The organism is Vibrio syngnathi (genome assembly GCF_002119525.1).
In the GTDB taxonomy this organism is placed as follows: Bacteria; Pseudomonadota; Gammaproteobacteria; order Enterobacterales; family Vibrionaceae; genus Vibrio; species Vibrio syngnathi.
On sequence record NZ_CP017916.1, the window covers coordinates 1,903,161 to 2,364,533 of the forward strand.

The following is a 461,373-nucleotide window of genomic DNA, read 5'->3' on the forward strand; positions in this document are numbered from 1 at the left end:
TCTCTGCAACACCTTCAAATTTACCAATCGACATACCGAATTGCTTACGAACATAAGCGTATGCGCCGGTCGTTTTCGCTGTTAGGTGGCCCATCGCCGTGCCCAGTGCGGGTAATGAGATACCACGACCTGCAGACAGACATTCCACCAGCATACGCCAGCCTTTACCTGCGTAATCTGCGCCACCGATTAGCCATTCCATAGGAATAAATACATCGTGACCGCGTGTTGGACCATTCATAAACGCAAGACCAAGTGGATCATGACGCTCACCAATCACAACACCTTCGTGGTCTGCCGGGATAAGCGCACAAGTGATACCAATGTCTTCTTTGTCACCCAGTAGCTTTTCTGGATCGTGCAGTTTGAAAGCCAAACCAAGTACCGTTGCTACTGGTGCTAGCGTAATGTAACGCTTGTTCCAGTTAAGTTTGATACCTAGTGTCTCTTTACCTTCGTGCATGCCCATACACACAGTGCCGACATCAGGGATACCACCCGCATCAGAACCCGCTTCAGGGCCTGTTAGTGCGAAACAAGGGATATCTGTACCGTCAGCAAGACGTGGTAGCCAGTAGTCTTTTTGATCTTGAGTACCGTAGTGAGACAGTAGCTCGCCCGGACCAAGAGAGTTTGGAACCATTACCGAAACCGCAGTACTGATACTACGAGTCGCTATCTTGGTTACGATTGTAGAGTTGGCGTGTGCTGAAAATTCACGACCACCGTACCCTTTCGCGATAATTAGCGAGAAGAAACGCTCTTTGCGTAAGAAGTTCCAAACTTCCTCTGGAAGGTCTCGGTCTTCTTTCACAATTTTGTGGTCATCAAGCATAGCGAGCAAAGTTTCAAGTTCATTATCCATGAACGATTGCTCTTCTGCTGTGAGCTGAGGTTTTGGGTACTGGTGAAGCTTAGTGAAATCTGGTTTACCAGAAAACAGCTCTCCGTCCCACCACACGCTACCCGCTTCCATCGCTTCTTTCTCGGTGCTAGATAGTGGTGGTAGTACTTTTTTAAAGAGTTTAAAAGCTGGGTCACTTACCCATTTTTGTCTTAGAGAGCTCATAGTTCAGATCCTTTTGTTCACTATATTGTTTGTGAATATTTTGCTTTTTATTGTTTTATTCTTTTGCTGACATGCCAGCGGCCAAATATGGAATGAGAATATCGACCACTGCCTTAGCATCTATCTTTCTGTCATAGTCATTCTCTGCAATTTCTATCAGAGCCTGGCTAGATGCCATGGTGAATACACAAGTCCCTAGGGTGAAGTGCAATCGCCAAAATAACTGTTCTTGAGTGAGATTCGGGTTGGCTTTCATTACTGAGCTGGTAAACAGAGTCAGTACTTCGCTGTAGCGAGTGGTAATGAACCAACGCAAGTGACCTTGCACATCCGTATAACCTCGACCGATGAGTAACATAAATCGACTCGTACCATTTGGCCTTACATCATTCAGTGCTCTTAGCGGCTGTCTCAGAGACTCAAACACGTCACTCATAGAATACGTTTCGTTCAAATTTAAGTTCACTAAAGCGTCTTGCAGTGCAGGCATAAATGCTTCTAAGTAACGATTGAGTACCGCACGAACCAGAGTCTTCTTATCGCCAAAGTGGTAGTTCACTGAAGCAAGATTGACATTGGCTTTACTCGTAATGGTGCGTAAAGAGGTGTCATTAAAACCGTGCTCAGCAAATAAGCCTTCAGCCACATCTAAGATTTTGTCTTTGGTTGTACTTCTTGGTGCCATTTCAATCACTCGTATTAAACAACTGTTTGAAATATACGCTTAGAACATTTATTTAACAAGCAAGCAACATCACATTTTCACAAATTGGTCGTACCAGTTATAAGCATTACGTTCTAAGCGATTGAATAGAGACGCGTTTAATTAAAAAGAGAAAATTAATGAATTTTTGGGGAACTGAAATGGCAATCGAGGGTCATAAATTAAGTAGAAAACAGAGTATTTAGATGTTTAACAGGCCGTCAAACTTGTTTCTCACTGTTTTCTTAATTACTGCATTTTCCTTATTAACTCCTATACTTGTATCCGCCCAAACCGCGTTGGTTTGGGCTTTTTTTTGTCTAAGATCACGGTATTTTTTTAGGTTAATAGTAGACACAAAAAAGCCCTCGAAACCGAAGGCTTTCATTACATCAAAGTTCAAAGCATTTCACGATCCTACTAGGCAGCATCATTTTTGATTAACTCGGCTAGCACCGAAAGATCATTGCCGAGATCAACCGAAGCTCCCATTTCCGTTGCAATACCTTCAACCACTATGGTTTGAGTATCACTGCCGCCATTGATTGGAATCGATAGTGCTATATCGTCTCCATCAACAGACACTTCAATCATGCCAAGCAGCTCGGTCATTTGAGTTTCATCTTGTGGGTCTTCAAGTAGATCATTGAGGTCAATCAGATCACTGGCGCCCTCCGTATAAAGCTCAAAGTCTTTAATGATATCGGTCCCATTGTCGAGCGTAGAGTCTAGCCAAGTGAAGATGTTGTCTCCGCTATCTCCAATCAGAAGATCGTTGCCTGACTCGGCATACAAAGGTTCATTACTCGCTGCACTAATAACGTTATATTGCTGCGGTTCTTCGATATCTATGGTGACCGTCTCTACCGTGCTTTCTGCGCCATTAAAGTCGACCGCGACATAATCAAACTGCGGGTCTTCAGTTACCGCCTCGTTACCTTGGACATAGCGTAACTCCCAACTGCCCCCTGTCGATGACAACTCCATTCCAACGATCGGATTATCTGGTGATGAATAACTAAAATCATAAAGAAGTTGGCTATTTCCGGTGTCTCCTGGGTCTTTCTGATACTGCTCTGTATGCGTTGTACCATCAGCAAAGGTATAGAGTACTTCAACATAAACATTACTATTGGTGTTAAATGAACCACCCAAACCATCTAGACCAAAATCAACGACCCCTAATGGATTATTCGTAAAATCGAGGACTAAGGTCTCCTGTTTGTTCATACCTCTACCATCGGTATCACCAATACCAAAACCGACATGAGACTGTTCACCTTGATACTGTTTCAAAGGTTTATTATTGTTGTCTTCAATCGTAACCGTAATCGTATTGCCGTTATCTAGGGTAATAAGTCTCTCGGTTGGCGACACCGCGACGCCCCAATTATAGAAACCATCAACGAGCTCTGGCATATCGTCAGGGTCACCACTGAAGCCCATTTCAAACATTTCTCCTGGCCCGGCAACGAAGCTGATATTATTTGGGACAAACAACACACCGTTGTCGACGTCAGACTGCACAATTTCTCTCGTGACGCCATTTTCATCGGTATACAAAAGGCTGCCGTTGGTTGGCAAACTTTCTATCCGAATATTAAGTGGAATGTCATCATGATCATCTTCTATATCTGAGATGTAATCTGGCATGCCGCCATCTTCAGAATCGAAGAGGATAGGTATAATCGCGTCCTCATCATTAACGACCGTAAAGCTGGTCGCTTCAGGTGCGTCATTGACACCATTGATTGTTATCTCGATAACATGCTCTACACCATCGATGGCGGTGACGACATATCGCTCAATAACCGTGTCGTCATCGTTCAAGTATTGAACCGCATCGTTATCAACGACATAACTCCATGCCCCTTCAGGAGTAATCGTTAACATTCCTAGTGCAAGTGCATAAGTAGATCCGACAGGAGTAAACACGCCATTAGGTTTAAATGCAGGCATGTCACTCGTGTCGACGTCAGTAATCGTTAAAGTACCAGACACCGAGAGTTCGTTGGTATCTTCATTGACATCGACGTCCTCTGTCACTTCTCCCACGTCAGAGTCACCTTCCCCAACAGTAATCTCAGATGGGTCATCGGCACCATTGATGGTGATGGTTACTTCACTTGTGGTTCCGTCAATCGCAGTAACCGTGTAAACCTCGGTGACAAATTCATCGTCATCGAGATATTGCACATCATCGTTGTCGACGACGTAAGTCCATTCGCCATCGTCGGTAATGGTCAACATACCCAACGCAGTATCATTGGTCGAACCTTCAGGATTAAACGTTCCGTTAGGTTGAAAAGCCGCGACATCGTTAGCATCAACATCGGTAATCGTCAGTGTTCCCGTCGCCATCAAGTCGTTACTCTCAGGATCAACCTCAACATCCTCCGTCACCTCACCCATATCATTGTCACCTTGACCAACCGTAATCTCAGATGGGTCATCAGCACCGTTGATGGTGATGGTCACTTCGCTGGTGGTTCCGTCAATCGCAGTCACCGTGTAAACCTCGGTGACAAATTCATCGTCATCGAGATACTGCACATCGTCGTTGTCTACGACATAAGTCCATTCACCATCGTCGGTAATGGTCAACATACCCAACGCAGTATCATTGGTCGAACCTTCAGGATTAAACGTTCCGTTAGGTTGAAAAGCCGCGACATCATTAGCGTCAACATCAGTGATCGTCAACGTACCAGATGTCGTGAGCTGGTCGGTTTCAGGGTTTACATCGACATCTTCTGTGACTTGTCCCATGTCGGAATCACCTTCTCCGACCGTGATTTCGGATGGATCATCGGCACCATTGATGGTGATGGTCACTTCACTTGTGGTCCCATCAATCGCAGTCACCGTGTAAACCTCGGTGACAAATTCATCGTCATCGAGATATTGCACATCATCGTTGTCGACGACGTAAGTCCATTCGCCATCGTCGGTAATAGTCAACATACCCAACGCAGTATCATTGGTCGAACCTTCAGGATTAAACGTTCCGCTAGATTGAAAAGCCGCGACATCGTTAGCGTCAACATCGGTGATGGTTAGCGTACCTGACGTCGCTAAGTTGTTGCTCTCTTGATCAACATCCACATCCTCAGTCACTTCTCCTGTGTCTGAATCACCTTCACCAACAGTTATATCAGATGGGTCATCGGCACCGTTAATAGTGATAGTCACTTCGCTAGTGGTACCGTCACTGGCTGTCACGGTATAAACCTCAGTAACGAATTCATCGTCATCCAAGTACTGAACATCGTCGTTGTTAACTACGTAAGTCCAAGCACCATCAGGGTCGATGCTCAATACGCCTAGCTGTGATTCGTTTGTTGAACCTACGAGGTTAAACTCACCGTCAGCTGAAAAGGTAGGAGTGTCGCTGTCTACATCTGTAATTACGATCTGACCAGATGTCACTAATTGATTGGTGATGTCATCTACATTAATGTCCTCAGTCACACTGCCCGAGTCATCGGTAGCGACTGCCGCATCATCAGTACCAATGATGGTGACTGTGATGACTTGTTCGCCACCGTCGGAGGTTTGCACTGTCGTCGTATCTTGAATTTGCTCGCCATCAGCAAGTTCATCAAATGGACTGTTAGCTACGAATGACCAAGTACCATCTTCATTAACGACAAAAGACCCAAACCCATTCTCACCTTCCGCCTCTTTGGCGATAAAGGTAACGTCCGGATCGTCGCTGGTTAAAGCGCCCCCAGTTTCAACAGGTTCATCCTGCTCAAACTCAATAACGTTGGTTTCACCTGAAATAAGCGCAAGCGCAATGATATCGAAAAGAGCAATACTTTGCGTATCGGATAATCCTTGAGATTCAAGCCCGTCAGTTTCAAAGTTCGTGGAAGCTAGAGTTTCAGCCCCTGTACGTTCAATTCTACCACTGTTGGTTAGACTTGAGCCTTGCTCACCAGCGGCGGTATCGAACTCATCACCCAATTCTGTTGGATCAAATCCTTCTTCAATAGCACGCTGAACTTGAACAATAGCATCATCAGTGTCTAGCAAGTTTAGCTGGCCTCGGTCATCGACAAACCGTGCCGAAACATTTGGCACGCTCTCTTCACTTGTTTCGATAGTGACAACGACGTCGCTAGCAGCTGGTTGCTCGCCCGGAGGCAAACGTCTAACCTGGCCTTGAGCGTCCAGCACTACAACCCCGTTCGCAAGACCTAGTATATTTAGGTTGATACTTCCCATATCCATATTCCCACTTCTGCCCAGAACACACCAAACGCGGATCCAATCCCACTTTGCGCTGTGGCTATTTCCTACAATAAATTTAGTAGTGACACTATTGATAATCAACTCACTAAAAGTATGGAAATGTGATGCTTTTTAAATTAGTCAATGGCAATAGCGACTTACATTCAAAAAAAACCTACAAACTTCGCATTTTTTTGCAAATGTCCTAAGCTTCGTTTAATACCATTCACTCAATTCAACGGTAAACGTAGGTTGGGAAACGGATGAGGCATTGAAAGTAGAAGGAGAGCTACTTTGAAATTGTTTAAATTATCCATAATGTGTTGCTTAGTTGCTGCAACACCACTCAACGCTCAAACTCTGGAGCAGTCTGTGGCTATTACCTTGGCAACGAATCCAGAGATAAAAAGCATCTTTAACGAATATGTAAGCGTTAAAAAACGTAATGACGCCTCTGGTGGGGCATACAGGCCCAGTATCGACCTTGATGCCGGTATTGGTTACGAAGGTATAAACCCTGCACCCAATAACGGTCCAGACACGGATCTAACAAGAAAGGAAGCAACGATTTCCCTCACTCAATTGCTGTGGGATGGTTCCTCGACTCTGAACGATATTGACCGTACCGCTGCAGAGGCCGAGTCGGTTCGCTTGCAATTGATAGCAGATGCCGAAGACAAAGCACTGGAGGTAACACAAATATATCTCGACGCAGTAAAAGCGACTGAGGTACTGGCGCTGTCAGAAAGTAACCTTGCGATACACAAGAAAATCTATAAAGACATAAAAAAACGAGCGAGTTCAGGCATAGGTTCTACCGCAGACGTTTCGCAAGTAGAAGCTAGGATTGCAAAAGCTCACGGTAACTTACTCGCTGCCCAGAATAATTTGATCGATACACATACTCAATTTCGAAGAGTCGTCGGACAAGAACCACTAGGTCTGATTTACCCAAGAGCCGACATATCTTGGATTCCGTTGTCATTGTCAGATGCCCTAGTTGATGCTTTGGATAAACACCCTGTAATCAAAATAGCGGCCGCTGATGTCGACGCAGCACATTTTCAATACAAACAGTCAAAAGGCGTAAACTACCCTACATTCTCTATAGAAGCATCTCAGTCATGGCGTGATGATGCAGGAGGCGATGAAGGTTCGAGTCAAGAAACACTGGCAATGCTGAGAATGCGGTATAACTTGTATAACGGTGGTACAGACAGCGCGAATTCAGAAGCTTCTGCTTACCAACTCAATAAAGCGAAAGATCTTAGAGATAGAGCTTATCGCCAAGTCGAAGAAGGACTTCGTCTCTCATGGAGCTCCTTAGATCTCACACTGCAACAGAAAAACTTTTTGTCCGACCATGTTGATTCAGCTTCAGAAACCGTTATCGCCTATGAAAAACAATACCGAATAGGTAAACGTACTCTGCTTGACCTGCTCAACACTGAAAACGAGCTATTTGAAGCCCGTAAAGACTATCTAGATGCCCATTATTCGGAGCAGTACGCTAAATACCGAGTGATGAACGCAACCGGTTCTTTATTGAATGCTCTGCTGGTTGATATACCAGAAGAGTGGACAACGGCCGTGGAGTATTAATGATGAAAATACCTTACTTATTACTTCCCGTATTAACGATGACGTTATTTGCTTGCTCCAATCAGCAGCGAGAAACCTACATCGAGACGCCTGAAGCTGAACAAATTGCCGATCTACAAGACGATGATAAAGATGGTGTCGTAAACGCGCGAGATACCTGCCCTGGTACACCAGAAACATCACAAGTCGACAACGACGGGTGCGGTGAAACAATTCGTGCGGAAGAAGTCCGACAGCTAAAAATTCTCTTCGCTCATGATTCATTTGAAGTGAACCCAATATTTTCTAGCCAAATCAGCACCATGGCAGAATTTCTTGAAAACTACAAAAGTGCGTCGATTGAGATTCAAGGGTATGCCAGTAAAGTGGGTTCCAACGAGTACAACTTGGACTTGTCAAAGAAACGAGCAAACAATGTGCAAGACGAGTTACTTTCGAATGGTATAGAACCGGAGCGCGTGAGAATTGTTGGCTATGGTGAAGAACGCTTAGAAAACGATGGTGACGACCCTACTTCACACGCACTGAACCGTAAGGTAACCGCGACTGTAGTTGGGTTAAGTGAACAGATCGTGGAAGAGTGGACCATTTTTACCACACTAGAAAAGTAGCGTGACATTGTCACTGAGATGTAAGGTGTAAAGTAAGTTATTTTATACCAATCACAGTAAGTAAGTGATCAAAATTAGCGTAGGGAAAAGGCTTGAGAACAAGGCAGAATTTTTCGATAAATAGTTATTCTACAATCAAAAATTCTAACGCAGTTATCGAGCGTTTTAGCAAGCTAGGGTGACCAGTTATTTACTACGATTGGTATATTACACATACACTTAAGCTTCAAGACCAATAAAGCCGTGATAGGGTTACCCATCACGGCTTTTTGTTCTTTGTCATCACATGAGCCTCAGTAGTAACTCATATGATCAATTCTTGTTGTTCATTATTGGGCTGGCTAGTTTAAGCGAGCCCGTTACTGATTATAGTTTTACTTCTTGTTGCTTCGTACTCGGTAGAGAAATACGTAGCAGGATGTAACCCAGAATTGCAGCTGTTGTCGATCCCATCAGGATACCTAATCGAGCAAGCGTATCAAACTCTGCGTTCGTTGGTCCAAATGCTAGCGATGAAATAAAGATAGACATCGTAAAGCCAATACCACACAACACAGATACCGCGAAGATGTTCATGAAGTTCACACCTTCAGGAAGCTTAGCTACGCCCATTTTCACAGCGCCCCAGCTGAATAGGAAGATACCCAGTGGCTTACCAATCAATAGACCCATAGCAATACCAAGCGGTAGCATGCCTGTAAGGTTTGAAAGTGAGATGCCTTCTAGTGAGATACCTGCGTTTGCAAATGCGAAGATTGGCAAAATTGCAAAAGCGACGTATGGGTGCAGAGCATGTTCTAGATGTTTCAGTGGAGAACGCTCTCCTTTATTGCCTTTCAGTGGGATAGCAAAACCAATGACTACACCAGCCAATGTTGCGTGAACACCTGACTTCAATACTGCGAACCACAGAATTGCACCAACAATAAGATAAACGCTCAGTTTAGTCACATGCTTGTTGTTTAGCATGAAAAGCACACCCGTTGCGATGAAACCAACCGTAAGTGCAAGCGTTGATAGGTCGCCTGAATAGAACAGTGCAATGATAACAACAACACCTAGGTCATCGATAATTGCCAACGCTAGTAGGAATACCTTCAGGCTTACCGGTACACGGTTACCAAGAAGAGCCATGATACCCAATGCGAATGCGATATCAGTTGCTGCTGGGATAGCCCAACCTTGAAGCGCTTCAGGGTTGCTTGAATTGAATAGCACGTAAATAAGTGCAGGAGCTAGCATACCGCCGACAGCTGCGATAGCTGGGAAGATTGCTGTCTCTTTAGACTTTAATGCGCCTTCTAAAAGTTCGCGCTTAACTTCTAAGCCAATTAGAAGGAAGAAGACAGCCATTAAGCCATCGTTAATCCAGTGAGACACAGACATACCTAGAACGTAGCTGTGCAGTACCCCTTGGTACATTTCGTTCAATGGTGAGTTTGCTACAAACATTGCGATCGCCGCAGCGATGACTAGTATGATGCCGCCAGCAGATTCCAATTTAAAGAAGTCACGGATGACGTCGGTCATGATTTCGCCCTTATATTTATTATTTAAATAAACGAATAACAAAGAATAACCCAGAGTGTATATCCAAGCTTTATCGATAGATAATCACTTCTTCAGATGTTTAACTTCGGTTTTTCCTACAAATACTAAACAATACGTCGTATATTCCATAATGTTGTTATGCACCATGAATTAAGTATAGATGAGTTCACCAAGGCTGTATGCACAAATAATTCGAGGGTTGTCGGAATATCAAACATAAAAAAAGGCTATCAAATGATAGCCTTAGGTGTTTTCTAGTAGCCTGTTAACTGCATAAAGCCTGTTGCTTCATGGCTTCCGCTCGCCATAATTGGCCCTTCCCAATAGGGTATGACAAAAGGCAACCACATTTCCCTACGTTTGATACGCGTTGTGAGGTTGATATCGTGTTGTGGCACGTTAATAATCCATTGGAGCGGCATTCTTCTACCATTCAGTAGCGTCGTATTCTGTAAAGGCTTGATAGAAATATCGGAGTCCGTTAACTGATATACTTTGCCAGAACGAGTTGCCAATGTTCCAAAGACATAAGGCAATTGTTGATTATGGCGATAGCGATTAATGCTCAGCGCTGTACCGTCATCGAGATTAAACACGAACCAATCCCAGCCCTGCTGACCCACTCCGAGTAAACCACTGCCCCACTCTTTGTGCACCCACGCAGTACCCTCGACTTCTTTCGCTACACCGTCGAGGTTCAAAACCCCGCTCAAAGATAAAAACGGAGCGCTGAAGTTATAAGACGCGACAGGCAATAAATCGTGCTTTTTCTGATAGCCGTTATCGCCGTTGAGTACGTATGGCCCTTTCGAAATAGTGTCGAGTTCAAGGCCAAACGTATCGGTTTGTACTTGAAGGCGACCTGGAAACGGGGTGTTACCCAGTGCACGCCAATTCCAATTATCGATCCAAATTCTAAATGGATGACTGGTCATACCCGCCTGTCCAATGCCGCCACGCGCCAAACGCTGCTCTTTCCAAACCTTAGATTCAGACGAAATCACAACATTTGAAATATAAGCCTGTGGGCTTTGCCACCCCCGAGTTTCTCTCTCGTCAGTTGCTATACGAAAGAAGCTCCACTGTACCGAGTACTTTTTCCCATCATCCCCTTTTAGAGACGCAAAATAATGCCACCACTCATGCTGGAATTCTGGGTGGAACTGGAAATCACGAGGCAACGAAACGCCTCGGTCTGGCAATACAGGTTCAAACACATTGAAGTGTTCGCTGACAAGTACTGAGTTAATCTCATTCTCGCCCTTATCACCAACATCGACAAAATAGGAATAGTACGCCCATACACCTAAAATGATGCCAAAGAAGCCAATCAGTAATAGAGCAGAGACAAGTCGGTGTCTGAGTTTTTTTGAGCCATTTCGTTGAAGCATATTAAAGCGCATCCCTGAGTGATTTCATCGGTGTGTTCCGAATCATTCTCATCACTGGCAATGCACCAGCTAACATCAATGCTGCCATCGCCCACGCAAATGTCTGCAAATAGTCCCAAGGAATCACTTGTAACTCGAGTGACCACCCAAAAGACTGCTTGATAACAATGTCGACGATCAAGCTGGCTAACGCCAATCCGAGCGGGATAGCAATCAGGGAAGAGATAAGTCCGAACACAAACAACTGCAAGCTGCCTGTAAAGATCAGCTCTTTTGCCGACACCCCTAAGCAACGTTGCAATGAAATATGCCTTTGTCGAGACACTTCACCCGCAACCGTCGCGAAAAAGATGCCGAAGACAGCGATGACCAAAGTGATGTTACCCAATGTATCAGCTATCGCGAATGTTCTATCAAACACTCTCATCGCCTGACTGTGAATATTGTTATTATCAAAAATACGCTCAGATCCAAGCCTGAATACGCTTTCCAATCGACTTCGAAGTCCTACCGAATTGACATCATCTTTGAGTATGACGCCTAGACCGACATTTCCGCGTCCGGCAAACCCAGATAGCCAGTTTCGATGTGACATCATGACTTGATGGTAAGGGTTGCCATAATCGTAATAAACACCGACAACCTGCCAACCAGAGCCAAGACTGTCATAAAGGTCTATATAGTCGCCAGGGCGAATCCCTAACTTGAGAGACATCGATTCACTGATCAATACACCTTTCGAATGATGCAGGTGATACCAGTAATTCGGAATTCCTAACTTGATCGTCAGCGCTTCTAATTCACCTTCAGAAGAACCAGTACTCACCACCTGGGTACTTCCGGCAGGGGAAACGACATCTTTCTCCCAACGCCACCAAACTGAATCGACTTCAGGCTGTTCTGACAGCCAATTACTCATACGTGCAGCGGCGTTGTTGGTTGGGTAGATGTAAAGGTCTGCAGCCAAACGCTGTGTTAGCCATTTATCGGTGGTATCCCTAAAGCTACCCACCATGGTTTCTACACCAATATTCGCTGTTAACGCTAACATGAACGCCATTGTCGCCACACCACGGTAACTCATGCTTGAAGCGGCATCCGCAAAGAACCAACGAGCACGAACCCAACGCAACGAATATGACAAGCTGTTAAACAGCTTCCACATCAAGAAAGGCGTAAACAAAGCTACACTAACGAGCATCAGGGCAATAATCGCAAAACCAGACTCTTGCGTTTGTGGGGCTTGATACACAGCGACAGCTGCAACCAAAAAACCACAACCAATCAATGCTTGCCAAGTAAACTCAGTACCAGCAAAACGCATCAAAGATAAACGAGATGACAAACGAATCGGTTGCGACCTAAGCAAACGAACCAATGGCCATGCACACGCAAGGAAAGCACCAAGCAACGCCATTAATAAGCTATAACCACTCCAACGCCAACTCCAGCTCAAGGTTAAGCCCACATTCGCATCGTAAAGATCACCTAAACTCGAAGAAACGGCCGGTAACAGTTGGTTTGCCAACATGACACCGAATACATTGCCGCAGATCCAGCTCAGTAGAACCAACAACAATAACTCTAAGCAAAGCGCTTTAGCCAGTTGCCAACCGGACACGCCCGTTTGTCTCAAGATTCCAACGAGTGGTTGGCGCTGAATGAAAGACAGCGACATCGCTTGATAGAAAATAAACAAGCCAACGACAAACGACAGCATGCCCATCGCTTTTAGATTTAAGTGGAAAGCGCTAGTCAATGACTCAAGCTCAGCTTTAGAGCTGCGCGAGATCGTCAAACCATTGGGCAACATGTTTTTAAGACGCTCAAACTTCTCCGGTGACATATCTGAACACGCAATCACAGAAAGCCCAGCACTGCGCTTAAGCATTCGGAGCAAGGAGATATCTGCAATCAACCTTGTACCATTAATCAGATTGTTTTGGTCCACTACCACAGGGCCAAGCTCAGAACCATCCATCAGAGGAATGTAGTCCCCATCTTTCCATTCCATATGTTCAGCAAGATCATCACTCACAAGGATCGGATATGGCGGTTTCATGAGATCTAACGTGGTGAGTTCTTTTAAGGCAGCACCTGGCTGAAGCTGGAGCATAGAAACAGGGTCTATGCCGATAAGCATGAAGTTTGCGCCGTTTTCATCAGTGATACTATGGTGGTCAAAAGGAGAGCACTGCTGAAAGCCTTCACGGCGAAGCTGAATGTAAAAACCTTGCGGGATTTTATTGGCGTTATGTTTTGGTCGAATACGGTAAGGAAGAGGATTCGAAAACAGTTTTTCGCCATGCGTATAACTTTGCTTGGCGTGTTGGTTGATAGCGGTCACACCAACCAAAAGTGATACGCCAAGGGTTAAACCAAGCCATACCAAGATAATCTGAAGTGGGTAACGTCGATAGTGACCAAGTAGCGCTTTAACTACGGGCCATAACATGCAGTTGCCCTCCTTGTAGGCGAATTCTGCCATCCATATGCAATGCAACTTTCTCACTGTGAGTCACCAACAACAAGGTACATTCTAATTGGCGGGCCAAAGAGGTTAGCAAACGCATTACCGCTTCGGCATTACGCTCATCTAGGCTTCCCGTTGGTTCATCAGCCAACAAGATTTTCGGTTCCATATACAAGGCACGAGCAATCGCTGCACGTTGTTGCTGGCCACCAGACGCTTCTTCAGGATAACGTCCAAGCAAAGGCATAAGGTCTAAAGCAGAAAGAATCTGCCTCCAGAGTCCCTTATCTTCAGGTAAACCTTTTAACTGGCGGCAAAAACGGATGTTGTCGGCAATGTTAAGCGTCGGCAGTAAATTGAATTGCTGAAAGATATGACCGATATTGTTTCTACGATAAGCAGTGCGATCACGCTCGGTCGAGTCGTGCATATCGAAGTGAGGGAAAGCGATTTCACCTGAATCGGCGAGGTCTAAACCCGCGATAAGATTCAGTAAAGTACTCTTACCAGAGCCACTTTCTCCCATTAATGCCAGCTGATCGCCTTGGTTTAATGTTAATTCAGCACCTTGCAAAACAGGGTGAAACTCCCCCCCATCGACATAGCCTTTACACAGGTCTGACAGCTTTAACATTAAACAGCTCACATTAATTAGAATTTGGAATGAGAATCTACACTAATTCCCTGTTAGGAGGAAGTATTTTGAAAGATAGATCACACACCAACGATAAAGTGTTGGGGTTGATCCGCTCTACTTCAATTTCCTATCAAATTTTTAATCCATTTTCTTGTTTTCATGCGATAGAGCGACCCACCCCACTTCAGCACTTCTTCAGTGAGGAAAAGTAGATATATCCACTCGGGTGGAAACTTCAGATAGATAGCGGCAATCGCGGCGAGCGGAATACCGATCACCCATTGGGCAATCAAGTCTTGATAGAGGCAGAACTTCACATCACCACCCGCTCTCAACACACCAACTATCACAGTCATCGGTACCGAGCGAATAACAATACCCACGCTGAGAATCAGAATGAACTTCTCTGAAAGTGCTCGGGTTTCTTCTGTCAAAGCGCTAAAGGCGTTCAGTATTGGCGTTTGTACGAAGTAAAGGAAAATAGCGACCACGATACTGGTCAAAAAACACAAAATCGTTAAACCTAGTGCTTGATAGTAAACCGCTTCATTGTTCTTCGCGCCAAGTTGGTTACCCACCAGAACCGCTGCCGCATTCGAAAGGCCAATCAATAAACTCAATGAGATAGATTCAACCGGCGTCATGACTGAAAGCGCAGCCAAACCTTGAACACCCGATTGTCCCATGATCGCGTGGTAAGTAAACAAGCCACCCGCCCACGCTAAGAAGTTAAACGTGGTTGGCAAAGACAACTTCAAGAAGCGAACGACTTTCTCAACAGTTGCAGCCGCTTTGATATCACAAAGTTTAAAAGCTAATAGGTGTTTAGATAAATAGAGGTAGCCATATAAGGTCGCCACTTCAATGGCACCACTCAACACTGTCGCAATCGCTGCGCCTTTGATTCCAAGCGATGGAAAGCCCAAGTTACCGAAGATCAGCACCCAGTTTAAGAACACATTAGACAGAATGCCGATACCGCTGAAGAAAGTGCTTAACCCAGGTTTATGCATCGCTCTCAAACCTACCGCCATACTGCTGACGCACGATACAGCTAGCATGCTAAACGAGGTGATAACAATGTATTCAACACCAAGGTTGATCACTTCTTGGGAGTCAGTCGTCACACCCATGATTTGTGCGGGAAATGAAACGAAGAAAACAATGGTTAGTAACGCAAATAGTGTCGAAACCAACCATGTAAGCGCGGTACTTTCTCGCACACCTTGTTTGTTACCTGCGCCCCAATATTGAGCAGTAAGAAGTGCACCCCCCGTGGTGACACCCACCAGCATAATGGTCGTCACAAACATCGCACGGCTCGCAACACCCACAGCCGCAATATCCGCTTCACCAAGCTGACCTAACATCAACACATCCACTAAGCCTCGGCTTGAAAACATAATGCTCTGCAAAGTAATAGGCAAAGCAATCGCAATAAGCCTACGAACAAAATCACCTCGAGTGTGATGAATAATTGAAGAGAGCAACATATAGAGAGACCTAAACGGAACGTATTGATGAATAAAGATAAATATCGCGCTATTATATCAATGTTCGGTTTTTAACCACAGAGATAAATGGAGTAACAATGAAGAAAGTACTGGTTTTAGGCGCTTCTGGATATGTTGGTTCGCAGCTCCTCCCTCTCCTGCTTGAACAAGACTATCAAGTCACCGCAGCAGCAAGGCATATCGACTATTTAAAAGCACGAACCGAGCCTCACGATAACCTATCGCTCGTGTATCTTGATCTTGCCGATCAAGCTGCGACTCAAGCGCTCGTCCCTGACTTTGACCTTATTTTCTTTCTCGTGCATGGAATGGCTGAAGGCCACGATTTTATTGACTACGAATTGAACCTAGCTCGTAACTTTGTTTCGGCTCTTGGGCCAAAAAACCAACACGTCATCTACCTCAGTTCGCTTCAGCCCCAAACAGGTGATTCAGAGCACCTTCAAGCGAGGAAACAAACCGGACAACTGCTTCGTAAAGGACCCGTACCGGTAACCGAACTTCAAGCAGGCGTCATCATTGGCCCTGGCTCTGCAGCGTTCGAGATCATGCGAGACTTCGTCTACAACTTGCCTATTATGATTGCGCCAAAATGGGTCGACTCTAAAGCCAACCCTATTGCCTTGCAGAACCTGAACCACTATCTACTAAAACTCGCACAAGACACGCCTAGCGAAAGCCAAACCTTCGAGGTTGGCGGGCCAGATATTGTCTCTTATCGAAATCAATTTGCTCACATTGCCAAAACAGCCGATCGTCCACTCAGGCTCTGGGCGACATCACTTCTCACACCTTCAATGGCGTCTTATTGGTTGGGCGTGGTGACTTCTGTTCCGTCCAACATAGGCAGAGCGCTTCTCGCGGGCTTAAAGCATGACTTTATTGCCAGTTCGACCATCATTAGAGAAAAGTACCCTCAGAAACTTATCTCATTCGAAAACATGGTTGAGCAAGCGATTCATTCTGAAGGCAACTTCGTAAAAAGTAATGTTTGGGGCTTTGACAAAACCGCCTTCAAGCGCTGGCAAGCTGGGTATGGCTATTACCCGAAGAAAACAGGGGCAAGTATCACCTCAAGCGCATCCTTAGATTCCCTCTGGCATGTTGCACAGCAGATAGGAAGCCCAAAACAGGGTTACTTCTTCGCTAACGCTTTATGGCGCACACGCGAATGGTTAGATCTTATCTTTGGCGGTGGTGTACCTGTTCGACAAATGCCAGAAGGCCCTAACCTAAAAGTCGGTGACAAAATTGATTCTTGGAAGGTTATTCGCTGTGAAGAGAATCAGTTTCTATCTCTGCTTTTCGGTATGAAAGGCCCCGGTTTGGGGAGACTCGAAATTACCGTATCTGACCACGGTGATTCTCGTAAACTGAACATTTCAGCTTGGTGGCATCCAAAGGGATTTCTAGGGTTACTGTATTGGTTTGCGATGATGCCAGCTCACCTGTTTATCTTTAAAGGCATGGTGAAGGCGATTGAGAAGCAAGCTAAAGAGCAGGTGAAGGATTAAAACAGATTTGAGATTCGGGTACGAGATGCGAAGAGATTAAGAGCTAAAGATAAGACTCTCCTTCACACCTTCTAGTTAGAAAAAGACCGCCATTTAGGCGGTCTTTACAATTTCAGTCGTCACGAGATTAGCCAATAACACTAATTGGGATCTCAGCCAGCTGGTTGCCTTGGTTAGCAGGATAAACGATGTATTCACCGTGGTACTTCACCGCTGACTTGTAGTCAGTGACTTTGTGAAGCATGAAACCCGCTTCCATCGCCGCTTGAATGAACTCTGCGTGGTTACCACGAACAAACCAGTTCATTGGCTTAACCATTAGCTCACCGTCAAACGAGTCATCACACTGTTTCCCACAAAGTGCAAAAGAGTGCTCACCATCAGTAAAGAACTGAATTTTTCCGCCAGTCGTTAGCTCATCTTCACTCGAAACGCTCCAACCCATCTCGTACATTTTGTCCATGAACGCTTCAACATCACTGTCTTTTAGCGCTTTAGGCTCTTCGCCTTCAGGGAAAAAACGTCCGTAGAACGCAGAAATACGTTTAAAGGTAAAAGTTAAATCAGAGTTGTTGCCCTTTGAACGGCCTTGTTTCTGCCATCGCACCAAATCAGGAACAATCACACGATCATAAGCTTGAGCCTTAATCGCTTTCGTTACCCAACGAACTAAATAAAGGTTGTTCGCAATAGGCGCATCAATCGCTTTGCCTGCTTTGTGCAGAGCGTAAAGCTCGCCTAATGCGTCATTCACTAACTTCTGAATTTCAATATAGTATTTTGACATTATGCCTTCTTTCCTAATGTCCAATATAGTAATGCTGACATTACAGCACACGCAGCCATTACCATAGCCATAGACCCAGCACTGTCACTTGGCAGCATCGCAACGATAGCCCCAACGACAGAACCAGTACCAAATCTTAATGTTCCCGCAAGCGATGAAGCCGTGCCGGCCATGTTTGGATAACCACTGAGCAATAGACCCATAGAGTTACTGCCGATAGTAGAAATGGTGCCAATAAATAGCATCACAAACGGCACAATACCCCAAAGTCCTAAGTCCAACGCCCACCCGACAAGTAAGCCTAAACCAGCCAGTAATTGAATGACCAGCGCGGCTCTCAGCATGGTATGAGAGCCAACCTTCTTAACAATTCGACCATTAATTGTCGTCATCAGAATCATCGCAACGATGTTCAGACCAAACAGGTAACCAAACAGGTCAGGACGTACTCCATAGACATCAATGTAGACAAAAGAGCCTGCGGTTAAGAATGCAAACATCCCAGAGAACGAGAACGCACCCGAGAAAATTAGGCCCATAGCGGTCGAGTTTTTACATAAACGAGCGTAATTACGAATCGTGGTTTTAAAGCGTAATGGTTGACGATTTTCAACAGGCAGAGTTTCAGGGATTTTGATTATCACCGCGAGAATCACAATCACTGCAAAAATAGCTAACACCCAAAAGATTGAACGCCAGCCGAACCACAATGCCAAATAGCCGCCAATCATAGGGGCAATTAATGGCGCAACCGTCATCACTAAGGTAACGAACGACATGGTTCTTGCGAAATCTTCACGGTCGAACATATCGCGCACAACCGCTTGGATAATAACCGCTGCGGCAGCACCTGCAAAACCTTGAGCCGTACGAACTAACGTTAACGCTTCAATACCATGAGTCGTCGCACTCACGACAGACGCTATCGCAAAGAAGAGCACACCAATCAGTAGAACTGGCTTGCGACCATAACTGTCGGCTAACGGACCATGTAACAACTGACCTAAAGCGAAACCTGCGGTGTACGCGGTAAGTGTGATTTGCACTTCCCCTGCTGTCACACCAAGATCTTTGGCGATCGTTGGCATTGCAGGTAGGTACATATCGATGGCGAGTGGTGTCAAAGCACCAATAGCGCCCAAAACCAAAAATAGCATCCAACCTAACTGAGGCGTTTGTGGTTGTGAGCTTGGGGTCTGTGAGGTAGACGTTTGCATAACTCTCCGACTAAGTACTAAGTTCTATGTGAGCAGAGCATGCACGCAGCAATATCCGAATATACACATAGCAATACACGAATATGCGCAGTGATACACGAATATGCGCACACATACATGAACATATAGTAATAATGGCTGAAACTGTCCTAGTACCAGTCAAAATAATCAGCCGACGCTATCCTTGGTCGGCCACATCTATGGTAGAAAAGATTACTTCCAGATAGAGTCTACTTCTTCTTGTGTTAGGTAACGGTATTCACCCAACTCTAAAGACTCGTCCATCTCGATTTCACCAATACGTTCACGGTGCAGTGCTTCTACCTTGTTACCAAGTGCTGCAAACATGCGTTTTACTTGGTGGTATTTGCCTTCGTGAATCGTTAGCAACACTTCACGCTCTGCACGTACTTCAAGGTGTGCTGGAAGTGTTAGGCCGTCTTCGCTCTTAAGCTGGATGCCCTCTTTGAACTTTTCAACGTAATCGTCTTCAACAGGTTCAACCAACCACACTCGGTACATCTTCTCGCACTTGTGCTTTGGCGATGTGATGCGGTGAGACCACTTACCGTCGTCTGTCATTAAGACAAGACCCGTCGTATCAACATCTAAACGACCTGCAAAGTGCAGCTTGTCCATTTTGATTTCATCGAGTAATTCAAACGCAGTGCGATTTGAACCATCTTCATGCGAACAAACAAAGCCTTCTGGCTTATAAAGCATGATGTAACGTGGGCCGTGAACATTCAGTTCATTGCCTTGCCATTCCACAACGCACTCTTCAGTTACCTTGAGTGAGCCGCTTTTTTGGATGACATCGTTAACTGTCACTGCCTTGGATTTTAATAAGTGTGTTGCTTCTCTTCGAGTGACGCCTAATGCATCGCACAGAAATTTATCTAAACGCATGAATACCTCAACTAATCTAAGTCGGGTATTATAGTCACCTTTGCTCAATTAGTTGAGCTATTTCACACTATTTGTTTTTCACCATACAAGACTCAATATGTATACACTCCGCCCGTACCAAGCTGACTCAGTAAAATCAGTGATTCATTACTTCAGAAAACACCAAACACCCGCGGTTCTTGTGCTGCCTACAGGCGCAGGGAAAAGTCTTGTAATTGCAGAACTAGCAAGGCTTGCGAAAGGTCGAGTGCTGGTGCTTGCTCACGTTAAAGAATTGGTCGAACAAAACCATGAAAAGTATGAAGGTTACGGGTTAAAAGGCTCAATTTTCTCTGCGGGTTTAGGACGAAAAGAGACAGACCAACAAGTAGTGTTCGCTTCGGTTCAATCTGTGGTTCGTAACCTCGATTCATTCTCTAACCAATTTTCATTACTGGTTATCGACGAATGCCACCGTGTTCCCGATGAAAAGACCAGTAGCTACCAAAAAGTGATCACTCACTTACGAGAGAATAATTCCGGCATCAAGGTGCTTGGGCTAACCGCGACCCCTTATCGTCTTGGTATGGGGTGGCTTTATCAATATCACACGCGTGGCCAAGTACGATCTGAAGAACCTAGGTTTTTTAGAGATTGTATTTTCGAGTTGCCGATTCGCTACTTGCTCGACGAAGGCTTTCTTACGCCAGCACGCTTGATTGATGCTCCGGTTTTGAGTTATGACTTCTCTCAGTTAAAACCAGCAAGCACTGGTCGCTATAAAGAAGCAGAGCTCGATATGGTGATCGAACAATCGAAACGCGCCACGCCACAAATTGTCGACCAAATCATTGAGCTGGCCAAAGACAAGTTAGGGATCATGGTATTTGCTGCCACTGTTAGACACGCACAAGAGATCCTTGGCTTACTGCCAGAAGGTGAATCGTCAATCGTAATCGGCGACACACCAACTCTCGAACGTGACCAAATCATCAGTGACTTCAAAGAACGTAAAATCAAATTCTTGGTTAACGTATCGGTATTAACCACAGGTTTTGATGCGCCGCATGTGGATTTAATCGCGATTTTGCGCCCGACAGAGTCCATCAGTTTGTATCAACAAATCGTTGGCCGTGGCTTACGCCTATCCCCGGGTAAAAAAGAGTGTTTGGTGCTCGACTATGCAGGCAACAGTTACGATCTTTACCAACCTGAGGTGGGCGACCCTAAGCCCGACTCAGACAGTGAAATCATCACCATCCCCTGCCCTGCATGCGGCTTCAACAATAACTTCTGGGGCAAGCTAGACAGCAATGGCTTCTTGCTAGAGCACTTTGGCCGTAAATGCCAAGGCTACTTTACCGATGAAGACACTGGCGAACGCGAGCACTGTAATTATCGCTTCCGAGCTAAATATTGCGGTGAATGCGGCGCTGACAACGACATTGCCGCACGTATTTGTCACGAGTGCGATGCCACCTTAGTTGACCCAGATAAAAAGCTTAAGGAAGCGCTGAACTTAAAAGATGCGTTGGTGTTTGAATGTTTAGAGATGGATCTTAACGTTCTCAAGGACGACAAAGGTAAGTCGCAACTTAAAGTCACTTACCGTGGTGAAAACCAAGCGCAAGTGCATGAGTTTTGGTCACTAACCACCAAAAAGCAGAAGCAGAACTTCAAAGACCAGTTTGTTCGCCCTCACCTTGCAGACAGACACCGCCCTTTTGAGGAAGCCTCACCAGCGAAAGTGGTTGCTCATCAACATAGATTCCGCCCACCTCAATTCGTGATTGCGCGTAAAGTCGGGCGTTTTTGGAAGATGAGAGACAAGATATTCGAAGACGAGCTGAAGCAATAGACTCTAAATAAGCAATAGAAGGAGTATCGATACTCCTTTTACTCCCATTCTCATAATCACACATGAATTAACTTACTAAACCACAAACTAGATTACGCTCAGCTTTCACTGACTCTCGCGCCTCTTTTTCCATGTTATCAAAAACCTCAATGGCTAAAGTTGGCTTATGAATATAAAAACCTTGAATGAAGTCAATGCCTAACGCTTCTAAAGTTCTTAATTCTTCAATTGTTTCAACACGTTCCGCAACCACTTTGGTTTGACTCATTCCGGCCAACTCAACTAATGAGCTCACCATTTTTTTCTTAAATTCCGAACTGTTAATATTTTCTACGAGCGAACCATCTAATTTTATCGTATCAAAACAATCGCCGGATAATATTGAGTAAGACGAATAACCTGAACCAAAATCATCTAATGCGACAGTTATCTCATGGTTTTGTAGCCGCTCTATTATTTTTCGAAACTTTTCATCTGCACGATAAAAAACCAGTTCAGTCACTTCAACACATAAACGGGAACGGATATAAGGGGGGAGATTACATAAACGATCGATAATACTCGTATCGAAAATCGTTTTAACCGAAAAATTTAGAGAAATATGAACGGAAGAGTAGCACTCAAGTAAATCTATTGCGCTGGTCAGCATTCGAGAGTCTAGCTCCCTCTCAAGCCCATGAGAAGCGACAACATCGAGCAATTCACCAGCAGAAACGATTTTTTCACGCCCCTCTTCGTCCTCCATCTTTAAACGACACAGCAGTTCATAACTTGAAGCTACACCCTTTAGAGAATGAATTTTTTGAGCAAAGCAAAGCAACTTATCCGAGTTAAGCAGTTCAACCGCTTCTACTCTAAGATTCGGTAAACTATAGAGCATAACCCCGTCTTGTTGTTGCCAATCTTGGTAAGGTTCATTGTGGGACTTTGCTTTACGGCAACAGTATTCAGCCTTGTAAATACAATCTTCGACAGATTCATTAGGACCACTGCGGTAACGGCCAAAACTAAAGCTTAGAGCGTTTTCTGTTTCTTGTGTGAGCTTTTGTTCCAACAAATATTGTAGTAACTCTTCAGAAACTGACGTTTGGCAAATTAATACAAATTCATCGCCACCCACTCTATACGCCTGCCCTATGCCTTGTGCTGCAATTTTTTTGAAACGCATAGCCAAGTTTATTATCATTCGGTCACCCACATGGTGACCTTGACTATCATTGAGAAACTTCAATTGATTTGCATCGATATAATAATAACAACGAGAACATTCAATGACTTTTTTATACTCTATCGACTTTCGATTAAGCAGACCTGTCATAAAATCTCTGTCAGAATTAGATAATAACTTCTTATAGTCGCCTAGATTTATGACTCTTAACTCCCCAAGATCATAAACACACGCGAGCACAAAAGAAGCATGAGCTAAGTAGAATAATGCTTGTATTAGATAATAGTATTCAGGAATGAAGGAAATAGTCATTGATGATTCAAGAACAATCACAGACATAATAAAACAGGAAAGATAACTAATTATTATTTGAGCTTTATTATTAACTCCTTTTGATATCAAACAAAACGCAATAACAACAGCAGCAAGAATAGTACTAATTAAAAATTCAATAATTACATCAAAGTTTATATAAATTGAAAAAGATTGTAATAATATAAATGAAGAACAAATAATTAAATGCTTAGTATTTACTCGAACGCTACTTGCAAAGACAAGCATTAAATAAACGCAAACCAAGGATAGTGAATAAGAAACGAACCAATAATCGCTTCTAAAAAAACTTATGACATAAGTCCCCTTATCATCATAGCCATCCCATAAAAATCCAAACTTGTAAATATAGAACATAGAAAAAAACACTATATAACAAGTCATAAATAGTGTTTTAGAACGTTTTATCGGCCAAACATAATAAACATAGACTAAGGATATTGCGCTCGCCAATATAAATAGAGATAGAATTACGCCATATTTAATGACAAGTGATTGCTTTAGTTGGTGTTCTTTCGAAAATAACACGCTGGCATTGACAGTCTTACCTCTTGGAAACTTCACCAACACATAACGGTATTGAAAATTTTTTTTCAATTGTAACGAGCGATAGTACTCAAACAAAAACTCACCAACAACTTTACCGTCTTTATCAACAAAAAACAGCTCGCCAGACCGGGATGAAAGAGATTTCCAAACTAGGTGTTCATAGAATTGGTTGTCTGACGGTAGTGTAAGTTTAAGCCAACACGACTGATTAATTTCAGGGTTACAAGTAACAATTGGGCTCCATCCTTCTTCCTTATATAGGATGGCATCAACCGAAGAATCACTCACTACCATGCCATATTCGAAATCACTGATGCGTTTAAAATCTAATTCATCGGCGTGACTAGTGAATGTTATAAACACGGAAAAACATAGCATGCATAGCACTGTAAATGGCACTATAAAATCCTTATTAAATCAAATATCGCGTGGCAAAGGCCCCTGAAGTCCATATCCTTGCTAGTTTACCATGTTAATTATTTGTAATTTGTAAGGGAATGTAATAACGTCAATGTCTTACTACTGGTTTTAACGAATAACTATCTAATACCTTGCACCTCACTACTTAAACAATAAAACACCACGTATGTTCACATTCATACTCCATTCATTTTCATTGTATTAAACTGCCGATACTTGCTTCTTTTACTAAGGCCACTGCATGCAAAAACCAAGCGCTATACTCATCGGTATCGCTGTAGCTATAGGCTCGACACTAAGCTTCGCTCAAGATGACCACCATAACGGTCATGATCTTATTCAAGATGTCCATAAAGCGGGAACCCGTATCGAATTTGAAGAAGATCAAGACGAAGTCTATGAAGCTGTGCGAGAAGGCTACATTCGCCCTTTCTCAGAAATGTATGCTGCAGTTGAAAATGATCTTCATGGTCGAATCATTAAAGTAGAACTAGAAGAAGACGATGATATTTGGGTTTATGAGCTAAAAATAAACTTCCAAAACAATATCATCAAAGTCGAATACAACGCCGAGACGTTGGAGATGCTCATGATTAAAGGCCGCAACTTTAAAGATGCCATTAAGCACAACGAGCCATTAAGCACAATGAATGGTCATTCCAAGAATTAAGAAGAACAATTATGAAAATTTTAGTCGTTGAAGACGAACCTCGTTTGGGCCAACAAATTATTGAAACACTTGAGGGAGCAGACTGGGTTCCAGAGCTTTCTCAAGATGGTATCGACGCACTCTACCGCGCAACGTCAGAAGAGTGGGACGTGATTGTCCTCGATTTAGGTTTACCTAAGCTTGACGGCCTAACCGTATTAAAAGGCATTCGAGACGAAAACATCAACACACCTGTGATTATCTTAAGTGCTCGTGACACACTAACCCAACGTGTTGAGGGCTTAAACGCAGGTGCTGATGACTATCTAACTAAGCCATTTGAGATGGTCGAGCTGATTGCCCGTATTCGTGCTCAACTACGCCGAGCGTCAGGCAGTGCTGCCCCTGTTCTTCAAATTGGTGATTTAAGCCTAGATACACGCAGTTCGAAAGTTTTGTGGCAAGGTCAAGCTATTAGCCTCACTGCTCTTGAATATAAAGTGGTCGCGTACTTCATGCATAACCAAAACAAGGTTATCTCGCGTACTGAGTTGGTTGAGCACATCTATAAACAAGACTTCGACCGCGATTCAAACACCGTTGAGGTGTTCATTGGTCGTATTCGCAAAAAAATCGCACCAAAGATCATCAAAACCGTTCGTGGGCTTGGCTACCAACTGAATGCTGAATAGCCCCCCTATCTAATTACACTACAAGCAATCGTCAACGAAACTAAGTGTAATAGCCAATAAAATGGACAGCCTGTTCTGATCATCGAAATACAATCAGATAACGGTGGGCAAAGACAGGCAGTAAATGCATGAATCTAAAAAAAAGAACGCTTAAAAACATCAGTCTAAAAAGCCGCTTGCTCCTTGCTGCGGCTTTTTGGCTAGGTGCGATGATATTAGCGGCCGGCGTCGGTATCCCTAAACTGGTCAATGACTACCTTGTCGATGATATGAAACAACAACTTAGCTTAACCATGGACGAGTTAACCGCCAATATCGAAACCAACGACAGCGGTAACTTAATCATGGCAGAGCGTCTGTCTGATCCTAGGTTTAACCAACCTTACAGTGGTATTTATTGGCGCGCATCTACCCAAGATCAAATAATTAGATCTCGCTCTCTATGGGACAAAGACCTCACCATCAAACGCTCTCCGATTCATACTTCAATCAAAGGGCCTGAGAAAGAAAAGTTGATTTACATCGAGCAGTATATCTATCTGCCTGAATTGAACGACCCTGTCACGATCACCATAGGTATCGATGAAGACCCTCTGGAATCCACACTGACCGAGCTTACAGGTCAAGTCTGGTTGATTCTGATGCTGTTGTTTGTTGGCGTGCTTATGTTGATTGGCATTCAAGTCAGCTGGTCACTATTGCCACTCAGTAAGATGCAACGTGAACTGGTGATGCTAAGAAGCGGTGAGCAACAAGGGTTAAGCGATAACTACCCGAAAGAGGTTTCTCCATTAGTTTCTGACCTCAACGCCCTACTCTTCCACTATCAAGAGTTACTGGAACGAGCTCGTAACCACGCTGGAAACCTATCTCACGCTTTGAAAACACCGCTGTCGGTTTTGAAAAATGAGATAGAGCGACTTCCAGACGATGACAAAACATTGTTACAGCAACCCATTCATCAGATTCAGAACCAAATAGATTATCATCTTGGCCGTGCGCGCATGGCTGGTGCAATGAACATTCTATCGGTGAAATCTTCACCTTGTGAGCGTGTTGAAGCGATCTCAATGGCGTTTGATAAAGTGTATGCTGCCAACGAAGTCACCATGATTAACGAGCTAGATTCTGAGATTGAAGTGGCGGTAGAGAAAACCGACCTTGATGAAATGGTCGGCAACCTACTCGAGAACAGTTACAAATGGGCGAACAGCATTATCCGAGTCCATTCGAATGAACTCGACGATGGCAACATAGAATTGGTGATTGAAGATGATGGTCAAGGCATTCCGGAAGAGAAGCTTGAGCAAGTGACGAAACGTGGCGTTCGACTTGATGAAACCACACCGGGAACAGGATTGGGGCTTAACATCGTGAATGAAATGGCGCACAGCTACCGAGGCAGCCTAACGCTCAGCAAGAGCTCAATGGGCGGATTGAAAGCCTCTCTGGTGCTTAAACTAAGCAAAGGTTAAGTAAGCTAAACGCGCTAAGTAAACTAAGTAAACACGATAAGCCCTAGCACAACGCTAGGGCTTAACTTTATTCTGGTTTAACAAAGCGCTTCTTACCTCAATATGATTAGCTCATCGAGTGAAGCCCAATCATGTTGCCTTCCGTATCGCTCACTACACTGATAAAGCCATGCTCACCAATGTCCATTTTGGGTACTTGTAGCACGCCACCATTGGCCGCAGCCAAACTTGCTTCTGTGGCACAGTCTTCACAAGAAAAGTAAACCATGGTGCTGTTGCCTCCTGCTTTCACTCCGGACATCTTACACAAGGCACCAGTAGCGCCATAGCTCTCCATCTCGCAAGGAAATACCCACATCTCAACATCAATTTCGGTTTCATTGACCAACTTGTCCAATGTCACTTTAAATACTGACTCATAGAAAGTTTTTGCTCTTGCCATGTCATCGACATAAATTTCAAACCAACCAATCGGATTCATTTGCATAACGTTGTCCTTAGCTTTCACCACTTGCCCGCCCTTAATGAGCATAGTCAAAGTTCAATAATTTGTAGTCAAGGAGTGGTATGAGAGAGTTGGTTCGTATAGGTATCGTCCACTAGAAATTACAAAGCCTTGTTTGAAGGGAGTTCAAACAAGGCACAAGTTAGTCGCTCTTAACTATCTATTATATATCTCTTATATCTCTTATATCTCGCTCTGTACCTCGTTCACAGCGACATCTAGAGTTTGCAAATTATCATTATGAGTCGCGACTCCAATCATCAAGATATTCCCGTCGGTATAGTAGTCATGATCTTCATCGATCACTTCCACCTTTGCTAATGGGTACTTGTCTAGCTCAATATCAGGTAATGACATTCGTATCTGATGAGCGAGCCTATCTCGCTCTTCATCAACATTAGGGTCAATGTTATGCAGTATGGTCACAATGCCGGAGTAAGGGGTGACTTTAAGGCCATCATCATAACTAATTGCCCCCAGCCACTGAGGCTGATTGGTTTTGGTGTCAACACCTGCACGCCACCAGCGAATATGACTGCGCTTCATCAAATTACCAGGTAACTGAAACGCCATATCTTGTGGCTTGTCTCGCCAATACAAATCGGACACTGGTGGTGTTTTGTCTCTTAGCAATGCGAGATAACCTTCCCATTCAATCTCATTTCGAGAGAATGTTTGATTTTCTATCCAGCCTAATTGCTTCATTAAGTCTCTTGGGGTTGATCCAACATATATTACGTTGATCGCTTGTGCCGAGTAGAACGAAGATTTGCCGGGGAACGCTTTATAGGTCACCGAGTTCCAGTCTACTTTGTTTATTTGCGCCGTCGCTTGTTGATTCTGAAAATCATCCGCTTTCCAGAAAAAGTGTGCGTAGTTAGCAAATAATACCCACGCCAACAACAGCGCACTGGATTTAAGCACCAAGCGTCGCCACTTCATTCGATAACCAATAATGGTGAAAACCAATACCGCGAATACCCCGACGATCAAACTATTATGCTCAGAGATAAATATCTTAAGGCTATTAAGCCACGGAAAGTTTTCAACGCCGTGCGCCAGTAACATGCCCCAAGCGATGAACTGTCCACCACCGAGAGCCAAGCCGATAAACGCCAACACACTGAAATTGCGCCACGGTACACGATGTGAGCCAGCTATAAATGGCACAACCCAAGCGATAGGCCCTAGTAAGCGAGCAAAAAGAATGATGTATGTACCTTTGCGAGCAATTAGGTAACGACAGCGCGCAATTAATCTTTTGGTTTTAGGGCGACACCGAATGAGCTTGCGTTGCGCTTTAGCACCGTATTTATAGCCAATGAAATAGCTGAGTTGGTCACCAAGCAAACCACCAAGCATCACCAGAACCAAAGCCATCCATGCACCTGAATACAGTTGAAAGCCCGCTGCGATAAAGAAGGGCTCTCCCGGTACAAATAGGTTTGGGCCAATGAGAGCATCACCCAATGCCCCCAGAAATAGCCCTAGTCCATCAAACATAACAACCTCAATGCTTACTGTTCTTTATAATGACCAAACTTGTAGTTCATCTCGTTGTTACGCATTTCGCCTTTAAAGAAGCGTCTCACATTGGCCTTAAGGTAAGTTGAACCGGTCTTCACAACGCCATCTTGATCTAAGCGGCGCGGGTCAAAACCAAAAGTCATATTTAGGAATCTAAATCGCCATGTTTTACTCGCACGTTTTACGTAGTCACAGTCTTCACACAGGACGATCTCTTCATCGAAACCGCCGATTTCATCATGCGCTCGTTTAGTCGAGAAAATACAGGCGCCAATCGCTGTCGGGAAGAAGAACTGCGTAGTAAACAAACCAGCATTGAAGAGCCCATAACCAAACTTGTGTACAAGCGGCAAGCCTTTCGAACTCATATACACACCCGCGACTTCAAGCTTGTTCTCCTCTAGTTCATAAAGCGCTTTCGCAAGGAAGTTTCGAGGTAAGCTCACATCGGCATCCAAGAAAAGGATTCGGTTGTATTGCGCCAATGATGCACCGGTGTTTCTGCCAAGGCTCACACCACGATTTTCCATATGATGAACCGTTAACTTTGGCAACGCGCTTTCATAAGCTTGTGCCACCCCTCTTGTGTTGTCTTCACTGTTCGAGTCGACAACAATCACCTCAAACTCTTGGTGGGTTTGCACACTCAACTCTTCCATTAAGCGACTGATGCGTTTCTCTTCGTTTAGCGTAATTACGACAATGCTTACCGGTTCCATATTTTTACCTATTCATTCTGCTGTTTAATTAACACTAAGATTAACCAACCAAGCCTTAACCAAGTCTTAGGTAATCATTCATTTTCCATTCATTAACTTGATGATTTAGCAGCGCTATAAATAGATATTATTGGCAATGTAAAAGGCGATAAAATGGGGGGAATAAGAGTTAGTGAACGTTTTATCTCCAAACGAATCATATATCGAAGGAAATTCACTTTGAGATGGGCTTCTGACTTGCTCAGATTTGAATGTGATGTTAGTATCCGCGCTCGCTTAAGCATGAACTCGTTTATGCCTAAGCTTTACCACATACTCAAGGTCGCATTGAGGTGTGAAGTTAATTTTTACTAATTTGAGAGTAAAACTATGAAATTTGAAGCAGTAGTACGTACTGAACTAGGTAAAGGTGCGAGCCGCCGCCTACGTCACGCTGGTAAATTCCCAGCTGTAATCTACGGTGGCGAAGCAGCAGCTGTAGCTATCGAACTTGTTCACGCTGACGTGATCAACCAAATGGATAAGCCTGAATTCTACGAAACAATCACTCTAGTGATTGACGGCGCAGAAGTTAAGGTTAAGCCGCAAGACGTTCAACGTCACGCGTTCAAGCCTAAAGTTGAGCACATGGACTTCATCCGTATCTAATTCCCTACCAAGGAATAAGATTGGATTAATCCAGCCTTCTGCATAGAAAAGACAATCGATCTTACCAGTCGAGAATCTAGAAATTCGAAACCCCGATGCTACCAACATCGGGGTTTCACCGTTTTTGAGCCCTCAAAAACGCCTCAAATCTCGCGCAATACACTGAAAATAATCAACTTTCCTCTTCCCCACTTTATCCCAGTCTTGCTTAGGTGGATTAAGGGTGGACTTATACAGTAGTTTTTCTAACACAAAGACTAGACCGCTTTTTCGCTAGGCTCCGCACACTCACTTTTCAAAACATAACACTCAGCCTCCCTGGCCAAAAATCATGGATTCGATTCCGAATTAGCGAATAAAGAGGAGTAATATTAGGATGGTTGTAGCAGTTTACCTTGGAAGGTTATCGTGCATTTACAGGGTCAAGCGGCCTGAATACCCAACTTTCCTTAGGCTCTTCTTTCTAGAGCGTTCGTAATGTCTTTTTTGAGTTCCTCTGAAAGGCGTTCGAATTGTTTTGGTACAACCAAACCTTCCTCGCACATTTGCATGAGTTGGATAAATGCTCGGCTTCGAGAATGGCCATCAAAAATAAGCTTCATTTGCTTTTGAGATTCTTTGGAGTACTCGCACATAAAGTGAAACCTTTCCCCTACAGATTCTGATTCATCAGTAATCGCTTTGATGGCTTCATCTAGCTGACGAGTACAAAACAGTTGCGCAGCTTCACTCTTTATCTCGCAAAAGATTTTCCAATCAGACTCTTTGACATTCATACAGACCTCCACAAAGTGTTACTTCTTAGGGTAGAACATTACGGCGTTTAAAAGATGTGAACGACACGATTTGATCTGCTCCAGTCAGACTGGACACTTAGCTAAGCGACATGATGCTTATACTTCTTCTCACGCCAACACCATATTGCATAACTTAACGGGTTAGCACCTATCGAACCCCAAAAACCACTCATCAATACATCGGTAGTTTGCGCCCAGCCCCAAACACTTTCTGACATAAAAACGGTTCAATACTTCGACCGACCATCACTCCTAAGAGTGCGGGAAATGATGTACGGATAGTAAATCTAAGACTTCCTTTTTTCCTCTCTAGCTTCCATTTTGAAAACTCGATATCAGGATCTTTCACTATCGCCTCCATAAGATAATTTGCCTGAAGCGCATAATGCCTAATTGAGTCGCTGACAACACTACCTATACACTCAAACCTACGACCGAAATCACTGAAACTAATCCAAGTAGAAAATTACAAGCGTAACAGTCTGCTTAAATGCTTGCCATGGCGCAATTTGCAACACCTGTGGCGATTTACTACAATATAAATACAAACTAAATTAGGAGACATATTATGGCTACTGCAAGTGTACGTATTGACCAAGATCTTTTTGATAAGGCAGCGATAATGGCTAAAGCACTAAACCGCACTACACCAAAACAAATTGAGCACTGGGCTAAAATCGGGAAAATGATGGAAGACAACCCTGATCTACCTTATGAGTTCGTAAAGCAAGCAGTCATAGCAAAAGCTGAGAAGGAAGCAGGTAAATTAGAGGCTTACTCTTTTGACTAAGATTACCAACATTCTTCAGACACCTACTTTTAAGAAGGCGGTCAAGAAATTACACAAGAACCAAAAAACGGATCTAGATAATGCTATTCGAGCCCTTATGGAAGATCCGCATCTTGGTGAGCAGAAGAAAGGTGACCTGTTTTTCTTGAGAGTGCATAAATTTAAGATGGTTAAGCAATTAACATTGCTCGGTTATAGCTATGAAGATGGTACTGTAACTCTCGAACTAATAGCTCTCGGCTCGCACGAAAATTTTTATCGAGATATGAAGAAAATATATTGATTCAATGTGATCGAAAATATCCTTGCCCGTCTGAGCCATACTCGTTTGTTGAACGAAGCCGCTACGCGGCAGAGTAAAACAGCTACCATCCATACTCTTGTAACGCTATAACTCTCCTTATGAACAACACCTTACTAACCTTAAACTGCAAGGTAAACCACCTGCAACTATTGATGCCTATTCTCGTGTGGTTCGTCGAAAGGCATTTGATAATAAGGAGAATGGCATCAACCAAAATAGAGGAGGTGTAACGACGAAAGAAACGAAAAATAGCTAACTGGTTAATAAGATTGCTATCGCAACCTTATCTTGGCCTCGCTCGCCTTGAGGAAAAACCTAAAAGCGATGTGCCCTTCAAACTAAATTACACAATTTACTTAATAATGTGGCTTCGGGCTTGTTCAACACTTGGGATTTAGTGTTGGCTGCGCAACACCTTAATCCTTATTCGTTATATGCGTTCTAAAATTGATTAAAAACAGCTTCTATTTTGTTACCATCTAAATCCAGAACATAAGCTGCATAATAACCTTCACCATATTCAGGTCTTAGATTAGGCTTACCTGAACAAGTAGCTCCATTTTCAATTGCTACCTTATAGAAATTATCGACGGCTTCAGTATTTGGGGCATTAAAGGCGACATGAGAGCCATTACCATTAGTCGGACTATTTTCACAAGGACAACCAATCCAAAATTCAAAACTATTACCATAAGCTGCTGCAATTCCATCAATATAATGGGAGCGTTTTATTGAGAGAGTCTCAAATACCGCATCATAAAATGCTACTGCCGCTACTACGTCTTTTGTACCAATAGAAATATGATTAATGATCACGTCAATCTCCTTATTAATTTTAATCCTTTCAAGCATATCAACGCCTTGCTAAGGTGTGAGCAAAGCAATACGTTAGCCTCCGCATAATACCTTAAACACATAAACCAACGCATAGTAAAAATGCCACGCGTTGCGAATCACTCTTAAGCAACTTGTTATACCGCTTGGTTGAGGCTAAAATGACCAAAACAAAGACCACTTAAGAGACCTATTACATGACCACTAGAATTTTAGCCGATGTTGCTGCAAGCATTACTGAATTAAAAGCTAACCCTATGAAAGTTGCAACTAGTGCTTACGGTGAACCTGTTGCTGTACTGAACCGAAATGAGCCAGCATTTTATTGCGTACCAGCCGAAGCGTACGAAATGATGATGGACAGACTCGAAGATCTTGAACTACTAACTATTGCGAAAGAGCGTGAATCTGAAGAGAGCATTTCGGTAAATATTGATGACCTATAAACTCGACTTTAAAAAGAGCGCACTCAAAGAGTGGAAAAAGCTTGGCTCAACGCTTCAACAACAATTTAAGAAAAAGCTAATCGAGCGCTTAGATAACCCGCATGTTCCGGCTTCAAAACTCTCTGGAGCTGACAACATGTATAAGATTAAGCTTCGCCAATCGGGCTACCGTCTCGTCTACAACGTTGAAGACGATGTCATCATTGTAACCGTCTTAGCTGTCGGAAAACGCGAACGTAGCGATGCTTACCGTAAAGCTATGAAAAGGTTAGATGATTGATTGCGGTATAACGAATGACATGGATTCCCCCTACCGAGGATCTGCCACACTTATGTGGTACTTAACGCCTTGCTAAGGTGTGAGCAAAGCAATACGTTAGCCTCCGCATAATACCTTAAACACATAAACCAACGCATAGTAAAAATGCCACGCGTTGCGAATCCCTCTTAAACAGATTGTTGAACGAAGCCGCTGCGCGGCAGATTAAAACGAGTGCAAGCCATACTCTTGTAACACCATCACCCTGATGGTCGTTCACAGGAGTAACCCCATGAAACCCGATGACTTAAAACGCTACAACACCCTTTATGAACAACACCTTACCAACCTAAAGCTGCAAGGTAAACGACCTGCGACGATCGATGCCTATTCTCGTGCGGTTCGTCGGATCACCGCTCATTTCGATCGCGTTCCTGACACATTAACCACTGCCGACCTCAAACAGTTCTTCGCGTCTCTTATTCAAACCCATTCGTGGAGCACCATTAAACTCGATCGTAATGGCTTGCAGTTTTTCTATCGCTACACGCTCGATAAACAGTGGGAGTGGCTCAATATCGTCAAGCCGCCACAAGTAAAACGACTGCCCGACATACTGACACCACAGCAAGTCAGCTCTCTGATTACTCACACTCGACAAGCACGTTATCAGGTGTTTTTTCTTACTCTGTACAGCATGGGGTTACGACTCAGTGAGGGATTAAATCTTACGGTTCATGATATCGACAGCCAAACAATGCGCGTTCACATACGGGAAGGAAAAGGCGGAAAAGACCGAATGGTGCCGCTTCCGCAGCGAACGCTTAAGGCACTCCGCACGCACTGGCTTACCCATAAGCATCCTTGCTACTTATTTCCTGGACTTGGTACATGTCACGACACCCCCATGGATCGTGGCGGAATTCAAAAGACGATGAAACTTGTACTTAAAGAGTGTGGTATCAAAAAGCATGCGAGTCCTCATTCACTCAGACATTGCTTCGCAACGCACTTACTTGAGCAAGGAGTCGACCTGCGTTCACTGCAATCACTGCTCGGTCATGCAAGCCTCAACACCACGGCACGATACACCCGAATGACTCAGATAAAGCAGCGTGATGCGGCAATGGCCATCAACCAATTAACGGATGATCTAGACTTAACATGGAGCATAAAATGAGTACTTTCATTGAACTGCTTCGCCAGCATCATCGTGCGCTTAAGCATCACTATCATGCGCAGATAAATGGCGATATGCATCGAGCTATTGGGGCGATGCTCCGTTGCAAAACAGAGCAACAAGGACGCTCACAATGGTTCTGCAGTCACTGCCATCACGATGACCGATTGCCTCTTTCTTGTGGTCATCGCCATTGCCGTATCAACTAAGAGTCTTAGCAAGACATCAACCTAGAGCGACATATAACGGTATGTTTAAGGTGGCATCGGGGGTTTTAAAGGACTTTGCGAAAAGACAGATGCAAGGTGAACTTGGGTTTACCGCCGTGCTGCATACCCACAGCCGACAACGAAACTTGCATCCACACCTGCATATTATTGTGACGGCAGGCCAATACGACCCATCAAGACAAACGTGGCACAAAGGCAACAAGCATTACCTTTTTAACGCGTTTGCTTTGGCCAAAGTCTGGCGAGCAAGAATGCTAGAGGCGATTAATCAACATCCTACGTTGTGGCTGCCGAGTGGCATTCCCAAACAATGGGTGGTCGATTGTAGGCAGGTTGGTTACGGTCAGTCAGCACTGAGCTATTTGTCGCGCTACCTCTATCGCGGCGTGTTGCCTGATGAAGACATCATCCATATCACCGATGATACCGTCACCTTCCGCTATAAAGAGAGCCAAACCAAAGCATGGCGAACGCGCACCTTGCCCATCCTTAAGTTCTTATTGCTCATTTTGCAGCACGTGCTCCCCAAAGGGTTACAACGAGTTCGGGATTACGGATTTTTACGTGGTCAGGCACACGCCTTAAGAGCCCGCATTCAACTGCTGTTATTGAACTTGGTCTATAGGATGCCGCCACTCACCGCCCCGATAAGGAGCAAAGCGATAAGAATATGCCCTTGCTGTGAGCATGAGATGGCGTGTGTTGGAGTAAGCCGACCCATGTAGCCGAAAGGCATTTGATAACAAGGAGAATGGCATTGACCAAAACAGAGGAGATGTGACGACGAAAGAAATAGAAAACAGCTAACTGATTGATAAGATTGCTATCGCAACCTTATCTTGGCCTCGCTCGCCTTGAGAAAAGCCTCAAAGCGATGTGCCCTTCAAGTTCAATCGTACAATTTACTTAACAAAGTGGCTTCGGGCTTGTTCAACACTCGGGATTTAGTGTTGGCTGCGCAACACCTTAATCCTTATTCGTTAAGCCTCTATTTTACGTTGGACGCTGATTCTTTATTTGGGCGGGCATCAATAGTGACAAGTGTATCACCTTGAGTTAACCCCAACTCTTTAAAAACTTTGAGCAACTTAGTTAACTCTGTGTCATTAAAATAGAGAATAACTTTAATGGACTTCTTGGTCTGATTTGCAGCCTCATATACTTGAACTTGATTTCTAAGATTCTGCTTTAACTTACTATTACTAGCCAGTTTGAATTCAACGAGAGTTTTGTCCTTATTACCCCTCGAAATTTTATAATCAACAGGTCCTCGGCCATTATTTACTTCAGCATTAACATCAGACATTGATGCAAACCAAGTTAAGCGGAACAGGAGTTGTAAGTCTGATTCTCGTTTGACGGGTTGCCCTTTGATATAGAAGATCTTATAGCCGTCATTGTTTTCAATGACTTGCTTCATAAAGTTTATTCGTTGAAGCGTCTCATCAAAAGTATCAAATTTGTTTTCATAAAACTCTGTGGCCTTGAGCTTTTCTGCAAGAGACTTGACTCTCTCAATGAACATCACTTCTGTTTCTTTAACTTTCAGTTTGCTGATGTCTTTTGCTTCATCACCAGAGTCCTCTTTAAACTTGATAAAGTAATCAATATATTCTGGGTATTTTAGAATCGTAGATACTATTGCTTTGTCATAGTCTCTTTTCTTGGGTTCATTCGGCAAACTACGAGCCAAATAATCATTTAGTTGCGCCCTTAGTTGATCATTTGGTATTGCGTTAGCAATACCACTAAAGTTGGCAATCATGTCTGTTTTATTTATCCACGTTTCATCTTTAGTAAGGATGTCTTTTGGTGTCAAAAGTACAAAGTCACCATCAATAGTGGGGAGATCAAACTGTTTGTTAACCCAAGTTCTCGTTTGGTAGTTGAAGTAGACTTTTTCGACAACGTGAACTTGCCTGAATTTTTTATCAATGTGTTTATGTGCAAAATTTTGAGTGTACTCTAGAAGAAATGATTTAATTAAGTTGGTAGAAAAGTCACTTATGTTATCCCTACCAACACCATCCTTTATAAGACATAGTTTTTCTAGATGACTACTCGTTGTAATTTCTTCAGCGCCAAAGTTAGTAAAAACGGTATGCAAGTTTTCGTTGAGAGCTTTAGCAAACTTAGCTCCTAATCCACTGCCTCCATTTCCTACCGTACTATAACCAAACCAATTTTGTTTCACCTCTGGAAACATAAACCAGCTTCTTATCAACCCCTTATTGATTCCTTCATCTTTAGATACTTCTCTAAGAAAAGATAGATACTGAATCATATTGCTATGTAAGTTTTGATATTCCTGCTTATCACTATTAAACAGCAGAAATGGGTCAACAAACAAAGGCATATCGTTGATCAAAGATGGATTGAATGCGCCATAGTCTTCAATCGAATTTTCACTAACATCAAAGAAATCCGAGAAATATATTTTCATTACAACTCCTAAAGTATCGATTGAGGCTTAACGCCTTGGTAAGCGGCGCTTTCGACTCACGTTACCAAACTAAACGTACTCTAAACCAAAAATGCCAAGCAATCAGCGTCCGCTTGAGCAATTTGTTAGTTTGCCCACACGACAGAGCCAATAATTACACCAAGGTGCTGATTTCACGCTTGAACTTCTGGCTTTAAACGCAGAAGTAAAATGGATGGTTCAAAACTAAACACCTTCAAACAAAGCAACTTGGCTAAGAAGAAATAGACGCTTAAATTGCGGAATTCGACGCGATAAAATAAACAAAGAATTCGAACGAAAGAGCCGACAACAAAGTGCGCAAAAAACCAAATTCACTCAGGTAATTTCAGCGAAAAAGAAACCGCGTGCCCGAAATAGGTTCAAAGTTAGAATTGGTAAACGATGACCACAAAACGCCTGCTGAACATATAGTGCCACCGGAAAGAACGTGAGAGGTTTGAACGTGCAGGTGTGTAGCTAGAACGTAGATTTAAACCCACCTAAATTTTCTTGAGTAGCTTTTGCAAACTAACACTTAAGTATTTATCCGTTGTCGTAGCACAATGGATAAATACCTGTTGGACTTGGCCGCTTCTATCTATGGAGTTTGCTTTTTAGGACTGACTTACGTTCCGCTCTTATCATTAAGACTGGTACCCCATCAGCCGTCCATTTTCCACTTCTAGCCGCCAATTTATCTACAGCGACTATACCCGTTGCATAATATTTTTAAAAGCGAACAATGCCCCTCTCTCGCCATAACACAACGATAATTTTATTCATTATAATCAGACAACTAGGTCAGTCGGTGCTCTGAAACAACTATCCTAGGTCTAATATTGATGCACACGAGTACCATGCTGTTGCTATGGCAGTTCGGACAACAAGCTTTCTCTTTCAGCACTTCCGATTTCTCTGCGGGTCGCTTTCGTAAGCTTTGCCTAATTTCCGCTATCGCTTTTACCCGCACAGCATTAGCTAGAAAGCCATAGTAGCGTATTCGCATTAGCCCTTTAGGCAACACATGTAAAAGTAAGCGTCGAAGTAACTCACCCGCATTACAACACATTCTTTGCGTCCCATTGGTTCGGTAGTCTTTGTAACTCATCGTGATACGGCCATCCACGTTATAACTTAATTGGTTGGGATTTAACCCGATACGATTGCAATACCGAGATAGATAACCCACTACCGCTGTAGGCTCGTGGAGTACAGGTTTACTGTACACAACCCATCTCTTACTAGCGGCTTCCTCTAATAAATTACTGTGCGTTGCTATTAACTCGCTTACTCGACATAACATCTCTTTCTTAAAGCGAACGGATAAGGCTTTAACCGGGAGCAGGTAACTCTCTTTTCTTGTCGGTTGCCATTGCCGATCTTTTGTAAGCACCCCACTCGGTAGTAGGCAATGAATATGAGTATGTTGACTCAGATTTCTTCCCCAAGTATGAAGAACCATTAATGCTCCAAGTTGACCGACAAGGTGATGCCGCTCATTAGCAAACGCGCATAATGTTGCCCACACTGAATGAAACAAGCATTGATAAACCACCTTAGGATGCGCTTTAACCAGAGCATTGAACTCGTGAGGTAAGGTAAAAACCATATGATGGTAGGCCACAGGTAAAATATCTTGGCTTCGCTTTGTTAGCCATTGCTGTCTCATCTGCTCTTGGCAATTGGGGCAATGACGATCTCGACAAGAACAGTACCAACGAGTTTCATGGCCACATTGCTGACAACGCCAGTCGTAACTGCCCATACGCTCCGTTCGGCAGTCTCTTAAATGGTTAAGCACTTGCCACTGTCTCGGTGTGACTTTGCTTTTATCAAGCTCTTCTAAGCCTTGTGTTAATACGGCTTGGTAAGGAGATAATGCGTTCATTCGCTCTCCTCCCATAGTTGAGCAACTAAGTCGAACTTACTTCCGTCCGAGCTTTCGTTGTGATGACCTATCCAATGGGTGTACCTCAATGTCGTTTTGATATTCGAATGTCCGAGGTAACGCTGCAGAACATTCAAAGGCATGCCCGATTCGAGCTGATGAGTCGCATAAGCGTGCCTCAAGGCGTGTATTCCTCCTAATTTTCTGACGTTTGCCTCAACTTTTGCTGCTTTGAAGCACTTCTGCAAAGAGCTAATACCCAATGGCTTTTCGGGCTCTAGGCTGGGAAACAGCACTACGGTTGGGTGATAATGACGCCAGTAATTTCGAAGATGATTCAGTTGGCTATCACCCAGTGGAACAAAGCGATCTTTTTTACCTTTACCACAATGAATGTGCAGTCGTTTCGCCGTACCATCGATGTCTTTCACGTACAAGCCGACGACCTCACTGACACGTAGGCCACACCCGTAACACATTTCAAGTGCGGTCTGATATTTAAGACTTCGACAATGACTAATGATACTTCTTACTTCCTCGCGATTAAGCAGCTCCGGTATTTTACTGGCACGTTTAATCGGGGGAACCAGTCGCTCTTCAAATTCCCTATTCAAAACGGCACGATAAAAGAACAAGATGGCATTCAACGCTTGAGCACAAGTACTGCTACTTAAGTTCCGCTCTTTAATGAGCGTGCGCAAATACGCACTAATCTGTTGATCGGTAAGTAAATCGGGAGATAAATCGTAAGTAGTAGATAGATCTTTAACCCAACGTAAATAGCTAGCATGGGTTTTCGGAGAAAAACGGCGAACCGCCATTTCATCGATAAGTTGTTGTCTTAATGGGCTCATGATGTATTCCTTAATCTATGGATACATCATAAGTTTGGTCTATCGGATAAGTGAGAGGAAAGTCCTCCGCGAAGCGGCTTAGTTCAACACTTAAGTATTTATCCGTTGTCGTAGCACAATGGATAAATACCTGTTGGACTTGGCCGCTTCTATCTATGGAATTTGCTTTTTAGGACTGACTTACGTTCCACTATTATCATTAAGACCGGTACCCCGTCAGCCGTCCATTTTCCACTTCTAGCCACCAATTTATCTATTGCGACTATACCCGTTGCATAATCTTTTTAAAAGCGAACAATGCCCCTCTCTCGCCATAACACAACGATAATTTTATTCATTACAATCAGACAACTAGGTCAGTCGGTGCTCTGAAACGACTATCCTAGGTCTAATATTGATGCACACGAGTACCATGCTGTTGCTATGGCAGTTCGGACAACAAGGTTTCTCTTTCAGCACTTCCGATTTCTCTGCGGGTCGCTTTCGTAAGCTTTGCCTAATTTCCGCTATCGCTTTTACCCGCACAGCATTAGCTAGAAAGCCATAGTAGCGTATTCGCATTAGCCCTTTAGGCAACACATGTAAAAGTAAGCGTCGAAGTAACTCGCCCGCATTACAACACATTCTTTGCGTCCCATTGGTTCGGTAGTCTTTGTAACTCATCGTGATACGGCCATCCACGTTATAACTTAATTGGTTGGGATTTAACCCGATACGATTGCAATACCGAGATAGATAACTCACTACCGCTGTAGGCTCGTGGAGTACAGGTTTACTGTACACAACCCATCTCTTACTAGCGGCTTCCTCTAATAAATTACTGTGCGTTGCTATTAACTCGCTTACTCGACATAACATCTCTTTCTTAAAGCGAACGGATAAGGCTTTAACCGGGAGCAGGTAACTCTCTTTTCTTGTCGGTTGCCATTGCCGATCTTTTGTAAGCACCCCACTCGGTAGTAGGCAATGAATATGAGTATGTTGACTCAGATTTCTTCCCCAAGTATGAAGAACCATTAATGCTCCAAGTTGACCGACAAGGTGATGCCGCTCATTAGCAAACGCGCATAATGTTGCCCACACTGAATGAAACAAGCATTGATAAACCACCTTAGGATGCGCTTTAACCAGAGCATTGAACTCGTGAGGTAAGGTAAAAACCATATGATGGTAGGCCACAGGTAAAATATCTTGGCTTCGCTTTGTTAGCCATTGCTGTCTCATCTGCTCTTGGCAATTGGGGCAATGACGATCTCGACAAGAACAGTACCAACGAGTTTCATGGCCACATTGCTGACAACGCCAGTCGTAACTGCCCATACGCTCCGTTCGGCAGTCTCTTAAATGGTTAAGCACTTGCCACTGTCTCGGTGTGACTTTGCTTTTATCAAGCTCTTCTAAGCCTTGTGTTAATACGGCTTGGTAAGGAGATAATGCGTTCATTCGCTCTCCTCCCATAGTTGAGCAACTAAGTCGAACTTACTTCCGTCCGAGCTTTCGTTGTGATGACCTATCCAATGGGTGTACCTCAATGTCGTTTTGATATTCGAATGTCCGAGGTAACGCTGCAGAACATTCAAAGGCATGCCCGATTCGAGCTGATGAGTCGCATAAGCGTGCCTCAAGGCGTGTATTCCTCCTAATTTTCTGACGTTTGCCTCAACTTTTGCTGCTTTGAAGCACTTCTGCAAAGAGCTAATACCCAATGGCTTTTCGGGCTCTAGGCTGGGAAACAGCACTACGGTTGGGTGATAATGACGCCAGTAATTTCGAAGATGATTCAGTTGGCTATCACCCAGTGGAACAAAGCGATCTTTTTTACCTTTACCACAATGAATGTGCAGTCGTTTCGCCGTACCATCGATGTCTTTCACGTACAAGCCGACGACCTCACTGACACGTAGGCCACACCCGTAACACATTTCAAGTGCGGTCTGATATTTAAGACTTCGACAATGACTAATGATACTTCTTACTTCCTCGCGATTAAGCAGCTCCGGTATTTTACTGGCACGTTTAATCGGGGGAACCAGTCGCTCTTCAAATTCCCTATTCAAAACGGCACGATAAAAGAACAAGATGGCATTCAACGCTTGAGCACAAGTACTGCTACTTAAGTTCCGCTCTTTAATGAGCGTGCGCAAATACGCACTAATCTGTTGATCGGTAAGTAAATCGGGAGATAGATCGTAAGTAGTAGATAGATCTTTAACCCAACGTAAATAGCTAGCATGGGTTTTCGGAGAAAAACGGCGAACCGCCATTTCATCGATAAGTTGTTGTCTTAATGGGCTCATGATGTATTCCTTAATCTATGGATACATCATAAGTTTGGTCTATCGGATAAGTGAGAGGAAAGTCCTCCGCGAAGCGGCTTAGTTCAACAGTTCTTAGACAGAATAATTCTGCATTTAAATATAGAATTATTCTGTCTAGTATCTTGATGAAGTTAACCATACCCCGTTTTTATGAAAACTAACAGTAACTTAAGCACTACGAGTATCTGCTTGCATCCCAAAATACAGACTTTTTCTATATAGTATGCATTGATGTGCCAAACTGTAACTCATGTATGTATAACCAGTTAAAACTAAAATGCAAAAATCACCATTTCTAGCGTATATACAAGAGTATATGTTGGCGAGGCACTATGCTCTTCGTACTACAAAGGCGTACATTTATTGGATTCACCAGTACATTCTTTATCATGATAAAAAGCATCCCAAAAGTTTGACTTCGAGGCATGTAGAAGACTTCCTCACGCACTTAGTTATTGATAAGAAATTAGCACAGAAAACACAAAGCCTCGCCCTCAATGCGCTGGTCTTTTTATACAAAGAGATCATTCAAGAACCCATAGAACTTGATATGCAGTTTCGCCGTTCAGACAAATCTCGAAAGTTGCCAACGGTTATGACTCCAGAAGAAATTGGCAGGTTCTTTAATCACTGCTCTCCTAGCTTCAAATTACCTTACCAATTAATGTATGGGTCAGGCCTACGCTTGATGGAGTGTCTGCGCTTACGAATGCAAGACATCGACTATGACTATAAATCGGTGCGAGTGTGGCAAGGAAAAGGAGGAAAAAACCGTATAGTGACAATAGCCCCCGAGCTTTTTCCCGCAATCAAGTTACAACAACAGAAATCCGCAGAATACTATCAGCAAGATATACATGATGAAGCTTTTTCTGGTGTATACCTGCCCGATTCTCTAGCTAAAAAATACCCGAGTGCAGAAAGAAGCTTAAATTGGCAATTTCTTTTCCCTTCTGCTCGTCTGGCACCCGATTTGAGAACAGGTGTATTGCGTAGGCATCATATTCATCCAACAGCGTTACAAAAACACATTAAAGTAGCGAGCCAAAAAGCCGACATTGAGAAAAACATCTCCTGCCACACTTTGCGGCATTCATTTGCTACACATCTTCTCCAAAGCGGTGCTGATATTAGAACAGTTCAAGAACAACTGGGACACGCCGATCTAAAGACAACGCAAATATATACTCATATCATCGACAGAGGGGCCAACGGCGTTGTTAGTCCACTTTCAAAAATATTCGTTAAGTAATTGTCGAGGAATCTCCGGTTCCGAGACTTTGTAAACTTAGCGGAGAATACCTCACTTACATACCTTTACTTACCGAATCATGAAACTTGTTAAATTAGATGCTGACTTTTACTTATCGCTCTAGCCGTAACTTCAGTGATGTTACGCGCCATCAATGATATCCATAAGGAAATGTAAATGAAGCGAATTGAGCAACTACCAATGCCACCCACTTCTGGTGTTTTAGGACATGTGAGTTATTTAAAAAAGTCCAATGTTCATCAGCAAATGTTGTGTTGGATTAAAGAGTACGGTGCTCATTTTCGGTTAAAGCTAGGCATGAAAGATGTACTTGTATTATCCGACGCAGCTCAAATCAAGTCCGTATTAAAGTCTCGACCTGATGAGTTTCGTCGCCTAAAGAATATAGAGAGTGTCTTTGATGAAGTCGGTCTTAATGGCATATTCTCTGCTGAAGAGGAACGTTGGAAGCATCAACGGAAACTAACAGAGCCTATGTTTCAGCCAAGTCACCTGAAATATTTTCACCCCCAGTTAAGCGTGATTACAGAACGTTTTGGAAAGCACCTTGAAATGCTCGCAGAATCCGGAGAAGTGGTCGAACTCGTAGCAGAGTTTAAAAAATACACGGTCGATGTGACATCGCTACTGGCCTTCGGCGAGGACTTTAACTCTATAGAACAAACGACGGTGCCACTAAGTAAAAGCTTACAAAACGTGTTTCCAGTAATAAATCAGCGCTGTAGCTCTCCCATTCCATTATGGCGTTTTTTCAAAACAAGAAAAGACAAGCAGTTTGATGCCAGTTTGGAAGAGATCGGGCATTTCGTTTATGGGTGTATTGAAAAACAACGAGCACGTCTGGTTCGCGAACCAACCCTTAAAGATTCACCAGAAAACATGCTGCAAATCATGCTATTGGAACAAGAACAAGATTCATCATTAACTGACCAAGATATTGTTGCCAATGCTATTACCCTTCTATTGGCGGGTGAAGATACCACCGCGAATACACTGGCTTGGATGGCGTTCTTAGTCAGCGGTAATCGTAGTAGTGAGTTGGCCTTACAAGATGAACTTGACGCCCTTGGTAAGAGAAAGGTCTTAGAATGGCCTATTCCTCGTACACCTTATATGACAGCAGTGATGTATGAAGCCATGCGATTAAAGCCGGTAGCGCCACAACTCTACTTGGAGCCTACACGAGACACTCAGATTGGTGACATCGAAGTAAAAAAAGGTACGCCAGTTTTTGTGATGCTACATGCGAATGGTTTTGACCCAGATTTATTTGAAGATCCAACAACGTTTGACCCGAATCGTTGGATAGAAAAAGATGGCGCTTCGTTCTCTAACCTTCAGCCGTTTGGTGGAGGAGCAAGGCTATGCCCTGGACGCTCATTGGCCATGATGGAAATTAAACTCGCCTTTCATACATTGTTTAAAGAATTCAGCATCGAACCACAACAAGCCCCTGAAACTGTGGTTGAACAGTTTGCGTTCACGATGTCTCCCGTTGGGTTTAATGTGAAAATAACCAAGCGAAGTTAGCTTACAAATAAAGGTATCGAGAACCAATAATAGAGAGCCGATATTTCGGCTCTCTCGTCTATTAGGGCAAATACAAGTGAGACCCAAATGAGGAATTCAATATAATCAGAAACCGAGGCGAACGTAGATGCAGCATGCCAAGTATCGTCTACTCGTATATATTCCCGTTATGCTTCAGCCAGCCATGAGCATGGTGATTCCGAGGGTCTTTGTGAGTCCAGTGCATTACGCCACCTTTCTTGTTCCATTCATACTCTCCATAAAATTCAACTCTATCGCCCTTTCTCAATCCCTGAATGCGAGGAGCTAAATCAATATTATGTGCCACCAGCAAAGTTTGTCCGCTGTCGAGTCTTAAGATAAATTTCTGATGTCGAGATCCTTTGTTATCGTCTGGAAGCAATCGTGAAACTAAACCCGACCCACGTACTTGAACATCACTTTGTTGATCTTGGTAAGCTTGCTTAAGTCGCTCATCATTGGCCTGAACATGGCTGACACCAAAGCAGAGCAATACCAAAAATAGAGTAATAAACTTTTTCATTCCTTTTATTCCTTTCTTTTCCATACAGGGATATCCATTGAGGCTACAAATCTACGTAAGTATCAATTTAACGATGCTTATACTGAGTTGGGCAATAACCTCTAGATACATCTGAACTACGAAGTTTTACGTGCTTGGTAGAGCGACCAGAAACGCGAGTACGCCACAACTTGAAACTGCCAAGCTTCAAACAACTGCGCATCAAGCGAATTACCTCTGATTCATTTAAACCAAATTGCAGTTCTATTGCTTCAAACGGTGTTCTGTCTTCCCACGCCATTTCAATAATTCTTGATTCAGTCTCTTTAGATAACATCATTACCTGCTCATCTTCAATTAAATGAACAGAAATACGTTCCTTCTTGCTCATTAGATCAAAGACTTATCGCTTAAATTGAAGAACCCCAACATCCAACAAAGCAACAAAGCAACGGCAGAATTACCAAGTCATCAAGTCATCAAGTCATCAAGTCATCAAGTCATCAAGTCATCAAGTCATCAAGTCATCAAGTCAGTTTATGGCTAAAGATTAAAACAGGATACCGAAGATGCGACATCGCAATAATCTGAACCAATACAAAGTAATTTCGAAAAACCACGAACCACACTAGGTCGATTTGTAACCACTTATTACATTGAATTTTTAAAATAAATTTCTATCCAAATATTATACTGAACGGTGGTCAAATTACGCCATAATTATCATAGGCGAAATGACCACGTTCCCTTTTATTCATTACATTTTGGAATGCCAAAATCATTCAATTGAACTCATCAACACAGCTTATCGATTAAGCAATTGAACTCATAACGTAGACCCTGTACGCTTACACTATGCACACGGTTACTTAATGGAGATCAAGATGAACAAACTACTGACAAGCGCCATGGAACAGAAACAACGAACAACAGTGACCAGTTTATTTGCAAGGAATGGATTTAAGATCGCAGCCACTGATTTTGATGATGTGACTTTTGAGCGTGAAAGCGTGTTGGTCAATGTTCGATTCGATGCATCTTCCAACGTTGAATCGATTTCGGTTCTAAACGACTAAAGAGAGTCTCGATGACAAGCAGGTCGCTAAAATGATTGAATGTCCAATATTCGAGTCATTATAGCGTATCTTGCTTGCTGTCCTTTGCTACTTAATCCCCACCCTCTTCTTTTCCAAAAGCCACCGAGTGACAATTAGGCCAATAACTCGCAATTCCATGAGCTTGGCTTATATTTATTAATACCCTTTGAACAAAAATTCGAAATAATGCCTATGTTCCTAACTCGGTTAATTTATGTCAGCACACTTTCCGAATGTTGTGATTCCAAAGCGCTGGAAGAAATACTCACTATCTCACGAGACCACAACCGGCAGAGCCATCTCACAGGGCTTCTCAGCCATAATCAAAAGTACTTTCTTCAGTGCATTGAAGGCTCTAGAGATGCGGTTAACCATACCTACAATCACATCCTAAACGATAAGCGACACGAGAGAGTGACCATACTGTATTTTAAGGAAATTGATTGTCGAGAGTTTGGAGATTGGTCGATGGGAGACATTCCACTGTCCTATTTAACCGAGCTGTTGAACTTACAGTTTTCTACATCTGATCAATTTAACCCATACGAAATGTCTGGCGAAAGTGCTTATAAAATGCTTTTAGAGTTAAAGAAAAATTTGCCGTCTGAGTGACCTGACTTAAAAACGGCAAATCTTGAAATCTTGAAATCTTGAAATCTTGAAATCTTGAAATCTTGAAACAGATGATGTCGTTTTGAAGATAAATAATACGCTTCTAGCCCGAGTTCATGCTCGGGCTATTCGTTTAAAAATCCCAGTCATCGTCTTCAGTAGCCACAGCTTTACCTATGACATAAGAAGAACCAGAACCAGAAAAGAAGTCATGGTTTTCGTCAGCATTGGGCGACAATGCGGCCATGATAGCAGGGTTAACCTGACATAACTCATCCGGGAACAATGCTTCAAACCCGAGATTCATCAACGCTTTGTTGGCGTTGTAATGTAGAAAATGCTTCACATCTTCAGTTAAGCCAACAGGATCATAAAGCGATTCAGTATATTGCGTTTCGATTTCATAAAGAGAGAACATTAATGAATAAGCTTCATCCTTAACTCTCGCCTGTTCTTCCTCGCTAAGAGATTGGTAAGCGAGTTGAAACTTGTATCCAATGTAATAACCATGAATCGCTTCATCACGAATAATCAAACGGATCAAATCCGCTGTGTTGGTCAGTTTCGCCCGACTCGACCAATGCATGGGTAGATAAAACCCAGAATAGAACAAGAAACTCTCTAGAAAGACACTGGCCACTTTTTTCTTTAGCGGGTCGCCTTCAATTAAATAATCGTCGAGGATAATCTGTGCTTTTTTCTGTAACAGAGGGTTCTCTTCAGCCCAGCGAAACGCTTCATCAATTTGCGGCGTAGTACACAAAGTTGAGAAGACAGAAGAGTAGCTACGCGCATGAACTGCCTCCATAAAAGCGATATTGGTTAATACCGCTTCTTCATGAGGCGTTCTCGCATCTTCCATCAAGGCTGGCGCACCCACCGTATTCTGAATCGTGTCGAGTAACGTTAAACCGGTAAAAACTCTAATCGTTAGCGTTTGCTCTTCTTCAGTTAGTTGCTTCCATGTTTGAATATCATTGGATAAAGGTACCTTTTCAGGCAGCCAAAAATTAACCGTCAGGCGATTCCAAATCTCTAGATCTTTGCCATCAATCATACGATTCCAGTTAATCGCTTGAACGGGTTCGGATTCCATCTTTTTCATTGCGTTTATCCCTTTATTACAGTGAGCACGACACGCACCCTTCGACTTGAGTACCTTCTAATGCTTTCTGTCGCATTCGGATGTAGTAAAGCGTTTTAATTTTCTTTTTCCATGCGTAGATCTGAGCTTTGTTGATATCTCTCGTCGTCACCTCATCGTCAAAAAACAAAGTTAATGAAAGGCCTTGATCAACATGTTCAGTGGCCGCTGCATAGACATCGATTATTGCCTTAGGGCCTATGGAAAAAGCGTCACGAAAATACTCTAAATTAGAGTTATTCAAATACGGCGCAGGGAAGTAAACTCGCCCAATTTTACCCTCTTTTCTTATCTCCACTTTAGCGGTAACGGGATGAATAGAAGCGGTAGAGTCGTTGATATAGCTAATTGAGCCTGTAGGAGGAATGGCCTGTAAGTATCGGTTGTATAGCCCTGAGCTCATGACGAGTTGTTTCAATTCGCTCCACTCAGACACGGTGGGTATTCGTATATCTAAACGGCTAAAGAGATCTTGGACCACGTCCAATTTTGGCGAGAAATCTTGCTGCAAATATTTGTCGAAGAAAGACCCATCACTGTAGCTGGACTCTTCGAACCCGTTGAACGTGCTCTTTCTCTCTTGTGCCAACTTATTGGAAGCCACGAGACAGTGATATAAAACACAGGCAAAATAACTGCTGGTGAAATCAATGGCCTCTGGTGAATCATAGTGAATGCGTTCTCTAGCCAAAAACCCATGCAAGTTCATCTGACCTAAACCAATAGCATGACTTTCATCATTGCCCTTTCTTATCGAAGGCACACTGTTGATTGCGCTCATCTCTGACACTGCATTTAATGCTCGAATTGCGGTGTCAACGGTTTGAGATAGTCGACCTCCATCCAAGGCTTTGGCAATGTTGATCGAGCCTAAATTGCACGAAATATCTCGCCCGACATGATTATAGTTCAAGTCATCATCATAATTTGACGCCTCGTTGACCTGCAATATTTCAGAACACAAGTTAGACATATTTACACGCCCCTGAATGGGGTTAGCCTGATTAACCGTATCTTCGAACATAATGTATGGATAGCCCGACTCAAATTGGATCTCGGCAAGCGTTTGGAAAAGCCCTCTTGCACTCATTTTCCCTTTGCGGATCCTCGGGTCATCCACCATTTCATGATACTTCTCCGTCACGCAAATTTCAGAGAAAGGTACGCCATACACTCGCTCAACATCATGAGGAGAAAACAAGTACATATCTTTGTTTTGCTTGGCTAATTCCAGAGTAATATCGGGAATGACAACACCAAGGCTCAAGGTCTTAATTCTGATTTTTTCATCGGCATTTTCTCTTTTCGTATCAAGAAATTGCATGATGTCTGGATGGTGAACATTAAGATAGACAGCACCCGCGCCTTGCCTAGACCCCAATTGGTTTGCATACGAGAAACTGTCTTCAAGCAATTTCATCACAGGGACGACACCTGAACTTTGATTTAAGATCCCCTTAATGGGCGCACCTTGCTCTCTTAAATTCGTCAGAAGTAAAGCAACACCACCGCCACGACGTGAGAGTTGCAACGATGAGTTAATCGCACGACCGATGCTCTCCATATTGTCTTCAATTCTCAACAAAAAGCAGGAGATCAATTCACCACGGCTCTTTTTGCCGGAGTTAATAAAAGTGGGCGTAGCCGGTTGAAAGCGCTGATGAATGATTTCTTCCATTAGTGCCAGTGCAAATTCACAGTCACCACGAGCCAGTAACAGTGCAGTCATAACCACTCGGTCTTCGAACCTTTCTAAATATCGCTTACCATCACGAGTTTTTAGTGCATAGGAAGTAAAGAACTTATAAGCACCTAAGAACGTGCGGAATCGAAATTTGGCTTGATAGGCGTTTGCCCAGATTTGATGAAGAAAACTGCGATCATATTGCTCAATAACTTGAGCCTCGTAATATCCCTCGCTGAGCAAATAGTCGATCTTCTCGTCTAAATTATGAAAGAACACGGTATTTTGATTAACGTGTTGTAAGAAAAACTGTCGAGCCGCTTGCTTATCTGCCTCAAACTGAATCGTCCCTTGTTCATCAAGTAGATTCAACATTGCGTTTAAAGCATGGTAGTCAAGGGACTCGTTCTCAAAGTGGTTATCCATGATGTTTCCAAAATTGTTCTAACCCATTTGTCACGATATCAATATCGCTCTGGGTTCCAGATAGTTCGAAACGATACAACAGCGGTACATTGCATTTTTCAGCAACAATGGCACCTCCGCGAGCAAAAAGAGCTCCAAAGTTTCGATTTCCCGAAGCAATCACACCTTTAATCAATGCTCGATTATTCGGGTTATTCAATAGACTTATAACGGAGTTAGGCACAGCTCCTCGCCCCTCACCATCGGCATAAGTCGGGCATATGAGTACAAACGGTTGCTCAATCTCTAGCGTCCTTCCATTGGCCTCAGTAGGAAGCCTAATCGCAGGTAATCCTAGCTGTTCGACAAACCGCTTCGTATTCCCCGAAGCGCTAGAGTAATAAACAATCATTAACCCAACGCGCTGATCATGTCAGGTCTAAAACCAGACCAATGGCGGTCATTGACGACAACCACGGGAGCTTGTCGATACCCCATTGATTGAACCCTTTCCATTGCGATTTCGTCGCACGTTAAATCAACAACGGTATGCTCAATACCTTTGCTCTGTAACGCCTTAACCGTTGCTGTGCATTGCACACACTGTGGCTTGGAATAAACGATGACATCCATATTATACAACCTCAACTAAATCTTAATGATAATCATTATTAATAAATAATGGCACATATAGTATTTGGGATTTATGTTTTGTCAACATATTGATCCTCTCCCTAAAGACCATAGACAATACATGGTTGATATGCAAATGATAATCAATATCATCTATTATCACCAGTCAAATATGGAGCAGTAAGGTGAGTATTTCGAGTTCCGGTTCTAATGACATATCCATACATGATATGGAGTGGCAAGGCGTTACGTTAAGTGAAAGTGCCGCAAACAGAATTTCCCAGTTATCACATGGGCAAAAGCACTTCCACCTCACGGTTAAGTCCTCTGGCTGTACGGGGTTTGCATATGAAGTGGCGCTGATCGATTCGCCATCCGATGACGACATCAAGTACGAATCACATGACGTCATTTTCTATATTGCACTCAAAGCCCTACCTATGATCGATGGCACAGAGGTCGACTTTGTGCATCAGGGTTTAAACAGTAATTTTGTATACAAAAATCCCAAAGTGAAGAACCTTTGTGGATGTGGCGAGAGTTTTGGAGTTTAACCATGTGCGCATTAGAAACGCAGTCTGAAGCTAAAACGCTACTTGACGTTGAAACGCAACCAAAAATTGAAATGCGACCAAACGCTGAAACGCGACCTGAAATTGACACGCAGCCTGAAGTTACAGAGTTACTGCAGAGCAGTCACTATCGTGAAGGTTTCTACACTGAGTTATCTTCAGATACTTTGTCGAAGGGAATCAACGAACAAGTCGTTCGAGCAATCTCCGCAAAACGTAACGAACCCGAACACGCAGATACCGAAACCTATTTATCTTCTGCATATCAATTCCGGAAAACAAGGCGATATATCAAGCTACAGAAGCCATATTGAAGTCGCAGATCATGCGGAAGTCACCGTCATCGAACACCATGTTTCACAGGGAAGCGGTAGAGACGTAACACTATCTCGCTTAACACAACACGTTGGCTGCGGTGCTCACTACCATCACACTAAAATTGTCGAAGAAGCCTCAAATCAACATCATTTCGGTCATAACGATTTGGTGGTTAATGCGCATGCTAACGCCTACTCTTGTTGTTTGCTCTACTCCGGCCAATTGATACGACATCAAGTAAGTTCAGAGCTCAATGGCGAACAAGGTTTTGTTGCTATGGATAGTATTTCACTCCCCCAAGGTGAGGCGATTTTTGATACTCGCACCTATTTGAAGCACAACTCTCCTCACTGCCAAAGTGAACAAAATCATAAAACCATCGCTCGAAACCAATCTAAGTCTGTTTTTGATGGCATGATCTATGTTGACCCTATCGCGCAAAAAACAGATGGACAAATGGACACCCACAGTCTAATTCTAGGCGATGACGCCCAAGTAAACTCTAAACCTCAATTAGAGATTTATGCGGACGACGTCAAATGCAGCCATGGTGCGACAACAGGGCAAATCGACCCTAACCAAATCAACTACTTACGATCTAGAGGAATACCAAAAAAGCGAGCCAAACACATGATTACCTCTGCGTTTGTCATTGACGTTACCGATAGAATTAAACACCCCGCCCTAAGACAATCTGCGGTAGATAAAATCAATGCGTCACTCAATAAAGGATGTCCAAATGATTGATTCGAGCGAAAAGACAAGCCCTTGGTTTAACGACTTCCCGGCTCTAAGAACTCAAGTTTACGACAAGCCTTTGGTCTATTTAGACAGTGCTGCGACGGCCCAAACCCCTCAAGTCGTTATCGACCGCATGACTCAGTTCTATCAACATGATTATGCGAGTGTTCATCGCGGCGTCCATTATCTCAGCTCTAAAGCCACCGAAGAAATGGAACAAGTGAGAGAGAAACTTGCTCAGTTCATTTCAGCTCAATCCCGAGAAACTATTGTTTTTACCAAAGGGACGACAGAAGCCATCAACCTTGTTGCTAATAGCTATTTACGCCCTAGGTTAAAAGCGGGGGACGAAATCATCGTAACGGAGATGGAACATCACGCCAACCTTGTCCCCTGGCAGATGCTTTCTGAAATTTATAACGTCAACATTCGTGTTTGGCCAATGGCAAAAAATGGTTACTTAAATCTCAAAGACCTTGTCTCGTTAATGAATACAAAGACAAAACTGCTGGCGATTAGCCACGTGTCGAATGTTTTAGGTCGCACAAACTCTATTAAGACCATTGTCAAAGCAGCACATAAAGCAAAAGTCCCCGTGTTAGTCGACGGTGCTCAAGCTGTCATGCACCATGAAGTCAATGTGACGGACCTCGATTGTGATTTCTACGCCTTCTCTGGGCACAAACTCTATGGCCCGACAGGCATCGGCGTGCTTTATGCAAAAAAACACATCTCGACAACATGGTGCCATGGGAAGGCGGCGGAGCCATGATCGATCAAGTGACCCTGCCTTTGGGAACCTCGTTTGGCCAAGCTCCGTGGAAGTTCGAAGCGGGCACTCCGAATATTGCAGGCATTTTAGGTTTAGGCGCCGCTCTAGACTACATAGAAACTATCGGCTTCAAAGAGATCTCTGACTATGAAAAAAATGTAATGAATTATTTGGTGGAGAGCATTAGACAGATACCAGCAATAGAGCTCTATGGCGATGATGATAACCGCACGGGCGTTTTGGCTTTTAATATGAAAAATCAACACTCTTTTGATGTGGGTTCATTCTTAGATAGATATGGTATTGCGATTCGTACCGGGCATCTCTGCGCAATGCCCCTTATAAAACGACTCGGTCAGAACTCGCTGTGTCGCGCATCGATTGGCATGTACACAAGGCCCAAATACATAGACGCCTTGTGCCAATCACTAAAGCGAATCCACCAACTGTTAAGGTAGCTTATGTCCCCTGAAAAGCTCCAGAAAAACTTCGAGCGATGCGCTGACTGGGAAGAACGTTATATGTATTTGATAGAATTGGGGGACCGATTAGAGCCCTTCCCTGTGACAAAGATGAATAAAACACATCTTATCGCAGGCTGCCAAAGTAATGTATGGCTAGATCTTTCCATCAGTCAACAGAACAAAATGTCGATACAAGCGACCAGTGATTCCTCATTAGTTAAAGGTTTGCTGGCATTGGTTTTGATCGCCTATAACAACCAAAAACCCGAGAGTATTCTACAGTTCGATATTAAAGGCTGGTTCCGTCAGTTAGATCTAAAATCTCAACTTAGCCCCAGTCGGAGTCAAGGTTTAGAGGCCATAATAAAACACATTCTGTGTCACGCTCGGGCTGTTTAACCTTCAATAAACAATAGCCCAGCATGATTAGATCACGACATTTTGCTTCTTCTAAAAAGCGAACATAAAAAAGCCCCAACCTAAGTTGGGGCTTCGTTTTATCTATTTAGCTAACTATCATTACAGCTTAAAACGGCTGATTTCACTTTCTAGTTCGTGAGACAGTTCAGAAAGTTGAGCTGCTTGCTCTGCCGCTTGATGCGCTTCGCCTGCTAGCTCGTTAGATACGTCACGGATCCCTTCAGTGTTACGAGTAATCTCAGACGTTACTGAAGCTTGCTCTTCTGCAGCAGAAGCGATTTGAGTCGCCATGTCGCTGATGCGTTCAACTGCTGAGTGAATTTGCGTTAAGCTTGCAGCCGCTGAGTTTGAGTCATCAACACTGGTTTCAGCAAGGGTACGGCTATCGTTCATGATGCTTACCGCTTTGCCCGTGGTACCTTGTAGCAATTCGATAGTTTGTTGAATCTCTTGCGTTGAGCCGTGTGTACGTTGGCTCAGAACACGAACTTCATCAGCAACAACCGCGAAACCACGACCTTGTTCACCAGCACGTGCCGCTTCAATCGCCGCGTTCAGTGCAAGTAAGTTTGTTTGCTCTGCAATACCTTGGATATTAGACAAGATAGCGTTAATGCTGTTGCCGTGCTCTTCAAGCTCTAGAATCACGTTTGTTGCGATTTGAACTTCTTGTGCAAGATTCTGAATAGAGCTTTGAGTTTGTGTCACTTGACCCGTGCCGTGCTCACATGCACCAACTGCTTCAGATGAGTTCTGTGCAGTTTGGTCGGCGTTACCCGCGATCTCTTGTGTAGCTGCTGCCATTTCGTTTACAGCGGTTGCTACCATATTAATTTCGTCTTGTTGCATCTGAATACGCGCACTACGCTCTTCAGCTTGAGAAGCTGTTTGACGTGCTTGGTTACCTAGTGCAGCAGACACTTCACTTAGCTTGAGTACCATGGTGTGCATGTTGCCCACAAAATGATTGAAATTTGCCGCAAGTTTACCAATTTCGTCATCACTTTTAAGCTCAAGACGTTGAGTCAAGTCGCCCTCGCCTGAAGCAATTTCTTCAAGTGCTGCTGAAACGCGGTTTAAGTCGCGGAATAGGAAACTAACCAACATAGAAACCAACACGATAACGATCAGAGTAATTACAACCGCTGTAGTAATGAGTTGCGTAAGAAGTATTGAGTGATTCGCTTCTTCTGTTGCTTTGTCCATCTGAACTGCGAAAATCCAGTTAGTGTTAGGCACATTAGTGAAGTAAAGCAGCTTCTCAGCACCGCGCTCTTTGATGATCTCGATGCTACCCGTACGCACTGCGTTTTCGATGATAGGCATAGAAATGTCGTTTGAAAGCTGGCTTACAGGCTTAAGGCTCAGTGCTGAGTCTGGGTGTGCTAGGAATGTGCCGTCAGAGGCATCAATGAGCATTGCGTAAGCGTTGTCACCAACATCTAAGCTGATAACATCGTTGACTAGTTGATCAATAAGTACATCCGCACCAACAACGCCAACAAACTTACCGTTATGACGAACAGGTTCAGCAATCGTAACTAGAAGCGCTTGGGTAATCGCATCTTGATAAGCGGTTGTAATAATTTGCTTACCGGCTGCGTTTGCTTCTTGGTACCAAGGGCGTTGACGAGGATCGTAATCTGCACGATTACGCTCAGGATGTGAACGGTACATTCCGCCTTCTGGAGTACCTAAAAAGATATCGTCAAAGCCACCCGCTACACGAGCTTGCTTAAGGAAAGGAACAACATCATCCTCTCGTGAAAAGTCATTAAACGCTGATGCGATATCCGTGCGAATATCAATCCAGTTTTTAATACCTTCAGATGCTGCTTCAGATACGCTTTCAGCTCGTTGGTATACGCCATTACGAGTCTCTTCAAATAATTGGTTTGCTGATAACCAAGTCAAGGCTGTTGCCATGACGATAACAGCAGATAGGCTAGCACCTATCAACTTCTGCTTAAGTGTTAATTTCATTAGTAAGTTTCACGAGTGGTGGAAAATCTAGCGAATACTACCCAATTTAAGTAAACGATTCGAGCTATTTCACAGTTTTACATCACATTATTTTGCAATAAAACCAAAAACTTATCTTTCGCCAATTACTTGGCTTTTCGCCAAATTCAAGGCGCCATTTCAACGACAATCCCTACGACATATACGGTTCATCAGGCTGTAAAACGGATACAAAAAAGGCAGGAGAGTTTCCTCTTCTGCCTTTCTTTTTACTTTATATTCGACTTCAACTAAATGGAAAGTCGATTAACGATCAGTCTATCGCTTCTCTGTGCGCATACCCATTAGCAAGCTAACACACATCAGTAATAGAATGATGGTGAATGGCAATGCCGTCGATATTGCGCCTGCTTGTAGAGCCTGTACTGCTTCTGTACCGCCAACCCACAATAGAGCCACAGCGATCGCACCTTCAAGGAACGCCCAGAACACACGTTGAGGCACTGGCGTATCAACTTTACCACCCGCGGTGATGCTGTCGATAACTAGAGAGCCTGAGTCAGACGATGTAATGAAGAATACTAGAACTAAGATAACCGCAATGATTGATAGCAGCGTACCGAACGGTAGAGCATCAAACATTTGGAACATCGCTAGTGATACATCAGTCAAACCATCTTGACCAAGGATACCAACGTTATTCACGATTTGGTCAATCGCCATGCCACCAAATACTGACATCCAAATGATAGTAACAGTCGTTGGAACAATCAGAACCGCTGTGATGAACTCACGAACCGTACGGCCTTTAGAAACACGCGCGATAAACATACCTACGAATGGTGACCATGAAATCCACCAAGCCCAGTAGAATACAGTCCAGCCGTGCATCCACGCTTCATCTTCACGACCATGAGGATTACTCAAAGGAATGATGTTTTCAACGTATGCCATAAAGGTTGTTGGGATAGAACCTAAACTCACCGCATAGCCGATTAGAGCCACTAAGATAAGCAGTAGGAAAGCAACCAACATGTTGATGTTACTGATAACTTTAACGCCGCCATCAATACCGCGAAGCACTGACACGACCGCTAATAACGTTACTACGGTTATAACAACAACTTGTAACCCTAAGCCAGCCTCGATTCCGAAGACATGTTGAATACCACTTGCTGCTTGTTGCGCACCTAAGCCCAGCGACGTCGCCAAACCAAACAGCGTTGCAAGAACCGCCAGAATATCAACAATGTGACCAGCCCAACCCCACGCTCTATCACCCAAGATTGGGTAGAAAATAGAACGAATAGAAAGAGGCAATCCCTTGTTGTAAGAGAAAAACGCAAGTGACAGTGCTACTACGCCATAAATCGCCCAAGGGTGTAGACCCCAGTGATACATGGTTGCACCTAGCGCCAACTTAGCAGCTTCTGGTGTGTTTGGTTCAACACCTAACGGGGTTTCAAACCAACCCGTGAAGTAAGCAGCGGGTTCCGCCACACTCCAGAACATTAGGCCGATACCCATACCTGCGGCAAACAACATCGATAGCCAAGACATGAATGAGTAATCTGCCGTCGCATCAACACCACCAAGGCGGATTTTACCATACGGAGAAACAATTAAGCCTAAGCAGAAAACAACGAAAACATTACCCGACCAAATGAACAGCCAATCAAACGAATTGATGATCTGGCCTTTAACGCCATCTAGTGCTGCCTTTGCTGAAGCGGTATCTGTAATCAGAATGCCGATCAGGAACAAAGCAATAAGTCCTGCACTGATACCAAATACTGGGTTATGAACATCAAAACCCCATTTTTGGACGTTATCTTGACCGACAGTGTAATCCGTACTGTCGATACTGTATTTATCTATACCTTTAGTCATTATCCCTCTCTACGGAATATTGATAGGGTCTGTTGACCTTACTATCCCTTACTTACTTGTGACTGAATCACAAACTCGAACACACGATCCAAGTAATACAAGCTGTTGTCACAATAATTCAAATACTTGGATGTCTGAAGTTTAGCAGGTTAACTTATTGTTTTCAGTAAACCAGAATCGGTTCGATTAATTTTCCAACAAAATTCACGAAATCACTTAAGTATATGACGAAAAAAAGGCCGACCCTGTCGACCTTTATTCAGAAAATACTTTTAGCTCAAAGCATTTTGCTGGTTAACTAATTGATTTTCAGTTCGTAAACCTAACAATAAGCTTAGGCACATAAGCAATAATATGAACGCAAATGGTAGCGCCATTGATACCGTTCCAGCTTGCAGTGCTTGAATGGATTCCGTACCGCCAACCCATAATAGAACGGCTGCAATCGCACCGCCCATCAACGCCCAAAATACACGTTGAGGAACAGGGGCATCAACTTTACCGCCAGAAGTAATGCTGTCGATAACTAATGAGCCTGAATCTGACGAGGTGATGAAGAACACCATAATCAAACCAATCGATACTACAGAAAGCACAGAACTCATTGGCAGCGCATCATAAGTGTGGAATAGAGAAAGCGTAATATCTTGCAAACCATTCACGCCTATCTCACCCACCTTGTTCGCCACTTGATCAATCGCGATACCACCGAAAATAGCCATCCAGATGATGATTACTGTCGTTGGGATGAACAATACAGCGACGATGAATTCACGAATAGTACGACCTTTAGAGATACGCGCGATGAACATGCCTACGAATGGTGACCAAGACATCCACCAAGCCCAATAGAATACCGTCCAACCCTGCATCCAAGTTTCATCATCACGACCATGAGGATTACTTAGAGGAATAAAGTTTTCAATGTAGCCCATTAGCGCGGTTGGGATTGCTTTAATACCCGCCATACCACCAGCGATCGTTACGAAGATAAGCAAGCCCAAAGCAACCAACATGTTGATGTTACTTAAAACCTTCACGCCACCGTTAATACCGCGAACCACTGACATTGTTGCTAAGAAAGTGACCACTGCAATAACAATCAGCTGCATGCCAATACCACCATCGGTACCAAACACATGGTTAATACCACTGGTTGCTTGCTGTGCGCCTAGGCCAAGCGATGTTGCAAGGCCAAATAGCGTAGCCAGTACCGCGACGATATCAACGATATGTCCAAACCAACCCCAAGTTCTGTCACCGAGTAGCGGGTAAAAGATTGAGCGAATTGAAAGCGGTAAGCCTTTATTGAATGTGAAGAAAGCGAGGGCTAGAGCAACAACCGCGTAGATTGCCCAACCGTGAAGACCCCAGTTGTAGATGGTTGCACCTAATGCCAACTTAGCCGCTTCAGGAGAATAAGCTTCAACACCGAGCGGTGTTTCATACCAACCAGTAAAGTAAGCGACGGGTTCAGCTACACCCCAGAACATCAGGCCAATACCCATTCCTGCGGCGAATAACATCGACATCCAAGACAGGTTAGAGTGCTCTGCTTTGGCATCATTGCCACCAATACGTATCTTGCCATACGGGGAGACAATGAGGGCAAAACAGAAGATAACGAAGATGTTGGCTGCCCACATGAAGAAACCATCGAAGTTACCGATGACTTTCCATTTGATTCCATCCAGTGCCGCTTTTGCGGTTTCTGGATCTGCGACTAGAAGTGCAACTAAGAAGACAATGATCGCTCCTGCACTGATTCCAAATACTGGGTTATGAACATCAAAACCCCATTTCTGAACGTTATCTTGTCCTACTGTATAATCGGTATTTTCAATACTATACCTATCTTTTACAGGCTCCATGTTTCCTCTCTAATTGGTAGCGCACAGTTTGCAACATTGCATTCGGCGCTTAAATTTCGAAAAGAAGGATATCAACCTGTCGCAAAAATACTAAAAAAACCGCCAAAAATCAGGCATAAATTACAACTTTAGTAATTAAATTACACATTTAATGTAATTTAGCGTAAGATCACTCTACAAGCCCAGAATTAACAGCATATTTAGCTAGCTCTGCCGTAGAGTGAATATCCAGCTTATGCTTAATGTTTTGTCTGTGTGTTTCTACCGTTCGGTAACTGATATTTAAATCCTTCGCGATCTCTTTACTGCTCTCCCCTTTTGCCACCAATTTCAACACCGCTTCTTCACGTCTGCTCAATGGATTCTTGACGGATTGCGTGGGAGTAATCGGCTGAGTAAACAAATTCTGTGTGACTTTTTCACAGAAATAGGTCGAGCCTTGATTGACCGTTTTGATCGCCTGGACCATTTTTTCAGCTGAAATCTCTTTCAACATATAGCCGACGGCGCCCGACTGCATCACCTTCATGATGTATTCACGGTTGTTATGCATGGTCAGCATCAGCACCTTGGCATCGGGGTCTTCTTCTTTAATCAGGTGGGTTGCGTCAATGCCGTTCATGATAGGCATGCTAATATCCATCAATACCACATCGGGCCTTAGAGACTTAACAACCTCTACCGCTTCTAAACCATTACTGGCGGTGCCTATCACGCAAATATCTGGCTCGAGTTCCAATCTCGCCATAAAGCCATCCAGTACCACTTGGTGATCGTCAGCGATCACAACTCGAATAACTTCACTCATTCATTAATCCCTCTAGTGTCAGTAACACTGTAATTTCCGTTCCGAGGCCAATCTCACTCATCAGCTCAAAATCACCACCGATAAACTCCACCCGCTCTCTCATATTGCGCAGACCGATCCCTCGTTTTTCCATCGCTTTATAGGTGTTGAAACCGACACCGTTGTCTTGGATTAGAAGCTGTAACACGTTGCCAATTTGCTGTGCGATAACCGTTACTTTGGTCGCTTGTGCGTGTTTCTCTATGTTATTTAAGGACTCTTGCACCACTCGATATAAGGTCGTCGCCGCTTCTGATTTCAACTTGCCCGGTTGTGTAGCAAACATGGTTTCTACTTCTATGCCCGAGTGCGCCTGAAAATCTAACAGCAATGAAGACAGCGCCGCTTCTAAGCCAATATCATCCAGTGAGCTTGGACGAAGTTGATGCGAGATGTGCCTCACCTCTTCGATCGCTCGCATCAATGAATGCTGCGACTTATTCAAATGCGCTTTGAGGTCTTCATTTTGTAACTTATTACCAAGTAGTTCTAAGTGGCAACGACTTGATACTAATAATTGATTAATACCGTCATGTAGCTCTCGCGCTAAATGCTTCTTCTCGTCTTCTTGGAACATCACCGTTTTATGGGCGAGCTCTTTTAAATTATTATCCGCAATTCGATGTTCATGCATGTTAATGGCCAACGTCAGCACGATAATAACCGCCACCGTCACGCTAAGAATCACCACAATAGAGAAGAACGTGGTTTCAATATTCTTGTTGATCGCAGCCTGCATCGAAGCCACTTCTTGGTGCACGTCTTCAATATACAAACCCGTGCCAATCATCCAATCCCAACGCTCTAACCAAGCGGCGTAACTCAGCTTAGAGACCACTTCCCCAGTCGAGGGCTTTTGCCACAAATACTGGTGGAATCCTCCTCCGGTTTGCGCCTCTCTTAGCAGAGCTTCGATCAGAAAATCACCATCTTCATCTTGCAATTGAAGCAGATTTTTTCCAATCAATTCCGGCTGTATCGGATGAACCAAGTTGGTTCCGTGGCGATCATATGCGAAGAAATAACCATCAGAGCCATATCTAAGTTTAGACAATATGGTTCGAACTTCTTTTTTGGCTTGCGCTTCTTTGATATCGGGGTCGTTGTAGATATGTTCGATCGCATCGAATGCGAGGTCGACCGTGTCTTTGAGGGCGTTTTCACGCGACTTGATTAGGCTGTCCCTGAAGATCTCGACCTCTTTCGCACCCAGCGTCTTGGTTTGGTGTAACGAGATCCAACTTATGCTCGCCGTGACCAGTAGCAACGGGAGTAGCGTCAGCAAAATCAGCTTAGCTTTTAGAGGCATTCCTTTCCCTCACAAAAAACGGCTTACTGAACATCAATAAGCCGTTTTACTTTAGCAATTTATAGATAGCCGTTGAAACATATCATTCACATTCTTGGCTTCACTCACATTCCATAGAAAGAAGGGAAAGCGAGAAGTGATCCAAGTACGAGGATTTGAATCAGAATGAACGGCATCACGCCTCGGTAGATGTCTTTTGTGGTGACACCTTTCGGCGCAACCCCTTTCAAATAGAACAAACTAAAACCAAATGGCGGCGTTAAGAAGGAGGTTTGTAGGTTCATCGCGATAAGGATAGCGAACCAAGTCATGTTGATGCCCATCAGTTCAGCAACAGGCGCAATGATCGGCACGATGATGAAACAGATTTCTACGAAGTCGATGAAGAAACCAAGAATCAAAATCACCAACATGGTAATGATCAAGAAGCCCCATTTTTCACCCGGCAACTGCAGCATCCACTCTTCAACTAGATAATCACCGCCAGTATAGGTAAACGCCATCGAGAATGCCGTCGCACCAAGCAAGATAGCAAAGACCATTGCCGTGACTTTCACCGTTTCTTTGGACGCTTCATACACCATCGACCAACTGAATTGACCGTACAGCAAAGCAAGTACTAAGGCACCCGCGCCACCTAATGCAGCTGACTCTGTCGGCGTGGCAACACCCGCGAAGATAGAGCCCAATACGACAATGATCAGCGCGAGTGGCGGTACGATAGCTTTCAGTGCATTGATGACTTCTTGTTTACGACTAATTGAGTCATCACGTTCAATTGGTTGAGCCGCTTCTGGGTTAAGCTTTGCGTATATCAAGATATAAACGATATACGCGCCCACCAACATGACACCCGGCCAAATCGCCGCTTGGAACAAGTCCCCTACTGGCACACCGAGTACATCACCTAATAAGATCAGTACGATAGAAGGCGGAATGATTTGCCCTAACGTGCCAGATGCACAAATAGTGCCGCAGGCTAAGCCTTTGTCGTAGTTGTACTTGAGCATAACTGGCAACGAGATAAGACCCATGGCAACCACAGAAGCACCTACTACGCCCGTTGAAGCCGCAAGCAGTGAACCCACAAGTACCGTCGAGATAGCAATACCACCACGAACACCACCAAACAGTCGTCCCATTGACTCTAGCAACTGCTCAGCAAGCTTGGTCTTTTGTAGAACAAGCCCCATGAAAACGAACAATGGAACGGCCATCAGCACCGTATTTTCCATGATCGATTGAATTCGATATGGCATGAAGGCGAACATTTCGATGCCTTCAGCCCAAACACCAAAGATTAACGCGATACCACCAAAGGTGAACGCGACCGGGAAGCCAAGTAAAAGTGCAAACAAGGCTACGAAAAACATTACTATTCCAATCATGTTCAGCCTCTACTTATTCTTTGTATGAATATTGTTTGCATGCGTGTTATTTGCATGGATAAGGTGCGGATTAAAAATCTTGTTCAGTGAATGCAGGATTAAACCTACGCCACTAAGCGCCATTAAGAAAAATGATAGCGGGATCATGGCTTTGATGATCCACCGAGATGGCAGGCCACCCGGGTCACCTGAGGTTTCGCCGAGGTTATAACTCTCTTTGGCAACATCAATACCAAACCAAGCAACCAGCAAACAGAAAGGCATCAGAAAGATCAGTGTGCCTAGCAGGTCAATAATGGCTTGTGCCTTGAAGCTCAATTGTTCGTAGAACACATCCACTCGCACATGGCCACCAGCCTTGATGGCATAAGGAACACCTAATAGAAAAACGGCTGAGAAAAGGTGCCATTCCATCTCTTGGAAGGCGATTGAGACATCATTGAAGGCATATCTCATGACAACGTCATACACAACGTTAGCGATAAGTAGAATAAACAACATACTGGAAAGCCATCCCAGTGCATCACCGATACGATTAAACAGGCGTTCAATATAAATTAGACTTCGCATTCCCGACTCCATGGAATTTGAAAAGGCATCGCGCAGTACAACTAACCCAACTAAAAACGATTCAGTTTATAGCTAGCAATAGGCACGACGTAGAAAGGGTTCTTGGGCGTATTACAGGATTTATCCTGCTTAGGGAGTGTTAACCTTTCGTGGTTAAATTTTGTTCGAGATAAAAGCGTTTTAATCGCGGCGAGGGGGAAGTAGCCTAGTCATTCTAAGCAAATCTCCCTCAACAAAGAGTAAAACGCTTTTAGCCGAACCCTTCGGGCAGCGTTTGCTGGTCATTTCTACTACGTTATCGGCTTCTCATGGAGGCTAGCTACACATCAAAGCCTCTGCCTTGTATAAATACCCTGCAACTCGCTGCAAAAATCAGCTCGAAAGGTCAACACGCCCTAGTTATTATGGTTAAAATGAACCCGCCGCTTAATCACTCTTCGTTATCTAACTAGAAAAGCTTTGGGTTCATTTAGCTTCAGTTCAAAAACTGTCGATTATTTCGCTTGGCTATTTAAATAAGCTCTGTGTGAAATATCCGTCCATGAACGTACTTGCTCTAGGTAGCTTGCTTGTGAAGCTTGAATCTCTTTTGCTAGTTCATCTTTCTCAGCATGCTTAGCTAATAGGCGATCATTTGCTTCTTTCAATGCAGCCATAACCTCTGGTGGGAAATCTTTAACTTGTACGTCTGGGTATTCTGTTTTCATTGAAACCCAGTTCTTGCCACTTTCGTGCGTTGCTTGTGTGTACATGTCGTAAGCCGCTGTACGCATTGCAACACGCAAGATTTCTTGTAGATCTTCAGGCAGCTTGTTCCATGTACGCTTGTTCACTAGGAATTGAAGCTCTGAACCCGGCTCATGCCAACCTGTGTAGTAGTAAGGCGCGATCTTGTGGAAGCCCATTCGTAAATCAAGTGATGGACCTACCCACTCTAGTGCATCGATTGTGCGACGCTCAAGAGACGTGTAAAGCTCACCAGGGGCAATGTTAGTCGGTTTAGCGCCTAGCTCCGCCAGAATCTCACCAGCAAAGCCTGGGATACGCATTTTCAGACCTTGTAGGTCTTCAACGCTGTTGATCTCTTTTTGAAACCAACCGCCCATCTGGATATCCGTGTTACCGCCCGGGAACGACATTAGGTTATGTGGAGAGTAAACCTGCTCCATCAACTCCATACCACCTCCGTGATAGAACCACGCATATTGTTCTGCTGGCGTCATACCGAAAGGCATAGAAGTGAAGTAAAGCGTGTTTGGAACTTTACCTTTCCAGTAATAAGAGCCTGAGTGACCCATGTCGTATTGACCAGACTTAACCATGTCAAAAACGCCAAGCGGTGCTTTGTGTTTGTTTGCAGAATCGATTCTGATTTGCAGTCGACCATTCGACATTTTCTCAGCCATCGCAGCCATATTTTTAGTTGCATCACCGAATACAGGGAAGTTAGGTCCCCATGTTTCAGCAAGCTTCAAGCGATAAACCTTATCAGCAGCAGTGGCACCAGTAGCGACCAAAGCCAAACAAGCGGCAGCAGTAACTGCAACGTTTTTAAAAACTCGTGTGAGGGAGTTAGAAATGAGACTCATATTCACGTCCTTTGTTGGGTTAACACTCTTTCTATGAGCATTTTTTATGATTCAACATAAGAGTGCACCTTGATGAGGCAACTAGATATCAGGGAGAGCACGCACGGCAGACCCACCCAAACTGCGCATTAGACCAAAGGATTACGTAGAACTACGTAGGAGATAATTGAGCTATGTCGGTTTTTAAGGGCTTACTCTATTCATCAGGGGAATGCTTATTGATAAGTACCTAAGTATTTATAATTAAATACCGTTAACAATTGATTGCCATTTCGTGATGAGGATCTATAAGCGCCATATCTCAAATACGCACCTGAATGAAACAAGCCAAAGGAAATCAAGGTTTCAGAAAATCAGACGCCCTACTTTGGTGCTTGCTGATTTGAAACATGGGATACACGAAAGACAAACTAATACCGTAAGGTGTTAATCGGTTGGACAAAGCTTCTGGGGCTGAGTTTAGGTTTGGGATATGGGATATGCATGATCCGCCAGATACAAAAAAGCCTCGAAATTCGAGGCTTAAAAACTTAACGAAGCGAATGTAATCCTACAGGATTAGATAGCTTTGTAGATAACCTTGTTACCTGCAAGTTGCTCTTTCGCTACTAGGCTTTCTTCAAGAAGTTTTTTCAATGCGCCTGTTGCCCATGAAGCTGCTTTCGCGTCTTCTTGACCAGCTGCTAGGCCGATACCTTTAGGGTTAATGCCTTCAGCATTGCTAACAACGATGTCTAGAACTTGTTGTTGCTTAGGAGTCAGTGCTACTGCAACTTCTTTCGTTGCTACTACTGCTTTCTCTACCGCTGGTTTTGCTGCTACAGTTTTTTCTGCTACAACTTTCTCTGCGACAGGCTTCGCTTTTTTCGGCGTTGCCACTGCTTTAACTACAGCCGCTTTAGTGCGTTTCTGCAGTTTAGCCTGCACCTTACGCTTATGAGCAAGTCTCATTGAATATTTCTCCAGTTCACTGCTCTTTTCGCAGTGGTGAAAATTTGAAGCGCGATTTATACCAAAAAACCGGACCTATTTGTAGAGTGAAGCGTCGAAAGTCGACGAAAAATACCGATATTGTCTACTAGCGTCTATTATTTAATCATCGACTTATCAATTTAGGGTCATATACACTGGTTATCCATCCAGACAAAAATATGAAAATTTGGTGTTGCCTATGGACACTCGTCACCTTACAAATTTCTCTTTACCTTCATTCAAACGTTCGTATCGTATTCTCGCCATCATTTTGGGCTTCGTTTGCTTGATCGTTGCGCTCTACAGTGACAACCCAAAGTTACTGATCGTGGGTGCTTTTTGCATTATTGCCCTGCTAGGAACTGGCTATTATTTAATGTTGCGCAGCAGAGTGATGTTCACCCTCACACCGACTCATTTTCAGCAACATTTTTATAAAGGCGGGTGGGTGTTAAAATGGAATAACATCCAAAAAATTGGGCTTTGTACCTATGATCAAGATGGATGGCACCAGCCGCTTCCTTGGATTGGCATCAAGGTTAAAGATTACTCGCCCTACCTCGATTCAATTTGTCCTAAAATCACCTGCGAGTTGTTGCTAAGCCAGCGAGCACTTTTGTATCTGGGCGCCAAGCAAGCAGGTAAAGAGTCAAACTTTGAAGATATGGTGCTCGACTCATCGCATTACCATACACGCTGCACTGAGAGCGGCTGTGTTGAATTAAGCCAATATAAAGAGTCAAAGAATGCCGACGAAGTGAGTTTCAGTGCTCAACCAACGCAAATTGATACGGATTCATCCGATGAAGCAAATAATCAAAACGCGGTGATCAAAGACTATTCAGGGTTACAGGCGATGCTTGCCAACAGGATGAAGTACCAAAGAGGCTTCCACGGTTATGACATTTTCATATCAACCCATGATTTGAATATAAGTGGGGAAGAGTTTGTTGGTCTGGCTCGACGCTACTTGGCGGCTGGCGAACGTCTTTCTGATTAAAAACAGACAAGTCTAGGAATAAGCTCGCACGCAATAAAAAAGCTTAGCTTTCATAACAAAAGCTAAGCTTCATTTTCAATCAATCGACGCCAATAATCGGTCGAAAAACCAAATACTTAATTAGTATAGCGGCATTTCATCCGCTACGAACGGGTTCGACACACGCTCGCGACCGAATGTCGATTCAGGGCCGTGACCCGGAACGAATGTAACGTCACTACCGAGTGGCCAAAGCTTAGTCTTGATTGAAGCGATAAGCGTGTTGAAATCGCCTTGTGGGAAATCCGTACGACCAATTGCACCGTTAAATAAAACATCACCCACAAACGCCATGCGCGCTTGCTCACTGAATAGCACAACGTGACCCGGCGTATGACCCGGTGTATGAATCACATCGATAACTTGGTTACCAAAGGTCACTTTGTCACCCTCTTCCAACCATGTGTTTGGTTCAAAAGCTTTGCACAGTGGGAAACCAAACATCTGGCTTTGATTCTCTAGGCCTTGCAACCAGAAGTTATCAGCCTTATGTGGGCCAACAATATTCACCTTCAAAATCTCAGCAAGTGGTACCGTACCGCCAACATGATCTAGGTGGCCGTGAGTCAGTACCAAGTTCACCACTTTAACACCGAGTTCTTCGATGATAGCAGCCAGTTGTTGAACATCACCGCCCGGATCGACAACGATGCCTTCCATTGTCTCATCACACCACACAATTGAGCAGTTTTGAGAGAAAGAGGTAACAGGGACAACTTGATACTTAAGAGACATATACAAACCTTAGAGGGCAAACTGAAATTTGGGCAAACTATGACATTGGATGTCTACTTTGACAAGTCCCTAGCATTCACTCGCAAATTCAGCTTAACGCTACCAACTGCGTGCAGGGCCAGTATCAATATGGATAAAGTTGCTACGCGCATAATAACCCACACCACCTGCGTTCAAGCTTTTGGCTACGTCTCTTAACTCTTTCAGATCGACGCCATCAATACGGAAATCGATCGCTTTACCTAACATATGGTAGCTCTTCTTGGCTACGCCACTCGACTTTGAGCGTAGTGCTTCATTGGTTACTGGAGAACGGTAACCAGAGATAATCTGAACTTCTTTTTGAATACCCAGAACATTTTGAATCTGTGTGATCTGATCAAACAGTTTTTTGTCCATAGGGTGAATTTCATTGCGGCGGAAATCGCGACATAGTTTGCTAAGGCGTGCCATCTCGTCACCAACATAGTTAGTACCATCGAAATAGCAGGTCTCTAATCGTTCACCTGTGTGAAGATTGTTCATGCTAATCGTTCTTGGTTGATCAGGGTATGAAGCAAAAGCGATAGAAGGAGTAATTGAGGCGACAACAGCGGTACCACCAGCGTAAGTCAGAAACTGACGGCGTGAAAATAAACTTTGAGACATACAACAAAAAAACCAATTATATCGAACGAAAAATGCACGATACATAATGAAAATTGCTGCGTCAACGTACAAAAACCGCCCAAAACGTTAGTATTTGTAACCTTTGCGCGGTTAGTTATTGATCCACATTATAATTTTATCAATAGAAGCTTAGTTGTCATTTTTTGGTCAAGATCACCCTCACTGGCTTCACTGATAATTAACCCCCCTCTTTATCATATTGATAGATGTCACCACGATACTGTATACCGCCTTCTTCAAACAATACGGTTTGATAGATGATATGCACGGGGATTCGCTTCTTGAGGCGAACCTTAGTATTAGGAGCAAGATCATCATTTTGGTTCGGTACTTTCCTTACCTTGGTAGCAAACAACAACTCAGCCAGCTCCTCTGCATGCTCAACACGTATGCAGCCGGAGCTATAAGCACGGAAGTCGTCATTAAACAGACCTTTACTTGGCGTATCGTGCAGATAGATCGCTCGCTTGTTAGGTGTGTTGAACTTGTACAAACCTAATGCATTACGCGAGCCTGCTTGCTGACGCATTCGATATGGGAAAGAATTGAAATTGATGGTCTGCCAATCGATCTCAGTGGTGTCGACCGTCTCCATAGTGCGCCAACCGTCAATCACTTGGAAGTTGTGTGTATCTAGATAGCTTTCGTCCGCTTTCACCTTAGGCAAGATGTCTTTGACCATGATTTTCCATGGCACATTCCAAGTCGGGTTTAGGATGACCGAATCGAGATTTATCTCTAAAAGTGGTGTTTTTCGCGACTTTCTGCCCACCACGACTTTGGACTCAAAGACCTCTTCGCCATCTTCCCAATACTTCATATCAAAACTAGGGACATTGACGACGATGAGTGAGTCTCTGTCTCGTGGCCACAAACGCACGCGTTCCGCATTCAGAGCCAATGAAGTCAATCGATCATCAAAGCTCATGTTGATCCATTTGATCGTATCTGGCCCGACGACCCCATCGTCTGTAAGGCCGTGCATGCGCTGAAAAGATTTAATCGCCGTTTGCAGATCTCGATCGAACTCGGGAAAATCGACCGCGATCATCGAGGTATCAACACCAACCAAAGCAATGCGCTCAACAAGAACCGTTTTGTCTGAAAGCTCGTCACCCAAGCGCTTTAAACCTTTCTGTCTATATCGTTCGATATTGAGTTCAGAGGCGGTTTCTAACACCGAATAGGTTGCTTTGAATTGGTCAAAATCCCCAACAGGCGGCGCGTAAGACAACACCATTTCCAATAAGTAATCATTGGCGACGCTGCTTTTCAATCTCATCAGAATATGCGGAGAAGGCGCGGGTAATTTGGAATGCAGCTTGCCCGAGAAGTACCACTCTTTACCGGCAAGTGGCGCATTTTCAACGTAGCTTAGGTAATAGATAAAAGTATCGGTGAGTAATATGTCCAACTCTTGCCATTGAGCATGGGATTGATAGTGACGAATTTGCTTGAGTTGTCGATCGAAGAGTGGTGCCATTTGAGCCTGTTCGAGAAGCGACAATTGGAATTCAAACGCTTTAACAAGTTCCGGTGAATCCCAAAGGATAGGAAGAGAAGAGTCTTGATAAATACTCTGGGTGAGCTCTGGATAAATCAGCATAAAAGAGAGTTCTGAATCAGCCGGAATGAAACGGCTCTCGTCAGAACTCGTATAGCTCCATGCATGCACAGAAACTAACACCAATAATCCACAGAAGTATTTTGCTAACATGCTTAACCCCATCACCAATCATCTCGTAAGTATGGCAAAGAAATAGGAGTAAGCATGTTATTTTTTAAGGAGTTTTATGAACTAGATTGCACTCCAGTGGTTATCCCACTGGACCGATGATTGCTGGGTTGATTTCTCATAAGGCTTGTGTTGGCTCACCACACTGCCCGCTCCAGAGCTGAGTCGAAACTCACCATCAAGCAGCACCGCACCAGAAGCATCAGACAGCGCAGAGAGTTCCACCAGTTCTTTAGTCTCTTTAGACCAAATACCATAACAGTTGCCTCTTGGCGAAGTCGCAATAATCCAATCATCTGACGCCGCAATACTGGCGATATAGTGATTGAACCTTGCCCATTGTTCAGGCTCTGCGTTCAGTGATTCAAACTGCCCGCCTTTGGTATGCATCGCCAACAGTGAAGGATACTCATCGGGCTCGCCACGATATTGTTGACCACATAGTACGGTTTCAGCACCATCATGCGCTAAGTGTCGAATACTCAGCTTCTTGTCCAGCAATTCAACCTGATCAAGCAACACACCTTGAGGAGAAACATAGCTCAGGCTCGGTTGCATTGAATTCAAGTTTTTCGGTGTTCTACCGTCAGTATGAACGCCGCCAACGCCTATCGCGAGATTGCCATCCGGCATGATGATCACTTCATGAGGGCCAATGCCAAAGCCAGTGAACTCCTCGACCTTACGATACCCTTGCGCGACATCGTAAACGCCAATCACGCCTTGGCTGCTGTCCGTTTTCCCTTCAGTGGCATACAGTAACTTGCCATCTAATGAGTAAACGCCATGACCATAGAAGTGACGATTAGTCCCTTTCACAACGAGCTTGATTTGCTCACCGTTTTTATAGTCAAACACCATAAAATAGTCACCAGGACGACGAGCAAACACCACCGCATGCGATGAGGCAGGGCAAATCGCAACGCCATGGCCACGATCGGGAATCGGCAACTGAGTTAATGGCATACCATATTCGTCAGCCACAACCGCTGAATATTGACCACGACCATTAAGCGCACAACCAATCAGTTGGGGATAATTCGACGCACTCACCCCATCCTTTCGACTCGCACAGCCAAATGGAAGCACAGGAATAGCTGCACAACCCAGTGCAGCCTTAAGTAGCGCTCTTCGCGTATTATCAGTCACCATCGGTAGCATTAAATCCTATTACGACACCAAGCTCTATCGCCACTTCTTCATGAATGAGGTACTTCAAACGTTCTAGTTTGTTGTATTGAGTCAGCACCTCTCGGTAACCTTCTTTGCTCTGCAACAGAGCAAACAAGCTTGAGTCTGTAGGCCAAGTATCTAGCGTCAATGTGAACTGGTCAGCAACACGGTCAGCAAGATTGTTTAAACCCTTTTCTCTTAATAAGCTATCAAGCCCACCACCGTCAGCGATGTAAAGCTTCTCAAGCGCCGCTACATTCGCTTTTAGTTGCGTCATCGAGGTTTGTGCACGCCATGATTCTGAGAAGTAAGGACGGGGATGACCGATTTTCGCCATCGGGCGACTCAGCTTTTTCATGCTGTAATCAAGTTGGTTGGTCAATAAAGCGATGTATTCCGACTCCCAGCGCATCTCATCCAGTGCTAGCCAAGGGTTAACCTGCCAGGCTTCAGCAATAGAGGCAGATTTCACAGCCAAATTTTGTGCGATAGCTTGTGAAGATAAGCAACCTACAGCTTTGTCTTGAAGCAGTGGTGATTGCTCGTCATACAGAGACCATTCCAACGCACCTAGCCCTTGTACTGTCACACTCTGCTGAGAAATCTCATCTTGAGACCAAGATTTGTCTTGCTGAGTCAACTGACGCATTTTAAGACCGGTGGTGTTCTTTTTGTCTGGCCAGAATTGAATATTCCAACTCTCTTCAAGCGCCGCTGTTGGACCTCTTTCCTGACCTTGAAGCGCCATCCAACTATTCATGGTGAGCTGCCACTGGGTTTTCAAAGCACCCAGTTCAACACTGTTGGTTTGGCAGTAACCCTGCATCAAGGCTTCTAGATCGTTGGCTTGCTTGGCAAATAGAACGGCTGAATCAAACTCTTGTTGATAGACACTGCGACTGATGTGATCGGTTGTATCTGCTTGATAAGACACACCATTAACCTCAGATGAAGCAGCTTGTTCAACCGATGATTGGCAGCCTGCCATGATTAATACCGACAAAGGCATTAACAAAAATTTATGCGTCATGCTGTTACCTTACTTCCTAATTTTTCTTTTAATTATATGAGTTCATTAAATACCAAACGACCGCTGAACTCGTATTCCTACAAGTTCAGAGGTGCTAAGTGCTTTGATAGCGGCTTTCTAAGTCACTAGCCGTTAACTAAACTGAATTCAACTCAGCCTATAGCGAGTTTAAGAACGCCAATAGCGCTTCACGTTCGCTGCTACTAAGAGCTAAAACGTTTTGTTTCGCCATTTCTGCTTCACCACCGTGCCAAAGTACCGCTTCCATAACGTTTCTTGCTCGGCCATCATGAAGTAAGAACGTATGACCATTCACTTCTTTGGTATAGCCTAATCCCCATAATGGCGTCGTACGCCACTCTTGGCCGTTGGCAAGATATTCAGGGCGATTGTCGGCTAGGCCTTCACCCATATCGTGCAACAACATATCGGTGTATGGGCTGATTAGCTGTTTAGACAACGCAGGTAAACCTTCTCGCTCTGCTGTGCGAATTTCAGCTTGGTGACAACTCTGACAACCAACGTCTTTGAACAATTTTTTACCTTGAACAACCACTGGGTTATCAACATTACGACGAATAGGTACCGCGAGATGCTGCGAATAAAACTCAACGAAATCTAAGATGTTATCGCTGACTTCTGGCTCACCACCATTTGGAAAATCATCACAAGTTGATTGCGCTGATGTGCAGTTTTCATTCGGGAATAAACGACTCGTTAAGCCCAAGTCACCGTTAAACGCAGCCGCATTTTGCTGCATTAGGTTAGGCTGACCAGCTTTCCATCCAAAACGACCTAAAGCCATTTCATTAGTTTTAACATCAAGAACGTAGTTCGCTTTACCTGAAACACCTTGCTTGTCAGCCAGCTGCTGTTCAGCAAACCCGAGGATTGTTTCTTGTAGGATGCTTTCAAGCAAACCGAGACCAATCATTGGTGGCGCAACACGAGCTGAAAACTCAGTTTTAGGGTGCATATCGCCGAACGCAAGTTCCGTGATTTTTAATGTGGGTTTACGCAGAGTAACGACCGTGCCGTCTTTGAAGGTAACCGGAACATCGGTGTAACTGATGTTCACTTTACCTTCTGGTTTAACACCTTGAAGCGCAAAATCTTGTAACTGGCCGCCGTAAGTTGGTTCAGGAATACCGCCATCACGAATGAAGGCTTGTCTCTGCTCTGGCGTTTCAGCAGGAATACTTAAGCGAACCAACAATGAAACTGCGTTCTGGTCACCTTTTTCAGGCGCATGACCACGACCATCTTTGATATGGCAGTTTTGACAACCGTTAGTATTAAATAGTGGGCCTAACCCATCACGTGCATCGGTTGATGACGGTGCGGGTACCCAAGGGTTTCTAAAGAAGCTGTTACCTACACTGAAATCCAAACGTTTGCTCATTGGAAGATTGGCTGCTGGAAGAGAAAAAGCATTCGCTCCTTCTTTCTTCACCGTTGTTTTTCCGCCCGAGTAGGTTTCATGTGCATGTAATGGGGATAAGAAAAACAGTGCGGTTAATAGTGAGGCTGAGAGATACGACTTCATACATTGCCTTGCTGTGTTTTTGATTTTAGTTTTTATTAGGGTGTCACTTTCTTAAGTGACAAACAATTAAGGGCTCAATGAGAGCCCTTTATTGATTTTCGCTTCGGGTTCTTAGAACTCGTGATCAGCCGTGTCTGGGTTTAGGCTATCAATGCCAATAACACCAGCCGCACGCTCGATTGCAGCGGTTTGAGACACTAGCGCAACAATTGTTTTGTTTACGAGTGCGTTACCTGCAGCGTTGTCAGCAGCAATTAGCTGATCGAAGTATTGGTTGTTTTTCTCTGCTGAAACAACAAGTTGACCAACTTGTGCACGTGCTAGGTCAAACTGCTTTTGAATCTCTTTCGCCGCTTGCTCGTCTTTTTGCTCAACAAGGTCAAACAGGCTAGGACCAGAAAGTAGAGAACCATCTTCACGCTTGTACAAGCCAGTGTATACGTTGTAGATACCTTGCTCGTTGTAGTAGTGAGAGTTGTGCGTGTTATCAGAGAAACAATCATGCTCGTCTTCAGTAGAGTTTGCTTCTAGTGCAACTTTCATACGCTCACCCGCCAGTTCACCTAGAGATAGCGAGCCCATGCCGAACAGCATTTTACGCAAGCCATTTTCGCTAGATTCAGAAAGTAGTTCTTGACGGTAGTTGCCTTTCTCGCCTTCAGCCCACTGCTTTTCCATCCACTCTAGGTCTTGGATAAGCAATTCAGCCGATGCTTTAAGGTATGCGCCACGACGGTCGCAGTTACCGTTAGTACACTCAGCACCAACAACGAAATCAGTGTAAGCACGCTCACCTGCACCGCTGTTTGTTCCGTTTAAGTCTTGACCCCAAAGTAGGAATTCAATCGCGTGGTAACCAGACGCCACGTTTGCTTCAGAGCCGCCGATCTCGTTTAGGTCTGCAATTAACTCTGGAGTAATGTTAGTTGCATCTACTGTTGTCTGACCAATTTGGAAAGTCTTATTAGCAACGATGTTTGCACTAGCGCCTTCGTTTCCAAGCTCGTATTGGTAATCAGTAGAAACGTAATCAATAAGGCCTTCATCTAGTGGCCATGCGTTCAATTGGCCTTCCCAATCATCGACAACAACGTTACCAAAGCGGAACACTTCCGACTGTTGGTAAGGTACGCGAGAGTCTAGCCAAGCTTGTTTTACTTGTTCGAAGTTACCAGCAGAAGGAGAAGCTAAGAAGGTATCAATAGAAGAGTTCAACGCTTTTGCTGTAATTACTGAATCGGCAAACACGGCATGAGCAATGTCGGCGTAATGTTCTACAACTTGATCTTGAGTTACTGCTGCAAAAGAAGAAGCAGAGGCAAAAATGAGTGACGAAGTTACGGCTTTTGTCACTAAAGATTTAATGGTCATGAAGCATCCTTGTTGAGCTTTGAATTATTATTCGTAGTAATAGTGCAAACCATTATCATTTACACTATGGATTTGAATAATACAAACTTACAATTTTATTGCAAGACAAATACAAAAAAACCTCACATTTGTGAGGTCTTTATATACTTTTTATGCTTTAACAATATTTTGTGCTTTAACAATAAAAGGAGCTTATCAGATATCCAGATTATGCTTACCGTGTGAGACTTTCGCCTTCAGGTAGCTTTCATTACCCGACTTGATATGAGCAGATGTGTTCACCACTTCTTCAATCTCAATACCGAAAGATTTCAGCTCATTGATCTTCTTAGGATTGTTAGTTACCAAGCGAATTTTTGTGGTTCCTAAAGCGCGAAGCATTTCTGCCGCTTCGGTAAAGTCGCGCAAATCATCACCAAAACCTAGGTAGTTATTGGCTTCGTAAGTGTTCATGCCTTCGCTTTGCAGTCGGTACGCATCGATTTTGTTGTACAAACCAATACCACGACCTTCTTGCCGTAAGTAAAGAATCACTCCACCCGTCTCCCCCATAATTCTGATGGTTTCGTCTAGCTGCTCACCACAATCACAGCGAGAAGAATGGAAAACATCACCGGTCAGGCACTCAGAGTGCATGCGAACAAGAGGTATGTCCTGTGTCTTATCTGCTGATTTAAATATTACAGCAACATGCTCTTTGTCTGTTTTCAATCCATGAAAAGACAGAAGTTCAGCATCAATACTGCTTGTTACCCCTACTTTGAAATCTATTCTGGCACGCACTTCCGCCATAGCTATACTCACTTGAAAATTCGATGTATTTAACAACGCTACATTATATGTCTAGGCAATATTTTGTAGCTAACTATCTAATGATAGACACTATGAGGCTGTTAACAATTTTTTTCAAGGTCGACCACACACAAATTGTTATATTATAACAATTAATTTCCCAGGTAATAAAAAACCCCACGTTGGGATGACCAACATGGGGTTAAAAATCAATCAGTAAAGGTTTTAGTGATGCTTTGTTGCTGAACAGTTAGCCTAATTGTGCTTGCTTCCAGATAATAAGCTGAACCCAAGCATTTTCTAATTCACTTAACTCTTCTTGTGTCAGTGTAGAGATGCTCGACTTTGCACTGTATTTTTCTGCCCATTTATCAGAACGGACATGAGTATAGAACTCTTTTTTTAAATTTGAGATTACGTTATCCACAAACACATCCTTATATAACAGTGCTTAGCCTTTATAATCCGTTAATATTACAAAATACAGCTCAATTGGTAAACAGTAATACACAATTTTTATGAGTCCTTCCTAACACTCGCTACTGACAAATATACAAACAAAAGAAATAATAGGCTCGGTAATAACCAAAGTAATAAGTTTGAAACACTCATTGCTGGCTTATAAAGCACAAATTCACCAAACCTTTCTGTCATGTACTGAGTGATTTCATTGTTACTCTTCCCTGCTTTCACCATATTGAATACAACAAGGCGTAAATCTTTTGCTATGGGAGAGTTCGACTCAATCAGATTTTGATTCTGACATTGTGGGCAGCGCAGCGATTTTGCCAAACTAATAGCACGCTGTTGTTGATTAGGGCTTTCAAACTCAAATAACTCTACCTGAATGCTTGTATCTTTATCACTCGCCGTAAACAAGTCCTCGGCTATTACAGGGAAGTTGACGACAATAGCGGCGCTAAGTATGAGCACTATGTTGAGCAGGAACTTCATCATCCATTTGTACCTTTAAAATAGTGAGCGAGTTCTTTGCGCCAAACCGATTCATTAATCACACCTAGCAACTTCTTCACTATTTGGCCTTCAGCATCGACTAAATACGTCTCAGGAGTCCCTATGACACCGAGTTCTAAAGCCAGCTTCCCTTGAGGATCACTGATCACAGTTGCGTACGGATTGCCGTCGTTGGTTAATACATTGAGCGCAGCACCGGGATTATCTCGATAATTGAGACCAACAATTGGAATACCTTCCTTTTGTAGTTCGAGCAAAAAAGCGTGCTCGGTTTTACATATTCCGCACCATGAAGCCCATACATTGACCAGTTGGTAAGGATGCTGCGTGACATCAGCGAGCGTAATTTCCTGCTGACCACTGACGCTTTCACTGTTCACTAACGCAGTAGATATGAATTCTGGAAATGCCCTTTTTTGCTCTGAAACGCTGGTCGTTTGTTGCTTACTGTCGAGCGCATATGAAAATGCAACGACCAAAGCAACAGCCACTGAAAATAGAGCAATGAGTTTATTACGAACGCTGGTATGCATACTGTGCAGCCTTAACGGTTTTCTTTTTACGATTGGTCAGTGAAAGCACAGCACCTAGAATTGAGAACAGCCCACCGAACCATATCCAACGAGCATACGCTTTGTACTGAACTCGAAATGCATAAGCGGTAGCGTCAACTTTCTCACCCATGGTGATATACACATCGCCATGCCAGAACCATTTCATTGCGGGCTCGCTCATGTTCATCACTCGAACTTGGTAATGTCTTCTTTCAGGTGTAATGGAAAAACTTTGCTCACCAGTTTCTAGCTTAAGTATCGCCTTCTCTGCGGTAAAGTTTGAGGCGACATAAAGCTCTGTATCTTCATGAGCAAGCGTCCAATCCATGAATTCTACTTGTGCTCCTGGGCTTAGTTTATAGCTGCGCTCAAACGAGTGGTAGCTGTTCATTGCAGCACCTACCGCTAATACCGCGACACCAACATGGGCAAAGGTCATCACCCAGACTTTTCGTTGGAACTTAGAGCTGCGCGTCACCACTAAGCCATAAACATGGGTCAGTAACACCCAGAACGCGAGCCCCCAAGTAATAACAACCATCACTTGTGCTTGCGCCGGTTCTACTTGCCAAAAATAACAAGCGTAACCCAATACCAACGACACCAGAGCTAAGGATGAAATAATACCTTTAGTCGCTTGAGGTTTAATACTCAGCAAAGGGGCTAAGCCGACGACGGCTAACGCAAGCAAAGCCAAAGGCGCAATCAACAGATTAAAGTATGGCGCACCGACCGATATGTTACCCAGCCCAAGCAGCTCAAAGACCATTGGATAAAATGTACCAAACACCACAACAGCGGTCGCTAACACAAAAATGAGCACCGCAACTAGGCTTAAAAAGCTCTTACTGGCGAAGCTAGTAATCGGATTAGATTCAAAAGATTCCCCTCTGATGATAAGAAGAGAGAAAGAGCTCACTAGCACCAGCATCAATATAAGTAGTAGCGCGATACCTTTGGTCGGGTCGACAGCAAAAGCATGCACCGACGTTAATACGCCAGAACGAACAATAAAGGTGCCTAAGATACTCAAACAAAATGTAATGAAAGCAAGGCTGAGAGACCACTTCAAAAGCTGTTGTTTGCCTTTGGCAACACCTAAACAATGAAGCAAGGCTGTCGAAGTGAGCCACGGCAACAAGCTGGCATTTTCAACAGGATCCCAGAACCACCAGCCGCCCCAGCCTAATTCGTAATACGCCCACCAAGAGCCAAGAATGATCCCTGCGGTTAAAAAGATCCAAGCGACTAGACACCAACTGCGACAATGGGCAACCCAATCAAACTCAATAGGATCAACCAGCAAAGCGGCAACGGCAAATGCCAGCACCACAGAAAAACCGACATAGCCAAGGTAAAGTAATGGAGGGTGAAAGATCAGGCCGATATCTTGCAACATTGGGTTAAGGTCACGCCCTTCTAGCGGCAAGATCGAATTCATTTCAAATGGGTTTGATGCGAATAAGGTGAACCAAGCAAATATCGCGAGCAGTAGATTCATTACCCACAACACGCGGCTTTGGTATTCATTCGAATAGTGTTTTTGTAAGGCAATAACGCCAGACCAGACGCTGATCGTCAGTACCCAAAACAACAAAGAACCTTCATGGCCAGCCCATACAGCTGCTAGCTTAAAAAATGAGGGTAATTGAGTATTTGAATGTTCAGCGACATAGAGGATAGAGAAGTCATCACTGACAAAAGCATAGCCAAGCAATGCGACAGAAGTGAGAGAAAACAATGCACTTGAAAGAGAGAAACTGCGGATTAAACTTATATTTTGCGTCCGTTTGTTTAGCATTTGATAAAACGAATGCACACCAATAATGCTACTGAGTACAGCAACCAACACTAAACTAAACAGCCCCAAAGAACCGACCATATCACCTCAATAAGGCTCCGCTAGAGCAGAGCCGATCTGAACACGCATCTCATGTTTACTAAAAGCATGTTCATTAATAAGCAGATGTCTAGTATCCAACATCTGCTCACTAATAAACTTGCGCGAAATTAAGCTATCGTTAACTGCCCTGCATAAAGGACAAAAGTTCGCAGCATTAATACGCCCATTAGGCTTAGCGAAGTCACGGAGAAAATATACACCGAGCTATGGCGGATTGAGGTTGGTGTGACGGCATTCAACAACAACGGTAAAACCATACCAACACCGATGACGCCATACCAGAACCAACTCGCCCAGAAACCACTGCCAATTGCATTCCATACTGCTTGTTCACTTTGACCACCAGCGAAGATCAGCCCAGTAAAGAAAGTGATAAGAACAAACAACTCAAACATCACTACCGGGCGTTCAAATCCGTGGATCCATGAAATACTCGGGCTATGAGGTGATTCTTTAAAGACCAACACACCGAATAAAATACACGCCGCCGCACCCGAAGATAAACTCGAGAACAAGAATAAAATCGGCAGTACTGGGTTATTCAATAGTGGGAAGGTATTTAAAGCTGACAGCAAGAATCCGGTATAAGCGGCAAGCATCAAAGCAAGAACAGCTAGGAATATTTCCAGAGCATTCTCAAACACTTCTAATTTGCCAATCCAGTTCCCGACAAAGTCGAGTCGTCCTTTTAACCATGTTTGGTCATTCAAGAACACGACAATTTGATCTCTAAATATAATGCCGATCCAAAGGAACAAGATCACCATATACACTTGGAATAAGATCACACCCATCGACATCACAGACGTTGGATTATAGAAGATCATGATCTTCCAAAATGACAACGGTTTTGTCAGGTGGAAAACCAAGATCAGCAAGCCTGAGATGATCCCAAATGGCGCAAGAAAAGCTGTCGCCTTTAACACACCATTATGAGCAGGATCGCCTTCAATAACCTTGCGCTTAAGATAAATGGAGATCATTACGGCACCCGCCGACATCCCCGCGAGGAATAAATAGATTGCTATAATCCAGTCCCATACCACGGTACCAGACTGAAAAGCTGCGTCCCATGCACTCATAATCAAATCTCCCCTTTTTGGTGTGGCACTTTATAGAGTTTTGGTTGAGTGCCTAGATAGGCTTTATCTCTGTAAACCACCTCGGATTGAAGTACTTGGTTTATCTCACTCTTAGGGTCATTCAAATCGCCGAATGTCAGCGCTTTGGTTGGGCAAGATTCGACACAAGCAGGCAACTTCCCTTGTGCTAGATTGGTATCATGACAGAAGTTACATTTATCGGCTGACTTGTTCTCTGGATGGAAAAAGCGCACTTGATATGGACACGCTAACAAACAGTAACCACAACCGACACACTTCTCTTTGTGGACATCAACAATGCCCGTTTTTTCATCTTTGTAGGCCGCTCCTGTTGGGCAAACCATGACACACGGCGCATTATCACAATGTTGGCAAGAGTTACGAGTAAAACGGTAATCAACATTTGGATATTCGCCTTGGGGTTCGCTCTTAATAATTTCTAAGCGCGATACACCTTCAGGTACTTTGTTTACTTCACGACATGCTTCGGTACAGGCGGTACAACCAATACACGCGGTTTCGTCATGAATCATTCCATAACGTTTAGTGCCATCTTCTTGAACATTAGCTAGCGTTTTACGACTTGTCACCGCAGCAGTTCCCGCGACACCTGTGGTAAAAATAACGGCACCAGCGCCTGCTAAAAAGTTTCTTCTTGAGCAGCTCATAGATTACTCCCCTTCTTTCTTCTGGTTGAAGTCTGAATGGCAATCCACGCACAGCTTAATGGTTTGCTTTTTATCTAAGCCCAACACCTTTGCTTCAGTCGCATGAACATCATGGCAGTTTGAACACGTTAAGTTTTGCGCGTGAACATCGTGGGTCCAGCTAGCTTCACGCAGATCATCAGGTTTGTGACAATCGATACATTGGCTATTAGCATCCAAAATTAAATTAGGATCGAGGAAAACCTTTTCGGTTCCTGGTTGTGATTGAGCCGAACGATACTTCACCACTTCAGGTGCACCTTCACGGTGATCGGGGCTAATTGAACTATGACAATCGGTACAATTTACTTCACGGCCAAGTAAAGCGTGTGCACTTTCACCATGTGAACCCAATACCGTTTCTTTTGAATCTTTATGGCATTGAACACACTTGTAGTCTTTGTCGCGGATTAATTCGACTTCATGTCTTGTTGATTCTCCTACTGGCGTAACAGCAGGCTCAGCAACAGCATGAATGGAATAACCATAGAGGCAGAATGCTAGAAGGGATTTAAGCATTATGACTATGGCCAATTTAATATTGCCCATTTTATCCTTTCCTTATACCGGCATTATTTAACTCTCAACTAAATAATATTCCGGTTAAACAAAAGTACCCTTAAACGATATTATTACCGCTTAAATGATATCAATTCTTATTTTGGATAAGCCACAACGCTTTCTATAGTTAGAATATACCTCTAATTAGGTAATACGAAATTTGGATGGGTTAATCTGTGAACGCAATCACCCTATTTATATCATGGTCAATTTGGGTAATTGATTGTTATATATGATAATAATTCTCACTTGAATTTTAATGCTACTAACTACCAATACCCCTTTAGGGGTATATAAACTTCAACGTGATTGAAGTCACTACCGTTAATTGATCTAAGACAAGCTATATCCAACACGTAACAAAATGTGTTTGTTTATGAATTAATATAAACAGGAATTCTCCAGTTCTTAATTTGAATAGCAAACTCACAACGCTTGGTATAAGAATCAGTATATTGGAGATATCACTGTGAAAAAGCATTGGATACGTAATTCGGTCACAGCACTATTAATGGTTAGCGCATCACTAGCAAGCGCGACCAGTTTTGCTGCGTCTGAACAAAAAGAAATTGGCGACCCTCGTAACGACCAGTTCGAGCAAAACCACCCAGATCAATATCATTCATGGAGACAGACTTCAGAAAGCGAAGTTATTGAAGACGCACTAAAAGAAGATCCAAACATGGCCATCATGTGGGCTGGCTACGGCTTCGCAAAAGATTACAACAAAGCACGCGGCCACTTTTATGCCATTGACGATGTAAGACAAACACTTCGTACTGGCGGCCCAACGGACGAAAGCTCTGGCCCAATGCCAATGGCGTGTTGGAGTTGTAAGAGCCCAGATGTCGCTCGTGTTATTGAAGAACGTGGCGAAGATGGTTATTTCGAAGGTAAATGGGCGCGTCTTGGCAACGAGATCATTAACCCTATTGGCTGTTCAGACTGTCACGATACCCAAAGCGAAGGCTTTAAGAATGGTGAGCCAGCACTGAAGGTGACTCGTCCTTACGTTGAACGAGCATTTGAAACGATTGGTAAAAAGTTTGATGAACAAAGCCGCTTAGACCAACAAGCTTCTGTTTGTGCTCAGTGCCACGTGGAATACTACTTCACAGGGCCAACCAAAGGTGTGAAATTCCCTTGGGACCAAGGTACAACCGTTGGCGACATGGAACGTTACTATGATGCAATCAACTTTAAAGATTGGACGCATAAAGTATCGAAAGCACCCATGCTGAAAGCGCAGCACCCAGGTTTCGAAACATGGCGCGAAGGCATCCACGGCAAGAACAAAGTCGTTTGTGCTGACTGTCATATGCCGAAAGTGACCAAAGAAGATGGCACCGTTTATACCGACCATAAAGTGGGTAATCCATTCGACCGCTTCGAAGATACGTGTGCAAACTGTCACACTCAATCGAAAGAAACCATGCGTAACATCGTTTCAAGCCGTAAAGCGCAAGTACTGAACATGAAGCTGACAGCCGAGAAACAAATCGTTGCTGCTCACTTTGAAGCAGGCGCGGCATGGGAAGCGGGTGCGACAGAGCAAGAGATGGAACCTATCCTACTGGATATCCGTCACGCTCAATGGCGCTGGGACTACGCTATTGCGTCTCACGGCATTCATATGCATGCACCTGAAATCGCTCTAGAAGTGCTAGGCACTGCCGTAGACCGCGCTGCGGATGCTCGAACTAAGATTGTTCGTCTACTGGCGAAGAAAGGCATCACCGATCCAATCGAGATTCCAGATATCTCGACCAAAGAAGCGGCTCAAAAAGCGCTTGGAATGGACATGGATAAGATGAATGCTGAGAAACAACACTTCTTAGACACGGTTGTTCCTAAATGGGAAGAGCAAGCTGAAAAGCGTGAAGCCAACTACGAATACTAGTTTCTTCAATTAGACCATTAAGCAAAAACCAGTCACACTATATGTTGTGTGGCTGGTTTTTCTGTTTTAAATATTCAGTTTTAGGTTTGAAGCATTCAAATCAATACCGAGTTTCCAATGACCGTTTGCTAATTCAAGGAGTCAACAATGAAGACCTTACTTTCGCTTTCAGCATTATGCATAGCACTACTCAGTTCAGGCGTTGACGCATCAGAGCGCGCAGAGACAGGCTGGGAGTTAATAGAGAAAGGTGCATTAGTCATTGATGTCAGAACACCGGCAGAGTTCGCACAAGGGCATTTAAACAACGCCATCAACTACCCTCTTTCTGAAGTGGCAACTCACTTTGCTAACATCGAGAAAGACCAACCCATCGTTTTGTATTGCCGCAGTGGCAATCGCTCAGGGCAAGCTTATCAGTTCTTGCGTGCTCAAGGGTTTACTCAAATCCATAACGCAGGTGGGTTAACTGAGATGCTAGACAGCCAATAGATACGGAAACTAATGATTTTAGAAATTAATCACTTTAGAGACGAATTACTTCAAAGGTAAATAGTTTCAACATTTATTCAGGAAGAACAGCTTATTGACCAAGCCTAGCGGATCATCTCTTTGGCTTGGTTGATCGAATGAATAATTGAAACACGATCAATGCCCTTTTGATTGGAATCGAGGATTTGACTCCACGCATCAATCGCTTGTTGATAGCGCATACTAATGAAGTGATCGGTCGCAATCAGCATCAATGCCGTACGATCATTGGGATCAAGTTGCATGGAGTGATCCAATAGCGCATTCACGTCATCGCTCATAGCTTGAGAGCTAAGATAATAAAGTGCCGTTGCTTTGGCTGCATAGAGGCCAGAAGGCGCTTGAGGGTCTAAACGAATCGCATAATCGTAGCAAGTGAATGCCGCATCAAACTCCCCTTTTTGCATGTACACACCACCAAGCTTAAACCACAAGTCGGATTGATTCGGGTCTTGCTTAAGGCTTTGTTGCAGCTCGTCTTCGAAATCTGTTGCCGTGTAACTATTGTTATCGTCTAAAGGCAGTTGAGGTAATTCTTGCTTTAGTTGAGACCAAACCGTAACACTGAGAAGCACTGTAATAAGTGATACGAGAATATTACCTTTGAGGTTACTGCTATTTTTACTCGCGGCAATAACAACCACAACTAGAAATAAGCTCATCAATATCAACGCTACAAGTAACCACATGTCCATCTCACTTCCCTTTTGTTTAGCTCTATCTGCTACTTTATCGTTTTTGTGTTATCTCGTTATTGATCAAAGTTTAGCGTTCAAGATTTAGTACTCAAAGTTTCCCAAAACCAAGATCTAAGCACTAAGCACTAAGCACTAAGCACTAAGCACTAAGCACTAAGCACTAAGCACTAAGCACTAAGCAAAATGTTCGGAATAATAGAAAGCGATAGGCAATAAAAAACCGAGCACTTAGGCTCGGTTTTTTCATTGGTAAGCTTAATTACTTAACGTAATCGAGATTACTCAGTGTCTTGCTCGCTATCACTTTCAGAGTCAGAAGCATCAGATGCTTGCTCTGCACTTGATTCAGAAACAACTGTTCCTTCTGCGTTAACTGTTTCTGCGTTTACTGCGTCAGCATTTGCTTCTTCAGTTTCTTCGCCTTCAACAATCTCAGCTTCTTCTACTTCGTCGATACGTTGTAGACCTACAACATTCTCGTCTTCAGCAGTACGAATCAGTGTTACACCTTGAGTGTTACGACCAACTTGGCTGACTTCCGCTACGCGAGTACGTACAAGTGTACCTGCGTCGGTGATCATCATCATTTCATCGCCTTCTTCAACCTGAACAGCACCAACTACTGGGCCATTACGATCAGAGACTTTGATAGATACTACACCTTGCGTTGCACGGCCTTTCGTTGGGTACTCAGCCAACTCAGTACGCTTACCGTAACCGTTTTGAGTCACAGTTAGGATATCGCCTTCGTTAGAAGGAACAATCAGTGAAACCACTTGATCGTCTTCTGGAAGCTTCATACCACGAACACCAGAGGCAGTACGACCCATTGGACGTACTTTGTCCTCGTTAAAGCGAACAACTTTGCCCGATTTCGAGAACAGCATGATGTCGCTATTACCGTCAGTAATATCAACGCCAATCAGTGAATCATCGTCACGTAGGTTAACTGCGATTAGGCCGTTAGCACGTACGTTTGCGAATTGATCCAGTGATGTCTTCTTAACTGTACCGTCGCCTGTTGCCATGAAAATGAATTTCTCGTTTGAGAATTCAGAAACAGGCAGGATAGCCGTAATACGCTCACCTTCTTCTAGAGGAAGAATGTTAACGATAGGCTTACCACGAGCGGTGCGGCTTGCTTGAGGCAGTTGGTAAACTTTCAGGCGGTACGTTTTACCACGAGTAGAGAAACATAAGATGTTGTCATGAGTATTAGCAACAAGCAGACGCTCAATGTAATCCTCATCTTTCATCTTAGTTGCACTCTTACCTTTACCACCACGACGCTGAGCTTCGTAGTCGCTTAGGATTTGGTACTTAACGTAGCCTGCGTTAGAAAGCGTTACTACAACGTCTTCTTGAGCAATTAGCTCTTCCATGTCGATGTCATGAACCGCTGCTGTGATTTCTGTACGACGTTCGTCGCCATAGATATCACGTACCGCTTCAAGTTCTTCACGGATCACTTCCATCAAACGCTCAGTGCTTGCAAGAATATGCATTAGCTCAGCGATCTCTTCTAGAAGTGCTTTGTATTCGTCTAGAATCTTCTCGTGCTCAAGGCCTGTTAGGCGGTGAAGACGAAGTTCTAGAATAGCTTGCGCTTGAGTTTCCGTTAGGAAGTATTGACCATCACGAATACCGTATTGGTCTTCAAGCCAATCTGGACGAGCTGCATCAGTACCAGCACGTTCAAGCATTGATGCAACGTTACCAAGATCCCAACCACGAGACACTAGACCAACTTTAGCTTCTGCTGGTGTTGGTGCGTTCTTGATCAGTTCAATGATTTCATCAATGTTTGCAAGCGCTAAAGATAGAGCTTCCAAGATATGTGCACGGTCGCGCGCTTTCTTCAATTCGAAGATAGTACGACGTGTCACAACTTCACGACGGTGATCAACAAAACACTTCAACATATCTTTAATGTTGAAAAGTTGTGGTTGGCCGTTGTTCAGAGCAACCATGTTGATGCCGAAAGTTGTTTGCAGTTGAGTTTGTGAGTAAAGATTGTTTAGTACAACTTCACCTACAGCATCACGCTTACATTCAATAACAATACGCATACCATCTTTATCAGATTCGTCACGCAGTGCACTGATGCCTTCAACTTTCTTGTCTTTTACAAGTTCTGCAATCTTCTCGATCAGACGAGCTTTGTTCACTTGATACGGGATTTCAGTAACGATAATAGTTTCTTTACCGTTCTTTTCCGTTTCAATTTCAGCTCTCGAGCGCATGTAGACTTTGCCTCGGCCAGTCTTATATGCATCGACAATGCCCTTACGGCCACTGATTAATGCTGCTGTCGGGAAGTCTGGACCCGGGATGTAGTCCATTAGCTCATCAATAGTGATGTCTTCATTATTGATAAATGCTAAACAGCCATCAACAACTTCGCCAAGGTTATGCGGCGGGATGTTGGTAGCCATACCTACTGCGATACCAGAAGCACCGTTAACCAATAGGTTTGGTATTTTTGTTGGTAAAACTGCTGGTATTTGCTCGGTTCCATCATAGTTAGGAACGAAGTCAACCGTATCTTTATCAAGATCCGTTAATAGCTCACCAGCTATTTTTGACATACGAACTTCGGTATAACGCATTGCCGCAGCTGAATCGCCGTCAACCGAACCAAAGTTACCTTGGCCATCGACTAACATATAGCGTAGTGAAAACGGCTGAGCCATACGAACAATTGACTCGTATACCGCACTATCACCGTGTGGGTGATATTTACCGATTACATCGCCTACTACACGAGCAGACTTTTTATATGCTTTGTTCCAATCATTACCTAGTACATTCATCGCGAACAAAACGCGGCGGTGTACAGGTTTTAGGCCATCACGCACATCTGGAAGGGCACGACCAACGATGACGGACATCGCGTAGTCTAGGTATGAACCTCTAAGCTCATCTTCAATATTTACGGGCGTGATCTCTTTCGCTAGATCGCTCATAGAGCCATTTTCCCTCTATAGTCAGATCGTATTTTTGAATACGTATAAGACCGAAAAATATAACACAAATTTACCTACGGAGGCATCACTTTCCCTCTCCTTTTACCATCTTGTGACCCTTGTAGCCAATCTATTGATAAGAAATTGCACCTCAGCGTCATATCTTGCTGAAACATGGTCACTTTACACCCAATAAACTAGCAAAATTGTAGATCTTCTGGTCAGCAGGAAAAGGCAAGTTATAATGCCTGCAATTTCATGGATGCATTATTTAACTTGGAAATGCCGATTATGACTAAATCACAGAACGTAGACCCAGCAGAAATCAAAAAATTCGAAGACATGGCGTCACGCTGGTGGGATCTAGAAGGCGAGTTTAAGCCACTACATCAAATCAATCCGTTGCGCTTAAATTACGTGCTAGAGAAAACCGAAGGCCTTTTTGGTAAGAAAGTTCTCGATGTTGGCTGCGGCGGCGGTATTCTGGCTGAAAGCATGGCTGTAGAGGGTGCAGTAGTCACCGGACTAGATATGGGTAAAGAACCGCTAGAAGTCGCTCGTCTGCACGCATTAGAAACCGGCACCAAGCTCGATTACATCCAAAGCACCATTGAAGACCATGCAGAGCAAAACCCACACACTTACGATGTGGTGACGTGTATGGAAATGCTAGAGCACGTTCCTGACCCACAATCAGTTATCTCGGCTTGTTCAAAATTAGTGAAACCGGGCGGCCATGTGTTCTTCTCAACATTGAACCGTAACTTTAAGTCTTACCTGTTCGCGATTGTTGGTGCAGAGAAATTACTTAAGATTGTGCCAGAAGGTACTCACGACCACGAAAAGTTCATTCGCCCCGCTGAGCTTATCAAAATGGTTGATAACACTCCGCTTCAAGAACTAGGGATTACAGGACTGCACTATAACCCGTTAACGAACACCTACCGTTTAGGCCAAAAAGTCGATGTGAACTACATCGTTCACACTCAAAACTTGGGCTAAAAAATATCGGTAGCCCTACCGTAAAATATTTTGTAAAAAGACGAATGAAAAGAGTTGCAATTACCATAAGTTTGCGACTTTTTTCAGTCTAAATTTCGTGCGCTAGCTTCCATTTTGACCACCTAGATTTAAATTTAATCGTCCAAAATCCATTGCCTATTTTACCCAAAGATCAAGGGATTTTTTTTTATGGGCGTGCAAAAATAAAGCATCCTTAAAAGGCGACTTTTGTACAATCAAGTCTCGTCTAACGTCATCAGTTAGTGGTCACTTACAGTTTTTTTTCAATCCACCACTTATCCACAAGCAACCCCATTTCTTTACCTTGAAAAATATCAGTTGTAGCACTATCTTGTAACCCAACAAACAAATGACCCCTATATGTTGTGTTTGAACTACAATATATGGGTAGACCAAGATCACAAAGCCGAAACGTAATTTACAAAAATTACACAGAAATACACAAAAACACGGCCTTGTTCAGTTTTGTTAGGGAAATTAAGCAGAATGAACCAACAACTTACTGTTACCAAGCGTAACGGGCGCAAAGAAACGATCGATTTAGAGAAAATCCATCGAGTGATCACATGGGCAGCTGAAGGCTTGCACAATGTTTCTGTATCACAAGTAGAATTGAAAGCTCACATTCAGTTTTACGATGGCATCACCACTACTGATATTCATGAAACTATCATCAAGTCAGCGGCGGATTTAATCTCTGAAGAGACTCCTGATTACCAATATCTAGCAGCACGTCTGTCAGTATTCCACCTACGTAAAAAAGCGTACGGTGAATATGAGCCACCTGCTCTTTATGACCACGTTGCAAAACTGGTTGATATGGGTAAATACGATAGCCACCTGATGGAAGACTACACGAAAGCTGAATTCGAAGAGCTTGACGCGTACATCGACCATAAGCGTGACTTAAACTTTTCTTACGCGGCGGTTAAACAGCTTGAAGGTAAATACTTCGTGCAGAACCGTGTAACAAAAGAAATCTACGAGAGTGCTCAGTTCCTTTACATCCTAGTTGCTGCGTGTTTATTCGGTAAATACCCGAAATCAACTCGTCTGGATTACATCAAACGTTTTTACGATGCCTCGTCTACGTTTAAGATTTCTCTACCTACACCAATTATGTCTGGTGTACGTACGCCTACTCGTCAATTCAGTTCTTGTGTACTGATTGAATGCGGCGACAGCCTAGATTCAATCAACGCAACAGCAAGCTCTATTGTTCGTTACGTATCTCAACGTGCCGGTATTGGTATCAACGCAGGTCGTATTCGTGCGCTTGGTTCTGAAATCCGTAATGGTGAAGCGTTCCACACTGGCTGTATCCCTTTCTACAAATACTTCCAAACAGCAGTAAAATGTTGTTCTCAAGGTGGTGTTCGTGGCGGTGCAGCAACGGTGTTCTACCCACTATGGCACGGTGAAGTTCAGTCTCTATTAGTACTGAAAAACAACCGCGGTGTTGAAGAGAACCGTGTTCGTCACATGGATTATGGCGTACAGCTGAACAAGCTTATGTACTCTCGCCTAGTTCAAGGTGGCAACATCAGCCTGTTCTCACCTTCTGACGTACCTGGCCTTTACGATGCGTTCTTCGAAAACCAAGAACGTTTTGAAGAGCTGTACGTTAAGTACGAAAACGATCCATCAGTGAAGCGTGAAACCGTTAAAGCGGTTGAACTATTCTCTTTGCTAATGCAAGAGCGTGCTTCTACTGGTCGTATCTACATTCAGAACGTTGACCACTGTAATACACACAGCCCGTTCGATTCTGAAGTAGCTCCTGTTCGTCAATCGAACCTATGTCTAGAAATCGCGCTACCAACTAAGCCGCTTTCTAACGTAGAAGATGACGAAGGTGAGATTGCACTATGTACGCTTTCGGCGTTTAATCTAGGTGCAATCAACGAGCTAGACGATCTGGCTGAACTTTCTGAACTGGTTGTTCGTGCTCTAGATGCACTACTTGATTACCAAGACTACCCGCTTCCAGCAGCACGTAAGTCGACAATGAACCGTCGTACTCTAGGTGTGGGTGTAATCAACTACGCATACTACCTAGCGAAGAATGGTGTTAAGTACTCTGATGGCAGCGCAAATGGCCTGACTCACCGTACTTTTGAAGCAATTCAATACCACTTGCTAAAAGCGTCTGTTGAACTAGCGAAAGAGCAAGGCCGTTGCCCATCTTTCCACGAGACCAACTACGCGAAAGGCCTACTGCCAATCGATACTTACAAAAAAGATATCGACTTAGTATGTGAAGAGCCGCTGCACTACGATTGGGACACGCTACGTGAAGAGATCATGGAGCACGGTCTGCGTAACTCTACGCTAACAGCGCTTATGCCTTCTGAGACTTCGTCTCAAATCTCGAACGCGACTAACGGTATCGAGCCACCACGTGGTTATGTATCAGTGAAAGCGTCGAAAGACGGCATCCTGAAGCAAGTTGTTCCAGATTTCCTAAATCTTAAAGACAACTACGAGCTACTTTGGAACATTGGTACTAACGACGGTTACCTGCACTTAGTGGGTATCATGCAAAAATTCGTTGACCAAGCTATCTCTGCAAACACTAACTATGATCCAAGTGTTTACGACAGCGGTAAGGTACCAATGAAGCAGCTGCTTAAAGACTTGCTAACGGCGTACAAGTACGGTGTTAAGACGCTTTACTACCATAACACTCGTGATGGTGCTAAAGACGACCAAGGCGATGCAGTTCAAGTGCCGGAAGAAGATTGTGAAGGCGGCGGTTGTAAGATCTAAACCGCAATAAACATTAAGACCCCAGAGAAGTTATCTTCTCTGGGTTTAAAGCATTAACAGGATCCGTTTTATTGCGGGTCTTTAAAGGATTTGAGGCATTTATGGCTTACAGTACTTTTTCTCAACAAAAAAATGACCAACTAAAAGAACCAATGTTCTTGGGTCAGTCGGTAAACGTTGCACGTTACGACCAACAGAAATTCGAAATCTTTGAAAAGTTAATCGAAAAGCAGCTTTCTTTCTTCTGGCGTCCAGAAGAAGTAGATGTGTCTAGCGACCGTATCGATTACAACAAGCTTCCAGAGCATGAAAAGCACATCTTCATCTCTAACCTGAAGTACCAAACGCTTCTAGATTCTATCCAAGGCCGCAGCCCTAACGTTGCCCTACTTCCTTTGGTATCACTACCAGAAGTTGAAACTTGGATTGAGACTTGGTCATTCTCTGAAACGATTCACTCTCGTTCATACACGCACATCATCCGTAACATCGTGAATGATCCAGGCGTAGTATTTGACGACATCGTTGAAAACGAAGAGATCCTGAAACGTGCGAAAGACATCGCTTTTTACTACGATGATTTGATCAAGCTCACGGCTGACTACCACCGCTACGGTGAAGGCAACCACAACATCAACGGCGAAGACGTTAAGATTTCACTTCACGACCTGAAGAAGAAGCTTTACGTATGTCTAATGTCTGTAAACGCACTGGAAGCGATTCGTTTCTACGTAAGTTTTGCATGTTCATTCGCATTCGCTGAGCGTGAGCTAATGGAAGGTAACGCGAAGATCATCAAGCTAATCGCTCGTGATGAAGCACTTCACCTTACTGGTACACAGCACATGATCAACTTGCTGCGTAATGGTCAAGATGACTTCGAATTCATGCAGATCGCTGAAGAGTGTAAGCAAGAGTGTTTCGACCTATTCAAAGAAGCAGCAGAGCAAGAGAAAGAGTGGGCAGAATACCTATTCAAAGATGGCTCTATGATTGGTCTAAACAAAGACATTCTTTGCCAATACGTTGAGTACATTACGAACATCCGTATGCAGGCTGTTGGTCTAGGTACGGCTTACCCAGAAGCAACGTCGAACCCAATTCCATGGATCAACGCTTGGTTATCTTCAGATAACGTACAAGTTGCTCCACAAGAAGCTGAAATCAGTTCTTACCTAGTTGGTCAGATCGACAACGAAGTAAAAGCTGACGACTTTGAAGGATTTGAGCTGTAATGCCAACAATCAAGATCAACAAGCTGACTTCTATTGAATCTAACCCTTCAAATACTCTGTTGGAAACAATGGAACAAGCAGGGTTAGAGCCAGAATACAACTGCCGAGATGGCCATTGTGGCGCTTGCCGCTGCACGTTGGATTCTGGTGAAGTCGAGTACGTTGGTTTTGCTATGGCTTACACGCAAGGCAATGAAATATTACCTTGTATCTGTAAAGCAAAAACAGAACTATCGCTGAGTAACGTTATTCACAGAAATAAGCAAAAAAGCGCTTAAATGCTTAGTAATTAGATAATTAGGTAATTAGGTAATTAGGTAATTAGTACAATCTTGAATAGTTAACAGACAGATAGTTAACAGAAAGCTTAAAAATTTAAGGGCCCGATAATTTTCATTATCAGGCCCTTTTTGTATTTCATTTCAGTTCAATCGGACAACTCGCTTATGACGCTGACTTAGGTTTGTTGTACTAACTCAGCTTTATAGTACCGATTTAGGGATAAACATGTCTTTCAATCGCTTAACCGAAGAGTAAGTACCAAACATCGGTTTGTTATCTAGATGCCTTCTCAGCATATCGGCGGCAACAGTCTTAATCACGTTGCGTTGGTCTTCGCGTGAGTACTGACGATAAAACTCAAGTACCTGTCCCCACTCTCCCGCTTCAGTCGACAATGCGACGCTGAATGTGTTGCCTTCTAACTTACCAGTAACCAAAGCCAGTTCTGTACCGCACTTCTCTCTTGTCGCGCCAGCCAGCGCAAAGGTTGCGGCTAATGGATCGCTCTTTTCAAGCTCGCTCTCTTTTGGCTCAGCCATGACCCATGAATGCCCAAAGCAGCCTTCTACCTGCTCATTCAATTGCAACCAAGCCGACAATGCACCTTTGGTGGACACTTCAGACACAGATAAGGTCTTCTTTTTCTCGGCCATGATGTGGCCGATATGATCAATCATAGGCTCATCAACACTGACAACATTACTCTCTAACAGCTTGTAAACCATTTGCAGCAGCTTAACGCGAGTTTCTAAATCCGCTTTAGGGCCAAACAGTTTGACCTCAATGAACGGCAGATAAGAACGGTAGCCAAGTTCATAGCCAGCAGGAAGCTTAAGCTGGTCTAACACATCCGAGATACCCGATTCAGACAAACCAAATGTAAACAGTCGGCTACATTCAGAGGCAACGACTTGAGGATAGGTACGTGACAAATCAGGAAGAATCTCAAACGTGACCATGCGTTTGAATTCACTCGGTACGCCCGGTGTAAAATAGAACGTCGCCTCATTGATTTTTAGCTTGAAGCCGCAAGCCGTCCCCACAGGGTTATCAACTATCTCTGAACTCGTGGGTAATAAAGCTTGCTTAAGATTACTGTCAGGCATGGGTACACCACGTCCAGAGAACATCTCTTCCATACGAGCCAGCCACTCAGGGGAAATGACAAGCTTTTGATCTGAGGCTGCCGCTGCTGCTGCTGCACTCATATCATCCGTTGTCGGTCCTAAACCACCATTGACGATAACCACATCATAGTTGAAGCTCAACATCAGCAATTCTTCAACCAGAGCATTCATTTGATCGCCCACCGTTGAACGTTTCGCTAGAGCAAAGCCTTGCTGATAAAACTCAGCAGACATCCAAGCTGCGTTTGTGTCTACAATGTCCCCATGAAGAACTTCTTCACCAGTGCTTAACATTGCGATTTTCGTCATATTTATATCCCTTGTGGTCATTAAAAGACACGGCATTATTTACAAACTGGTCTAAGGTTGAGTTTGAGGCATTCACTTTTCACAAATATTACTAATGTTAAATCTAAGGTTTTCTTAGGAAAAGCAATAAATTATTAGTTCCCTAAACTCAGCATTTAATAGATAATTGTGACTCGGATCAATTATTAACTTCTCATGGAGACCCTTGTGGCCAAATCACCGTTACTAACGAAGGTTGCTGCTGCATTTACAATGCTAATGTCAGTTAACTCGGTTGCAAGCCAATACGACTTCGACCAGCCAATCAACCTTTCTTATTCGGATGAATGCGCTCAAGATTACTGTGTTAATGAAAGCTTGTACACCTATAAGCCTAGTAACAACTATGCGTTAAGCGAAACAAGCGATCAGTATGATCTTACGATCGATAAACAACCGCTCTACCTTACCGTAAGTGATGGTAAGGATTGGGATTACCTTATGGGTCAAACTTACACCATTCTTGGCTTAAGTGTCGCAACGGTGGGTTTAATGACTCTGCTACCCGAAAGTATCACTAAGTGGGATGATGACCAACGTGATATCAGCGCACTAGGTAAAAAATGGAAAGATAACGTTTCTGAAGGCCCAGTATGGGACCGAGACGAACATTTTCTAAACTACGTGATGCACCCATACTTCGGCGGTGTTTACTACACTGCAGCTCGACATGCTGGTTACGATGAGTTTGAATCTTTCTTATACTCTTGGACTATGTCGACGTTCTTTTGGGAATACGGTGTAGAAGCGTTTGCAGAAGTACCATCATGGCAAGATATCTTCATTACACCATTCTTTGGGGCTGTTGTCGGTGAATTGATGCTAGAAGCAGAGCAAGACATCGTTGCTTCAGGTGGCGAAGTGATGGGCTCTCAAACCATGGGTGATGTTTCGTTATTCTTCCTCAACCCTGTTGGCCATATCCACTACTGGGTAAGTGATGCATGGGGTGGCGACGCAGAGGTTAATCTGAACACTAACCCTTGGTGGGATAACAAAGACGCAGCCCGATTCGCCTACGATGCTGGGGCAACATACGACGCTCAGTTTGTCGGTATGAACTTCAAAGTAACCTTCTAATGCGCTTTCGTGTTACTGGACTCTAAGTTACTGCATTCCAAATAAAAGCGACAACTCTTCTAAAAAGCGGCTCTCTAGCCGCTTTTTTTGTGCCCTACTCTTCATTCTCTTTTTTTGCATCACAGCTTAGTTTCAAAAATTGACACAGGTCAAACATTGTTCGATGTAAACTTCTACACTGAAATTAAAGAACTTTATCGCGTGATATCAAACATTTAATTAGCAACACATAATTGAGACTTTGGGGGCTGATATGAACAGTACATTTATCGTAAACTTTATCGGACAAGCATCACCAGCAACAATCAAACAACTTGCTGCGGTTACTCACGAAAACGACGGCAAATGGCTCATCAGTAAAGTTAATTTTATTGAAGATCAAGTAGCAGGCGTACTAAAGATTCAACTGCCCGCCATCAACGAATCAATTGTTAAAGACGCTTTCAGCGCCAACCCTGATCTCATTGTGCAATTTGTCGATTCAGACCATACACACAATGTTCAAGACACAATCCATCACTTACGACTCGACTCTAACGACCGAGCAGGCATCGTCAACGAAGTGACACATGTACTAGACAGACAAGGGATTAGCATTCTAGATATGGACTGCCACCGAGTCTTCATCGCCGGTGGTGGTGGCGTTAGCTCAAGCCTATTTACTTCCAAGATAGCAGTGAAGTTGCCAATCGAAGTTTTGATTGATGACGTAGTGAATGAACTAGAAACACTCAGTGAAGATACTCGAGTGATGATTGAGAGTTAATAAGCTTAGCCTCCTGATGATAAATTCATCATTGGGAGGTTCCTCTCCACAAAGCCCCCTCCTCTTACATAACTTACAAAAAACCATATAAAAACCCCCGAAACACATAACTTAACCCTATGAATTCAGGCATTCGTATAATATTTTTGTTACCATAGATTATCTTATACAATTTAATGGCTTAGGTTAAAACATGAAACGAAACAGCTCGAGATGGCAGCTCAATTCCATCTCAGTAATCCTTCTCATAACGCTATTCAGTGGCTGTAAAAGCGGTCATGAAAATAATAGCAAAACAACGTCTACTTCGTCATCATCCAAGATTAGCGTTAGCATGCCCAATACTGTTTCATTTTCTGAACCACTATCAGGGTCGAAGACAGAGTCAATTACCGTTTCTTTTTCCAAAGCCTTAACTCAGGAGCTCACCTTGGCAGTGACAACTAAAGATGTCACGACACGCTCTACGGGTGTATTTAAAAACTACGACGCGATTTCTGCTCAAAACGTCAAAGTTTCGGCAGGTGCAACCAGCGCAGCGCTTCCACTGAACCTGATCCATAATAAGCTATACGAAGGGAATAAAACCTTTCATTTTTCCATTAGCATTAACGATGCAAATTACACGCTGACCAATAAGCAAACTGAAGTCACCATCAGTGATAGTGATGTTCAACCAACGGTCCAATTTAGCAAAAACTTAAGCACCGTTGTTGAGGGTGATAGCGTTGTTCAAAAAGTGGAGCTGTCCGGCTACACCTCTAAAGACGTTACACTTACCTTAGTGCAAACTGGCATCGCCACCGATAAAGACTTTAGTGTTGATATCGCAGGTTCAAGTATCAAGATACCATCTGAAACCCTATCAACAAGCATCAAATTTTCTGCGCTTGCTGACAGCTTCAATGAAGGTGGTGAATCTGTAATCTACACCATCGCTACAGCTGGAAATGCAGCCATTGACTCAAGTAAAAACGCGCTTGCATTCTATATACCTGGACAGAAAAACTTCAACGATACTGGTTATGTCACCTATTTTGATGGCACAGCTTACGACAGCGTCACTCCTCCAGCCTCGCACCCTAATCAAGATGCCGATTTTGGTTTAGATAAAACAGATGGAAGTGAGCACGCTGATGGTGCATATGGCTTCCGCTATACCAAGATTGATGCGAATGGTAACCCAGTCAGTTCATCGGCCTCTAGTTGGCGTTGTGTGAAAGATGAACGCACAGGTTTGTATATTGAAAACAAACAAGTAGCTAAAGCTCTACCTACGACAAGTGCCATTGATGATTGGGTTGAAAAACATAAGCAGAACGCTAGCGCAAACCCTTACCCTTGGGGAACTGAATCAAGCTATTGGCGAAGTGCTTCACACACCTACACTTGGTACGACTCCAATGCAACCACCAACGGCGGTTATGCCGGAGCGCCTAACAACCTGCTATATAACGAAGGGCCTATATCTTCTCAATGCGCTTATCCCAATGACAAGTCTGGTAATCGCTACTGTAATACCAGTAGCTATATTAATGCTCTAAACAGTTATGCTATTTGTGGTATCACTGATTGGCGTCTGCCTTCTCCTATTGAAGCTCGTTCATTCATTGACTTCAATGTGGGCAGCAAGCCATCAAGTAGCATAGACTTCTTCCCTAACCTAGGTAGCAAGATTTTCACCAAAACAAGCTCAGTAAAACAAAACGGTAGCGCACGATGCATTGATACTGCTACTGGAGAGCTAAAGCTTTGTAATAAAAATATTTTAGGTTCAGCGGGTATTGTCGCTGTGAGCGGAGGCTTAGATTAATGAAACTACTTATATGTTTAGGGACACTGACCGCCCTACTGTGCAGCAACGCATTGGCACAAACCTGTGTAACGACACAGCTAGCATCTATTAAAGATGGGCAGTTAATTGACCGTAAAGATGGCACATTACTGGACGTAACCACTAATTTGCTGTGGTCTAAATGCAACTTAGGTGAAAGCTATAATTCTGCAAAAAATACGTGTGATGGAACAGCGTTTAAGTACAAAAGCTGGCAAGATGCACTTAATGCAACTAAAGATACAAAACTGACCACGATTGCTGGTCAAACGGGCTTTCGTTTGCCAAATATCAAAGAGCTCAGTTCAATCGTAGAGTATAGCTGTACTAAACCTGCCATTAACCTTGCACATTTCCCAACGACAACCAATGAACCTTACTGGACGAATACTCCAGATGCACACAAAATTAACACAGCCTATGATGGTTTGATCATCGATTTCGAAGAGGCACTGGAAACCATAACCGATCCAAGTAACGCCCCTTCCCCTCTTGTTCGATTAGTTAAAGAGTTTAAGTGATTTAAGTTTGAGAGCAGAAATTAAAAAGAGCAGCTCATCGGCTGCCCTTTTTATTGTTCTGTACCGTCCTAAATATGGTTCTAACGCAATGTTCCGTTACTTAACCGACCATTGTGACAATGAGCGTTTAAAGTCTTCATAGCCAAACTCATTCAACTTTTGAATTTCGCCACTGCTGCGCTCACAATAGATAGACGGCATTTTCAAACCATTGAACCAGTTCAGTTTCACCATGGTGTAACCTGCACTATCCAATAGATGAAGCTTTTGACCAATCTTCAACGGCTCATCAAAGCTTGTTTCACAGAACTGATCGCCCGCTAGGCATGAACACGAACCAATCACATAGTCGTGACCGCCGGTTTCTGACGCTTCCAATACCGATGCTGGTTCATTGTAGATAAGAGTATCTAGGCGATGCGCCTCAGTAGCTGAATCGACTATCGCCGTTTTCTTCACGTTCTCTACGATATCAACCACTGTCACAACCAAGTCAGTTGTTTTAGTGATGATAGCTTCACCCGGTTCAAGGTACATCTGCACGCCGTGCTTTTCAGAAAAGGCTTTAAGTGCAAGGCCCAACTTCTCTATGTCATAACCCGGCCATGTGAAGAACACACCACCGCCCATGCTCACCCAGTCCAACTTATCTAAGTGCTCGCCAAACTGTTCTGAGATTGAATCAAGTAGGCCGATAAACGCATCAACGTCTTTGTTCTCACAGTTCATGTGGAACATTACACCATTAATCTCATCGAAGATTTCTGGTTTGATGTGGTCAGCTTGCACACCCAAACGCGAGAATTGACGCGCAGGGTTTGCCAAGTCTTGCCCTGCGTAGCTTACACCCGGATTCAGACGTAAACCCAGCGACGCTTTGCCTTCAACAATATGACGGTACGCTGCGAATTGGCTTTGCGAGTTGAAGATCATCTTGTCGCAGATATCGGCAACTTCTCTCACGTCGTCTTCGCTGTAACCGACACTGTAAGCGTGCGTTTCACCACCAAAGGTTTCGTGACCAAGCTTCACTTCGTATGGACCAGAGCTTGTCGTGCCATCGAGGTAAGGTTTGATGATGTCAAACACACCCCATGTCGAGAAACACTTGAGTGCCAATACCAACTTCACACCTGAAATCTCTTTCAGCTGCTTAGCTATCTCTAAATTCGCAATCAACTTGTCTTCGTTGATCATGAAGTAAGGCGTTTTTAGTTCGTTGTTTTGCATGTTAATACCTTGCGGCCCTCGAGTTCACGAAGGCACATGATAATCGAACAAAGCCGACGCTAATGCATCGGCTCGATATAAGTAAGTACATTGGAAGTTCTTTAAGTGTATTAGAGATTCCCTATTACACTCGTCCCTCGCTTTAGGGAATGACGATTTCTGCATTACTGGTTAGATTTAGCAAATATCGTCTTCGTCAAATACCAAAGAAAATAATCACCTTTCATCATCCTCTAACGGAGTAAATACACTCTCCGTCATCCCCAAGAGGGAAGAATGAGCGAGTTGGGGATCTCCCAAAGCCACCTGTCGCTCAATAGAAATCGACAGCAACTGAGATTCCCTATTACGCTCGTCCCTCTCTATAGGGAATGACGATGTTCTTAGTCATCTCATGGAAGAACTAACCATTACCTTTGTCATTCCACCAGTAATTCATAGCGAAGTAAGAACCTAACTATGTATTACTTCAATTTGTAGATCAAAGGTAAACCAGCTGTAGGCTCTAACTCTTGAACGTGCCAATCTAGACCTATTTCAGGCATGGTTGCTAGGAATGGGTCTGGGTTTAGCTGTTCCATGTTAAACACACCTTTATCAGCCCATTCGCCACGGAAGAACTGAAGTGCAGCAGTAATCGCTGGAACACCGGTTGTGTAAGAGATCGCTTGGTGCTCTACGTCTTCGTAAGCCACTTCGTGGTCTGCGTTATTGTAGATGAATACGCTACGCTCTTTACCGTCTTTCTTACCTTGAACCCAAGTACCGATACACGTTAAACCTGTGTAACCCGGAGCTAGAGATGTTGGATCTGGTAGCAGCGCTTTCAGAACATGAAGAGGCTGAACCACAGTGCCGTCATGTAGCGTTAGCGGATCTGGGCTAAGAAGGCCGATATCACGCATGCAGTTGAAGTAGTTTAGGTATGCATCGCCGAAGCCCATCCAGAATTCGATACGCTTAGCTGGGATGAACTCTTTCATTGAACGTACTTCATCGTGTGCCATTGAGTAAACTTTGTGAGAACCACAGTTCGGGAATTCAAACTCAAGCATACGAGAGTGACAAGGGACTTGTTTCCACTCTTCATTTTCCCAGTAGAAAGAATCGCCTTGGATCTCAAGCATGTTAGTTTCTGGGTCAAAGTTTGTCGCAAACTTCTTGCCGTGATCGCCAGCATTCACGTCCATCACGTCAATTGAGTCAATCTCATCGAACAAGTGCTTAACCGCGTACGCTGCAAAGATTGATACCACACCTGGATCAAAACCCGCACCAAGAATACCTGTGATGCCCGCTTCAGCGAACTTCTCACGGTAGCCCCACTGCCAATCGTAAGCTTGTGGTACTTGTTGACCTTCAGAACATAGGTCAACCGCTACCGATGTATCTAAGTAAGATACTTTAGATTGGTAACACGCTTCCATGATCGCCATGTTTACCCAAGGAGGACCAGCGTTGATCACTAGATCCGGCTTAACTTCTTGAATCAAAGCAACAAGCGCATCAACATCGTCAGCGTCTACTGAACGTGCTTCTAGTTTCTTAGTTGAATCTTTAAGGTTGTTTTTACCCTTGATAGATTCGATGATTTTTTCACACTTCGCGATTGTGCGAGAAGCGATCGTGATATCACCCAGTACTTCGTTATTTTGTGCTGCTTTATGTGCAACAACCCAACCGACGCCGCCTGCACCAATTTGTAGAATAGCCATAGTTTTAATTACCCTTGTTGTTCTGCTAGCTCAATAGCTAAAGTTTGAATTTTGTTAATTAGAGATTTGAAATCTGATGTCGTTAAGCACGGATTCAAGATAGTGAATTTCAGCGCACTTTTACCATCAACGACCGTTTCACCAAGTACTGCAACGCCACGAGTCAGCGCTTCCAGTCTTAACGTTTGATTCAGTTTGTCTAAATCAAGAACACCGTTTGCTGATTGCCCATTACTAAGAACCGAACGGAACAGCACAGTCGAAAGAGACGGCTCAGCAAGCAACTCGAAATCGTCATGCTTCTGAATCAGGTCAGCAACTTGAAGCGTCTGCTCTAAGAGATGGTCGTACATATCACCCAGTTGCTTTGGCCCAACGCTTTGCATAGTCATGAAGACTTTCAGTGCATCGAAACGCTTTGTGGTCGCGATAGACTTATCGACTAGATTCGGCAGTTCATCGTGTTCACGGTTTAAGTAGTCTGCGTGATGCAGTAGGTACTTAAAGTTTACTTTGTCTTTGAGAAGCACAGCACCACAGCTGATTGTTTGGAAGAACAACTTGTGGAAATCAACGCTCACTGAGTCCGCCTTTTCGATGCCTTTCAGACGAGCTTTATGGCTACTTAAAATAAGTGCGCCACCGTATGCACTGTCGACATGGAACCAAAGATCTTGCTGGCTTGCGATTTCTGCAATCGCGTCAAGGTCATCGATAGCACCGTGATCGGTTGTACCCGCGGTACCGACAACAGCAAAAGGAATCAACCCTTGAGCTTTAAGTGCTTTCACTTCTGCGTCTAGCAAGTCCGGCTTGATAGTGCCGTTTGCATTGGTGTCAACACAACACACTGCAGCTTCGCCTAAACCCATTAAAGAGGCCGACTTTTGAACCGTGAAGTGAGATTTCTTTGAACATAAGATACGCAGCTTGCTCGCGTATTCTGGCAAGCCAAGCTTTTGGATAGAATGGCCATTGTACTTATCGGCAACCCAATCTCTCGCAAGCAATAAACCCATTAGGTTACTTTGCGTGCCGCCGCTGGTGAAAACACCGTCAGCTTGTGCGCCAAGCTGGTATTTGTCACACATCCAATCTACGACGCGCTGCTCAACATAAGTCGCAGCAGATGCTTGGTCCCATGAATCCATCGATTGATTCAACGCCGCGATAATCGATTCCGCAGCAACAGAAGCCATAAGAGGAGGCGTGTGAAGGTGTGCAATACAGTCTGGGTGCTGCACAAAGATAGAGTTCGCTGCGACTAAGTCAGCCGTGCTATCCACAACATCAACCAAAGCGTGTTGGCTGTTATCGAGATCGACAGCGTTGATAGCTGCTTCTAGCATTTTTGGATCTAAACCCGAATAAGGGGTTTCAACCTGTTCAAAAACCGCTTTCATCGCTTGAGTAGTTTGGTTCATCACGCTAGCAAATTCGTCGCTACCGCCTAAACCCGTCTGGATGAAATGCTTGTTCCATTCCTGATTTGATTCTTCGCTTTGTGTTTGGTCTTGTCGTAAACCACCACCCGCTGCGATGATCGCTTCTTCCATGACGCGCAATGCAAAGTCGATCTGCTCAAAAGAGATAATCATAGGAGGAAGGAAACGAATTACCGAACCATCACGACCACCCTTTTCAACCATCAAGCCGCGCTCTAATGCTGCTCGTTGAATCGCTAACGTCAGCTCGCCGTCTGATTGCGGCTCGCCAAATTTGTTGAGTTCGCCGTTTGGTTGCTTGATCTCAGCGCCAAGCATCAAGCCTTTGCCACGAACTTCAGCAATACAGTTCACACGCGATTGAATTCTCTCAAGCCCATGACGTAAGTATTGGCCTGCGATGTTCGCGTGCTCAACCAAACCATCTCGCTCGATGATTTCTAATGCTTTAGCGCCAGATACCATTGCTAATTGGTTACCACGGAATGTACCGGTGTGCTCACCCGCTTTCCAAGTATCAATGCTCTTATCGAACACAAGCAGCGACATAGGCAGTCCGCCGCCAATCGCTTTAGACAAGCACAAAATATCAGGGTTAACGCCTGATTCTTCAAACGCAAAACGATGACCAGTTTTACCTACACCACACTGAATTTCATCAAAGATAAGTAGAATGCCGTGTTCATCACAGATACGACGCAAGCCTTGTAGCCAAGATGCCGGGGCTGGAATCACGCCGCCCTCACCTTGTACAGGCTCAACGATCATTGCTGCAGGTTTCATGATGCCAGATTCGTCGTCATTCAACATACGCTCGATGTAACGAATGCTTGCGTTGGCACCTGCTTCACCACCAATGCCAAACGGGCAGCGAAGATTGTATGGGAAAGGCATGAAATGTACGTCAGACATTAAGCCGCTACGACGCTCTTTAGTGCCAAGGTTACCCATCATGCCCATGGTGCCGTTCGTCATGCCATGGTAAGCACCACGGAAAGCAAACATGGTGTTACGACCTGTTGTTTGCTTGGCTAGCTTGATAGCCGCTTCCACAGCATCAGCGCCAGACGGGCCACAAAATTGAAGAACCGAGTTAGTTGAAAAATCTTGAGGGAGAAAAGCTTTAACTCGCTTGATAAACGTATCTTTTGCTTGAGTCGTAATATCAAGAGTCTGGTATGGCAAACCTGAATCGAGTTGGTCTTTAAGTGCTTGGTTGATTTCAGGGTGGTTGTAACCCAAAGAAAGTGTACCGGCACCAGCTAAGCAATCGAGAAAGAGTTGGCCACGAGTATCTTCAACTAAAACACCACATGCTCGTTTAATAGCAATAGGTAGGCGTCTTGGGTATGAACGAACATCCGATTCATGCTGCTCTTGTTCAAGCAAAATAGCGTCAGGTGTTAGGTCGTAAGTTCCCTCAACGATAGGAACCATAGTTGAAAATGAATTTGCGATAGTATTAATATCGACTTCAAAGGCGGTAGTCATAAAAATCCCCTTGAATGTGTTCATACTTACCTCCATCAGACGCAATTGCACACCGTCCCTCTATTGATTTAGAGAGAATTCATAGTGAAACACGCGTATTGTCTAGAAATGAGATATAGCTGTACGCTCGCATAAGTCAAATGACGAATACGAAATTAGGCCGTCTTAGGACAGCAAAAATTAGTTAGCGTGAGCTCAAGGTTCAGTAATGCTACTGTTTTGAAGAATTGGACATTTGTGCAGTATCGGACAGCTATGAAGAACTGGCCCTTTTGGAAATGCAGAGCTGATTAGCAATGTTGTTATTAGTGTGTTCAATGTTGGGTTTCCCATTAGCATGGCGAATTGCGCCATAAGTATCCCGTCTATCAGCTAAAGGCTAGCTGATACCTACCCTACGTAATGTCCCAATCAGCAAGAATGGTCACTACGCGTATCCCCCAGAAGCAATCGTTGCTCTTCTTGAACATTGTTCATTCCGAGATTGCGCGGGAAAGTAACATAAAGTGAAATGAACGATCAATAGTTTTTAATAATCGCTTGATAAATAGGAGCGGTAACTGACAAATTGCTGAAAATATCGTCAAGTTAATCTTTAGGTAAGGAGATCCCCGGTTCATTCGTCCCTCATGCCCGAGGATGACGACGTGGGTGTACAGACGGTGTTAGTGATAGCTTTGAGGCTATGGCGCCTTTCCGTCATTCCCTAGCGTGAAGAATGAATTCATAGGGAGTCCCTTACAACATGTCGATGTATTGCTTTATTCAGAAACTATCTGATGCCATAGATTAAACACTAGTTAGTCAGCAGACGATAAGTAGATCCCCGGTTCGCTCGTTCCTCACGCCCGAGGATGACGACGCGGGTATACAAACGTTGCTAGTGATGGCTTTGAGACCATAGCATCCTTTCATCACTCCCTAGTACGAAGAGCGAGTTCATAGGGAGTCTCGCAGTTAACGAGCTTTAAGAGCTAACAAAGTAATAAGATGAGTCAAGCCTCAGAGGTCATTTGAGTACAAACGTCATTCCCTAGCACGAGGAACGAGTTCATAGGGAGTCTTGCTTTTAAAACGAAGTTAAAGGTATGAGAATTTCAATATTTTACCCACCGTCTAACCAGGGGAATCAAATAGGAAAAATGTGAGACCAGAAAAAGCTGAACAACAGAAACCAAAAAGCCCGAACATTTCTGTTCGGGCTTTTTAATTTGGAGCGATACATCGGGTTCGAACCGATGACCTCAACCTTGGCAAGGTTGCGCTCTACCAACTGAGCTAGTATCGCATTTGCTACATCCGTTAAGACGTAGGCTTTAATAGATGGTGCCCCGGGCCGGACTTGAACCGGCACAGCGCGAACGCCGAGGGATTTTAAATCCCTTGTGTCTACCAATTCCACCACCAGGGCACGCAATTCTTTATTGCGATGCCGATTACTGAAAAGTAAAACACCATCTTAATGCTGACGCCAATCAACATTACAAATTTTGGAGCGATACATCGGGTTCGAACCGATGACCTCAACCTTGGCAAGGTTGCGCTCTACCAACTGAGCTAGTATCGCATTTTCATTATTCTTCCTTATAAGAAAGAGATAATGGAGGCGCCTCCCGGAGTCGAACCGAGGTCCACGGATTTGCAATCCGCTGCATAGCCACTCTGCCAAGGCGCCTTAGTAACTCCAATCGAATTGCTTATTGCCATCCTCTTGGGTACGGGATGCATTCTACGGATTCAGGCGATTGAGTCAATATTATTTTTGTATTTTTAATTCGTTTGAATAGATTTCATACGAAACAGGCCAAATAGCTGACTTTATGTGCAAAACACATTGTGAGTAGGTTATTCAAAAGAGATCTATATCACATTAGATATCCACTATTGATAACTTAACCGTAGGTTAAAGATCAAAAAAGCGAGCCTAAGCTCGCTTCTTCATCAATGGTGTTTTTCGTCTAACAAATCGTCTTTGGCGGCCATCAAGTACTGCGCCATAGACCAATAAGTAAGAACGGTGGCAACATAGAGTGCAATATAACCTACCCAAACCATCCAATCGTCATAGCGCCAGATAAGTACCCAAAGAGCAAACATTTGAGAAACGGTTTTTACTTTACCAACCCAAGACACCGCAACACTTGCGCGTTTACCGATTTCAGCCATCCATTCACGAAGCGCCGAGATGATAATTTCACGACCAATCATGGTCACCGCAGGAATAGTCACCCAGATCGAGTGATAATGCTCGGTAACTAAGATAAGAGCCGTAGCAACCAGCACTTTATCCGCCACAGGGTCAATAAAGGCACCAAAGCGAGAAGTTTGTCCGAGTTTACGAGCCAGCATGCCATCTAGCCAGTCAGTAAAACCCGCTACCCAAAACACCATTGCAGCAGCAAAAGGAGCCCATTGATAAGGTAGGTAAAAAACAACAACGAATACTGGGATTAAAAATAGTCTCAGTAAGGACAAAATGTTAGGTATATTCAAACGCATATTATTGGGCTCTTATTAATTGCGCTTTAATGGTGCGGGATTTTTACTATTGTTTCAATGCTTGATAAATGTTTTCTGCCAAAGAATGACTAATGCCCGGCACTTTGGCTATTTCTTCGACAGTTGCACGCTTAAGTTCTTGTAAGCCACCCATATATTTCAACAAAGATTGACGACGTTTCGGTCCTACCCCTTCGATTCCTTCAAGCGCACTGGTTCTACGCGTTTTACCACGTTTTGCTCTATGCCCTGCAATCGCATGATTATGGCTTTCATCACGAATATGTTGGATAAGATGTAACGCTGGTGCATCGCTCGGTAAGTTAAATTCCTCCCCCTCAAGAGTAACCAAGGTTTCTAAACCCGGTTTACGCGTAACCCCTTTGGCTATACCCATCATTCGAGGTCGAAACGGCCAATCATCCCAATACTGAGAAATTATCTCATGAGCGCGGTTGAGCTGACCTTTACCACCATCAATAAAGATGATGTCTGGGATCTTATCGACATCGAGTTGCTTCGAATAACGTCTCTCAAGCGCCTGAGCCATTGCCGCGTAGTCATCACCACCGGTAATACCAGTAATGTTGTAACGACGATATTCCGGCTTAACTGGCCCTTCTTGATTGAACACCACACAAGAAGCAATCGTACTTTCACCCATGGTGTGACTAATATCGAAACATTCCATGCGTTTGATAGCGTCCATTGACAGCACTTCTTGAAGCTCCTTAAAGCGCTGATTGATCGTCATCTTATGATTAATTTTAGTGGTAATTGCAGTTAACGCATTGGTGTTAGACAGTTTAAGGTAGCGGCCACGGGTTCCAGAAGGATTGGTGTTGAAGTGAATCTTACGACCCGCGACTTCACACAAGGCTTCTTGAATCGGTGTGACATCTTCCATCAAATCAGCATTAAGGATGAGACGAGTTGGGATGGTTCTCGCTTCATTATGTGCAAGATAGTATTGACTTAAAAAGCTCGAAAAGACTTCCTCTCGAACCGTATTGTTTGGAATTTTCGGGAAATGGCTTCTACTGCCTAAAACCTTTCCTTGGCGAATCATCAAGATGTGAATACAAGCTACGCCATTTTCTTGAGCAAACCCTAACACGTCCATATCTTCCATTGAGTCGTCAGATACGTACTGTTGCTCTTGCACGCGTCGAATAGCTTGGATCTGGTCACGGAAAGCAGCCGCTTGCTCAAAGCGAAGCTCTTGACTTGCCTTGTCCATTTTATCGATGAGTGTCTCAAGAACTAGCTTGTCTTTCCCCTGCAGGAATAAACGAACGTAGTCGATAAGTTCACTGTACTCTTCATCAGAGATGATTGAGCTGACACATGGCGCCGCGCAACGACCAATCTGATACATCAAACATGGGCGAGTTCTGTTGGCATAAACCGTGTCTTCACACTGACGAGCAGGAAAGATTTTTTGTATTAAGTGTAGCGTCTCACGCACAGCACCGGAATCGGGATAAGGACCAAAGTATTCACCCTTTTTCTTTTTAGCTCCACGGTGCATCGACAAACGAGGATGCTTGTGACCGCTAATAAAAATATAAGGGTACGACTTATCATCACGCAGAAGTACGTTGTATTTAGGCAAGTACTGCTTAATGTAGTTGTGCTCAAGAATAAGAGCTTCGGTTTCCGTGTGCGTTACAGTGACATCGATCTTGTCAATATTGCTGACTAAAGCGCGTGTTTTTTCACTGTCGACTTTTTTACGGAAATAACTGGAAAGGCGTTTTTTGAGGTTCTTAGCTTTACCGACGTAGATAACAACAGCCTCGGCGTTATACATCCGATAAACGCCAGGCTGCTCTGTTACTGTCTTGAGGAATGAGACTGAGTCAAACAAGTTGGTCACTATACGATCTCAGTGTTAAAGGGTCTCAGTGTCTAACATTCCATGTCTAATCGCTAAATGCGTCAACTCTACATCACCACTGATATCCAGTTTACTGAACAAACGGTAGCGGTAACTATTGACTGTTTTAGGACTTAGATTGAGTTGTTCCGAAATATCCGTCACTTTCTGACCTTTGGTAATCATCATCATGATTTGAAGTTCACGTTCAGATAAGTCTGCGAATGGATTTTCAGACGCAGGAGAAAATTGGCTCAAAGCCATCTGCTGCGCTATTTCTGGTGAAATGTATCGTTGGCCGCTATTAACCACTCGAATTGCATTGACCATTTCATCCGGACCTGCCCCTTTAGTAAGGTAACCAGCAGCTCCAGCTTGCATCACTTTAGTTGGAAACGGATTTTCCGTATGAACAGTTAAAACGATGATTTTAACATCAGGGTTGAAACGCAAGATTTTCTTGGTTGCTTCTAAGCCACCAATACCAGGCATATTCATATCCATCAAAATAACGTCAGTATTGTTAGTACGACACCATTTTGCAGCATCTTCACCGCTTTCAGCTTCCCCTGCTACGTTCATTCCACGGACGTCTTCAATAATACGTCGTATCCCTGTGCGAACCAGCTCGTGATCATCTACAAGGAAAACATTTATCAAACTTGTATCTCCACACTATTAATTGGCTCTGCAACCACTGTGTCGTTTCATCTATTTGAAACAATTGAATAAAGGAACAGTGAATCGCAGCATTGAGTACATCTTAACTTAATTGCTAAAAAAAATCTCTGTTGAATATGTGCTGAAACACGAACTTTAGCAAGGACTTATTAACAAATAAGGCAACTAAAACAACAAGCTTTTTCTAAAAATCAACCAGTTAAAACAACACCCAATAAAATTACACAAGATAAAGATATTTTCAATACCATTGAATAACCATTCGTGACAAATTCACTTATTTGCCTATTAAGTCCCGTTATTAAACCCCGTTAACGATAAATTAGTGACTATTTACCCAGCCTATTGTGCGAAATTGAACGCTAGATGTTAGTATTCGATTCCCAGTTTCAACAGGTTACTACATTGGATATTCAGCAAGGCTTTGTACTCACAAGACAGGCAAGAGACTTTTCAGGGCACACACAAATCGACTTGTGGTTAAGTACCCCTAAAGGCCCTAATCTACTGACCATTCAAAATGAAAAACCTGTATTTTTTGTCGCTCAATCTGATGTCGAAGCATGTCAGGTCATCGCAGCGAAAGAGTCGATCGATTGCCAATTCAAGCCTCTAGAGCTGGTTACATTCGATCAAACTCCTCTCGCCGCATGTTACACCTCACTGTCGAGAAGTAGCTTTGGTTTAGCGCAAGCCTTTAACGGTGAAGAGATCCAAACCTTTGAAAGCGATATACGACTGGCCGATCGTTTCTTGATGGAACGATTTATCAAAGGCAGTATCGAATTCACAGGCGCTATTACTCAAAAAAAACAGCACCTCAGAGTTTCGAACGCAAAGTGCCGAGCGGGCGATTACTTACCCAGTTTATCTGTGGTATCGCTTGATATTGAATGTTCAGAAAAAGGTGTGCTTTATTCCATCGGCCTAGACAGCCCAATGGATAGCCGAGTGATCATGCTCGGCGATCCACAAGAAGCAGACACCAATATCCAATGGGTTACCAACGAGAAAGCGCTGCTTGAAGCCATGATTACATGGTTCTCCGAGTTTGACCCTGACATCATCATTGGTTGGAACGTCATCGACTTCGATTTTCGGTTACTGCACAAACGTTCAGAATGGAACGAAGTGAAGCTCAATATCGGCAGAGACAATCAACCAAGCTTTTTCCGTAGTTCTGCACAAAACCAGCAAGGCTTTATCACTATTCCTGGTCGCGTTGTGTTGGATGGCATCGACATGCTCAAGACAGCGACCTACCACTTCCGCTCTTGGTCTCTTGAATCGGTATCTCAAGAGCTACTCGGCGAAGGCAAAGATATCCATAACGTTCACGACCGCATGGATGAGATAAACCGAATGTTTAAATTCGATAAGCCTTCGCTCGCCAAGTACAACCTTCAAGACTGCGTGCTAGTAAACCGCATCTTTGAACACACTCACCTACTCGACTTCGCGATTGAGCGCTCTCGATTAACCGGTGTAGAGCTGGATCGTGTTGGTGGCTCCGTTGCGGCTTTTACTAATTTATACATGCCTCAAATACACCGAGCAGGTTACGTCGCGCCTAATTTAGAGCCGGAGAACTGGATTGCGAGCCCCGGTGGTTATGTAATGGATTCAATCCCCAACCTTTATGACTCTGTGTTAGTTCTCGATTTTAAGAGCCTGTACCCATCGATCATTCGCTCTTTCTTGATTGACCCTATGGGGCTGATTGAAGGGTTGAAGCTGGAACTAGGGCCAGCAGAAGACCAAGCAGTAGAAGGCTTTCGCGGTGGTCAATTCCATCGTTCTAAACACTTCTTGCCTGAAATGATTGAAAACTTGTGGGCAGCACGTGATGTCGCAAAGAAAAATAATGAGAAAGCTTTCTCTCAGGCGATTAAGATCATCATGAACTCTTTCTATGGCGTGCTTGGTTCTTCTGGTTGTCGTTTCTTTGATACTAGATTGGCATCCTCTATCACCATGCGTGGGCATGAGATCATGAAGCAAACCAAGCTTCTGATCGAAGGTAAAGGCTATCAGGTGATTTATGGCGATACCGATTCAACCTTCGTGTCTCTGAATGGCAGTTTTGAGCAAGAGCAAGCGGACGAAATTGGTCACACCCTCGTGGCTTACATCAACGATTGGTGGACGAATCACCTGAAAGAGACCCACAACTTAACTTCTATACTTGAATTGGAATATGAGACTCACTATCGCAAGTTTCTAATGCCGACCATTAGAGGCTCTGAGACAGGGTCGAAGAAACGTTATGCAGGCTTGATCAATCAAGGTGACAAAGAGAAGATCATTTTTAAAGGACTAGAGAGTGCTCGTACCGATTGGACCCCCCTCGCACAGCAGTTTCAACAAACCCTGTATGAGATGGTCTTTGACGACCAAGATCCAACCGACTATGTCAGACAGTTTGTTGATGAAACCTCTGCTGGCAAGCATGATGATTTATTGGTGTATCAAAAGCGCTTACGCCGTAAATTACACGAATATCAAAAGAACATTCCGCCACAGGTTCGCGCAGCTCGAATGGCCGATGAGATCAATGCTCAGCTAGGACGCCCTCTTCAATACCAAAATAAAGGACGTATTGAATACCTGATTACTCTGAGCGGCCCTGAGCCAAAGGAGTACTTGAAGAGTGGTATTGATTATCAGCATTACATCGACAAACAAATCAAACCGGTCGCAGAGGCTATCTTGCCCTTCATCGGTTTAGATTTTGAACGAGTCAGCGGGCAGCAGTTAGGTCTGTTCTAGACCTATTCTATTTTCGATACGATCTTCAAACTCGAGATATGTATTAAAACTCGAGATAAGCTTAAAACGAAAAAGCAGAGACGTGCTCTTCAGCTTGCTCTGCTTTTCATATCAATGGATAACTTACGAACTTGATAGCTTACGAAGCCCTATCCGATTCGAAACTCAGTTTTCTGATACTGCTTAACCAGCCACTCGCCAAAGCCATCAAGAATCCCTATCACCGAACGTTTAGGAATCGGTCTACCAGAAAGTAAAATACCTAACCTTTGGATTTCGACGTCTTTATCTGGGTGATACTTCAAGAACTGTTGACCACACTCTATTGGGTCATCGAACCAATATTTGTCACGATACATCACCAAAGAGTAACTGGCTCGCAGTAGCTTTTTAGCAATGATCACTTGTGCTGCAACTTGTTGTTCTGGCGTTGTTGCTCGGGCGATCTTATTGCGATACACCGCTAACCAGTTTTCCGCATCCATATTCCAGTGCTTAGCGATTTCCCAACTTGTTTCAAAATCACCATAACAATCCGATAAATCTTCACCATGCACGCACACAGCTAAATGCTTGAGCATAAAGCCCCACGTGAATATGTTGTCGAAATCAACGATCTCGCTCACCAAGGTAGTTTTAATCGCCACTTGAGTGACCTGCGGGAAGCTCTTTTGAAAACGCCATTTGATGGTATTCAGCAGCGTGGTTCGTTGATCTGGGAAAGGACGATGGGTAACCACAACCACATCTAGATTCGAGCGACCGACGACGGCTTGTTTGCGTGCCACACTGCCATAAACATAGACACTGTGTAGATTGGAGCCTAAACCACCTTTTAAAAAGGTAATCAGATCGTTAACCACAGGTTGAAATTCAGGTTGAAATGGCTGTGTTGGGTCAATAACAGGTAGCTGCATAGGTCGTTTCGGTAAATAAAATAATGATTTAACTGTCTCTCTATGATCGCTTAGGTGACTTTATGATTCAAGCTATTCCTATTTATAGCGTCTACGAGATATAATCAGCGGATAGACCCAATAAGGACAAACACAAAATGCCTAGAGCAAGTGAGATTAAAAAAGGTTTTGCGATCAACGTTGATGGTAAAACAGTACTAGTAAAAGATATCGAAGTGACAACACCAGGTGGCCGTGGCGGTCAAAAGATTTACCGCTTCCGTGGTCACGATGTAGCAACTGGCGTTAAAACAGAAGTTCGTCACAAGGCTGACGAAATCGTTGAGACTATCGACGTAACTAAGCGTGCAGTGATGTTCTCTTACGTTGATGGCAACGAGTACATCTTCATGGATAACGAAGATTACACACAATTCATCTTCAACGGTGAAATGATCGAAGACGAACTGCTGTTCATCAACGAAGATACGCAAGGTATGTACGCGATTCTTATCGACGGTACTGCGGCGACTCTTGAACTACCAACTTCAGTTGAGCTAGTAATCGAAGAAACAGACCCTTCAATCAAAGGTGCATCTGCTTCAGCTCGTACTAAGCCAGCTCGTCTGTCTACAGGCCTTACTGTTCAAGTTCCTGAGTACATTGCAACTGGCGACAAAGTTGTTGTGAACACAGCTGAACGTAAATACATGAACCGCGCAAGCTAAGATATTTATTATGACCGAAGCTAACGACCTAATGTCTTACGACGACGCAATTGACACTGCATATGACATCTTTCTTGAGATGGCTGCTGATAATCTTGAACCAGCAGACGTGATCCTATTCACGGCTCAGTTTGAAGATCGTGGCGCTGCAGAACTTGTCGAAACTGGTGACGATTGGGTTGAACATGTTGGCTTTGAAGTCGACAAAGAGATCTACGCTGAAGTACGCATTGGTCTTGTAAATGAAGCTGATGATGTCTTAGATGACGTATTCGCTCGTCTGCTGATCAGCCGTGACCCTGAACACAAGTTCTGTCACATGTTGTGGAAACGCGACTAGGCTCTTCTTAAACCAGCTCAGAGTACTGAGCTGGTTTTCTTACGACTTCATAGCCTCATCACTTTACCAAACTGCAACTCTACAAAATTATGATCAAAGCAAAGACAGATACCCTATCCAAAGGCTATGCCTGTGTTGGATTAGTAAACCCCAAAACACCTGAAAATGTTGGCTCAGTAATGCGAGCGGCTGGTTGCTACGGAGCAAACTCTGTATTTTATACTGGCACCCGTTATGACCACGCTCGACAATTTCATACCGACACCAAAGAAAAGCATCTTGAGTTGCCTTTGATTGGTGTTGAAGATCTTAAAGACATTATTCCTGTTGGCTGCGTGCCCATCGCGGTTGATTTGATAGAAGGCGCTAAGCCTTTGCCTGATTATAAGCACCCACCTCGTGCTTTTTATATCTTCGGCCCTGAAGATGGGACTCTGAAAAAAGAGATCACCGACTTCTGTCGTGAAACCATCTACGTTCCGACTAATGGCTGCATGAACCTTGCTGCCGCGGTTAATGTTATTTTGTATGACCGCATGGCAAAGGGAGACAACTTCTCGAATCATTTGAAAGTGACCTAAACCAATCGTAATAAATAACTAGCGTAGTAAATAACTAGTCAGCCGAGTTGGTTGAGCGCTTCTAGCTAGTTATTCACTTCTACCTGGTTAATCGTTTCTACTTGGTAAGCACTTCCACATGATTTGAACTGCGCCATATTCAAGACGAAAAAAAACCTGCTAAGTTAGCAGGTTTTTTAGTATTCGAAACGTTAGATTAAGCTTAAGAACTGTAGCAACTACTGGTGTAATTACTTACGTGATCTTGGCTTAGCCGGTTTAGCCGGGCGTCCGTTGTTCAGTTTAGGCTTTTTAGTAGCCTGAGGTTTGCCATTTGCCGCTGGAGCGCTACGACCTGAATCAGGTGTTGTAGTACCGCGAGTTGCAGGCTTCTTACGCTTAGTCTGGTTGCTACGGCCTTTAGGAGCATTTGCACGCTCTTCGTGACGCTTAACAGCACGACGAATTTTCTGGCTACGAGAACGCTCACGCTTACGAGAAGTATTTGCAGGATCAAGATCCAACAGAGTCTCTTTTTCTGGCTGAAGTTCAACAAGCTCACGCAAGTAGTTTACTTCTTGAAGATCTAGCTCTTTCCAGCCGCCACGAGGCAGTTTCTTATCAAGGTAGATATCACCGTAACGTACACGTTTCAGACGGCTTACTGTTGTTTCTTGTGATTCCCAAAGACGACGAACCTCACGGTTACGACCTTCGTTAATTGCTACGTAGAAAGTATGGTTCATACCTTCACCGCCAGCGTAAACCACATCTTCGAAACGAGCCATACCATCTTCAAGTTGAACGCCACGAGTCACGTTCTTAACTTTTTGCTCAGTTACTTCACCAAATACACGTACTAGGTACTCACGCTCAACCTGACGGCTTGGGTGCATTAGGCGGTTTGCTAGTTCACCATCGGTTGTGAACAACAGTAGGCCTGATGTGTTTGCATCAAGACGACCAACTGAAATCCAACGAGAACCACGGATCTTAGGTAGACGATCGAAAACAGTACGGCGACCTTCAGGATCGTGACGAGTACAAAGCTCACCTTCCGGTTTGTAGTAAGCAAGTACACGACAAACCACTTCTTCAGAAGCTTTGCCTGTAATAGTGTGGCCATCGATACGGATCACTGAGTTCTCGTCTTCAAGACGCTCACCCAATTTCGCAACTTGACCGTTAACACTTACACGACCAGATTTGATTAAACCTTCTAGTTCACGACGAGAACCGTGACCAGCTCGCGCTAAAACCTTCTGTAATTTTTCGCTCATTTACTCTTTTCTACCTAATTGTCGTCTTCACAGACGTCGAATGAATTTTTTCGCGACCAAATCGCGGTCGCGTATTATCGCAAATAACCTGCCAAAAAGCACTTGTTATTTACTCTGGCAGGTTTGCTGTTTCGTTACAGACTGTTAATCAGTAACGCTATTATTCAAACGGCGCTGGATCACCGGCACCACGACGTAAAACAACGGCGTCATCGTCACTGAAGTCAATAACCGTAGTAGGTTGTTCACCTAAGTAGCCGCCATTCAAAATGACGTCAACCGCATGCTCTAAGCTGTCACGAATTTCTTCAGGATCCGATTCAGTTGTCTCGTTACCCGGAAGAATCAGAGACGTCGACATCAATGGCTCGCCCATTGCTTCTAGAAGGTCTAGGGCAATTTTGTTGTCTGGTACACGAATACCGATCGTTTTACGTTTCGCGTTCATCAAACGCTTCGGCACTTCTTTGGTTGCTTTGAAAATAAACGTGTAAGCACCGGGCGTGTGCGCCTTAAGCAGACGGAAAGCCACATTATCTACTCGCGCATACAGTGACAACTCAGAAAGGTCACGGCATAACAAAGTGAAATTGTGCTTATCATCGATTCGACGAATTTTACAGATGCGTTCGAGTGCTTGTTTATTCTCAAGCTGACAACCCAGTGCATAACCTGAATCTGTTGGATAAACCACAACGCCGCCATTGCGAATGATCGCAACCGCTTGAGTAATTAAGCGTGCTTGTGGGTTATCTGGGTGTACATAAAAAAACTGGCTCATTGTTGATCCTCGTTATCGAATCTCTCGACTCTATCATCAGAAGGAGCTGGCTCACCTAAATACTGTCATCGGTATCAGATGGTGAAACCGTTTGAAACTCCCAATCTTTCCATACTTCTTCGACCCCAGAAGGTAGCCAGAGATTACGTCCAAGTTCCATCCATGGGGATGGGTAATGGAAGTCGCTGCCTTGGGAGGCTAATAGTTTGTATTGTATAGCATAATCCGCAAGTGTGCGTCTTTCTTGTTGCGCTTGCTGAGGTTGAGCCACTTCCATAGCGTCACCATTTGCTTCAACAAATGCGGCTAACAGACGCTTAACCCACTTAGCGGTAAGACCATATCGCCCAGGGTGAGCGAGTACGGCTTGCCCACCAGCCGCATGAATAGCCGTGACAGCATCACTCATTGAGCACCATGTTGGCGGCACATAACCTGGATTGTTGCGCGTAAGAAACTTTTTAAACACCTGCTGCATGGTTTTCGCGTAGCCATTGTCGACTAACCATTTCGCAAAGTGTGCTCGAGTAATTGGTGCATCACCAGCAATCAACTTAACCTCTTCTAACACACCTTCACGAGTCGCTTTCTCAAGACGTTGAGCAATCATCTCTGCACGTCCGACACGGTGTTGCTTCTGTTGTTCAATTAACGCTTTCAATTCTGGTGATTCAGGATCGACGTTTAACCCAACAATATGGATATCTTTGTTTTGCCAAACGGTTGAGATCTCGATGCCGTTAATCAACTGAATAGGAAGATTGTTATCAGCAATATAGCTGCGTGCTTCAGCAAGCCCATCAGTCGTGTCATGATCTGTAATCGCTAGCGCTTCGATGTTAAAGCCAAGCGCTCGGTCAATTAGCTCAGGTGGAGTAAGTCGGCCATCTGAGGCTGTTGTATGACTATGTAGATCAATTCTCATATATTCTTTTTCATTGTTTTCAATTTTTATCGTTATATTTGTGTCAATACACTTGACCCGCAAGTGGAAAACTAGTTAACTAGTACACAAATACGAAGTATCACATTTGATAGGTTCACCATGTTACAAGAATTTAACCAAAACCATAAAGATAAAGTTTTAGAACTTTCTTCAGTAGAAGCAAGTTCAGAGCTTAATTGGTGGCGCACTTGGACAATTTCTTGGTGGGCTAACGTGTACTTCTAGTTAAACAGTTTGTTTATAAAAAAGTTATCACTAAGCCCGCTTTCATAGCGGGCTTTTTAATTTGTCGAACATCTCACATTCAACTGACTAACAAATCAACGAATTGACCATATTCTAGATTGGGTGAAAGGTATCTTTATGCGACTATGTACGGCAGGAAATTTAAAGAATCATAAAGGAGGTCTTGTGAACAAGGCCATTGAAATCAAAAAGCTGGGAACCATTGAGGTCATCAATTCTTCCGTTCCTTACTCGCAAGATCCAACCAGCGTTTTTCATACTTTGTGTGAGAACAAAACAGACAGTTTACTGTTGGAATCGGCTGAGATTGAATCCAAACAGAACCTGACAAGCCTACTCCTTATCGACTCTGCTGTTCGCATCGTATGTCGCGGACATGAAGTAACCTTTCAAGCGTTGACTGAAAACGGTCAAGCGCTTATCGAACACCTCACTCAAAATGTTAAAGCAGAAATTAAATCTGACCTGACTGATAACGTTTTGACGCTGACTTTTGTCGAGCCAAGCAATGAATTAGATGAAGACTCACGTTTAAGAGAAGCCTCTTCATTTGATGCACTGCGTTTGGTTCAGCACAGCTTTGAGCAAGACGCAGATAACAAACACGCACTATTCATGGCGGGCTTATTCGCTTACGACATCGTGGCGAACTTTGAACCGCTAGGTGATGCTGAAGCAACCAACAATTGTCCTGACTTTGTCTTCTACGTAGCTGAAACACTATTGCGTTTCGACCACCAAGAGAACGAAGGCCTACTTCATGCGAGCTTGTTTACTCAAGATAAAAGCATCAAAGCGCAATTAACCGAGCGCTTAGCTGACATTCAAACACAATGTCAGTCATTGAAAGCCATCACAGAAGTTACGCCGCTCGACAATGTTGAAGCGGTACCAAGCGTTTCAGATGAAGACTTCTGCCAAACGGTTCGTGACTTAAAAGAGTACGTAGTTAAAGGCGATGTATTCCAAGTGGTACCTTCACGTCGCTTCACACTGCCTTGCCCTGCTCCACTGGCGGCTTACAAAGAACTCAAGCAAAGTAACCCAAGCCCTTACATGTTCTACATGCAAGATGAGCTGTTTACTCTGTTTGGTGCTTCTCCAGAAAGCGCGCTGAAGTACGAAACAGAAACTAATCAAATTGAGATTTACCCAATTGCGGGTACTCGTCGTCGCGGTAAACGCCCAGACGGTCAAATCGATTTCGACCTAGATAGCCGTATCGAACTTGAGCTGCGTACCGACAAGAAAGAAAACGCTGAACACATGATGCTAGTCGACCTAGCTCGTAACGATGTAGCGCGTATTGCAGAAGCTGGCACTCGCCACGTAGCAGACTTGCTAAAAGTTGACCGCTACAGTCATGTGATGCACTTGGTTTCTCGTGTTGTAGGTCAGCTACGTGAAGATTTAGATGCCCTACACGCTTACCAAGCTTGTATGAACATGGGTACGCTAACGGGTGCACCAAAAATCCGCGCAATGCAACTTATCCGTGACGTAGAAAAAACACGTCGTGGTAGCTACGGTGGTGCAGTCGGTTACCTAACCGGTGAAGGCACTTTAGATACGTGTATCGTAATTCGTTCTGCTTACGTTGAAGATGGTGTAGCACAAGTACAAGCCGGTGCTGGTGTGGTATTCGATTCAGACCCACAAGCCGAAGCGGATGAAACACGCGGCAAAGCACAAGCAGTTATTTCAGCGATTCAAGCGGCACACACTAAAAACTCTGCAGCAAATCCGAACACATCAAATAAGAAGGAGTCGTAATCATGGCTGATATTGTATTCATCGATAACTTCGACTCGTTCACTTACAACCTTGTAGACCAGTTTCGTTCATTGGGACACAGCGTAAAGATTTACCGTAACAACATCTCGGCAAAAGTAGTTGAAGCGGCGATCAACGAGCTAGACAACCCTGTTGCGCTACTTTCACCAGGCCCTGGCGCTCCTGCTGATGCGGGCTGTATGCCAGAGCTAATTCAGCTTTTAAAAGGCAAAGTGCCAATGATTGGTATTTGCTTGGGCCACCAAGCGATTGTTGAAGCCTACGGCGGCACCGTTGCAGGCGCTGGCGAAATCATTCATGGTAAAGTGTCTATGATGGAACACCAAAACCATGCGACTTACCAAGGCTTACCTTCGCCACTGGCTATCGCTCGCTACCATTCTTTGGTGGCAACACACGTATCAGATAGCCTAACGGTGACCGCTGAAGTCGATGATTTGGTGATGTCTGTGGTTCAAGAACAAGACAAGGTTTGTGGATTCCAATTCCACCCAGAATCGATTATGACGACCTACGGTGCAACGCTTCTAGCGAACGCTATCGAATGGGCTCTTGAGAAACCTCTTCATCTAGAGAAAAGCTCTACTCTTGATAAAAAGACTAACTAGGAAACGATCATGGAACAGATTAATAAACTTTACGAACAACAGTCTCTTACTCAAGAAGAAAGCCAACAACTGTTTGATGTCATCATCAAAGGTGAACTAGACCCTATTTTGATGGCTTCTGCGCTTACTGCATTAAAAATCAAAGGCGAGACGCCAGATGAGATCGCAGGCGCGGCGAAAGCACTACTAGCAAATGCAAAACCGTTCCCACGTCCTGATTACGATTTTGCGGACATCGTGGGTACAGGTGGTGACGGTCATAACACCATTAATATCTCGACAACTTCAGCCTTTGTTGCAGCCGCATGTGGCTTAAAAATCGCGAAACACGGCAACCGCAGCGTATCAAGTAAATCAGGCTCTTCTGATCTGCTAGATTCGTTTGGTATTAACCTAGCGATGACAGCTGAAGATACACGTAAAGCCGTTGACGAACTTGGCGTAGCATTCTTATTTGCTCCGCAATATCACGTTGGTGTACGTCACGCGATGCCCGTTCGTCAAACAATGAAAACACGCACGATCTTCAACATCCTTGGTCCATTGATTAACCCTGCTCGCCCTAACATCGAGCTGATGGGTGTTTACAGCAAAGAACTCGTACGCCCTATTGCGGAAACGATGCTGCAAATGGGTATGAAGCGTGCCGCGGTTGTTCACGGTAGCGGCCTTGACGAAGTGGCAATTCATGGTGAAACACTGGTTGCTGAAATCAAAGATGGCGAGATTCATGAATACACAGTGAGCCCTGCTGACTTTGGTTTGAACACTCACCCTCTTGAAGCTATTAAAGGCGGAGATCCTGAAGAGAACCGCGCTATCACAACGGACATTCTGACAGGTAAAGGTACTGAAGCCCAAGCTGGTGCAGTTGCAGTCAACGTTGCTCTGCTGATGCGTCTATTTGGCCATGAAGATCTAAAAGCTAACGCGCAGCAAGCTATTGAAGCGATGAACTCTGGAAAAGCTTACGAGCTTGTGCAAAAACTTTCTGCACACGCCTAACGAACGACGAGTAGAGATAAAGAACATGACACAGACTACCGATAAACTGTCGACCCACGTTTCGATGAAAGAAGCTGAAATGGCAGAAGTATTAGCGAAAATCGTTCGTGACAAATACCAGTGGGTTGAAACGCGTAAACAGACTCAACCATTGGACGAGTTTAAAGCGACCTTAACCGCAACAGACCGCAGCTTTTATGATGCTCTGAGCGGCGAACAAGCGGTTTTCATCACGGAATGTAAGAAAGCATCGCCGTCAAAAGGTTTGATTCGCGACGAGTTTGATTTGGACTACATCGCATCGGTGTACAACAACCACGCAAATGCGATTTCAGTACTAACAGACGAGAAGTACTTCCAAGGTGATTTTGAGTTTTTACCAAAGGTTCGCAGCATTGCTAAGCAACCTATTCTTTGTAAAGACTTCATGGTTGATACCTACCAAGTTTACTTAGCTCGTCACTATTCAGCTGATGCAATCTTGCTGATGCTGTCGGTATTAGATGATGAAGAGTACAAAGCGCTTGCTGAAGTCGCTCACTCACTTAACATGGGTGTACTAACCGAAGTCAGCAATGAAGAAGAGCTTCACCGCGCTGTCGCTTTAAAAGCAAAAGTGATCGGTATTAATAACCGTAACCTACGTGACCTTTCGACTGATTTGAACCGTACCAAAGAGTTAGCTCCGCTGGTTCGCAAACTTGCTCCAGAAGCAGTCGTGATTTCAGAGTCTGGCATCTACACGCATCAACAAGTTCGTGACCTTTCAACATTTGCAGACGGCTTCCTAATCGGCAGCTCTCTGATGGCTGAAAAGAACTTAGAGCTTGCGGTGCGTAAAGTGACGCTCGGTGAAAACAAGGTGTGTGGTTTAACTCACCCAGACGATGCAGCGAAAGCGTATCAAGCGGGTGCAGTATTCGGTGGTTTGATTTTCGTTGAAGCGTCTAAGCGTCATGTGGACATCGAAGCTGCTCGTTTAACCATGAGCGGCGCACCTTTGAACTACGTAGGTGTGTTCCAAAACCATAGCGTTACTGACGTTGCGAAAACGGTTTCTGAGCTAGGTTTGTTTGCGGTTCAACTGCACGGTGATGAGTCTCAAGCGTTTGTAGATGAGTTAAAACAGTCACTACCTGAAAGCGTTGAGATTTGGAAAGCTTACGGTGTTGCTTCTGGTGATGCTTCCGGTGCTAAAAGCGCGCTACCAGAATTACTTCAAAGCAACGTGACTCGTCACCTGCTAGATACTAAAGTAGGTTCTCAAACTGGCGGTACAGGCCAAGTGTTCGATTGGAGCCTAATCAACAACCAAAACGCAATCATGTTAGCGGGCGGTCTAAACCCAGAAAATGCTAACCAAGCGGCTAAGTTGGGTTGTTTAGGGCTAGACCTAAACTCTGGCGTTGAATCGGCTCCAGGTAAAAAAGACGCAGACAAACTGCAACGTGCTTTTGCAGCGATTCGTAATTACTAGTTCGGTTTCTAGAACTTAAACCTGGAACCTGGAACCTGGAACCCAGAGCTTAGAAGCTAGAAAGCTGAACCTAGAGCGCAGAATCAAAAAACAGATTAGTGAGCTTTGCCTTTGCGAAGCTTAAACAAGATTAAATGACTTGGTGTGAATACACACCGATAGAATTGAAGGAATAACACAATGGCTAAACTCGATGCCTACTTTGGTGAATACGGTGGTCAATACGTACCGCAGATCCTAGTGCCAGCACTAGACCAACTAGAACAAGCATTTATCGATGCACAAGCAGATCCTGAGTTCCGCAGTGAATTCATGACGCTTCTTCAAGAGTACGCAGGTCGTCCAACGGCACTAACGCTAACGCGTAACCTGACTAAAGGTACAAAAACCAAACTGTACCTAAAGCGTGAAGATCTACTTCACGGCGGTGCTCACAAGACAAACCAAGTTCTTGGCCAAGCATTGCTAGCAAAACGTATGGGTAAACAGGAAATAATCGCTGAAACTGGCGCGGGCCAACACGGTGTTGCAACAGCTCTAGCGTGTGCTCTATTGGGCCTTAAGTGTCGCGTTTACATGGGTGCAAAAGACGTTGAACGTCAAAGCCCGAACGTGTTCCGCATGAAGCTAATGGGCGCAGAGGTTATCCCTGTTCATTCTGGCTCTTCAACGCTAAAAGATGCATGTAACGAAGCGCTACGTGACTGGTCTGCAACTTATGAAGACGCGCACTACCTACTGGGTACTGCTGCGGGTCCTCACCCATTCCCAACGATTGTTCGCGATTTCCAACGCATGATTGGCGAAGAAACGAAGCACCAAATCTTAGCTCGTGAAGGTCGCCTTCCTGATGCGGTTATCGCTTGTGTTGGCGGCGGTTCAAACGCTATCGGTATGTTCGCTGATTTCATTGAAGAAGAATCCGTACGCCTAATCGGTGTAGAGCCTGCTGGTAAAGGTATTGATACCGACCAACACGGCGCGCCACTTAAGCACGGTAAAACCGGTATTTTCTTCGGTATGAAAGCTCCGCTGATGCAAGATGAGAATGGCCAAGTAGAAGAGTCGTACTCTGTTTCTGCGGGTCTAGATTTCCCATCAGTGGGTCCTCAACACGCGCACCTAAATGCCATTGGCCGTGCTGAATACGACAACGTGACCGATGACGAAGCGCTAGAAGCGTTCCAATTGATTGCACGTAAAGAAGGTATTATCGCAGCGCTCGAGTCATCTCATGCTGTGGCTCATGCAATTAAAATGGCTCACGACAACCCAGAGAAAGAACAGCTATTAGTGGTTAATCTATCTGGTCGTGGTGACAAAGACATTTTCTCTGTACACGACATTCTTAAAGAGAAAGGAGCATTATAATGGATCGCTATCAATCACTCTTCACTCGCTTAGCTGAAAAGAATCAGGGCGCATTTGTACCATTCGTAACGGTTGGTGATCCTAACCCAGAGCAATCTCTTAAGATCATGGAAACGCTAGTTGAAGCGGGTGCTGACGCACTTGAGCTTGGTATCCCATTCTCAGATCCGCTTGCAGATGGCCCAACAATCCAAGGTGCGAACATTCGTGCTTTAGATTCTAAAGTAACGCCAGATGTGTGCTTCGATCTTATTGGTCAAATCCGTGCTAAATACCCAGAGCTACCAATCGGCCTACTGATGTACGCGAACTTGGTTTACGCACGTGGTATAGAAAATTTTTACGAACGCTGCGCAAACGCAGGTATCGATTCAGTATTAATTGCTGATGTACCAACCAATGAAAGCGGCGAGTTTGTTGCTGCAGCTGAAAAGTTTGGCGTTCACCCAATCTTTATTGCTCCACCAACTGCAAGCGATGAAACGCTTCGATCAGTTTCTGAGCTAGGTGGTGGTTACACCTACCTACTTTCGCGTTCTGGTGTAACGGGTGCTGAAACAAAAGCAAATATGCCAGTAACGGCACTGCTTGATCGCTTGAACAAGTTCGATGCGCCACCAGCACTGCTTGGTTTCGGCATCTCGGCTCCTGAACAAGTGAAAGAAGCGATTGTAGCTGGCGCTGCCGGTGCGATCTCTGGCTCAGCTGTTGTAAAGATCATTGAAAACAACGTAGAGCAACCTGAAGCAATGCTTAAAGCCCTTGCTGAATTTGTAACGCCAATGAAAGCGGCAACACAGAAATAACAAAAAACCTCCTTCTAGGATCAGATTTCACCTAGAGGGAGGCTCTCTACAACACCCTTCCTACGCTCCTTAATGTTAAACGATTGTTCTAAAATCTCTTCAAAACAAACTTGTAGCACAACAATAACACCAAACCAATCCATCACTGCTATTTATAAAAAACAATATCCCCGCAACAAGCAAACGTTTGCTTAGGCTTAAAAAAACACCAAACAATGTTTAATTACTCATTTTTAGTAGCCTTTCATCTCTGCTCATATTGATAAATGTAAAGGATACGTGTAAAACTCTTCACGAAATAATTCGCCAATGGTACATCGTACATTGGTGGGTAGTTCTGGGATTTTTATATTTAGTAGCACAGAGGTTATGGAAGTGTTAAAAGAAAAGAATTTACTAAGCAACATCGGCGTTCAAGTCGTTATTGCAATGATCATCGGTACCGCAGTCGGCGCGATGATGGGTGAAAGCGCAACAATGTTCGCTCCACTGGGTGCTATCTTCATCAACTTGATCAAGATGCTGGTTATTCCTCTAGTCGCAGTTGCCCTAATTTCAGGTGCTGCTGGTCTAGGTAATAGTTCATCGGCTGGTAAAGTTGGTGTAACTACACTGGGTTACTTTGCACTAACGTCTGCACTTGCTGTAGCACTAGCGCTTGTAATGGGTGAAGTGTTCGAACCGGGTCGTGGTATCGATGTTTCTGGCGTTGAAGGCATGTTCTCTTCAGAATACGCTGCGAAAGGCGAACTTCCTACGTTCTGGGCAACCATCACTGGCATGATCCCAACCAACGTTTTCCAATCACTGAATGAAGCAAACATTCTGCAAATTCTCGTTTTCTGCTTATTCTTCGGTATTGCGATTTCTAAACAAGCAAAAGAAAAACGTGACCCTATCATCAATGGCGTAAACGCGATTGTTGACGCTATGGTTTGGATGATCAACAAGGTTATGATCATCGCACCACTTGGCGTATTCGGCCTAATGGCAGAAGCAGTAGGTACTTTCGGTTTCGGCGCACTTATGGTTGTGTTCAAACTGTTTATTGTTTACATCGCTGCGATCCTAATCTTCGGCTTTATTGCTTACCCACTGATGATTCAAATCTTCACTAAGACTTCAGCGAAGAAGTTCCTAGTAGCAATGAAGAAGCCTCAAGCGGTTGCATTATCAACAGCCTCTTCAATGGCAACACTGCCAGTAACAATGGAAACGGTAGAGAAAGAACTTGGCGTTCGTAATTCTACTGCTTCATTCGTTCTGCCACTTGGCGCAACGATCAACATGTCTGGTAACGCAATTTACTACGGCCTAGTTGCTATCTTCTTCGCACAGCTATTCAACATCGACCTTTCTATGGGCGCTTACGTTGCTATCATCGTAACGTCTACCCTAGGCGCAGTTGGTCAAGCTGGTGTTCCAGGTCCTTCTTTCCTAGTGGTTGCGGTTCTTCTAGCGGCAGGTATCCCTATCGAAGGTCTACCTCTGTTGTTCGCTCTAGACCGTGTCTTCGATATGATTCGTACGGCTCTAAACATCACTGGTGATGCAGCATGTGCAGTCATCGTTGACTCTCTAATCGAAGACGAAGTGAAAGAAGCTGAGCTAGAGAAACAACAAGCTTAAACTTCTTAGAAACTTAAAGACCAAAAAGCCACTCATTGAGTTAATGCCGATCGTTTAAGAAGACTTGAACGATCTTGCAGTTAGCAGATAATCCCCATCAACAACGTTGATGGGGATTTTTTATGCTTGAACAAGAATTAGCAATGGCACACGAGACCATTGAAGATGCCGACAATTATGAATCTGTCGTCGACGCCATTCAGATTGAGTGGATAGAACAAGCTCTTCTTGAAACCAATAAAGCGAGCATAAGACGACGCCGACTTCCCGCTCAGCAAGCTGTCTGGTTAGTTATTTGGATGGGGCTGCAACGCAACATGTCTATCAAAGAGGTATGCAGTTCATTAGACATTGCACTTCAGCCTAAACCTGAAGATAGCTGGTCTCGTGTTGCACCCAGTGTCCTAACTGATTCACGCCGACGTCTAGATGAGAGTCCGTTAGCGGCTCTGTTTCACACAACGGTAAAGGCTTGGAACGGAGATATCCTTCAACAAGACAAAGACTTAGAACTTAATGTTCTTGCTGTCGATGGAACAACATTTCGGTGCCAAGATTCCCCAGAGAACGCTGAAGAATTTGGGTTCATCTCCAAAAAATTGAAACCTTACCCTCAACTTCGTTTAGTCGCTTTGATGTCAACAGAAACTCGAATGATTATGGGGGCGGCTTTTGATGGTTGTCATGTCGGTGAAACGACCTTAGCTAAGCGCCTATTCAATGACATCCCCGCACACTCATTGACCTTATTTGATCGTTGTTATTTCTCGGCAGACCTTTTACTGTCCTGGCAAGAGAGTGCTGAAAATGCCCACTGGTTAATGCCTGCAAAACGTAAACTACGCTATGAAGTGTTGGAGAAATATGCGGAGAACGACATGCTTATCTCAATGCCTATCTCTCCTCAAGCTCAACGGCAGAATCCGAATCTACCCGCACGTTGGGAAGCCAGATTAGTCCTATATCAAGAGCCAAAAGGTGAGATAAAAGGTTTTATTACTTCACTTACAGACCCTAGCAAATACTCGCTAGAAAGCCTGCTGCGTATTTATTGGCAACGCTGGGAGATTGAAGAGGGTTATGGTGAAATTAAACAGACTCAACTTCAAAGTCACGTCACTTTACGAAGTCGTTTTTCTGCCGGTGTGAAGCAAGAGCTTTGGGGCGTATTACTTGCCTATAACTTAGTGCGATTAGAGATGGTTAAGATAGCTTCAGAAGCCGGGGTTCGAGCGACTAGGGTCAGTTTTACCGCCGCAATTAACCTTATTGATGCGCAATTACGTTGGTTAGCTTTAAGTCCAGACGGAACTTTACCTGTAAAACTGAAAAGGATGAGAGAAAGTTTGAGTCACTTCATTCTTCCAGATAAAAGAAAGGACCGAACGTTTCCACGTTCAGTCCTCTTTGTCCCAGCCAAATATCCGTTCAGATTCAAGCAGTAATGCTTATCCGAACGGCATTAACTCATTGAGTGGCTTTTTTACTTTCAAACGTTGATATTTGTTTACCTTAAGTTAAGCGTCTGCAGAAACGTTAATTTTAAATCTCAGGACTTTCAAACTTGAATCGAGGTCGACATCGACAAACTCAGGTGGATTGTCTAAACGCTCGATAAACTCAACGCTTGGTGCTTCTTCTGCCATCGTCTCAATCAGGAAGTTTGGTGACACTGCTGGTGAGTTAACACAAGCAATCACTTCACCGCCTTCAGTTAGAAGCTCAGGCAAACGACGTAAGATCTTTTTATAATCCTTGGTTAGAGCAAAACTGCCTTTTTGGAACGAAGGCGGGTCGATGATAACGAGCTCGTAAGGGCCACCCTTCTTGATTTTTCCCCACGACTTAAAGATATCATAGCCAAGGAAGTTCACTGAGCGCATGTCGTGATCATTCAAACGGTGGTTATCACGGCCTTTATTTAGTGAGCCGCGAGACATGTCTACGTTCATGCACTGACGAGCGCCACCAGCAATCGCTGCTACAGAGAACCCACAAGTGTATGCAAACAGATTAAGAACATTCTTACCTTCGGCATTGTCTTGTACCCACTGACGCCCATTACGCATATCAAGGAACAGGCCAAAGTTCTGATTACGGCCTATATCTAGTTGGTACTTAAGTCCATGTTCAACCACGATTGGTGAATCGTTTAACTCTCCCCACAACACTTCAGAAGGTGCGCCATCAGCATAACGGTGTTGGAGCACAATACTTGTGCCCAGCTTTGCCTGCCAGATGTCTTTATTGGTCAAATCAACCAGTCCTGCTTTAAGAAATGATAAGAACTCGTCATCCACCTCTTTGAATACGTTAACCAATAACTGCCCATCAACCCAATCACATGTCAGTTGATCTAGGCCCGGCCAGAACTTACCACGCCCGTGAAAAATACGACGCAGTTCGTTCGGCACTTCATTAAGTTGCTGTTCAATATGACTAAAAAACAGAGGTAAAGCTGATGCTTCCATTATTTCACTCACTTAGTGTTTAGCTTTGGCCAAGTTAATGACCAAGGTTCAAGCCAGTTGTCTAAACCATTAGACACGATATCTTGATGCCACTTCTCACCCAAAGAGTTGAGACTTCTTGGATCACAGACATATTCGTAGGCTTGTGATTGATAGGTAAATCGAATCGCGAAGGCATGCAGATAACCTCTGTCGGCCTCACTCGATGGATTGTAAATAGGGTCACCAACAATAGCCGAACCGATCGACTTCATCGCGACGCGGATCTGGTGAGTTCGCCCCGTATAGGGTTTACATAAAATTAGACGCTCACCGGGTTCAGCCGTTGCAGATAAAAATTGGGTAATCGCTGGGTTTTCTTTGGTTGTCAGTAGCTTCCAACTTGAGCGTCGTGAACGCTCCATATCTCCTGAGATCAGCCCCTGCTTTTTCTTTGGCTTCTTGGAGCCTATCGCAAGGTAATATTTCTCGACCTCACGCTTTGCAAACAACTGTGAAAGCTCACTTGCTGCCGAAGCATTTTTTGCCAGCAGTAGAATACCTGATGTCATTTTATCGAGACGATGGACTAGGTATAGCTTCTGCTCGTTGATTGCTTTAGCAACTTCTTGCAACAACATGGTATCGCCATCGTCTTTATGGACGCTGACGCCTGGATGTTTGTTTATGAGTAAAAAATCAGAGTGATTCAGAAGAATGTCGAACATGTAAAGGCTAGCTCCATTGTAGAACGTGGAGTATACCGTGTCTGAACCCAGATTCCAGCTACGAAAAAGCCCAAGGATTCAATAAACATTGATTCCTTGGGCTTATGTTTTAATAGACAGCTTTCACTGGTATATCTTTAATCGATTAGCTCTAAGCTTATGTTCTAGACTTATGATCCAGCTCTAAGCTCTAAGCTCTAAGCTCTAAGCTCTAAGCAAGTTTGAACTTACCCACTAAACCTTCTAGCTCAGCAACTTTAGCATTCAAACCTGATGTGTTCTCAGAGCTGCGAGTCGCTAACTGTAATGACTGTTCAGAGATATCACTGATTGCCGTAATATCCGCTGCGATTTCTCTTGTCACCGCTGTCTGCTCTTCTGCTGCTGTCGCGATAGAGTTAACCATGCTTTGTACATTGCCAGCACCACTAACAATCGCTTCTAGTGCTGTAACGGCACCAGAGCTCTGCTCAACACCAATTTCCACCAGGCGGCAGTTATCTTGCGTGTAAGTCACCGCTTCTTGAGTACCTGATTGAATAGATTGGATGATACCGGACACTTCTTGTGTTGCTTTAGTCGTTCTCTCCGCTAACGCTCGTACTTCATCAGCAACCACCGCAAAACCACGACCGAACTCACCAGCACGTGCCGCTTCAATAGCCGCATTCAGAGCCAAGAGGTTGGTTTGTTCAGCGATATCTTCGATTACCTTAATAACACTACCAATCTGCTCGCCATGTGAACCCAATGTGTTCATTTGTAACGACATGTCGCTCATTTGAGTAGACACTTGTTGGATGCTCGCAACCATCTCCACAATCACTTTACGGCCGTCTTCTGCTGACGTTTCTGAACGGCGCGCTTCTTCATAAGTAGAAGTGCCTTGCTGCGCTACTTCCGAAATGGTCAAGCTTAACTCTTCTGCCGCAGTCGCTATCAAGGTCGCTTTATCTGCTTGAGCAGAGGCGCCAGATACGATGTCGTGGCTGATTGATGATAGCTCACCAGTAACGGATTGAACTTGGGTAGTCACCGATGAGATAGAACCGAGCAGATCGACCAATGACTTTTGCATCTGGTTGATCGATTGAGCAAGATCAGCCAATTCATCACCAGAATCATCAACAATGTCTCCAGCCGTTAGATCACCATTTGCTACGCGTCGTGCAACTTGTTCTAAACGAGTTAAGCGATTAGTAATAGAGCTAGACAATGCAAACGCAATTACACAGCCAAACACAATCGCAACCGCAGTCAACACCATAATCGTGCGTTCGATTGTAATAAACGAATCCGTTAGTGTTAGCAGAGCTCGCTCCGTATCAGCAATCTCACTTTCAGATGCTTGATCAAGCAAGTTTTCAATCGGGATCAGATTACTCTCGTACAAAGAGCGAAGCTGCTGGATATTTGATAACAATGCAGTTTCGTCATTAAGCATAGGTACGAGCTTCGATTCAAACTCTTGAGTAAAGCGCCCCATTAGCTCTTCAATTCGCTGAACACGACGATGGTCCTCTGAGCCTTTACTCTCTAAACGCTTTGCTTCTTCAATTGCTTGAGAAAATTGAGTCTTGTTAGCTCGATAATCATTGAGCGCATTACCGCCCTGAACAACCGCGCCCAAAGCATCACGGTAAACATCACCAGCTTCATCGATCAATATAAGGTAGGTAACCGTTCCTGGAACATCATCCAGTCTAATTTCATCAGAGCTCTCGTGAGCCCCAATCACTTCTATCGATACAACCCCTACCAACGTGACAAGCACCGCCAATATAGATCCAAAACCCAAATATAGTTTTTTTCTCACTGACAATTTCACAGAACACCTACCTAAAAATAAATACAGGCCGATATAGCCTAACCGAAAGATATATCGGCCACCACACGGATAACTTTAGGGGACGATGTTTTTATTTCTCGAAAAACAATAAGTGCGTCGCATAAAAAAACGGGAGCCAATGGCTCCCGTTTATCAATTAACTTTAGTTTGCGATTAGAGTTTCTAAGAATTATAGCTTCTTAGAGATAAGCGCAGAGCCGGCAATGATACCAATACCTAGTAGCATGATTGCACCTTTACCGCTGTCGAAGCCAGAAGAGATGCCCATGAACGCTACGATAGCGATAGCGACTGGGATGATGTACTTAACGAGTGTGTACCATAGACCGAATAGAGGGAAAGATACTTCACCGTCGTTAGTGATTTCTTTCTCTAGGTCAGCACGGTTTAGTCTCCAACCAGCGAAGATACATACCAACATACCGCCAACTGCTAGGAAGATCTTATCCGTTAGTAGGTCGAAGATATCGAATGCACCAGTACCAAACAGCGTTGGACCAAAGCCACCAAGAGATAGAGAAGCGAAGATACATAGAATCGCCATTACGACACTTGCAGACAGTACAGCTGTTACACGCTTCATGCCTTTCTCATCGATTAGGTACGAAACAACAACTTCAAGTAGAGATACTGAAGAAGTCAGTGCCGCAACACTTAGACCAACGAAGAACATAAGAGCAAATAGAAGACCAACTACGCCGCCCATTTCAGCGAATAGCTGAGGAACAACAACGAATACTAGACCAGGACCTGCTGCAGGTTCCATACCGAATGCGAACATTGCAGGGAACATTGCAACACCAGCTAGGATAGCAACGCCTGTATCCATCGCCGTAACCATAGCTGTAGTTTGAACTAGGTTCTCTTTCTTCTTAAGGTAAGAACCGTAAGTCAACATACAACCCATACCAAGAGATAGTGAGAAGAATGCTTGACCCAGTGCAGCTAGGATTACACCGCTGTCTACTTTAGAGAAGTCAGGGCTGAATAGGAATTCAAGACCAGCCATCGCGCCCGGAAGCATTAGGCCTTTGATTGATACCACGATAAGGATGATGAAAAGAAGTGGCATCAGAATCTTACCCGCTTTCTCAATACCGCCAGAAATACCCTTCATAACGATGACAACGTTAAGTAGTAAGTATAGGCCCATCCACATTAGTGGCTGAACTGGGTTTGAGATAAAGCCACCAAAGCTGTCGCCAATTGCTTCAGGTGCGTCTAGTAGACCACCAGCAATTTTACCGATGTATGCGATAGACCAGCCACCTACTACAGGGTAGAAACCCATGATAAGTAAACCACTGACTACGCCAATAACACCAGCGAACGTCCAGCGACGGTCAGTTGATTTAAATGCACCTACTGCTGATTTTTGCGTATGACGGCCAATCGCAAATTCAGTCAGCATCACACTGAAACCGATGAAGATTACAAAAAACAGATAAATTGCAACGAATGCACCGCCGCCACTTTCACCTGCTGTGTATGGGAATTTCCAGATGTTACCTAAGCCAACAGCAGAACCTGCTGCAGCCATTACGAATCCTAATTTCGAACCCCAGGTATCGCGGGGTGTAGTGGTTGTATTACTAGTAGCCACGTTTACTCCAAACTTTTGTGTTATGTGATGTTGTATTTTGCTTTGTGTGGCGTCATTAAAAGATAAGGTGTATATAATAATTTACACAATTAAAAGATTTGATTGACGCTCGTTGTCTAGCAAGTAAACCAGTTTAAGAATACAATTGGAAGCCCGAACCGTATATATTTCGTTATCAATGTAAATCTTTATGGTTAAATGCCGGTTTTTCATACAAAACAATTGTATTCGTCTTAAGTTAACTAAAACTTAACAACTTTAACCTGTTTACAGCTTTTGCTCTATTTTGTAAATAGTTGATTCCTTAAATTCCCATATCCGTAAAATAGCATTACTATCTAAGTGTCTCTTTTTTCGAGTATTCAATGTGGAAAAGCTCTACCATTTTTTAACTTTAGCTTCTGTCGCTTTATACTGGGTCCTTGTCGCCGGTGTGACTTTTCGTGTCGTACTAAAACGACGCTCTGTCAGCGTTTCTCTCGCATGGTTGATGGTTATCTACATTATCCCTATTGTTGGCGTCGCTTGTTACTTCCTTTTCGGAGAGCTAAATCTCGGTAGAAAGAGGGCTGAGCGGGCACATCGCATGTTTACGCCTTTTGGTGATTGGTTCCGCCAATTAAATGATTGCCAAGTCCACCTTCCAGGTAAAGTCGGCTCTCCTATCCACAAAATTGATGAGCTTTGTAACAATCGGATGGGCATTCCAGCTCTCAGCGGAAACACACTTTCACTGCAAGCTTCTCCTAATGAAATCCTACACGCAATTATCGAAGATATAGAAAACGCCCAGACTAGTATCAAAATGGTTTTCTATATTTGGCACCCCGGCGGCTTAACTGATTCCGTTGCTTCCGCACTTATTCGAGCTGCAAAACGTGGTGTCGATGTTAAAGTTTTACTCGATTCTGCAGGTAGCCCGCGTTTTTTCAAAAGTCACTGGCGTTCAATGATGAAAGACGCTGGCGTTCACGTTGTCCAAGCATTAGAGGTTAGTCCTTGGCGTATTTTCTTACGCCGTTTAGATCTAAGGCAGCACCGGAAGATCATCGTGATTGATGAGTCCATCGCCTATACCGGGTCAATGAATATGGTAGATCCAGCTCATTTCAAACAGAGCTCAGGTGTCGGCCAATGGATTGATGTCATGGTTCGCGTCACTGGGCCAACCGTTAACGTGTTGTCAGCAATTCATGGTTGGGATTGGGAAGTGGAAACAGGTGAACGCATTCTTCCTGATTTACCAGAGTGCCCGGTTGAAGAAATAATGACGCATCATCCAGTTCAAGTAGTGCCATCTGGGCCGGGCATGCCGGAGTATTTGATTCTGCAAGTTCTTACTATTGCGATTAATCAAGCAAACCATTCAGTTCGTATTACAACACCCTACTTTGTACCGAGTGCCGACTTATTAGAAACACTCAAAATGACGGCACAACGTGGTGTCAGCGTAGAATTAATCATTCCACATAACAACGATTCATTAATGGTTAAATGGGCTTCTCGCGCCTTCTATACCGAACTGCTTGAAGCCGGAGTGAAGATATATGAGTTTTACGGCGGGCTTCTTCACACCAAATCGGTAGTGATTGATGAAGAGTTTTGCTTAATCGGAACGGTCAATATCGACATGCGCAGCCTATGGCTTAACTTCGAAGTAACGCTAGCCGTTGATGATGTGCACTTCACTCAGCAATTATCTGAGCTTCAGCAATCTTACATCGAATTATCACACCCCGTTGAATTGGAGCAGTGGGAGCAGAGAAACCTACGCAACCGCTTCTTCGAAAGGTTGTTTTACTTATTCAACCCTCTGCTGTAATCCCATCAATACGTCCACCGCAGTTCATCACTCGCCGACTATCGGATTTTAAACCTTTCACGATAAACGACGTGGAAGGTTAAAAAGCGAAAGAAAAGCACAAAAACCCCCGCTCTCCTCTTGCTTTAAAGGCGCTTGGCATGTTTTAAATAGGACATAACCGATTGATAAGGAATTCGCAGCATGTCCGAGAACAAAACCACTAAACTGATCACTGCAGGTCGTGATAAGAAGTGGACTAATGGTGTCGTTAACCCACCAGTACAACGCGCTTCAACTGTCGTGTTCAATACAGTAGAAGAGAAACGCAAAGCGACCATTAACCGCGCTAACAAGACACTTTTCTACGGACGCCGTGGCACCACGACTCATTTCGCATTTCAAGATGCAATGGTTGAAGTTGAAGGTGGCGCAGGCTGCGCACTCTACCCTTGTGGTACGGCAGCCATTTCGAATGCCATTCTCTCTTTTGTTGAAACAGGTGACCATATTCTGATGGTCGATACCTGTTACGAACCCACTCGTGATTTCTGTGACACTATCATGAAAAAGATGGGTGTAGAGACGACTTACTACGAACCAACGATTGGCGAAGGCATTAAAGACCTTATAAAGCCAAACACCAAAGTGCTGTTTACCGAATCTCCGGGTTCAGTCACCATGGAAGTGCAAGATATTCCAACGCTCGCGCGGATTGCTCATGAACATGACATCATCGTTATGCTAGATAACACTTGGGCAGCCGGTGTGAACTTCTCACCGTTCGATTTTGGCGTTGATATCTCTATTCAAGCAGCAACCAAGTACATAGTGGGTCACTCTGATGTGATGTTAGGGACTGCGGTCGCCAACGAGAAATGTTGGGATCAACTAAGAGAACAGAGTTACTTGATGGGGCAATGTGTCTCGCCAGATGACGCTTACTTAGGGCTTCGCGGCATCCGCACTCTTGATGTTCGTCTACGCCAACACGCGGAGAGCAGTTTAAAAGTAGCGAAGTGGCTAGAAACCCGTCCTGAGGTTAACCACGTTCGTCACCCTGCGCTTGAATCTTGCCCAGGCCATGAATTCTTCAAACGAGACTTCACTGGCGGTAATGGTTTGTTCTCTTTCGTACTGAAGAACTCAAACACAAAAGCAACAACAGCTCTGCTTGATGGTATGACGCACTTTAGTATGGGTTACTCGTGGGGTGGATTTGAAAGCTTGATTCTAGCGAACGAACCGAGCAGCTTTAATAGTTTGAGAACGGTAGCGAACCCTAACTTCGAAGGAACTTTGATACGCGTTCATATCGGCTTAGAAGACGTCGATGACCTGATTGCGGATCTAGAAGCTGGACTAGATCGTTACAACGCTCTGGTTTAATTTCAAGCATTCACAAATTCAGACCAAAAAGGCAGGATATTCCTGCCTTTTCTATGATAGATGGCCTCACGATTCAAGATTTAACCTTGAAGTAAATCTAAGGGAATACTTGAAAACGATTTTCGTTAAACAAGTAAAAAGACTCATCGGTTATAGAAAGGGCCTAATCCATCTTCTTCACTTGATACTGCTGATATAGCTGAAATATAGCTGATTCATAAAGCCTGTTTTGATTGTTTTACAATGACTAGTAAACTTTTCAATTTCCACATAATTATTTCGCCTTGAGAAATAACACCTTTATTTATGTGGGCAACCTTCTAAATGGTCATTAACCATCCCAGTAGCCTGCATAAACGCGTAACAGATTGTTTCCCCAACAAACTTAAAGCCTCTCTTCTTCAAAAACTTGCTCATCGCTTTAGATTGCTCGGTAGAAGCGGGAACTTGAGTCATCTCAATCCAGTGGTTTTCGATCACCTTGTTATCGACAAATTGCCATAAGGCGTTTGAAAGAGAACCAAACTCTTTCTGTAGTTCAAGCGTTGCTCGAGCGTTGTTATACACAGAGGCAATCTTGCCTTTGTGCTTAACCACATCAAAGTTCTCTATGACGTATGGCACATTGTCTTCATTCAATTCGGCTAACTTGTTTAGATCGTAATTATCAAAGGCAGCACGATAGCCTTCGCGCTTTTTAAGGATCGTAATCCAACTAAGACCCGCCTGAGCACCTTCTAAAGTAATGAACTCAAATAGAACTTGGTCATCATAAACAGGCACGCCCCACTCTGCGTCGTGATATTCCCTCTCTAGTTCGTGCTTCAGTGCCCATGCACACGTTCTACCTTCAGTGTTTGTTTCCATGTTATTGCTACCTATTTTAAATCACTCAGAAATGATAATGCCCCTAAACAGGGGCATTAATTCAAAGACTCACTCGTCTTACGAGACTTCAATTTTATGGAATAGACGATACAGCACAGGTACCACGATTAGCGTCAGTACGGTGGCGAAGCCTAAACCAAACATGATGGTTACCGCCATTGGCTTGAAGAAGATATCCGGTAACAATGGAATCATACCGAGAATCGTTGTGATAGCCGCCATACATACAGGACGTACACGACTCAATGCCGCATCAACAACCGCTATATATGGGTCTTTACCTGACTTCATCTCAATCTCAATTTGATCAAGCAGTACGATACCGTTCTTCAGAAGCATTCCAGACAAACTCAAGAAGCCCAGAAGCGCCATAAAACCGAACGGTGTATTCAAGGCTAGCAAGCCTGTCGTTACCCCTATCAAGGCGAGTGGTACCGTTAACCAAACAATCAGAGGCTCTTTCACCGAATTAAACAAGAACACCGTGATTAAGAACATGAACAAGTAGCCTAACGGCATAGTTGTGAACAGTGACGCTTGAGCGTCAGCTGACGACTCGTATTCACCACCCCATTCCAATGAATAACCCGGTGGCATCTCAATCGCTTCTATTTGTGGCTGTAAGCGTTTCTGTAAAGTTGATGCTGTCTCTTCACCCAGTAGGTCAGGATCCGCCATTACCGTCAGCATACGCTTACGGTTCTTACGGATGATCAGTGGGTCTTCCCATTCCAATTCGTAGCCTAGTGTTACTTGTTGTAGTGGGATGTATTCACTTAATGCTGGGCTCCAAATCTTCATGCCTTCGATGTTACGTATATCGACACGTTCATCTTCAGGTAAACGAGCGACAATAGGCATCAGCGTCGTCCCATCACGGTACACACCGATCGATTTACCAGAGAAAGACATCGCTAGGAAATCATCCACGTCAGATTTAGTAATACCATAACGACGCGCTTGGCTTTCGTTGAACTGAGGCTCCAGTACCTTAGTTCTTTCACGCCAATCGTGACGAACGTTAAACGACCCATTGTCAGCACGCATGATGTCCATAACTTGAGCTGCGATTGAACGTAAAACCGTTGGATCAGAACCCACAATTCGCGCTTCAATTTTAGCACCGCCACCAGGACCTAATTCGATCTGCTTAAGTTTGTAATTAATTTCAGGGAACTGGCCGTTTACATGCTCACGAAAGCGCAACATCAAAGCTTCAAGTACTTCATAACTCTTCACACGAACCGTTATCTCACCGTATGCGCTATAACTTTTCTCTGGCGCATAAGTCAGCATGAAACGTTGCAGACCTTTACCCGCCGTTGTCGTGATATGTTCAACTTCGTCCTGCTCTGCTAACCAACTTTCCAGTACTTTCAGTTTGGTGTTGGTCGCTCGAATATCCGTACCTTCCGGCATCCAGACATCAACTTGGAACATCGGCGTGGTTGAAGATGGGAAAAAGGCTTGTTTTACAAAGCCAAAACCATAAACGCTCGCGCCTAAACCAAGAACCAATACAAACATGGTTAACCAAGCACGCTTCATACAGAACTCAAGGAAGTTTTTGTAGATAACAAAAACCATCCCGTTGTATGGGTCTTTACCTTCACTGTCTGGATCGACCTTCTGACCTTTAAAAAACATGTTAGCAAAGAACGGCGTGAGCGAGATGGCAGTAAACCAACTCAGCATCAAAGAAATAAGTAGAACTGTGAACAAGGTGCCACAGTATTCGCCCGTCGAGTCTTCAGATAAACCAATAGGCGCAAACGCGGTGACCGCAATCACGGTTGCACCAAGCAGTGGCCATTTGGTTTGGGTCACGATATCCGTGGCGGCCTGCATCCGGGTTCGCCCCTTCTGAGTTCCGATCAATATCCCTTCCACCACCACAATGGCATTATCCACCAGCATCCCCAGCGCGATAACCAACGCGCCCAATGAAATACGTTGAAGATCGATTTTGAAGTACTGCATGAAAATGAAGGTACCAAAAACGGTCAATAGCAGTATCAAACCGATCAACAAACCCGATCGTAATCCCATGAAGAACAGCAACACTACGATTACGATCGCAACCGCTTGTCCTAAACTCACTACAAATCCACTAACCGACTTATCTACCTCTTTGGGTTGGTTATAAACCTCAGATATGTCAACACCTACGGGCTGTTGGTATTTCAGCTCGGCGAGTCTTCGGTCAAAGGCTTCACCCACTGCGACCACGTTCACGCCTTGTGCAAAAGAGACACCAAGGTTAAGTGCGAGCTCGCCGTTATAACCAATAATATTACTTGGTACTTCAACATAACCACGAGTTACATTCGCCACATCTTTTAGATAGATAAGCCCTTGAGCGCCACCTTCTGTAAGAATCAAATCACCGAGCTGTTCAACATTCTGGAACTCTCCTGTTGGATGGATTCGAATGTACTCGTCACCAATCCTGACAGCACCTGCACTTGAAACAATATTCTGAGTGGATAAAAGGTTAAATACAGTATTTGGAGACAAACCCAGAGAGCTGATCCGTTTCATCGATATCTCAATGAACACTTGCTCTTGCTGTTGGCCAGATACCGAGACTTTACTGACCCCATCAACAAGTTCTAGCTCTCGCCTTAGGTAATCAATGTAATCAAGCAACTCTTTGTAGCTATAGCCGTCCCCCGTTACGGCAAGCAAAATACCGTAAACATCACCAAAGTCGTCGATGACTTGAGGATCATTGACTCCAGGCGGCAGTTGACCTTTCAGATCATTCACTTTTCGACGAAGTTCATCCCAAATTTGCGGAAGATCATCAGGACCGTAATTATTCTTCATCGTTACCGTAACCTGAGAAAGACCACGGCTAGAAATAGAGTTCACTTCGTCCACATAGGTAAGTTGCTGAATCGCTTTTTCTAGTGGGTAAGTAACTTCTTCTTCGACTTGTTGAGGTGTGGCCCCTGGATAAGAGGTCACGACCATCGCATCTTTGATGGTAAAGGCAGGATCTTCTAAACGCCCCAAACCGAAGAATGCAGAAACACCACCAATAAGAAAGATCAGGGACAGCATCCAACTAATGACTTTGTTACGTATAAAGTAAGAAGCAACACCTGTGATCTGATCATCACCCTGTTGATCGTCATCTTGGGGCTTGTTATTTACTTCACTCATTGTTCGTCTCCTGAGACAATACTTCCACTGTCATCCCATCTCGCAATCGCGATACGCCTGCAACAACGACATGCTGCCCCATTTCTAATCCTTTGATTATCTGCAATGTTTTCTGATTCGCCTTTCCTAACGCGACTTGCTGTTTAGATACGGTATTGTCGTCATTAAGCACCCACACGTAAGAGTCTTGACGAGTTAACTTATCCCCATCGGCATTAAACACCGCTTCAATTGGGATAAGAACTCCGGCTTTTAGCTCCAATCCGATGTCACGTCCATTTGACGTTACTTCAACAGCCATACCGTCCAAAATCAGGTCATCTTTCGGCATAGGTAGTACAAGCGTAGCCGTGAACGTGCCAGTGCTTGGATCGGGTTCAGTAGTGAACTCTTTAATCCCTGCAGTATATTCATTGCCACTGGGTACTCTTACCACAGCTTCAATGTTCGCAAGCAATTGTTCACTCGGTTGGTTCACATAGATTTGGTCAGGTAACTGGATAACGACTTCAACATCCTCGACACTGTGAATGTTCACGACCTGCTGGCCTACCTGAATATTTTCATATTGGTCGACACTGACACGCGAAATGATCCCATCCACAGGGGCTCGAAGTTTGGTGAACGACAAGCGCAGTTTTGCGAGTTCCAACTCGGCATAAGCGATCTGGCGTTGAGCAGCAATTTCATCAAACTGTGACTTAGCTAAGAGCCCTTTCTTCACTAGCGGACTCGAACGTCTGTATTGACTATTGATTACCGTGTAACGCGCCTGAGCATTGTCGACATCCAATTGATAATCGGTAGGATCAAGCTCTGCAATGATGTCCCCTTTAGAAACACGTTCACCTTCTTTCACATCTAGCTTGAAGATTTCACCAGCCACTCGGAAACTGAGGTGAGCTTTCTCAGCAGCGTTCGCTACCGCAGGGAAATAGAGTTTGTCGCTAAAGTCGATGACTGAAATCTCGATAGCTTTAACCAAGGGTGTGTTATTCACTTCTATGGCTTGTTTGTCTTCACAAGCCGTCAGTAAGGCCAAACACGACAGGCCAGCAGCCAATTTAAGTGTTTTCATGTTATAGCCCCCTTTCCTTGATCCACTCTCGAACTTTAACGCCCGATTCCAGGCCATTAACGCCAGAAGTCACAATACGATCGCCATCGTTCAACCCAGACACAATATGACGTTTTTCATCGATGACGATTGAGACATTTTCAACAATACCGTCGTTATTCACACGCCACACAGAGACATCATCTCCATCGGTGATCATTGCTGATGTTGGAATTTTGGTTGCCGCGGCTAACGCTGAAACTAAATTAACCGTGCCAGACATACCAGGCAAAATACCGACATCAGTTGGTCTTTCCATTACCATAGTGACTTTGTACGAGCCTGTTGTAGGGTCGGCTTCTGTATCCACTTCTTGAAAGGTTAAAACGTAAGAGTTTTCAGGGAACGCATCAAAAACCATGGTTGCATCTGTCTCAAACCCTGAAGAAAAGCGCGTAATAAGTTGGTCGGGCAATAAGAATACGACTTTAAGAATTTGATTGGTTTGAATATTCATCACACCTTGCTTGGCCGCGATGTATTCGTGGTTTTCAGCAGGAATAATAGAAATAGTACCATCATATGGCGCAACGAGTGTGGTGTAGCGAAGATTAGCTTTTGCTTGATTTAAAACCGCTCTTGCAGAGTTATGATTTGCTTTCGCTTGGTCAAAATCTTGCTCAGAAACCACCCTATCCTTACGTAGCTTGATGGAACGTTGGTATTGCACATCGGCAAGTTTGAAGTTAGCTCTTGCCTGCTTTTCTAACAACTGATACTCATCAGGATTAAGCGTTGCCAATGCATCACCTTTGGAGACCTGTTGCCCCGCAGTGACGTCAATCGTTTTTAGTAAACCGGGGACTCGAAATGCCAATACGGCTTTATCGCCCGCTTCAGTAGTCGCAGGAAAATTTCGTTCGAAGGCATTGTTACCGACCGAGACGGTGAAGAGTTTGGCTGGTCGTGATTCGGGTTCTGGAACCGGAGGGAGCTCCTTACCACACCCAGATAGCCCGGATAAGGTCACCAATAGGACTAGGGAGGCTTTGTACATTGCGATCATCCATATCTATAAATATTTTATTAACATAGATTAATCACATGTAACTTACCAGTTATCGTAAGATTTATTTAGACAAAATTATTAAAAAAAATAACGGCTTGGGATAAATTTTCCTAAACCGTTATCTAATCTTTTTGAGGCTTGACCACTACATGTTCTTAAATGCACGGTCGACTTTAAATGTGTCCGAAGTCACATAAGCTTCCATATTGCGAACACTGGTCTCTAACGTCTGGAAATCACCCTCTAAAGTGCCCAACAAAGACTCTACTGTTTGCCCTTTTTCCCAGGGTTTTTGCTTGAGTGTGTGCTCTTGTTTGGCTTTCATCTGATCGACATATTGAGGTGGTTGTTTTTCAAGCATAAATGTCAAAGCTAAATACGCTAATAACACCAAAAAGCTACCACCTAGCAGTGCGGCTGAGATCACTAAGATACGAACCAACCAAACTTCAAGGCCAAAATAGTTCGCTAACCCGGCACACACGCCAGACAATTTACCGTTAATCGGATCGCGATACAGTTCTCTACTCATAGTTTCGTCTCCAGTTAGGTGACTCCGCATCCAGTATTTTTTCTAACGTTTTCACTCGGTCTTGCATCGACTCAGCTTGCTCAGAAAGCTTATGCAGACGCTGAAGATCCGTTTCTGAAAGACCATTGCTGGATTTCTTCTTGCTGCGGTAGTGTAAGAATAACCATAGCGGTGCCACGAAGATCAAAAAGACAATCAGTGGACCTGCAATTAGAAATGTTGACATAGACAACTCCTAAAATTATTTATCGCGGTTTTCAACTTGTTGCTTCAGTTTCGCCAGCTCTTTTTCAATCTCGTCTTGAGCTTGTAGCTCTGCAAATTCTTGGTCTAAAGATTTTGCGTTACCGGTTTTTGCGTAAACGTCAGCTTCAGCTTCTAATTCATCCACTTTACGTGAGAATTGCTCAAACTTCGCCATTGCTTCGTTGGTTTTGCTTGAATGCAGATGTTTTTGAACATCACGACGATTGCTTGCTGCATTATTACGAATCATTAGTGCTTGCTGTTTTGCACGAGTCTCGGCGATTTTGGTTTCAAGTTTACCGATCTCATTGGTTAGTTTTTCGATGGTTTCATGAACCAAAGTTTGCTCGGTATGAAGGCCCTTGATGATATCTTCAAGTTTTTGCTTTTCGATTAGTGCCGCTCTAGCCAGATCTTCACGTTGTTTAGTCAGGGCTAATGTCGCTTTATTCTGCCAATCTAGAATCTGAGTTTCGATAGCTTCAACTTTACGTGCTAGCTCTTTCTTGTCTGCAATGGCTTTTGCTGAGTTAGTACGAACCTCAACCAGCGTGTCTTCCATTTCTTGAATAATGAGGCGAATCATCTTTTCAGGATCTTCAGCCTTATCTAATAGTGCACTGATGTTTGAATTTACAATGTCTGCAAAGCGAGAAAAAATACCCATAAGAAACTCCTTAATTGCAATAGTGGCAAATAGGTTTTAAATCGTTTTTCGATTTTTCAATCCACTTGCTCAAAAATCTACGTTTGTTGTTAAACCTATCATAAGTAATCCAAGTAGCATGCCAACTTTTAAGTCATTTATTATCAAACACTTACAATAAAATGGTGATTACCCACAACCATGCTATGATGAATTTAGCCAAGTATTGGTATTTTTCACCACTACGGCACCGTGATTAACGCTATTTACATCAAATGATTTAAATAAAGCTCTCTAATTCACGTCCATTGGAAATCAGACCATACAAGGACCCGTTATGCAGCAGAACCTCATTGGTGAATCCCCTAGCTTTCTCTCTGTTTTGGATAAGGTGTCTCAACTCGCGCCAATCGAAAGACCGATTCTGATCATTGGTGAACGCGGTACGGGTAAAGAGCTAATCGCTCAAAGGTTGCATTACCTTTCAAGGCGCTGGGATCAACCCTTAATCTCACTGAACTGCTCAACACTCAGTGAAGGATTGATTGATTCAGAGCTGTTTGGTCATGAATCTGGCTCCTTTACTGGTTCGAAAGGACGTCATCAAGGTCGCTTTGAAAGGGCTGAAGGTGGGACTCTATTTCTGGATGAGCTGGCGACCACTCCCCTTGCTGTTCAAGAGAAGTTGTTACGTGTCATTGAATACGGGCAATATGAACGTGTCGGTGGACAAAAGGCGCTAAGTGCCAATGTAAGACTGGTGTGTGCGACTAATGCCGACTTGCCAGACATGGCGTTAAAGGGCGAATTCAGAGCCGATTTGTTAGATAGATTGGCGTTTGACGTCATTACTATACCTCCTCTTCGCGAGCGAAAAGAAGACATCACGCTGCTAGCAGAATACTACGCGATTAAGATGTGTCGAGAATTAGAGTTGGATCTGTTTGTCGGTTTTGCTCCAGCTGCTGTTGAAGCACTATTGGATTATTCTTGGCCGGGAAATGTGCGAGAACTCAAAAACGTCATTGAGCGTGCTATCTATCAACACGGAAAAAACCCATATCCTGTTGAATCTTTAGTGTTTAACCCATTTAAACCTGCATGGAAAACAGAGCAAGATTCCGCGCACGAAACTGGCAATGAGCCGTCTAACAGCCATACTTCATTAGAGCACTCGTTTTCTTTGCCGCTTGATTACAAAGCATGGCAAGAACAACAAGACATCAAGCTACTCAATCAAGCCCTAAAACAGAGTAAGTATAACCAGAAACAAGCCGCTGAATTACTTGGATTAACCTACAACCAATTACGAGGAATGGTGAGGAAGTACTCGATTGTCGGACAAGCAAACGATAAATAGCTATCCACACTTTATTATTATTTGGAGCCGAATAAATAAAATGTTAAATTGTCCGGATCTTGAGGCTCCTCTAACGCCTCGTTTCGAAAAGTATTTCTTTTTATGAAAGCACTAATAAGACTATCACTGAGCATCTGCACGCTGAGCTTTTTAGCTGGATGTGGTGAGAGTGTCACTCACGAGCAAATCCGTGAAAAAGGCTTCATTTATTGCGGCCAAGGTAATCCTAGTACCTTCAATCCACAATTGGTTGATAGTGGCATTACCTCAGAATCGCTGAGCCCTCAAATTTTCGATACCCTGCTCACGCTTGATCCTATGACTTACCGACCAAAACAGAACTTGGCAACAAGCTGGTCTGTCGATAAATCAGGTACAGAGTACACTTTCAAGCTGCGTCCTAATGTTGCGTTTCAAACCACAGATTGGTTTACCCCAACCCGCAGTATGAATGCACAGGATGTAGTCTTTAGTTTTGAACGTATCATTGATAGTTCAAACCCATTTCATTATGTGGGCGGCGGTTTATATCCATGGTTCGCAGGCATCGACTTTCAAAACCTGATTGTTGAAATCACGGCGGTCGATGACCTAACGGTGAAGTTCCAGTTAAGTCGCCCAGATAATTCATTTCTTAACAATATCGCCACCAGTTATGCGGTTATCCACTCCAAAGAGTATGCCAACAAGCTGATTACCACAGATGAAAAAAATGAAATAGACTCCAAGCCCGTTGGCACCGGCCCTTTCTACTTAGATGAATACCAAATCAACGATCTAGTGCGCTTGAAAAAGAACAAGCGTTACTGGAAAGGTGCCGTACAAATGGACCAAGTAGTGTTTGACACATCACAACGTGGGACAGGAACACTTGCCAAACTTCTACGCAGTGAGTGTGACGTGTTAAACTCACCGATTTCGAGCCAGATCCCTATTATTCAAGCACACGAAGAATTGATGATTTCCGCCACGCCTGCGGTCAATGTCTCTTTCATCGCGCTAAACACAGAACACCCTGCATTGCGTGACGCACGAGTACGTAAAGCATTGAACTTGGCTATTAACCGTCAGAACATTCTTGATTCTGTGTACTACGGTACAGGTACAAAAGCCTACACGTTACTTCCCCCGACTTCTTGGGCTTATCAAAAAGACAGCGTTCAAGTTCGCTATGATCGAAACTATGCGATCGCACTCCTTAGAGAGGCCGGTGTAGAATCAGGGTTAGAGCTTTCAATGTGGGTGCCACTAGAGCCACGCGCATACAATCCAAGTCCAAGAAAAACGGCAGAACTGATCCAAGCAAACTTGGCTGATATTGGTATTGAATTGAAACTCTATACCGACGATCGATTTGACCGAACACAGCTGTCTTCAATTTCCTCAACAGATTTGTTACTCACAGGTTGGATTGGCAGTACGGGCGACCCAGACAACTTCTTGCGTCCACTTCTCTCATGTAGTTCGGAACGCGCGGGATTAAACGTCTCTATGTGGTGCAACTCAGACTTTGATTTCCTTCTCGACTTGGCATTAGAAATCAATCAACAAAGGCACCGTGTTAACTTATATCGACAAGCCCAAAACATTCTCAATGAAGAAGTTCCTGTGATCCCTCTTGCGCATGGCGTGCAATTCCGCGTGCACGATCGTTCGCTAACGGGTTTTAAACACAGTCCTTTTAATGCTCAACCTTTTGACCAAGTAAGAAGAGAGGTGCACTGATGTTTTGGTATACATTAAGACGTATCAACCTCTTCGTTATCACGCTTGCGATCCTAACTATCGTCGGGTTTTCGTTGCTCCGACTTGATCAAACCTCACCTTGGGCTATTCAGGATTTTTGGCCCGGTTGGCTTAGCTATATTGCGGAATTGTCGACGCTGAACTTCGGCCTGAGCAAACACGGCGTGCCTATCATCGATGAGTTGGCCGTGGTATTCCCAGCGACGTTAGAACTGTGCTTCTTTGCTTTTTTACTCGCACTGTTTATCGGCATCCCTTTCGGCACAATTGCTGGTATGAGACAAGGCAAGTTTGTTGATACCACCATATCGTTTACTTCAATGGCAGGCTACTCAGCACCTATATTTTGGGTGGCATTGCTAATGATCATGGTGTTTTCACTGCACTTTGAGATGTTCCCTGTTGGGGGGCGATACGATCTACTTTACGAAATTGAACACGTCACTGGTTTCGCGATGATTGATGCCTTTTTTGCCGAAGGTAACTATCGAGCACACGCCCTACAGAGTGTAATCGACCACATGGCGTTACCTTGTCTTGTTTTGGCGCTCGCTCCAACAACTCAGGTTATCCGACTCATGAGAGCATCCGTAGCTGAAGTGATGGCTCAAAACTACATCCGCGCCGCACGAATCAAAGGCCTTTCAACAAGAGAGATCGTCACTCAACACGTGTTAAGAAATGCGATACCACCGATTATTCCTAAAGTCGGCGTCCAACTGTCCAGTATGTTAACGCTCGCGATCATCACCGAGTCTATCTTTAACTGGCCGGGAATTGGCCGCTGGTTATTAGATGCTTTATCTAATCAAGATTACGTTTCAATTCAAGCTGGCGTAATTGTGGTAGCAACCTTGGTTTTGACCGCGAATATACTGTCTGATCTACTGGGCGCGATGGTCAATCCTCTGGTAAGGAAGGAATGGTATGCTAACAAATAACGTCTACCAAGAAGAACAGATTCCAACCCAGTTCGAGCGTTTCTGGCGCAGCTTTCGTGGCAATAATCTCGCGATGTTTGGCCTGTGGTGTTTGGTATTGATCATTCTGATCACTGTCACTTCACCATGGTTAGCACCGCATGATGCTCAAGAGCAAACGGGCCACCTATTAACGCCTCCCTCTTGGGATCCTTCTGGAACCGTTGAATATTTTCTAGGTACTGATGATTTAGGACGAGATATTCTATCCCGTCTAATTATTGGCTCTCAACTGACGTTTGGTGCCGCAGTCGTGATTACCTTTATCGCAGCAGTCATCGGTTGTCTGATTGGCGTACTTGCGGGTATGACTCGTGGGTTGCTATCCAGTACGCTAAACCACCTGCTTGATACCGTTATGTCGATTCCGTCGCTACTACTCGCGATTATCTTCGTGGCGTTTCTTGGGTTTGGCGAGTTTAATATCTTGCTTGCCTTATGTTTGGCATTGATTCCGCGCTTTATTCGTTCGGTGTACATTGCCGTGCACGCTGAGGTAGAAAAAGACTATATTTTGGCTTCCCGCCTCGATGGTGCGAACGACTTCTACCTGTTATGGAATTCAATCCTACCTAATATTCTTACCGTGGTGGCACTTGAAATTACACTGGCATTGTCAGTCGCCATTCTTGATATCACAGCATTGGGTTTCTTAGGGCTTGGCGCTCAAGCACCGAGTACAGAATGGGGCTCAATTTTGGGTGACTCTGTAGAGCTAATTTACCTTGCGCCATGGACAGTCACCCTACCCGGCTTAGCCATTATGTTTACAGTGATCGTGATTAACCTCGTCGGTGAAGGTGTTCGCCAAGCGCTAAATGCAGGAATCGAATAATGCCGTTACTTGATATTCGACATCTAACCATCGAGATTGAGACCCCTCAAGGAATGGTTAAAGCCGTGGACCGAATGAGTATTACCCTCAATGAGGGTGAAATTCGTGGCTTAGTAGGTGAATCCGGCTCTGGTAAGAGCTTGGTTGCAAAAGCGATCGTTGGCGTTTGTAAAGAAAACTGGAAAGTGTCTGCCGACCGAATGCGCCTAGGCAATATCGATCTACTTCAACTGACACCTAAAGAAAGACGTCGTGTCATTGCACGCGATATTGCGATGATCTTCCAAGAACCGTCTAGTTGTCTTGACCCTTCCGAAAAAGTGGGACGCCAACTGATTGAGGCAATTCCTTCGCGTTCATTTGAAGGCCGATGGTGGCAAAGGTTTAAGTGGCGCAAAAAGCAAGCGATAGCATTGCTGCATAAGGTGGGTATCAAAAATCACTCTCACCTAATGGACAGTTACTCTTATGAGCTGACGGATGGTGAGTGTCAAAAAGTCATGATCGCCATGGCGATTGCTGCCAAGCCAAAGGTACTAATAGCCGATGAGCCAACCAACGATTTAGACCCGATTACGCAGTCTCAAATATTGCGCTTATTGAGCCGAATGAATCAACTTCATAACACGACAATTCTCCTCATTGGGCACGATTTAACGACCATCACTCAATGGGCGACACGAATCACGGTGATGTACTGCGGTCAGTCGGTTGAGTCAGCAGATACGGCAAAACTATTGGATGTACCAAAGCACCCTTACACTGTCGCACTGTTAAAAGCGATGCCCGACTTTAACGACTGGATTCCCCATAAAGAAAAATTGCAATCTTTACCCGGGTCAATTCCGCCGCTGCAACACCTTCCGATTGGTTGTCGACTGGGTCCTCGTTGTCCATACGCGCAAAGACAGTGTGTCGAAATACCGTATACTAAACGTATAAAGACCCACAAATTTAACTGCCATTTCCCGCTGAATATGGAGAAGAAAAAGAAATCATGAGTGCATTATTAGAAGTCAGTGATTTATCTAAAGACTTTACGACTCGCTCTGGTCTTTTCCGTAAAAAGATTCACCAGGCAGTGAAACCGGTTAGCTTTTCTCTTGAAGCGGGGCAGACGATTGGTTTTATCGGTCAGAATGGTTCAGGAAAATCAACATTGGCAAGAATGTTAGCGGGTATGGTAGAGCCAACAGCGGGTGAGATCCGAGTGAACGGCGAAAAGCTAGAACACAAAGACTACTCAACTCGGTGTAAACTGATTCGAATGATCTTCCAAGATCCGAACACCTCGCTAAACCCGCGCATCCAGATTGGTCGAATCCTTGAAGGACCATTGAAGCGAAATACCAACATGCCACCAGAAGCCCGCATGCGCCGCGTAAAGGACACATTATTACGTGTAGGGCTTCTACCAGAACATGCTTACTTCTATCCTCAGATGCTTGCTGCAGGCCAGAAGCAGAGGGTTTGTTTGGCTCGTGCGCTGATACTTCAACCTTCCATCATTGTTGCTGATGAAGCGTTGAATGGTTTGGATATGGCGATGCGTTCGCAAATCATCAATCTGTTCTTAGAACTTCAAGAGGAGATGGGGGTCTCGTTCGTTTATGTATCCCAACACATCGGCATTGTTAAACACATCACCGATAAGATCATCGTCATGCACGAAGGCAATGTGGTTGAAAGTGGCGAAACACATGAAGTACTGACTAACCCAACTCACCAAATCACACAAAGGTTAGTTGAGAGCCATTTCTATAAAGCGCCAAACCATTAAGCTGTGATCGCGCGATATTCAGCAAAGGGGAAAGATATGTTACCAACCGCTTCAATGCTTTCCCTCTTGTTGGCACTGCTGTCCTTTAATGCAGCAAGCACACCACTCACATGGCTAGATAGAACCTTCGTCGAAACTGCCTTTTATCACGTCGCACTTCAACACGAATATTCGCAAGGCAATAAGCCACTCTCAAAATGGAAACAGCCTATCAAGATATGGGTTGATCATCGAGTGGGTGATGAAGAGCTGCATCAGGAGCTCACCGAATTGCACATCCAACATTTGTCCGAAGTCACCAAGCACCCTATAACAATTGTAAAAAAAGAGTCTGAAGCGAACGTAAAATGGATATACACAAAGCAGAGTCAGTGGGTATCTGAGGCGAAATCGATACTCAAACTCAGATCAACTCAGCATTTAGATAACGCTATTTGCACGGCGGGTTATCGAACCAATTCTACAGGTGAGATCGTTTATGCCGGGGTTATTATTCCCGTTGATCAAGCAAGATCGCGAGGTAAGCTGGTCGCCTGCATTGTTGAAGAAATCACACAGGTACTTGGGTTACCCAATGACTCAGACAAAGCCTACCCTTCTATTTTTAATGACCATACGCCAGAAGACTTATTATCACCCTTAGATGTGGTGCTACTGCAACTACTGTATGAACCAGAATTGAAAGCTGGAATGACAAAATCTGAAGTAAAACCTGTCGTTCGAAAGATACTCAAGAGGTACAGTAAAACAGGTGTGCTTCAACAAGCTTCAAAAGCCGCACAGCAAGCGCCGTTGTACCAGTTGATTGGGTACTAACGAAAATGCGTTGTAAATAGCTTAGATGGGAGTAGTAGAAATGTAGCGCTGCCTAAAAGGCAACGCTGAATTACGATGTTGCTGTGTTACTGCGTTATTACGTTACTTGAACAAAAAAGCATTAGCGCTTAGCAGCCTGCTTTTTCAATTCGAAGTCGAACTCATCCGGGAACAAGATAACACCTTCTTCCTGTTCGTTCGGGAACACAACAACGGCAAGCTCGTCGTCTTCTAGACCGTTAGTCCAACGGCTATGCCATTTGTTTAGTGAAATAGACTCCGCTTTACACTCAGACCAATCACCCGTCGCCCAAGACTCCGCAAACTCTTGATTTGGCCATACAGGAACACAGTCTTCATCTTCTGTGTTCAGCATTACACAACCGTGTTCATCGGTTAAGATCCATACTTCACGGTTCGCTACGATTTCTTTCACACAGTACTTCAGGCGTTGCTCACCCGTATACTTATTGATTTCAGCGATTTTTTTATCGTCTAGCTGTGTAGTCATCTCAATTTCCTACTTTAGTCAGTAACTTTGTTCTTAAAGCTATTTTATGCCGAGTGTTTTTAACTTCAAACATTATCGATGAAGAAGAAAGTCTACTTCAAAGAAAAACGCCTGCTAAATAAGCAGGCGTTTATAATTAAGCGACTTAATTAAACAAGCTCGCCTTGAAGCCAAGGCCAACCTTGCTTCTTACGGCTCAATGTATTTTCCATCATCAATACACCGTCTTTCTCGAATTTAACCAGCTTATCAGCCCACTCACCTTTGTATAGAAGACGAGTTTGCGCAGTAGTGATGTCTGTTAGCATTACTGCAGCGAACGCTAGACCATCTTTCTCACAACGCGCTTCAAGATCAGCTTCTAGAGCTTCGATCATGCCGTCTACTTGCTCAAGAGTCGCAAGCTCAACTTGACCAACAACAACATCACGACCATTGAACGGGTAGCCTTTAAGGTCTTTTTCTACTAGTTGTGCAGCAGATAGGCCTTCGATGTTTGTCTTAGCGATTAGAAGTGCTTTGATGAATGCATCAACGTCAGTCACGCCAGCGATTTCAGCAAGCTCAGCAACCGCATCTTTGTCTTTTTGAGTACATGTTGGAGAAGCAAAACCCACTGTGTCTGAAAGAATTGCAGACATCATCAGTTTAGCAATTTGTTGAGAGATAGCGTGACCTTCAATCTTGAACATGTTGAAAAGTACTGTGTTTGTACAGCCAACAGGCCAGATCCAAGCTTCCATCGGGTTAACTGTCATCACGTCGCCTAGACGGTGATGATCAACAATACCTACGATCTCAGCATCAGCTACATCGTCTGGTGCTTGTGCAAGATCTGAGTAATCTACTAGCCAGATTTTCTCACCAGCAACAGAAGTACGAAGCTCTGGAGACTCAGCGCCAGCCACTTCTAGAATGTGTTGAGTTTCGCGGTTGATCTCGCCTTGGCGAATTGGTGTCGCTTCCTCGCCACGAGCTTTAAGAAGCTCAGTTGCAACTAACGCACTACAAATACTGTCACTATCAGGGTTTTTGTGACCAACAACTAAAATCATGTTTCTTCCTATTACACTAACAATTATGACTCTACCTTTAGAGTCTCTCTTTATTAGGCATACTTTACCTCATTTTTTTAGATTGGTCATGTTTCGTGGGTTTAGCCATTGGTAACAAAAGATAAAAAAACAACGAATGCAATTGATAATTATTATCATTCGTATATGATTATCTTAATACACAAATTTTGAGTGACATTTATGGATCGACTAATCTCTTTTTTGCCAAGCAGCAGCGCTGCGAAAACAACTCAGTTTTCACTGTCTTTTAAGCGCCTGCTTTTACCTATTTCACTTGCGGCCCTAGTTGCAGCGCCTGCCACTCGAGAATTGACAGTAACGACCTTGTCTGACGCCTTCTGGGCAGTGTCATGTTACGTTGCGCTAACCTTGGCGATTTACCACTGGCTGAGTCTATACATCAACAAAGACAACGTCTTCAATAAGCTCGTCCATCAATCTCGTTCGAACCAAGTTGTATTCGCCGCGCTAATGGGAGCATTGCCAGGCTGTGGGGGTGCGATTGTGGTCACCACACAATTTATTTCAGGCAAACTTGGATTTGGTGCGGTTGTTGCCGTGCTCGTCTCAACCATGGGTGACGCGGCCTTCCTGTTAATTGCTAGCGAACCCAAAACAGGTTTAGCCATGATGGCGATGGGTGTAATCGTGGGTACCGCCTCAGGACGAATCATAAACTTGTTTCACGCAGACGACTTTTTACGCCCGAAACAGGCAGAGAAAAATGAAGCTGAAAAAAGCTGTGCCTCACAACCTCAAGATCAAAACCCCGTCTCAAAAAAAGCGATAAATCTTCAGGGTTACCTGTGGTCAGTGCTTATTATTCCGGGAGCTGCGGTTGCTCTACTTGGTTCTTTTCAAGTCGATGTAAACCAGTTGCTCTCACTGCCTGAAATGTTCATGGAATGGACGGGAACGATTCTGCTGATCAGCTCGATGTTTTTGTGGGGTCTTACTCGTGAAATTGAGGATTACAAATCGGCGGTAAGTGAAGATGATAAATGTCTAGGTTCTCACCCACTACAAAAAACCGCTCAAGATACAAACTTTGTCACAGCATGGGTGGTGGTCGCTTTTCTGTTCTTCGAATTTGGCTCAGTGCTTGCAAATGTCGATTTTGCGACGCTATTCTCAAGCTGGGGCATGATGCTCCCCTTGGCGGGTGTGTTGATGGGTTTACTACCGGGGTGTGGTCCGCAATTGTTGGTGACTAGCCTTTACCTTTCAGGTGCACTGCCACTTTCAGCTCAGGTAGGTAACGCAATATCCAATGATGGTGACGCTTTATTCCCTGCTATCGCAATGGCACCTAAAGCGGCTCTTGTGGCTACATTATATTCAGGCATCCCCGCATTAATCTGTGCATACGGTTATTGGTTTATGTTCGAGGTTTAACTCAAGCTGATTCAATTCCATAGGTTTCTATTAGGTCGATACTTTGTATCGGCCTTTTGTTTGCGTCTGCCTAAGCCCTTACAACAGATTCTTTATACATTCCCTTCCTGCTTCGTAGTTCATAGTTCTACAGCCTATCTTAAACGGCACGTCGTTATAGCCCGTCTCAAAAACGCCCCCTGTTGGCGCTGTGACAATGATTAATTAAAAATCCCAACACACGGACTAGAAAAACAAAAAGCCCCTGTAAGAACACTTACAGGGGCTTTAATTCAAGCTTTAATCTTGGCTCTTAAGTTCAAGACTTAAGCAACTTCGATTGGACCACCGAATGAAGTTACTGGAGGCAGTTTGCCTTGGAACTTCTCGAAGTTAACCAAACATGTGTTTGCTGACGTTGCTTGAGCAAGTTCAGACGTACCGATGTCTTGAGTTAGTGTGTTTGGATCGCCGTATGTATCTAGCGCCCCCACTTTCTCGTTGATCGGGCCGTACCAAGCGCCTTCTTCGATACGAACAACACCAGGTGCGTAGCTATCCATTAGAACAGCACCTGCTAGTAGTTGACCACGGTCATTGAACACACGTACTACGTCGCCATCTTTGATGCCTTTCTTCTTAGCATCGATTGGGTTGATGTAGATTGGCTCACGGCCTTGTACCGCGTAAGTCGCACGCCACTCTTCAGATTCACACATCTGAGAGTGAAGACGCTTGTCTGGGTGACAAGATTGTAGCCAGTACGGATGTTTGTCAGAGCCTGGACCACCGTGTGAACGTTCAGATTTCTCAAACCACATTGGGTGTTCTTGACAATGCTCGTAACCCATGTTGCCAACAGTACGGCTTGTGATTTCGATGAAACCAGAAGGCGTACCTAGTGCGTTGATCTCTGGATCTTCACGGAATGATGCGTGACGAGTCCATGGCTTACCTTTACCGAAGTCTAGGAAACCTTTCTCCCAGAACTCAGCAAACTCAGGCATTTCGAAGCTGCCTTCGTTTGATGCACGACATTCGTCATACAGAGATTTAACCCACTGCATTTCGTCCATACCACGCGTGTAATCGTCGTAACGACCCCAACGCTTAGTTAGGCTAGACATGATCTCGAAGTCAGTTTTAGACTGGAACAGAGGATCCACTAGTTTGTGCATTGCGATCAAACCACGGCCAGAGTACGCGCCGTAACCATCAATATCGTTACGTTCCCACTGAGTACATGCAGGAAGCACGATATCAGAGTGACGACAAGTTGCAGTCCAAGCGAAATCAACAGCCACTACAGTTTGTAGGCTCTTGAACGCTTTACGCATCTTGTTACGATCTTGGTGGTGGTGCCACGGGTTATTACCACTGAATACCATCATCTTGATATCCGGTAGTGTTACCGTTGAACCGTTCGCTTTGATCTTCTTACCTGGCTCTAGCAAGCTATCTACCCAACGAGCAACAGGGATTACACGGCTGTAACCGTTGTAATCAGTGTTAGTGTGCTTAGGCGATTGACCTTGGTCGATGTTCAACGGGAATGAACCCGGAGCAGCGAAGCCAGTTGAAGAAACACCGATACCAGAGTAATGGTGACCGTAAGAGATACCACCGCCAGGTAGACCGATTTGGCCAACCATTGCTGCGATAACGGCACACATCCAGTAAGGCTGCTCACCGTGTTGTTGACGTTGGATACTCCAACCGACAAGAATCTGCGTACGACCGTTAACCAGCATCTTAGCGAATTCACGGATAGAGTCCGCGCTTGCACCACAGATAGCCGAAGCCCACTCAGGTGTCTTCTCAACTTTATCTTTCGTTTCACCTTGAACGTACTTGATAAAGTCTTCAAAACCTAGACAGTAAGTTTCGATGAACTTCTTGTCGTATAGATCTTCATTGTAAAGAACGTGAGCAACACCAAGCATGAACGCCACATCAGTTTGTGGGTTGATGTACATTTGCTCGTTTTCTAGGTAACGGCCTGTTTTGTTTTTAACAGGGTCAACAGAAACAACGTTGATCTCTTTCTTAGCAACTTTTTCTTTCAGCTGTTCTAAGTATGCAAATGACTCGTGAGTCTCACATGTCCAACCTACTTGCAGGTTTTTAACTGGATCGTTACCCCAAAGAACAATGTTGTCACTGTTTTCTAGGATAAGTTCCCAAGATGTACCTTGTGCGTAAACTTCAGTAGAACCTAGCACGTAAGGCATGATCGTTTGACCAGCACCTGTTGAGTAGTCACCGATTTTCTTCACAGAGTAACCGTGAAGTGCCATTGCACGTTGCATGTGGTTAGTACAGCTGTGGAATTGACCCGTTTGACGCCAGCCAGTTTGACCTGTGTGAAGCGCCCATGGACCGTAATCTTTCTGTACGCGCTCTAGTTCGCGGTAAACAAGGTCTAGTGCCTCATCCCAAGTCACACGAATAAAACGGTTGTTACCACGCGTGTCTGCGCTGTATTTATGCTTCTTCAACCAATCTAGGCGAACCATTGGGTAACGCACACGTGATGGGCTGTAGATAATACCTTTAATACCTTTCAACATCTCAGTTGGGTGTTGATCGATTTCTAGAGGTTTAATCTCTTGTACTTTACCCGCATAAACGCGAGCTCGGAATGCACCCCAGTGAGAACCAGAGACTTTCCACGCGCCGTCTGTTTCTGCTGCAGACGCTGATGCCGACGCCAATAAGCTTGGACCGATAACCGATGCCGCACTTGTAGTCGCGACACCTTTCAGAAAACTTCTTCTTGTAATTGCCATTGTGTTACTCCAATTGACGTCTTATTAGTGATGGCCTTCAGAAAAATCTGATGAGTGCTTCTGTAGATACTTAAGAACAAGTGCTTCTGTATCTGTATCGAAGTTAACGAATGCAATCATACCATCTAACATGCCTACCCAACCGTTAGCGCTGAAGTGAGCTTCATCTGGCTGTGAGTGACACGTTGAACAGTTAGATTGGTACGCTTGACCCGCTGCGTTCCAGATTGGATCGAAGTTATCAACCATAGACTCTTTCTTCATCCAAAGTGCTAGGTTAACTTCTTCCCATGGAAGGCCAGTAAGCTCATCTTCTTTCTTCTCACCAACTGTGATAACGTCACTTTGAGATACTTCTTTCGTCAAGATTGCTGTTGAGATGTTCATACCGAAGTCTTCTTGGATTACACGTCCGAAGCCTTTCGCTTTACGCCAACCGTCGATTTGAATCTTGATCATGTCGCCTTTTTCGTCGATCACAGCCACTTTACTTGCAGGGCTTAGTAGACCCGCTTCAACTGTTGCTGTTTCATCCGTGTACATTGGTAGGTGACGAATAGAGATCACGTCAGAACCATTTGCGTAAGATGTGCTGCTTGCTACATTTTCTAGCTCGCCAACAATACCGCTTGCTGATGCCATATCCATTGGAAGGTTGTGAGCAATACCTTTGTGACAGTCAACACAGCTTTGATCACGTTCTGCTGCATTCTTCATCTGGATACGCGCTGTTGGGCGCATGTTCTCGAAGTCCATTGAATCGTAGTTGTGACAGTTTTTACACTCTAGAGATTTGTTCGAAGAGAAACGATCCCATTCGTGCTTCGCCAATTCGATACGACGAGCTTCAAATTTCTCAGGTGTATCTAGATCACCAAATACTTGAGCAAATACTTCTTTAGATGCTTGCATCTTACGAGCAATTTTTGCTGTCCATTCATGTGGAACGTGACAGTCAGGACAAGTAGCACGTACACCAGAAGTGTTTTTCCAGTGAACTGTTTCTTGTAGCTCTACGTAAACGTTGTCACGCATTGTGTGACAACTTATACAAAACTCTTCTGTGTTCGTCGCTTCTAACGCAGTATTAAAACCACCCCAGAAAATAACACCGGCGATAAAGCCACCCATGGTCAACACACCAAGACTGATGTGTACTGCAGGGCGAGTCATTGTGCGCCATAATTTAACTAAAAATGATTTCATGTTTTAGCTCTCTTAAATATTGATTTTAAAAAATGTTGTTACTAGAGGGCATTACATGCCGCCGTGAGCACCAGGAGGTCCGAATACAAACACTTGCAGTGCCCAAACTAGGAAGCCGTAACCGCCTACAAAAGCCACACTTAATATTGGAAAGAGAACCACCGCGATGAAGAGGAAAGACTTCCACTCCAACGAGCGTTTTTCGCCAGTTTCAATTTTATTAACATCACTCATACATTTTGCCTATTTTGTATTTAGTAATTTCGAGTAACCCATTCTATGGGGCTAAAGTTCTTGAGTATCTAACAACAAATTTTAGACCATACACAAAGTAGGGTTCAATCAAATCCCCCGTTATAACCCTTGCTAATCAATACTTTTTTGAGGTCATCCAAACTTGTTTTCAGTTAAACAAAGTTATTAAAAAGTATTAACAAATGTGAAGAATTAAGTATATTTCGTAAATGTTAAAAACCAACATTTACGCAACCACTTGACAACCAACTTTAACTTTTTACCTACTAAGTAGTAGCCAAAAAAGCCTCAAACAACCACTATTTTGTATTTTGTTTGTTAAATAATTGATCGCTTTTCGAATTGGTGACTTTACAGTTGAAATGCATCATTTGGCACTTTCAGATATGATAGAGACCACTAAAAAGGAATCATTATGCAAGACGTTATTGATATATCTTGGTGGCAGTTATTGTTTTTCAGCTCACTTCTCTTGCTACCCATTACCATTAACCACAAGTTAAAACTCGGCCTTGGCAAAGAGGCTTCTGTCAGCATAATTCGTATGGTTATTCAGTTATTTCTAGTGGGACTTTACCTAGAATACTTGTTCACCTTGAATAGTTTATGGGTCAATTTACTGTGGTTATTTGCAATGATCATCGTTGGGGCAAGCTCAATTGTTGAAAAATCTAGGCTCCCAAAAAACCTACTTTTAGCGCCTATAGCCGTTAGCCTTGCTGTAACTTGTGTACCTATTGTCTTGTTTATCTGCTTTTTCATCATTAAACCGACACCGGTTTTTAACGCGCAGTACCTTATCCCTATTGCAGGGATGCTGTTAGGTAATAGCTTAAGCAGTAATATCGTGGCATTGCAGAACTTGTTTGGGGCTTTTGAAACGCAGAAATCAGAGTACGAAGCTGCTATCGCTTTAGGCGCCTCTCCTTCCTATGCTGCTGCGCCTTTTGTTCGTAATGCGATACAGAAAGCGATGTCACCGATTATGGCCTCTATGGCAACCACAGGCTTAGTAACACTACCAGGAATGATGACAGGACAAATCTTAGGAGGTGCATCACCGATGATCGCGATTAAGTATCAGTTGATGATTATGTTGGCTATCTTCGTAATGATGAGTTGCTCTTTGGCTCTCGCACTCCACCTATCATTGAAAACTTCTCTAACCAAAGAAGGGCGAGTTCTCGCGCAAATACAGCCTTCGAAATAGCCTCCCTACTCCACTTAGATCTGGTTACTCACTGAATTTGAGACAGGTTATCCACAGAAATTGTGGATAACCAAAACAATATAGATCCTTTTTTGTCCATTCCCGCCTAGGAAAAGATCATCACCGCTGATCTTTCGGTGTTTTCAAAGACATATACACATATGGTGATAAGCACTATTGAGAATTCACATGATAATTTTGAAAATGAATCTGTAGGTTTTCCACAAATAAAAAACGGCCTGCAATGCAGACCGTCTTGTTAATGTCATAAGTCAGTTCAGTGTTTTCACTGCGTCCAAGTTAATCGCGTAAACTGGGCTAATCGAGTAGTCGAATTAGTCGCGTAGGTAGATTAACCAGTACCACATGCCAACAAAAATACCGCCACCAATGATGTTACCGATAGTAACGGGCAGCAAGTTATTCATCAAAAAGTCCATCATGTTCAGATCAACATAGTCCGCAGGGTTAGCACCTGTCATTGTCCAAAATTCAGCGGGAGCAAATGTTTTGATACCGATAGCTAAAGGGACTTGGAACATGTTCGCAATACAGTGCTCAAAACCAGCGGATACGAACATCGCAACAGGTAAAATCATGACCGCGATTTTGTCAGTCAGTGTGCGTCCACTAAACGTCATCCACACCGCAATACAAACCAATACATTACACATGATGCCAAGCGCAATAGCTTGGATAAAGTCATGGTGCATTTTGTGTTGGGAAATCGCCATGGCATTCAAACCCACTTGCCCATGATCGAACATGTACTGTTTAGTCAGAAGCATACACGCCACCAACAACAGTGCGCCAATCAAGTTACCTACATAAACCGTGGTCCAGTTCTTAACTAATGTACGCCACGTAATTTTGCCACTTGCGCGAGCAACAAGCGTCAACACCGAGCTGGTAAACAGCTCACCGCCAGTAACAACAACAAGGATTAAGCCTAAGCTAAACGCTAGACCACCCAATAAGCGAGTAATACCCCACGGTAAATCACCAGCGCCAGTAGTCACGATTGTGTAGAACACGAACGCGATACCAATGTGTATGCCAGCAGAAATCGCTAGGAGAAAAGATTTGATTGGATCTTTGGTTGCTTTACCTACGCCAATATCTGCAGCGCGCTCAGCCATTTGTGGCGGTAATAATGAGTCGAATTGGTTTAGATTCATGATGATTTACATTTTGAAACATGTCGTCGGGAGCGCGATAATCCTCTCTTTCATTTCTGAATTCAAGAGCTATTTTGAGCTCGCAATGCCTCTCACAATCCTGTTGAAAGGAATTAGTTCAAGTTATTCCAAATTCATACGACTTTAGTAGTAAAAATAAAACCCTACTGAATGATTAGTTATCAGCATAGAAAATAACACACCTATAAATATCAACAAGTTACGTTAAAACCAAAGAGATGACGTACGCTATAGTAACTCGGTGAACACTTTTGTTTCCAGATTTTGACATAGATCAACAGAACGTAAAAAAGCGCCCTTAGGCGCTTTTAACTCAATCACAAATAAAGAAATTAGTCCTACTAAACCGAAGGCTCAACCACTTCTTCTGATGATTGCTCTAGAGGCGTATCCTCTAGGCTGGATTCAATACTAGGAAGAATCACATCAGAGTCACTTTCGCTGGCAACTTTACCACCTAAGCTTTTCAAACTATCAACTAACTCTTCTAAGCTCTTTATATGAGCATCACCCTTGGTAATCTGATCATCTAACAATTGGTTGTGCTTAGTCGCTTCAACCAATTTCTGCGCCTGCCTCTGATTCTCACTTTCTAATTTAGTAAGTTGCTCAGTCAAAGTTTCAATTTCTGACTTTAATGACGCTGTCATATCAGAGCTTTTTAACGTTTTAACGCTCGCTACAATTTTCTGAGACTGAAGACGCAATACAACATCGCGGTGATCTTCATTATTCACCACTCGTGAAATGCTCAATAGCTGATTCTCAGCATTCAAAACCGATTGTTCGAATCTGTCACCTTTAATACTCGAAAGCACTTTAACTTCATGAGCGACACTGCGCACGTGGTTTAATTCGAACTTAGCAGCGTGAACCGCGTCTTCAATGATCGACTTTTCACGGGGACTTGCTTTAACTTGGCTTTCTGCCAAAGCAATTTGAGATGCTGCCTTAGCAAACGTCAATGGAACAACATCATCAAAATCTTCATCTTCCAAGAACTCCAACTCGTCCTTCAAAGGTTCGATGTATTTCTTATGTGCCACCTTAACTTCTAACAAGCTCGCGTTATTAAGAAATTCTACCTGTGCTTCTTGAGCGTCTTCAAGTTCATCGACAAGTACATACTCAAACAGGTCGCTGTATTCTGAATACAAGCGCTTGTAGCTCGATGCAAACATAGTGTCTGCACCAAGAAACTTTAAGTAATCCATTTGCACTATTGAGTCGGCCAATACTCTGTCAGCCTTCTCCTTTAACACTAAAATCGAGTCATAATTTGACCGAATCAACGCAATTTTTTCATCAAAGGCTTCAGCGTAAGTTAGTGTCGAAAAAATCGAGTAACTCTTGGTTAACCGTGTTTCATCTTTCAGTAAGTCTGCATAAATACTTTCAGTATCGTTCCAAGCATCTAACAGTTCATTGTAATTCTCTGGTGCATAGAGAGACAATTGAGCATGGTCTTCAAGCTTAGCCTCCCATTCGGAGTAAACGTTTTGGACAGACTGAAATGAACGGACCTCTACTGTTGATTCATTGTTATTTGTGGTTTGGTTCGCGCCTGTCTGCTCTGAGGGTGTACTTTGACAACCTGAGATAGCAAATAGCATACAGCTCATTAATGCTACTTTGTTCACTCTCACTGAAGCGTTTCCTTTTTATACAATATTAGCTGGATGCAATATCTTTCTAGTCACACAATATCTTTCTAGTCACACAATATATTACAACCACTTCGCAATAAACATCGCTCAGAATTTAAGTGGCTTAAAATCACGCAATATAACTAAAATAAACCCACCATGCGTTGATTAATCATTCAATTTGGTATCACTTATCAATTCTATTTATTTGCTATTGCCTGAGCCGTGAATGCGCACTAAGGTGGAGGTAGAGAACGTTATGAATATATAGGTTAATTATGAAGTACAACGCTGAACATATTGCTGATTTAAACCTCCTTCTTCAATTTGATGTAAGTAGTGCAGCTACTGGAATTAAAGTTCATCAAGAGGCTGCTCAAGAAACTCAAGACGCTGTTAAGCGCCTATTCGAAAAGAACCTTTGCACTCAGCCAGACGGCGGTTATCTAACAGATGAAGGTATCGAAATGGCAGAACGCGCAGACAAACTACTTCGCGTACTGAACTAAAATCCCACGCTTCTAGTAAAAACTCCACTCGCTTCGGCCGTGGAGTTTTTTCATTTTTGGGCAGAGCTTTGTTAGGCTTATCATAAATCCGTCATTTGCAGTTGTGAGGAACACATGGCTTCTATATTTATTGTTGGTGCAGGCTGGGTTGGTGCGCCCTTATCGGATCATTTTGCCAAACATGGTAACCAAGTCGTCGTTACGAAGACTACCCAAGCCGGTGCAGACGCTATTGGCAACAAACGAATTCCATGCGAAGTGTTTAGTTTTGATTCATCAAAGCCAGATGAGACTATCGGCGAACTCTATTCGTTGTTACTCGAAAACAACACTGAGATAGTGATTGGTAGCTTCCCTCCAGGCTTTAGAAAAGGAGCAGGACAAGAGTACGCCGACTACTGGCAGCAACTCACCAATGCGTGTCAAAAGGCCAACGTTAAGAAGCTCGTCATGGTCAGTTCAACAACCGTATACCCAACTAAACCTGGCGTGTTGAACGAACTGGATGCTTCACTCTCCCTTTCAACCTCAGGCAACGAGCTCGCATCTTCATTTTCCGATAATGCGCGAGTCATGTTGCAAGCGGAACAGTCCGTGATTGATTGTGGCATCGACTACACCATTCTTCGCTTTAGTGGATTGATTGGCCCGAACCGTCACCCATCGAGGTTTGCAAGTAAATTGAAGCAGGTTAGTACTCAAGCTCCTGCCAATATGCTTCATCTTAACGATGCGATTGGCACGATTGATTTTGCTATCAATCAACTGCACAACGAAGTGGTCAACGTCACCACACCGAATACGGTGAGCAAAGCAGAGTTCTATGCAGCAGCACTGAAAAGTGCCAATAGCAGCGAGCGACTCCCCCCTGTTGTCGACACGCCAGACAAACTGATCTCTTCGAAAAAGATTCTCGACTTAGGTTACTCGTTTAAATTTGAATCCACACTGGACGCGCTTTATGACTGAGCTATCTACAGCTAAGAAAAATCCCAATATAAAACTGCATCGCTCAGTCGACACCCTTTGGAACTTTATGTCTATGGGTCACAAGGTTACGCCTTCAGACTGTATTTTTGTGTTGTGCAGTAATGATACTCGTGTTGCTGAATACGCAGCCGAGCTCTATCATCAAAAGATAGCGCCTTACATCGTTTTTTCTGGTGGTGTGGGACGTTTTACAGAAGGGTGCTTTACAGAAGGGAATTTTGAGCGTTCAGAAGCAGAAACGTTCGCTTCTATCGCTAGAGACTGTGGTGTGCCAGACTCAGACATTATCATTGAGAAGCACGCGACAAACACTGGGGAAAATGTACGATTTACCCACGAGTTACTGACTGAGCAAGGGTTGTCACCAAAAAGACTGACCTTAGTTCAGAAGCCCTTCATGGAGAAACGCACTTACGCCACGTTCAGTAAACAATGGCCTGACGATACTTCCGAGATAACAGTGACATCGCAATGGCAGAATTGGGATGATTACTTTAATGAAGAGTTACCATTAGACATGGTGCTAGGCGCTCTAATTGCTGATTTTGAACGGATCAAATCGTACCCAGCCAAAGGCTTTCAGATTGAAATGCCCATCCCTGACGACGTTGACCGTGCCTATCAAGTATTGAAGAGTCTCGGTTTCGAATAAAGCAAAAGATCGACTAAGAATAAACTAGAAGCTCTGCTCGGAATAAAACAAAAGCTCGGCTTGGAAGAAAGCAAAACACCGGCTCAATAAACAAAAACGGTGACACTAGGTCACCGTTTTCTAATTTTAACGCTGTTGATTTTAGCAATACCGACTTATTGGCTGCTTATTTACCTAACGCTTCTTTATAATGCAAACGACAAGCAGAAACATATTGGTCATTGCCACCAATAGCCACTTGGTCACCTTCAGCAATCGCCACACCGTGCTCGTCGGTACGAATTACCATATTAGCCTTACGGCCACAGTGACAAATTGTTTTAAGTTCTACTAATTTGTCAGCCCAAGACAACAAGTAGCGGCTACCTTCAAACAGTTCACCCAAGAAATCGGTACGTAAACCGTAGCAAAGTACAGGAATATGCAGTTTATCGACCACTTCTGTTAGTTGGTAAACCTGCTCTTTCGACAAAAACTGACACTCATCGATCAAGACACAATGACGCTTTTCTTCTTCATTAAGCTTTTGGATCGCGTCAAACATATCCGTGTCGTTCTTAAAAAGTTGAGCTTCAGATTGCAGACCAATTCGTGAGCTCACTTTACCGATGCCATAGCGATCATCTAATGCAGCCGTAAAGATCACTGGCGTCATACCACGCTCTTGGTAATTGAATGAAGATTGAAGAAGCGTTGTCGATTTACCCGCGTTCATTGCCGAGTAATAAAAATACATCTGAGCCACAGAAATATTCCTGTTAATTAAAAGTTGAAGATAAAAAGGTGAAATTTGAGAATTTTTGCTAGAAAAAAGGGCTGAAAATCAGCCCTTCTTATCAGATTTACTTACGACGCCAAGTCGTACCTTCTGGGCCATCTTCCAGAACAATACCTAACTCGTTCAGCTTATCACGTGCAAGATCGGCATTTGCCCAATCTTTCGAAGCACGAGAATCGTTGCGCAGTTTGATCAACGCTTCGATTTCAGCGACTTCGTCATCGTTACCTGCTGCATCGCCTTGCAAAAAAGCTTCTGGGTCTTGATGAAGAATACCGATGATGTCTGCCAGTTCACGCATCAATGCACCTAGTGCACTTGCTTTTTCGATGCTTTCAGTCTTGATACGGTTGATTTCACGAGCCATTTCAAACAGCACTGAATAAGCTTCAGGTGTGTTGAAATCATCGTTCATCGCTGTAGAGAAACGAGTCACGTACTCTTCACCACCAGCAGGCGCAGCAGTAACATCGAGGCCACGAAGTGATGTGTAGAGACGCTCTAGTGATGCGCGAGCTTGATTTAAGTTATCTTCGCTGTAGTTCAGTTGGCTACGGTAGTGACCAGACATTAGGAAGTAACGTACTGTTTCTGCATCGTAATGCTGAAGTACATCACGGATAGTGAAGAAGTTACCCAGTGACTTAGACATTTTTTCTCTGTCTACCATCACCATGCCGCTGTGCATCCAGGTGTTCACATACTGGGTGCCATGTGCACAGCAAGATTGTGCGATTTCGTTCTCGTGGTGCGGGAATTGTAGATCTGAACCGCCACCATGGATATCGAAGTGATTACCAAGAATAGACGAGTTCATTGCTGAACACTCAATGTGCCAACCCGGACGACCTGGACCCCATGGTGATTCCCACGTAGGTTCACCGGGCTTAGACATCTTCCAAAGAACGAAATCTAACGGGCTACGTTTTGCTGAATCGATGTCAACACGAGCACCAGCTTGAAGCTGGTCAAGGTCTTGCTTGGAAAGCTTACCGTATTCGTCGAACTTCTTAACTTCGAACATCACGTCGCCGTTACTTGCAACATAAGCAAAACCACGTTGAATTAGCTTTTCTACTAACTCAATGATCTCTGTGATGAATTCAGTCGCACGAGGCTCAACATCAGGGCGTTTCATGTTCAATGCATCGAAGTCCGCGTGCATTTCACCGATCAAGCGCTCAGTCAGAGAGTCGCAAGACTCGCCGTTTTCATTAGCGCGTTTGATGATTTTGTCATCGATATCAGTGATATTACGAACGAAGTTCAAATCATAACCAAGGTAACGAAGGTAACGAGTTACTACGTCGAAAGAAACGAACGTACGGCCATGACCAATATGACAGAGATCGTATATGGTTACCCCACAGACATACATACCGACTTTGCCAGCTGTAATTGGTTTGAATTCCTCTTTCTGTCTTGTGAGCGTGTTATATATCTTCAGCATGATCTCTATCTATTTTATGGATTAATCAAAAATAAGTTCGCAGTATAACAAGTCATACCTTAATAGGTAATCCCCAAAAGCAGGAATTATACCAATCACAGTAAGTAGATGGTCATAAATAGCGCAGAAAAAATGCTTGAGAACAAGGAAGCTCTTTTCGACAAAAAGTTTCGATAAGTAGTTATTCTACATTCAAAATTTCTAACGACGTTATCAAGTGTTTTAACAAGCTAGGATGGCCAGTTATTTACTACAATTGGTATTACCTCAAACATCCGAGTTAAGTTAATGATTTGGTGATTTGAAAGTCTGCCAACATGCGCTAGAATTCGAACTTCATATTAAAAAGACAGTAAGGTAACAATCATGATCATCCTTCACACAAATTTTGGTGACATCAAAGTTCAACTTAACGAAGAAAAAGCACCAGAAACAAGCGCAAACTTCCTACAGTATTGCCGTGACGGTTTTTACGACAACACGCTATTCCACCGTGTTATCGATGGTTTCATGGTTCAAGGCGGCGGCATGACTTCTGGCCTTAAAGAAAAAACAACTCGTGCGACTATCAAGAACGAAGCAAACAACGGCCTAGCGAACAAAGTGGGTACGCTAGCAATGGCTCGTACTATGGAACCGCATTCAGCGAGCTCTCAGTTCTTCATCAACGTTAACGACAACTCTTTCCTAAACTTCCGCAGCGAAAGCCTAGACGGTTGGGGCTACTGTGTATTCGCAGAAGTTGTTGAAGGCATGGACATCGTAAACAAGATCAAAGGTGTTAGCACAGGTTCTATGGGTATGCACCAAGATGTACCGCTAGAAGAAGTGATCATCACTGGCACTACAATCGAAGCTTAATTCATCGCTTTCGATTAGTATTAATCATTACTATTGATGACCCGATAAAATCAGGATATAGGGAGCGAATCGCTCCCTTTTTTTAGACCTATGAAAACATATTTTATATCAGATCTACATCTTGCTCCGTCACGACAAGACATCACTGACTGCTTCTTAACCTTCATGAAGAACGAGGCCGTAGAAGCGGATGCACTCTACGTGTTAGGCGACCTTTTCGAATTCTGGATTGGTGATGACGATAAGAGTGAGTTCGCGAATTCCATTCGCCAAACGTTTATAGACTTAGTTAACACTGGCGTGCCTTGTTATTTCACACAAGGTAACCGCGACTTTTTAGTTGGCAAAAAATTTGCGAAACAAACCGGTGTGCAACTTCTAGATGAAGTCTCAACTATCGATGTCTACGGACAAAAAGCGGTGGTATTGCATGGTGATACTCTGTGTACCGAAGATGTAAAGTACCTCGCCTTTCGCGAAAAAGTTCATCAACCCTGGTTACAATGGGTCTTTAATAGAATTCCATTTTTTATTAAAAAGAAAATTGTCTCCAAGGTTCAGTCTGATATCAAAGATGACAAGCAAACCAAATCTCTCGACATCATGGATGTAACACAGCAAGAAGTCGAAAATGTGATGGCACAACACAATGTCGATTTGATGATCCACGGTCATACTCACCGCCCAAACATACACAAATTCAGTGCTAGCAATTGCAGTAAAACCCGTATCGTACTTGGTGATTGGTATACTCAGGGATCAGTTCTGGTCTTCACCTCGCAAGGTTTTGAACTACAGAATCGAGCGTTTGGCAATCGCTTTTAGCATCACGCTTAAACTTTCACTTTTATTATTATCATTGGTCAGATTTTCTTCACTTGTATATGGTAATTTCTCCTGAATTAGCTATTATTTGTCTATCAAAAATAAACCGAACACAACACCAAGTTGAAATATTCATACGTAGCGCGTCAACCAATACTCGATGCAGACAAGAAGACCATAGGTTACGAGTTGCTATTTAGGGATGGTCCTAAGAACACTTTCCCTGAAGTAGAGCCGGAGCTCGCTACTAGCCGTTTGCTTTCCGACCACTTCTTATCTACCCACTATAATACATTGGGCGATAAGCTTGGATTCGTTAATTTTCCATATGCAAGCTTGGTTAACCTAGTCCCGACTCTATTTCCGAAAGAGAGCTTAGTTGTCGAGGTACTGGAAGACTGTGAGCCAACAGACGAACTGCTAGAAGCCATCATCACAATTTATGATGCGGGTTACACGATCGCGTTAGATGACTTTGTGCCTAGCAAAGCATGGAAACGCTTCTTACCTTACGTATCAATTATCAAATTCGACATACGTTTGATCTCAATCGCTAAAGCTTCGACGTTCATGAACACTCTGAAAGACTTGAATATCGAGTTTCTAGCGGAGAAAGTAGAAACTCACGAAGAATACCAAGAAGCAATCCAAGCCGGGTTTAACTATTTTCAAGGCTACTTTTTCAGTAAGCCGGAGATGATCCAAACTCGCGCATTAAACCCTGCTTTTTTAACCATTGTTCAACTGTTGAAAGAGATTGCCAACGATCCTATCAACTTTGCCGAAGTAGAGCGTTTGATTACCCTTGATATGACTATGTCGTATAAGCTGCTCTCTTACGTAAACTCCGCTGGTGGCTCATCAACACCGATTCGTTCATTCCACCAAGCGCTTGTTTATCTTGGTGAACAAAAACTACGTAAGCTAGTGTCACTGGTTGCTATCGCATCCGCGAAAGAAGATAAGCCAGACTCACTCTATGGTTTAGCCGTGATACGCGCACGCCAATGTGAGCTGTTGGTCAAAAAAATGAACGTTAAGGTCGAGCCTGGACAAGCCTTTTTAACCGGCATGTTTTCGCTGCTTGACTCCCTATTCGATCTGCCTTTAGAAAAAGTATTGGACTCGGTGCCGATCGATGATGAGATTAAACAAGCCTTGATACAACGTAAAGGTGTGCTAGGTGCCATTTTGGCGATGGTCATTGCTTATGAACAAGCTCGCTGGGATGAAGTAACGCGCATCCGTAAGTTGCTCAAACTCAACGAAGCTGAGCTAGGTCAAGCTTATGACGAAGCAACCTCTTGGACTCAAGATCTGCTGTGCTCTACTTCGAAATAGCTCACGTTACACAAGGATTTCAATAGAAACTCAGCTTTGGTGAGCGATCGTTTCTTGGTAAACTCCCACGCATTCATTTATGGCCTCTTAATAGAGGCCATTTTTACAGGATTTGACTATGTCTTTATGCCCATGCGGTAGCAAAAGCAATTACCAACAGTGCTGCGAAATAGCACACCTTAGCCACGGTGCCGTTGAAACGCCTGAACAATTAATGCGCTCACGTTATTCTGCACATGTACTTGGTTTGGTTGATTATGTAGTTGCTACTTACCACCCTAGCTGTAATGCAGAATCACAACGAGAAGGTATAGCCGAATCCATAGATAGTGATTGGGCAGGTTTAGAAGTCATTGGTACTGCTGCAGGTTCACATGAGAACGAAGGCTTTGTTGAATTTAAAGCTTACTTCAATGAAGACGATGAACAATACTGCATGCAAGAACGCTCTCGCTTTATACGTGAAGACGGTCTTTGGTACTACATTGATGGTACCTTCCCAGAGCAGGAACAAACTACACAACCAGAAATTGACCCACGCTTAAATCAAACCGTTGAGAGCTTTAAAATCGGCCGTAATGATCCGTGTATTTGTGGCAGTGGTAAGAAATACAAGAAGTGCTGCGGGTAGACAGATTAAGAGAAGAGATTCCTGATGTCGCTTAGGCTCCTCGGAATGACGTAAAGTCAGAGGTTAGAAAAGCGATGCAGGAACTTAAAAATCTCGAAATCTTGAAATCTTGAAATCTTGAAATCTTGAAATCTTGAAATCTTGAAATCTTGAAAATTAAACAATTAAACAATTAAACAATTAAACAATTAAACAATTAAACAATTAAACAATTAAACAATTAAACAATTAAACAATTAAACAATTAAACAATTAAACAATTAAACAATTAAAAAGCCCCGTAAACATGTTTGTTTACGGGGCTTTTGTTTGTCTTTTTCGTGGTTCTATTAATCTAAAGAGGGCTTACTTATGGCGCTCTTTTAGTTTATTTACCACGTCGTTCATCGATAAGCCTTGGTCTTGAAGAAGAACCATTAGGTGGTAAATCAAATCCGCAGATTCGCACACTAACTCCGCCTTATCGCCCGACGTCGCCGCAAGCGCGACTTCAACGCCTTCTTCGCCCACTTTTTGCGAAATACGCTTGGTGCCACGGGCATATAGGCTGGCAGTATAAGAAGATTCAGGATCGGCGTCCTTGCGGGCAGCCAGTAGCTGCTCAAGCTGATGAAGCCACACCATCTGAGACTCTTGTTGTTTGTCTCCGTCCCAGCACGTTGTTGTACCAGTGTGGCATGTTGGGCCAATGGGATTAACTTTAACCAGTAAGGTGTCGCTGTCACAGTCCAAGGCAATGTTTTGCAGTTGCAATACGTTGCCCGACGTTTCACCTTTCGTCCAAAGACGCTCTTTGGTGCGAGAGAAAAACGTCACTTGGCCAGTCTCGCCTGTTTTCTCGAGTGCTGCAGGGTTCATGTATCCCATCATCAGCACTTGGCTAGATTGGTAATCTTGAACAATAGCTGGCACTAAGCCACCCACTTTTTCCCAATCAATACGCTCTGACAATGCGCCTACTTCTGTTTTTGATAAGCTTACGGGTTCAAAACTCATAGTCGCACCTCTACATCTTGTTGTTTCAAATACTGTTTAAGTTCACCAATATTGATGACTTGCTTGTGGAATACCGAAGCCGCAAGTGCTCCGTCCACGTTGGTTTTTTTATAGGCTTCAGCAAAATGCTCCATCGCACCTGCGCCACCTGATGCAATCAGGGGTACATTACACACTGAACGTACCATGTTTAACTGGTCGATATCATAGCCGTTGCGAACGCCATCTTGGTTCATCATGTTTAACACGATCTCACCGGCGCCACGCTTCTGTACTTCCTGCACCCAATCTTTGGTTTCCCACTTGGTTGCTTTGGTACGCGCTTCATCGCCTGTGAATTGGTAAACCTGATATTTACCCGTCTCTTTATCGAAGTATGAATCGATACCGACAACGATACACTGCACGCCGAACTTATCAGCTAGGTCAGTGATCAGCTGTGGGTTAGCCAATGCAGGCGAGTTGATGGATACTTTATCGGCGCCAAACTCAAGAATGCGTGCTGCATCTTCCGCGGACTTAATACCACCAGCCACACAGAAAGGAATATCAATCACTTCTGCTACGCGTTTCACCCAGCTTTTATCGACCACACGGCCATCACTTGATGCGGTAATATCGTAAAATACTAATTCATCAGCGCCCTCTTCTGCGTAGCGTTGTGCTAGCGGAACGATGTCACCAATAATTTCGTGATTACGGAATTGAACGCCCTTAACCACTTGTCCATCACGGACATCCAAACAAGGGATTATTCGCTTTGCCAACATGCAAATGCCTCCTCTGCAGTGAACTTGCCATCAAGCAGTGCACGACCAACAATCACACCCGCAACGCCGCTGCCTTTCAGTGCTTCGATATCAGCTAGGCTGCCAATGCCACCCGATGATTGGAATTGCACTTGTGGGTACCGCTTACAAAGATCGACATAGAGCTCTACGTTTGACCCTTCTAGCGTGCCATCACGTGAAATATCAGTACACAGAACGTGTTTAAGGCCAACCGTGAGGTAATCTTCAATTAGCGCTTCAATGGTCACGCCTGAATCTTCTTGCCAACCTGAAATCGCCACTTTACGTGTGCCGATTTCGTCAATGTTGATGTCCAGAGCCAGCACGATTTTCTCCGCGCCGTACTTCTCCATCCAACCTTTAACTAACTCAGGTTGCTTAACTGCTGTAGAACCAACCACAACGCGCTGTGCGCCAGCTTCTAGCAGATCAACAACATCTTGCTCGTTACGCACGCCACCACCAATCTGGATGTTCGCAGGTGTGCTAGCCAGTAGCTTAGCAATTAAATCTAACTGGCGAGCAGTAGTATCTTTTGCACCTGTTAAGTCAACAAGGTGCAGCCAGCCAGCGCCAGCTTGGTGATACAGGTTGAACTGCTCTGCTGGATCGACTTTGTATTCTGTTACTTGCCCGTAGTCCCCTTGAAATAAGCGAACTACTTGGCCTTCAATTAAATCTAACGCGGGAATAATCATTTACATTCCTTATATGGCAACGTTAGCCGCTGCCTAATCCTTATTACAATTCCAAGAAGTTCTGAATCAGCTTAGAGCCAGCTTTTGACGAACGTTCTGGGTGGAACTGAACACCATAATAGTTGCCACTTTGCACTGCGGCAGTGAACGGATTGCCGTAATCACATTGTGCGATTGTGTAGTCACCCACTGGCATTGCGAAGCTGTGTACAAAGTAGAAGTACTCGCCCTCTTCAATATCTTTGAATAGAGGGTGGTTAGGTGTCGCGGTTACTGTGTTCCAACCCATGTGTGGTAATGGTAAATCACCCGTTTCAAGTAAACGAACTTCGCCATCACACAATCCTAGGCATTCAACTAACTCGTCAGCTTTTTGGCCTTTCTCTTGAGACAGTTTGCCTAACAGTTGCATACCTAAACAGATACCCAGCAGAGGCTTCTCTACTTGTTTCACAAGGCTAACAAGGTCACGCTCTTGCAAGTTCTTCATTGCCTCACTTGCTGTACCTACACCGGGTAGGAACAGCTTGTCCGCAGCAAGAACAACTTTTGGTTCTTTTGAAATTTCAACGGCATAGCCCAGGCGTGCAATAGCAAACTTCACTGAGGAAACGTTGGCACAACCAGTATCAATAATAACGACTTTTTGATCTTTCATTGTTTTTCCTTGCTAACGTTAGCCTTACAGAACGCCTTTGCTGCTTGGTAACTCGTTACCTTCAACTTTGATTGCTTGGCGGAGAGTACGGCCAAACGCTTTGAACAGACTCTCAATAATGTGGTGATCATTATTGCCAGCAGAAGAAAGGTGTAGTGTACAAGCCAGTGTATCGGTTAAAGAACGGAAGAAGTGAACCACCATCTCGGTTGAAAGATCACCCACTTGTTCACGGCTGAATTGAGCATCGAATTTAAGGTATGGGCGACCAGAAAGGTCTAGCGCACACTGAGCCAAGCACTCATCCATCGGCAGGCTGAAACCAAAGCGACCGATGCCACGTTTGTCACCTAGCGCATCTTTCAGAGCTTGGCCTAACGCAAGCGCGGTGTCTTCGATTGTGTGGTGGTCATCAATGTGTAGATCGCCTTTCACAGTCAGGTTCATTTGGAAACCGCCGTGTGTCGCGATTTGATCAAGCATGTGGTCGAAGAAACCCATGCCTGTATCGATCTTGTTACCACCGGTTTCATCAAGGTTTACTGCAACCTTTATATCGGTTTCTTTAGTGGTACGAACCACTTCAGCCACACGAGCGTTAACCGTTAGATCTTTAACGATCTGTGGCCAGTTAAGTGTGCCCTCAGTTTGCGCATCTGGTCCGTATTGGATACCACGAATTGCCATGTTCTCAGCAAGTTGAAGATCCGTCATTCGGTCGCCAATCACAACAGAGTGTTGGAAGTCGACTTTGCCGCCTTGTAGGTATTCTTTAACCATACCCAGTTTAGGCTTACGGCAAGAGCAGTTGTCTTCGTCAAAGTGAGGACAAATAAGCACATCGTCAAACTTAACGCCTTGAGATTCGAAGAACTCCATCATCATATTATGCGGAGCATCGAATTCTTCTTGTGGGTAGCTATCCGTACCTAAACCATCTTGGTTAGTCACCATCACTAAGCGGTAGCCAGCATCTTGCAAAGCAAGCAGGCTAGGAATCACTAGCGGTTCGAATTTTAGCTTATCTAAACGGTCTACTTGAAAGTCGACTGGCGGCTCAACAATTAAGGTGCCGTCACGGTCTATAAAAAGTATTTTCTGTTGTTTACTCACTTGAACTTCCTTTTAATTTTAAATCTGGTGGCCTAGCTAAAATCAACCGCTAACCCAAATGTCTGATTCATTGCCAGTTATGTTGATTAAACACAACTGGCCAATGTGATTACTGGTAAGCCTTCGTTACTGAAAAAAGTTACGAATGAATCCAAGTGTCTTTTCGCACTCTTCGCGGTTACCAATACTAATACGAACACAATCTTCAATTGGCGAATTACGCAAAATGATGCCCGTATCCCAAGCTGCTTTAAATAACTCATCGCCGTTCGGGAATTTCACCAGTAGGTAGTTACCCCAACCATCAAATACCGTTACTTGAGGCATGCCTAATAGACCCGCTTGCAAATACGCTCGGTTAGCACTTAAATCCAGAACTTGGAACTTAGCGCGCGCTAGTCCTTGATCTGAAAGTGCTTGAACAGCTATGTCAGCAACAGGAATTGGCACTGGATAAGGAGCAATCACTTTCAACAGTACATCGATAAGCGCTTTATTCGCTAGCGTAAAGCCACAGCGTAGTCCCGCTAATGCAAAAGCTTTGGAAAGAGTACGCAAAATCGCTAAGTTCGGATATTGAGCAAGCAAATCGACCGTTGACGCTTCAGGGCAGAAGTCGATATACGCTTCATCCATCACCACAATCGCTTTGTCTTGAGTCATCTCAAGCAGTTTAATGATGTCTTTACGGTTAACTAAGTTACCTGTTGGGTTATTTGGGCTGCAAACAAAGACAACTTTTACGTTGTCGAGTTGAGCTTCAATAGCAGGAAGATCCAATTGCCATTCAGAAGTTAGAGGCACCACTTTACGTTCGACACCAATGGTTTCGGCACTGATCGCATACATACCGTAAGTCGGTGGACAGTAAAGAATTGCATCTTCGTTTGGCTCACAGAACGCACGAATCAAAAGCTCGATACCTTCGTCAGCACCGCGCGTTGTCAGCGTTTGCTCTGATGTCACGCCAGCGTATTGAGCATAAGCATCGATCAGCTCTTTAGGCTGGCACTCGCTGTAGCGGTTAAGTCGAGTCAGATTTAGGCTGTACTCGTTATCAAACGGAGATTCATTGGCGTTCAACCATACATCTCCGCTACCGCCAATGCGTCTTGCAGACAAATAAGGTGTCAGAGCCTGAATTTGCTTTCTTGCTAACTTTTCCATGCTCTACCCTTATTTCGCTTTATTTAACGTTTCAACTCGATTTAATTTTTCAACTCGGATAGTCACAGCACGTTTGTGTGCATCCAAGCCTTCGGCTTCCGCCATGGTTACTACCGTTGGGGCTAGGCCTTTTAAGCCATCGGCTGTTAACTCTTGTACTGTCATACGCTTAGAGAAATCAGCCAAACCTAAACTTGAATAGGTTTTGGTATAGCCGTAAGTCGGAAGAACGTGGTTTGTACCTGATGCATAATCACCTGCAGACTCTGGAGACCAGTCACCAAGGAAGATTGACCCTGCATTGTCTAGCAACGGCAGCAATTCACGTGGGTTCTTAGTCTGAACAATCAAGTGCTCCGGACCGTAGAAGTTCGAAATCGCAATCGCTTGAGTGATCGATTCAGCAATGATGATTAGGCTTGAAGCCAATGCTTGCTGAGCGATGTTCGCACGAGACAGTTCTTTCAGTTGCTTCTGAACCGCATCGGTTACTTGGTCGGCAACAACTGGCGATGGTGTGACTAACACAACTTGTGAATCTGGTCCGTGTTCCGCTTGGCTCAGTAGATCTGCAGCAATGAAGTCAGCATCCGCAGTTTCGTCTGCAATCACTAACACTTCAGATGGGCCTGCCGGCATATCAATCGCAGCGCCACGGAAATCGTTACTTACTTGGCGTTTCGCTTCCGTTACGTAAGCGTTACCTGGACCGAAAATCTTATCGACCTTAGCAACACTCTCTGTACCATAAGCCATGGCAGCAACGGCTTGACCACCACCAACATTGTAAACCTCATCGATTTTACAAAGATTAGCGACATACAAGATTTCATCAGCAATTGGCGGAGGTGAGCAAAGCACAACCTTACGACAACCCGCAATTTGAGCAGGTACACCTAACATAAGAACCGTTGACGGAAGTGGCGCGCTACCACCCGGAATATAAAGTCCAACAGTATTAATCGCGCGCGTCACCTGCTCACACACAACACCAGGCTGTGTTTCAACCTTAATTGGCTGCGGCTTCTGAGCTTCGTGAAACTTAGCAATATTGCTATAAGCTTGCTCTAACGCTTGCTTCATTTCTGGTGTTAAACGAGCACATGCCTCTTCAATCTCAGTCGAGTTGACTCGAATGGATTCTGGAGTCACACGATCGAACTTTTCAGTCAGTTCCTTAAGTGCGGCATCGCCTTCATTTCGTACTTTTGCAATAACATCAGAAACAGTCGCTGTGATGTTTGCACCTTCAGTAATAGCTGGACGCTCTAATACCGAGTCTTGCTGTGATTCACTTAAAGATTGCCAAACAACGGTTCTCATCGTCACTACCCCATCATTTTTTCGATTGGTAATACTAGAATCGAGCTTGCACCCAACTCTTTCAGCTGTTCCATAGTTTCCCAGAACAAGTTCTCTGTACTTACTAGGTGAACGGCAACTTTGTCTTTGTCTGTTGATAAAGGGAGAACCGTTGGATCTTCAGCACCAGGCAGTAGTGCTTTGATTTGCTCTAGCTGAGACGTTGGTGCGTGAAGCATGATGTACTTCGACTCTTTCGCTTGTTGAACACCCTGCATACGAGTCAGTAGTTTTTCAATTAATGCCGTTTTGTCTGCATCGAAATCACCAACACGTTGAATCAGTGTTGCTTTAGATTGGAAGATAGCCTCTGCTTCCTTTAGACCGTTTGCTTCTAGCGTTGCACCTGTAGAAACTAAATCGGCGATAGCGTCTGCTAGACCAGCACGTGGCGCAACTTCAACTGAGCCAGTTAGCATACAAGCGCTGAATTCAACACCCTGCTCGTCCATGTAGGCTTTTAGTAATTGTGGGTAAGTTGTCGCAATACGTTTGCCCGCTAGGTCTTGTGGGCCGTTGTATTCTTCATCTTTGTTGATTGCGATAGAAAGGCGGCAACCACCGAAGTCTAAACGACGTAGTGTACGAAACTCTGATGGCTCTTTTAAAGCAACGCGGTCTAGGCGAACTTCTTCTAGTTCATTCTCACCGATAAAACCAAGGTCAACCACACCATCCATGATAAGGCCTGGGATGTCGTCATCACGAACGAGTAACAAGTCGATTGGCATATTTAGTGAATGAACAACTAAGCGCTCACCCATGATGTTAAATTTCACACCACATTTTTTAAGTAGATCTTGGCACTCTTTACTTAAGCGACCTTTCTTTTGAATTGCGATTCTTAGGCGTTGTGTCTGCATTGCTATATCCCTGTGCAAATATTTGAATTTATTGATTATTTAAAGTGCTAAAACTAAAAAACCCTCGGAAGACTTTGTCGTCCCGAGGGTTTAAATCTAAATTCTTTGACTTAACCTCCGGGAGAATTCTTGCTCCCGGGTATACGTAAATCTCCCCGAAAGACTAGATAGGGTGATGATGGTGATGAATGTTCATTACTAATTTACGCATACTTATCAGCTCTTAGGTTGTTTGCTGTCTTGTCTCCACACTAACTAAGCTGACACCCTTTTTCAACCATTTATTCGAACTTTTTTCACGAAATTTAAAATTAAATTAACGAACACAAAAAAAGGGAGGCAAACGCCTCCCTTCTCATTATTCAATCAAATGATGATTAGCTTTTACACGTTGCCATCTTACAACGTGAGAAATAAGCCAATGCAAAACATACCGCAACAAACGTTAGAGACGCTGCGCCAAATGCAATGCCAGTTGATGATGTCATTCCTAGGGTGATGAAACCAATACACGATACGAACGCCACAGACAGCGCATAAGGGAGCTGAGTCGATACGTGATCAATGTGGTTACAACGCGCACCTGTAGAAGACAGAATCGTTGTATCCGAGATTGGAGAACAGTGATCACCAAATACAGAACCCGCAAGAACCGCACTTAGCATAGGAAGGATTAGCGCGATGTCAGAGGCTGCAGCCATGTCACCCGCAATCGGTAACATGATACCGAACGTACCCCAAGATGTACCTGTCGAGAACGCCATTAGGCCAGCAAGAAGGAACAAGATAACCGGTAGCCAGTGGTAATCGATGTTACCTGTTGCTAGAGAGGATAGGTACGAACCTGTTTTCATGTCACCAATAACAGAACCAATCGTCCATGCAAATACAAGGATAAGGATAGCGCCAAACATTGAGCTTGCACCAATCCACATTGTTCTTGTGATATCAACCAAAGGTAGTTTCTGTTTGAATACCGTTGCTAGCGCAACGAGTAAACCAATCACACCACCGTAAACCAGAGACTTACCTACATCCGTATTTTCAAATGCGCCAAGTAAGTTGAATGCTTGACCATCAGCAGTAAGCGCTTGGCCACCCGTGTAAAGCATTGCAGCAACCGTCGCTACGATTAACGCTACGATTGGCATTACGAGATCAGAAACAGAACCGTTTTCGCTCTCTTGAATATCCAGCTCTTCGTTTAGATCGTGCGCTTGCTTTTGATCATTGTCGCCTTCAAAGCCACGGCCTTGAGAAGCTTCAATCTCATGCTCGCGCATTTTACCAACATCTAAACCAAACCACGCAACAGCAAACACCATTAATAGCGCGAACACAGCGTAGAAGTTCATTGGGATAAGGCGAACGTAAGCACCCAGTGCAGAATACTCTGTCACACCGTGTGTCACTAAGATGCCACCAATGATAGTAATAATGTAAGCACCCCAGCTAGAAGCAGGCATGATCACACACATAGGAGCAGCAGTTGAGTCTAGGATATAAGCTAGCTTAGCGCGAGATACGTAGAAGCGGTCAGTTACAGGGCGAGAGATAGCACCTACCGCTAAGCTGTTGAAGTAATCATCCACAAAGATGAATACACCTAAGAATGCAGCAAGTAGTTTAGAACCACGTTTGCTCTTAACACGAGACTGTGCCCACTCAGCGAATGCGCGAGTACCGCCAGATAGTGTTAATAATGCCGTTGTCATTCCAAGAATAATTAGGAAAGCGACAATGCTCATGTTCCAAGTGTTAATGCCACCATCTTCGATGAAAACACCAGATACTTTAGTAAAGACGTAGCTAGCTGCGTTACCTACTGAGTAGTCAGCAAGTAGAATCGCACCCATAACAATACCGACACCCAAGGAAACTAATACACGGCGGGTAACAATAGCAAGAGTCAAGGCAACCAAGGGAGGAAGCAGCGATAAAGGCGATGTTGCAAAATCTATTAAATTCATGATCTTCAAAAACCAGTTTTTTATTTGGCTAGAGATCTACTGCAGATAAACTTGATACGGCTTATCAAGCTCATGTTGAACTAAGCGAAAGGGAAGTGAACACTTCACCCAACCCTACAGTAGCGCTCCATAGTTTAAAATTAAGACTATGGCAGTGTTGTACCTATTAAGCACAACCCCAGCAAATTGCTTAGATATACAATTTACTTCGGCAATTACACCTTTCATTCCCGTTCATTGGCATCACCCCAACGAAAACTACTCTTTATAATTGCACCTCTACGTGCGGTAACATTATTAACCGTGTAAACCAGAGTTTAACAACAGATTAACCAAAGCACCGCATCAGGTGGCCGCAATTGTACCCATCAAGAGCAACAATGCAACATATCATTCCGAGAAAAATAAGCTTTTTGTTAATGAAGTAATCAATAGAAGAATAGTCAACTTTTACGGATTACTCCACTTAACACATATCAGATATCACCTGTTTTTTTTAAGATATTCTTAATAGTTATTATAAGTTCATTAGAAGTCTATCTTTTCATCTTAAAACACTCGTCTCATTTTCTTATTTAAATAACTAATAGAAGAAATACTATTTGTTTTATTCTTAGGCTCTGTTTATTATTAGGAGGATTATTTAGTTTACCTTGATGGGAAATATCATGTCTGAATTAACAAAAACTCTATTAAATATCCGTAGCCTTCGTGCGTTCTCACGTGAATTAACTCTTGAGCAACTTGAAGAAGCGCTAGACAAGCTGACTATTGTTGTACAAGAACGTCAAGAGTCTGAAGCTGAAGAACGCGCAGCAAAAGCAGAGCAAGAAGCTAAGCTTTCTGCTATCGCAGAACAAATTGCAAAAGACGGAATCGATGTTGCCGATCTTATTGCTGCACTTTCTGGTGAAGCAAAATCTAAAACAACAAAATCTAAACGTGCTCCTCGCCCTGCGAAATACAAATACGTAGACGCGAATGGCGACGAAAAAACTTGGACAGGTCAAGGCCGTACGCCTTCAGCTATCCAAGAACAACTAGATGCTGGTAAATCTCTAGAAGAGTTTGCTCTTTAAGGCATCGAGTTTGCTAAGTGAATAATCAATAACCCACTAAGCAATAGAATTAATATTTAAGTCGACTAAAGTATTATTTACGGCTTCAATATATTCAGAAACAAAAAAGGCTCCTTTCGGAGCCTTTTTTATATTTCTAATAGTGAAATATAAATCAAAAAAATGCCTTATCTTTCCCAGTACGCTTCTTCTAGACTATCTTCTCTTTCAGGAAGGCCTCGAGATAATCGTGGCGAGTGCTGAACTAATACTTCATAACTTGCGCGGTTTGAATATTTACAAACTTGTGAGAAAGAAGAATACGTCAAGAATGAATGCTGATGCTTACTTGAGTTAGGCACATTTTCTTTATGGTACTTATTAGCGGCCATATCATGTAATAGAGCAGACAACGCAGCATCACCGGCACCATTAGTATTCTTAATCTTTTCTGGGCCGCCCATGTAAGGTGCGATATGCGAATAGATTTTCGTTGGATTTTCACATAAATCTTTATGTGCGGGACGACTAAACTCATAACGGTTAAATTCAGCAATCGAGCCTGGTAACAACGGTAATGATGTTTCACGCTTCACTGCATCTTCTGTGTAACCCGCCATAAACAAGCCCACAGGGCCTGCTGTACATAGAACTAAGTCTACCCAATCTAGTGCTTTGTCTGAAGCAGCTAGAGGATCGCTTTCACCAGTTAATGCTTCAGCTTCGTCTTCGTTCATTGCAACAACGGTTACATGTTGTTCAAGGAAATCTTTCCAAAACTCTGGATCATCTTGAATAACGAATTTAGTACCAAGCGTTAAAACAACAGGTACATCGTATTTCTTCGCGTACTCAATAGCTTTCATTGTTGCTTCAGGCATAGGGTCACCTGGTTTACAACGAACTAAATACGCCGTTAATACTAAAGCAGAAGCACTTTTGAAAATTTTCTCAGGAATGCTTTCTGGTTTTAATTGGTTCATTTGTCCTTCGCTAATTGCGAAAGTACGTTCACCATCTTCTGTAATTAATGCAAAGCAGCGACCAATTGCGCCATCTACCCCTTGTAAATGGTTCAGATCCATTCTGCTTGATGTATTACATAAATAGCGGTAACCGTAGCTACCAATTTTAATATCTTGGCTCATTACACCCAATAGTGTTGAACGGTCATCCGCCAATACTGAGTAGTTGTGTAATGTATTACCAATTGTGCCACCTGCGTATTCATTAGTGATCAGGCACTGTTCTTTTAATTCTTGATACAAAGATTCAGCAGCTTCATCACCAATAACCAAAGAGTGTCCCTTACTTAAGCCATATTTTTCGATTAGCTCAGAACTCACCTTTGCTTCAATATCCACCAAAGTTTGGTCAATACCGATAATATGGGTACGTGACATTCTTTTGCTCGTTTGAGCTTGGCTTACTAAAGGGTCACGAGCGTGAACCGGAAAATAGTGCTTTGATTTACGTTGTCCAGGGAATTTCATAGGGCTAGTCTAAGTCAAGGGGAAATAGGTGGCGGATTCTACCGCGCTATATTTAACGCGGCAATCTTTCAAACTATAGCAAACGTTTGCTACGTTATTTTTTTATTCGCCTTCCATAAAGCTTAGATCAGGCAGCATGCCTAAATGCTCGGCGTAACGTTTTTGATTAAACTCTGCACCGTTTTTCATTACATCAAATACTTCAATAGCCAGTGCACATGCCATAGCCGCAATCGCCTCTTCACGAGGAGTACCTGTCATCATTAAACGCATCAACGTCTCTTTCACTTTCACGGGTTGGCCGTCTTCAAGTTGGTTTTCGATAATCTCGATCAACTGCTCTTCTTGCATAAACTCATTTTGTTCAGACATTTTTCATCTCAGGTCTTGGGTTTTGAGCGACTATGCCACATATAGATCTGACATCCTAGCGAGTCTCCTCGCGTTCATGCGATTCTCTAACGAAGTCAGCGCACTATTTGTGCAAATGAAACTGTGATTCCAGTCTCGGATCTGTCACGGCGTTTCTCTTTCTGTTAGAATCTGCGACCAAGTAATAGTAACGGTGTTTAGACATGTCAGATATCAGCTCTGGAAACAGCGAAAAGAAAGTAATTGTCGGTATGTCCGGCGGTGTAGATTCGTCAGTATCGGCGTATCTTCTTCAGCAACAAGGCTATCAGGTAGAAGGCCTTTTCATGAAAAACTGGGAAGAAGACGATAACGAAGAATACTGCACGGCTGCTGAAGATCTTGCTGATGCTCAAGCGGTATGTGACAAACTAGGTATCCACCTTCACACTATCAACTTTGCTGCAGAATACTGGGACAATGTATTTGAATACTTCCTTGCTGAATATAAAGCAGGTCGTACTCCGAACCCAGATATTCTTTGTAACAAAGAAATCAAATTCAAAGCATTCTTAGAGTTTGCGGATGAAGTCCTAGACGCAGACTACATTGCGATGGGTCACTACGTTCGTCGTACTTTCCCAACTCAAGAAGAGCTTGATGCTGGCGTAAAACCAGAAATGCTACGTGGCCTAGACGGCAATAAAGACCAAAGCTATTTCCTTTATACGCTAAGCTCAGATCAAGTGGCACGCAGCCTATTCCCTGTGGGTGAATTAGAGAAGCCAGAAGTGCGACGCATTGCTGAAGAGCAAGACTTGATCACTGCGAAGAAAAAAGATTCAACAGGTATCTGCTTCATTGGTGAGCGTAAGTTCACTGAGTTCCTAGGCAAATACCTACCCGCTCAACCGGGTAACATCGAGACACCAGAAGGCCAAGTGATTGGTCAACACCAAGGTTTGATGTACCACACGCTAGGTCAGCGTAAAGGTCTACATATCGGCGGCACTAAAGGTGGCGGCGGTAATGAAGAACCATGGTTTGTTGGTGAAAAAGATCTTAAGCGTAATGTCCTGATAGCGGTACAAGGTAAAGACCACCCTCTTCTAAAATCAGAAGGTTTGATCGCTTCTCAGCTTCATTGGGTAAATCGCACACCAATTACTGAAGTTATGACGTGCACGGTAAAAACACGTTACCGTCAGACCGATATTCCTTGTACAATCATCCCAATTGATGATGAAAACATTAAGGTTATTTTTGACGAACCACAAATTGCAGTGACCCCAGGTCAATCAGCAGTGTTCTACCTAGACAACGTATGTCTTGGTGGTGGTATCATTGAAAAGCGCATCTAACCAATAAAACGAACCACAAACAATAGAAGACAATTTAGGAGTTACTACGTGGCTAATACACTTTATGACCGTACTATTGCTTTCGCTGGAATTTGCCAAGCTGTGGCTTTGGTTCAACAAGTAGCGAAAGACGGCCATTGTGATAAAGATGCCTTCGAAGCTTCACTCAGTGCCATTTTAAATACCAACCCAGCGAACACCGTGGGCGTATTTGGGCGTGAAGCGAACCTAAAGCTTGGCCTTGAGTGCTTAGTAAAAGGTATCGATAGTACTCCAGCTGGTAGCGATATTACTCGTTACATTATCAGCTTGATGGCACTTGAGCGTAAGCTATCTTCTCGTAACGACTCGATGTCTCAGCTTGGCGATCGCATTCAAACTGCAGAACGTCAAACTGAACACTTTGATCTGTTTGACGAGCAAATGATCAGCAACCTAGCGAGCATCTACCTTGATGTGGTGAGCCCTATCGGCCCGCGTATTCAGGTTTCTGGTACGCCAGCTGTACTTCAACAGACGTCGAGCCAACATAAGGTCCGCGCACTCCTTCTATCTGGAATTCGAAGCGCTGTGTTATGGCGTCAAGTTGGCGGTAAACGTCGCCACCTTATCTTCGGTCGCAAGAAGATGATCGAGCAGGCTCAAATCCTGCTAGCTCGCATGTAATTTATTAGCTCGCGCCTGGTCGCGAGCTTGTTTTTTGTATCAACACAACTCTCACGCAAACGATTGCGCAATATGCGTGACAATTGAGATTGTTACTGGTATAAACCTCTCAAAATTTAGAAAACTCAATTCAGGAGAACACCATGGAACTGTCAGCATTGACTGCTGTTTCACCAGTAGACGGCCGTTACGGAAGCAAGACTGTTGCATTACGCAGCATCTTTAGTGAGTTTGGCCTACTAAAGTACCGCTCTATCGTTGAAGTTCGTTGGTTACAAAAGCTTGCAGCTACAGATGCAATCAAAGAAGTACCAGCGTTCAGTGCAGAAGCTAACCAGTTTCTTGATGAACTAGCAGCTAACTTCAGTGAAGAAGATGCTCTACGTATCAAAGAAATCGAGCGCACGACTAACCACGACGTTAAAGCGGTTGAGTACTTCTTGAAAGAGAAAGTTGCTGGCGTTCCTGAACTTCACGCTGTAAACGAATTTATTCACTTTGCATGTACTTCTGAAGACATCAACAACACCTCTCACGCGCTTATGCTTAAAGAAGCTCGTGATACCGTGATTCTTCCAGAAATCCGTAACGTAATTGATGCTATCAAAGCACTTGCGAACGAGTACCGTGATATTCCATTACTGTCTCGCACACACGGTCAGCCAGCTTCTCCTTCTACAATGGGTAAAGAGATGGCTAACGTTGCGTACCGTATGGAACGTCAATACAAGCAAATCGAAAACGTTGAGATCCTAGCGAAAATCAACGGTGCTGTAGGTAACTACAACGCACACCTTTCTGCATACCCAGAAGTTGAATGGCACCAGTTCAGCGAAGAGTTCATCACTGAATCTCTTGGCGTAACTTGGAACCCGTACACAACTCAAATCGAACCTCACGATTACATCGCTGAGCTATTCGATGCTATTGCTCGTTTCAACACAATCCTTCTAGACTTCGACCGTGACGTTTGGGGCTACATCGCTCTTGGTCACTTCAAGCAGAAGACTATTGCTGGCGAAATCGGTTCTTCTACAATGCCGCACAAAGTTAACCCAATTGACTTCGAAAACTCTGAAGGCAACCTTGGTCTAGCGAACGCAGTATTTAGCCACCTAGCACAAAAACTTCCAGTTTCTCGCTGGCAGCGTGACCTTACTGACTCTACGGTTCTTCGTAACCTAGGTGTTGGTGTTGGCTACGCTATCATTGCATACACTTCGACTCTGAAAGGTATTAGCAAGCTAGAAGTTAACCGCGCTGCGCTACTTGCTGAGCTAGACAAAAACTGGGAAGTATTGGCTGAACCAGTACAAACAGTAATGCGTCGTTACGGCATCGAGAAGCCATACGAGAAGCTGAAAGAGCTAACTCGTGGTAAACGTGTAGATGGCGAAGGCATGCGTGCATTTATCGATGGTCTTGAGATCCCTGAAGACGAAAAAGTTCGTTTAAAAGAGATGACTCCAGCGAACTACATCGGTCAAGCAATCGAGCTAACTGACAAGCTGTAAAATTCGAATCACAGAATAGACTAAGGCTTCCCATGTGGAAGCCTTTTTGTTGAGCGGAACCAAGTGTGTTGGCTCAAGAGCCGTCAGTAAAAGACACAAAGCCATCCCGCCTAATTGCCCTGCTCATATAAGTCCGTGCGATATCAACCAATAGACATCGTAACGCTTCATCACCAACAACCCTCTATCACCAGACACATATCTCTTGGACACATATCCCCCGGACACATAACTCCCAGAGACTTACTCTCTTGAATGCCAAGATCAAAAAAGGCCTCCCGAAGAAAGCCTTTAGAATACATATTGCCGCTTAACGAAAGTAGCTTGTATTAGAAATTACATGTTACGTAAAGACGCAATACGCTTATCTAGCGGTGGGTGGCTCATTAAAAGCTCTGTAAGAGACTTCTTACCATTGATACCAAATGCCATCATAGAGCCTTCTAGTTGTGGCTCATGGCTCACCTTTAGGCGCTCTAGCGCTGCAATCATCTTCTCTTTGCCTACTAGATTCGCTGCACCTGCATCGGCATGGAATTCACGATGACGGCTGTACCACATCGTAATGAAGCTTGCTAAGAAACCAAATACCAATTCCAACACCATAGACACACCGAAGTACACCATCATGTTGCTGCCACCCTCTTCTTCGTTGTCATTCGACGCAACAATGTTGGCGATGAAACGAGATAGGAAAATAACGAACGTGTTCACAACACCCTGCATTAGCGTCATGGTCACCATGTCACCGTTCGCGATGTGGCTCACTTCATGCGCTAGTACCGCTTCAGCTTCATCACGCGTCATGTTGTGCAACAAACCCGTAGAGACTGCGACTAATGAATCATTACGCTTAGCGCCCGTCGCGAATGCGTTGATGTCTGGCGAGTCGTAGATCGCCACTGTTGGCATACCAATACCAACTTGTTGAGATTGACGGCTTACCGTCTCCATCAACCAATGTTCTGTTTCATTTCGTGGACTTTCAATGACCATGCCGCCTACCGAACGTAGCGCCATTTTCTTTGACATCATCAACGAAATGAATGAGCCGCCAAAACCAAAGACTGCAGCCATCACCAATAAGCCTGATAGGCTACCAGGTTGCATACCTGTAACTGCGTATACAATATTAAGAACAACACTTAGTACCATTACAACCGCTAGGTTGGTTGCAAGGAACAACATTACTCGCTTCATTACTTATCTCCGCATGAAAGCTGTTTTTATAAAACTTATTATTATAGACAAGGCAGACAGCAATTTATTCCAACCTTGAAGACTTATCCTTACTTATACATATAGTCTTAGATTAAGAAAACAAGGTTAAGCATTAAATTGCAACATTTGATTACGAGACCCTATTCGGCTTACCCCTAGTCTATTAGACCTAAGTCGTATGGTGTCGGCATAACAATCCGTTTAGAGTGGCTTCAGATGATTTATTGGCTAGTCCATGAACAAAAAGGGAAGAATCATGGTTGAAGGTACTAACACTCAAATGGCTATCGATTTACTGTGCTGTCACCTAGGGATTACTGAAGAAGAAGCAAAAAAGCAGATTGGGGTCCTAACTCCACAAGCGGCGCAGGCAAAAATCACAGAAACACAGCAAGCACTAATGGGACTTACCAAAGAACATTAATCCCGAGTTTGCTGATATAAAAGACCAGCTGTTTATAAGCTAATGGTCAAAGGCTTAACAAAGCAAAAGGGCTGCAATCGCAGCCCTTTTCTTGTTTAACGTATAACTCGAAGTTTAAAGATCAAGCAATGGCTGTACATTAATGTACTTACCAATGTTCTTAGACTTTGCTCTTGGCACATACGGGATTTCACCTAACTTCGGTGCACCTAGCTTGTCTTCAAGCATCGCTATAATTTCGGCGTAATGTTCAGTACCTGGGTTAATGCGGTTTGCAACCCAACCCACTAGGTTCAGTCCATCAGCACGAATCACTTCTGCGGTTAGTAGTGCATGACTCAAACAGCCAAGCTTAATACCAACCGTCAATACCACAGGCAGCTGCTCTTTTTTGACCCAGCTAGACAAATATTCTTCATCAGAAACCGGTACACGCCAACCACCAGCACCTTCAACTAACACGATGTCAGAGTTTTGCTTATGCTCTGCCAGCTTAGCTGATAATACGGTTTCATCAATCACGACACCATCATGCTTTGCTGCAATGTGTGGTGATGAAGGCAGCAACAACGCATATGGATTAACGTCTTCGTAAGCAATGTCTTGCGTTGCCGCTTCTTGAAGATGCAACGCATCACTATTACGTAACCCTTCAGGGAGTTGTTCACACCCTGCTGCAACTGGCTTGTAGCCAATTGTTGATAACTCTTGTGCGGCTAAAGCTTGAAGAATCGCTTTTGAAACCACAGTTTTTCCCACTTCGGTATCCGTACCTGCAATGAATAATGCATCAATCATAATTGAATAACCCCTAAACAAACTTGATATGTTGCTGGTAAGAAACCTTGATGGTTTTTAAACTCTCGATATTCCCGCTCAACAAGCTGCAACATTCGGCGACTTGTTAAACCTTGTGAGCGACCACTTACGTGATTAGCGCCGATACCTTTAAGGTCGCGCATCAGTTCAAACGCAGTGTCGTACCAAAACGGTGATGGTGGGCAAGTCTAGTTGATGAGCAGTACAGCTAGATTGCGCTAACGCAATTTTTACCTGATTGATTGTAATAAAATGGTTAACGTGTTGATGTGTGTCAATTTTTGACCATGACTTTTTCAGTTCAAACAGTGACCCATCAAGCAAAGTTGAGAAAACAACACGCCCTCCAAGCGAGGTGACACGCCTCATCTCCCTCAGAGGCGACGATAAATCGTCACACCCATTGCAACGCAAGACTAGAGAAAACAATATCAAAAGCCCCATCTTCGAATGGCAATAGCTCGGCATCAGCTTGTCGATATAAAGAGACCATTGCGCCACAGCGCTGTTCGGCTTTTTGCAACATTCCAACAGAAAGGTCTGCGCATACCACTTCAGCGCCTCGTTCCAACCAATTGCTGTGAGAAATAACCAGTACCACAACCTAAATCGAGCACCTTTAATCCAGAGAGGTCATTCGGTAACTTATCCAGCAGTCGGTGACCAACATCGCGCTGGAATTCAGCGTGTCTGTCATAGGTTGTTGCTGCTTTGCCGAAGGCTTCGGCAATCGCACTCTTGTCTTGGCCTGCGTAATTATCCACTACTGCTTCTTGTGACATTTACTGAGCCTCTTTCTTTAAATTCAAAGCTTGATTCTATGCTTGGTTTGCTTACAGACTCGTTGCTTCGCTCTATTGCTTGAAGCAACGAGTCTGTTAACTGAAGAACCTGCTTCTGACTGTGGTTGGCCGTTAAGGTAATTCGCAGACGAGCAGTCCCAATAGGTACCGTTGGTGGCCTTATTGCCGTTACCCAAACTAGGTTGCGCTTTAACTCTTCAGCAATAGATAGTGCAGCTTGGGCTTCGCCGATTAAAAATGGTTTGATCGGCGTCTGAGTATCAATAAAACCTTTCACACCATTCATCTGCTCGGCATAGAGAGCGCCTAACTCCGTGAGTTTCTCACGACGCCACTCTTGCGTTTGAATCATCTGACACGCATGAGACAAAGCCACCGCTTGTGAAGGTGGCATTGCCGTCGAGTAGACATGATGACGGGCGAACTGAGTTAAGTAATCACCCACTTCTGACGAACAAAGAATCGCAGCACCAGAAAGGCCAAATGCTTTGCCAAAGGTCACCACCAAAATATCAGGTGAGACTTGTGCCGCACTGCAACTCCCAGCCCCTTTATCACCTAATACACCGATACCGTGGGCATCATCAACCACCAACCAACTGTCGTATTGGTTAGTCAAGTTAAATACCTGGCTGAGAGGCGCTTGATCGCCATCCATGCTGAACACACCTTCAGTCACAACCAAGGATTGTGGAGAGCGGCTTAGTAAAGACTCTAGGTGCTGCGTATCGTTGTGCTTAAAGCGTTTCATGGTTGCAGGTGAAAGCATCCCCGCTTCCATCAAAGAGGCGTGGTTGAGCTTATCTTGCAATAGAGAGTCGTCTTTCTCGAGCAGAGAAAACAACAAAGCTTGATTGGCACTGAAACCAGAACTAAAGAGAATGGCACGGATTTACTTACGACGCCAAGTCGTACCTTCTGGGCCATCTTCCAGAACAATACCTAACTCGTTCAGCTTATCACGTGCAAGATCGGCATTTGCCCCAATCTTTCGAAGCACGAGAATCGTTGCGCAGTTTGATCAACGCTTCGATTTCAGCGACTTCGTCATCGTTACCTGCTGCATCGCCTTGCAAAAAAGCTTCTGGGTCTTGATGAAGAATACCGATGATGTCTGCCAGTTCACGCATCAATGCACCTAGTGCACTTGCTTTTTCGATGCTTTCAGTCTTGATACGGTTGATTTCACGAGCCATTTCAAACAGCACTGAATAAGCTTCAGGTGTGTTGAAATCATCGTTCATCGCTGTAGAGAAACGAGTCACGTACTCTTCACCACCAGCAGGCGCAGCAGTAACATCGAGGCCACGAAGTGATGTGTAGAGACGCTCTAGTGATGCGCGAGCTTGATTTAAGTTATCTTCGCTGTAGTTCAGTTGGCTACGGTAGTGACCAGACATTAGGAAGTAACGTACTGTTTCTGCATCGTAATGCTGAAGTACATCACGGATAGTGAAGAAGTTACCCAGTGACTTAGACATTTTTTCTCTGTCTACCATCACCATGCCGCTGTGCATCCAGGTGTTCACATACTGGGTGCCATGTGCACAGCAAGATTGTGCGATTTCGTTCTCGTGGTGCGGGAATTGTAGATCTGAACCGCCACCATGGATATCGAAGTGATTACCAAGAATAGACGAGTTCATTGCTGAACACTCAATGTGCCAACCCGGACGACCTGGACCCCATGGTGATTCCCACGTAGGTTCACCGGGCTTAGACATCTTCCAAAGAACGAAATCTAACGGGCTACGTTTTGCTGAATCGATGTCAACACGAGCACCAGCTTGAAGCTGGTCAAGGTCTTGCTTGGAAAGCTTACCGTATTCGTCGAACTTCTTAACTTCGAACATCACGTCGCCGTTACTTGCAACATAAGCAAAACCACGTTGAATTAGCTTTTCTACTAACTCAATGATCTCTGTGATGAATTCAGTCGCACGAGGCTCAACATCAGGGCGTTTCATGTTCAATGCATCGAAGTCCGCGTGCATTTCACCGATCAAGCGCTCAGTCAGAGAGTCGCAAGACTCGCCGTTTTCATTAGCGCGTTTGATGATTTTGTCATCGATATCAGTGATATTACGAACGAAGTTCAAATCATAACCAAGGTAACGAAGGTAACGAGTTACTACGTCGAAAGAAACGAACGTACGGCCATGACCAATATGACAGAGATCGTATATGGTTACCCCACAGACATACATACCGACTTTGCCAGCTGTAATTGGTTTGAATTCCTCTTTCTGTCTTGTGAGCGTGTTATATATCTTCAGCATGATCTCTATCTATTTTATGGATTAATCAAAAATAAGTTCGCAGTATAACAAGTCATACCTTAATAGGTAATCCCCAAAAGCAGGAATTATACCAATCACAGTAAGTAGATGGTCATAAATAGCGCAGAAAAAAATGCTTGAGAACAAGGAAGCTCTTTTCGACAAAAAGTTTCGATAAGTAGTTATTCTACATTTCAAAATTTCTAACGACGTTATCAAGTGTTTTAAAGCTAGGATGGCCAGTTATTTTACTACAATTGGTATTACCTCAAATCGAGTTAAGTTAATGATTTGGTGATTTGAAAGTCTGCCAACATGCGCTAGAATTCGAACTTCATATTAAAAACAGTAAGGTAAACAATGAATCCCTTCACCAAATTTTGGTGACATCAAAGTTCAACTTAACGAAGAAAAAGCACCAGAAACAAGCGCAAACTTCCTACAGTATTGCCGTGACGGTTTTTACGACAACACGCTATTCCACCGTGTTATCGATGGTTTCATGGTTCAAGGCGGCGGCATGACTTCTGGCCTTAAAGAAAAAACAACTCGTGCGACTATCAAGAACGAAGCAAACAACGGCCTAGCGAACAAAGTGGGTACGCTAGCAATGGCTCGTACTATGGAACCGCATTCAGCGAGCTCTCAGTTCTTCATCAACGTTAACGACAACTCTTTCCTAAACTTCCGCAGCGAAAGCCTAGACGGTTGGGGCTACTGTGTATTCGCAGAAGTTGTTGAAGGCATGGACATCGTAAACAAGATCAAAGGTGTTAGCACAGGTTCTATGGGTATGCACCAAGATGTACCGCTAGAAGAAGTGATCATCACTGGCACTACAATCGAAGCTTAATTCATCGCTTTCGATTAGTATTAATCATTACTATTGATGACCCGATAAAATCAGGATATAGGGAGCGAATCGCTCCCTTTTTTTAGACCTATGAAAACATATTTTATATCAGATCTACATCTTGCTCCGTCACGACAAGACATCACTGACTGCTTCTTAACCTTCATGAAGAACGAGGCCGTAGAAGCGGATGCACTCTACGTGTTAGGCGACCTTTTCGAATTCTGGATTGGTGATGACGATAAGAGTGAGTTCGCGAATTCCATTCGCCAAACGTTTATAGACTTAGTTAACACTGGCGTGCCTTGTTATTTCACACAAGGTAACCGCGACTTTTTAGTTGGCAAAAAATTTGCGAAACAAACCGGTGTGCAACTTCTAGATGAAGTCTCAACTATCGATGTCTACGGACAAAAAGCGGTGGTATTGCATGGTGATACTCTGTGTACCGAAGATGTAAAGTACCTCGCCTTTCGCGAAAAAGTTCATCAACCCTGGTTACAATGGGTCTTTAATAGAATTCCATTTTTTATTAAAAAAGAAAATTGTCTCCAAGGTTCAGTCTGATATCAAAGATGACAAGCAAACCAAATCTCTCGACATCATGGATGTAACACAGCAAGAAGTCGAAAATGTGATGGCACAACACAATGTCGATTTGATGATCCACGGTCATACTCACCGCCCAAACATACACAAATTCAGTGCTAGCAATTGCAGTAAAACCCGTATCGTACTTGGTGATTGGTATACTCAGGGATCAGTTCTGGTCTTCACCTCGCAAGGTTTTGAACTACAGAATCGAGCGTTTGGCAATCGCTTTTAGCATCACGCTTAAACTTTCACTTTTATTATTATCATTGGTCAGATTTTCTTCACTTGTATATGGTAATTTCTCCTGAATTAGCTATTATTTGTCTATCAAAAATAAACCGAACACAACACCAAGTTGAAATATTCATACGTAGCGCGTCAACCAATACTCGATGCAGACAAGAAGACCATAGGTTACGAGTTGCTATTTAGGGATGGTCCTAAGAACACTTTCCCTGAAGTAGAGCCGGAGCTCGCTACTAGCCGTTTGCTTTCCGACCACTTCTTATCTACCCACTATAATACATTGGGCGATAAGCTTGGATTCGTTAATTTTCCATATGCAAGCTTGGTTAACCTAGTCCCGACTCTATTTCCGAAAGAGAGCTTAGTTGTCGAGGTACTGGAAGACTGTGAGCCAACAGACGAACTGCTAGAAGCCATCATCACAATTTATGATGCGGGTTACACGATCGCGTTAGATGACTTTGTGCCTAGCAAAGCATGGAAACGCTTCTTACCTTACGTATCAATTATCAAATTCGACATACGTTTGATCTCAATCGCTAAAGCTTCGACGTTCATGAACACTCTGAAAGACTTGAATATCGAGTTTCTAGCGGAGAAAGTAGAACTCACGAAGAATACCAAGAAGCAATCCAAGCCGGGTTTAACTATTTTCAAGGCTACTTTTTCAGTAAGCCGGAGATGATCCAAACTCGCGCATTAAACCCTGCTTTTTTAACCATTGTTCAACTGTTGAAAGAGATTGCCAACGATCCTATCAACTTTGCCGAAGTAGAGCGTTTGATTACCCTTGATATGACTATGTCGTATAAGCTGCTCTCTTACGTAAACTCCGCTGGTGGCTCATCAACACCGATTCGTTCATTCCACCAAGCGCTTGTTTATCTTGGTGAACAAAAAACTACGTAAGCTAGTGTCACTGGTTGCTATCGCATCCGCGAAAGAAGATAAGCCAGACTCACTCTATGGTTTAGCCGTGATACGCGCACGCCAATGTGAGCTGTTGGTCAAAAAAATGAACGTTAAGGTCGAGCCTGGACAAGCCTTTTTAACCGGCATGTTTTCGCTGCTTGACTCCCTATTCGATCTGCCTTTAGAAAAAGTATTGGACTCGGTGCCGATCGATGATGAGATTAAACAAGCCTTGATACAACGTAAAGGTGTGCTAGGTGCCATTTTGGCGATGGTCATTGCTTATGAACAAGCTCGCTGGGATGAAGTAACGCGCATCCGTAAGTTGCTCAAACTCAACGAAGCTGAGCTAGGTCAAGCTTATGACGAAGCAACCTCTTGGACTCAAGATCTGCTGTGCTCTACTTCGAAATAGCTCACGTTACACAAGGATTTCAATAGAAACTCAGCTTTGGTGAGCGATCGTTTCTTGGTAAACTCCCACGCATTCATTTATGGCCTCTTAATAGAGGCCATTTTTACAGGATTTGACTATGATGCCCATGCAGCAAAGCAATTACCAACAGTGCTGCGAAATAGCACACTTAGCCACGGTGCCGTTGAAACGCCTGAACAATTAATGCGCTCACGTTATTCTGCACATGTACTTGGTTTGGTTGATTATGTAGTTGCTACTTACCACCCTAGCTGTAATGCAGAATCACAACGAGAAGGTATAGCCGAATCCATAGATAGTGATTGGGCAGGTTTAGAAGTCATTGGTACTGCTGCAGGTTCACATGAGAACGAAGGCTTTGTTGAATTTAAAGCTTACTTCAATGAAGACGATGAACAATACTGCATGCAAGAACGCTCTCGCTTTATACGTGAAGACGGTCTTTGGTACTACATTGATGGTACCTTCCCAGAGCAGGAACAAACTACACAACCAGAAATTGACCCACGCTTAAATCAAACCGTTGAGAGCTTTAAAATCGGCCGTAATGATCCGTGTATTTGTGGCAGTGGTAAGAAATACAAGAAGTGCTGCGGGTAGACAGATTAAGAGAAGAGATTCCTGATGTCGCTTAGGCTCCTCGGAATGACGTAAAGTCAGAGGTTAGAAAAGCGATGCAGGAACTTAAAAAATCTCGAAATCTTGAAATCTTGAAATCTTGAAATCTTGAAATCTTGAATCTTGAAATCTTGAAAATTAAACAATTAAACAATTAAAACAATTAAACAATTAAACAATTAAACAATTAAACAATTAAACAATTAAACAATTAAACAATTAAACAATTAAACAATTAAACAATTAAACAATTAAAAAAGCCCCGTAAACATGTTTGTTTACGGGGCTTTTGTTTGTCTTTTTCGTGGTTCTATTAATCTAAAGAGGGCTTACTTATGGCGCTCTTTTAGTTTATTTACCCACGTCGTTCATCGATAAGCCTTGGTCTTGAAGAAGAAACCATTAGGTGGTAAATCAAATCCGCAGATTCGCACACTAACTCCGCCTTATCGCCCGACGTCGCCGCAAGCGCGACTTCAACGCCTTCTTCGCCCACTTTTTGCGAAATAACGCTTGGTGCCACGGGCATATAGGCTGGCAGTATAGAAGATTCAGGATCGGCGTCTTGCGGGCAGCCAGTAGCTGCTCAAGCTGATGAAGCCACACCATCTGAGACTCTTGTTGTTTGTCTCCGTCCCAGCACGTTGTTGTACCAGTGTGGCATGTTGGGCCAATGGGATTAACTTTAACCAGTAAGGTGTCGCTGTCACAGTCCAAGCAATGTTTTGCAGTTGCAATACGTTGCCCGACGTTTCACCTTTCGTCCAAAGAGCTCTTTGGTGCGAGAGAAAAACGTCACTTGGCCAGTCTCGCCTGTTTTCTCGAGTGCTGCAGGGTTCATGTATCCCATCATCAGCACTTGGCTAGATTGGTAATCTTGAACAATAGCTGGCACTAAGCCACCCACTTTTTCCCAATCAATACGCTCTGACAATGCGCCTACTTCTGTTTTTGATAAGCTTACGGGTTCAAAACTCATAGTCGCACCTCTACATCTTGTTGTTTCAAATACTGTTTAAGTTCACCAATATTGATGACTTGCTTGTGGAATACCGAAGCCGCAAGTGCTCCGTCCACGTTGGTTTTTTTATAGGCTTCAGCAAAATGCTCCATCGCACCTGCGCCACCTGATGCAATCAGGGGTACATTACACACTGAACGTACCATGTTTAACTGGTCGATATCATAGCCGTTGCGAACGCCATTCTTGGTTCATCATGTTTAACACGATCTCACCGGCGCCACGCTTCTGTACTTCCTGCACCCAAATCTTTGGTTTCCCACTTGGTTGCTTTGGTAACGCGCTTCATCGCCTGTGAATTGGTAAACCTGATATTTACCCGTCTCTTTATCGAAGTATGAATCGATACCGACAACGATACACTGCACGCCGAACTTATCAGCTAGGTCAGTGATCAGCTGTGGGTTTAGCCAATGCAGGCGAGTTGATGGATACTTTATCGGCGCCAAACTCAAGAATGCGTGCTGCATCTTCCGCGGACTTAATACCACCAGCCACACAGAAAGGAATATCAATCACTTCTGCTACGCGTTTCACCCAGCTTTTATCGACCACACGGCCATCACTTGATGCGGTAATATCGTAAAATACTAATTCATCAGCGCCCTCTTCTGCGTAGCGGTTGTGCTAGCGGAACGATGTCACCAATAATTTCGTGATTACGGAATTGAACGCCCTTAACCACTTGTCCATCACGGACATCCAAACAAGGGATTATTCGCTTTGCCAACATGCAAATGCCTCCTCTGCAGTGAACTTGCCATCAAGCAGTGCACGACCAACAATCACACCCGCAACGCCGCTGCCTTTCAGTGCTTCGATATCAGCTAGGCTGCCAATGCCACCCGATGATTGGAATTGCACTTGTGGGTACCGCTTACAAAGATCGACATAGAGCTCTACGTTTGACCCTTCTAGCGTGCCATCACGTGAAATATCAGTACACAGAACGTGTTTAAGGCCAACCGTGAGGTAATCTTCAATTAGCGCTTCAATGGTCACGCCTGAATCTTCTTGCCAACCTGAAATCGCCACTTTACGTGTGCCGATTTCGTCAATGTTGATGTCCAGAGCCAGCACGATTTTCTCCGCGCCGTACTTCTCCATCCAACCTTTAACTAACTCAGGTTGCTTAACTGCTGTAGAACCAACCACAACGCGCTGTGCGCCAGCTTCTAGCAGATCAACAACATCTTGCTCGTTACGCACGCCACCACCCAATCTGGATGTTCGCAGGTGTGCTAGCCAGTAGCTTAGCAATTAAATCTAACTGGCGAGCAGTAGTATCTTTTGCACCTGTTAAGTCAACAAGGTGCCAGCCAGCCAGCGCCAGCTTGGTGATACAGGTTGAACTGCTCTGCTGGATCGACTTTGTATTCTGTTACTTGCCCGTAGTCCCCTTGAAATAAGCGAACTACTTGGCCTTCAATTAAATCTAACGCGGGAATAATCATTTACATTCCTTATATGGCAACGTTAGCCGCTGCCTAAATCCTTATTACAATTCCAAGAAGTTCTGAATCAGCTTAGAGCCAGCTTTTGACGAACGTTCTGGGTGGGAACTGAACACCATAATAGTTTGCCACTTTGCACTGCGGCAGTGAACGGATTGCCGTAATCACAATTGTGCGATTGTGTAGTCACCCACTGGCATTGCGAAGCTGTGTACAAAGTAGAAGTACTCGCCCTCTTCAATATCTTTGAATAGAGGGTGGTTAGGTGTCGCGGTTACTGTGTTCCAACCCATGTGTGGTAATGGTAAATCACCCGTTTCAAGTAAACGAACTTCGCCATCACACAAATCCTAGGCATTCAACTAAACTCGTCAGCTTTTTGGCCTTTCTCTTGAGACAGTTTGCCCTAACAGTTGCATACCTAAAACAGATACCCAGCAGAGGGCTTCTTCTACTTGTTTCACAAGGCTAACAAGGTCACGCTCTTGCAAGTTCTTCATTGCCTCACTTGCTGTACCTACACCGGGTAGGAACAGCTTGTCCGCAGCAAGAACAACTTTTGGTTCTTTTGAAATTTTCAACGGGCATAGCCCAGGCGTGCAATAGCAAAACTTCACTGAGGAAACGTTGGCACAACCAGTATCAATAATAACGACTTTTTGATCTTTCATTGTTTTTCCTTGCTAACGTTAGCCTTACAGAACGCCTTTGCTGCTTGGTAACTCGTTACCTTCAACTTTGATTGCTTGGCGGAGAGTACGGCCAAAACGCTTTGAACAGACTCTCAATAATGTGGTGATCATTATGCCAGCAGAAGAAAGGTGTAGTGTACAAGCCAGTGTATCGGTTAAAAGAACGGAAGAAGTGAACCACCATCTCGGTTGAAAAGATCACCCACACTTGTTCACGGCTGAATTGAGCATCGAATTTAAGGTATGGGCGACCAGAAAGGTCTAGCGCACACTGAGCCAAGCACTCATCCATCGGCAGGCTGAAACCAAAGCGACCGATGCCACGTTTGTCACCTAGCGCATCTTTCAGAGCTTGGCCTAACGCAAGCGCGGTGTCTTCGATTGTGTGGTGGTCATCAATGTGTAGATCGCCTTTCACAGTCAGGTTCATTTGGAAACCGCCGTGTGTCGCGATTTGATCAAGCATGTGGTCGAAGAAACCCATGCCTGTATCGATCTTGTTACCACCGGTTTCATCAAGGTTTACTGCAACCTTTATATCGGTTTCTTTAGTGGTACGAACCACTTCAGCCACACGAGCGTTAACCGTTAGATCTTTAACGATCTGTGGCCAGTTAAGTGTGCCCTCAGTTTGCGCATCTGGTCCGTATTGGATACCACGAATTGCCATGTTCTCAGCAAGTTGAAGATCCGTCATTCGGTCGCCAATCACAACAGAGTGTTGGAAGTCGACTTTGCCGCCTTGTAGGTATTCTTTAACCATACCCAGTTTAGGCTTACGGCAAGAGCAGTTGTCTTCGTCAAAGTGAGGACAAATAAAGCACATCGTCAAACTTAACGCCTTGAGATTCGAAGAACTCCATCATCATATTATGCGGAGCATCGAATTCTTCTGTGGGTAGCTATCCGTACTAAACCATCTTGGTTAGTCACCATCACTAAGCGGTAGCCAGCATCTTCAAAGCAAGCAGGCTAGGAATCACTAGCGGTTCGAATTAGCTTATCTAAAACGTCTACTTGAAAGTCGACTGGCCTTTTGTCCCTAAAATTTCTTTTTTATCATTGAACTCTTGTATCTTTTATTCTACTTGAACTTCCTTTTAATTTTAAATCTGGTGGCCTAGCTAAAATCAACCGCTAACCCAAATGTCTGATTCATTGCCAGTTATGTTGATTAAACACAACTGGCCAATGTGATTACTGGTAAGCCTTCGTTACTGAAAAAAGTTTACGAATGAATCCAAGTGTCTTTTCGCACTCTTCGCGGTTACCAATACTAATACGAACACAATCTTCAATTGGCGAATTACGCAAAATGATGCCCGTATCCCAAGCTGCTTTAAATAACTCATCGCCGTTCGGGAATTTCACCAGTAGGTAGTTTACCCCAACCATCAAATACCGTTACTTGAGGCATGCCTAATAGACCCGCTTGCAAATACGCTCGGTTAGCACTTAAATCCAGAACTTGGAACTTAGCGCGCGCTAGTCCTTGATCTGAAAGTGCTTGAACAGCTATGTCAGCAACAGGAATTGGCACTGGATAAGGAGCAATCACTTTCAACAGTACATCGATAAGCGCTTTATTCGCTAGCGTAAAGCCACAGCGTAGTCCCGCTAATGCAAAAGCTTTGGAAAGAGTACGCAAAATCGCTAAGTTCGGATATTGAGCAAGCAAATCGACCGTTGACGCTTCAGGGCAGAAGTCGATATACGCTTCATCCATCACCACAATCGCTTTGTCTTGAGTCATCTCAAGCAGTTTAATGATGTCTTTACGGTTAACTAAGTTACCTGTTGGGTTATTTGGGCTGCAAACAAAGACAACTTTTACGTTGTCGAGTTGAGCTTCAATAGCAGGAAGATCCAATTGCCATTCAGAAGTTAGAGGCACCACTTTACGTTCGACACCAATGGTTTCGGCACTGATCGCATACATACCGTAAGTCGGTGGACAGTAAAGAATTGCATCTTCGTTTGGCTCACAGAACGCACGAATCAAAAGCTCGATACCTTCGTCAGCACCGCGCGTTGTCAGCGTTTGCTCTGATGTCACGCCAGCGTATTGAGCATAAGCATCGATCAGCTCTTTAGGCTGGCACTCGCTGTAGCGGTTAAGTCGAGTCAGATTTAGGCTGTACTCGTTATCAAACGGAGATTCATTGGCGTTCAACCATACATCTCCGCTACCGCCAATGCGTCTTGCAGACAAATAAGGTGTCAGAGCCTGAATTTGCTTTCTTGCTAACTTTTCCATGCTCTACCCTTATTTCGCTTTATTTAACGTTTCAACTCGATTTAATTTTTTCAACTCGGATAGTCACAGCACGTTTGTGTGCATCCAAGCCTTCGGCTTCCGCCATGGTTACTACCGTTGGGGCTAGGCCTTTTAAGCCATCGGCTGTTAACTCTTGTACTGTCATACGCTTAGAGAAATCAGCCAAACCTAAACTTGAATAGGTTTTGGTATAGCCGTAAGTCGGAAGAACGTGGTTTGTACCTGATGCATAATCACCTGCAGACTCTGGAGACCAGTCACCAAGGAAGATTGACCCTGCATTGTCTAGCAACGGCAGCAATTCACGTGGGTTCTTAGTCTGAACAATCAAGTGCTCCGGACCGTAGAAGTTCGAAATCGCAATCGCTTGAGTGATCGATTCAGCAATGATGATTAGGCTTGAAGCCAATGCTTGCTGAGCGATGTTCGCACGAGACAGTTCTTTCAGTTGCTTCTGAACCGCATCGGTTACTTGGTCGGCAACAACTGGCGATGGTGTGACTAACACAACTTGTGAATCTGGTCCGTGTTCCGCTTGGCTCAGTAGATCTGCAGCAATGAAGTCAGCATCCGCAGTTTCGTCTGCAATCACTAACACTTCAGATGGGCCTGCCGGCATATCAATCGCAGCGCCACGGAAATCGTTACTTACTTGGCGTTTCGCTTCCGTTACGTAAGCGTTACCTGGACCGAAAATCTTATCGACCTTAGCAACACTCTCTGTACCATAAGCCATGGCAGCAACGGCTTGACCACCACCAACATTGTAAACCTCATCGATTTTACAAAGATTAGCGACATACAAGATTTTCATCAGCAATTGGCGGAGGTGAGCAAAGCACAACCTTACGACAACCCGCAATTTGAGCAGGTACACCTAACATAAGAACCGTTGACGGAAGTGGCGCGCTACCACCCGGAATATAAAGTCCAACAGTATTAATCGCGCGCGTCACCTGCTCACACACAACACCAGGCTGTGTTTCAACCTTAATTGGCTGCGGCTTCTGAGCTTCGTGAAACTTAGCAATATTGCTATAAGCTTGCTCTAACGCTTGCTTCATTTCTGGTGTTAAACGAGCACATGCCTCTTCAATCTCAGTCGAGTTGACTCGAATGGATTCTGGAGTCACACGATCGAACTTTTCAGTCAGTTCCTTAAGTGCGGCATCGCCTTCATTTCGTACTTTTGCAATAACATCAGAAACAGTCGCTGTGATGTTTGCACCTTCAGTAATAGCTGGACGCTCTAATACCGAGTCTTGCTGTGATTCACTTAAAGATTGCCAAACAACGGTTCTCATCGTCACTACCCCATCATTTTTTCGATTGGTAATACTAGAATCGAGCTTGCACCCAACTCTTTCAGCTGTTCCATAGTTTCCCAGAACAAGTTCTCTGTACTTACTAGGTGAACGGCAACTTTGTCTTTGTCTGTTGATAAAGGGAGAACCGTTGGATCTTCAGCACCAGGCAGTAGTGCTTTGATTTGCTCTAGCTGAGACGTTGGTGCGTGAAGCATGATGTACTTCGACTCTTTCGCTTGTTGAACACCCTGCATACGAGTCAGTAGTTTTTCAATTAATGCCGTTTTGTCTGCATCGAAATCACCAACACGTTGAATCAGTGTTGCTTTAGATTGGAAGATAGCCTCTGCTTCCTTTAGACCGTTTGCTTCTAGCGTTGCACCTGTAGAAACTAAATCGGCGATAGCGTCTGCTAGACCAGCACGTGGCGCAACTTCAACTGAGCCAGTTAGCATACAAGCGCTGAATTCAACACCCTGCTCGTCCATGTAGGCTTTTAGTAATTGTGGGTAAGTTGTCGCAATACGTTTGCCCGCTAGGTCTTGTGGGCCGTTGTATTCTTCATCTTTGTTGATTGCGATAGAAAGGCGGCAACCACCGAAGTCTAAACGACGTAGTGTACGAAACTCTGATGGCTCTTTTAAAGCAACGCGGTCTAGGCGAACTTCTTCTAGTTCATTCTCACCGATAAAACCAAGGTCAACCACACCATCCATGATAAGGCCTGGGATGTCGTCATCACGAACGAGTAACAAGTCGATTGGCATATTTAGTGAATGAACAACTAAGCGCTCACCCATGATGTTAAATTTCACACCACATTTTTTAAGTAGATCTTGGCACTCTTTACTTAAGCGACCTTTCTTTTGAATTGCGATTCTTAGGCGTTGTGTCTGCATTGCTATATCCCTGTGCAAATATTTGAATTTATTGATTATTTAAAGTGCTAAAACTAAAAAACCCTCGGAAGACTTTGTCGTCCCGAGGGTTTAAATCTAAATTCTTTGACTTAACCTCCGGGAGAATTCTTGCTCCCGGGTATACGTAAATCTCCCCGAAAGACTAGATAGGGTGATGATGGTGATGAATGTTCATTACTAATTTACGCATACTTATCAGCTCTTAGGTTGTTTGCTGTCTTGTCTCCACACTAACTAAGCTGACACCCTTTTTCAACCATTTATTCGAACTTTTTTCACGAAATTTAAAATTAAATTAACGAACACAAAAAAAGGGAGGCAAACGCCTCCCTTCTCATTATTCAATCAAATGATGATTAGCTTTTACACGTTGCCATCTTACAACGTGAGAAATAAGCCAATGCAAAACATACCGCAACAAACGTTAGAGACGCTGCGCCAAATGCAATGCCAGTTGATGATGTCATTCCTAGGGTGATGAAACCAATACACGATACGAACGCCACAGACAGCGCATAAGGGAGCTGAGTCGATACGTGATCAATGTGGTTACAACGCGCACCTGTAGAAGACAGAATCGTTGTATCCGAGATTGGAGAACAGTGATCACCAAATACAGAACCCGCAAGAACCGCACTTAGCATAGGAAGGATTAGCGCGATGTCAGAGGCTGCAGCCATGTCACCCGCAATCGGTAACATGATACCGAACGTACCCCAAGATGTACCTGTCGAGAACGCCATTAGGCCAGCAAGAAGGAACAAGATAACCGGTAGCCAGTGGTAATCGATGTTACCTGTTGCTAGAGAGGATAGGTACGAACCTGTTTTCATGTCACCAATAACAGAACCAATCGTCCATGCAAATACAAGGATAAGGATAGCGCCAAACATTGAGCTTGCACCAATCCACATTGTTCTTGTGATATCAACCAAAGGTAGTTTCTGTTTGAATACCGTTGCTAGCGCAACGAGTAAACCAATCACACCACCGTAAACCAGAGACTTACCTACATCCGTATTTTCAAATGCGCCAAGTAAGTTGAATGCTTGACCATCAGCAGTAAGCGCTTGGCCACCCGTGTAAAGCATTGCAGCAACCGTCGCTACGATTAACGCTACGATTGGCATTACGAGATCAGAAACAGAACCGTTTTCGCTCTCTTGAATATCCAGCTCTTCGTTTAGATCGTGCGCTTGCTTTTGATCATTGTCGCCTTCAAAGCCACGGCCTTGAGAAGCTTCAATCTCATGCTCGCGCATTTTACCAACATCTAAACCAAACCACGCAACAGCAAACACCATTAATAGCGCGAACACAGCGTAGAAGTTCATTGGGATAAGGCGAACGTAAGCACCCAGTGCAGAATACTCTGTCACACCGTGTGTCACTAAGATGCCACCAATGATAGTAATAATGTAAGCACCCCAGCTAGAAGCAGGCATGATCACACACATAGGAGCAGCAGTTGAGTCTAGGATATAAGCTAGCTTAGCGCGAGATACGTAGAAGCGGTCAGTTACAGGGCGAGAGATAGCACCTACCGCTAAGCTGTTGAAGTAATCATCCACAAAGATGAATACACCTAAGAATGCAGCAAGTAGTTTAGAACCACGTTTGCTCTTAACACGAGACTGTGCCCACTCAGCGAATGCGCGAGTACCGCCAGATAGTGTTAATAATGCCGTTGTCATTCCAAGAATAATTAGGAAAGCGACAATGCTCATGTTCCAAGTGTTAATGCCACCATCTTCGATGAAAACACCAGATACTTTAGTAAAGACGTAGCTAGCTGCGTTACCTACTGAGTAGTCAGCAAGTAGAATCGCACCCATAACAATACCGACACCCAAGGAAACTAATACACGGCGGGTAACAATAGCAAGAGTCAAGGCAACCAAGGGAGGAAGCAGCGATAAAGGCGATGTTGCAAAATCTATTAAATTCATGATCTTCAAAAACCAGTTTTTTATTTGGCTAGAGATCTACTGCAGATAAACTTGATACGGCTTATCAAGCTCATGTTGAACTAAGCGAAAGGGAAGTGAACACTTCACCCAACCCTACAGTAGCGCTCCATAGTTTAAAATTAAGACTATGGCAGTGTTGTACCTATTAAGCACAACCCCAGCAAATTGCTTAGATATACAATTTACTTCGGCAATTACACCTTTCATTCCCGTTCATTGGCATCACCCCAACGAAAACTACTCTTTATAATTGCACCTCTACGTGCGGTAACATTATTAACCGTGTAAACCAGAGTTTAACAACAGATTAACCAAAGCACCGCATCAGGTGGCCGCAATTGTACCCATCAAGAGCAACAATGCAACATATCATTCCGAGAAAAATAAGCTTTTTGTTAATGAAGTAATCAATAGAAGAATAGTCAACTTTTACGGATTACTCCACTTAACACATATCAGATATCACCTGTTTTTTTTAAGATATTCTTAATAGTTATTATAAGTTCATTAGAAGTCTATCTTTTCATCTTAAAACACTCGTCTCATTTTCTTATTTAAATAACTAATAGAAGAAATACTATTTGTTTTATTCTTAGGCTCTGTTTATTATTAGGAGGATTATTTAGTTTACCTTGATGGGAAATATCATGTCTGAATTAACAAAAACTCTATTAAATATCCGTAGCCTTCGTGCGTTCTCACGTGAATTAACTCTTGAGCAACTTGAAGAAGCGCTAGACAAGCTGACTATTGTTGTACAAGAACGTCAAGAGTCTGAAGCTGAAGAACGCGCAGCAAAAGCAGAGCAAGAAGCTAAGCTTTCTGCTATCGCAGAACAAATTGCAAAAGACGGAATCGATGTTGCCGATCTTATTGCTGCACTTTCTGGTGAAGCAAAATCTAAAACAACAAAATCTAAACGTGCTCCTCGCCCTGCGAAATACAAATACGTAGACGCGAATGGCGACGAAAAAACTTGGACAGGTCAAGGCCGTACGCCTTCAGCTATCCAAGAACAACTAGATGCTGGTAAATCTCTAGAAGAGTTTGCTCTTTAAGGCATCGAGTTTGCTAAGTGAATAATCAATAACCCACTAAGCAATAGAATTAATATTTAAGTCGACTAAAGTATTATTTACGGCTTCAATATATTCAGAAACAAAAAAGGCTCCTTTCGGAGCCTTTTTTATATTTCTAATAGTGAAATATAAATCAAAAAAATGCCTTATCTTTCCCAGTACGCTTCTTCTAGACTATCTTCTCTTTCAGGAAGGCCTCGAGATAATCGTGGCGAGTGCTGAACTAATACTTCATAACTTGCGCGGTTTGAATATTTACAAACTTGTGAGAAAGAAGAATACGTCAAGAATGAATGCTGATGCTTACTTGAGTTAGGCACATTTTCTTTATGGTACTTATTAGCGGCCATATCATGTAATAGAGCAGACAACGCAGCATCACCGGCACCATTAGTATTCTTAATCTTTTCTGGGCCGCCCATGTAAGGTGCGATATGCGAATAGATTTTCGTTGGATTTTCACATAAATCTTTATGTGCGGGACGACTAAACTCATAACGGTTAAATTCAGCAATCGAGCCTGGTAACAACGGTAATGATGTTTCACGCTTCACTGCATCTTCTGTGTAACCCGCCATAAACAAGCCCACAGGGCCTGCTGTACATAGAACTAAGTCTACCCAATCTAGTGCTTTGTCTGAAGCAGCTAGAGGATCGCTTTCACCAGTTAATGCTTCAGCTTCGTCTTCGTTCATTGCAACAACGGTTACATGTTGTTCAAGGAAATCTTTCCAAAACTCTGGATCATCTTGAATAACGAATTTAGTACCAAGCGTTAAAACAACAGGTACATCGTATTTCTTCGCGTACTCAATAGCTTTCATTGTTGCTTCAGGCATAGGGTCACCTGGTTTACAACGAACTAAATACGCCGTTAATACTAAAGCAGAAGCACTTTTGAAAATTTTCTCAGGAATGCTTTCTGGTTTTAATTGGTTCATTTGTCCTTCGCTAATTGCGAAAGTACGTTCACCATCTTCTGTAATTAATGCAAAGCAGCGACCAATTGCGCCATCTACCCCTTGTAAATGGTTCAGATCCATTCTGCTTGATGTATTACATAAATAGCGGTAACCGTAGCTACCAATTTTAATATCTTGGCTCATTACACCCAATAGTGTTGAACGGTCATCCGCCAATACTGAGTAGTTGTGTAATGTATTACCAATTGTGCCACCTGCGTATTCATTAGTGATCAGGCACTGTTCTTTTAATTCTTGATACAAAGATTCAGCAGCTTCATCACCAATAACCAAAGAGTGTCCCTTACTTAAGCCATATTTTTCGATTAGCTCAGAACTCACCTTTGCTTCAATATCCACCAAAGTTTGGTCAATACCGATAATATGGGTACGTGACATTCTTTTGCTCGTTTGAGCTTGGCTTACTAAAGGGTCACGAGCGTGAACCGGAAAATAGTGCTTTGATTTACGTTGTCCAGGGAATTTCATAGGGCTAGTCTAAGTCAAGGGGAAATAGGTGGCGGATTCTACCGCGCTATATTTAACGCGGCAATCTTTCAAACTATAGCAAACGTTTGCTACGTTATTTTTTTATTCGCCTTCCATAAAGCTTAGATCAGGCAGCATGCCTAAATGCTCGGCGTAACGTTTTTGATTAAACTCTGCACCGTTTTTCATTACATCAAATACTTCAATAGCCAGTGCACATGCCATAGCCGCAATCGCCTCTTCACGAGGAGTACCTGTCATCATTAAACGCATCAACGTCTCTTTCACTTTCACGGGTTGGCCGTCTTCAAGTTGGTTTTCGATAATCTCGATCAACTGCTCTTCTTGCATAAACTCATTTTGTTCAGACATTTTTCATCTCAGGTCTTGGGTTTTGAGCGACTATGCCACATATAGATCTGACATCCTAGCGAGTCTCCTCGCGTTCATGCGATTCTCTAACGAAGTCAGCGCACTATTTGTGCAAATGAAACTGTGATTCCAGTCTCGGATCTGTCACGGCGTTTCTCTTTCTGTTAGAATCTGCGACCAAGTAATAGTAACGGTGTTTAGACATGTCAGATATCAGCTCTGGAAACAGCGAAAAGAAAGTAATTGTCGGTATGTCCGGCGGTGTAGATTCGTCAGTATCGGCGTATCTTCTTCAGCAACAAGGCTATCAGGTAGAAGGCCTTTTCATGAAAAACTGGGAAGAAGACGATAACGAAGAATACTGCACGGCTGCTGAAGATCTTGCTGATGCTCAAGCGGTATGTGACAAACTAGGTATCCACCTTCACACTATCAACTTTGCTGCAGAATACTGGGACAATGTATTTGAATACTTCCTTGCTGAATATAAAGCAGGTCGTACTCCGAACCCAGATATTCTTTGTAACAAAGAAATCAAATTCAAAGCATTCTTAGAGTTTGCGGATGAAGTCCTAGACGCAGACTACATTGCGATGGGTCACTACGTTCGTCGTACTTTCCCAACTCAAGAAGAGCTTGATGCTGGCGTAAAACCAGAAATGCTACGTGGCCTAGACGGCAATAAAGACCAAAGCTATTTCCTTTATACGCTAAGCTCAGATCAAGTGGCACGCAGCCTATTCCCTGTGGGTGAATTAGAGAAGCCAGAAGTGCGACGCATTGCTGAAGAGCAAGACTTGATCACTGCGAAGAAAAAAGATTCAACAGGTATCTGCTTCATTGGTGAGCGTAAGTTCACTGAGTTCCTAGGCAAATACCTACCCGCTCAACCGGGTAACATCGAGACACCAGAAGGCCAAGTGATTGGTCAACACCAAGGTTTGATGTACCACACGCTAGGTCAGCGTAAAGGTCTACATATCGGCGGCACTAAAGGTGGCGGCGGTAATGAAGAACCATGGTTTGTTGGTGAAAAAGATCTTAAGCGTAATGTCCTGATAGCGGTACAAGGTAAAGACCACCCTCTTCTAAAATCAGAAGGTTTGATCGCTTCTCAGCTTCATTGGGTAAATCGCACACCAATTACTGAAGTTATGACGTGCACGGTAAAAACACGTTACCGTCAGACCGATATTCCTTGTACAATCATCCCAATTGATGATGAAAACATTAAGGTTATTTTTGACGAACCACAAATTGCAGTGACCCCAGGTCAATCAGCAGTGTTCTACCTAGACAACGTATGTCTTGGTGGTGGTATCATTGAAAAGCGCATCTAACCAATAAAACGAACCACAAACAATAGAAGACAATTTAGGAGTTACTACGTGGCTAATACACTTTATGACCGTACTATTGCTTTCGCTGGAATTTGCCAAGCTGTGGCTTTGGTTCAACAAGTAGCGAAAGACGGCCATTGTGATAAAGATGCCTTCGAAGCTTCACTCAGTGCCATTTTAAATACCAACCCAGCGAACACCGTGGGCGTATTTGGGCGTGAAGCGAACCTAAAGCTTGGCCTTGAGTGCTTAGTAAAAGGTATCGATAGTACTCCAGCTGGTAGCGATATTACTCGTTACATTATCAGCTTGATGGCACTTGAGCGTAAGCTATCTTCTCGTAACGACTCGATGTCTCAGCTTGGCGATCGCATTCAAACTGCAGAACGTCAAACTGAACACTTTGATCTGTTTGACGAGCAAATGATCAGCAACCTAGCGAGCATCTACCTTGATGTGGTGAGCCCTATCGGCCCGCGTATTCAGGTTTCTGGTACGCCAGCTGTACTTCAACAGACGTCGAGCCAACATAAGGTCCGCGCACTCCTTCTATCTGGAATTCGAAGCGCTGTGTTATGGCGTCAAGTTGGCGGTAAACGTCGCCACCTTATCTTCGGTCGCAAGAAGATGATCGAGCAGGCTCAAATCCTGCTAGCTCGCATGTAATTTATTAGCTCGCGCCTGGTCGCGAGCTTGTTTTTTGTATCAACACAACTCTCACGCAAACGATTGCGCAATATGCGTGACAATTGAGATTGTTACTGGTATAAACCTCTCAAAATTTAGAAAACTCAATTCAGGAGAACACCATGGAACTGTCAGCATTGACTGCTGTTTCACCAGTAGACGGCCGTTACGGAAGCAAGACTGTTGCATTACGCAGCATCTTTAGTGAGTTTGGCCTACTAAAGTACCGCTCTATCGTTGAAGTTCGTTGGTTACAAAAGCTTGCAGCTACAGATGCAATCAAAGAAGTACCAGCGTTCAGTGCAGAAGCTAACCAGTTTCTTGATGAACTAGCAGCTAACTTCAGTGAAGAAGATGCTCTACGTATCAAAGAAATCGAGCGCACGACTAACCACGACGTTAAAGCGGTTGAGTACTTCTTGAAAGAGAAAGTTGCTGGCGTTCCTGAACTTCACGCTGTAAACGAATTTATTCACTTTGCATGTACTTCTGAAGACATCAACAACACCTCTCACGCGCTTATGCTTAAAGAAGCTCGTGATACCGTGATTCTTCCAGAAATCCGTAACGTAATTGATGCTATCAAAGCACTTGCGAACGAGTACCGTGATATTCCATTACTGTCTCGCACACACGGTCAGCCAGCTTCTCCTTCTACAATGGGTAAAGAGATGGCTAACGTTGCGTACCGTATGGAACGTCAATACAAGCAAATCGAAAACGTTGAGATCCTAGCGAAAATCAACGGTGCTGTAGGTAACTACAACGCACACCTTTCTGCATACCCAGAAGTTGAATGGCACCAGTTCAGCGAAGAGTTCATCACTGAATCTCTTGGCGTAACTTGGAACCCGTACACAACTCAAATCGAACCTCACGATTACATCGCTGAGCTATTCGATGCTATTGCTCGTTTCAACACAATCCTTCTAGACTTCGACCGTGACGTTTGGGGCTACATCGCTCTTGGTCACTTCAAGCAGAAGACTATTGCTGGCGAAATCGGTTCTTCTACAATGCCGCACAAAGTTAACCCAATTGACTTCGAAAACTCTGAAGGCAACCTTGGTCTAGCGAACGCAGTATTTAGCCACCTAGCACAAAAACTTCCAGTTTCTCGCTGGCAGCGTGACCTTACTGACTCTACGGTTCTTCGTAACCTAGGTGTTGGTGTTGGCTACGCTATCATTGCATACACTTCGACTCTGAAAGGTATTAGCAAGCTAGAAGTTAACCGCGCTGCGCTACTTGCTGAGCTAGACAAAAACTGGGAAGTATTGGCTGAACCAGTACAAACAGTAATGCGTCGTTACGGCATCGAGAAGCCATACGAGAAGCTGAAAGAGCTAACTCGTGGTAAACGTGTAGATGGCGAAGGCATGCGTGCATTTATCGATGGTCTTGAGATCCCTGAAGACGAAAAAGTTCGTTTAAAAGAGATGACTCCAGCGAACTACATCGGTCAAGCAATCGAGCTAACTGACAAGCTGTAAAATTCGAATCACAGAATAGACTAAGGCTTCCCATGTGGAAGCCTTTTTGTTGAGCGGAACCAAGTGTGTTGGCTCAAGAGCCGTCAGTAAAAGACACAAAGCCATCCCGCCTAATTGCCCTGCTCATATAAGTCCGTGCGATATCAACCAATAGACATCGTAACGCTTCATCACCAACAACCCTCTATCACCAGACACATATCTCTTGGACACATATCCCCCGGACACATAACTCCCAGAGACTTACTCTCTTGAATGCCAAGATCAAAAAAGGCCTCCCGAAGAAAGCCTTTAGAATACATATTGCCGCTTAACGAAAGTAGCTTGTATTAGAAATTACATGTTACGTAAAGACGCAATACGCTTATCTAGCGGTGGGTGGCTCATTAAAAGCTCTGTAAGAGACTTCTTACCATTGATACCAAATGCCATCATAGAGCCTTCTAGTTGTGGCTCATGGCTCACCTTTAGGCGCTCTAGCGCTGCAATCATCTTCTCTTTGCCTACTAGATTCGCTGCACCTGCATCGGCATGGAATTCACGATGACGGCTGTACCACATCGTAATGAAGCTTGCTAAGAAACCAAATACCAATTCCAACACCATAGACACACCGAAGTACACCATCATGTTGCTGCCACCCTCTTCTTCGTTGTCATTCGACGCAACAATGTTGGCGATGAAACGAGATAGGAAAATAACGAACGTGTTCACAACACCCTGCATTAGCGTCATGGTCACCATGTCACCGTTCGCGATGTGGCTCACTTCATGCGCTAGTACCGCTTCAGCTTCATCACGCGTCATGTTGTGCAACAAACCCGTAGAGACTGCGACTAATGAATCATTACGCTTAGCGCCCGTCGCGAATGCGTTGATGTCTGGCGAGTCGTAGATCGCCACTGTTGGCATACCAATACCAACTTGTTGAGATTGACGGCTTACCGTCTCCATCAACCAATGTTCTGTTTCATTTCGTGGACTTTCAATGACCATGCCGCCTACCGAACGTAGCGCCATTTTCTTTGACATCATCAACGAAATGAATGAGCCGCCAAAACCAAAGACTGCAGCCATCACCAATAAGCCTGATAGGCTACCAGGTTGCATACCTGTAACTGCGTATACAATATTAAGAACAACACTTAGTACCATTACAACCGCTAGGTTGGTTGCAAGGAACAACATTACTCGCTTCATTACTTATCTCCGCATGAAAGCTGTTTTTATAAAACTTATTATTATAGACAAGGCAGACAGCAATTTATTCCAACCTTGAAGACTTATCCTTACTTATACATATAGTCTTAGATTAAGAAAACAAGGTTAAGCATTAAATTGCAACATTTGATTACGAGACCCTATTCGGCTTACCCCTAGTCTATTAGACCTAAGTCGTATGGTGTCGGCATAACAATCCGTTTAGAGTGGCTTCAGATGATTTATTGGCTAGTCCATGAACAAAAAGGGAAGAATCATGGTTGAAGGTACTAACACTCAAATGGCTATCGATTTACTGTGCTGTCACCTAGGGATTACTGAAGAAGAAGCAAAAAAGCAGATTGGGGTCCTAACTCCACAAGCGGCGCAGGCAAAAATCACAGAAACACAGCAAGCACTAATGGGACTTACCAAAGAACATTAATCCCGAGTTTGCTGATATAAAAGACCAGCTGTTTATAAGCTAATGGTCAAAGGCTTAACAAAGCAAAAGGGCTGCAATCGCAGCCCTTTTCTTGTTTAACGTATAACTCGAAGTTTAAAGATCAAGCAATGGCTGTACATTAATGTACTTACCAATGTTCTTAGACTTTGCTCTTGGCACATACGGGATTTCACCTAACTTCGGTGCACCTAGCTTGTCTTCAAGCATCGCTATAATTTCGGCGTAATGTTCAGTACCTGGGTTAATGCGGTTTGCAACCCAACCCACTAGGTTCAGTCCATCAGCACGAATCACTTCTGCGGTTAGTAGTGCATGACTCAAACAGCCAAGCTTAATACCAACCGTCAATACCACAGGCAGCTGCTCTTTTTTGACCCAGCTAGACAAATATTCTTCATCAGAAACCGGTACACGCCAACCACCAGCACCTTCAACTAACACGATGTCAGAGTTTTGCTTATGCTCTGCCAGCTTAGCTGATAATACGGTTTCATCAATCACGACACCATCATGCTTTGCTGCAATGTGTGGTGATGAAGGCAGCAACAACGCATATGGATTAACGTCTTCGTAAGCAATGTCTTGCGTTGCCGCTTCTTGAAGATGCAACGCATCACTATTACGTAACCCTTCAGGGAGTTGTTCACACCCTGCTGCAACTGGCTTGTAGCCAATTGTTGATAACTCTTGTGCGGCTAAAGCTTGAAGAATCGCTTTTGAAACCACAGTTTTTCCCACTTCGGTATCCGTACCTGCAATGAATAATGCATCAATCATAATTGAATAACCCCTAAACAAACTTGATATGTTGCTGGTAAGAAACCTTGATGGTTTTTAAACTCTCGATATTCCCGCTCAACAAGCTGCAACATTCGGCGACTTGTTAAACCTTGTGAGCGACCACTTACGTGATTAGCGCCGATACCTTTAAGGTCGCGCATCAGTTCAAACGCAGTGTCGTACCAAACGGTGATGGTGGGCAAGTCTAGTTGATGAGCAGTACAGCTAGATTGCGCTAACGCAATTTTTACCTGATTGATTGTAATAAAATGGTTAACGTGTTGATGTGTGTCAATTTTTGACCATGACTTTTTCAGTTCAAACAGTGACCCATCAAGCAAAGTTGAGAAAACAACACGCCCTCCAAGCGAGGTGACACGCCTCATCTCCCTCAGAGGCGACGATAAATCGTCACACCATTGCAACGCAAGACTAGAGAAAACAATATCAAAAGCCCCATCTTCGAATGGCAATAGCTCGGCATCAGCTTGTCGATATAAAGAGACCATTGCGCCACAGCGCTGTTCGGCTTTTTGCAACATTCCAACAGAAAGGTCTGCGCATACCACTTCAGCGCCTCGTTCCACCAATTGCTGTGAGAAATAACCAGTACCACAACCTAAATCGAGCACCTTTAATCCAGAGAGGTCATTCGGTAACTTATCCAGCAGTCGGTGACCAACATCGCGCTGGAATTCAGCGTGTCTGTCATAGGTTGTTGCTGCTTTGCCGAAGGCTTCGGCAATCGCACTCTTGTCTTGGCCTGCGTAATTATCCACTACTGCTTCTTGTGACATTTACTGAGCCTCTTTCTTTAATTCAAAGCTTGATTCTATGCTTGGTTTGCTTACAGACTCGTTGCTTCGCTCTATTGCTTGAAGCAACGAGTCTGTTAACTGAAGAACCTGCTTCTGACTGTGGTTGGCCGTTAAGGTAATTCGCAGACGAGCAGTCCCAATAGGTACCGTTGGTGGCCTTATTGCCGTTACCCAAACTAGGTTGCGCTTTAACTCTTCAGCAATAGATAGTGCAGCTTGGGCTTCGCCGATTAAAAATGGTTTGATCGGCGTCTGAGTATCAATAAAACCTTTCACACCATTCATCTGCTCGGCATAGAGAGCGCCTAACTCCGTGAGTTTCTCACGACGCCACTCTTGCGTTTGAATCATCTGACACGCATGAGACAAAGCCACCGCTTGTGAAGGTGGCATTGCCGTCGAGTAGACATGATGACGGGCGAACTGAGTTAAGTAATCACCCACTTCTGACGAACAAAGAATCGCAGCACCAGAAAGGCCAAATGCTTTGCCAAAGGTCACCACCAAAATATCAGGTGAGACTTGTGCCGCACTGCAACTCCCAGCCCCTTTATCACCTAATACACCGATACCGTGGGCATCATCAACCACCAACCAACTGTCGTATTGGTTAGTCAAGTTAAATACCTGGCTGAGAGGCGCTTGATCGCCATCCATGCTGAACACACCTTCAGTCACAACCAAGGATTGTGGAGAGCGGCTTAGTAAAGACTCTAGGTGCTGCGTATCGTTGTGCTTAAAGCGTTTCATGGTTGCAGGTGAAAGCATCCCCGCTTCCATCAAAGAGGCGTGGTTGAGCTTATCTTGCAATAGAGAGTCGTCTTTCTCGAGCAGAGAAAACAACAAAGCTTGATTGGCACTGAAACCAGAACTAAAGAGAATGGCACGTTCAAAGCCAAGCCATTCGCACAGCTGAGCCTCTAAATTTCGATGAGCAGGACTAAAACCAGTGACCAATGGCGATGCCGCACTGCCAGCGCCATACTGAGAAAGTCCAGTTTGCCACGCATTCACCAGATCAGGATCGTTTGCCAAGCCTAAATAGTCATTACTCGAAAAATTAATGAAGCTAGAACCTTCGCTCATAAGCAAAGGACCATTACTATTTTCTAACACCTTAAGTTGACGAGTTAGCCCTTGCTCACAGCGATGAGCAAGGGCACTTTTGATGCGAGATTTAAACAGTGGCATCGTAGAACATGTCATCTTTCGTTGGACGAGCGGCAACGCGCTCCACCACTTGATCTAACAGTTCGTTTTCTTGAATTTCATCCGGCTTCTGAGCCACTTGTTGGCTGTTGATACCTAACTTCTTAAACAGCTGCATATCAGTGTCTTCATCTGGGTTTGGTGTAGTCAGTAGCTTACAGCCGTAGAAGATAGAGTTCGCGCCAGCCATGAAACACATCGCCTGCATCTGCTCATTCATATTCTCACGGCCTGCAGATAGACGAACCGCAGACATTGGCATCATGATGCGAGCAATCGCAATCAGTTTGACGAAGTCGAAAGACTCAACATCATCGACGTTTTCCATCGGTGTGCCTTTCACTTTTACGAGCATGTTGATTGGAACACTTTCAGGGTGTACAGGAAGATTAGCCAGTTCAACAAGCAGACCAGCACGGTCATTGGTGCTTTCACCCATACCAATAATGCCGCCAGAACAGATTTTCATACCAGCATCACGTACGTGAGATAGGGTATCTAAGCGATCTTGGTAAGTACGAGTAGTAATGATACTGCCGTAAAACTCAGGGGACGTATCAAGGTTGTGATTGTAGTAATCCAAACCCGCATCCGCTAGCTCACCTGCTTGATCAGGCGTTAACATGCCTAGTGTCATACATGTTTCTAGACCCATGCCTTTCACACCTTTGATCATGTCAGTCAGGTGAGGCATATCGCGCTCTTTCGGGTTTTTCCATGCCGCCCCCATACAGAAACGAGTTGAACCCGCGTTCTTGGCTTTTTGTGCAGCATCCAAAACACGCTCTACTTCCATCAAGCGCTCTTTGTCGACATCCGTTCGGTAGTGAGCACTTTGAGGGCAGTACTTACAATCTTCAGGACAAGCACCTGTCTTAATCGATAACAGCGTACTCACCTGCACGTGGTTGTGCTCTTGGTACTGTCTATGAACCACTTGAGCTTCAAACATTAAATCCATAAACGGTTTTTCAAGCAGTGCTCTTACTTCAGCAACTGTCCAGTCATGACGAACTTCCACGTGTCGATCCTTTTTTATTATTTGATGTTACATCTCTATCAATAGAGATTGTATTTATGCTTGGATAGTCTACCGACAAGCTTTAGACTGTCAACACATTGATAATATCAAAAGTTTACATCTGATTATTTTTTGACCACAAAAAGAATGGAAGTTACTATGGATCTCGCCTTTGACCGCCAGCATATCTGGCATCCTTATACATCAACGTTGACACCTCTGACCTGCTACCCAGTCACCAACGCAGACGGTGTTTACCTAGAATTAGAAGGCGGAAAACGAATTATTGATGGCATGTCGTCTTGGTGGTCAACCATCCACGGTTACAATCACCCAGATCTCAATGCTGCAGCTCACAGCCAAATCGATAAGGTTTCGCACGTTATGTTCGGTGGTATCACCCACCAGCCAGCTATCGATTTATGTAAGAAGCTTTTGAACCTAGCGCCAAGTAATCTAGAACATGTATTCCTGGCTGATTCAGGTTCAGTCGCGGTAGAGGTTAGCCTCAAGATGGCGCTGCAATACTGGCATGCTAAAGGGCAACCTCGTTCAAAATTCCTCACACTGAGAGATGGCTACCACGGCGATACCTTCGCGGCAATGTCGGTAACAGATCCGGATAACTCGATGCATAGCCTCTACAAAGGTTTTTTGCCTGAACACATTTTTGCAGATTCGCCCAAAACGGGCTTTTGGGATGACTGGAACTCAAGTGACATCGATAGCTTTCGAGAGAAGCTAACAGCGCACCACAAAGAAGTCGCAGCGGTGATTTTAGAACCCATCGTTCAAGGCGCTGGCGGTATGCGCATCTACCACCCCGAGTTCTTAAAACAAGTTCGCTTACTATGTGATGAATTCAACGTCTTACTGATCTTAGATGAGATTGCGACCGGATTTGGCCGCACAGGGAAACTGTTCGCCTGTGAGCATGCCGATGTTCAAGCGGACATTTTATGCGTAGGCAAGGCGTTAACTGGCGGTTACATGACGCTGTCAGCGACGCTTGCGAGCAAAGAAGTCGCCGACACGGTATGTGGCGGTGAAGCGGGTTGCTTTATGCACGGGCCAACCTTTATGGGCAACCCTTTAGCTTGTGCTGTGGGTGCAGCAAGTTTGTCCATAATTGAAAAAGGCGACTGGCAAAATCAGACTCAACAGATTGAAAAACTCTTTTCTGAGTTGCTACCACCGTTGCGAGAGCATGAACTGGTTAAAGACGTTCGTTGGTTGGGCGCGATTGGCGTCGTTGAAACACACACACCTGTCGACATGGAAACCATCCAAGCGCATTTTGTTGAGCAAGGTGTTTGGATACGTCCATTTGGTAAATTGATTTATATGATGCCTCCTTTCATCAGCCAGCCAGAACATATCGAGCAGCTCGTTGCAGCCATCGATAAAGCACTCCGACAATCTGCTTTTTTCAAGCCAAATTGATTTAACAAACACCATTAAGAGATACCAAACATCTATAAGCCGCCCATAAATTCCAACGGCGGCTTACTCTTCACGCGAAAAACCAAACAACCAACCAACACCTCCCAAGCCATTGTTTTATATTTGATTTGATCTCTAAAATCCCCACAAATAAATTTAATCCTTTCCAGAAAAATAATTAGCAAAAGAGTGTTACCTATCGGCTAAAAAGCCGTCATAAAATACGCGCCATTTTGGTACTGAATATAATGAATGACCTTCCTTATTCGAGTTCATCTCAGAATCAAATTAGCCAATATTTTTAACTCCTATTAGATAAAAATATTCGCAAACAAAGAATCCAATTCTAGCGAAGTCTTATATCAACCTCGTAGAAACCTAACGCTTCTTGTTTTGTCGGTCGTGCAAGACATCAAGACAATCCGCAATAGCTACGTAATTCACGTCAGTAAATAATTTAAAGTAAGCATGAAATTAACCCAACTAAATGCACTTATCATTGATGACTCAACGATAGTGTTATCAACCATTCGTAATATGCTGGTTCATATCGGTTTTTCAGAACGTTTGATTGCCATTGCGAAATCGCCTCGTGTTGCAATGACCATCACGAATGACACAACTTTTGATGTCATCATTTGTGATTATAACTTTGGTAACACGATCAACGGCAAACAGCTATTTGAAGAATTGAAGCAAGCCAACAGGTTAAAAGATGACGGAATATTTATTCTTGTTACAGGTGAAAATTCAGCTCTATCGATACGCCCTATCCTTGAACTACGACCTGATAACTATTTGTTAAAACCGTTTAACCGCGAAACTCTAAAACAGCGCATCACCAGTTCCTTAAGGAAGAAGCTGACTTTACAAGACATTTATAAGGCTGAGAGAGAGAATAACTATCAAGCGGGCCTAGAGCATTGCGAAGGGCTTGCCGCGTTTCATCCCGAATACTTCGCAACAATCCAGCAATTTCGAGGGAGTTTTTTATCAAAACTAAAGCTCTACGAGGAAGCCAAGAATGTCTATCAGAAAGCGATAGATGAAGGCAGCTTTGATTGGGCTCAAGCAGGATTAGCAAACAGCCTTGCTAATTTAGGGCAGCTTAACGAAGCACAGTCGATGATTGAAAGTTTGATCAATTCTGCGCCAACCTGCACTCTGTATCGAGACCAAGCAGCTCAAGTAAACCTGATCAGCAATAAGGTTCCGGCAGCCATTGCTCACTTCAGATTAGCGAGCAAACTAACACCAGGTAATTCTGAGAGAGAACTGGCAATCGCAAATCTATGCTTATCGGTAAACGATACTAAAACAGCGCTATTCCACTACCAAAACTATGTGCAAATCAATAAGGATACCTTTCGAGACAACCTGTATATGAAGCTAAATCATATACGATTTTTACTCTATTGCGCCTCAGATGGTATCGATAAGCAAGCGAATTTGGGTCACGTCAATTTCCTAATTTCGAAGATCCCTACCGAGGCAAGATCAAGGCTTCAAACTGACTTAGCACTTATCGCAGCTCACATCGCGATGGAAGCTCACCAATATCAAAAAGCGGTCACTATACTAACCGCATTGCACGACAAGAATGACTTTGACGCATTTCCAGTGATTTATCACCATGCATGGTTATTGGATAGGATGAGTTGTGAAAACGAGTTTAAAATCGCTGAAAACCGTTGCAGCATGTTGATAGTGAAAACAGCGAACGAGACAGTGGTTTCAAGTCAGATAACGATGTGCAGTGAGATGAAACATCGCAACATAGCAAAAATGAACTGGCTCAAAGAGAAGAATATCGGCATAAAACGAGCAAAGTCAGACTACAAACAGGTGCTTGTGGCTTACTTAGATATTCATAAACGATGTCCGATGATCAAGAACGTATGTATGAACACGATCAAACTGCTCTCTGTGATTTGGCCTGACTCAATGGGTGCAAAACAGGTGATAACCATCATCAAGCAATGTGACGAAGTGATCACACAGCTTTATACGATTGATGAGCTGACACAAAACAACTATCAAAACTATTACCGAAAGGCGCTTCTGGCATGTAAGCAAGCTGATTTGGCATGGAAACAAGCAAACAACGCTTCCGAGACTGCCTTCTCATATATGTAGCTTCTATTTGAGCAACTCTCGCATACAAAAAAGGCTTTGCCATAACAGCAAAGCCTTTTAACTATTCTAATGAGTTAGATTAATCTAAATTCGATTAACCTAAATTGACATTAACCAATGTGCGTTACGCCGCCCATGTATGGTTGAAGTACTGTTGGGATAGCAATACGGCCATCTGCTTCTTGGTTGTTCTCAAGAATAGCAACCATAGTACGACCAACAGCAAGACCAGAACCGTTTAGAGTGTGTACAAGTTCAGGTTTCTTCTCGCCTTTACGACGGAAACGAGCTTGCATACGACGCGCTTGGAAATCCCACATGTTTGAACAAGAAGAGATTTCACGGTAAGTCTCTTGTGCTGGAACCCATACTTCTAAGTCGTAAGTTTTCGCAGAACCGAAGCCCATGTCACCTGTACATAGAATCACTTTACGGTAAGGAAGCTCTAGAAGTTGAAGTACTTTCTCAGCATGACCTGTTAGCTCTTCAAGCGCTGCCATTGAGTCTTCTGGCTTAGTGATTTGTACTAGCTCAACTTTGTCGAATTGGTGCATACGGATAAGACCACGAGTGTCACGACCGTAAGAACCCGCTTCAGAGCGGAAACATGGCGTGTGAGCTGTCATCTTAAGTGGCAGTTCAGCTTCATCAGTAATCGTGTCACGAACCATGTTCGTTACCGGTACTTCTGCCGTAGGGATAAGCGATAGAGTCTTAAGAGGTACGTCACTTACTTGTTCAGTTAGCGGGCTTGTGTGGAACAAGTCTTCGCCGAACTTAGGAAGTTGACCAGTACCGTATAGGCTATCGTGGTTCACTAGGTACGGTACGTACATTTCTGTGTAGCCGTGCTCATCAGTGTGAAGATCCAGCATGAACTGAGCAATAGCACGGTGTAGACGTGCAAATTTGCCTTTCATCACGATGAAACGAGAACCCGAGATTTTAACTGCGCTAGCAAAATCAAGACCGCCAGACATTTCGCCAAGATCTACGTGATCTTTCACTTCGAAGTCGTAAGTCTTAGGTTGACCCCAACGAGAAACTTCTACGTTGTCGTCTTCATCTTTACCGTCTGGCACTTCTGCATCAGGTAAGTTAGGAATTGACATGGTGATCGTTTCTAGCTCAGATTGAAGCTCAGCCAATGTTACTTTAGCTTGGTCTAGTTCTGCGCCTAAGTTGCCTACTTCAGCAAGGATACGCTCAGCTTCTTCATGGTCGCCTTTTGCTTTCGCTTGACCAATGGACTTCGATCGAGAGTTACGTAACGCTTGCAGCTCTTCAGTTTTCATCTGAAGGGACTTACGTTTTTCTTCAAGTTCACGAATTGTCTCTACATCAAGGGTGAAGCCTCGACGTGCTAATTTTGCCGCTGTTTCATCCAGCTCAGCTCGAAGTAATTTAGAATCCAGCATTGCTAATCCTATGCTTTAGTTATTTGAATATTCAGTAGATTGCTACTGAATCACTGCTAAACCCCTAAAACTGGTGCTATTTCGACCAATTTCAAACGATTTAATTGAATTTTTATGACTAGGTAACGATATCCAAAAAAGACTACTTTTCATAGCGTTTTTGTGGGCTTTTTGCGTCCAAATCCGCCAGATAATCTAGCTTCTCGCCAATTTTAGTCTCTAAGCCTCGTTTTGTTGGGAAATAGTATTGTCTTTCTCCCATTTCAGGAGGCAAGTACTTTTCGCCAGCCGCGTAGGCACCTGGTTCGTCATGAGCATAACGGTATTCTTGCCCATAGCCCATGTCCTTCATCAAAGTTGTGGGTGCATTTCGCAAATGATGAGGCACTTCATATTCAGGAAGATTATGAGCATCCGTTAAGGCTTGCTTCCAAGCGTTGTAAACTGCATTACTTTTTGGCGCACACGCTAAATAGACAACGGCTTGTGCAATCGCACGCTCGCCTTCAGCAGGACCAATACGCGTGAAGCAGTCCCACGCCGACATCGCGACTTGCATGGCTCGAGGATCAGCGTTTCCAATATCTTCAGAAGCAATCGCTAATAAGCGTCTTACGATATACAAAGGGTCACAACCCGCTGCAATCATTCGCGCCGACCAATACAGAGCTGCATCAGGGTTAGATCCACGAATCGATTTGTGAACAGCGGAGATCAAGTCGTACCAAATATCGCCCTTATTATCAAAGCGAGCGACTTTCTCCCCTGCTACCTCAGCCAGCAACTGTAACGTTATCGCTTTCTCGCCTTTGTCGTTGTCTTCTGCCATGTCATACAGCAACTCAAGATAGTTGAGCGACATACGTGCATCACCGTTGACCAGTTCAGCGAGGCGATCTAAGACGTTATCAGCAAAATCAGCCGTCACATCACCCAGACCGCGCTGTTTATCTTCAATAGCTTGGCGAATAACGAGAGAAATATCATCGGTATGAAGCGAAGTCAGCTTGTAAACACGCGCACGTGACAACAAAGCGTTGTTCAGTTCAAAGGATGGGTTTTCTGTGGTCGCGCCAATAAAGGTCACGGTGCCATCTTCGATATGGGGTAGAAAGGCATCTTGCTGGCTTTTGTTAAAGCGATGGACTTCGTCCACAAATAGAATCGTTCTACGCCCTGATTGCTTGTTTTCACGCGCTTTTTCAATCGCGATACGAATGTCTTTAACACCCGAAGTTACCGCTGATACGCGCTCAACTTCAGCATTCGCATAGTTTGCTGCCACTTCCGCCAGCGTGGTTTTACCGGTGCCAGGAGGCCCCCATAAAATCATCGAATGAATATGGCCCGCTTCCAATGCTCTACGAAGTGGTTTACCTGGGCCTAATATATGCTGCTGACCGATGTACTGTTCGACAGTTTCAGGTCTCATACGAGCAGCAAGGGGACGAAAATCTTCGTCCCCTGCAAAATCTAAGCTGTAATTACTCAATTGCAATCTCTTGATTCGTTGATGACATCTGTGCCTATCGACGTACTACCAAATGATCTGCTTCATTAGATCAGTTTCTTTGGTCGTCGACCTCGACACCTTCCGGTGCCACAAAAGTAAAGCGGTCTGCTGCAGGTTTACCTAAGTCAACATTGCTAAAGGTAAACTCACCTTTCTGACCGTCTTGTTCAATCACGTTAAAGCCCTGAACAATGCCCTTTTCAGTGATCTTAATCTGGAAGTCGCCCTGATTAGAATCCACAGCTGTCGGCGTTAGCGTAAATTGGTTACCCGTTTGCGCGACATTGTAGTTGTCCCAATCGCTTTCTTGGTTACGAGTAAGCAATACAAAAGGCGTTTGCGATGTGGCTTGTTCTTGCCAGTAAATGCTCACTTGTTCAATGAATGGGCTGTAGTACCACAAGCTTTGACCGTCAGATACCAATAGGTTTTCATCAGGGAAAGTGGTTTCCCATCGGAATAAGCTAGGGCGAGCAATCTCTACCGTACCCTCGCCTTCCATCACAACATCACCGTCAGGGCTGGTTACGACTTGCTTAAAGTCGGCGCTAAAACCTGCATTTAGCGACAAGCGGCTACTCAACTCTTCTTTCGGAGAAGCAAATACTGAGAAGCTCATAAATAAAAGTGCGAATACTTTTTTCATCAATAATCCTGTTAGAACATAAGTCGGTCGTATTTTTGATTTGACCGACTTAGTGGGAGTGAGTTCCTAGTGGAACTAATCTTTTGGTGGCGCTGGCGCTAAGACTTCACGGTTACCGTTATGTCCTGGAGCACTGACAATACCTTGAGCCTCTAATTGCTCGACAATTCGAGCGGCACGGTTGTAGCCAATCTTGAATCGACGTTGCACACCAGAAACTGAACCACGGCGTGAATGAACCACGTGTTCAACGACTTGATCAAACAGAGGATCAACTTCTTCGTCACCTTCCATCTTCTCACCCGGCAATAGTGTTTCTGGGGTTTGATCGCCGTTAGTGATCTCATCTATGTAGTTTGGCTTACCACGTGCTTTCCAGTTGTTCACGACCGCGTGTACATCATCATCAGACGCAAACGCACCGTGTACACGAGTTGTGTGGCTTGAACCCGGTGGCAAGTACAACATATCACCCATGCCAAGTAGTGATTCTGCACCGCCTTGGTCAAGAATGGTTCTTGAATCCGTTTTGGTCGATACGGTAAAGGCAACACGTGTCGGGATGTTTGCTTTAATAAGACCAGTAATAACATCCACCGAAGGTCGTTGAGTCGCTAAGATCAAGTGGACGCCAGCCGCACGCGCTTTCTGCGCCAAGCGTGCAATCAACTCTTCAACTTTCTTACCGACTACCATAATTAAGTCGGCAAATTCATCAACGACAACCACAATATACGGCAGTTTTTCCAACAGTGGCGCTTCAGGGTCCATGCTGTCGCCAGGCTTCCACAATGGGTCGTGAATCGGGTGACCCGCTTCCGACGCCATCTTCAATTTATCGTTGTAGCCTTTAATATTACGGACACCTAGAGCCGACATCAGTTTGTAACGACGTTCCATTTCACCTACACACCAACGAAGGGCGTTAGACGCATCTTTCATGTCAGTTACGACTTCAGACAACAGATGTGGAATACCTTCATAGATAGATAATTCCAACATTTTCGGGTCGATCATGATGAAGCGAACGTCTTCTGGTGATGCCTTGTAAAGCATACTCAAGATCATCACGTTCACGCCGACCGACTTACCAGAACCGGTTGTACCTGCGACCAAAACGTGTGGCATCTTCGATAAATCAGCAATAACCGCTTCACCAGCGATGTCTTGTCCTAAAACAACAGTCGTTGGTGACGTCGCTTCTTGGAACTGAGGACTACCTACCACATCAGAGAAGAAAACGGTTTGACGACTCATGTTCGGCAATTCTAAACCAACATAAGGTTTACCCGGTATTACCTCGACTACACGCACTGCCAATGCAGAAAGCGAACGAGCTAAGTCCATAGAAAGGCCCGAAATACGGCTTACTTTCACGCCCGGTGCCAGATCGAGTTCAAATCGAGTGATGACAGGACCCGGGAAAATATCAACCACATCAGCTTTGATCTTGTAATCGGCTAGCTTCGATTCAACAAGGCGAGCAATCGCCTCTAACGCGTCGCGGTCAATAAAGGTTTCACGTTTTTCAGGGTGGAACAGCAGCTCAAGCGTCGGTAACGGCTCGGCAGGTTTAGGCAAGTTGACATCTTTCTGTACCAAGAATGGGTTTTGTGTCGCCGCCATGTTCGCTTGTGCTTCAGAGACCAGACTTTGGAATGCCGCTACATCTTGATCTTGGTGCAGAGGCTCTTCTTCTATTACCTCTTCCCATGGAAGCTCAACAGTTGGTGCTTGGTTCTGTTCAGTCGTTTGCGTCAGCTCTTGTTCATAAGATGACGGAGCAAGTGGTTCTTCATCAATATCAATAGGTTCAGCGTCTAGCTCTGAATTAGGTTCAAAGCTTTGATCTTCGGTTGTATCGAAAGGCTTTGAAAATTCTTGTGGTGTTTCTTCTATTTCACCCATTGGCGAAGCGTATAGAGATTCTGGTTGCACATCTTCAGCATCGAACTCGTCATTTACTTCTGGTGAGCTATCCATTGCTGGTTCTACACTTTCAACAACCGTTTCAGTCGGATTAACTGCTGGTTGCTCATCCTGCATGTATTGCTGATACGCGATCTGAGATTCATGCGCGTCAACCTGCTCCTGCTCAGCAAGATCATCTTCATACATTGCCGCGTTTTCTAGTTGCTCTATCGTTGCATTCAACTGCTTCGAGCGCTCAATACCGTCTTCTAAAGGTTCTTCTGGCGCTTGGTAAACCGGTGCTGCAGGAATCGGGTCTTGCTCAACTTGTTGAGGCTGAATCTGAGGTTGTTCTTGGACGGGAGCTTCTTGCTTAGCCGGCGCATCGACTGGCATGTGAATATTGTAATGACGCTTCGGCGATGCAGTATTGTCTAATACATTCGCAGTATCAGAAGAGTCATTGGTCGCAGAGAAGCTCAGTGCAGGATCTAGTGGATCATGTTCTGTTGATTCTTTGTTGTCTTCGGTAGCAGGGACATCGCGGTAAGTAGGCTCTTGATGCTGCTGATGACGTTCTTCGATTAAATTTCGGTCTGCCGACTCTCTTAGTTGTGGTTCAAGCAACTCTTGGTCTTCACCACGCGCTTTATTAACAGCAGAGGTAAACAGCTTAATCGCACATTCACCCAACCATTCAACGATACTCAGCCAAGAGATACCCGTTAATAGAGTAAAACCAGCACCCCATAAGAAAAGAAGAACTAGTGTACTGCCCAGAACGTTCAGCGTTGGAAGTGCAAGACTTGTTAATACGTCACCGACTACACCACCAGATGAAAAGTACCAAATATCATCGAAGTTGATATCCGCTAAACCACAACTAGTAAGAATGAGGACAGTCAGTCCAAGTAAACGAGTACCCCACAGCATGAAATCGATCTGCTCATCTTCATTACGTTTACGGAATAATACCCAAGCAGCAACCGTCACCAAAATAGGTAAAGGATAAGCTAAAGAACCAAACACAAAGAAAAGCGTATCCGCCAACCATGCACCTACGTAGCCTCCTGCATTTTTAATATCACCACCCCAAGCCGTTTGCGACCATGATGGGTCAGCAGGACTAAAAGTTAATAACGCAACGGCAAGTAGAATAGAGAAGAGAACACCTAGAATTAGGCTGCACTCTTTTAAACGTTGAGAACCACTTAAACGAGGAGACTGAGGCTCTTCACTCGTTTTAATGATTGTTTCTACTTTATTACTGCTCTGCTTGAACATAAACCAACTTAATAATTAAACGGGATAAAAACATCTCGAGCGGCAATAGCCGCTCGTTTCAATGAAACTACTGTTGATTTAACCATATCAAACAGAAAAACCCAATTCCAGAAAGCAAGAAAGCGGAACAAATGTCCGCTTTCTTTCATTTCACCAATTGTGATTAACGAGTTTTAATCACAAGTTGATTGGTTTGTTTCACTTCTTCCATTACAACGTAAGTTCGAGTGTCGTTTACGCCTGGTAGACGAAGTAACGTATCACCCAGTAGCTTACGGTAAGCACCCATATCAGATACACGTGTTTTTAGAAGATAGTCAAAATCACCCGACACTAAATGACACTCTTGGATGTCATCCAGTTTCTGCACAGCGGTGTTGAATTGTTCGAACACATCTGGCGCACCACGGTTCAACGTAATTTCAACAAACACTAAAAGTGAAGCATCAAGGTACTGTGGGTTCAGCAATGCTGTGTACCCAGTAATGTAACCCTGACGCTCTAAACGACGAACACGCTCAAGACATGGAGTTGGAGAAAGTCCTACTCGTTTTGAGAGTTCAACGTTTGAGATACGACCGTCTTTTTGCAACTCATTAAGAATGTTGCGGTCAATACGATCTAGTTCCTTGGACGGCTTCTTATAATTGTCTGCCATTTTTTATTCCACCTTATTACTTCCTTGCAAAAAAATATACTACAACTTTTTAATATTCAGTATCAAATTTTACTTAAACATATCTATACTAGATATTAATTCGACAGAATTACCCTACACATAGATAAAACAACCAAAATAAAATGAGGAGTCAGGATGATCATTGGCGTACCTAAGGAAATCAAGAACCACGAATACCGCGTTGGTATGACCCCAGCTAGCGTGAGAGAACTAATCTCACACGGCCACCAAGTTTTTGTAGAAACCAATGCCGGTAATGGTATCGGTTTTTCAGACGATGATTACATCGCTGTAGGCGCATCCATTCTTCCTACTGCTGCTGACGTTTTCGCGAAAGCAGAAATGATTGTAAAGGTTAAAGAACCTCAAGCTGTCGAGCGAGCTATGCTTCGCGAAGGGCAAATATTATTTACCTATTTACACCTTGCACCAGATTTTCCACAAACGGAAGAGCTGATCAAGAGCAAAGCTGTCTGCGTAGCCTATGAGACTGTAACAGATAATATGGGTCGCTTGCCACTATTAGCACCAATGTCTGAAGTCGCTGGTCGCATGTCTATTCAAGCAGGTGCACAAACACTAGAGAAATCTAACGGTGGTTGTGGTCTTCTTCTTGGCGGCGTTCCTGGTGTTGAGCCAGCAAAAGTTGTTGTTGTTGGCGGTGGTGTTGTTGGTGCTAACGCAGCACGTATGGCTGTTGGCCTTCGCGCTGATGTAACCATTCTTGATCGCAACGTAGATACTCTTCGTCGTCTTGATGAAGAATTCCAAGGTCGCGCAAAAGTGGTTTATTCTACTGAAGACGCTATTGAGAAGCATGTTCTAGAAGCTGACCTAGTGATTGGTGCAGTGCTAATCCCAGGCGCAGCCGCCCCTAAACTTGTTACAAAAGATCACATCGCTAAGATGAAGCCAGGTTCAGCGGTTGTTGATGTTGCAATCGACCAAGGTGGTTGTTTTGAAACTTCACATGCAACAACGCACGCCGATCCAACTTACATCGTTGATGACGTAGTTCACTACTGTGTTGCTAACATGCCAGGTGCCGTTGCTCGTACTTCTACTTACGCACTAAACAATGCAACACTTCCTTACATTGTTAAGCTAGCGAACAAAGGCTACCGCGAAGCACTTCTATCTGATGAAGGTTTCCTAGAAGGTCTAAACGTAATCCACGGTAAAGTGACTTGTAAAGAAGTTGCAGAGAGCTTTGACCTAGAATACGTAGCGCCTGCAGAAGCAATCGCAATGTTTAACTAATGATGTAATGACTAACTGAACGCAATAACCTTCTCGTTGAAGCGTTCAGTTAATTCAGACACATTAAACAAAAAGCCAGTACGACATTATGTCGCGCTGGCTTTTTTTTATTTATCATTTTTTTGTATTTATAACTTTATTTTGCATTCATGATTTTAGATCGTAAAAACACGTACCAGTGCTGTTTACCGCTAGCGCTCGATCTTAACCCCATGAATCAATAGGTTTCTTGGCGTTACACTGCGTTCGCAGAACTCTTCAATCGAAGCTTGATAACCTTGTTCTTGCAGATAAATGGCACGATCCAAGGCCAACCATACCTCTAAAGGTCTTCTAAAGACTTGTTGAACTAAACTCAGCTTTTCCATTTCCCAGAAAAGCGCTTGGCCTTGAATTAAATAAGAGTCAAAATCAATATCTAAACCCAGCGATATATCTTTCACTTCAGATGCCCAGCAACAAAATGATTCAAAGCCTTCGGATAGCTCCGATTTCTTGATGCTTGGTACAGGAATGTACTCGTCGACACCAAGCTCACCCTTAAGTAGTTGGCTAAAGCCTAATCGGTAACTCATTTCTAACTGACGGTGTCTTTTTACTCTTTCACCACCAGTGACGGTTTCTTGAAGCGGGATTCTTAAGTCGCTCTTGCTCAACGTTAATGCTGAGCTTTTCGCAACGGATGACATCGCTTGGTAGCTTTCATCGCGAATAAGGTGGTAGCAACATGGAGAAATGGTCACTGCAGGAAGCCCATGTGAAACAGATTTTTTCACTAATTCGACATGAAGGTCACCACAAGCATGAAGAGCAACAGCATGTTGGTTTGAGTTAAACACCCGATCTGCATCTTTTGAAAACGCGTCACCTTGAACAAAATCCATCTCTAGTTTCTGGTCATCTGCAATCTTTTGTCCGCTTTCACACAACGATTGTTGCCACTCAAAGCTAGTGACCTTTTGATCTGATTGCTGAGATAAGATTCGACCGAGAAAGCCTTTGCCAGAACACCATTCAAGCCACTCTTTACCATGATGCTCTTTTAATGAAGCTTCTCCCATCGCGACAATTTGTTGCAGCTTTCTGCCGGGAATACCATCGGCAGTACCGCGCGGAAGATCAAGCCCAACTAAAGCCGAATTATCAAACTGGATGTGTTGATTGGCATTCTCTAACTCTGGGAGAAAACGCATAAGTTCCGAAATCAGAACTTGAGGCAGTTCTTTTAACGTTTGAATGCGTTCAATACTCAAGCCATCTAACCAATCGACAAGTGGAAGGTTCACGTCTGTCCATGGCTGATCGTGAGTTTGGCATAGGTGAAAAGGCTCTGAACGCCAGTAAATCTGGTGCTCTAGCAAAAATGAATCGAGTATTTTGAATTGTGAATGCATGCTTCCCCCTATGATGCGAGGATTGTAGGGGTAAGAGGCCAAAATAGAAAGGAACGTTACAAACTGAGGTTATATAAAGGCAACCTACCAGCAAGCCAACCACAAATGAGCTTAAATGAAAACGGCCTGTAAACAGGCCGAATTGGGTATCTAGGTAAGACATCACCCTTAACGAACGGGTAAGTCGATGTCTTTAAACATCTCTTCGATCTCTTCATTCGATTTCAAAGAAATAGCTTGCTCAACTACTGGGCGAGTTAAGTGCGGTGCAAAACGCTCCATAAAGTCAAACATGTAAGAACGCAGGAAAGTGCCTTTTCTAAAGCCAATGCTTGTGGTGCTAGCACCAAATAGATGGCTCGCGTCAATAGCAACCAAGTCTGTATCTTGCTCGTGGTCAATCGCCATGCTTGCGATTACACCCACCCCGATCCCCATCCGAACATAAGTTTTGATGACATCGGCATCCGTCGCGGTAAACACAACACGCGGTGTTAAGCCTACTTTGTTAAATGCTGTATCAAGCTCGGAACGGCCAGTAAAACCAAATACATAAGTCACGAGAGAATAAGCAGCAAGATCTTCAATCGAGATATTTCGTTTCTGTGCAAGAGGGTGATCTTTCGTTACCACGATCGAACGGTTCCAATGATAACAAGGCAGCATAATTGCATCTTGATAAAGGTGTAGCGCTTCCGTTGCAATCGCAAAGTTCGCTGTACCCTTAGCTACCGCTTCTGACATCTGGCTTGGCGTGCCTTGATGCATGTGAAGCGACACTTTTGGATAACGCGCCGTGAAACCTTTAATCACATCAGGGAGTGCATAACGAGCTTGAGTATGAGTGGTTGAAATATTCAATGTGCCCATCTCAGGATGAGTGTGCTCACCCGCAACCGCTTTAATACTCTCAACACGAGCCAAAATCTCTTGAGAGATACGAATAATATCCTCACCGGCTTGTGTAACCTGAGTTAAATGCTTACCGCTACGCTCAAATATTTGAATGCCTAGCTCGTCTTCAAGTAATCTAACCTGTTTACTTATGCCGGGCTGAGATGTGTACAAACTCTCTGCTGTCGCTGAAACATTTAGGTTATGGTTTAGAACCTCAACAATGTACTTCAGTTGCTGTAACTTCATATCTAACCTCGTAATCCTTTACTCATTTCTGCGCTAACTTATTTGCAAATAGAGCGTTATAGTCTCGTCTAATATAATTAATAGTTATAACGCTTCGAGAACTAAAATGACAGAAATATCGAGCTTTTAAAGCGTAACAAATAAAAATATCACTGACGCTTTGTAAGCCACTCCTCATTCTCACACATTAGTTAGTAAATTTTGATTGCCGATTGCGCTCAACAAGAGATAATCAAAAATTGTAATTTACAAGTGCCTATACACAATGGAATCGTGTATCCTCTCTCGTTAGCTATAGAAAACAATAAGCAGACACAAATATATGAATATTGGTTTAATAATCGCCTTGGTAGCCGTGCTTTTGGTGTTGGTTTTAGGCTACAACATCATGCTTCAATACAAAGTTAAGGTAGAAACAACGAAGAAACAGGAAGCTTCTCGTTATCTAACCATTATAGACGGAACAGAAGAGTTAATTGGCAATGCTCACCACATGCCGTTTAGCCAAGATCTTCTTATATGCTTAAACAATCGAATTCTTGATGCATTAGTTAATATGTATGAACTCGATCCTAAAAATAAGCAGCTTGCCCAACGCATCGAAAGCGTAAAGCAACAAATAACTCAGCTTAAAGAGAATCACCAAGGGGGCGAAAGCACCGCTTTTCGCATGCCTAGTAGTGACAAACAAGCAATCATGATGCTTAAGCTAGTTAAACGCTTGCGTGACACGGTTCGTAACGAGCACAATAAAGGACGTTTTAATACTCAAGCTTTTGTGGTTGAAAACGCTCGCTTAGAAACAATCCAAATTCGCATCAACATCGAGAATGTTATCAAACGTGCAAATGACTCGATATCTCGTGGACAGCCTGGCACAGCGATTCAACTGTTGCGTAAAGGCATAGACGCACTCTCAACTAAAAACGATGCATACTCCAATCAAGCGAAAGACAAGCTACAACAGATGCTTGACGATCTTGATCAGAAGCGCCTAAATAAAAACGCAGAAGATTTACAGCAGATGGAATCGAAAGAGCGTGAAGATGACATGGATGCTCTATTCGGTCAGAAGAAAAAATGGTAACGCTCTAACTCAACATTTAAAGGCCGCTCTATTTGCATTAAATAAGCGGCCTTTTTTGTACCTGTGGAATTTCCTTTCTCCGTATAGGGGGATCTCTTAAGCTGTGATAAAATCCCGCATTATCAACAAACTTGCCCTTACCATGTATCAAGAATTATTAGCCCCTATACACTCTTTTCTTAAAGCTGAAACGCCAGATTCATGGATAGATGAAGCCAAGAAGCCTGAAAACCTTCATATCATTCTACGCGATCACATGCTTTGTGAACTTAAAGCAGCTCAAAGTGCTTTGTTCCTTATCCGTAAATATGCGGTAGATAAAGAAAGCGCGAAGCAACTGAATGAGTGGATTTTGCCCTACGAGCAATTTGCTTACCGCCGTATTGGAGACTTGGAGTCTCTACGTGGTAAAAGCAATGTATCAAAGCAAATTACAGCGAAAGAAGGCTGTAATTACGGTGCTGACTTGATCGATAAAATGGTATTGCTGATCAAAGAAGAGCTGCATCACTTCTACCAAGTGATGGAATTGATGGTAAAAAAAGGCGTGACTTATCAACCGATCGAGGCGGGCCGCTACGCTAAGGGTTTAATCAAGCAAGTTAAAACTTACGAACCTGATGCTCTGGTTGATAAGCTTATTATTGGTGCATTTATTGAAGCTCGCTCTTGTGAACGCTTTGCTAAACTGGCTCCTTTCTTAGAAGAAGACATGGAAAAGTTTTACGTATCTCTACTTCGTTCAGAAGCTCGTCACTATCAAGACTATCTTGAACTCGCGGAACAAATCGCAGGGAAAGATATCTCTGAGCGTATTGCTCATTTTGCGCAAGTTGAAGCAGAACTTATCACTTCAGAAGACAGCGACTTTAAGTTTCATAGTGGCGCTCCGGTTTAAGCCGTTTAGAACAAGTCTACTCCAGACCAATTCTATATTTAGTACACCTATAAGAAGGCCAGCAAATTGCTGGCCTTCTTTATTGGAATTACGACTTAATGATAAGCTTAAGCTAGCGTGCCGTTGATTTCAGCAAGTACTGCTGCAGGGTCCGCTGCTTGAGTAATTGGACGACCGATAACTAAGTAGTCTGAGCCGGCTTGAATCGCCTTAGAAGGGGTCATGATACGCTTCTGGTCACCTACGTCAGCGCCTACAGGGCGAATACCAGGGGTAACAAGCTTGAACTCTCCACCCAACTCACCTTTTAACAATGAAGCCTCTTGTGCAGAACATACAACACCGTCTAGGCCTGAGTTTTTAGTCAAAGACGCTAAGCGCATCACTTGTTGCTGTGGCTCTAGATCCAGACCGATACCCGCTAAGTCAGATTGCTCCATACTGGTTAGTACCGTCACACCGATTAACAATGGACGATCTTTACCATATGGTTCCAAAATTTCACGAGAAGCCGTCATCATACGCTCGCCACCGCTCGCGTGTACGTTCACCATCCACACGCCCATCTCAGCGGCAGCACGTACCGCTTTTGAACATGTGTTCGGGATATCGTGGAACTTAAGGTCCAAAAACACAGAGAAACCACGTTTATGTAATTCACGAACAAATTCAGGGCCAAATAGAGTAAACATCTCTTTGCCAACTTTTAGGCGGCAAGATGCTGGGTCAATACGATCGACAAAGGCTAACGCATCCGCTTGGTTATCATAATCCAATGCTACAATGATTTTTTGGTCGTTCATTTCATCTCCTAACGCAGTTAACTTTCTACAAAATATTTATACCAATCAGGCCATAAATAACAGTCATAAAAATGCAGCCCGAAAGCTGCAATTAATAATTTGGTCTTAAAATGACCACAAATCTATTCACCATCAAGCCCACGAATAGGCTTGATCGTTCCCCACCCCTTACATGAAGGGCAGTGCCAATACATTGAGTGAGTTGAGAAACCACACTGACGGCATCGGTAATGAGGCTTAACCTTGAGTTGTTCACCAACCATAGATTGAAGCGTTGTTAAACTGTCTTTGGCTCTACCTTCTTCCGCTTCCTCTAGGTGATAATCAATTAATCGATAAAAACCTTTCATGGTTGGGTTTTTAACAAGCTGCTTTGTCAGTAGCTCTTGAGCAGAGCCAACATCTTCATGGTCGGCAACGAGTTGAGCCAGCATCAACTCAGCGGAAACACCGGCTTTCTTCTGAATACACGCTTTAAGGAACTCGACCAACTGCGCTTCTTGTCCAAGTTTGTGGTAACACTCAGCAAGCGTTGGCAGGACTTCGCTAATGAAGTCGATATCTTGATCGAGAACTGACTCTAAATAAGTAATTGTCTTGTGATAATCTTCATTGGCTAAATGGAATTTTCCTAAAGCAATACTGGCTCGAACACATTTAGGGTCTTCTGAAAGGGCCTTCTTGAAGTGCTGAAGCGCTTTAGGGCGGTTGCCGTCGGCTTGTTCTTGCATCGCAAGTTCACACCAGAAGTGTGCAACCATCGCACGCGTCTTCATTTTCTTCTTGCTCAGCTTAACTAAGATATTCCCGTAATGAATCGCTTTATTCCACTCACGCGTTTGCTGATAAATGGCAACCAACTGCTGTAAAGCGCCTTCTTTATGATCAGGCTCTTCTACAAGCTGTTCAAAAATTTTCTCTGCGCGGTCAAGAAAGCCTGAGACCGTATAGTCTTTAGCTAATTGTTGCAATGCGAGGTTTTTTTGATCGAGGGTAAGCCCAGACCGAGAGATAAGATTTTGGTGAATACGAATAGCGCGGTCGACTTCGCCTCTTGAGCGGAACAAGTTGCCCAAAGCCAAGTGAGTATCGATGGTTTCATTGTCTACTTGAAGTAACTCAATGAAGTGATCAACCGCTTTGTCAGATTGGTCTGACAGTAATAAGTTCAAACCCGTCACGTATTGGCGGGAGATCTGGTGTGATTGCTTTTGTTTTTCTTGCTGAGCATTACGATTACCCATATACCAACCATAAGCGGCTGCGATGGGCAAAAGTAAGAACAGTAACTCTAACATCAAATATGGCCTTTAAGCTTTAGTTTCAGCAGCGACCTGCTTTGATTGCTTATTGAGTTGCTTCTTCAAGCGATGAATTTTTAGTTGAGATCGCATGTGCATATTTCCAAAGACTAACCAAGCAAGAGCAAAACCTGAAACGAATACAACACCTAGCAAGCTTGAGAGGTGGAAGTCACCTTGCGCTAGCAAATAATTGAAATTCACAATTGTTTGGTTTTGAGAGCCTAAAGCCAGTGCCATTAGGAAAAGTGCGATAACAGCGACTATTTTTATAATTTTCATAGTTCATCACTCATTGATTAGTTAGCTGTACGATTATGCAGGAAAATTACTAATCAGACCACCATATTATGGTCATAAAAAAGCGGCATACATTATAGTATGCCGCTTTTCTTAATTCCGATAAGTAGTCTACAACCCTGAGTTTACTCGCTCGCGTAGCTCTTTACCTGGTTTGAAGTGAGGAACGTATTTACCTTCCAACTCAACCTTGTCACCAGTTTTAGGATTACGTCCAACACGAGGTTCACGGTAATGCAGAGAAAAGCTGCCAAAGCCGCGAATTTCGATTCGATCACCACTTTCTAGTGTTGAAGCCATGTGCTCTAAAATGTCTTTTACAGCGTCTTCAATTTCTTTTGCAGAAAGATGCGTTTGCTCAGCGCACAGTCTTTCAATCAATTCAGACTTAGTCATAGTTACCCTCGTTGGTTTTCTTTTTAGAAATTATAGACCTATCGGAAAAATAAGCAAAAAAAAAGGAGCCTTACGGCTCCTTTCTTGGCTAGATAGCTATAATTCTCTTAATGAGAAGCTATTATTCGCCTTTAGCAGCTTTGAATGCGTCTGCCATTGCGTTACCGAACGCGCCTTCATCAGACTTGTTCAGTGAAGCCATTGCTTCTTGCTCATCAGCTTCATCTTTAGCTTTGATAGATAGGTTGATTACGCGGTTCTTACGGTCTACACCAGTGAACTTCGCTTCAACGCTGTCGCCAACGCTTAGGATTAGAGATGCATCTTCGATACGGTCACGAGAAACTTCAGAAGCACGTAGGTAGCCTTCAACGCCTTCGATTAGCTCGATAGTAGCGCCTTTAGCGTCAACTGCAGTTACAGTACCGTTTACAAGAACACCTTTCTTGTTGTCAGCAACGTATGCGTTGAACGGGTCGTTTTCCATTTGCTTAACGCCAAGAGAAATACGCTCACGCTCTGCATCTACTGCTAGAACAACAGCAGAGATTTCGTCGCCTTTCTTGTATTCACGTACAGCTTCTTCGCCGGCAGCGTTCCAAGAAATGTCAGATAGGTGTACAAGACCGTCGATACCGCCTTCTAGACCGATGAAGATACCAAAGTCAGTGATAGACTTGATCTTACCAGTAACTTTGTCGCCCTTAGCTTGCATTTCTGCAAATGACTGCCATGGGTTAGCTTTACACTGTTTCAGACCTAGAGAGATACGACGACGTTCTTCGTCGATATCAAGAACCATAACCTCAACTTCGTCGCCAACATTAACAACTTTAGAAGGGTGGATGTTCTTGTTAGTCCAATCCATTTCAGAAACGTGTACTAGACCTTCAACGCCTTCTTCGATTTCAACGAAGCAGCCGTAGTCAGTTAGGTTTGTAACACGACCAGAAAGCTTGTGACCTTCTGGGTAACGCTTAGCGATTGCTACCCATGGATCTTCGCCTAATTGCTTAAGACCTAGTGAAACACGAGTGCGCTCACGATCGAACTTAAGAACTTTAACTAGGATTTCGTCACCAACGTTAACGATCTCTGATGGGTGCTTAACACGCTTCCAAGCCATATCTGTGATATGTAGAAGACCGTCAACACCGCCAAGATCAACGAATGCACCGTAGTCAGTAAGGTTCTTAACGATACCTTTAACTTCAGTACCTTCTTGTAGAGTTTCAAGAAGTTCGTCACGCTCAACACTGTTTTCAGATTCGATAACAGCACGACGAGAAACAACAACGTTGTTACGCTTCTGGTCTAGCTTGATTACTTTGAACTCTAGCTCTTTGTTTTCTAGGTGAGCAGTGTCACGGATAGGACGTACGTCTACTAGAGAACCTGGAAGGAAAGCACGGATACCGTTAAGTTCAACAGTGAAACCGCCTTTAACTTTACCGTTGATGATACCAACAACAGTTTCAGCTTCTTCACAAGCTTTCTCAAGTACGATCCAAGCTTCGTGACGCTTAGCTTTCTCACGAGAAAGTTGAGTTTCACCGAAACCATCTTCAACAGCGTCTAGAGCTACGTCTACTTCAGCACCAACTTCAACTTCAAGTTCGCCAGCAGCGTTCTTGAATTGTTCAGCAGGGATAGCAGATTCAGACTTAAGACCAGCGTCTACAAGAACGTAACCGTTCTCGATAGCTACTACAGTACCTTTAACGATGCTGCCTTGTTGGAATTCAGTTTCAGATAGAAACTCTTCAAAGAGTTGAGCAAAAGATTCAGTCATTATTTAATCTTCAATAATTAAACGTCCATGGGTATCCTACCGCATGGGGTTGATAAATTCGCCGGTCATCATCCTTGCGACCAACGTTCGTACTAGCTCGGCGAAATTACCCAGCCAGTTTCGATTCAATATAGTGTAGTGCTTTTTCGACTACCTGCTCAATATTCATTGAGGTGGAATCAAGCACTAGAGCATCCTCTGCAGGGCGAAGTGGCGCCACTGGGCGATTACGATCTCGATCGTCTCGCTCTTGGATCTCGCTCAAAAGGTCGTCAAATTTAACATCTAACCCCTTCTGTTGCAACTGTTTAAGGCGGCGACTCGCGCGCTCTTCGGCACTTGCATCTAAAAATATTTTCGCTTCCGCTTCAGGAAACACAACCGTTCCCATGTCACGACCGTCTGCAACTAAACCAGGAGCTGCGCTAAAAGCACGTTGACGACGTAACAGTGCTTCACGAACGCGAGGTAAAGCAGCGACTTTTGAAGCCGCCATGCCCGTCTCTTCTTTACGAAGTTCACCAGACACATCTTCGCCTTCTAAGATAACCTTCACTAGCTCACCCTCAGCGATAAACTGAACATCTAAGTGAGTTGCAAGCGGTACTAAAGCATCTTCTGATTCAGTATCCACGCCATGGTGAATTGCCGCTAAAGCCAATACGCGATAGATCGCGCCTGAGTCTAGAAGATGAAAGCCTAGCTTATCTGCTAGTAACATACACAGGGTACCTTTACCTGCACCACTTGGTCCATCAACCGTAATCACTGGGCTTTGAGAAGGCATCTTTTACTCCACGTTTTGTCGTAAGTTTTATTCTGTACTAGCGATTCGCCACTACTTTATAGGCGGCATATTATAGAGAAAATTTGCAAGTCGAGCGAGGTAAATCTCAGATAATTCCGGGGGGATGCTACAGAAACCCATGCAACCAACTCAATATCCGTTAACTTAGATAAATAAGGCTGTCACTCGCTTCTCTTTAGGCATAAAAAAGCCTCGCGATAAGCAAGGCTCATGATTTTTCATTTTTATAGAGCAAAGAAGTAGTCGCTAAAAGAAGCTTAGCCAATAATAGCTCGAACCGCTTCTAGATCTTCAGGCGTATCAACACCAGCAGCAGGCGCCTCTTCTGCAACTGCCACATGAATCTTTTCACCATACCAAAGTACACGTAACTGCTCTAGGCACTCAATACGCTCAAGGGTACTTGGTTCCCAATTGATGTAAGTATTGATAAAACCCGCACGGTAAGCATAGATGCCAATATGACGAAGCAGTGGAGATTCAGCAGCTGTACCATTGTTCGCGTAAGCATCACGATCCCAAGGAATAGTAGCTCGGCTAAAGTACAGGGCATACCCATCTTTGTCGGTCACAACTTTTACGGCGTTAGGATTAAACACTTCGTCAGCATGAGTAATTTCCACACCGAGTGTTGCCATCGGCGCTGTACTGTTCGCAAGGTTATTCGCAACCTGATTAATGATCGCAGGTGGAATCAGTGGCTCATCACCTTGAACATTCACGATAATATGATCATCTGGAATCTTCATAACTTCAATCACTTCAGCGAGGCGCTCAGTGCCTGATTCATGATTAGGTGATGTCATACAAACGGTCGCGCCAAATTCTTTGGCCGCTTTTTCAACTCGAGCGTCGTCGGTAGCGATAATAACGTTATCGGCACCCGCCTTCATTGACTGTTCGTATACCCATTGAATCATCGGCTTTCCACCAATGTCAGCCAGTGGCTTCCCTGGTAAACGGCTCGATTGGTATCTTGCAGGTATAACAACCGTATAAGACATTACTTACCCTCATCCATTGAAACGGTACGAGCTTCAGGTTCCAAAAGAACAGGAATACCCTCTTTGATTGGGTAAGCAAGGCGATCAATTTTACAAACAAGCTCTTGCTTATCTTTGTCAAAAGTTAGTTTACCTTTACATACAGGGCAAGCAACGATCTCAAGCAGACGGTGATCCATAGTATTCCATAACCTCTTTTATTCTTTTTAAAATTTGCTGTTGCGAATCTTCATTGAACTGCGCAGAAACTGGAAGATACCACCAGTTGTCTTGAGCATACTCTTCGCATTTTACAGCGTCTTTTTCTGTCATAATCATATTCATACCTTTTTTTGCTAAGGCATGAAGTTCATCTTTATCAAAATCTTGATGGTCGGCGAAGCCTTGCGTGTAGACCACATCACCATCAAGATCTTCCAATGTTTTAAAAAAGCGTGGCGGGTGGCCGATACCAGCAAAAGCCACCAGCTTCTGTAATTCTGCTACCGATGTTTTCTGACCCGTCTTCAGGTTAACCGCTTGGCTTGGAAGCAAAGACATCGAGAACTCTCGCCCGTGCGCTTTACCGCCATTATTAACCAAAAAGTCTACGTCATCTAAACGAGATATAGGCTCTCTTAATGGGCCCAAAGGAATTAGGCACTCACTACCAAAGCGTCTCGCACCGTCGATAACAGCAAATTCAATATCGCGTTCAAGTGCATAATGCTGAAGGCCGTCGTCAGTGATGATGACATTAACCCCTTCGCTCAGCAAAGCCTTTACTGCATTTGCGCGCACAGGGTCAACCGCTACAGGCGCACCAGTTCGCTTACGAATCAAACGAGGCTCATCACCAGAGTGCTCTGCTGGCGTGTTTTCATCCAACACTAACGGATAGTTTGGTGCTTTCGCCCCATAACCTCGAGAAACAACACCTGGCTTAAAACCGTGAGCCTGAAGCATCTCTACCAACCAAATCACAACCGGTGTTTTGCCATTGCCGCCAGCGGTGATATTACCCACAACAATCACGGGTAAAGGCGGGCGATAGGTCTCTTTTTTCCCCGATAGATAAGCGTCACGACGTTGACCGCTGATCATTTTGAACAACAGACTCAATGGCCACAATAGCGGCCAGAGAAAGTATTTTAATGGGTGATTGTTAAACCAAATTTTTTCGATCACAACAAGACCTAATCTTATCCGCTGAACTGAATTCGGTGTAGTTGTGCATAAGCGCCATCAAGGGCGATAAGCTCGGCGTGTGCACCTCTTTCAATAATATGGCCATCGTCGACCACAAGAATCTCATCAGCTTGTTCGATAGTAGAAAGTCGGTGTGCAATAACCAATACCGTTTTGTCTTTCTGCAGCTCCTCTAACGCAGATTGAATCGCTCTTTCTGACTCGGTATCCAGTGCAGATGTCGCCTCATCAAGGATCAGAACAGGTGCATCTCTCAATAGAGCACGTGCAATCGCGATACGCTGTCTTTGACCGCCAGAAAGACTCGCGCCATTTTCGCCAACAACCGTATCGATGCCATTTTCCATGCCTTCGATAAACTCGCTTGCATGCGCAAGTTTAGCCGCGTGTTCGATCTGTTCACGTGAATACTGTTCTTCAGCTGCGTAAGCGATATTGTTCGCAACCGTATCGTTAAATAGGTGCACATTCTGGGAAACAAGAGCGAAGTGCTCACGTAGATTTCTTAATTCATAATCACGAATGTCGTGACCATCAAGTTCGATAGAGCCAGAGTCTACGTCATAAAAACGAGTAAACAGGTTTGCAATGGTACTCTTACCCGAACCTGAACGGCCGACAAGTGCGACTGTCTTGCCTTTCGGTATATTAAAACTGACCTTATCAAGCGCTGCTTTCTCTGCACCTTGGTAAGTAAATGTCACATCTTTTACGGCAACTTCACCCGTTACGGTTTCAGGCTTCAAGGTACCCTTGTTTTGCTCAGTATCTAAATCCATCAGACCAAATAGGGTCGTACTCGCTGCCATACCACGTTGGAATTCAGACGTTACGTTAGTCAGTGCTTTTAGTGGGCGTAGTAAACCAAACATCGCCGAGAACACAACAGTGAACGTACCAGGAGTAAGCTCTGCTTTAATTGAATCAACACTAGCAAGGAATAGAACAACTACGATTGCAAGTGATGCAATCATCTGAATAATTGGGTTAGCGGCCGCTTGAGCAGTGATTAGCTTCATGCTTTGTTGGCGCATTTGGTTACTAACTTGGTCAAAGCGGTGTTTTTCTAGATCTTGTCCGCCATACGTTAGAACGACTTTATGTCCTTTCAGCATTTGTTCTGCAGAAGAAGCGACGTGACCCATACTGGTTTGCATGTTCTTAGAGATCTTTCTGAATCGCTTCGATACGATACTGATTGCCCACGCGACAAGAGGGGCGACAGCGAACAACACCAAAGACAACTGCCAGCTATTCCAGAACATCAGCGTCAACAGGCCAATAATACTTGCGCCTTCACGGACAATACTGACTAGTGCTTTACTGGTTGCCGCAGAGACTTGCTCTGAATCGTAAGTAATTCGAGATAGCAGCGCACCAGTCTGTTCTTTATCAAAAAAAGAAACTGGCATATGCATAAAATGGCTGAATATTTTACGTCGAATTTCCATGACCACATTGCCTGAAACCCAGCTCAAACAATAAGTTGAAACAAAGCCACTGATGCCACGAACGAACATCATGACAAAGATAATGAGAGGGAGCGTACGTAAAAAGTCAGATTCTGCATTACCAAAGCCTTCATCGAGTAACGGCTTTAGTAAGGAAATCATATAGGTATCAGTGACAGCATTTATAATAAGCGCAATAACCGCAACACCAAGGCCGGCCTTATATAGTCGAATATAAGTCCAAAGTCTTTTAAATGTGACCCAGGTAGTTTCATCTGTTTGTGTTGACATAGAATCGCTTAATTTTCTCACAATAATCTTCCTATTCTACTCCCTTACGAAGCATCTGCCTATACCACTGTCTGCCTTGTTGTTCTCTAATCTCATGATATTGCCAACCTTCTTGACCAATACTGATGGTTATTTGGCCGCTTTCTCCAGTATCAAGCCAAGCACTCCCTGCGTCGTGATAACGCTCAATAACGGATTCACTCGGCATCCCCCATTGATTGCCTTTGGCCAAAGAAGCGATCGCTAACTGAGGTGAAACGGTTTCAATAAAACGCGCGATCGAAGACGTATTACTGCCATGATGCGGAACAAGCATAACGTCACTCCGAAGCCGTTCGCCTTCGCGTGCAAGTAACCACTCACTGACCAATTCAATATCACCAGTAAGTAACATCGAGAAATCTAAATCGGGGTCAAAAAGCCTGACCACGCACGAATGTGGATTATACGCCCTCTTAACTTGTTTGGGAGGCCACAAGACCTCAAAAGCAACCCCTTGCCAGGTCCATACTTCTCCTAAAATACATGCTTGAATATTAGACGACTCTTGAATCGTAGATTGTCCTTGTTGACTGATATTCTGACTAGCTCTTACCCACTTAGGGTTGTAATTTTCAAGTAACGCCGGATAGCCACCAGCGTGGTCAGAATCGAAATGACTCACAATCACACCCTCCAACTCATGAATTCCCCTCTGATTCAAAGTAGGAATAAGTAAGGATTCGACAATGGAACCTCCCGGCCATGCGTTACCAAGATCGTAAACAACAATCTGATTGTTCTTTTCTAAGAGCAAAGACAACCCGTGACCAACATCCAAGATATCGATAGTTAGTTTGTCTTGTTGAGGCTTGCCGAACTCCCACCACAGTACAAACACGGTAATAATCAATATAGATAGCGCTCGCTTGAAGTATCGACTGACGAAACCGAAAAACAAGATGAGGAATACAGACAACTCAATCGTGTGATTATCCACTTGAAACCAAAATCGTTCAGAGAAAGGAAGACTAAATACGAGAGGCTCAAGCGATAAGTCGACCAACATCCATAATTGTTCAGACAAACCATCGTTGAATGTAGTTAAGCCAACGACACCTGATACTGGCGCCAATATTAAGCTAAAGAACATTGCCAGGAACAATAGTGGGATAACCACCATCGACACCCAAGGTAAAAGGAGCAAGTTGTAGAAAACAGAGACTAAGCTGACCCCATTAAAGAACAGCATCGAAAAGGGAGCAATCAGGAATGTCAGCATTAACTGAATCTTGAAGAGCTGCAGTGCTCGGTCGATAAATGTTGAGTTTGAATCGGATGACTGACTATTTAACGCAATGTAAAGAACGGCACCTAACGCACCAAAAGACAACCAGAAGCTACTCGACAATGCTGAAAATGGCCAAATTAGCAGAACCAAGCACAGACTTAAGGCGACATACCGAAACAAACTGATATTTTGCCCACGCCACAAAAAATAGCTGGCGATAATACACATCACCAAGGCTCTCAAGGTGGGCAGCGTGAACCCAGCAAACCAACTGTAGAAATAGGCTAAGCCGACTCCGAATATTGTGGGCAACCAAAGAAGTGAAGATGATAGTAACCTGAATACCTTTCCTACTTGATAGCCGATACCAAAGGCAATCCCAATATGTAGCCCCGAGATAGCCATCAAGTGAATCAAACCACTGCTTTTAAGCAAATCCCAACGCTGAGGATGAATAAGGTCTCGATAACCAAAACTCAAAGCCATAATGAGGTCTTGATTTGCCAGTTGACTTAACCTTTCAAGACTGTTTTCAAACCAATAGGACCGTAAGTTGCTATTGGTATGAATGCGATACTTGGTATCAGATTTGTAAATTGCATTGGCAACCACACCTGCACTAAACAGATACTTTTCTAAATCAAAGCCAGCTTCATTGAGCTTGCCCCATACAGGCTTTATATACACAGATAAATTGACATCATCTCCGAGTGTTAACTTAAAAGGAGTAAACAAACGTAATTCTATCAATTGAGGAAAGATTAATTTTTCGCCGCCAATTGATCTAGCTACTATTACGCTTTCAAAACCGTGGCTATTTTCACTAAAAAGGCTAACAACCGAAGCATTTATGGTAGTATTCTGCCCTGATTGAAATAAGCGACTCGTTTGTATTTCAATTACATTCCCTAGGCAGATAACTAGTATCAAGGCTGTTGCTAGACCTCTTGCACTCCGGAAAACGCTATACTTTGTTGATGCTAGTAGTAACAACAGCATCAATGGTGCCCAAACCCAATGAGGCATCACAGGCCAGAAGCTGGCAGACACAACTGTCGCAGCAAATGAAATCAAGAACCAAGTGTTAAACAAGAGAGTAGCTTCCTCCTATGCCAAGAAAGTTTATCAAACGATTTATGCCTGACCATGAGCTAATCAAGCGTCAGAAAGCATTGAAAGTTTTTGGCAATGTTTTGTACAACCCCAACTTATGGTGCCTTAATCGTCGCTCTGCGGCTGGCGCATTCGCTGTTGGGTTATTCATGGCGTTTGTCCCTCTACCAAGCCAAATGATTATGTCTGCAGGCCTTGCTGTCGCATGTGGCGTTAACCTACCTTTGGCTGTCGCACTTGTTTGGATCAGTAACCCGGTCACTATGCCCGTTCTCTTCTACTTTGCTTATAAAGTTGGGGCGTTTGTTATGCATGTACCACCTCAAGCCTTCCATTTCGAATTGTCTTGGGACTTCATCTTGGCGCAAATGAATACGATCGGACCTCCTTTCTTACTGGGTTGCCTGATTTGTGGCGTGGTTTCAGCAATGATTGGCTACTTTGGTATTCGCGGGTTATGGCGTTACTCAGTAGTAAGAAGTTGGAAGAAGCGTCAAGCAAGGTACTGACAACTTTTCCTTGTCGTTCAATCTATCCTTGTATGCGCTTCACTTAAACGGCACACAAGTTAAAGTCAGATGAACCACAGAACTCTGCAATATTGGTATGTAGCCAAAGTCGTAAAGAATGCAGATTGAATTCAAAAAAAGGATCCCATCAGGGATCCTTTTTTGTGTATGCCATTTATCTATCACGCTACATGACGTATTACTCAGCGCATTACTTCGAACTAAGCACCGAGGCTGGATTTAACTTGGCCGCTCGTGAAGCCGGATACCATGTAGCCAGTAAGCTCAGCACAATCGCTGTACCTGAAACCACAACAACATCCGTCATATCGAGTTGTGATGGCAAGAAGTCGACAAAATAGATGTCACCGGACAAGAACTGGTGATCAACTAGCCTTTCAAGCCCTTTGATAAGTGTCGTGAGATTAAGCGCCACTAACACGCCTATTACACTGCCCACCAAACTACCTAACACACCGGAGAATACGCCCTGCCAAACGAAAATGCGTTTCACAAGGCCGTCCGATGCACCCATGGTTCTTAAGATTGCGATCTCCGATGCTCTATCTTTTACTGCCATCATTAGCGTCGAGACAATATTGAAACAAGCCACACCAATAACCAGTACCATCACCAGATACATAATGGTGCGAACCAACTGAATATCTCGATACAAGAAGCCAAACTTCTGTTGCCAGCTTCGTAGATACACATACACATCAAGCTGGTTACCCACCTCACGCACAATAGAGTTCGCGTTCAGAACATCGGTCACTTTTAAAGAAACCCCTGTCACTGCCTCGTCTAGGTTTGCGTAAATTTGCGCATCGCCGATCGGGATCAAAGCTAAGCTGTGGTCAATTTGGCCATTAAGCGTCAGCAAGCCAACCACTTTGACTCGAACACGTTTAGGTGCTTGAACCTTAACCGACCCATTCACCGTCGGGATCATCAGAGTCAGGTAATCACCGACTTTCGCGCCAAGTACATTGGCCACGCCAGAGCCCAAAATGATTTGTTGTTGCCCTGCCTTAAAATCGCTCCAAGCTTGCTTATCGATAAAACTCGATAGGCTCGATACTTGTTGCTCAAGTTGTGGGTCAACGCCGCGAACTTCAATTGCTTTCAACTCTTTGCCTTTTTCGGCAAGCGCGGTAATTTTCACATAAGGCGCAGCAGCAACGACTTTATCGTGCTTTACCGACTCCTCAATCACATGCTCCCAGCGAGTTACTGGTTTATTCACGCCCTCAAACTCACCGTGAGGAATGACAGAAAGTACTCGTGATTGAAGCTCTCGCTCAAAACCATTCATTGCAGATAAGCCGATAATGATCACCGCCACACCAACAGCGATACCAATCGTCGAAGACAAGGAGATGAACGACACCATTTTGTCTCGTTGTTTCGCCCGGCTAAATCGGCCGCCTATCAATAGAGATAAAGAAGAAAACACTTAGCTCTCCTCTTTTTCTACGTTGACCAGTAAACCATCTTGCATGTGAAGTTGGCGATCCATCTTACCGGCAAGTTCACCATCGTGAGTCACAACCAAAAAGGCAGTATCGTACTCACGGTTCAGTTCGCGCATTAAGTCGTAAATAGAAAGTGCTGTGTTGTGGTCTAGGTTACCAGTCGGCTCATCCGCCAACACTAGCGCTGGCTTGTTCACCAATGCACGAGCAATTGCCACTCGTTGCCTCTCACCGCCAGAAAGCTCTGAAGGTCGGTGATCAACACGATGACTCAATCCGACTTTATCTAACAAACGTTGTGCTTCTTCTTTCGCTTTCGCTGGTTTTTCACCACCAATAAGTAATGGCATCGCTACGTTTTCTAACGCTGAGAAATCAGAAAGAAGATGATGGAATTGATACACAAAGCCAAGATGCTGGTTGCGAAGCTTGGCCTGCTTATTCGAACTCAAAGACGCTAAGTCTTGTCCGAGAAAGCTTACGCTGCCATCAGAAGCATCATCCAACGCCCCTAAAATATGCAATAGCGTACTTTTACCTGAACCGGATGTACCAATGATTGCTACTAGCTCACCCTTTTCTATTTTGAAGCTGACACCTTTTAGGACCTCAGTATCTAACGAGCCTTCACGGTACGTTTTACGGATATCATTACATTGAAGAAAATTACTCATAACGAAGGGCCTCAGCAGGTTTCACAGACGATGCACGATAAGAAGGGAAGACAGTGGCAATCAAGCTAAGTGCAATAGCCAGAACCACAACAACGGCGATTTGGATTGGGTTAATCAATATTGGCAGTTGTCCACCAAACGAGAACAGAGCAACACCCATCGCCTCTAAAATAGTATTGAGATTCGATGCTAGAATCACACCAAGAATGCCACCAGATAATGCACCGATCACACCGCTACTTGCACCTTGAACCATGAAGATTCCCATGACTTGTCCATCACGCATGCCTTGAGTTTTTAAGATGGCGACTTCGGACTGTTTCTCCATCACCACCATAATAAGCGCAGAAATAATGTTAAACGCAGCAACACCAATGATCAGCCCAAGCATCAAACCCATCATGTTTTTTTCCATTCGAACGGCTTGGAATAGCTCGCCACGTTGGTCTCGCCAATCGCTCCACACCCAACCTTCCGGTAGCGGTTGGTTTGATAGTTCTGCCACTTCAAATGGGTCATCAAAAAACAGTCGCCAGCCTGAAATGGTGTCTGATTTATAGCGCATCAAACGCCCAGCATCGTTGATATCTGTCACCATCAATTGAGCATCGATATCCGAACCCGTGTTAAAAATGCCAGCTACGGTAAAATTTCGTTGGCTAGGTATGCGCCCTAACGGTGTGTATTGGCTGGCACTGGTGACCATTAAGCGAACTTTGTCGCCCATAGACACTTTCAAGTTTCTTGCCAAGGTATGACCAAGGAAAAGCTGATACTGACCAGCTTTGAGTGAAGACAGTCTGCCAGCAATTAAATGATTCTGAAGAGGGTCATCTGAATTAGGTTCAATGCCGATCAACAGACCTGCAGATAACTGAGCAGGACTTTGGATCACCGCTTCACTGCGAACAATAGGTTCTACGTGGCCATTGAGCGACATTTGCTCCGCAAAGCTAGGTGCTTGAGCAGAAAGTGACGTTGTGCCTCCTTGCTCGTAAACGACGGCTTGAGGAAGGACACCAAGAATTCGGTCTTTTAACTGCGCTTCGAATCCATTCATTACCGACAAAACAGTAACCAGAGACAGCACACCAATGGTAATTCCGGCTGTCGACATATAAGAAACAAAACGGCTAAAGCGATCACCTGAACGGCCTTTCAAATAACGCAGGCCAACAAACAATGAAATAGGATGAAACATACTTTGAACCATCTAAAGGAGATGCGGGTTAATGTAACGGGTATTGCCGTTACTGTGTAGGGGTTAATTGAAAATATAGAGTGAATTAACTCAATTAGTTAGGCTTGAAAAACAGAACCTTGTCTAATAGCTAACTTTCAAACAACTATTTGAGACTTTCAATTAACTGACCTTGATTACTGCGGCCACATAGCGATAATCAATAGATCACTTCAAGGAACTAACGCATGACAGAACAAGAGTTTTTCACCGTTCACCACAGCCTCACCGCGAATATTGAGCCAATGGACAGCGGCTTCACTTTACCTTCTCAGATTCAGTTCGAATCTGAGATCCCTGCCCCGTTTGTCGTGGCAAGTGAATTTAGCCAATTGGATCTATTAGCTGACAGTGCTCGCAACGAACTGAAAAACAGCGACTTGAAGAATGTCATCAGTTTATTGGATGCACAGAACTCTAAATTAAACCTCTTGTTGAGCTTTATGTTATCGCAACAAGATGATGAACAATTTCGTACCCACACGTATTCATTTGGCGCGAGTCAGTTCTCTTGTTTTTCCAAAACAGATATCGAAGCGGGTCGCTTAGTTAAAGCTAAGCTCTTTATCGAGCACCCAGCCGCCGCTATTTATTGCTACGCAGAAGTCTTCGCTAGCGAACCAAAAGATTCAGGCTTCGAAATCAAATTCAAATACGCTCATCTTCGTGATACTGACCAAGACTTGCTGATCAAGGCTGCACTTCATCAACAACAAAAGCTCTTACGTCAACGCTCTCTAGAACGAGATAACAAGTAAATAGACATGACAAAACAATCCATTTTTACACTACCTAAGCTCAAAGGCGCCGGTGATAAAAAACACATCGGTAACCTAGTTGGTTCATCTCTCGCGCTTGCTATCGCTAGACTTGCGGAGCAGCATAACAGCCATACTTTACTTGCAGTGCCCGATCCTCAAATCGCACTCAAGCTTCAATCAGAAATTGAACAGTTTACGTCACATGAAGTGGCACTATTCCCTGATTGGGAGACTCTGCCATACGACAGCTTCTCACCGCACCAAGAGATCATTTCTGACCGTATCGCTCGCCTTTATGCACTACCAACGTTAAAAGATGGCATCACGATCGTACCGATCAGCACGCTACTACAACGTCAGTCGCCACGTGACTTCTTGTTGCAGCACACCTTAATGGTGAAAACGGGCGATCTGTACTCGTTAGAGAAGCTGCGTCTTCAACTTGAAAAGTCTGGCTATCGTTACGTAGACCAAGTGTTTGGCCCGGGTGAGTATGCGAGCCGAGGTTCAATTCTCGACTTGTTCCCAATGGGCAGCAAAGACCCGTATCGTATCGACTTCTTCGATGACGAGATCGACACCATTCGTACTTTCGATCCTGAAAATCAGCGCTCTATTGAAGACATCTCTGAGATCCGTTTGCTGCCAGCTCACGAGTTCCCAACCTCTGAAAGTGCTATTGAAGATTTCCGCATTCGCTGGCGCCAACAGTTTGATGCGCGCCGTGAACCAGAATCGGTTTATATGCAGGTTTCAAAAGGCACTTGGCCCGCAGGTATTGAATACTGGCAGCCGCTGTTCTTCGACCATACTGAAACCTTGTTTGATTATGTTGCCGATGAAGCGCAAATCCTCGTTCTAGGTGATGTAGAGACCGCGGTAGATTCATTCCTAACAGACGTTTCTCATCGATACGAACAACGCGGTGTTGACCCGTTACGACCACTGCTGAAACCAGAACAACTTTGGCTACAAAAAGACGAACTGTTCGCACATTTCAAACAAAAGCCACAGGTCAATCTGAGCTTAGATTCAATTGAAGAAAAAGCCGGCCGTACCAACCTTCCGGTTGTGTCTCTGCCTGATCTCAGCGTTCAACATCAGAATAAAGAACCTTTGTCTAACCTAAGAAAGTTCACTGAAGCCTTTGACGGCAAAGTAGTCTTTTCGGTTGAATCTGAAGGCCGCCGTGAAGCACTGAGTGAATTGCTTCGAGGCATCAAAGTTCGTCCAAGCGAAGTTGAAAACCTCGACGCGGCGATTAAAGGTAAAGATAAGTTCACCCTGATCCTAGGTTCTGCTGAGCATGGTTTTATCCACAAAGAGCAAAACATCGCCCTTGTCTGTGAAAGCGACCTGTTAGGTGATCGCGTTGTTCAGCGTCGTAAAAAAGATAAGAAAAGCGTAAACAGCGACACCGTAATCCGTCACCTTGCGGAACTTAAACCGGGTCAACCCGTTGTTCACATTGACCACGGTATTGGTCGCTACATCGGCCTGCAAACCCTAGAAGCGGGTGGTATGAAAACCGAATACGTAACACTTGAGTATCAAAACGATGCCAAGCTCTACGTACCAGTTGCATCTCTGAACTTAATTGGCCGCTACTCTGGTGGCGCTGAAGATTCCGCACCGCTACACAAACTTGGCGGTGAAGCATGGCAGAAAGCTCGTAAGCGCGCCGCAGAGAAAGTCCGTGACGTCGCAGCCGAACTGCTCGATGTTTACGCCAAGCGTGAGCTTAAGCCGGGTTACAAATTTGTGCTCGATCGTGGTCAGTACGCAACCTTCAAATCTGGCTTCCCGTTTGAAGAAACCGATGACCAAGCGATGGCAATTAATGCGGTAATGTCTGATATGTGCCAAGCAAAAGCCATGGACCGCTTGGTGTGTGGTGATGTTGGTTTTGGTAAAACTGAAGTCGCTATGCGTGCTGCGTTCGTGTGTACCGATAACAGTAAGCAAGTGGCAGTGTTAGTTCCTACTACCCTGCTTGCTCAGCAACACTTTGAAAACTTCCGCGACCGTTTCGCCAACTTGCCTATTCGTGTCGAAGTTCTGTCTCGATTCAAATCAGCCAAAGAACAGAAATCGATCATGCAAGATGTCGCCGACGGTAAGGTCGATATCTTGGTGGGTACTCACAAGTTACTTTCAAGTGACCTTCAGTTTAAAGACCTTGGCCTGTTGGTTGTCGATGAAGAACACCGCTTTGGTGTGCGTCAGAAAGAAAAAGTGAAAGCAATGCGTGCGGATGTCGATATCCTAACGCTCACCGCGACGCCAATTCCACGTACATTGAACATGGCAATGAGCGGCATGCGTGACTTGTCAATCATCGCAACACCACCAGCACGACGCTTAGCAATAAAGACCTTTGTCCGTGAGAGTGATGACGCGATCGTCAGAGAAGCGGTACTTCGTGAAATCATGCGTGGTGGTCAAGTTTACTTCTTACACAACCAAGTCGACACGATTGAAAAGACGGCTGAGTCACTACAGAAACTGATTCCAGAAGCGCGTGTCACCGTGGCTCATGGCCAGATGCGAGAGCGCGAACTAGAACGCATCATGAATGACTTCTACCACCAGCGTTTTAACTTGCTAGTGTGTACAACCATCATCGAAACCGGTATCGACGTACCAACAGCCAATACCATCTTAATGGACAGAGCCGATAACCTTGGTTTAGCGCAACTGCACCAATTGCGTGGGCGTGTGGGTCGATCTCACCACCAAGCTTATGCCTACTTGCTAACACCTCCCCCGAAAGCAATGACCAAAGATGCCGTCAAGCGATTAGACGCCATTGCTTCACTTGAAGACTTAGGTGCAGGCTTTACGCTAGCAACCCATGACTTAGAGATTCGTGGTGCAGGTGAGCTGTTGGGTGATGAACAGAGCGGTCAGATTCAGTCGGTCGGCTTTACGCTTTACATGGAGATGCTTGAACAGGCAGTTGAAGCATTGAAAGAAGGTAGAGAGCCATCGCTTGATGATCTATTGCGTGAACAAACTGAAATTGAGATGCGTCTGCCTGCACTATTGCCAGATGACTACATCCCAGACATCAACACACGCTTATCAACGTACAAACGTATAGCGAGTGTGAGTGACACCGACGAATTAGCCGAGTTGAAAGTCGAGTTAATTGATCGCTTCGGCCTTCTGCCGGATGCTACCAAGAACTTATTGTCAGTTTCAGAGCTAAAATTAGCCGCGGCGTCTATCAAAGCGAAGAAAATTGAGGCTCACGATAAGGGTGGATTCTTAGAATTCTACCCGGATGCTGACATAAACCCGGCCTACCTTGTTAAACTGTTGCAATCTCAACCGCAAAAGTTTTCAATGGAAGGACCAACAAAGTTCAAGTTTACGATACCATTGGTCGACAGACGGAAACGAATTCAATTTGTTAGTGATTTATTGGGCGAATTCAGACAGAACTTGCTGCCTTCGGCATAAGACCCAATCCACTTGCACATATAAATTATCCAGCCGGTAGTTCGGCTGGAAGACGGAGTAAAAATGAAAAGACTGATCCCACTGCTACTATTGTTCGTCTCACTGCCAAGTTTGGCGCAGAGACAATTTGATATAGAAGTGATCATTTTTAAGCGTGCTGTTGATGCAGAAAAAGTGAATGAATCTTGGCCAAACACACAGCCTCAGATTTCACTTGAGCGCGTAGGTTCATTTCAAGATACCCAATACCGAGCGAAGAAAGGCGTGCAGATGCTGCCTTACTCGGAATACAAGTTAACACCTCAGAAAGATAAGCTACGCAAACACGCAGGCTTTGAAGTTCTGATGCATACCGCTTGGCGTCAAGGCGACCAAGGCAAAAGCTCGGCTCCGGTTTTCCATATTCAGGCCGGTAAAGACTTCTCTAAACAGTTTAATGCCGACGGTTCTGAGAAAGGTGCAGTAACTGCATCAAATCCGAATGGTTTTCAAGAAGAGACTATTGATAAGCCGCTTTACGAGTTAGACGGCAAGCTGCAAATCTACGTTCAGCACTATCTATACGCTGAAACGACATTGGATTTAAAAGCGCCGAGCGTTCGTGAAGTGACTCTACAAGAGCAACAAATCGAACTAGATTCACCTGTAAGTGGTGCAGAAAGTAACGTGCAAGTGGGTAATCTAACGGAGATTTCTCCGACGGTTGAAGTCCAAGAGTTTCTTAAGAGCTACCGCATGGACCAAAAACGTCGTATGCGCAGTACAGAAACTCACTACCTTGACCACCCACTTCTTGGAATGGTTATTCAAGTTCGACGCGTGGCGCAGTAAGTTACTTGCCGATTCGGCTATAATTATATAAATAATTCAATCCGCCCTCCTAGTGAGGGCGTTTTATTAAGTGCTATCTATCTTTATTCTGCACTGAATCCTTTGTTCAGTACTTACATGTAATTCGGTATTTCTTATGAGCCCTGACTTTCAGATAAATACTCAACACCTCAACCTAAAAATCATTGAAGCCTCAGACGCTCAAGAGTTTTCGCAGCTGGTTAAATCCTCCCCGAGTTTATTGCCATGGCTCGACTGGTGCCACGACGAGTTTTCGACCGTCGAGGCCGAGAGATTCATTCTTGCGACTCGCTTAAACTGGGTTAAAGCTGATGCGTTTGGCTTTGGTATCTTCGAACGAGAAAGCGAAAAGTTAGTCGGCATGGTGGCCATAAATGAGCTTTACCACACCTTTAATATGGCAAGTTTAGGTTATTGGGTGGGTGATCAATTTCAGAGAAAAGGGATAGCGAAAGAAGCAATGCTTGCCCTATTTGAATTTTGCTTCGCAATGCTCAAGTTGACGCGTTTGGAGATTGTCTGCGATACAGAGAACCTACCCAGCCAAAAGCTGATCGAGAAATGTGGCGCTGAACGTGAAGCCATTGCAAAGAATCGCTTTATCTTTAACGGTAAACCGAAAGACGGCGTGGTTTATTCTGTGTTACCTCCATTATCTTAATCGCTTAATAGAGTAACAATCCGAAATAACACGTACTCGACACGATCGAAAAAGAGCTCCGAAGAGCTCTTTTTTATTATCAGCGTAATGACCTTAGAAGGCTTACCTGATTAGTGAAGCTTTAGGTTTGGACGAAGGACACGGTTAATACGACCCACCAACATCATCAGTGATGTTTTGATTAAGCCGTGAAGTGCCATCTGGTGCATTCGGTACAAAGAGATGTAAACCACACGAGCAATACGTCCCTCAACCATCATCGAACCTTTAGTCAGGTTACCCATCAAGCTACCTACTGTAGAGAAACGGCTTAGTGAAACCAGTGAGCCTTTATCTTTGTAGATGTAGTCTTTCAGGTCACGGCCGTTCAGCTTAGCGATGATGTTGCTAAATGCGCAGCTTGCCATTTGGTGAGCCGCTTGCGCACGTGGTGGAACAAACGAACCATCCGCTTGTGTACATTGCGCCAAATCACCGATAGCAAAGATGTTGTCATCAAGCGTAGTTTGCAGCGTGTTTTTGACAACCAACTGGTTGATACGGTTCGTCTCAAGACCACCGATATCTTTCATGAAATCTGGCGCTTTAATACCAGCAGCCCATACCATGATCTGTGCTGGGATCTTCTCACCATCTTTGGTCGTTAGACCGTCAGCATCAGCTTGTGTAACCATTGTCGTTGTACGCACGTTTACGCCAAGCTTTGTTAGCTCAGAATGTGCCGCGCTAGAAATACGAGGAGGTAGAGCTGGAAGAATACGCTCACCCGCTTCAACAAGGTTAACGTTCAGCTTGCTTGAATCTAGATCACCAAAGCCGTAAGTACGAAGCTCTTTAACCGCGTTGTGCAGTTCTGCAGAAAGCTCAACACCGGTCGCGCCAGCGCCAACAATCGCAATGTCTACGGTACCTTGGCCGTTCTTAGCATGAAGCTTTAAGAACTGATTGTTCATTTCTGTACGGAAACGGTGTGCTTGCTCTGGGCTATCTAGGAAAATACAGTTGTCACGAACGCCTGGAGTATTGAAGTCGTTTGACGTTGAACCTAACGCCATTACAAGAATGTCGTATTCAAGTTCACGGCTTGGCATCAGCAACTCACCGTGCTCATCAGTCAACTCGCTCAACGCAATCACTTTACGTTCACGATCGATATCGTTCAGGCTGCCCATTTGGAAATCAAAGCAATGGTTTTTTGCGTGTGCGCGGTAGCTTAGCGCATCAACACCTTCATCCAGTGAGCCAGTGGCTACTTCATGAAGTAATGGTTTCCATAGGTGGCTTGCTTTACGGTCTACCAGAGTAATCTGGGCACGTTTCTTACGACCTAAAGTGCGGCCTAGCTTAGTTGCTAGTTCTAAACCACCAGCACCACCGCCTACTACGATAATTTTTGTCACAATGACAATCCTCTACAAAATGAATAAATGGGGTTCGGCTCGATTACTCCAACCGATAAATTCTATGTATCTACTCGACCTTAATTCCAAAGGCTGCGGCTCATTTGATGCCTGTGATAATAAGTAACAACAGCTCACTGAGTAGTTAGAGGGATTACAAGCAACAAACATTGGTTTGTCACTTTGCTCACGAGGATGAAAAAGGTGTCTACCTGAGAGGCAGAGCACAAATTATGGGCAAGTTTTATCACTCGCTCTCAATTTTTTTTGACATTTATCAAAATATTTTGCTTTAGAACATTATATATAGCAAAAAGATGACCGCAACAAAAATCCTTACCCACAATGAGGATTCGTGACTGATTAGTTAACGTTTGCGCAAACTCATCGATAAAATCTATATGTCTAAAGCAACACTTGCAAATTTAGATAAAAAAAGCAGCACTCAATTGAGTGCTGCTTTATGAAATGGCTGTAATGATTAAGCGTTTTTAAACGCTTTCATTGCCTGTAAGTGTTGAGAGATCTTTTTGAACTTATGATTCTCTTTTTCGTCCCAGACAATTTCGTAGTAATCTTCTAGAGCGGAAGCTGTTTTCGTATTGTCGTGAATTTCATCTTCACGAGAAAGCACCACTAAACAGCGTCCTTTGTTCTTCATACGATACTGAGCAACACACTTAGTCGCGATGTCTTCGTACTCTTCTGGGCGATCAATTCGACCTACCATGTTGTTCTCAGGGTGCAAATTCGGGTTGAACACCACCTGCTTGATACCGCATAAGAAACCAATACGCTCAGACCAAAAACCACCTAAACCTACACCACAAATGATTGGATGTGGATCATCGGATTGCTCTATCACTTTATGCACTTCTTTTAGCAAATGCTGCATATCGTGTTTTGGATGCAAAGTACTGTAGTTGATGAAACGAACGTCATCATCAATGAATTGCAACTGCAGTATTTTTTCGTGATTGCCCGGGCTTGTTGAGTCGAAGCCGTGTAGATAGATAATCATTGTACCTCCCCCATTGAATATTGGTACGTTTTGATCAATCTAACACGAAAAACAAGGTTTTAAAGGGAAGACCTCTGAAATTATATTTTTCACTTCCTAAACGTGATCATAGCTACATAAAGTGTGACTAAGAGCCTCTGCTTCACCCAAATAACTGTCATCGCCCCATAGCTGATGAGCAAGTAAATACCACAGCATTGCCATCATTTGGCTTCTTGGTAACCAGGCTTCTACTCCGTCAAGCCACGATTGGGGATCATGGATACCTCTTAGCTGACAGTACTTATTAACAGCTTCTGTAACTGGTAATCGGGCAACAGCAATAGTCAGCGTAAGATCAAGCCTTGGGTCTGCTAGCGCTGCGTATTCCCAGTCAATGATCTTAATCCCATCTTGATTCTTCACAAGGTTATAGCCACCGAGATCAAAATGACACAAAGACAGGCCTACACTTGGGATACTTGGAGCCACGCGCCACTCTTGATAAATCTTAGTGCAGGTTTCAGTCTTATGAACCGCATCAAGCTGAAGCCAGTAGTGGTCAACTCGAGCCGTATAACTGAACGGTTGGAGCGGCAGTCGCGCAGTATTAACCAAATGCACTGAGATCAGCGTCTTCAGTAAATCATCCTGCTCGAGTCCTTCGTACAACGTCTCACCCGCGATCCATTCAACCAGTAAGCCTTGCTCATTGACCACTATCGGACTTGGGCCGATATCTAGGCGCTCAATAGCAGACAGTACTTGATACTCTTCATGGCGAGAGATGAAGAACGCTTTGGTGATGGGGGTAATTGGACGCCAAACATACGCGGTGCCATCGGCTAAAACCAATTTCCAACATCGATTAGTCAACCCACCTGTCAGTGTCTGTGCTCTGATTGGAGGCTCAGAAAAGTAGCCATCAAGAGAACTCAAACTGGTATCAAGAAGCTTTGCTTCAGACCAAGAAAAAATCGCCATACTTACTCCCTATAAACGTCTTAACTGCCCTATAAACGTCTTAATTTCCCTACAAAAAAGGCACTGACCAAAAGCCAGTGCCTTTTCATTAATACCAATCACAGCAAATAACATGTACTGCGTTGAGGCATGACTTAGCCAAGTTAATAGCACACTAAGCTATTTAAGAAGCTCAATAAGCTAAATTAAAAACTCAGTAAGCTAATTAGAAGCCAAGTAAACTCGATTAAAAGCCCAGTAAGCTCTTAGATTGTTGCTTACGGATTTCAGTCTCGTCAGCCCATTCAATCAAGCCAGACTCAAGATCCATTAGGCGCATAGTCATTTTGTAGTATACGTCTTCGTCGCTGCCCGCTTTCTTAACGATGCTTGATAGGTTGCCATACAACATGTACTGAGCACCAACCATTTTACCAAATTGAATTGCTGAGCTTTGATTTACAAGCTCATCATTGTTTTGGAAGTTCAATTGCTCACGAACAGACTCTACACGGTCCATATCAACGAAACGGAACTTACCAGAGTTCAGCATTTTAGTACTGATGGTATCAGTGATTGACTCAGTATCGATGTGCTCACTTGTTTTGTTCTTGATTCGCTCTACGAACACGATTGGACGTTGCTCACGAGTAATGTAAGACACAGAACCAGACGCCATCATGCTATCGACCATTTCGCCCGCAATCGTTTGAAGGTCAGTTGAACCGAAATCGATTGTCGTGGTTTCTACTGATTGTGCATCACCGTAGCTTACCTTGTTTGAACAACCGCCTAAAATAACCGCTAAACCTAGTAGCGCAATGACACTCTTTTTCATTTTGTTTCCTTAACTAATCACTAAGCGGGGTTACCCACACTCTTAAATTTTTGTATTTTCGAATCCTTAGACCCGTTCAATCTCATCTTTGCTATAAAGCTTGGAACCACTCTAAATATGAGCGGTTCCAAACGAAAGTTTACTGCTCTCTGAACTGAACTCTGAACTGAGTCGCTTTCGGATTTACCGACACTTCCGACAACGAAATACTTTCAAAGCCACGAACAATCGCTTGCTTCCAAGGACCTTGTTTTAGGTTGACCTCAAGACCAGCATCGTCGTACCAGTAAAAGCGATAAAGGATATGTTGATCGCCTTTATAGTTACTGTTTAAACGCACGATTCCTCGCGTATGACCGTCGACGAGGTCAGTACGGATATCTTCAACCTGTAAGCGGCTACCCAATACCTTATCACCAAAGAAAACGTTCTGAGTTTGACTATCTACCCTTACGCCAGCTGTATTATCAGCACAACCAGCCAGAGCCATAACCGCTGCTAAGCTCACTAACCACTTTTTCATTACAGCCTCCCTAGCTGTTTATGCCACATTGTTGCATTGTTTCCTTGTCGAGAAATCCACACCAAAGTGGTCTGCCCTTCTCGAATATCAAAGTCATACGTTTTAGCACCCGCTTCTAACGTATATTGACCACTGTTTGCTACAAACGTGCTGGTCTTTATTTCCGCAGGCAAAGATTGCCAGCTTCGAGTGTCTGGTTGTTCCGTGAATGCATTCCAGACGTTGAACAAAATGTTACCGACATCGTTACCTTGAGTTGCTTCTTTACGGATGCGGTCTTTCGCGACCACACGTAACGCTTGGCGAATAACAATGCTCGTCATACGTTCAGATAAATCATTCTGCGCCATCGCATTCACATCCGTAATCAAATGCTCAGACAACGGTTGCCCGTTGATTCGTAGCGCAGAAAAACGTTCTACGTTTTGGCGCGGGTAATATGGCAGCGCCAGAGAGTATATTGCACCCTGATCGCGACTGTCATAAATAGGTAAATCTAATCGCCAACTGTCCATTGCTTGAACTGCACTTTGTTCTTGAAGCACAATCACTCGCCCTTCGCTTGCCCCTAACTTAGATGACTGTTTGTAGCGTTTTTTCAGTGTTGCTAAATCTTGTCGCATCCCTAAGCGAGCAGCTGTTGCCATAGTTCTATCGATGATTTCTTGGTTGTCAGGCATGATGGCCAAAGCACGTCGATAGTCCACATAAGCACTGTTCAGGTCGTTAGATGCTTCGTAAAGCAGGCCAGACAAAAACATCAGATACGCATTTTGCACAGATTGCAGCTTTTTACCCGCATCAGGGTAATTCGCAAGAATACTACCCACGTTCGCAGACAACCCTTGAGATTTTGCGTCGCTAGCAGCACTTTCTAACTCAGCTTCACGTTGTTTCTTTGCTTGTTCCTGAACTTGGTTGGCGCGACGCATTTCGATCACCGCACCTTCTAAGTCGTTTTTCTTCAAATAATTCAAACCAAGATATAAATGCAGAAAACCCAACTCATAGTCAGCAGGCACATACTCAGTAATATTGTCATTCACAGCTAACGCGCCGACACTGGCTGCACTGTCTGACACAGAAATCACCGCTTTACTTTGCTGATCTTTTACTGCCTGATCGGCCAATTCGAGCGACGACTTACTCTCCGGATATTTTTGATCAAGTAGATTAATTCTACCTTTTTCAAAGTTATCAAGAATGTCACCTGCTACGTAATCTGGTAACTCTTGTTGAGCCGTTGAATAATCCCCAGACTTGACTGCTTGGTAAATATCATTGTTTTGTGCGCTGTAATGACTGAACAGGCTCCCTGCCGACATATTCGCACAACCCGCTGTCAACGCCGATAACAGGGCAATGGAAGCGAATCTAAACTGGTGCTTCACTTATCGTCTCCGTGCATGTTTAAAATGCCCACTCTATAGGTCTCATTATCAAAACGAAACACGTTGTAAAAAGGATCTTAAGCAAGGTAATCCCTTGCTTAATTAGCTCTGCCTGAGCGAAGCCGATATTCAGACAACAGATAAAACTAAAAGTTGGCATACAAACAACAAATTTTCCAACTCGCTGTTTATGTTAATTAACCATTAACTTGTATTAATGAGATCATTAACTGTTTCGTTAGCTTATTAGCCTTTTAATTAACTCATTAAAAGCGGGCCAAGCGGGCGGCCACCAACCAAATGCATGTGAATATGGTAAACCTCTTGGCCACCGTGAGAATTGCAATTCACAATAAGACGATAGCCATCTTCTGCAATGCCTTCTTCTTTTGCTAACTTACGAGCAACAGTAAACATACGTCCCATCATTGCTTCATCTTCCGCTTCAACATCATTCGTTGTTGGAATCAGCTTGTTAGGAATAATGAGAATATGACTAGGAGCACGAGGGTTAATATCGCGAAATGCGGTTACTAAATCGTCTTGGTATAGTAGATCTGCTGGGATTTCTTTATTGATGATCTTACTAAAAATGGTTTCTTCAGCCATGTGTCTCTCCGATAAAACATTTATTTTTTAATGCTTTGAGTATGCGCTATGCCGCATCAAACCACAATAAACCTGCTTTAAAGCATAATAAAAAACACCGTTCAAATCAAAAAAAACACGCCTTACCTCTCAAGAACGGCATATTGGCTAGGACAAAGGACTATTTTTGACGTGTGCGTCATAAAATGCGTAAGCCGAGCTCAATAGAATCCTGATAATTTTGTTAGTTTTGTTTTGACCTGGTATTAGGTCCACATTTATTTAGGGAGAAAGTCATGAAGGGATCTGTGATCAAGCGTATGTACGCTGGTTTCGCACTGATCATCATCATGTTCGCAGTCACGATAACCATCATGATGAGCAGCATGAATCAGATACATAGCAATTTTGAGAGCGTCTCAAAAGTCTCATTGCCGCTGGTTGCGCTTTCAAACCAAACAAGTGTCCAATTACTTTCCGCTGACAAGTCATTTAAAGACTTCTTAACCACACAAAATTCTGAGCGTATGTCTGCAATGCGAACAGAGTTTGCAGCATCACAAAACGCTTTTTCTGAAGTGCTAGGTAGCCTAGAAGCAGCAAGTCAAAACAATACCTCGCTCACTGAGCGCATCTCGCAATTAAGAGCAATGGAAGAACGTTACTTCACCGAAGCAGATGAAGCGATGAACAATTACATCGCCATGTTTGAGGCGCAAGAACAAGTACAAAAAGCATCACGTGATTTCCAACGTTTACATTCAGAATTGACCGTTGGCATGAAAGAGTACGTTGCCGACCAAAAAAGCATCTCTGTCAAAGTGATGGCAAAGAGCTACTTCATTAAACTACAAGACGCCGAGGTGATCACTTCTGACGCGCTAGCAAGTTCTGATGTTGCCTTCGTACAAAAAGCCGTTAACCAAAACAAAAAGGCCGTTACCCACCTAAACTACGCGTACCGTGGCTTAGCGACACAATTGCCTGCGATTAAAAATGTTTTCGATGAATCGGTTAAAAACTTCACCAAAGACGTGGGACAAAAAGGCGGTGTTTTAGATAAACATAATAACTATCTGAAAGCGAAAGAAGCTTTGTACATCAACATTGCTAACCTAGCCGTTGAGGTCGACCAAGCAATGGCGGTGCTGGATTCTTTCAACGTCACAGCGGAAGAGCAACTCAACTCATCATTAGCAGATGCGAGCAGCATCTACGACAACGGTCTATTCAAAGCGATCGCAATTGGCATTGTTGTCACCGTATTCGCTGCAGCGATTGGTTACCACATTGCACATAGTGTAAGGGAGCCACTCACGCGCATCCTCGGTACATTAGAAGGCCTGACTGAAGGCGATATGACTCAGCGTATCGATATTCGATACGACAACGAATTTAGCCGAGTAAGCCGTCACATCAATACCTTAGCCGACAACCTGCACAATATTCTGGTGAAACTGAACGACGCTTCGGATGACCTAACCAATACTGCAAGCGTAAACCAAAAAACCTCTTCTGAGACACAGGCTCAATTGAACAACCAGCGTGAACAAACGGCAACGGTCGCAACGGCAATGACACAAATGTCTCATTCGGTACAAGAAGTAGCAAACAGCGCACAAAGCTCATTAACTATGGTTCAACAAGTAGAATCGGCTTCTGAATCAGGTCGTCAGGTCATGAACACCAACATCAGTACCATTAATCAACTCGAGGTGCGTCTGACTGAATCCGTGGGTGCTGTAGGCGAGCTACAACAGATGAGCAGCCAGATTGGCTCTATCCTCGATGTTATTCGTGGTATTGCTGATCAAACCAACCTACTTGCACTCAACGCAGCAATCGAAGCCGCGCGTGCAGGTGAACAAGGCCGTGGATTTGCTGTCGTCGCTGATGAAGTTCGAGTACTGGCACAAAAGACAACTCAATCAACATCTGAAATCGAGACCATGATCAGTAACCTACAATCAAGCTCTAAAACAGCAAGCAATGTGATTGAAAGCTGCATGAGCGATATGGATATGTCGGTTCAACAAGCTTCAAGTGCTAATAGTGCTATGGAAGAAATTCAGGCATTGATTCTAGAAATCAGTCGTATGAGTACGCACATTTCTCAAGCCGCGGCTGAGCAGAGTGAAACTTCGGGTGATATCGCGCGTAACATTGAAGACATCAACCAGATTGCTGATAAGAGTTATCAAGCGATGTCATCTATTGCAGAGGCAAGCCAAAACCTAACAATCCTGGCAAACCAGCAAGGCGATTTAGTTCATCAATTCAAACTATAAGTAAACGAAGAACCAATAGATATTCACCTAAAATGTTGGGATATCTCACCCAATAGTGATAACTAATTGAACAAGGGCAACTTTTATCAAGGGTTGCCCTTGTTTTTTATGATCTTTGTCATTATATGATTATTAAGGCTTGCTGCTTCCCGTTTTTTCTTTCACCTTTATGAGCGAGCCGCTATTAAGGAATTTATATGGCTGTTCATGTTGGCATTATCGATCAAGATCCCATTCGCTTGATCACCCCACTACTCGACAACCGAACGATCAGCACTCATATCGTGTTTATCGGTGACAAAAATCAAGTCAGTATCTATCAACGCTTAGACAGCGTTTTGAAAAAGCGTGATATTACGAGTGAATTTTTCGAGATTCCAACTATCGTAAACACGTCTGTAATTAAAGAATCTATCCAAACCCTTGCCGAAGACCTCAAGGCTCGAGGTCAAGAAGTAAAACTCAACGCAAGTTGTGGCCTTCGTCACCGCTTACTTTCTGTCTACGAAGTGTTCCGTACTTACCACTGGCCAATCTTTGTTGTTGAACCTAACAGTGACAAGCTGTGCTGGCTTTACCCGAATGGTAAAGAAGATGCACAAGTTCAAGATCGCATCACTATCGATGACTATCTAACGGTATTCGGTGCTCGTGGTGAATTCAGCGATGTACAGCTGTCTCCACAGCTCGACCAAAAGCTTTATGAACTGGGTGAACGCTGGGCAAGTAATGCATTAGAATTAGGCCCAGGCCTTGCTACATTGAACTACCTTGCAACCACCTGCCGTAAAGAACAAAGGCTTGATGTAGGCTTGTCTGAGAAGCAACAAGGTTATCGCGAGCTGAACATGCTATTGAGCGATTTAGTCGAAGCTAAGATTGCCACTTATGACAATGGTATTTTGACGTTTGCCAATGAAGACGCGCGACGCTTCTCAAACGGCGAATGGCTTGAAACATTGGTTCATAGCACCGTTAAGCAGATCCAAGATGACATGCCGACCATTCAAGATCGCTCTTTGAATGTTCAGGTTTATCGTCAACTCGGTGAGCGCGAGGTTCGTAATGAGCTTGATGTTGCCTCTGTAGTGAACAATAAGCTGCACATCATCGAGTGTAAGACCAAAGGTATGCGTGATGATGGCGATGATACCTTGTACAAGCTGGAATCGCTTAGAGACCTTCTGGGTGGCCTACAAGCACGTGCCATGTTAGTGAGCTTCCGCCCTCTTCGTCATAACGACATCACACGAGCCGAAGATCTTGGCCTTGCATTGATTGGCCCTGACGAATTAAAAGATCTTAAAACACATCTCGCGGCATGGTTTACCGCCGCCGGTGGTGATGAAGACTTAGAGTGCTAAAAACAAATAGACTCTTAAGGGCTAAACGCTGTTAAGTAAATATAAAAAGGCGAATGACTATTAAGTCACTCGCCTTTTTTGTTCTCCAGCCATTTATCTGCTTCGCTCCATTGTCATCTTTCATCTTTCATCTTTCATCTTCAACTATCTATGCCTTTAATTTCTTTGCTCCATAAAAAATGGCCGCATCATTCGATGCGGCCATTTTCAAAATTTGAAGTCGATTTAAGACTTAGTGCACTTGAAAACTAAATGCACTTGAAAACTTAAAGCACTTTAAAACTTAAAGCACTTTAAAACTAAAAGTACTGTTACGACTTAAAGCATTTTACGAGCAGCTTCTACAACCACTTTGATTGAGCGCGCTTCCGTTACTTTTAGTGTTTCGTGATCAGGTATCTCTTTTTGAGTACGGTTGATGATCACACCAGCAACACAACCTGCTTTCAAACCAGAACTTGCACACATTGTTAGTAGCGTTGCAGATTCCATTTCGAAGTTAAGAACACCCATGTCTTGCCATTCTTGCATAGAACCTTGGAAACGCTTAACCACGCGACCAGAGAACGTGTCGTAGCGCTCTTGACCTGGGTAGAAAGTATCACTTGAAGCAGTTACGCCCATGTGAACTGCTGCGCCTGATTCTTCAACTGCTGCTTTCATTGCTGTAGCAACTTCGAAGTCAGCAACGGCTGGGAACTCCATAGGAGCGAAGTGCAGGCTAGCACCGTCTAGACGAACAGAACCCGTAGAAACAATCATGTCACCCACATTTACGTGAGGTTGGATAGCACCAGTAGTACCAACACGCAGGAAAGTGCGAACGCCAAGCTGAGCAAGCTCTTCAACTGCGATAGAAGTAGATGGGCCACCGATACCTGTTGAACATACAACAACTGGCTTACCGTCTAGCTCTGCGCGGTAAAGCGTGTATTCACGGTGACTCGCTAGAAATACAGGATTCTCCATCTCTTCTGCAATTTTTTGCACACGAGCAGGATCACCAGGAATGATCGCAAGAGTAGCACCGTTAAGATCTGCTTCAGTAACACCTAAATGGAAAACAGCTTGAGACATAGTTCGCTCCTTTTGGCTTATTGGGCTTTTTACCCTTATTTAAGCTCATAGTAAATTCGTGGGGTACGAACACACTCTAACCAAGCTCATAATGAAATGAAGTGACGAGCATCACACCAATGATCGCAACAACATTTCAGGTTTCACGAAAAACCGATTGGCATCACAAAAATAAGCAATCCGAACAGCGGCGTTGCATACTAATGAGACAAAAAGCGCCTTTAACGTATTACCGCTAAAGGCGCTTTTATGTGAAGTGCAGTTTATATAAGACGTTTTTAAAATTAAGAGCGTCTATGTCTGAGAGCTGAACTTAATCCGCTTTAGACTTGAATCGAAGCAGACGCAGTGCGTTGAGTGTCACCAGTGCTGTCGCGCCACTATCAGCAAGAACGGCAACCCACAAACCAGTGATACCAAGCAAACTGGTCACCAAGAACACACCTTTCAAACCGAGCGCGAGTGCGACGTTTTGACGAATGTTATTCATAGTCGCTTGCGACAGTTCAATCATCGCAGGCAGCTCAGTTAAACGGTTGTGGGTCAGTGCTGAATCTGCCGTTTCAAGAGCAACATCCGTACCGCCACCCATAGCTATACCTACATTCGCCGTTTTCATCGCTGGCGCATCGTTGATGCCATCACCGACCATCGCCACGTGCGATTGTTGAGATAGCTTTTCAACGTAAGACACCTTGTCGCTTGGCAATAAGCTTGCCTTGTACTGCATACCAATCTTACTGCTGATCGCTGCTGCGCTTCGTGGGTTATCCCCAGTAAGCATGATAGATTGAATACCCAAATCATTAAGTCGTTCAATCGCAAGCTTAGCGTCACTACGTAACGTATCTTGCCAAGCAATCAAACCAATCACAGTCGCAGCTTGCTCTGTTGATTCTTCTTGATCTTTAAGCTCAAAAGCAACGACAACCGTCTTGCCCTCGCCTTCTAATACTTCTACTTGAGAAACCACATCGGCATCAAGATCAAACATGACTTTAGACGGTGATAAAACCTGATACCTAACACCATCGACATCACCTTCAACACCGCTACCAATGAGCGCTTTCTTGTTATGTGATTCAGGAATCTCAATATTCAGCTCTTTGACTTTCGCCACCAGCGACTGCGCCAATGGGTGCGTAGAACCCACTTCAATAGCTCCAACCACACGAAGCATCGCATCTTGTTGCCAACCCGATAGAGGCTGAACATCCGTAACTTGAGGCTTACCTTCAGTCAGCGTACCTGTCTTATCGAAGGCAATCGTTTGAATTTTACCAAGCTGCTCCAGTGCTGCGCCGCCTTTAATTAGCGCACCACGTTTCGCGGCTGCTGCCAAACCAGACGTAATCGCGGCTGGAGTCGAGATAACCAACGCACACGGACAAGCAATCAACAATAGCGCTAAACCACGATAGACCCATGTTTCCCAAGGCTGTGCGAACAACAATGGGGGCGTAATAATCACTAACAATGCAACCAACATCATTAACGGTGTGTACCAACGGCTGAACTTATCAAGGAAGCGTTCCAGTGGTGCTTTACGAGATTCCGCCTCTTCAATCAGGTGAAGAATACGGTCAATCGCATTTTCACCTTGCTTAGAGGTGATAGTAATACGTACAATTTTATCGACCACCACAGCGCCCGCCATGATGCTGTTGCCTTCGATATGCTCGACAGGAACAGACTCACCCGTTAGCGCACTTTCATCAAAGCTTGCAGCGTCGGTAATCAGTTGACCATCAGCAGGTAAACGAGAGCCCGCCGCCACTTCAATCACGTCACCAGGAACAAGTTCACTTACTGCAACTTCAACACGTTCGCCGTTGATAATCTTGGTGGCATTTTCTGGCACCAATGCCATGAGCGCTTGAACGCCACTTCTTGCTCTTGATGAAGCAAACGCTTCTAAACGCTCACCAATCAAAAACAGCAACAGAACCATCGCCGCTTCAGCGGTTTCGCCAAGGTATAAAGCACCGAGCGCGGCAACACTCATTAAGGTTTCGATTGCAAACGGCGTACCTGAACGTGCCAACTGAACTGCTTTCTTGGCCACCGGATATAAACCAAGCAAACAAGTTACAGTAAACAAGACTTCGCTTAATTGAGGAGAAGTACTTTTCAAAAGCGCAGCGAAAAGCATTGCGGCTGCAATCGCGATGATCTGAAAGTTGGGTTGGATATACGCTTGCCAAAAAGTCTCAGGTTGTTGTTTTTCTTTTTTAGAACCGACTTCCGAAAGAGGAAAACCCGTTTTGATAGAGACCTGTTCAATGGTGTCGGCAAGACTTTCATTGTCGAATTTCACAACCAGTTTTTCGGTAGCAAAGAGAACCTTCGCTTGAATAACACCGTCAATATTACTGATCGCGTTTTCTATTTTTTTTGCACAAGCTGGGCAGTCCATTCCGGCGACCAGCCAACTTTTGGAAAATTGGGTGTTAAGAGACTCAGTTAAGGGCAGCCGGTCTTCTTCTCCACTGTCTGAACCACAAAAATCATCTGCTGATGCAGAAGCCGTCGTAGAACTGCAGCATGATGATGAAGTGCCTGCGGCTGTAATACTGGTAATTTTGAGACTAGAACAGGTCGCCCCAGTCTCTTGCGGTTGAACGTCCACTTTTGTTGAGCGGCACGCTGCGTGTTTTGCGCACATAATGTATCTCCTTAATACTCAAAAGCCTTGAGGTTGTTGCTGACTAATCACAGCAACAAAACCTTAAGTTCATCAAAAGTATAAACCTTGGAGACTACTCCAAGGTCAAGAACAAATTGTCCAAGTCCAAGAAGAAATTTACAAACCACCAACCTTATATTGGAGTGTCGCTGTTATTGCGACTTGAGCTCTTTACACTCCTCTCTGTTTGCCGATACATCATCAATAAGAACCGCATCGTGAGAACAGAATGGTTGTGTATTCAAGCTGACTATCGACACATCGTCTTCTACAGGATCAACTTGAGAACCTTGCATCAGCTCGGCAATATGATAGCGAAGCACTAGAGTACCGAGTATTCCGAACAAAACATTACCCAAGGCTTGCCCATACAATACACCCAATGCGCCATACCATTGCGAGCCCAAATAAACGAACGGCAATGTACCGAGAGTGGCTTTACCAAGATTCAGCGCTGTCGAGTAAAGCGGTTTACCTAGGTTATTAAAAGACGTGTTGGCAACAAACAGTGCGCCGTTGAAGGTGAAAGTCAACGCGACATAAGTACAGAATGCAGCAACAATAATTGCCGCATCACCTTGCAGGCTAAAGCCTTGAATCACATAGTCTTGGACAAAGTATAAGAGAATACAAACGGCGATGGTGTATGCCGTAGTAACCAGTAATGAGTTGTTGAGTGTTTCTTTTACTCTGTCCATTCGCTCGGCACCAAAGTTTTGCCCAATGATGGGGCCTACAGCGCCAGACAAAGCAAAGATAACCGCAAAACAAACCGGCGTCAGGCGACCTATCACTGCAAAGCCTGCGACAAAATCCTCACCATATTGTGCGATACCGGTTGTCACAATCGCATTACCGATAGGCGTTGCGGTATTAGTGATAATGGCAGGGATTGCTATTGCTAAAATCGGGCGAATATTAATGCGCCATTGTGTCAAAGAAGGCGGAGCCACCAGCTGGTGACTGCGAATCAAAGGGTAAAGCGAGAAAAAGAGCACCGAAAAACGAGCAAAAACAGAAGCGATAGCCGCCCCTTCGATGTTCCAACCACAACCAAAAATAAACAGAGGGTCGAGAATCGCGTTAACGATACCGCCCGACAAGGTCGCCCACATCGAACGTTTAGCGTCACCCGCCGCTCTCAAGCCAGCACCGGCCGCCATTGCCAATGCTAAGAAAGGGCCACTTGGTAATAATATTTGTAGGTAAGCTTGAGCTCGCTCGGCAGCAACCCCTTTCGCCCCTATCGCGGCTAACAGCTCTGGGATATAGGCGAACATCACCACAGTAATAGTCGAACTGATGACAAAAGCAGTCAGCATAATACTGGTTGCGAGGTTTCGAGCGTGTTCTTGATTCTTGGAGCCAATAGCTTTAGACACTAATGCGCCCATGGCAATGGAAGCACCAATCGAAACGGAGGTAGAGAAAAATGTCAGCGTACCTGCAAAACCCACAGCCGCCGCCAACTCGACTTGTCCCAACATACTGATGAATAACATATCGAGTAAATCGACAACGAATAATGCCATCAAACCGACAGAGCCAGCCCCCGACATCACCAGTATGTGGCGCATCGTTGAACCTTCTACAAACTTCGCAGTTTGATTTGACATGAAACCTCCAAATGTTGGAACACCACAAGATAAAACTCTATAAGCTAGTCAGCCACAAGCTAGGGATCTACAAAAAGATCCACCAAGAAAAGCTCTACAAAGAAAAAAGGCGCTAGTGCGCCTTTTCAATTGAGGGTATTGAGAAAAATAATCGTTCTTAACACGCCACTATACATGATGTTTGAAACTATACATGATGTTTGAAGCTATACCTGATGTTTGAAGCATTCATCTAAGTTCTTGCCTATTGCTCTCAAAACATCGGTTCGAGTGATCATACCCACTAGCTTTTTGTTATCGAGCACAGGGTAGGCTTTGGGTTTTCCAACTTGCATCATATCGGCCAATTCAATAATGGATAATTCTGGCGATACCGAGAGAACTTCTTGGTACATACAATCACCCACAATATGCGTGTCTTGGCAGAAATAACTCACCTTCACTAACTTCTCGAGTAAATCTTGTTCAGAAAGGAAACCAATCACTTGCTCATTATCATCAATGACTGGACCACCCATATGATGGCTGCGCATTACTCTGTCTAACGCGAGACTTAACGGCATGTCAGGAGTGAATGTCACAACCTGTGGCGTCATGTAATCTTTCACTTTAATTGAATGCATTGCGCTCTCCCTAAAATACGTTTTGTTATCGATTTTTCTATCGTGTTACCTTAATTGTTGTCTAAAATCTTGATTTTACTAAATGGATTTCAACAATTTTATTAATAGGTAAAACCTACCAAAGCAAAAATCGACGTCACAGAAGGCGTGCAAGCCTATCTATGAAGCAAAAAAATTAAACATCACTTACAAACTCTTACCTTTGATTCTTCACGTAAACTGGCCTGAATACATAAATACTGTAACCTTCATCACACTAATAATAAAAAGCTCAACTTAGGTGATTTATGCAACACGACAACAACATGTACGCGTATGTTTATGCAGACAATGAAGGTACAGAGAACACACTTATCGCAACTATCGACAACCAAGAAAAGCCCCTTATCTCAAACTGTTTTAATGAGATAAAACGCATGTCAAACTTAGCGATTGATCTTGCCGTAGAGCACAACTTGAAAGTAAAACTGGTTAAATACGAAAGAGAACAAGAGATCGACTTCGGCCTATTCCTAAAATAGCGCAGTCATAACGCATGTCTTGATCGACAAGTTCAAGCAACATGATCAATGGCACAAACACTGTTGTAGTAACAGGTTATGAGCAGGCGATCACCTTGACAATGATCGCCTATTTTATTCAACAGCGAATACCAACCACGATAGATGCCCAAAAAACACGCACAAAAAAGGCCAGCATTCGCTGACCTTCTTCCATTCACGATTTAAATCGCTATACGTTATTTGCTAACTCTTAACTCTCAATTCTCAATTCTCAATTCTTAATTCTTAATTCTTAATTCTTAATTCTTAAAGACTAGCTAATAACTACTAACGAGTACAATACGCTTCCCACAGACACACAGCCTTTGAATAAGCTTCAGCCTTATCGTGCGTTTCTGCAAATAGAATCGCCGTCATACTGTCCACAACACTGTTCGCCATCAGTTCCATTTCTCCTTGTGGTGTACCCAGTACACATTCAGAAGGCAAAGGCAGTTCCGCATTCATCGAGCCTTCCCAGTAGAAAGATTCCACTTTCTCAGGAGAACTCATCCAAACGGTTTGACTCACCTTAGGGTTGTATTCTGCTTCGCCATTCATGCCTTTGAATGAAATCACCGAGTGGGATTTATTACCAATGACATGCTCAACTTCAGCGTGTAATTGAGGAAATCCAGGGTGAAAACTACCACGCAAGCCGAAACGTGCACCACCAGGGTTTAATGCACGAACAACAGTATTAATCGGTGTTCTCAGTCCGTAACGGTGTTTCCAACCAATCATGGTTTGAGCTTGTGGGGCGAAGTTCGCCAAAGGCAAGTAAGCGATGCCATCTGATTCAAGGATCTGCTTTGCGTCTTGTGGATCTTTTGCGCTGCGAACGCCGACACATTCTAAATGCGTCTCAACATGTGTACGGCCACTTGGTTTGTCCATGTAACCATGCATTAGTACTTTATAGCCGTTGTCAGCTAGAATTTTTGCTGCCAACAGGTTCCAAGGTTTTCCACTGGCGTTATCGTTACGCTTACCGGCATAACACGGCCAATCAATATCGGCGCCTAAATCTGGCACTCGAGATTGAAACGCTTTTACAAAACCTGCGATCTCTTCATTGGTTTCATTCTGCACACGAATCAACATCAGTAGCATAGCCATTTGGTCGTCACCGACCTCTCCGCTTAAATACTCATCCATGATGCGGTAGGCTTGTTCGAACGACAAAGGCTTACGCCCTCTTTCCCCTCGTCCAACTGTACGAATACACTCTAAAATACTACTCATTGATTGTTTATTCTCTTCCGTTGATATCAATAAAATTCGAATACGTTTTCGATTCTATGACACCCGCAGTTCATTGCAAAGCGATTCAGGTGCAACTCCCTAATTAACAATTCGCGGATTGATGTAAATTAGTGCCAGCAATGCTGATTAACAACAAATACACCGTTAAGCCAGATAACATCAAATGCGACGAAGAGTACAACCAACGAGTCAATTTCCTGCTGACTCTCTAGGGCGTGTTAGACATCTCAAAGCCAATGATTCCATCGCAGCCTTTCTTATATAAAGTCCCCTAGCCACCCATCAGCCCAGTAAACCGCTTGGGAAGTATTATTCTGGCATCCGTCGTTATTTCTCATATACTGCACCCTATTACGTCATCCACTACTCTGTAGTACTCAAAATATTAGTACTCGAACATTGGGCACCTTTATGATTATTCTGACCACTAACTTTGGCGACATCGAAATTGAACTTAACCTTGAGAAAGCGCCAGTAAGTTCAAAAAACTTCCTTAAATACTGCCAAGAAGGCTTCTATGAAGGCACCACATTTCACCGTGTGATTGAGGGTTTCATGATTCAAGGTGGTGGACACACTATCGACATGACAGAGAAGCCAACACACGCACCTATCGTCAATGAAGCAAATCGTGGACTAAAGAACGTGATTGGTTCAGTGGCAATGGCTCGTACTGATGCTCCACATTCTGCAACGGCGCAGTTCTTTATCAACCTTGACGACAATGATTTCCTAGATCACACCGCGACCAGCAACGCAGGTTGGGGTTACGCAGTGTTTGGCAAAGTATCGGCAGGCATGGACGTGGTCAACAAGATTGCGCTTGCACCAACCACTACTCGCTGGGGACACGAAGATGTGCCGTGTGAAGACATCGTGATTACTAAAGTCACTATCAAAGACTAAGTAGTAGAATGAAACCCTCGCTCTAGACGAGGGTTATTTTTTTCGCGACCATTTGATGTAACAAAATAGCGAACCAATAATTACCGCTCCGCCTAGTAGCTTTTGCATCTCAACCGTTTCACCTAGCATGCTCACACTGAGTAACAGTGTCCATACTGGCTCAAGAATCATGATTAATGCCGCCACTTCCATGTTCACGGAATGCTGACCAACGGTTTGCAATAAGTAACGGATAGACGTCGCGATCACCGCAGACACGATAAACCAGAAGACTAAGGTTTGGGTTATTTCGAACTCTGGTTGAGCGGTCATAGACGCAAAGGCTAAGCCACTCGCCCCCACCACAAACAACTGCACACAGATTGATGCGATAGGTTTGATATTGGTAATTACACGTTTGTTCATCACAAAGTGAACGGACAACAACATCGATGCTAATAGGAAATAGATCTGACTCTGCTCAACGTGCCAGCCGTTAGTTAGGGTCAGTAGCAACATACCGATAATCGCAATTGGAAATGACATCCAGAAGGCACGATTAGGCTTAACTCGAAATATAATCCAAGAGACAAACGGCGCGATGATCATAGCTAAGCTCATGATAAACGCTCCTTCCGACAAACTTTCCGTCATCGATACCGCAAATACCCATATTTGCAATGAAGCAGACAGCAACAAGCCAACGCCGCAAAGAGAAAGTATCTGCTTAAGCGAAAGCTTACGAATGTGATGAATACAAAATGGCAAAAGAATCAAACTCGCGACGAAGAATCGCACACCAATGAACACTGGCCCAGGCATTTCTAACACCACCAGCTTAGATGCAATCCATCCAATCCCAGCTAACAGGGTAGCAAATAGGAGATAAAGCTCTCCGCGCATCGCTTTCATCATCTTACTTGGTCCAATAACAAAAAAAGCAACCCGACTCTGCAAGGTTGCTTTTTATAAACATTCAACAGGGTCAAGATACTATCTCAATACTCTGTTTCAGGCAGCAGTTTTTAGCCTGCGTATTCAGGGTAATCCGTTAAACCTTTTTCAGCACCACCAAACAATGTGTTTGGATCGTGCGCTGCTAATGGGTAACCATTTTGAATACGAGCGGGTAGATCTGGGTTTGCTACGAATGGACGACCGAAACCAACCATATCAGTTACGCCTTCAGCAACCGCTTTTTCGCCGCGCTCGCTGTCGTATTTACCTGCGTAAATCAGCGCACCATTGTAAGCTTTACGAACCGCTGCTTTAAACGCTTTTGGCGTTTCAGGTGCGTCGTCCCAATCGACTTCTGCAACGTGTAGATAAACAATGTTGTATAAGTTAAGTAGCACCGCCGCCGCCGTGTAAGTCTCTACTGGCGTAGCGTCAACCGTACCATTCAACGATGTGAACGGAGCAAGGCGAACACCTACACGGTCAGCACCAATCGCTTCGACCATAGCTTCAACCACTTCACCTAGGAAACGTAAACGGTTTTCAATTGAGCCACCGTATTCGTCAGTGCGGTTGTTTGCTTCAGAGTCGATGAATTGGTTAATCAAGTAACCATTCGCGGCGTGAAGTTCGATACCATCAAAGCCCGCTTCAATCGCGTTCAAAGCCGCTTGGCGGTATTGACCAACCACATTTTTGATGTCTTCTTTCGTCATCTCACGAGGTTCAACCACATCCACAAAACCCGGTTCATCAGTGCCATTATCGATGAATACTTTTACGTTTTCTGCTTTAAGTGCAGAAGACGAAATTGGTTGTTCACCACCAATGTTGTCTGGGTGTGTTACACGGCCTACATGCCAAAGTTGAGCGAAGATAACGCCCTCTTTTTCATGTACTGCATCGGTGACTTTTTTCCAACCCGCAATCTGCTCATCAGAGTAGATACCCGGAGTCCAAGCGTAACCTTGACCCATAGGTGAAATTTGTGTGCCTTCTGCCACAATCAAACCCGCAGAAGCGCGCTGAGCGTAGTAAGCCGCCATCATGTCGTTTGCTGAATTACCAGGTTGCGTTGCGCGAGAACGCGTCATCGGTGGCATAACAATACGGTTTTTAAGCTCGATATTACCAAGTTGAATTGGTTGAAATAGTGCGTTGGTCATTGTTATATCCTCGATTAACCTAGTTGAATCAGTTCGATTTGGTAGCCGTCTGGGTCAGTAATAAAAGCGATATGAGTTGAACCACCTTTCACTGGACCCGCTTCGCGAGTGACGTTGCCACCTAGCGATTTGATCTTGTCGCATGCTGCGTAAATATCGTCTACACCCAATGCCAGATGACCAAACGCGCTGCCCATCTCGTACTCATTAGTATCCCAGTTGTACGTTAGCTCGATAGTCGTGCCACCTTGTTCGTAGCCAACAAAAACCAATGTATAGCGGTAGTCTTTGTTTTCGTGGCGTTCAAGTTCCTTCATTCCCAATACCTTGGTGTAGAACTCGATAGACTTGTCTAAATCAGCAACTCGGATCATTGTGTGTAGGAATTTCATATTTCACCCTTATTAGCACCACAAGTATGGCGCCGTTATTATTTTGAGTGGAGGTTATCCACTAATCTCTGAGTGAAATAATACGATTCAGCGAGGAATTAAGGAAATTATCAAAAATTCTCAATGTGATAATTTTTTGTTATGAACTTTATGACTAGCACGAACTCAATGACACAAAAAAGGGAAGCCAATGCTTCCCTTCGAGTTAGACTCTCAATTAAAACCGTAAACGCCTATCTTTAAGCGCATTCGACATTGAGTCTGATGTACTGATGACTTGTTCTCTAAACCATTTATGAGCGGGGTCGCTGTTCTGCTTCTTCAGCCAAATCAGATAGTGGGACATCGGCTGGTATTCAAAGGGTGGCTTAAACAGCTGCAAACTTAATTTTTCTTGGAATTGCACGGCCATAGATAAAGGCACTACCGTGATGTAATCGGATTGGCTACACAGCAAGATATTACTGAACAGTGAACGCCCATGAAACACAATTTTACGTTGGGACAGATCCAAAGAAGTGTAATGATTCAAACTGCGAACTTTACGTCGTGTTCTGTCTAATACGGCATGCTTTTCACTCAGGAACTGGTCTTCACTGATTTCACCTTGGATTCGCGGGTGATCAGCTCGACACACGATCACAAACTCGCCTTCATAAAGTGTTTCACTGACGATACTTGGGTGCTCAGGCACCACGATATCGATCATGGCATCGAACTCTTGAGTCAAAAGATCTTCGTAAATTCGCTCATCACTGTCTGGTTGATCAAAGACTTCTAATGACAAGTTTTGATTAGGAAGCGCCGCAAAACTATTGAGCAGTACCCACTGTAAGTGCTCAGGCGCAGAAATCACAAACTTACGTTCAGAAGATTGCTCATCAAAATTGGTCATCGACTGAAACACGCCATTGAGTTCATTGATCGGCGCTTTGATCTGTTCATACAAGCTTTGGGCATAAGACGTAGGCGCAACACCTCTTCCTTTACGAACAAAAAGCTCTTGGCCAATCTCTTTTTTTAGGCGGGCTAACGCGGTACTGATGGTCGATTGGTTGGTACTGAGTTGATCCGCAGCTTTGCTTAAACTGCCCTGCTCCATCACCGCAGAAAACACGGCAAGTAGATTGAAGTTGGGGATGTCATTACTCATATATCATTATTCGTTAGGCGACCATAAGTACTATGCTATCGTAAAAACGATAGAACATACAATTGTCTCGCTTTTCATGACACTTTGTTCAACGCATTGGGATATACATTTGACCAATAATAGCTACAATATTTTTAATTCAACATTCAACAAAGACTTCTTTTCTAACAACTATACTCATACATTGGGCATATCATTAATATAGCTTGCAAATACTCAGTGAATAACTCCCTTTACGGACCAAACTTATTATCAGTCATATATATTTCATCATTCATATCCATCACTCTTTCTAGTGTAAAAAATGTGTAAAAATATCAATTTCAATAAATTACTTACTGATGATTTTATTAATCATTTCCTTGATCCAAACCAAGTTAATGAACAATGTTTTCTATGTCTATATGAGCCTTTTCAAATAAATCGACCTACCGATTTAGAGTTATAACTACTAATCGTAATTACGATATTATCAAATCGTAATTCTGGGTAGATACTGGTCAAAACTCTTCCTATTATCCTGCTAACAAATCAATTATCAGCCCAAACAGAAAACTGACAAATGTTTTACTTTGGTATGTCAATTGTCATGGAAGAGCCCCTCGATTGCCGAGGTAATACACGTAATAAAGACAGTCGCTGAAAAGCCGCACGAATATTAATTCGAACGCCTCATAGCCATCTAATTTACGTCTGCTGACAAATAATAGAGATTGATTTGTAGAGGAGCATATTCGCTTCTTGATACCGAGAATCGGTTGTCTGGACTGAGCAATATCACTTTAAATGTCATCTATTACTTTTGTTTATTATGAGCACCAATCTACCCACATAATAAACATCTACTTTTTAAGATGTCATTAAAGGTGACTTCTAGGCTGCAAATTCTCTCTTCTTATTGATGTAGGTTGAGATATGAACTTTATAAAAATCGTTTTCCAGAAGATCTGGGCCGTTGCTATGGTCTTGATTAAATTCTGCCTGTTTATGGCGGTGATGTTTGCTGGTGCATGGGCTCTCGCACCATTGGGCACTATCCATTCTAAAGACATCGACATGTCTCAATTCAACAACCATCCCAATGAAATGATGATGAACTTCTTCCAGATGGAGTCCTTCTCTGGTTACTTGTTCTCGGTGACAATTGCTGTGGTATTAGCCGGTGTTTACGGCATGTGGCAGTTGCATGAACTGGGGGTGCATAAAGCAAAAGAGCACAAAAGCGCTCACGTACAAATCGTGTTTGCACTGTCACTTTGCGGGCTCTTTATCAGCAAAACATTCTGGGTTATCGCCTTGGTTATCGCGTTGGCGAATTGGAAGCATATTGGTCAATCACTAAGTGATGTGATTCGCCGTGGTGTACAGCCTAAACAAGACGCCACCAATACAGAGACTACCGTAGCCCGTGTATCACCAGAAAAAACAACTGCAGAGTCACCTCAAACACAACAGTCTCCAGTAGAACAGGCTTCAGAAGAACAGGCTCCAACAAAACCATCCCCTACAGATAAAGAGGTCGCATAATGAAAGAGATGATGATTCCATACATCCTAATTGTATGGTCACTATTTGCGACAGGCGCACTTAAGAAAAACTTCAAGAACTACACGTGGGCTGCTATTGGCGGCGTAATGATTCTTGCGGTATTAGCGGTGATCTCTCGCTTGTGGGCGCCCGTTGATTTAACCAACTCAACCACAGTGAAAGCACCGCACGCGGTGATGTCACCTATCTTTGGCCAGCAGATCGACCAAGTGCTTGTTGAGCACAACCAGATGGTTAAAGAAGGCGACGTAATTTACACACTCGTCGACATCGATTCTGCCGCAGACAAAGCAAAGATCGAATCTTCAATCGTTAAAAAAGAAGAGCAGATCAAGCAAATGACTCGCGACTTAGAGCGCGCTGAAACGTCACCTGAAATCTTCAATATGCGTGACGTAGAAAAGTACGACTCCGATCTTCGTGTGCTGCACGCTGAACTTGTGTCGCTGAAAGCCGATCTGCAAAAAGTAAACTGGGCACAAGAAAAGAAAACCGTTAAAGCTGAGTTTGACGGTCAGGTATCGATAGTGAATATCGCTGAAGGTTCTGTAATGGGTAACATGCACCTCTACAACACCAGCAAAAAGTTCCTTGAGATGCGTATTTCAGACCAAACTTACGGTTATGTTCAAGTAGGAGACTTCGCTGAGTTCTTTGTTGATGCATACCCAGGTCACGTGTTCCGAGCAAAAGTACACAGCTTTAATGCAGGTACCGGTGAGTCGAGTATTTCTCCACTTCAGGGGCCACAAAGCGTCGGTCAACACGTGGTAAGAAACGGTAATGGTTTAGGCCGTACTATCGTACTTGAGATCATCGAACCAGAAGGTTACAACATCCCTATTGGTTCAACTGGCGCGGCTTGGATCTCGGCTGAGAAGCCACATCCGTTCTGGGGCTTCATCGATGTAATCGGCGCAGCAACGGTTCGCCTACAATCTTACAAGTCATACTTAGGTGCTTGGTAAGTACTGAGGTTCTCGGTAAAAACTTATATAACAGCTATTAGTTCCAAATTAAATGCCCCGAATTTCGGGGCATTTGTGTATCTGTTACAAGCTCGACTTACTAATTGATTTAGATCAAAACAAATCGACAATACAATCACTGGATGAATAAATCATCGTAAAAACGATATATCGATATCCTATTAGCGCGTAGATAACGACCTCACCCACCTCTATCATTTGGCTCAAGAAATCCAATTCCTGTATCCAAACATAAGGTCACTACCATGACTAATATATTCAAAAAAATGGCACTTCCTGTTGCTATCGCGAGCGCTCTACTTGCTTCTGGTTTTGCATCTGCAACTGCAACTGTAGAAGCGACATCAACAGTAGGCCAAGAACTTCAGACAGCAAATGCTGCGCAATACCAAAACATTGATCTTGATGCTCGCTACAAGAGCGAAGTTCTATTCGAACACAAATCAAACCTATTCTGGGGCAAAGGCGAACGCATCCAAGTTGTATCAAAAACGGGCGACTCATTGGCTTACACTGAAGAATCTGACCACGTTCATCCAATCCTAACCAAGCATGGTCGTAAAATGGACCAAGCAATCATTAAAGTGGATGACAACATTTATCTTGGTTACGGTTTTGGTCTAGACACCCCAGTCATGATTGAAGGTACTGACGGCATCATCATTGTTGATCCAGGCGAGTCGGTAGAAATGGCTCAATCGGTTAAAGAGCAATTCCGTCAAATCACGGATAAGCCAGTTAAAGCTATCATCTATTCTCATAACCACATCGACCACATTTCTGGTGTGCGAGCATGGGTAACAGACGAAGAAGTCGCATCAGGTGAAGTAAAAATCATCGCTGAAGAAGGCCTAACCGCTGCAGTGGCTAACTGGTCTTCAAACCTAGGCACTCTATTTGGTCACCGTACTTCTTACACCGGCGCTAAGCACGTAGAAGAAGGTGAGCACGGAACAGTAAATGACGGTCTAGGCCCACGCTTCATGCAAGGTGCAATTTCGTTCATCGAACCAAACCTGCTTGTACCAAGCCAAAGCCACATCGAAATCGAAATTGCTGGCGTGAAAATGCACATAGAGAACGTGCCATCTGAAACTAAAGATGAGCTAGTGGTTTACTTCCCAGACCAGAAAATTCTGCACGCAGCTGAAGTACTTCAAGGTGAGAACTTCCCTAACCTTCACACCATCCGTGGTACCAAATTCCGTGACCCATCAATGTGGTTCAAGGGCATCGACGTAATGCGTAAGTTCGACACTGAGATCATGATTAACTCTCACGGTCGCCCTGTTGAAGGTAAAGAAGCGGTAGCTGACGTACTAACGGCTTACCGCGATGCGATTCAATACACGCATGACCAAACAATCCGTTACATGAACAAAGGTATGACGCCAGACGAGCTAGTTGAAGTGGTTAAACTTCCTAAGCACCTTGCAGAGCACCCTTGGTTAGGTGAGCACTACGGCACTGTTGCACACGCCGTGCGTCAGATTTACGTAGGTTACAACGGTTTCTTCGAAGCGGATCCATGGCAGCTAGAACCAATGGCTTACGAGCAACGCGCCAAAGCATTCGTAGAGATCATGGGCGGTCGTGACAACATCCTTACGACTGCACAAGCCGCAATTAAGGCAGAGAACTACACGTTTGCAGCAGAAATTCTTTCTTACCCAATCACGGTAAACAAGCAAGATATGGAAGCTCGTGAGATGAAAGCACAAGCTTACAAAGCATGGGCTGCAGACCAAGTGAACATCAACTGGCGTAACTGGGCGCTTAACGCGGCCGCTGAACTAGAGAACAAGCGTGATTTCTCTAACATGATCAGCTTCGCTTCTGTTGACGTTCTTACTGCGCTACCAAACAAGCAGATCTTCGACATGATGACTTCAACGCTTATCGCAGAAAACTCGTTAGACGTGAACATGATGCTAACGTACAACTTCTCGGATACGAACGAAGCATTCACTATCGAAATCCGTAACGGTATTGCTCAATTGCACGAAGAAGCAGTGAAAGGCGCAGACGTTCAGATCGACACCACTCGTGCCGTATTGAACCAAATCTTGATTGCGGGTCCAAACGCTCAACAAGTGATAGGTACCAACCTACAGTCTGGTGCATTCAAGTTCTCGAATGGCGACATCAAAGGCTTCGGTCAATTCATGAGCTACTTCGATAAGCCAATGACTCCAGAAGAGATCATGCTCATCGTTCGTTAATTGACACACGTTAGTTAAGAGCTCGCTAGGATAGCAAGCGGATAAACATAGGGACCCTTCGCGGTCCCTTTATCTTTTGCTTATTATGTATGCTTCAAACTCCTCCGCTCACATCAACTTTATGCTATTGGAGTGATGCGAAATATATACGTCGACTTAAGGTTTCTAGATGCTAAAACGATTTGCTCTGTTTCTTTCGCTCACCTCTTCACTCACGTTTGCCTGTGGTCTTCACCAAGATACCGGATTTAGTTTGGTGACAGAGCCCGGTTCACTCGAGGTATTTGGCAACGTCATCACAGCCAGACAAGACGATGAATTCAACAACCTCAATAAGCCAGATCACTTTCGACTCTTTGCCATCAAGGCTGCGCTTTCGAAACCCCACCCCAGCAAAATTGAGTTCAACTTATTTGAAGCAATCAAAGGTCATTACAGCCAAGTGAAACTTAATAAGGGCGTCGATGTAACAGGTAGAGATACTTTGCCTACTGATAAAGATCTTTTACTGATTACAGAACTAGATGTTTTCGATGCGCTAGCAACCGGCACCATATCTTGGGATCACGCAACACTAAACGGCTTAGTGATCATCAACGGCCCGCAAGATAAACGAGAGCAGCTTGAAGATTGGTTCAGTGATATTTTTGAAGGGTAGTTGGAATGAATTTAGTGAGAGAACAACGCCATAATCGAACCAGATACGGCTCGATTATGGGCAATTGAAGTGACGTTAAATTGAAGAGGCTTAGTTAAAGATAACTTATACGGCTTGAGTCGCGATGGTTTTGCGCTGATTTTTAGTCATCAAATGATAAACCACAGGCACAAAGTAGAACGAGATAAGCGTGGTTAATACTGTGCCGCCAACAATCGCGACCGCGAACGGAGGCCAAAAACCACCGCCCGCGATGATCAACGGCATAAAGCCACCAACGGTTGTAATCGTGGTCGAACTGATATGTCGAGTACACGACATCACCGCCTCAACTACCGCATCCACATTCCCAGAGGAAGCCTCCTTGTCTAGCTTCAGTTCGGTCAGAATCACAATGGCCGCGTTAATCGCTAAGCCCGCAATCCCGAGCATAGCGATGATCACCGTAAAGCCAAACGGATAACCGAAGATCCACACCGACAACAGCCCTAACCCACCAGCCAATCCTGCTACCATGAAGATGATGCTACTCATTCGGAACGAGTTGAACGACATCACCACCACTAACACCATCAATACCACCACAACGGCGACATTCGAGATCAGGCTATTGACTGAATTATCTCGTTCAGCAGATTCACCACCAAAACCAATCGTGTAGCCTGATGGCATCTGATAGTTTTCTAGGCGTTTTTGGAATTCATTGAGCACAGTTTGAGGTAAGACACCCGCTTCAATGTAGCCCTCAATGGTATTCACACGTTGCCCATTTCGGCGGGTTATCGCGCCGCGACTGGTCGTCAATTCAAGTTCGGCCAGTGTCGATACGTTAATACCTGTCGAGTAGACATCTGAACTGATTGGTAAACGGATATTGCTTAAATGCGCTAAGTTCTCACGCGCATCATCCGCAACACGAACACGGATTGGTACCGACTCACTGCCTTCAATCACAGATCCACTTTCACGACCTGTCAGAGTAGTTTGCAGCATACCTGCGAACTGGTTCAATGAAATACCGTTGAGTTTCGCGGTATCTTCATCGACCTTCAACCACACCTTCGGCGTACCCGGTTGTAGCGTTTCCCTTGTGTGCGTCACATGAGGAACACCCGCCAAAATCAATCGCACATCCTCACCAATCGCTTTCAACGTATCGAGGTTTTCACCATACACTCGCAGTTCAACGGGCGCGGTAAATGGAGGCCCTTGGTTAAGCTTACGTACCAAGATTTGTGCTTCCGGCACCTCTTCATCCAACACCTTTTGCAACTGTGGAATTAGCGCATTGGCTTGGTCAAAGTTCTCTGTTTTCACCATGGCTTGCGAGAAGTATGGCGCGTTATTTTGCCTTGCTTGTAGGTTGTAATAGAAGGATGGGAAGTTTGCGCCCACTAGCCAATCAATGCGTTCCACTTCAGGGTAACGATGAATGATGTCGTCTATTTTTTCAGAAGTGTTTTTGGTGGCGTAAATGCTCGCTTGAGGTGGCATATACGCCTGAATCTCAAACATATCTCGGTCTGATGGCGGGAAGAATTGCTCTGTCAGCTGAGACATACTCCAGTAACCGGTAAACGGTACCAATAACACCAAAGCAATCGTGATGATTGGATGCGTGACGCCAAAGCGAACAGAAGACGAAAACCAACGCGTCAAAGCCGGGATTCTCAAACCCGTCATGTACCAATGGTGCTGCCCTTTCTTGTCGACATCACTGAGTTGTTTCGGCAGTAGCTTGGTCGCCAATCCTGCGATTAAGGTGTGCGAGATGATGTAAGAGCCGATCAATGAGAAAGAAACGGTAATCGCAATACCACCGACAAATTCACCCGATGCACCCGGCATCAAGATAATCGGAGCAAACGCCAACACGGTAGTTAAGGTTGAGCCTAATAACGGCACCCATAAATGCTTCAATGCATTCATGGTCGCTTCAGCGCGCTGTTGCCCTTTCAAGCGATACGCTTGAATGGTATCGACCATCACCACCGCGTTATCAACCATGATCCCGAGCGCCACAATTAGGCCTGTCACCGACATTTGGTTAATCGGCACACCGGTTATTTTCATGATCGACAAGGTCAATAATGAGGTTAACGGCAGAGAAATGGCGACTAAGATCGCGGCACGTACGCCTAAAGTGACAAACAGCACAATCAAAATCAGACCGAAACCGATCATCAAGCTTTTGCCTAAATCGTCTAAGCGAGTCTCGGTATAACCTTGCTGATTAAACAGCACTGTCACCTTAACGTTACTTGGTAACTCTTGCTCAAATTTACCAATCAGAGCATTAGCTCGCGACGTCCAATTATCAACTCGCAGATCAGGATGCATTCTTGCCGCGACAATCACACCCGGCTCACCATCAATAATGGCAATCTGGTCTTGCGGGGTTTTCTCACCACGCCTCACAGAAGCAATGTCTTCCATACGGATGATGTGACCTTTGCTATCAGTGGCTATTGGCACTTGCTTAATACGTTCAATAGAATCGAGTTCAGATTTAATTTCTAAGCCAAAGCGAGAATAAGCACTGACCAATTCACCGGCAGAGTTTTTCGCATCTGCTCCTTCCAAAGATTCTGCGATATTGGCACTTGAACGACCAAGCGCGGCTGCATCTGCGGTACGTAAACTGATTTGAATCTCTTCTTGTGGCATCCCGTATTCATCAACGAATTCAGTACCCGACAAAGTTCTTAGTCGCTTAGCGAGTTCTTTGGCATAACGACCCAGCGTTAACCTGTCAGGTTCACCTGCACCAGACCAGGTTAGAGATGCGATGGTTGTGAAAGCATAAGTATGGTCGCTATCGAGATCGGGAGAATGAGAGCCCGCAGGCAAAATGGATTCGATGTCAGATAGCTTGTCGCGAGCTTGAGACCAAACCGGCTCAGGCTCGGTGATGGTGTCATTCAATTCTAAGGTGACAATAGACACGCCCGGCCTTGACGTCGAGCTCACGAGTTTAACTTCACTCAGCTCACGCAGCTTGTTCTCGATAACTTCTGTTACCAAGGTTTCAACACGCTCGGCACTGGCGCCGGGGAAACTGGTAGTAATGTTCGCGTAACGGTTGATGATCACCGGATCTTCTGCACGCGGCAACGTCATGAACGCAGAAATACCACTCACCATCAGCAGTGCGGTCATTAAGATAAGCAGTCGAGTGTTGGAAATAGTCTCTATGATTTTCATGCTATTTCCTATTCAGCAGTAACGCTTGCTGGCTTCACGGTTTGTCCCGGAACTAAACGATGTAAACCACTGGCAATCACTTGTTCACCGTCTTCAATCGCCCCACTCACGTACGCTTGTTGATTGTTAGCAAACAACACTTGAACACTTCGGCGCTCAACTTTGTTGTCTTCACCAATCACAAAGATGTTCCACACACCGCGCAATCCATCAATCAAACCCGTTAATGGCACCCAGTAGCCTTGGTCGTCAATCTGATCGTCAAATTTCAGATAAGCAAGTTGACCTTCTAAAACAGACGCTTGCTCAGGGAAAAGATAACGTAAGCCGACACTTCGAGATTGAGTATCCACCATCGCCCCCGGATTAAGCAGGCTCACAGCGAAATCGTCTCGCCCGACACGAATACTTGGCGAGGAAACCGAGGTCACTTTTTGCATTTGATGGGCAGGAATACCAATGAACGCCTCTTTACCTTCAGAGGCAAGCAGTGTCAGGGTCGGATTGCCCACATTTACAACATCACCTAAAGAGACAAAACGTGTTGCGATGGTGCCAGAATATGGCGCAAGAATTGTCGATTTCACCAGCTTCAATTGATTGCCTTTTACTGAAGCATCAATGCGTAGCAAGTTCGCCTGCAATACACGTTGCTCACTAGTCAGCGAGTCAATCTCAGCTTCGGCACTGAAGCCCTTTGCTTTCAGTGAACGTTGACGCTTCAAGTTTGCCGCCACAAGGCTCAGTTGTGCTTTGACTTCTTCAGCCTGCGCTTTCAGTTGGCTAGACTCGGTTTCCAAAAGTTGGGTATCCAGTCTGATCAACGGCTGACCCGTTGTGACTGTGTCACCGACATCCACCAGAATCTCGTTTACTTTGCCCGCAAGTTCGAAACCCAAATTGGCCTGCTGACCCGCCTTAACCACACCGACATATTCACGCTGAACTGCATAAGAGGAAGAGAGCACCAAGGCCATCGTTTCCACGGTTAAAATGGTTTGGACGCTCGATGCCGTTTCAGTGGTTGAATCAGCCGACTCTTGGGCTTGTTCCTTTTCGCCACATCCAACAAGAAAAGCCGATAGAGATAACGCCACCGCACTTCCCTTCATCAATTTATACATACTCACTGTTCCTATGCGGTACTCAATCCTATTCTTTTTTTAGACTAACTAAACCAAACTAGACTGTCTAGTTTGATTGTGTTAAAAATAAGTTTCATCGTTAATGATTGATAAAACCATCACAAAAAGCATAATGCTTAGCGCAGAACGAAATGCATTGAACTGAGCAACACCAAGTACCAAGCAACGAGAAACAGCACGTGACCAAAATCATCAAGAGTGAACAGAAAAGATCGCAGATCTTAACCGCAGCCAGCCAACTTTTCTCTGAACATGGCTTCAAGATCAATATGGATCAGATAGCCAAAGCAGCGAACGTTTCCAAGCAAACGGTCTACTCTCACTTTAAAAACAAAGACGAACTTTTCGAAACCTGCATGCAAACCAAGTGTGCGGAGCGAGAACTCAGTCCTGCTGCCTTTGATATGGATGCTGCGGTGGGTGATGAGTTGGTGAAGTTTGGTGTGAAGTTTCAGGATTTATTACTTGATGAGCAATCTAGACAAACCTTTCAAAATGCCATTAGCCAAGCGAGTACGCATCCAGAGATCGCCTCTATCTATTTAGAAACTGGGCCTCAGAAAACCACCAAATTACTTGCTGATTATTTGCAGTCGAAAATAGACTCTGGTGATCTCACACTGTCGACATCAAGCTCACCAGTCATTGCAGCACGCCAACTGTTGCTGATGTTTCACGGAAAGTCGGCTTATTGGGCATTCTTCGGACACGATAGCGGAGAATCTGAAGAAGAAAGACTTAACTACACTCGGGAATGTGTCGCGCTATTCTTGAACGGCAATCAGCCTCGTTAATCGTTCAAGGTTCATGTCGCCGTTAACTCGCCTTTGAAGCTGACTCAAGAAGTAACTCATAGAAACGTTTAGCAGCAGGGCCTGTCTTGGCTCCTTTTGGTAAAGTCAGGTGCAGCGGAACGTGATACCCACTGCCATTTTCGACATTCAACACCATTAGCTTGTCACTTCCTCGACTTTCCACAATGTGCTTTGGTAGTCGACAATACCCAACTCCCTGCTCTACCGCGCCAAACGCATGATCGAAATTATCGACCGTAATACGCTGACTCGACTTCAACCAACCCACATCCTTTTTCTCAGCTAGCTTTTTACTGCCTTGACTAGCTTGAGCACCTAAGTCTCGCACCACAATTTGCGGCAAAGACGACAGTTGATTCAACGACACTGAAACGGCACTTGCTAACGGATGTGAGCTAGCAACTACTGGCTCCATCATCGTAAAACCAAAGGCTTCGGCTGAGTAATTAGTGATAGGCAAGTTGATGATAGCGACATCAGCCAGTTCTTGAGTCACCATTTCCGTTGTTTTAGACAAAGACGTTTCAATCACTTGTATCGATGTGGTGTTGTTCTCCGCCAAAAATGTAGCCATCGGTTGATAAAGACGTTCAAGGCAGCACAAGTGATCAACAGCAACCACAATTTCAGACTCAACACCTTTCGCTAGCTGTTCACTGATCAACTCTAGCTCGCGAGCTTGTTCCAACATACTGCTTGCACGGCGCAACAGTGATTTCCCATCCTCCGATAACACCGCCCTACGACCTTCAACCTGCACTAAAGTCACGCCTAATTGATCCTCCAATTTTCTCAAGGCATAAATCAGCGTTGTATGGCTCTTGTTTAACTGGAGTGCCGCAGCTTGAATACTGCCAGCGCGGTCAATCTCGTAAAGCGTTTGCCATTGTTCTAGGGTGGTTTTCAATCTCATCGGTCTAAAATCCTGACAGTTAATGGTCATATTATGAACTTTTCTGTCTGTTTTTTACAGGTATTATCTATTTCAACAGGCAATCAAGCCTCCTATGTTTTGCGAAATGACCATGAGTCTCAGCGCAATACCAAGTAACTGTTTGGAGAAATAACCATGAAATTATTACAAGTCGATTTTGAATTTAGCGGCCCATTTGGTGAAGAGATGTCGAACGCACTCGTTGACCTAGCAAAGTCTATTAACAACGAACCGGGCATGATCTGGAAAATCTGGACAGAAAACGAAGCTGAAAAACTGGGCGGTGGTGTCTACCTTTTTGAAGACCAGCTCAGTGCAGAGACTTACCTAGCGATGCATAGCGCTCGCTTAAAAGAGATGGGTGTTGAAGAAGTGCGTGGTGTGATTTTTGACGTCAATCAGCCATTAACTACCATGAATAAAGGCCCAATCAACGGTTAATCAAACTTGTTCATTCGCTGAATGACAACAAAGATACTGAATAGCTAAGTCGCTAAGTCATAAATAGAGAGATACGTAATGAACAATAAAACTTTTCTTAGCCTACACGGCATTATTTACGCAGGGTTTGCCATCGCACTGTTTTTTCTACCAACGGTAATGTGGCCAATGTATGGCGTGGAAATTAATGATAAGTACGCTTACTTTCTCTCTCAACATACCAGTATATTTCTTGGTGGTGTCGCTGCAATAAGCTGGTTGCTTAGAGACATTGAACCCGGCGTATCCGCGAAAAAACTCATCCAAGGTTTAGTGGTGACCAACATGCTAGGCGCCGTCATCACACTGTATGCGGCTTTCACCGGTATCTTTGTTGGCTTTGGTTGGAGTGACCCTGCGTTCTTCCTTTCACTATCGGTGCTCAGCGTGTTGCAGGTTCGTCGACAAGGCTAGTTCATACAAAACCAAACCAATAAAAAAGGAACAGATGCACTCATCATCTGTTCCTTTTTCTCAATCAACTGTCGTTAACCTAGCGCGCTCAGCTTATTTACTGTGCTCAACGTAAATCAATTCATCAGTATTGAAGCCACGCTCTTTAGACATCGCTTTGAACTTCTCCATCACTTCTGGCGCAACCTCTGGTGTTCTTGAAAGTAACCACAAGTAGTCAGTATCTGGGCCCGAAACAAACGCGTATTGGTAATTCTCTTTGTCCAACTCAAACACCACATAAGCGCCGTAGAAGGGGCCAAAGAACGACACTTTTAGATAACCCTGATCGCTGCCTTCGACAAAGTACGCCTTACCTTCCGCTTCGTTCCATTCGTCATCTTCCGCCGAATAGCCGCGGTTAATCACCTTAACGCCACCATCATCACGCAGGCTGTATTCGGCGCTGATGTTATCTAAGCCACGCTCAAACGAGTGGTCTAAACGAGCCACTTCGTACCATTTCCCTAAGTATCGATCCAATTCAAACTGCTGAACGGGCTTTACTGTTTCAGGCATGCCCACGCAACCACCCAATAGAATCACACTAAGCAGCAATAATATTTTTTTCATCCTAACCTCGGCTTGTTTTTATTAGTAATGCGAGTAAGCCTTGTGAAAACATAAACTTACATCCTTGGTAATACGTTAAATCCTTTTATATGGTTCATATAACAGTAAATTATTCAGAAGCTTATGGGAATCGTTTAGTCGGTGAATGACTCAATAGTGTTTCATTGATGTTCAGTGCTGAGTGGAAGTCACCACAAAATATACGGCAAGTTAACTTAATCAGGAGAGCAACTACGGACACTTTATTATTAAAAATTCGCGATATGATTCTTACCACTCGCTTTCTATACTGACTAAACAGTGGAACATGGAAAATATAATAATGAACAACAAGCTCACTTTGCCACGCACAGCATGGATTGCATTATTCGCTAGCCTAGTCTCTGTGCCATCGGCTTTTTCTCAAAGCCTAACCGCAGACCAGATCTTTACCAATGCCGACATATATGGGCATCGCGAGTCAGACTCGATCGTTACTCACAAAGGCAAGATCATTTTCATCGGTGACCGCGAACAGACGCAAACTTTTGAAGGGCAGTGTACCGAGGTCATCGACTTGGAGAATGCTTTTGTCTTACCGGGGTTCATTGATAATCACAACCATGTGTTTGAAGCCGCCTCAGAGCTGGGTGGCAATTGCGAACTGGATTCTGAAGCTACACGCGAAGAGCAAATCCCTTACTTAGAAGCGTGTAAAATCAATGCCGAAACCAATGGTCGAGGCTGGCTGATGGGTTATGGCTTTTCTCTTGAGTCGACACTCGACAGCGACTCTGAATACACACCACTTGAGATTATCGACAACATCTTCCCTGATCGCCCCGTGGTGATCATGGAGCAAACTTCACACTCAATGTGGGTTAACTCAAAGGCACTGAAAATAGCGCGAATTAGCCAACAATCTCTGGACCCACAAGGTGGCGCGTATTTAAAAGACCAAGACAGCGGCAAGCTCAATGGCATCTTATTAGACAACGCTGGCGACCAAATTATGGAGATGGCGTGGAACAGCCAAAGCGAGCTCTTTGAACAAAGCTACCAAGGGTTAATGTTCGGTCTTGAAGAAGCCGCTGCGCACGGCATTACCACCATTGGTGACGGCCGGATGTATTGGAAACGAGGCTGGTACGACGTTTGGCTAAAAGCGGAGCAAAACCAAGATCTGACGGCTCGCGTGTCATTACGCCCTTGGGTTTACCCATCAATGGCGATACCCTCGCAATTAGAAGTCTTCGAGAAGATGTATTCAGATGATAAAAGCCATCTGTTGCTCGTCGATCAGGTAAAAATGTACAGCGATGGCATCTTCATTAACGGTACAGCAAAAACACTCGCGCCCTATTTAGATACCTATCTGCCACAGTCTCCCAATGGCCTAAACTATATTCCATCAGCACAGATGAAAGAGTGGCTAACCGCGCTCGATAAAATCGGCTTTAGCGCTCATATTCATGCGATTGGTGATGGTGCCGTTCGTGAATCGCTTGATGCGATTGAAAGCGTGCGTAAACAAGGTTCGCAAAAGCCTTACACCCTAACTCACATAGAGTTAATCAATGATGAAGACGTTCCCCGCTTCAAACAACTCAATGTCTCGGCGGATTTCCAAGTCGGTTCCGATTACGTAGCCAAACATCAACACCAATGGGCCGAAGCTTTCCTTGGTGCTCGCCGTGCCAAAGCCATGATGAACCTAGACGCAATACTCAAAACCAATGCCAATATCACCTTAAGCAGTGACTGGAACGTACACGACATCAATCCTTTAGTCGGCATCGCGAATAGCCTAATCATGGGAAAAACAGGCCTAACTGATATCTACACAGCTATCGACGCTTACACGCTCAATGCAGCAAAGAGCCTTGGTATCGAAGACGTAACAGGTTCTATTGAGGTTGGAAAATCAGCGGACTTCGCCATTCTCGACCGAGACATCACCACTGTATCGGCAAGGCAAATAGCCAAGACTCAGGTGTTGATGACAGTGTTGCGAGGAGATGTGGTTTTCGAAGACGCTGATTTCAAAGACATAAATTAGCAAACCAATGTTCGACACAAAGCCGTTTGCTACTAGTTAATATGCTATCCGTTGGCTCGCTAAAAAGAATCAGGGAAATATCAAGGTCAAGCTTGCTCAGCGACTTTAATATTTCCCTCTCTTTTAACAATGTAGCTCGTTACAAAGATCAGTGCTGAACACAGTACACATAAGTAGATGGGATACATCGGGTTCAAGATTGAAGTAAACGCAAGTAATGAAGCAACGCCATAACCTAGAGTATGAGACATAGCGATATACCCTGCGGCTGCGCCCGGAGCATCACTTTGCTTTTCGGTGGCGAATAACGTGTAGGCAGGAACAATTAGCGCAGCGCCAATCGCGGTCAGTACCATCGCCACAGCTAACGCCCACATGCTTGGGATCAAGAACATTCCAAAACCGACAAGCAGACCCAATGCGCCCCAACGGTACATAAAAAACGGTGTCAGTTTTTCCTTTTTGATAACCAAAAGTTGAGTAGCAAAAGTACAGGCAGCACTGACAGTCAAAAGAATCCCGATCGTCTCACTCAATTGTTCTGTTGGCCAATGAGTGATCGAATAGATCAGTGGCGAGAAACTGTATTGCAACAATGCGACTGCGGCACACAACAACAACCCGCTAGATAAAAAAGGCAGTATTGTTTTATTTGGTAACCAAGATGATTGCCCTATTCCTTCAGCCTTCCGAGTTTCTTCTTTAGGGGTTGGTAACAACATCGTGACAAGTAAAGCAACACACGGTAAAAAGATCATCACGATCAGGGGGGCAAAAGGCGATAACTTTAACACTAAAATGGAGACCAAAGGCCCAATCAATCGACCAACACTTAGGCCAAGACTCACTGATGTAATGGCCTGTAAACGGTTCTTTTCACCACACAATAATATCGCCCAATGCTGACTCGCAGGCACCATTCCAGACACCGTACAACCATAAATAATTCGCGCGACCACCAGCCCAATCAAACAAAACACGAATGCCTGCCCCTGTTTGCTGAACATGGCGAAAAAACACAACAACGCAAAGCTGATAGCCATACCTATCAGTGCCTGAATGACGACTTTTTTAGGACCATATTTGTCGCTCTGCCTTCCCCAAAACGGCGCAGATGGCAGAAATAATATGCTTCCTACCGCGATAAGAATCGACCACGTAGGTAAGCTGAATGCAGACTGCTCTACAAGAAAAGGCAGTGAAACGAGTAAGCCGTTTTGCCCAATTCCCATAAGAGCCGAAACAAGACCAATAGCCAATAGTTGAAATTTTTTATTTTGTATCACAGACATAATATCGAAGGCGCTAGATAAGGTTGGTAGGTTCGTAGTGGGCACGAGCATATTACAATGATAAACAGATTGATTTAGCGAATAATTATCATTTTGATTTCACTGTGTTACATTAGCGGCTAGCAGCCCATAACTCAACTTCATATTGCATTATGTACACACTTACCAATGCCTCGTTCGAAATCGACGGTAAGAAAATCCTTTCGCCAACGACTTTGACCTTTGAGCCAAAGAAGATCACCACCTTGCTTGGTCATAATGGATGTGGCAAATCGACACTCATTAAACTGTTAAGTCGACAAAACACGCCAACAGAAGGTGACGTTTTCTTCAATGAGCAACCACTCGCCTCCTACAGTAACCTTGAATTTGCACACCAAGTCGCCTACCTGCCGCAGCACCCACCGATTACTGATGGCGTGACCGTTCGTGAGCTGGTTTGCTTTGGCCGTTATCCATGGAAAGGCGCATTTGGACGTTACAGCAAAGATGATTATGCCATCGTAGACGAAGCGATTGAGAAAGTTGGCCTTAACGCCTTTTCTGACCGATTTGTCGCAACACTTTCAGGCGGAGAAAGACAAAGAGCTTGGGTCGCAATGCTGCTTGCTCAGCAAAGCCAATGTATTTTACTTGATGAACCAACCTCAGCACTCGATGTCGCGCACCAGCATGAATTGCTCGCTTTAATCAGAGAGCTTAATCAGTCACTCGGCTTAACTGTGATCATGGTGCTTCATGATGTCAACATGGCCGCCAAATTCAGTGACCATTTGATTGCGCTTCATTCTGGAAAAGTGATTGCTTCCGGTGCGCCTAAAGATTTGATGACGCCAGAAACACTGATGCAAATCTACGGAATGGAGCTTGCGCTCTTTAAGCACCCTGAGACAGGGCAACCTATCAGCTACATCCCTTAAATCAAAAGGAACCTGTTGTGAAAAAGTTCATCACCATGCTGTTCACCGTATTAGCTTTCAATGCCCTTGCTCTAGAGAGCGCTCACGCACTAGAAATCAAACACGAAATGGGCAGTGCCTCTTTCGATGCTACACCTAAAAAAGTGGTGGCTTTAGATTGGGCACTCACCGAAACCGTATTAAGCCTAGGCGTTGAGTTGCAAGGCGTGGCAGACGCACAAGGTTATCAGCAATGGGTGGTAAAACCTGCGTTAAATGCAGACGTGACAGATGTGGGCTCTCGAAGAGAACCAAACCTAGAGCTACTAACAGAACTCAAACCTGACGTCATTTTAATCAGTGAGCATATGGCGGCGGCCTACCACCAGCTCAATGAAATCGCACCTGTCTTGGTTTACAGTGTCTACAGTAAAAAGAAACAACCACTTGAATCCGCAACTTCGGTTACCCTCTCTTTAGGCAAGCTATTTAACAAAGCACAACGCGCCCAACAGGTGATTGATGAGACAAACAAGAGATTAAGCGATAACGGTGCAAAAATACGTGCCGCAGACAACTCAGACAAACCACTGATTTTTGCACGCTTTATCAACGACAAAACCTTACGCATTCATAGCCAAGGTTCATTAGCGCAAGCCACCATAAGTAGCATGGGCCTTAAAAACGACTGGCAAGAGCAGACAAACCTCTGGGGTTTTACCACTACAGGTACTGAAAGATTGGCTGAACACCAACAGGCGAATGTGATGATCTTTGGCCCGCTAACGGAAGAAGAGCATAAGAAACTGACTCAATCCCCTCTTTGGCAAGCGATGGCTTTTACGCGTACAGACTCCGTTTACGAACTTCCTACCATCTGGACTTTCGGTGGGCTAATCGCCGCTCAAAGGTTTAGTGACCACATTACCGAATTGCTTACCCAAAAATAATGGCTACCGTAAATATCGAAAAAACCGTCACAGGGCGATTCAATATCAAGGCAACGGCACTACCTCTCGCTGCTGTTTTGTTGATCAGCTCGCTACTGCAAATTACCGCTCCTTACTCGCAAGGGATTGGCTTGATTTGGGATACGCTGTTTCACTTTGATTCTTCAAATTATCAGCATCTGATTACTCACCTCACCTATTTACCTAGGCTTACCGTCGCTCTCATTTGTGGTTTTGCACTGGCAGTCGCTGGGTGTGTAATGCAATTTGTACTGCGTAACCCTATAGCCTCACCTACCACGTTGGGTGTTGCTGCAGGCGCAGAACTCGGCATGGTATTAGGGATCCTTTTAATTCCTGCTAACCTAGCTATCCCTGGGTTTATTCCCGCTTTCATCGGGGGCTGCCTTGCAACAGGCTTAGTTTTTACCTTAAGTTCTGCGCGAGGCTTTTCACCATTACACATGGTGTTAGCCGGTATGGTTGTCAGCCTCTTTTTAGGCTCACTCAACACCATGTTGCTCATGCTGCATGAACAACGGCTTACCAGTATTTTTGTTTGGGGTGCCGGTGTACTGAATCAGAATGATTGGTCGAGCGTGCAGGTTCTCATACCTTTAGTCTCGATCCCGACTTTGTTATTGCTGGTTTTACAGCGCCCGTTATCAGCACTGCAATTTGGCGATAATGTCGCCACTTCACTTGGTGTAAACATCAAACAAATCAAATTGCTTTGCTTATCGTTGGCGATCTTTATTACTGCAGCCGTAATCAGTGAAGTAGGCTTAATCGGATTCGTTGGCATTGTGGCTCCTGCTATCGCTCGGCTTCTCGGTGTAAGAGCACTCGCGAAACAGATTCTGGTCAGTGGGTTGGTAGGCAGCTTCATTCTATTGATTGTGGATTTAGTGATTCAGCCCTTCTCTGGCTTTGGTGGCGAACTGCTTCCTACGGGCGCAATGACGGCGCTACTGGGTGCGCCCTTCTTATTGTGGTTACTGCAACGCACTAAACTACAATCCGACCTAAAAAACCGCAGTGAAACCATTGAGCACTACAAATTCGTCAGTACGCGTAAAGTACTGGCCGCGATGTCAGTACTATTGATGGCAATGTGTGTTCTTGCCCTTACAGTAGGTAAAAACCAGTTCGGTTGGAATGTTGAACTCAACCCATCGCTATTCGATCTACGTCTACCGCGTGTATTAGTCGCGCTATTGGCAGGGATCGGGCTTGCGTTTGCAGGCACGATTATTCAACGAATCTCAAACAACCCAATGGCTAGCCCCGAAGTCTTGGGGATCAGCTCAGGGGCCGCTCTGGCGTTAGTGCTCGGTACACTATTTGGCACAGCAGTCGGCCGAAATGAGCAAATGCTGCTTGGTACACTCGGCGCAACTTCAGTGACTGCCGTGGTTTGGCTAATGGGAAGAAAACACAATTTCGCCCCAACGCAAACCTTGTTAACAGGCATCGCGCTAAGTGCAGGGCTCGACGCTCTACTGCGCATCACAATGAGCTCGGGCAATGAGAATGCAACCGCGCTCCTCACTTGGCTTTCAGGATCGACTTATTTAGTCGCGAATCAAGATGTCATTTTGCTCGCCGTTGGGGTTACCATCATCAGTGCAGTGGCGCTGTCTTTGAATCGCTGGATAGAGCTGATTAACTTAGGCGACGTCACCACAAGCAGCCTAGGTATGAACACAACCGCTGTTCGATTGGCTTTGCTTTTGCTAGTCGCGGCACTAACAACTCTGTGCACCATCGTCATTGGGCCATTAAGTTTCATTGGATTATTGGCGCCGCACATGGCGCGTTCGCTTCACCAATATCGCGCGATTCCTCAAATGCTCACTGCAGCATTATTAGGCGCTATCATCATGGTTGCTGCCGACTGGATTGGTCGTACGCTATGGTTCCCTTGGCAGTTCCCTGCAGGTCTATTAGCCTCTCTGATTGGTGGCGGCTACTTCCTCTATCTAATGAGAAAATAAGCACATACGAGAAGTCACTTTCTCCGTTTAAAGCCCCGTTTGAAGCCTTTATTTGAAGTCGAGGCTTTAAGCGGGCTCTCTTCTTACTGACTCATTAACACACTTGCCAACAAAGCTATCAATGAGCTACAGACTATTCAATTACAGACAAAACGTTCAACTCCCAGCCAACCTATCCATTGCAACAGGTCGATTAACATTGTCTTTTGGTTACAAAAACACAATTTATGGTATTTAAGCCTTTTTGTGTTTACCATGGAATCAAGATTAAACACATACTCTGAGCGTCATGGACATAACGACAATTACAAAGCTCCAACAAAATTTGTTATTCAAGGTCATCGCGAGGCTAAAAGCCGACAACGCTAAAGCGGGAAGCAGCCTAAACGAATCATCTTTGGCGCAGCAATTCGAAGTATCAAGAAGCCCTATTCGAGCGGTATTAAAGCACTTGTCAGCGCAAGGCATCACTAAAGTCGTCCCTTATAAAGGGTCTGTATTACAAACCGATGCGGCAGATATCGAAATTTCAGGCCAAGACAACGACCAACAACCTCGCCAAGAACAATTATACCTGCGCGTACTCATGGATTTATTCTTTAGTGAGTTAGGTCAGTCGTTTTCCGAGAAAGACCTGCAACAACGTTATGATGCCAACCGTGGTGAGATGCAAAGCGTACTGCGCCTGTTAGAAAGCGATGGTATTTTTCGTCGCAGTCCAGGATACAAATGGCAGCTTGATGGTGTGTTGAACACCCTAGAAAGACACACCGAAAGTTATCGCTGTCGACTCATTTTCGAGCCTGCTGGCCTACTCGAACCAACATGGACACTTGATAGCAGTGCGATTGAAAGCTGCCGAGATCGCCATGCTCAAGCGATTAAGACCCCAGAATCTGTCAACGCCAGCCAACTCTTTAGCCTCAGTGCCGAGTTTCACGAGCAACTTGCCGCATGTTCAGGAAATCGCTTCTTATTGAGCACCATGCAACAACATAATCGCCTACGTAAAGCGACCGATCTCGTCTCGATGCACATTCAATCTTCAGTCACTAAATCGTGTCAGCGTCGGCTAGAGATCATCGAATTGGTGCTAGAAGGTGACAACCAAACAGCTTCGACAAAATTAGCTCAGCTACTGGAAAATGATATTCGAGTCATGAAACGCACCTACAACGATGTAATGACGGTCTCTATGGAGCAGCGAGAAAGTTTAATCAGCAGCATCATGGCAAAAAACAGTTAACCATCAGGGCAGTCAAATCATGGCTGCCCTTTATCGTTTCCCTCTACCATCCAAAATACTCTTCGTACTTTTTAGTTCTTAGTTTCTAAGTCTTAATTCTTAATTCTTAATTCTTAATTCTGTGTCATGTCACGATCGTACCAGCACTTTCATATCGGTTGAATTATAGGCTGAACATCCGCTTAAGCACTGCGGAACAAGGTACTAGCCCTGTTTTCTCCGGTGACAAACAACCCCGCCAAACGAGTGATTCCAAATCCATAAAAGAAAATTGCATTTTCATATTGTATTTTCGCAACAAAAACACAATAATAATGATTCTTATTTAGAATTGATAAACTTAACGATAATACTTCGTACTTTAACTATGGAAGTAGTAACCGCTTAGGTGGCGCGAATGCGAACGTATACAAGCTTGAAAGATATCGAGATGAGTATGTTTGGGGCCATAAGTAAGTGACCACTGTTAACCTCTTTTCTAATTTAGGAGGCTTCATTTATTACTAACCAGTAAAGATGAACGCTTGTTTACTTATAAAAAACAAAGTCATCGCACAAATATGAGTCTTTGTGCAGCCTTTTATTGATCAAGATTGAGAACAAAATGAAAACCGAAAAAGGAAGTTTCAAGCTTTCCACCGTTGCGCTAGCGATTGTCGCAGCAAGCACAGTGTTTACAGCCCAAGCACAAGAATACACAACCGAAGAAAACATGGTGGTTGTCTCTAGCCGAACGCCTAAAGCGATCAGCGATATCCCGGGAACAGTTTGGTACATCGACACCGATAAAATCGAACAGGAATACCGTGGTGGTAAATCATTAGGTGAAATTCTATCGGCGAGCATTCCCTCTTTAGATGTAAGCAGCGGCGCTCGTACTAACTATGGTCAGAATCTACGTGGCCGTAAGATGCTCGTTATGATTGATGGCGTATCACTACAATCCTCTCGCCAAATCAGCCGCCACTTAGATTCAATCGACCCATTTAACATTGATCGCATCGAAGTGTTATCGGGTGCAACGTCTATCTACGGTGCCGGTGCTTCTGGTGGTGTCATCAACATCATCACCAAAAAAGTACAAGGTGAAGAGTTAGAATTCGAATCTTATGTCGGGGGATCGTCGGGCTTTAATTCAGGTGAAGATTTCGATTACAAAGTCGGTCAATCTATCTCTGGCGGTAACGACAAAGTTCAAGCTCGCTCTTCTGTGGTTTACACCGAGACACAGGGTGTATTCGATGCAGATGGCGATATTGTGACTCCTGACATTTCACAAGGCTCACTGCAATTCAACAAGACGGTAGATTTCCTGACAACTGTTGGCGTGAACCTGTCTGAGACAAAAAAGCTCAACTTCCTTGCTCAATATTACGATAGCCAGCAGAACTCTCCTTACGGCCTATACATCACCGGGCGCGATTTTGTTGACGTACGCAAAGGCTTTTACTCCGATCGCGAACACGGAACTGAGCGCATCATGCTTAGCGCCTCTTACGTCGATGATCAATTCCTTGGGCATCAGTTAATTGCTGAAGCTTCGTACCGTAAAGAAGACCAAACTTACACGCCTTATTTCCAATCTTCTGGTCAACAAATTACCGATGTTATTTCATTAAAAACCACACTGGCTAAGAGCTTCAATAAGTTCAATGTTGTTTATGGAATCGACGCGTATCAAGATCAACTTGAAAGTAATCAAGCGCTTTACGATCCTACCATTGCGAATAATTCAGGTAATTTAATCAACAAAACCTACGCACAAGTCGGTCGTTATGCTGGAGTTAAAGTCAGCTCTATCGCGGGCTTTGTACAATCTGATTATGCAATCACCGAAGATTGGACGGTGGAAGGTGGATTCCGCTACCAATACATCTCTAACAAGATTGATGATTTTGTCGGCTACAGCCAACAGAAGAAAATTGCTGCAGGTAAAGGGAAAACAGCAGACGCAGTACCCGGTGGTGAAACCGATTACGGTGTTGGCTTATTTAACCTAGGTACGATCTACCACCTTAATAACGAGTCTCAAGTTTGGGCAAACTTCTCGCAGGGTTTCGACCTTGCAGACCCAGCGAAATACTACGGACAAGGTAGCTACAAGCTCGTTGGCGATCACTGGAAACTCAACGACAGCATCAACGTTAATGACTCAAAAATGTCTGGCATTAAAACCAACAGTTTTGAGTTAGGTTACCGCCTTGATACTGGTGAGCTAAGCCTGCAAACCGCGGCTTACTACTCACAATCTGACAAATCAGTGAAGTACAACAAAAAGACATTGCTGATTGAAAACATCAATGACAAAAAGCGAGTGTACGGACTAGAGGCGATGGCTTCTTACTGGGTACATGACAATATTCAACTGGGCGCTTCTGGTCACTACGTCACCTCTGAAGTGAAGGGTAATGACGGTTGGAAAGATGTATCTGCAGGAAGTGCAAGTACTTCTAAAGCAAGTGCTTGGGCAGGTTGGTATGACACAGACCTATCTGTAAAAGTACAAAGCCAAACTATGTTTGATTACGAAGACGACAAAAACAAACTTGATGGCTACACCGTGTTTGATCTAGTAAGCACCTACCAGCTTCCTGTCGGTAGCCTAGGTTTCGGCATTCAAAACTTACTGAACAAAGACTACACCACAGTTTGGGGTCAACGTGCTCAAATCCTTTACTCGTCTCATTACGACTCAGCGGCGTATGACTACAAAGGCCGCGGCCGTACTTACACTTTGAATTACCAAGTTAAGTACTAATTAATCGGTCTACATAAACTGATTTAATTACCCACTCAAACGAATGGGATGCTTAAGCAAAAAAAAGGGTTGGCAAATATGCCAACCCTTTTTATTGAAGTGTCTATTGCGAACTCCCCTATGTTCAATTTTACGTATATTTAAGCCGTCTTTTTTCAAAAAGATGCTTATTTATCATCAAGTGCAAAGTAGATCTTCGACACAATCCCTTCAGCAATCAGAATCGTAAATACCATCACGATTTTTGAACCCACCAAGATGATGTAAGTCGTGATTGCTCGGTACACCTTAGGGGGTAACCTTTGAGCGAGTTAGTTGAAATCTTGCGTCCAATACGACATCTTCGATGCGTCTGACTTGCTGGCTTTATATCCAATACCCATCTTTGTGTGACGGCTGTTCATTACGTTTTGGCAGTGACCTTCGTGGCCAGCCCAGCTATTGAGACCGGCATTATTCACTTTGCCATCACTTCTCGGACTGGTGTAACCAAAGATAGGGATCACAACCGACTTCGATGAAAGCACAAACGCATTCTGACCTGAACTGTTTACAACGAAGTGACCTTGGGCATCTCTCCGATGTTGCTCATCTGAGTTCAACTGAGCATTGTTAGCCGTGGTGTTGTCCCAAGCGATAGGCGCAACTGGCGGGTAATTGCCACTCGCAAACGAAGAGCCAAATGCATCACAATAGCGCTGTGTCGACCTCGCGCAGTTTGTCGAAATAACAGATTGATACTTAATAGTGTTCTGGCTTAGATCTTCTGGAATATTCACAATTCGGCACCATTTTTCATCGGCAACGCCTTGACCGGGCATCCCCCAAATCGCACCATTCAGCAGTTGATTTATATCTAATGATGAGAAATCGATAAGAGTGTCGCTATTGAGCTGGCCGAGCTCCAAATCGATCTTTCCAGATGAAGGGTTCAACTCAAAGATCGAGGCCCCTACCTCCTTTGCTGCTGCATTAATTTTGTCTCGCTGCAATAATTCCCAAGAATCACCAAAACGCTCTTTTGACTGCTGTCCATAAGCTTGAGCGATAAAATCATAAGTGGGCAAATTAGACTCCACTCCGCTCCCATCTTTGGAAATGACACTGCCAACATTTTTAAATTCCAAAGCACTGTCGAACACCGCATCGTTAAATACATACGATCCCAAGAGCTCACTTGAGCAAGAGTTGCTTTGCATATCGTATCGATACTCAGAAATTGTACCGTCTACGATTAACTGATGATTCTTCCTTTGCGCACTTAACCCTGCAGTTTCGTAACAGTGCCAATCGTTAACAAAGTTGCTGCCATTATCGATAACGATTGTTGGTACAGCGATAGTCACATCAACCTTCTGAGTATCTCCACCTTTGAATGCAGGCAGTTCGTTTTTAACAGTAATCGATGAATAATTTCTGATTGGATCCGTTTTTTCGATAAAGCCTTCGATAGCAAAAATCATATTGTTGCTAAGAGCTTTAATGTCAGGCTGCTGAGACGTTACTGTCGACGGAGAATCGGTGTTGCCTGTAGTACTAGGATTGTTTGGGGAACTTGGGTTGTTTGAAGTTCCTGGGGGAGTAGCGTTATCAGAAGTAGAGGTGCTTCCCCTAGATGAACTTTCTCCTCCACAACCGGAGATAATCAATGCCAGAAGTGCCACCGCTGAGATATTAAGTTTGTTCATGAGTTAATCCTTAACCATATATTTTTCTTGGTATTAGGATGTTGCCTCATAGAACGAACTTAAATTTCAGACCAATGTCAGAGCCCCCAAATACTGACACTAAGTTTACAATTTATAAGATATTGTCAATTCGAAGTTTATTTTATAAGCCAATGGACTCATTCAGCGACACACACTCATTTCCAAAAAGTGCAGACTATGAAAAATATAATCACTAATGCGAACGTATTTAACGGTGTTGATAACAACTTTATCGAGAATGTATCAATCCTCATCGAAGATAACTTGATCACTGAGATTGGAGAGATTGACCCAACGATTGCCGATGAAACGATTGATGCTCAAGGCGGATTCTGTAACCCTAATCAGCAGTGCTTCATCTCTGAGTAAGGCTAAACACGGTGATATGCTATTATTAACACAAGCTTTTGATTTATGGATGAAATTGGAATGAGACAATTCATTACTGGACGACTATTTTCCGTACTGTTATTCAGTTCAGTCCTGTCGGGGTGTGGTAATTTTAGAAATCTATCTAACGAGATAGACGCAATTGATGCCTATACCAACCAGTACCAACTCATTTTGAGCGAACCAGCATCAGGCTCAGCCGTCGTTATTCAACAGATTAAAGATATCAATAAAAGTGAAGTTGATGGCTACGACGGCATAATAGATAGCGATAGCATTCAATTGCAGCTATCTCGAAAAATACACTACTTACTTATCTTTGATGATAAAAACCAAGATTTAACACTGCAAGCTGACGAACCATTCAGTGTCGTTAACCTACATGATCATCAAGACAATTCCACAGTAAAAGTTGCACTCGCCATTGACGAAAATAAAGCGCCTAGAGCCTTTGTTAATCGCTCCTTGTCCTCTTTACTGAAAGTAGAATTGGACCTTGTCGATATAGGCACCGTTGTGAGTTTAACGGATCCGCCCTTTAAGCGAAAAAACGCTAAGCTCGGCATGTGGCAGCCGGTAACATTCTTTTTTGAAGGCAATGCTGGGCTCTACTTTTTGTCGGAATACGATCCAACTAAAATCCCGATATTATTTGTACATGGTATCAACGCAACCGCTTTAGATTTTGCTCCATTAATCGAAAAGGTCGATCAATCTAAATACCAAATATGGGTGTTCAACTACCCTTCTGGCTTATCTCTGGTTTTAAGTTCAAAAGGCTTGAATAACCTGCTGCATACCATAGTGACGGAATATAAGATCCAACAATTACACGTGGTGGCACACAGCATGGGTGGGCTGATCGTGACAAACAGTGTTCGTCAGTGCCAAATCGGACAGCTGTGCAATTTTGTCAGTAGTGTCACAACCGTATCTTCCCCGTTCGGCGGCGTTGAGTCCGCCAAACAAGGAGTTGAATACTCCCCTATCGTGATGCCAGCCTGGGTAGATTTAAATCCAGACGGAAAATTTATCTCCGAGTTATTTGGTAGTAAGAATAAAAACCATACCCCGCACTTTTTAGCGTTTGGATACAATTCGGGGGAGTTATTTAATACCAACAGTAATGATGGCGTAATTGACCTATCAAGCCAGCTTTCGCGCCCAGCTCAATTAAACGCCGACCAAATTTTTGGGTACGACGAAAATCACTTAAGTATCTTAGACAACGATGACTTGTTTGAAGATCTTTCTGAATTTTGGTTGAGGACTGAACAAGAATCGCGTTCATTACTTCATGTGGGGAGACCCAAGCGAGCAGGTTTAAGACATATCGGTTAAAGAAAATGGAACGCTCAGGCGTTCCATTTTTGTTTGTGTGGAGTCTAATACTTGTCGAAGTTGAGAGCATTGATATCGCGTGCGTTCGGTCTAATTTAGAACATCCTCCCCCTCTAACTCCCCCTCAAATTAAGTTCATCAATCCCTTTAGATCTGCGACCGAGGGGGAGAACCTTCTTTGGCCCTGAATTTACAGCTGCACATGTCACGATCGGTATTCAGTTCCTCCCCTTTCCACGAATTACAATGGTTCTAAGATGCAAACTAAGGGGAGGCTAGGAGGGGATTTAATAATGAGATAACACGGGTTTGCACCTGAAAAATCGGATTTACACCGCATTATATTCTTATTTTTCAGTTGGTTAAGCCATGGGTTTGGGATGCGCTGAAAGTATAAATTCGTGCCTGCACGATATTAAAATGTTAGCTGTAAATAGGAGTTAATATTGAGTAATAATAAGGAATCGCATCCAATCCGTAATGGTGTAATTACGTCAGTAGTTGGCGGAATCATTCTATCTTTTTGGTCTCCGTTTAGAGATCTCTTGGTCAAGGCTGCACTATGGTGCTGGGGACTGCTGACTTCTATTTGGGTATGGTTTTCATCTACACACGAAACCTACGGATGGATATTCGCACTATTAATTGCGCTGTCATTTCCAACGTTAATTAAGTTGGCTTCCTTAATGGCAAGAAAAAAAGAACCAGGAGTGGAAGAACTATATAAGTCAGATTATCTATTCGGGGCTGATTGGGATTGGTACTACTTAAATGGTGAAATTAAAAATCTATGGTGTTTGTGTCCGTCCTGTAAGAATGAACTTGTATTTTCTGAATTCGTACCAAACAGGTATGACTATAGACATGACGGTTTAGAGCCAAAAACAGATTTCTTGTGTGAACGCTGTGATACGACAAGGTGTTCGTTGAAAGGAAATAAGAGATATGCTCTTGGCACTGTCGAAAGAGAAATTCGTAGAAAAATTAGAAGTAACGAGTGGCAAAACAGCTAACAAAAGCTTCAAACCGACAAACAACGCGTGGCATTTTTAGTTTGCGGTGAGTTTCGTGTTTAGGGCGCAGTGCAGCGGCTTGCGTTGTCTGCGGTTTAAGCTAGCGTTATGTCTCAAGGATGGAGAGCAATGCAAGAATACAAAGTAAGCACAAACAATGAAGGCCTCGACTTTGAGTTTATCTATAAATTTATTTCACGTAGTTATTGGGCTTCTGAGATTCCAAGAGAAACTTTGAAAAAGGCGATATCAAACTCTTTTTGTTTTGGTGTTTTTACTGACACTGGCGATCAAGTTGGCTTTGCTCGACTCATAACAGATAGAGCTACATTCGCTTACCTTGCGGATGTGTTTATTGACGATCGTCATAGAGGGAAAGGTCTGAGCAAGTTGTTAGTGCAAACGATAGTCGAACACGCTGATGTAAAAGGACTCCGTAGGATGGTTTTGGCTACTAGGGATGCTCACGGGCTCTATGCTCAATTCGGTTTTAGACCAGTAGAAAATCCAGAGATATTAATGCAAATCTGGCAACCGAATGTCTATCGTGACCAAGAGGCATAACAAATAAGGATTAAGGTGTTGCGTTGCCAACACAAAATCCCGAGTGTTGAACAAGCCTGAAGCCACTTTATTAAGTAAATTATTCGATGAGGGTCGAGGGGCATTGCGCCTTGAACTGGTCTATTAACGCATGACACCAAGTTAGTGACTTTCCATACTTGTAGTTATTCATGAATTGCTAATTTAGCAAAACCACTAACACAGAAATGTCCAGAAACGTTTTTAAAATTGATCAAACTCTATTGTCCTCCGACAACAATGGCTAGATATAGAGCGAGCATAAGGTCAGATAGAGTTTAAAAGTAGGTAGTGGCTAGGGGGGAATTGGTGATCTTAATTACACATCCCTGTGTAACGTATTCTGAATATCAGCTGGCTTTAAAGCGCTTCATAAATTGACTAAAGCGTGGAATCAGGTTTTGCACAGTCGGCGCATCGGGAATCTCATTTACAAAAATCATAAAGCGCTGTGCTTTACTTTTATCACCTTGAGCAGTCCCTGCTAGTATTGCTTGAGCCAAAATTACATGCTCAGCGGTAACGTCCTTATTCGAAAATTCGTGAATCAACATAGAAAATCCTAATAAGTATAAATACGGATGTAATAATACAATATATTGATGTTTATATCGATAGCTCATGGCATTCATCAATGTCAGATTGGTGTGAAAATAATACTGGACAGTGAGCTTAGTGACTTTCCATACTTATGCTAATTCGTGATTTGCTAATACTTGGTTCTCCGAAACACGTTTCTGTCCAAATCCAATTTAGACATCCCAAAACAAAAAGGGATTGGTATCTCTACCAATCCCTTCCAGAGTTAACATGTCGCTCGTTGGTTCAGCATTGAAAGCCGATTTGATAATCACCTAAGTTCACTTATTTCTAGTCCTACTTCGAGGCAAATCATCCTCATCCTATTGTAGTGGTCAACAATTCAAGGGAAGATTTGTGGTGGTTAGTGCTTGTACCTAAAGGTATTACTGTCATCAACAATCTCGATTTTTACAGGCACTGTTCCTTGCTTAACGTTGCCGATTTTTGAAAATGCTTTGTGCGAAAGGTCGATAACTCGGCCTTTGACATAAGGGCCTCGGTCGTTAATTTTCACATCGACCGACTTGCTATTAGCTGTATTGGTCACTCTCACGATAGTGCCAAAGGCTAAGGTTTTATGCGCTGCCGTGTAGGCATTCATGTTGTATGTCTCACCACTTGCTGTGAGCCTTCCATGGAATTTATCGCCATACCAAGAAGCTTTACCAGCAAGAGCGTGTGACTTGGCATATTCCTTTGTTTTAGAACTGCCGACAGCCGACGTTGAAGTGCATCCGGCCAATACCATAAGAATAAGAGCAGTAAAGATAATATGTGATTTTTTCATGTAATTTGGGTGCGCTAATCTGTGCATTTTTCTCTGTTTTCGCTGTTTTTTGGTTCGCCATATATTGCTGAGTATAGTCACTGCACAGCTAAGGCTACCATCCGGTAAGATGCACCAATATTTTCATGGTGTACGCTTTCTTCCGTCATGTTCATGAAAGGTTTTATCGTCAAGACGTCAACTTTAACAACGTCTTAAATCTGATCAATTCTTAATCACCCCATATGATGAATCACTTAAAAAGCACACAAACAAAAAGGATTGGTATCGCTACCAATCCTCTTTAGGGGGTGTTTCGGTTCTTCTACCTTATAGAAGGCAGTAACGCGATTACTCGTAATCAGTCACGTACGTGTCTTCGTATGTGTGCGAGTAGAATTCGAATAGATTGCCAAACGGGTCTTCTAGGTAAACCATTTGCGCTTGTTTTAGTTCGTCTTCTGGGTGGTAACGCATGATGTCCATACGAACCTTACCGCCAAACTCTTCAACGCGCTTGATAGCTGAATGGAACTGCTCTTTTGGAAGCTGTAGACAGAAGTGGAAGATGCCTAGACGAGAGAAGTCTACTTCGTGACGCTCTTGGCGATCTTTCATTTCGAACAACTCAACACCGATGCCATCGGATGTCACTAGGTGTGCAATGTTGAAGCCTTTGAAGCCTTCACCAAATACTGCGATACACATACGGCCAATTGCTGATTCGCGCTCTTCCATCACTTTGGTATTGTTCATTACGATTCTTAGACCTAGAGCCTTGGTGTAAAACTCAACTGCTTTGTCCATGTCGCCAACCATGATGCCTACGTGATTCATTTTCATAACTTGCTCCAAATTCGTTTTTAATTCTATGCTTTCCGAAGATTAGCTTCGGTGTTTCGTTTCGATGGAGAGAGTATATGGAGATAGGCTAATTAAATGAAATTATCATAAATTATATTAATGATAATTTTTTGTTATTCATTAATTTAAAGATGAAAAATACCGAAGAGATGTGTTGTTGATTAGATTATTAGTTGAATCGATTTGTAAGGAGTACGAAATGGGATTGAGAGAGTCGTCATTCACCAAGGAAACTCGAGCCACCAGCCGGTGACTCGAACTCTAGTGCAGCAATCTTGTAAAGCTGGTGTCTATGCTGGTTGATAAAGCATAAAGGCAACCACAAGTGCGAGACTGCCACCCAAGCAACGATTCACAAACATCATCTGCCTAGGTGATTGCAGTAGCTTAGTAAGCATAGTTCCACAGTAAGCCCAAACCAACATACACAATACACCGGTCACGACCATAATGGTGGTAATAGTGACAACCTGAACCAAATAGTCTGCCTGCGTGGTAATGAACTGAGAAAAAACGGTCAACGAAGCAATCCACCCTTTCGGGTTTAACACTTGAATTAATACACCCGAAACAAACCCAGAACGGTTTGCTGAATGGTCCTGCTCAATTTCCATATTGGCAATCGACCAAGCCATGAACAGTAAATAAGCCGCACCAAGGTACTTCATTATCGTGTAAATTTCCGGATACAGAGTAAACAGGCTGACTAATCCAGCACTAGATCCTGCCAATATGATAATAATGCCAAAAGCATTTCCAGAGACAAAAGGCAACGTCGCCGCGAATCCATACCGGCTCGATATCCCAAGCAATGCAATGTTTCCAGCTCCTGGTGTAATTCCAATTGATATTGAAAACAGCAAGAACGCTAGCATCAATTGAGCGCTCATTCTTTCTCTCCTAGTTAGTAATATGTTGTTTGGAGCAAAGTTTACAGGTTCGACTAGGAATAAAATTGCTATATGCGCTATTATCAGTGCAAATTTGAGCAAAAGTTTTCAAAAAAACGCATGAAAGTGAAAGAATCCACCAACGAAGTGTTGGATGATACAGATATTGCTATTCTTGGCCACATTCAAAAAGATGGCCGCATGAGCAACAGCAAGCTAGCCGAAAAAGTAAACCTCAGTGAAACACCCTGCTGGCGTCGTTGGAAACGTATGGAAGAGACGGGCTATATTGATGGCTACACCGCTCAGCTCAACCGTAAAAAGCTCGGGCTTCACGTTTCAGGTTTTACCCTAGTGACACTCGGTAACCACGAAGTTAAAAACACAGAACCATTTGAGGAATTTGCCGCGGTGACAGATTGGATTCCAATGTGCCACTGTATTGCAGGCGGTGCCGACTATATGATTCAAGTGCTAGCTAGAGATTTGGAAGAGTACTTTGAGCGTATTAGTTCGATCAGACGAGTGAAAGGTGTAAGTGCAATTCAGTCGAACATTTCAGTAAAAGAGTTGAAAAACAGTTATCAGTTACCTCTTGCCGATTAACTTCGATGCTTCCATGAATTCAAACGAAATGATTAATAAACAACAAGAGAATACCAGTCTCAAACCGTTGTTTACGGCCCCAAAAAAACTATAGATCAACTAAAATAAGCCTCACGCAATGCGAGGCTTACTTCACGACACACTCTTTTTTCATTATGTCGAGACCACGCTCGAAAGTCTGTGTCCAAGCGGATTCGATACTTTTATCATAGTGAGGGTCATACTTCTTAACCGTATTCAACAATGAATTGAACCAATCATTGAGTTCTTGTTCAGAGATATCCATTCCTAAATCTTTATGTCGCTTCCCAAGCTTTTTCACCGAGTTTCGTACGCTCGGTAGACCTGCAGAATTATAGATAAGGATGATCGAGGCTTTAAGCATCTTGGTTTGTTGCTCAAACCCTATGTTTTCAAAGCGTTCTGAAAACCTTGGGTTATGCTCGCAGAAGTCCGCCAAAAACGTTTCTAGAAATTCTTGATCTATCCTGCAACGCTCAAAGCTTTCATAAAACCGTTCATTAGGTGTCATTTTGTTGGTTCTTCGCATTCGCCAGCGATCCTTAACAGTCCATGTCACCTAAGTATACGCCACTATGGCATAAAGTGAGTTGCACAGATCTTGTTTCCATCAGGATCACGCAAATAAGCCATGTACAAGCGACGTTCATCAGAGCCTCTCGCTCCGGGGCCATTTTCAATGCTTGTGCCGCCATTTTCGACGCCAACTCGATGCCATTCATCTACAACTTCAGAAGAAGACGCAAGAAAACCCACCGTCATGCCGTTGCCGTGAGTCGCAGGCTGACCATCAATCGGCTTCGTTAAGCCCAACACACCTGTTTGGCTAACGTAAACACAGCGCCCTTTGGGATCAACAGAGCCTTCGCTATAACCAAGCACCTTCATGATTGGGTCATAAAAAGCCTTCGCGCGTTCAATATCTTCGGTACCGAGAAAAACATGGCTGAACATAACTAACCTCTTCTTTTATTGAAAGAACCATCTAAACTAGACCTATAATTCGTGTTTGTCTAGGCACGCTATTCGGTCACAACTGTTGCTTAACCCATTGAGCAAACACTTGAAACTTAGTACGTTGATCCATCCCTTTAGGGCATACTAGGTCATACCCTTTGCCAGATTCCATACTCATAAATGGAGTAATTAACAAACCTTGGTCAATCTGCGGCTTCATAAATTCTAGGCGTCCTAGTGCCACTCCCATAGACAGCATTGCAGCATCCATAGCCAAGCGGTTATCGCTGTAATAATCACATTGCAAAGTACAATCCACATCGCTTTGGGCTTCATGTAACCAACGTTGCCATGCCGTAACATCCCCACTGTGGATGAACTGAATGCGATCCAAATACTGTATTCCCTTTACTAGGCTGAATTTTTCAGCATATTCAGGGCTGCACACAGGCGTTCGAATTCCTGTAAACAATCGCTCACTGTGATGATTTGGATAGTGGCCTTCGCTGTAAAATATTGCCACATCATACGGTTCAAATTGAAAATCAGATTGGTTCTGCTTGGTTTGCAGTTTGATGCTTAAATTTGGGTACAGTTGTCTAAACTCAGGCAAACGAGGCATCAACCAAGAGGACGCAAAATAAGGGGAGGTTGCAATGTACAACTCCCCGCTCAGCTCTCCGGTTTGAATGTCTACTAGCTCAGAAAAAATAGATTCGAAAGAGACATTCAACATAGCCAGAACACGTTGCCCTTCAGGTGTGAGTTCAAGCTTTCTCGTCTTACGAACAAACAAGTTGAACTTCAATTGTTGTTCTAGTTTTTTAATACGATGACTGACTCCACCTTGAGTCAGAAATAGTTCTTCGGCAGCAAGAGTAAAACTCAAATGCTTGGCCGAAACACTGAATGTGTGCAACAGCGACAGCGTTTGTTGGCGATTCTCAAACAAGCCCATAGATTAACCTCACTAATGCGTAAACCATCGATACTGGTTTGTCGGTGTACTTGTTCATCATATAGATTAAACCGTGTAATCTAAATAATAATGGTGAGTAAAATGATGCAAAAACAAAAACTAAAAGTCGCGGTGATTGGTGGTGGCTCAAGTTACACCCCTGAACTCATCGAAGGCTTACTAAAACGCTATCACGAATTACCGATTTCTGATCTTTGGCTAGTCGATATCGAAGAAGGCATGGAAAAAGCGCAAGTGATTGCCGATTTGACGCAGCGAATGATTAAAAAAACCAACTGTGATATCACGGTACACCTCACGACAGACCGAAAAGCGGCGCTCGTTGACGCAAACTTTGTCTGTTCTCAATTTCGAGCAGGTCGGTTAGAAGCAAGATTACGCGACGAAAGAATTGCACTTAAATATCGCATGATAGGCCAAGAGACTAACGGATTAGGTGGTTTTTCTAACGCTTGTCGAACCATCCCCATTGCTTTAGAAATCGCAAAAGAGATGGAAGTACTTTGTCCGAATGCATGGTTGCTCAATTTTACTAACCCATCAGGCATGGTGACCGAAGCCTTAATTAAGCACTCAACCATCAAAACGGTCGGTTTGTGTAATATCCCCGTGAACATGGAACGTGGTGCAGCAAAAATGCTTGGCGCTGAACGCGAAGATATCACCATGCAAATCGCAGGTTTAAATCACCTTGTGTGGGCTCGAAAAGTGCTTCATAACGGCGAGGACAAACTTCAAGAAGTGATTGAGCAACTCCTTGGTGGCAATGACCAAATGATGCCCAAGAACATCCCCCCATTTGAATGGGATGCCGAGTTGATTCGATCATTGAATCTGGTGCCGTGTGCTTACCTACGTTACTACTATCAGTCACGAGATATTCTAGACAAAGAGTTTGCGGCGTCTGAAAAAAGCGAAAATCGCGCCGACTTGGTTGCAAAAGTTGAACAACAATTGCTCGAAACCTACAGAGATCCGATGCTGGATACCAAACCGAAATTATTAGAAGAACGAGGTGGTGCCCATTATTCTGAAGCAGCTTGTGAACTGATGAGCAGTATTCACAACAACAAGCGTTCTATCATGCACGTCAACACACGCAACAATGGTGCTATTCAAGGGCTTCCTGATGACTGCGCGGTAGAAGTCAGTTCTGTTATCACCAACAGTGCGATTCTTCCATTGAACGTCGAACCCTTTGATAGCGATACACTTCGCCTCATACAACAAATGAAAGAATTCGAAACCTTAACCGTTAAAGCGGCCATGACCGGCGATATTGCGTTAGCTAAGCGTGCTTTGATTCTGAACCCTATCGTCGATAGTGGTTCTCATATCGATGAAGCACTACAAGAAACAATACGAGAGAACCTAGACTTCATGCCTGCGTTTGCTCATAGACTAACTCAGAATAAGCAATAACCTAGTCGTGTTAGCTCACTCGAAAATGGGCTAACACCAATCACCTACAATCGATTTTAATAATAAGAGGCCAACGATGAAACTGATATTAAACGCCGATGATTTCGGCCTCACTGAAACGGTAAACCATGGCATTGTTGAGTGCTTCAAAGCAGGCATGGTGAAGTCGACCACCATCATGATGAACCAACCGGGCACACAACACGCCATCGATCTTTACCATCAAGGTTTGGTTCCAGAAGTTGGCTTGCACTTTACGGTTACTTCAGGGAAACCTCTTAGTTCACCAGATTTAGTACCAAGCTTGGTGGATGACCAAGGTAACTTCTTAGATAAAGCGGTTTTATTTAACAAAGCTGATGTGGTCGAAGATGAGGTTGTGCTAGAGCTTAACGCACAGTATCAAGCTGCCATCAATGCCGGTTTAAAGATCAATCATATCGACAGCCATCATTTTGGTGGTGTATTCAAACCTCTCAAAGCGGCGTTTACTCAAACAGCAAATACTATCGGTTTGCCAGTAAGGCGCATCGACAACATTATAAGTGGGCAAGGTTCACTGTTGGTGCCTACACCGGACGCTTTTGATATGCGATTTTTTGATCAAGGAATCTCCCTTAACAGCTTGCAAGATATTCTGTTGAGCTACCAAACTACCATGCCTAACAGCACCGTAGAGTTGATGTGTCACCCATCGTTTTCTGTGAGTGAAGAACTGAAATCACTATCTGGTTATGACGATAAGAGAGTGGAAGAATACAATCTCTTAACCAGTACATCGTTGAAACAATGGCTCAGCGACAACCACATCGAGTGTGTTGGATTCGATGAATTACGAATTCGTTAAACTCAGAACGACAACCAACCAAGGAACAGGCACTAATCGACAATGCGTTGTGCGCCCTGTCCTTGGTCGTGCAGGATGTCTTCAGGGTTCAGTAAATGGCACTTCTGCATGCTCAAACAACCACAGCCGATACAGCCAGTTAGATTCTCTTGTAACGAACGGATTTGTGCCATCTTGCTGTCGAGTTGTCCTTGCCACTTCTTCGCAACTCGTTCCCAATCTCGCTTAGTCGCCGTCTGGTTCATGGGTAAGGTAGACAACTCTTCGGTGATCTCTTCCAGCGTAAAACCTATCGACTGCGCGACTTGAATCAGGGCGATTCGTCGCAACATCGCGGATTGGTAGCGACGTTGATTGCCATTGGTGCGGATTGAAGCAATCAGCCCTTTGGTTTCATAAAAGCGCAGCGCTGAAGGCGCCACACCACTGCGCTCCGATAACTGCCCTATCGTCAAATATACGATGTTTCTCATTGCTACCCTATCCTTGGTAATCACAAATAAATGAAGTTCACTTTAACTTCATCATAACCACAGCTTACCGTCTTCACCAATGAAGAAAGCAGAACTTTGAATGAGAGCATCAACGATTTAAGCGTTCACTGTTTTGAATGGTAACGATCTGATTTTAATAAAGTGAGGTGATAATTAACTGGGGTCATAAAAAATGACTACCCGAAAGATAGCCATAATGCAGATCCTAATTTAAAACGAATTAGTCAAACAACTCAATAACCAACTTATTATCTTTAATCACCAGATTAGGCTCAGAAGATTTAATCAACGACTCTTGCACCTTATTACTGTCGAGCTTGTAAACTGGAGACTGGGACAAAGCAAAACCAATCATGGAAACGGCAGGCTTAAGCAGTTTGGCAATCTCTGGCGAAAGCTGTTTATCTTTTTCTTCAAAGCGCTCTAAACGCAGTGATTTCAAATAAATCTCGCCGCTCTCTTTGTCGTATTCAGGAATCGCACTGAACTCGATATCCAAGTTCAACCCCATATTCGGCATATTGAACACCTGAACTTTTGCATTGGTGTTCGCTAAAACAGACACACGCTCGGTATCAGCTCTACCAATTTGCACCGCCAAGTCATCGACAGCGACTTGCGCGTACATAACGTTTTGTACACCCACTTCCTGCTCTAACATCACCGAATCTTGCAGGTAGTTCGTCATTTCTTGCTCAGTCACGCTGTAGCTAACACAACCGCCGAGCATCAGCGCAGTCATAGCTATAATGAAACGGTTCATTAACTTTGTTGTCATTAGAGATAGGCTCTTAATTTGTAAATGCATAGAACGGATGTTACCTCTAGATGATACTGTAAAATAGTTCTCACAATGACAGTGTCGGATAACTGGGCAGAATGATCCACCTAATTGGTGATGTCGTATAGATTGGTATTAACGAAAAGAGTAAGAAAAACAATGACTGCATTAACGATATTTTACGATGGGACATGCCCGTTATGCGCAAAAGAGATGGCAGCGCTTGCCAAGCATGATACCAAAAATCAGATTCAAACCATCGATATCTACAGTGAAGCGTTTTTAGACTACCCGCAGATAGATGCAGACGCAGCCAATACGATTTTGCATGCACTCGATGAGAATGGAAAATTACTGCTGGGTTTGGACGTGACTTACCAAGCGTGGGAGCTGGTGGGCAAAGGTTGGCTTTATGCCCCATTACGCTGGGCGATATTTAAGCCAATAGCCGACTGGTGTTATCTGCGGTTTGCCAAGAACCGATACAAAGTCTCTTTCTGGCTAACTGGAAAATCACGCTGCAACGGAAACAGCTGCACTAAATAGCGGCTTGAGTTAATTTTCTCTTATGACCGTTCGGTTAAGACATGCCACTGGCGACTTTGTAATAAACAATGCCAAACAGCGCTGCGAATACCAATACCGTGACCGCCACTTTCAACCAAATAAACTTCATGCTTTGTCCTTACTAATTTTGTTTACTGTTCCACGAGACAATTTATTACAAAAAAACAAGTAATCACAACAAAACATTCGGTTGGGTAATGATTTATAGAACTTTGTAGTGAGTCTTGATAACTAAGTGAGAACCTTTATGTCGGCAAAAGAGAGAAACCTTCCTACACATCGAATTTCGAGATTCAGTAAGTTTGCCTCGCTGGCGACAAGGGTCGCGGGTAATGTGATAACGGAAGGCACCAAACAACTCGCACAGGGCAATAGGCCCAAAGCAAAAGACTTACTGCTAACGCCACAAAACATTGCTCGCCTGACTGACCAACTCGCACACTTGCGCGGTGCAGCGATGAAGCTTGGCCAAATGTTGTCAATGGACGCTGGCGATGTCCTCGAACCTGAACTCGCCGACATTCTTTCTCGCCTACGCTCAGACGCCGACCCTCTGCCAACAAAGCAGCTCAACCAAGTATTAGAAAGCTCACTCGGCATCAACTGGAAAGCCGAATTCCTTTCCTTCAACTTTAAACCTATCGCAAGTGCGTCCATAGGACAAGTTCACCAAGCTTACAGTGATGCGGGAGACAAACTTGCCATCAAAGTCCAATATCCAGGTATTCGAAAAAGCATCGACAGTGATGTGGACAACGTAGGCACATTGCTTAACATCGTTGGTTTGATACCCAAGTCCGTCGATTATAAAGGCTTACTAGAAGAAGCTAAGAAACAGCTCCATGATGAAGCGGACTATACTCGCGAGGCTGACTACGCGACACGTTACCATAATGCACTGAAAGAACACGCTCACTTCGTCGTGCCTAAGATTCACCCTCAAATGTCTTCAGAATCAGTGCTCGCGATGGACTTCATTGAAGGTGTCTCGATAGAGCAAATAGAAGGTTACGATCAAGGTACTCGTGATTTTGTCATGCGCAGCCTGCTCGAACTCATGTTCAGGGAATTGTTCGATTTTAAGATGGTGCAGACCGACCCTAACTTCGCCAACTACCTTTACGTTGAAAACACGCGCCAGATTGGGCTGTTAGATTTTGGGGCAACTCGAGAGTACAGCGACCGCTTCAGTGATGGCTATCGTTTGGCCTTTACCTCTGGTGTTAATCAAGACGAATCAGGGCTCAATCAAGCACTCGAACAGATTGGGTTCTTTAGCGAAGCCATACTGCCCGAGCAGCGCCAAGCCATTCTTAACTTAGTGACTATGGCTTGTGAACCCATGTTGGTTGACGAAGAGTACGACTTCAAAGCCAGCGGGCTCGCTCAAAGGTTACGCGAAGCCGGAACCATACTCAGCATGGAACAAGAGTATTGGCATACGCCACCAGCAGATGCCCTGTTCCTACACCGTAAAATCGGGGGCATGTACCTGTTAGCTGCTCGCCTTGGTGCAAAGGTGAACATAAGTCGTTTGGTCGCTCCATATCTCATCAGCGATGACACTTGATTAGTTCATAAATAGTGATGATTAGTGATTAGCAGAGTGATCATTTCGAGCTGCGCAAGAGTACTAACAGTTACGCCAACTAAAATGAGCCAAACCTATGAAACCTTCGCTGCTTTGCTCCACCGCCCTGATTGCGAGCCTAACGACTTCTATCGCTGTTGCATCAAGTTGCCCTGAGATACTCAACGGCAAACAACGTTTATTAAACTCCAACGAAGAGATAGACCTGTGTGAAGAGTTCCAAGGTAAAACCCTTTTGGTTGTGAACACAGCCAGCCAATGTGGCTTCACACCACAGTTTAAACAGCTAGAGCAATTGCATCAGACTTATAAAGACCAAGGCTTCACGGTTGTCGGCTTTCCAAGCAATGATTTTCGCCAAGACCGAGGAAGCGAAGAGAAGTCAGCCAAAATTTGCTATCTCGACTACGGTGTTACCTTTCCGATGATGGCTAGAGCATCCCTATCTGGTAGTAGCGCTAACCCTGTGTTTGCCGAAATCCAACAACAAGCAGGCGTCACACCCAAATGGAACTTCTACAAATTCCTAATCAGCAAAAAAGGTAAAGTGGTGGCAACCTTCCCTAGCTCGACATCACCTGTAAGTGCGACACTCAAAAATGCGATTGAGCAGCAGCTATGAGGTCTGATTATTTAGCGCCAACTCAAACCCGCAATACCATGGCCAAGCTCGGTTACATGGGGCTAATCCCGTTTCTATTTGGCCTACTGCTGTCTCTAACCGACAGTCAATTCTTGGGCCTGAGTGGCGAGACACTCTTCATCACCTACAGCGTGGTCATATTGAGTTTTTTGTCGGGTATTTTGTGGGGAAATGGCATCGAAAATTTCGAAAGCCAATCAAGCAATAAGGCTCTGATTCTAAGCAACGTGATTGTGTTAGCCGCATGGTTAGCGGTGCTAATTGGGGAACAAAAAGAGTTTCTCACTACTCTGACTCTTATCATCGGCTATATTGCGGTTTGGCGAGCGGAAAGGTCGGTGAGAGAAGAAAACCAAAGCGAAGGCCCGGATGGCTACTTTGACATGAGAACTCGGCTCACCTCCAGTGTCGTATTAATGCACGGTATCGTGATGTTGACCTAGGCGTGCGTACACCCATATTTAAATCGACATCAAGAGGTGGGCTCTAGATAGGCACTCTCTTCTTTAATGGCACCAAACCCAGCGACAAATACAACTCACAAACCACTTAATTCCTACTGCCGGCTCACCAGTAAATTCGCACCAGACATGGCAAGAAACACAGAACATGCTTTATTGAAGCGCTTGGCCATCTGAGGTCAATTAATACAGAAAACTCTGTATTTAATCGCTTCACATGCCGCCATTTTAATTAATCATTACTCGACAATATAATGCTCTTCGTCTGGTTCAGACAAATTATCTGCAATTCCAATTTCACCCACGATATATATCGCACTCGCCAGCGTTTCTATTGTTTTATTCGGTTCTCGATCAGGCACTTCGCCCACTTCAGGAACGGGCTGCGATTGGGAAATTGAATTACAAACAACACTTTCACAAACGACATTGTTTTGTTCCTGTAGAGAAACCTCTGGCGGCTTGAAATCCGTTGAATTGAAGTCGGGAGTATCAAGGTTCTCAATTAAAAACTCAGAATCGCTGTATGAGGCAGCAGAAAACAAAGAGAGAAGCAGCATCCACTTGTTCATATATCTTTCCATATTTAGTATTCATTGAATCTATAAATACTAACTAATCAAAAAGATTATGAACAGTGTTTTTAATCAACTTTAAAGCTATTTATCGAAGTATTTTCAGAAGTGCTGTTGATATAGCTCACCAAGGGCGAAGTGAAACTGTCACTTTTATAGCGTTTACACTTTTGAGTATGCCTATTTCAACTAACATGTGAGTGCTTACTACTTTGGAACTTCGCAAGTAGTGTTGGAGGCACGGGGATTACGGCGCACTTAACAAAGGCTAATAGCGTCACGATTCCGATAACACTTCCTAAAATGAAGTCATGAACATTAACCAATAGTGCCCCCATTAACCTATCGCTCACAATCGCAATAACGCCAATGACAACAGCGGTTATCCATTGAGTGTGTGCGTAAGGAAGATGTACCATTGTTTGGCTAACAAAATACAAAAGACCCAAGCGCAAGGTATAGGTCGCACCCAACACCATAACCACTCCCCATAATCCGTAGATTGGAGTAGCAATAACATACCCAATCACCGCCAATAGAGCGCAACCACTTTGTATCCACATTTGTGCTTGACTGGAATCGCCACTAAAGCAACCAAGATTCAAATAATCACCTGCATTCTTAATAACTCCGATGGCGAGCAACGCGACGACTATGGTGCCTGCATATTGGTAACTCGCGGGTAAAATCAACGAGATGAAACCGGGAACAGTCAGGATCATTAACGTTCCCAGAATAATTGCTAAGTTTACCCCCAACAAAGCTCTATTGGCACACGTTTTCTTTCCGTTCGGCTGCTGCAAGATAGCGATTCGATTTGGAAACCACCACAACGCATATGGCTGAAGTAACAGACCAAGAATCAGCGCAAACTTACCACTCACAGCATAGATAGCGAGATCTTCCACCCCAACCAAGCTAGCCATAAACCAACGGTCTAACCCGTTAATCATGTATACCGACGCGGCACCGACCAGAACAGGTAACCCAAATTTCAAGATCTTGATTGAGTCTTTCAGGTAACCAAATGAACCCATTTCTTGCCATTGATAACGTAATAAGCACGCCATCAACAATATACTGGAAATGGCCGATGAAATAAGAACGCCATCGATACCGTAGCCCGCTTCGAGCAACACAAAGGTCATGATGGCTTGAACGCTCGCTTTCATCACATTGAGCATGCAGAAGCGCTTCGCCAACGCGTTCATGCGCATTAACGTCAGCGGAATAGAAATCGCGCCGTCTAACATAGTGGGAATGAGTAACAACAGGATTTGATAAGCTTGAAACTCTATCGGCAGTGAAAGAATGAGTAACGGCATACTCAACGCGATTAGCAGCCCCCCAAGCACACACACTAATACACTGAGCGTGAAGCAGTTCGATACCAACTGCTTTTTATCCTGCCCTTGCGCCGTACCGACATATCGATACATGGCATCAACAATACCAAAGCTAAACAGAATGGTTCCGATATCGGCCAATAAAATCATGGCTTCTAGTGACCCATATTCAGCCAACGTCATTTTGTGCGTGATATAGGGAATCATCACCAAAGAGATCCCTTTCATCATAACAATGCCAATGGCGTAATAAGCCGACTGTTTCAATGAGTCCATAAAGTCACCAATCCTTTACCATGCCGGCGTTAGGAAACTCTTACAGTCTCCTATTAGGTGTCGTAACGTTCGCTTATGCGGAGCCATAACCAAAGATCGAAAACTGTAAGCAACGGCCTGTCTATTTTGCTGTAACCCTCGATAATAGTCTGCGTAGCCTTCTAGTATTCTCGCTTTTGCTATTTTAAAACTCGACGCTGGCAGGTTCCATCGTTGACTGTCATTTTGGTAACGTTGAAGAATGGATTCTATGGATTGCAAATTCCTCAATTTGAGGCTTTCAGTTTGAGTCACTGAGGTCGCTCTCATCAAGTAACCGACCTGTACCGAGTTCAACACGCCAATCTGATGGTTTTCACTCATTCGTAACCACAATTCCCAATCTTCCCCGTACTTGATATCAGCGTTAAAACTGTCTGTTTTGGAAAACACATCGGCTTTCACCATCACCGTCGATGTACCAATAACATTGTTTTCAATAATGAATTCTAAAGGGCTCTCAATGTTGATGAACAACTCATCTTTGTCTTGAAATTGCGACCAGTAACTAAAGCAATCGACAATCGATTGGTACTCTTCGGTGAGATGTTCGTAGTTGGTAAAACTCATTGCGAGATCTGGGTATCTTTGGTGAAATTCGAGCTGGCGTTCGAGTTTTTCGGGATACCAGAAGTCATCCGCATCTAAAAAAGCAATATATTCACCTGTTGCTTTCTCTATTCCAAGGTTTCTCGCTTGAGGTGCACCCACACCCAGAGTTGATAATTTAATGATGCGCTCATCATGTATCGAAGCGAGATAAATCGACGTTCCATCATTACTGTTATCGTCAATAATGATTAATTCAATGTCTTGATGAGACTGCTTAAGGACACTACCAATCGCCTTAGGCAAGTAATCCAAACAGTTGTAAGTAGGAATAATGACGCTGACTTTAGCCATAACATTTATCTCGCAAATTAAAAATCATAGAGGTACTTACGCAGTTTCTGTGCCAACAGCCAAGCCCTATAAAATACAGGCATCTACATTCATATTCTCAAAATGACAGAGACTCTCCTCTCACATAGAGAATGGATATTCCAATTTGACTGCCATTTTGAGAAAGCGAGAGAAACAAAACAACAATATCGATGCGATTGAGCGGGAGCACCCATTCTATATAGGTTTTTTGCTTTGGTTCGTATTTTGCAGTGTTGAATGTAATTGGTTGGCGAGAGGACAAGAAAATGAAAAAAGTAGCATTTGTGGCACCCACCTATCCGGTACTCAGTGAAACCTTTATCCAGACAGAGGTCGATTCCGTTAAAGCTTGTGGGCATGAAGTATGTGTCATGGCTTTCGAGGTTGAAGAGAGCGATAAAGCCTTTGACTATGACATTATTAAAATCGGCAAGGATATTCGGGCGGGTAAGATAACCAGTATCAACTGGCTAGGCTTTGTTAAAGCACTTTCGTTTGTTTCCAAGCAAAGCAGCATGCCGAAGAAATCACTGTTTGCCTATGGATTCAAACTGGCTCTGCAACTCGCCGAAAAAGACGTGAATCATGTTCATGCTCATTTTTGCCAACACACAGCGGCTCACGCTATCGTTGCTGCAAAGCTTTTAAACATTACCTGTTCGTTCGTCGCGCACGGTCACGATGTCTATGAATTCGCTTATGATATTGAACACAAGATATCTTCAAGCGACTTTGTTGTCGCTGTATGTGGGGACATGTTGCGAGACTTCAACGCCCTTGCAAAAGGCAACGTGAAACTGCTCCATTGCGGAGTGAATACTGAACAGTTCCCCATGCAACCTAAAGTCGAAGAGAAGCAGCTCCGTCTCGTTTTTCTTGGTCGTCTCGTCGAGCAAAAAGGAATTCATCATTTGATTGAAGCACTTGCGCCTATTGCCGAGCCACTCAACATTCATTTGGATATTGTCGGCACAGGAGATCTGGAAGATCAGCTAATCGAACAAGTGCAGCAGCAAAATTTGACTACAAACGTCACCTTTTTAGGGGCCAAACCTCATGAATGGGTAAAACAACACCTCTCTCATTACGACAGTTTAGTGGCGCCCTTTTGTTTTTCTCAAACGGGATGTGTCGATACCGGACCGTTGGTTTTAAAAGAAGCAATGGCGGTGGGAACGCCGGTGATTACCACCAACATCATGGGCTGCAAGGAGATCGTTACTCCAGACACGGGTTATCTGGTCAATGAAAAAAACGTTGAAGAGCTTAGATACGCGATTGAAAGCTTTGCTCAGCTAAGCAGCAATGCAAAAGCAAGTATGGGATATAAAGCAAGGGCAAGAGTCGAACAGAGTTTCAACTCAATTAAACAGGCTCAGCAATTGTCGCGCTGGATAGAAAACCCTGCTTAACAAATCACGACGGGGCGTCTTACTTTACTATCACTATCACTATCACTATCACTATCACTATCACTATCACCAACAAAAAAGCCTTAGTCTTCGATCACTAAGGCTTTTTCAAATTTTAAATTAGCCGGCACGTAAAGCGAGTATTTCTGAAATATCGCTGATTTCACTATATCGACTTAAGTCTTGTTCTTTAGAAGCAATAGCCACAATCGACATTCTATCGGCCAATTCGTTACCTTCAATACCAACGTGACCATTCACATGATAGATGGTGATTTTTGAAGCAAGCTCTTTGTAGAGAGCATACGCAGGTTTAATAATATCGAGGTTCTTGATTTCGCCACCCGACTTGGTCCAACCCTTTTTCTCCCAACCCGTTGCCCACTTAGTAATACAATCAATTGAGTATTTTGAGTCGCTATAAATTGCCACAGACTGACCCGCATTCAATTTCTCTTTCGCGAGCATAAACGCTTGCTTAAGCCCGTGTAATTCGGCGGTATTGTTAGTACCCATTGGCTGATACAAGCCATACCACAATTCTGCTAACTGGTTATTTTGGTAAACGGCTAAACCCGTCCCTGCTTCACCTGGGTTTGGCTCACAACCGCCATCAGTAAAGATCTTGATATCAAAAGACATATCAGTGATTTGCTGCTGAGTAAGAGGCGGGACTTTCGCTTTCGCCGCCTTACCGGCAGAGCTTGGCTTCGCAAAAGCAGACTTTGAGCCGGGTTTAGGCGCTGAAGAAGATTTACCGCCAAAAGCAGATTCAGCCTCGCCTAGTGTTGGGAACGATTTATATCTCGCACCAGCAAAACCATCAACTTGCGCTTTACACTCATTCCAAGTAGTAAAAATACCCGGCGTGCGACCTTTCCAAACCACATAATATTTCTTAGCCAAACTAACTCCTTACCTAAACACACAAACAGTGAATCCGTACATTAGATGCCACCACGCTATACGTTGCAAGGTCTATCCGTTAAATAGGTAATCAACCGCGACAAGGTTATAGAACAAAAACACGCCCATACTGACGCCAATAGTAAGTAGCACATTGCCTGTTTTCCAAATCAGCAAGCCAGTCACCAGCGCGCCTATCAAATATGGATTTTCAAAGCTTGGCCAAAATGTTTGTTCTGGTGAAAATACAATCGGCCCCCAAATTGCGGTAAGCACCGCTGGGCTTGAATATCTTAGTAGACGCCTCGCTGTACTATTGAGTCGAAGAGGAACTGTAGGCTCTAGAAACACATACCGACTAAAGAAAACAATCGCAGTCATGAGTAATATCGTTAACCAAATCATCTCTATTTCCCCTCCCCGATTGGCTTGTTTCCGTTGTTTCGATCTTGAAACGATTCGCTGAAAAAGCCCGCTAACATACCGGTAATCGCTGCAATCATTAGCCCACCCTCAATGTTGTTGACTGACATGGCAACCGAAGTGACCAGTGAAACGACAACACACACCACGACAGGCAAAGTACTAATTAACGGAAACACCAAAGCGATAAAGGTTGCTGCAACCGCGAAGTCGAGCCCAATCTCGTTAAGTGATGGAATTTGACTACCTGCAACAATGCCAACGAAGCTCGCGATATTCCAAACGAGGTAAAAACCACCACCTACACCTGCAGCGTACCAACGATTAAACTCATGCTGAGACTGCCCACTACAGATCGCGAACAGCTCATCGGTGAGCCAAAATCCGAGTAATAGACGCCAACGCGCAGGAAGATGGCTGATTTTGTCACGCATCGATACGCTATACAGAAAGTGTCTAGACGTGATGAATAAGGTAGTCAACAACATGGTGCCTAGACCAATACCCGCTTTGAACATACCCGCAGCGACAAGTTGTGCTGAGCCAGCAAATAGAATAGCCGACATCGCTTGCGCTTGAAGCTGACTCAATCCAGCATCTATCGCATATGAGCCCGCTAGAATTCCCCAAGGGATTACTGCAATGCTCAAGGGCATTCCCGCTAAAACGCCCTTCCATAACTGTGTTCGTCTATCCATTCTTTCACTATCCATATAGTTCTTTTCTCTCTTCACATTAGCTATTCAATGTAAGAGGAGTTGAGTCGGTTCGATTGTACAAACTTGCTCGATTTCATGCCCCTCTGTTTGCCGTACTTAACCGCACTTAACACAAGTTATCCATGCCTTAGCCACGCAAGTTTAGAGCATTTTGATGTATTGCCCCGGCGTGTATCCATTGGCCTTTTTGAAGTGTCGATGAAAATGGCTTTGATCATGAAAACCACACTCTTGCGCGGTATCAGAAATGGTATGTCCTTGTTTCAATAACTTACGCGAAAGCCTTAACCGAGATTGGATTTGATACGCATGCGGCGGAAGACCAAATTCTTTCTGAAAAGAACGCACTAAGTGAAACGGGCTCAAAGCCGCCAGTTTAGACAGCTCATCTAATGACACATCAGCTTGTGGAAAGTCATCTAGAAACTCTTTCACCAAGACAAGCTGGCGCTGAGCCTTCCCATCGAGTTGAGGATTCAGCGGAGATTTACCATGTCGGCTAATCAGTTTAACCAACATCCCATACATCAAAGTTTCTCTTAGCAGGCGATTATCTGATTCATCAATCGTGTTGAAAACTAATCTGAGCTGATTGGCGAGTTCAGGATCTTCAACAACAGCTCTTGGGAAGTAAGGCGCGCCGTAGTTCGGTAAGTTTAGCTCTTGAGTGATCTTAGCAAGTTGCTCTGGGAGTGGGTACATCGCGCGATACGCCCAACCGCCTTCAGTGGCGGAATGACCGCTATGAACTTCATCAGCATTGACCAGAATGATGGCATCTTGAGGTGCGACATGATGCCCTCCCGTTCGATAGAAGCGCTGAGCACCCTGCTCAATCACACCGAGTGTGTAACCCTCATGGCTGTGACGTGAGAAATTCTGCTTTTCGTATTCTGCATTGAGGATTTCAAGGCCACCGAGTTCTTCTGTGATCTTGTATTCGGCTTTCTCTTTAGAACGCTTTTTGTTATCCATAACCATCCCCAAGCCTTTTAATTATCGAGCGACTTATCAGTCTACTCTATAGGCTCTCACAACTTTTGTACAAAATTGCGCATTTGGTCGTTAATACCGCTTTTGTCGTTGGTTTAATAACGCTTTCTAACTGGGAGGAAAGTCTTGGTCTATAACTAGTTGGCGAAAAATTGACATTAATTTAATCATACATGCCAATACTGTCTTCTAATCATCGGCAACAGATCTGACACACCATGAAAAATACGCTAATCCTTCTCTTTTTCCTGAGCCTAACGGGATGCACTCACAACCAATCCAAAGCACTGAGCATGAACTCATCGTCAGTCAATACGTACCCACAATCGATGTCGAACCTACAACTGTGCGACACCTTGTATTACGGACGTTCAAGCAACCAAACACTGGCAGCAATTGGCAGTGAATTCAATCGAAGAGGGCTATCAAAAAGTTGGTGTGATACCGAAATCAACAAGCTCTATCTAACAAAGACGATTGATTGGGTTGCTGATCAAGTAGAAGACAAAGAAGATTCAAACGAAGAAGCGTCTGCTGTTGTGTTGCCTGCGAATTGAGAACTATGAAACGTTCTTTAGTAAGAAAAAAGCAAACGGCAGATAGCAAAAAGCCGCTCATTAAGAGCGGCTTCTTTAATGGGTGGAAGCCCCAGCCACATCCCGGCACACACGTCGCCTGCTGCGGCTGCTCCCTTCCAGGCCTGACCGAGTTCACAAGTTAGTGTTGCGGGAGGACCAGAGCCTCCATAGATTCTTTTTCTAAGAGGCTTGCCTCAAAGAGTGATTGGATTATTAAGCATCGCAGCAACCATTGCAAGCACAAAGCGACTCTTTTTAAACAAATGTGGTTTAAGTGATTACCCTTTACCCAACACACCGTAAAACTGTCGGATAAAGCATCACCTTTGTCTTTGTTTCATAACGCATTCATTCAAGTCACATGTGCTCGCTTGTATCACTACGAGCAGAATATCATTCACTTCAGCTAGAGGTCGGTGTCTTCGTTCTCTTCCGTGCGGATGATGTAGTCTGTCATCCAAGCGGTGCCCAACAAGCACAACCAAACCACAAATACCGGGCTTGGAACCTCAATGCTTGGGGTTATCACCAAAGCGGCAAAACCAACTGTCGGCAATGTCCAGCACAGTAACTTATTCCAACGGAAGGTCTTCAAGCGAGTGAGGGTTTCCATCGATGCCATGATGCCTGTAACACACAAAGCAACCAAAGCGGCATAAGGTAAATCGGCCATCCACAATGGAAGTATTAAACCTAATGACCACCAGCTGTGTCGACTGGCTGGTTTAAGATGATTGGCCGCCCACCAAATCACGATGATCGACAAGGTTTGCAGCGTAGTAACCCACGGAACGCCATCAAGCTTTCCTGCGGATTGCGTCACCATGATCCCGACTTGTAACGTTGCGACGATCAAGCCAGAAATAATCACGACCGACAAACTGCTGCGTTTTGAAAAGACCACCATCAATAGTGGGAATAACACCCACACACTGACTGACAGCGTGATGGGTTGCAAAGGAAGGGTTAGACCGTAAGTGGTCATGGCAGCAAGCAACGCTAATCCTGCGATGCCCCCTTGTGGCAAAATCCATAAAGCAGGAATCACCATTGCAAGCACTGGGATATCTCCCTCACTTAAACTGATTGCTCTCGCGCAAACAACGGCTAATAATGTGGTTATCAAGAACTGAAACGTTGAAAATACCATAGCCCTCTCCTTCTACCGATCCGTGGTACCATACCAATCGTAGTAATTAACTGGTCACCCTAGCTTGTTAAAAACCTCGATAACCTCGTTAGATTTTTTGATTGTAGAATAACTATTTATCGAAAAATCTGTCTTGTTCTCAAGCTTTTTCCCTGCGCTATTTTTGAACACTTACTTACTGTGATTGGTATTTATGAACTAGGAACATTTAGTATGGACCAATTTTTGCCCCAAATCTTTGCTGTGATTCACCAAATTCCATATGGGAAAGTAACAACTTATGGAGACATCGCACGTTTTTCAGGATTTCCGGGCTATGCGCGCCATGTTGGTAAAGCGTTAGGCAACCTACCAGAAGGTAGCAAACTACCTTGGTATAGAGTTATTAACAGCAAAGGTGAGATCTCTTTGAAGGGTGATTCGTTTGATCGCCAAAAGAAGCATCTGATCGAAGAAGGGGTTGAAGTGAGTGACGCAGGAAAGATTAAACTCAGAATATACAAATGGCAGCCCTAAAGCTGCCACTAATCACCTAATTTAGCGAGTCAACGAATCAACGAGCTAAGTCAAACGAATCAAGATGCCTTAATGATTGCATCTATATTTAGATTAACGAACACCAACCAAGCGCAGGTCTGCTTGTTGAGTGTTTTCTACATCAGTAATCACCGACTTAATTGTGTCTGTTGTGAAACGTAGTTTGCCGTCAACGTGAATCGTTGCGCGCATGTTGTAACGGTGGTTAGCTTTAATCTTGTTGTTGTCGTAGCTCAGCTCGAATGCGAACGGAACTTGCTTACCGTCTGTGGTGAACTCTTGAGTCGCGATAACGGTCGATGGTGCGTCAGCCAGTGAGATGTCTTCTAGCGTAACAGTCACTACGGCATTCTCTGGCAATGCAATTCTTTCACGATAGCTTACTGTTCCTGAAATCACTTGAGTGTTCTCTGCAACCACTTCCTGAGAAGCACTGGTTTCTGATGTTGCTTGGCAACCCACAAGCAGGCCAAACGATACTAAAGACGTAATAAGAATTAGAGCCTTTTTCATATTCAATTTCTCTCAACATGTTTGCCGGACTCGGCAAATCTACTCAGCAATTATAAGAGAGCTTTCATATTCTGTCTCGAAACCCTATGATTTATTGACAGATATCTGACTAAGCTGAATGATTAACACCATAATCTGACACCTATTTTACCAAGAGGCATGCTGGCGATGAGTCAACCTTTAAATGAATTACTCAATTTACTTCAGCTAGAGAAACTAGAAGAAGGCCTTTTCCGCGGGCAAAGTGAGAACCTAGGTCTGCCACAAGTCTATGGTGGTCAAGTATTGGGGCAAGCGCTTTCTGCTGCTCGTTATACGGTTCAAGACGACCGCAGTGTTCACTCGTTCCACAGTTACTTTCTATTTCCCGGCGACCCTGAAAAGCCAATCATTTACGATGTTGAGAACCTAAGAGATGGACGCAGCTTCAGCACTCGCCGTGTGAAAGCGATTCAAAATGGTCGCCCTATTTTCTATCTCACGGCTTCTTACCATGGTGATGCTCCAGGTTTTGAACACCAGAATGAAATGCCAAATATCCCTGGGCCAGAAAATTTTGCATCAGAAACTGAGTTAGCGAGTCACATTGCTGAATTTTTGCCTGAGAAACTGCGTAAGACTTTCTGTGGCGAAAAGCCGATTGAGATGCGCCCGGTAACAATAGTGAACCCGCTTAACCCTAAGAAAGCCGACCCAAAACAGTATCTTTGGGTGAGAGCAAATGGCGCGATGCCAGACAACCAATTGATTCACCAATACCTACTTGCTTACGCATCCGATTGGGGGTTCTTAGTAACGGCATTACACCCTCATGAAGTTTCTATCATGACGCCGAACTTCCAAGTGGCGACGATTGACCACTCTATCTGGTTCCACCGCCCATTCAAGATGGATGAATGGCTACTTTATGCGATTGAAAGCCCAACGGCAGCGAACACTCGTGGCCTAGTGCGCGGCGAGATCTTTAATCAGAAAGGTGAGCTAGTAGCGACAGCCGTTCAAGAAGGTGTGATGCGTTTTACTAAGTAGCGAGCAAATAAATAAAGATCAAATAAATAGCCAATAAACGCTTTTTATAAGCCGCACATATGTACGAGAAAACAAAAAGAGAGGCTAGGTTTCATACCTAGCCTCTCTTTTTAATGATGCTGACGACAAACTGTCACTTAACAATTCGTAAACCCTATTCAGCCTCTAGCAAGGGTTCGAATTCACCTTGCACTCGCGTTTTAATTCCATCACCAGCGTCTCGTAATAGGTTAAATGGCGATAACACCACGCCTTTGACAGCGCCCTCTGCGGCTCCCTGAGCTAACTCTTTACTCTTATCGGCCAGCAAATTCGCTTGTGCCAAAATACTCGGCACTTCCGCTCGTAGCATTTCAGATTCAGTGACGATGACAGGAATAGTCTGCTGGCGGTAAGATTTACTCTCGGCGAGCATTGGTGGCATGACATCGATACGGTATCTCTTTAATTCCGTTAATGTTGGTGGAATAACATCGGTTCTTACCTGCCCGACTTCCGTTCGGACATTTTTCACTTCATCTAATATCGCAGGGATTTTATTATCGACCGATGAAACGGTTTGATTCACTTTTTCAACGGTTTTTCTGACATCTTCGACAGTGTCTAACACCTGAGGAGCAAGCTCATTAACATGTTCAGCAAACGCTAATAGCTCTTCTACTTTTAACCCTTTGGTGAGACCGGATAAATCTTCGATCACCTGCGGATACGTATCAACGATTTCACCGACTTTATTGGTAAACGAATAGATGGTGTAGCCTAAGTAAAAAATAGCGACGGCCAGCACCAATTGGATAGCAGTAGAGACTTTTGCAAACATGGATAATCCTTTTCGTTATCGCAGAGGCGAGTTCTAAACTGAGAAGATAGTTAAACTGAAACGGTAGTTAACGTTGAACTAGGTGTAGCTTAAAGGGGTAATGCCGTTGTGTACTTCAATGGCTCCATCGCAAACGTCGAGGTCACATTCGAGATACCATCGATGCTATTAACCAAGCGCTTGTAGAAATCATCAAAGCACTTCATGTCTTTCACCTGAACCTTCATCATATAATCATATTCGCCCGCCATGCGATAGAACTCCATCACTTCTGGAAATTCCGATACGGTGTTTACAAAACGACCATACCACTCATGAGAATGATCACTGGTTTTCACCAAGACGAACGCGGTAAAAGCAAGATCGAGCTTTTCTGGGTTCAGTAACGCCACTTTTTTTTCAATAGTGCCGTTTTCTTCGAGGCGTTTAAGCCTTTTCCAGCAAGGTGTTGTTGTTAGGTTGACCGCTTCTGAAATGTCATTCAATGACAGCGTGCTGTCTTCTTGTAACAACCTTAATATTTTTTTATCTACGGTATCTATCACACTTTCACCAAATTGCATTTAAAGAGAATAATTTTCTACAATTTAAGCAAAACAAAGCAAATATGGCAAAGTTTTTCTCTCAGATTCTAGCTAAATTGGAACCATACCAATTACAAAGAATTCCTACTCTCGATCAGGAGAACGCTTATGTGCACTGACCATCAATGGATTAACAACGCGATTCGTAAAATTGAAGCGGACTACCAACGCTCAGCGGATACGCACCTTATCAAGCTCGATCTACCCAGTATCGAAGGCATTGATGTTTACCTTAAAGATGAAAGCACACACCCTACAGGCTCTTTGAAACACCGTTTAGCGCGTTCTCTATTCTTATACGCTATCTGTAACGGTTGGGTTGGCCCAGAAACAACAATCATTGAGTCTTCATCAGGCAGCACAGCCGTGTCTGAAGCGTACTTCGCTCGTCTACTTGGCCTGCCGTTTATTGCGGTAATGCCTAAGTGCACAGCGAAGAAAAAAATTGAGCAGATTGAATTCTACGGCGGCCAAGCGCATCTTGTTGACCGCTCAGATGAAATTTACGATGAGTCTCGTCGTTTAGCAGAAGAGCTGAATGGTCACTACATGGACCAATTTACTTATGCTGAGCGCGCAACTGACTGGCGTGGTAACAACAACATCGCGAACTCCATTTTCAATCAAATGCAGATGGAAGATCACCCTGTTCCAGCGTGGGTAGTAATGAGCCCAGGTACTGGCGGTACTTCTGCAACTATCGGCCGCTTCATTCGCTACCAACAGCATGAAACTAAGCTTTGTGTTGTCGACCCTGAGAACTCTGTATTCCACGAATACTTCCAAACCGGCAATGCGAACGTGAAAGGCAATACATTCAGCAAGATTGAAGGCATTGGTCGCCCACGAGCAGAACCAAGCTTCATTTCTGGTGTGGTTGACGAAATGCGTAAAATCCCAGACGCAGCAAGTATCGCAACTACGCATTGGTTGTCTGACATTCTTGGCCGTAAGGTGGGCGCATCAACCGGCACCAACATGTACGGTGTGCTTCAGCTAGCCAGTGAAATGAAAGCGCGTGGTGAGAAAGGTTCGATCGTGACTTTGCTATGTGATAGCGGCGAGCGTTACCTAGACACTTACTTCAATGATGAGTGGGTAAATCTGAATATCGGTGACCTACAACCTTATGCAGCGAAGTTAGAAGCTTTCTCGCAAACAGGTGAGTTGGCTTAACCACAGAGTAAGCACCGGCGCCAAAATTAAAAAGAGCCCTTGATGGGCTCTTTTTTGTTTGTTCTGTTAATCAATCACTAACGAGAACAAATTATTCTGGCTTCTGCTTCGCTTCAAACGCCGCTAGTTGTTCTGGCGTTGCTTTTGGCTGGTGGTTTTGCTTCCACTCATCGTAAGTCATGCCGTACACGCGCTCACGAGCATCATCGATATCTAAGTCTAGCCCTTGTTGCTCAGCTTCTGCTTTGTACCACTTGCTGAAACAGTTACGGCAGAAACCCGCTAAGATCATCAGGTCGATGTTCTGCACATCTTTATTATCATCTAAGTGTGCTAACAAGCGACGGAAGGTTGCTGCATCTAGCTTGTCTTGTGCTTCTTGAGAAAGATCTTTGTATTTAAATTCAGCCACTTTACTTTCCTTTATTCGGTTTATTGTATTAATTCGTTGAACTCTGCTTGTTATACAAAAAAAGCCTGCCATTCGCTAGGAGCAAACGCAGGCTTTTCAATATTGTTACACTATTGCATGTTCATTAGCCGTGCGTGTTCATTAACCGTGACTGCTTCTTCCCACGTTATCGTGGCTTAGCTCTTTATTTAGAACCGCTTCCACATGACCCGGAGAGCGTGTTGAGCCAGAAATCAGTCGGTACATCGCAGGGATTACGAACAGAGTAACCAAAGTTGCAAAGCCCATACCGAAGAAGATAACCGTACCCACTGCCACTCGGCTTTCATAGCCTGCGCCCGTTGAAGTAATTAATGGGATTGCACCGGCTAGTGTGGTAAACGCCGTCATCAAGATTGGACGTAAACGTCGAGCCGAAGCATCAATGATCGCCTTTTCAAACTCAATACCACGATCTCGAAGTTGGTTGGCAAACTCCACGATCAAGATGCCGTTTTTGGTCACCATACCGATCAACATGATCATACCGATCTGGCTGTAGACGTTGAGCCCTTGGCTCATCAACATCAAGCCTAAGAAGCCACCAAAGATACCCATAGGTACGGTGAACATCACCACCAGCGGGTTGATGAAGCTTTCAAACTGCGCCGCAAGTACCAAGTACGCGACCAACATCGCTAGCGCGAACACCACGAGAATACTCGATTGGTTCTCTTTGAAGTCTTTGGACTCGCCAGAGTAGCTCACTGAAATATCGCCTGGTAGCTTCTCGATCGCTTGTTCATCAAGGAAATCCAAAGCATCACCCAGCGTGTAACCTTCCATTAAGTTCGCTTTAATGGTGACCGATTTCTGCTTGTTGTAGTGCGATAAACGAATCGAGGATGCCACTTCTTCAATGTGCGTCAACGTATCGAGTGTAACCAGCTCACCAGACTGAGTTCGCATGTAGATTTGGCTCAAGTCATTAGCATTATTAAAGCTGTTCTCATCACCACGCAGGTATACGTCATACTCTTCACCACGGTCAACGAAAGTGGTTTCACTACGGCCGCCAAGCATGATTTCTAACGTGTCCGAAATATCCGATACGCTCACACCCAGCTCAGCTGCACGTTGCTTATCTACGGTTACTAATAACTCTGGTGTTTTCTCAGAGTAATCGATGTCCGCGCCTTCCATCATTGGAGAGTCTTCAGCCGCTTGCTTTAACAGTTCGCCCCACTTCTGAAGCTCAGAGTAATCAGAGCCACCCAGTACGAATTGCACAGGCTCACTTGAACCACCTTTGAAGCCCGGCATGAACGGGAATACACGTACATCAGGAATACCATTTAAAGATTTACGTACTTCGTTCAACGCTTCCTGAGCGGTTTCATCACGTTCATCCCAATCTTCCAGGATCATGATAACGAAGCCCGTTTGGTCGCCCGCATTGCCACCAAACGCTGGCGATTGAATACTGAATGACTTCAAGAAACCTTGACCAAGCAGCGGCATTAGGCGCTCTTCAACGATGTCCATATTGGCAGACATACGGTTGTAACTGGTTGCATCAGCACCACGAACAAACGCAAAGATAACACCACGGTCTTCTTGAGGAGTCAGTTGCGAAGGCACTTGTTGCATCAAACCATAGCTACCACCTATACACGCAATAATGATCACGGGAGCTGCCCAACGCCAATTTAGAGCACGGCGCAATACCGCTTTGTATCCAGCTTCTAGCTTGCCAAACACACGTTCTACAAATCGATTGAAGCGATTTGGTTTCACGTTCGCTTTCAGGATCTTACTACCCAGAACCGGCGTTAACGTTAATGCTACGACAGACGAGAAAATCACTGACATAGCCAACAGTACCGAGAACTCCGTAAACAAAAGACCGACCATGCCATCCATGAACGAGATTGGCAGGAATACCATCACCAATACAAGCGTTGTTGCGATTACCGCGAATCCTACTTCACGCGTCCCTTTATAAGCCGCAAGCAGTGGCGATTCACCACGTTCAATGTGGTGGAAGATGTTCTCAACCACTACGATAGCGTCATCAACCACCAGACCTATAGACAGAATCAGTGCCATCAAGGTGATTAGGTTAATAGAGAAACCAAAGTAGTAAGCCGCAATAAACGACGAGATTAGCGACACAGGAACGGTTACCGCTGGAATCAGTGTTGCACGGGCTTGGCCAATGAAGACGTAAAGCACGAGGATAACCAACCCCCCCGTAATAAAGAGTGTGCTATAAACCTCTGAGATCGAGCGGTCGATAAAGACAGTGGAGTCATAGTCAACAGCCAAGCGAGTTCCGTCAGGCAAGAACTTTTGAATCGCCTCAACTTCTTTATGGACTAAGTCAGCCACCTCAAGTGGGTTAGCATCTGACTGAGGCACAATCCCCATACTAACGTTAACAACGCCGTCACTCTTAAAGGTCGAGTTCTCGTTTTCTGCGCCAATGTACACATCCGCTACGTCTTTTAAGTAGATAGGTGTGTTATCAGAGGCTCGTTTTACCACTAGGTATTCGAAATCTTCCGCTTCAGTGTACGAACGAGCGGTACGAACCGACATCACAATCGCATCGTTACGTACTTCACCACCTGGGCTTTCAATGTTCTCACTGTTTAACGCAGAAGTGATGTCTGAGGTAGTAACACCACGGCCAGCCATCTGAGCAGGTTTCAGCTTCACGTACATTACTTTGTACAAGCCACCTGAGATATCCACTGAGCTCACGCCCGAGATCAAACTAAAGCGGTCAATCAACACACGTTCGGTGTAGTCGGTTAACTGCGTTCGGTCCATCTCTGTCGAACTTAAATTGATGTAAACCGACGCTTCACCACTACCGTTGTTCTTATAAACGATTGGATCATCAGCTTCATCGGGCAACGAACGCTGAGCACGCGCTACGGCATCACGAACATCACTGACACCAGTATTGAGGTCGTAACCAAGCTCAAAGGTAATCGTGATACGCGACATACCGTTACGCGTTGTGGATTCGATCTCATCGATACCACTGATGCCGGATAACTGGTCTTCAAGATTGGAGGTTATTTGACTTTCAATGATGGTGGCAGACGCACCCTCATAACGAGTACTGATCGATACCACCGGGCTTTCAATATCAGGCATCTCACGAACTGCAAGCTTATTGAAAGAGACAATACCAAACACAACCAAAAGCAGACTCAATACGACAGCCGCTACTGGTCTCTTTACAGAAACATCAGATAACAACATTAGTTAGCGCCTTCTTGTGCTGCTGTATTTTCATCTAGTTTAGCTGGGCGATTAACGGCAAGCTCTTGAACCAAGACTCCGTCACGCATGTTCACGATACCTTGCACCACGATCTTCTGGCCAATCTCGATGCCCTTGTCGATCACAACTTCGTTATCGATTCGTGCACCCAAGAACACTTCGGTACGAGTCGCCTTGTTATCTTCGCCAATAACATAGACGAAACGCTTAGTACCAGAATACTCAAGCGCTTGAACTGGGATAATCGGCGCTTCTACAGGAGGGAAATCCATATCAGCTGCCACTAGCATGCCCGGCTTTAGGTAATCATTATTGTTGTCAAAGTGGATTCGAACTCGAAGGTTCAAGGTTTCAGCATTAATACGAGAATCAATACCTACCACTGTGCCAGTGAACTGAGTCTCGCCCCACGCACTGGTGCGAGCCGTCACTGTCATGCCTTTAGACAGCTTAGAAAGGTAACGCTCAGGAATTTGAAGATCTAACTGCATCACAGACAAATCATCTAAAGTCACAAGCTCAGTACCTGCTGTCACCATTTTTCCGCGGCTAAAGTCGATAAAACCGACCGTGCCAGAGAAAGGCGCGCTGATGTGTAAATCTTTAAGATTGGCATTGGCGGCAGCTAGGCGAGCATTGGCGATCTCTACATTAGTTTTCTGAGCGTCAATTTCAGTTTGCGTGATCGCGTTGCGTTTCACTAGTCGTTGGAATTCCGCTAGCTTACGTTGCTCGTCTTTTAGGTACGCTTGCGCTTCTGCAACTGCAGCTTTTGCTTTGTCGTCATCTAATTGAACCAACATCTGCCCTTTGGTGACATCTTGATTGGCTTTGATGTTGATAGAGTCAACTCTGCCCGCTACTTCAGAGGTAATGATCACAGATTGTTCTGCTTCTAACTTACCTACCAAAGAAAGAGATTGGCTAACTTGGTGAATATCAACTTGCTCAGTAACAACAGTGACGGTGCTAGGGCCCATGCGTTTAGCTAGTGCGGCTGGAGACGCCATAAGAATAGACAAGCTAAGCAGGGTTAAAACAGATTTATGCTTCATAATAATGGTCTGCAAGTAAGGTTTATACCAATCACAGTAGGTAAGTGGTCAGAAATAGCTTAGGGAAAAAGCTTGAGAACAAGGCGGCTCTTTTCAACAGATAGTTTCGATAAGTAGTTATTCTACAATCAAAATTGTTGACGCTGTTCTCGAGTATTTTAACAAGCTAGAATGACAAGTTACTTACTACGATTGGTATTATTATCTATAAATGAAATTAACCGTATTCTATCAACTGATGAATGCTGTAACGTCAAGAAGTGTAAATCTAGATTAAATTCCATTTACGTTTCTTGGCGAATTGCACAAACCAAACACAATGTAGAAAGCGAGTTACCTCAAGGTGTTACCTATCACTACGTAAACCTTAGTACAGATGTTCACTTCACGAGCAATATGCGTACTTTTCGCCATCTTTGCCCAAAAAGGCAGCATTTAACACAAAACCATAAGAAAAACCCTTTACAGGTTTAACGTGTTTGCTATGATGCGCTCCGCACTTGAGAGATGCGTTGGGAAAAACATCTCTTTAGCCTATCCATTATGAGTTAGGAAAAAACACCCTGGAGGGGTTCCCGAGTGGCCAAAGGGAGCAGACTGTAAATCTGCCGGCACTGCCTTCGATGGTTCGAATCCGTCTCCCTCCACCATATTCTTCTTACCTCTTTCGAGAGTTAAGAGAACAACCTAGTTGATGGGCTTATGGGAAAACATCAATTTAGGCTTACTTTGTGAAAAGTAAGACACACCCTGGAGGGGTTCCCGAGTGGCCAAAGGGAGCAGACTGTAAATCTGCCGGCACTGCCTTCGATGGTTCGAATCCGTCTCCCTCCACCATATTCTTCTTACCTCTTTCGAGAGTTAAGAGAACAACCTAGTTGATGGGCTTATGGGAAAACATCAATTTAGGCTTACTTTGTGAAAAGTAAGACACACCCTGGAGGGGTTCCCGAGTGGCCAAAGGGAGCAGACTGTAAATCTGCCGGCACTGCCTTCGATGGTTCGAATCCGTCTCCCTCCACCATATTCTTCTTACCTCTTTCGAGAGTTAAGAGAACAACCTAGTTGATGGGCTTATGGGAAAACATCAATTTAGGCTTACTTTGTGAAAAGTAAGACACACCCTGGAGGGGTTCCCGAGTGGCCAAAGGGAGCAGACTGTAAATCTGCCGGCACTGCCTTCGATGGTTCGAATCCGTCTCCCTCCACCATATTCTTCTTACCTCTTTTAAGAGTTAAGAGAACAACCTAGTTGATGGGCTTATGGGAAAACATCAATTTAGGCTTACTTTGTGAAGAGTAAGACACACCCTGGAGGGGTTCCCGAGTGGCCAAAGGGAGCAGACTGTAAATCTGCCGGCACTGCCTTCGATGGTTCGAATCCGTCTCCCTCCACCATATTCTTCTTACCTCTTTCGAGAGTTAAGAGAACAACCTGATTGATGGGCTTATGGGAAAACATCAATTTAGGCTTACTTTGTGAAAAGTAAGACACACCCTGGAGGGGTTCCCGAGTGGCCAAAGGGAGCAGACTGTAAATCTGCCGGCACTGCCTTCGATGGTTCGAATCCGTCTCCCTCCACCATATTCTTCTTACCTCTTTCGAGAGTTAAGAGAACAACCTAGTTGATGGGCTTATGGGAAAACATCAATTTAGGCTTACTTTGTGAAAAGTAAGACACACCCTGGAGGGGTTCCCGAGTGGCCAAAGGGAGCAGACTGTAAATCTGCCGGCACTGCCTTCGATGGTTCGAATCCGTCTCCCTCCACCATATTCTCCTTAATTGGAAAATCGAAAAGCCAACTCATTGAGTTGGCTTTTTTCGTTTCTGAGCTTTGTATCCTTCTAAACGTGTCTTTCTAAACACGGTCCTCAACTTACACCAACCCAATACTGCAAAAAAGACTAAGCGAACTAGCCTATTCAAACATCAGTGATCCCACACTTCAACATGACGCTCACAAACCAGATAAGCAACGCAGCCTAAGCAATTGGTCGATACATGTTCTTTGTCGGTTCACCACGTGTTAGTCATATTGGCATTGTCCCGTGAGTCTAAAACTCTTCTCCCCTCCCCAAAAAAAGCTCAAAGCCAATTTCCCTGCTGCGACTTACAGATACCTATCATTAGACACAAAAAATCCCCTGCTGATTTCTCAGCAGGGGATTTAAATTATTTGCCGTTATTCCGAATAACTACATCATATTGATGTTTAGTTAAATCGTGGAATTAACCTTGAATACCAACAATTAACCAAGGTGCATTTTGAGTCGTTAGGTCACGCTCTAAGTGCCAGATATCAGTGATATCTTCTTCAATGCCGTCTGCGGTGTCACGGTAGCGACCGCTAAACTGAAGGCTTAGCTGTGCTTTACTACCATCGTGGTCTGCGCGAACGATTTCAGCATCAACGTACATTACGTCTGTGTGCTGATCACCGTCTAGCTTGTTACGCTCAGCTTTAAGGTCTTCAAATAGGCTTGGAGATACGTATTCTTCAATCGTGTTTAGCTCGTTGTGATTCCATGCACCTTGCAGTGTACGGTAGTGCTCACGAGAACCGTTGATGAATGCCGCTTGATCAAAACCTGGTGGGTAGTTATGTGGAACATCGCTTTGTGCACCAAAACCGAAACCACCAGCGCTATTTTGCGAATGAGGTTGTGATTGAGGCTGTGCTTGCTCGAAGTTATGAACATTTGGTTGTTGCTTAGGTTGTTCAAACTTGTTCTGACCCATGCCGCCGAATGCTGGCTGTTGGCCACGTGCATTCTGCTGATTCATTGAGCCCTGCTTCGCACCCAGCATTCCGCGTAGGAATTTAAACGCTAGGAAAGCAATCAGACCCATGATCAGAATATCCATGAACTGGATACCTTCAAATGCGCCACCAAAGAATGCAGCTAAAAGACCACCAGCAAGTAAACCACCTAGCAGACCGCCCATAAGGCCTTTCTTGCTAGAGTTAGCTGCTGCTGTTTTCTTGCCCGTTTGATCTTGTCGGATCGAATTTGTGTTTTGTTGTTTTGGTGCTGGAGCCGTTTTAAAGCTTTTGCCAAATGACTTACCACCACCAAACTTTTTCGCTTCCGCGATTGGCGTCACCGCGACTGTTACCAACAGGATCGCGACTAGTGAGAAAAATCGTTTCATTATTATCCTTTATAGGTTTTTTTATCTTTCGACACCTTAATCATACTCGTTAACAAAGAACAATGAAATATTCACGACGTTTACACATGTATCATAATATTGCGGCTATTAATTGATTACTAAACTAGTGAAGGGATTGACGGCACTCTGGGGCAGCATTAAAATATTGAACGATGTTCATTTAATAGAAAGTACTCATGGCAAGACGAAACGATCATACTCGCGAACAATTAGTGCAATTAACCTTAAAGACGGTAACCGACTTCTTAGAAGAGCACTCTTATCACGAGCTAAGTCTACGTAAAATTGCCAATATGATTGGTTATGTCCCTAGCACCTTGGTGAATGTATTTGGTAACTACAACCTACTCCTTTTACACGTTGTTGCTCAAACATTAGATGAACTGTCGTCCCAATCTGCTTCTGCGGTTGAACAATCGAGCAACCCTCAACAGGCTCTTTTCAATCTTGCATACTGCTATCACGATTTTGCACAAAAACACCCTCACCGTTGGCAGCTTATCTTTGAGCACAACATGAATGGTGAAAACCTTCCTGAATGGCAATCGAACCGTATTGATAGAATGACAGGTATGTTAGAGCAATTGCTGGTAGCTATTGCGCCTGAACACACAGAAAGCGAAGTCATTAAAGCCAGCCGTGTATTATGGTCTGGAGTACATGGAATTACTCTACTTAGCGTTGATGATAAATTTTTCGCCTCTGAACCTATCGATGGTAAAGAGTTGATCAATAACCTAATCTCAAACTACTTAACCAACTGGTAATCATCCAAGGAAAGACAATGAACAACAGCAGCCAATCTTCGCTGTTAACGCAAAAAAGGTTCCTACCCTACTTTATTACTCAATTTCTAGGCGCCTTTAATGACAACATATTCAAAAATGTTCTGTTACTGTTTGTTGCTTTCGCGAGCGTAGATACGCTGCCTATTTCCAGCAACCTATTCATTAATTTGGCCGCTGGTCTTTTCATTCTGCCCTTCTTCCTATTTTCTGCTTTGGCTGGTGTACTGGCTGACAAATACGAAAAATCTTGGTTTATACGTAAAGTTAAGCTCCTTGAAGTAGCGATCATGTCACTGGGTGCGATCGGGTTTATCTACGAAAGCTACGGGATACTACTCCTACTTCTGTTCCTAATGGGAACGCAAAGTGCCTTCTTTGGCCCGGTGAAATACGCACTGCTTCCACAACAGTTAGAAACAAAAGAACTGGTATCCGGCAACGCTTTAGTCGAAACCGGCACATTCTTAGCCATCCTTATTGGTACTTTAGGCGCCGGTATTATTGCATCTGAAGAAAGCGCGAAGCTCATTGCTGCGGTATGTATTGTTTCTTTCGCCGTGCTTGGCTATGTATCAAGCTGCTTTATTCCACAAGCGCCGAGTAACGCACCAGATCTGAAAGTGAAGTGGCAGCCAGTAAAGCTAACCCGCGCGACACTGGCGATTGCAAAAAAAGATCGCCCAACGTTTCAAGCTCTGATGTCTATCAGCTGGTTCTGGTTCCTTGGCGCTGCTTATCTAACTCAGTTTCCAAACTTCACAAAGCTCCACTTGAACGGTACTGAAAGCTCGGTTGCCTTTTTGTTAGCTCTTTTCTCGGTCGGTATTGCGATAGGTTCTTTGGCTTGCGATAAGTTGTCAAATCACAGAATTGAAATCGGCATCGTACCAATGGGTAGCCTAGGTATGTCGATTTTTGGGCTATTGATGGCGATATCCATTCCTGAGTCCTTGCCTGAATTTACCTCTTTCCATCAATTCATGACGTATTCAGAGCTGTGGCCGCTGTTTACTTATCTTCTGCTATTAGGTATCTCTGGCGGTATCTTCATTGTTCCTCTGTATTCTCTGATGCAGTTTCGAGCGAAACCAGATGAACGCGCTCAAGTGATTGCCGGGCTCAACATTTACAATTCACTATTCATGGTGGGAAGCGCCGTTTTGGGTATTGTTTGCCTGAGTGTTCTCGATCTTTCTATTCCACAGCTGTTTGTGTTGCTCGCGATAGGGAATACTTTGGTTATGCTGTACCTGTTTTATCAGGTGCCTATCTACGCTTTCCGTTTCTTTACATGGGTGGTCACTCACACCATGTACCGAGTTAAGCACAAGAACTTACACCATCTTCCAGAGAATGGCGGCGCACTGATTGTTTGCAACCATGTGAGTTATATGGATGCACTGCTTCTGAGTGCGGTTTGCCCTCGCTTGATTCGGTTTGTGATGGAAGAGGATTACGCCAAACTGCCTCCACTACGTCGATTCTTAAAAAGAGCAGGGGTTATTCCAATCTCCGCAACCAACCGAAACTCGATTAGAAACGCTTTCAAAGAAGTTGAACGAGCCCTAGATGAAGGGCACATCGTCTGTATTTTCCCTGAAGGCAAGCTAACCGCTGATGGCGAAGTAGCCGAATTCATGCGTGGCATGGAGCTGATTATTAAACGTTCTCCTGTGCCTGTCATTCCAATGGCACTTAAAGGGTTATGGGGCAGCTACTTCAGTCGTTATAAAGGTCAAGCTTTCAAGGGGCTACCGACCCGCTTCCGGGCCAAGTTAGAGATAGAAGCTGGCGAACCAATACTTGCGAAAGAAGCTTCATGCAACACTCTTCGACAGTCAGTCTCTGATCTTCGCGGATCGCTACGCTAGGCAACCCTTTATTCATATCAACTGAACAAACGTTTAGTTTTACTTAACGTTTGTTCAATTCATTTAGACTTACTTACCACTTAGTTAAACGTATAGTGGCCCCATTACAATAACGTCAAACAAGACTCTAAAAACAATGAATATAAAAAAGTCTGTTCCATTTTATCTTGCTGCACTGTTTTGCTTAACGCCATGGGTAAGCTCACCAACCGCCCTCGTCATCGGTTTCCTACTTGCTAGTTTAGGTTTAGTGCCTGAACATTTGGAAGTCGGAAAACTCACCAAAAAGCTACTGGCCTATTCTATTGTCGGTTTGGGCTTTGGCATTCAGTTTGAAAAAGCATTAGCAGTGACAGGCGATGGGATTGGTTTAATTGTCACGACCATCATTGGTACGTTGGTGATTGGTTGGTTCTTAGCGAAACGAATGGGACTGGATCGCACCACGGGGTACCTTATTTCTTCAGGCACCGCGATTTGTGGTGGTAGCGCTATCGCAGCCGTAGCCCCCGCGATTAAAGCCGACGATGAACAAATTGGCTTAGCATTAGCCACAGTATTCGTATTGAACTCAATCGCCCTATTCTTGTTCCCGATGATTGGCCATGCACTAGAGTTAAGCCAACAAACTTTCGGAACATGGGCTGCCATCGCGATTCATGATACCTCCTCTGTAGTCGGCGCAGCATCAGCATATGGCGAAGAAGCTCTGACCACAGCGACAACGTTGAAGCTCGCTCGCGCACTCTGGATCATCCCAATCGCGTTAGTCAGTGCAATGATCTTCAAGAACGATCAAAAGAAGATTACGATTCCTTACTTCATTTTCTTCTATTGCGCTGCTATTGCTGTTAGTGACTTGCTGCCACAATTTGAGATGGTCTACCAAGGGATCTTTGATGTGTCCAAACGCGCGTTGGTTGTGTGTCTGTTCTTAATTGGCTGTGGTATTTCTGTAGAGAAGTTAAAAGCAGCAGGGCCGAAGCCATTGATGTTTGGTATTACGATGTGGACGATGATTTCGACGGGTTCTTTGGCGTGGTTAACCCTTGCTTAGTTCGCAAAGAAACGCTTTAGCTGGTTGTTCGGTTACCTAGACACTCAGATTAGCGAGCAACAAAACAAAAAGGCAAAGCTCCTATGGGCTTTACCCCTATCGTTTTTAGTGAAAATATCGTTTGTAGTAAAGATATTCTTTGTTGCAACAATCACAAATCAAACAGGGGCTTATCACTCTTCTTGCTCTCTCTTTTCATTAAAACAAGTACCACAACCAGCACAAATGCAGTGAGTTCAGCCAATGAACGAGTCAGTCCTGACGAAACGAGCGCTTGGCCTATTTGCAGCAAAACCGCAATGATGAGGGCAACTTTCATAATAAGACCTTATTCTATAATCCATTATTTATAGGGCTTATTATGATGGATGGTTATAAAGATAATAAATTCTGTTTTGAACTATCTAATTGCTAAATTAACTAACCGTCTTCCAATCTAGCAAACAACACACACCTTCCTGATACTTTCGGCCTTTTAGTTCCTATGCTGCAACACCCAAGATGCTAAACCTGCTCTCGATACTTTGATCCCCTGCTGTTCTTGCTCTGGCATCTGATAATACTCGATAGGAAACTTAAATCGCTCTAGGCTCCCTTGTAACTGTTCTGCAAACCACTCTATGGTAGGTAGTTCATCACAGTCGACGATCGCAATCGGTCTAAAGCCAAATTCACTGTCTTCAACAGGAACCACAAAGGCTTGTTTAACTTCAGGTAATTGGTTGAGTGCTTGTTCAATTTCCTCACAGTGAATATTCTCACCACCAGAAATAAACTGATTATCAGCGCGACCAATAATCGACACTTGTTCGCCATCCCATACGCCGAGGTCTTTACTGTCGAACCAACCGTTCTCATCCACCAGCGGTGTTAACTCGCCCTGATAGTAATAACCAGAAGCAAGCGTATTGCCGCCAATAAAGATACGTTGTTTTTCAATTTTTAGTTGGCGATGGTTAAGGATAAAGCCGGCCGTACTACTGGCATCAATGGGCTTCGCAGTCACTGTTGAAGCCGCTTCTGTCATGCCGTATCCAAGCCATGTTTCGATACCCATTTGTTGAGCTTCAAGCCCTAGCGCTTCTGGGATGTGGCTACCGCCTAAAAGCACATGAGTTAAAGTAAGTGCTTGCTTACTCTGCAATAACCTATGTAGTTGAGTAGCCACTAAAGAGGCATGACTGCAACCTTCTATATCGGTTTCGAGCTGACCTGACCCAATTTTGATGCAGCCACCAGCCGCCAACCAACGATGAACTATCGCCAATCCCGACACATGGTACATAGGCAAACTCAGTAGCCAAGTATCGTCTTGTTGATAACAAAACACCTCAAGTAACCCGACCGCCGAATGTAAGTGCTGCTGCAACGTATGCGCCACGGCTTTCGGGTTTCCGGTAGAGCCAGAAGTGAATACGATGCTCGCTAAAGATTGAGGATTAAAGTTAGGATTTTGCGGTGTTGTTGGTTTGTCATCACCATCGACCTTAACTTCGTTCAAGCAAGGTAACGTCACCAATACAGTCTTGAGGTCAACAGCATCAGAATGATCTAACCCACAGCTATCTAATAGCCAAAGGTAACGTCTGTCTAGCTGACCATAGAGGGATTCAAGTTTCTGCGTTAAACGAGCTGCTGGCTGATGCATGGTAAACGCACAAACCACCCCCAAATTGAGTGCGGCAAGGTAAACGGGGATCACTTCAGCTTGATTCTTACCAACAATTGTCAGTACATCACCTTCAGATAGGCCTTGCTGAGATAGCTGTCGTTGGTACTCACTCACCAGCAGAGACACTTGCTGCCAAGTATAAGCGTGATTAGGAGTCACTAACGCTATTTGATGTGGGTTCTGCTGCGCCCACTGTACCCAGAGCGAGTAATGATTAGATTGTGGGCGCATCATAAGATAACCAAGTTAAAGATCGAGAACGGCTTAAGCCAATCGAGCAATCGGCCTAAGAAGACCAAATCAATTGCTGCTGTTCAAGCGTTGAAACTGGAAGCGGACAACCTGGCCAAGAGACTTCTAGCTGTTGCTGATACAAGCCAATCGTATCCAACCCTGGAACTTCATTAGGTAAGTATTGTTGTGCCAATCGCGCAATCTGAGTTAAGCCAAGGCTCGACTCAATACTTGAGCTTAAAACAGGCTTAATACCAAGTTGCTGTGCGCGTTCAATGATTGCAACACAACGTTCTACCGAGCCAATCAAGGTAGGTTTAATCACTACCGCTTTAACACCTGTTAAGTCGCTTAAATCAAACTCTGGATTACGCACTGCCTCTTGCAGGGTTTCATCCCACGCAATCGCTACACCGTGGTCAATTGCGAACGCCAAGCTATCTTCTGGCTTTTGGCAAGGCTCTTCAATAAAGCTGATGCGCTGACGCAGTGACGGCGAAATGTACTTAATGAACTGCTTGGCTTTTTCTGGTTTCCACGCACGGTTAGCATCAAGTCTTAGAGTCAAATCCGGAATCGACTCAAGGAATAAACTGACAAGCATGCCATCACGGATCGCTTCATAAAGGCCAACTTTTACCTTAGCAACCTTCTCGCCTTCCATCTCATTGAGCACAGGGATCAACTCATCTGGATCGCCAGTACACAAAGGCGCAGCTTGATAGTTACCTTCAGCGTTGAGTTCACCTCGTAATTCCATCATCGCCATCGAAAAACCGAAGGCAACAGAAGGATATAACTCATCAAAAGGCGTTTGAGGGTTATTGTGGCTCCAAAGCTCTAATTCATGCTGAAGCTGAATACCAGCTTGCTCAGCATCTTCTTGGCTAAAACCAGGCAAAGGCGCGACTTCACCAAAACCAGTCTTACCATCACACTCAAGTTGAATGATATAGCCAACACGCTCGTTCAGCTTATTATCACGTAGCACCACACCGCTATCCATAGGTAATTGATAACGATAGAGTTTAGCGTGACGCTGAGAATTCACTGAGTTCATAAAGTTTCCTAAAAAACGGGGAACATCAAAACAAAACGAGCCGCTATTAGCGACTCATTTTAAAGAAGAAAAAGACTATGGGTTACGCGGGAACTTGTCGAAGTCCGGTCGACGTTTCTCGTTGAATGCGTTGCGGCCTTCTTGGCCTTCCTCTGTCATGTAGAACATCATGGTTGCATTACCCGCCAACTCTTGAAGACCAGCTTGGCCGTCACAGTCTGCGTTTAGTGCGGCTTTCAAGCAACGCAGCGCCATTGGGCTGTGTTGAAGAACTTCACGACACCAACGAACCGTTTCTTTTTCTAGGTCAGCAACAGGCACGACTGTGTTTACTAGACCCATGTCCAATGCTTCTTGTGCATCGTAGAAACGACACAGGAACCAAATTTCACGCGCTTTCTTTTGACCAACGATACGAGCCATGTAAGAAGCACCCCAACCGCCATCGAATGAACCCACTTTAGGACCCGTCTGACCGAACTGCGCGTTTTCAGCGGCAATAGTCAGGTCTGCCATCATGTGAAGTACATGACCGCCACCCACTGCCCAGCCAGATACCGCTGCGATAACTGGTTTTGGACAAGTACGAATTTGGCGTTGGAAATCAAGTACGTTCAAGTGGTGAGTACCTGAATCATCTTGATAGCCGCCGTAGTCACCACGGATACTTTGGTCACCACCAGAACAGAACGCCTTCTCACCAAGCCCCGTCAAAATGATCACGCCTACTTTCTCGTCGTAACGAGCGTCAGCCAGTGCATTGATCATCTCTTTTACGGTTTGTGGACGGAACGCATTGTGCACTTGAGGACGCGCAATCGTGATTTTCGCAATACCATCGTCAGACTTATGGTATTGAATATCTTCAAATTGACTGCTTTCATCGCGCCAGTTAACGGCTGCGTAAAGTTCTTCTTCTGTGATGCCTACTGTTTTAGCCATGGTGATTCCCATTGTTCTATTAGAGACCACGACTAACGAATAGTCGTGACGGTGTTGCTCTGCTTTTGATAGTGCTTGATACGAAAGAATCGCTCAGTCAGATTAACGACGACTGGCGATACATTGAATTATCAGGTTGGAAAACAGCTCTGGTTGCTCGAAATGAACATTATGACCAGCGTGATCGACCTGACTATATTCAAAACCACTATTTTCAGCTAGCTCCATGAATTTACGATCTTTTTCTCCACATACATAATGCAATAAATGCTCATGAGATTTCAATGTGGCACGTAAATCTGGTTGCTTAGCTAACGATGTAGATAACAACATATTTGCTACGGATACTCCAAGGTTACCACTACGCTTTATGACCAAAGTTTGTCTTTGCTCATGATTTAGTGAAGAAAAGATGCTTTGTTGATACCAATCGTCTAAAACATCTTCAATCGACTGCTGTGCAAAGCGAACTGCCCACTGCGTATCATGTACTAACCTTTGTGCTCTCTCTTCATCGCACTCCAAACCAAAGTTACCACCTTCAATGATGACTTTCTCTAGGTTAAGCGTCTCGAAGCAAGGGCTTGTCACCCCATACATAGCAAGCCTCCCCCCCATAGAGTAGCCGATCATCACGATAGGATAATTATCAGGAAGGTTGTTGAGCGCCAGTTGAGATGTGATGCACTGGACAATTTTATTGCAGCAATGGTCAAAGCCTACCGGATCAGTAAAGCGGCTTTGTCCGTGTCCGGGCAAATCTATGCAAAGACGAGGAAAATCCTCGAGGAATGGATGACATGCACTCCAATCATCCCCGCTTCCGAGTAAACCATGTAAAAAAACAAGCAAAGGTTTGTCAGAAGATTTTTGTACCGCTGGGTAATAATTGGAGTAAAGCATGTAAAGTCCTTAGGCTAATGCCTCGGTGAGCATTGAACTGAATTGTTTTAGCAGAGTCGACGCTTGTTCGGGAGGCGTCTTAACTTCCACGAGCAAGGTACCCTGACCCTGTTCGAAATGTTGTTCGACAATGGTTTGGTAGCCGTTCAAGGTTTCTGGCGCAGCGTATCCCAGCTGGAATTGCGCTGCAGCATGTTCAAAGCTGAAACCATGAGGCATTTGATAAAGTGACTGTTTTTGTTGTTCAGGAACCGGCAACAAATCAAAGATCGCCCCACCGTCGTTGTTAGTCACAACAATAACCATTGGCGTTAAATTATGAGTCAGCAGAGCCAGCGAGTTGAGGTCGTACAGTAGAGAAGTATCACCGATTAACATCATCAAAGGATTCTGGTTGGCTTTCATCACGCCCGCAGCCGTCGCCACCAAGCCATCAATGCCCGATGCACCACGATTACTGTAAACTTGATTCGCAGATATTGATGACAACATATCCACCAGCCTTACCATCAAGCTGTTTCCCACAAACAACTCTCTGTCTTTAAGTCTAGTCGACAAATCAACGGCAACACTTAGTTCCGTCAGTTGGTCATTATTGGATATTTGCGCGAGGGCGAGCTGCTGAACAGTATTTGCGACCTCGATTAAAGGCGTCGCCCAACCAGAATGTTTGCCTAACAAAATTGGCTGGTGTTGCTCGGTGATCCATGACTCGATATTGGCAACAATATGAGTTTGCGGCAGATGATCTTGGTTTATACGGTGCGCATCAGGTGAAACCACAACATATTGCGTGCAATTGAACGAAGCCGCTTGTGACTTTATCCATTGGTTTAATCGCTTAGAAACAATGCGCTCACCAAACTGAAGAATGAAATCACACTGGTTGAGTTGTTCTTTCGCTACGTCACTCTGCATCCATAGATCATAATGCTTCCAATCACTTGTGACACCTGATTGAGGATCGCAAAAAACTGGCCAGCCTAATGCCGTAGCAAACTGCTGAGCTTTTTTCGCCTGTTCAATATCGATCGAACCGAGAATAACCACACCCTTACGTCCAAGATACTCACCTGGAGCAATCAGTTGTGTATTCACTTGATTAGGTAAAAACGTTTGGCAGTAACAACCTGTTCCCGACTTCCACCCAGAGATACTGGATGTGTATTCCGCATACATTTCCGCGCTATTCGCAGAATATAGAGGCTCAGGGAACGGACAGTTGATATGAATCGCACCACCAACATTGCGTTGTTTTACCAGCGCGTTATCAACGGATGTCAGAAGCCAATTCAATGAAATCTGTGTGGTTGGACTGGGTAGATTTAAAGCACTTTCAACATGGGAAGAAAAAATACCCTGTTGCTGAATCGCTTGATTGGCCCCACAGCCAACCAAGTCGATGGGTCGATCAGAAGTCAGTAGAATCAACTTCTCTCGTGTCAAACCCGATTCAGCGGTCGCAGGAAGAAGGTTAGCGACAGCAGTACCAGAGGTAACAATCACGGCAACTGGCTTATCACTGGCTTTAGCTAAACCTAAAGCTAAGAATCCAAGACCACGCTCATCAAAGTGCGTGTGTAAGGTTAACTTGGGATTAGCTTCCGCTTCGAGAGTTAACGGTGTCGAGCGAGAGCCCGGCGCAACACAAACATGCTCAACACCACTGCGTGTTAACTCTTCAAGTAACGTGTTACACCAAACTCTATTCAATACGGCTTGGTCGTGATTCATGATGCCACACCCAGCGGTGGGTGATCTGAAATTAAGCTCAGTAAGGTCGACATTTTTTTGTTCAATTCTTGCCACTCATGCTCAGCAACCGATCCCGGCACGATCCCCGCGCCCGCAAACAGCTGTACTTGATCGTTTACAACCAATGCACTTCGAATTGCCACACAGAACTCCGCACGTTGATGGCTAATGTAACCGACTGAACCGGCATACCAACCTCGTGCAAACGGTTCATGTTCAAGAATAAAGTCCATCGCCTCTTTACGCGGTAGACCTGCTACAGCAGCGGTTGGCTGCAATGCTGCAAGCAACTGAACACCGTTGATACCATTTTTAAGTTGAGCGTGAATATTGCGCTTCAAATGCTGCACCTTACGCAGACGCACAAGACGGGCATCTTTTTCAACATGCACCGTTTGGGAATGAGGTGTCAGGCGCTCAATGATATCGTCGACTACATATTGGTTTTCATTGAGGTTCTTGCTGTCTTGAGAAAGCCAGTTGGCTAACTCCATATCCTCGGTTGCGTTCTCCCCGCGACCAATGGTTCCCGCTAGCGCTTCGGTATCAAGCTCAGTACCATGTCGGCTATACAAGCGCTCTGGCGTCGAACCGATAAAGCTGTGTTTCGAATCCAGCACCAACATAAAGTGAAAACTGTGATGATTTTGCAGATAACTGGCTTTAAGTAATTGAGCCGCACAGATTGGCGCATCAAGCTGCAACGTGGTTTTACGCGCTAAAACAACTTTCTTGTACTCTTCGTCGCTAATGCCCTGAAGCACTTTATCGACCAAATTACCCCACTGTTCTCGTTCTGGAACGTGGTCAATCTGTTCAATGTGAGCCGACAAAGGTGCCAATATCGCCGCTTCTACAGAAAGCTTATTCAAAGCGTTAATGGAGGCAACGCGATCCGGAGACAAATTAACGGCTAGTGACCATGTATTGTCAAAACGGATCAATTCAACCTGAGGAAGGAAGAAAAACGATTCCATACAACGACGGTTCTTTGCGGTATGTCCATCAAACGAACGTCCGCCCCAAATTCGTTGGTCTTCGCCAAGAATAGCGTACGCCGGAGCGGGATCGGAGAAAGTATGCAGTTGACCGAGTGCAACGACCTCTTCACGAGTATCGCGCGACTGCCAGTAGAACTTAGGAAAGAGCGGTTGAGCATGAAGCCATTCAATAAATGCAAACGATGGTTTTTGCGTTAGAACTTCAACACAACGAACTTCGCTTGCTTGGGCATTTTGTACTCGCTCAATCAAAGCGGAGATAGTTTGCTGGAAATGTGACAAATCGACCTCGTTCACATCTAAATTATTATTATATTAGTTTGATACTTTATGGGCAGTACCCATTTAGATCAAGAATGTACTATATCTTTTGAACATTCCTGTGATTTTAAGCGATCCCATCCCTTTATTCATCTTAGCGAGTAACCACAAAAGCGATTAATTAAAATTTAGAAATGAGTGACAACAAAAAGACCAAACGTGACACTGAAATTCGACATTCATCAGATTTTTATTCTATCAAACGTCATTTTGCGGTACTTTAATAAAGTATTTAAATTAATTTCAGGAAATCGGCAATGCAAAATATCGGGATGTCGTCAAAACTCAACAGCGTATGCTACGAAATCAGGGGGCCTGTACTCAAACATGCTAAGCGCATGGAAGAAGAAGGGCATAAAATACTGAAGCTTAATATTGGTAACCCCGCCCCATTTGGTTTTGACGCCCCTGATGAAATCCTTGTTGACGTAATCCGTAACCTGCCGACATCTCAGGGTTACTGTGACTCAAAAGGCATCTATTCAGCCCGCAAAGCGGTTGTTCAGCACTACCAGAAAAAAGGCCTACGTAACCTTGATGTAGAAGACGTTTACATTGGTAACGGCGCATCAGAGCTTATCGTTATGTCTATGCAGGCGCTACTGGATAATGGTGATGAAATATTAGTTCCCGCTCCGGACTACCCACTATGGACAGCGTCTGTTGCGCTTTCTGGTGGTACACCGGTTCACTACATGTGTGATGAAGATGCTGATTGGTATCCAGATTTAGACGACATGCGCGCGAAGATCTCACCAAAGACGCGCGGCATCGTTCTTATCAACCCAAACAACCCAACAGGCGCGGTTTACAGCCGTGATTTCCTGTTACAAGTTGTTGAGATTGCTCGTGAGCACGGTTTGATCATCTTCGCTGATGAAATCTACGACAAAGTACTTTACGACGGTGCGGTACACACTTCAGTTGCAACGCTTGCCGAAGATGTATTAATGGTCACATTCAATGGCCTGTCTAAAGCTTACCGTGTATGCGGCTTCCGTGGTGGTTGGATGTTCTTAACAGGTCCGAAACACATAGCGAAAGGCTACGTTGAAGGGCTAGAAATGCTGGCCTCGATGCGTTTATGTGCCAACGTACCGATGCAGCATGCCATCCAAACGGCACTGGGTGGTTATCAGAGTATCAATGAATTGATTCTTCCTGGTGGTCGACTACTCGAACAACGTGATCGTGCATGGGAACTGATCAACAAGATCCCTGGCGTTTCTTGTGTGAAACCAAAAGGCGCGATGTACCTATTCCCTAAGATCGACACCAACATGTACAACATCAAAGACGATCAGAAGTTTGTGCTCGATTTCCTTAAACAAGAGAAGGTGCTACTAGTTCAAGGTACTGGCTTCAACTGGCCGAAGCCGGATCACTTCCGCATCGTGACTCTACCGCACATCGAAGATCTAGAAATCGCGATTGGTCGTCTAGAGCGCTTCTTACAGACCTACAGCCAAGACGACATCGTCGAAGGTTAATTGGCACAAAGAAAGATGACTACAATTTGCTGTTTTAAAAGACTTTAACTTGTAATCAATCACTTCTATGCTTAAAGGGCTCCTGCTTGGGAGCCTTTTTTGTATCCGCTGTCTCGTATCCCTGTGCAAACACAAGATACGAGTGGAGTATTGTTTATACCAATCACAGTAAGTAAGTGTTCAGACATAGCGTAGGGAAAAAGCTTGAGAACAAGGCAGAATTTTTCGATAAGTAGTTATTCTACAATCAAAAATTCTAACATAGTTATCGAGTTTTTTAACAAGCTAGGATGACCAGTTATTTACTACGATTGGTACTATAAGGACATTTATGAAACAGAGCCATTTCTTCGCCCATCTCGCGCGCATGAAGCTTATCCAACGCTGGCCTTTGATGCGCTCAGTCTCAAGCGAGAACATTTCAGAACATAGCCTACAGGTGGCTTTCGTCGCACATGCCTTGGCATTGATTAAAAATAAGAAGTTTAATGGTCAGCTCAACCCTGAGCACATTGCGCTGCTTGGTATGTACCATGATACTAGCGAGGTGTTAACTGGGGATTTACCGACACCGGTCAAATACTACAATCCAGACATTGCGCAAGAGTACAAGAAGATAGAAGCGGCAGCAGAGCAAAGACTGCTTTCAATGTTGCCTGAAGAGTTCCAAGACGACTTCGCACCCTTTCTAATTTCAGGAACAGCAAATAAAGAAGAGCAAAACATCGTTAAGCAAGCCGACACCATCTGTGCTTACCTAAAATGCTTGGAAGAACTCAGCGCGGGCAATCATGAATACGAACAAGCTAAGCGCAGGTTGGAAGAGACTCTCGAACAGCGTAAAAGCCCTGAAATGGACTACTTTCTCACCACATTTGCGCCAAGCTTTGAATTATCACTAGACGAGATAAGCTAGCTGGGTATAAGTTGTTTTTAATTAGCTAAATAAATCAGATTGATAGGTGCTATTTTGACTTCTCTACTCGAACCACCATTTGAACTCGAACAAGAATGGCAACATCGAAATGACGATGAACATAAAATAAGGCGTGATGACCACCGTAGTCCGTATCAGCGTGACCGTGCGCGAGTGCTTCACTCTGCTGCTTTTCGCCGCCTACAAGCAAAAACCCAAGTGCACGGCACCACGGTCAATGATTTCCATCGTACTCGTCTAACTCACTCTCTTGAGGCCGCCCAACTTGGTACCGGTATCGTTGCCCAGCTGAAGAAAAAACAGCCTGAGTTTCGAGACCTACTACCCTCAGACAGTTTGATTGATTCACTGTGCTTGGCTCACGACATCGGCCACCCGCCTTATGGCCATGGTGGTGAAGTCGCACTCAACTACATGATGCGCGACCACGGCGGCTTTGAGGGCAATGCTCAAACGTTTCGCATTGTCACTCAATTAGAACCTTACACTGAACATCACGGGATGAATCTATCTCGACGCACTTTGTTGGGGCTGATTAAATACCCTTCACTACTGAGCGAAGTTCAAGCCAAGACTCAATCTCAACCTGTTAAACACCAACGACAGCTTCGAGCGCGAGATTGGATGCCAGCAAAAGGCATTTATGACCACGATGAAGAGTTATTCAACTGGGTACTTGAGCCACTTTCGAGTAACGACCAACAGCTTCTAAAACAGAAAAGAAAGTCGCACACCGAGCCACTTGAGCACAACAAAACCAAATATAAGTCACTTGATTGTTCGATCATGGAGTTGGCCGATGACATCGCATATGGCGTGCATGATTTGGAAGATGCGATTGTGCTAGGTTCAGTGACTAAAGCTCAATGGGTCGATTCTGCATACCCTCAGCTCAGAGAAATGGCTGACCCTTGGATTTGTGAGCACTTAGATTCAATTACAGAGATGCTGTTCTCTGGTGAGCAGTACCGTCGAAAGGATGCGATTGGTGGGATAGTCAACGCACTGTTGACCAGTATCTCGATTAAGCGGGTAGATGCTAGCTTTGAGAATGTGCTGTTGGCTTACAATGCCGTGCTTGAACCGAGCATGGACGCCACACTCGATAAGCTGAAGCACTTTGTCAGCGAGTTCGTGATTCAAGTCCCTCAAGTTCAGGTCATCGAATACAAGGGCCAACAGATCATCATGGATATGTTTGAAGCATTCAGCGCCGATCCTGAACGCTTGTTGCCTCTGCCCATAAAGAAGCAATGGCAACAGCATCACGATGAATCAAAAAAGATGCGCGTGATAGCAGATTACATCTCATCAATGACCGATGATCTTGCGCAGAAAATGCATCAGCAACTGTTCTCAGCTCATACCGAGTTTTAATTCCTGGCTCACTTTACTGAAACAGCTTAATCTAAGTAGTTTTTCTCAAACACGCCCGGCGGCATTTGATTGATTTGAAACTGAATCATTCGGTCAAATGCCGTTAGCAAAGGGCTAAAGTCGCCATCACTATCTAACAAGCTAAGCAAATGATAGCCAGCTTCAACGGTAGAAAGGCTATTTTCACTAGGTGCTTTGCGAATTCGGTAATTACCCTTGAGATCTTTCGGCAAGTGAACCGTGTTCAACGCATGCAAGTTACTCGATACTTGCCACATCTTGAATGCTTTCTTCCACGTCCCATCCAATAAAATTACACGCAACTTCTTACTTGGACATGTTGCCGACTCAACGGAAACAGAGTTTTCACTTGGGTATAAAATCACATGTTGATACTGTTCATCGGCCAGCAATGCGTTCAATTGATCGTTGTCTGAAAAATCTTCACCGACAAGCGTCACGCTGTTATTTAGAGATAACGAGAGGATACGCGCAGTTCCCATCGGGCGATGCTCTTCTGATGGATGCTGAAGAATGATAAGCTCAACATTCGATTCGAGTGGTGTAACCCACTGACAAATACAAGCTTTCAAAGCCTTGCTGCATTGGGGGCAATAACGAGACATGGATTTAATGTGTACCCTGTTTTAATTTTCACTTCACTTTTATGCGTCTTATTCCAATTTGAGCCAATACAAGCTTGGGTCGTTTGGGATAGCAATGCGATTGCCGAAGGGCAATGGTGGCGGATCCTAACAGGAAACTTTTCACATACCAACACCTCGCACCTTCTGATGAATCTAGCAGGCTTGTGGATCATCAGCTATCTGTTTCAACCGAGCAAAAAACAGCTTGCGGTTGCTTTGCTTGTGATTAGCTTAGTGAATGGAGTCGCTCTGCTGCTTTCGACTATTCAGATCTATGTCGGCCTATCTGGCACTTTGCATGGGTTGTTTGGCTTATTTGCGCTCAGAGAAGCTTTAAACGGTAGGAAATCTAGTTGGCTGTTAGTGTTCGGATTAGTCGCAAAGATTGCTTGGGAGCAGCTTGTTGGCCCTTCTAGCACGACAGGCGAACTGATTAATGCGCGTGTCGCCATTGAAGCCCACCGAGCAGGTGCACTGGCCGGGGGCTTCATGGCTGTAGTTTCATTTCTAATGAATAAAAAAACGGATCAAAGCTGAATTCTTTCGCGGTTCTTTTTAACCGTGGCTTCACCTATCCCTTTGACACTCACCAAATCATCAGCAGTCATAAATACACCGTTTTTATCTCTGTAATCGACGATCTCTTGGGCTTTCTTATCCCCCACACCAACCAATAGTGCTGACAGCTCTTCTGCTGTCGCGGTATTGATGTTGACCGTAATCTCAATGCCATCGTAAAGCTCAGCTTTAGTTGGGCTATCAGAAAGCGCAGGGGAGCTCAGGGTCATCAGAAATGAAAGAAGTAGTGTTGAATATATCGTGCGCATAAATTGTTCCTTTGTTCAAAAAACGTAACTTATGCATTTGCCGCGCTAGATAACACAATCACCAGATAAAAATAAAGCGGGTCACCTAAGTGACCCGCTTCGTTATACATCTTATTTTCATCAGCTTGTTTGTTGGCTCACAAATCTGAATTGGAGCCTAACAATCATATGTTGATTCTCAGTAGTCAATCATCAAGTTGATATTGCTACTGAGATAATCAAACGCTTACTGACCTTGACCCACTACGTAGTATTCAACGTCTGCGTTTTTGCGCAGTACGTTTAGTACATTAGTAAGGTCTTGTTGGTTACCAACACGCTCTAACTGTGCACCAAGTTGTGTACTGTAAGCTGGGTTGATTTCAGCCGTTACTTTAGAAAGCTCAACAACAACGATGTTACCGTCTTGGTCTTTAGACTGACCGAACACAGCTTGACCTGCTTCTGGTTTCGCTAGAGCGAATACAGACGCCGCTAGTGGCGAGTTACGGTCAATCGTTTCAAGTTCAGTGAACTCAAGGTTGTTATCTGCAAGTACTGCTTCGTTACCTTGCTTAAGCTCGTTCACTAGAGAAACACCTAGCTCTACCGCTTGTTGCTCTGCTTTTACAGCAGACAGTGCAGCGACAACTTGATCTTTCACTTCAGCTAGTGGAAGAACTGTTTCGTCGCGAGTCTCTTCTACACGTACAACAATCACGTGCTCAGGAGCCACTTCGATAACTTCAGAGTTCAGACCGTCTTCTTTCACTTCAGGGCTCAAGATAGCTTGCATAACTGCAGGCGCCATCAGAACTTCTGGAGCGTCAACTTGCGAGATGAAATCTGTTGTTGTGATCTTTGCGTTGATAGCTTCTGCAGAGTCATCTAGAGAATCTGGGAATTCAAACGCTACTTTTTCTAGCTCAGTTTGCTGTTCGTAGAACTGATCTACAGCGTGCTGGTCTAGTAGCTCTTGCTTAATATCAGTAGCAACTTCTGTGTAAGCCTGAGCTTGAGACGCTTTTACTTCGTCTAATTTGATGATGTGGTAGCCGAAATCAGATTTAACTAGGCCAGTAGTATCGCCAATATTCTCAAGAGCGAAAGCCGCGTCTTCGAATGCTGGGTCCATAACGTCACGTTCAATCCAACCTAGGTCACCGCCAACGTCTGCACTACCGAAGTCGTCAGACTTCTCTTCTGCTAGCGTAGCAAAATCAGCGCCTGCATTTAGCTCGTCTAAGATAGACTGTGCTTTCGCTTCGTCATCACCTTGAACTAGGATGTGGCTAACTTTACGTTGCTCTTCAGTAGAGTACTTGTCTAGGTGCTCTTGGTAGTATTTCTGAGCTTCCTCATCGCTAACTTCAAGCTGCGATTTAAGCGCTTCAGCAGAAAGCTCGATGTAAGACACTTTAGCCTGCTCTGGACGAGTGTAAGCCGTAGGGTTCTCTTGGTAGTACTGTTCGATTTGCTCGTCAGTTAACTCGATGTTTTTCGCTAGGTCAGCAACAGACAGTGTCACTGTGCGAATGTCACGAGTTTGAGCAATAAGCTTGCTCTGAATATCGATTTCGCCTTGAAGAACAAATTCACTGCCTTGAAGTGCAGTAACCAGTTGATTACGCATTAGGTCACGACGCATGTATTCAGCGAAGCTTTCTGCGCTGAAACCTGCACGACGTAGTGCTGATTGGTAAACTTCTTGGTCGAATTGACCAGCCGTTTGGAACTGAGGCATTTCTAGAATCATGGTACGGATTTGAGAATCACTGATTCGTAGGCCTAAAGATTCAGCTTGCTGCTCAAGTAGAACATCGTTGATCATGCGATCAAGTACTGACTTACGGAAAGACTCTACGTATGCAGGGTCTGCAAGCATTTGAGCGAAGTAATCGCCAAGTTGAGATTGCATACGATTACGTTCGTTTTGGTAAGCTTGTTCGAACTCACCACGAGCAATTTCTGTGTTGCCAACTTTAGCTGCTGCGTTGTTACCGCCACCGGTGATGTAGCTGCCTACACCTGCGAATACGAATGACAGGATAATCAACCCAAGGATAATTTTTACCGCGATGCTATTCACGCCTTCGCGTAATCGATCCATCATAATTTAAGTGCTCTCCGGATATGAAGCATTGGCTTCAAAATAAAATCTATTCACGCGATATTATCAGAAAAAGAAATGCGCATCAGTAGGATGCGCATAATTTAAATAAGTTCAATGTGCTTTGCACATATACTGTTTAAAAATGAAACATCATTGTTCAAACAGTAAACGCATATTACTGCCTTCCCCTCACAAAACTCGAGGTTTCAGCAACAAAAATTAGTTACATGCGTCTTTAAGTGCTTTACCCGCTTTGAAGCCAGGTACTTTAGCTTCTGCGATTTGGATCTCTTCACCAGTTTTTGGGTTACGACCTGTACGAGCAGCACGAGTACGAACACTGAAAGTACCAAAGCCAACAAGTGCAACTTGGTCGCCTGATTGTAGCGTTGTGCCAACTGCTTCGATGAAAGCGTCTAGAGCGCGACCAGCTGAAGCTTTAGAGATGTCTGCGTTTTCTGCGATTGATTCTACTAGTTGTGTTTTATTCACTGTTTTTCCCCTATGTGTCATCTGTGACTACTTCTCGATGACTGTACGTTCCATTTTGGTTTTAATTTAGCCGCAACCCTTATTACAAAAGGGCTGCCGCTTTAGTCGAATAACTTAGCGTCCAAAAAAAACGCTGACAAGCCTTTTCGGGCCTATCAGCGTAATTCTTTACTTATTTTTGCTATGCATCACTATTTTTTCACGTCGAACTCGACCCCTGACGGATCTCGTTCTAGTGCGACTTTCAGTACTTCATCAATCCATTGAACCGGAATCACCTTCAAGTCAGCGATTACGTTGTCTGGAATCTCTTCCAAATCACGTTCATTGTCTTTAGGAATCAAGACTGTTTTGATGCCACCGCGGTGCGCTGCAAGCAGCTTTTCTTTCAAGCCACCGATAGGTAAAACTTCACCACGAAGGGTAATTTCACCTGTCATACCGACCTCTGCTTTCACAGGGTTACCCGTTAAGCTAGAGACCAATGCAGTACACATTGCGATACCCGCACTCGGGCCATCTTTTGGCGTTGCACCTTCCGGTACGTGAACATGAATATCACGTTTCTCGTAGAAATCGGTGTTAATACCCAAATTTTCAGCACGAGAGCGAACCACGGTCATTGCCGCTTGAATCGACTCTTTCATCACATCGCCCAGTGAACCGGTTTGCGTTAGCTTACCTTTACCTGGCATGGATTCAGTTTCGATAGTCAGTAGATCGCCACCTACTTGCGTCCATGCTAAGCCAGTTACTTGGCCGATACGGTTGCTTTCATCCGCTTTACCGAAGTCATGACGTTGCACGCCTAAGTACTCTTTCAGGTTATCAATGTTAACCGTTACAGACTTAAGGCTGCTGTCTAGCAAGATGTTCTTCACTGCTTTACGACAGATCTTAGAGATTTCACGCTCTAAGTTACGCACACCCGCTTCACGCGTGTAGTAACGAATGATGCCGATGATTGCAGAGTCTTCAATCTCAATCTCATGAGGCTTAAGACCGTTACGTTGAACTTGCTTGTCCAGTAAGTGGCTCTTAGCAATGTTCAACTTTTCGTCTTCTGTGTAACCCGACAGACGAATCACTTCCATACGGTCCAGTAGCGGGCCAGGAATGTCCATCGAGTTAGACGTTGCCACAAACATCACATCAGACAGATCGTAATCGACTTCTAGGTAGTGATCGTTGAATGCGTTGTTTTGCTCAGGGTCTAGCACTTCTAGAAGAGCTGAAGATGGGTCGCCACGCATATCAGAAGACATCTTGTCGATTTCATCTAATAGGAACAGTGGGTTCTTAACGCCAACTTTAGACATCTTCTGGATTAACTTACCCGGAAGTGAACCGATATAAGTACGACGGTGACCGCGGATTTCCGCTTCGTCACGTACGCCACCTAGAGCCATACGAGTGTACTTACGACCCGTTGCTGCTGCAATCGAACGGCCTAGTGAAGTTTTACCAACACCAGGAGGACCAACAAGACAAAGGATTGGACCTTTCAGCTTGTTGATACGGTTTTGTACTGCCAAGTATTCAAGAATACGTTCTTTAACACGCTCTAAGCCGTAGTGATCTTCGTTTAAGATCTCTTCCGCTTTGGCTAAATTCTTTTTAACTTTTGAACGCTTAGCCCAAGGAACACCAACCATCCAATCAATGTAGCTACGTACTACTGTTGCTTCAGCAGACATTGGCGACATCATTTTCAGTTTTTGCAGTTCTTGCTCAGTTTTCTCACGAGCTTCTTGAGGCATCTTTGAATCTTCGATCTTCTTCTTCAGAGTCTCGAATTCATCAGGTGCGTCGTCCATCTCGCCAAGTTCTTTCTGAATCGCTTTCATTTGCTCATTCAGGTAGTACTCACGCTGAGACTTTTCCATCTGTTTCTTAACGCGGCCACGGATGCGTTTTTCAACTTGTAGGATGTCAATTTCTGACTCCATTTGGCCCATCAAGAATTCCAGACGTTCCGTCACATCAGAAATTTCTAGAACGTGCTGCTTATCTGCCAGTTTAAGTGGCATGTGCGCAGCAATAGTATCAGCAAGGCGTGCAGCCTCATCAATACCGTTCAGCGATGTTAGAACCTCTGGTGGAATCTTTTTGTTCAGCTTAATAAAGCCTTCGAATTGATTGATCGCACTGCGAACAACCACTTCTTGTTCTTTTTCGTCAAGTTCTGAGGTAACAACGTATTCGGCATCTGCTAAGAAAAACTCACTCTCTTTGAACTGGTGAATTTTTGCACGCTGCTGACCTTCAACAAGTACTTTTACGGTACCATCTGGCAGCTTTAGCAACTGAAGAATAGTAGCGACTGTACCTACGTTAAATAGGTCGTCAATTGAAGGCTCATCAGTGTCCGCTTCTTTCTGCGCTACAAGTAGTACTTGTTTGTTAGCTTCCATTGCCGATTCAAGGCAAGTAATCGATTTTTCACGACCAACAAACAATGGAATAACCATGTGTGGGTAAACCACTACATCACGTAGAGGTAGCACGGGGATTTCGATACGCTCGGAACGTTCCAAGTTCATATATTTCTCTCTTCCGCTTTAACTTATAAAGCAGTATATGGGGCTTAAACGACTGGATTCAATGGAAGAATAAAAAAAAGGAGGTAATTGCTTACCTCCTTTTTCAATTTGAGTGTGTAGTCTTAAAAAGACCTACTCTGCAACAGCTGCTTGATTATCTGAGTTGCTGTAAATCAATAGTGGTTCTGACTCACCATTAATTACCGACTCATCAATAACAACTTTGCTTACATCAGTTGAAGATGGCAGTTCGTACATAGTTTCTAGTAGAACACCCTCCAAGATAGAGCGTAGACCACGAGCACCCGTTTTACGGTTCATTGCTTTCTTCGCAATTGCGCGTAGGGCGTCTTCACGGAATTCTAACTCTGTATCCTCAAGCTCAAATAATGCAGCGTACTGTTTTGTCAGTGCATTCTTTGGCTCACAAAGGATTTGGATTAGCGCTTCTTCATCAAGCTCTGTCAGTGTTGTTGTAACAGGTAGACGACCAATGAATTCTGGAATCAGACCATACTTCACTAGATCTTCAGGTTCTACTTGAGTGAACAATTCACCGATAGTTTTGGTTTCGTCTTTTGAACGCACTTCTGCGCCAAAGCCGATACCTGAACCTGTTTCTACACGTTGCTCAATCACTTTATCTAGGCCGGCAAACGCACCACCACAGATAAATAGGATCTTAGACGTGTCCACTTGCAAGAACTCTTGCTGTGGATGCTTACGACCACCTTGAGGTGGAACTGAAGCCACTGTACCTTCAACAAGTTTTAGTAGAGCTTGCTGTACACCTTCACCAGACACGTCTCGCGTGATTGATGGGTTTTCAGCTTTACGAGAAATCTTGTCGATTTCATCGATGTAAACAATGCCGCGTTCCGCTTTCGCTACGTCGTAATCACATTTCTGAAGCAACTTCTGGATGATGTTTTCAACATCTTCGCCCACATAACCCGCTTCGGTTAGTGTTGTTGCATCTGCCATTGTGAAAGGAACGTCTAGGAAACGAGCCAGTGTTTCAGCCAGTAGGGTTTTACCACTACCAGTAGGACCGATAAGAAGAATGTTACTCTTACCTAGCTCTACGCCTTCAGCCGTCGTATCACCATTACGTAAACGCTTGTAGTGGTTATATACTGCAACTGCTAGCACTTTTTTCGCGTATTCTTGACCGATTACATAGTCGTCAAGATGCTCACGAATCTCACGCGGCGTTGGCAGCGATTCCGATTCTTTCTTTGGAAGAACATCTTTAATTTCTTCACGAATAATGTCGTTACAAAGATCGACACATTCATCACAAATGTAAACAGAAGGACCTGCGATTAACTTGCGAACTTCGTGCTGGCTTTTGCCACAGAAAGAGCAGTAAAGCAATTTACCGCTACCACCCTCTTTGCTTTTATCTGTCATTCGCTAACCTCTTAGCCTTTACTCTCTATGTTTGAGTGTATATCAATTTGAATCACTTTGCGTTAAACAATTGCCCTGCAATTATTGACCGCGGTGATTAAGAACTGAATCCACCAAACCGTATTCTACAGCCTGATCAGCAGACATGAAATTATCACGATCTGTATCACGCTCAACAACCTCTAAAGGCTGACCTGTGTGCTCTGCCAATAATTTGTTTAGCTTTTGCTTGATCGTTAGGATCTCTTGCGCGTGAATTTGAATATCAGACGCTTGGCCTTGGAAGCCGCCAAGTGGCTGGTGAATCATTACACGTGAGTTTGGAAGCACGTGACGCTTACCAGGAGTACCACCCGCTAGTAAGAATGCACCCATAGAGCAAGCTTGACCCATACATACTGTGCTCACGTTTGGTTTGATGAACTGCATTGTGTCATAGATAGACATGCCCGCTGTTACGCTACCGCCAGGTGAGTTGATGTAAAGATAGATATCTTTGTCTGGGTTTTCTGATTCCAAGAAAAGCAGTTGAGCCACGACAAGATTTGCCATGTGGTCTTCCACTTGACCTGTTAAGAAAATGATACGTTCTTTTAATAGACGAGAATAAATATCGTAAGAACGTTCACCACGGGAAGTCTGTTCAACCACCATAGGAACTAGTGCGTCCATAATCGATGGCATTGTATTTTTTTCTTGGTAGCTCATATTCTTATGTCCCTAAAATAAATGGCCCGAATGATTAAATCATACGGACCATTGTTAGCAGAATTGTTGACCGTACGTCAACCTTCTACGTCAGATATTACTATATTAAGCAGGTTGCTGATTCATTAGCTCGTTGAAGCTAACTTCTTTATCAGAAACTTGAGCTTTAGCGATGATTGCATCAATAGCTTGCTCTTCTAGAGCAACATTGCGCATGTTGTTCATCATTTGCTCGTTTTGCTCGTAGTAAGCAATAACTTCTGTTGGATCTTCGTATGCTGTAGCCATCTCTTCGATGATAGCTTTAACTTTCTCGTCGTCAGCTTTTAGCTCTTCAGTCTTGATTACTTCACCAAGAAGAAGACCTACAACTACGCGACGTTTAGCTTGCTCTTCGAACAGCTCACGTGGAAGTTGGTCAGCAGCTTCAGTGTTGCCACCGAAACGTTGAGCAGCTTGTTGACGTAGAACACCGATCTCTTGATCGATTAGAGCAGAAGGTACGTCGATGTTGTTTTCGTTAACTAGACCGTCAATTGCTTGCTCTTTGATGCGGTTCTTAACAGCTTGCTTAAGCTCACGCTCCATGTTCTTACGAACTTCAGCTTTAAGGCCTTCAACGCCTTCAGCTGCGCCGAACTTAGAAACGAATTCTTCGTTTAGTTCTGGAAGCTCACGAGCTTCAACTTTGTTCAGCTTGATAGAGAACTTAGCAGCTTTACCTTTTAGGTTTTCAGCGTGGTAATCTTCTGGGAAGTTTACTTCGATTTCGAATTCCATACCTGCAGTTTTGCCAACGATACCGTCTTCAAAACCAGGGATCATGCGACCAGCACCCATCTCTAGTGGGAAGTTCTCAGCTTTACCGCCTTCGAACTCTTCACCGTCGATAGAACCAACGAAGTCGATAGTTGCACGAGAACCAGCGTCAGCAGCAGCTTCAACTTCAGTCCAAGTTGCTTGTTGCTTACGTAGAGTTTCGATCATCTCTTCAACGTCAGCTTCTTTAACTTCTACTGCTGGTTTCTCAACAGTGATGTTTTCTAGACCTTTCAGCTCAACTTCTGGGTAAACTTCAAAAGTTGCGTTGAATACTAGGTCAGCGCCTTCGTTGTTTTCAACTGGTGCGAAAGTAGGTGCGCCAGCTGGGTTGATTTTCTCTTTAACGATCGCTTCGATGAAGTGACGTTGCATTACTTCGCCCATCACGTCTTGACGTACTGCTTTGCCGTACATTTTAGCAACCATCTTCATTGGCACTTTGCCTTTACGGAAGCCATCGAAACGACGGTTTTTCGCGATGTTGCGTAGTTCAGCTGTAACTGCATCTTCGATGTTAGCAGCAGGAACAGTAATATTAAGACGGCGCTCTAGGCCTTCTAGCGTTTCAACAGTAACTTGCATTATATAAACCTCAAAACTGGCTCAGTAATCTGAGCATATGAGCCGTAACTTAGCTTTAATTCAAAAGCCGACGTTGTTGGCTGCATCCTTGTGTAGTGCTCTATCCGAACACCTAATTTAAAATCGAGCATTGATGTCTGAATTGATTATTCAACCAAACACCAGACTAATCAGCGATATCTTCGTTCTTCACGCGTCGATTAAAACGCAATAAAGCTTGTTTTCGAAAACAAGAAAGGTATCTCCGATTAGCCTCAGGACAGAAATTTTAGACGCGACATTCTAGCGATCTGTTTAATCTCTGTCGAGCCGTTCACCTCTGCATGATGATGAATGCTCTAAATTCGTCCAACTAAATGATACAAAAACGATCAAATCATCACTTAGCACAACAGAAATGGGGACAATAGCGACTTTTTCAAGGGAATCGAGGGCTTTTTTTGCTAAAAACTTTAAAAAGAGATCTTGCTCTTGTTTTACCCCTCAGAGTCGATAACTTTTTCAACAATCCCCGTTACAAACCCTTAACCTACATCCATCTGGCGACTCTCTACTTTCAGCAAACACTACCGCTATTTGCGACTATAAACGAGAGAAGACAGGCTTGATTGTTTACCAAAGAAATGAGCGGAGAGCCTTCATGTTTCAAGCTTTGAGAATCCCAATACTATTAATGGCCACATACAGTCTACTGATGGTCTTTGGCGGTCATTGGGTGTGGAACACAAGCCATGAAAGTTTGTTAAATGATCATCAATCTAAGCTAGACCGATTTTCGGTTCATATTTCAAGCCAACTGGACAAGTTCGCGCACATTCCCGAGCTGCTTTCAAAAGACAAAGAGTTGGTCGATGCTCTTCACTCTCCAAGTAACTCTGCGCAAATCGAACTCACCAATCGCTACCTAGAACACGTAAACTCGGTGATTCAAGCATCGGACACCTATCTGTTAGATAGCATTGGCACCACCATAGCAGCCAGTAACTGGAATCTACCGCGTTCTTTTATTCGTCGAAATTTCGCTTTCCGTCCCTATTTTCAAGAAGCGATTCTTGGCAATGAAAATCAATATTTTGCGCTAGGTTCAACCTCAGGGAAACGAGGCTATTATTATTCTTACCCCGTCTCCTATGCCGCCGAGATTATTGGCGTCATTGTCGTAAAGATGGATTTATCGCTGATTGAAGCAAGTTGGAAAGGAAAGCAGAGTTTTTTTGTTGCTGACGATAAAGACCAGATCGTATTTATGTCGAGCAATCCTGAGTGGCTGTTCAAAAGCCTTCAACCACTAAGCGAACAACAACACACTCGAATTCAAGAAAGCAGGCAGTATCTCGATACCAAAATAGAAAGCCTGCATTTCTCCGGCGATTTCGAGAGTGCGACTAGCAATATTGAGTCACCACACAAACTCGTCCAAGAGCAGTTCTATAGCTCCTCACGCTTCCTAGCCGAGCCAAAACTCACCATACGAGTATTTTCTCCAACCCATTTAGTTTGGTGGGACTTGGCGGCTTATCTCGTGGTTTTGAGCCTTATTTTCGCCATTATTTACCTGACGATGCAGCTTAATCACCATCGGCAACAAAGGCGTGCACAAATTGACAGGCTGCAATCAGAAGCCAAGCAAAAGCTAGAATTTCAAGTGCTTGAACGTACTTCAGAGTTACATGTCGAGATTAAGCACCGAATCGAAACCGAACATGTACTGAGGCAGACACAAGACGAACTCATCCAAGCCGCCAAACTGGCAGTATTGGGACAAATGTCAGCAAGCATCAGTCATGAGCTAAATAACCCATTAGCGGCAATTCGTAGTTATGCCGATAACGGCCGACTGTTTCTTGCCAAAGAAAAGACCGATCGTGTCGATGACAACCTCTCGCGAATCTCGGCGCTCACGGACCGTATGGCGAAAATCAGCCACCAGCTTCGTTCCTTCGCCAAGAAATCCACCGCGGAAGAACTGCACACGTTACAGATACTGCCGGTATTGCACTCATCAAAAGAACTGATGAAGCCACAACTCAAGAGTGAACGAGTTAAGGTCAACGAACTCCCTGAAATCTTTGATGCTTGCGTGCTCGCCAACGCCATTCAACTGGAGCAAGTGATCATTAACCTGCTAACCAACGCGATTCAGGCGATGGAACAACAAGACGACAAACAATTAGCTATTCTGTTAGAGATTAGGGAATCCGACCACCAACAAACCAGCACCTTGCTGATTCATGTCGATGATAATGGCCCCGGTTTCAGTTCCCCTTCGAGCGGAGATTTTTTTGAACCCTTCCATACCACTAAGAAAAATGGGCTCGGACTCGGGTTGTCAATTTCTCAGCAAATAATCAGCGGAATCAACGGCAAACTCGTTACCGGTAGCAGCCCTCAAGGTGGTGCTCGATTTAGTATCGAATTACCCATAGTTCCAACAAAAGAATCAGATTAGTCGCTAAGCAAACCAGTACGCCTTCACCAATAATAAAAATAAAAGATTAAAGGAATAATTATGTGTCACGTCTATTTCATTGATGATGAACCCGACCTAAGAGTGGCGATTGAACAGAGCTTTGGTCTCGCCGACATTGATGCCGAATTCTTTCCCGATGCGGAGTCTGCTCTGCTCGCAATTCAAGAGAACGGCTTACCCCACGTAATCATCACTGATATCTGTTTACCAGGTCTTTCTGGGCATGATCTGCTCAACACCGTGATGCACAAAGACAAAGAGATCCCCGTGATTATGATCACTGGTCACGGCGATATTTCGATGGCTGTACAAGCGATCCAAGATGGCGCTTATGACTTCATCGAAAAGCCGTTCGCCAATGAACGTCTAATCGAAACCACCAAACGAGCAATAGAAAAACGTCAACTCACACTCGAGAATCTTGAATTGAAGCGCTCTTTAAAGGCCAGTAAAGCGCTTGGGCCGAGAATCATTGGTGACACGCAATCAATGACAGAGCTACGTTCTATCATCACTCATGTTGCCGATACCAACGCCGATATTTTATTGTTTGGCGAAACGGGGACGGGCAAAGAGCTAGTTGCTCGTTCTCTACATGAACAAAGCAGTCGCCGAGAGCAAAACTTTGTCGCCGTCAATTGCGGGGCGGTTCCAGAGAACCTGATTGAAAGCGAACTCTATGGACATGAGAAAGGCGCGTTTACTGGCGCAGAAAGTAAACGTGTCGGTAAATTTGAATTTGCTCAAGGCGGAACCCTATTCTTAGATGAAATTGAATCCATGCCGATGCAGGCACAAATTCGCCTACTGCGTGTATTACAGGAACGCGTGATTGAGAGAGTTGGATCCAATAGCTTGGTGCCTCTCGACATTCGTGTGATTGCCGCCACCAAAATCGACCTAAAGAAGGCGGCTGAAGAAGGGACTTTCAGACAAGACCTTTACTACCGACTCAATGTCGTCACCTTGGATTTACCACCGTTAAGAAGCCGCCAAGAAGATATCCCTGCACTTTTTCATCACTTTTTACTGGTCGCAGCAGCACGTTATGGCAAGACAGCACCAGCACTCCCCCAAAAGGAACTGCACGCACTTTTAGCCCATGATTGGCCGGGAAATGTACGAGAATTACGTAATACTGCAGAGCGGTTTGTACTTTTAGGTAAGCTTTCTCACTTATCAGACAACACCAATCAAATCAGTCAAGAACTGTCTTTGGCAGAACTGGTGTCTGACTTTGAGAAAAACACGTTAAAGCAAGCGCTTATTGAGTGTAATGGCAGCATTAAAGAGACCATGGAGAGGCTGCAATTACCGAGGAAAACCCTCTACGATAAGATGCAAAAACACCAGCTAACGAAAGAGTCTTATAAGGTAGAACCAAACTAAATTAGATTTGCGAGCAAGATCACCTATACTTATCTCTCAACAGGATGTTATGCAACCAAGATAATAAGGAGGTCATTATGGGTGAGAAAACAAAAGTTCCCTCGATCACCGATACGTTCGAAATTGACGGTATTTTTTACACTGATAATCATGTCAACTTAGACACACCAGAGTTAGAGGCAAAAAGAGCGCTGTATGAACCGATTGATTCTGGCTCTCGATATGGAAAAATCATTGATGAGGAGGTTTAGTCCTCCCCATCACTTCGCTATGATTTGACTCTCTATTTCGTGATGATCTCCGGCCCCATCAATGTGGTCGGTAACCATGTCGAAACCCAAGGCACGTACGTTACGATAATCAGGAATAAGAACATCACGCCTACCCAAGGCAATGCCGCTTTCACCACGTTCATCATCGACATCTTGGCGACCCCGGCGGTCACAAACAGATTGAGCCCCACTGGCGGCGTTATCATCCCTATCTCCATGTTCACCACCATCATGATACCTAGGTGGATAGGGTCGATGCCAAGTGCAATTGCAATTGGGAATACCAACGGTGCCACGATGATCAGCAAGCCTGAAGGTTCCATGAACTGCCCACCAATCAAGAGTAGTACGTTCACCACAATCAAGAAGGTGATTGGACCTAAACCTGCAGACAACATCGATTCCGTGATCATCTGAGGAATGCGTTCTTCTGTCAGTACATGCTTAAGAATCAAGGCGTTGGCAATGATAAATAGCAACATTATGGTCAGCTTACCCGCATCGTAAAGCGTATCTTTGGTGTCTTTGTGGAAGAAGGTTTGAAACACCTTAACTAGCGCAGGCTTTGTGTTGTTCTTGTCCGCAAATGGCCCCATATCTTTGTAGATAAAGTTAGCAATGAAGAAAGCGTAAACCGCTGCGACTGCCGCCGCTTCTGTCGGTGTAAAGATACCACCGTAGATACCACCTAAAATGATAACAATCAGCAACAAACCCCAACTCGCATCCTTGGCAGCTGCAAACATCTCGCCCCAGCCCACAAACGGCTGCGCAGGAATCTTCTTAATACGTGCTGCAATGTAGATAGCAATCATCAACATCACACCAGCCAACAGGCCAGGAATAACACCACCAAGGAACATACGACCTACCGATACATCCGTCGCCGCAGCATAAACAACCATCACGATTGACGGTGGAATCAAGATACCCAAAGTACCCGCATTACAGATAACCCCTGCCGCGAATTCTTTTGTGTAGCCGTTTTTGATCATACCAGCGATAACAATACTACCGATTGCCACTACCGTTGCTGGAGACGATCCAGATAGTGCTGCGAACATCATACATGCCACAACCGACGCCATCGCTAAACCGCCGCGGAACCAGCCGACCATTGCGATAGCAAAACGGATAATACGTTTCGCCACACCACCCGTAGACATGAAGCTAGAGGCCAAGATAAAGAAAGGAATCGCTAAGAGTGTGTAGTGGCCTGCAAATGCGTTGAACAGCGTTTGTGCGACTGAAGCTAATGACGCATCAGAGTGCATCAACAAGAATATAACGCTCGATAAACCAAGGGAAATCGCGATTGGCACACCGACCAACATGAAAGCAATTACCATTAAAAATAGAAATAACATTGCCATGATTAGTCTTCCTTACCGTTAGATTTTGTACCCGACTCGTTCGCCTTGTTTTGCTTAGCCGAATCCAATACCGCTGTCGCGTCTTCATCAGAACCCGCTAACACATCAGCTTTCAATGCATCCAGCTCTTCTTCGGCTTCATGACCTGCAATCATGCGGTCAAGCTTGCCCGTCGCCACTTGATAAGCGATTTGGATGAATCGGAACGTCAGCATTGCCATACCAATCGGTAGTGCCATGTAAGGAATAAAACGTGGCAGTTTCTCGTATCGTTCGCCTTCATTCATCCAGTCAGAAAGAAACTGAAGCATCTCGGGCATTGGAATATCATCGGTTTCATACCAAGCGCGCTCGGTCGCGAACGGGTACCAGTAATTCCAAGAACCGATAAGAAGTAGGATTGAAAAGGCCAGGCAGCTTGTAACGGCGATCAACGCATACACTTTACGTAGCTTTTCTGGGGCAAGGTTAATGATGACATCAACGCCAATGTGGAAGTGTTTTTTAACGCCATAAGATGCGCCCACTAACACCATCCAAGCGAACATGAACACAGTCAGTTCTAGTGCCCACAAGATATTGCCATTGAATGCGTATCGAAATACCACGTTGGCAAAAGTAAGTAGCGTCATTGCGCCAAGGAAAAATGCGATTAATGACTCTTCAATCACATCCGTAACTCTTCCGACTTTGGAAAAAAGAGATGTTTCCAGTGCTGATTCGCTAGAATTTGGTTGTTCCATTTGAGGCTTTTCCATAATTGACTCCGCTTATAATTATTTTAATAAGGAGTGACGAACACTCGCCACTCCCTTAGCGGTGTTATTGGTTTGAAGCTAACGCTGCATCGATAAGGTCTGAACCGATGTCTTTTTCAAACTTCTTCCATACTGGTTGAAGTGCAGCTACCCATGCTTCACGCTGTTCAGGCGTAAGCGTACGAACCTCACCACCCGCTTCGATGATGTTATTTTTGTTCGCTAGGTTAACTTTTGAAGATTCGGCGTTACGCGTCTCAGACACTTCTTGAACGATAGTGCCAAGCTGTGTGCGTACATCTTCAGGTAGGTCTTTCCAGAAATCGTTTGACGTTACAACTAGGTAATCCAAGATACCGTGATTGGTTTCAGTTACGCCGTCTTGTACTTCAAAGAACTTCTTACCGTAGATGTTTGACCATGTGTTCTCTTGGCCATCGATAACCTTAGTTTGCAGGCCACCGTACACTTCTTTGAAAGACATCTTCTGTGGGTTAGCGCCTAGTTGTTCAAACTGAGCCACCAATACGTCTGATGCTTGAACACGGAATTTCAAACCTTTTGCATCTTCAGGGCTGATAAGAGGTTTGTTCGCCGACATCTGTTTCATGCCATTGTGCCAAAACGCTAGACCTTGCAGACCACGGCGCTTCATCGCGTTCTTCAGTTTTTCGCCAGACTCTGAGTTTTGGAAACGGTCAACGGCTTCTACGTCTTCAAATAGGAAAGGAAGGTCAAAAATGCGGTATTTCTTAGTGAACTTCTCAAATTTAGACAGCGATGGTGCCGCCATTTGAACATCACCATTTAACAGGGCTTCCAGTACCTTATTATCATCGTAAAGTGTTGAGTTAGGGAAAACTTGCATACAAGCTTTGCCATTCATTTCCGTGTTTACTCGCTCTTCCAGTAAAGAAGCGGCGATGCCTTTCGGGTGCTTATCAGTATTAGTTACGTGACTGAATTTAATCACGATTTCACCTGGGTCACAGTTTGCAGCAGCATTAAAACTTGTGAGCGCAAGAGCAGAGACAGACAGCAGAGTAAGAGGCTTAAACATTATTATTCTCCTTAGTAAACAAAACAGCCCTTCAATGGGAACTGCGTGCTTTCACTAAGGCAATTAGCGCGCCACATTAACACAAAACATTAACAACCCTTTAACCATAAGGCTTCATGATATTTGCCTGCTGCACTCGCCAACTCGCTGCAAAAATCAATGGGTGGGAAATGACACATAGAATATTTGTAAATGGGTGGAAGCTGACCAAAGCATCAGTGATAAATGAGGTCTGACCAAAAGCCACATTGCCGATGATACCTTGAAGTAATTTCGACCTATCCTGTAGAGTGCTGCACAACTTAGTCAGATTTACACTTAATAAGAGTTGATACCAATGAGTCAGATCTACCATCACCCAGTACAAATTTACTATGAAGATACCGATCACTCAGGTGTGGTTTATCACCCTAACTTTCTTAAATACTTCGAACGTGCGCGCGAGCATGTATTGGGCAGCGATAAACTGGCGGAATTGTGGAACGAGCATGGACTGGGGTTTGCGGTATATAAAGCCAACATGACTTTTCAAGATGGTGTTGAGTTCGCTGAGATCTGCGACATCCGAACCTCTTTTGAACTCGATGGAAAATACAAAACGCTATGGCGACAAGAAGTGTGGCGCAAAGATGCAACTAAGCCTGCGGTGATTGGTGATATCGAAATGGTTTGCCTAGATAAAGACAAGCAACTGCAGCCCGTGCCTGCCGAAGTATTACAAGCGATGCTTGGCGAAACGAGTTAACCTCATCTTACCTCACCTCACCAAACTCGCTTAAAGGAGATGAGACGACGAAAAGGTTCTCATCTCTATCTGCATGGGTAGCAAATTCCCACCAAGCGTAACAGCAAATCGGTACTGGTCATCCAATCGACCTAAGCTACATTGCCAACATGTAGAAACATCGCTTTGTTCAGCAGAATCCAAATCCAACCTAATTCCATTATGTAGCCTAATTTCGCGATACAACCCTGTTTGAAAGCCTGACGACCTGAGTTCCAATGTCTTGTTAGTCAAGCTAGAGAAATCAAACGAAAAGCTTCGCAACGATGTCGCTAGCCCCTTGCCCGTCGCTTTGATGTACGACTCTTTTAATGCCCACAGATCGAAAAAACGCTCTCTCTGTTCTTCCTTGCAAAGCTCAAGTAAATCCGCCAACTCTTTATCTGAAAAGTAGTGCTTCATGATCGAGTCGATATTGGTCGAACTTCTTGCGTGTTCAATATCAACACCTAATTGAACTTGCTTCCCTTCTCTCAGGTAAACCGCGATTAACAAATGTTCTTTGCTATGACTGATATTGAAATTTAACCCCGTCTTGAGTTGCTGTTCGGCGACTAAACTTGGCTTTCCTTTCTCGCCATATTCAAAGCGCCACGCTTCAGGCATCAAATCAGAATAACGAGACAGCACCTTTCTTAAGTAATTTCGAACATACAGGGCCTGAATTTTAGATGAGGGCATTCGATAGCGCTCGACTTTCGCTATTTCATCGGCCGTGAGTGTTTGCTTAAGACACGAAACGCTATCGATATCATCACGCAAATCACTCAAAGAACATAACCATAAATCAACGACTGGATTTTCCATTTTACTCATGCTTACTTCTTCAAACCACTCATCAAAAAAACACCAAACCGAACAAATTTAACTCATCTATGATTTGAGATAAACATAGAGAATTCGTGCAGGAAACACCTTTCACATAGGGAATTAAAACTAACTTTCCAAATGATAACAAATTAAAACACAGATCACACTTAGCCTTATAGAGCAGACACCTATTAAATGTTACTTACAAAAATATGACATAGATCTCATGGAGCACAAAAATAGAGTATAAACACTAAATAACCACTCATACCCTGTAGTTATCAATAAGTTAACATCACTAAAAACACAAAAAACAAAAGTTCAGAAAAATCATCTGGTCTGAACAGATCATAGTGGCCGCTGGGAGCATTGTATCGGCAACTCACCTCGGGTAGCCTGCTCAACCATTAAACAAATTCACACGTTTTTATTGCGGATAACTGCTTTCCGTTAAGCAGTACTTTGGACAGGATTTAAATGGACATTACCCTCACATTCGAATACTCCCTTCACGCATGAAACACGTTCTCAACGTCTGCAAGTCAATGAACTTCGCACTCCCTATTTCAGTCAGGTGGCCAACTTTCGGCAACCTTACTCTTCAGCTGCGTTTGCCCAAATCTGTTTCAGATTTATTTTCGATTCAATTAAAAGCGCAGCCTCAAAACACGACATCGCCCTCAGTGATTTCAAGTGGAGACTCACAATGAGCCAACCCGAAAAAAATACACCGGAATCAGTCGACGACACTCGACTTAATAAACGTCTTAAAGACATGCCTATTGCTATCGTTGGTATGGCAAGCATGTTTGCGAACTCTCGTTACCTGAATAAATTTTGGGATCTTATCAGCGAAAAGATCGATGCAATTACCGAAGTACCAGATACGCACTGGCGTCCAGAAGATTACTACGATGCAGATCGTACTACGCCAGACAAGTCTTACTGTAAGCGCGGTGGTTTCATCCCTGAAGTGGACTTCAACCCAATGGAGTTCGGCCTTCCGCCAAATATCCTAGAACTGACGGATACATCACAGCTGCTTTCTTTGATCGTGGCAAAAGAAGTACTTGAAGATGCGAAACTTCCTGAAGGCTACGATCGCGATAAGATCGGTATCACACTCGGTGTGGGTGGTGGTCAGAAGATCGCTCAAAGCCTAAATGCTCGTCTTCAATACCCTGTTTTGAAAAAAGTCTTCAAGAGCAGTGGCATCAACGACGAAGACAGCGAAATGCTGATCAAAAAATTCCAAGACCAATACATCCACTGGGAAGAGAACTCATTCCCTGGTTCATTGGGTAACGTAATTTCAGGTCGTATTGCTAACCGCTTTGACCTTGGCGGCATCAACTGTGTGGTAGACGCTGCTTGTGCAGGTTCTTTAGCCGCAATGCGCATGGCTTTAAGTGAGCTAGTTGAAGGCCGCAGTGAAATGATGATCACAGGTGGTGTGTGTACTGATAACTCACCAACCATGTACATGAGCTTCTCTAAAACACCAGCATTCACTACTAATGAAACAATTCAACCTTTCGATATCGACTCAAAAGGGATGATGATTGGTGAAGGCATTGGCATGGTTGCTCTTAAGCGTCTTGAAGATGCAGAGCGCGACGGCGACAGAATTTACTCAGTGATTAAAGGTGTCGGTTCTTCTTCGGATGGTAAGTTCAAGAGTATTTACGCACCTCGCCCTGAAGGACAAGCAAAAGCACTAAAACGTGCTTACGATGATGCTGGTTTCGCACCGCACACACTTGGCCTTTTAGAAGCGCACGGTACAGGCACTGCTGCAGGTGATGTGGCTGAATTTGGTGGCTTAAACTCGGTATTCAGTGAGAACAATGAAGAGAAGCAACACATTGCGTTAGGCTCTGTGAAATCTCAAATTGGTCACACTAAATCAACCGCGGGTACTGCAGGTCTAATTAAAGCTGCCTTAGCACTGCACCACAAAGTACTGCCGCCAACGATTAACGTATCGGCTCCGAATCCTAAGTTGGATATCGAGAACTCACCGTTCTACCTAAACACACAAACGCGTCCTTGGATGAAACGTGTTGACGGCACACCACGCCGTGCAGGTATCAGCTCATTTGGTTTTGGTGGCACTAACTTCCACGTTGTATTGGAAGAGTACACTCCAGAACACGCTCGCGGTGACAAATACCGTCAGCGCCAAGTACCGCAAACTCTGTTATTCAGCGCGGAATCTCGTCAAGCACTGATCAATGAGCTCAAGCAGGTTTCAACTCAAGCTGCCGATGCTGCGTTCAAACTAGAAGCGCTTGCTGAGCAGCACGCTCTACGCGAAGTTGGCGCTAAGCACGCTCGTCTTGGTTTAGTTGTAATTGACCAGGCAGACCTTCAAGCGCAACTGACTCAAGCGGTTTCTATGCTTGAGAGCCAAGCCAAAACACATTGGCAGATGCCAAACGGTACTAGCTACCGTGAGTCGGCACTGATTGCTGAAAACGGTGCGGGTAAAGTGGCAGCGCTATTTGCAGGTCAAGGTTCGCAATACCTCAACATGGGTCGCGAACTTGCGTGTCATTACCCTGAAATGCGCCAACAGCTTGCTCAAGCGGATCAAGTATTTGGTCAACACAAGAAAACGGCTCTGTCGCAAATTCTGTTCCCAATTCCAACCTTCACACCAGAAGCAACCAAAGCTCAAGAAGCGGTGTTAACCAACACGGCCAATGCGCAAAGTGCGATTGGTACTGTGTCTATGGGTCAGTTCGACATCATGACTCAAGCTGGCTTCAAAGCCGACATGGTCGCAGGGCACAGCTTTGGTGAGTTAAGTGCACTATGTGCATCGGGTGTTATCTCGCAAGACGATTACTACCAGTTAGCTTTCGCTCGTGGCGATGCTATGGCTGCGACACCTGAACAAGGCGACAGCGGTACTATGTTTGCGGTCATCCTAGACGCAGACAAACTTCCAGCCGTTGAAAGCTGCATCAGCCAATTCGAAGGTGTGAGTATTGCCAACTACAACGCTCCGACTCAACTGGTGATTGCAGGTCCAACTACGACGGTTCAACAAGCAGCACAAGCGCTAACAGAACAAGGCTTCAAAGCGATTGCTCTGCCTGTTTCTGGCGCTTTCCACACACCGCTTGTTGCTCACGCTCAAAAACCATTTGCTGCTGCAATTGATAAAGCTTCATTCAGCGCTCCAACGCTGCCGCTTTACTCAAACGCAACAGGCAAACTGCACAGCAAAGACGCTAAAGCGATTAAGAAAGCGTTCAAGCAGCACATGCTGCAATCGGTTCGTTTTAGCGAGCAAATTGAAGCGATGTATGAAGCCGGTGCGCGTGTATTCGTTGAGTTCGGTCCGAAAAACATTCTTCAAAAGCTGGTTGAGAAAACATTGGCTGATAAGAACGAAGAGCTTTACGCAATCAGCATCAACCCAAGCCCTAAAGGCGACAGTGACCAACAGCTTCGTTTAGCTGCAGTTCAACTGTGCGTGGCAGGTGTTTCATTAGACAACATTGACCCTTACCAAGCTGACATTGCTGAACCTGCGAAGGCATCACCAATGAACATCAAGCTGAATGCAACCAACTACATCAGCCCTGCTACTCGTAAGAAAATGGATCAATCATTGGCTTCGGGCAACGTCACCGAAAAGACTGAGATTGTTGAAGTGAAAGTTGAAGTCGAGAAAATCGTGGAAAAAGAAGTGATCAAAACAGAAATCGTTGAAGTACCTGTGGCTGCTCCTCAAGCTTCAAATGTACAACAGTCAGCTGCTCTAGCACCAAGCGCACAAGTAGCAACAACAGCTCAGCAGCCTCAAGTGGTTCAAACAGCCCCGTCTAACGTAACGGTTGATGAATCTTCATTGCAGTCGTTCTTCAATGCTCAACAACAAGCAGCGGAAGTACATCAGCAGTTCTTGGCGATTCCTCAGCAATACGGTGACACATTCAACACCTTAATGTCTGAGCAAGCGAAAATGGCAACAGCAGGCGTAGCAATTCCAGAGAACCTGCAACGTTCTATGGAAATGTTCCACCAGCACCAAGCTGAAACGCTAAAAGCTCACGCTCATTACCTAGAGATGCAAGCACACAGCAACAACTCAGCACTTAATATGCTGACGCAAGGTTCAGTACAAACGGCACAACCAACCTTCGTTGCTTCTGTAAATGCTCAGCCAGCGATTCAAGCTCCAACTACTTCAGCAGCTATCGTTCAACAGCCTGTAGCTCAAGTACAAGCGACTCCTGTACAAGCTCAGTCTGTTCAAGCAGCACCAGTTCAAAATACAACAGCTCAGCAAGCTCCAGTCCAGAAAGCCGTTCCTGCACCGCAAGTAGCCGCTCAAGCGGCAGCGCCTGTTGCAGCTAAGCCTGTGCCAGTTAAAGCACAACCAGCTCCTGTGGCTGCACCAGTAGCAGTACAATCAGCCGATGCTGAAAAAGTGATGCTAGAAGTGGTCGCGGAGAAAACGGGTTACCCAACGGAAATGCTTGATCTAGAAATGGACATGGAAGCAGACCTTGGTATCGACTCAATCAAGCGCGTAGAGATCCTTGGTACCGTTCAAGACGAAATGCCGAACCTACCTGAGCTGAACCCTGAAGATTTAGCTGAGTGTCGTACTCTTGGTGAAATCGTCGGCTACATGAACAGTAAAAGCATGAACAGCAAGATGCCAGCATCAGCGCCTGTGGCAGCACAGCCAAGCGCAACTGCTCCTGTTCAAGCAGCTGCCATAGTTAATGGTCTTGATGCGAAAGTCGTTCAACAAACCATGCTAGAAGTGGTTGCTGAAAAGACAGGTTACCCAACGGAAATGCTTGATCTAGAAATGGATATGGAAGCAGACCTTGGTATCGACTCAATCAAGCGTGTTGAGATTCTTGGTACGGTTCAAGATGAACTGCCTACTCTTCCAGAGCTAAACCCTGAAGACTTAGCTGAGTGTCGTACTCTTGGCGAAATCGTTGCTTACATGAACAGCAAGCTTCCAGCTTCGGCACCAGTAGTCGCTCAAACTGCAGCAACTTCAGTTCAAGCAGCTAGCGGACTAGATGCGGCTGTCGTTCAAAAAACCATGTTAGAAGTAGTGGCAGAGAAGACGGGCTACCCGACTGAAATGCTAGACCTAGCAATGGACATGGAAGCTGACCTTGGTATCGACTCAATCAAGCGTGTTGAAATCCTAGGTACGGTTCAAGACGAACTACCGACTCTTCCAGAGCTAAACCCTGAAGACCTCGCTGAGTGTCGTACTCTAGGCGAGATAGTTGCTTACATGAATACTAAAAGCATGAACAGCAAACTTCCAGCTTCTGCTCCAGTAGCGGCTCAAGCATCTGCCCCAGTACAAGCAGTATCAAACGGTTTAAACGCAGAACAAGTTCAAAGCACAATGTTGAGCGTAGTAGCGGATAAAACGGGCTACCCAACAGAAATGCTCGACCTAGCAATGGACATGGAAGCAGACCTTGGCATCGACTCAATCAAACGTGTTGAGATCCTTGGTACGGTTCAAGACCAGCTACCAACGCTGCCAGAGCTAAACCCTGAAGACCTAGCTGAGTGTCGTACTCTTGGCGAAATCGTTGCTTACATGAACAGCAAGCTAGCTCCTATTTCGGAAGCAGCGACAGTAGCTCCAGAAGCACAAGCAGATACTGTTGCAGAAAGCACGAACAACGACCTAAACCCTGCTCACGTTCAATCAACCATGATGGAAGTGGTTGCCGATAAAACTGGCTACCCAGCAGAAATGCTCGACCTAGCGATGGACATGGAAGCAGACCTTGGTATCGACTCAATCAAACGTGTTGAGATTTTAGGAACAGTTCAAGACCAGCTACCAACGCTGCCAGAACTAAACCCTGAAGACCTAGCTGAGTGTCGTACGCTTGGTGAAATCGTTACCTACATGCAAAGCAAGCTATCCGCTGCTGCACCCGTAGCGACTCCTAAAGCGGAATCGGTAACGCCTATCGCAGAAACAGCGACAGCGGAACTTCCTCCACACAATGAGGTAGCGCTAAAAAAGCTACCAGCGGCAGATAAACTCGTCGATTGTTTCTCAAAAGACGCTTGTGTCGTGATCACTGATGATGGTCACAACGCCGGTGTTCTAGCAGAAAAGTTGACCGCTAACGGCATTCAAGTTGCTGTAGTGCGTAGTGCTCTTTCTGCCGCGTCACCTTTAAACAGTGAAATCGCAAGCTACACACTCAACAGCGTCGATGATGCTGGTGTGACTGCAGTTATTAACGACATCGAAGCAGACCTTAAAACGTCGAACAAAGTGATTGCGGGCTTCATTCACCTACAAGCTATCGTTGATGCTAAACAAAGCAACGAGCAAGCGGTTAACTTGAATGCAGACTCAAGAGCTTCGCTAACCACAGCGTTCTTATTCGCCAAGCACCTAAATGGCCAACTGAATGCCGTTTCTGGTCGTAGCGTGTTCTTCACACTAAGCCGTATCGATGGTGGCTTTGGTTACCTAGATACTAAGCAACTAGCAAATGCAGAACTTAACCAAGCGGCTCTATCTGGTCTAACTAAGACACTGAGCCATGAATGGTCAAACGTGTTCTGCCGTGCATTGGATGCTGACGCTTCTATTGATGCTCGTCACCTAGCTGAAGCTATCATAGGCGAACTGTTCGATATCGATACCAACACCGTTGAAATCGGCCTTAGCCATGCGGAAAACGGTGAATCTGGTCGTGCAACATTGATTGCTGCAACACCAGGCGCTGCACAAACCAAAAACGCAGGCGCTCAGCTCACCAAGAGCGACAAAGTTCTCGTAACGGGTGGCGCTAAAGGCGTGACGTTTGAATGTGCACTGACGCTTGCTAAGCAATGTAAGTCTCACTTCATTCTTGCAGGTCGTAGTAAGCATATTACTTCAGCTGAGCTACCTCAGTGGGCACAAGGCAAGCAAGAGAAAGAGCTAAAACCAGCGGCTATCGCTCACCTACAAGCTACGGGTGATAAGCCAACGCCGAAGAAAGTTGATGCCTTGCTAAAACCGGTATTGAGCAGCCTTGAAATCAACGCAGCACTTGCCGCTTTCAACGAGATTGGCGCGAGCGCTGAATACCTAAGCCTAGATGTATCGAACCATGAGTCAGTAGCGAAAACGCTGGCGAATTTCGAAGGTATCACGGGTCTTATCCACGGCGCTGGTGTACTGGCTGACAAACACATTCAAGACAAAACACTTGATGAACTGAACATGGTTTACGGCACGAAAGTGGGCGGACTAGAAGCGGTTCTTGGTGGTCTTGATAGCAGCAAGCTAAAACTGATTGCGATGTTCTCTTCGGCGGCGGGTTTCTACGGAAACACGGGCCAAAGCGATTACTCTATGTCTAACGAAATCCTAAACAAAGCGGCTCTGCAATTGTCTGCTCGCAACCCTCAAGCGAAAGTGATGAGCTTTAACTGGGGACCGTGGGACGGTGGCATGGTCAACGCAGCACTGAAACGTATGTTCACAGAGCGCGGTGTGTACGTAATTCCTCTTCAGGCAGGTGCAGAGCTGTTTAGTTCTCAACTACTGAACGAAACTGGCATTCAACTGCTGGTTGGTACGAGCATGCAAGGTTCTGACAACAAGGAAGCTGCTGTAAAAAAGCTTAATGCGGAGTCTGTGCATCTTGCAAAGAGTCCGCTGAATACAAGCATCACTGTGACACGTCATCTTGATCCTAAGGCTTTGCCTTTCATTCAAGATCACTGCATTGCCGGTAACCCAGTGTTACCGACAGTGTGTGCCATCCAATGGATGCGTGAAGTCGCAGAGCAACTGTTAGGGGTGAACGTTAGCGTTCACAACTACAAACTGCTGAAAGGTGTGATTTTTGATACTGATGAAGTGCAAGAGCTAACGCTTGTCTTGTCTGCAGACACTAAGAAGCCGTCCTCTGATGCTAAATCAAAAGATCAGCTAAAAGCTGTGATCAGTTGCCAAGGGCGACCACAGTATCAAGCTCAGTTGCAAGTTGCCTCTGTGCTAGTGTCTGAAGATGTTCAACAAGCGTCAGAAAAGCGCTTTGAAGCCAACACTTCAACACCTGTAACAACGGCGCAAGCTCTATACAGTGATGGCACTCTATTTCATGGTCCAAGACTGCAAGGTATTACCTCAGTTGAACGCTTTGATGACTTAGGCTTATTGGCTCAATGCCAGTTGCCTCAGATTGAAAACAGCGACTGCGGAGCTTTTATTCCTAAGCAAGGCTTTGGCGATAGCCAGCCATTTGCTGAAGATTATCTGTTGCAAGCCATGTTGGTATGGGCTCGATTGAAATACGGCGCGGCAAGCCTACCGTCTGCAATCGGTGAGTTTATTTGTTACGCACCGATGCACGATGGTGACCAAGGTTGGCTAGAGCTGAGCGTGATAAAAAGCACGGCTCGTTCGCTGCAAGCTGATATCTCGCTTTACCACCAAGATGGTCGGTTAAGCGCAGTAATGAAAGGTGCCAAAGTCACCATCAGCAAGAGCTTAAATGACGCATTTTTGCCGAAGTCTAGCTCAGCAGTATCGAAGAAAGAGGCGACTAAGAACCCAGAAAAGGAGCAATTGTCATAGTGACTGTTCCTACTAATAAAGCGATGCCATTGCGCATCGCTCTTTTAGCTCAGCCAGCAAACGCGGCTGAGCTTTCTGCCGACTTATTCCCCTCGTTCCCAGACATAATGGCTGTTGTGGTTGATGGCAATTTTAATCAAGCACTTACTCAAGCGATTGAGGCAGTCAATCAAGGCAGTATGGTTAAGCTTTGTTTGGATTCTCACTCACCATCATTGTTGATGTTGAGTGCGCTGACCGCTGCTCAGAATAAGATTCACCCGCACGCGAATTTAGCGGGTTTTGCAGATACAGTTACCGAAGATAGCATTCAGCTTGCTCTAGAGATGTCACGTCGCCCCGCTAAAGATTTAAGCCATCAACAGCAACACTCTGACTTATCTGCTTCACAACAGTTCGGTCAATTGCTAAATATGGTGAATTCGATATCGAGCCGTTCATTGCCGAGCCATTCATTCCCTAACCATTACTGGTTCACTGAGCCGAACAAAGCACGTGTTGTTGCGTTAACTTTCAGTGACGATAGCCAAAAAGCCACCAGCCTGATATTGACTCAAGCGACCGGTTTGCAAGAACCAAAACCATTGCTATCTAGCGAGCGTTTGATGTTTGTGGTTTCTGGCAATAACCAAGCTGAATTAGTTTCCCAGTTGACCTCACTAAGAGCTGAGCTTAAATGCGTTAGCGATTCGGCGGACAGCGAACTTGCTATCGCCACCTTGATGCATTCAAACCTAAGCCACTTTCAAATCGTTCAGCACAATGCTGACCTTGGCGCGAATATCGTGATTCAAGCGGCTTCAATTGATGCTGCATTGCAAGAAATCACAGCGGTAGAAAATGCATTGCCAAAAGTAATGGCTGACAATAGCCACTACAAAACGCCAGCGGGCAGTTGTTTCTCACCGATGCCTCAAAGCAAAGGTGGCGTTGCATTTGTTTACCCTGGTGTTGGCACGGTTTATCCCGGTATGTTGCGCGAGTTTCACCACCATTTCCCGCAGTTATTCGCTCGCTTAGAACGCGAAGGTAACTTGAAAGAGATGCTGCAGGCTGAAAAAACCTACGCTGAAGACTCGCAAGAAATGTCGCTCAGTGAATTGGCAATTGCCGGTGTGGGCAGTAGTTATCTGTTAACACAACTGCTGTGTGATGAATTCAAAGTGCAGCCAGATTTCGCCTTGGGTTACTCCAAAGGCGAAGCCTCCATGTGGGCGAGCTTAAATGTTTGGAAAAATCCACATGCGCTGATCGAGATGACTCAAACTAGCCCAATTTTCACCACGGCTATTTCTGGCGAACTCACCGCAGTACGTCAAGATTGGCAGTTGAACGGCGACGAAAGCATCCAATGGAATAGCTTTGTGGTTCGCAGTGATGCACAAGCGATTGAGGCTCTGTTACCAGAGTTTCCGCGCGCTTATCTCGCTATCATCCAAGGTGACACTTGTGTACTGGCAGGCTGTGAAAGCACCTGTCGTGCTCTGCTCAAGAAACTGGGTAAACGTGGCATTGCCGCGAACCGTGTTACTGCAATGCACACCACGCCAGCGTTGAGCCAGCATAGCCAAGTGCGGGAGTTTTACACTCAACCACTGTTCGACGAGTTGCCAAAGCATATCCGCTTTATCAGCGCAGCAGGTCTACCGACTGGCGCACCAATCAATATCGACAGCGATAGTATCGCCCTTTCGATTGCCGACACCTTCTGTTCAACGTTAGATTTCACCGCGTTGATCCAGAGTGCGCGTCAACAAGGTGCTCGTCTGTTTATAGAAGTAGGTGCCGATCGTCAAACCAGCACATTGATCGACAAGATCAATCGTAGCGACAACGTAGCCGACCAATACTGCACAATCGCTTCCAATGCCAAAGGCGGTGACGATGTTGTCACGCTCATCAAATGCATTGGTCAGCTCATTACTCATCAAATTCCACTGTCTGTCGAGCCACTTATTCAAGGGCTAGAACAACAGATCACCACCGCTAAGCAATTAAGTGGTGTGTCTCAAGGCAGCGCAGTGAATCATCAAGGAGAGCTAGTATGAGTTCTCAATCGAAACCAACTCAATATAAATATCAGGCTCAAACTAAGAATAAGCAGCAAGTGAAGTGCAATAAGATCGCGATTGTCGGTATTGCTAACCAATACCCAGAAGCGGATACGCCAAAAGACTTTTGGCAAAACTTGCTGAATAAAAAAGATTCTCGAACCACATTAAGCGCTGAAAAGTTAGGTGCTAAACCTGAAAGCTATCAGGGCGTGCAAGGTGAGTCAGACCGCTTTTACTGTGACAAAGGCGGCTACATCGAAAACTTCAATTTCGATAACAATGGCTACCGCTTAACAGCAGAATCATTCAACGGCGTAGATCAAAGCTTCCTGTGGGCTTTGGATACCAGCCGCAAGGCGTTAGTCGACGCCGGCATTGATTTAAATGCCGATGTTTTAGAGCGCACAGGCGTGATCATGGGTGCCCTTTCGTTCCCAACAACACGCTCAAACGACTTGTTTCTGCCGATGTATCACTCAGTGGTCGAGAAAGCACTTAAAGATAAATTGGCTAATGACCAGTTTTCACTGCTGCCAACCAATGAAACAGCTCAAGACCTCAACCCTATCAATGGTGCTGCAGCACATAACGCCTCTAAGTTAGTGGCTGATGCGCTAGGTTTAGGCAACGTGCAACTTAGCCTAGATGCGGCATGTGCAAGCTCAGTGTATTCATTGAAGTTAGCGTGTGATTACTTGAACACGGGCAAAGCCGACATGATGTTGGCAGGCGCGGTATCAGGTGCTGATCCATTCTTTATCAACATGGGTTTTTCCATCTTCCACGCTTACCCTGACCACGGTGTGTCGGTTCCGTTTGATAGCAACAGTAAAGGTCTGTTTGCTGGCGAAGGTGCCGGTGTTTTAGTCCTAAAACGTTTGGCTGATGCCGAGCGTGATGGCGACAATATTTACGCTGTGGTGAGCGGCATTGGCTTATCGAACGATGGCCGTGGCCAGTTCGTATTAAGCCCAAACAGCAAAGGACAAGTCCAAGCCTTTGAACGCGCTTACGAGGCATCAAACCTAACACCAGACAGCATTGAAGTGATTGAGTGTCACGCAACCGGCACACCATTAGGTGACAAGGTTGAGTTAACCTCAATGGAGCGTTTCTTTGCTGACAAATTGAATGGCTCTAACCCGCCATTGATTGGCTCTGCGAAGTCAAACCTCGGTCACTTACTGACTGCAGCAGGTATGCCTGGGATCATGAAGATGATCTTTGCGATGAAAGAAGGCGTGCTTCCGCCAAGTATTAACTTGGACAAGCCACTGTCTTCACCAGAAGGTTTATTTGGCTCTCAGACGCTACCAACACAAGTGCAACCTTGGCCAAGTAAAGCGGGCAACTCAGAGCGCTGCGCAGGTGTGTCTGTATTTGGTTTCGGTGGTTGTAACGCTCACTTACTACTTGAAGCGTATTCAGACAAAAGTCATGCAAATCAGACTTTAGAGTCGGCTTCTCCAAGCCTACAACCGTCTAATTTAAGCATTACCGGTCTAGCATCACACTTCGGCTCTCTGCAAAGCATCAATGCACTAAGCACTGCGATTGAGACCAACAACGATGCTTTCATTGCCTTGCCTAAGAAGCGCTGGAAAGGCTTAGATCAACATCCAGAACTACTGAATCAGTTTGGTTTACGCGGCATTCCAAACGGAGCGTACATCGATCAATTCGATCTCGATTTCCTACGTTTTAAAGTTCCGCCTAATGAAGATGACCGTTTGATCTCTCAGCAGTTGCTACTGATGAAAGTTGCAGACGAAGCCATCAAAGATGCCAAGCTTGTTGCAGGCCAAAAGGTTGCGGTTTTAGTTGCGATGGAAACAGAGCTTGAGATGCACCAATTCCGTGGACGCGTAAACCTGCATAGCCAATTGGCTGACAGCTTTGCCAACATGGGGATCGAACTAACTCAAGACGAATACCAAGCGCTAGAAACCATCGCGATGGACAGTGTGATGGACGCAGCCAAGCTGAACCAATACACCAGTTTCATCGGCAACATCATGGCTTCGCGGATCTCTTCATTGTGGGACTTTAACGGCCCTGCCTTTACGATTTCAGCCGCTGAACAGTCAGTTGCTCGTTGTATCGATGTCGCGCAAAACCTAATGTCGCAAGAATCCATGGATGCAGTCGTGATTGCAGCCGTCGACCTTAGTGGCAGTGCAGAACATGTGATTCTGAAGAACAGCGTCAGCCCAGTGTCACTTGCTCCAAAATTCGGACAACCGCAAGACGGCAGTTGGAATGTGGGTGAAGGCGCAGGTGCCATTGTTCTTGTTGAAGAAAACCGAGTAGCGAGCAACCAAGGCACAGCTTACGGCAGCATCAACGCCTTAGCCTTTGGTTCAAGCGAGAATAACAACGCCGTTGTTGATGAGTTACTGACTCAAGTCGGTATGAGCTCGAACGGTGTTTCTCTGCTTGAGCTTAACCATGCACCAGAATCTTCATCTCATCAGTTTTCGTCTCTAAGTTTAGGGAACATAAAGACTACTCAAGCGAGTCAGCGTGTTGGTCATTGCTCTGCTGCTTCTGGTATGGCAAGCCTGCTACACGGTCTGCTCAACCTGAACCTTGCACCTCTGAATCCGAATGTCAGTTCTAAGAGCGCGATTGTTGCCAACATCAGCGAAGGACAATGTTCACAGCTGCTACTAAGCCAATCGAGTGTTGAATCTCAATCACTTTCCGTTCGTTTAAGCAATGAACTGGCGAGCGATGCTAAACGTCAATTAGTTAAGCAAGTTACTCTTGGTGGTCGTGATATCTATCAACATATTGCCCAAACCCCAGTGACCAACTTGGCAACGATTCAACAAAAAGCTTCTGGTAAACAAGCAGCAAGAGTGGCGTCGGTTCCAACGACAGCAAGCATTCAAGCAGCTCTTGTGCAAAAAGAGTTAGAGAAGAAAGCACTAACGCAGAACGCGGTAGAGCCAGTCATCAAAACTCCTACATCAGTATCCCCTACTCTGGCGCCAACTCGCCACAGTCAGTTAACAGGTAACCACAGCAATATGACTCATGTCCTATCCGCTAAAAATGGCGCGTCTCAAATCGACGCTAATACGGATGCAGCATTACAGCCGTCTGTAACACCACACAACCAAGCTTTTGCTCAAAACCAGCAAGCAGCGCAGCAAGTACACAAAGCATTCCTGCACACTCGTGCCCAAGGCATGCAAATGGCTGATGCACTATTGAAAGCACAGTTAAACGCAATTACGTCTGGTTTAGATAGCTCAGCCGTTTCTCAACAAAAAAATGGTCAACAAACGACTGACCAACAAACGTCAGCTCAGCCTGTTCAAGCTCAACCGGCTCAGGTTCAGTCAACGCCAGTCAACGTACTTGCAACGCCAGCACCCGTGAAACCGATCCGTAAACCATGTATCTGGGATTACGATGATCTGGTTGAATACGCGGAAGGTGATATTGCGAATGTATTTGGCCCTGACTACGCGACCATCGATAGCTACTCGCGCCGCGTTCGTTTACCAACCACTGACTACCTATTGGTATCTCGTGTGACTAAGCTCAACGCGACAGTCAACGAGTACAAGCCAAGCACCATGACCACCGAATACGACATCCCAGTTGATGCGCCGTATCTTGTTGATGGTCAGATCCCTTGGGCTGTTGCAGTTGAATCTGGTCAGTGTGACCTAATGCTGATCAGCTACTTAGGTATCGATTTTGAAAACAAAGGCGAGCGTGTTTATCGCCTGCTTGATTGTACGTTGACCTTCCTTGGCGACTTGCCTCGTGGTGGCGATACGCTGCGTTACGATATCTCAATCAATAGCTTTGCTCGCAATGGCGACACGTTGCTTTTCTTCTTCTCGTACGAATGTTTCGTTGGCGACAAGATGATCCTGAAAATGGATAACGGCTGTGCGGGCTTCTTCACTGATGAAGAGCTAGCAGATGGCAAAGGTGTGATTCACACTGAAGATGAAATCAAGGCTCGTAAACTTGCCACTAAGCAACGCTTCAACCCTATGTTGCACTGTCCTAAAACCCAGTTTAACCACCAAGAACTGCGTCATCTACTGACTGCCAACATTGCAGAATGTTTTGGCCCAACTCACCAATCTAATAGCCACCAGCCTTCTTTGTGCTTCAGCTCAGAGAAGTTCATGATGATCGAAAAAGTTAGCCGTGTTGAACCGCAAGGCGGCACATGGGGACTTGGTCTGATTGAAGGCCATAAACAGCTAGAGCCTGAACACTGGTACTTCCCTTGTCACTTCAAAGATGACTCAGTAATGGCTGGCTCTTTGATGGCAGAAGGTTGTGGTCAACTGCTTCAATTCTTCATGATGCATCTTGGCATGCACACGCTTGTTCAAAATGGTCGTTTCCAACCACTTGAAAACGCCCCTCAACAAGTACGCTGTCGTGGCCAAGTGCTACCACAATCGGCAGAACTGACTTACCGCATGGAAGTGACTGAGATTGGTCTAAGCCCTCGCCCATACGCGAAAGCTAACATCGATATTTTGCTGAACGGCAAAGTGATTGTTGATTTCCAAAACTTGGGTGTGATGATCAAAGAAGACGACGAATGTACTCGTTACCTGCCTTCTTTAGAAACAGCTGTCGCGACCCCTGTTATCGAAAACTTGGACCATAAAAGCTTGGGCCATACACCAGCAGTGAACCAACAAGCTTCAGCAAATGCGCCACTTATGGCACAAATTGAAGACCTAGCAACAGCGCCAAATAAAGGTGTAGTTCCTCTTCAACACGTTGAAGCTCCAGTAACGCCTGATTACCCGAACCGCACACCCGATACGGTTCCGTTCACGCCATACCATATGTTCGAATTCGCAACCGGCGATATCGAGAAATGTTTCGGTCCTGATTTCTCTATCTACCGTGGCATGATTCCACCACGTACTCCGTGTGGCGACCTACAGCTAACTACTCGTGTTGTTGAGATCGACGGTAAGCGTGGTGACTTCAAGAAACCTTCATCGTGTATCGCAGAATACGAAGTGCCAGAAAATGCATGGTACTTTGATGAAAACAGCCACCAGACCCTAATGCCTTACTCGGTATTGATGGAGATTTCACTGCAGCCAAACGGCTTCATCTCTGGCTACATGGGCACAACACTGGGCTTCCCAGGTGAAGAACTGTTTTTCCGCAACCTAGATGGCAGCGGTAAAATGTTGCGTAACGTCGACTTGCGCGGCAAAACGATCACCAACGATTCTCGTCTGCTTTCAACGGTAATGATGGGCACCAACATCGTACAGAGCTTTAGCTTCGAACTGAGCACTGACGGCGTGCCATTCTACCAAGGTACAGCGGTATTTGGTTACTTCAAAGGTGCAGCACTGAAAGACCAACTTGGTTTGGACAACGGTAAGGTGACCCACCCTTGGCACGTTGATAACAATCGCACACCGGATGTAAACATCAATCTGTTAGACAAAACGACGCGTTACTTCAATGCACCCGTTTCGGCTACTGGCCAAGTGCAAGAGCACTACCAACTGGCTGGCGGTCGTTTGAACTTTATCGATACGGTGCAGATCACCAGCGATGGTGGTAAAGACGGTCTGGGTTACCTATACGCTGAGCGTACGATTGACCCAAGCGATTGGTTCTTCCAGTTTCACTTCCACCAAGATCCGGTAATGCCAGGCTCTCTAGGTGTCGAAGCGATCATCGAGCTAATGCAAACCTACGCGCTAAACAAAGACCTTGGCGCTGGCTTCCGCAATCCGAAGTTTGGTCAAATCCAATCTGAAGTGAAATGGAAATATCGTGGTCAGATTAACCCTCTGAACAAACAGATGTCTTTGGATGTACACATCACTGCGATTAAAGACGAAGACGGCAAGCGCATCATCGTTGGCGACGCAAACCTGAGCAAAGATGGTCTGCGTATTTACGAAGTGAAAGACATCGCGATTTGTATCGAAGAAGCTCCTGTTATCGATAAAGCCTCTGCTATCGATAAAGCATAAGCCGCCATTAGAGACAGAGAATTAGGAAAGAATTTAGTATGACAACTCAAACTACTATCAATAACGAAAAGCTATCTCCGTGGCCTTGGCAGATCGAAGAGAACACAACGCGTTTCGATAACGCAACAATGTCGACAATCTTGAAAGATTTAAGCCTTGCTTGTTACGTAGTGAACCACCCAGAAAAAGGCTTAGGCGTAAGCCAACAAGCAGAGATTGCATCAGGCGATTCAGCAAGCTCGGCGAACAGCCAACCTGTTAGCGCCTTTGCCCCAGCTCTTGGTACACAAAGCCTAGGCGACGAAGATTTTCGTCGCTGCCACGGCGTGAAATACGCTTACTACGCGGGCGCAATGGCAAACGGTATCTCATCAGAAGAGTTGGTGATTGCACTTGGCCAGGCTGGCATTCTTTGTTCATTTGGCGCGGCGGGCTTAATCCCATCTCGCGTTGAACAAGCGATCAACCGTATTCAAGCTGCACTGCCAAACGGACCTTACGCGTTTAACCTTATTCACAGCCCAAGCGAACCCGCTCTAGAGCGTGGCAGTGTAGAGCTGTTTTTGAAGCACAAAGTGAAAACGGTTGAAGCTTCTGCCTTCTTAGGTTTAACACCGCAAATCGTTCACTACCGTGCCGCGGGCCTTAGCCGCGATGCACAAGGTGAGATTCAGATTGGCAACAAAGTTATTGCTAAGGTAAGCCGTACTGAAGTCGCAAGTAAGTTCATGCAACCTGCTCCTGTGAAAATGCTGCAAGCTTTGGTTGATGAAGGCCGTATCACAGCAGAACAAATGGAACTGGCACAGCTTGTTCCTATGGCTGACGATATTACTGCTGAAGCCGATTCTGGCGGGCACACAGATAACCGACCACTTGTTACTCTGCTTCCTACCATTCTAGCGTTGAAAGAAGAGATCCAAGCACAATACCAATTCAAAACACCATTACGTGTCGGTTGTGGTGGTGGCGTAGGTACGCCTGACGCTGCTCTAGCGACGTTTAACATGGGCGCTGCTTACATTGTTACCGGTTCAATCAACCAAGCGTGTATTGAGGCTGGCGCGAGCGAGCACACACGTAAGCTGCTTTCGACAACTGAAATGGCTGATGTGACTATGGCTCCGGCGGCCGACATGTTCGAAATGGGCGTGAAGCTACAAGTGGTTAAGCGCGGTACCTTGTTCCCAATGCGTGCAAACAAGCTATACGAGCTATACACGCGTTACGATTCTATTGAAGCGATTCCAGTAGAAGAACGCCTGAAGTTAGAGAAGCAAGTATTCCGTTCAACACTGGATGACATTTGGGCTGGCACTGTGGCGCACTTTAACGAGCGCGACCCTAAACAAATCGAACGTGCTGAAGGCAACCCGAAACGTAAAATGGCGTTGATTTTCCGTTGGTACTTGGGTCTTTCTAGCCGTTGGTCAAACACGGGCGAACAAGGTCGTGAAATGGATTACCAAGTATGGGCAGGTCCTGCACTTGGCGCATTCAACGCATGGGCAAAAGACAGCTACCTAGACGATTACCAACAGCGTAATGCGGTCGACCTTGCTAAGCACTTGATGCACGGTGCCGCTTACTTGGCACGTGTTAACTTGCTGACTTCACAGGGCATCAAGCTTGATCCTGAACTCGCACGCTGGAAGCCAACTCAAAGAATGGCTTAAGTGATGCATAATGATTGGCCAATAACCGTGATTTGGCCAATCATAGCTAATTAGCTAGCTAAATTTTACGAAATAAAAAAGCGACCTTAATTGAGGTCGCTTTTTCTTTGAGTCATCGATATTTTATTACGATCGTTAGTTATTTGATCGCTTTATTGAGCTTCTCGCCAACCACGTCTAGACGCCAACCTTGCATTACATCAGGCAGCTTCTCTGGGTTACGATCGTACTTCCAAATCCAGCTTAACACTTGGTTAAGTTGCTTCTTCGATGCCAAAAACTCAGTCGCTAAACCACTGTGTTGCGATGCTGTTTTCACTTCATCTTTCAACACTTTGAAGAGTTGCTTGTAACCTGGGTAGTCCATTAGACGCTCTACTGGCGCTGGGTACTCTTCTTCTGGCGTATGCTCAGCTAACTTAACGATTGAACTGATTTTAGCACCATGGCGACGTACAGAGCGGTAATCAAAACCTTCTTGTTCCATGTGCTTAGGATCTTTCATCGCGAAACGCGCTACTGCCCATAGGTCTTGTTCTTTAAAAACAAAGTTCAGCGCTAAATCACGCTTAATCGCCTCTTTTAAACGCCAAGTTGCTAACGGTCTCAAAATAGCTAGTTGCTGAGGCTTTAGCTGCCACGCTCCTTTAATATCAAGGTAAGCATTATCTGGGTTTACTTTACGGATGCGCTTAGCCACTTGTAAATCAGACTCTTGCTGAGCAGCTTCCCACCAGCCCGCTTCCATCACTTTTTCTAGCAGCTTATTGTACATTGGCAGTAGGTAGTGAACGTCTGCCGCGGCATAGTCCAGTTGCTTTTGAGAAAGCGGACGCGCTAGCCAGTCGGTGCGAGATTCACTCTTATCTAGATCAACACCTACAAACTCAGAAACTAGAGCCGCAAAGCCAGTTGATAGACCATGCCCTAAGAAAGCTGCCATGATCTGTGTATCAACCATTGGTGTTGGCGTACAGCCAAATGCGTTCTGGAACACTTCTAGATCTTCGCCACACGCATGTAATACTTTCAGTACTGAAGTATCTTTCAACAGCCCTACAAACGGGGTCATTTCATCAAGAGCAATAGGATCAATCAGTGACAGCGTTTCACCATCAAATAACTGAATTAAGCCTAATTGAGGGTAATAGGTTCTTGTACGAACGAACTCTGTATCAAGCATAACAACATCGGCTTCACGTGCTTGTTGGCAAACTCGCTCAAGGTCTTTCACTTGGGTAATGATTTGATAATCCACAAAAACTCTCACTGATTTTACTTTGATCGCCGGATACAAAAATGCCGACATTAACTGTCGGCATTCTAACACCATTTTTCAGCGCTCGCTTAGATTAAGCGCTGCTATGGCTTGTGGTGCATCATCTTCTCGTAAATGAGCTCGTTACTCGCTTGCGCGTTTGGCAAGCTCTGCGTCGTTTTCTTCACGAAGCACTCGGCGCAAGATTTTACCTACATTGGTTTTTGGTAGTTCTTCACGGAACTCAATCAATTTAGGGATCTTGTAGCCCGTTAGGTGCTCACGACAGTGCGCGATAATGTCTTCTTTGGTTAGGCTCGGGTCACGTTTCACAACGTAAATCTTAACCAGTTCACCAGACACTTCATGAGGTTGGCCGATAGCCGCAACTTCTAACACTTTGCCGTGTAGAGCCACGACGTCTTCAATCTCGTTCGGGTAAACGTTGAAGCCTGACACAAGAATCATGTCTTTTTTACGGTCAACGATGTACAACAAGCCTTCGTCATCAAACTTAACGATGTCACCAGTCGACAACCAACCGTCTTGGTCGATCACTTCTTTGGTCGCTTCTGGACGCTGCCAGTAACCTTGCATCACTTGAGGACCACGAACCTGCAATTCACCCACTTGGTCATTGCCCACGACTTTCCCTTCATCATCAACAATACGAACTTCTGTTGATGGTACTGGTAGGCCGATTGCGCCTGTGTAGTCTTTAAGATCGTATGGGTTACCTGTGACCAGAGGTGCACACTCGGTTAAACCGTAGCCTTCCAGTAAGTGAACACCTGTCGCTTTCTTCCATTGCTCAGCAACAGCGCGTTGAACCGCCATACCACCGCCAACAGACAGACGCATGTTACTGAAATCCAACTCGTGGAAATCTTCGTTATTCACTAACGCATTGAACAAGGTGTTTACGCCAGTAATCGCGGTAAACGGAACTTTTTGTAGCTCTTTAATAAAGCCAGGAATGTCACGAGGGTTAGTAATCAGAAGGTTACGACCACCCATCTCAACAAACAGTAAGCAGTTCACTGTCAGTGCGAACACGTGGTAAAGCGGCAATGCTGTTACCACCAATTCACGGCCTTCTTGTAGCACAGGGCTGTATGCCCCTTTCGCTTGAAGTACGTTCGCAATCATATTGCGGTGGGTTAGAATTGCGCCCTTCGCTACACCTGTTGTACCACCTGTGTACTGCAGGAATGCAATGTCATCACCCGCCATAAATGGCTTCACATATTGAAGACGACGGCCTTTGTAAAGTGCTTTTCTAAATGAAATAGCACCCGGTAGATCGTACTTAGGCACCATACCTTTTACGTATTTCACTACGAAGTCGACAATCGTACCTTTTGCTCGTGGCAGCATTTGCCCAAGGCTAGTGAGTACAACGTGTTTAACCGGAGTTTTATCAACAACTTTCTCTAGCGTGCTCGCAAAGTTAGAAACGATAACAATCGCCTTTGCGCCAGAGTCATTCAGTTGGTGTTCCAGTTCACGAGGTGTGTACAGTGGGTTGACGTTCACTGCAATCATACCTGCACGCAGTACACCAAACAGTGCAATCGGGTATTGCAGCAAGTTTGGCATCATAAGCGCGACACGATCGCCTTTCTTCAGTTTTAGATCATTCTGCAAGTAAGCAGCAAAAGCACGACTTCGCTCCTCAAGCTTACGGAATGTCATAATCGATCCCATGTTCTCGAATGCAGGTTGGTCGGCGAACTTCTGTACCGACTGTTCAAACATTTCAATAAGAGATTGGTACTGATCTGGGTTGATCGTTTCTGGTACGTCACTTGGATAACGTGAAAGCCAAGGTTTATCCACGATGTTACTCCTCGTTTATCAGCTGACGACTGCTTCGCCGCTTTTTATCATTGCGGTATTACAGCACAGCTTTAGTGCATGAGCACTAAAAGGCTCAAACACTTGTTTAAATTTTGTTAACTACACCAAGAATTAGCTCTGAAACTAGCTCTGGGCTCTCTAAATGACAATGATGTCCGCCAGGAATCGTCTCTATATTCAGAGGACTATGCGCTGATTTGTAGCGATTATGCTGCAAATGTCGAAATCCACCATTCCCTAATATTATTAATTGAGGGCATTCAATCGCCGCCATAATCGCTTCAGCGTGCGCCTGTGACATTCGATATAACGAGTCACATTTTAGATTAGGGTCGCATCGCCATTGCCAAGAGTTCTCGAACTCGGCAATACCTCGCTCAACAATAGGAGCAATAAGTTCTGCATTGATTTGGTTGGCGTAAGCTCTCAGCTTAATAGCATCCTCAAGACTTGCTAGAGGACGTGAAGGCTTTCTTCGCTGTCGAAGACGACTGAGTACCCCATCTCTCAAACGAGAGACTGTTTCGTGGGGAGCTTCTGAAAGAGGTCCGTGACCTTCAATTTGAATTAATCCTGACACCTTTTCAGGGAAGGCGGCACTATAGCAACTTGCTATCAATGCACCAAGAGAATGTCCTACCAGTACCAGTCTGTTTGGCGATAATTTGGTCACTAGCTGGTGCAAATCATCAATATAGTCGTGAAATGGGTAGTAACTCCCTGCTTTATGCGACGAGAAACCATGCCCGAAGAGATCGATAGCAATAAGGTGAGCATTAGGATCTAGCTTGGCGACTTGCAGCATAACCTGAGTAAAGCTTGCGGAATTATCTAGCCAGCCATGAATAAAAACGACCGTCGTTGCGGTCGTTTTTGGGTTGCCAGTTTGCTGTGTTGCAAGCATCCCGCTCGCAAGAGAATATGACTTTTCAATCATTGATTGTATGGTGTCCCTGTCATTGGGTATGTCGAGTTAAGGTTCGACTATTGCACATCTTGAATCACACGCCCTGACTTAGGCATGGTTTGAAAACTGCGGCAATGCAAACTGCGGCAAGAGTAGTAAGTTGGCGCAAAGTCATTAATGACCACTCTTTCAGTGATCTGCCATAAACGTTGATTGTAGACATTCATGACAGGGAAAGTGTAAGGGTATTCACCAACCATACCGTCTTCAGTGCTATTTGATGTGCCAACTAAAGTAACTAAACGACCCTCTGCAAAGCTCAATGGTTCAACATAGCCATCAATGTAACCAACAAAACGTCCTTTGGGTTCTGCATCAATATCAGGCTTGCCACTACTTGAGATAGGTAAGTTCACCACTTCCACACGTGTTTTATCTTTCAGATTAGTGACTTTAGCAATCACGCCACCCAAACGCACATCACCGGCATCCGGTAGTGTGTTTACCCACTCTTGGTAATCAGTTACCACCTGTTCTGAATTTGCATTAAGTTCTTTAGGTAAAGAGGAGCACCCCATCACCATCGTAGAGAAAGCGACAAGGAAAAATAAGCGAGATTTAGATATGAGAGAATACATAATGCAGCTCCTTAGAGCAGGATAAATGAAAACACAAAGCTAGATATAAATATCGACCCCAATTAGCTTTGCAAGTTCCTCTTTTTTAGCTTGATTCATCACATCCATGTACTCTTCCATCGCACGTCGTCCGCGCCCTTCTGGAAGATCATATTGAACCTGAGCTTTGTGAATCTCAGATTCTTTGACCTGGCGAATAGAATGCGAGACAGCATTCGCAACCTTAGTTGGCTGACCAACAGAAGTCTTTGCATCGCCTTTTTTTACCTCATTCTTTTTGTTGGTTCGATTGGTTTTAGATGTATTGCCTATCGAAGAAGGAGGTAAGCCGTTGATTGAAACCATGCTTAAGGAATTTTGTACCTAATTTTAATGATTTTATATCTGTTTTAATTTTGGCTCTGCAAAGTGAACGCAGAGCCAAAAATAATACGTATTTACTCGCGACCTGGCAGTTTCTTCCAAGTCACTTTGTCACGCAGGTAAACAGGCTCAGACTCTTCAGCTGCAACCGCTTTGCCTTCAGCATAAGCAAATTGAGCAAGGAACGCCATGTCTTGAGCTTCTGGGAATAGCACTTCACACGCTTTAGTGTGGATCGCTAGTGTGTCCATGTGCTCTGCATATGCTTCCCAACCTGTGCCTACTTTAGCCCATGTCTCAGAATCTGCTTCTAACTGCGCAGCCAATTCGCTTGGTGGCGTGACACATTCCGCATCGACCGCTGCCCAACGACCATCGTCTTCACGGCTGTAACGAGCCCAGTAAACTTCACTCATACGCGCATCAATCGCTGTCGCAACATGAGTCTCGCCAAATTTACGGTAGCTGCCCTGCGCCATCGCTGCCAGTGTAGACACGCCGATCATCGGTAAATCAGCACCAAAAGCTAAACCTTGAGCAATACCAATGCCAATACGTACACCCGTGAAACTACCTGGGCCTTGGCCAAACGCAATCGCGTCGATATCGGTTAAAGCAACATTCGCTTCTTTCAGTACTTCATCAACCATAGGTAGAATTTTTTTCGTATGGTCTCGAGGTGCCTCTTCGCTACGTGCGAACACCTGGTCACCAATTACTAGTGCAACTGAACAGTTTTCAGTCGCGGTATCTACTGCAAGAATTTTCGCGCTCATTTGTGTCTCAAATATTCGTTATCTAATCTAAAAATAATGGCTAAGTTCAACAATGCCAATTACTCAGCAGCGGTTGAATGGTCTTTAGCTAAGAATTCTTTAATGATCCCTAAGTCACGAGTACGTGGGATAGGCGGTAAACTCGCCAAAAACACACCACCGTAATCGCGGGTCACCAAGCGGTTATCGCAAATAATCAAAGCACCATTATCACGCTTATCGCGTATTAATCGGCCAACACCTTGTTTCAAGGTAATCACTGCGTCTGGTAACTGCACTTGTGCAAAAGGATCACCCCCTTTTAGCTTACAGTCCTCGATTCGAGCCTTAAGTAACGGGTCGTCTGGGGCGGTAAAGGGCAATTTGTCGATGATAACACAGCTTAATGCGTCGCCCCTAACATCGATACCTTCCCAGAAAGCGCCAGTGGCCACCAGCAGTGCATTACCTAATTCCATGAATTCGGCTAAGGTTTTTTGCTTACTTGTCTCACCTTGCAGCAGAACGGGAACCGAGAGCGTTTCGCGGAACCGTTCACCCAATTCTTTCATCATGCTGTGTGAGGTACACAAGAAAAAACAGCGACCTTGGTTTTGCTCAATCACAGGGGTCAGCATTCTTACTAGCTTATCAGCCAAGCCCGGGCTATTCGGTTCTGGTAGATAACGAGGCACACACAGACGCGCCTGATTTGGATAGTCAAACGGACTTGGCAGTGAGAACTGTGCCGACGGTTTTAACCCGAGCCGTGAGGTGAAATGGTCGAAATCGTCCGACACCGCCAAAGTTGCCGAGGTAAACACCCAAGCACCCGGTTTTAGCTCAATCTGCTCATGGAATTTGTCGGCGACTGAGAGTGGCGTGATGTGCAAAGCAAAGTGGCGTGGCGTGGTGTCATACCAATAGGAATACCCAGTAATCGACACATCACACACACGTTCAATGCGCGACTTGATCATAGTGGCACGTTCAAAAGCCGTGTCTAACAACTGGCTTCGACCCAATGCTAATTTCAATACATCAACCGCAAGTTGTAGAGCATCTTGCAAACGAACCAACTCGCGTGCAATCGATTCGGATTTCAAGGCTTCACGCCAGTTACCGCGAAAACTGGTATCGCCAAGCACGATACGTAGATCGGCTGACGATTGAACGAGCCTATCCCCTACTTTCTGCAGTTGACGCATGTCTTTGGCTTCAGTTCGGTAAGCGATTTCAATATCTTTGGCTAGCTCTTGGATCTGTCGGCTGGAAACCGATTGTCCAAAGTATTGGCTGGCGATATCGGGAAGTTGGTGCGCTTCATCAAAGATAAACACATCGGCTTCAGGTATCAGCTCACCAAATCCAGTTTCTTTAATCGCTAAATCTGCGAGGAACAAGTGGTGATTGACGACAACAACATCAGAATCCATCGCTTTTTTACGCGCCTTCAGCACAAAGCAATCGGTGTAGCTTGGGCACTCTTTGCCTAAGCAGTTGTCGTTAGTCGAGGTAATGGTTGGAATGACCGGGCTATCTTCAGCAATATCATCACAGTCACCTAAATCGCCAGTTTGAGTCGCTGACGACCAGCTGCGCACTTTCACCAACTGAGCTAACAGCGTTGGATCGGTGTGAGTGCCATGGCTCTCGATCATTTGACGACTTAGCCTGTCCAAGCACAAATAGTTTGAACGGCCTTTGAGTAACGCAACCTGACCATAAAAGCCAAGCGCATCAACCATCAATGGTAAATCTCGGTGAAACAGCTGTTCTTGAAGGTTTTTAGACCCCGTACTGATAATCGTTTTCTTACCACTCAGCAGCGCTGGCACTAAATAAGCAAACGTCTTACCTGTTCCCGTTCCCGCTTCAACGACCAATTGGCTCTGTTGTTCAATAGCCTGTGAAACCGCTTCAGCCATGTCTAGCTGAGCTTGTCGAGGTTGGAACCCAGGGATCGCTTTACCCAAAGCACCATCAGCAGAAAACGTTTTAGATATCATAGAGTACGAAGTTTAGAAAAATAGAAGGCGAATTATGGCAGGTTTAGTGAGCCGGCGCGAATCAAGAATGACTTCACACCGGAGGTGTTTGGTTCGGGTTAAGCTACCTAGAAGGTAAGAATTGAACAAATAAAAATCAAAGAATCGTTATTATTTTCGACTGAGATAACGCGACAACCAAGGGGCGCCTTCAAAATGATTATCGCAAGGCTGCATGGCTTTCACTGCATCGGTTGGTGAGGTTTTACTTTCCCACATTTCATCTAGAACATTACCATCTAACTCTGCAGTTCCCGCTAATGAATTCACTCGTTTGCAGTACAGTTTTTTTGCTAGTAACTCTTTATCCATAAGTATCACCTCTATTTTTGGCCAAAGCGTCAATGCCTCGGTTGAAGTTCAAATGCGTACTACGGTCAAAACTTGAAAAATGAAGCTTCTGCCTTTTTTTCTATCGAAAAACTGATATTTCTATATAAAACAATTTATCGATGCGATAAATGAGCAGCAGAATTTGTTGAAACCAACTTGATAATAGATTAATTATAACGGTAATACTGCGGCTCAGTTCACCGTTCGACGGCCTGCATTAAATTTGAAGAATCCCGATTTCTTATAATAAGTACAACATTTCATGGAAGTAATACGCAAATGGAAAGAAAAACTTTATTAACACATTGTACTGACGCCCCAGGCCTCATCTCAAAGATCACCAACATTTGTTATAAGCACCAACTCAATATTATTCACAATAATGAGTTCGTTGATAACACAAGTGGCCACTTCTTTATGCGCACCGAGCTAGAAGGCTACTTCAATGACGAAACCTTACTCGCCGATTTAGACCAAGCCCTGCCAGAAAACACAAAACGTAAGCTTGTTGATTCATCTCGTAAGCGTGTTGTGATTCTGGTAACTAAAGAAGCACACTGCCTTGGCGATATTCTAATGAAGAATTTCGATGGCAGTTTAGATGTTGATATTGCGGCGGTGGTTGGTAACTACGATACACTGCAAAGCCTAACCGAACGTTTTGATATCCCTTACCACCATGTTTCTCACGAAGGATTGAACCGTGAAGAGCATGAGAAGAAGATGTTAGAAGTGATTGACCAGTATGAGGCAGACTACCTGGTGCTTGCTAAGTACATGCGAGTGCTGACTCCGGGGTTTGTTGAGAAGTACAACCACAAAATCATCAACATTCACCACAGTTTCTTGCCAGCATTCATTGGTGCTAAGCCATACCAGCAAGCTTACGAGCGCGGTGTGAAGATCATTGGTGCAACGGCGCACTTTGTGACAAACGATCTCGATGAAGGTCCAATCATCAAGCAAGATGTTATCCCAGTGGATCACAACTTCAGCGCAAAAGACATGGCTCAAGCGGGTCGTGACGTAGAGAAGAACGTGTTGAGTAAGGCTTTAAACAAAGTGATCAACGATCACGTGTTTGTTTACGGCAACAAGACTGTGATTCTGTAGGTCGGAGGTTCGATTTCCGGTAAGACTTCCAGTTCGAACCCAATAAAAAACGCGCAATAGGGTTAATCCATTGCGCGTTTTTCGTATCTGATGATCTGACTAGCTTTATGAGATTCCCAACTACACTCCTTCGTCGCTATCGGGAATGACGAACTCGTTGATGAATCTTCTAACTATAGGCTCTAACATACGCCCTAGAACACTCAACCTGTCAGTATCTAGAGATAGACTCTGGCAAACACCATCAAACACCCCGTCATTCCGACGAGCCTAAGCGAGATCAGGAATCTCTTCCCCGCAACTCTCTACTTAAATTCAGCTTGTTCAGATTCAACAATCTTCTTCAAAGAGTGTGGATGCAGCTTGATGCAAACCCTTTGATGTTTGAATGCAACCGTTGGGTTATTCAAACGTTCACCCTCACCTTTCGGGCTAGAGAGTTTTATCTTAATGCCTTGCTCTGCCAAAGTTTCAAACTTAGCAGCGAACTGCGGGTAAGTCTCTTTAAGATCCGCTAGATACTCATCGGCCGTTTGCGCGTGAGACGGAATCACAAACTCGACATGTTCCCAATCTTGGCTTGGATAAATTTTACCTTCAGCTGGGTATGGCAACTCTAAGCATTCAATCTTCCAGCCAAGGCTTTGCAATGGTTCATCAAAAGCCAACACCACAATTGGGCGGCCATTGATCATCGCTTCTGAAATCGTAGAGCCGTATTCAGACCATGCTTGATGTGCTGATTTCGCAAGCTCAGTTTCATTGATTCTTAATGCAATATGATCCGCTTGAGCAAAGCTTAAATCCAAACCCAGCACATTTCCTAGGTTCTCAATTTTCGCCATAAACGTATCAAGGCGTGCAATCATTTGTTGTGGTTCTAGTTCGGCTTGCTTCAAGCTCATCGTCATTGTCTTTATTCTCCCAATAATGGCTGCATGGTATCAGTTTTACTTCCAGCAACAAGCGCTGCTTTTACAAAAAACGCTCAAAAAGTACCGTGTCTGACTTTCCTAAATAGACAAACTTGGCTTGGTAAAAGTCGATTGTCAAAAACCGCTCAGGAAATGTGAATTTTCTATCAATTCGACCTATAAGAAACCCTACAAAATTGGTATGATTAACGCCATTTTTGTGAACTTAAACAGAGTCTATTGTTCATTTCAGCATTAAATCGTTAACTAGAAGCATAATTAACCAAATTTGATGCCCACGAAATAATGGCCACTCTTATTCATCCTTGAATTGAAGGAAACGCGTGTGAATATCCAAGCACTGATTAATGACAAAGTATCTCAGGCTCTAGAAGCCGCTGGCGCACCTGCAGGCTCTCCTGCGGCTGTCCGTCAATCTGCAAAACCACAATTTGGTGACTACCAAGCAAACGGCATTATGGGTGTTGCTAAACGACTAGGCACTAACCCTCGAGAATTTGCTCAAAAAGTATTGGACGTTCTAAACCTAGACGGTATCGCTTCTAAAGTTGAAATCGCAGGTCCAGGTTTCCTAAACATCTTCCTAGATGAAGCGTTCCTAGCACAACAAGCAGACGCAGCGCTTGCTGACTCTCGCCTTGGTGTTACAGCGGCTGAAGCGCAAACAATTGTTGCTGACTATTCAGCACCAAACGTTGCAAAAGAAATGCACGTAGGCCACTTACGTTCAACGATCATCGGTGATGCTGTTGTTCGTACACTTGAGTTCTTAGGTCACAAAGTTATCCGTGCTAACCACATTGGTGACTGGGGTACTCAATTCGGTATGCTTATCGCAAACCTTGAGCGTGTCCAAGCTGAAACTGGTGAAGTTTCAATGGAACTGTCGGATCTTGAGCAGTTCTACCGTGAATCTAAAAAGCTTTACGACGAAGACGAAGAATTCGCTGTTAAAGCACGTGGCTACGTAGTGAAACTGCAAGGCGGCGACGAATACTGCGCTGAAATGTGGAAAAAGCTGGTTGACGTAACCATGGTTCAAAACCAACGTAACTACGATCGCCTAAACGTATCACTGACTCGTGATGATGTGATGGGTGAAAGTATGTACAACCACATGCTTTCAAACATCGTTTCTGACCTGCAGACACAAGGCCTAGCAAAAGAGTCTGACGGCGCACAAGTTGTATTCCTAGACGAATACAAAAACAAAGATGGCGACCCTATGGGCGTTATCGTGCAAAAACGTGACGGTGGCTTCCTATACACCACAACCGATATTGCATGTGCTAAATACCGTTTTGAAGAACTGGGCGCAGACCGCGTACTTTACTTCATTGACTCTCGTCAGCACCAACATCTAATGCAAGCTTGGACTATCGTTCGTAAAGCGGGTTATGTTCCTGAGTCTGTATCTCTTGAGCACCACGCGTTCGGCATGATGCTAGGTAAAGATGGCAAGCCATTTAAAACTCGTGCAGGCGGTACCGTACGTCTAGCAGATCTTCTGGACGAAGCAGAAGTACGTGCAACTCAGCTGATTGAATCTAAAAACCCTGAGTTAGCAGAAGACGAGAAGAAAACCATCGCGAACACAGTCGCAATGGCGGCGGTTAAATACGCAGACCTTTCTAAGCACCGTACCACTGATTACGTGTTCGACTGGGAAAACATGCTGGCATTTGAAGGCAACACAGCACCGTACATGCAGTACGCGTACACTCGTGTTGCTTCAATCTTTGCTAAAGCAGGCATTTCTATGGACTCTCTTGAAGGTGAAATCAAAATCACTGAAGAGAAAGAGAAAGCCCTTATCGCGAAACTTCTACAATTTGAAGAAGCGGTACAGTCTGTTGCTCGTGAAGGTCAACCGCACATCATGTGTAGCTACCTGTTCGAACTTGCTGGTCAATTCTCTAGCTTCTACGAAGCGTGCCCTATCCTTGTGGCTGAAGATGAAACCGTTAAACAGAGCCGCCTGAAGCTTGCTGCACTGACAGCTAAGACTATCAAGCAAGGTCTATCGCTTCTTGGTATTGAAACTCTAGAGCGTATGTAATTCCCTTCGGGTTACAATGAATAAATACAAAGGTTGATGTTAGAGCATCAACCTTTTGTTTTATTTAGAGGTTTGTTTACTCGATTATCTATGCGACGAGTCGGCCTACGCAGCAAGAGATCTCCTACTACGCTCCTTCGTCGCTATAGGAGATGACGAAAATAAGTGTTGTTAGTCCAACTCGACATTAATGATCTTATCAAACTACACCGAATCGCTCCCCCTTATAGTTAGTGACAAACGTAATAGGAAATCTCCTCAAAACGCGTAACACAAGCAAAGCAATTCCCTAAAACTCTCCCCGCCCGTCATTCCCTACAGTGAGGAACAAACATAATAGGAAATCTTCTCCAAGCACGTAACACAAGCAAAGCCATTCGCTAAAACTCTCCCTGCCCGTCATTCCCTACAGTGAGGAACGAACGTGATAGGGAATCTTCTCCAAGCACGTAACACAAGCAAAGCCATTCGCTAAAACTCTCCCTGCCCGTCATTCCCTACAGTGAGGAACGAACGTGATAGGGAATCTGCTTATTGAGAACGTAAGCGCTAGCCACATCCCAACTCCAACCTTATACTCAAGTAAAACAATTAATTGGAAAGATCATGAGCTTTGAACTTCACCCACAGTTAGCAAAAGACACCACGCTTATCGGCGAATTTCCACTAAGCTTGGCACTGCTAAGCAAAGACAGTGCAGTGCCTTGGGTTATCTTGGTACCAAAACGTGCCAACCTAAAAGAACTGCACCATCTACCAATGAAAGAACAACAACAGTTCTTGCTTGAGTCTCAAGCGGTAAGCCAAGCATTAGAAGCGACATTCCAACCAGACAAGTTAAACCTTGGCGCGCTGGGTAATATGGTGCCACAGCTACACATTCACCATATTGCGCGTTTCAAAAATGACATCGCATGGCCAGGTCCAGTATGGGGCAACACCAAAGGTGAGCAACGCAGTGAAGAAGAACAAGCAGCAATCCATACTCGTATCCAAAACGTTTTGTCGCTGAGTTCTATCTTCAAGAAAGCGTAATTTGAGTTGATCTCATTGAGCTTTAAAACAAGACTGTTCAGAAAAGACACATGACAAAAGGCCGCTCATCTAAAATAGGTGAGCGGCCTTTTATTGTCTAATCTTGCCGTTTTCAACGAGAGTATGAAGCTCTGAACTACATCATCACATTCAGTGACAAACCATCTTGTTTGCTGATGGTGTAGCGAATCCGTGTTGTATGGCCATGCTTATTGGTGTCGACCAGGCGAGATATCTTACCTTTCTTGACCCACACACTCAGCATCGCATCGACACCGTCTTCGCTCATTCCAAACTTAGACGCGAGTTCACTACGAGCAGCAACACCTTCGTTATCAATGTATTGATGAAGTTCAGTTAAAATCATACTACTTGCACCTCTAACGCTTTTTGCTTACTGCCGATTTTCTTGAAGACGCGATACGTCACCACAAAGCCACCAGCAATTGCCACCATCCACACAGCACTACTTACTGGGTGTACAGCGAAGTTTGCTGCTTGGTAGTAGAAGGTTGCACCGAAGTAACCAAGAGCCATTGTCCATACCGCAATGAAGCGGGCAAACGTCTGACCAAACTCACGAACATAAGCGCCCATCGCTGCCACACAAGGCGTGTAAAGCAAGATAAGGATTAAGTAAGCAAATGCAGCATGACCAGAAACAAATTTGTCTTTTAGGTTACCAAAGATAGACGAATCAACCTCTTGATCCGCAGCCACAGAGCTTGAGTCAGACAAGTCGCCAACTTCAATGCCTAATGGATCTGAATAGCTCAAACCAGCTAGGTTTTCAGGGATGGTCATGACGGCTTCTTGCAAGCTTGCTGCTAAATCGAATTCAGCCGCTTCTTCATCAAAAGGTGTGGTGTATAAGCTATTTAGCGTACCAACCACAGCTTCTTTCGCAAAAATACCGGTAATGATACCAACCGTTGCAGGCCAGTTCTCTTCAGTAATGCCAATAGGTTGGAACACTGGAGTCACAACTTGAGCCGCTTTAGATAGCACAGAGCTTTCGCTGTCTTCGTTGCCAAAACTGCCGTCCATACCTAGAGAGTTCAAGAAACTCAGAATCGCCACAACCATTACGATAGTTTTACCTGCGCCAAGCACGAAACGTTTCAATTTCTGCCAAGTTTTCAACATCACGTTTTGTACGGTCGGTAACTCGTAGTCCGGCATTTCCATAACCAAGCTATCACTGCTACCAGGATAAATAGTATTTTTAAGGAACAAGCCCGTAAATACAGAAGCTAGAATACCCATGATGTACAGAGCGAATACTACATTTTGTCCAGCACCTGGAAAGAATGCTGCAGCAAACAGTGCGTATACAGGTAGACGAGCACCACATGACATAAACGGAGCCATTGATGCTGCGAGTTTACGTTCGCGCTCTTGGTCAAGAGTACGAGTTGCCATGATAGAAGGTACGTTACAGCCAAAACCCAGAACAAGCGGTACAAATGCTTTGCCCGGTAAGCCAATCTTCTGCATCACTTTATCCAGTACAAATGCAGCGCGGGCCATGTAGCCTGAGCTTTCTAGTACCGCTAAGAATAAGTAAAGCGCGGCAATAACCGGAATAAAGGTCGCAACCGTTTGGATACCACCACCAATACCATCAGCAAGAATGGTGACTAACCAAACCGGCAAGTGACCATCTAATAAGTGATGTCCGCCATCAACTAATATTGCACCAACACCAATATCAAAGAAGTCAATAAACGCACTACCGATATTGATAGAGAACATGAACATTAGGTACATGATGACGAAGAAGAAAGGAATCCCGACCCATTTATTCAAAATGAATTGATCGGCTTTCTCTGTAAAATTACGGCTCAGTTTGCCTTCGCTGCGACGCACTCGTTTACAAAGGTCATGTAAGAAAGTGTATTTAGCGTCAGCAACAGCAAGGTCAATATCGAAATCGGCACCAAGACGCACACTATCAATTTGAGTACGAGTCTGAGGAGCCAGTCCATTCAATACCAAGTAATCATTTTCTAAAGCACGAATCGCTAGCGCACGGTGAGATACGTCAGCATCATCAAATTGTGATTCAACAGAAGGGATTAGTGCTTCTAATGCGGCATCGTAATCAATAGATATAGGGTCAAGACTCACACCTTGAACCAGAAGCTTATGCAAACGCTCTTTAAAACGAACCACTTGTCCTTTATCGTTTGCTGACAAGCTTAGAACCGGGCAACCTAGCTCTTTTTCTAGAGCCTTAAGATTAATCACCTGACGCTCACGCTTTAATACATCCATTTTGTTCAATACAACGATCATTGGACGACCCAACTCTCGCAATTGTAATGTCATGTATAAGCTTCTTTCCAAACAGCTCGCATCAACAACATTGATGATCACATCTGCTGGGTGAGTAAGCACAGCGCGAGATGCAATAGACTCATCGATACTGTTGGCGTCATTACCACTGTCTAGCGCATAGATACCCGGTAAATCGGTAAGCTGGAACTGATCACCAGCGTGCGAATAGACACCCGTCTTCTTTTCTACGGTCACACCGACCCAGTTACCAACGTGCTGCTTGGCACCCGTCAGTGCATTAAATAATGTTGTTTTACCACTATTCGGGTTACCAACGGTGAGAACTTGATAATCCATTTAGATAACCTCGATTTGTTCTGCGATGCTTTCACGAATGGCGATTGAAACCCCTCTCACTTCAACTTGAAGCGGATCACCCATAGGTGCACGACGGATTAGCGTCACCTCAGTTTTTGGCAACATGCCCATAACCATAAGTTTTTTTCTAACGTCTGGTGTTAAGCCTGTTAGTGCAACAATAGAAGCCGCTTTTCCTTGCTCGAGTTGTGAGAGTTTCATAAATGCCCAATTCGTGACTGATAATGAGAAAGATTGTTATTACCGCCATGATACACATACATGACCACAATTATATTGTGTGAAATCAATGTTTTCGAAAATACATACTCGTAAATTTCGTTAAAAACGTTTACGTCAAAAACGTTACTTTCAACAAACAACGAGAACTACCTCACTAGTACCAATCAAGAAAAACCAACACAAATCATTAATTATCAACAACTTAAGATAATGTCGGTTTTCTCATGGCCATCTGTCGTTAATTTTATAAGTAAATTAAGTGGGCAGACGTATAGTTACTCCAACGAAGAGAAACTACTTCTCTTTAATTTTATTCCAGAGGTGATGTGGCTTGCCATATCACTCCGGCAGCAAGCGAAGGTGTCCTTGGCACCCGTGGTATAGTCCCCCCGGCTATACCACGATATTTTTTTTCTTCCTCGTTATATCCCTAGCAAATTTACTGCAATCCTAACTTTCTATCTCTATCTCTATCTCTATCTCTATCTCTATCTCTATCTCTATCTCTATCTCTATCTCTATCTCTATCTCTATCTCTATCTCTATCTCTATCTCTATCTCTATCTCTATCTCTATCTCTATCTCTATCTCTATCTCGTATGAGCATAAAAAAGCCCCAACACGAATGTCGAGGCTTAGAGTATCTTTATCTATGTAGAAACAGAGTGAATCCGCAGCTCACTACTCTTCGTTGTTTTCCGCAAACTTAGAGGGAGACATACCAAAGTGATGCTTAAACCTTTGGCTAAAGTAGGATGGGTCATTGAATCCAGAATCGAAGGCTACGTCTGACACTTTTTCTCCTGCGAGTAAGCGCTCACAAGCATGTTCAAGACGAACTTCATTCAAGTGTTCCTTGAATGTCTTGTGATAAGCTAATTTAAAGCGTCGTTGTAAGCTTCTCTCAGACATAAACAAATACTTGGCAGCAGTTGCTGTACCAAACTCAGCATCAGCGTAGTGTTCACTCACAAGCTGTGAAACTTTGTTTTTCCACTCTTGTTCCGCACTCACTTTCTGCTGTTCTGAACTTGAGGTCGTGAGCTTAATCGTCTCGATTTGTTCTATGGTACTCGCCTCAAGGTTTTGCAGTACTTGATATTCAATTGGCCAAGACAGCTGGACTTTATTTTGAGAATCCGAGATGAAGGCATTAAGTTCGCCACCGCTCTGGTTCATCAATAATGGCAACTTTTCGATGTTTAGATCAGTCGACTTTCCAGTATTATCATTAATGCTCGAAGTCAACTTGGGGAAAGGCATTCCATGGTCTCGAATCGTAACAACAAGGTGCTCTTTAACCTCTTCAACCAATACCACCATACTCTGTGACTTAAAATTTCTCTTAATGATGCTCGCGACTAGACTGTTGAAAATAATATCAAGATTAAAGTACAGCAAGGATACATGTCGCTGTTTAGTTTCAACTTTAATATCCAGTTCAATACCGGCTTTGGCTAAATCATCCTGCCAAGCTTTAAGTACCGCTTCTAAGATTAAAATTATATCGTAGCAAACCTTTCCCTTCTCTTGTGGCGTGTTACTCAACTGAGCCAAGCCATTTTTCAATATCAATATAGGCGACTTACCTTGCTCATCATTCCAATTAGGGAGCATCGCAGCAATATGATTAACTTCAGAAGAGAGTTCATTAGCAGTGTGTGTCACAAGAGCACTCTTAACTGACAACTGTTTTTTTAGCTGTTGATTAGTCGTGAGTAGTATTCGGCTTTGATGCCTCAGTTGATCTGTCTTTAATGCAACTTGCGCCTTTAAGTGCCTATTGACGAAAGTGACGTAACGCGATCGCCAAAAAACCAAAGCAGTCACTACACCGATAAGCAGTATAAGAGAGCTTGCTGCAGCCCAATTACTCAGGTACCAAGGCTCCGCAATAGAGAAGCTTTGGTTCGTTGACGTAAAGCGATAATGAGAGTCCTTAACGGGTTTAACTTCCAGCGTATAGTCCCCAGGAAGAAGGTGATCGAGTGTTAGTAAGCCCCCTTCAAACTCACTCCAAGGTTCATCGTCGCTTAGTCGATACTCCATTGCAGGCGTGTATGTCGCTGGTAGAATACCAATCTTAAAACTCATTGATGAACCATAAGGAATTTCATCTAAATCAGCGGCCGTGCCACCAAGTGATACTATCTGCTGATCGACACTTATCTTGCTCAGCAATGCACGGCTATGAGGTGTTGTGGAAACCAATAGCTCATTAGATAATGCACTCACCACGCCATACCTTGAGCCGAAGATAAGCCTAGTAGACGGGCTACCTTCGCGGTAAAACAGAGCACATGCACCAGCAGCCAATTCATTGGTGATCAAGCCAAATGGTGAACCTATGTGTTTGTGCAGCTGCCCATTCAATCCGTAATAGCTAATACCTTTCGAAGAGCCCAACCACATCCCATTATCATCGCTAATTAAACATTTAGGACTGATATTTTCCTCAACAAGAGTGACCTCTTGAATAATAGAACTGTTATTAGGGATTCGATATACACCATAGCTGCTCGCAAACCACTGGGATCCATCTTTCGCTTTTTCAATATCGACTACTTTGCCAAACCGCTCGCTAGAACGACTAAAGCTAATTCTCTCATCAAGAAAAGAGTAGAATCCGTGATCAGTACCAACATAAATACGCCCTTGTAAGCCTATATTGAGAGCGGTGATCTTTGCTGGCAAAAACTTATCAACTAGCCAGTCGGTGCCATAACTGGTCAACTTATTGGTTTCGATAGATAACGAATAAAGGTTTTGTCCCGAGGTCATCCAAAGCATGTTATCCGCTTCAAGTGCAAAGTTTTCAACGGGTACACCTTCAATCGCTCTTGGTAGATCGACCTTTTCAGCCTCTAATGTATCAGTGTTGAAACTAATAATACCTTCCGCAGTCGCCAACCAAATTGAAGAATCAAAGATCTCAAAATCCTGTACCGGGTTAGAGTAAACACGAACGGGGTTATCTTTACTTTGGGAATCAACCAAATAGAGCCCCCTGGAAGAAGCAACCCAAGACAGTTGATCGCGAACAAGCTGTACTTTGTTTATCACCACACTACTCGAGTGCATCCCCATTCCCGTTAATGGCGTTCTTGAGAATGTCCTGCTGAACAGTGAAAAGTATCGAATTCCGTTATTGGTCGCGACCCACATTCCACCAGCATGGTCGTTAATTAACGAATATATTTTTTCACCCGGTAACGAAAAGTCTTGATTATCGGCTTGTTCAAATCGTGTAATTTGCCCCGTAATAAAGTTGTAGCTGATAAGACCATGCTCCGTCCCAATCCAGTATTGATCGGTTGTTTCAGCGAGAGAAAGGACATGCGAACCACGCACCCACCTTTCTTTCTTAGGATTTGCAAGATCTATAATCACTGCACCATTCAATGTGCCAATGACTAACTCACGTCTTGCCATCGAAAAATACAGCGTCTCTATATGATTTTTTTCTGATGCACCGATATGAGTAAACTCTTGGCTATCGGAAAGGTACACTCCGGAATTGGTCGCAAGCACCCATTTTGACAGCACCCGTTCAGCATCGTTAATCGTAATATCGCTGCTATTGTTGTGCCGATACAATTTTAGAAGCGAGTAAGTGCTAAATTCTGAAGATTGAGTATTGTATGTATAGAAATTACTGCCATCTGTAACCCAAATATAATCACCAGATGCACCAATATTCGCGATCTCAGCACCGGGGCTTAGACTAAATGCAAGTTCATTGCCGATTCCAGGGCTATGTCGGTACACCTCATTATCAAAGAAAGTCCAAAACTCATCGTTAAGAAACGCGACTTTCTCTGAAGAAAATTGCAAAAGGTTACCTTTTCGAGGGAATAGGGTTCGGCCATCATAAAAAAGTATTTTTCCATGCACATCATGAACCCAGAGTCCTCCACCTGCACCTAAGTACAGATTTTTTGCCGCAAGAAAATTCCCTTGTGCTTGAACTGGCAAAGGGTAGAAAACGGAGGGTGATGTATTTACCGCAAAAACGCTAAATGAAATGCTCATTAAGATGAACATTTTGAAAATAATTCGATACAACTTTTATTAATCCTGAACAGCAACAACACATGAAATATTGGTTCTCACAACGCTTGTTGCTGATTAACCATAAAGTGAGTTTTTTTGTGCTTATTATTATCTTTCTATTTTAGCTGAAATTGACAAAGGAGAAAGGAGGTTTGATATTTGTTGGAAGGTTTTATCTTAGCGGTCACGAAAATGCCGCAAAAAGCGGCATGATTCATCAATTAACGAGAGCAAAGTGTCGTAAAGAATACTTGTTATTGATTACTTTCCACTCAAGCAACTTGTGTAGCTATCTGTAAGTTGCTGAAGAAAATCAAAATAGCTTCCACTCTTCACTTCAACCTGCGAACCAACAGGGTCAAGTTGGCCTTGTTTAGCGTTACTTCCACGAGTCACCGATTCAATCACCGCTGGTGTAAATTGAGGCTCTGAAAATACACATTGAACATTTTCACGCACCAAAGTCTTCTTAATCGCTATTAGACTTTTTGCGCCAGGTTTACGCTCAGGGCTTACCGTAAAGTGACCTAGATTATTCAACTCAAATTCTTGTTCGAAATAGCCATACGCATCATGGAATACGTAGTAACCTTTGTCTTTCACTGGCGCAAGTTGGTCATGAATCGACTGCTGTTTCTCTTTTAGAGCAATCAAGAATGAATCTAGGTTCTCTTGATACGCCATGGCGTTATCAGGGTCTGATTCAATTAGCTTCGCTGAGATATATTTTGCCGCTACCTCAACTTGATCGATACCTAACCAAAAATGCGGATCATGGCTACCATGGTTGTGTCCTTCATGTGCATCGTGGTCATGCTCTTCGTGCCCGAACTCTCGCAAATTAATGTCAGGGATCTCACTGATCTGGATAACGTTCTCTTTTGAACCAATCACCTTAGTTAAGAAAGCTTCTAGGTCAGGGCCAAACCAGATCACCAAATCAGCACTATGAACTTTTTTGACATCCGATGGCTTAAGCGCATAATCATGCGGCGAAGCATTGCTGTTCATCAACACATCCGGCTCACTAACGCCTTGCGTTAACTCTGTCACAATCATTTGAATCGGTTTAAAGCTTGTTAGAATAGTATTGGCACTTGCAACACTTGGCGCTAAAAACAAAGTAGCAAGTATAAAAAATGAACGTGACATAATTCCTCGATAATAGAAAAGTAGCTTAGGCTTGAGGTAAATGTTACATTATAACATTAGCGAATTGCAAATGAGTTCTATTCATGGATAATTTAATCCAACTAGATTCTGTAAGCGTCGAATTTGACGGTCGAAAAGTTCTAGACAACATCTCTCTTAATATAGAGCGCGGCAGAATCACCACCCTCATTGGGCCAAACGGTGCTGGAAAGTCGACATTAGTAAAAGTGGTACTGGGGTTACAAACCAAATTTTCAGGCACAATAAAAAAATCCAACAAATTGAGAATTGGCTATGTACCACAAAAATTAAAGCTCAATGATTCACTGCCTCTTAATGTAGAACGTTTTTTGAAACTCACTGGCAAGTTTAGCCAGCAAGAGATCCTTGAAGCATTAAAACTTGTGGGTGCTGAACACCTTCAAAAAAGCAACATGCATCAATTGTCTGGCGGTGAAAACCAACGAGTGCTGATTGCGAGATCCTTGCTAAGAAGACCCGATCTACTGGTTCTTGATGAACCCGCACAAGGTGTTGACGTACAAGGCCAAATAGACCTGTACGACCTGATTGATACGATTCGCCACCGCTTTGGTTGTGCCGTCTTTATGGTTTCACACGATTTACATCTAGTGATGGCAAAAACAGATGACGTGATTTGTTTACAACATCACATTTGTTGTTCTGGCGCACCTGCTGATATTAAGCACCACCCATCGTATATAGCGCTCTTTGGTACTGCGACCCAAGAAACACTGGCGTTTTACCACCACCAACACGAACACCACCATCATGATCTCGCAGGTGAGCCTGTAACTGGCGGCGCGCATGAATGTTCAAACCATAAACACGGACACCACTAATGCTTGAGTTTCTTCTTCCCTCTATTTTAGCTGGCTTGGGCATTGCGCTAATCGCGGGGCCACTAGGCTCATTCGTGGTGTGGCGCAAGATGGCTTACTTTGGTGACACGCTTGCTCACGCTTCTTTGATGGGCTTAGCGCTTGGTTTCTTATTCAATATTAACTTGTACTTAGCACTGCTGATTTGTTGTTTGATGCTGGCGGTGTTGCTGGTTACCTTACAAAAGCAAAAGCTGGTTGCGACCGATACCCTACTCGGCATTTTGGCGCACAGTGCGCTCTCTTTAGGCTTGGTTGCGGTAAGCTTTTTAGACAACGTTCGTGTTGACCTAATGAGTTACCTATTTGGTGACTTGCTTGCAGTGTCTCCGACCGACTTAGTATTTATCTATGCGGGTGCAGCCGTGATTGGACTGGTGCTTGCTATCTTTTGGCGACCACTGCTTTCAACGACAGTTAACGAAGATCTAGCAGCGGTTGACGGCATCAACATTGATTTAATGCGTCTGATTTTGATGCTATTGGTTGGTATTGTCATTGCGGTAGGTATGAAGTTTGTTGGTGCGTTGATTATGACATCGCTACTGATTATTCCTGCAGCAACGGCAAGGAAGTTCTCCAATACCCCTGAGCAGATGGCGTTTCTTGCCTCAGTTATTGGCTCTATCGCTGTGTTCGGAGGGTTGAGCTTGTCTTGGTTCTATGACACACCAGCCGGCCCTTCTGTTGTTATCAGTGCCGCGGCGATGTTCATGCTATCTCAAATGGTTAGAAGCAGAGCTTAGCAGTACGATCTCGTATCTTGTTTCTTGTATTCTCGAATAAATACAAAAAAGGCTTGGTCAGTGACCAAGCCTTTCTTATATCGTTCAGTTAGCTTTTATCTCGTTAGATAAAAGCCAGCTGATTACCAACCCGTGATTTCACGTAGGCCTTTACCGATGTCAGCAAGAGACTTAACCGTCTTAACACCTGCCGCTTCTAGCGCTGCGAATTTATCTTCAGCAGTACCTTTACCGCCAGAGATGATTGCGCCAGCGTGGCCCATACGTTTACCCGGAGGAGCTGTAACACCAGCGATGTAAGATACAACTGGCTTAGTTACGTTTGCTTTGATGAACTCAGCCGCTTCTTCTTCCGCAGTACCACCGATCTCACCAATCATTACGATTGCTTCAGTCTCTGGGTCTTCTTGGAAAAGTTTTAGGATATCAATGAAGTTTGAACCTGGGATAGGGTCACCACCGATACCAACACATGTAGACTGACCAAAGCCTTCATCTGTTGTTTGCTTAACTGCTTCGTACGTCAGAGTACCGCTGCGAGATACGATACCTACTTTACCCTTCTTGTGGATATGACCAGGCATGATACCAATCTTACACTCGTCTGGAGTGATAAGACCTGGACAGTTAGGACCGATCATGCGAACGCCAGTTTCTTCTAGCTTCACTTTAACGTCGATCATATCTGTAGTAGGGATACCTTCAGTGATCGTTACGATCAGTTCGATACCTGCATCAATTGCTTCTAGGATTGCATCTTTACAGAAAGGAGCTGGTACGTAGATAACGGTTGCTGTTGCGCCAGTTACTTCTACTGCTTCACGTACTGTGTTGAATACAGGAAGGCCTAGGTGAGTTTGACCACCTTTACCAGGTGAAACACCACCAACCATTTGCGTACCGTATGCGATAGCTTGGTCTGAGTGGAATGTACCTTGACCGCCAGTGAAACCCTGACAGATTACTTTAGTGTCTTTGTTAATTAATACAGACATTATTTAGCCTCCGCAGCAGCAACAACTTTCTGAGCAGCATCTGTTAGAGATACAGCAGCAATGATATCAACATCAGAATTAGCAAGTACTTCGCGACCTAAGTCTGCGTTTGTACCTTCTAGACGAACAACGACAGGAACTGTTACGCCAACTTCTTTAACTGCACCAATAATACCTTCAGCGATCATGTCACAACGAACGATACCACCAAAGATGTTTACGAGTACTGCTTTAACGTTGTCATCAGAAAGAATGATCTTGAATGCTTCAGCTACACGCTCTTTTGTTGCGCCGCCGCCTACATCAAGGAAGTTTGCTGGCTTTCCGCCGTGTAGGTTTACGATATCCATCGTACCCATAGCAAGGCCTGCACCGTTAACCATACAGCCAACGTTGCCATCAAGTGCTACGTAGTTCAGTTCCCACTGAGCTGCGTGCGCTTCGCGCTCGTCTTCTTGTGAAGGATCGTGCATTTCACGAAGCTTTGGCTGACGGTACATTGCGTTTGAGTCAATGTTGATCTTGCCGTCTAGACAAAGAAGGTTACCTTCATTTGTAATAACAAGCGGGTTAATTTCTAGTAGAGCTAGGTCGTACTGAGCGAACATTTCACCAAGACCCATGAAGATCTTAACGAACTGTTTAATTTGATCGCCAACTAGGCCAAGTTTGAACGCAAGTTCACGGCCTTGGTAAGCTTGAGGGCCAACTAGAGGATCGATCGCTGATTGGTGAATCAACTCTGGAGTTTCTTCAGCGATTTTCTCAATGTCCACGCCGCCTTCAGTTGACGCCATGAATACAATTTTGCGCGTTGCACGGTCAACAACAGCACCTAGGTAAAGCTCGTTAGCAATGTTCGATGCTTCTTCAACTAGGATCTTTGTTACAGGCTGACCATTAGCGTCTGTTTGGTAAGTCACTAGGTTTTTACCTAGCCACTTTTGTGCAAACTCTTTAACGCCTTCTTTAGTGTCATGTAGCTCTACGCCGCCCGCTTTACCGCGACCACCAGCGTGTACTTGACACTTAACGACTTTCTTGGCTGTACTGATACGACCTGCAGCTTCGAAAGCTTCTTGTGCTGTATCACATGCGAAACCTTCTGGTACAGGCAAACCGAATTCTGCAAACAGCTGTTTGGCTTGGTATTCATGCAAATTCATTTTGATATTCCGTTTATTTTCCCTTAAGGGATTATTATTTCCATAACGACACAGTTTCCTGTGGTACGTCTGTAGGGTCTTCTCAAATCAACTGCTGTCCATTTTCTAATGGCTTTACAGTTCAAGTGAAGGCCAGACGTTGAGCAGCCTAGCCTTTGAAACTTTTTACGTCTAGCTAACGGGGTTAACTAGACGTTTTAGAGATACTAAACGTCTAATAACAGACGTGCAGGATCTTCTAGTAGCTCTTTGATAGTCACTAGGAAGCCAACTGATTCACGGCCATCGATTAGACGGTGGTCGTAAGAAAGCGCTAGGTACATCATTGGTAGAATCTCTACCTTGCCATCAACGGCCATTGGACGGTCTTGGATTTTGTGCATACCCAAAATTGCCGCTTGAGGCGGGTTGATGATTGGCGTAGACATTAGAGAACCAAATACACCACCGTTTGTGATAGTGAAGTTACCGCCCATCAGCTCATCAACAGTTAGCTTGCCGTCACGGCCTTTGATTGCTAGCTCTTTGATGCCTTTTTCGATATCAGCGAAACCTAGCGTGTCACAGTCTTTCAGCACTGGAGTCACTAGACCACGTGGCGTTGATACTGCCATGCTGATGTCGAAGTAGTTGTGGTAAACGATATCTGTACCATCAATAGAAGCGTTCACTTCTGGGAAACGTTTTAGCGCTTCTGTTACTGCCTTCACGTAGAAAGACATGAAGCCAAGACGCGTGTCATGACGCTTCTCGAATTGGTCTTTGTACTGCTTACGAAGGTCCATGATTGGCTTCATGTTCACTTCGTTGAAAGTAGTCAGCATTGCTGTGCTGTTCTTCGCTTCTAGAAGACGGTTTGCAACTGTCTTACGTAGGCGAGTCATAGGCACGCGTTTTTGGCTACGAGCCGCTGCTGGCGCTTCAACTGCTGGTGCAGAGGCTGCTGCCGGAGCCGCTTTCGCTGCTGCTAGGTGTGCGTCAATGTCTTCACGAGTAATACGACCACCAACACCAGTGCCTTTAACGTCAGCTGGTTGTAGATTGTGTTCTGCAAGAAGACGACGAACAGCAGGGCTTAGTGCATCGTTGCTCTCTTCTGTTAGCGCCGCTTTGTGGCGTTTATCAGGAGAAGCTTCTGTATCTTCAGTCGTGTCTTTCGTTGGTTCACCAGCGACAGCACCAGGCTTGATTTTAGCCAGAAGCTGCTTAGAAAGTACCGTAGCACCCTCTTCTTCAATGATAGCTTCTAGAACACCCGCTTCAGGAGCCGGTACTTCTAGAACTACTTTATCTGTTTCGATATCTACAATGACTTCATCACGTGCAACCGCTTCGCCCGGTTTTTTGTGCCAAGTAGCAACTGTTGCATCAGCCACAGATTCAGGTAAATCTGGAACCAGAATTTCAATTGTCATGTGCGTATTTTCCTTTTACTTCTAGTTCTTAAGTAGGGTCAAAGCGTCGTCAACTAACGCCTTTTGTTGTTTCAAGTGTACCGACATATAGCCAACAGCTGGTGATGCTGATGCAGGACGACCTGCGTATTGAATATCAGCACCCACTGGGATAGCAGCTCGGAAATTATGTTGGCTACTGTACCAAGCACCTTGGTTTTGTGGCTCTTCTTGACACCAAACGTAATCGACTACATTTGTGTATTGTGCGATGGCTGCTCTCACGTCCTCATAAGGGAACGGGTACAGTTGCTCAATACGTACAATAGCGACATCGTCTTGCTCGTTCTTACGTCTTTGGTCAAGCAGGTCAAAGTAAACCTTACCTGAACAGAACACGACGCGTTTTACGTTCTCAGGTGCCAGATCATCAATTTCTGCGATAGCTGGTTGGAACGTGCCTTCTGCCAAATCTTCAAGAGAAGAAGTACACAGAGGGTGACGAAGCAATGACTTAGGTGACATTACAATCAGTGGTCGACGCATTGGTCGAACAACCTGACGGCGAATCATGTGGTAAACCTGAGCGGGTGTTGAAGGAACAACAACCTGCATGTTTTGTTCAGCACATAATTGAAGGTAACGTTCAAGACGTGCAGATGAGTGCTCTGGGCCTTGGCCTTCATAGCCGTGAGGAAGCAGCATAGTTAGACCACATAAACGTGCCCACTTTTGCTCACCTGACGAAATGAATTGGTCGATTACAACTTGTGCACCGTTTGCGAAATCACCAAATTGTGCTTCCCAAAGGGTGAGACCGCTTGGTTCTGCTGTTGCATAACCATACTCAAATGCGAGTACCGCTTCTTCAGATAACACAGAGTCAAATACTTGGAATGGCCCTTGTTTATCATGAATGTTCGCAAGAGGAACATACGTGCTTGCATCTGATTGATTGTGCAGTACTGAGTGACGGTGGAAGAACGTACCACGACCTGAATCTTGGCCAGAGATACGAATACGCTTACCGTCGTCAACAAGTGTTGCGTAAGCCAGAGTTTCAGCCATACCCCAATCGACTTGTTTCTCACCATTCACCATGGCAGTTCGATCGTTGTACAGTTTATTTACTCGGCTTTGCAGCTTGTGGCTGTCTGGGTATTGGCAAAGTTTAGTACCAAGCTCTTTCAGGCGCTCGATATCAATCTTATTGTCCCACTCGATGTTCCAGTCGTGACCTAGGTAAGGAGACCAGTCCACAGAGTGAAGTGCCATTGGGCGCCACTCTTTAACCACAACTTCACCGTGATCAAGTGCATCACGATATTCGTTAACCAGTTGAGTTGCCGTATCAATACCAAACTCACCGCGCTCCATTAGCACGTCAGCGTAAAGCTTACGTGGTGTTGGATGCTTCTTGATTTTTTGGTACATCAAAGGCTGTGTTGCATTCGGCTCATCGGCTTCGTTGTGACCGTGGCGACGGTAACAAACCAAATCAATAACAACATCACGCTTGAAGGTATTACGGTAATCCAATGCAAGACGCGCTACGAACGCAACCGCTTCTGGATCATCAGAATTAACGTGGAAAATCGGAGCCTGAACCATCTTCGCGATATCTGTACAGTACATCGTAGAACGTGTATCGCGAGGGTTAGACGTCGTAAAACCAACTTGGTTGTTTACAACGATACGAACCGTACCACCGACACAGAAACCACGCGCTTGAGACATGTTAAACGTCTCTTGCACTACACCCTGACCAGCGATAGCTGAATCACCGTGGATAGTAATTGGAAGTACACGGCTGCCGTCTTTATCGTCTAGACGATCTTGTCGAGCACGTACTGAACCGATAACTACCGGGTTTACGATTTCTAAGTGAGATGGGTTAAATGCAAGTGCTAAGTGAACGTTGCCGCCTGGGGTTGCGAAATCCGCAGAGAAACCTTGGTGGTATTTCACATCACCAGTACCCCATGAATCATCGCTGTGCTTGCCCGCAAATTCGTCAAACAGGTCTTGTGGCTTTTTACCAAGCACATTGACCAGCATGTTTAGACGACCACGGTGAGCCATACCAACAACAACTTCACGCATGCCTTGTCCACCTGCATGACGAATGATTTCTTTCGTCATTGGGATAAGAGCATCACCACCTTCCAAAGAGAAGCGTTTTGCACCAGGGAATTTCGCACCAAGATAGCGCTCAAGACCTTCAGCAGCCGTTAGCTCTTCTAGGAAAGCTTGCTTTTCTTCTTTATTGAAAGACGGTTGACCAGATACAGACTCTAAACGTTGTTGGATCCAACGCTTTTGTTCTGTATTAGTCATGTGCATATATTCAGCACCAATCGAACCACAATAAGTTTGCTTTAGAGATTTGTAGAGATCTTTAAGCACCATCGTCTCTTGGCCAATGGCATAAGAGCCGACGTTAAACGTCTCGTTGAGGTCTTCTTCGGTAAGAGTGTGGAAAGAAGGGTCCAGTTCAGCGACTGTATCTCTTTCCCATAAACCTAGGGGGTCTAGATTTGCTGATTGATGCCCTCGGAATCGATAGGCATTAATAAGTTGCAGAACCTTTACTTGTTTCGCATCGACATCTGGATCACTAACTTGGACACTGTAATGCTTTGTTTCTTGAGCGAGTCGACGGAAGTATTCACGAACACGAGAGTGTGGTTGTTCCACCGCTTCTGAAGCTTGCACAGGCAGTTCTTCAAAAACGCTTCTCCATTCGTCACTTACCGAATCGGGGTCACTAAGATACAGTTCATAGAGTTCTTCTACGTACGTTGCATTGGCGCCAGCCAAGTGTGAAGACTCGAGCCATGCCTTCATCACGCCGTTGTGCATATTTTCCCTTAACCAGTAGTTTTCACGTTTGCTGCGGTCTATGCCGAGCTATTAAAAGGCCGCCCCAAAACTTCTAGGGCGGCAATTTTTATATAACTTAAACCGAACGATTCACTAGCATGGTCTTAATGTGACCAATCGCTTTCGTCGGATTTAATCCCTTAGGACAAACACTTACACAATTCATTATGCCATGGCAACGAAAAACGCTAAATGCATCATCAAGATCGGACAGACGTTCGTCTGTCGCCGTATCTCGGCTATCTATTAGCCAACGGTATGCTGCAAGTAGGCCAGCTGGTCCGATGAACTTATCTGGATTCCACCAGAATGATGGGCATGAAGTCGTACAACATGCACACATAATACATTCATACAAACCATCTAAATGAGCTCGCTCATCAGGGCTTTGTAGGTTTTCACGAGCCGGTGGCACATTGCCATCAGACACTAAGAACGGCTTAACTTTTTCGTAGTTATCGTAGAACTGAGTCATGTCTACGATTAAATCACGCACAACAGGCAAACCTGGAAGTGGGCGGATTACGATCTTATCTTGGCCAGAAAGTGCAGACAGTGGCGTGATACACGCCAATCCGTTTTTACCATTCATGTTCAAACCATCAGAACCACATACACCTTCACGGCATGAGCGACGGAATGAAATCGTTGGATCTTGCTCTTTCAAAAGAATAAGCGCGTCCAAAAGCATCATGTCAGAACCTTCTTCCACCTCTAGGGTGTACTCTTTCATGTAAGGCTTCTGGTCCACATCTGGGTTGTAACGGTATAAAGAGAAATTCAGTTTCATGGTCATATCTCCTTAGTACGTACGTGCTTTCGGCGGGAATGCTTCACGATGGATAGGTTCCATGTTCACGCCACGCTTAGTCATACTTTCTGATTCAGGGTTGTACAGTGAATGGCATAGCCATTGCTCATCATCACGATCTGGGAAGTCGAAACGAGCATGCGCTCCACGACTCTCTGTACGGAAGTTTGCTGCAACCGCGGTTGCAAATGCCGTTTCCATCAAGTTTTCCAGCTCTAAACACTCAATACGTTGCGTGTTGAACTCAGTCGACTTGTCTGAAAGGTGTGCATTTTTAAGACGCTCACGAATCACTTTCAGCTCTTCTAAGCCGTCAGCCATCGCTTTACCTTCACGGAATACAGAGAAGTTGTTCTGCATACATTGCTGAAGATCTTTACGAATTACCGCAGGGTCTTCACCGTCAGTACTGTTTTCCCAACGATTGTAGCGCTCTAGTGAACGTTCAATGTCGGCTTCAGTTGCAGGTTTTGCTTCAGCTTGCTTGTTCAAAGTCTCACCAAGGTGAAGACCTGTCGCACGACCGAATACAACCAAATCAAGTAGCGAGTTGCCACCTAGACGGTTTGCACCGTGTACGGATACTGAAGCGATTTCGCCACAAGCGAATAGACCTTGAATTTCAACGTCTGTACCGTCTTCAGTTTGTTTAATTGCTTGACCAGAAACCTGTGTAGGAACACCACCCATCATGTAGTGACACGTTGGGATTACAGGAATTGGTTCTTTAACAGGATCAACGTGAGCGAACGTACGAGAAAGCTCACATACACCCGGTAGACGAGATTCAAGCGTCTCTTTACCTAGGTGATCGAGTTTCAGCTTGATGTGTGGACCCCATGGACCATCACAACCACGACCTTCACGAATCTCAACCATCATCGAACGAGCTACCACATCACGACCTGCTAAATCTTTAGCATTCGGAGCATAACGTTCCATGAAGCGCTCGCCGTCTTTATTGAGAAGGTAACCACCTTCACCACGACAACCTTCTGTTACCAAAACACCTGCGCCAGCGATACCCGTTGGGTGGAACTGCCACATTTCGATGTCTTGCATTGGAACGCCAGCACGGATCGCCATACCAACACCGTCACCAGTGTTGATGTGTGCATTGGTTGTAGAAGCGTAAATACGACCAGCACCACCAGTAGCAAGGATTGTTGCCTTCGCTTTGAAGTAGCAAACCTCGCCCGTCTCCATACAAAGCGCGGTAGTACCTAAGATTGCACCATCTTCGTTTTTAACAAGATCCAGTGCATACCACTCAGAGAACACAGTAGTTTTATGCTTGATGTTTTGCTGGTAAAGCGTGTGTAGCAGTGCGTGACCAGTACGGTCAGCTGCCGCTGCGGTACGAGCCGCTTGCTCACCACCAAAATTCTTAGATTGGCCACCAAACGGACGTTGGTAAATACTGCCGTTATCAAAACGAGAAAATGGAAGACCCATTTTTTCTAATTCGATAACCGACTCAGGGCCATTTTTACACATGTATTCGATAGCATCTTGGTCGCCGATGTAATCGGAACCTTTTACCGTATCGTACATGTGTTGTTCCCAGTGATCTTCATGCGCATTACCAAGAGCAACGGTGATACCACCTTGCGCAGATACAGTATGAGAACGAGTTGGGAAAACTTTAGAAAGCAACGCACAAGATAGGCCTTGCTCAGAAATTTGTAGCGCGGCGCGCATACCAGCACCACCAGCGCCAATTACTACAGCATCAAACTCACGAACAGGAATAGTCACTTACGCACCCCACAAAATAAACAGACCAGAGAAGAAATATCCTAGAAGAACCGCAACAACACCGACTTGAAGACCAACGCGCAATTTTGCACATTTGATGTAGTCAGTTAGTACTTGCCACAAGCCGATCCACGCGTGAACCAAAATTGAAGTAAGCGCTAACATGGTGAAGACTTTAGTGAAAGTACCACCAAAGAATTGCGTCCAAGATGCGTAAGAAATATCACCAGAGAAAGCACAGAAGCTCACTAGGTAGATAGTGTAAAGTGTCATAATGATGGCTGTTGCACGAATCAATAGATAATCATGCACACCATTACGACCAAAAGTAGAAACGTTGTTTACCATACTAAGATCCCCGCTAGTAGAGACAATACCGCTGTTGCTGCGAATGCAACCTTCGCGCTCTTAGCGCCAGATTCCAGCTCTTCAAAGTGACCAAGGTCCATAAGAAGGTGACGAATACCACCAGCAATGTGGTAAGCCAAAGCGGTTAAAATGCCCCACAGAATAAACTTCACGAAGAAACCGTCGACAATGTCGCTAGCTTCCATAAAGCCTACAGGGGAAGAGAGGGAAATGGATAGTAACCAAAGCAGAATTCCGATCGCAACAAAAGTAATCACCCCAGACACACGGTGTAGGATGGAAGCTATTGCTGTGATAGGAAAGTGGATGGTCTGTAAATCTAAATTAACAGGTCTTGTCTTTCTTTCTTTCACGGGCTCGCTCACTCAGCTCCATTGAGCATGATGGTCATTAAATAACCTTATGTATTGTTATGGACAAAATTTGATTGCAAACCCTCAAAATTTAACATTAACTTAACAAATAACGTAAGTTGAGCCTTAGATAATTGTAAAATAATTGTTAACAGCCAGGTTTCCGAAGACACCTCACATTTCTTCTTAGCCTTGCATTTATAAGGTTTTAACCAAACTTTTCAGCGCCACTATACGGCTGGCAACATTCTAATACAATTGATGCAACAAATAATGCTACACAGCACAGACTTTTAACGAATTTAATGTAAAAAACACTAACAAGTGCACACAAAGCTGCAGAAAAATTGACTTTCTGACGTAAGACCAGTAAAAAAATGGCACATAAACATCCTGGACGGATTAATAATAACAAAGGAGATTGTTATGGCGGATAAGAAAGCTACCCTTCATATTGAAGGTCAAGCGCCGATCGAATTGCCGATTACAGAAGGTGTACTTGGTACTCCAGTCATCGACGTTCGTACACTGGGTTCTAATGGTTTTTTCACTTTTGATCCTGGTTTTCTTGCCACTGCATCTTGTGAATCGCAAATCACTTATATTGACGGTGGAAAAGGTATCCTTCTACACCGTGGTTATCCAATTGATCAACTGGCCAATAATGCTGATTACTTAGAAGTTTGTTACATTCTTTTATACGGCGAAGCTCCTTCTCGAGCTCAATACGAAGAATTTAAGACAACGGTTACACGTCACACCATGGTTCACGAGCAAATCGCTAGTTTCTTCCACGGCTTCCGTCGCGACGCTCACCCTATGGCTGTTATGTGTGGCGTGGTAGGTGCGCTTGCGGCGTTCTATCATGATTCATTAGATGTTAATAACGACACACACCGTGAAATTGCGGCATATCGCCTAATTTCTAAGATGCCGACACTGGCTGCAATGTGTTACAAATATTCTATCGGTCAACCGTTTATCTACCCGCGCAATGACCTAGGCTACGCAGAAAACTTCCTACACATGATGTATGCAAATCCATGTGAAGAATATGAAGTAAACCCTGTTGTTGCTCGCGCAATGGACAAAATCTTTACGTTACACGCAGATCACGAACAAAATGCTTCAACGTCAACAGTTCGTCTAGCTGGTTCTTCAGGTGCAAACCCATTTGCTTGTATTGCAGCTGGTATCGCTTCTTTGTGGGGTCCTGCTCACGGCGGTGCTAACGAAGCTTGTCTAATGATGCTGGAAGAGATCGGCAGCGTAGACAACATTGAAGAATACGTTGCAAAAGCAAAAGACAAAGATGACCCATTCCGCCTAATGGGCTTCGGTCACCGTGTTTACAAGAACTACGATCCACGTGCAACGGTAATGCGCGAAGCGTGCCACGAAGTACTTAAAGAACTGAACATTCAAGATCCACTACTTGACGTAGCAATGGAACTTGAGCGCATAGCTCTTTCTGATGAGTACTTTGTATCGAAGAAACTATACCCGAACGTAGATTTCTACTCAGGTATCATTCTGAAAGCGATTGGCATTCCTGTATCAATGTTCACAGTAATCTTTGCGATGTCTCGTACTATCGGTTGGATTGCACACTGGAACGAAATGCACAGCGATCCGACGAACCGTATCGGTCGTCCTCGTCAGTTGTACACTGGTGAAGAGCAGCGTGATTTCCAAGCTCTACACGAGCGCGAATAGTAAAGTTTAAACTTTTCTAATCGATTGAAATCAAAAAGGGTTGATGTATTAACATCAACCCTTTTCTTTTATATGCTCTCAACTCCGTCATCCTCAAGAGTGAGGGACTAGCGAGTTGGGGATCTCACTAATTGTATCGGCAAGCTTTTAGGGATTCCCGACTCCTTCCTTCGTCAGTCTAGGGAATGACGCATACACTCGACTCGTATCCCTCATCTCGTATCTGTTCTTATACCGGATTATCGATATCAATAAACTCAACATCCAAACCATGCTCCTTCGCTAGCCACTCACCTAATGCCTTCACACCGTATCGCTCAGTCGCATGGTGCCCTGCAGCAAAGTAATGGATATCTTGCTCACGTGCTGAATAAGTTGTGCGCTCTGAAATCTCACCAGAGATAAATGCATCAATGCCTTGAGAAGCCGCTAACTCAATGTAGTCTTGACCACCACCAGTACACCAACCGACAGTCGTAATCATTTTGTTTTGGTTTTCTGGAGCAATATGCAGTGGCTTACGATTCAGAACTTGGTCGATTTTTTCTGCGAACTCTGCACCTGTCATTGGCGCACTCAACTTGCCAAACATCGCAACCGATTGTGGATGCCCTTCCAGACCGCCTTCGACTTCGATATCAAGTAACTCCGCCAGTTTCGCGTTGTTGCCCAGCTCAGGATGGATATCAAGCGGCAAGTGATAACCTAAAAGGTTAATATCATTTTTAATCAGAGTACGAATGCGCTTGCCCTTCATGCCACGAATCGCTTCTGACTCACCTTTCCAGAAAAAACCATGATGTACGAGCAAAGCGTCTGCATTCAGCTCTACAGCTCTGTCAATCAAGGCTTGAGAAGCTGTCACACCAGTAACGATACGCTTTACTTCTGGCGCACCTTCAACCTGCAAGCCATTCGGGCAGTAATCTTTAATCTGCTGTGGCTGCAGTTTTTCGTTAAGTAGCTTTTCTAATTGTAAGTTATTCATTTTTCTTTCCAGCTTAACTTTATAATAACGTCGTTATATCAATTTACGGGTAGAATGTCGAAAGCCCCAGGGTTATGTTTATATAGAGCTACGTTTATGAAAAACGGATCTGTTGATGAAAAGCAGATGATTGAAGTTTATGAGGAACCGATGACAGCACTGCAACGTTTTTACCAATGGGTCATCGACTCACCGCCATTACTGGAAATCAAACCACCCGTTTCCGATCTTGGTGCATTCTTAAGCACCCATGCCATCGACTCATCACACACTTATAACGGAAACCCAAGGTTAGGTTTCCTCTACCAGCATCTATGTGAACAAGTCATTGAAGCCTCACCTGATTATTCGGTCAAGTACGATGAGATTCAAATTAATGTTGAAGGTAGAACGCTAGGTGCTATCGACTTTATTCTCGAAAAAGAGAGCAACCAAAAGCTACAACATTGGGAAGTGGCGATTAAATTTTATCTTCTCCATGAACAGACATGGTTTGGCCCTAACTCGCATGACCAATTAGATAAGAAGTTAAACAGGATGCTCACCCACCAGCTGGGTATGTCGTCTTCAACTGCCTTTGTTGAACAATATCCAGAGATCGATGTCGACTCAAAACACCTCCTCATGCAAGGTCGTCTATATACAAACCCTTTCTTTGAGCAAAACGTACCGACAAAATGCTTGGGCTACGATATTAACCCGAGCCAAGTAAACGGCTATTGGTGCTACCAAAATCAGGCCCATTTAATTACTGAAGTGCTCTACCCTCTCACCAAAGAACAATGGGCGGCTGGCACTGATGATTTTAGCGATGAACCTATCACCGAGTTTGGTGATCGCTTTGTTCATGGGCAAACCAAATCAGGGCAATTTTGGTTTGTGATGCCACAAAGCTGGCCACACGGCTAATCCATTCAGCCATTGAGTTGATTTAGTCTTAGGCCATTTACTCACAGACAAACAAAAAAAGGGCTGATGCTTTCACATCAACCCTTTCACTGTTTATTTTATGACTCTACTAATCTGTATTCGATTATAGGCCAGCAGCTGCAAATACTTGATTAACAATCTCTTGAGCTTCTGCTTCGATTGCTTTCAGGTGCTCTTCACCTTTAAAGCTTTCACAGTAGATCTTATAGATATCTTCAGTTCCTGATGGACGAGCAGCAAACCAACCGTTTTCAGTCGTCACTTTTAGGCCGCCAATTGCAGCACCATTACCTGGAGCATGCGTTAAGCGAGCAGTAATCACATCGCCAGCAAGTGTTTCAGCCGAAACCATCTCTGGAGATAGCTTCTTCAGCACGTCTTTTTGTGCACCATTCGCTACCGCTTGAATACGGTTGTACTTAGATTCGCCATGTTTAGCAGCGAGCTCTTCGTAGTATTCTTGTGGATTCTTACCCGTTACTGCTGTGATCTCAGCCGCAAGTAGGCAAAGAATGAGGCCATCTTTATCTGTTGACCAAGGCGTTCCGTCTTTACGTAAGAAAGATGCACCCGCACTCTCTTCGCCACCGAAACCAAACTGACCGTTGTATAAGCCATCAACGAACCATTTGAAACCAACTGGCACTTCACAAAGTTCGCGACCTAAGTCAGCAACAACACGGTCAATCAATGCACTTGATACCAATGTTTTACCAACAGCAACGTCTTTACCCCAACCTTCACGGTTGCGATATAGATAATCAATACACACTGCTAGGAAGTGGTTTGGATTCATCAAGCCTTTTGGCGTAACAATGCCGTGGCGATCGTAATCAGGGTCGTTACCAAACGCTAGTTGATAGTCATCTTTAAGCGCCAGTAAGCCTGCCATTGCGTACGGAGAAGAACAATCCATACGAACAACACCATCTTTGTCTAGAGACATAAATTGGAACGAAGGATCAACCGCTTCACTTACCAAAGTAAGATCTAGGTTGTACGCTTTACCAATTTGACGCCAGTAATCGATACCACTACCACCCAGTGGATCAACACCAATTTTGATGTTTGCTTTCTGGATCGCTTCCATATCAACCACATTAACCAAGTCAGCAACGTAAGGAGCAACTAAATCAACTTCTTTCACTAGCTCAGACTGTTTAGCCTGTGCGATAGGAGTGCGCTTAACACCTTGCATTTGCTCGGCAATGATAACATTCGCACGATCTTCAATCGCTTGAGTTAGCTCAGCTTCAGCAGGGCCACCGTGTGTTGGGTTGTATTTAATACCACCGTCTTGTGGTGGGTTATGCGAAGGCGTGATAACAATGCCGTCGGCTTTTTTGTCATTCACTAGGTTATGCGTAAGAATCGCGTGTGAGATACCAGGTGTTGGTGTAAAGCCATTGTTTTCTTGAACGATAACTTCAACGCCGTTTGCAACTAGCACTTCAATAACTGTAGAGAAAGCAGGCTCAGATAGAGCGTGAGTATCTTTACCTAAAAAAAGTGGACCAGTAGTACCTTGATCGGCACGAACTTCAGCCACCGCTTGTGCGATTGCTAGAATGTGGTTTTCATTAAATGTTGATTTGTCTGCTGTACCGCGGTGACCTGAAGTACCGAACAGTACTTTGTGATCTGGGTTAGTAGCATCCGGTTGCTGTAAGAAATAGTTTGCAACTAAAGCCGGGATATTATGAAGATCTTCCTGCTGAGCTTTCTGCCCGGCACGAGGGTGCATAGCCATTATCGACATCCTTATATAAAATTTAAAAACAAAAAAACCCCATAATATCTTCTTAGCCATGGATATTATGAGGTTTAAATCAGATTTCGTTAAATTGAACCTGTTACTTTTTCTATCAATTCTGCCTGGAAACTCATGCGACTCATAAGCTGCTCAACCATCTGTCTTTTACGGCTTGTGTTGTTATTCGTAATAACCCAAAAAGGACTTTGTGGAATAGCTTTAGGCTTAGTTGTGTTGCCGTTTGCTAACAACGTCGCTTCGTTGTCTGCAAAGTAAACACGCTTACGGCCTTTTACTTGAGTTGCTTCTGAAAAGCTTAAAGGGTCGATTTTATGCAGTGTTGATAACACAAGCATGAAACGATCAATGGCTTTCTTTAGTGATGCAAACTCATCTGATATTAGTAGTGAGCGCATTTCTTTAACGCCATCGAACTTCTCTGGAGTAAAGCCTACCTCTTTGCTAACAACGATACCTTTTGGCTCAACGATCTCTTCGATCGGAGCCGTGCCTTGGTTATCAACCAGTAACAAGCGGCGCAGAATATCTGAAGCGCTTTCGCCAATACGTTCTGTCTGACCCGCAATAAAACGGTATAGGTCCTCATCAACCTCAATTGTTTTCATTCGCTTTTCACAATCTCAATGTTTAAACTCTGGGGGATTATAGCGAGATCCGCGCGGATACTCTACGTCAAACCCACCATGAATAAGATAAAAATGTCAGTACAGCTCAACTATAAAATTGAAGGTGAGGGTCACACCATTGTTTTGATCCATGGATTATTCGGTAATTTGGACAACCTTGGCTTGCTGGCTAGGGATCTAAAAGCCGATCATCAAGTACTTAGCATCGATCTACGCAACCACGGGCAATCTTTCCATAGTGACACTCATAATTATCAAGCTATGGCAAAAGATGTGGCTCAACTGCTGAATGATCTTGAGTTAGACGGTGTTACTGTGATTGGTCACTCGATGGGTGGCAAAGTGGCGATGGCACTGACGCAACATCTTGCGCTGCACAAATTGATTGTCTTGGATATGGCGCCTGTCGCGTACACTCAAAGTCGACACGACAACGTATTCGCAGGCCTACAAGCTGTGGTAGAAGAAAAACCGACCTCACGCTCAGAGGCGCTTAAAATCCTCGCAAAACATATCGAGATTGATGGGGTTCGCCAGTTCTTAACTAAATCTTTGTTCAAATCAGAGCAAGGTATCATGGAATGGCGTTTCAACGTTGCCTCGCTATTAAGCAACTATCCACAAATTATTGGTTGGGAACCAATCGAGAAAACCTCGGTCAAAACCTTGCTAATCAAGGGTGGTGCCTCAGATTATCTGACAGCTGAGCATCAAACCGCCGTTCAACAGCAATTTTCCAACGTAAAGGCACATGTTATCGCCAATACTGGACATTGGCTACACGCGGAAAAGCCCGCTGAAGTGCTCCGTGCAATAAGAAAATTCATCGCTTAGATAGGTTAATTTGTCGATATAAATGAGAGCTGTGTAATCACAGCAGATTAACTTTATCCCACAACAGTGATATAGTGCGCCCAAGCAAATTTGGTATATAAGGTTCCCATGCTTTACGACTACATGAACATCATTGAATCTGTTGGTTTAGATCTTCTGTTTGCCGCGATTTTCTTTCTAATCGGAATGGCAATTAAAGACGTTCTAAAGCAGGGAAATGTTCCTGCATTTGGTCGTCGTATCGTATGGTTAGTACTTTTCCTTGGCTGCGCAGGTTTTATCGCAAAAGGGATAATCCAACTAAGCTGGGAAGGAACTGGAATCTAACGATTTCCTCCGAACTTTATTACACCGACAACAGACAAAATGAAAGGTAATGATTCTATGGCAAGTGTAGGTCTCTTCTTTGGTAGTGATACAGGTAACACTGAAGCTGTTGCTAAGATGATTCAAAAGCAATTGGGCAAGCAGCTCGTTCAAGTTCAAGACATTGCAAAAAGCAGCAAAGAAGATATCGATAACTTCGATCTGCTGCTGCTTGGTATCCCTACGTGGTACTACGGCGAAGCACAATGTGATTGGGATGACTTTTTCCCTGAGCTAGAAGCTATTGATTTCTCAACTAAGCTTGTTGCTATTTTTGGTTGTGGCGACCAAGAAGATTACGCAGAATACTTCTGCGATGCTATGGGTACTATCCGTGATATCGTTGAAGCGAAAGGCGGTACTATCCTAGGTCACACGTCGACTGAAGGCTACGAGTTCGAAGCATCGAAAGGTTTAGTTGAAGGTGACGACAGCCAATTCGTTGGTCTATGTATCGATGAAGACCGTCAACCAGAGCTGACTGATGAGCGTGTATCTAACTGGGTTAAACAAATCCACGAAGAGATGTGCCTAGCAGAGCTAGAAGACTAATTCATTAGCGGTTGTTAATTGTTACAATTAATGACAGTTATGTAGATATGAAAAAACCTCCTTATGGGAGGTTTTTTGCAATTCAATGTTTATCAATCAACACTCAGCTTCTAATGCTTCGTCATCATCTCTAAATTGTGGCTTCTTTCTCACATACAGGGTTCTCTGAATTTCCGAAACCACATTCCCCTGCTTATCTTTAACGTGGATGATAAATTCGGGGAAACACTTCTCACCAAGCTGTGTCTGACGGTAGATATCCTCAAGTTGCCCTTGGCTTATCTCAAAATCTGCATACAAGTCGGATTGACCCGGCTTGATAAAGTTAATACTCGCCTCTTTATCCCAAACATAATACCGCTCACCTAAAATCCCCATTAACATCAATGAATAAACGGGATCGGTAAGAGAAAAGATACTGCCGCCATATTGAGTACGATTGGCGTTCTTATTCCACCAACGTAACTTAAGTACCGTCTTAACAACCCTAAAATCAGCGCTAATGTGAGCTATCTTAATCCCGGCCCCCCAGAAAGGTGGCCAAATATTGAGAGCAAATTTTACAATGTTAGGTTTATATATTTTTGCGAGTTGCTTATTCATAACAACAATCCATGTTCATATCAAAAAATACCGCCACCTTTACTGGTCGTACCTCCACTATAAGTGAGATACTTCTAATTTACAAAACAGATTGTGATGTCAGTGAGTAACCCTTTGAAGTTCGTGGTTTATTGTTATGCCTGACTAAACTATAATGGTATTAATATTGAATTCTGTTAATTGCTGCAGATCATCAACAGGAAAGTATATGTCAGACAATAATCAAGCGCTAAAAGATGCTGGTCTTAAAGTGACCCTCCCACGGCTCAAAATTTTAGAAGTATTACAACAACCAGACTGCCAACATATTAGTGCTGAAGATTTATATAAAAAGCTGATCGACTTAGGTGAAGAGATTGGTCTTGCGACCGTTTATCGCGTACTGAACCAATTCGATGATGCAGGCATTGTAACTCGTCACCACTTTGAAGGTGGTAAGTCTGTATTTGAACTTTCAACACAGCATCACCACGATCACCTAGTATGTTTAGACTGCGGTGAAGTTATCGAATTCTCTGATGATCTTATCGAAGAAAGACAAAAAGAAATCGCTCAACGCTACAATGTACAGCTAACTAACCACAGTTTGTATCTGTATGGTAAAAGCATCACTGGGGATTGCAAAGGCAACCCAGACGCACATAAAGCGAAGAAGTAACACAAAACGCTGGCCTAGGCCGGCGTTTTTATTAGGGCTGACACTGTATTAAGAATCACAGTAGCTTGGTCCACAATTTGTTATTTTATCCAGATACAAAAAACCGGCTCTAGGCCGGTTTTTTATTAAGTACATCTTGAGAAACTAAGCTTTGAGATACAGAGCTAAGAAAAACAAAACTGAGAAAACTGAGCCATTAAGCTTCGGTTTTACCCCAAGTGTCACGTAGGCCAACCGTGCGGTTGAATACTAGCGCGTCTGCATTAGAGTCTTTCGAATCCACACAGAAGTAGCCTGTACGTTCAAACTGGTACGCTTGTTCTGCAACACCTTCTACTAGGCTAGGTTCAACAAAACCATTTAGCGTAACAAGTGATTCAGGGTTTAGCGTTGCAGCGAAGTCATCAGCAGCAGCTGGGTTTGGCACTGTGAATAGACGATCGTACAAACGAATCTCAGCAGGCAGTGCTTTATCAGCCGATACCCAATGGATAACGCCTTTCACTTTACGGCCATCTGCAGGGTTCTTACCGAGTGTTTCGTTGTCGTAAGAACAGAAGATAGTCGTAATATTGCCTTCTGCATCTTTTTCGATACGTTCAGCTTTGATCACGTAAGCGCCACGTAGACGAACTTCTTTACCTAGAACCAAACGCTTGTACTTTTTGTTTGCTTCTTCACGGAAGTCGTCACGCTCAATCCAAACTTCACGTGTAAATGGAACTTCACGAGTCCCCATTTCTGGCTTGTTCGGGTGGTTTGCCACTGTCAGTGTTTCTACTGTATCAGCGTCGTAGTTTTCAATCACGACCTTGATAGGGTCAAGAACAGCCATTGCACGAGGTGCATTTTCGTTCAGATCATCACGGATACAAGATTCAAGTGAGCCGAACTCAATCATGTTCTCTTGCTTAGTCACACCAATACGTTTACAGAATTCGCGAATCGAACTTGAAGTGAAGCCACGACGACGCAAACCAGAGATTGTTGGCATACGTGGATCATCCCAACCTTCAACTAGGTTTTCAACCACAAGTTGGTTCAGCTTACGCTTCGACATTACCGTGTATTCAAGATTCAGACGGCTAAACTCGTACTGACGAGGTTGGCAATCAATCGTGATGTTATCTAGAACCCAATCGTACAAACGACGGTTATCTTGGAATTCAAGCGTACAGATAGAGTGCGTAATACCTTCCAGTGCATCAGAAATACAGTGAGTGAAGTCGTACATTGGGTAAATGCACCACTTATCAGCCGTTTGATGGTGGTGAGCAAAACGAACACGGTAGATAACAGGATCGCGCATAACCATGAATGAAGAGCTCATGTCGATCTTAGCACGTAGACATGCTTTACCTTCTTCAAAGCCACCGTCACGCATTTTTTCAAACAACGCTAGGTTCTCTTCAGGGCTACGGTCACGGTATGGGCTCGCTTTACCTGGCTCTTTTAGCGTGCCACGGTACTCACGGATTTGATCAGGACTTAGCTCGTCAACATACGCTAAGCCTTTATTAATTAATTCCACAGCATAAGCGTAAAGCGTATCGAAGTAGTTTGATGAGTAACAAATATCACCAGACCATTCGAAGCCTAACCAGCTTACATCATTCTTAATTGACTCAACGTATTCAACGTCTTCTTTTTCAGGGTTTGTATCATCGAAACGAAGATTACATTGTCCCTGGTAGTCCTGAGCAATACCAAAGTTCAAGCAAATAGATTTAGCGTGACCAATGTGCAGGTAGCCATTTGGCTCCGGCGGGAAACGAGTATGCACGCTACTGTGTGTACCATCCGCTAAATCTTTATCAATAATTTGGCGAATGAAATTCGATGGACGAGCCTCAGCTTCACTCATCTATAGCACCTCTATGTATTTAGTATTGTCAGAGAAAGTTATCTTTCGTCTCCAAGAAAACGGCCACTTATAGCGCTAGTCTAAGATAGAAAGATCATTGTTGCTAATCATCCACAATTCTTAGCCTTTGCACAATAAGAACCGTCCGTTAATTGCGATTATTTCTGCTATTCGATGAAGAATAGAACGAACCGTGTTCGTTGCCCCTAAACCGTAGGCACAAAAAAGCCTCCCGTGTGGGAGGCTTTCAATTTGAAACTTACTTAAGAGTAATTATACCTCTTATTTAAGCACTTCCGTTACTATGGAAGTTTTACATCAGATAGGTCTTCACCTGCACCGATAGCTTTCATTTCGCCAGCTACGATTTCAGCTAGTGGGCCTAGGATAACCTGTAGGTTGTTCTCACCTAGTTTAACCACACCTTTAGCGCCAAGCTTCTTCAGAACAACTTCATCAGCGATAGAGCGGTCTTTAAGAGTTAGACGTAGACGAGTGATACAAGCGTCGATTGAAGTTAGGTTGTCGTGACCACCTAGAGCTTTCAGGTATTGACGTGCAACGTCACCTTTTGGTGCGTCGCCAGCAGGAGCTGCTACAGCTTCGTCATCATCTTCACGACCTGGCGATTTCAAGTTGAAAGCGCGGATTGCGAAAGAGAAAGTGAAGAAGTATAGAGCACCGAAGCCAAGACCGATTAGTAGTAGTACGAATGGTTTAGTTGCTAGACCCCAGTTCAATACGAAGTCGATAAGACCAGCAGAGAAACCGAAACCGTGCAGAGTACCAAACATGTTTGCAACTACTAGAGACAGACCTGTAAATACAGCGTGCATTGCGTATAGAGCAGGAGCTAGGAATACGAACATGAATTCTAGCGGCTCTGTGATACCTGTTAGGAATGAACAGAATGCAACTGAGAACAGTGCGCCACCAACTTGGCTACGTTTTTCAGCAGGTGCAGCTAGGTACATTGCAAGTGCAGCACCTGGTAGACCGAACATCATTACAGGGAAGAAACCGTTCATGAATACGCCAGCGCCTTTATCGCCACCGAAGAAACGGTGTAGGTCGCCAGATTTAACTGTTTCAGTTACTTCTTTAACAGTTGCAACAATTTCCGGGTTAACTGAGTTAGCAAATTCAAATGTGTACTCTTGACCAACAACTAGAGTTTTAGCTAGTGCAGGGTCAACACAAAGTTGAGAGAAGCCTTCTGCAGCAACTACGATCTCTTGACAAGATCCCATGCCGAACCAGAAGTACGAGTTCAGTACATGGTGTAGACCTACTGGGATAAGTGCACGGTTAAGAGTACCGTAAACGAATTGACCGATAGCGCCAGACGTTGAAACTGCGTGAGCCAGTGCATCTAGACCAGATTGAACAGCAGGCCATACAACACCAAAGATTGCGCCAGCAACTAGAGCAAACAGACCAGCCATAATAGGAACTAGACGTTTGCCAGAGAAGAATGCTAGCCACTCTGGAAGACGAGTCGCGTGGAATGCATTGTAAGAGTGACCTGCGATGATACCTGCAAAGATACCGCCGAAGAATGACATATTTACACTAGCATCGATGTTTGTTGCTGTTGCAGTCAGAACAAAGTAAGCAACTGCACCAGCAAGACCTGCTGCGCCGTTACCGTCTTTAGAAAGACCAATAGCTATACCCAAACCAAACAACAATGGTAGTTGGCTGAAGATTGCGTTACCAGCAGATGCCATGAATGCGATATCGAGTAAGTCTGGTTGACCCAGACGTAGCAGCAATGCCGCAATCGGTAGCGTTGCGATAGGCAGCATTAACGCCTTACCTAGCTTCTGTGCGTATCCTAGAATATTCACCAGTTGTATCCCCCTATAGGATTTTTTAAAATTCATTTGAGAAACTTATTTTAGTCGCTCAATTTAGTCCTATTCAGTGTATTCAATTAATTTTGCCCCGCAAATTAAAACCTTACCATTTGTGATCCTAATCACCAGTTTTTACCAAATCCAGAGGTTTTTGCTAGCGAGATCATAAAACTTATTTTATCATTCAAAAAAATGAGCGTTTATAGATAAAATTCAAATCTAATCATTAGGCAAAAACATGATATTCCTAACTTTAGATTACCCTATGAATAATCATTAACAATGAACCTAAATGTATAATAAAGACCAATTGTTTATATGTTTTTCAACAACTTAAATAGCTTTCCATTTTTAAGCCGTTCGCCCATAAAAGATAAATCGTTACGTAAATGATGCTCGCAAACTAAGTCCACATTTAGGTAACGAACAAATTTAAAAGATCTCACGAAATAAGGATTAGCTGACTATGTACGCGCTAAGTAACTGTAAAATTTACACTGGTAGTGATGTTCTAACCGATCATGCCGTCGTAATAGAAAATGAACTGATCAAAAAAGTCTGTCCTATCTCTGAATTGCCAGAAGGAATCGAGGTTCGCGATCTAAACGGAGCAAACCTAAGCCCGGGTTTCATTGACCTACAACTGAATGGTTGTGGCGGTGTAATGCTTAACGATGAGATCACGGCAGAAACAATGCAGATCATGCACGAAGCAAACCTTAAATCAGGCTGTACAAGTTTCTTGCCAACGCTAATCACCTCTTCAGACGAAGATATGCGTGCCGTTATCACTGCAGCTCGCGAATACCACAACCAATACCAAAACCAATCTCTAGGTCTGCACCTTGAAGGTCCATACCTAAACGTTGCGAAAAAAGGTATTCACAGCGTCGATCACATTCGTAAATCTGACAGCGAAATGATTGAACTGATTTGCGAGAACAGTGATCTTGTTGCAAAAGTAACATTGGCTCCAGAGCTTAATGATCCAGAACATATCGAACGCCTACACAAAGCTGGCGTTGTCGTTTCTATCGGCCACACAAACGCGACTTACGCAGAAGCTCGCCAAAGTTTCGAATCTGGTATCACTTTCGCCACTCACCTATTCAATGCAATGACCCCTATGGTCGGTCGTGAACCTGGCGTTGTTGGCGCGATTTACGACACGCCAGAAGTTTATGCGGGTATCATCGCCGACGGCTTCCACGTTGACTACGCAAACATCCGAATTGCGCACAAAATCAAGGGAGAAAAGTTAGTATTAGTGACGGATGCCACAGCTCCTGCAGGTGCTGACATGGAATACTTTATTTTTGTCGGTAAGAAAGTATATTACCGAGATGGTAAGTGTGTTGATGAAAACGGCACACTGGGCGGCTCGGCTCTGACTATGATTGAAGCAGTTCAGAATACAGTTGAGCACGCTGGTATCGCTTTAGACGAAGCTCTTCGCATGGCTACACTATACCCAGCTGCGGCTATCGGTGTAGAAAGCAAGCTAGGTCGAATCAAAAAAGGCATGGTTGCAAACCTAGCTGTATTTGACCGAGACTTTAACGTTAAAGCGACTGTTGTTAATGGACAATACGAGCACAATTAAGTATGAATGGCGGACAAATAGGTAACGTAGACTTAGTTAAACAACTAAACAGTGCGGCGGTATACAGACTAATAGATCAGCAAGGGCCTATCAGTCGTATACAAGTGGCTGATGTAAGCCAACTCGCACCGGCAAGTGTTACAAAAATTACCCGCCAACTTTTGGAGCGCGGCCTCATTAAAGAGGTTGCGCAACAAGCGTCTACTGGCGGTAGACGCGCGATATCCCTAACCACAGAAGTCGACCCTTTTCATTCTGTCGCTGTACGTTTAGGTAGAGACTATATTCAAATAAGTCTTCATGACCTTGGTGGTCGTGAATTAGCTTTCCAACAGCAAGACCTGAATTATTCAGACCAATCAGACCTGACCCAAGGTTTGGTCAATAACTTGAAGGCCTTCATTGCTGAGCACCAACCAAAGATCGATCAACTGATTGCTATTGGCGTTACTCTTCCTGGCTTGGTTAACCCAACGACCGGTGTCGTTGAATACATGCCAAACACGGACATCGATAACCTCGCATTGAGCGACATTATTCGCGACACTTTCCATGTGGCTTGTTTCGTCGGCAATGACGTTAGAGGAATGGCGCTTGCTGAGCACTACTTCGGTGCAAGTAAAGACAGCCAAGATTCTATTTTGGTCAGTGTTCACCGTGGTACCGGTGCTGGTATTATCGTTAATGGTCAGGTTTTCTTAGGCCATAACCGTAACGTGGGAGAAATTGGTCATATCCAAATTGATCCGCTAGGTGAACAATGCCAATGTGGTAACTTCGGTTGTCTTGAAACCGTAGCGGCAAACCCTGCCATTGTTGATCGAGTACAGAAGCTCATTAAGCAAGGCTATGAATCCTCTTTAACGGAACTTGAACATATTACGATTCAAGATGTTTGTGACCACGCAATCAATGGCGATGAACTCGCGAAGCAAAGCTTAGTTCGAGTAGGGAACCAGTTAGGTAAGGCTATCGCGATGACGATCAACCTATTTAACCCTCAGAAAGTTATCATTGCTGGTGATATTACCAAGGCACAAGAGATTGTTTTCCCTGCAATTAAGCGCAATGTAGAGAATCAGTCGTTAACGGCTTTCCATAGCGGCCTGCCTATTGTAGCATCACAGATCGATAAACATCCTACGATGGGAGCCTTTGCCATGATTAAGCGCGCCATGCTCAACGGTGTGTTACTTCAAAAGCTTCTTGAAGACTAAAGAAAACAATTCTGATTTTCCGCGGGCCGTGTTTGTATAAACACGGCCCGTTTTTTTAAGCTAGGGAACTACTACTACAAGTTATGGAACTTATATTAATATCCACTGCGTTTATCGCAGGATTTATTGCTTTAAAATGCCACCTCCCCCCATTAGTTGGTTTTTTGGTTGCAGGTTTCGGGCTTTATGCCCTTGGCTTTGAAACCAATGACACCATCATTACTTTGGCTGACCTTGGTGTCACCCTTCTCTTATTTACTATTGGCTTAAAGCTGGACATCAAAACCCTACTCTCTAAAGAGATCTGGGCTGGCGCAACAATCCACAATCTTTTATCCACTCTGTTTTTTGCAACCGCTCTATTTGGTTTTAAGTTCCTAGGTATTTCATCTCTGGCAGCCATGTCGATAGAACAGATCGTACTTCTCGGTTTTGCTCTTTCATTCTCGAGTACCGTATTCGCGGTTAAATCACTGCAAGAAAAAGGGGAGATGAATGCGACCTATGGCACACTAGCGATTGGCATTCTGGTCATGCAAGATATCTTTGCTGTCGTATTCTTAACTGCATCGACAGGCAAAATTCCAGAGTGGTACGCCATTGCACTGTTCGCTTTGCCATTCTTTCGTCCGTTGTTCTACAAAATCCTCGATTGGGTTGGGCACGGTGAAATGTTGGTGCTGTTCGGCATCTTCTTCGCGTTAGTTGTTGGTGCTGGCTTGTTCCAGTTTGTAGGCGTTAAACCAGACTTAGGTGCCCTAATCCTAGGTATGTTGTTAGCCGGTCACCCAAAAGCTTCAGAGCTGTCGAAATCGCTGTTTAACCTCAAAGAGCTTTTCCTCGTCTGCTTCTTCTTGAATATTGGCTTGTCAGAACAGCCAACTATTCAGGGTTTTATGCTCGCAGTATTGTTCTTATTGCTACTCCCAGTAAAAGGCGTTCTGTACTTCTTAGTACTCAACCGATTCAAGTTCCGTGTTCGAACCTCCCTACTCACTTCTTTGTCACTGTTTAACTACAGTGAGTTTGGCCTCATCGTCGGTGGCCTTGCTTTTAAGATGGGCTGGATGTCTGGCGACATCTTGGTGGCAGTGGCGATTGCCGTTTCATTGTCGTTCTTAATCGCTGCACCTCTCAACAAAGCGGGTCACAAACTTTATCAACAATCAGGTCGCTGGTTAAAAGAGCACGCTGCTGAGAAGCTTCACCAACGTGACAAACGAATTGACCCGGGTCGCGCACAAGTGCTTATTCTTGGTATGGGACGCATTGGCACTGGTGCCTACGACGAATTACGCTCACGCTACGGCAAAGTGAGTTTAGGTGTCGAAGTTCGTGAAGAAGCAGCACACAACCACAGAAGCCTTGGAAGAAACGTTATTTCTGGCGATGCAACTGACCCGGATTTCTGGGAACGAATCTTAGACACAGCAAATGTAAAACTAGTTATCTTGGCGATGCCTCATCACCAAGGTAATCAAACAGCCTTAGAACAGTTAAAATCACGTGATTTTAAAGGTCAAATCGCAGCTATTGCTGAATACTCCGACCAGCTAGAGACATTGAAAGAGAATGGTGTCGATGCGGCATTCAACATTTACAGTGAAGCTGGGAGTGGTTTTGCTCGACACGTATGTGAGCAATTAAACCCAAATATCAATAAGATCTAGTCTTAAACATTATCGAGTTAACCTCTCAAGATTGCTGTTCTTTTGCACTTTTGAGAGGTTTTTGTTTAAAAAACCAACCGAAACTAGACATCAATCACCAAAACAACCTTAAAATTAGATAATTTCTAACATAAACCCCTTTATATTATTTTTTTGCTCACATTCGGTTGCTTTTTTTAGCCAGAATGGCAAATTGAATGCAGTTGATTTAGAAATTATTTAAAAGGAAGTTCTATGTGTTCAGTATTTGGCATTCTCGACATTAAAAGTGATGCCGCAGCACTTCGCCCTATTGCTTTAGAAATGTCTAAAAAGCTTCGTCACCGTGGTCCAGACTGGTCTGGTATCTATGCTGGTGAAAAAGCAATTCTTGCTCACGAGCGCTTGGCTATCGTTGGTCTGAACAGTGGTGCACAACCACTATACAGCCAAGACAAAAAGCACATTCTTGCAGTGAACGGCGAAATTTATAACCACAAAGAAATTCGCGCTCGCTATGAAGATAAATACCAGTTCCAGACTGATTCTGACTGTGAAGTTATCCTAGCGTTATACCAAGAAATGGGCGCAGACCTTTTAGAAGAGCTTAACGGTATTTTCGCTTTCGTTTTATACGACGAAGAAAAAGATGAATATCTAGTGGGTCGTGACCACATCGGTATCATCCCGCTTTACCAAGGCTACGATGAGCACGGTAACTATTACGTTGCTTCAGAAATGAAAGCATTAGTTCCTGTATGTAAAACCATCAGCGAGTTCCCTCCTGGTAGCTTCTACTCTTCAAAAGATGCAGAGCCTCAACGCTACTACATCCGTGATTGGAACGAATACGCAGCCGTTCAAGGCAACAGCACAAGCAAAGAAGAACTGACTGAAGCACTAGAAGCTGCGGTTAAGCGTCAACTGATGACTGACGTGCCTTACGGTGTACTTCTTTCTGGTGGTCTTGATTCATCAATCACTTCTGCAGTGGCTAAACGTTTCGCAGCAATGCGTATTGAAGATGACGAGCAATCTGAAGCTTGGTGGCCACAACTGCACTCATTTGCTGTTGGTCTAGAAAACGCACCTGATCTGATCGCTGCACGTGAAGTTGCTGACAAGATCGGCACTGTGCACCATGAGATGACTTACACCATTCAGGAAGGCTTAGATGCCATCCGTGATGTTATCTACCACATTGAAACTTATGATGTAACAACCATCCGTGCTTCAACACCGATGTACTTGCTAGCTCGTAAGATCAAAGCAATGGGCATCAAAATGGTATTGTCTGGCGAAGGTGCTGATGAGATCTTTGGTGGTTACCTGTACTTCCATAAAGCGCCAAATGCAAAAGAGTTCCACGAAGAGACAGTACGTAAACTGCTTGCTCTAAGCATGTTCGATTGTGCTCGCGCAAACAAATCATTGGCAGCGTGGGGCGTTGAAGGCCGTGTACCATTCTTGGACAAAGAGTTCATCGACGTCGCTATGCGTCTGAACCCAGAAGACAAGATGTGTGGCAACGGTAAAATGGAGAAACACATCCTACGAGAGTGTTTTGAAGACTACCTGCCAGATTCGATCGCATGGCGCCAAAAAGAGCAGTTCTCTGATGGTGTGGGTTACGACTGGATTGACACATTGAAAGCAACAGCTGAAGAAAAAGTAACGGATCAACAAATGGAAGCTGCTCAGTTCCGTTTCCCTTACAACACACCGACAACCAAAGAAGGTTACGCTTACCGCGAAATCTTTGAAGAGCTATTCCCTCTAAAATCAGCGGCGGAATGTGTACCTGGCGGTCCATCAGTTGCGTGCTCATCAGCAAAAGCGATTGAATGGGATGAATCATTCAAAAACTGTGTAGACCCTTCAGGTCGTGCTGTACAAGCAGTTCATAACGACTCTTACTAAGAAATATCGAATCATAGCGTTTGAATAAATGCTAAAGACTAAAAAAGGCGCATTATGCGCCTTTTTGTTTTAAGCCTGTTTTACTTTTTAGTACTTCACTTATACGTGAGCTTGTAGTGCTTCATTCTCAATACTGATAGGAACCACTTGGCTGATCATTTTTACGAGCATAATGGATCGAGCTTCGCCATCTTTCTGATCGAAAATAGCCTCAACCCCCGCAAACTGGCCACTGTTAATTTTGACAACTTGCCCTGTCTTAAACTCAGTACAGCAATCTTCAACTTCGTGACTGTAGCACTTCTCGAACTCTTTGAGCTCAAAAATCAAATCACCTTGGACTTCATACGGCCTTGCACCGAACTTAATAAAGTCGACAACACCACGGGTTGAACGAACCGTCGTAAAACTAGGGCCTTGCTCATAATCAAAACGAACAAAGATATAAGATGGGAACAGCGGCTCTTGAACCTGCTTCTCTTTCCCTCTCACCACCTTTTTGACTTCTATTTGAGGGTAAAAACACTCTACCCCTTGATTCTCTAAGTGCTGTTGAGCGCGTTTTTGATCACCACGCTTACAGTAAAGCAAATACCAACGTTTCATTTAACTAGCCATTTTATATTTTTAGATATTTTACCACATGCCTAAAACGATTGAATCGCCGTTAATAAATGAGTCCTAATAAGCGTGAGATTACGCGTAACAGACAAACTTACCAACCAAAGTAGTAGGTAGAAAATTTGGTCAGACATTGTACAGGGAACATTAAGAGATCAAAAGACATCGTTGATGTAAGCATATGTATATATCAAATAATAAGAATGGCATTCCCTTAAAGATCATAACGATAGGCTAGGCCAATAGATCTAAACATTTTTATGGGATAGGGTCTTTAAAAAGGTCACTAACCAACCAGGTCAAATATGGAAAATTAGTTTGCAGCACAAGTGAAATGGGCCACATTGAAAGTAAATGCATTTAATATCAACACTTTAGTAAAAATAAGTTATCGTGACCACAAAATGGGTCTATTGCAGACTTTTACTCCACTGTGTATACATGAATAACTATAAAATCTTTTAATACCTAAAATTAGTAAAACTTATGCCAAGCAATCACAACATCTTTGGCCACCCTAGAGGCCTATTTCTACTTTTTAGCACAGAGCTATGGGAACGATTCTCCTACTACGCGATGCGTGCCATCCTTGTTTTATTTTTGACTGACACTACCCTCAACGGTGGACTTGGTTGGTCAACGAAAGACGCACTTGATCTCTACGGTATTTATACTGGCTTAGTCTACATCACGCCATTAATCGGCGGCTGGATTGCCGATAACTACTTAGGGCAACGTAAATCGATCCTAGTTGGCGGTGTATTAATGGCACTCGGCCAATTTACACTGGCTCTACCTAACGGTTTCATCGGTTTAGACCAAGTAAACGCTCTTTACCTTGGTTTAGCGCTGCTAATCAGTGGTAACGGTATGTTTAAGCCAAACATCTCAACCATGGTTGGCGATCTGTACCAAGAAGGCGATAACCGTCGTGATGGTGCTTTCACCATTTTCTACATGGGCATCAACTTAGGTGCATTACTAGGTGGCTTAATTTCAGGCGCTGCAGTCGACTCTTTCGGTTGGAAAGCAGGTTTCTTAGCCGCAGGTATTGGTATGGTTATTAGCTTGATCATGCAAATGACAATGGCTCAGTCTTGGTTAGGCAACATAGGCTCAGTACCTGCAGCTGCACGTGCAAAAGCGCTGAACAAATCTCAAGAGAAAACGCCACTAACAAAAGAAGAGTTCGACCGACTGAAAGTTATTCTGGTTATGGGGCTATTCGTGATTGTTTTCTGGGCGGGCTTTGAACAAGCTGGCGGTCTGATGAATATCTACACTCAGCAATATACTGACCGCATGATTGGTGACTTTGAAGTCCCAGCGGCATGGTTCCAATCTTTAAACCCGTTCTTCATCATTACACTTGCACCAATCATTGCTGCATTTTGGGTTAAGCTTGGTAAACGTGAGCCAAACTCGCCAGTAAAATTTGCTATGGCATTATTCTTCTTAGCCTTAGGCTTTGTGTGCATGATGGGTGCAGTAATGGAGCAAGGCGGCGACTTAGAAGTCAAAACATCAATGCTTTGGTTAGTCGGTGCGTTCTTCTTCCATACCCTAGGTGAGCTTTGTCTATCTCCTATTGGCCTGTCGTTGGTCACTAAGTTAGCTCCGCTTCGTCTAGCATCGTTAATGATGGGTGCATGGTTTGGCTTCAATGCGGTTGCAAACTATGTCGCAGGCCTTGTTGGTTCACACGTTGGTGAGCTTGGGGCAATGTCTATTTTCAGTGGTATTGCGATTACCGCAACGGTGAGTGGCATATTACTGCTTCTTTGCGCAGGTAAACTCGTATCATGGATGCATGGTGTAGAAACCAACATGATGCTTGAAGTAGAGCCAAAAGCAGAAACTTCTGTTGCTTAATATCTAGATCTATTTCAAAAAGAAACATCAAGATCAAAAAGGGCTGCTCAATGAGCAGCCCTTTTGTTTTTTGTCTCATGCGCCTTACGGTTTAGGCTAGATCGTAATTAACGATACTGCGCCACTAACTCTGCCATCATATCGATGTGTGAGTCTCTATCGTTAAGACACATGATGTAGCTAAAGTCCGAACCACCAGCGTCAATGAACGTCTCTTTACACTGGTCAGAAATCTCTTCTAACGTTTCTAAACAATCCACCGAGAATGCAGGCGCCATAATATCGATCTTCTTGATACCTTTGCTCGGCAGTAATTCAAGAGTTTCATCTGTATAAGGCTTCAACCACTCTTCCCGACCAAACCGAGACTGGTATGTCATCGTAATATCGTCTTCTGCTAAGCCCAACTCTGCAGCAAGCAGTTTTGTCGTCGCTTCACAATGCTGAGGATAGATGTCACCTTCATCAGCGAGTCGCTTCGGAATACCGTGGAAAGAACAGACTAGATGATCGGCTCTACCATTTTTGTCCCAGTGGCTACGTACGCTTTCAGCCAATGCTTTTGCGTAACCTGGGTGTGCGTAGTAGTCGCGAATAAAGCGATAACTCGGTATCACCGGCATTTGCTTAAAGGCTTTGGTTAAACCATCAGAAACAGCCGCTGTGGTTGTGCCCGAGTACTGAGGATATAAAGGCAGTACGATGATGTCTTCAACGCCCTGTTCCATCAACTGTTCAACACCTGTCTTAAGACTTGGGTTGCCATAAGTCATACCAAGAGCAACCGGCATGTCGAGTTTTTGTTGTAACTTTTCAACTTGTCGTTGTGAGTAAACAAGCAGTGGTGAGCCCTCATCCATCCAAACTGACTGATACAGCTTAGCGACTTTAGGCGCTCTAATCGGTAAGATCACCCCATGTAAAATAGGACACCAAAGCCAACGCGTTAGGTTTACCACTCGCTTGTCGTGTAAGAATTCACTCAAAAATCGACGAACGCCAGCAGGAGTCGCCGAATCTGGTGTTCCTAAGTTCACCAGTAAAACGCCCTGCTTTTTATTATTTTCCATAGCTACCTGAGACCAATGTGTGATTTTCTGGAAAGTAATATACTAATCTGCATAAGTTTAAGATCATTGCCGCTACCAAATGTTTGAATAATCATTCTTCGCATGAGGCATCACAATATTAACTCTCGACTGCATTTCGTCCTCTTCAAAGCAGAACAACCTTGAATTACGCGCAACCGAATTTATCTAGATTGGTATCGTACTAAAAATTAAAATAAAAAAAAGCGACCTTAAAGGTCGCTTCCAATATATCAAATTCTAAAACTGGCTGTTAGCCAATTATGCTAGTGCTTTCTCAAGTTCTGCACTAACTTCAGCAACTTGCTTAGTACCATCGAACTTAAGGTACTTAGTGTTACCTGCTTCAGCTTCTTTACCGTAGTAAGAGATAAGCGGAGCTGTTTGATCGTGGTATACGCCTAGACGTGCACGAACTGTTTCTTCTTTGTCGTCATCACGTACAACTAGATCTTCGCCAGTGATGTCATCTTTACCTTCTTCTTTAGGTGGGTTGTACACATTGTGGTATGTACGACCAGAAGGAAGGTGAGCACGACGACCAGCCATACGCTCAACAATCACATCGTCAGCTACGTCGAATTCAACAACGTAGTCTACTGCGATGCCCATTTCTTTTAGGCCATCAGCTTGAGGGATTGTGCGTGGGAAACCGTCTAGTAGGAAACCTTTCTCACAGTCATCTTGAGCGATACGCTCTTTGATAAGACCAAGGATAATTTCATCAGAAACTAGCTGACCCGCGTCGATTACTGATTTTGCTTGCTTACCAAGCTCAGTACCCGCTTTGATAGCAGCACGTAGCATGTCACCAGTTGAAATTTGAGGGATACCAAATTTGTTCATGATGAAGTTAGCTTGAGTACCTTTACCCGCGCCAGGAGCACCTAGAAGAATGATGCGCATGTTTAATCCTCTTATAAAAATTATGATTTATACCGAAGCTCACTATCCCGCCTTTCTGGTTTAATTTAGGTCAAACAAGAGAGGTTAGGTAACAACTGAGGCTAAGCACAACTGTAAACAGAAGCAAAACGGTAAGTTTCGGTATAACGTTTAAAAATCATACAACTGGAGACGATAGGTTCATAGTACCAGCTGATTAGGTCGAGCATTCTATCACATTAATATTCAATTTTGCTTAAATTAAGACTAAAGAATGTATCGACAGCGTTTGCGCTTGTCTTGTTAGCGACTTTAGCTGCATTTCGATGAAGTTAAGCGACGTTCATAAAAAAAGCCCGCATTAGCGAGCTTTTAAGTATGATTATGAGCTTAGCCCAAAGTCGAACTACTAACGTTTTGTCAGTAGTTCGTTGATTGCACCTAAGAATTGTGATGGATCTTCCATTGAGCCTTTTTCAGCTAGCATAGCTTGGCCAAGGAGTAACTCAACCCAACGGCCGAACGCTTGCTCATCCGCTTCATCAGCCATCTGTTTCACAAGTGCGTGCTCAGGGTTAATCTCAAAGATGTACTTAACTTCCGGTGCGGCTTGACCCGCAGCTTCAAGAAGCTTAGCCATTTGCGTACCCATTTCGAAGTCGTCAGTCACAACAACCGCAGGCGTTGCGGCTAGCTTGAAGGTTGTACGAACTTCTTTAACACGACCACCTAGGTAAGATTGAGTACGCTCAACAACAGATTTAAACTCTTCTTCTGTCTCTTTTTGCTTCTCTTTCTCTTCTTCACCTTCAAACTTGCTTAGGTCTAAGCCTGCTTTAGTGATCGATTGGAACTGCTTACCATCAAAATCAGTCAGGTAGTTCATTACGTACTCATCAATACGATCGTACATTAGAACGACTTCAATACCTTTCGCTTTGAACTGCTCCAAGTGTGGGCTGTTCTTAGCAGCAGCGTAGCTATCTGCTGTTAGGTAGTAAATCTTGTCTTGGCCTTCTTTCATGCGTTCAACGTAAGATGCTAGGCTGATGGTTTGATCAGCAGAATCCACTTCCGTTGACGAGAAACGAAGTAGACCAGCGATCTTCTCTTTGTTCGCCATGTCTTCAGCAGGGCCTTCTTTCAAGACTAGGCCGAACTCTTTCCAAAACTCTAGGTATTTATCATTGTCATTCTTCGCCATGCGCTCAAGCATAGTCAGTACACGCTTAGTACACGCGCCACGAAGAGACTGGGTTACCTTGTTATCTTGCAGAATTTCACGAGACACGTTCAGTGGCAGATCGTTTGAATCAATCAAGCCGCGAACGAAACGCATGTAAGATGGCATGAACTGCTCTGCGTCATCCATAATGAACACGCGTTGCACGTAAAGTTTTAGTCCGCTCTTGTGGTCACGGTTCATCATGTCCCAAGGTGCTTTTGCAGGAATGTAAAGCAGGCTTGTGTAATCGTTCTTACCTTCAACTTTGTTGTGGCTCCAGGTTAGTGGATCAGCAAAGTCGTGAGATACGTGCTTGTAAAACTCTTGGTACTCTTCTTTCTCGATATCAGATTTATTACGAGTCCAAAGCGCTTGAGCTTTGTTAATCTGTTCCCAATGCTTCTCTTCGGTGTCTTTACCTTCGTCATCTTTCACAGCTGTAAAGATAGAAACAGGAATGCCGATGTGATCAGAATATTTACCAATCACTTCACGTAGACGCCACTCATTTAGGAATTCTTTACCGTCTTCGCGCATGTGGAGAATGATGTCAGTACCACGAGATTCTTTCGTGATATCTTCAATGGTGTAATCGCCTTCGCCAGCAGAATGCCATTGCACAGCTTGATCATTAGCAAGTCCAGCCGCTCGTGTACGAACAGTCACTGCGTCTGCAACGATAAATGCAGAATAGAAACCCACACCAAATTGACCAATCAATTGAGAGTCTTTGCTTTGGTCTTCAGACAGCTTTGAGAAAAAGTCTGCAGTACCCGATTTAGCAATCGTACCTAAATGCTCAATAACGTTGTCACGGCTCATGCCGATGCCGTTATCAGAGATCGTTAAAGTATTCGCTTCAGCATTGAACGAAAGTTTTACACCTAAATCAGCGTCACCTTGGTAAAGGTCACCATTTGATAGCGCTTGAAAACGAAGCTTATCAGCCGCATCAGATGCGTTAGAGATCAGCTCACGTAGAAAGATTTCTTTATTTGAATACAGTGAGTGAATCATTAGATGAAGTAGTTGTTTTACTTCAGATTGAAAGCCACGAGTCTCTTTATTTTGCGTTGCCGTTTCGCTCATTTTTACTCCAAAACATCTATACTTTATGTTGAATAACCACAGGGGCGTTACACATTATGCCACTCTTATGTTCATTAACATGAGGATGACAAATGTAAATTCAAGGTCAAAAAGCATAAAAACACTGTTTTTTTGATCTGTTTTTATTATCCTTGAGTGTTATAAATATAAAAGAACATAAAAGAAGTCATGATTTGGTGAAGAATTAGCAGAACTTCACCTGAGATTTGTCTATTTCGCACCCCAAGTCATCCAAAATAGAAGAGTTCAATGAGCAATATCGGCACAAAGTTTATTCTCGCACAGCGGTTCGTATTCGACCCAAATAGCAACTCACTTGTTGATCAGATGAGCGACGGTGAAGTCGTGCGCTTAGGCAGCAACGAAAGCCGCATTCTCCTTATGCTGTCAGAAAGACCCAATGAAGTTATCACTCGTAACGAATTGCACGAATATGTTTGGCGAGACCAAGGCTTTGAGGTGGATGACTCCAGCTTAACGCAAGCAGTATCGACCCTGAGAAAGATGCTCAAGGACTCGACCAAATCTCCAGAATTCGTAAAAACTGTACCAAAGCGCGGTTACCAATTTATAGCGACGGTTGAACGTTCAGCACCACTGTCATCAAATGATCAGCCAGTAACAGGTGAAATTTCAGAAAGTGACGTAGAGCCGATCTTAACGTTTGCGAATACCACTTTAGCTGAAGAAACCATCACTGAAACTATTGATCCAGAGCCAACTGCAAAGGCTCAAGAAAATCATGTCGGAGTCGAGCCAGTAACCAATCAGGTTAAACCTAAAGATGAAAGTTCGAATAAATGGTTAACGTTCGGAATGTTGCTTGTCGCTTTCCTCATGCCAATTCTCATTTTAACGTTAAAGAGCCCAGCTGAGTCCGAGTTCCGAACATTGGCTGACGTTGATGGTGTCAAAGTTCAAACACCAATTAACCACCCAACTCTCACAAGTTGGTTGCCAGCGATAGAGAAATGTGTATTGCGTTACAACACCAGCCACACTGGCATGCTAAAGCCGGCTGAGGTGATTGCAACAGGCGGACAAGGTAACAATCTAGCTCTAAACTATATTCACCTTCAAGATTACTCGAGCGAGAATGTAACTCTAAGAATTTACGCAAACCAGTCGGATGTACACGACATTTGTAACGGTGGTCAGTAACATGAAATTAAAATTATCCATTATTTTACTGGTTATCTCTGCTTTCTTGAGCGGCTGGTTATACTGGGGCAGCGATGCAAAGATAGAACGCTTGCTTACGCAACACGAATGGCAATCGAAAATGGTGACTCTGATTAGCGATATCAAGCAAGAGGATTCAATCGGGCCACTGCGTAAGGTTGAGCTATCATCGAATGCGAAGTATTTGCCAAACGGTACGTATCTGAGAATGGCTGTAGTTAAACTGTATGGCACTCAGACTGCACCCGCAAACGTCATCAATATTTCCGAAACCGGTCAGTGGGATATTAACGATAATTACTTACTGATTTCACCAACGGAGTTTAAAGATGTCACTTCTGCTGAGCGACAAGACTTTTCAGAGGAGCAACTCGAGCTGATCACTCAAGTGATTAAAATGGATGCAGAACAAAGCCGACGCATTGATATTATTAATCAGAAAGCACTGCTGCTCACTAGCCTAAATCATGGTTCTACGGTGTTATTCTCAAACTAATACTGTCTCAAACTACAATCAGATTAAGCTAAAACTCAACAGTGATTTACTGTATATCATTAAACGATATACCAATAGAAAGGGGCATGATGCCCCTTTTTTATTAACTGTTGACATCAAACTACTGTTTTAGAATTTTTAGGGGTATCTATGAATACAGAACCAAGCTCGATAAGTGCATCAATCACCAAGGCAACCATCGCTATACACTATTGTCGTCAATGCAATTGGATGCTTCGTTCTAGTTGGTTATGCCAAGAGTTACTGCATACTTTCAGTGAAGAGATAGAGCAAGTGAGTTTACACCCAGATACCGGAGGCCGATTTGAGGTTTTTTGTAATGGAATACAGATTTGGGAAAGAAAAGCGGACGGCGGCTTTCCTGAGGCTAAAGTTCTGAAGCAAAGAGTACGAAACATCATTGCTCCAGACAGAGACCTCGGCCACGTAGACTCAAAATAAGCCTTCTCACGGCCGAACCAATGATTTAAAGCTGGCCACTCACGAGAACATCACCTTCAAGACTAATAACTTTGAAGGTATTGTGTTCATAGATGCCATAACTCGCCGCGTGTCCCTCTCGTGGGAATGTCACCGAGCTAGGATTAAAGATGAATATGTCATCTTGGTATTCAGCGACAGGAATATGGGTATGACCATGTGCAATAATATCACCCGTCTTCAGCGCAGGGCGCTTATTGGTATTATACAAATGACCATGCGTTAGGAAGATACGCTGACCTGATTCTAATAGTACCCACGAGTAATCCATCATCATTGGAAAAGACAACAGCACCTGATCCACTTCACTATCGCAGTTGCCGCGAACGGCAATGATCTCTTGAGAAAACGCATTCAACTTCTCTGCAACCGCTGGCGGGTTGTATCCTTCTGGAATTGGGTTTCTTGGCCCGTGATTCAGAATGTCACCCAATAACACTAAATATTGCGCACCAGATGCTTGGTATAGCTCTAATACTTTTTCTGTTGCTGGCAGCGAACCGTGCAGGTCTGAAGCAAAAAATAATTTCACACGTACTTCTCCATAAAATTTATGAGCCTATTGTACGTATCTAACGGCTACACGTCATCTCTCGCCATACCGTTGATCACGATATTATTGTAACTAACCATACCGACTATTTTATGGTCACTGACCACAGGAGCCCGGCTGATACCAAAACGTTCAAACAAGCGAGCACAATACTTTACGTTCATATCAGCAGATACACTCAAAGCCGGTTTAGTCATAATTTCATAAACGTTGGTTCGCTTGGGAGAACGATTTTTAGCTAATACTTTTTTGGCAATGTCATTCATCAGCACGATGCCATACTCATCATCCTCGTGGCGTTTATCAACAATGATGGCTTTTACTTTGTGCTTTTTCGCCATCTCTATCGCTTCCAACACCGTGGTTAGCCCATCGATAATCACATACGTATTGGCCATTACATCGGCCACACGGATCTTTTCACTGGTACTCATAGCTCGTCCTCCACAACCTTTGTTAACGTCTCGACTTGATGCGCAACGCCTACAGCATCTTCGACATCGATTTGCACTGCTATCCCTTGCCCTGACTCTTGGTCGAACTCCCCCACTTCACTAATTCTTTCGAGAATATGCCTTGCTAGATGCTCCTCGACGACAAACAGCAGCACGTCTTTTTGCACCTCTAACGTTAAACCAAAGAAGGTGCGTTTTTGGTTTAAACCCTGCCCTCTGGCGTTGTTAATCACGGTTGCCCCTGTTGCGCCGGCGTCACGCGCGGCATCGAGCACGATATCGGTCTTGCTCTCTTCTACAAACGCTAAGATCAATTTAAAGCGCATCTTTGCTCTCCTTGGAGGATTGTGATCGGTTTAGCCACTGCGTTATTTGGGCATACCCCATCACGGATATAATTGGAAATAAGCTCGCGAAAGCAATCAACCCAAAGCCATCGATCACCGGGTTTCTTCCAGGCACCGTTGACGCGAGCCCCAACCCAAGTGCCGTCACTAAAGGAACCGTTACCGTTGAGGTCGTCACACCGCCGGAATCGTAAGCTAATGGAATAATCAATTTGGGTGCATAGAAGGTTTGAATCACCACAATGACATAGCCAAAAATGATGTAGTAATGAATAGGGTCGCCAGCCACGATGCGATAACTCCCTAGTGATATGCCAATCGCTACGCCTAATGCCACGGAGATCCTCAACCCATTAACGCTGATACTGCCACCAGAGACTTGATTGGCCTTGATCGCTACCGCAATCAACGAGGGCTCGGCTATCGTGGTACTGAAACCAATACAAAACGCGAAAAGGTAAACCCAGTAATAATCAAACCAAACTAAGGTAAGGCCTGAACTGATCTTAAATTCAGTCAGAAAACTTGGCTCGGTCAATTGCATTGCCATTGTCTCCCCCAAAGGAAACAACGCGAGCTCTAACCCCATCAAAAAGAGCGATAAGCCAAGAATGACGTAAAAGAAACCTACCAACACTTTGGCTAGGTTATTAACTGGCTTACGCAGCACCGCTAATTGAAAACCAAAGATGATCACCGCAATCGGAATCACATCCGTCACAGTGCCTAAAAAAGTATTGAGAAATTGCTGAGCACTGATCATGTCACCACCATCACAAACATCATCGGCAGAAGTGAAGCAAAGGCGATCAATCCAAAGCCATCAATCATCGGGTTTCGCCCTTTAATCGCCGAGGCTAAACCTACGCCTAATGCGGTCACTAACGGAACGGTGATCGTCGATGTTGTAACGCCGCCAGAGTCGTACGCAATCCCAATAATGTTTTCCGGGGCAAATGCCGTGAGCACCACCACTCCAATATAACCACCGATGATCATGTACTGAATTGGCCAACCTTTTAAGATCCGAAGCACACCAAGTAAAATAGCGATACCGACCGACAGTGCCACCGTGAAACGCAGGCCATTCGCGTAGTGCTCCATCTCCTCTAACGAGTTAGGAATAACACCGCCCTCAGCCGCTACTTCTGCCGCTTCAGCAGCGACGGCTGTCAAAGCAGGTTCCGCGATAGTGGTGCCAAACCCCAAACAAAAGGCAAAGGTTAGTAACCAGAACACACTCCCCTTGCGGGCGAATGCTTGAGCCATCGATTCTCCGATTGGAAATAGACCCATTTCAAGGCCAAATATAAAGAAAGTCAGCCCAAAGACCACCAGTACTAAGCCAGTGAGAATAGACAAAAGATGAGGGAGTGGCTCTTGCAGAACAGCAAGCTGGAAGAAAGCGATCACCGCCACGATCGGCAATAAATCTCTTAGGCTGCCTAACATGGCTCGAAACAAAGCAAGCACTGCCGTCATCGCAACTCCTAGTCGTCGAAATTGTGTCTGATTATGAATTACTAATAATCATGGCAAATCCTTATCTTTCCTTATGTGACAAATATTACGCAGTTGGTAACATACCGGAGTAAAATGCATAAGTGTGATAGAGGTATACATACGAGCACGGTGAATTTAATTTCATTCTTTCGTAAATTGATACGCCGTTAGTTAGGCATCACACGATTGAAACCAACTGATCGTTATAGTGATTATTTCGTATTGATTGGCGATTAAAAACAAGCCATGTCTATAATTATGTTTAACAGGGAGATTGGTATGAAGATATTGTTAACAGGTGGTACGGGATTTATTGGCTCTGAACTGGTCAAGAGTTGGAACACTGACGACGTAACATTGCTGACGCGGAGTCCTGAAAAAGCAAAGCAAAACCTAAATCACCTCAACCAAAACAACCTT

The 461,373-nt window shown here is 44.3% G+C and carries 381 protein-coding genes, 11 tRNA genes, 1 other RNA gene, 22 pseudogenes, 2 riboswitches and 3 other annotated features (2 of these 420 running past the window's edge); of the genes and pseudogenes, 166 read left to right on the forward strand and 249 right to left on the reverse strand.

Annotation, left to right across the window (positions count from 1 at the left end; translation table 11 throughout):
- From K08M4_RS08675 to K08M4_RS08685, 3 genes are all read right to left on the reverse strand, one after another.
- Nucleotides 1–1,069 carry the 5' end (the start) of an acyl-CoA dehydrogenase gene (locus K08M4_RS08675; protein ID WP_086049596.1) on the reverse strand. It extends 1,214 nt beyond the left edge of the window, so only the first 1,069 of its 2,283 coding nucleotides appear in the window; its start codon is at nucleotides 1,067–1,069; the stop codon falls past the left edge of the window.
- A 55-nt stretch (nucleotides 1,070–1,124) separates the two neighbouring features.
- A complete protein-coding gene (gene psrA / locus K08M4_RS08680; protein ID WP_029222856.1) occupies nucleotides 1,125–1,754 on the reverse strand; it encodes a TetR family transcriptional repressor PsrA in 630 nt (209 codons plus the stop codon).
- A 438-nt stretch (nucleotides 1,755–2,192) separates the two neighbouring features.
- Nucleotides 2,193–6,002, reverse strand: a complete 3,810-nt coding sequence (locus tag K08M4_RS08685; protein WP_086049597.1) for a VCBS domain-containing protein — start codon at nucleotides 6,000–6,002, stop codon at nucleotides 2,193–2,195.
- A 300-nt stretch (nucleotides 6,003–6,302) separates the two neighbouring features.
- Between K08M4_RS08685 and K08M4_RS08690 the strand changes: the two genes are divergently transcribed.
- Both K08M4_RS08690 and K08M4_RS08695 read left to right on the forward strand, forming a co-directional pair.
- Complete coding sequence (locus tag K08M4_RS08690; RefSeq protein WP_086049598.1) at nucleotides 6,303–7,610, forward strand: TolC family outer membrane protein; 1,308 nt, start codon at nucleotides 6,303–6,305, stop codon at nucleotides 7,608–7,610.
- The gene (locus K08M4_RS08695) at nucleotides 7,610–8,221 is read left to right on the forward strand and encodes an OmpA family protein (protein WP_086049599.1); all 612 of its coding nucleotides are present in this window, start codon (nucleotides 7,610–7,612) and stop codon (nucleotides 8,219–8,221) included. The genes K08M4_RS08690 and K08M4_RS08695 overlap by 1 nt, the downstream gene beginning before the upstream one ends.
- A gap of 366 nt (nucleotides 8,222–8,587) precedes the next feature.
- Here K08M4_RS08695 and nhaA read toward each other — a convergent pair whose 3' ends face one another.
- The 5 genes from nhaA to K08M4_RS08720 all read right to left on the reverse strand — a co-directional run bounded on the left by nhaA (nucleotide 8,588) and on the right by K08M4_RS08720 (nucleotide 15,766).
- Nucleotides 8,588–9,751: a Na+/H+ antiporter NhaA gene (gene nhaA, locus K08M4_RS08700; protein WP_086049600.1), complete on the reverse strand. Its 1,164-nt coding sequence runs from the start codon at nucleotides 9,749–9,751 to the stop codon at nucleotides 8,588–8,590.
- 275 nt (nucleotides 9,752–10,026) lie between these two features.
- Entirely contained in the window at nucleotides 10,027–11,175 is a 1,149-nt protein-coding gene (locus K08M4_RS08705) for a lipocalin-like domain-containing protein (RefSeq protein WP_086049601.1), read from the reverse strand.
- On the reverse strand, nucleotides 11,165–13,618 hold the full coding sequence (locus tag K08M4_RS08710) for an ABC transporter permease (protein WP_198299278.1): 2,454 nt from the start codon (nucleotides 13,616–13,618) through the stop codon (nucleotides 11,165–11,167). The genes K08M4_RS08705 and K08M4_RS08710 overlap by 11 nt, the downstream gene beginning before the upstream one ends.
- Nucleotides 13,599–14,270, reverse strand: coding sequence for an ABC transporter ATP-binding protein (locus tag K08M4_RS08715; RefSeq protein WP_009847080.1), 672 nt, complete (start codon nucleotides 14,268–14,270; stop codon nucleotides 13,599–13,601). The genes K08M4_RS08710 and K08M4_RS08715 overlap by 20 nt, the downstream gene beginning before the upstream one ends.
- 122 nt (nucleotides 14,271–14,392) lie before the next feature.
- Nucleotides 14,393–15,766, reverse strand: coding sequence for an MATE family efflux transporter (locus K08M4_RS08720; RefSeq protein WP_086049603.1), 1,374 nt, complete (start codon nucleotides 15,764–15,766; stop codon nucleotides 14,393–14,395).
- 98 nt (nucleotides 15,767–15,864) lie between these two features.
- On the opposite strand from K08M4_RS08720, the gene K08M4_RS08725 reads away from it, so the two are divergent.
- Complete coding sequence (locus tag K08M4_RS08725) at nucleotides 15,865–17,301, forward strand: DUF2867 domain-containing protein (RefSeq protein ID WP_086049604.1); 1,437 nt, start codon at nucleotides 15,865–15,867, stop codon at nucleotides 17,299–17,301.
- A 127-nt stretch (nucleotides 17,302–17,428) separates the two neighbouring features.
- On the opposite strand, the gene K08M4_RS08730 is transcribed toward K08M4_RS08725, so the two are convergent.
- The 3 genes from K08M4_RS08730 to rsuA form a co-directional block, all read right to left on the reverse strand.
- The gene (locus tag K08M4_RS08730; RefSeq protein ID WP_086049605.1) at nucleotides 17,429–18,088 is read right to left on the reverse strand and encodes a DUF2913 family protein; all 660 of its coding nucleotides are present in this window, start codon (nucleotides 18,086–18,088) and stop codon (nucleotides 17,429–17,431) included.
- Nucleotides 18,088–19,305, reverse strand: a complete 1,218-nt coding sequence (locus K08M4_RS08735; RefSeq protein ID WP_086049606.1) for a Bcr/CflA family multidrug efflux MFS transporter — start codon at nucleotides 19,303–19,305, stop codon at nucleotides 18,088–18,090. Before K08M4_RS08735 ends, K08M4_RS08730 begins: the two co-directional genes overlap by 1 nt.
- A 213-nt stretch (nucleotides 19,306–19,518) precedes the next feature.
- Nucleotides 19,519–20,214, reverse strand: a complete 696-nt coding sequence (rsuA, locus tag K08M4_RS08740) for a 16S rRNA pseudouridine(516) synthase RsuA (RefSeq protein WP_009847085.1) — start codon at nucleotides 20,212–20,214, stop codon at nucleotides 19,519–19,521.
- A gap of 97 nt (nucleotides 20,215–20,311) precedes the next feature.
- Between rsuA and radD the strand changes: the two genes are divergently transcribed.
- Nucleotides 20,312–22,051 (forward strand): DNA repair helicase RadD, encoded by a 1,740-nt coding sequence (radD, locus tag K08M4_RS08745; RefSeq protein ID WP_086049607.1) that lies wholly within the window; start codon nucleotides 20,312–20,314, stop codon nucleotides 22,049–22,051.
- Between the two features lie 67 nt (nucleotides 22,052–22,118).
- On the opposite strand, the gene K08M4_RS08750 is transcribed toward radD, so the two are convergent.
- Nucleotides 22,119–24,500 (reverse strand): EAL domain-containing protein, encoded by a 2,382-nt coding sequence (locus K08M4_RS08750; RefSeq protein ID WP_086049608.1) that lies wholly within the window; start codon nucleotides 24,498–24,500, stop codon nucleotides 22,119–22,121.
- Between the two features lie 331 nt (nucleotides 24,501–24,831).
- On the opposite strand from K08M4_RS08750, the pseudogene K08M4_RS08755 reads away from it, so the two are divergent.
- From K08M4_RS08755 to K08M4_RS08765, 3 genes and pseudogenes are all read left to right on the forward strand, one after another.
- Nucleotides 24,832–25,191: pseudogene (locus K08M4_RS08755) on the forward strand (PepSY domain-containing protein); the annotation flags it as partial.
- A gap of 11 nt (nucleotides 25,192–25,202) precedes the next feature.
- Complete coding sequence (locus K08M4_RS08760) at nucleotides 25,203–25,862, forward strand: response regulator transcription factor (RefSeq protein ID WP_086049609.1); 660 nt, start codon at nucleotides 25,203–25,205, stop codon at nucleotides 25,860–25,862.
- Between the two features lie 128 nt (nucleotides 25,863–25,990).
- Complete coding sequence (locus tag K08M4_RS08765) at nucleotides 25,991–27,337, forward strand: ATP-binding protein (protein WP_086049610.1); 1,347 nt, start codon at nucleotides 25,991–25,993, stop codon at nucleotides 27,335–27,337.
- Nucleotides 27,338–27,443: 106 nt separating this feature from the next.
- Here K08M4_RS08765 and K08M4_RS08770 read toward each other — a convergent pair whose 3' ends face one another.
- From K08M4_RS08770 to K08M4_RS08780, 3 genes are all read right to left on the reverse strand, one after another.
- The gene (locus K08M4_RS08770) at nucleotides 27,444–27,824 is read right to left on the reverse strand and encodes a VOC family protein (RefSeq protein ID WP_086050412.1); all 381 of its coding nucleotides are present in this window, start codon (nucleotides 27,822–27,824) and stop codon (nucleotides 27,444–27,446) included.
- A gap of 201 nt (nucleotides 27,825–28,025) precedes the next feature.
- The gene (locus K08M4_RS08775; RefSeq protein ID WP_086049611.1) at nucleotides 28,026–29,345 is read right to left on the reverse strand and encodes an LssY C-terminal domain-containing protein; all 1,320 of its coding nucleotides are present in this window, start codon (nucleotides 29,343–29,345) and stop codon (nucleotides 28,026–28,028) included.
- A 14-nt stretch (nucleotides 29,346–29,359) separates the two neighbouring features.
- Complete coding sequence (locus tag K08M4_RS08780; protein ID WP_086049612.1) at nucleotides 29,360–30,088, reverse strand: glycosyltransferase family 2 protein; 729 nt, start codon at nucleotides 30,086–30,088, stop codon at nucleotides 29,360–29,362.
- A 369-nt stretch (nucleotides 30,089–30,457) separates the two neighbouring features.
- On the opposite strand from K08M4_RS08780, the gene rplY reads away from it, so the two are divergent.
- Complete coding sequence (rplY, locus tag K08M4_RS08785) at nucleotides 30,458–30,736, forward strand: 50S ribosomal protein L25 (protein WP_009847093.1); 279 nt, start codon at nucleotides 30,458–30,460, stop codon at nucleotides 30,734–30,736.
- Between the two features lie 449 nt (nucleotides 30,737–31,185).
- Here rplY and K08M4_RS08790 read toward each other — a convergent pair whose 3' ends face one another.
- Nucleotides 31,186–31,512: a hypothetical protein gene (locus tag K08M4_RS08790; RefSeq protein ID WP_086049613.1), complete on the reverse strand. Its 327-nt coding sequence runs from the start codon at nucleotides 31,510–31,512 to the stop codon at nucleotides 31,186–31,188.
- A gap of 101 nt (nucleotides 31,513–31,613) precedes the next feature.
- Nucleotides 31,614–31,894: pseudogene (locus tag K08M4_RS22475) on the reverse strand (hypothetical protein).
- Between the two features lie 207 nt (nucleotides 31,895–32,101).
- On the opposite strand from K08M4_RS22475, the gene K08M4_RS08800 reads away from it, so the two are divergent.
- From K08M4_RS08800 to K08M4_RS22300, 3 genes and pseudogenes are all read left to right on the forward strand, one after another.
- The gene (locus K08M4_RS08800) at nucleotides 32,102–32,323 is read left to right on the forward strand and encodes a TA system antitoxin ParD family protein (RefSeq protein WP_009847096.1); all 222 of its coding nucleotides are present in this window, start codon (nucleotides 32,102–32,104) and stop codon (nucleotides 32,321–32,323) included.
- Nucleotides 32,316–32,606, forward strand: coding sequence for a type II toxin-antitoxin system RelE/ParE family toxin (locus tag K08M4_RS08805; protein ID WP_009847097.1), 291 nt, complete (start codon nucleotides 32,316–32,318; stop codon nucleotides 32,604–32,606). The genes K08M4_RS08800 and K08M4_RS08805 overlap by 8 nt, the downstream gene beginning before the upstream one ends.
- Nucleotides 32,607–32,709: 103 nt before the next feature.
- A pseudogene (locus K08M4_RS22300) lies at nucleotides 32,710–32,805 on the forward strand (integrase); the annotation flags it as partial.
- A 263-nt stretch (nucleotides 32,806–33,068) separates the two neighbouring features.
- On the opposite strand, the gene K08M4_RS08815 reads toward K08M4_RS22300, so the two are convergent.
- Entirely contained in the window at nucleotides 33,069–33,443 is a 375-nt protein-coding gene (locus K08M4_RS08815) for a VOC family protein (RefSeq protein WP_086050413.1), read from the reverse strand.
- Between the two features lie 215 nt (nucleotides 33,444–33,658).
- On the opposite strand from K08M4_RS08815, the gene K08M4_RS08825 reads away from it, so the two are divergent.
- From K08M4_RS08825 to K08M4_RS08845, 4 genes and pseudogenes are all read left to right on the forward strand, one after another.
- A complete protein-coding gene (locus tag K08M4_RS08825; RefSeq protein ID WP_004730320.1) occupies nucleotides 33,659–33,907 on the forward strand; it encodes a type II toxin-antitoxin system Phd/YefM family antitoxin in 249 nt (82 codons plus the stop codon).
- Nucleotides 33,897–34,187 carry a type II toxin-antitoxin system RelE family toxin gene (locus K08M4_RS08830; RefSeq protein WP_086049614.1) on the forward strand — a complete coding sequence of 97 codons (291 nt, stop codon included), beginning with the start codon at nucleotides 33,897–33,899 and terminating at the stop codon, nucleotides 34,185–34,187. The genes K08M4_RS08825 and K08M4_RS08830 overlap by 11 nt, the downstream gene beginning before the upstream one ends.
- Nucleotides 34,188–34,458: 271 nt before the next feature.
- On the forward strand, nucleotides 34,459–35,346 hold the full coding sequence (locus K08M4_RS08840) for a tyrosine-type recombinase/integrase (protein WP_017080519.1): 888 nt from the start codon (nucleotides 34,459–34,461) through the stop codon (nucleotides 35,344–35,346).
- Nucleotides 35,343–36,301 (forward strand): annotated as a pseudogene (locus K08M4_RS08845) (IS91 family transposase). The gene K08M4_RS08840 and the pseudogene K08M4_RS08845 overlap by 4 nt, the downstream one beginning before the upstream one ends.
- 263 nt (nucleotides 36,302–36,564) lie before the next feature.
- Here the strand turns inward: K08M4_RS08845 and K08M4_RS08850 are convergent.
- The 5 genes from K08M4_RS08850 to K08M4_RS08870 form a co-directional block, all read right to left on the reverse strand.
- Nucleotides 36,565–38,019 carry a DUF8370 family protein gene (locus K08M4_RS08850; protein ID WP_086049615.1) on the reverse strand — a complete coding sequence of 485 codons (1,455 nt, stop codon included), beginning with the start codon at nucleotides 38,017–38,019 and terminating at the stop codon, nucleotides 36,565–36,567.
- Nucleotides 38,020–38,836: 817 nt separating this feature from the next.
- Nucleotides 38,837–39,928 (reverse strand): IS91 family transposase, encoded by a 1,092-nt coding sequence (locus K08M4_RS08855; RefSeq protein ID WP_086049377.1) that lies wholly within the window; start codon nucleotides 39,926–39,928, stop codon nucleotides 38,837–38,839.
- Complete coding sequence (locus K08M4_RS08860) at nucleotides 39,925–40,782, reverse strand: tyrosine-type recombinase/integrase (RefSeq protein WP_065678003.1); 858 nt, start codon at nucleotides 40,780–40,782, stop codon at nucleotides 39,925–39,927. Before K08M4_RS08860 ends, K08M4_RS08855 begins: the two co-directional genes overlap by 4 nt.
- A gap of 351 nt (nucleotides 40,783–41,133) precedes the next feature.
- Nucleotides 41,134–42,225, reverse strand: coding sequence for an IS91 family transposase (locus K08M4_RS08865; RefSeq protein WP_086049616.1), 1,092 nt, complete (start codon nucleotides 42,223–42,225; stop codon nucleotides 41,134–41,136).
- On the reverse strand, nucleotides 42,222–43,079 hold the full coding sequence (locus K08M4_RS08870; RefSeq protein WP_065678003.1) for a tyrosine-type recombinase/integrase: 858 nt from the start codon (nucleotides 43,077–43,079) through the stop codon (nucleotides 42,222–42,224). Before K08M4_RS08870 ends, K08M4_RS08865 begins: the two co-directional genes overlap by 4 nt.
- 298 nt (nucleotides 43,080–43,377) lie before the next feature.
- Here K08M4_RS08870 and K08M4_RS08875 point away from each other — a divergent pair, with 298 nt between their 5' ends.
- Entirely contained in the window at nucleotides 43,378–44,352 is a 975-nt protein-coding gene (locus K08M4_RS08875) for an integron integrase (RefSeq protein WP_086049617.1), read from the forward strand.
- Nucleotides 44,353–44,529: 177 nt separating this feature from the next.
- Complete coding sequence (locus K08M4_RS08880; protein ID WP_086049618.1) at nucleotides 44,530–45,903, forward strand: cytochrome P450; 1,374 nt, start codon at nucleotides 44,530–44,532, stop codon at nucleotides 45,901–45,903.
- 148 nt (nucleotides 45,904–46,051) lie between these two features.
- Here K08M4_RS08880 and K08M4_RS08885 read toward each other — a convergent pair whose 3' ends face one another.
- Together K08M4_RS08885 and K08M4_RS08890 are read right to left on the reverse strand one after the other, a co-directional pair.
- On the reverse strand, nucleotides 46,052–46,447 hold the full coding sequence (locus K08M4_RS08885; RefSeq protein WP_086050415.1) for a DUF3465 domain-containing protein: 396 nt from the start codon (nucleotides 46,445–46,447) through the stop codon (nucleotides 46,052–46,054).
- 67 nt (nucleotides 46,448–46,514) lie between these two features.
- On the reverse strand, nucleotides 46,515–46,766 hold the full coding sequence (locus tag K08M4_RS08890) for a TIGR03643 family protein (protein ID WP_086050416.1): 252 nt from the start codon (nucleotides 46,764–46,766) through the stop codon (nucleotides 46,515–46,517).
- A 544-nt stretch (nucleotides 46,767–47,310) separates the two neighbouring features.
- On the opposite strand from K08M4_RS08890, the gene K08M4_RS08895 reads away from it, so the two are divergent.
- Nucleotides 47,311–47,502 carry a hypothetical protein gene (locus K08M4_RS08895; protein ID WP_232460205.1) on the forward strand — a complete coding sequence of 64 codons (192 nt, stop codon included), beginning with the start codon at nucleotides 47,311–47,313 and terminating at the stop codon, nucleotides 47,500–47,502.
- Nucleotides 47,503–47,715: 213 nt separating this feature from the next.
- Nucleotides 47,716–48,135, forward strand: a complete 420-nt coding sequence (locus tag K08M4_RS08900) for a BLUF domain-containing protein (protein ID WP_086049620.1) — start codon at nucleotides 47,716–47,718, stop codon at nucleotides 48,133–48,135.
- Nucleotides 48,136–48,268: 133 nt separating this feature from the next.
- Here K08M4_RS08900 and nrdF read toward each other — a convergent pair whose 3' ends face one another.
- The 4 genes from nrdF to nrdH are packed head-to-tail and all read right to left on the reverse strand — an operon-like array spanning nucleotide 48,269 to nucleotide 52,001.
- Nucleotides 48,269–49,240 (reverse strand): class 1b ribonucleoside-diphosphate reductase subunit beta, encoded by a 972-nt coding sequence (gene nrdF / locus K08M4_RS08905; RefSeq protein ID WP_086049621.1) that lies wholly within the window; start codon nucleotides 49,238–49,240, stop codon nucleotides 48,269–48,271.
- Between the two features lie 16 nt (nucleotides 49,241–49,256).
- Nucleotides 49,257–51,389: a class 1b ribonucleoside-diphosphate reductase subunit alpha gene (gene nrdE / locus K08M4_RS08910; RefSeq protein ID WP_086049622.1), complete on the reverse strand. Its 2,133-nt coding sequence runs from the start codon at nucleotides 51,387–51,389 to the stop codon at nucleotides 49,257–49,259.
- The gene (nrdI, locus tag K08M4_RS08915; protein WP_086049623.1) at nucleotides 51,382–51,780 is read right to left on the reverse strand and encodes a class Ib ribonucleoside-diphosphate reductase assembly flavoprotein NrdI; all 399 of its coding nucleotides are present in this window, start codon (nucleotides 51,778–51,780) and stop codon (nucleotides 51,382–51,384) included. Before nrdI ends, nrdE begins: the two co-directional genes overlap by 8 nt.
- Entirely contained in the window at nucleotides 51,780–52,001 is a 222-nt protein-coding gene (gene nrdH, locus K08M4_RS08920; RefSeq protein WP_086049624.1) for a glutaredoxin-like protein NrdH, read from the reverse strand. The genes nrdI and nrdH overlap by 1 nt, the downstream gene beginning before the upstream one ends.
- 185 nt (nucleotides 52,002–52,186) lie before the next feature.
- On the opposite strand from nrdH, the gene K08M4_RS08925 reads away from it, so the two are divergent.
- The 5 genes and pseudogenes from K08M4_RS08925 (at nucleotide 52,187) to K08M4_RS08945 (ending at nucleotide 55,267) form a co-directional block, all read left to right on the forward strand.
- On the forward strand, nucleotides 52,187–52,555 hold the full coding sequence (locus tag K08M4_RS08925; RefSeq protein WP_086049625.1) for an iron-sulfur cluster assembly accessory protein: 369 nt from the start codon (nucleotides 52,187–52,189) through the stop codon (nucleotides 52,553–52,555).
- Nucleotides 52,531–52,803: pseudogene (locus K08M4_RS22305) on the forward strand (Fe-S cluster assembly protein SufB); the annotation flags it as partial. The gene K08M4_RS08925 and the pseudogene K08M4_RS22305, both read left to right, overlap by 25 nt.
- Entirely contained in the window at nucleotides 52,706–53,638 is a 933-nt protein-coding gene (gene sufD / locus K08M4_RS08935; RefSeq protein ID WP_232460206.1) for a Fe-S cluster assembly protein SufD, read from the forward strand. The pseudogene K08M4_RS22305 and the gene sufD, both read left to right, overlap by 98 nt.
- Nucleotides 53,631–54,862 (forward strand): annotated as a pseudogene (locus tag K08M4_RS08940) (SufS family cysteine desulfurase). Before sufD ends, K08M4_RS08940 begins: the two are co-directional and overlap by 8 nt.
- 3 nt (nucleotides 54,863–54,865) lie before the next feature.
- Nucleotides 54,866–55,267, forward strand: a complete 402-nt coding sequence (locus tag K08M4_RS08945) for a SufE family protein (RefSeq protein ID WP_086049626.1) — start codon at nucleotides 54,866–54,868, stop codon at nucleotides 55,265–55,267.
- A 120-nt stretch (nucleotides 55,268–55,387) separates the two neighbouring features.
- On the opposite strand, the gene K08M4_RS08950 is transcribed toward K08M4_RS08945, so the two are convergent.
- The 9 genes from K08M4_RS08950 to K08M4_RS08995 all read right to left on the reverse strand — a co-directional run bounded on the left by K08M4_RS08950 (nucleotide 55,388) and on the right by K08M4_RS08995 (nucleotide 67,665).
- Nucleotides 55,388–57,271, reverse strand: coding sequence for a methyl-accepting chemotaxis protein (locus K08M4_RS08950; protein ID WP_086049627.1), 1,884 nt, complete (start codon nucleotides 57,269–57,271; stop codon nucleotides 55,388–55,390).
- Between the two features lie 297 nt (nucleotides 57,272–57,568).
- Nucleotides 57,569–59,140, reverse strand: a complete 1,572-nt coding sequence (locus K08M4_RS08955; protein ID WP_017093820.1) for a BCCT family transporter — start codon at nucleotides 59,138–59,140, stop codon at nucleotides 57,569–57,571.
- A gap of 272 nt (nucleotides 59,141–59,412) precedes the next feature.
- Nucleotides 59,413–61,011 (reverse strand): BCCT family transporter, encoded by a 1,599-nt coding sequence (locus tag K08M4_RS08960; protein WP_086049628.1) that lies wholly within the window; start codon nucleotides 61,009–61,011, stop codon nucleotides 59,413–59,415.
- Between the two features lie 169 nt (nucleotides 61,012–61,180).
- Nucleotides 61,181–61,819: a response regulator transcription factor gene (locus K08M4_RS08965; protein WP_086049629.1), complete on the reverse strand. Its 639-nt coding sequence runs from the start codon at nucleotides 61,817–61,819 to the stop codon at nucleotides 61,181–61,183.
- Entirely contained in the window at nucleotides 61,812–63,167 is a 1,356-nt protein-coding gene (locus tag K08M4_RS08970) for a cache domain-containing protein (RefSeq protein WP_086049630.1), read from the reverse strand. The genes K08M4_RS08965 and K08M4_RS08970 overlap by 8 nt, the downstream gene beginning before the upstream one ends.
- Before the next feature lie 104 nt (nucleotides 63,168–63,271).
- Nucleotides 63,272–64,555, reverse strand: a complete 1,284-nt coding sequence (locus K08M4_RS08975; RefSeq protein ID WP_017083881.1) for a TRAP transporter large permease — start codon at nucleotides 64,553–64,555, stop codon at nucleotides 63,272–63,274.
- A gap of 9 nt (nucleotides 64,556–64,564) precedes the next feature.
- Nucleotides 64,565–65,137: a TRAP transporter small permease subunit gene (locus K08M4_RS08980; RefSeq protein WP_086049631.1), complete on the reverse strand. Its 573-nt coding sequence runs from the start codon at nucleotides 65,135–65,137 to the stop codon at nucleotides 64,565–64,567.
- 482 nt (nucleotides 65,138–65,619) lie between these two features.
- Nucleotides 65,620–66,714, reverse strand: a complete 1,095-nt coding sequence (locus K08M4_RS08990) for a TRAP transporter substrate-binding protein (protein WP_086049632.1) — start codon at nucleotides 66,712–66,714, stop codon at nucleotides 65,620–65,622.
- Between the two features lie 558 nt (nucleotides 66,715–67,272).
- Nucleotides 67,273–67,665, reverse strand: coding sequence for a MarR family transcriptional regulator (locus tag K08M4_RS08995; protein WP_086049633.1), 393 nt, complete (start codon nucleotides 67,663–67,665; stop codon nucleotides 67,273–67,275).
- 220 nt (nucleotides 67,666–67,885) lie between these two features.
- Here K08M4_RS08995 and K08M4_RS09000 point away from each other — a divergent pair, with 220 nt between their 5' ends.
- The gene (locus K08M4_RS09000; protein ID WP_086049634.1) at nucleotides 67,886–68,686 is read left to right on the forward strand and encodes a DUF2982 domain-containing protein; all 801 of its coding nucleotides are present in this window, start codon (nucleotides 67,886–67,888) and stop codon (nucleotides 68,684–68,686) included.
- 120 nt (nucleotides 68,687–68,806) lie between these two features.
- On the opposite strand, the gene K08M4_RS09005 is transcribed toward K08M4_RS09000, so the two are convergent.
- The 15 genes from K08M4_RS09005 to nrfB all read right to left on the reverse strand — a co-directional run bounded on the left by K08M4_RS09005 (nucleotide 68,807) and on the right by nrfB (nucleotide 83,567).
- Complete coding sequence (locus K08M4_RS09005; protein WP_086049635.1) at nucleotides 68,807–69,460, reverse strand: MBL fold metallo-hydrolase; 654 nt, start codon at nucleotides 69,458–69,460, stop codon at nucleotides 68,807–68,809.
- Nucleotides 69,461–69,559: 99 nt separating this feature from the next.
- Nucleotides 69,560–70,108 carry a peptidoglycan L,D-endopeptidase MepK gene (gene mepK / locus K08M4_RS09010; protein ID WP_086049636.1) on the reverse strand — a complete coding sequence of 183 codons (549 nt, stop codon included), beginning with the start codon at nucleotides 70,106–70,108 and terminating at the stop codon, nucleotides 69,560–69,562.
- 199 nt (nucleotides 70,109–70,307) lie between these two features.
- Nucleotides 70,308–71,846, reverse strand: coding sequence for a L,D-transpeptidase family protein (locus tag K08M4_RS09015; protein ID WP_086049637.1), 1,539 nt, complete (start codon nucleotides 71,844–71,846; stop codon nucleotides 70,308–70,310).
- A gap of 81 nt (nucleotides 71,847–71,927) precedes the next feature.
- Nucleotides 71,928–73,016, reverse strand: coding sequence for a DUF1513 domain-containing protein (locus K08M4_RS09020; protein WP_086049638.1), 1,089 nt, complete (start codon nucleotides 73,014–73,016; stop codon nucleotides 71,928–71,930).
- Nucleotides 73,006–74,067: an imelysin family protein gene (locus tag K08M4_RS09025; protein ID WP_086049639.1), complete on the reverse strand. Its 1,062-nt coding sequence runs from the start codon at nucleotides 74,065–74,067 to the stop codon at nucleotides 73,006–73,008. The genes K08M4_RS09020 and K08M4_RS09025 overlap by 11 nt, the downstream gene beginning before the upstream one ends.
- Before the next feature lie 157 nt (nucleotides 74,068–74,224).
- Nucleotides 74,225–75,613: a di-heme oxidoreductase family protein gene (locus tag K08M4_RS09030; protein WP_086049640.1), complete on the reverse strand. Its 1,389-nt coding sequence runs from the start codon at nucleotides 75,611–75,613 to the stop codon at nucleotides 74,225–74,227.
- Nucleotides 75,614–75,724: 111 nt separating this feature from the next.
- The gene (locus K08M4_RS09035; protein WP_086049641.1) at nucleotides 75,725–76,984 is read right to left on the reverse strand and encodes an imelysin family protein; all 1,260 of its coding nucleotides are present in this window, start codon (nucleotides 76,982–76,984) and stop codon (nucleotides 75,725–75,727) included.
- Between the two features lie 195 nt (nucleotides 76,985–77,179).
- Nucleotides 77,180–77,776 (reverse strand): GTP cyclohydrolase II, encoded by a 597-nt coding sequence (locus tag K08M4_RS09040; RefSeq protein ID WP_086049642.1) that lies wholly within the window; start codon nucleotides 77,774–77,776, stop codon nucleotides 77,180–77,182.
- Between the two features lie 250 nt (nucleotides 77,777–78,026).
- On the reverse strand, nucleotides 78,027–78,203 hold the full coding sequence (locus K08M4_RS22100) for a hypothetical protein (RefSeq protein ID WP_198299279.1): 177 nt from the start codon (nucleotides 78,201–78,203) through the stop codon (nucleotides 78,027–78,029).
- Between the two features lie 89 nt (nucleotides 78,204–78,292).
- Entirely contained in the window at nucleotides 78,293–78,733 is a 441-nt protein-coding gene (locus K08M4_RS09045; RefSeq protein WP_086049643.1) for a cytochrome c-type biogenesis protein CcmH, read from the reverse strand.
- Nucleotides 78,730–79,284, reverse strand: coding sequence for a DsbE family thiol:disulfide interchange protein (locus tag K08M4_RS09050; RefSeq protein ID WP_086049644.1), 555 nt, complete (start codon nucleotides 79,282–79,284; stop codon nucleotides 78,730–78,732). The genes K08M4_RS09045 and K08M4_RS09050 overlap by 4 nt, the downstream gene beginning before the upstream one ends.
- The gene (locus K08M4_RS09055; protein ID WP_086049645.1) at nucleotides 79,265–81,187 is read right to left on the reverse strand and encodes a heme lyase CcmF/NrfE family subunit; all 1,923 of its coding nucleotides are present in this window, start codon (nucleotides 81,185–81,187) and stop codon (nucleotides 79,265–79,267) included. Before K08M4_RS09055 ends, K08M4_RS09050 begins: the two co-directional genes overlap by 20 nt.
- Before the next feature lie 128 nt (nucleotides 81,188–81,315).
- A complete protein-coding gene (gene nrfD, locus K08M4_RS09060) occupies nucleotides 81,316–82,290 on the reverse strand; it encodes a cytochrome c nitrite reductase subunit NrfD (protein WP_029223547.1) in 975 nt (324 codons plus the stop codon).
- 2 nt (nucleotides 82,291–82,292) lie between these two features.
- The gene (gene nrfC / locus K08M4_RS09065) at nucleotides 82,293–82,979 is read right to left on the reverse strand and encodes a cytochrome c nitrite reductase Fe-S protein (RefSeq protein ID WP_086049646.1); all 687 of its coding nucleotides are present in this window, start codon (nucleotides 82,977–82,979) and stop codon (nucleotides 82,293–82,295) included.
- Between the two features lie 3 nt (nucleotides 82,980–82,982).
- Nucleotides 82,983–83,567 carry a cytochrome c nitrite reductase pentaheme subunit gene (nrfB, locus tag K08M4_RS09070; protein WP_086049647.1) on the reverse strand — a complete coding sequence of 195 codons (585 nt, stop codon included), beginning with the start codon at nucleotides 83,565–83,567 and terminating at the stop codon, nucleotides 82,983–82,985.
- A 481-nt stretch (nucleotides 83,568–84,048) separates the two neighbouring features.
- On the opposite strand from nrfB, the gene nrfA reads away from it, so the two are divergent.
- Nucleotides 84,049–85,479, forward strand: coding sequence for an ammonia-forming nitrite reductase cytochrome c552 subunit (nrfA, locus tag K08M4_RS09075; protein ID WP_198299280.1), 1,431 nt, complete (start codon nucleotides 84,049–84,051; stop codon nucleotides 85,477–85,479).
- A 147-nt stretch (nucleotides 85,480–85,626) separates the two neighbouring features.
- Nucleotides 85,627–85,971 (forward strand): rhodanese-like domain-containing protein, encoded by a 345-nt coding sequence (locus K08M4_RS09080; RefSeq protein ID WP_086049648.1) that lies wholly within the window; start codon nucleotides 85,627–85,629, stop codon nucleotides 85,969–85,971.
- 104 nt (nucleotides 85,972–86,075) lie between these two features.
- Here the strand turns inward: K08M4_RS09080 and K08M4_RS09085 are convergent, their stop codons facing one another.
- Both K08M4_RS09085 and gyrA read right to left on the reverse strand, forming a co-directional pair.
- Nucleotides 86,076–86,705, reverse strand: coding sequence for a TPR domain-containing protein (locus tag K08M4_RS09085; protein ID WP_086049649.1), 630 nt, complete (start codon nucleotides 86,703–86,705; stop codon nucleotides 86,076–86,078).
- 281 nt (nucleotides 86,706–86,986) lie between these two features.
- Nucleotides 86,987–89,674 (reverse strand): DNA topoisomerase (ATP-hydrolyzing) subunit A, encoded by a 2,688-nt coding sequence (gene gyrA / locus K08M4_RS09090; protein WP_086049650.1) that lies wholly within the window; start codon nucleotides 89,672–89,674, stop codon nucleotides 86,987–86,989.
- A 258-nt stretch (nucleotides 89,675–89,932) separates the two neighbouring features.
- Here gyrA and ubiG point away from each other — a divergent pair, with 258 nt between their 5' ends.
- The 4 genes from ubiG (at nucleotide 89,933) to yfaE (ending at nucleotide 94,979) form a co-directional block, all read left to right on the forward strand.
- Nucleotides 89,933–90,676 carry a bifunctional 2-polyprenyl-6-hydroxyphenol methylase/3-demethylubiquinol 3-O-methyltransferase UbiG gene (gene ubiG, locus K08M4_RS09095; RefSeq protein ID WP_017078713.1) on the forward strand — a complete coding sequence of 248 codons (744 nt, stop codon included), beginning with the start codon at nucleotides 89,933–89,935 and terminating at the stop codon, nucleotides 90,674–90,676.
- Between the two features lie 507 nt (nucleotides 90,677–91,183).
- Complete coding sequence (nrdA, locus tag K08M4_RS09100) at nucleotides 91,184–93,466, forward strand: class 1a ribonucleoside-diphosphate reductase subunit alpha (protein ID WP_086049651.1); 2,283 nt, start codon at nucleotides 91,184–91,186, stop codon at nucleotides 93,464–93,466.
- Nucleotides 93,467–93,567: 101 nt separating this feature from the next.
- Complete coding sequence (gene nrdB, locus K08M4_RS09105) at nucleotides 93,568–94,701, forward strand: class Ia ribonucleoside-diphosphate reductase subunit beta (RefSeq protein ID WP_004733365.1); 1,134 nt, start codon at nucleotides 93,568–93,570, stop codon at nucleotides 94,699–94,701.
- Complete coding sequence (yfaE, locus tag K08M4_RS09110; protein ID WP_009848850.1) at nucleotides 94,701–94,979, forward strand: class I ribonucleotide reductase maintenance protein YfaE; 279 nt, start codon at nucleotides 94,701–94,703, stop codon at nucleotides 94,977–94,979. The genes nrdB and yfaE overlap by 1 nt, the downstream gene beginning before the upstream one ends.
- Before the next feature lie 204 nt (nucleotides 94,980–95,183).
- Here yfaE and K08M4_RS09115 read toward each other — a convergent pair whose 3' ends face one another.
- Nucleotides 95,184–96,419: a CinA family nicotinamide mononucleotide deamidase-related protein gene (locus K08M4_RS09115; protein WP_086049652.1), complete on the reverse strand. Its 1,236-nt coding sequence runs from the start codon at nucleotides 96,417–96,419 to the stop codon at nucleotides 95,184–95,186.
- Nucleotides 96,420–96,626: 207 nt separating this feature from the next.
- On the opposite strand from K08M4_RS09115, the gene K08M4_RS09120 reads away from it, so the two are divergent.
- From K08M4_RS09120 to K08M4_RS09135, 4 genes are all read left to right on the forward strand, one after another.
- Entirely contained in the window at nucleotides 96,627–97,538 is a 912-nt protein-coding gene (locus K08M4_RS09120; RefSeq protein ID WP_086049653.1) for a DUF3943 domain-containing protein, read from the forward strand.
- Nucleotides 97,539–97,791: 253 nt separating this feature from the next.
- On the forward strand, nucleotides 97,792–98,304 hold the full coding sequence (locus tag K08M4_RS09125) for a glycine cleavage system transcriptional repressor (protein ID WP_086049654.1): 513 nt from the start codon (nucleotides 97,792–97,794) through the stop codon (nucleotides 98,302–98,304).
- Nucleotides 98,305–98,740: 436 nt separating this feature from the next.
- Nucleotides 98,741–100,117: an Lcl domain-containing protein gene (locus K08M4_RS09130; protein WP_232460242.1), complete on the forward strand. Its 1,377-nt coding sequence runs from the start codon at nucleotides 98,741–98,743 to the stop codon at nucleotides 100,115–100,117.
- A complete protein-coding gene (locus K08M4_RS09135; RefSeq protein WP_086049656.1) occupies nucleotides 100,117–100,659 on the forward strand; it encodes an Lcl C-terminal domain-containing protein in 543 nt (180 codons plus the stop codon). Before K08M4_RS09130 ends, K08M4_RS09135 begins: the two co-directional genes overlap by 1 nt.
- Nucleotides 100,660–100,755: 96 nt before the next feature.
- On the opposite strand, the gene nspC is transcribed toward K08M4_RS09135, so the two are convergent.
- The 10 genes from nspC to uvrY all read right to left on the reverse strand — a co-directional run bounded on the left by nspC (nucleotide 100,756) and on the right by uvrY (nucleotide 111,578).
- The gene (nspC, locus tag K08M4_RS09140; RefSeq protein ID WP_086049657.1) at nucleotides 100,756–101,889 is read right to left on the reverse strand and encodes a carboxynorspermidine decarboxylase; all 1,134 of its coding nucleotides are present in this window, start codon (nucleotides 101,887–101,889) and stop codon (nucleotides 100,756–100,758) included.
- A gap of 464 nt (nucleotides 101,890–102,353) precedes the next feature.
- Entirely contained in the window at nucleotides 102,354–103,604 is a 1,251-nt protein-coding gene (locus K08M4_RS09145; RefSeq protein ID WP_086049658.1) for a carboxynorspermidine synthase, read from the reverse strand.
- 8 nt (nucleotides 103,605–103,612) lie between these two features.
- Entirely contained in the window at nucleotides 103,613–106,564 is a 2,952-nt protein-coding gene (locus tag K08M4_RS09150) for a pyridoxal phosphate-dependent class III aminotransferase (protein WP_198299281.1), read from the reverse strand.
- Nucleotides 106,565–107,752: 1,188 nt separating this feature from the next.
- Nucleotides 107,753–107,828 (reverse strand) — tRNA-Gly (locus K08M4_RS09155).
- Between the two features lie 36 nt (nucleotides 107,829–107,864).
- A tRNA-Leu gene (locus K08M4_RS09160) sits at nucleotides 107,865–107,951 on the reverse strand.
- Between the two features lie 80 nt (nucleotides 107,952–108,031).
- Nucleotides 108,032–108,107 (reverse strand) — tRNA-Gly (locus K08M4_RS09165).
- A 34-nt stretch (nucleotides 108,108–108,141) separates the two neighbouring features.
- Nucleotides 108,142–108,215, reverse strand: a tRNA-Cys gene (locus tag K08M4_RS09170).
- A 266-nt stretch (nucleotides 108,216–108,481) separates the two neighbouring features.
- A complete protein-coding gene (gene pgsA, locus K08M4_RS09175) occupies nucleotides 108,482–109,039 on the reverse strand; it encodes a CDP-diacylglycerol--glycerol-3-phosphate 3-phosphatidyltransferase (protein ID WP_086049659.1) in 558 nt (185 codons plus the stop codon).
- Nucleotides 109,040–109,085: 46 nt separating this feature from the next.
- On the reverse strand, nucleotides 109,086–110,918 hold the full coding sequence (gene uvrC, locus K08M4_RS09180; RefSeq protein WP_086049660.1) for an excinuclease ABC subunit UvrC: 1,833 nt from the start codon (nucleotides 110,916–110,918) through the stop codon (nucleotides 109,086–109,088).
- 15 nt (nucleotides 110,919–110,933) lie between these two features.
- Nucleotides 110,934–111,578 carry a UvrY/SirA/GacA family response regulator transcription factor gene (gene uvrY, locus K08M4_RS09185; protein WP_004729778.1) on the reverse strand — a complete coding sequence of 215 codons (645 nt, stop codon included), beginning with the start codon at nucleotides 111,576–111,578 and terminating at the stop codon, nucleotides 110,934–110,936.
- 426 nt (nucleotides 111,579–112,004) lie between these two features.
- Between uvrY and K08M4_RS09190 the strand changes: the two genes are divergently transcribed.
- The gene (locus K08M4_RS09190; protein ID WP_086050419.1) at nucleotides 112,005–114,368 is read left to right on the forward strand and encodes a DNA polymerase II; all 2,364 of its coding nucleotides are present in this window, start codon (nucleotides 112,005–112,007) and stop codon (nucleotides 114,366–114,368) included.
- Nucleotides 114,369–114,517: 149 nt separating this feature from the next.
- Here the strand turns inward: K08M4_RS09190 and K08M4_RS09195 are convergent, their stop codons facing one another.
- Nucleotides 114,518–115,285, reverse strand: a complete 768-nt coding sequence (locus K08M4_RS09195) for a nucleotidyltransferase family protein (protein WP_004729780.1) — start codon at nucleotides 115,283–115,285, stop codon at nucleotides 114,518–114,520.
- Nucleotides 115,286–115,422: 137 nt separating this feature from the next.
- On the opposite strand from K08M4_RS09195, the gene efpL reads away from it, so the two are divergent.
- The 3 genes from efpL (at nucleotide 115,423) to K08M4_RS09210 (ending at nucleotide 116,913) form a co-directional block, all read left to right on the forward strand.
- Complete coding sequence (efpL, locus tag K08M4_RS09200) at nucleotides 115,423–115,992, forward strand: elongation factor P-like protein EfpL (protein WP_009848748.1); 570 nt, start codon at nucleotides 115,423–115,425, stop codon at nucleotides 115,990–115,992.
- 10 nt (nucleotides 115,993–116,002) lie between these two features.
- Nucleotides 116,003–116,332: an HI1450 family dsDNA-mimic protein gene (locus tag K08M4_RS09205; protein ID WP_012604336.1), complete on the forward strand. Its 330-nt coding sequence runs from the start codon at nucleotides 116,003–116,005 to the stop codon at nucleotides 116,330–116,332.
- A gap of 89 nt (nucleotides 116,333–116,421) precedes the next feature.
- Nucleotides 116,422–116,913: an RNA methyltransferase gene (locus K08M4_RS09210; protein WP_086049661.1), complete on the forward strand. Its 492-nt coding sequence runs from the start codon at nucleotides 116,422–116,424 to the stop codon at nucleotides 116,911–116,913.
- A gap of 230 nt (nucleotides 116,914–117,143) precedes the next feature.
- On the opposite strand, the gene rluB is transcribed toward K08M4_RS09210, so the two are convergent.
- The 3 genes from rluB to rnm form a co-directional block, all read right to left on the reverse strand.
- Complete coding sequence (gene rluB, locus K08M4_RS09215) at nucleotides 117,144–118,172, reverse strand: 23S rRNA pseudouridine(2605) synthase RluB (protein ID WP_086049662.1); 1,029 nt, start codon at nucleotides 118,170–118,172, stop codon at nucleotides 117,144–117,146.
- A 160-nt stretch (nucleotides 118,173–118,332) separates the two neighbouring features.
- Entirely contained in the window at nucleotides 118,333–118,953 is a 621-nt protein-coding gene (locus K08M4_RS09220) for an L-threonylcarbamoyladenylate synthase (protein WP_009848751.1), read from the reverse strand.
- A gap of 55 nt (nucleotides 118,954–119,008) precedes the next feature.
- Nucleotides 119,009–119,878: an RNase RNM gene (gene rnm, locus K08M4_RS09225; RefSeq protein WP_086049663.1), complete on the reverse strand. Its 870-nt coding sequence runs from the start codon at nucleotides 119,876–119,878 to the stop codon at nucleotides 119,009–119,011.
- Nucleotides 119,879–119,998: 120 nt separating this feature from the next.
- Here rnm and trpL2 point away from each other — a divergent pair, with 120 nt between their 5' ends.
- The 9 genes from trpL2 to K08M4_RS09270 all read left to right on the forward strand — a co-directional run bounded on the left by trpL2 (nucleotide 119,999) and on the right by K08M4_RS09270 (nucleotide 130,280).
- Complete coding sequence (gene trpL2 / locus K08M4_RS09230; protein WP_086049664.1) at nucleotides 119,999–120,124, forward strand: tryptophan operon leader peptide; 126 nt, start codon at nucleotides 119,999–120,001, stop codon at nucleotides 120,122–120,124.
- Nucleotides 120,071–120,185 (forward strand) — a sequence feature (Trp leader region). (Overlaps the previous gene by 54 nt.)
- Before the next feature lie 125 nt (nucleotides 120,186–120,310).
- Nucleotides 120,311–121,918 carry an anthranilate synthase component 1 gene (locus tag K08M4_RS09235; RefSeq protein ID WP_086049665.1) on the forward strand — a complete coding sequence of 536 codons (1,608 nt, stop codon included), beginning with the start codon at nucleotides 120,311–120,313 and terminating at the stop codon, nucleotides 121,916–121,918.
- 2 nt (nucleotides 121,919–121,920) lie between these two features.
- Nucleotides 121,921–122,547, forward strand: a complete 627-nt coding sequence (locus K08M4_RS09240; protein ID WP_017076372.1) for an aminodeoxychorismate/anthranilate synthase component II — start codon at nucleotides 121,921–121,923, stop codon at nucleotides 122,545–122,547.
- 9 nt (nucleotides 122,548–122,556) lie between these two features.
- On the forward strand, nucleotides 122,557–123,552 hold the full coding sequence (gene trpD, locus K08M4_RS09245) for an anthranilate phosphoribosyltransferase (protein WP_086049666.1): 996 nt from the start codon (nucleotides 122,557–122,559) through the stop codon (nucleotides 123,550–123,552).
- Between the two features lie 25 nt (nucleotides 123,553–123,577).
- A complete protein-coding gene (trpCF, locus tag K08M4_RS09250) occupies nucleotides 123,578–125,029 on the forward strand; it encodes a bifunctional indole-3-glycerol-phosphate synthase TrpC/phosphoribosylanthranilate isomerase TrpF (protein ID WP_086049667.1) in 1,452 nt (483 codons plus the stop codon).
- Between the two features lie 180 nt (nucleotides 125,030–125,209).
- On the forward strand, nucleotides 125,210–126,400 hold the full coding sequence (trpB, locus tag K08M4_RS09255; protein ID WP_086049668.1) for a tryptophan synthase subunit beta: 1,191 nt from the start codon (nucleotides 125,210–125,212) through the stop codon (nucleotides 126,398–126,400).
- Nucleotides 126,400–127,206 carry a tryptophan synthase subunit alpha gene (trpA, locus tag K08M4_RS09260; protein ID WP_086049669.1) on the forward strand — a complete coding sequence of 269 codons (807 nt, stop codon included), beginning with the start codon at nucleotides 126,400–126,402 and terminating at the stop codon, nucleotides 127,204–127,206. Before trpB ends, trpA begins: the two co-directional genes overlap by 1 nt.
- Before the next feature lie 309 nt (nucleotides 127,207–127,515).
- Nucleotides 127,516–128,835 (forward strand): dicarboxylate/amino acid:cation symporter, encoded by a 1,320-nt coding sequence (locus tag K08M4_RS09265; RefSeq protein WP_435532553.1) that lies wholly within the window; start codon nucleotides 127,516–127,518, stop codon nucleotides 128,833–128,835.
- Nucleotides 128,836–128,957: 122 nt separating this feature from the next.
- Nucleotides 128,958–130,280 (forward strand): IS4-like element ISVbsp1 family transposase, encoded by a 1,323-nt coding sequence (locus K08M4_RS09270; protein ID WP_086049053.1) that lies wholly within the window; start codon nucleotides 128,958–128,960, stop codon nucleotides 130,278–130,280.
- 72 nt (nucleotides 130,281–130,352) lie between these two features.
- On the opposite strand, the gene K08M4_RS09275 is transcribed toward K08M4_RS09270, so the two are convergent.
- From K08M4_RS09275 to K08M4_RS09290, 4 genes are all read right to left on the reverse strand, one after another.
- Nucleotides 130,353–131,306 (reverse strand): class I SAM-dependent methyltransferase, encoded by a 954-nt coding sequence (locus K08M4_RS09275; protein ID WP_086049671.1) that lies wholly within the window; start codon nucleotides 131,304–131,306, stop codon nucleotides 130,353–130,355.
- 8 nt (nucleotides 131,307–131,314) lie between these two features.
- Entirely contained in the window at nucleotides 131,315–132,013 is a 699-nt protein-coding gene (locus tag K08M4_RS09280; RefSeq protein WP_086049672.1) for a TIGR01621 family pseudouridine synthase, read from the reverse strand.
- Nucleotides 132,014–132,224: 211 nt separating this feature from the next.
- Entirely contained in the window at nucleotides 132,225–133,841 is a 1,617-nt protein-coding gene (locus K08M4_RS09285; protein ID WP_086049673.1) for a methyl-accepting chemotaxis protein, read from the reverse strand.
- 190 nt (nucleotides 133,842–134,031) lie between these two features.
- Entirely contained in the window at nucleotides 134,032–135,465 is a 1,434-nt protein-coding gene (locus tag K08M4_RS09290) for a sodium-dependent transporter (protein ID WP_012604350.1), read from the reverse strand.
- Between the two features lie 367 nt (nucleotides 135,466–135,832).
- Here K08M4_RS09290 and cls point away from each other — a divergent pair, with 367 nt between their 5' ends.
- Nucleotides 135,833–137,287, forward strand: a complete 1,455-nt coding sequence (gene cls, locus K08M4_RS09295; protein WP_086049674.1) for a cardiolipin synthase — start codon at nucleotides 135,833–135,835, stop codon at nucleotides 137,285–137,287.
- Nucleotides 137,288–137,470: 183 nt separating this feature from the next.
- The gene (locus tag K08M4_RS09300) at nucleotides 137,471–138,655 is read left to right on the forward strand and encodes a cystathionine beta-lyase (protein WP_086049675.1); all 1,185 of its coding nucleotides are present in this window, start codon (nucleotides 137,471–137,473) and stop codon (nucleotides 138,653–138,655) included.
- Nucleotides 138,656–138,955: 300 nt separating this feature from the next.
- Here the strand turns inward: K08M4_RS09300 and K08M4_RS09305 are convergent, their stop codons facing one another.
- The 7 genes from K08M4_RS09305 to pspA form a co-directional block, all read right to left on the reverse strand.
- Nucleotides 138,956–139,522, reverse strand: a complete 567-nt coding sequence (locus tag K08M4_RS09305) for a DNA-3-methyladenine glycosylase I (RefSeq protein WP_086049676.1) — start codon at nucleotides 139,520–139,522, stop codon at nucleotides 138,956–138,958.
- 78 nt (nucleotides 139,523–139,600) lie between these two features.
- The gene (locus K08M4_RS09310; RefSeq protein WP_086049677.1) at nucleotides 139,601–142,711 is read right to left on the reverse strand and encodes an efflux RND transporter permease subunit; all 3,111 of its coding nucleotides are present in this window, start codon (nucleotides 142,709–142,711) and stop codon (nucleotides 139,601–139,603) included.
- Nucleotides 142,704–143,789 (reverse strand): efflux RND transporter periplasmic adaptor subunit, encoded by a 1,086-nt coding sequence (locus K08M4_RS09315; protein ID WP_086049678.1) that lies wholly within the window; start codon nucleotides 143,787–143,789, stop codon nucleotides 142,704–142,706. The genes K08M4_RS09310 and K08M4_RS09315 overlap by 8 nt, the downstream gene beginning before the upstream one ends.
- Nucleotide 143,790: 1 nt before the next feature.
- On the reverse strand, nucleotides 143,791–144,825 hold the full coding sequence (locus K08M4_RS09320; RefSeq protein ID WP_086049679.1) for an efflux RND transporter periplasmic adaptor subunit: 1,035 nt from the start codon (nucleotides 144,823–144,825) through the stop codon (nucleotides 143,791–143,793).
- A 157-nt stretch (nucleotides 144,826–144,982) separates the two neighbouring features.
- Nucleotides 144,983–145,369 (reverse strand): envelope stress response membrane protein PspC, encoded by a 387-nt coding sequence (gene pspC / locus K08M4_RS09325; RefSeq protein WP_086049680.1) that lies wholly within the window; start codon nucleotides 145,367–145,369, stop codon nucleotides 144,983–144,985.
- Nucleotides 145,362–145,595: an envelope stress response membrane protein PspB gene (gene pspB / locus K08M4_RS09330; protein WP_009848775.1), complete on the reverse strand. Its 234-nt coding sequence runs from the start codon at nucleotides 145,593–145,595 to the stop codon at nucleotides 145,362–145,364. The genes pspC and pspB overlap by 8 nt, the downstream gene beginning before the upstream one ends.
- 15 nt (nucleotides 145,596–145,610) lie before the next feature.
- Nucleotides 145,611–146,282, reverse strand: a complete 672-nt coding sequence (gene pspA, locus K08M4_RS09335; RefSeq protein WP_086049681.1) for a phage shock protein PspA — start codon at nucleotides 146,280–146,282, stop codon at nucleotides 145,611–145,613.
- A 316-nt stretch (nucleotides 146,283–146,598) separates the two neighbouring features.
- Here pspA and pspF point away from each other — a divergent pair, with 316 nt between their 5' ends.
- The 7 genes from pspF to K08M4_RS09370 all read left to right on the forward strand — a co-directional run bounded on the left by pspF (nucleotide 146,599) and on the right by K08M4_RS09370 (nucleotide 153,778).
- The gene (pspF, locus tag K08M4_RS09340) at nucleotides 146,599–147,621 is read left to right on the forward strand and encodes a phage shock protein operon transcriptional activator (RefSeq protein ID WP_086049682.1); all 1,023 of its coding nucleotides are present in this window, start codon (nucleotides 146,599–146,601) and stop codon (nucleotides 147,619–147,621) included.
- Between the two features lie 102 nt (nucleotides 147,622–147,723).
- Nucleotides 147,724–149,346 (forward strand): ABC transporter substrate-binding protein SapA, encoded by a 1,623-nt coding sequence (gene sapA, locus K08M4_RS09345; protein WP_086049683.1) that lies wholly within the window; start codon nucleotides 147,724–147,726, stop codon nucleotides 149,344–149,346.
- A complete protein-coding gene (locus tag K08M4_RS09350; protein WP_086049684.1) occupies nucleotides 149,346–150,308 on the forward strand; it encodes an ABC transporter permease in 963 nt (320 codons plus the stop codon). Before sapA ends, K08M4_RS09350 begins: the two co-directional genes overlap by 1 nt.
- On the forward strand, nucleotides 150,295–151,182 hold the full coding sequence (sapC, locus tag K08M4_RS09355) for a putrescine export ABC transporter permease SapC (RefSeq protein WP_076676593.1): 888 nt from the start codon (nucleotides 150,295–150,297) through the stop codon (nucleotides 151,180–151,182). The genes K08M4_RS09350 and sapC overlap by 14 nt, the downstream gene beginning before the upstream one ends.
- Complete coding sequence (locus K08M4_RS09360) at nucleotides 151,182–152,183, forward strand: peptide ABC transporter ATP-binding protein (RefSeq protein ID WP_086049685.1); 1,002 nt, start codon at nucleotides 151,182–151,184, stop codon at nucleotides 152,181–152,183. Before sapC ends, K08M4_RS09360 begins: the two co-directional genes overlap by 1 nt.
- Nucleotides 152,180–152,962, forward strand: a complete 783-nt coding sequence (locus K08M4_RS09365; protein ID WP_086049686.1) for a peptide ABC transporter ATP-binding protein — start codon at nucleotides 152,180–152,182, stop codon at nucleotides 152,960–152,962. The genes K08M4_RS09360 and K08M4_RS09365 overlap by 4 nt, the downstream gene beginning before the upstream one ends.
- A gap of 36 nt (nucleotides 152,963–152,998) precedes the next feature.
- On the forward strand, nucleotides 152,999–153,778 hold the full coding sequence (locus K08M4_RS09370; RefSeq protein WP_086049687.1) for a DUF2927 domain-containing protein: 780 nt from the start codon (nucleotides 152,999–153,001) through the stop codon (nucleotides 153,776–153,778).
- Between the two features lie 121 nt (nucleotides 153,779–153,899).
- Here K08M4_RS09370 and K08M4_RS09375 read toward each other — a convergent pair whose 3' ends face one another.
- A complete protein-coding gene (locus K08M4_RS09375) occupies nucleotides 153,900–154,289 on the reverse strand; it encodes a DUF2750 domain-containing protein (protein WP_004734596.1) in 390 nt (129 codons plus the stop codon).
- Nucleotides 154,290–154,438: 149 nt separating this feature from the next.
- Nucleotides 154,439–155,344: a manganese-dependent inorganic pyrophosphatase gene (locus tag K08M4_RS09380; RefSeq protein ID WP_086049688.1), complete on the reverse strand. Its 906-nt coding sequence runs from the start codon at nucleotides 155,342–155,344 to the stop codon at nucleotides 154,439–154,441.
- A gap of 201 nt (nucleotides 155,345–155,545) precedes the next feature.
- Here K08M4_RS09380 and K08M4_RS09385 point away from each other — a divergent pair, with 201 nt between their 5' ends.
- On the forward strand, nucleotides 155,546–156,760 hold the full coding sequence (locus K08M4_RS09385; protein ID WP_086049689.1) for a putative manganese transporter: 1,215 nt from the start codon (nucleotides 155,546–155,548) through the stop codon (nucleotides 156,758–156,760).
- A gap of 305 nt (nucleotides 156,761–157,065) precedes the next feature.
- Here the strand turns inward: K08M4_RS09385 and torA are convergent, their stop codons facing one another.
- Genes torA through torE form a run of 3 tightly spaced genes read right to left on the reverse strand, consistent with a single transcriptional unit; the run spans nucleotide 157,066 to nucleotide 160,968 of the window.
- The gene (gene torA / locus K08M4_RS09390) at nucleotides 157,066–159,528 is read right to left on the reverse strand and encodes a trimethylamine-N-oxide reductase TorA (protein ID WP_086049690.1); all 2,463 of its coding nucleotides are present in this window, start codon (nucleotides 159,526–159,528) and stop codon (nucleotides 157,066–157,068) included.
- 24 nt (nucleotides 159,529–159,552) lie between these two features.
- Entirely contained in the window at nucleotides 159,553–160,734 is a 1,182-nt protein-coding gene (torC, locus tag K08M4_RS09395; protein ID WP_086049691.1) for a pentaheme c-type cytochrome TorC, read from the reverse strand.
- A 51-nt stretch (nucleotides 160,735–160,785) separates the two neighbouring features.
- A complete protein-coding gene (torE, locus tag K08M4_RS09400; RefSeq protein ID WP_008222628.1) occupies nucleotides 160,786–160,968 on the reverse strand; it encodes a trimethylamine N-oxide reductase system protein TorE in 183 nt (60 codons plus the stop codon).
- Nucleotides 160,969–161,404: 436 nt separating this feature from the next.
- On the opposite strand from torE, the gene K08M4_RS09405 reads away from it, so the two are divergent.
- Nucleotides 161,405–162,199, forward strand: coding sequence for an ABC transporter permease (locus K08M4_RS09405; RefSeq protein WP_086049692.1), 795 nt, complete (start codon nucleotides 161,405–161,407; stop codon nucleotides 162,197–162,199).
- A 335-nt stretch (nucleotides 162,200–162,534) separates the two neighbouring features.
- Here the strand turns inward: K08M4_RS09405 and focA are convergent, their stop codons facing one another.
- Both focA and K08M4_RS09415 read right to left on the reverse strand, forming a co-directional pair.
- Entirely contained in the window at nucleotides 162,535–163,377 is an 843-nt protein-coding gene (focA, locus tag K08M4_RS09410) for a formate transporter FocA (protein ID WP_009848790.1), read from the reverse strand.
- 362 nt (nucleotides 163,378–163,739) lie between these two features.
- Nucleotides 163,740–165,044: an ATPase gene (locus K08M4_RS09415; RefSeq protein WP_086049693.1), complete on the reverse strand. Its 1,305-nt coding sequence runs from the start codon at nucleotides 165,042–165,044 to the stop codon at nucleotides 163,740–163,742.
- A 278-nt stretch (nucleotides 165,045–165,322) separates the two neighbouring features.
- Here K08M4_RS09415 and K08M4_RS09420 point away from each other — a divergent pair, with 278 nt between their 5' ends.
- From K08M4_RS09420 to K08M4_RS09430, 3 genes are all read left to right on the forward strand, one after another.
- Entirely contained in the window at nucleotides 165,323–165,553 is a 231-nt protein-coding gene (locus K08M4_RS09420) for a TIGR02647 family protein (protein ID WP_017060280.1), read from the forward strand.
- A gap of 114 nt (nucleotides 165,554–165,667) precedes the next feature.
- The gene (locus K08M4_RS09425) at nucleotides 165,668–166,522 is read left to right on the forward strand and encodes an NAD(P)H-binding protein (protein ID WP_086049694.1); all 855 of its coding nucleotides are present in this window, start codon (nucleotides 165,668–165,670) and stop codon (nucleotides 166,520–166,522) included.
- Nucleotides 166,515–167,195 carry a YdcF family protein gene (locus tag K08M4_RS09430; RefSeq protein WP_086049695.1) on the forward strand — a complete coding sequence of 227 codons (681 nt, stop codon included), beginning with the start codon at nucleotides 166,515–166,517 and terminating at the stop codon, nucleotides 167,193–167,195. Before K08M4_RS09425 ends, K08M4_RS09430 begins: the two co-directional genes overlap by 8 nt.
- Nucleotides 167,196–167,361: 166 nt before the next feature.
- Here the strand turns inward: K08M4_RS09430 and K08M4_RS09435 are convergent, their stop codons facing one another.
- Together K08M4_RS09435 and cysS (K08M4_RS09440) are read right to left on the reverse strand one after the other, a co-directional pair.
- Nucleotides 167,362–167,940 (reverse strand): thymidine kinase, encoded by a 579-nt coding sequence (locus K08M4_RS09435; RefSeq protein ID WP_086049696.1) that lies wholly within the window; start codon nucleotides 167,938–167,940, stop codon nucleotides 167,362–167,364.
- A gap of 97 nt (nucleotides 167,941–168,037) precedes the next feature.
- Nucleotides 168,038–169,423 carry a cysteine--tRNA ligase gene (cysS, locus tag K08M4_RS09440; RefSeq protein WP_086049697.1) on the reverse strand — a complete coding sequence of 462 codons (1,386 nt, stop codon included), beginning with the start codon at nucleotides 169,421–169,423 and terminating at the stop codon, nucleotides 168,038–168,040.
- 366 nt (nucleotides 169,424–169,789) lie between these two features.
- Here cysS (K08M4_RS09440) and K08M4_RS09445 point away from each other — a divergent pair, with 366 nt between their 5' ends.
- From K08M4_RS09445 to K08M4_RS09460, 4 genes are all read left to right on the forward strand, one after another.
- A complete protein-coding gene (locus K08M4_RS09445) occupies nucleotides 169,790–170,284 on the forward strand; it encodes a peptidylprolyl isomerase (protein ID WP_004734582.1) in 495 nt (164 codons plus the stop codon).
- Nucleotides 170,285–170,374: 90 nt separating this feature from the next.
- Complete coding sequence (gene lpxH, locus K08M4_RS09450; RefSeq protein ID WP_086049698.1) at nucleotides 170,375–171,109, forward strand: UDP-2,3-diacylglucosamine diphosphatase; 735 nt, start codon at nucleotides 170,375–170,377, stop codon at nucleotides 171,107–171,109.
- Nucleotides 171,110–171,232: 123 nt separating this feature from the next.
- Nucleotides 171,233–172,450, forward strand: coding sequence for an EAL and HDOD domain-containing protein (locus tag K08M4_RS09455; RefSeq protein WP_086049699.1), 1,218 nt, complete (start codon nucleotides 171,233–171,235; stop codon nucleotides 172,448–172,450).
- Nucleotides 172,451–172,568: 118 nt separating this feature from the next.
- Nucleotides 172,569–173,081 carry a YchJ family protein gene (locus K08M4_RS09460; RefSeq protein WP_086049700.1) on the forward strand — a complete coding sequence of 171 codons (513 nt, stop codon included), beginning with the start codon at nucleotides 172,569–172,571 and terminating at the stop codon, nucleotides 173,079–173,081.
- A gap of 345 nt (nucleotides 173,082–173,426) precedes the next feature.
- Here the strand turns inward: K08M4_RS09460 and hisIE (K08M4_RS09465) are convergent, their stop codons facing one another.
- From hisIE (K08M4_RS09465) to K08M4_RS09505, 9 genes are all read right to left on the reverse strand, one after another.
- A complete protein-coding gene (hisIE, locus tag K08M4_RS09465; RefSeq protein WP_065103833.1) occupies nucleotides 173,427–174,077 on the reverse strand; it encodes a bifunctional phosphoribosyl-AMP cyclohydrolase/phosphoribosyl-ATP diphosphatase HisIE in 651 nt (216 codons plus the stop codon).
- Nucleotides 174,074–174,847: an imidazole glycerol phosphate synthase subunit HisF gene (hisF, locus tag K08M4_RS09470; RefSeq protein WP_004734577.1), complete on the reverse strand. Its 774-nt coding sequence runs from the start codon at nucleotides 174,845–174,847 to the stop codon at nucleotides 174,074–174,076. Before hisF (K08M4_RS09470) ends, hisIE (K08M4_RS09465) begins: the two co-directional genes overlap by 4 nt.
- Entirely contained in the window at nucleotides 174,829–175,566 is a 738-nt protein-coding gene (hisA, locus tag K08M4_RS09475; RefSeq protein ID WP_086049701.1) for a 1-(5-phosphoribosyl)-5-[(5-phosphoribosylamino)methylideneamino]imidazole-4-carboxamide isomerase, read from the reverse strand. The genes hisF (K08M4_RS09470) and hisA (K08M4_RS09475) overlap by 19 nt, the downstream gene beginning before the upstream one ends.
- 43 nt (nucleotides 175,567–175,609) lie before the next feature.
- A complete protein-coding gene (gene hisH, locus K08M4_RS09480) occupies nucleotides 175,610–176,224 on the reverse strand; it encodes an imidazole glycerol phosphate synthase subunit HisH (protein ID WP_086049702.1) in 615 nt (204 codons plus the stop codon).
- A gap of 24 nt (nucleotides 176,225–176,248) precedes the next feature.
- Nucleotides 176,249–177,337: a bifunctional histidinol-phosphatase/imidazoleglycerol-phosphate dehydratase HisB gene (gene hisB, locus K08M4_RS09485; RefSeq protein WP_086049703.1), complete on the reverse strand. Its 1,089-nt coding sequence runs from the start codon at nucleotides 177,335–177,337 to the stop codon at nucleotides 176,249–176,251.
- Between the two features lie 126 nt (nucleotides 177,338–177,463).
- On the reverse strand, nucleotides 177,464–178,504 hold the full coding sequence (hisC, locus tag K08M4_RS09490) for a histidinol-phosphate transaminase (RefSeq protein ID WP_086049704.1): 1,041 nt from the start codon (nucleotides 178,502–178,504) through the stop codon (nucleotides 177,464–177,466).
- A gap of 9 nt (nucleotides 178,505–178,513) precedes the next feature.
- Nucleotides 178,514–179,833: a histidinol dehydrogenase gene (gene hisD, locus K08M4_RS09495; RefSeq protein ID WP_086049705.1), complete on the reverse strand. Its 1,320-nt coding sequence runs from the start codon at nucleotides 179,831–179,833 to the stop codon at nucleotides 178,514–178,516.
- A complete protein-coding gene (hisG, locus tag K08M4_RS09500; protein WP_029223133.1) occupies nucleotides 179,833–180,729 on the reverse strand; it encodes an ATP phosphoribosyltransferase in 897 nt (298 codons plus the stop codon). Before hisG (K08M4_RS09500) ends, hisD (K08M4_RS09495) begins: the two co-directional genes overlap by 1 nt.
- Nucleotides 180,730–180,781: 52 nt before the next feature.
- Nucleotides 180,782–180,917: a sequence feature (His leader region), on the reverse strand.
- Between the two features lie 189 nt (nucleotides 180,918–181,106).
- Nucleotides 181,107–182,699, reverse strand: a complete 1,593-nt coding sequence (locus tag K08M4_RS09505) for a Na+/H+ antiporter NhaC family protein (RefSeq protein ID WP_086049706.1) — start codon at nucleotides 182,697–182,699, stop codon at nucleotides 181,107–181,109.
- A gap of 112 nt (nucleotides 182,700–182,811) precedes the next feature.
- A riboswitch (Lysine riboswitch) is annotated at nucleotides 182,812–182,989 on the reverse strand.
- 378 nt (nucleotides 182,990–183,367) lie between these two features.
- On the opposite strand from K08M4_RS09505, the gene K08M4_RS09510 reads away from it, so the two are divergent.
- On the forward strand, nucleotides 183,368–183,778 hold the full coding sequence (locus K08M4_RS09510; RefSeq protein ID WP_012604381.1) for an H-NS family histone-like protein: 411 nt from the start codon (nucleotides 183,368–183,370) through the stop codon (nucleotides 183,776–183,778).
- Between the two features lie 167 nt (nucleotides 183,779–183,945).
- Here K08M4_RS09510 and K08M4_RS09515 read toward each other — a convergent pair whose 3' ends face one another.
- The gene (locus tag K08M4_RS09515; RefSeq protein WP_009848810.1) at nucleotides 183,946–185,250 is read right to left on the reverse strand and encodes an inosine/guanosine kinase; all 1,305 of its coding nucleotides are present in this window, start codon (nucleotides 185,248–185,250) and stop codon (nucleotides 183,946–183,948) included.
- Between the two features lie 102 nt (nucleotides 185,251–185,352).
- A complete protein-coding gene (locus K08M4_RS09520) occupies nucleotides 185,353–185,622 on the reverse strand; it encodes a hypothetical protein (protein ID WP_004734567.1) in 270 nt (89 codons plus the stop codon).
- Nucleotides 185,623–185,825: 203 nt separating this feature from the next.
- On the opposite strand from K08M4_RS09520, the gene mnmA (K08M4_RS09525) reads away from it, so the two are divergent.
- The 3 genes from mnmA (K08M4_RS09525) to purB (K08M4_RS09535) all read left to right on the forward strand — a co-directional run bounded on the left by mnmA (K08M4_RS09525) (nucleotide 185,826) and on the right by purB (K08M4_RS09535) (nucleotide 189,142).
- Complete coding sequence (gene mnmA / locus K08M4_RS09525) at nucleotides 185,826–186,962, forward strand: tRNA 2-thiouridine(34) synthase MnmA (protein WP_086049707.1); 1,137 nt, start codon at nucleotides 185,826–185,828, stop codon at nucleotides 186,960–186,962.
- 48 nt (nucleotides 186,963–187,010) lie between these two features.
- Complete coding sequence (hflD, locus tag K08M4_RS09530; RefSeq protein ID WP_009848813.1) at nucleotides 187,011–187,628, forward strand: high frequency lysogenization protein HflD; 618 nt, start codon at nucleotides 187,011–187,013, stop codon at nucleotides 187,626–187,628.
- A gap of 143 nt (nucleotides 187,629–187,771) precedes the next feature.
- Nucleotides 187,772–189,142: an adenylosuccinate lyase gene (purB, locus tag K08M4_RS09535; RefSeq protein WP_017109928.1), complete on the forward strand. Its 1,371-nt coding sequence runs from the start codon at nucleotides 187,772–187,774 to the stop codon at nucleotides 189,140–189,142.
- Between the two features lie 336 nt (nucleotides 189,143–189,478).
- On the opposite strand, the gene htpX (K08M4_RS09540) is transcribed toward purB (K08M4_RS09535), so the two are convergent.
- Nucleotides 189,479–190,342, reverse strand: a complete 864-nt coding sequence (htpX, locus tag K08M4_RS09540; RefSeq protein ID WP_086049708.1) for a protease HtpX — start codon at nucleotides 190,340–190,342, stop codon at nucleotides 189,479–189,481.
- Nucleotides 190,343–190,619: 277 nt separating this feature from the next.
- Between htpX (K08M4_RS09540) and K08M4_RS22105 the strand changes: the two genes are divergently transcribed.
- Nucleotides 190,620–190,787 (forward strand): hypothetical protein, encoded by a 168-nt coding sequence (locus K08M4_RS22105; RefSeq protein WP_086049709.1) that lies wholly within the window; start codon nucleotides 190,620–190,622, stop codon nucleotides 190,785–190,787.
- Nucleotides 190,788–190,901: 114 nt separating this feature from the next.
- On the opposite strand, the gene bioD (K08M4_RS09550) is transcribed toward K08M4_RS22105, so the two are convergent.
- The 4 genes and pseudogenes from bioD (K08M4_RS09550) to cysS (K08M4_RS09565) all read right to left on the reverse strand — a co-directional run bounded on the left by bioD (K08M4_RS09550) (nucleotide 190,902) and on the right by cysS (K08M4_RS09565) (nucleotide 194,688).
- On the reverse strand, nucleotides 190,902–191,585 hold the full coding sequence (gene bioD / locus K08M4_RS09550; protein WP_086049710.1) for a dethiobiotin synthase: 684 nt from the start codon (nucleotides 191,583–191,585) through the stop codon (nucleotides 190,902–190,904).
- A pseudogene (gene bioC, locus K08M4_RS09555) lies at nucleotides 191,582–192,388 on the reverse strand (malonyl-ACP O-methyltransferase BioC). The gene bioD (K08M4_RS09550) and the pseudogene bioC (K08M4_RS09555) overlap by 4 nt, the downstream one beginning before the upstream one ends.
- A pseudogene (locus tag K08M4_RS09560) lies at nucleotides 192,363–193,298 on the reverse strand (8-amino-7-oxononanoate synthase); the annotation flags it as partial. The pseudogenes K08M4_RS09560 and bioC (K08M4_RS09555), both read right to left, overlap by 26 nt.
- A gap of 3 nt (nucleotides 193,299–193,301) precedes the next feature.
- A pseudogene (gene cysS / locus K08M4_RS09565) lies at nucleotides 193,302–194,688 on the reverse strand (cysteine--tRNA ligase).
- 364 nt (nucleotides 194,689–195,052) lie between these two features.
- On the opposite strand from cysS (K08M4_RS09565), the gene K08M4_RS09570 reads away from it, so the two are divergent.
- The 4 genes and pseudogenes from K08M4_RS09570 (at nucleotide 195,053) to K08M4_RS09585 (ending at nucleotide 198,329) form a co-directional block, all read left to right on the forward strand.
- Nucleotides 195,053–195,541 carry a peptidylprolyl isomerase gene (locus tag K08M4_RS09570; protein WP_086049711.1) on the forward strand — a complete coding sequence of 163 codons (489 nt, stop codon included), beginning with the start codon at nucleotides 195,053–195,055 and terminating at the stop codon, nucleotides 195,539–195,541.
- A 90-nt stretch (nucleotides 195,542–195,631) separates the two neighbouring features.
- Nucleotides 195,632–196,367, forward strand: a pseudogene (lpxH, locus tag K08M4_RS09575) (UDP-2,3-diacylglucosamine diphosphatase).
- Between the two features lie 123 nt (nucleotides 196,368–196,490).
- Nucleotides 196,491–197,708 (forward strand): annotated as a pseudogene (locus K08M4_RS09580) (EAL and HDOD domain-containing protein).
- A 118-nt stretch (nucleotides 197,709–197,826) separates the two neighbouring features.
- A pseudogene (locus K08M4_RS09585) lies at nucleotides 197,827–198,329 on the forward strand (YchJ family protein).
- A gap of 347 nt (nucleotides 198,330–198,676) precedes the next feature.
- Here K08M4_RS09585 and hisIE (K08M4_RS09590) read toward each other — a convergent pair.
- The 9 genes and pseudogenes from hisIE (K08M4_RS09590) to K08M4_RS09630 all read right to left on the reverse strand — a co-directional run bounded on the left by hisIE (K08M4_RS09590) (nucleotide 198,677) and on the right by K08M4_RS09630 (nucleotide 207,968).
- Nucleotides 198,677–199,326 (reverse strand): annotated as a pseudogene (gene hisIE, locus K08M4_RS09590) (bifunctional phosphoribosyl-AMP cyclohydrolase/phosphoribosyl-ATP diphosphatase HisIE).
- A pseudogene (gene hisF / locus K08M4_RS09595) lies at nucleotides 199,323–200,101 on the reverse strand (imidazole glycerol phosphate synthase subunit HisF). The pseudogenes hisIE (K08M4_RS09590) and hisF (K08M4_RS09595) overlap by 4 nt, the downstream one beginning before the upstream one ends.
- Nucleotides 200,083–200,822: pseudogene (hisA, locus tag K08M4_RS09600) on the reverse strand (1-(5-phosphoribosyl)-5-[(5-phosphoribosylamino)methylideneamino]imidazole-4-carboxamide isomerase). Before hisA (K08M4_RS09600) ends, hisF (K08M4_RS09595) begins: the two co-directional pseudogenes overlap by 19 nt.
- A gap of 44 nt (nucleotides 200,823–200,866) precedes the next feature.
- A pseudogene (hisH, locus tag K08M4_RS09605) lies at nucleotides 200,867–201,493 on the reverse strand (imidazole glycerol phosphate synthase subunit HisH).
- Between the two features lie 61 nt (nucleotides 201,494–201,554).
- Entirely contained in the window at nucleotides 201,555–202,340 is a 786-nt protein-coding gene (locus K08M4_RS09610; RefSeq protein WP_232460243.1) for an HAD hydrolase-like protein, read from the reverse strand.
- A gap of 371 nt (nucleotides 202,341–202,711) precedes the next feature.
- Nucleotides 202,712–203,771, reverse strand: a pseudogene (hisC, locus tag K08M4_RS09615) (histidinol-phosphate transaminase).
- Between the two features lie 31 nt (nucleotides 203,772–203,802).
- Nucleotides 203,803–205,102, reverse strand: a pseudogene (gene hisD, locus K08M4_RS09620) (histidinol dehydrogenase).
- Nucleotides 205,102–205,998 carry an ATP phosphoribosyltransferase gene (hisG, locus tag K08M4_RS09625; RefSeq protein WP_029223133.1) on the reverse strand — a complete coding sequence of 299 codons (897 nt, stop codon included), beginning with the start codon at nucleotides 205,996–205,998 and terminating at the stop codon, nucleotides 205,102–205,104. Before hisG (K08M4_RS09625) ends, hisD (K08M4_RS09620) begins: the two are co-directional and overlap by 1 nt.
- A 52-nt stretch (nucleotides 205,999–206,050) precedes the next feature.
- Nucleotides 206,051–206,186 (reverse strand) — a sequence feature (His leader region).
- A 189-nt stretch (nucleotides 206,187–206,375) separates the two neighbouring features.
- Nucleotides 206,376–207,968 (reverse strand): Na+/H+ antiporter NhaC family protein, encoded by a 1,593-nt coding sequence (locus K08M4_RS09630; RefSeq protein ID WP_086049706.1) that lies wholly within the window; start codon nucleotides 207,966–207,968, stop codon nucleotides 206,376–206,378.
- A gap of 112 nt (nucleotides 207,969–208,080) precedes the next feature.
- Nucleotides 208,081–208,258: riboswitch (Lysine riboswitch) on the reverse strand.
- Between the two features lie 378 nt (nucleotides 208,259–208,636).
- Between K08M4_RS09630 and K08M4_RS09635 the strand changes: the two genes are divergently transcribed.
- Nucleotides 208,637–209,047, forward strand: coding sequence for an H-NS family histone-like protein (locus K08M4_RS09635; RefSeq protein WP_012604381.1), 411 nt, complete (start codon nucleotides 208,637–208,639; stop codon nucleotides 209,045–209,047).
- Between the two features lie 167 nt (nucleotides 209,048–209,214).
- Here K08M4_RS09635 and K08M4_RS09640 read toward each other — a convergent pair whose 3' ends face one another.
- Nucleotides 209,215–210,519: an inosine/guanosine kinase gene (locus tag K08M4_RS09640; RefSeq protein ID WP_009848810.1), complete on the reverse strand. Its 1,305-nt coding sequence runs from the start codon at nucleotides 210,517–210,519 to the stop codon at nucleotides 209,215–209,217.
- A 102-nt stretch (nucleotides 210,520–210,621) separates the two neighbouring features.
- Nucleotides 210,622–210,891 carry a hypothetical protein gene (locus K08M4_RS09645; RefSeq protein ID WP_004734567.1) on the reverse strand — a complete coding sequence of 90 codons (270 nt, stop codon included), beginning with the start codon at nucleotides 210,889–210,891 and terminating at the stop codon, nucleotides 210,622–210,624.
- Nucleotides 210,892–211,094: 203 nt separating this feature from the next.
- On the opposite strand from K08M4_RS09645, the gene mnmA (K08M4_RS09650) reads away from it, so the two are divergent.
- From mnmA (K08M4_RS09650) to purB (K08M4_RS09660), 3 genes are all read left to right on the forward strand, one after another.
- A complete protein-coding gene (gene mnmA, locus K08M4_RS09650) occupies nucleotides 211,095–212,231 on the forward strand; it encodes a tRNA 2-thiouridine(34) synthase MnmA (RefSeq protein ID WP_086049707.1) in 1,137 nt (378 codons plus the stop codon).
- Between the two features lie 48 nt (nucleotides 212,232–212,279).
- Entirely contained in the window at nucleotides 212,280–212,897 is a 618-nt protein-coding gene (gene hflD / locus K08M4_RS09655; RefSeq protein WP_009848813.1) for a high frequency lysogenization protein HflD, read from the forward strand.
- A gap of 143 nt (nucleotides 212,898–213,040) precedes the next feature.
- Nucleotides 213,041–214,411, forward strand: coding sequence for an adenylosuccinate lyase (purB, locus tag K08M4_RS09660; protein WP_017109928.1), 1,371 nt, complete (start codon nucleotides 213,041–213,043; stop codon nucleotides 214,409–214,411).
- A gap of 336 nt (nucleotides 214,412–214,747) precedes the next feature.
- Here purB (K08M4_RS09660) and htpX (K08M4_RS09665) read toward each other — a convergent pair whose 3' ends face one another.
- Entirely contained in the window at nucleotides 214,748–215,611 is an 864-nt protein-coding gene (gene htpX, locus K08M4_RS09665) for a protease HtpX (RefSeq protein WP_086049708.1), read from the reverse strand.
- A gap of 277 nt (nucleotides 215,612–215,888) precedes the next feature.
- Here htpX (K08M4_RS09665) and K08M4_RS22110 point away from each other — a divergent pair, with 277 nt between their 5' ends.
- Complete coding sequence (locus tag K08M4_RS22110) at nucleotides 215,889–216,056, forward strand: hypothetical protein (RefSeq protein ID WP_086049709.1); 168 nt, start codon at nucleotides 215,889–215,891, stop codon at nucleotides 216,054–216,056.
- 114 nt (nucleotides 216,057–216,170) lie between these two features.
- Here K08M4_RS22110 and bioD (K08M4_RS09675) read toward each other — a convergent pair whose 3' ends face one another.
- Genes bioD (K08M4_RS09675) through bioB form a run of 4 tightly spaced genes read right to left on the reverse strand, consistent with a single transcriptional unit; the run spans nucleotide 216,171 to nucleotide 219,905 of the window.
- The gene (gene bioD / locus K08M4_RS09675; RefSeq protein ID WP_086049710.1) at nucleotides 216,171–216,854 is read right to left on the reverse strand and encodes a dethiobiotin synthase; all 684 of its coding nucleotides are present in this window, start codon (nucleotides 216,852–216,854) and stop codon (nucleotides 216,171–216,173) included.
- Entirely contained in the window at nucleotides 216,851–217,654 is an 804-nt protein-coding gene (gene bioC, locus K08M4_RS09680; RefSeq protein WP_086049712.1) for a malonyl-ACP O-methyltransferase BioC, read from the reverse strand. The genes bioD (K08M4_RS09675) and bioC (K08M4_RS09680) overlap by 4 nt, the downstream gene beginning before the upstream one ends.
- Complete coding sequence (gene bioF, locus K08M4_RS09685; protein ID WP_086049713.1) at nucleotides 217,655–218,866, reverse strand: 8-amino-7-oxononanoate synthase; 1,212 nt, start codon at nucleotides 218,864–218,866, stop codon at nucleotides 217,655–217,657.
- Complete coding sequence (gene bioB / locus K08M4_RS09690) at nucleotides 218,853–219,905, reverse strand: biotin synthase BioB (protein WP_009848820.1); 1,053 nt, start codon at nucleotides 219,903–219,905, stop codon at nucleotides 218,853–218,855. The genes bioF and bioB overlap by 14 nt, the downstream gene beginning before the upstream one ends.
- A gap of 159 nt (nucleotides 219,906–220,064) precedes the next feature.
- Here bioB and bioA point away from each other — a divergent pair, with 159 nt between their 5' ends.
- A complete protein-coding gene (bioA, locus tag K08M4_RS09695) occupies nucleotides 220,065–221,348 on the forward strand; it encodes an adenosylmethionine--8-amino-7-oxononanoate transaminase (protein WP_086049714.1) in 1,284 nt (427 codons plus the stop codon).
- Between the two features lie 468 nt (nucleotides 221,349–221,816).
- Complete coding sequence (locus K08M4_RS09705; protein WP_086049715.1) at nucleotides 221,817–223,484, forward strand: response regulator; 1,668 nt, start codon at nucleotides 221,817–221,819, stop codon at nucleotides 223,482–223,484.
- A 110-nt stretch (nucleotides 223,485–223,594) separates the two neighbouring features.
- On the opposite strand, the gene serS is transcribed toward K08M4_RS09705, so the two are convergent.
- The 5 genes from serS to lrp form a co-directional block, all read right to left on the reverse strand.
- Nucleotides 223,595–224,902, reverse strand: a complete 1,308-nt coding sequence (gene serS / locus K08M4_RS09710; RefSeq protein ID WP_004734554.1) for a serine--tRNA ligase — start codon at nucleotides 224,900–224,902, stop codon at nucleotides 223,595–223,597.
- A 142-nt stretch (nucleotides 224,903–225,044) separates the two neighbouring features.
- The gene (locus K08M4_RS09715; RefSeq protein ID WP_086050420.1) at nucleotides 225,045–226,394 is read right to left on the reverse strand and encodes a replication-associated recombination protein A; all 1,350 of its coding nucleotides are present in this window, start codon (nucleotides 226,392–226,394) and stop codon (nucleotides 225,045–225,047) included.
- Between the two features lie 70 nt (nucleotides 226,395–226,464).
- A complete protein-coding gene (gene lolA / locus K08M4_RS09720) occupies nucleotides 226,465–227,061 on the reverse strand; it encodes an outer membrane lipoprotein periplasmic chaperone LolA (RefSeq protein WP_086049716.1) in 597 nt (198 codons plus the stop codon).
- Nucleotides 227,062–227,136: 75 nt separating this feature from the next.
- Complete coding sequence (locus tag K08M4_RS09725) at nucleotides 227,137–230,256, reverse strand: DNA translocase FtsK 4TM domain-containing protein (protein ID WP_086049717.1); 3,120 nt, start codon at nucleotides 230,254–230,256, stop codon at nucleotides 227,137–227,139.
- Nucleotides 230,257–230,419: 163 nt separating this feature from the next.
- Nucleotides 230,420–230,914, reverse strand: coding sequence for a leucine-responsive transcriptional regulator Lrp (gene lrp / locus K08M4_RS09730; protein ID WP_004734558.1), 495 nt, complete (start codon nucleotides 230,912–230,914; stop codon nucleotides 230,420–230,422).
- Between the two features lie 156 nt (nucleotides 230,915–231,070).
- Between lrp and ald the strand changes: the two genes are divergently transcribed.
- Nucleotides 231,071–232,195: an alanine dehydrogenase gene (gene ald, locus K08M4_RS09735; RefSeq protein ID WP_012604392.1), complete on the forward strand. Its 1,125-nt coding sequence runs from the start codon at nucleotides 231,071–231,073 to the stop codon at nucleotides 232,193–232,195.
- A gap of 191 nt (nucleotides 232,196–232,386) precedes the next feature.
- Here ald and K08M4_RS09740 read toward each other — a convergent pair whose 3' ends face one another.
- Entirely contained in the window at nucleotides 232,387–233,589 is a 1,203-nt protein-coding gene (locus K08M4_RS09740; protein ID WP_086049718.1) for a methyltransferase, read from the reverse strand.
- Between the two features lie 168 nt (nucleotides 233,590–233,757).
- Nucleotides 233,758–234,732, reverse strand: coding sequence for an HTH-type transcriptional regulator CysB (gene cysB, locus K08M4_RS09745; protein WP_009848858.1), 975 nt, complete (start codon nucleotides 234,730–234,732; stop codon nucleotides 233,758–233,760).
- A 322-nt stretch (nucleotides 234,733–235,054) separates the two neighbouring features.
- Between cysB and K08M4_RS09750 the strand changes: the two genes are divergently transcribed.
- Nucleotides 235,055–235,819, forward strand: coding sequence for a DNA repair protein (locus K08M4_RS09750; protein ID WP_086049719.1), 765 nt, complete (start codon nucleotides 235,055–235,057; stop codon nucleotides 235,817–235,819).
- A 103-nt stretch (nucleotides 235,820–235,922) separates the two neighbouring features.
- Nucleotides 235,923–236,717, forward strand: coding sequence for a tRNA isopentenyl-2-thiomethyl-A-37 hydroxylase MiaE (gene miaE, locus K08M4_RS09755; RefSeq protein WP_012604394.1), 795 nt, complete (start codon nucleotides 235,923–235,925; stop codon nucleotides 236,715–236,717).
- A gap of 107 nt (nucleotides 236,718–236,824) precedes the next feature.
- On the opposite strand, the gene pyrF is transcribed toward miaE, so the two are convergent.
- From pyrF to K08M4_RS09810, 11 genes are all read right to left on the reverse strand, one after another.
- Entirely contained in the window at nucleotides 236,825–237,520 is a 696-nt protein-coding gene (gene pyrF, locus K08M4_RS09760; RefSeq protein WP_086049720.1) for an orotidine-5'-phosphate decarboxylase, read from the reverse strand.
- Between the two features lie 122 nt (nucleotides 237,521–237,642).
- Nucleotides 237,643–238,818: a lipopolysaccharide assembly protein LapB gene (gene lapB, locus K08M4_RS09765; protein ID WP_086049721.1), complete on the reverse strand. Its 1,176-nt coding sequence runs from the start codon at nucleotides 238,816–238,818 to the stop codon at nucleotides 237,643–237,645.
- 12 nt (nucleotides 238,819–238,830) lie between these two features.
- Nucleotides 238,831–239,103, reverse strand: a complete 273-nt coding sequence (locus tag K08M4_RS09770; protein ID WP_012604397.1) for a LapA family protein — start codon at nucleotides 239,101–239,103, stop codon at nucleotides 238,831–238,833.
- Nucleotides 239,104–239,232: 129 nt separating this feature from the next.
- A complete protein-coding gene (gene ihfB / locus K08M4_RS09775) occupies nucleotides 239,233–239,517 on the reverse strand; it encodes an integration host factor subunit beta (protein WP_010439923.1) in 285 nt (94 codons plus the stop codon).
- A 121-nt stretch (nucleotides 239,518–239,638) separates the two neighbouring features.
- Entirely contained in the window at nucleotides 239,639–241,309 is a 1,671-nt protein-coding gene (gene rpsA / locus K08M4_RS09780; protein ID WP_012604398.1) for a 30S ribosomal protein S1, read from the reverse strand.
- 106 nt (nucleotides 241,310–241,415) lie between these two features.
- Complete coding sequence (gene cmk, locus K08M4_RS09785) at nucleotides 241,416–242,096, reverse strand: (d)CMP kinase (protein WP_017104105.1); 681 nt, start codon at nucleotides 242,094–242,096, stop codon at nucleotides 241,416–241,418.
- 278 nt (nucleotides 242,097–242,374) lie between these two features.
- Complete coding sequence (kdsB, locus tag K08M4_RS09790; protein ID WP_086049722.1) at nucleotides 242,375–243,121, reverse strand: 3-deoxy-manno-octulosonate cytidylyltransferase; 747 nt, start codon at nucleotides 243,119–243,121, stop codon at nucleotides 242,375–242,377.
- Nucleotides 243,121–243,300: a Trm112 family protein gene (locus K08M4_RS09795; RefSeq protein WP_004736429.1), complete on the reverse strand. Its 180-nt coding sequence runs from the start codon at nucleotides 243,298–243,300 to the stop codon at nucleotides 243,121–243,123. The genes kdsB and K08M4_RS09795 overlap by 1 nt, the downstream gene beginning before the upstream one ends.
- Entirely contained in the window at nucleotides 243,281–244,288 is a 1,008-nt protein-coding gene (gene lpxK, locus K08M4_RS09800) for a tetraacyldisaccharide 4'-kinase (protein WP_086049723.1), read from the reverse strand. The genes K08M4_RS09795 and lpxK overlap by 20 nt, the downstream gene beginning before the upstream one ends.
- Before the next feature lie 14 nt (nucleotides 244,289–244,302).
- The gene (msbA, locus tag K08M4_RS09805) at nucleotides 244,303–246,051 is read right to left on the reverse strand and encodes a lipid A ABC transporter ATP-binding protein/permease MsbA (protein ID WP_086049724.1); all 1,749 of its coding nucleotides are present in this window, start codon (nucleotides 246,049–246,051) and stop codon (nucleotides 244,303–244,305) included.
- A gap of 31 nt (nucleotides 246,052–246,082) precedes the next feature.
- Entirely contained in the window at nucleotides 246,083–248,215 is a 2,133-nt protein-coding gene (locus K08M4_RS09810) for a DNA internalization-related competence protein ComEC/Rec2 (RefSeq protein WP_435532563.1), read from the reverse strand.
- A 215-nt stretch (nucleotides 248,216–248,430) separates the two neighbouring features.
- Between K08M4_RS09810 and K08M4_RS09815 the strand changes: the two genes are divergently transcribed.
- Nucleotides 248,431–248,943, forward strand: a complete 513-nt coding sequence (locus K08M4_RS09815) for a DUF2062 domain-containing protein (RefSeq protein WP_009847146.1) — start codon at nucleotides 248,431–248,433, stop codon at nucleotides 248,941–248,943.
- Between the two features lie 211 nt (nucleotides 248,944–249,154).
- Here the strand turns inward: K08M4_RS09815 and lolE are convergent, their stop codons facing one another.
- The 3 genes from lolE to lolC are packed head-to-tail and all read right to left on the reverse strand — an operon-like array spanning nucleotide 249,155 to nucleotide 252,293.
- On the reverse strand, nucleotides 249,155–250,399 hold the full coding sequence (gene lolE, locus K08M4_RS09820) for a lipoprotein-releasing ABC transporter permease subunit LolE (protein ID WP_086049726.1): 1,245 nt from the start codon (nucleotides 250,397–250,399) through the stop codon (nucleotides 249,155–249,157).
- The gene (lolD, locus tag K08M4_RS09825; RefSeq protein ID WP_086049727.1) at nucleotides 250,400–251,092 is read right to left on the reverse strand and encodes a lipoprotein-releasing ABC transporter ATP-binding protein LolD; all 693 of its coding nucleotides are present in this window, start codon (nucleotides 251,090–251,092) and stop codon (nucleotides 250,400–250,402) included. It abuts the gene before it with no gap.
- Nucleotides 251,085–252,293, reverse strand: coding sequence for a lipoprotein-releasing ABC transporter permease subunit LolC (gene lolC / locus K08M4_RS09830; protein ID WP_009847149.1), 1,209 nt, complete (start codon nucleotides 252,291–252,293; stop codon nucleotides 251,085–251,087). The genes lolD and lolC overlap by 8 nt, the downstream gene beginning before the upstream one ends.
- Before the next feature lie 227 nt (nucleotides 252,294–252,520).
- Between lolC and K08M4_RS09835 the strand changes: the two genes are divergently transcribed.
- The 4 genes from K08M4_RS09835 (at nucleotide 252,521) to K08M4_RS09850 (ending at nucleotide 258,071) form a co-directional block, all read left to right on the forward strand.
- Nucleotides 252,521–253,090, forward strand: a complete 570-nt coding sequence (locus K08M4_RS09835) for a hypothetical protein (protein WP_004736257.1) — start codon at nucleotides 252,521–252,523, stop codon at nucleotides 253,088–253,090.
- 6 nt (nucleotides 253,091–253,096) lie between these two features.
- A complete protein-coding gene (gene mfd / locus K08M4_RS09840; RefSeq protein ID WP_086049728.1) occupies nucleotides 253,097–256,558 on the forward strand; it encodes a transcription-repair coupling factor in 3,462 nt (1,153 codons plus the stop codon).
- A gap of 63 nt (nucleotides 256,559–256,621) precedes the next feature.
- A complete protein-coding gene (locus K08M4_RS09845) occupies nucleotides 256,622–257,389 on the forward strand; it encodes a peptidoglycan binding protein CsiV (RefSeq protein WP_017096882.1) in 768 nt (255 codons plus the stop codon).
- A gap of 136 nt (nucleotides 257,390–257,525) precedes the next feature.
- Nucleotides 257,526–258,071 (forward strand): GNAT family N-acetyltransferase, encoded by a 546-nt coding sequence (locus K08M4_RS09850; RefSeq protein ID WP_086049729.1) that lies wholly within the window; start codon nucleotides 257,526–257,528, stop codon nucleotides 258,069–258,071.
- Nucleotides 258,072–258,181: 110 nt separating this feature from the next.
- Here the strand turns inward: K08M4_RS09850 and K08M4_RS09855 are convergent, their stop codons facing one another.
- The 7 genes from K08M4_RS09855 to hinT form a co-directional block, all read right to left on the reverse strand.
- A complete protein-coding gene (locus K08M4_RS09855) occupies nucleotides 258,182–259,471 on the reverse strand; it encodes an NAD(P)/FAD-dependent oxidoreductase (RefSeq protein ID WP_017096883.1) in 1,290 nt (429 codons plus the stop codon).
- A 481-nt stretch (nucleotides 259,472–259,952) separates the two neighbouring features.
- Complete coding sequence (gene ycfP / locus K08M4_RS09860) at nucleotides 259,953–260,492, reverse strand: alpha/beta hydrolase YcfP (RefSeq protein WP_086049730.1); 540 nt, start codon at nucleotides 260,490–260,492, stop codon at nucleotides 259,953–259,955.
- Nucleotides 260,493–260,588: 96 nt separating this feature from the next.
- A complete protein-coding gene (locus K08M4_RS09865) occupies nucleotides 260,589–261,455 on the reverse strand; it encodes a phosphotransferase (protein WP_086049731.1) in 867 nt (288 codons plus the stop codon).
- Between the two features lie 226 nt (nucleotides 261,456–261,681).
- The gene (lpoB, locus tag K08M4_RS09870) at nucleotides 261,682–262,272 is read right to left on the reverse strand and encodes a penicillin-binding protein activator LpoB (RefSeq protein WP_009847157.1); all 591 of its coding nucleotides are present in this window, start codon (nucleotides 262,270–262,272) and stop codon (nucleotides 261,682–261,684) included.
- Nucleotides 262,273–262,411: 139 nt separating this feature from the next.
- Nucleotides 262,412–262,795, reverse strand: a complete 384-nt coding sequence (locus K08M4_RS09875) for a YcfL family putative periplasmic lipoprotein (RefSeq protein WP_009847158.1) — start codon at nucleotides 262,793–262,795, stop codon at nucleotides 262,412–262,414.
- Complete coding sequence (locus K08M4_RS09880; RefSeq protein WP_086049732.1) at nucleotides 262,795–264,186, reverse strand: COG3014 family protein; 1,392 nt, start codon at nucleotides 264,184–264,186, stop codon at nucleotides 262,795–262,797. Before K08M4_RS09880 ends, K08M4_RS09875 begins: the two co-directional genes overlap by 1 nt.
- A gap of 258 nt (nucleotides 264,187–264,444) precedes the next feature.
- Complete coding sequence (gene hinT / locus K08M4_RS09885; RefSeq protein WP_009847160.1) at nucleotides 264,445–264,795, reverse strand: purine nucleoside phosphoramidase; 351 nt, start codon at nucleotides 264,793–264,795, stop codon at nucleotides 264,445–264,447.
- Nucleotides 264,796–265,070: 275 nt separating this feature from the next.
- On the opposite strand from hinT, the gene K08M4_RS09890 reads away from it, so the two are divergent.
- Both K08M4_RS09890 and K08M4_RS09895 read left to right on the forward strand, forming a co-directional pair.
- Nucleotides 265,071–267,062 (forward strand): methyl-accepting chemotaxis protein, encoded by a 1,992-nt coding sequence (locus K08M4_RS09890; protein ID WP_086049733.1) that lies wholly within the window; start codon nucleotides 265,071–265,073, stop codon nucleotides 267,060–267,062.
- Nucleotides 267,063–267,259: 197 nt separating this feature from the next.
- Complete coding sequence (locus K08M4_RS09895; RefSeq protein ID WP_086049734.1) at nucleotides 267,260–268,426, forward strand: DUF1887 family protein; 1,167 nt, start codon at nucleotides 267,260–267,262, stop codon at nucleotides 268,424–268,426.
- A 318-nt stretch (nucleotides 268,427–268,744) separates the two neighbouring features.
- On the opposite strand, the gene udp is transcribed toward K08M4_RS09895, so the two are convergent.
- The 4 genes from udp to K08M4_RS09915 all read right to left on the reverse strand — a co-directional run bounded on the left by udp (nucleotide 268,745) and on the right by K08M4_RS09915 (nucleotide 274,428).
- Nucleotides 268,745–269,503 carry a uridine phosphorylase gene (gene udp / locus K08M4_RS09900; RefSeq protein ID WP_009847163.1) on the reverse strand — a complete coding sequence of 253 codons (759 nt, stop codon included), beginning with the start codon at nucleotides 269,501–269,503 and terminating at the stop codon, nucleotides 268,745–268,747.
- Between the two features lie 313 nt (nucleotides 269,504–269,816).
- Nucleotides 269,817–272,168 carry a zinc/cadmium/mercury/lead-transporting ATPase gene (locus K08M4_RS09905; protein ID WP_086049735.1) on the reverse strand — a complete coding sequence of 784 codons (2,352 nt, stop codon included), beginning with the start codon at nucleotides 272,166–272,168 and terminating at the stop codon, nucleotides 269,817–269,819.
- A gap of 173 nt (nucleotides 272,169–272,341) precedes the next feature.
- Nucleotides 272,342–273,805 carry an MATE family efflux transporter gene (locus K08M4_RS09910; RefSeq protein WP_086049736.1) on the reverse strand — a complete coding sequence of 488 codons (1,464 nt, stop codon included), beginning with the start codon at nucleotides 273,803–273,805 and terminating at the stop codon, nucleotides 272,342–272,344.
- A 206-nt stretch (nucleotides 273,806–274,011) separates the two neighbouring features.
- Nucleotides 274,012–274,428 carry a CBS domain-containing protein gene (locus K08M4_RS09915; protein WP_009847166.1) on the reverse strand — a complete coding sequence of 139 codons (417 nt, stop codon included), beginning with the start codon at nucleotides 274,426–274,428 and terminating at the stop codon, nucleotides 274,012–274,014.
- 287 nt (nucleotides 274,429–274,715) lie between these two features.
- On the opposite strand from K08M4_RS09915, the gene K08M4_RS09920 reads away from it, so the two are divergent.
- Nucleotides 274,716–274,949 (forward strand): hypothetical protein, encoded by a 234-nt coding sequence (locus tag K08M4_RS09920; protein ID WP_086049737.1) that lies wholly within the window; start codon nucleotides 274,716–274,718, stop codon nucleotides 274,947–274,949.
- 309 nt (nucleotides 274,950–275,258) lie between these two features.
- On the opposite strand, the gene K08M4_RS09925 is transcribed toward K08M4_RS09920, so the two are convergent.
- A complete protein-coding gene (locus tag K08M4_RS09925) occupies nucleotides 275,259–276,215 on the reverse strand; it encodes a glycosyl transferase family protein (protein ID WP_232460208.1) in 957 nt (318 codons plus the stop codon).
- A gap of 131 nt (nucleotides 276,216–276,346) precedes the next feature.
- Between K08M4_RS09925 and K08M4_RS22310 the strand changes: the two are divergent.
- Nucleotides 276,347–276,448: pseudogene (locus tag K08M4_RS22310) on the forward strand (thiol:disulfide interchange protein DsbA/DsbL); the annotation flags it as partial.
- A 199-nt stretch (nucleotides 276,449–276,647) separates the two neighbouring features.
- Complete coding sequence (locus K08M4_RS09930) at nucleotides 276,648–277,142, forward strand: peptidylprolyl isomerase (protein WP_086049739.1); 495 nt, start codon at nucleotides 276,648–276,650, stop codon at nucleotides 277,140–277,142.
- Nucleotides 277,143–277,175: 33 nt separating this feature from the next.
- Here the strand turns inward: K08M4_RS09930 and K08M4_RS09935 are convergent, their stop codons facing one another.
- From K08M4_RS09935 to K08M4_RS09950, 4 genes are all read right to left on the reverse strand, one after another.
- Complete coding sequence (locus K08M4_RS09935) at nucleotides 277,176–278,036, reverse strand: DMT family transporter (RefSeq protein WP_086049740.1); 861 nt, start codon at nucleotides 278,034–278,036, stop codon at nucleotides 277,176–277,178.
- Nucleotides 278,037–278,146: 110 nt separating this feature from the next.
- Nucleotides 278,147–279,244, reverse strand: a complete 1,098-nt coding sequence (locus K08M4_RS09940; RefSeq protein WP_086049741.1) for an alkene reductase — start codon at nucleotides 279,242–279,244, stop codon at nucleotides 278,147–278,149.
- A 14-nt stretch (nucleotides 279,245–279,258) separates the two neighbouring features.
- Nucleotides 279,259–279,636 (reverse strand): lactoylglutathione lyase, encoded by a 378-nt coding sequence (gene gloA, locus K08M4_RS09945; RefSeq protein ID WP_086049742.1) that lies wholly within the window; start codon nucleotides 279,634–279,636, stop codon nucleotides 279,259–279,261.
- Nucleotides 279,637–279,853: 217 nt separating this feature from the next.
- Nucleotides 279,854–280,789: a LysR family transcriptional regulator gene (locus tag K08M4_RS09950; protein WP_086049743.1), complete on the reverse strand. Its 936-nt coding sequence runs from the start codon at nucleotides 280,787–280,789 to the stop codon at nucleotides 279,854–279,856.
- 915 nt (nucleotides 280,790–281,704) lie between these two features.
- On the opposite strand from K08M4_RS09950, the gene K08M4_RS09955 reads away from it, so the two are divergent.
- The 4 genes from K08M4_RS09955 (at nucleotide 281,705) to K08M4_RS09970 (ending at nucleotide 286,206) form a co-directional block, all read left to right on the forward strand.
- Complete coding sequence (locus tag K08M4_RS09955; RefSeq protein WP_086049744.1) at nucleotides 281,705–282,316, forward strand: magnesium transporter; 612 nt, start codon at nucleotides 281,705–281,707, stop codon at nucleotides 282,314–282,316.
- Nucleotides 282,316–283,305: an efflux RND transporter periplasmic adaptor subunit gene (locus K08M4_RS09960; protein ID WP_086049745.1), complete on the forward strand. Its 990-nt coding sequence runs from the start codon at nucleotides 282,316–282,318 to the stop codon at nucleotides 283,303–283,305. The genes K08M4_RS09955 and K08M4_RS09960 overlap by 1 nt, the downstream gene beginning before the upstream one ends.
- Before the next feature lie 266 nt (nucleotides 283,306–283,571).
- On the forward strand, nucleotides 283,572–285,548 hold the full coding sequence (locus K08M4_RS09965) for an alkyl sulfatase dimerization domain-containing protein (RefSeq protein WP_086049746.1): 1,977 nt from the start codon (nucleotides 283,572–283,574) through the stop codon (nucleotides 285,546–285,548).
- 169 nt (nucleotides 285,549–285,717) lie between these two features.
- Nucleotides 285,718–286,206 carry a hypothetical protein gene (locus tag K08M4_RS09970; RefSeq protein WP_086049747.1) on the forward strand — a complete coding sequence of 163 codons (489 nt, stop codon included), beginning with the start codon at nucleotides 285,718–285,720 and terminating at the stop codon, nucleotides 286,204–286,206.
- A 105-nt stretch (nucleotides 286,207–286,311) separates the two neighbouring features.
- Here the strand turns inward: K08M4_RS09970 and K08M4_RS09975 are convergent, their stop codons facing one another.
- Nucleotides 286,312–289,410, reverse strand: a complete 3,099-nt coding sequence (locus tag K08M4_RS09975) for an efflux RND transporter permease subunit (RefSeq protein WP_086049748.1) — start codon at nucleotides 289,408–289,410, stop codon at nucleotides 286,312–286,314.
- Between the two features lie 8 nt (nucleotides 289,411–289,418).
- Nucleotides 289,419–290,534 carry an efflux RND transporter periplasmic adaptor subunit gene (locus tag K08M4_RS09980; protein WP_086049749.1) on the reverse strand — a complete coding sequence of 372 codons (1,116 nt, stop codon included), beginning with the start codon at nucleotides 290,532–290,534 and terminating at the stop codon, nucleotides 289,419–289,421.
- Nucleotides 290,535–290,734: 200 nt separating this feature from the next.
- Between K08M4_RS09980 and K08M4_RS09985 the strand changes: the two genes are divergently transcribed.
- On the forward strand, nucleotides 290,735–291,349 hold the full coding sequence (locus K08M4_RS09985) for a TetR/AcrR family transcriptional regulator (protein WP_086049750.1): 615 nt from the start codon (nucleotides 290,735–290,737) through the stop codon (nucleotides 291,347–291,349).
- Between the two features lie 22 nt (nucleotides 291,350–291,371).
- Here K08M4_RS09985 and K08M4_RS09990 read toward each other — a convergent pair whose 3' ends face one another.
- The gene (locus K08M4_RS09990) at nucleotides 291,372–292,283 is read right to left on the reverse strand and encodes a LysR family transcriptional regulator (RefSeq protein ID WP_086049751.1); all 912 of its coding nucleotides are present in this window, start codon (nucleotides 292,281–292,283) and stop codon (nucleotides 291,372–291,374) included.
- A gap of 156 nt (nucleotides 292,284–292,439) precedes the next feature.
- Here K08M4_RS09990 and K08M4_RS09995 point away from each other — a divergent pair, with 156 nt between their 5' ends.
- Nucleotides 292,440–292,745 (forward strand): monooxygenase, encoded by a 306-nt coding sequence (locus tag K08M4_RS09995; RefSeq protein ID WP_086049752.1) that lies wholly within the window; start codon nucleotides 292,440–292,442, stop codon nucleotides 292,743–292,745.
- Between the two features lie 78 nt (nucleotides 292,746–292,823).
- Nucleotides 292,824–293,198, forward strand: coding sequence for a hypothetical protein (locus K08M4_RS10000; RefSeq protein ID WP_086049753.1), 375 nt, complete (start codon nucleotides 292,824–292,826; stop codon nucleotides 293,196–293,198).
- 93 nt (nucleotides 293,199–293,291) lie between these two features.
- On the opposite strand, the gene K08M4_RS10005 is transcribed toward K08M4_RS10000, so the two are convergent.
- Entirely contained in the window at nucleotides 293,292–293,810 is a 519-nt protein-coding gene (locus tag K08M4_RS10005) for a lipocalin family protein (protein ID WP_086049754.1), read from the reverse strand.
- A 322-nt stretch (nucleotides 293,811–294,132) separates the two neighbouring features.
- On the opposite strand from K08M4_RS10005, the gene K08M4_RS10010 reads away from it, so the two are divergent.
- Nucleotides 294,133–295,848 carry an amidohydrolase gene (locus K08M4_RS10010; RefSeq protein ID WP_086049755.1) on the forward strand — a complete coding sequence of 572 codons (1,716 nt, stop codon included), beginning with the start codon at nucleotides 294,133–294,135 and terminating at the stop codon, nucleotides 295,846–295,848.
- Nucleotides 295,849–295,934: 86 nt separating this feature from the next.
- Here the strand turns inward: K08M4_RS10010 and K08M4_RS10015 are convergent, their stop codons facing one another.
- Entirely contained in the window at nucleotides 295,935–297,191 is a 1,257-nt protein-coding gene (locus K08M4_RS10015) for an MFS transporter (RefSeq protein WP_198299282.1), read from the reverse strand.
- A gap of 101 nt (nucleotides 297,192–297,292) precedes the next feature.
- Between K08M4_RS10015 and K08M4_RS10020 the strand changes: the two genes are divergently transcribed.
- From K08M4_RS10020 to K08M4_RS10040, 5 genes are all read left to right on the forward strand, one after another.
- Entirely contained in the window at nucleotides 297,293–298,060 is a 768-nt protein-coding gene (locus K08M4_RS10020) for an ABC transporter ATP-binding protein (RefSeq protein WP_086049757.1), read from the forward strand.
- Nucleotides 298,061–298,077: 17 nt separating this feature from the next.
- Nucleotides 298,078–298,989, forward strand: a complete 912-nt coding sequence (locus K08M4_RS10025; RefSeq protein ID WP_086049758.1) for an ABC transporter substrate-binding protein — start codon at nucleotides 298,078–298,080, stop codon at nucleotides 298,987–298,989.
- Nucleotides 298,989–300,986: a Fe(3+)-hydroxamate ABC transporter permease FhuB gene (gene fhuB, locus K08M4_RS10030; RefSeq protein WP_157665742.1), complete on the forward strand. Its 1,998-nt coding sequence runs from the start codon at nucleotides 298,989–298,991 to the stop codon at nucleotides 300,984–300,986. The genes K08M4_RS10025 and fhuB overlap by 1 nt, the downstream gene beginning before the upstream one ends.
- 289 nt (nucleotides 300,987–301,275) lie before the next feature.
- Nucleotides 301,276–302,232 (forward strand): GntR family transcriptional regulator, encoded by a 957-nt coding sequence (locus K08M4_RS10035; RefSeq protein ID WP_086049759.1) that lies wholly within the window; start codon nucleotides 301,276–301,278, stop codon nucleotides 302,230–302,232.
- A gap of 604 nt (nucleotides 302,233–302,836) precedes the next feature.
- A complete protein-coding gene (locus K08M4_RS10040) occupies nucleotides 302,837–304,990 on the forward strand; it encodes a TonB-dependent receptor (protein ID WP_086049760.1) in 2,154 nt (717 codons plus the stop codon).
- Between the two features lie 311 nt (nucleotides 304,991–305,301).
- On the opposite strand, the gene K08M4_RS10045 is transcribed toward K08M4_RS10040, so the two are convergent.
- Nucleotides 305,302–306,678 (reverse strand): CAP domain-containing protein, encoded by a 1,377-nt coding sequence (locus K08M4_RS10045; protein ID WP_086049761.1) that lies wholly within the window; start codon nucleotides 306,676–306,678, stop codon nucleotides 305,302–305,304.
- Between the two features lie 198 nt (nucleotides 306,679–306,876).
- Here K08M4_RS10045 and K08M4_RS10050 point away from each other — a divergent pair.
- The 4 genes and pseudogenes from K08M4_RS10050 to K08M4_RS10065 form a co-directional block, all read left to right on the forward strand.
- Nucleotides 306,877–307,041, forward strand: a pseudogene (locus tag K08M4_RS10050) (metal-dependent hydrolase family protein); the annotation flags it as partial.
- Between the two features lie 72 nt (nucleotides 307,042–307,113).
- Nucleotides 307,114–308,430: an esterase/lipase family protein gene (locus tag K08M4_RS10055; RefSeq protein ID WP_232460210.1), complete on the forward strand. Its 1,317-nt coding sequence runs from the start codon at nucleotides 307,114–307,116 to the stop codon at nucleotides 308,428–308,430.
- 446 nt (nucleotides 308,431–308,876) lie between these two features.
- Complete coding sequence (locus tag K08M4_RS10060) at nucleotides 308,877–309,443, forward strand: hypothetical protein (RefSeq protein ID WP_086049764.1); 567 nt, start codon at nucleotides 308,877–308,879, stop codon at nucleotides 309,441–309,443.
- A 129-nt stretch (nucleotides 309,444–309,572) separates the two neighbouring features.
- Nucleotides 309,573–310,007 (forward strand): GNAT family N-acetyltransferase, encoded by a 435-nt coding sequence (locus K08M4_RS10065; RefSeq protein ID WP_086049765.1) that lies wholly within the window; start codon nucleotides 309,573–309,575, stop codon nucleotides 310,005–310,007.
- A gap of 368 nt (nucleotides 310,008–310,375) precedes the next feature.
- Here K08M4_RS10065 and K08M4_RS10070 read toward each other — a convergent pair whose 3' ends face one another.
- From K08M4_RS10070 to K08M4_RS10085, 4 genes are all read right to left on the reverse strand, one after another.
- Nucleotides 310,376–310,579 carry a hypothetical protein gene (locus K08M4_RS10070; protein WP_004736343.1) on the reverse strand — a complete coding sequence of 68 codons (204 nt, stop codon included), beginning with the start codon at nucleotides 310,577–310,579 and terminating at the stop codon, nucleotides 310,376–310,378.
- 389 nt (nucleotides 310,580–310,968) lie between these two features.
- Nucleotides 310,969–311,421 (reverse strand): septal ring lytic transglycosylase RlpA family protein, encoded by a 453-nt coding sequence (locus K08M4_RS10075; RefSeq protein WP_086049766.1) that lies wholly within the window; start codon nucleotides 311,419–311,421, stop codon nucleotides 310,969–310,971.
- A 303-nt stretch (nucleotides 311,422–311,724) separates the two neighbouring features.
- Entirely contained in the window at nucleotides 311,725–312,216 is a 492-nt protein-coding gene (locus K08M4_RS10080) for a VOC family protein (RefSeq protein ID WP_086049767.1), read from the reverse strand.
- 311 nt (nucleotides 312,217–312,527) lie between these two features.
- Nucleotides 312,528–313,127, reverse strand: a complete 600-nt coding sequence (locus K08M4_RS10085; RefSeq protein WP_086049768.1) for a LysE family translocator — start codon at nucleotides 313,125–313,127, stop codon at nucleotides 312,528–312,530.
- Nucleotides 313,128–313,247: 120 nt separating this feature from the next.
- On the opposite strand from K08M4_RS10085, the gene K08M4_RS10090 reads away from it, so the two are divergent.
- Nucleotides 313,248–313,733 (forward strand): Lrp/AsnC family transcriptional regulator, encoded by a 486-nt coding sequence (locus K08M4_RS10090; RefSeq protein ID WP_086050422.1) that lies wholly within the window; start codon nucleotides 313,248–313,250, stop codon nucleotides 313,731–313,733.
- A 127-nt stretch (nucleotides 313,734–313,860) separates the two neighbouring features.
- Here K08M4_RS10090 and K08M4_RS10095 read toward each other — a convergent pair whose 3' ends face one another.
- From K08M4_RS10095 to K08M4_RS10105, 3 genes are all read right to left on the reverse strand, one after another.
- Nucleotides 313,861–314,265 carry a globin gene (locus tag K08M4_RS10095; RefSeq protein WP_086050423.1) on the reverse strand — a complete coding sequence of 135 codons (405 nt, stop codon included), beginning with the start codon at nucleotides 314,263–314,265 and terminating at the stop codon, nucleotides 313,861–313,863.
- Between the two features lie 62 nt (nucleotides 314,266–314,327).
- On the reverse strand, nucleotides 314,328–314,708 hold the full coding sequence (locus tag K08M4_RS10100; RefSeq protein WP_086049769.1) for a VOC family protein: 381 nt from the start codon (nucleotides 314,706–314,708) through the stop codon (nucleotides 314,328–314,330).
- A 76-nt stretch (nucleotides 314,709–314,784) separates the two neighbouring features.
- On the reverse strand, nucleotides 314,785–315,669 hold the full coding sequence (locus K08M4_RS10105; protein WP_086049770.1) for a LysR substrate-binding domain-containing protein: 885 nt from the start codon (nucleotides 315,667–315,669) through the stop codon (nucleotides 314,785–314,787).
- A 102-nt stretch (nucleotides 315,670–315,771) separates the two neighbouring features.
- Between K08M4_RS10105 and K08M4_RS10110 the strand changes: the two genes are divergently transcribed.
- Both K08M4_RS10110 and K08M4_RS10115 read left to right on the forward strand, forming a co-directional pair.
- The gene (locus tag K08M4_RS10110) at nucleotides 315,772–317,112 is read left to right on the forward strand and encodes a 6-phospho-beta-glucosidase (RefSeq protein ID WP_086049771.1); all 1,341 of its coding nucleotides are present in this window, start codon (nucleotides 315,772–315,774) and stop codon (nucleotides 317,110–317,112) included.
- A 76-nt stretch (nucleotides 317,113–317,188) separates the two neighbouring features.
- On the forward strand, nucleotides 317,189–317,959 hold the full coding sequence (locus tag K08M4_RS10115; protein ID WP_086049772.1) for a carbohydrate deacetylase: 771 nt from the start codon (nucleotides 317,189–317,191) through the stop codon (nucleotides 317,957–317,959).
- 32 nt (nucleotides 317,960–317,991) lie between these two features.
- Here K08M4_RS10115 and soxR read toward each other — a convergent pair whose 3' ends face one another.
- Nucleotides 317,992–318,432: a redox-sensitive transcriptional activator SoxR gene (soxR, locus tag K08M4_RS10120; protein ID WP_076676861.1), complete on the reverse strand. Its 441-nt coding sequence runs from the start codon at nucleotides 318,430–318,432 to the stop codon at nucleotides 317,992–317,994.
- A gap of 241 nt (nucleotides 318,433–318,673) precedes the next feature.
- Nucleotides 318,674–319,231, reverse strand: coding sequence for a YceB family lipoprotein (locus K08M4_RS10125; RefSeq protein ID WP_086049773.1), 558 nt, complete (start codon nucleotides 319,229–319,231; stop codon nucleotides 318,674–318,676).
- 162 nt (nucleotides 319,232–319,393) lie between these two features.
- On the opposite strand from K08M4_RS10125, the gene K08M4_RS10130 reads away from it, so the two are divergent.
- The 4 genes from K08M4_RS10130 (at nucleotide 319,394) to K08M4_RS10145 (ending at nucleotide 322,478) form a co-directional block, all read left to right on the forward strand.
- Nucleotides 319,394–319,780: a thiol-disulfide oxidoreductase DCC family protein gene (locus K08M4_RS10130; protein ID WP_086049774.1), complete on the forward strand. Its 387-nt coding sequence runs from the start codon at nucleotides 319,394–319,396 to the stop codon at nucleotides 319,778–319,780.
- A gap of 268 nt (nucleotides 319,781–320,048) precedes the next feature.
- On the forward strand, nucleotides 320,049–321,371 hold the full coding sequence (locus tag K08M4_RS10135; RefSeq protein ID WP_086049775.1) for an ABC1 kinase family protein: 1,323 nt from the start codon (nucleotides 320,049–320,051) through the stop codon (nucleotides 321,369–321,371).
- A 97-nt stretch (nucleotides 321,372–321,468) separates the two neighbouring features.
- A complete protein-coding gene (locus K08M4_RS10140; RefSeq protein WP_086049776.1) occupies nucleotides 321,469–322,014 on the forward strand; it encodes a glutathione peroxidase in 546 nt (181 codons plus the stop codon).
- Nucleotides 322,011–322,478 carry a DUF3429 domain-containing protein gene (locus K08M4_RS10145; RefSeq protein WP_086049777.1) on the forward strand — a complete coding sequence of 156 codons (468 nt, stop codon included), beginning with the start codon at nucleotides 322,011–322,013 and terminating at the stop codon, nucleotides 322,476–322,478. Before K08M4_RS10140 ends, K08M4_RS10145 begins: the two co-directional genes overlap by 4 nt.
- A gap of 113 nt (nucleotides 322,479–322,591) precedes the next feature.
- Here the strand turns inward: K08M4_RS10145 and K08M4_RS21980 are convergent.
- The 4 genes and pseudogenes from K08M4_RS21980 to K08M4_RS10160 all read right to left on the reverse strand — a co-directional run.
- Nucleotides 322,592–322,675: pseudogene (locus tag K08M4_RS21980) on the reverse strand (LysE family translocator); the annotation flags it as partial.
- Between the two features lie 60 nt (nucleotides 322,676–322,735).
- Entirely contained in the window at nucleotides 322,736–323,068 is a 333-nt protein-coding gene (locus tag K08M4_RS10150) for a hypothetical protein (protein ID WP_086049778.1), read from the reverse strand.
- A gap of 188 nt (nucleotides 323,069–323,256) precedes the next feature.
- On the reverse strand, nucleotides 323,257–324,693 hold the full coding sequence (locus K08M4_RS10155; protein WP_086049779.1) for a lipopolysaccharide biosynthesis protein: 1,437 nt from the start codon (nucleotides 324,691–324,693) through the stop codon (nucleotides 323,257–323,259).
- Between the two features lie 15 nt (nucleotides 324,694–324,708).
- On the reverse strand, nucleotides 324,709–325,635 hold the full coding sequence (locus K08M4_RS10160; protein ID WP_086049780.1) for a glycosyltransferase family 2 protein: 927 nt from the start codon (nucleotides 325,633–325,635) through the stop codon (nucleotides 324,709–324,711).
- A gap of 287 nt (nucleotides 325,636–325,922) precedes the next feature.
- Here K08M4_RS10160 and K08M4_RS10165 point away from each other — a divergent pair, with 287 nt between their 5' ends.
- Nucleotides 325,923–327,068 (forward strand): glycosyltransferase family 4 protein, encoded by a 1,146-nt coding sequence (locus tag K08M4_RS10165; protein WP_086049781.1) that lies wholly within the window; start codon nucleotides 325,923–325,925, stop codon nucleotides 327,066–327,068.
- Between the two features lie 120 nt (nucleotides 327,069–327,188).
- Here the strand turns inward: K08M4_RS10165 and K08M4_RS10170 are convergent, their stop codons facing one another.
- From K08M4_RS10170 to K08M4_RS10185, 4 genes are all read right to left on the reverse strand, one after another.
- Nucleotides 327,189–327,974 (reverse strand): ribonuclease H1 domain-containing protein, encoded by a 786-nt coding sequence (locus K08M4_RS10170; RefSeq protein WP_086049782.1) that lies wholly within the window; start codon nucleotides 327,972–327,974, stop codon nucleotides 327,189–327,191.
- Between the two features lie 72 nt (nucleotides 327,975–328,046).
- Entirely contained in the window at nucleotides 328,047–328,379 is a 333-nt protein-coding gene (locus K08M4_RS10175; protein WP_086049783.1) for an AzlD domain-containing protein, read from the reverse strand.
- 2 nt (nucleotides 328,380–328,381) lie between these two features.
- Complete coding sequence (locus K08M4_RS10180) at nucleotides 328,382–329,110, reverse strand: AzlC family ABC transporter permease (RefSeq protein WP_086049784.1); 729 nt, start codon at nucleotides 329,108–329,110, stop codon at nucleotides 328,382–328,384.
- A 147-nt stretch (nucleotides 329,111–329,257) separates the two neighbouring features.
- Nucleotides 329,258–330,091 (reverse strand): AraC family transcriptional regulator, encoded by an 834-nt coding sequence (locus tag K08M4_RS10185; RefSeq protein WP_086049785.1) that lies wholly within the window; start codon nucleotides 330,089–330,091, stop codon nucleotides 329,258–329,260.
- A gap of 236 nt (nucleotides 330,092–330,327) precedes the next feature.
- On the opposite strand from K08M4_RS10185, the gene K08M4_RS10190 reads away from it, so the two are divergent.
- Nucleotides 330,328–330,666: a hypothetical protein gene (locus tag K08M4_RS10190; RefSeq protein ID WP_086049786.1), complete on the forward strand. Its 339-nt coding sequence runs from the start codon at nucleotides 330,328–330,330 to the stop codon at nucleotides 330,664–330,666.
- A gap of 86 nt (nucleotides 330,667–330,752) precedes the next feature.
- On the opposite strand, the gene ffs is transcribed toward K08M4_RS10190, so the two are convergent.
- Nucleotides 330,753–330,849: signal recognition particle sRNA small type (gene ffs / locus K08M4_RS10195), an RNA gene on the reverse strand.
- A gap of 244 nt (nucleotides 330,850–331,093) precedes the next feature.
- Nucleotides 331,094–331,837, reverse strand: a complete 744-nt coding sequence (locus K08M4_RS10200; protein ID WP_086049787.1) for a VP0952 family biofilm-associated protein — start codon at nucleotides 331,835–331,837, stop codon at nucleotides 331,094–331,096.
- 213 nt (nucleotides 331,838–332,050) lie between these two features.
- On the opposite strand from K08M4_RS10200, the gene K08M4_RS10205 reads away from it, so the two are divergent.
- Nucleotides 332,051–332,353, forward strand: a complete 303-nt coding sequence (locus tag K08M4_RS10205) for an MGMT family protein (protein ID WP_086049788.1) — start codon at nucleotides 332,051–332,053, stop codon at nucleotides 332,351–332,353.
- A gap of 93 nt (nucleotides 332,354–332,446) precedes the next feature.
- Here the strand turns inward: K08M4_RS10205 and K08M4_RS10210 are convergent, their stop codons facing one another.
- Nucleotides 332,447–332,887 (reverse strand): YbaY family lipoprotein, encoded by a 441-nt coding sequence (locus tag K08M4_RS10210; RefSeq protein ID WP_009847253.1) that lies wholly within the window; start codon nucleotides 332,885–332,887, stop codon nucleotides 332,447–332,449.
- Between the two features lie 168 nt (nucleotides 332,888–333,055).
- Between K08M4_RS10210 and tesB the strand changes: the two genes are divergently transcribed.
- Nucleotides 333,056–333,916: an acyl-CoA thioesterase II gene (tesB, locus tag K08M4_RS10215; protein ID WP_012604483.1), complete on the forward strand. Its 861-nt coding sequence runs from the start codon at nucleotides 333,056–333,058 to the stop codon at nucleotides 333,914–333,916.
- A 154-nt stretch (nucleotides 333,917–334,070) separates the two neighbouring features.
- On the opposite strand, the gene K08M4_RS10220 is transcribed toward tesB, so the two are convergent.
- The gene (locus K08M4_RS10220; RefSeq protein ID WP_086049789.1) at nucleotides 334,071–334,736 is read right to left on the reverse strand and encodes a hypothetical protein; all 666 of its coding nucleotides are present in this window, start codon (nucleotides 334,734–334,736) and stop codon (nucleotides 334,071–334,073) included.
- 89 nt (nucleotides 334,737–334,825) lie between these two features.
- Nucleotides 334,826–335,299, reverse strand: a complete 474-nt coding sequence (locus K08M4_RS10225; RefSeq protein WP_086049790.1) for an Lrp/AsnC family transcriptional regulator — start codon at nucleotides 335,297–335,299, stop codon at nucleotides 334,826–334,828.
- Between the two features lie 129 nt (nucleotides 335,300–335,428).
- Here K08M4_RS10225 and K08M4_RS10230 point away from each other — a divergent pair, with 129 nt between their 5' ends.
- Nucleotides 335,429–336,496 carry a PLP-dependent cysteine synthase family protein gene (locus K08M4_RS10230; RefSeq protein ID WP_086049791.1) on the forward strand — a complete coding sequence of 356 codons (1,068 nt, stop codon included), beginning with the start codon at nucleotides 335,429–335,431 and terminating at the stop codon, nucleotides 336,494–336,496.
- Nucleotides 336,497–336,587: 91 nt separating this feature from the next.
- On the opposite strand, the gene K08M4_RS10235 is transcribed toward K08M4_RS10230, so the two are convergent.
- The 3 genes from K08M4_RS10235 to K08M4_RS10245 all read right to left on the reverse strand — a co-directional run bounded on the left by K08M4_RS10235 (nucleotide 336,588) and on the right by K08M4_RS10245 (nucleotide 341,239).
- Nucleotides 336,588–336,908: a DUF1244 domain-containing protein gene (locus K08M4_RS10235; RefSeq protein WP_198299284.1), complete on the reverse strand. Its 321-nt coding sequence runs from the start codon at nucleotides 336,906–336,908 to the stop codon at nucleotides 336,588–336,590.
- A 141-nt stretch (nucleotides 336,909–337,049) separates the two neighbouring features.
- Nucleotides 337,050–340,163 carry a vibriobactin export RND transporter permease subunit VexH gene (gene vexH, locus K08M4_RS10240; RefSeq protein WP_086049792.1) on the reverse strand — a complete coding sequence of 1,038 codons (3,114 nt, stop codon included), beginning with the start codon at nucleotides 340,161–340,163 and terminating at the stop codon, nucleotides 337,050–337,052.
- Nucleotides 340,163–341,239 carry an efflux RND transporter periplasmic adaptor subunit gene (locus tag K08M4_RS10245; protein ID WP_029222602.1) on the reverse strand — a complete coding sequence of 359 codons (1,077 nt, stop codon included), beginning with the start codon at nucleotides 341,237–341,239 and terminating at the stop codon, nucleotides 340,163–340,165. The genes vexH and K08M4_RS10245 overlap by 1 nt, the downstream gene beginning before the upstream one ends.
- A 565-nt stretch (nucleotides 341,240–341,804) precedes the next feature.
- Here K08M4_RS10245 and K08M4_RS10250 point away from each other — a divergent pair.
- The 7 genes from K08M4_RS10250 to K08M4_RS10280 all read left to right on the forward strand — a co-directional run bounded on the left by K08M4_RS10250 (nucleotide 341,805) and on the right by K08M4_RS10280 (nucleotide 343,011).
- A tRNA-Tyr gene (locus tag K08M4_RS10250) sits at nucleotides 341,805–341,889 on the forward strand.
- A gap of 102 nt (nucleotides 341,890–341,991) precedes the next feature.
- Nucleotides 341,992–342,076, forward strand: a tRNA-Tyr gene (locus tag K08M4_RS10255).
- Between the two features lie 102 nt (nucleotides 342,077–342,178).
- Nucleotides 342,179–342,263: transfer RNA gene (locus tag K08M4_RS10260), tRNA-Tyr, on the forward strand.
- A 102-nt stretch (nucleotides 342,264–342,365) separates the two neighbouring features.
- Nucleotides 342,366–342,450 (forward strand) — tRNA-Tyr (locus tag K08M4_RS10265).
- A gap of 102 nt (nucleotides 342,451–342,552) precedes the next feature.
- A tRNA-Tyr gene (locus K08M4_RS10270) sits at nucleotides 342,553–342,637 on the forward strand.
- A 102-nt stretch (nucleotides 342,638–342,739) separates the two neighbouring features.
- Nucleotides 342,740–342,824 (forward strand) — tRNA-Tyr (locus tag K08M4_RS10275).
- Nucleotides 342,825–342,926: 102 nt separating this feature from the next.
- Nucleotides 342,927–343,011: transfer RNA gene (locus tag K08M4_RS10280), tRNA-Tyr, on the forward strand.
- Nucleotides 343,012–343,470: 459 nt separating this feature from the next.
- Here the strand turns inward: K08M4_RS10280 and K08M4_RS10285 are convergent.
- Nucleotides 343,471–344,394, reverse strand: a complete 924-nt coding sequence (locus tag K08M4_RS10285) for a Tim44 domain-containing protein (RefSeq protein ID WP_009847262.1) — start codon at nucleotides 344,392–344,394, stop codon at nucleotides 343,471–343,473.
- A 197-nt stretch (nucleotides 344,395–344,591) separates the two neighbouring features.
- On the opposite strand from K08M4_RS10285, the gene K08M4_RS10290 reads away from it, so the two are divergent.
- The 3 genes from K08M4_RS10290 (at nucleotide 344,592) to K08M4_RS10300 (ending at nucleotide 348,131) form a co-directional block, all read left to right on the forward strand.
- The gene (locus K08M4_RS10290) at nucleotides 344,592–345,182 is read left to right on the forward strand and encodes a TetR/AcrR family transcriptional regulator (RefSeq protein WP_012604487.1); all 591 of its coding nucleotides are present in this window, start codon (nucleotides 344,592–344,594) and stop codon (nucleotides 345,180–345,182) included.
- 17 nt (nucleotides 345,183–345,199) lie between these two features.
- Nucleotides 345,200–347,074, forward strand: a complete 1,875-nt coding sequence (locus K08M4_RS10295) for an MFS transporter (RefSeq protein ID WP_086049793.1) — start codon at nucleotides 345,200–345,202, stop codon at nucleotides 347,072–347,074.
- Between the two features lie 136 nt (nucleotides 347,075–347,210).
- Complete coding sequence (locus K08M4_RS10300; protein WP_086049794.1) at nucleotides 347,211–348,131, forward strand: YeiH family protein; 921 nt, start codon at nucleotides 347,211–347,213, stop codon at nucleotides 348,129–348,131.
- A gap of 151 nt (nucleotides 348,132–348,282) precedes the next feature.
- Here K08M4_RS10300 and K08M4_RS22115 read toward each other — a convergent pair whose 3' ends face one another.
- The 7 genes from K08M4_RS22115 to K08M4_RS10330 form a co-directional block, all read right to left on the reverse strand.
- Complete coding sequence (locus K08M4_RS22115; protein ID WP_009847266.1) at nucleotides 348,283–348,450, reverse strand: hypothetical protein; 168 nt, start codon at nucleotides 348,448–348,450, stop codon at nucleotides 348,283–348,285.
- A 156-nt stretch (nucleotides 348,451–348,606) separates the two neighbouring features.
- Nucleotides 348,607–350,037, reverse strand: a complete 1,431-nt coding sequence (gene menE, locus K08M4_RS10305; protein ID WP_086049795.1) for an o-succinylbenzoate--CoA ligase — start codon at nucleotides 350,035–350,037, stop codon at nucleotides 348,607–348,609.
- Nucleotides 350,038–350,089: 52 nt separating this feature from the next.
- Nucleotides 350,090–351,097: an o-succinylbenzoate synthase gene (gene menC / locus K08M4_RS10310; protein WP_086049796.1), complete on the reverse strand. Its 1,008-nt coding sequence runs from the start codon at nucleotides 351,095–351,097 to the stop codon at nucleotides 350,090–350,092.
- A 75-nt stretch (nucleotides 351,098–351,172) separates the two neighbouring features.
- On the reverse strand, nucleotides 351,173–352,039 hold the full coding sequence (gene menB, locus K08M4_RS10315) for a 1,4-dihydroxy-2-naphthoyl-CoA synthase (RefSeq protein WP_010439547.1): 867 nt from the start codon (nucleotides 352,037–352,039) through the stop codon (nucleotides 351,173–351,175).
- A 102-nt stretch (nucleotides 352,040–352,141) separates the two neighbouring features.
- The gene (gene menH, locus K08M4_RS10320) at nucleotides 352,142–352,942 is read right to left on the reverse strand and encodes a 2-succinyl-6-hydroxy-2,4-cyclohexadiene-1-carboxylate synthase (protein WP_086049797.1); all 801 of its coding nucleotides are present in this window, start codon (nucleotides 352,940–352,942) and stop codon (nucleotides 352,142–352,144) included.
- A gap of 9 nt (nucleotides 352,943–352,951) precedes the next feature.
- Entirely contained in the window at nucleotides 352,952–354,676 is a 1,725-nt protein-coding gene (gene menD, locus K08M4_RS10325; RefSeq protein ID WP_086049798.1) for a 2-succinyl-5-enolpyruvyl-6-hydroxy-3-cyclohexene-1-carboxylic-acid synthase, read from the reverse strand.
- Nucleotides 354,673–355,980: an isochorismate synthase gene (locus K08M4_RS10330; protein ID WP_086049799.1), complete on the reverse strand. Its 1,308-nt coding sequence runs from the start codon at nucleotides 355,978–355,980 to the stop codon at nucleotides 354,673–354,675. The genes menD and K08M4_RS10330 overlap by 4 nt, the downstream gene beginning before the upstream one ends.
- A gap of 296 nt (nucleotides 355,981–356,276) precedes the next feature.
- Here K08M4_RS10330 and K08M4_RS10335 point away from each other — a divergent pair, with 296 nt between their 5' ends.
- From K08M4_RS10335 to K08M4_RS10350, 3 genes are all read left to right on the forward strand, one after another.
- Nucleotides 356,277–357,509: a pyridoxal phosphate-dependent aminotransferase gene (locus K08M4_RS10335; RefSeq protein WP_086049800.1), complete on the forward strand. Its 1,233-nt coding sequence runs from the start codon at nucleotides 356,277–356,279 to the stop codon at nucleotides 357,507–357,509.
- 331 nt (nucleotides 357,510–357,840) lie between these two features.
- Nucleotides 357,841–358,425, forward strand: coding sequence for a 5'-deoxynucleotidase (gene yfbR / locus K08M4_RS10345; protein ID WP_086049801.1), 585 nt, complete (start codon nucleotides 357,841–357,843; stop codon nucleotides 358,423–358,425).
- Nucleotides 358,426–358,479: 54 nt separating this feature from the next.
- Nucleotides 358,480–359,823, forward strand: coding sequence for an anti-phage deoxyguanosine triphosphatase (locus tag K08M4_RS10350; protein WP_086049802.1), 1,344 nt, complete (start codon nucleotides 358,480–358,482; stop codon nucleotides 359,821–359,823).
- Between the two features lie 26 nt (nucleotides 359,824–359,849).
- On the opposite strand, the gene K08M4_RS10355 is transcribed toward K08M4_RS10350, so the two are convergent.
- Nucleotides 359,850–360,449 (reverse strand): tRNA-uridine aminocarboxypropyltransferase, encoded by a 600-nt coding sequence (locus K08M4_RS10355; protein WP_086049803.1) that lies wholly within the window; start codon nucleotides 360,447–360,449, stop codon nucleotides 359,850–359,852.
- A 9-nt stretch (nucleotides 360,450–360,458) separates the two neighbouring features.
- On the opposite strand from K08M4_RS10355, the gene rrtA reads away from it, so the two are divergent.
- Nucleotides 360,459–361,007, forward strand: coding sequence for a rhombosortase (rrtA, locus tag K08M4_RS10360; RefSeq protein ID WP_086049804.1), 549 nt, complete (start codon nucleotides 360,459–360,461; stop codon nucleotides 361,005–361,007).
- Here rrtA and K08M4_RS10365 read toward each other — a convergent pair.
- The 8 genes and pseudogenes from K08M4_RS10365 to K08M4_RS22480 all read right to left on the reverse strand — a co-directional run.
- Nucleotides 360,998–361,297 (reverse strand): ComEA family DNA-binding protein, encoded by a 300-nt coding sequence (locus K08M4_RS10365; protein WP_086049805.1) that lies wholly within the window; start codon nucleotides 361,295–361,297, stop codon nucleotides 360,998–361,000. The two genes, rrtA and K08M4_RS10365, sit on opposite strands and share 10 nt — an antisense overlap.
- A gap of 226 nt (nucleotides 361,298–361,523) precedes the next feature.
- On the reverse strand, nucleotides 361,524–363,389 hold the full coding sequence (ppiD, locus tag K08M4_RS10370; protein ID WP_086049806.1) for a peptidylprolyl isomerase: 1,866 nt from the start codon (nucleotides 363,387–363,389) through the stop codon (nucleotides 361,524–361,526).
- 219 nt (nucleotides 363,390–363,608) lie between these two features.
- A complete protein-coding gene (locus tag K08M4_RS10375) occupies nucleotides 363,609–363,902 on the reverse strand; it encodes an HU family DNA-binding protein (protein WP_012604504.1) in 294 nt (97 codons plus the stop codon).
- Nucleotides 363,903–364,072: 170 nt separating this feature from the next.
- A complete protein-coding gene (lon, locus tag K08M4_RS10380; RefSeq protein ID WP_086049807.1) occupies nucleotides 364,073–366,424 on the reverse strand; it encodes an endopeptidase La in 2,352 nt (783 codons plus the stop codon).
- A gap of 132 nt (nucleotides 366,425–366,556) precedes the next feature.
- A complete protein-coding gene (gene clpX, locus K08M4_RS10385) occupies nucleotides 366,557–367,837 on the reverse strand; it encodes an ATP-dependent protease ATP-binding subunit ClpX (protein ID WP_009847283.1) in 1,281 nt (426 codons plus the stop codon).
- 81 nt (nucleotides 367,838–367,918) lie between these two features.
- On the reverse strand, nucleotides 367,919–368,545 hold the full coding sequence (gene clpP / locus K08M4_RS10390) for an ATP-dependent Clp endopeptidase proteolytic subunit ClpP (RefSeq protein WP_004736080.1): 627 nt from the start codon (nucleotides 368,543–368,545) through the stop codon (nucleotides 367,919–367,921).
- Between the two features lie 105 nt (nucleotides 368,546–368,650).
- Nucleotides 368,651–369,949 (reverse strand): trigger factor, encoded by a 1,299-nt coding sequence (gene tig, locus K08M4_RS10395; protein ID WP_004736079.1) that lies wholly within the window; start codon nucleotides 369,947–369,949, stop codon nucleotides 368,651–368,653.
- Between the two features lie 294 nt (nucleotides 369,950–370,243).
- A pseudogene (locus K08M4_RS22480) lies at nucleotides 370,244–370,426 on the reverse strand (hypothetical protein); the annotation flags it as partial.
- Between the two features lie 163 nt (nucleotides 370,427–370,589).
- Between K08M4_RS22480 and K08M4_RS10400 the strand changes: the two are divergent.
- The 3 genes from K08M4_RS10400 (at nucleotide 370,590) to K08M4_RS22125 (ending at nucleotide 374,059) form a co-directional block, all read left to right on the forward strand.
- Nucleotides 370,590–372,398, forward strand: a complete 1,809-nt coding sequence (locus K08M4_RS10400) for a sensor histidine kinase (RefSeq protein WP_086049808.1) — start codon at nucleotides 370,590–370,592, stop codon at nucleotides 372,396–372,398.
- A 60-nt stretch (nucleotides 372,399–372,458) separates the two neighbouring features.
- Complete coding sequence (locus tag K08M4_RS10405; RefSeq protein ID WP_086049809.1) at nucleotides 372,459–373,808, forward strand: sigma-54-dependent transcriptional regulator; 1,350 nt, start codon at nucleotides 372,459–372,461, stop codon at nucleotides 373,806–373,808.
- Nucleotides 373,809–373,885: 77 nt separating this feature from the next.
- Nucleotides 373,886–374,059 carry a hypothetical protein gene (locus K08M4_RS22125; RefSeq protein ID WP_017101579.1) on the forward strand — a complete coding sequence of 58 codons (174 nt, stop codon included), beginning with the start codon at nucleotides 373,886–373,888 and terminating at the stop codon, nucleotides 374,057–374,059.
- 32 nt (nucleotides 374,060–374,091) lie between these two features.
- Here the strand turns inward: K08M4_RS22125 and K08M4_RS10410 are convergent, their stop codons facing one another.
- From K08M4_RS10410 to K08M4_RS10420, 3 genes are all read right to left on the reverse strand, one after another.
- The gene (locus tag K08M4_RS10410; protein WP_048616045.1) at nucleotides 374,092–375,453 is read right to left on the reverse strand and encodes a TRAP transporter large permease; all 1,362 of its coding nucleotides are present in this window, start codon (nucleotides 375,451–375,453) and stop codon (nucleotides 374,092–374,094) included.
- Nucleotides 375,454–375,455: 2 nt separating this feature from the next.
- A complete protein-coding gene (locus K08M4_RS10415) occupies nucleotides 375,456–376,211 on the reverse strand; it encodes a TRAP transporter small permease (RefSeq protein ID WP_086049810.1) in 756 nt (251 codons plus the stop codon).
- 64 nt (nucleotides 376,212–376,275) lie between these two features.
- On the reverse strand, nucleotides 376,276–377,271 hold the full coding sequence (locus K08M4_RS10420) for a TRAP transporter substrate-binding protein (RefSeq protein ID WP_016788636.1): 996 nt from the start codon (nucleotides 377,269–377,271) through the stop codon (nucleotides 376,276–376,278).
- A 337-nt stretch (nucleotides 377,272–377,608) separates the two neighbouring features.
- Between K08M4_RS10420 and K08M4_RS10425 the strand changes: the two genes are divergently transcribed.
- Nucleotides 377,609–378,016, forward strand: a complete 408-nt coding sequence (locus K08M4_RS10425) for a thioesterase family protein (RefSeq protein WP_086049811.1) — start codon at nucleotides 377,609–377,611, stop codon at nucleotides 378,014–378,016.
- A 30-nt stretch (nucleotides 378,017–378,046) separates the two neighbouring features.
- Here the strand turns inward: K08M4_RS10425 and K08M4_RS10430 are convergent, their stop codons facing one another.
- The gene (locus K08M4_RS10430) at nucleotides 378,047–378,862 is read right to left on the reverse strand and encodes a 4'-phosphopantetheinyl transferase family protein (RefSeq protein WP_086050425.1); all 816 of its coding nucleotides are present in this window, start codon (nucleotides 378,860–378,862) and stop codon (nucleotides 378,047–378,049) included.
- Between the two features lie 709 nt (nucleotides 378,863–379,571).
- On the opposite strand from K08M4_RS10430, the gene K08M4_RS10440 reads away from it, so the two are divergent.
- Genes K08M4_RS10440 through pfaD form a run of 4 tightly spaced genes read left to right on the forward strand, consistent with a single transcriptional unit; the run spans nucleotide 379,572 to nucleotide 397,190 of the window.
- Entirely contained in the window at nucleotides 379,572–387,464 is a 7,893-nt protein-coding gene (locus K08M4_RS10440) for a type I polyketide synthase (RefSeq protein ID WP_086049813.1), read from the forward strand.
- On the forward strand, nucleotides 387,464–389,512 hold the full coding sequence (locus tag K08M4_RS10445) for a PfaB family protein (RefSeq protein ID WP_086049814.1): 2,049 nt from the start codon (nucleotides 387,464–387,466) through the stop codon (nucleotides 389,510–389,512). Before K08M4_RS10440 ends, K08M4_RS10445 begins: the two co-directional genes overlap by 1 nt.
- Nucleotides 389,509–395,514, forward strand: a complete 6,006-nt coding sequence (locus K08M4_RS10450; protein WP_086049815.1) for a hotdog fold thioesterase — start codon at nucleotides 389,509–389,511, stop codon at nucleotides 395,512–395,514. The genes K08M4_RS10445 and K08M4_RS10450 overlap by 4 nt, the downstream gene beginning before the upstream one ends.
- 38 nt (nucleotides 395,515–395,552) lie before the next feature.
- Complete coding sequence (pfaD, locus tag K08M4_RS10455; protein ID WP_086049816.1) at nucleotides 395,553–397,190, forward strand: eicosapentaenoate synthase subunit PfaD; 1,638 nt, start codon at nucleotides 395,553–395,555, stop codon at nucleotides 397,188–397,190.
- 139 nt (nucleotides 397,191–397,329) lie between these two features.
- On the opposite strand, the gene rnd is transcribed toward pfaD, so the two are convergent.
- The 8 genes from rnd to K08M4_RS10495 all read right to left on the reverse strand — a co-directional run bounded on the left by rnd (nucleotide 397,330) and on the right by K08M4_RS10495 (nucleotide 405,331).
- Nucleotides 397,330–398,448, reverse strand: coding sequence for a ribonuclease D (rnd, locus tag K08M4_RS10460; protein WP_157665743.1), 1,119 nt, complete (start codon nucleotides 398,446–398,448; stop codon nucleotides 397,330–397,332).
- Between the two features lie 144 nt (nucleotides 398,449–398,592).
- Nucleotides 398,593–400,287 (reverse strand): long-chain-fatty-acid--CoA ligase FadD, encoded by a 1,695-nt coding sequence (fadD, locus tag K08M4_RS10465; protein WP_009847299.1) that lies wholly within the window; start codon nucleotides 400,285–400,287, stop codon nucleotides 398,593–398,595.
- A 106-nt stretch (nucleotides 400,288–400,393) separates the two neighbouring features.
- Nucleotides 400,394–401,245: an alpha/beta fold hydrolase gene (locus tag K08M4_RS10470; RefSeq protein WP_086049818.1), complete on the reverse strand. Its 852-nt coding sequence runs from the start codon at nucleotides 401,243–401,245 to the stop codon at nucleotides 400,394–400,396.
- A gap of 47 nt (nucleotides 401,246–401,292) precedes the next feature.
- Nucleotides 401,293–401,853: a Slp family lipoprotein gene (locus K08M4_RS10475; protein ID WP_009847301.1), complete on the reverse strand. Its 561-nt coding sequence runs from the start codon at nucleotides 401,851–401,853 to the stop codon at nucleotides 401,293–401,295.
- A gap of 39 nt (nucleotides 401,854–401,892) precedes the next feature.
- On the reverse strand, nucleotides 401,893–402,198 hold the full coding sequence (locus K08M4_RS10480; RefSeq protein WP_017074520.1) for a hypothetical protein: 306 nt from the start codon (nucleotides 402,196–402,198) through the stop codon (nucleotides 401,893–401,895).
- Between the two features lie 92 nt (nucleotides 402,199–402,290).
- Nucleotides 402,291–402,992: a tRNA (adenosine(37)-N6)-threonylcarbamoyltransferase complex dimerization subunit type 1 TsaB gene (tsaB, locus tag K08M4_RS10485; protein WP_086049819.1), complete on the reverse strand. Its 702-nt coding sequence runs from the start codon at nucleotides 402,990–402,992 to the stop codon at nucleotides 402,291–402,293.
- A gap of 59 nt (nucleotides 402,993–403,051) precedes the next feature.
- Nucleotides 403,052–404,980 (reverse strand): DNA repair helicase YoaA, encoded by a 1,929-nt coding sequence (yoaA, locus tag K08M4_RS10490; RefSeq protein WP_086049820.1) that lies wholly within the window; start codon nucleotides 404,978–404,980, stop codon nucleotides 403,052–403,054.
- 150 nt (nucleotides 404,981–405,130) lie between these two features.
- Nucleotides 405,131–405,331 carry a hypothetical protein gene (locus K08M4_RS10495; RefSeq protein ID WP_086049821.1) on the reverse strand — a complete coding sequence of 67 codons (201 nt, stop codon included), beginning with the start codon at nucleotides 405,329–405,331 and terminating at the stop codon, nucleotides 405,131–405,133.
- Nucleotides 405,332–405,631: 300 nt separating this feature from the next.
- Here K08M4_RS10495 and purU point away from each other — a divergent pair, with 300 nt between their 5' ends.
- On the forward strand, nucleotides 405,632–406,465 hold the full coding sequence (gene purU / locus K08M4_RS10500; RefSeq protein ID WP_012604522.1) for a formyltetrahydrofolate deformylase: 834 nt from the start codon (nucleotides 405,632–405,634) through the stop codon (nucleotides 406,463–406,465).
- Nucleotides 406,466–406,770: 305 nt separating this feature from the next.
- On the opposite strand, the gene K08M4_RS10505 is transcribed toward purU, so the two are convergent.
- Nucleotides 406,771–407,376: a VOC family protein gene (locus K08M4_RS10505; RefSeq protein ID WP_086049822.1), complete on the reverse strand. Its 606-nt coding sequence runs from the start codon at nucleotides 407,374–407,376 to the stop codon at nucleotides 406,771–406,773.
- Nucleotides 407,377–407,725: 349 nt separating this feature from the next.
- Here K08M4_RS10505 and argS point away from each other — a divergent pair, with 349 nt between their 5' ends.
- Together argS and K08M4_RS10515 are read left to right on the forward strand one after the other, a co-directional pair.
- Nucleotides 407,726–409,459 carry an arginine--tRNA ligase gene (argS, locus tag K08M4_RS10510; protein WP_086049823.1) on the forward strand — a complete coding sequence of 578 codons (1,734 nt, stop codon included), beginning with the start codon at nucleotides 407,726–407,728 and terminating at the stop codon, nucleotides 409,457–409,459.
- A 606-nt stretch (nucleotides 409,460–410,065) separates the two neighbouring features.
- On the forward strand, nucleotides 410,066–410,494 hold the full coding sequence (locus K08M4_RS10515; protein WP_016767492.1) for an HIT family protein: 429 nt from the start codon (nucleotides 410,066–410,068) through the stop codon (nucleotides 410,492–410,494).
- A gap of 136 nt (nucleotides 410,495–410,630) precedes the next feature.
- Here K08M4_RS10515 and K08M4_RS10520 read toward each other — a convergent pair whose 3' ends face one another.
- From K08M4_RS10520 to znuA, 6 genes are all read right to left on the reverse strand, one after another.
- Nucleotides 410,631–410,861: a FeoC-like transcriptional regulator gene (locus K08M4_RS10520; RefSeq protein ID WP_086049824.1), complete on the reverse strand. Its 231-nt coding sequence runs from the start codon at nucleotides 410,859–410,861 to the stop codon at nucleotides 410,631–410,633.
- Nucleotides 410,858–413,131: a Fe(2+) transporter permease subunit FeoB gene (feoB, locus tag K08M4_RS10525; RefSeq protein ID WP_198299285.1), complete on the reverse strand. Its 2,274-nt coding sequence runs from the start codon at nucleotides 413,129–413,131 to the stop codon at nucleotides 410,858–410,860. Before feoB ends, K08M4_RS10520 begins: the two co-directional genes overlap by 4 nt.
- Entirely contained in the window at nucleotides 413,132–413,353 is a 222-nt protein-coding gene (locus tag K08M4_RS22130; RefSeq protein ID WP_004734203.1) for a FeoA family protein, read from the reverse strand.
- A gap of 460 nt (nucleotides 413,354–413,813) precedes the next feature.
- On the reverse strand, nucleotides 413,814–413,981 hold the full coding sequence (locus K08M4_RS10530; RefSeq protein ID WP_157665744.1) for a hypothetical protein: 168 nt from the start codon (nucleotides 413,979–413,981) through the stop codon (nucleotides 413,814–413,816).
- 74 nt (nucleotides 413,982–414,055) lie between these two features.
- A complete protein-coding gene (locus tag K08M4_RS10535) occupies nucleotides 414,056–417,439 on the reverse strand; it encodes a helix-turn-helix domain-containing protein (protein ID WP_086049825.1) in 3,384 nt (1,127 codons plus the stop codon).
- A gap of 249 nt (nucleotides 417,440–417,688) precedes the next feature.
- Nucleotides 417,689–418,579, reverse strand: a complete 891-nt coding sequence (gene znuA / locus K08M4_RS10540) for a zinc ABC transporter substrate-binding protein ZnuA (RefSeq protein WP_086049826.1) — start codon at nucleotides 418,577–418,579, stop codon at nucleotides 417,689–417,691.
- 83 nt (nucleotides 418,580–418,662) lie between these two features.
- Here znuA and znuC point away from each other — a divergent pair, with 83 nt between their 5' ends.
- Nucleotides 418,663–419,442 carry a zinc ABC transporter ATP-binding protein ZnuC gene (gene znuC, locus K08M4_RS10545; protein ID WP_086049827.1) on the forward strand — a complete coding sequence of 260 codons (780 nt, stop codon included), beginning with the start codon at nucleotides 418,663–418,665 and terminating at the stop codon, nucleotides 419,440–419,442.
- Nucleotides 419,442–420,227, forward strand: a complete 786-nt coding sequence (gene znuB, locus K08M4_RS10550) for a zinc ABC transporter permease subunit ZnuB (protein ID WP_086049828.1) — start codon at nucleotides 419,442–419,444, stop codon at nucleotides 420,225–420,227. Before znuC ends, znuB begins: the two co-directional genes overlap by 1 nt.
- A gap of 122 nt (nucleotides 420,228–420,349) precedes the next feature.
- On the opposite strand, the gene sucD is transcribed toward znuB, so the two are convergent.
- The 8 genes from sucD to sdhC all read right to left on the reverse strand — a co-directional run bounded on the left by sucD (nucleotide 420,350) and on the right by sdhC (nucleotide 429,968).
- Nucleotides 420,350–421,222: a succinate--CoA ligase subunit alpha gene (sucD, locus tag K08M4_RS10555; protein ID WP_004734209.1), complete on the reverse strand. Its 873-nt coding sequence runs from the start codon at nucleotides 421,220–421,222 to the stop codon at nucleotides 420,350–420,352.
- Nucleotides 421,222–422,388, reverse strand: coding sequence for an ADP-forming succinate--CoA ligase subunit beta (gene sucC, locus K08M4_RS10560; protein ID WP_086049829.1), 1,167 nt, complete (start codon nucleotides 422,386–422,388; stop codon nucleotides 421,222–421,224). Before sucC ends, sucD begins: the two co-directional genes overlap by 1 nt.
- Before the next feature lie 206 nt (nucleotides 422,389–422,594).
- Nucleotides 422,595–423,803: a 2-oxoglutarate dehydrogenase complex dihydrolipoyllysine-residue succinyltransferase gene (odhB, locus tag K08M4_RS10565; RefSeq protein WP_009847318.1), complete on the reverse strand. Its 1,209-nt coding sequence runs from the start codon at nucleotides 423,801–423,803 to the stop codon at nucleotides 422,595–422,597.
- A gap of 21 nt (nucleotides 423,804–423,824) precedes the next feature.
- Nucleotides 423,825–426,644, reverse strand: a complete 2,820-nt coding sequence (gene sucA, locus K08M4_RS10570; protein ID WP_012604529.1) for a 2-oxoglutarate dehydrogenase E1 component — start codon at nucleotides 426,642–426,644, stop codon at nucleotides 423,825–423,827.
- A 97-nt stretch (nucleotides 426,645–426,741) separates the two neighbouring features.
- Complete coding sequence (locus tag K08M4_RS10575) at nucleotides 426,742–427,455, reverse strand: succinate dehydrogenase iron-sulfur subunit (RefSeq protein WP_009847320.1); 714 nt, start codon at nucleotides 427,453–427,455, stop codon at nucleotides 426,742–426,744.
- Between the two features lie 12 nt (nucleotides 427,456–427,467).
- A complete protein-coding gene (gene sdhA, locus K08M4_RS10580; protein WP_009847321.1) occupies nucleotides 427,468–429,234 on the reverse strand; it encodes a succinate dehydrogenase flavoprotein subunit in 1,767 nt (588 codons plus the stop codon).
- Nucleotides 429,235–429,582, reverse strand: coding sequence for a succinate dehydrogenase, hydrophobic membrane anchor protein (gene sdhD, locus K08M4_RS10585; RefSeq protein ID WP_004734215.1), 348 nt, complete (start codon nucleotides 429,580–429,582; stop codon nucleotides 429,235–429,237).
- A complete protein-coding gene (gene sdhC / locus K08M4_RS10590) occupies nucleotides 429,576–429,968 on the reverse strand; it encodes a succinate dehydrogenase cytochrome b556 subunit (protein ID WP_012604532.1) in 393 nt (130 codons plus the stop codon). Before sdhC ends, sdhD begins: the two co-directional genes overlap by 7 nt.
- A gap of 414 nt (nucleotides 429,969–430,382) precedes the next feature.
- Between sdhC and K08M4_RS10595 the strand changes: the two genes are divergently transcribed.
- On the forward strand, nucleotides 430,383–431,672 hold the full coding sequence (locus K08M4_RS10595) for a citrate synthase (protein ID WP_004734217.1): 1,290 nt from the start codon (nucleotides 430,383–430,385) through the stop codon (nucleotides 431,670–431,672).
- 229 nt (nucleotides 431,673–431,901) lie between these two features.
- Here K08M4_RS10595 and K08M4_RS10600 read toward each other — a convergent pair whose 3' ends face one another.
- Complete coding sequence (locus tag K08M4_RS10600) at nucleotides 431,902–432,660, reverse strand: Nif3-like dinuclear metal center hexameric protein (protein ID WP_086049830.1); 759 nt, start codon at nucleotides 432,658–432,660, stop codon at nucleotides 431,902–431,904.
- Between the two features lie 150 nt (nucleotides 432,661–432,810).
- On the opposite strand from K08M4_RS10600, the gene K08M4_RS10605 reads away from it, so the two are divergent.
- Nucleotides 432,811–433,569: a DUF1853 family protein gene (locus K08M4_RS10605; protein WP_086050426.1), complete on the forward strand. Its 759-nt coding sequence runs from the start codon at nucleotides 432,811–432,813 to the stop codon at nucleotides 433,567–433,569.
- Nucleotides 433,570–433,693: 124 nt separating this feature from the next.
- On the opposite strand, the gene pgm is transcribed toward K08M4_RS10605, so the two are convergent.
- Both pgm and seqA read right to left on the reverse strand, forming a co-directional pair.
- Nucleotides 433,694–435,340, reverse strand: coding sequence for a phosphoglucomutase (alpha-D-glucose-1,6-bisphosphate-dependent) (gene pgm, locus K08M4_RS10610; RefSeq protein WP_086049831.1), 1,647 nt, complete (start codon nucleotides 435,338–435,340; stop codon nucleotides 433,694–433,696).
- A gap of 89 nt (nucleotides 435,341–435,429) precedes the next feature.
- Complete coding sequence (gene seqA / locus K08M4_RS10615) at nucleotides 435,430–435,969, reverse strand: replication initiation negative regulator SeqA (protein WP_086049832.1); 540 nt, start codon at nucleotides 435,967–435,969, stop codon at nucleotides 435,430–435,432.
- Between the two features lie 93 nt (nucleotides 435,970–436,062).
- Between seqA and K08M4_RS10620 the strand changes: the two genes are divergently transcribed.
- The 3 genes from K08M4_RS10620 to fldA all read left to right on the forward strand — a co-directional run bounded on the left by K08M4_RS10620 (nucleotide 436,063) and on the right by fldA (nucleotide 437,742).
- Nucleotides 436,063–436,824 (forward strand): alpha/beta fold hydrolase, encoded by a 762-nt coding sequence (locus tag K08M4_RS10620; RefSeq protein ID WP_086049833.1) that lies wholly within the window; start codon nucleotides 436,063–436,065, stop codon nucleotides 436,822–436,824.
- Between the two features lie 108 nt (nucleotides 436,825–436,932).
- Entirely contained in the window at nucleotides 436,933–437,151 is a 219-nt protein-coding gene (locus tag K08M4_RS10625; RefSeq protein ID WP_009847328.1) for a DUF2788 domain-containing protein, read from the forward strand.
- Between the two features lie 57 nt (nucleotides 437,152–437,208).
- Entirely contained in the window at nucleotides 437,209–437,742 is a 534-nt protein-coding gene (fldA, locus tag K08M4_RS10630; RefSeq protein WP_009847329.1) for a flavodoxin FldA, read from the forward strand.
- 96 nt (nucleotides 437,743–437,838) lie between these two features.
- On the opposite strand, the gene K08M4_RS10635 is transcribed toward fldA, so the two are convergent.
- Nucleotides 437,839–438,345, reverse strand: coding sequence for a DUF4442 domain-containing protein (locus K08M4_RS10635; protein WP_086049834.1), 507 nt, complete (start codon nucleotides 438,343–438,345; stop codon nucleotides 437,839–437,841).
- 208 nt (nucleotides 438,346–438,553) lie between these two features.
- Here K08M4_RS10635 and fcrX point away from each other — a divergent pair, with 208 nt between their 5' ends.
- On the forward strand, nucleotides 438,554–439,003 hold the full coding sequence (gene fcrX, locus K08M4_RS10640; protein ID WP_004734226.1) for a ferric iron uptake transcriptional regulator FcrX: 450 nt from the start codon (nucleotides 438,554–438,556) through the stop codon (nucleotides 439,001–439,003).
- A 196-nt stretch (nucleotides 439,004–439,199) separates the two neighbouring features.
- Here the strand turns inward: fcrX and glnS are convergent, their stop codons facing one another.
- Nucleotides 439,200–440,867 (reverse strand): glutamine--tRNA ligase, encoded by a 1,668-nt coding sequence (gene glnS, locus K08M4_RS10645; RefSeq protein WP_086049835.1) that lies wholly within the window; start codon nucleotides 440,865–440,867, stop codon nucleotides 439,200–439,202.
- Between the two features lie 302 nt (nucleotides 440,868–441,169).
- Entirely contained in the window at nucleotides 441,170–442,717 is a 1,548-nt protein-coding gene (gene nagE, locus K08M4_RS10650; protein ID WP_086049836.1) for an N-acetylglucosamine-specific PTS transporter subunit IIBC, read from the reverse strand.
- Between the two features lie 475 nt (nucleotides 442,718–443,192).
- On the opposite strand from nagE, the gene nagA reads away from it, so the two are divergent.
- The 4 genes from nagA (at nucleotide 443,193) to asnB (ending at nucleotide 449,115) form a co-directional block, all read left to right on the forward strand.
- The gene (gene nagA, locus K08M4_RS10655) at nucleotides 443,193–444,329 is read left to right on the forward strand and encodes an N-acetylglucosamine-6-phosphate deacetylase (RefSeq protein WP_017100869.1); all 1,137 of its coding nucleotides are present in this window, start codon (nucleotides 443,193–443,195) and stop codon (nucleotides 444,327–444,329) included.
- Nucleotides 444,330–444,331: 2 nt separating this feature from the next.
- A complete protein-coding gene (gene nagC / locus K08M4_RS10660) occupies nucleotides 444,332–445,546 on the forward strand; it encodes a DNA-binding transcriptional regulator NagC (RefSeq protein ID WP_086049837.1) in 1,215 nt (404 codons plus the stop codon).
- A gap of 83 nt (nucleotides 445,547–445,629) precedes the next feature.
- Nucleotides 445,630–447,216, forward strand: coding sequence for a cation:proton antiporter family protein (locus K08M4_RS10665; protein WP_086049838.1), 1,587 nt, complete (start codon nucleotides 445,630–445,632; stop codon nucleotides 447,214–447,216).
- A 234-nt stretch (nucleotides 447,217–447,450) separates the two neighbouring features.
- Complete coding sequence (asnB, locus tag K08M4_RS10670; RefSeq protein WP_086049839.1) at nucleotides 447,451–449,115, forward strand: asparagine synthase B; 1,665 nt, start codon at nucleotides 447,451–447,453, stop codon at nucleotides 449,113–449,115.
- Between the two features lie 99 nt (nucleotides 449,116–449,214).
- On the opposite strand, the gene rfaH is transcribed toward asnB, so the two are convergent.
- Nucleotides 449,215–449,721, reverse strand: a complete 507-nt coding sequence (gene rfaH / locus K08M4_RS10675; RefSeq protein ID WP_086049840.1) for a transcription/translation regulatory transformer protein RfaH — start codon at nucleotides 449,719–449,721, stop codon at nucleotides 449,215–449,217.
- 501 nt (nucleotides 449,722–450,222) lie between these two features.
- Here rfaH and K08M4_RS10680 point away from each other — a divergent pair.
- Entirely contained in the window at nucleotides 450,223–451,608 is a 1,386-nt protein-coding gene (locus tag K08M4_RS10680; RefSeq protein WP_086049841.1) for a peptide MFS transporter, read from the forward strand.
- Nucleotides 451,609–451,715: 107 nt separating this feature from the next.
- Here the strand turns inward: K08M4_RS10680 and hemH are convergent, their stop codons facing one another.
- From hemH to htpG, 3 genes are all read right to left on the reverse strand, one after another.
- Nucleotides 451,716–452,678 (reverse strand): ferrochelatase, encoded by a 963-nt coding sequence (gene hemH / locus K08M4_RS10685; protein WP_086049842.1) that lies wholly within the window; start codon nucleotides 452,676–452,678, stop codon nucleotides 451,716–451,718.
- A gap of 279 nt (nucleotides 452,679–452,957) precedes the next feature.
- Nucleotides 452,958–453,602 carry an adenylate kinase gene (gene adk, locus K08M4_RS10690; protein ID WP_086049843.1) on the reverse strand — a complete coding sequence of 215 codons (645 nt, stop codon included), beginning with the start codon at nucleotides 453,600–453,602 and terminating at the stop codon, nucleotides 452,958–452,960.
- Nucleotides 453,603–453,990: 388 nt separating this feature from the next.
- Entirely contained in the window at nucleotides 453,991–455,895 is a 1,905-nt protein-coding gene (htpG, locus tag K08M4_RS10695) for a molecular chaperone HtpG (protein ID WP_086049844.1), read from the reverse strand.
- 270 nt (nucleotides 455,896–456,165) lie between these two features.
- On the opposite strand from htpG, the gene K08M4_RS10700 reads away from it, so the two are divergent.
- The 3 genes from K08M4_RS10700 (at nucleotide 456,166) to K08M4_RS10710 (ending at nucleotide 458,056) form a co-directional block, all read left to right on the forward strand.
- The gene (locus tag K08M4_RS10700) at nucleotides 456,166–457,077 is read left to right on the forward strand and encodes a transcriptional regulator (RefSeq protein WP_086049845.1); all 912 of its coding nucleotides are present in this window, start codon (nucleotides 456,166–456,168) and stop codon (nucleotides 457,075–457,077) included.
- A gap of 1 nt (nucleotide 457,078) precedes the next feature.
- On the forward strand, nucleotides 457,079–457,594 hold the full coding sequence (locus K08M4_RS10705) for a regulatory protein ToxS (protein ID WP_009847344.1): 516 nt from the start codon (nucleotides 457,079–457,081) through the stop codon (nucleotides 457,592–457,594).
- A 150-nt stretch (nucleotides 457,595–457,744) separates the two neighbouring features.
- Nucleotides 457,745–458,056, forward strand: coding sequence for an Rdx family protein (locus tag K08M4_RS10710; protein WP_198299286.1), 312 nt, complete (start codon nucleotides 457,745–457,747; stop codon nucleotides 458,054–458,056).
- 25 nt (nucleotides 458,057–458,081) lie between these two features.
- Here the strand turns inward: K08M4_RS10710 and yfcE are convergent, their stop codons facing one another.
- Genes yfcE through K08M4_RS10735 form a run of 5 tightly spaced genes read right to left on the reverse strand, consistent with a single transcriptional unit; the run spans nucleotide 458,082 to nucleotide 460,932 of the window.
- Nucleotides 458,082–458,627, reverse strand: a complete 546-nt coding sequence (yfcE, locus tag K08M4_RS10715; RefSeq protein WP_086049846.1) for a phosphodiesterase — start codon at nucleotides 458,625–458,627, stop codon at nucleotides 458,082–458,084.
- A 47-nt stretch (nucleotides 458,628–458,674) separates the two neighbouring features.
- Nucleotides 458,675–459,082, reverse strand: a complete 408-nt coding sequence (locus K08M4_RS10720; protein WP_086049847.1) for a CBS domain-containing protein — start codon at nucleotides 459,080–459,082, stop codon at nucleotides 458,675–458,677.
- Complete coding sequence (locus tag K08M4_RS10725) at nucleotides 459,079–459,429, reverse strand: P-II family nitrogen regulator (RefSeq protein WP_004734245.1); 351 nt, start codon at nucleotides 459,427–459,429, stop codon at nucleotides 459,079–459,081. The genes K08M4_RS10720 and K08M4_RS10725 overlap by 4 nt, the downstream gene beginning before the upstream one ends.
- The gene (locus tag K08M4_RS10730; RefSeq protein ID WP_086049848.1) at nucleotides 459,419–460,213 is read right to left on the reverse strand and encodes a DUF1538 domain-containing protein; all 795 of its coding nucleotides are present in this window, start codon (nucleotides 460,211–460,213) and stop codon (nucleotides 459,419–459,421) included. Before K08M4_RS10730 ends, K08M4_RS10725 begins: the two co-directional genes overlap by 11 nt.
- Nucleotides 460,210–460,932, reverse strand: a complete 723-nt coding sequence (locus tag K08M4_RS10735) for a DUF1538 domain-containing protein (RefSeq protein WP_086049849.1) — start codon at nucleotides 460,930–460,932, stop codon at nucleotides 460,210–460,212. Before K08M4_RS10735 ends, K08M4_RS10730 begins: the two co-directional genes overlap by 4 nt.
- A 300-nt stretch (nucleotides 460,933–461,232) precedes the next feature.
- Here K08M4_RS10735 and K08M4_RS10740 point away from each other — a divergent pair, with 300 nt between their 5' ends.
- Nucleotides 461,233–461,373 carry the beginning of a TIGR01777 family oxidoreductase gene (locus K08M4_RS10740; RefSeq protein ID WP_086049850.1) on the forward strand. The gene runs 774 nt beyond the window's last position, so only the first 141 of its 915 coding nucleotides appear in the window; its start codon is at nucleotides 461,233–461,235; the stop codon falls past the right edge of the window.

Bases quoted from the DNA above. Each gene is read 5' to 3' on its own strand.
- K08M4_RS08725 (WP_086049604.1), top strand. From the start codon at position 15,865: ATGAAGAAAGTACTGGTTTTAGGCGCTTCTGGATATGTTGGTTCGCAG.
- K08M4_RS08765 (WP_086049610.1), top strand. From the start codon at position 25,991: ATGAATCTAAAAAAAAGAACGCTTAAAAACATCAGTCTAAAAAGCCGC.
- K08M4_RS10365 (WP_086049805.1), bottom strand. From the start codon at position 361,297: ATGCGCACGATATATTCAACACTACTTCTTTCATTTCTGATGACCCTG.
- pspF (WP_086049682.1), top strand. From the start codon at position 146,599: ATGCAGCAGAACCTCATTGGTGAATCCCCTAGCTTTCTCTCTGTTTTG.
- K08M4_RS10080 (WP_086049767.1), bottom strand. From the start codon at position 312,216: ATGAAAATGAATCACGTAGGCATCATGGTTGGCGACATGGACAAAGCA.
- K08M4_RS09300 (WP_086049675.1), top strand. From the start codon at position 137,471: ATGTCCGAGAACAAAACCACTAAACTGATCACTGCAGGTCGTGATAAG.
- K08M4_RS09150 (WP_198299281.1), bottom strand. From the start codon at position 106,564: ATGAACACATTCAAGGGGATTTTTATGACTACCGCCTTTGAAGTCGAT.
- K08M4_RS09635 (WP_012604381.1), top strand. From the start codon at position 208,637: ATGTCTGAATTAACAAAAACTCTATTAAATATCCGTAGCCTTCGTGCG.
- K08M4_RS09970 (WP_086049747.1), top strand. From the start codon at position 285,718: ATGCTAAAACGATTTGCTCTGTTTCTTTCGCTCACCTCTTCACTCACG.
- pspC (WP_086049680.1), bottom strand. From the start codon at position 145,369: ATGAGTAGAGAACTGTATCGCGATCCGATTAACGGTAAATTGTCTGGC.
- mnmA (WP_086049707.1), top strand. From the start codon at position 211,095: ATGTCAGATATCAGCTCTGGAAACAGCGAAAAGAAAGTAATTGTCGGT.
- K08M4_RS09135 (WP_086049656.1), top strand. From the start codon at position 100,117: ATGAAACTACTTATATGTTTAGGGACACTGACCGCCCTACTGTGCAGC.
- K08M4_RS08735 (WP_086049606.1), bottom strand. From the start codon at position 19,305: ATGCAAACGTCTACCTCACAGACCCCAAGCTCACAACCACAAACGCCT.
- K08M4_RS09015 (WP_086049637.1), bottom strand. From the start codon at position 71,846: ATGTTAGCAAAATACTTCTGTGGATTATTGGTGTTAGTTTCTGTGCAT.
- mepK (WP_086049636.1), bottom strand. From the start codon at position 70,108: ATGTCTCAAAGTTTATTTTCACGCCGTCAGTTTCTGACTTACGCTGGT.
- K08M4_RS09460 (WP_086049700.1), top strand. From the start codon at position 172,569: ATGTCTTTATGCCCATGCGGTAGCAAAAGCAATTACCAACAGTGCTGC.
- K08M4_RS08710 (WP_198299278.1), bottom strand. From the start codon at position 13,618: ATGTTATGGCCCGTAGTTAAAGCGCTACTTGGTCACTATCGACGTTAC.
- K08M4_RS09240 (WP_017076372.1), top strand. From the start codon at position 121,921: ATGGCTGATATTGTATTCATCGATAACTTCGACTCGTTCACTTACAAC.
- torE (WP_008222628.1), bottom strand. From the start codon at position 160,968: ATGAGTGATGTTAATAAAATTGAAACTGGCGAAAAACGCTCGTTGGAG.
- nrdH (WP_086049624.1), bottom strand. From the start codon at position 52,001: ATGGATGTCATCGTTTATTCCAAGCCACAGTGTGTGCAATGCACAGCA.
- K08M4_RS08840 (WP_017080519.1), top strand. From the start codon at position 34,459: ATGAAACCCGATGACTTAAAACGCTACAACACCCTTTATGAACAACAC.
- K08M4_RS10130 (WP_086049774.1), top strand. From the start codon at position 319,394: ATGACTGCATTAACGATATTTTACGATGGGACATGCCCGTTATGCGCA.
- tsaB (WP_086049819.1), bottom strand. From the start codon at position 402,992: ATGAGCGCGAAAATTCTTGCAGTAGATACCGCGACTGAAAACTGTTCA.
- K08M4_RS08865 (WP_086049616.1), bottom strand. From the start codon at position 42,225: ATGAACGCATTATCTCCTTACCAAGCCGTATTAACACAAGGCTTAGAA.
- K08M4_RS08900 (WP_086049620.1), top strand. From the start codon at position 47,716: ATGTTCCTAACTCGGTTAATTTATGTCAGCACACTTTCCGAATGTTGT.
- kdsB (WP_086049722.1), bottom strand. From the start codon at position 243,121: ATGTCTTATACGGTTGTTATACCTGCAAGATACCAATCGAGCCGTTTA.
- K08M4_RS09305 (WP_086049676.1), bottom strand. From the start codon at position 139,522: ATGGAAACAAACACTGAAGGTAGAACGTGTGCATGGGCACTGAAGCAC.
- clpX (WP_009847283.1), bottom strand. From the start codon at position 367,837: ATGACAGATAAAAGCAAAGAGGGTGGTAGCGGTAAATTGCTTTACTGC.
- mnmA (WP_086049707.1), top strand. From the start codon at position 185,826: ATGTCAGATATCAGCTCTGGAAACAGCGAAAAGAAAGTAATTGTCGGT.
- K08M4_RS08855 (WP_086049377.1), bottom strand. From the start codon at position 39,928: ATGAACGCATTATCTCCTTACCAAGCCGTATTAACACAAGGCTTAGAA.
- K08M4_RS10225 (WP_086049790.1), bottom strand. From the start codon at position 335,299: ATGCAATTTGGTGAAAGTGTGATAGATACCGTAGATAAAAAAATATTA.
- K08M4_RS10625 (WP_009847328.1), top strand. From the start codon at position 436,933: ATGCTTTACGACTACATGAACATCATTGAATCTGTTGGTTTAGATCTT.
- K08M4_RS10480 (WP_017074520.1), bottom strand. From the start codon at position 402,198: ATGGTTTCAATCAACGGCTTACCTCCTTCTTCGATAGGCAATACATCT.
- K08M4_RS10040 (WP_086049760.1), top strand. From the start codon at position 302,837: ATGAAAACCGAAAAAGGAAGTTTCAAGCTTTCCACCGTTGCGCTAGCG.
- nagA (WP_017100869.1), top strand. From the start codon at position 443,193: ATGTACGCGCTAAGTAACTGTAAAATTTACACTGGTAGTGATGTTCTA.
- K08M4_RS09990 (WP_086049751.1), bottom strand. From the start codon at position 292,283: ATGAGATTGAAAACCACCCTAGAACAATGGCAAACGCTTTACGAGATT.
- bioD (WP_086049710.1), bottom strand. From the start codon at position 216,854: ATGATTGATGCATTATTCATTGCAGGTACGGATACCGAAGTGGGAAAA.
- K08M4_RS10055 (WP_232460210.1), top strand. From the start codon at position 307,114: ATGGATGAAATTGGAATGAGACAATTCATTACTGGACGACTATTTTCC.
- K08M4_RS10010 (WP_086049755.1), top strand. From the start codon at position 294,133: ATGAACAACAAGCTCACTTTGCCACGCACAGCATGGATTGCATTATTC.
- K08M4_RS08975 (WP_017083881.1), bottom strand. From the start codon at position 64,555: ATGATTGGAATAGTAATGTTTTTCGTAGCCTTGTTTGCACTTTTACTT.
- pgsA (WP_086049659.1), bottom strand. From the start codon at position 109,039: ATGCGTTTGAATATACCTAACATTTTGTCCTTACTGAGACTATTTTTA.
- K08M4_RS10720 (WP_086049847.1), bottom strand. From the start codon at position 459,082: ATGAGTACCAGTGAAAAGATCCGTGTGGCCGATGTAATGGCCAATACG.
- K08M4_RS08965 (WP_086049629.1), bottom strand. From the start codon at position 61,819: ATGAGTGAAGTTATTCGAGTTGTGATCGCTGACGATCACCAAGTGGTA.
- pspA (WP_086049681.1), bottom strand. From the start codon at position 146,282: ATGGGTATTTTTTCTCGCTTTGCAGACATTGTAAATTCAAACATCAGT.
- K08M4_RS10140 (WP_086049776.1), top strand. From the start codon at position 321,469: ATGAAACCTTCGCTGCTTTGCTCCACCGCCCTGATTGCGAGCCTAACG.
- nrfD (WP_029223547.1), bottom strand. From the start codon at position 82,290: ATGAGTGCATGGGACGCAGCTTTTCAGTCTGGTACCGTGGTATGGGAC.
- K08M4_RS09280 (WP_086049672.1), bottom strand. From the start codon at position 132,013: ATGTTCGACATTCTTCTGAATCACTCTGATTTTTTACTCATAAACAAA.
- K08M4_RS09035 (WP_086049641.1), bottom strand. From the start codon at position 76,984: ATGACCATTAAATCTTTAGTGACAAAAGCCGTAACTTCGTCACTCATT.
- znuB (WP_086049828.1), top strand. From the start codon at position 419,442: ATGCTTGAGTTTCTTCTTCCCTCTATTTTAGCTGGCTTGGGCATTGCG.
- trpCF (WP_086049667.1), top strand. From the start codon at position 123,578: ATGACACAGACTACCGATAAACTGTCGACCCACGTTTCGATGAAAGAA.
- vexH (WP_086049792.1), bottom strand. From the start codon at position 340,163: ATGTTGTTATCTGATGTTTCTGTAAAGAGACCAGTAGCGGCTGTCGTA.
- efpL (WP_009848748.1), top strand. From the start codon at position 115,423: ATGCCTAGAGCAAGTGAGATTAAAAAAGGTTTTGCGATCAACGTTGAT.
- K08M4_RS08685 (WP_086049597.1), bottom strand. From the start codon at position 6,002: ATGGGAAGTATCAACCTAAATATACTAGGTCTTGCGAACGGGGTTGTA.
- K08M4_RS09030 (WP_086049640.1), bottom strand. From the start codon at position 75,613: ATGAAGTCGTATCTCTCAGCCTCACTATTAACCGCACTGTTTTTCTTA.
- hisIE (WP_065103833.1), bottom strand. From the start codon at position 174,077: ATGAGTTTTGAACCCGTAAGCTTATCAAAAACAGAAGTAGGCGCATTG.
- K08M4_RS09370 (WP_086049687.1), top strand. From the start codon at position 152,999: ATGTTACCAACCGCTTCAATGCTTTCCCTCTTGTTGGCACTGCTGTCC.
- K08M4_RS09835 (WP_004736257.1), top strand. From the start codon at position 252,521: ATGACAGAACAAGAGTTTTTCACCGTTCACCACAGCCTCACCGCGAAT.
- torC (WP_086049691.1), bottom strand. From the start codon at position 160,734: ATGAAATCATTTTTAGTTAAATTATGGCGCACAATGACTCGCCCTGCA.
- serS (WP_004734554.1), bottom strand. From the start codon at position 224,902: ATGCTGGATTCTAAATTACTTCGAGCTGAGCTGGATGAAACAGCGGCA.
- htpX (WP_086049708.1), bottom strand. From the start codon at position 215,611: ATGAAGCGAGTAATGTTGTTCCTTGCAACCAACCTAGCGGTTGTAATG.
- K08M4_RS10415 (WP_086049810.1), bottom strand. From the start codon at position 376,211: ATGGAAAAGCCTCAAATGGAACAACCAAATTCTAGCGAATCAGCACTG.
- menE (WP_086049795.1), bottom strand. From the start codon at position 350,037: ATGATGCGCCCACAATCTAATCATTACTCGCTCTGGGTACAGTGGGCG.
- yfaE (WP_009848850.1), top strand. From the start codon at position 94,701: ATGCCAACAATCAAGATCAACAAGCTGACTTCTATTGAATCTAACCCT.
- K08M4_RS09360 (WP_086049685.1), top strand. From the start codon at position 151,182: ATGCCGTTACTTGATATTCGACATCTAACCATCGAGATTGAGACCCCT.
- K08M4_RS08850 (WP_086049615.1), bottom strand. From the start codon at position 38,019: ATGAAAATATATTTCTCGGATTTCTTTGATGTTAGTGAAAATTCGATT.
- K08M4_RS08890 (WP_086050416.1), bottom strand. From the start codon at position 46,766: ATGATGTTATCTAAAGAGACTGAATCAAGAATTATTGAAATGGCGTGG.
- K08M4_RS10145 (WP_086049777.1), top strand. From the start codon at position 322,011: ATGAGGTCTGATTATTTAGCGCCAACTCAAACCCGCAATACCATGGCC.
- hisG (WP_029223133.1), bottom strand. From the start codon at position 180,729: ATGCAGACACAACGCCTAAGAATCGCAATTCAAAAGAAAGGTCGCTTA.
- menB (WP_010439547.1), bottom strand. From the start codon at position 352,039: ATGGCTAAAACAGTAGGCATCACAGAAGAAGAACTTTACGCAGCCGTT.
- psrA (WP_029222856.1), bottom strand. From the start codon at position 1,754: ATGGCACCAAGAAGTACAACCAAAGACAAAATCTTAGATGTGGCTGAA.
- nhaA (WP_086049600.1), bottom strand. From the start codon at position 9,751: ATGACCGACGTCATCCGTGACTTCTTTAAATTGGAATCTGCTGGCGGC.
- K08M4_RS08715 (WP_009847080.1), bottom strand. From the start codon at position 14,270: ATGTTAAAGCTGTCAGACCTGTGTAAAGGCTATGTCGATGGGGGGGAG.
- menD (WP_086049798.1), bottom strand. From the start codon at position 354,676: ATGAATCACGACCAAGCCGTATTGAATAGAGTTTGGTGTAACACGTTA.
- K08M4_RS10110 (WP_086049771.1), top strand. From the start codon at position 315,772: ATGATGCAAAAACAAAAACTAAAAGTCGCGGTGATTGGTGGTGGCTCA.
- K08M4_RS10665 (WP_086049838.1), top strand. From the start codon at position 445,630: ATGGAACTTATATTAATATCCACTGCGTTTATCGCAGGATTTATTGCT.
- K08M4_RS09950 (WP_086049743.1), bottom strand. From the start codon at position 280,789: ATGAGTAATGACATCCCCAACTTCAATCTACTTGCCGTGTTTTCTGCG.
- K08M4_RS09085 (WP_086049649.1), bottom strand. From the start codon at position 86,705: ATGGACATGTGGTTACTTGTAGCGTTGATATTGATGAGCTTATTTCTA.
- K08M4_RS10210 (WP_009847253.1), bottom strand. From the start codon at position 332,887: ATGAAAAAGGCTCTAATTCTTATTACGTCTTTAGTATCGTTTGGCCTG.
- K08M4_RS10035 (WP_086049759.1), top strand. From the start codon at position 301,276: ATGGACATAACGACAATTACAAAGCTCCAACAAAATTTGTTATTCAAG.
- trpL2 (WP_086049664.1), top strand. From the start codon at position 119,999: ATGTTACAAGAATTTAACCAAAACCATAAAGATAAAGTTTTAGAACTT.
- K08M4_RS08825 (WP_004730320.1), top strand. From the start codon at position 33,659: ATGACCACTAGAATTTTAGCCGATGTTGCTGCAAGCATTACTGAATTA.
- K08M4_RS08860 (WP_065678003.1), bottom strand. From the start codon at position 40,782: ATGAGCCCATTAAGACAACAACTTATCGATGAAATGGCGGTTCGCCGT.
- K08M4_RS09645 (WP_004734567.1), bottom strand. From the start codon at position 210,891: ATGTCTGAACAAAATGAGTTTATGCAAGAAGAGCAGTTGATCGAGATT.
- K08M4_RS22125 (WP_017101579.1), top strand. From the start codon at position 373,886: ATGGGTGAGAAAACAAAAGTTCCCTCGATCACCGATACGTTCGAAATT.
- K08M4_RS09195 (WP_004729780.1), bottom strand. From the start codon at position 115,285: ATGCAGCTACCTGTTATTGACCCAACACAGCCATTTCAACCTGAATTT.
- msbA (WP_086049724.1), bottom strand. From the start codon at position 246,051: ATGTCAACACAAACAGATGAAACTACCTGGGTCACATTTAAAAGACTT.
- K08M4_RS09420 (WP_017060280.1), top strand. From the start codon at position 165,323: ATGAAGTACAACGCTGAACATATTGCTGATTTAAACCTCCTTCTTCAA.
- K08M4_RS09640 (WP_009848810.1), bottom strand. From the start codon at position 210,519: ATGAAATTCCCTGGACAACGTAAATCAAAGCACTATTTTCCGGTTCAC.
- K08M4_RS09610 (WP_232460243.1), bottom strand. From the start codon at position 202,340: ATGTGCTTTATTTGTCCTCACTTTGACGAAGACAACTGCTCTTGCCGT.
- K08M4_RS09910 (WP_086049736.1), bottom strand. From the start codon at position 273,805: ATGTCAAATCAAACTGCGAAGTTTGTAGAAGGTTCAACGATGCGCCAC.
- K08M4_RS10595 (WP_004734217.1), top strand. From the start codon at position 430,383: ATGGCGGATAAGAAAGCTACCCTTCATATTGAAGGTCAAGCGCCGATC.
- K08M4_RS09350 (WP_086049684.1), top strand. From the start codon at position 149,346: ATGTTTTGGTATACATTAAGACGTATCAACCTCTTCGTTATCACGCTT.
- hisG (WP_029223133.1), bottom strand. From the start codon at position 205,998: ATGCAGACACAACGCCTAAGAATCGCAATTCAAAAGAAAGGTCGCTTA.
- ubiG (WP_017078713.1), top strand. From the start codon at position 89,933: ATGGATGCATTATTTAACTTGGAAATGCCGATTATGACTAAATCACAG.
- K08M4_RS10205 (WP_086049788.1), top strand. From the start codon at position 332,051: ATGGACCAATTTTTGCCCCAAATCTTTGCTGTGATTCACCAAATTCCA.
- K08M4_RS10405 (WP_086049809.1), top strand. From the start codon at position 372,459: ATGTGTCACGTCTATTTCATTGATGATGAACCCGACCTAAGAGTGGCG.
- K08M4_RS09040 (WP_086049642.1), bottom strand. From the start codon at position 77,776: ATGGCGGAAGTGCGTGCCAGAATAGATTTCAAAGTAGGGGTAACAAGC.
- K08M4_RS10135 (WP_086049775.1), top strand. From the start codon at position 320,049: ATGTCGGCAAAAGAGAGAAACCTTCCTACACATCGAATTTCGAGATTC.
- htpX (WP_086049708.1), bottom strand. From the start codon at position 190,342: ATGAAGCGAGTAATGTTGTTCCTTGCAACCAACCTAGCGGTTGTAATG.
- nspC (WP_086049657.1), bottom strand. From the start codon at position 101,889: ATGCAAAACAACGAACTAAAAACGCCTTACTTCATGATCAACGAAGAC.
- K08M4_RS10295 (WP_086049793.1), top strand. From the start codon at position 345,200: ATGAACAACAGCAGCCAATCTTCGCTGTTAACGCAAAAAAGGTTCCTA.
- K08M4_RS09320 (WP_086049679.1), bottom strand. From the start codon at position 144,825: ATGTACAAAGCCTCCCTAGTCCTATTGGTGACCTTATCCGGGCTATCT.
- pspB (WP_009848775.1), bottom strand. From the start codon at position 145,595: ATGTCAACATTTCTAATTGCAGGTCCACTGATTGTCTTTTTGATCTTC.
- K08M4_RS10115 (WP_086049772.1), top strand. From the start codon at position 317,189: ATGAAACTGATATTAAACGCCGATGATTTCGGCCTCACTGAAACGGTA.
- pfaD (WP_086049816.1), top strand. From the start codon at position 395,553: ATGACAACTCAAACTACTATCAATAACGAAAAGCTATCTCCGTGGCCT.
- K08M4_RS09210 (WP_086049661.1), top strand. From the start codon at position 116,422: ATGATCAAAGCAAAGACAGATACCCTATCCAAAGGCTATGCCTGTGTT.
- lolD (WP_086049727.1), bottom strand. From the start codon at position 251,092: ATGAGTAATTTTCTTCAATGTAATGATATCCGTAAAACGTACCGTGAA.
- K08M4_RS08720 (WP_086049603.1), bottom strand. From the start codon at position 15,766: ATGTTGCTCTCTTCAATTATTCATCACACTCGAGGTGATTTTGTTCGT.
- odhB (WP_009847318.1), bottom strand. From the start codon at position 423,803: ATGACAATTGAAATTCTGGTTCCAGATTTACCTGAATCTGTGGCTGAT.
- K08M4_RS09875 (WP_009847158.1), bottom strand. From the start codon at position 262,795: ATGAAAAAGTGGTTAGTGAGCTTAGCAGCGGTTATGGCTCTGGCTGGT.
- K08M4_RS10475 (WP_009847301.1), bottom strand. From the start codon at position 401,853: ATGTATTCTCTCATATCTAAATCTCGCTTATTTTTCCTTGTCGCTTTC.
- nrdF (WP_086049621.1), bottom strand. From the start codon at position 49,240: ATGAAAAAGATGGAATCCGAACCCGTTCAAGCGATTAACTGGAATCGT.
- K08M4_RS10470 (WP_086049818.1), bottom strand. From the start codon at position 401,245: ATGATTGAAAAGTCATATTCTCTTGCGAGCGGGATGCTTGCAACACAG.
- K08M4_RS09380 (WP_086049688.1), bottom strand. From the start codon at position 155,344: ATGATTTTAGTTGTTGGTCACAAAAACCCTGATAGTGACAGTATTTGT.
- K08M4_RS10075 (WP_086049766.1), bottom strand. From the start codon at position 311,421: ATGCACAGATTAGCGCACCCAAATTACATGAAAAAATCACATATTATC.
- K08M4_RS08885 (WP_086050415.1), bottom strand. From the start codon at position 46,447: ATGAAAAAGTTTATTACTCTATTTTTGGTATTGCTCTGCTTTGGTGTC.
- K08M4_RS08980 (WP_086049631.1), bottom strand. From the start codon at position 65,137: ATGGAGTCGGGAATGCGAAGTCTAATTTATATTGAACGCCTGTTTAAT.
- nrfB (WP_086049647.1), bottom strand. From the start codon at position 83,567: ATGGGCAATATTAAATTGGCCATAGTCATAATGCTTAAATCCCTTCTA.
- tig (WP_004736079.1), bottom strand. From the start codon at position 369,949: ATGCAAGTTACTGTTGAAACGCTAGAAGGCCTAGAGCGCCGTCTTAAT.
- K08M4_RS09815 (WP_009847146.1), top strand. From the start codon at position 248,431: ATGCCAAGAAAGTTTATCAAACGATTTATGCCTGACCATGAGCTAATC.
- K08M4_RS09275 (WP_086049671.1), bottom strand. From the start codon at position 131,306: ATGGAAGCATCAGCTTTACCTCTGTTTTTTAGTCATATTGAACAGCAA.
- K08M4_RS09375 (WP_004734596.1), bottom strand. From the start codon at position 154,289: ATGACTACACAGCTAGACGATAAAAAAATCGCTGAAATCAATAAGTAT.
- rplY (WP_009847093.1), top strand. From the start codon at position 30,458: ATGAAATTTGAAGCAGTAGTACGTACTGAACTAGGTAAAGGTGCGAGC.
- K08M4_RS09510 (WP_012604381.1), top strand. From the start codon at position 183,368: ATGTCTGAATTAACAAAAACTCTATTAAATATCCGTAGCCTTCGTGCG.
- lapB (WP_086049721.1), bottom strand. From the start codon at position 238,818: ATGTTAGAGTTACTGTTCTTACTTTTGCCCATCGCAGCCGCTTATGGT.
- torA (WP_086049690.1), bottom strand. From the start codon at position 159,528: ATGGCAATTACAAGAAGAAGTTTTCTGAAAGGTGTCGCGACTACAAGT.
- mfd (WP_086049728.1), top strand. From the start codon at position 253,097: ATGACAAAACAATCCATTTTTACACTACCTAAGCTCAAAGGCGCCGGT.
- K08M4_RS10085 (WP_086049768.1), bottom strand. From the start codon at position 313,127: ATGAGCGCTCAATTGATGCTAGCGTTCTTGCTGTTTTCAATATCAATT.
- K08M4_RS09930 (WP_086049739.1), top strand. From the start codon at position 276,648: ATGATTATTCTGACCACTAACTTTGGCGACATCGAAATTGAACTTAAC.
- hisH (WP_086049702.1), bottom strand. From the start codon at position 176,224: ATGAAAGATCAAAAAGTCGTTATTATTGATACTGGTTGTGCCAACGTT.
- K08M4_RS10575 (WP_009847320.1), bottom strand. From the start codon at position 427,455: ATGAAACTGAATTTCTCTTTATACCGTTACAACCCAGATGTGGACCAG.
- menC (WP_086049796.1), bottom strand. From the start codon at position 351,097: ATGAACTCAGTGAATTCTCAGCGTCACGCTAAACTCTATCGTTATCAA.
- K08M4_RS08695 (WP_086049599.1), top strand. From the start codon at position 7,610: ATGATGAAAATACCTTACTTATTACTTCCCGTATTAACGATGACGTTA.
- K08M4_RS10680 (WP_086049841.1), top strand. From the start codon at position 450,223: ATGCCAAGCAATCACAACATCTTTGGCCACCCTAGAGGCCTATTTCTA.
- lolC (WP_009847149.1), bottom strand. From the start codon at position 252,293: ATGTTTCATCCTATTTCATTGTTTGTTGGCCTGCGTTATTTGAAAGGC.
- K08M4_RS09385 (WP_086049689.1), top strand. From the start codon at position 155,546: ATGGATCGACTAATCTCTTTTTTGCCAAGCAGCAGCGCTGCGAAAACA.
- K08M4_RS10710 (WP_198299286.1), top strand. From the start codon at position 457,745: ATGAATACAGAACCAAGCTCGATAAGTGCATCAATCACCAAGGCAACC.
- sucC (WP_086049829.1), bottom strand. From the start codon at position 422,388: ATGAATTTGCATGAATACCAAGCCAAACAGCTGTTTGCAGAATTCGGT.
- K08M4_RS10160 (WP_086049780.1), bottom strand. From the start codon at position 325,635: ATGGCTAAAGTCAGCGTCATTATTCCTACTTACAACTGTTTGGATTAC.
- yfbR (WP_086049801.1), top strand. From the start codon at position 357,841: ATGAAACAGAGCCATTTCTTCGCCCATCTCGCGCGCATGAAGCTTATC.
- K08M4_RS09915 (WP_009847166.1), bottom strand. From the start codon at position 274,428: ATGCATTCAATTAAAGTGAAAGATTACATGACGCCACAGGTTGTGACA.
- K08M4_RS09430 (WP_086049695.1), top strand. From the start codon at position 166,515: ATGACTGAGCTATCTACAGCTAAGAAAAATCCCAATATAAAACTGCAT.
- K08M4_RS09865 (WP_086049731.1), bottom strand. From the start codon at position 261,455: ATGGCGATTTTTTCTTGGTCTGAAGCAAAGCTTCTTGATACCAGTTTG.
- znuC (WP_086049827.1), top strand. From the start codon at position 418,663: ATGGATAATTTAATCCAACTAGATTCTGTAAGCGTCGAATTTGACGGT.
- K08M4_RS10420 (WP_016788636.1), bottom strand. From the start codon at position 377,271: ATGTTTAAGCCTCTTACTCTGCTGTCTGTCTCTGCTCTTGCGCTCACA.
- gloA (WP_086049742.1), bottom strand. From the start codon at position 279,636: ATGAAATTCCTACACACAATGATCCGAGTTGCTGATTTAGACAAGTCT.
- ppiD (WP_086049806.1), bottom strand. From the start codon at position 363,389: ATGATGGATCGATTACGCGAAGGCGTGAATAGCATCGCGGTAAAAATT.
- adk (WP_086049843.1), bottom strand. From the start codon at position 453,602: ATGCGCATCATTCTTCTAGGTGCTCCTGGCGCGGGTAAAGGTACTCAA.
- tesB (WP_012604483.1), top strand. From the start codon at position 333,056: ATGAGTCAACCTTTAAATGAATTACTCAATTTACTTCAGCTAGAGAAA.
- K08M4_RS08995 (WP_086049633.1), bottom strand. From the start codon at position 67,665: ATGAGACTTGCTCATAAGCGTAAGGTGCAGGCTAAACTGCAGAAACGC.
- K08M4_RS08870 (WP_065678003.1), bottom strand. From the start codon at position 43,079: ATGAGCCCATTAAGACAACAACTTATCGATGAAATGGCGGTTCGCCGT.
- K08M4_RS10495 (WP_086049821.1), bottom strand. From the start codon at position 405,331: ATGGATAAAGAGTTACTAGCAAAAAAACTGTACTGCAAACGAGTGAAT.
- K08M4_RS22130 (WP_004734203.1), bottom strand. From the start codon at position 413,353: ATGAAACTCTCACAACTCGAGCAAGGAAAAGCGGCTTCTATTGTTGCA.
- K08M4_RS10180 (WP_086049784.1), bottom strand. From the start codon at position 329,110: ATGGATAGTGAAAGAATGGATAGACGAACACAGTTATGGAAGGGCGTT.
- K08M4_RS09425 (WP_086049694.1), top strand. From the start codon at position 165,668: ATGGCTTCTATATTTATTGTTGGTGCAGGCTGGGTTGGTGCGCCCTTA.
- rfaH (WP_086049840.1), bottom strand. From the start codon at position 449,721: ATGAAACGTTGGTATTTGCTTTACTGTAAGCGTGGTGATCAAAAACGC.
- K08M4_RS08830 (WP_086049614.1), top strand. From the start codon at position 33,897: ATGACCTATAAACTCGACTTTAAAAAGAGCGCACTCAAAGAGTGGAAA.
- hisF (WP_004734577.1), bottom strand. From the start codon at position 174,847: ATGTTGGCAAAGCGAATAATCCCTTGTTTGGATGTCCGTGATGGACAA.
- K08M4_RS08950 (WP_086049627.1), bottom strand. From the start codon at position 57,271: ATGAAATTAACACTTAAGCAGAAGTTGATAGGTGCTAGCCTATCTGCT.
- K08M4_RS10125 (WP_086049773.1), bottom strand. From the start codon at position 319,231: ATGACAACAAAGTTAATGAACCGTTTCATTATAGCTATGACTGCGCTG.
- K08M4_RS10600 (WP_086049830.1), bottom strand. From the start codon at position 432,660: ATGAATAACTTACAATTAGAAAAGCTACTTAACGAAAAACTGCAGCCA.
- K08M4_RS09750 (WP_086049719.1), top strand. From the start codon at position 235,055: ATGAATATTGGTTTAATAATCGCCTTGGTAGCCGTGCTTTTGGTGTTG.
- pyrF (WP_086049720.1), bottom strand. From the start codon at position 237,520: ATGAACGACCAAAAAATCATTGTAGCATTGGATTATGATAACCAAGCG.
- K08M4_RS09925 (WP_232460208.1), bottom strand. From the start codon at position 276,215: ATGAGTAGTATTTTAGAGTGTATTCGTACAGTTGGACGAGGGGAAAGA.
- K08M4_RS08730 (WP_086049605.1), bottom strand. From the start codon at position 18,088: ATGTCAAAATACTATATTGAAATTCAGAAGTTAGTGAATGACGCATTA.
- K08M4_RS09705 (WP_086049715.1), top strand. From the start codon at position 221,817: ATGAAATTAACCCAACTAAATGCACTTATCATTGATGACTCAACGATA.
- K08M4_RS10190 (WP_086049786.1), top strand. From the start codon at position 330,328: ATGAAAAATACGCTAATCCTTCTCTTTTTCCTGAGCCTAACGGGATGC.
- K08M4_RS08770 (WP_086050412.1), bottom strand. From the start codon at position 27,824: ATGCAAATGAATCCGATTGGTTGGTTTGAAATTTATGTCGATGACATG.
- udp (WP_009847163.1), bottom strand. From the start codon at position 269,503: ATGTCTCAAGCTGTTTTCCATTTAGGTGTTACTGAAGCAGATCTTAAC.
- purB (WP_017109928.1), top strand. From the start codon at position 213,041: ATGGAACTGTCAGCATTGACTGCTGTTTCACCAGTAGACGGCCGTTAC.
- K08M4_RS09045 (WP_086049643.1), bottom strand. From the start codon at position 78,733: ATGATGAAGTTCCTGCTCAACATAGTGCTCATACTTAGCGCCGCTATT.
- focA (WP_009848790.1), bottom strand. From the start codon at position 163,377: ATGAATCTAAACCAATTCGACTCATTATTACCGCCACAAATGGCTGAG.
- hemH (WP_086049842.1), bottom strand. From the start codon at position 452,678: ATGGAAAATAATAAAAAGCAGGGCGTTTTACTGGTGAACTTAGGAACA.
- nrfC (WP_086049646.1), bottom strand. From the start codon at position 82,979: ATGAGCTGCTCAAGAAGAAACTTTTTAGCAGGCGCTGGTGCCGTTATT.
- K08M4_RS10065 (WP_086049765.1), top strand. From the start codon at position 309,573: ATGCAAGAATACAAAGTAAGCACAAACAATGAAGGCCTCGACTTTGAG.
- K08M4_RS09115 (WP_086049652.1), bottom strand. From the start codon at position 96,419: ATGACGAAAATCGCAATGTTAAGCACTGGTGAAGAAGTTCTTCATGGG.
- ihfB (WP_010439923.1), bottom strand. From the start codon at position 239,517: ATGACTAAGTCTGAATTGATTGAAAGACTGTGCGCTGAGCAAACGCAT.
- asnB (WP_086049839.1), top strand. From the start codon at position 447,451: ATGTGTTCAGTATTTGGCATTCTCGACATTAAAAGTGATGCCGCAGCA.
- K08M4_RS10520 (WP_086049824.1), bottom strand. From the start codon at position 410,861: ATGATTTTAACTGAACTTCATCAATACATTGATAACGAAGGTGTTGCT.
- K08M4_RS10355 (WP_086049803.1), bottom strand. From the start codon at position 360,449: ATGTCTCGTTATTGCCCCCAATGCAGCAAGGCTTTGAAAGCTTGTATT.
- K08M4_RS10735 (WP_086049849.1), bottom strand. From the start codon at position 460,932: ATGACGGCAGTGCTTGCTTTGTTTCGAGCCATGTTAGGCAGCCTAAGA.
- K08M4_RS10185 (WP_086049785.1), bottom strand. From the start codon at position 330,091: ATGGATAACAAAAAGCGTTCTAAAGAGAAAGCCGAATACAAGATCACA.
- K08M4_RS09980 (WP_086049749.1), bottom strand. From the start codon at position 290,534: ATGTATAAATTGATGAAGGGAAGTGCGGTGGCGTTATCTCTATCGGCT.
- bioF (WP_086049713.1), bottom strand. From the start codon at position 218,866: ATGCCACTGTTTAAATCTCGCATCAAAAGTGCCCTTGCTCATCGCTGT.
- lpoB (WP_009847157.1), bottom strand. From the start codon at position 262,272: ATGAAAAAGAGTGTCATTGCGCTACTAGGTTTAGCGGTTATTTTAGGC.
- K08M4_RS09995 (WP_086049752.1), top strand. From the start codon at position 292,440: ATGAAATTATTACAAGTCGATTTTGAATTTAGCGGCCCATTTGGTGAA.
- K08M4_RS10165 (WP_086049781.1), top strand. From the start codon at position 325,923: ATGAAAAAAGTAGCATTTGTGGCACCCACCTATCCGGTACTCAGTGAA.
- K08M4_RS08955 (WP_017093820.1), bottom strand. From the start codon at position 59,140: ATGACTAAAGGTATAGATAAATACAGTATCGACAGTACGGATTACACT.
- cmk (WP_017104105.1), bottom strand. From the start codon at position 242,096: ATGCCTTCTCAAAGCCCAGTGATTACGGTTGATGGACCAAGTGGTGCA.
- K08M4_RS10605 (WP_086050426.1), top strand. From the start codon at position 432,811: ATGACAGCACTGCAACGTTTTTACCAATGGGTCATCGACTCACCGCCA.
- K08M4_RS09960 (WP_086049745.1), top strand. From the start codon at position 282,316: ATGAAAGAGATGATGATTCCATACATCCTAATTGTATGGTCACTATTT.
- bioC (WP_086049712.1), bottom strand. From the start codon at position 217,654: ATGTCACAAGAAGCAGTAGTGGATAATTACGCAGGCCAAGACAAGAGT.
- K08M4_RS10730 (WP_086049848.1), bottom strand. From the start codon at position 460,213: ATGATCAGTGCTCAGCAATTTCTCAATACTTTTTTAGGCACTGTGACG.
- K08M4_RS09405 (WP_086049692.1), top strand. From the start codon at position 161,405: ATGCAAGACGTTATTGATATATCTTGGTGGCAGTTATTGTTTTTCAGC.
- K08M4_RS09890 (WP_086049733.1), top strand. From the start codon at position 265,071: ATGAAGGGATCTGTGATCAAGCGTATGTACGCTGGTTTCGCACTGATC.
- trpB (WP_086049668.1), top strand. From the start codon at position 125,210: ATGGCTAAACTCGATGCCTACTTTGGTGAATACGGTGGTCAATACGTA.
- lpxH (WP_086049698.1), top strand. From the start codon at position 170,375: ATGAAAACATATTTTATATCAGATCTACATCTTGCTCCGTCACGACAA.
- znuA (WP_086049826.1), bottom strand. From the start codon at position 418,579: ATGTCACGTTCATTTTTTATACTTGCTACTTTGTTTTTAGCGCCAAGT.
- rsuA (WP_009847085.1), bottom strand. From the start codon at position 20,214: ATGCGTTTAGATAAATTTCTGTGCGATGCATTAGGCGTCACTCGAAGA.
- rnm (WP_086049663.1), bottom strand. From the start codon at position 119,878: ATGAGAATTGATCTACATAGTCATACAACAGCCTCAGATGGCCGACTT.
- K08M4_RS09520 (WP_004734567.1), bottom strand. From the start codon at position 185,622: ATGTCTGAACAAAATGAGTTTATGCAAGAAGAGCAGTTGATCGAGATT.
- fcrX (WP_004734226.1), top strand. From the start codon at position 438,554: ATGTCAGACAATAATCAAGCGCTAAAAGATGCTGGTCTTAAAGTGACC.
- K08M4_RS09205 (WP_012604336.1), top strand. From the start codon at position 116,003: ATGACCGAAGCTAACGACCTAATGTCTTACGACGACGCAATTGACACT.
- lrp (WP_004734558.1), bottom strand. From the start codon at position 230,914: ATGGCAGACAATTATAAGAAGCCGTCCAAGGAACTAGATCGTATTGAC.
- K08M4_RS10285 (WP_009847262.1), bottom strand. From the start codon at position 344,394: ATGAAACGATTTTTCTCACTAGTCGCGATCCTGTTGGTAACAGTCGCG.
- K08M4_RS09965 (WP_086049746.1), top strand. From the start codon at position 283,572: ATGACTAATATATTCAAAAAAATGGCACTTCCTGTTGCTATCGCGAGC.
- rpsA (WP_012604398.1), bottom strand. From the start codon at position 241,309: ATGACTGAATCTTTTGCTCAACTCTTTGAAGAGTTTCTATCTGAAACT.
- K08M4_RS09125 (WP_086049654.1), top strand. From the start codon at position 97,792: ATGAACAGTACATTTATCGTAAACTTTATCGGACAAGCATCACCAGCA.
- K08M4_RS09145 (WP_086049658.1), bottom strand. From the start codon at position 103,604: ATGGCTATTCTACAAATTGGTGCAGGCGGCGTCGGTTGGGTTGTTGCA.
- K08M4_RS10290 (WP_012604487.1), top strand. From the start codon at position 344,592: ATGGCAAGACGAAACGATCATACTCGCGAACAATTAGTGCAATTAACC.
- K08M4_RS10015 (WP_198299282.1), bottom strand. From the start codon at position 297,191: ATGCTCGTGCCCACTACGAACCTACCAACCTTATCTAGCGCCTTCGAT.
- K08M4_RS10725 (WP_004734245.1), bottom strand. From the start codon at position 459,429: ATGCGCTTTAAATTGATCTTAGCGTTTGTAGAAGAGAGCAAGACCGAT.
- K08M4_RS10700 (WP_086049845.1), top strand. From the start codon at position 456,166: ATGAGCAATATCGGCACAAAGTTTATTCTCGCACAGCGGTTCGTATTC.
- K08M4_RS10335 (WP_086049800.1), top strand. From the start codon at position 356,277: ATGCAAAATATCGGGATGTCGTCAAAACTCAACAGCGTATGCTACGAA.
- pgm (WP_086049831.1), bottom strand. From the start codon at position 435,340: ATGGCTATGCACCCTCGTGCCGGGCAGAAAGCTCAGCAGGAAGATCTT.
- K08M4_RS08895 (WP_232460205.1), top strand. From the start codon at position 47,311: ATGAACAAACTACTGACAAGCGCCATGGAACAGAAACAACGAACAACA.
- K08M4_RS08960 (WP_086049628.1), bottom strand. From the start codon at position 61,011: ATGGAGCCTGTAAAAGATAGGTATAGTATTGAAAATACCGATTATACA.
- K08M4_RS09055 (WP_086049645.1), bottom strand. From the start codon at position 81,187: ATGGTCGGTTCTTTGGGGCTGTTTAGTTTAGTGTTGGTTGCTGTACTC.
- K08M4_RS09770 (WP_012604397.1), bottom strand. From the start codon at position 239,103: ATGAAAATTATAAAAATAGTCGCTGTTATCGCACTTTTCCTAATGGCA.
- K08M4_RS10410 (WP_048616045.1), bottom strand. From the start codon at position 375,453: ATGGCAATGTTATTTCTATTTTTAATGGTAATTGCTTTCATGTTGGTC.
- nrdE (WP_086049622.1), bottom strand. From the start codon at position 51,389: ATGGATAACCACTTTGAGAACGAGTCCCTTGACTACCATGCTTTAAAC.
- K08M4_RS09905 (WP_086049735.1), bottom strand. From the start codon at position 272,168: ATGTGCGCAAAACACGCAGCGTGCCGCTCAACAAAAGTGGACGTTCAA.
- K08M4_RS10425 (WP_086049811.1), top strand. From the start codon at position 377,609: ATGAGTCAGATCTACCATCACCCAGTACAAATTTACTATGAAGATACC.
- nrdI (WP_086049623.1), bottom strand. From the start codon at position 51,780: ATGATTGTTTATTACTCTAGCGCTTCGGGGAATACGAAGCGGTTTGTC.
- K08M4_RS09000 (WP_086049634.1), top strand. From the start codon at position 67,886: ATGGACACTCGTCACCTTACAAATTTCTCTTTACCTTCATTCAAACGT.
- K08M4_RS09515 (WP_009848810.1), bottom strand. From the start codon at position 185,250: ATGAAATTCCCTGGACAACGTAAATCAAAGCACTATTTTCCGGTTCAC.
- nrdA (WP_086049651.1), top strand. From the start codon at position 91,184: ATGAACCAACAACTTACTGTTACCAAGCGTAACGGGCGCAAAGAAACG.
- K08M4_RS10150 (WP_086049778.1), bottom strand. From the start codon at position 323,068: ATGAACAAGTGGATGCTGCTTCTCTCTTTGTTTTCTGCTGCCTCATAC.
- K08M4_RS10375 (WP_012604504.1), bottom strand. From the start codon at position 363,902: ATGACACATAGGGGAAAAACAGTGAATAAAACACAACTAGTAGAATCA.
- K08M4_RS09270 (WP_086049053.1), top strand. From the start codon at position 128,958: ATGCTTGAACAAGAATTAGCAATGGCACACGAGACCATTGAAGATGCC.
- K08M4_RS09025 (WP_086049639.1), bottom strand. From the start codon at position 74,067: ATGACGCATAAATTTTTGTTAATGCCTTTGTCGGTATTAATCATGGCA.
- lolA (WP_086049716.1), bottom strand. From the start codon at position 227,061: ATGAAAAAAGTATTCGCACTTTTATTTATGAGCTTCTCAGTATTTGCT.
- glnS (WP_086049835.1), bottom strand. From the start codon at position 440,867: ATGAGTGAAGCTGAGGCTCGTCCATCGAATTTCATTCGCCAAATTATT.
- K08M4_RS09265 (WP_435532553.1), top strand. From the start codon at position 127,516: ATGGTACATCGTACATTGGTGGGTAGTTCTGGGATTTTTATATTTAGT.
- trpA (WP_086049669.1), top strand. From the start codon at position 126,400: ATGGATCGCTATCAATCACTCTTCACTCGCTTAGCTGAAAAGAATCAG.
- hisA (WP_086049701.1), bottom strand. From the start codon at position 175,566: ATGATTATTCCCGCGTTAGATTTAATTGAAGGCCAAGTAGTTCGCTTA.
- clpP (WP_004736080.1), bottom strand. From the start codon at position 368,545: ATGAGCTACCAAGAAAAAAATACAATGCCATCGATTATGGACGCACTA.
- bioA (WP_086049714.1), top strand. From the start codon at position 220,065: ATGGATCTCGCCTTTGACCGCCAGCATATCTGGCATCCTTATACATCA.
- K08M4_RS10105 (WP_086049770.1), bottom strand. From the start codon at position 315,669: ATGGGCTTGTTTGAGAATCGCCAACAAACGCTGTCGCTGTTGCACACA.
- K08M4_RS09080 (WP_086049648.1), top strand. From the start codon at position 85,627: ATGAAGACCTTACTTTCGCTTTCAGCATTATGCATAGCACTACTCAGT.
- K08M4_RS08760 (WP_086049609.1), top strand. From the start codon at position 25,203: ATGAAAATTTTAGTCGTTGAAGACGAACCTCGTTTGGGCCAACAAATT.
- sdhD (WP_004734215.1), bottom strand. From the start codon at position 429,582: ATGGTAAACAACGTTTCTACTTTTGGTCGTAATGGTGTGCATGATTAT.
- K08M4_RS10505 (WP_086049822.1), bottom strand. From the start codon at position 407,376: ATGACGATGAGCTTGAAGCAAGCCGAACTAGAACCACAACAAATGATT.
- K08M4_RS09795 (WP_004736429.1), bottom strand. From the start codon at position 243,300: ATGGATCACCGTCTGCTTGAGATCGTTGCTTGCCCTGTATGTAAAGGT.
- K08M4_RS10430 (WP_086050425.1), bottom strand. From the start codon at position 378,862: ATGGAAAATCCAGTCGTTGATTTATGGTTATGTTCTTTGAGTGATTTG.
- K08M4_RS10440 (WP_086049813.1), top strand. From the start codon at position 379,572: ATGAGCCAACCCGAAAAAAATACACCGGAATCAGTCGACGACACTCGA.
- ycfP (WP_086049730.1), bottom strand. From the start codon at position 260,492: ATGATTATCTATCTACACGGCTTCGACTCAACAAGCCCGGGCAATCAC.
- purB (WP_017109928.1), top strand. From the start codon at position 187,772: ATGGAACTGTCAGCATTGACTGCTGTTTCACCAGTAGACGGCCGTTAC.
- K08M4_RS10300 (WP_086049794.1), top strand. From the start codon at position 347,211: ATGAATATAAAAAAGTCTGTTCCATTTTATCTTGCTGCACTGTTTTGC.
- K08M4_RS10090 (WP_086050422.1), top strand. From the start codon at position 313,248: ATGAAAGTGAAAGAATCCACCAACGAAGTGTTGGATGATACAGATATT.
- K08M4_RS08970 (WP_086049630.1), bottom strand. From the start codon at position 63,167: ATGCCTCTAAAAGCTAAGCTGATTTTGCTGACGCTACTCCCGTTGCTA.
- K08M4_RS10245 (WP_029222602.1), bottom strand. From the start codon at position 341,239: ATGAAGCATAAATCTGTTTTAACCCTGCTTAGCTTGTCTATTCTTATG.
- K08M4_RS08790 (WP_086049613.1), bottom strand. From the start codon at position 31,512: ATGAATGTCAAAGAGTCTGATTGGAAAATCTTTTGCGAGATAAAGAGT.
- K08M4_RS10450 (WP_086049815.1), top strand. From the start codon at position 389,509: ATGAGTTCTCAATCGAAACCAACTCAATATAAATATCAGGCTCAAACT.
- hinT (WP_009847160.1), bottom strand. From the start codon at position 264,795: ATGGCTGAAGAAACCATTTTTAGTAAGATCATCAATAAAGAAATCCCA.
- K08M4_RS08880 (WP_086049618.1), top strand. From the start codon at position 44,530: ATGAAGCGAATTGAGCAACTACCAATGCCACCCACTTCTGGTGTTTTA.
- K08M4_RS08780 (WP_086049612.1), bottom strand. From the start codon at position 30,088: ATGGAACCGGTAAGCATTGTCGTAATTACGCTAAACGAAGAGAAACGC.
- K08M4_RS09975 (WP_086049748.1), bottom strand. From the start codon at position 289,410: ATGAAAATCATAGAGACTATTTCCAACACTCGACTGCTTATCTTAATG.
- K08M4_RS09955 (WP_086049744.1), top strand. From the start codon at position 281,705: ATGAACTTTATAAAAATCGTTTTCCAGAAGATCTGGGCCGTTGCTATG.
- seqA (WP_086049832.1), bottom strand. From the start codon at position 435,969: ATGAAAACAATTGAGGTTGATGAGGACCTATACCGTTTTATTGCGGGT.
- K08M4_RS10020 (WP_086049757.1), top strand. From the start codon at position 297,293: ATGTACACACTTACCAATGCCTCGTTCGAAATCGACGGTAAGAAAATC.
- ald (WP_012604392.1), top strand. From the start codon at position 231,071: ATGATCATTGGCGTACCTAAGGAAATCAAGAACCACGAATACCGCGTT.
- K08M4_RS10070 (WP_004736343.1), bottom strand. From the start codon at position 310,579: ATGTTGATTCACGAATTTTCGAATAAGGACGTTACCGCTGAGCATGTA.
- K08M4_RS09310 (WP_086049677.1), bottom strand. From the start codon at position 142,711: ATGAGTGAAGTAAATAACAAGCCCCAAGATGACGATCAACAGGGTGAT.
- K08M4_RS10620 (WP_086049833.1), top strand. From the start codon at position 436,063: ATGTCAGTACAGCTCAACTATAAAATTGAAGGTGAGGGTCACACCATT.
- radD (WP_086049607.1), top strand. From the start codon at position 20,312: ATGTATACACTCCGCCCGTACCAAGCTGACTCAGTAAAATCAGTGATT.
- sucA (WP_012604529.1), bottom strand. From the start codon at position 426,644: ATGCACAACGGCGTGATGAAGGCATGGCTCGAGTCTTCACACTTGGCT.
- K08M4_RS10400 (WP_086049808.1), top strand. From the start codon at position 370,590: ATGTTTCAAGCTTTGAGAATCCCAATACTATTAATGGCCACATACAGT.
- K08M4_RS10515 (WP_016767492.1), top strand. From the start codon at position 410,066: ATGAGCTTTGAACTTCACCCACAGTTAGCAAAAGACACCACGCTTATC.
- K08M4_RS08705 (WP_086049601.1), bottom strand. From the start codon at position 11,175: ATGCGCTTTAATATGCTTCAACGAAATGGCTCAAAAAAACTCAGACAC.
- K08M4_RS09940 (WP_086049741.1), bottom strand. From the start codon at position 279,244: ATGACCAACGCACTATTTCAACCAATTCAACTTGGTAATATCGAGCTT.
- K08M4_RS08945 (WP_086049626.1), top strand. From the start codon at position 54,866: ATGTCCCCTGAAAAGCTCCAGAAAAACTTCGAGCGATGCGCTGACTGG.
- K08M4_RS09920 (WP_086049737.1), top strand. From the start codon at position 274,716: ATGCAACACGACAACAACATGTACGCGTATGTTTATGCAGACAATGAA.
- K08M4_RS08875 (WP_086049617.1), top strand. From the start codon at position 43,378: ATGCAAAAATCACCATTTCTAGCGTATATACAAGAGTATATGTTGGCG.
- sapC (WP_076676593.1), top strand. From the start codon at position 150,295: ATGCTAACAAATAACGTCTACCAAGAAGAACAGATTCCAACCCAGTTC.
- K08M4_RS08990 (WP_086049632.1), bottom strand. From the start codon at position 66,714: ATGAGTCTCATTTCTAACTCCCTCACACGAGTTTTTAAAAACGTTGCA.
- K08M4_RS10530 (WP_157665744.1), bottom strand. From the start codon at position 413,981: ATGCTCATACGAGATAGAGATAGAGATAGAGATAGAGATAGAGATAGA.
- htpG (WP_086049844.1), bottom strand. From the start codon at position 455,895: ATGAGCGAAACGGCAACGCAAAATAAAGAGACTCGTGGCTTTCAATCT.
- K08M4_RS09505 (WP_086049706.1), bottom strand. From the start codon at position 182,699: ATGAATTTAATAGATTTTGCAACATCGCCTTTATCGCTGCTTCCTCCC.
- bioD (WP_086049710.1), bottom strand. From the start codon at position 191,585: ATGATTGATGCATTATTCATTGCAGGTACGGATACCGAAGTGGGAAAA.
- rluB (WP_086049662.1), bottom strand. From the start codon at position 118,172: ATGAGCGAAAAATTACAGAAGGTTTTAGCGCGAGCTGGTCACGGTTCT.
- K08M4_RS08775 (WP_086049611.1), bottom strand. From the start codon at position 29,345: ATGTTTGATGGACTAGGGCTATTTCTGGGGGCATTGGGTGATGCTCTC.
- sapA (WP_086049683.1), top strand. From the start codon at position 147,724: ATGAAAGCACTAATAAGACTATCACTGAGCATCTGCACGCTGAGCTTT.
- K08M4_RS22115 (WP_009847266.1), bottom strand. From the start codon at position 348,450: ATGAAAGTTGCCCTCATCATTGCGGTTTTGCTGCAAATAGGCCAAGCG.
- nagC (WP_086049837.1), top strand. From the start codon at position 444,332: ATGAATGGCGGACAAATAGGTAACGTAGACTTAGTTAAACAACTAAAC.
- K08M4_RS08800 (WP_009847096.1), top strand. From the start codon at position 32,102: ATGGCTACTGCAAGTGTACGTATTGACCAAGATCTTTTTGATAAGGCA.
- gyrA (WP_086049650.1), bottom strand. From the start codon at position 89,674: ATGAGCGATCTAGCGAAAGAGATCACGCCCGTAAATATTGAAGATGAG.
- K08M4_RS09220 (WP_009848751.1), bottom strand. From the start codon at position 118,953: ATGAGCCAGTTTTTTTATGTACACCCAGATAACCCACAAGCACGCTTA.
- K08M4_RS09005 (WP_086049635.1), bottom strand. From the start codon at position 69,460: ATGTCTCTTAAGTATCAAGTTGTCCCTGTTACCTCTTTCTCTCAAAAC.
- cysB (WP_009848858.1), bottom strand. From the start codon at position 234,732: ATGAAGTTACAGCAACTGAAGTACATTGTTGAGGTTCTAAACCATAAC.
- K08M4_RS09725 (WP_086049717.1), bottom strand. From the start codon at position 230,256: ATGTTCAAGCAGAGCAGTAATAAAGTAGAAACAATCATTAAAACGAGT.
- K08M4_RS10220 (WP_086049789.1), bottom strand. From the start codon at position 334,736: ATGTTTGCAAAAGTCTCTACTGCTATCCAATTGGTGCTGGCCGTCGCT.
- soxR (WP_076676861.1), bottom strand. From the start codon at position 318,432: ATGAGAAACATCGTATATTTGACGATAGGGCAGTTATCGGAGCGCAGT.
- cysS (WP_086049697.1), bottom strand. From the start codon at position 169,423: ATGCTGAAGATATATAACACGCTCACAAGACAGAAAGAGGAATTCAAA.
- K08M4_RS10635 (WP_086049834.1), bottom strand. From the start codon at position 438,345: ATGAATAAGCAACTCGCAAAAATATATAAACCTAACATTGTAAAATTT.
- K08M4_RS10175 (WP_086049783.1), bottom strand. From the start codon at position 328,379: ATGATTTGGTTAACGATATTACTCATGACTGCGATTGTTTTCTTTAGT.
- K08M4_RS09740 (WP_086049718.1), bottom strand. From the start codon at position 233,589: ATGCATTCACAATTCAAAATACTCGATTCATTTTTGCTAGAGCACCAG.
- purU (WP_012604522.1), top strand. From the start codon at position 405,632: ATGGAAAGAAAAACTTTATTAACACATTGTACTGACGCCCCAGGCCTC.
- K08M4_RS22105 (WP_086049709.1), top strand. From the start codon at position 190,620: ATGGTTGAAGGTACTAACACTCAAATGGCTATCGATTTACTGTGCTGT.
- K08M4_RS09445 (WP_004734582.1), top strand. From the start codon at position 169,790: ATGATCATCCTTCACACAAATTTTGGTGACATCAAAGTTCAACTTAAC.
- K08M4_RS10100 (WP_086049769.1), bottom strand. From the start codon at position 314,708: ATGTTCAGCCATGTTTTTCTCGGTACCGAAGATATTGAACGCGCGAAG.
- K08M4_RS10000 (WP_086049753.1), top strand. From the start codon at position 292,824: ATGAACAATAAAACTTTTCTTAGCCTACACGGCATTATTTACGCAGGG.
- K08M4_RS10005 (WP_086049754.1), bottom strand. From the start codon at position 293,810: ATGAAAAAAATATTATTGCTGCTTAGTGTGATTCTATTGGGTGGTTGC.
- hisC (WP_086049704.1), bottom strand. From the start codon at position 178,504: ATGGAAAAGTTAGCAAGAAAGCAAATTCAGGCTCTGACACCTTATTTG.
- K08M4_RS09895 (WP_086049734.1), top strand. From the start codon at position 267,260: ATGGCTGTTCATGTTGGCATTATCGATCAAGATCCCATTCGCTTGATC.
- nrdB (WP_004733365.1), top strand. From the start codon at position 93,568: ATGGCTTACAGTACTTTTTCTCAACAAAAAAATGACCAACTAAAAGAA.
- K08M4_RS10230 (WP_086049791.1), top strand. From the start codon at position 335,429: ATGTGCACTGACCATCAATGGATTAACAACGCGATTCGTAAAATTGAA.
- K08M4_RS09935 (WP_086049740.1), bottom strand. From the start codon at position 278,036: ATGATGAAAGCGATGCGCGGAGAGCTTTATCTCCTATTTGCTACCCTG.
- trpD (WP_086049666.1), top strand. From the start codon at position 122,557: ATGGAACAGATTAATAAACTTTACGAACAACAGTCTCTTACTCAAGAA.
- menH (WP_086049797.1), bottom strand. From the start codon at position 352,942: ATGCTTTACTCCAATTATTACCCAGCGGTACAAAAATCTTCTGACAAA.
- K08M4_RS10045 (WP_086049761.1), bottom strand. From the start codon at position 306,678: ATGAACAAACTTAATATCTCAGCGGTGGCACTTCTGGCATTGATTATC.
- fhuB (WP_157665742.1), top strand. From the start codon at position 298,989: ATGGCTACCGTAAATATCGAAAAAACCGTCACAGGGCGATTCAATATC.
- K08M4_RS09630 (WP_086049706.1), bottom strand. From the start codon at position 207,968: ATGAATTTAATAGATTTTGCAACATCGCCTTTATCGCTGCTTCCTCCC.
- K08M4_RS09365 (WP_086049686.1), top strand. From the start codon at position 152,180: ATGAGTGCATTATTAGAAGTCAGTGATTTATCTAAAGACTTTACGACT.
- K08M4_RS09050 (WP_086049644.1), bottom strand. From the start codon at position 79,284: ATGCATACCAGCGTTCGTAATAAACTCATTGCTCTATTTTCAGTGGCT.
- K08M4_RS10200 (WP_086049787.1), bottom strand. From the start codon at position 331,837: ATGGTATTTTCAACGTTTCAGTTCTTGATAACCACATTATTAGCCGTT.
- feoB (WP_198299285.1), bottom strand. From the start codon at position 413,131: ATGGATTATCAAGTTCTCACCGTTGGTAACCCGAATAGTGGTAAAACA.
- K08M4_RS09315 (WP_086049678.1), bottom strand. From the start codon at position 143,789: ATGAAAACACTTAAATTGGCTGCTGGCCTGTCGTGTTTGGCCTTACTG.
- K08M4_RS09845 (WP_017096882.1), top strand. From the start codon at position 256,622: ATGAAAAGACTGATCCCACTGCTACTATTGTTCGTCTCACTGCCAAGT.
- lon (WP_086049807.1), bottom strand. From the start codon at position 366,424: ATGAACTTGGAACGTTCCGAGCGTATCGAAATCCCCGTGCTACCTCTA.
- K08M4_RS09850 (WP_086049729.1), top strand. From the start codon at position 257,526: ATGAGCCCTGACTTTCAGATAAATACTCAACACCTCAACCTAAAAATC.
- K08M4_RS09020 (WP_086049638.1), bottom strand. From the start codon at position 73,016: ATGGTGACTGATAATACGCGAAGAGCGCTACTTAAGGCTGCACTGGGT.
- sucD (WP_004734209.1), bottom strand. From the start codon at position 421,222: ATGTCTGTATTAATTAACAAAGACACTAAAGTAATCTGTCAGGGTTTC.
- fldA (WP_009847329.1), top strand. From the start codon at position 437,209: ATGGCAAGTGTAGGTCTCTTCTTTGGTAGTGATACAGGTAACACTGAA.
- K08M4_RS10155 (WP_086049779.1), bottom strand. From the start codon at position 324,693: ATGGACTCATTGAAACAGTCGGCTTATTACGCCATTGGCATTGTTATG.
- K08M4_RS10095 (WP_086050423.1), bottom strand. From the start codon at position 314,265: ATGACACCTAATGAACGGTTTTATGAAAGCTTTGAGCGTTGCAGGATA.
- yoaA (WP_086049820.1), bottom strand. From the start codon at position 404,980: ATGATATCTAAAACGTTTTCTGCTGATGGTGCTTTGGGTAAAGCGATC.
- K08M4_RS22110 (WP_086049709.1), top strand. From the start codon at position 215,889: ATGGTTGAAGGTACTAACACTCAAATGGCTATCGATTTACTGTGCTGT.
- K08M4_RS10705 (WP_009847344.1), top strand. From the start codon at position 457,079: ATGAAATTAAAATTATCCATTATTTTACTGGTTATCTCTGCTTTCTTG.